Source organism: Streptomyces vilmorinianum (assembly GCF_005517195.1).
Taxonomy (GTDB): Bacteria; Actinomycetota; Actinomycetes; order Streptomycetales; family Streptomycetaceae; genus Streptomyces; species Streptomyces vilmorinianum.
The window spans coordinates 5084753-5542373 of sequence record NZ_CP040244.1 but is presented as its reverse complement, the minus strand read 5'-3'; the positions used below and the strand labels follow the sequence as shown (position 1 = coordinate 5542373).

General features: G+C 71.5%; 403 protein-coding genes and 3 pseudogenes (2 of these 406 cut by a window edge). 246 read left to right on the top strand and 160 right to left on the bottom strand.

Annotated features, from left to right (window positions below):
* The 4 genes in view from FDM97_RS25730 to FDM97_RS25715 are tightly spaced (at most 54 nt apart) and all read left to right on the top strand, a layout consistent with a single transcriptional unit that may run on beyond the window.
* On the top strand, positions 1-1053 hold the final stretch of the coding sequence (locus FDM97_RS25730) for a GNAT family N-acetyltransferase (protein WP_137992853.1). The gene continues 2238 nt to the left of window position 1, outside the view; the window shows 1053 of its 3291 coding nt (coding positions 2239-3291); its start codon lies beyond the left edge, outside the window; it ends in the stop codon at positions 1051-1053.
* A gap of 54 nt (positions 1054-1107) precedes the next feature.
* Positions 1108-1692: a DUF5998 family protein gene (locus FDM97_RS25725; RefSeq protein WP_137992852.1), complete on the top strand. Its 585-nt coding sequence runs from the start codon at positions 1108-1110 to the stop codon at positions 1690-1692.
* Positions 1692-2897, top strand: coding sequence for an alkaline phosphatase family protein (locus FDM97_RS25720; protein ID WP_137992851.1), 1206 nt, complete (start codon positions 1692-1694; stop codon positions 2895-2897). The genes FDM97_RS25725 and FDM97_RS25720 overlap by 1 nt, the downstream gene beginning before the upstream one ends.
* Positions 2898-2944: 47 nt before the next feature.
* The gene (locus FDM97_RS25715) at positions 2945-3592 is read left to right on the top strand and encodes a thymidine kinase (RefSeq protein WP_137992850.1); all 648 of its coding nucleotides are present in this window, start codon (positions 2945-2947) and stop codon (positions 3590-3592) included.
* Between the two features lie 9 nt (positions 3593-3601).
* Here the strand turns inward: FDM97_RS25715 and FDM97_RS25710 are convergent, their stop codons facing one another.
* Positions 3602-4804 carry an MFS transporter gene (locus FDM97_RS25710; RefSeq protein WP_137992849.1) on the bottom strand — a complete coding sequence of 401 codons (1203 nt, stop codon included), beginning with the start codon at positions 4802-4804 and terminating at the stop codon, positions 3602-3604.
* A 229-nt stretch (positions 4805-5033) separates the two neighbouring features.
* Between FDM97_RS25710 and FDM97_RS25705 the strand changes: the two genes are divergently transcribed.
* From FDM97_RS25705 to FDM97_RS25695, 3 genes are all read left to right on the top strand, one after another.
* Complete coding sequence (locus FDM97_RS25705) at positions 5034-7724, top strand: YfhO family protein (RefSeq protein ID WP_137992848.1); 2691 nt, start codon at positions 5034-5036, stop codon at positions 7722-7724.
* A 108-nt stretch (positions 7725-7832) separates the two neighbouring features.
* The gene (locus tag FDM97_RS25700) at positions 7833-8798 is read left to right on the top strand and encodes a glycosyltransferase family 2 protein (protein ID WP_137992847.1); all 966 of its coding nucleotides are present in this window, start codon (positions 7833-7835) and stop codon (positions 8796-8798) included.
* Positions 8799-8801: 3 nt separating this feature from the next.
* Positions 8802-10148 carry a polysialyltransferase family glycosyltransferase gene (locus tag FDM97_RS25695; RefSeq protein WP_137992846.1) on the top strand — a complete coding sequence of 449 codons (1347 nt, stop codon included), beginning with the start codon at positions 8802-8804 and terminating at the stop codon, positions 10146-10148.
* A gap of 23 nt (positions 10149-10171) precedes the next feature.
* Here the strand turns inward: FDM97_RS25695 and FDM97_RS25690 are convergent, their stop codons facing one another.
* Positions 10172-10960 (bottom strand): VOC family protein, encoded by a 789-nt coding sequence (locus FDM97_RS25690; protein ID WP_137992845.1) that lies wholly within the window; start codon positions 10958-10960, stop codon positions 10172-10174.
* A 330-nt stretch (positions 10961-11290) separates the two neighbouring features.
* Between FDM97_RS25690 and FDM97_RS25685 the strand changes: the two genes are divergently transcribed.
* Entirely contained in the window at positions 11291-12127 is an 837-nt protein-coding gene (locus FDM97_RS25685) for a sulfurtransferase (protein ID WP_137992844.1), read from the top strand.
* Positions 12128-12182: 55 nt separating this feature from the next.
* Here the strand turns inward: FDM97_RS25685 and sepH are convergent, their stop codons facing one another.
* Complete coding sequence (gene sepH / locus FDM97_RS25680) at positions 12183-13226, bottom strand: septation protein SepH (protein WP_137992843.1); 1044 nt, start codon at positions 13224-13226, stop codon at positions 12183-12185.
* 487 nt (positions 13227-13713) lie between these two features.
* Between sepH and FDM97_RS25675 the strand changes: the two genes are divergently transcribed.
* Positions 13714-14535 (top strand): hypothetical protein, encoded by an 822-nt coding sequence (locus FDM97_RS25675; protein WP_254705757.1) that lies wholly within the window; start codon positions 13714-13716, stop codon positions 14533-14535.
* 3 nt (positions 14536-14538) lie between these two features.
* Here FDM97_RS25675 and FDM97_RS25670 read toward each other — a convergent pair whose 3' ends face one another.
* Positions 14539-15882, bottom strand: a complete 1344-nt coding sequence (locus FDM97_RS25670; RefSeq protein ID WP_137995028.1) for a D-arabinono-1,4-lactone oxidase — start codon at positions 15880-15882, stop codon at positions 14539-14541.
* Positions 15818-17098, bottom strand: a complete 1281-nt coding sequence (locus FDM97_RS25665) for an MFS transporter (protein WP_137992841.1) — start codon at positions 17096-17098, stop codon at positions 15818-15820. Before FDM97_RS25665 ends, FDM97_RS25670 begins: the two co-directional genes overlap by 65 nt.
* Positions 17099-17230: 132 nt before the next feature.
* Between FDM97_RS25665 and FDM97_RS25660 the strand changes: the two genes are divergently transcribed.
* Together FDM97_RS25660 and FDM97_RS25655 are read left to right on the top strand one after the other, a co-directional pair.
* Positions 17231-18358, top strand: a complete 1128-nt coding sequence (locus tag FDM97_RS25660) for a ferrochelatase (protein WP_137992840.1) — start codon at positions 17231-17233, stop codon at positions 18356-18358.
* Between the two features lie 21 nt (positions 18359-18379).
* Positions 18380-19180: an inositol monophosphatase family protein gene (locus FDM97_RS25655; RefSeq protein ID WP_137995027.1), complete on the top strand. Its 801-nt coding sequence runs from the start codon at positions 18380-18382 to the stop codon at positions 19178-19180.
* A gap of 154 nt (positions 19181-19334) precedes the next feature.
* Here FDM97_RS25655 and FDM97_RS36030 read toward each other — a convergent pair whose 3' ends face one another.
* Positions 19335-19508, bottom strand: coding sequence for a hypothetical protein (locus FDM97_RS36030; RefSeq protein WP_175439235.1), 174 nt, complete (start codon positions 19506-19508; stop codon positions 19335-19337).
* A gap of 380 nt (positions 19509-19888) precedes the next feature.
* Here FDM97_RS36030 and FDM97_RS25650 point away from each other — a divergent pair, with 380 nt between their 5' ends.
* From FDM97_RS25650 to FDM97_RS25635, 4 genes are all read left to right on the top strand, one after another.
* Positions 19889-20542 carry a response regulator transcription factor gene (locus tag FDM97_RS25650; RefSeq protein WP_137992839.1) on the top strand — a complete coding sequence of 218 codons (654 nt, stop codon included), beginning with the start codon at positions 19889-19891 and terminating at the stop codon, positions 20540-20542.
* Positions 20543-20546: 4 nt separating this feature from the next.
* Positions 20547-21782, top strand: a complete 1236-nt coding sequence (locus tag FDM97_RS25645; RefSeq protein ID WP_137992838.1) for a sensor histidine kinase — start codon at positions 20547-20549, stop codon at positions 21780-21782.
* Positions 21783-22177: 395 nt separating this feature from the next.
* Positions 22178-22474 (top strand): DUF4193 domain-containing protein, encoded by a 297-nt coding sequence (locus FDM97_RS25640; RefSeq protein ID WP_003955561.1) that lies wholly within the window; start codon positions 22178-22180, stop codon positions 22472-22474.
* A gap of 12 nt (positions 22475-22486) precedes the next feature.
* Positions 22487-23473: a hypothetical protein gene (locus FDM97_RS25635; RefSeq protein ID WP_137992837.1), complete on the top strand. Its 987-nt coding sequence runs from the start codon at positions 22487-22489 to the stop codon at positions 23471-23473.
* Here FDM97_RS25635 and FDM97_RS25630 read toward each other — a convergent pair.
* Complete coding sequence (locus FDM97_RS25630; protein ID WP_137992836.1) at positions 23470-24003, bottom strand: DUF3093 domain-containing protein; 534 nt, start codon at positions 24001-24003, stop codon at positions 23470-23472. The genes FDM97_RS25635 and FDM97_RS25630 overlap by 4 nt on opposite strands.
* Before the next feature lie 58 nt (positions 24004-24061).
* On the opposite strand from FDM97_RS25630, the gene FDM97_RS25625 reads away from it, so the two are divergent.
* The 8 genes from FDM97_RS25625 to FDM97_RS25590 all read left to right on the top strand — a co-directional run bounded on the left by FDM97_RS25625 (position 24062) and on the right by FDM97_RS25590 (position 31426).
* A complete protein-coding gene (locus FDM97_RS25625) occupies positions 24062-24646 on the top strand; it encodes a PaaI family thioesterase (protein ID WP_137992835.1) in 585 nt (194 codons plus the stop codon).
* On the top strand, positions 24646-25158 hold the full coding sequence (dut, locus tag FDM97_RS25620) for a dUTP diphosphatase (RefSeq protein WP_137992834.1): 513 nt from the start codon (positions 24646-24648) through the stop codon (positions 25156-25158). The genes FDM97_RS25625 and dut overlap by 1 nt, the downstream gene beginning before the upstream one ends.
* 1 nt (position 25159) lies before the next feature.
* On the top strand, positions 25160-25921 hold the full coding sequence (locus FDM97_RS25615; protein ID WP_137992833.1) for a DUF3710 domain-containing protein: 762 nt from the start codon (positions 25160-25162) through the stop codon (positions 25919-25921).
* Positions 25922-26065: 144 nt separating this feature from the next.
* Positions 26066-26794, top strand: a complete 729-nt coding sequence (locus FDM97_RS25610) for an ABC transporter ATP-binding protein (RefSeq protein WP_137992832.1) — start codon at positions 26066-26068, stop codon at positions 26792-26794.
* 96 nt (positions 26795-26890) lie between these two features.
* The gene (locus tag FDM97_RS25605; protein ID WP_137992831.1) at positions 26891-29437 is read left to right on the top strand and encodes a sensor histidine kinase; all 2547 of its coding nucleotides are present in this window, start codon (positions 26891-26893) and stop codon (positions 29435-29437) included.
* 68 nt (positions 29438-29505) lie between these two features.
* On the top strand, positions 29506-30192 hold the full coding sequence (locus FDM97_RS25600) for a response regulator (RefSeq protein WP_137992830.1): 687 nt from the start codon (positions 29506-29508) through the stop codon (positions 30190-30192).
* 76 nt (positions 30193-30268) lie between these two features.
* Complete coding sequence (locus FDM97_RS25595) at positions 30269-30667, top strand: OB-fold nucleic acid binding domain-containing protein (protein ID WP_137992829.1); 399 nt, start codon at positions 30269-30271, stop codon at positions 30665-30667.
* Between the two features lie 3 nt (positions 30668-30670).
* Entirely contained in the window at positions 30671-31426 is a 756-nt protein-coding gene (locus tag FDM97_RS25590; protein ID WP_137992828.1) for a DUF3159 domain-containing protein, read from the top strand.
* Positions 31427-31541: 115 nt separating this feature from the next.
* Here the strand turns inward: FDM97_RS25590 and FDM97_RS25585 are convergent, their stop codons facing one another.
* Both FDM97_RS25585 and FDM97_RS25580 read right to left on the bottom strand, forming a co-directional pair.
* The gene (locus FDM97_RS25585; RefSeq protein WP_137992827.1) at positions 31542-32225 is read right to left on the bottom strand and encodes a potassium channel family protein; all 684 of its coding nucleotides are present in this window, start codon (positions 32223-32225) and stop codon (positions 31542-31544) included.
* Positions 32225-32893, bottom strand: coding sequence for a potassium channel family protein (locus tag FDM97_RS25580; RefSeq protein WP_137992826.1), 669 nt, complete (start codon positions 32891-32893; stop codon positions 32225-32227). The genes FDM97_RS25585 and FDM97_RS25580 overlap by 1 nt, the downstream gene beginning before the upstream one ends.
* Before the next feature lie 244 nt (positions 32894-33137).
* On the opposite strand from FDM97_RS25580, the gene FDM97_RS25575 reads away from it, so the two are divergent.
* The 3 genes and pseudogenes from FDM97_RS25575 to FDM97_RS25560 form a co-directional block, all read left to right on the top strand.
* Positions 33138-35189, top strand: coding sequence for an APC family permease (locus FDM97_RS25575; RefSeq protein WP_137992825.1), 2052 nt, complete (start codon positions 33138-33140; stop codon positions 35187-35189).
* Between the two features lie 60 nt (positions 35190-35249).
* Positions 35250-36569, top strand: coding sequence for a class I SAM-dependent RNA methyltransferase (locus FDM97_RS25570; protein ID WP_137992824.1), 1320 nt, complete (start codon positions 35250-35252; stop codon positions 36567-36569).
* A 1165-nt stretch (positions 36570-37734) separates the two neighbouring features.
* Positions 37735-37821, top strand: a pseudogene (locus tag FDM97_RS25560) (sigma factor-like helix-turn-helix DNA-binding protein); the annotation flags it as partial.
* A gap of 131 nt (positions 37822-37952) precedes the next feature.
* On the opposite strand, the gene FDM97_RS25555 reads toward FDM97_RS25560, so the two are convergent.
* Positions 37953-39296: a COG1470 family protein gene (locus FDM97_RS25555; protein ID WP_137992822.1), complete on the bottom strand. Its 1344-nt coding sequence runs from the start codon at positions 39294-39296 to the stop codon at positions 37953-37955.
* A 236-nt stretch (positions 39297-39532) separates the two neighbouring features.
* Between FDM97_RS25555 and FDM97_RS25550 the strand changes: the two genes are divergently transcribed.
* From FDM97_RS25550 to FDM97_RS25535, 4 genes are all read left to right on the top strand, one after another.
* The gene (locus FDM97_RS25550; protein ID WP_137992821.1) at positions 39533-40225 is read left to right on the top strand and encodes a helix-turn-helix transcriptional regulator; all 693 of its coding nucleotides are present in this window, start codon (positions 39533-39535) and stop codon (positions 40223-40225) included.
* Positions 40226-40395: 170 nt separating this feature from the next.
* A complete protein-coding gene (locus FDM97_RS25545) occupies positions 40396-43566 on the top strand; it encodes a DUF11 domain-containing protein (RefSeq protein ID WP_137992820.1) in 3171 nt (1056 codons plus the stop codon).
* Positions 43563-44270, top strand: a complete 708-nt coding sequence (locus tag FDM97_RS25540; protein ID WP_137992819.1) for a Pvc16 family protein — start codon at positions 43563-43565, stop codon at positions 44268-44270. Before FDM97_RS25545 ends, FDM97_RS25540 begins: the two co-directional genes overlap by 4 nt.
* Positions 44267-46366 (top strand): AAA family ATPase, encoded by a 2100-nt coding sequence (locus tag FDM97_RS25535; protein ID WP_432816246.1) that lies wholly within the window; start codon positions 44267-44269, stop codon positions 46364-46366. The genes FDM97_RS25540 and FDM97_RS25535 overlap by 4 nt, the downstream gene beginning before the upstream one ends.
* Before the next feature lie 16 nt (positions 46367-46382).
* Here FDM97_RS25535 and FDM97_RS37140 read toward each other — a convergent pair whose 3' ends face one another.
* The gene (locus FDM97_RS37140; RefSeq protein ID WP_432816245.1) at positions 46383-48413 is read right to left on the bottom strand and encodes an eCIS core domain-containing protein; all 2031 of its coding nucleotides are present in this window, start codon (positions 48411-48413) and stop codon (positions 46383-46385) included.
* A gap of 244 nt (positions 48414-48657) precedes the next feature.
* On the opposite strand from FDM97_RS37140, the gene FDM97_RS25525 reads away from it, so the two are divergent.
* The 14 genes from FDM97_RS25525 to FDM97_RS25455 all read left to right on the top strand — a co-directional run bounded on the left by FDM97_RS25525 (position 48658) and on the right by FDM97_RS25455 (position 67451).
* Complete coding sequence (locus FDM97_RS25525) at positions 48658-50211, top strand: phage tail sheath family protein (protein ID WP_137992817.1); 1554 nt, start codon at positions 48658-48660, stop codon at positions 50209-50211.
* A 41-nt stretch (positions 50212-50252) separates the two neighbouring features.
* A complete protein-coding gene (locus FDM97_RS25520) occupies positions 50253-50693 on the top strand; it encodes a phage tail protein (protein WP_041127466.1) in 441 nt (146 codons plus the stop codon).
* A complete protein-coding gene (locus tag FDM97_RS25515; RefSeq protein ID WP_137992816.1) occupies positions 50690-51181 on the top strand; it encodes a zinc-ribbon domain-containing protein in 492 nt (163 codons plus the stop codon). Before FDM97_RS25520 ends, FDM97_RS25515 begins: the two co-directional genes overlap by 4 nt.
* On the top strand, positions 51178-51336 hold the full coding sequence (locus tag FDM97_RS36025; protein ID WP_175439233.1) for a DUF6760 family protein: 159 nt from the start codon (positions 51178-51180) through the stop codon (positions 51334-51336). Before FDM97_RS25515 ends, FDM97_RS36025 begins: the two co-directional genes overlap by 4 nt.
* A 2431-nt stretch (positions 51337-53767) precedes the next feature.
* The gene (locus FDM97_RS25510; RefSeq protein ID WP_137992815.1) at positions 53768-54160 is read left to right on the top strand and encodes a hypothetical protein; all 393 of its coding nucleotides are present in this window, start codon (positions 53768-53770) and stop codon (positions 54158-54160) included.
* Between the two features lie 29 nt (positions 54161-54189).
* Positions 54190-54615 carry a phage tail protein gene (locus FDM97_RS25505; protein WP_137992814.1) on the top strand — a complete coding sequence of 142 codons (426 nt, stop codon included), beginning with the start codon at positions 54190-54192 and terminating at the stop codon, positions 54613-54615.
* Between the two features lie 56 nt (positions 54616-54671).
* On the top strand, positions 54672-55394 hold the full coding sequence (locus FDM97_RS25500) for a CIS tube protein (protein WP_137992813.1): 723 nt from the start codon (positions 54672-54674) through the stop codon (positions 55392-55394).
* Positions 55391-57214 (top strand): VgrG-related protein, encoded by a 1824-nt coding sequence (locus tag FDM97_RS25495; protein ID WP_137992812.1) that lies wholly within the window; start codon positions 55391-55393, stop codon positions 57212-57214. Before FDM97_RS25500 ends, FDM97_RS25495 begins: the two co-directional genes overlap by 4 nt.
* 23 nt (positions 57215-57237) lie before the next feature.
* On the top strand, positions 57238-57555 hold the full coding sequence (locus tag FDM97_RS25490; protein WP_137992811.1) for a PAAR domain-containing protein: 318 nt from the start codon (positions 57238-57240) through the stop codon (positions 57553-57555).
* The gene (locus FDM97_RS25485; RefSeq protein ID WP_041127460.1) at positions 57555-57977 is read left to right on the top strand and encodes a GPW/gp25 family protein; all 423 of its coding nucleotides are present in this window, start codon (positions 57555-57557) and stop codon (positions 57975-57977) included. Before FDM97_RS25490 ends, FDM97_RS25485 begins: the two co-directional genes overlap by 1 nt.
* The gene (locus FDM97_RS25480; protein ID WP_137992810.1) at positions 57977-59938 is read left to right on the top strand and encodes a putative baseplate assembly protein; all 1962 of its coding nucleotides are present in this window, start codon (positions 57977-57979) and stop codon (positions 59936-59938) included. The genes FDM97_RS25485 and FDM97_RS25480 overlap by 1 nt, the downstream gene beginning before the upstream one ends.
* The gene (locus FDM97_RS25475; protein WP_137992809.1) at positions 59935-60507 is read left to right on the top strand and encodes a phage tail protein; all 573 of its coding nucleotides are present in this window, start codon (positions 59935-59937) and stop codon (positions 60505-60507) included. Before FDM97_RS25480 ends, FDM97_RS25475 begins: the two co-directional genes overlap by 4 nt.
* 1194 nt (positions 60508-61701) lie before the next feature.
* The gene (locus tag FDM97_RS25460; protein WP_254705756.1) at positions 61702-62235 is read left to right on the top strand and encodes an NADase-type glycan-binding domain-containing protein; all 534 of its coding nucleotides are present in this window, start codon (positions 61702-61704) and stop codon (positions 62233-62235) included.
* A gap of 134 nt (positions 62236-62369) precedes the next feature.
* Positions 62370-67451 carry a hypothetical protein gene (locus FDM97_RS25455; RefSeq protein WP_254705755.1) on the top strand — a complete coding sequence of 1694 codons (5082 nt, stop codon included), beginning with the start codon at positions 62370-62372 and terminating at the stop codon, positions 67449-67451.
* Between the two features lie 767 nt (positions 67452-68218).
* On the opposite strand, the gene FDM97_RS25445 is transcribed toward FDM97_RS25455, so the two are convergent.
* The 3 genes from FDM97_RS25445 to trxA all read right to left on the bottom strand — a co-directional run bounded on the left by FDM97_RS25445 (position 68219) and on the right by trxA (position 69539).
* Positions 68219-68575, bottom strand: coding sequence for a carboxymuconolactone decarboxylase family protein (locus FDM97_RS25445; protein ID WP_137992808.1), 357 nt, complete (start codon positions 68573-68575; stop codon positions 68219-68221).
* A gap of 263 nt (positions 68576-68838) precedes the next feature.
* A complete protein-coding gene (locus tag FDM97_RS25440; RefSeq protein WP_137992807.1) occupies positions 68839-69096 on the bottom strand; it encodes a hypothetical protein in 258 nt (85 codons plus the stop codon).
* A 65-nt stretch (positions 69097-69161) separates the two neighbouring features.
* Complete coding sequence (gene trxA / locus FDM97_RS25435; protein WP_137992806.1) at positions 69162-69539, bottom strand: thioredoxin; 378 nt, start codon at positions 69537-69539, stop codon at positions 69162-69164.
* A gap of 191 nt (positions 69540-69730) precedes the next feature.
* On the opposite strand from trxA, the gene FDM97_RS25430 reads away from it, so the two are divergent.
* The 3 genes and pseudogenes from FDM97_RS25430 to FDM97_RS25420 all read left to right on the top strand — a co-directional run bounded on the left by FDM97_RS25430 (position 69731) and on the right by FDM97_RS25420 (position 71427).
* Positions 69731-70057 carry a rhodanese-like domain-containing protein gene (locus FDM97_RS25430; RefSeq protein WP_137992805.1) on the top strand — a complete coding sequence of 109 codons (327 nt, stop codon included), beginning with the start codon at positions 69731-69733 and terminating at the stop codon, positions 70055-70057.
* A gap of 100 nt (positions 70058-70157) precedes the next feature.
* Positions 70158-71033, top strand: a pseudogene (locus tag FDM97_RS25425) (MBL fold metallo-hydrolase); the annotation flags it as partial.
* 127 nt (positions 71034-71160) lie between these two features.
* Entirely contained in the window at positions 71161-71427 is a 267-nt protein-coding gene (locus FDM97_RS25420) for a metal-sensitive transcriptional regulator (protein WP_031004254.1), read from the top strand.
* 142 nt (positions 71428-71569) lie between these two features.
* On the opposite strand, the gene FDM97_RS25415 is transcribed toward FDM97_RS25420, so the two are convergent.
* Positions 71570-71950 carry a DNA-binding protein gene (locus tag FDM97_RS25415; protein ID WP_432816244.1) on the bottom strand — a complete coding sequence of 127 codons (381 nt, stop codon included), beginning with the start codon at positions 71948-71950 and terminating at the stop codon, positions 71570-71572.
* Positions 71951-72899: 949 nt separating this feature from the next.
* On the opposite strand from FDM97_RS25415, the gene FDM97_RS25405 reads away from it, so the two are divergent.
* Together FDM97_RS25405 and FDM97_RS36020 are read left to right on the top strand one after the other, a co-directional pair.
* Complete coding sequence (locus tag FDM97_RS25405) at positions 72900-74858, top strand: RICIN domain-containing protein (protein WP_254705754.1); 1959 nt, start codon at positions 72900-72902, stop codon at positions 74856-74858.
* Positions 74859-74998: 140 nt separating this feature from the next.
* Positions 74999-75637, top strand: a complete 639-nt coding sequence (locus FDM97_RS36020) for a hypothetical protein (RefSeq protein WP_175438985.1) — start codon at positions 74999-75001, stop codon at positions 75635-75637.
* 213 nt (positions 75638-75850) lie between these two features.
* Here FDM97_RS36020 and FDM97_RS37135 read toward each other — a convergent pair whose 3' ends face one another.
* Positions 75851-76225, bottom strand: a complete 375-nt coding sequence (locus FDM97_RS37135) for a DUF6086 family protein (protein ID WP_432816243.1) — start codon at positions 76223-76225, stop codon at positions 75851-75853.
* Between the two features lie 244 nt (positions 76226-76469).
* Between FDM97_RS37135 and FDM97_RS25395 the strand changes: the two genes are divergently transcribed.
* Entirely contained in the window at positions 76470-77735 is a 1266-nt protein-coding gene (locus tag FDM97_RS25395; protein ID WP_137992804.1) for an NAD(P)/FAD-dependent oxidoreductase, read from the top strand.
* Between the two features lie 45 nt (positions 77736-77780).
* Here the strand turns inward: FDM97_RS25395 and FDM97_RS25390 are convergent, their stop codons facing one another.
* Positions 77781-79025, bottom strand: a complete 1245-nt coding sequence (locus FDM97_RS25390; protein WP_137992803.1) for a helix-turn-helix domain-containing protein — start codon at positions 79023-79025, stop codon at positions 77781-77783.
* Positions 79026-79426: 401 nt separating this feature from the next.
* On the opposite strand from FDM97_RS25390, the gene FDM97_RS25385 reads away from it, so the two are divergent.
* The 19 genes from FDM97_RS25385 to FDM97_RS25295 all read left to right on the top strand — a co-directional run bounded on the left by FDM97_RS25385 (position 79427) and on the right by FDM97_RS25295 (position 102555).
* Positions 79427-79705 carry a hypothetical protein gene (locus tag FDM97_RS25385; RefSeq protein ID WP_137992802.1) on the top strand — a complete coding sequence of 93 codons (279 nt, stop codon included), beginning with the start codon at positions 79427-79429 and terminating at the stop codon, positions 79703-79705.
* Positions 79706-79885: 180 nt separating this feature from the next.
* Positions 79886-80560, top strand: a complete 675-nt coding sequence (locus FDM97_RS25380) for a response regulator transcription factor (RefSeq protein WP_137992801.1) — start codon at positions 79886-79888, stop codon at positions 80558-80560.
* Positions 80561-80593: 33 nt separating this feature from the next.
* The gene (locus FDM97_RS25375) at positions 80594-81409 is read left to right on the top strand and encodes a hypothetical protein (RefSeq protein ID WP_137992800.1); all 816 of its coding nucleotides are present in this window, start codon (positions 80594-80596) and stop codon (positions 81407-81409) included.
* 139 nt (positions 81410-81548) lie between these two features.
* Positions 81549-81767 carry an MbtH family protein gene (locus tag FDM97_RS25370; protein WP_137992799.1) on the top strand — a complete coding sequence of 73 codons (219 nt, stop codon included), beginning with the start codon at positions 81549-81551 and terminating at the stop codon, positions 81765-81767.
* A gap of 92 nt (positions 81768-81859) precedes the next feature.
* Positions 81860-83641: a non-ribosomal peptide synthetase gene (locus FDM97_RS25365; protein WP_254705753.1), complete on the top strand. Its 1782-nt coding sequence runs from the start codon at positions 81860-81862 to the stop codon at positions 83639-83641.
* Complete coding sequence (locus FDM97_RS25360) at positions 83638-84960, top strand: cytochrome P450 (RefSeq protein ID WP_349775392.1); 1323 nt, start codon at positions 83638-83640, stop codon at positions 84958-84960. Before FDM97_RS25365 ends, FDM97_RS25360 begins: the two co-directional genes overlap by 4 nt.
* Positions 84957-86312: a M20/M25/M40 family metallo-hydrolase gene (locus FDM97_RS25355; protein WP_137992798.1), complete on the top strand. Its 1356-nt coding sequence runs from the start codon at positions 84957-84959 to the stop codon at positions 86310-86312. Before FDM97_RS25360 ends, FDM97_RS25355 begins: the two co-directional genes overlap by 4 nt.
* Entirely contained in the window at positions 86305-87414 is a 1110-nt protein-coding gene (locus tag FDM97_RS25350) for a GNAT family N-acetyltransferase (RefSeq protein WP_137992797.1), read from the top strand. Before FDM97_RS25355 ends, FDM97_RS25350 begins: the two co-directional genes overlap by 8 nt.
* Positions 87414-88025 carry a hypothetical protein gene (locus FDM97_RS25345; protein ID WP_137992796.1) on the top strand — a complete coding sequence of 204 codons (612 nt, stop codon included), beginning with the start codon at positions 87414-87416 and terminating at the stop codon, positions 88023-88025. Before FDM97_RS25350 ends, FDM97_RS25345 begins: the two co-directional genes overlap by 1 nt.
* Positions 88022-89059 (top strand): BtrH N-terminal domain-containing protein, encoded by a 1038-nt coding sequence (locus FDM97_RS25340; protein ID WP_137992795.1) that lies wholly within the window; start codon positions 88022-88024, stop codon positions 89057-89059. Before FDM97_RS25345 ends, FDM97_RS25340 begins: the two co-directional genes overlap by 4 nt.
* A complete protein-coding gene (locus FDM97_RS25335; protein WP_254705752.1) occupies positions 89056-90495 on the top strand; it encodes a DegT/DnrJ/EryC1/StrS family aminotransferase in 1440 nt (479 codons plus the stop codon). The genes FDM97_RS25340 and FDM97_RS25335 overlap by 4 nt, the downstream gene beginning before the upstream one ends.
* The gene (locus FDM97_RS25330) at positions 90492-90854 is read left to right on the top strand and encodes an acyl carrier protein (RefSeq protein WP_137992794.1); all 363 of its coding nucleotides are present in this window, start codon (positions 90492-90494) and stop codon (positions 90852-90854) included. Before FDM97_RS25335 ends, FDM97_RS25330 begins: the two co-directional genes overlap by 4 nt.
* Positions 90851-91705: an AzlC family ABC transporter permease gene (locus tag FDM97_RS25325; RefSeq protein ID WP_137992793.1), complete on the top strand. Its 855-nt coding sequence runs from the start codon at positions 90851-90853 to the stop codon at positions 91703-91705. Before FDM97_RS25330 ends, FDM97_RS25325 begins: the two co-directional genes overlap by 4 nt.
* The gene (locus FDM97_RS25320; protein WP_137992792.1) at positions 91705-92022 is read left to right on the top strand and encodes an AzlD domain-containing protein; all 318 of its coding nucleotides are present in this window, start codon (positions 91705-91707) and stop codon (positions 92020-92022) included. Before FDM97_RS25325 ends, FDM97_RS25320 begins: the two co-directional genes overlap by 1 nt.
* A gap of 7 nt (positions 92023-92029) precedes the next feature.
* Positions 92030-93337, top strand: coding sequence for an ATP-grasp domain-containing protein (locus tag FDM97_RS25315; protein ID WP_137992791.1), 1308 nt, complete (start codon positions 92030-92032; stop codon positions 93335-93337).
* Between the two features lie 79 nt (positions 93338-93416).
* Entirely contained in the window at positions 93417-96782 is a 3366-nt protein-coding gene (locus tag FDM97_RS25310) for a non-ribosomal peptide synthetase (RefSeq protein WP_137992790.1), read from the top strand.
* Complete coding sequence (locus FDM97_RS25305) at positions 96782-100852, top strand: amino acid adenylation domain-containing protein (RefSeq protein ID WP_137992789.1); 4071 nt, start codon at positions 96782-96784, stop codon at positions 100850-100852. The genes FDM97_RS25310 and FDM97_RS25305 overlap by 1 nt, the downstream gene beginning before the upstream one ends.
* Positions 100849-102171, top strand: coding sequence for an MFS transporter (locus tag FDM97_RS25300; protein WP_137992788.1), 1323 nt, complete (start codon positions 100849-100851; stop codon positions 102169-102171). The genes FDM97_RS25305 and FDM97_RS25300 overlap by 4 nt, the downstream gene beginning before the upstream one ends.
* Positions 102172-102204: 33 nt before the next feature.
* A complete protein-coding gene (locus tag FDM97_RS25295) occupies positions 102205-102555 on the top strand; it encodes a VOC family protein (protein WP_137992787.1) in 351 nt (116 codons plus the stop codon).
* Positions 102556-102637: 82 nt separating this feature from the next.
* Here FDM97_RS25295 and FDM97_RS25290 read toward each other — a convergent pair whose 3' ends face one another.
* The 11 genes from FDM97_RS25290 to FDM97_RS25240 form a co-directional block, all read right to left on the bottom strand.
* Positions 102638-103252 (bottom strand): LysE family translocator, encoded by a 615-nt coding sequence (locus tag FDM97_RS25290; RefSeq protein WP_137992786.1) that lies wholly within the window; start codon positions 103250-103252, stop codon positions 102638-102640.
* Positions 103246-104040: a thioesterase II family protein gene (locus FDM97_RS25285; RefSeq protein WP_137992785.1), complete on the bottom strand. Its 795-nt coding sequence runs from the start codon at positions 104038-104040 to the stop codon at positions 103246-103248. Before FDM97_RS25285 ends, FDM97_RS25290 begins: the two co-directional genes overlap by 7 nt.
* 7 nt (positions 104041-104047) lie before the next feature.
* Positions 104048-104299 (bottom strand): acyl carrier protein, encoded by a 252-nt coding sequence (locus FDM97_RS25280; protein WP_137992784.1) that lies wholly within the window; start codon positions 104297-104299, stop codon positions 104048-104050.
* Positions 104300-104355: 56 nt separating this feature from the next.
* Positions 104356-108729: a non-ribosomal peptide synthetase gene (locus FDM97_RS25275; RefSeq protein WP_217510267.1), complete on the bottom strand. Its 4374-nt coding sequence runs from the start codon at positions 108727-108729 to the stop codon at positions 104356-104358.
* Positions 108730-108880: 151 nt separating this feature from the next.
* Positions 108881-109897, bottom strand: a complete 1017-nt coding sequence (locus FDM97_RS25270; RefSeq protein WP_137992782.1) for a transketolase family protein — start codon at positions 109895-109897, stop codon at positions 108881-108883.
* The gene (locus FDM97_RS25265) at positions 109894-110736 is read right to left on the bottom strand and encodes a transketolase (protein WP_137992781.1); all 843 of its coding nucleotides are present in this window, start codon (positions 110734-110736) and stop codon (positions 109894-109896) included. The genes FDM97_RS25270 and FDM97_RS25265 overlap by 4 nt, the downstream gene beginning before the upstream one ends.
* The gene (locus FDM97_RS25260) at positions 110733-111986 is read right to left on the bottom strand and encodes a M20/M25/M40 family metallo-hydrolase (RefSeq protein ID WP_137992780.1); all 1254 of its coding nucleotides are present in this window, start codon (positions 111984-111986) and stop codon (positions 110733-110735) included. The genes FDM97_RS25265 and FDM97_RS25260 overlap by 4 nt, the downstream gene beginning before the upstream one ends.
* Positions 111983-112855, bottom strand: a complete 873-nt coding sequence (locus FDM97_RS25255; protein WP_137992779.1) for a [LysW]-aminoadipate kinase — start codon at positions 112853-112855, stop codon at positions 111983-111985. Before FDM97_RS25255 ends, FDM97_RS25260 begins: the two co-directional genes overlap by 4 nt.
* Before the next feature lie 26 nt (positions 112856-112881).
* Entirely contained in the window at positions 112882-113919 is a 1038-nt protein-coding gene (argC, locus tag FDM97_RS25250) for an N-acetyl-gamma-glutamyl-phosphate reductase (protein ID WP_137992778.1), read from the bottom strand.
* Positions 113907-114794: a lysine biosynthesis protein LysX gene (gene lysX / locus FDM97_RS25245; RefSeq protein WP_137992777.1), complete on the bottom strand. Its 888-nt coding sequence runs from the start codon at positions 114792-114794 to the stop codon at positions 113907-113909. Before lysX ends, argC begins: the two co-directional genes overlap by 13 nt.
* Complete coding sequence (locus tag FDM97_RS25240) at positions 114791-114955, bottom strand: lysine biosynthesis protein LysW (RefSeq protein WP_137992776.1); 165 nt, start codon at positions 114953-114955, stop codon at positions 114791-114793. Before FDM97_RS25240 ends, lysX begins: the two co-directional genes overlap by 4 nt.
* 374 nt (positions 114956-115329) lie before the next feature.
* Between FDM97_RS25240 and FDM97_RS25235 the strand changes: the two genes are divergently transcribed.
* The 8 genes from FDM97_RS25235 to FDM97_RS25200 all read left to right on the top strand — a co-directional run bounded on the left by FDM97_RS25235 (position 115330) and on the right by FDM97_RS25200 (position 122774).
* Positions 115330-116067, top strand: a complete 738-nt coding sequence (locus FDM97_RS25235) for a sulfotransferase-like domain-containing protein (RefSeq protein WP_137992775.1) — start codon at positions 115330-115332, stop codon at positions 116065-116067.
* Positions 116068-116084: 17 nt separating this feature from the next.
* Complete coding sequence (cysC, locus tag FDM97_RS25230) at positions 116085-116684, top strand: adenylyl-sulfate kinase (protein WP_137992774.1); 600 nt, start codon at positions 116085-116087, stop codon at positions 116682-116684.
* Positions 116681-117616, top strand: a complete 936-nt coding sequence (gene cysD / locus FDM97_RS25225) for a sulfate adenylyltransferase subunit CysD (RefSeq protein WP_137992773.1) — start codon at positions 116681-116683, stop codon at positions 117614-117616. Before cysC (FDM97_RS25230) ends, cysD (FDM97_RS25225) begins: the two co-directional genes overlap by 4 nt.
* A complete protein-coding gene (locus FDM97_RS25220; protein ID WP_137992772.1) occupies positions 117616-118938 on the top strand; it encodes a sulfate adenylyltransferase subunit 1 in 1323 nt (440 codons plus the stop codon). Before cysD (FDM97_RS25225) ends, FDM97_RS25220 begins: the two co-directional genes overlap by 1 nt.
* An 8-nt stretch (positions 118939-118946) precedes the next feature.
* Positions 118947-119786 carry a thioesterase II family protein gene (locus tag FDM97_RS25215; protein ID WP_137992771.1) on the top strand — a complete coding sequence of 280 codons (840 nt, stop codon included), beginning with the start codon at positions 118947-118949 and terminating at the stop codon, positions 119784-119786.
* Positions 119764-120918 carry an acyl-CoA dehydrogenase family protein gene (locus FDM97_RS25210; RefSeq protein WP_175439232.1) on the top strand — a complete coding sequence of 385 codons (1155 nt, stop codon included), beginning with the start codon at positions 119764-119766 and terminating at the stop codon, positions 120916-120918. Before FDM97_RS25215 ends, FDM97_RS25210 begins: the two co-directional genes overlap by 23 nt.
* Positions 120919-121011: 93 nt before the next feature.
* Complete coding sequence (locus FDM97_RS25205; RefSeq protein ID WP_137992769.1) at positions 121012-122142, top strand: acyl-CoA dehydrogenase family protein; 1131 nt, start codon at positions 121012-121014, stop codon at positions 122140-122142.
* Positions 122139-122774, top strand: coding sequence for a 4'-phosphopantetheinyl transferase family protein (locus FDM97_RS25200; protein ID WP_137992768.1), 636 nt, complete (start codon positions 122139-122141; stop codon positions 122772-122774). Before FDM97_RS25205 ends, FDM97_RS25200 begins: the two co-directional genes overlap by 4 nt.
* 56 nt (positions 122775-122830) lie before the next feature.
* Here FDM97_RS25200 and FDM97_RS25195 read toward each other — a convergent pair whose 3' ends face one another.
* Positions 122831-123790: a LysR family transcriptional regulator gene (locus FDM97_RS25195; RefSeq protein WP_137992767.1), complete on the bottom strand. Its 960-nt coding sequence runs from the start codon at positions 123788-123790 to the stop codon at positions 122831-122833.
* A gap of 582 nt (positions 123791-124372) precedes the next feature.
* Here FDM97_RS25195 and FDM97_RS25190 point away from each other — a divergent pair.
* The 10 genes from FDM97_RS25190 (at position 124373) to FDM97_RS25145 (ending at position 135335) form a co-directional block, all read left to right on the top strand.
* On the top strand, positions 124373-125710 hold the full coding sequence (locus FDM97_RS25190) for an aminotransferase class V-fold PLP-dependent enzyme (protein WP_254705751.1): 1338 nt from the start codon (positions 124373-124375) through the stop codon (positions 125708-125710).
* 293 nt (positions 125711-126003) lie between these two features.
* On the top strand, positions 126004-127077 hold the full coding sequence (locus FDM97_RS25185; RefSeq protein WP_217510266.1) for an isocyanide synthase family protein: 1074 nt from the start codon (positions 126004-126006) through the stop codon (positions 127075-127077).
* A gap of 12 nt (positions 127078-127089) precedes the next feature.
* Positions 127090-127935: a TauD/TfdA dioxygenase family protein gene (locus tag FDM97_RS25180; protein ID WP_137992765.1), complete on the top strand. Its 846-nt coding sequence runs from the start codon at positions 127090-127092 to the stop codon at positions 127933-127935.
* 63 nt (positions 127936-127998) lie between these two features.
* Positions 127999-129135 (top strand): LLM class flavin-dependent oxidoreductase, encoded by a 1137-nt coding sequence (locus FDM97_RS25175; protein ID WP_137992764.1) that lies wholly within the window; start codon positions 127999-128001, stop codon positions 129133-129135.
* Entirely contained in the window at positions 129132-130415 is a 1284-nt protein-coding gene (locus tag FDM97_RS25170; protein WP_137992763.1) for a styrene monooxygenase/indole monooxygenase family protein, read from the top strand. Before FDM97_RS25175 ends, FDM97_RS25170 begins: the two co-directional genes overlap by 4 nt.
* Before the next feature lie 85 nt (positions 130416-130500).
* A complete protein-coding gene (locus FDM97_RS25165; protein WP_137992762.1) occupies positions 130501-131691 on the top strand; it encodes an MFS transporter in 1191 nt (396 codons plus the stop codon).
* A gap of 54 nt (positions 131692-131745) precedes the next feature.
* The gene (locus FDM97_RS25160; RefSeq protein ID WP_137992761.1) at positions 131746-132606 is read left to right on the top strand and encodes a sulfurtransferase; all 861 of its coding nucleotides are present in this window, start codon (positions 131746-131748) and stop codon (positions 132604-132606) included.
* A 122-nt stretch (positions 132607-132728) separates the two neighbouring features.
* A complete protein-coding gene (locus FDM97_RS25155) occupies positions 132729-133874 on the top strand; it encodes an acyl-CoA dehydrogenase family protein (protein ID WP_137992760.1) in 1146 nt (381 codons plus the stop codon).
* A 122-nt stretch (positions 133875-133996) separates the two neighbouring features.
* Positions 133997-134755: an NADPH-dependent F420 reductase gene (locus FDM97_RS25150; RefSeq protein WP_137992759.1), complete on the top strand. Its 759-nt coding sequence runs from the start codon at positions 133997-133999 to the stop codon at positions 134753-134755.
* A 121-nt stretch (positions 134756-134876) separates the two neighbouring features.
* Positions 134877-135335, top strand: a complete 459-nt coding sequence (locus tag FDM97_RS25145) for a flavin reductase family protein (protein ID WP_137992758.1) — start codon at positions 134877-134879, stop codon at positions 135333-135335.
* On the opposite strand, the gene FDM97_RS25140 is transcribed toward FDM97_RS25145, so the two are convergent.
* Positions 135330-138146 (bottom strand): heavy metal translocating P-type ATPase, encoded by a 2817-nt coding sequence (locus tag FDM97_RS25140; RefSeq protein ID WP_137992757.1) that lies wholly within the window; start codon positions 138144-138146, stop codon positions 135330-135332. The two genes, FDM97_RS25145 and FDM97_RS25140, sit on opposite strands and share 6 nt — an antisense overlap.
* A 192-nt stretch (positions 138147-138338) precedes the next feature.
* Here FDM97_RS25140 and htpX point away from each other — a divergent pair, with 192 nt between their 5' ends.
* Both htpX and pspAB read left to right on the top strand, forming a co-directional pair.
* Complete coding sequence (gene htpX / locus FDM97_RS25135; RefSeq protein ID WP_137992756.1) at positions 138339-139265, top strand: zinc metalloprotease HtpX; 927 nt, start codon at positions 138339-138341, stop codon at positions 139263-139265.
* A 67-nt stretch (positions 139266-139332) separates the two neighbouring features.
* Positions 139333-139911, top strand: a complete 579-nt coding sequence (gene pspAB, locus FDM97_RS25130; RefSeq protein ID WP_137992755.1) for a PspA-associated protein PspAB — start codon at positions 139333-139335, stop codon at positions 139909-139911.
* A gap of 10 nt (positions 139912-139921) precedes the next feature.
* On the opposite strand, the gene FDM97_RS25125 is transcribed toward pspAB, so the two are convergent.
* The 6 genes from FDM97_RS25125 to FDM97_RS25100 all read right to left on the bottom strand — a co-directional run bounded on the left by FDM97_RS25125 (position 139922) and on the right by FDM97_RS25100 (position 146088).
* Positions 139922-140212 carry a metal-sensitive transcriptional regulator gene (locus FDM97_RS25125; RefSeq protein ID WP_254705750.1) on the bottom strand — a complete coding sequence of 97 codons (291 nt, stop codon included), beginning with the start codon at positions 140210-140212 and terminating at the stop codon, positions 139922-139924.
* A gap of 27 nt (positions 140213-140239) precedes the next feature.
* Complete coding sequence (locus tag FDM97_RS25120) at positions 140240-141187, bottom strand: sulfite exporter TauE/SafE family protein (RefSeq protein ID WP_137992754.1); 948 nt, start codon at positions 141185-141187, stop codon at positions 140240-140242.
* Positions 141184-141768 carry a rhodanese-like domain-containing protein gene (locus FDM97_RS25115; protein WP_137992753.1) on the bottom strand — a complete coding sequence of 195 codons (585 nt, stop codon included), beginning with the start codon at positions 141766-141768 and terminating at the stop codon, positions 141184-141186. Before FDM97_RS25115 ends, FDM97_RS25120 begins: the two co-directional genes overlap by 4 nt.
* A gap of 122 nt (positions 141769-141890) precedes the next feature.
* Complete coding sequence (locus tag FDM97_RS25110) at positions 141891-143279, bottom strand: MBL fold metallo-hydrolase (RefSeq protein ID WP_137992752.1); 1389 nt, start codon at positions 143277-143279, stop codon at positions 141891-141893.
* Between the two features lie 246 nt (positions 143280-143525).
* Positions 143526-144929 (bottom strand): aspartate ammonia-lyase, encoded by a 1404-nt coding sequence (gene aspA, locus FDM97_RS25105; protein WP_137992751.1) that lies wholly within the window; start codon positions 144927-144929, stop codon positions 143526-143528.
* Positions 144930-145014: 85 nt separating this feature from the next.
* A complete protein-coding gene (locus FDM97_RS25100) occupies positions 145015-146088 on the bottom strand; it encodes an asparaginase (RefSeq protein WP_137992750.1) in 1074 nt (357 codons plus the stop codon).
* Positions 146089-146204: 116 nt separating this feature from the next.
* On the opposite strand from FDM97_RS25100, the gene FDM97_RS25095 reads away from it, so the two are divergent.
* The 5 genes from FDM97_RS25095 to FDM97_RS25075 all read left to right on the top strand — a co-directional run bounded on the left by FDM97_RS25095 (position 146205) and on the right by FDM97_RS25075 (position 149542).
* Positions 146205-146663, top strand: coding sequence for an Lrp/AsnC family transcriptional regulator (locus FDM97_RS25095; protein ID WP_137992749.1), 459 nt, complete (start codon positions 146205-146207; stop codon positions 146661-146663).
* A 109-nt stretch (positions 146664-146772) separates the two neighbouring features.
* Positions 146773-147198, top strand: a complete 426-nt coding sequence (locus tag FDM97_RS25090) for a cell division protein SepF (protein WP_137992748.1) — start codon at positions 146773-146775, stop codon at positions 147196-147198.
* 55 nt (positions 147199-147253) lie between these two features.
* Positions 147254-148549: an AAA family ATPase gene (locus FDM97_RS25085; protein WP_175439231.1), complete on the top strand. Its 1296-nt coding sequence runs from the start codon at positions 147254-147256 to the stop codon at positions 148547-148549.
* Entirely contained in the window at positions 148542-148922 is a 381-nt protein-coding gene (locus tag FDM97_RS25080) for a nucleotide pyrophosphohydrolase (protein ID WP_137992746.1), read from the top strand. Before FDM97_RS25085 ends, FDM97_RS25080 begins: the two co-directional genes overlap by 8 nt.
* A gap of 125 nt (positions 148923-149047) precedes the next feature.
* A complete protein-coding gene (locus FDM97_RS25075; protein ID WP_137992745.1) occupies positions 149048-149542 on the top strand; it encodes a DUF6099 family protein in 495 nt (164 codons plus the stop codon).
* A 41-nt stretch (positions 149543-149583) separates the two neighbouring features.
* Here the strand turns inward: FDM97_RS25075 and FDM97_RS25070 are convergent, their stop codons facing one another.
* A complete protein-coding gene (locus FDM97_RS25070) occupies positions 149584-149907 on the bottom strand; it encodes a hypothetical protein (protein ID WP_137992744.1) in 324 nt (107 codons plus the stop codon).
* Positions 149908-150156: 249 nt separating this feature from the next.
* Between FDM97_RS25070 and FDM97_RS25065 the strand changes: the two genes are divergently transcribed.
* The gene (locus tag FDM97_RS25065) at positions 150157-151080 is read left to right on the top strand and encodes an LLM class F420-dependent oxidoreductase (protein WP_137992743.1); all 924 of its coding nucleotides are present in this window, start codon (positions 150157-150159) and stop codon (positions 151078-151080) included.
* A 15-nt stretch (positions 151081-151095) separates the two neighbouring features.
* The gene (mmuM, locus tag FDM97_RS25060) at positions 151096-152004 is read left to right on the top strand and encodes a homocysteine S-methyltransferase (RefSeq protein WP_137992742.1); all 909 of its coding nucleotides are present in this window, start codon (positions 151096-151098) and stop codon (positions 152002-152004) included.
* Between the two features lie 400 nt (positions 152005-152404).
* Here the strand turns inward: mmuM and ku are convergent, their stop codons facing one another.
* The gene (ku, locus tag FDM97_RS25055) at positions 152405-153385 is read right to left on the bottom strand and encodes a non-homologous end joining protein Ku (RefSeq protein WP_137992741.1); all 981 of its coding nucleotides are present in this window, start codon (positions 153383-153385) and stop codon (positions 152405-152407) included.
* Between the two features lie 157 nt (positions 153386-153542).
* Between ku and FDM97_RS25050 the strand changes: the two genes are divergently transcribed.
* From FDM97_RS25050 to argF, 5 genes are all read left to right on the top strand, one after another.
* Positions 153543-155009 (top strand): 3' terminal RNA ribose 2'-O-methyltransferase Hen1, encoded by a 1467-nt coding sequence (locus FDM97_RS25050; RefSeq protein WP_137992740.1) that lies wholly within the window; start codon positions 153543-153545, stop codon positions 155007-155009.
* Positions 155006-157552, top strand: a complete 2547-nt coding sequence (locus FDM97_RS25045) for a polynucleotide kinase-phosphatase (RefSeq protein ID WP_137992739.1) — start codon at positions 155006-155008, stop codon at positions 157550-157552. Before FDM97_RS25050 ends, FDM97_RS25045 begins: the two co-directional genes overlap by 4 nt.
* A 354-nt stretch (positions 157553-157906) precedes the next feature.
* Complete coding sequence (locus FDM97_RS36015) at positions 157907-158242, top strand: hypothetical protein (protein WP_175439230.1); 336 nt, start codon at positions 157907-157909, stop codon at positions 158240-158242.
* Between the two features lie 49 nt (positions 158243-158291).
* Entirely contained in the window at positions 158292-159524 is a 1233-nt protein-coding gene (locus tag FDM97_RS25035; protein WP_137992738.1) for an arginine deiminase, read from the top strand.
* 166 nt (positions 159525-159690) lie between these two features.
* Positions 159691-160698 carry an ornithine carbamoyltransferase gene (argF, locus tag FDM97_RS25030; RefSeq protein ID WP_137992737.1) on the top strand — a complete coding sequence of 336 codons (1008 nt, stop codon included), beginning with the start codon at positions 159691-159693 and terminating at the stop codon, positions 160696-160698.
* 3 nt (positions 160699-160701) lie between these two features.
* Here the strand turns inward: argF and FDM97_RS25025 are convergent, their stop codons facing one another.
* Positions 160702-161148 (bottom strand): ATP-binding protein, encoded by a 447-nt coding sequence (locus FDM97_RS25025; protein WP_137992736.1) that lies wholly within the window; start codon positions 161146-161148, stop codon positions 160702-160704.
* A 236-nt stretch (positions 161149-161384) separates the two neighbouring features.
* On the opposite strand from FDM97_RS25025, the gene FDM97_RS25020 reads away from it, so the two are divergent.
* Positions 161385-162212 carry an enoyl-CoA hydratase family protein gene (locus FDM97_RS25020; RefSeq protein WP_137992735.1) on the top strand — a complete coding sequence of 276 codons (828 nt, stop codon included), beginning with the start codon at positions 161385-161387 and terminating at the stop codon, positions 162210-162212.
* Between the two features lie 2 nt (positions 162213-162214).
* Positions 162215-164716, top strand: a complete 2502-nt coding sequence (locus FDM97_RS25015) for a bifunctional salicylyl-CoA 5-hydroxylase/oxidoreductase (RefSeq protein WP_254705960.1) — start codon at positions 162215-162217, stop codon at positions 164714-164716.
* On the opposite strand, the gene FDM97_RS25010 is transcribed toward FDM97_RS25015, so the two are convergent.
* Positions 164694-165527: a PaaX family transcriptional regulator gene (locus FDM97_RS25010; RefSeq protein ID WP_137992734.1), complete on the bottom strand. Its 834-nt coding sequence runs from the start codon at positions 165525-165527 to the stop codon at positions 164694-164696. The genes FDM97_RS25015 and FDM97_RS25010 overlap by 23 nt on opposite strands.
* 9 nt (positions 165528-165536) lie before the next feature.
* A complete protein-coding gene (locus FDM97_RS25005; RefSeq protein ID WP_137992733.1) occupies positions 165537-167171 on the bottom strand; it encodes an AMP-binding protein in 1635 nt (544 codons plus the stop codon).
* Between the two features lie 109 nt (positions 167172-167280).
* Here FDM97_RS25005 and FDM97_RS25000 point away from each other — a divergent pair, with 109 nt between their 5' ends.
* The 7 genes from FDM97_RS25000 (at position 167281) to FDM97_RS24970 (ending at position 175631) form a co-directional block, all read left to right on the top strand.
* Positions 167281-168429 (top strand): acyl-CoA dehydrogenase family protein, encoded by a 1149-nt coding sequence (locus FDM97_RS25000; RefSeq protein WP_137992732.1) that lies wholly within the window; start codon positions 167281-167283, stop codon positions 168427-168429.
* A complete protein-coding gene (locus tag FDM97_RS24995; RefSeq protein ID WP_137992731.1) occupies positions 168426-168824 on the top strand; it encodes a RidA family protein in 399 nt (132 codons plus the stop codon). Before FDM97_RS25000 ends, FDM97_RS24995 begins: the two co-directional genes overlap by 4 nt.
* A 20-nt stretch (positions 168825-168844) precedes the next feature.
* On the top strand, positions 168845-169678 hold the full coding sequence (locus FDM97_RS24990) for an alpha/beta fold hydrolase (protein ID WP_137992730.1): 834 nt from the start codon (positions 168845-168847) through the stop codon (positions 169676-169678).
* A 90-nt stretch (positions 169679-169768) separates the two neighbouring features.
* On the top strand, positions 169769-171322 hold the full coding sequence (locus FDM97_RS24985) for an MFS transporter (protein ID WP_137992729.1): 1554 nt from the start codon (positions 169769-169771) through the stop codon (positions 171320-171322).
* A 163-nt stretch (positions 171323-171485) separates the two neighbouring features.
* Positions 171486-172061: a DM13 domain-containing protein gene (locus FDM97_RS24980; RefSeq protein ID WP_137992728.1), complete on the top strand. Its 576-nt coding sequence runs from the start codon at positions 171486-171488 to the stop codon at positions 172059-172061.
* A gap of 140 nt (positions 172062-172201) precedes the next feature.
* Positions 172202-175063 (top strand): DNRLRE domain-containing protein, encoded by a 2862-nt coding sequence (locus tag FDM97_RS24975; RefSeq protein WP_137992727.1) that lies wholly within the window; start codon positions 172202-172204, stop codon positions 175061-175063.
* 28 nt (positions 175064-175091) lie between these two features.
* Positions 175092-175631, top strand: a complete 540-nt coding sequence (locus tag FDM97_RS24970; protein ID WP_137992726.1) for a hypothetical protein — start codon at positions 175092-175094, stop codon at positions 175629-175631.
* Between the two features lie 92 nt (positions 175632-175723).
* On the opposite strand, the gene FDM97_RS36010 is transcribed toward FDM97_RS24970, so the two are convergent.
* The 4 genes from FDM97_RS36010 to FDM97_RS24955 all read right to left on the bottom strand — a co-directional run bounded on the left by FDM97_RS36010 (position 175724) and on the right by FDM97_RS24955 (position 178858).
* The gene (locus FDM97_RS36010) at positions 175724-175900 is read right to left on the bottom strand and encodes a hypothetical protein (protein WP_175439229.1); all 177 of its coding nucleotides are present in this window, start codon (positions 175898-175900) and stop codon (positions 175724-175726) included.
* 29 nt (positions 175901-175929) lie between these two features.
* A complete protein-coding gene (locus tag FDM97_RS24965) occupies positions 175930-176964 on the bottom strand; it encodes a 3-oxoacyl-ACP synthase III family protein (protein ID WP_217510264.1) in 1035 nt (344 codons plus the stop codon).
* 56 nt (positions 176965-177020) lie between these two features.
* The gene (locus FDM97_RS24960; RefSeq protein ID WP_137992725.1) at positions 177021-177689 is read right to left on the bottom strand and encodes an HAD family hydrolase; all 669 of its coding nucleotides are present in this window, start codon (positions 177687-177689) and stop codon (positions 177021-177023) included.
* A gap of 77 nt (positions 177690-177766) precedes the next feature.
* Positions 177767-178858, bottom strand: coding sequence for a ScbA/BarX family gamma-butyrolactone biosynthesis protein (locus FDM97_RS24955; RefSeq protein WP_175439228.1), 1092 nt, complete (start codon positions 178856-178858; stop codon positions 177767-177769).
* Between the two features lie 274 nt (positions 178859-179132).
* On the opposite strand from FDM97_RS24955, the gene FDM97_RS24950 reads away from it, so the two are divergent.
* The 8 genes from FDM97_RS24950 to FDM97_RS24915 all read left to right on the top strand — a co-directional run bounded on the left by FDM97_RS24950 (position 179133) and on the right by FDM97_RS24915 (position 187462).
* Positions 179133-179753, top strand: coding sequence for a hypothetical protein (locus FDM97_RS24950; protein WP_137992723.1), 621 nt, complete (start codon positions 179133-179135; stop codon positions 179751-179753).
* Between the two features lie 42 nt (positions 179754-179795).
* The gene (locus tag FDM97_RS24945; RefSeq protein WP_137992722.1) at positions 179796-181043 is read left to right on the top strand and encodes an MFS transporter; all 1248 of its coding nucleotides are present in this window, start codon (positions 179796-179798) and stop codon (positions 181041-181043) included.
* A 7-nt stretch (positions 181044-181050) separates the two neighbouring features.
* Positions 181051-181905: a hypothetical protein gene (locus FDM97_RS24940; protein WP_137992721.1), complete on the top strand. Its 855-nt coding sequence runs from the start codon at positions 181051-181053 to the stop codon at positions 181903-181905.
* A 48-nt stretch (positions 181906-181953) separates the two neighbouring features.
* Positions 181954-182931: a DMT family transporter gene (locus tag FDM97_RS24935; protein ID WP_137992720.1), complete on the top strand. Its 978-nt coding sequence runs from the start codon at positions 181954-181956 to the stop codon at positions 182929-182931.
* Positions 182932-182945: 14 nt separating this feature from the next.
* A complete protein-coding gene (locus tag FDM97_RS24930) occupies positions 182946-183572 on the top strand; it encodes a DoxX family membrane protein (RefSeq protein WP_137992719.1) in 627 nt (208 codons plus the stop codon).
* A 94-nt stretch (positions 183573-183666) separates the two neighbouring features.
* The gene (locus FDM97_RS24925; protein ID WP_137992718.1) at positions 183667-184212 is read left to right on the top strand and encodes a carboxymuconolactone decarboxylase family protein; all 546 of its coding nucleotides are present in this window, start codon (positions 183667-183669) and stop codon (positions 184210-184212) included.
* 178 nt (positions 184213-184390) lie between these two features.
* A complete protein-coding gene (locus FDM97_RS24920; protein ID WP_254705749.1) occupies positions 184391-185542 on the top strand; it encodes an IS701 family transposase in 1152 nt (383 codons plus the stop codon).
* Positions 185543-185947: 405 nt separating this feature from the next.
* Positions 185948-187462 carry a vanadium-dependent haloperoxidase gene (locus FDM97_RS24915; RefSeq protein ID WP_137992716.1) on the top strand — a complete coding sequence of 505 codons (1515 nt, stop codon included), beginning with the start codon at positions 185948-185950 and terminating at the stop codon, positions 187460-187462.
* A gap of 202 nt (positions 187463-187664) precedes the next feature.
* Here FDM97_RS24915 and FDM97_RS24910 read toward each other — a convergent pair whose 3' ends face one another.
* Both FDM97_RS24910 and FDM97_RS24905 read right to left on the bottom strand, forming a co-directional pair.
* Positions 187665-188129 carry a MarR family winged helix-turn-helix transcriptional regulator gene (locus tag FDM97_RS24910; RefSeq protein ID WP_137992715.1) on the bottom strand — a complete coding sequence of 155 codons (465 nt, stop codon included), beginning with the start codon at positions 188127-188129 and terminating at the stop codon, positions 187665-187667.
* 442 nt (positions 188130-188571) lie between these two features.
* On the bottom strand, positions 188572-189555 hold the full coding sequence (locus tag FDM97_RS24905; protein ID WP_137992714.1) for an aldo/keto reductase: 984 nt from the start codon (positions 189553-189555) through the stop codon (positions 188572-188574).
* 455 nt (positions 189556-190010) lie between these two features.
* Between FDM97_RS24905 and FDM97_RS24900 the strand changes: the two genes are divergently transcribed.
* Positions 190011-191216, top strand: coding sequence for a phenylacetate--CoA ligase family protein (locus FDM97_RS24900; protein WP_137992713.1), 1206 nt, complete (start codon positions 190011-190013; stop codon positions 191214-191216).
* 65 nt (positions 191217-191281) lie between these two features.
* Here FDM97_RS24900 and FDM97_RS24895 read toward each other — a convergent pair whose 3' ends face one another.
* Both FDM97_RS24895 and FDM97_RS24890 read right to left on the bottom strand, forming a co-directional pair.
* The gene (locus FDM97_RS24895) at positions 191282-192811 is read right to left on the bottom strand and encodes a helix-turn-helix domain-containing protein (RefSeq protein ID WP_137992712.1); all 1530 of its coding nucleotides are present in this window, start codon (positions 192809-192811) and stop codon (positions 191282-191284) included.
* 51 nt (positions 192812-192862) lie between these two features.
* Positions 192863-193219: a VOC family protein gene (locus FDM97_RS24890; RefSeq protein ID WP_137992711.1), complete on the bottom strand. Its 357-nt coding sequence runs from the start codon at positions 193217-193219 to the stop codon at positions 192863-192865.
* 250 nt (positions 193220-193469) lie between these two features.
* On the opposite strand from FDM97_RS24890, the gene acnA reads away from it, so the two are divergent.
* The 3 genes from acnA to FDM97_RS24875 all read left to right on the top strand — a co-directional run bounded on the left by acnA (position 193470) and on the right by FDM97_RS24875 (position 198475).
* Positions 193470-196184 (top strand): aconitate hydratase AcnA, encoded by a 2715-nt coding sequence (gene acnA, locus FDM97_RS24885; protein WP_137992710.1) that lies wholly within the window; start codon positions 193470-193472, stop codon positions 196182-196184.
* Between the two features lie 378 nt (positions 196185-196562).
* The gene (locus FDM97_RS24880; RefSeq protein ID WP_137992709.1) at positions 196563-197159 is read left to right on the top strand and encodes an SLATT domain-containing protein; all 597 of its coding nucleotides are present in this window, start codon (positions 196563-196565) and stop codon (positions 197157-197159) included.
* Complete coding sequence (locus FDM97_RS24875) at positions 197156-198475, top strand: nucleotide-binding domain-containing protein (protein WP_137992708.1); 1320 nt, start codon at positions 197156-197158, stop codon at positions 198473-198475. Before FDM97_RS24880 ends, FDM97_RS24875 begins: the two co-directional genes overlap by 4 nt.
* Positions 198476-198647: 172 nt before the next feature.
* Here the strand turns inward: FDM97_RS24875 and FDM97_RS24870 are convergent, their stop codons facing one another.
* Positions 198648-199502 (bottom strand): hypothetical protein, encoded by an 855-nt coding sequence (locus tag FDM97_RS24870; protein ID WP_254705748.1) that lies wholly within the window; start codon positions 199500-199502, stop codon positions 198648-198650.
* A gap of 125 nt (positions 199503-199627) precedes the next feature.
* On the opposite strand from FDM97_RS24870, the gene FDM97_RS24865 reads away from it, so the two are divergent.
* The 5 genes from FDM97_RS24865 (at position 199628) to FDM97_RS24845 (ending at position 204523) form a co-directional block, all read left to right on the top strand.
* Positions 199628-200197: a hypothetical protein gene (locus FDM97_RS24865; protein ID WP_217510263.1), complete on the top strand. Its 570-nt coding sequence runs from the start codon at positions 199628-199630 to the stop codon at positions 200195-200197.
* 107 nt (positions 200198-200304) lie between these two features.
* A complete protein-coding gene (locus tag FDM97_RS36005) occupies positions 200305-200592 on the top strand; it encodes a hypothetical protein (RefSeq protein ID WP_175438984.1) in 288 nt (95 codons plus the stop codon).
* A 401-nt stretch (positions 200593-200993) separates the two neighbouring features.
* Complete coding sequence (locus FDM97_RS24860; RefSeq protein WP_137992707.1) at positions 200994-201911, top strand: nucleotidyltransferase family protein; 918 nt, start codon at positions 200994-200996, stop codon at positions 201909-201911.
* Complete coding sequence (locus FDM97_RS24855) at positions 201908-202552, top strand: Cap15 family cyclic dinucleotide receptor domain-containing protein (protein WP_137992706.1); 645 nt, start codon at positions 201908-201910, stop codon at positions 202550-202552. Before FDM97_RS24860 ends, FDM97_RS24855 begins: the two co-directional genes overlap by 4 nt.
* Positions 202553-202867: 315 nt before the next feature.
* Positions 202868-204523, top strand: a complete 1656-nt coding sequence (locus FDM97_RS24845; protein WP_137992705.1) for a hypothetical protein — start codon at positions 202868-202870, stop codon at positions 204521-204523.
* 25 nt (positions 204524-204548) lie between these two features.
* Here the strand turns inward: FDM97_RS24845 and FDM97_RS24840 are convergent, their stop codons facing one another.
* Entirely contained in the window at positions 204549-206096 is a 1548-nt protein-coding gene (locus FDM97_RS24840; protein ID WP_137992704.1) for a restriction endonuclease subunit S domain-containing protein, read from the bottom strand.
* A 366-nt stretch (positions 206097-206462) separates the two neighbouring features.
* On the opposite strand from FDM97_RS24840, the gene FDM97_RS24835 reads away from it, so the two are divergent.
* Positions 206463-206951 (top strand): hypothetical protein, encoded by a 489-nt coding sequence (locus FDM97_RS24835; RefSeq protein ID WP_137992703.1) that lies wholly within the window; start codon positions 206463-206465, stop codon positions 206949-206951.
* Positions 206952-207855: 904 nt separating this feature from the next.
* Here the strand turns inward: FDM97_RS24835 and FDM97_RS24830 are convergent.
* Positions 207856-208278, bottom strand: coding sequence for a hypothetical protein (locus FDM97_RS24830; protein WP_137992702.1), 423 nt, complete (start codon positions 208276-208278; stop codon positions 207856-207858).
* Between the two features lie 604 nt (positions 208279-208882).
* On the opposite strand from FDM97_RS24830, the gene FDM97_RS24825 reads away from it, so the two are divergent.
* Positions 208883-209077 carry a hypothetical protein gene (locus FDM97_RS24825; protein ID WP_137992701.1) on the top strand — a complete coding sequence of 65 codons (195 nt, stop codon included), beginning with the start codon at positions 208883-208885 and terminating at the stop codon, positions 209075-209077.
* Between the two features lie 37 nt (positions 209078-209114).
* Here the strand turns inward: FDM97_RS24825 and FDM97_RS36615 are convergent, their stop codons facing one another.
* Positions 209115-209498, bottom strand: coding sequence for a hypothetical protein (locus FDM97_RS36615; RefSeq protein ID WP_254705747.1), 384 nt, complete (start codon positions 209496-209498; stop codon positions 209115-209117).
* A gap of 188 nt (positions 209499-209686) precedes the next feature.
* Here FDM97_RS36615 and FDM97_RS24815 point away from each other — a divergent pair, with 188 nt between their 5' ends.
* On the top strand, positions 209687-211066 hold the full coding sequence (locus FDM97_RS24815) for an MFS transporter (protein ID WP_432816242.1): 1380 nt from the start codon (positions 209687-209689) through the stop codon (positions 211064-211066).
* Between the two features lie 39 nt (positions 211067-211105).
* On the opposite strand, the gene FDM97_RS24810 is transcribed toward FDM97_RS24815, so the two are convergent.
* The 7 genes from FDM97_RS24810 to FDM97_RS35995 all read right to left on the bottom strand — a co-directional run bounded on the left by FDM97_RS24810 (position 211106) and on the right by FDM97_RS35995 (position 216444).
* Positions 211106-212083 carry a hypothetical protein gene (locus tag FDM97_RS24810; RefSeq protein WP_137992700.1) on the bottom strand — a complete coding sequence of 326 codons (978 nt, stop codon included), beginning with the start codon at positions 212081-212083 and terminating at the stop codon, positions 211106-211108.
* A 45-nt stretch (positions 212084-212128) separates the two neighbouring features.
* A complete protein-coding gene (locus FDM97_RS24805; RefSeq protein ID WP_137992699.1) occupies positions 212129-213493 on the bottom strand; it encodes a TfuA-like protein in 1365 nt (454 codons plus the stop codon).
* Entirely contained in the window at positions 213490-214665 is a 1176-nt protein-coding gene (locus FDM97_RS24800; protein WP_137992698.1) for a YcaO-like family protein, read from the bottom strand. The genes FDM97_RS24805 and FDM97_RS24800 overlap by 4 nt, the downstream gene beginning before the upstream one ends.
* Positions 214666-214759: 94 nt before the next feature.
* Positions 214760-214918 (bottom strand): hypothetical protein, encoded by a 159-nt coding sequence (locus FDM97_RS36000; protein WP_175439226.1) that lies wholly within the window; start codon positions 214916-214918, stop codon positions 214760-214762.
* A 27-nt stretch (positions 214919-214945) separates the two neighbouring features.
* Complete coding sequence (locus FDM97_RS24795; protein ID WP_137992697.1) at positions 214946-215566, bottom strand: hypothetical protein; 621 nt, start codon at positions 215564-215566, stop codon at positions 214946-214948.
* Entirely contained in the window at positions 215566-216201 is a 636-nt protein-coding gene (locus tag FDM97_RS24790; protein ID WP_137992696.1) for a hypothetical protein, read from the bottom strand. Before FDM97_RS24790 ends, FDM97_RS24795 begins: the two co-directional genes overlap by 1 nt.
* Positions 216202-216279: 78 nt before the next feature.
* Positions 216280-216444 carry a hypothetical protein gene (locus FDM97_RS35995; RefSeq protein ID WP_175439225.1) on the bottom strand — a complete coding sequence of 55 codons (165 nt, stop codon included), beginning with the start codon at positions 216442-216444 and terminating at the stop codon, positions 216280-216282.
* Positions 216445-216647: 203 nt separating this feature from the next.
* On the opposite strand from FDM97_RS35995, the gene FDM97_RS24785 reads away from it, so the two are divergent.
* From FDM97_RS24785 to FDM97_RS36610, 4 genes are all read left to right on the top strand, one after another.
* Positions 216648-217829, top strand: a complete 1182-nt coding sequence (locus FDM97_RS24785) for a helix-turn-helix domain-containing protein (RefSeq protein ID WP_137992695.1) — start codon at positions 216648-216650, stop codon at positions 217827-217829.
* Positions 217829-218203: a hypothetical protein gene (locus FDM97_RS24780; RefSeq protein ID WP_137992694.1), complete on the top strand. Its 375-nt coding sequence runs from the start codon at positions 217829-217831 to the stop codon at positions 218201-218203. Before FDM97_RS24785 ends, FDM97_RS24780 begins: the two co-directional genes overlap by 1 nt.
* A gap of 107 nt (positions 218204-218310) precedes the next feature.
* Positions 218311-219216, top strand: coding sequence for a hypothetical protein (locus FDM97_RS24775; RefSeq protein ID WP_137992693.1), 906 nt, complete (start codon positions 218311-218313; stop codon positions 219214-219216).
* A 1290-nt stretch (positions 219217-220506) separates the two neighbouring features.
* Positions 220507-221340 carry an endonuclease domain-containing protein gene (locus FDM97_RS36610; RefSeq protein WP_254705746.1) on the top strand — a complete coding sequence of 278 codons (834 nt, stop codon included), beginning with the start codon at positions 220507-220509 and terminating at the stop codon, positions 221338-221340.
* A 347-nt stretch (positions 221341-221687) separates the two neighbouring features.
* Here the strand turns inward: FDM97_RS36610 and FDM97_RS24765 are convergent, their stop codons facing one another.
* On the bottom strand, positions 221688-222179 hold the full coding sequence (locus tag FDM97_RS24765) for a DUF6233 domain-containing protein (RefSeq protein WP_175438983.1): 492 nt from the start codon (positions 222177-222179) through the stop codon (positions 221688-221690).
* A gap of 26 nt (positions 222180-222205) precedes the next feature.
* Between FDM97_RS24765 and FDM97_RS37130 the strand changes: the two genes are divergently transcribed.
* Positions 222206-222442 carry a transposase family protein gene (locus FDM97_RS37130; protein WP_217510262.1) on the top strand — a complete coding sequence of 79 codons (237 nt, stop codon included), beginning with the start codon at positions 222206-222208 and terminating at the stop codon, positions 222440-222442.
* Positions 222443-223342: 900 nt separating this feature from the next.
* Here the strand turns inward: FDM97_RS37130 and FDM97_RS24750 are convergent.
* Entirely contained in the window at positions 223343-224266 is a 924-nt protein-coding gene (locus tag FDM97_RS24750) for an FG-GAP repeat domain-containing protein (protein ID WP_137992690.1), read from the bottom strand.
* A gap of 153 nt (positions 224267-224419) precedes the next feature.
* Positions 224420-228238 (bottom strand): GH92 family glycosyl hydrolase, encoded by a 3819-nt coding sequence (locus FDM97_RS24745; RefSeq protein ID WP_175439224.1) that lies wholly within the window; start codon positions 228236-228238, stop codon positions 224420-224422.
* Between the two features lie 444 nt (positions 228239-228682).
* Between FDM97_RS24745 and ngcE the strand changes: the two genes are divergently transcribed.
* From ngcE to FDM97_RS24695, 10 genes are all read left to right on the top strand, one after another.
* On the top strand, positions 228683-230128 hold the full coding sequence (gene ngcE / locus FDM97_RS24740) for an N-acetylglucosamine/diacetylchitobiose ABC transporter substrate-binding protein (protein WP_137992689.1): 1446 nt from the start codon (positions 228683-228685) through the stop codon (positions 230126-230128).
* A gap of 42 nt (positions 230129-230170) precedes the next feature.
* The gene (locus FDM97_RS24735) at positions 230171-231094 is read left to right on the top strand and encodes a carbohydrate ABC transporter permease (RefSeq protein WP_137992688.1); all 924 of its coding nucleotides are present in this window, start codon (positions 230171-230173) and stop codon (positions 231092-231094) included.
* 11 nt (positions 231095-231105) lie between these two features.
* Positions 231106-232029, top strand: a complete 924-nt coding sequence (locus FDM97_RS24730; RefSeq protein ID WP_137992687.1) for a carbohydrate ABC transporter permease — start codon at positions 231106-231108, stop codon at positions 232027-232029.
* A gap of 252 nt (positions 232030-232281) precedes the next feature.
* Complete coding sequence (locus FDM97_RS24725; protein WP_137992686.1) at positions 232282-233469, top strand: ROK family transcriptional regulator; 1188 nt, start codon at positions 232282-232284, stop codon at positions 233467-233469.
* Between the two features lie 158 nt (positions 233470-233627).
* Entirely contained in the window at positions 233628-234728 is a 1101-nt protein-coding gene (locus FDM97_RS24720; protein ID WP_254705745.1) for a substrate-binding domain-containing protein, read from the top strand.
* 179 nt (positions 234729-234907) lie between these two features.
* Entirely contained in the window at positions 234908-235702 is a 795-nt protein-coding gene (locus tag FDM97_RS24715; protein WP_137995011.1) for an ATP-binding cassette domain-containing protein, read from the top strand.
* Complete coding sequence (locus FDM97_RS24710; RefSeq protein WP_137992685.1) at positions 235699-237042, top strand: sugar ABC transporter permease; 1344 nt, start codon at positions 235699-235701, stop codon at positions 237040-237042. The genes FDM97_RS24715 and FDM97_RS24710 overlap by 4 nt, the downstream gene beginning before the upstream one ends.
* Before the next feature lie 206 nt (positions 237043-237248).
* Positions 237249-239198 (top strand): 1-deoxy-D-xylulose-5-phosphate synthase, encoded by a 1950-nt coding sequence (gene dxs / locus FDM97_RS24705; protein WP_137992684.1) that lies wholly within the window; start codon positions 237249-237251, stop codon positions 239196-239198.
* Between the two features lie 163 nt (positions 239199-239361).
* Positions 239362-240876 (top strand): amino acid permease, encoded by a 1515-nt coding sequence (locus FDM97_RS24700; RefSeq protein ID WP_137992683.1) that lies wholly within the window; start codon positions 239362-239364, stop codon positions 240874-240876.
* A 105-nt stretch (positions 240877-240981) separates the two neighbouring features.
* Positions 240982-242067: a PLL family lectin gene (locus FDM97_RS24695; protein ID WP_137992682.1), complete on the top strand. Its 1086-nt coding sequence runs from the start codon at positions 240982-240984 to the stop codon at positions 242065-242067.
* 97 nt (positions 242068-242164) lie between these two features.
* Here the strand turns inward: FDM97_RS24695 and FDM97_RS24690 are convergent, their stop codons facing one another.
* Positions 242165-244303 carry a 3-hydroxyacyl-CoA dehydrogenase NAD-binding domain-containing protein gene (locus FDM97_RS24690; protein WP_137992681.1) on the bottom strand — a complete coding sequence of 713 codons (2139 nt, stop codon included), beginning with the start codon at positions 244301-244303 and terminating at the stop codon, positions 242165-242167.
* Positions 244300-245538, bottom strand: coding sequence for a thiolase family protein (locus FDM97_RS24685; RefSeq protein WP_137992680.1), 1239 nt, complete (start codon positions 245536-245538; stop codon positions 244300-244302). The genes FDM97_RS24690 and FDM97_RS24685 overlap by 4 nt, the downstream gene beginning before the upstream one ends.
* Positions 245539-245841: 303 nt before the next feature.
* Between FDM97_RS24685 and FDM97_RS24680 the strand changes: the two genes are divergently transcribed.
* Positions 245842-246972, top strand: coding sequence for an alpha/beta fold hydrolase (locus FDM97_RS24680; protein ID WP_137992679.1), 1131 nt, complete (start codon positions 245842-245844; stop codon positions 246970-246972).
* Between the two features lie 50 nt (positions 246973-247022).
* On the opposite strand, the gene FDM97_RS24675 is transcribed toward FDM97_RS24680, so the two are convergent.
* The 3 genes from FDM97_RS24675 to FDM97_RS24665 form a co-directional block, all read right to left on the bottom strand.
* Positions 247023-248303, bottom strand: a complete 1281-nt coding sequence (locus FDM97_RS24675) for a ribonuclease D (protein ID WP_137992678.1) — start codon at positions 248301-248303, stop codon at positions 247023-247025.
* A 99-nt stretch (positions 248304-248402) separates the two neighbouring features.
* Positions 248403-249068 (bottom strand): response regulator transcription factor, encoded by a 666-nt coding sequence (locus FDM97_RS24670; protein ID WP_015037008.1) that lies wholly within the window; start codon positions 249066-249068, stop codon positions 248403-248405.
* A gap of 234 nt (positions 249069-249302) precedes the next feature.
* Positions 249303-250007 carry a DUF3000 domain-containing protein gene (locus tag FDM97_RS24665; protein WP_137992677.1) on the bottom strand — a complete coding sequence of 235 codons (705 nt, stop codon included), beginning with the start codon at positions 250005-250007 and terminating at the stop codon, positions 249303-249305.
* Between the two features lie 91 nt (positions 250008-250098).
* Here FDM97_RS24665 and hemE point away from each other — a divergent pair, with 91 nt between their 5' ends.
* On the top strand, positions 250099-251175 hold the full coding sequence (gene hemE / locus FDM97_RS24660) for a uroporphyrinogen decarboxylase (RefSeq protein WP_137992676.1): 1077 nt from the start codon (positions 250099-250101) through the stop codon (positions 251173-251175).
* Positions 251176-251235: 60 nt separating this feature from the next.
* On the opposite strand, the gene FDM97_RS24655 is transcribed toward hemE, so the two are convergent.
* The 3 genes from FDM97_RS24655 to FDM97_RS24645 form a co-directional block, all read right to left on the bottom strand.
* Positions 251236-251664, bottom strand: coding sequence for a hypothetical protein (locus FDM97_RS24655; protein WP_137992675.1), 429 nt, complete (start codon positions 251662-251664; stop codon positions 251236-251238).
* A gap of 66 nt (positions 251665-251730) precedes the next feature.
* Entirely contained in the window at positions 251731-253104 is a 1374-nt protein-coding gene (locus tag FDM97_RS24650) for an FAD-dependent oxidoreductase (RefSeq protein WP_137992674.1), read from the bottom strand.
* A 27-nt stretch (positions 253105-253131) separates the two neighbouring features.
* Positions 253132-254079, bottom strand: coding sequence for a DUF4349 domain-containing protein (locus tag FDM97_RS24645; protein WP_137992673.1), 948 nt, complete (start codon positions 254077-254079; stop codon positions 253132-253134).
* A gap of 143 nt (positions 254080-254222) precedes the next feature.
* Here FDM97_RS24645 and hemG point away from each other — a divergent pair, with 143 nt between their 5' ends.
* The gene (gene hemG / locus FDM97_RS24640; RefSeq protein WP_137992672.1) at positions 254223-255764 is read left to right on the top strand and encodes a protoporphyrinogen oxidase; all 1542 of its coding nucleotides are present in this window, start codon (positions 254223-254225) and stop codon (positions 255762-255764) included.
* 17 nt (positions 255765-255781) lie between these two features.
* Positions 255782-256495, top strand: coding sequence for a hydrogen peroxide-dependent heme synthase (gene hemQ / locus FDM97_RS24635; RefSeq protein WP_137992671.1), 714 nt, complete (start codon positions 255782-255784; stop codon positions 256493-256495).
* Between the two features lie 6 nt (positions 256496-256501).
* On the opposite strand, the gene FDM97_RS24630 is transcribed toward hemQ, so the two are convergent.
* From FDM97_RS24630 to FDM97_RS24610, 5 genes are all read right to left on the bottom strand, one after another.
* A complete protein-coding gene (locus tag FDM97_RS24630; RefSeq protein WP_137992670.1) occupies positions 256502-258166 on the bottom strand; it encodes an alpha/beta hydrolase in 1665 nt (554 codons plus the stop codon).
* A 94-nt stretch (positions 258167-258260) separates the two neighbouring features.
* Entirely contained in the window at positions 258261-259346 is a 1086-nt protein-coding gene (locus FDM97_RS24625; RefSeq protein WP_137992669.1) for a TIGR04222 domain-containing membrane protein, read from the bottom strand.
* Between the two features lie 6 nt (positions 259347-259352).
* Positions 259353-261005: an MbnB/TglH/ChrH family RiPP precursor modification enzyme gene (locus tag FDM97_RS24620; protein ID WP_137992668.1), complete on the bottom strand. Its 1653-nt coding sequence runs from the start codon at positions 261003-261005 to the stop codon at positions 259353-259355.
* Positions 261006-261103: 98 nt separating this feature from the next.
* Positions 261104-261859 (bottom strand): DUF4142 domain-containing protein, encoded by a 756-nt coding sequence (locus FDM97_RS24615; RefSeq protein ID WP_137992667.1) that lies wholly within the window; start codon positions 261857-261859, stop codon positions 261104-261106.
* Positions 261860-262078: 219 nt separating this feature from the next.
* Entirely contained in the window at positions 262079-262474 is a 396-nt protein-coding gene (locus FDM97_RS24610) for a RidA family protein (protein WP_137992666.1), read from the bottom strand.
* A gap of 136 nt (positions 262475-262610) precedes the next feature.
* On the opposite strand from FDM97_RS24610, the gene FDM97_RS24605 reads away from it, so the two are divergent.
* On the top strand, positions 262611-263585 hold the full coding sequence (locus FDM97_RS24605; RefSeq protein WP_137992665.1) for a helix-turn-helix transcriptional regulator: 975 nt from the start codon (positions 262611-262613) through the stop codon (positions 263583-263585).
* On the opposite strand, the gene FDM97_RS24600 is transcribed toward FDM97_RS24605, so the two are convergent.
* The 3 genes from FDM97_RS24600 to FDM97_RS24590 all read right to left on the bottom strand — a co-directional run bounded on the left by FDM97_RS24600 (position 263567) and on the right by FDM97_RS24590 (position 266007).
* The gene (locus FDM97_RS24600; RefSeq protein WP_137992664.1) at positions 263567-264775 is read right to left on the bottom strand and encodes an RNA polymerase sigma factor; all 1209 of its coding nucleotides are present in this window, start codon (positions 264773-264775) and stop codon (positions 263567-263569) included. The two genes, FDM97_RS24605 and FDM97_RS24600, sit on opposite strands and share 19 nt — an antisense overlap.
* Position 264776: 1 nt before the next feature.
* Positions 264777-265190: a YciI family protein gene (locus FDM97_RS24595; RefSeq protein WP_137992663.1), complete on the bottom strand. Its 414-nt coding sequence runs from the start codon at positions 265188-265190 to the stop codon at positions 264777-264779.
* 109 nt (positions 265191-265299) lie between these two features.
* Positions 265300-266007 carry an aminoacyl-tRNA hydrolase gene (locus FDM97_RS24590; RefSeq protein WP_137992662.1) on the bottom strand — a complete coding sequence of 236 codons (708 nt, stop codon included), beginning with the start codon at positions 266005-266007 and terminating at the stop codon, positions 265300-265302.
* A gap of 70 nt (positions 266008-266077) precedes the next feature.
* On the opposite strand from FDM97_RS24590, the gene FDM97_RS24585 reads away from it, so the two are divergent.
* The 7 genes from FDM97_RS24585 (at position 266078) to FDM97_RS24560 (ending at position 271130) form a co-directional block, all read left to right on the top strand.
* Complete coding sequence (locus FDM97_RS24585) at positions 266078-266755, top strand: AIM24 family protein (protein WP_137992661.1); 678 nt, start codon at positions 266078-266080, stop codon at positions 266753-266755.
* Between the two features lie 8 nt (positions 266756-266763).
* The gene (locus FDM97_RS24580) at positions 266764-267657 is read left to right on the top strand and encodes an ABC transporter ATP-binding protein (RefSeq protein ID WP_137995010.1); all 894 of its coding nucleotides are present in this window, start codon (positions 266764-266766) and stop codon (positions 267655-267657) included.
* On the top strand, positions 267654-268304 hold the full coding sequence (locus tag FDM97_RS24575) for an ABC transporter (RefSeq protein WP_137992660.1): 651 nt from the start codon (positions 267654-267656) through the stop codon (positions 268302-268304). Before FDM97_RS24580 ends, FDM97_RS24575 begins: the two co-directional genes overlap by 4 nt.
* A gap of 14 nt (positions 268305-268318) precedes the next feature.
* Positions 268319-268477 carry a hypothetical protein gene (locus FDM97_RS35990; RefSeq protein WP_175439223.1) on the top strand — a complete coding sequence of 53 codons (159 nt, stop codon included), beginning with the start codon at positions 268319-268321 and terminating at the stop codon, positions 268475-268477.
* A 106-nt stretch (positions 268478-268583) separates the two neighbouring features.
* A complete protein-coding gene (locus FDM97_RS24570) occupies positions 268584-269294 on the top strand; it encodes a VanZ family protein (protein WP_137992659.1) in 711 nt (236 codons plus the stop codon).
* Positions 269295-269362: 68 nt separating this feature from the next.
* Entirely contained in the window at positions 269363-270058 is a 696-nt protein-coding gene (locus tag FDM97_RS24565) for a response regulator transcription factor (protein ID WP_137992658.1), read from the top strand.
* Positions 270051-271130, top strand: a complete 1080-nt coding sequence (locus tag FDM97_RS24560; RefSeq protein WP_137992657.1) for a sensor histidine kinase — start codon at positions 270051-270053, stop codon at positions 271128-271130. The genes FDM97_RS24565 and FDM97_RS24560 overlap by 8 nt, the downstream gene beginning before the upstream one ends.
* A 33-nt stretch (positions 271131-271163) precedes the next feature.
* On the opposite strand, the gene FDM97_RS24555 is transcribed toward FDM97_RS24560, so the two are convergent.
* The 6 genes from FDM97_RS24555 to zapE all read right to left on the bottom strand — a co-directional run bounded on the left by FDM97_RS24555 (position 271164) and on the right by zapE (position 277578).
* Complete coding sequence (locus FDM97_RS24555; RefSeq protein ID WP_137995009.1) at positions 271164-272036, bottom strand: polysaccharide deacetylase family protein; 873 nt, start codon at positions 272034-272036, stop codon at positions 271164-271166.
* A 115-nt stretch (positions 272037-272151) separates the two neighbouring features.
* The gene (locus FDM97_RS24550) at positions 272152-273066 is read right to left on the bottom strand and encodes a PPK2 family polyphosphate kinase (protein ID WP_432816241.1); all 915 of its coding nucleotides are present in this window, start codon (positions 273064-273066) and stop codon (positions 272152-272154) included.
* Positions 272978-274423 (bottom strand): nucleobase:cation symporter-2 family protein, encoded by a 1446-nt coding sequence (locus FDM97_RS24545; RefSeq protein ID WP_137992655.1) that lies wholly within the window; start codon positions 274421-274423, stop codon positions 272978-272980. Before FDM97_RS24545 ends, FDM97_RS24550 begins: the two co-directional genes overlap by 89 nt.
* A gap of 116 nt (positions 274424-274539) precedes the next feature.
* Positions 274540-275898 (bottom strand): alkaline phosphatase PhoX, encoded by a 1359-nt coding sequence (locus tag FDM97_RS24540; RefSeq protein ID WP_137992654.1) that lies wholly within the window; start codon positions 275896-275898, stop codon positions 274540-274542.
* A 138-nt stretch (positions 275899-276036) separates the two neighbouring features.
* Positions 276037-276462, bottom strand: coding sequence for an OsmC family protein (locus FDM97_RS24535; RefSeq protein ID WP_137992653.1), 426 nt, complete (start codon positions 276460-276462; stop codon positions 276037-276039).
* Positions 276463-276495: 33 nt separating this feature from the next.
* Positions 276496-277578, bottom strand: a complete 1083-nt coding sequence (zapE, locus tag FDM97_RS24530) for a cell division protein ZapE (RefSeq protein ID WP_137995008.1) — start codon at positions 277576-277578, stop codon at positions 276496-276498.
* A 78-nt stretch (positions 277579-277656) separates the two neighbouring features.
* Here zapE and FDM97_RS24525 point away from each other — a divergent pair, with 78 nt between their 5' ends.
* From FDM97_RS24525 to msrB, 4 genes are all read left to right on the top strand, one after another.
* Complete coding sequence (locus tag FDM97_RS24525; RefSeq protein ID WP_137992652.1) at positions 277657-278436, top strand: pyrimidine reductase family protein; 780 nt, start codon at positions 277657-277659, stop codon at positions 278434-278436.
* A gap of 104 nt (positions 278437-278540) precedes the next feature.
* Positions 278541-279011: an indole-3-glycerol phosphate synthase gene (locus FDM97_RS24520; protein WP_137992651.1), complete on the top strand. Its 471-nt coding sequence runs from the start codon at positions 278541-278543 to the stop codon at positions 279009-279011.
* A gap of 178 nt (positions 279012-279189) precedes the next feature.
* A complete protein-coding gene (gene murC / locus FDM97_RS24515; protein ID WP_137992650.1) occupies positions 279190-280581 on the top strand; it encodes a UDP-N-acetylmuramate--L-alanine ligase in 1392 nt (463 codons plus the stop codon).
* 15 nt (positions 280582-280596) lie between these two features.
* Positions 280597-281019: a peptide-methionine (R)-S-oxide reductase MsrB gene (msrB, locus tag FDM97_RS24510; RefSeq protein ID WP_137992649.1), complete on the top strand. Its 423-nt coding sequence runs from the start codon at positions 280597-280599 to the stop codon at positions 281017-281019.
* 120 nt (positions 281020-281139) lie between these two features.
* Here msrB and FDM97_RS24505 read toward each other — a convergent pair whose 3' ends face one another.
* Positions 281140-282396 (bottom strand): benzoate/H(+) symporter BenE family transporter, encoded by a 1257-nt coding sequence (locus FDM97_RS24505; protein WP_137992648.1) that lies wholly within the window; start codon positions 282394-282396, stop codon positions 281140-281142.
* A gap of 88 nt (positions 282397-282484) precedes the next feature.
* On the opposite strand from FDM97_RS24505, the gene FDM97_RS36910 reads away from it, so the two are divergent.
* The 5 genes from FDM97_RS36910 (at position 282485) to FDM97_RS24480 (ending at position 287983) form a co-directional block, all read left to right on the top strand.
* On the top strand, positions 282485-283870 hold the full coding sequence (locus FDM97_RS36910; protein WP_137992647.1) for a TerD family protein: 1386 nt from the start codon (positions 282485-282487) through the stop codon (positions 283868-283870).
* A 337-nt stretch (positions 283871-284207) separates the two neighbouring features.
* The gene (locus FDM97_RS24495; protein ID WP_254705744.1) at positions 284208-286544 is read left to right on the top strand and encodes a sensor histidine kinase; all 2337 of its coding nucleotides are present in this window, start codon (positions 284208-284210) and stop codon (positions 286542-286544) included.
* Complete coding sequence (locus FDM97_RS24490) at positions 286541-286945, top strand: roadblock/LC7 domain-containing protein (RefSeq protein WP_137992645.1); 405 nt, start codon at positions 286541-286543, stop codon at positions 286943-286945. Before FDM97_RS24495 ends, FDM97_RS24490 begins: the two co-directional genes overlap by 4 nt.
* On the top strand, positions 286945-287400 hold the full coding sequence (locus FDM97_RS24485; RefSeq protein WP_137992644.1) for a DUF742 domain-containing protein: 456 nt from the start codon (positions 286945-286947) through the stop codon (positions 287398-287400). Before FDM97_RS24490 ends, FDM97_RS24485 begins: the two co-directional genes overlap by 1 nt.
* A complete protein-coding gene (locus FDM97_RS24480; RefSeq protein WP_137992643.1) occupies positions 287387-287983 on the top strand; it encodes a GTP-binding protein in 597 nt (198 codons plus the stop codon). The genes FDM97_RS24485 and FDM97_RS24480 overlap by 14 nt, the downstream gene beginning before the upstream one ends.
* A gap of 73 nt (positions 287984-288056) precedes the next feature.
* On the opposite strand, the gene FDM97_RS24475 is transcribed toward FDM97_RS24480, so the two are convergent.
* A complete protein-coding gene (locus FDM97_RS24475) occupies positions 288057-288941 on the bottom strand; it encodes an NAD(P)-dependent oxidoreductase (protein WP_137992642.1) in 885 nt (294 codons plus the stop codon).
* A gap of 49 nt (positions 288942-288990) precedes the next feature.
* On the opposite strand from FDM97_RS24475, the gene FDM97_RS24470 reads away from it, so the two are divergent.
* Positions 288991-289398, top strand: coding sequence for a MerR family transcriptional regulator (locus FDM97_RS24470; RefSeq protein ID WP_137992641.1), 408 nt, complete (start codon positions 288991-288993; stop codon positions 289396-289398).
* Between the two features lie 43 nt (positions 289399-289441).
* Here the strand turns inward: FDM97_RS24470 and FDM97_RS24465 are convergent, their stop codons facing one another.
* Together FDM97_RS24465 and FDM97_RS24460 are read right to left on the bottom strand one after the other, a co-directional pair.
* Complete coding sequence (locus FDM97_RS24465; RefSeq protein WP_137992640.1) at positions 289442-290605, bottom strand: pentapeptide repeat-containing protein; 1164 nt, start codon at positions 290603-290605, stop codon at positions 289442-289444.
* A 185-nt stretch (positions 290606-290790) separates the two neighbouring features.
* Positions 290791-291183 carry a VOC family protein gene (locus FDM97_RS24460; protein WP_137992639.1) on the bottom strand — a complete coding sequence of 131 codons (393 nt, stop codon included), beginning with the start codon at positions 291181-291183 and terminating at the stop codon, positions 290791-290793.
* Positions 291184-291230: 47 nt separating this feature from the next.
* On the opposite strand from FDM97_RS24460, the gene FDM97_RS24455 reads away from it, so the two are divergent.
* Entirely contained in the window at positions 291231-291866 is a 636-nt protein-coding gene (locus FDM97_RS24455) for a nucleoside/nucleotide kinase family protein (RefSeq protein ID WP_432816240.1), read from the top strand.
* Between the two features lie 21 nt (positions 291867-291887).
* Positions 291888-292793: a poly-gamma-glutamate hydrolase family protein gene (locus FDM97_RS24450; RefSeq protein ID WP_137992637.1), complete on the top strand. Its 906-nt coding sequence runs from the start codon at positions 291888-291890 to the stop codon at positions 292791-292793.
* 23 nt (positions 292794-292816) lie between these two features.
* Here the strand turns inward: FDM97_RS24450 and FDM97_RS24445 are convergent, their stop codons facing one another.
* Complete coding sequence (locus FDM97_RS24445; protein WP_432816239.1) at positions 292817-293536, bottom strand: CTP synthase C-terminal region-related (seleno)protein; 720 nt, start codon at positions 293534-293536, stop codon at positions 292817-292819.
* 85 nt (positions 293537-293621) lie between these two features.
* On the opposite strand from FDM97_RS24445, the gene FDM97_RS24440 reads away from it, so the two are divergent.
* From FDM97_RS24440 to FDM97_RS24430, 3 genes are all read left to right on the top strand, one after another.
* A complete protein-coding gene (locus FDM97_RS24440) occupies positions 293622-294518 on the top strand; it encodes a LysR family transcriptional regulator (RefSeq protein ID WP_137995007.1) in 897 nt (298 codons plus the stop codon).
* Positions 294519-294579: 61 nt separating this feature from the next.
* On the top strand, positions 294580-295539 hold the full coding sequence (locus FDM97_RS24435; RefSeq protein ID WP_137992635.1) for a hypothetical protein: 960 nt from the start codon (positions 294580-294582) through the stop codon (positions 295537-295539).
* A gap of 60 nt (positions 295540-295599) precedes the next feature.
* A complete protein-coding gene (locus FDM97_RS24430; RefSeq protein WP_137992634.1) occupies positions 295600-296733 on the top strand; it encodes an aminopeptidase P family protein in 1134 nt (377 codons plus the stop codon).
* A gap of 48 nt (positions 296734-296781) precedes the next feature.
* Here the strand turns inward: FDM97_RS24430 and FDM97_RS24425 are convergent, their stop codons facing one another.
* The 3 genes from FDM97_RS24425 to FDM97_RS24415 form a co-directional block, all read right to left on the bottom strand.
* Entirely contained in the window at positions 296782-297597 is an 816-nt protein-coding gene (locus tag FDM97_RS24425; protein WP_137992633.1) for a bestrophin-like domain, read from the bottom strand.
* 751 nt (positions 297598-298348) lie between these two features.
* Positions 298349-300100, bottom strand: a complete 1752-nt coding sequence (gene treZ, locus FDM97_RS24420; RefSeq protein ID WP_137992632.1) for a malto-oligosyltrehalose trehalohydrolase — start codon at positions 300098-300100, stop codon at positions 298349-298351.
* Positions 300101-300152: 52 nt separating this feature from the next.
* The gene (locus tag FDM97_RS24415; protein WP_254705956.1) at positions 300153-301118 is read right to left on the bottom strand and encodes a GNAT family N-acetyltransferase; all 966 of its coding nucleotides are present in this window, start codon (positions 301116-301118) and stop codon (positions 300153-300155) included.
* 205 nt (positions 301119-301323) lie between these two features.
* Here FDM97_RS24415 and FDM97_RS24410 point away from each other — a divergent pair, with 205 nt between their 5' ends.
* Positions 301324-301872 (top strand): DUF1707 and FHA domain-containing protein, encoded by a 549-nt coding sequence (locus FDM97_RS24410; protein ID WP_175439222.1) that lies wholly within the window; start codon positions 301324-301326, stop codon positions 301870-301872.
* Between the two features lie 186 nt (positions 301873-302058).
* On the opposite strand, the gene FDM97_RS24405 is transcribed toward FDM97_RS24410, so the two are convergent.
* A complete protein-coding gene (locus tag FDM97_RS24405) occupies positions 302059-302757 on the bottom strand; it encodes a CPBP family intramembrane glutamic endopeptidase (protein WP_137992630.1) in 699 nt (232 codons plus the stop codon).
* A gap of 262 nt (positions 302758-303019) precedes the next feature.
* On the opposite strand from FDM97_RS24405, the gene FDM97_RS24400 reads away from it, so the two are divergent.
* Positions 303020-304072, top strand: coding sequence for a cytochrome P450 (locus FDM97_RS24400; RefSeq protein WP_137992629.1), 1053 nt, complete (start codon positions 303020-303022; stop codon positions 304070-304072).
* Here FDM97_RS24400 and treY read toward each other — a convergent pair.
* Positions 304029-306389, bottom strand: a complete 2361-nt coding sequence (gene treY, locus FDM97_RS24395) for a malto-oligosyltrehalose synthase (RefSeq protein WP_137992628.1) — start codon at positions 306387-306389, stop codon at positions 304029-304031. The two genes, FDM97_RS24400 and treY, sit on opposite strands and share 44 nt — an antisense overlap.
* A 90-nt stretch (positions 306390-306479) precedes the next feature.
* Between treY and FDM97_RS24390 the strand changes: the two genes are divergently transcribed.
* The gene (locus FDM97_RS24390; protein ID WP_137995005.1) at positions 306480-307691 is read left to right on the top strand and encodes an MFS transporter; all 1212 of its coding nucleotides are present in this window, start codon (positions 306480-306482) and stop codon (positions 307689-307691) included.
* Between the two features lie 86 nt (positions 307692-307777).
* On the opposite strand, the gene glgX is transcribed toward FDM97_RS24390, so the two are convergent.
* Positions 307778-309898, bottom strand: coding sequence for a glycogen debranching protein GlgX (gene glgX / locus FDM97_RS24385; RefSeq protein ID WP_137992627.1), 2121 nt, complete (start codon positions 309896-309898; stop codon positions 307778-307780).
* 138 nt (positions 309899-310036) lie between these two features.
* On the opposite strand from glgX, the gene FDM97_RS24380 reads away from it, so the two are divergent.
* From FDM97_RS24380 to FDM97_RS24365, 4 genes are all read left to right on the top strand, one after another.
* Positions 310037-310864, top strand: coding sequence for a Tat pathway signal sequence domain protein (locus tag FDM97_RS24380; RefSeq protein ID WP_137992626.1), 828 nt, complete (start codon positions 310037-310039; stop codon positions 310862-310864).
* 86 nt (positions 310865-310950) lie between these two features.
* Positions 310951-312258 (top strand): copper amine oxidase, encoded by a 1308-nt coding sequence (locus FDM97_RS24375; protein WP_137992625.1) that lies wholly within the window; start codon positions 310951-310953, stop codon positions 312256-312258.
* Between the two features lie 109 nt (positions 312259-312367).
* The gene (locus FDM97_RS24370) at positions 312368-313618 is read left to right on the top strand and encodes an SAV2148 family HEPN domain-containing protein (RefSeq protein WP_137992624.1); all 1251 of its coding nucleotides are present in this window, start codon (positions 312368-312370) and stop codon (positions 313616-313618) included.
* An 87-nt stretch (positions 313619-313705) separates the two neighbouring features.
* Positions 313706-314428 carry a 3'-5' exonuclease gene (locus FDM97_RS24365; RefSeq protein WP_137992623.1) on the top strand — a complete coding sequence of 241 codons (723 nt, stop codon included), beginning with the start codon at positions 313706-313708 and terminating at the stop codon, positions 314426-314428.
* A gap of 6 nt (positions 314429-314434) precedes the next feature.
* Here FDM97_RS24365 and FDM97_RS24360 read toward each other — a convergent pair whose 3' ends face one another.
* A complete protein-coding gene (locus tag FDM97_RS24360) occupies positions 314435-315268 on the bottom strand; it encodes an alpha/beta fold hydrolase (protein ID WP_137992622.1) in 834 nt (277 codons plus the stop codon).
* 46 nt (positions 315269-315314) lie between these two features.
* The gene (locus FDM97_RS24355) at positions 315315-316190 is read right to left on the bottom strand and encodes a phosphotransferase enzyme family protein (protein WP_137992621.1); all 876 of its coding nucleotides are present in this window, start codon (positions 316188-316190) and stop codon (positions 315315-315317) included.
* 98 nt (positions 316191-316288) lie between these two features.
* Here FDM97_RS24355 and FDM97_RS24350 point away from each other — a divergent pair, with 98 nt between their 5' ends.
* The 6 genes from FDM97_RS24350 to FDM97_RS24325 all read left to right on the top strand — a co-directional run bounded on the left by FDM97_RS24350 (position 316289) and on the right by FDM97_RS24325 (position 322717).
* Entirely contained in the window at positions 316289-317260 is a 972-nt protein-coding gene (locus tag FDM97_RS24350; protein WP_137992620.1) for a carbohydrate ABC transporter permease, read from the top strand.
* Complete coding sequence (locus FDM97_RS24345; RefSeq protein WP_137992619.1) at positions 317257-318099, top strand: carbohydrate ABC transporter permease; 843 nt, start codon at positions 317257-317259, stop codon at positions 318097-318099. The genes FDM97_RS24350 and FDM97_RS24345 overlap by 4 nt, the downstream gene beginning before the upstream one ends.
* Positions 318099-319394, top strand: a complete 1296-nt coding sequence (locus FDM97_RS24340; protein WP_137992618.1) for an ABC transporter substrate-binding protein — start codon at positions 318099-318101, stop codon at positions 319392-319394. Before FDM97_RS24345 ends, FDM97_RS24340 begins: the two co-directional genes overlap by 1 nt.
* Before the next feature lie 72 nt (positions 319395-319466).
* A complete protein-coding gene (gene mgt, locus FDM97_RS24335) occupies positions 319467-320663 on the top strand; it encodes a macrolide-inactivating glycosyltransferase (protein ID WP_137992617.1) in 1197 nt (398 codons plus the stop codon).
* 222 nt (positions 320664-320885) lie between these two features.
* Positions 320886-322088, top strand: a complete 1203-nt coding sequence (locus tag FDM97_RS24330; RefSeq protein WP_137992616.1) for a S8 family peptidase — start codon at positions 320886-320888, stop codon at positions 322086-322088.
* A gap of 74 nt (positions 322089-322162) precedes the next feature.
* Entirely contained in the window at positions 322163-322717 is a 555-nt protein-coding gene (locus FDM97_RS24325) for a DUF1697 domain-containing protein (protein ID WP_137992615.1), read from the top strand.
* Between the two features lie 2 nt (positions 322718-322719).
* Here the strand turns inward: FDM97_RS24325 and FDM97_RS24320 are convergent, their stop codons facing one another.
* The gene (locus FDM97_RS24320) at positions 322720-323598 is read right to left on the bottom strand and encodes an aldo/keto reductase (RefSeq protein ID WP_137992614.1); all 879 of its coding nucleotides are present in this window, start codon (positions 323596-323598) and stop codon (positions 322720-322722) included.
* A gap of 102 nt (positions 323599-323700) precedes the next feature.
* Here FDM97_RS24320 and FDM97_RS24315 point away from each other — a divergent pair, with 102 nt between their 5' ends.
* A complete protein-coding gene (locus tag FDM97_RS24315) occupies positions 323701-324324 on the top strand; it encodes a mycothiol-dependent nitroreductase Rv2466c family protein (RefSeq protein WP_137992613.1) in 624 nt (207 codons plus the stop codon).
* Positions 324325-324393: 69 nt separating this feature from the next.
* Entirely contained in the window at positions 324394-324972 is a 579-nt protein-coding gene (locus FDM97_RS24310) for a TIGR03086 family metal-binding protein (RefSeq protein ID WP_137992612.1), read from the top strand.
* Positions 324973-324990: 18 nt separating this feature from the next.
* Here FDM97_RS24310 and FDM97_RS24305 read toward each other — a convergent pair whose 3' ends face one another.
* The 19 genes from FDM97_RS24305 to FDM97_RS24225 all read right to left on the bottom strand — a co-directional run bounded on the left by FDM97_RS24305 (position 324991) and on the right by FDM97_RS24225 (position 340101).
* Positions 324991-325281 carry a DUF3303 family protein gene (locus tag FDM97_RS24305; protein WP_137992611.1) on the bottom strand — a complete coding sequence of 97 codons (291 nt, stop codon included), beginning with the start codon at positions 325279-325281 and terminating at the stop codon, positions 324991-324993.
* A gap of 146 nt (positions 325282-325427) precedes the next feature.
* The gene (locus FDM97_RS24300) at positions 325428-326183 is read right to left on the bottom strand and encodes a sirohydrochlorin chelatase (protein ID WP_137992610.1); all 756 of its coding nucleotides are present in this window, start codon (positions 326181-326183) and stop codon (positions 325428-325430) included.
* Position 326184: 1 nt separating this feature from the next.
* On the bottom strand, positions 326185-327069 hold the full coding sequence (locus FDM97_RS24295) for an ABC transporter permease (protein ID WP_137992609.1): 885 nt from the start codon (positions 327067-327069) through the stop codon (positions 326185-326187).
* Positions 327056-327850: an ABC transporter ATP-binding protein gene (locus tag FDM97_RS24290; protein ID WP_137992608.1), complete on the bottom strand. Its 795-nt coding sequence runs from the start codon at positions 327848-327850 to the stop codon at positions 327056-327058. Before FDM97_RS24290 ends, FDM97_RS24295 begins: the two co-directional genes overlap by 14 nt.
* Before the next feature lie 31 nt (positions 327851-327881).
* Positions 327882-328988 carry an ABC transporter substrate-binding protein gene (locus FDM97_RS24285; RefSeq protein WP_137992607.1) on the bottom strand — a complete coding sequence of 369 codons (1107 nt, stop codon included), beginning with the start codon at positions 328986-328988 and terminating at the stop codon, positions 327882-327884.
* Between the two features lie 199 nt (positions 328989-329187).
* Positions 329188-330543: a sulfate adenylyltransferase subunit 1 gene (locus tag FDM97_RS24280; RefSeq protein ID WP_137992606.1), complete on the bottom strand. Its 1356-nt coding sequence runs from the start codon at positions 330541-330543 to the stop codon at positions 329188-329190.
* A gap of 2 nt (positions 330544-330545) precedes the next feature.
* Positions 330546-331481, bottom strand: coding sequence for a sulfate adenylyltransferase subunit CysD (cysD, locus tag FDM97_RS24275; protein ID WP_137992605.1), 936 nt, complete (start codon positions 331479-331481; stop codon positions 330546-330548).
* Between the two features lie 142 nt (positions 331482-331623).
* Positions 331624-332205: an adenylyl-sulfate kinase gene (gene cysC, locus FDM97_RS24270; RefSeq protein ID WP_175439221.1), complete on the bottom strand. Its 582-nt coding sequence runs from the start codon at positions 332203-332205 to the stop codon at positions 331624-331626.
* On the bottom strand, positions 332187-332894 hold the full coding sequence (locus FDM97_RS24265; RefSeq protein ID WP_137992603.1) for a phosphoadenylyl-sulfate reductase: 708 nt from the start codon (positions 332892-332894) through the stop codon (positions 332187-332189). The genes cysC (FDM97_RS24270) and FDM97_RS24265 overlap by 19 nt, the downstream gene beginning before the upstream one ends.
* Positions 332891-333070 carry a hypothetical protein gene (locus FDM97_RS36595; protein WP_137992602.1) on the bottom strand — a complete coding sequence of 60 codons (180 nt, stop codon included), beginning with the start codon at positions 333068-333070 and terminating at the stop codon, positions 332891-332893. The genes FDM97_RS24265 and FDM97_RS36595 overlap by 4 nt, the downstream gene beginning before the upstream one ends.
* Positions 333067-334764, bottom strand: a complete 1698-nt coding sequence (locus tag FDM97_RS24255) for a nitrite/sulfite reductase (RefSeq protein WP_137992601.1) — start codon at positions 334762-334764, stop codon at positions 333067-333069. The genes FDM97_RS36595 and FDM97_RS24255 overlap by 4 nt, the downstream gene beginning before the upstream one ends.
* 126 nt (positions 334765-334890) lie before the next feature.
* The gene (locus tag FDM97_RS37020) at positions 334891-334974 is read right to left on the bottom strand and encodes a putative leader peptide (RefSeq protein ID WP_317453974.1); all 84 of its coding nucleotides are present in this window, start codon (positions 334972-334974) and stop codon (positions 334891-334893) included.
* A gap of 135 nt (positions 334975-335109) precedes the next feature.
* Positions 335110-335679: a GNAT family N-acetyltransferase gene (locus FDM97_RS24250; protein WP_137992600.1), complete on the bottom strand. Its 570-nt coding sequence runs from the start codon at positions 335677-335679 to the stop codon at positions 335110-335112.
* A 12-nt stretch (positions 335680-335691) separates the two neighbouring features.
* The gene (locus FDM97_RS36590; RefSeq protein WP_137992599.1) at positions 335692-335967 is read right to left on the bottom strand and encodes an MmyB family transcriptional regulator; all 276 of its coding nucleotides are present in this window, start codon (positions 335965-335967) and stop codon (positions 335692-335694) included.
* Complete coding sequence (locus FDM97_RS36905) at positions 335964-336092, bottom strand: hypothetical protein (protein WP_284440301.1); 129 nt, start codon at positions 336090-336092, stop codon at positions 335964-335966. Before FDM97_RS36905 ends, FDM97_RS36590 begins: the two co-directional genes overlap by 4 nt.
* Before the next feature lie 60 nt (positions 336093-336152).
* Positions 336153-337184 (bottom strand): LacI family DNA-binding transcriptional regulator, encoded by a 1032-nt coding sequence (locus FDM97_RS24240; protein ID WP_137992598.1) that lies wholly within the window; start codon positions 337182-337184, stop codon positions 336153-336155.
* 33 nt (positions 337185-337217) lie between these two features.
* The gene (locus FDM97_RS24235) at positions 337218-338027 is read right to left on the bottom strand and encodes an ATP-binding cassette domain-containing protein (RefSeq protein ID WP_137992597.1); all 810 of its coding nucleotides are present in this window, start codon (positions 338025-338027) and stop codon (positions 337218-337220) included.
* Entirely contained in the window at positions 338024-339037 is a 1014-nt protein-coding gene (locus tag FDM97_RS24230; protein ID WP_137992596.1) for an ABC transporter permease, read from the bottom strand. Before FDM97_RS24230 ends, FDM97_RS24235 begins: the two co-directional genes overlap by 4 nt.
* Before the next feature lie 47 nt (positions 339038-339084).
* Positions 339085-340101 carry a sugar ABC transporter substrate-binding protein gene (locus FDM97_RS24225; protein ID WP_137992595.1) on the bottom strand — a complete coding sequence of 339 codons (1017 nt, stop codon included), beginning with the start codon at positions 340099-340101 and terminating at the stop codon, positions 339085-339087.
* Positions 340102-340240: 139 nt separating this feature from the next.
* Between FDM97_RS24225 and FDM97_RS24220 the strand changes: the two genes are divergently transcribed.
* Together FDM97_RS24220 and FDM97_RS24215 are read left to right on the top strand one after the other, a co-directional pair.
* Entirely contained in the window at positions 340241-342286 is a 2046-nt protein-coding gene (locus FDM97_RS24220) for a glycoside hydrolase family 32 protein (protein ID WP_137992594.1), read from the top strand.
* Positions 342287-342335: 49 nt separating this feature from the next.
* Positions 342336-343292: a carbohydrate kinase family protein gene (locus tag FDM97_RS24215; RefSeq protein ID WP_137992593.1), complete on the top strand. Its 957-nt coding sequence runs from the start codon at positions 342336-342338 to the stop codon at positions 343290-343292.
* An 800-nt stretch (positions 343293-344092) separates the two neighbouring features.
* On the opposite strand, the gene FDM97_RS24210 is transcribed toward FDM97_RS24215, so the two are convergent.
* Positions 344093-345403 (bottom strand): helix-turn-helix domain-containing protein, encoded by a 1311-nt coding sequence (locus tag FDM97_RS24210; protein WP_137992592.1) that lies wholly within the window; start codon positions 345401-345403, stop codon positions 344093-344095.
* Positions 345404-345643: 240 nt separating this feature from the next.
* Complete coding sequence (locus FDM97_RS24205; protein WP_137992591.1) at positions 345644-347284, bottom strand: acyl-CoA dehydrogenase family protein; 1641 nt, start codon at positions 347282-347284, stop codon at positions 345644-345646.
* Positions 347285-347301: 17 nt separating this feature from the next.
* On the opposite strand from FDM97_RS24205, the gene FDM97_RS24200 reads away from it, so the two are divergent.
* A complete protein-coding gene (locus FDM97_RS24200; protein WP_137992590.1) occupies positions 347302-348417 on the top strand; it encodes a YihY/virulence factor BrkB family protein in 1116 nt (371 codons plus the stop codon).
* 275 nt (positions 348418-348692) lie between these two features.
* Here the strand turns inward: FDM97_RS24200 and FDM97_RS24190 are convergent, their stop codons facing one another.
* The 3 genes from FDM97_RS24190 to FDM97_RS24180 all read right to left on the bottom strand — a co-directional run bounded on the left by FDM97_RS24190 (position 348693) and on the right by FDM97_RS24180 (position 352768).
* Positions 348693-350636, bottom strand: coding sequence for a potassium channel family protein (locus FDM97_RS24190; RefSeq protein ID WP_137995004.1), 1944 nt, complete (start codon positions 350634-350636; stop codon positions 348693-348695).
* Positions 350637-350764: 128 nt separating this feature from the next.
* Positions 350765-352189, bottom strand: a complete 1425-nt coding sequence (locus tag FDM97_RS24185; protein WP_137992589.1) for a flotillin family protein — start codon at positions 352187-352189, stop codon at positions 350765-350767.
* A gap of 72 nt (positions 352190-352261) precedes the next feature.
* Positions 352262-352768: a hypothetical protein gene (locus FDM97_RS24180; protein ID WP_137992588.1), complete on the bottom strand. Its 507-nt coding sequence runs from the start codon at positions 352766-352768 to the stop codon at positions 352262-352264.
* A 241-nt stretch (positions 352769-353009) separates the two neighbouring features.
* On the opposite strand from FDM97_RS24180, the gene FDM97_RS24175 reads away from it, so the two are divergent.
* The 3 genes from FDM97_RS24175 to FDM97_RS24165 all read left to right on the top strand — a co-directional run bounded on the left by FDM97_RS24175 (position 353010) and on the right by FDM97_RS24165 (position 356235).
* Positions 353010-354383, top strand: coding sequence for a TrkH family potassium uptake protein (locus tag FDM97_RS24175; protein ID WP_137992587.1), 1374 nt, complete (start codon positions 353010-353012; stop codon positions 354381-354383).
* Positions 354376-355098 (top strand): potassium channel family protein, encoded by a 723-nt coding sequence (locus FDM97_RS24170; RefSeq protein WP_137992586.1) that lies wholly within the window; start codon positions 354376-354378, stop codon positions 355096-355098. Before FDM97_RS24175 ends, FDM97_RS24170 begins: the two co-directional genes overlap by 8 nt.
* 78 nt (positions 355099-355176) lie before the next feature.
* Entirely contained in the window at positions 355177-356235 is a 1059-nt protein-coding gene (locus tag FDM97_RS24165; RefSeq protein WP_137992585.1) for a PucR family transcriptional regulator, read from the top strand.
* A 276-nt stretch (positions 356236-356511) separates the two neighbouring features.
* On the opposite strand, the gene nhaA (FDM97_RS24160) is transcribed toward FDM97_RS24165, so the two are convergent.
* Positions 356512-357825: a Na+/H+ antiporter NhaA gene (gene nhaA, locus FDM97_RS24160; RefSeq protein WP_137992584.1), complete on the bottom strand. Its 1314-nt coding sequence runs from the start codon at positions 357823-357825 to the stop codon at positions 356512-356514.
* 259 nt (positions 357826-358084) lie between these two features.
* Here nhaA (FDM97_RS24160) and FDM97_RS36900 point away from each other — a divergent pair, with 259 nt between their 5' ends.
* The 10 genes from FDM97_RS36900 to nhaA (FDM97_RS24115) all read left to right on the top strand — a co-directional run bounded on the left by FDM97_RS36900 (position 358085) and on the right by nhaA (FDM97_RS24115) (position 373895).
* A complete protein-coding gene (locus tag FDM97_RS36900) occupies positions 358085-358207 on the top strand; it encodes a hypothetical protein (protein WP_284440300.1) in 123 nt (40 codons plus the stop codon).
* Positions 358204-358293 carry a K(+)-transporting ATPase subunit F gene (gene kdpF, locus FDM97_RS24155; RefSeq protein ID WP_137992583.1) on the top strand — a complete coding sequence of 30 codons (90 nt, stop codon included), beginning with the start codon at positions 358204-358206 and terminating at the stop codon, positions 358291-358293. Before FDM97_RS36900 ends, kdpF begins: the two co-directional genes overlap by 4 nt.
* Before the next feature lie 8 nt (positions 358294-358301).
* Positions 358302-359966: a potassium-transporting ATPase subunit KdpA gene (gene kdpA / locus FDM97_RS24150; RefSeq protein WP_137992582.1), complete on the top strand. Its 1665-nt coding sequence runs from the start codon at positions 358302-358304 to the stop codon at positions 359964-359966.
* Positions 359963-362119, top strand: coding sequence for a potassium-transporting ATPase subunit KdpB (kdpB, locus tag FDM97_RS24145; protein ID WP_137992581.1), 2157 nt, complete (start codon positions 359963-359965; stop codon positions 362117-362119). Before kdpA ends, kdpB begins: the two co-directional genes overlap by 4 nt.
* A 5-nt stretch (positions 362120-362124) precedes the next feature.
* Positions 362125-362736, top strand: coding sequence for a potassium-transporting ATPase subunit KdpC (gene kdpC, locus FDM97_RS24140; protein WP_137992580.1), 612 nt, complete (start codon positions 362125-362127; stop codon positions 362734-362736).
* Positions 362737-362965: 229 nt separating this feature from the next.
* Positions 362966-363400, top strand: a complete 435-nt coding sequence (locus FDM97_RS24135; RefSeq protein WP_137992579.1) for a hypothetical protein — start codon at positions 362966-362968, stop codon at positions 363398-363400.
* 44 nt (positions 363401-363444) lie between these two features.
* Positions 363445-365472, top strand: coding sequence for an SPFH domain-containing protein (locus FDM97_RS24130; RefSeq protein ID WP_137992578.1), 2028 nt, complete (start codon positions 363445-363447; stop codon positions 365470-365472).
* Between the two features lie 99 nt (positions 365473-365571).
* On the top strand, positions 365572-370398 hold the full coding sequence (locus FDM97_RS24125) for a DNA repair ATPase (RefSeq protein WP_137992577.1): 4827 nt from the start codon (positions 365572-365574) through the stop codon (positions 370396-370398).
* 359 nt (positions 370399-370757) lie between these two features.
* Entirely contained in the window at positions 370758-372284 is a 1527-nt protein-coding gene (locus FDM97_RS24120) for an alanine/glycine:cation symporter family protein (RefSeq protein ID WP_137992576.1), read from the top strand.
* 234 nt (positions 372285-372518) lie between these two features.
* Complete coding sequence (gene nhaA / locus FDM97_RS24115) at positions 372519-373895, top strand: Na+/H+ antiporter NhaA (RefSeq protein ID WP_137992575.1); 1377 nt, start codon at positions 372519-372521, stop codon at positions 373893-373895.
* Between the two features lie 78 nt (positions 373896-373973).
* On the opposite strand, the gene FDM97_RS24110 is transcribed toward nhaA (FDM97_RS24115), so the two are convergent.
* Complete coding sequence (locus FDM97_RS24110) at positions 373974-374579, bottom strand: TetR/AcrR family transcriptional regulator (protein ID WP_137992574.1); 606 nt, start codon at positions 374577-374579, stop codon at positions 373974-373976.
* Positions 374580-374685: 106 nt separating this feature from the next.
* Between FDM97_RS24110 and FDM97_RS24105 the strand changes: the two genes are divergently transcribed.
* The 6 genes from FDM97_RS24105 to FDM97_RS24075 all read left to right on the top strand — a co-directional run bounded on the left by FDM97_RS24105 (position 374686) and on the right by FDM97_RS24075 (position 378922).
* Positions 374686-375345: a peroxiredoxin-like family protein gene (locus FDM97_RS24105; RefSeq protein WP_137992573.1), complete on the top strand. Its 660-nt coding sequence runs from the start codon at positions 374686-374688 to the stop codon at positions 375343-375345.
* Positions 375346-375430: 85 nt separating this feature from the next.
* On the top strand, positions 375431-375772 hold the full coding sequence (locus FDM97_RS24100) for an ArsR/SmtB family transcription factor (RefSeq protein WP_137992572.1): 342 nt from the start codon (positions 375431-375433) through the stop codon (positions 375770-375772).
* Between the two features lie 68 nt (positions 375773-375840).
* Positions 375841-377502 carry a SulP family inorganic anion transporter gene (locus FDM97_RS24095; protein ID WP_137995003.1) on the top strand — a complete coding sequence of 554 codons (1662 nt, stop codon included), beginning with the start codon at positions 375841-375843 and terminating at the stop codon, positions 377500-377502.
* Positions 377499-377912, top strand: coding sequence for a pyridoxamine 5'-phosphate oxidase family protein (locus tag FDM97_RS24090; RefSeq protein WP_254705742.1), 414 nt, complete (start codon positions 377499-377501; stop codon positions 377910-377912). The genes FDM97_RS24095 and FDM97_RS24090 overlap by 4 nt, the downstream gene beginning before the upstream one ends.
* A 97-nt stretch (positions 377913-378009) precedes the next feature.
* Entirely contained in the window at positions 378010-378402 is a 393-nt protein-coding gene (locus FDM97_RS24080) for an STAS domain-containing protein (protein WP_137992571.1), read from the top strand.
* Between the two features lie 151 nt (positions 378403-378553).
* Positions 378554-378922, top strand: coding sequence for an ArsR/SmtB family transcription factor (locus FDM97_RS24075; RefSeq protein ID WP_137992570.1), 369 nt, complete (start codon positions 378554-378556; stop codon positions 378920-378922).
* On the opposite strand, the gene FDM97_RS24070 is transcribed toward FDM97_RS24075, so the two are convergent.
* The gene (locus tag FDM97_RS24070; protein ID WP_137995001.1) at positions 378916-379398 is read right to left on the bottom strand and encodes an SAM-dependent methyltransferase; all 483 of its coding nucleotides are present in this window, start codon (positions 379396-379398) and stop codon (positions 378916-378918) included. The two genes, FDM97_RS24075 and FDM97_RS24070, sit on opposite strands and share 7 nt — an antisense overlap.
* A 483-nt stretch (positions 379399-379881) precedes the next feature.
* Here FDM97_RS24070 and FDM97_RS24065 point away from each other — a divergent pair, with 483 nt between their 5' ends.
* Both FDM97_RS24065 and FDM97_RS24060 read left to right on the top strand, forming a co-directional pair.
* On the top strand, positions 379882-380286 hold the full coding sequence (locus tag FDM97_RS24065; protein ID WP_137992569.1) for a hypothetical protein: 405 nt from the start codon (positions 379882-379884) through the stop codon (positions 380284-380286).
* Positions 380287-380368: 82 nt separating this feature from the next.
* Positions 380369-381052 carry a DUF6766 family protein gene (locus FDM97_RS24060; protein WP_137992568.1) on the top strand — a complete coding sequence of 228 codons (684 nt, stop codon included), beginning with the start codon at positions 380369-380371 and terminating at the stop codon, positions 381050-381052.
* Between the two features lie 29 nt (positions 381053-381081).
* Here FDM97_RS24060 and FDM97_RS24055 read toward each other — a convergent pair whose 3' ends face one another.
* The gene (locus FDM97_RS24055) at positions 381082-381750 is read right to left on the bottom strand and encodes a UdgX family uracil-DNA binding protein (RefSeq protein WP_254705741.1); all 669 of its coding nucleotides are present in this window, start codon (positions 381748-381750) and stop codon (positions 381082-381084) included.
* Between the two features lie 200 nt (positions 381751-381950).
* Here FDM97_RS24055 and FDM97_RS24050 point away from each other — a divergent pair, with 200 nt between their 5' ends.
* Positions 381951-382106 carry a hydrophobic protein gene (locus tag FDM97_RS24050; RefSeq protein ID WP_137992567.1) on the top strand — a complete coding sequence of 52 codons (156 nt, stop codon included), beginning with the start codon at positions 381951-381953 and terminating at the stop codon, positions 382104-382106.
* Positions 382107-382169: 63 nt separating this feature from the next.
* Here FDM97_RS24050 and FDM97_RS24045 read toward each other — a convergent pair whose 3' ends face one another.
* Positions 382170-382838 (bottom strand): ArsR/SmtB family transcription factor, encoded by a 669-nt coding sequence (locus tag FDM97_RS24045; protein WP_137992566.1) that lies wholly within the window; start codon positions 382836-382838, stop codon positions 382170-382172.
* Between the two features lie 104 nt (positions 382839-382942).
* On the opposite strand from FDM97_RS24045, the gene FDM97_RS24040 reads away from it, so the two are divergent.
* Entirely contained in the window at positions 382943-384307 is a 1365-nt protein-coding gene (locus FDM97_RS24040) for an MBL fold metallo-hydrolase (RefSeq protein WP_137992565.1), read from the top strand.
* Positions 384304-385572 carry an MFS transporter gene (locus FDM97_RS24035; RefSeq protein ID WP_137992564.1) on the top strand — a complete coding sequence of 423 codons (1269 nt, stop codon included), beginning with the start codon at positions 384304-384306 and terminating at the stop codon, positions 385570-385572. Before FDM97_RS24040 ends, FDM97_RS24035 begins: the two co-directional genes overlap by 4 nt.
* A 24-nt stretch (positions 385573-385596) precedes the next feature.
* Here the strand turns inward: FDM97_RS24035 and FDM97_RS24030 are convergent, their stop codons facing one another.
* Entirely contained in the window at positions 385597-386553 is a 957-nt protein-coding gene (locus tag FDM97_RS24030) for a GlxA family transcriptional regulator (protein WP_254705740.1), read from the bottom strand.
* An 82-nt stretch (positions 386554-386635) separates the two neighbouring features.
* On the opposite strand from FDM97_RS24030, the gene FDM97_RS24025 reads away from it, so the two are divergent.
* From FDM97_RS24025 to FDM97_RS24005, 5 genes are all read left to right on the top strand, one after another.
* On the top strand, positions 386636-387229 hold the full coding sequence (locus FDM97_RS24025; RefSeq protein ID WP_137992563.1) for an MBL fold metallo-hydrolase: 594 nt from the start codon (positions 386636-386638) through the stop codon (positions 387227-387229).
* A 153-nt stretch (positions 387230-387382) separates the two neighbouring features.
* Positions 387383-388183 carry an SDR family oxidoreductase gene (locus FDM97_RS24020; protein WP_137992562.1) on the top strand — a complete coding sequence of 267 codons (801 nt, stop codon included), beginning with the start codon at positions 387383-387385 and terminating at the stop codon, positions 388181-388183.
* 267 nt (positions 388184-388450) lie between these two features.
* Positions 388451-389572, top strand: coding sequence for a ribosome small subunit-dependent GTPase A (gene rsgA, locus FDM97_RS24015; RefSeq protein ID WP_137992561.1), 1122 nt, complete (start codon positions 388451-388453; stop codon positions 389570-389572).
* A 91-nt stretch (positions 389573-389663) separates the two neighbouring features.
* Positions 389664-390998: a bifunctional transcriptional activator/DNA repair enzyme AdaA gene (locus FDM97_RS24010; RefSeq protein ID WP_137994998.1), complete on the top strand. Its 1335-nt coding sequence runs from the start codon at positions 389664-389666 to the stop codon at positions 390996-390998.
* A 5-nt stretch (positions 390999-391003) separates the two neighbouring features.
* Positions 391004-391444, top strand: coding sequence for a GNAT family N-acetyltransferase (locus tag FDM97_RS24005; RefSeq protein WP_137992560.1), 441 nt, complete (start codon positions 391004-391006; stop codon positions 391442-391444).
* On the opposite strand, the gene FDM97_RS24000 is transcribed toward FDM97_RS24005, so the two are convergent.
* The 3 genes from FDM97_RS24000 to FDM97_RS23990 all read right to left on the bottom strand — a co-directional run bounded on the left by FDM97_RS24000 (position 391413) and on the right by FDM97_RS23990 (position 393470).
* A complete protein-coding gene (locus FDM97_RS24000; RefSeq protein WP_137992559.1) occupies positions 391413-391820 on the bottom strand; it encodes a PPOX class F420-dependent oxidoreductase in 408 nt (135 codons plus the stop codon). The two genes, FDM97_RS24005 and FDM97_RS24000, sit on opposite strands and share 32 nt — an antisense overlap.
* Before the next feature lie 78 nt (positions 391821-391898).
* Positions 391899-392381, bottom strand: a complete 483-nt coding sequence (locus FDM97_RS23995; protein WP_137992558.1) for a DUF456 domain-containing protein — start codon at positions 392379-392381, stop codon at positions 391899-391901.
* 105 nt (positions 392382-392486) lie between these two features.
* Positions 392487-393470, bottom strand: coding sequence for a helix-turn-helix transcriptional regulator (locus FDM97_RS23990; RefSeq protein WP_137992557.1), 984 nt, complete (start codon positions 393468-393470; stop codon positions 392487-392489).
* A gap of 233 nt (positions 393471-393703) precedes the next feature.
* Between FDM97_RS23990 and FDM97_RS23985 the strand changes: the two genes are divergently transcribed.
* From FDM97_RS23985 to FDM97_RS23970, 4 genes are all read left to right on the top strand, one after another.
* A complete protein-coding gene (locus FDM97_RS23985; RefSeq protein WP_137992556.1) occupies positions 393704-397471 on the top strand; it encodes a S8 family peptidase in 3768 nt (1255 codons plus the stop codon).
* Between the two features lie 108 nt (positions 397472-397579).
* Entirely contained in the window at positions 397580-398986 is a 1407-nt protein-coding gene (locus FDM97_RS23980; protein WP_137992555.1) for a protein phosphatase 2C domain-containing protein, read from the top strand.
* Between the two features lie 27 nt (positions 398987-399013).
* A complete protein-coding gene (locus FDM97_RS23975; protein WP_137992554.1) occupies positions 399014-400756 on the top strand; it encodes a pyruvate dehydrogenase in 1743 nt (580 codons plus the stop codon).
* Positions 400757-400821: 65 nt separating this feature from the next.
* Positions 400822-401226, top strand: coding sequence for an ATP-binding protein (locus tag FDM97_RS23970; RefSeq protein ID WP_137992553.1), 405 nt, complete (start codon positions 400822-400824; stop codon positions 401224-401226).
* 31 nt (positions 401227-401257) lie between these two features.
* On the opposite strand, the gene FDM97_RS23965 is transcribed toward FDM97_RS23970, so the two are convergent.
* Positions 401258-402325: a DUF2637 domain-containing protein gene (locus FDM97_RS23965; protein ID WP_137992552.1), complete on the bottom strand. Its 1068-nt coding sequence runs from the start codon at positions 402323-402325 to the stop codon at positions 401258-401260.
* Between the two features lie 203 nt (positions 402326-402528).
* Positions 402529-403386, bottom strand: coding sequence for a (2Fe-2S)-binding protein (locus FDM97_RS23960; RefSeq protein ID WP_137992551.1), 858 nt, complete (start codon positions 403384-403386; stop codon positions 402529-402531).
* A gap of 148 nt (positions 403387-403534) precedes the next feature.
* Here FDM97_RS23960 and FDM97_RS23955 point away from each other — a divergent pair, with 148 nt between their 5' ends.
* On the top strand, positions 403535-404293 hold the full coding sequence (locus tag FDM97_RS23955; RefSeq protein WP_254705739.1) for a GntR family transcriptional regulator: 759 nt from the start codon (positions 403535-403537) through the stop codon (positions 404291-404293).
* Positions 404294-404348: 55 nt separating this feature from the next.
* The gene (locus FDM97_RS23950) at positions 404349-405971 is read left to right on the top strand and encodes a hypothetical protein (protein WP_137992549.1); all 1623 of its coding nucleotides are present in this window, start codon (positions 404349-404351) and stop codon (positions 405969-405971) included.
* A 30-nt stretch (positions 405972-406001) separates the two neighbouring features.
* On the opposite strand, the gene FDM97_RS23945 is transcribed toward FDM97_RS23950, so the two are convergent.
* On the bottom strand, positions 406002-406790 hold the full coding sequence (locus tag FDM97_RS23945; RefSeq protein ID WP_175439219.1) for a hypothetical protein: 789 nt from the start codon (positions 406788-406790) through the stop codon (positions 406002-406004).
* Between the two features lie 198 nt (positions 406791-406988).
* Positions 406989-408680, bottom strand: a complete 1692-nt coding sequence (locus FDM97_RS23940) for a PucR family transcriptional regulator (protein WP_137992547.1) — start codon at positions 408678-408680, stop codon at positions 406989-406991.
* 367 nt (positions 408681-409047) lie between these two features.
* Between FDM97_RS23940 and FDM97_RS23930 the strand changes: the two genes are divergently transcribed.
* From FDM97_RS23930 to FDM97_RS23905, 6 genes are all read left to right on the top strand, one after another.
* A complete protein-coding gene (locus FDM97_RS23930; RefSeq protein ID WP_137992545.1) occupies positions 409048-409938 on the top strand; it encodes an FAD binding domain-containing protein in 891 nt (296 codons plus the stop codon).
* A 2-nt stretch (positions 409939-409940) separates the two neighbouring features.
* Positions 409941-410549: a (2Fe-2S)-binding protein gene (locus FDM97_RS23925; protein WP_137992544.1), complete on the top strand. Its 609-nt coding sequence runs from the start codon at positions 409941-409943 to the stop codon at positions 410547-410549.
* A gap of 2 nt (positions 410550-410551) precedes the next feature.
* Positions 410552-412951 carry a xanthine dehydrogenase family protein molybdopterin-binding subunit gene (locus tag FDM97_RS23920; protein ID WP_137992543.1) on the top strand — a complete coding sequence of 800 codons (2400 nt, stop codon included), beginning with the start codon at positions 410552-410554 and terminating at the stop codon, positions 412949-412951.
* A 227-nt stretch (positions 412952-413178) separates the two neighbouring features.
* Positions 413179-414654: an NCS2 family permease gene (locus FDM97_RS23915; RefSeq protein ID WP_137992542.1), complete on the top strand. Its 1476-nt coding sequence runs from the start codon at positions 413179-413181 to the stop codon at positions 414652-414654.
* 42 nt (positions 414655-414696) lie between these two features.
* The gene (locus FDM97_RS23910) at positions 414697-415833 is read left to right on the top strand and encodes an XdhC family protein (protein WP_137992541.1); all 1137 of its coding nucleotides are present in this window, start codon (positions 414697-414699) and stop codon (positions 415831-415833) included.
* A 108-nt stretch (positions 415834-415941) separates the two neighbouring features.
* Positions 415942-417132, top strand: coding sequence for a glycoside hydrolase family 6 protein (locus tag FDM97_RS23905; RefSeq protein WP_137992540.1), 1191 nt, complete (start codon positions 415942-415944; stop codon positions 417130-417132).
* Positions 417133-417180: 48 nt separating this feature from the next.
* Here FDM97_RS23905 and FDM97_RS23900 read toward each other — a convergent pair whose 3' ends face one another.
* The 3 genes from FDM97_RS23900 to FDM97_RS23890 form a co-directional block, all read right to left on the bottom strand.
* Positions 417181-417426: a hypothetical protein gene (locus tag FDM97_RS23900; protein WP_254705738.1), complete on the bottom strand. Its 246-nt coding sequence runs from the start codon at positions 417424-417426 to the stop codon at positions 417181-417183.
* Positions 417423-418058, bottom strand: coding sequence for a TNT domain-containing protein (locus FDM97_RS23895; protein ID WP_137994996.1), 636 nt, complete (start codon positions 418056-418058; stop codon positions 417423-417425). The genes FDM97_RS23900 and FDM97_RS23895 overlap by 4 nt, the downstream gene beginning before the upstream one ends.
* A gap of 145 nt (positions 418059-418203) precedes the next feature.
* Positions 418204-418809 carry a TetR/AcrR family transcriptional regulator gene (locus FDM97_RS23890; protein ID WP_137992539.1) on the bottom strand — a complete coding sequence of 202 codons (606 nt, stop codon included), beginning with the start codon at positions 418807-418809 and terminating at the stop codon, positions 418204-418206.
* A gap of 124 nt (positions 418810-418933) precedes the next feature.
* Here FDM97_RS23890 and FDM97_RS23885 point away from each other — a divergent pair, with 124 nt between their 5' ends.
* The 5 genes from FDM97_RS23885 to FDM97_RS23865 all read left to right on the top strand — a co-directional run bounded on the left by FDM97_RS23885 (position 418934) and on the right by FDM97_RS23865 (position 422754).
* Positions 418934-420088, top strand: a complete 1155-nt coding sequence (locus FDM97_RS23885) for an acyl-CoA dehydrogenase family protein (protein WP_137992538.1) — start codon at positions 418934-418936, stop codon at positions 420086-420088.
* Positions 420089-420171: 83 nt separating this feature from the next.
* Positions 420172-420576 (top strand): hypothetical protein, encoded by a 405-nt coding sequence (locus FDM97_RS23880; RefSeq protein ID WP_137992537.1) that lies wholly within the window; start codon positions 420172-420174, stop codon positions 420574-420576.
* 84 nt (positions 420577-420660) lie between these two features.
* The gene (locus FDM97_RS23875; protein WP_137992536.1) at positions 420661-421422 is read left to right on the top strand and encodes an SDR family NAD(P)-dependent oxidoreductase; all 762 of its coding nucleotides are present in this window, start codon (positions 420661-420663) and stop codon (positions 421420-421422) included.
* Between the two features lie 87 nt (positions 421423-421509).
* Positions 421510-422229 (top strand): TetR/AcrR family transcriptional regulator, encoded by a 720-nt coding sequence (locus FDM97_RS23870; protein WP_137992535.1) that lies wholly within the window; start codon positions 421510-421512, stop codon positions 422227-422229.
* A gap of 120 nt (positions 422230-422349) precedes the next feature.
* Positions 422350-422754: a PhlB family protein gene (locus FDM97_RS23865; protein ID WP_137992534.1), complete on the top strand. Its 405-nt coding sequence runs from the start codon at positions 422350-422352 to the stop codon at positions 422752-422754.
* 81 nt (positions 422755-422835) lie between these two features.
* On the opposite strand, the gene FDM97_RS23860 is transcribed toward FDM97_RS23865, so the two are convergent.
* From FDM97_RS23860 to FDM97_RS23850, 3 genes are read right to left on the bottom strand one after another with little or no spacing between them, the layout of a single operon-like run.
* Positions 422836-423792 (bottom strand): electron transfer flavoprotein subunit alpha/FixB family protein, encoded by a 957-nt coding sequence (locus tag FDM97_RS23860; RefSeq protein WP_137992533.1) that lies wholly within the window; start codon positions 423790-423792, stop codon positions 422836-422838.
* Between the two features lie 33 nt (positions 423793-423825).
* Positions 423826-424611, bottom strand: a complete 786-nt coding sequence (locus FDM97_RS23855) for an electron transfer flavoprotein subunit beta/FixA family protein (RefSeq protein WP_137992532.1) — start codon at positions 424609-424611, stop codon at positions 423826-423828.
* A 28-nt stretch (positions 424612-424639) separates the two neighbouring features.
* Positions 424640-425791, bottom strand: a complete 1152-nt coding sequence (locus FDM97_RS23850) for an acyl-CoA dehydrogenase family protein (protein ID WP_137992531.1) — start codon at positions 425789-425791, stop codon at positions 424640-424642.
* An 88-nt stretch (positions 425792-425879) separates the two neighbouring features.
* Here FDM97_RS23850 and FDM97_RS23845 point away from each other — a divergent pair, with 88 nt between their 5' ends.
* A complete protein-coding gene (locus tag FDM97_RS23845; RefSeq protein ID WP_349775391.1) occupies positions 425880-426623 on the top strand; it encodes a hypothetical protein in 744 nt (247 codons plus the stop codon).
* A gap of 3 nt (positions 426624-426626) precedes the next feature.
* Here FDM97_RS23845 and FDM97_RS23840 read toward each other — a convergent pair whose 3' ends face one another.
* Positions 426627-427049, bottom strand: coding sequence for an arsenate reductase ArsC (locus tag FDM97_RS23840; RefSeq protein WP_137992530.1), 423 nt, complete (start codon positions 427047-427049; stop codon positions 426627-426629).
* Positions 427050-427146: 97 nt separating this feature from the next.
* On the opposite strand from FDM97_RS23840, the gene FDM97_RS23835 reads away from it, so the two are divergent.
* The 3 genes from FDM97_RS23835 (at position 427147) to FDM97_RS23825 (ending at position 429363) form a co-directional block, all read left to right on the top strand.
* Complete coding sequence (locus FDM97_RS23835; protein WP_137992529.1) at positions 427147-427461, top strand: ArsR/SmtB family transcription factor; 315 nt, start codon at positions 427147-427149, stop codon at positions 427459-427461.
* Between the two features lie 85 nt (positions 427462-427546).
* Positions 427547-428302 carry an aquaporin gene (locus tag FDM97_RS23830; protein ID WP_137992528.1) on the top strand — a complete coding sequence of 252 codons (756 nt, stop codon included), beginning with the start codon at positions 427547-427549 and terminating at the stop codon, positions 428300-428302.
* Positions 428299-429363 carry an ArsO family NAD(P)H-dependent flavin-containing monooxygenase gene (locus FDM97_RS23825; RefSeq protein WP_137992527.1) on the top strand — a complete coding sequence of 355 codons (1065 nt, stop codon included), beginning with the start codon at positions 428299-428301 and terminating at the stop codon, positions 429361-429363. The genes FDM97_RS23830 and FDM97_RS23825 overlap by 4 nt, the downstream gene beginning before the upstream one ends.
* A 9-nt stretch (positions 429364-429372) precedes the next feature.
* On the opposite strand, the gene FDM97_RS23820 is transcribed toward FDM97_RS23825, so the two are convergent.
* The 8 genes and pseudogenes from FDM97_RS23820 to FDM97_RS23785 all read right to left on the bottom strand — a co-directional run bounded on the left by FDM97_RS23820 (position 429373) and on the right by FDM97_RS23785 (position 437230).
* On the bottom strand, positions 429373-430302 hold the full coding sequence (locus FDM97_RS23820) for an LLM class flavin-dependent oxidoreductase (protein WP_137992526.1): 930 nt from the start codon (positions 430300-430302) through the stop codon (positions 429373-429375).
* A 42-nt stretch (positions 430303-430344) separates the two neighbouring features.
* Positions 430345-431442, bottom strand: coding sequence for an NAD(P)/FAD-dependent oxidoreductase (locus FDM97_RS23815; RefSeq protein ID WP_137992525.1), 1098 nt, complete (start codon positions 431440-431442; stop codon positions 430345-430347).
* Between the two features lie 90 nt (positions 431443-431532).
* Positions 431533-432015: a MarR family winged helix-turn-helix transcriptional regulator gene (locus tag FDM97_RS23810; RefSeq protein WP_175439218.1), complete on the bottom strand. Its 483-nt coding sequence runs from the start codon at positions 432013-432015 to the stop codon at positions 431533-431535.
* Positions 432016-432076: 61 nt separating this feature from the next.
* Positions 432077-433414, bottom strand: a complete 1338-nt coding sequence (locus tag FDM97_RS23805; protein WP_137992524.1) for a circularly permuted type 2 ATP-grasp protein — start codon at positions 433412-433414, stop codon at positions 432077-432079.
* A gap of 101 nt (positions 433415-433515) precedes the next feature.
* On the bottom strand, positions 433516-434415 hold the full coding sequence (locus FDM97_RS23800) for a hypothetical protein (RefSeq protein WP_137992523.1): 900 nt from the start codon (positions 434413-434415) through the stop codon (positions 433516-433518).
* A gap of 133 nt (positions 434416-434548) precedes the next feature.
* Positions 434549-434698, bottom strand: a pseudogene (locus FDM97_RS23795) (right-handed parallel beta-helix repeat-containing protein); the annotation flags it as partial.
* Positions 434699-434703: 5 nt separating this feature from the next.
* A complete protein-coding gene (locus FDM97_RS23790; protein WP_137992522.1) occupies positions 434704-435495 on the bottom strand; it encodes a helix-turn-helix transcriptional regulator in 792 nt (263 codons plus the stop codon).
* Between the two features lie 31 nt (positions 435496-435526).
* Entirely contained in the window at positions 435527-437230 is a 1704-nt protein-coding gene (locus FDM97_RS23785) for an amidohydrolase (RefSeq protein WP_137992521.1), read from the bottom strand.
* A gap of 328 nt (positions 437231-437558) precedes the next feature.
* Here FDM97_RS23785 and FDM97_RS23780 point away from each other — a divergent pair, with 328 nt between their 5' ends.
* From FDM97_RS23780 to FDM97_RS23770, 3 genes are read left to right on the top strand one after another with little or no spacing between them, the layout of a single operon-like run.
* Positions 437559-438008 carry a hypothetical protein gene (locus FDM97_RS23780; RefSeq protein WP_137992520.1) on the top strand — a complete coding sequence of 150 codons (450 nt, stop codon included), beginning with the start codon at positions 437559-437561 and terminating at the stop codon, positions 438006-438008.
* Positions 438008-440089, top strand: coding sequence for a hypothetical protein (locus FDM97_RS23775; RefSeq protein WP_137992519.1), 2082 nt, complete (start codon positions 438008-438010; stop codon positions 440087-440089). Before FDM97_RS23780 ends, FDM97_RS23775 begins: the two co-directional genes overlap by 1 nt.
* Before the next feature lie 11 nt (positions 440090-440100).
* Positions 440101-440637 (top strand): hypothetical protein, encoded by a 537-nt coding sequence (locus FDM97_RS23770; RefSeq protein WP_137992518.1) that lies wholly within the window; start codon positions 440101-440103, stop codon positions 440635-440637.
* A 48-nt stretch (positions 440638-440685) separates the two neighbouring features.
* Here FDM97_RS23770 and FDM97_RS23765 read toward each other — a convergent pair whose 3' ends face one another.
* Genes FDM97_RS23765 through FDM97_RS23750 form a run of 3 tightly spaced genes read right to left on the bottom strand, consistent with a single transcriptional unit; the run spans position 440686 to position 443997 of the window.
* Positions 440686-442032 (bottom strand): ABC transporter substrate-binding protein, encoded by a 1347-nt coding sequence (locus FDM97_RS23765; RefSeq protein WP_137992517.1) that lies wholly within the window; start codon positions 442030-442032, stop codon positions 440686-440688.
* 53 nt (positions 442033-442085) lie between these two features.
* The gene (locus tag FDM97_RS23760; protein ID WP_175439217.1) at positions 442086-443066 is read right to left on the bottom strand and encodes a carbohydrate ABC transporter permease; all 981 of its coding nucleotides are present in this window, start codon (positions 443064-443066) and stop codon (positions 442086-442088) included.
* Positions 443067-443070: 4 nt separating this feature from the next.
* Complete coding sequence (locus FDM97_RS23750) at positions 443071-443997, bottom strand: carbohydrate ABC transporter permease (protein WP_137992516.1); 927 nt, start codon at positions 443995-443997, stop codon at positions 443071-443073.
* 275 nt (positions 443998-444272) lie between these two features.
* Between FDM97_RS23750 and FDM97_RS23745 the strand changes: the two genes are divergently transcribed.
* The gene (locus tag FDM97_RS23745) at positions 444273-445274 is read left to right on the top strand and encodes a LacI family DNA-binding transcriptional regulator (RefSeq protein ID WP_137994992.1); all 1002 of its coding nucleotides are present in this window, start codon (positions 444273-444275) and stop codon (positions 445272-445274) included.
* A gap of 77 nt (positions 445275-445351) precedes the next feature.
* On the opposite strand, the gene FDM97_RS23740 is transcribed toward FDM97_RS23745, so the two are convergent.
* Entirely contained in the window at positions 445352-446347 is a 996-nt protein-coding gene (locus FDM97_RS23740) for a LacI family DNA-binding transcriptional regulator (protein WP_137994991.1), read from the bottom strand.
* A gap of 597 nt (positions 446348-446944) precedes the next feature.
* Between FDM97_RS23740 and FDM97_RS23735 the strand changes: the two genes are divergently transcribed.
* Positions 446945-449395, top strand: coding sequence for an RICIN domain-containing protein (locus FDM97_RS23735; protein ID WP_254705737.1), 2451 nt, complete (start codon positions 446945-446947; stop codon positions 449393-449395).
* 114 nt (positions 449396-449509) lie between these two features.
* On the opposite strand, the gene FDM97_RS23730 is transcribed toward FDM97_RS23735, so the two are convergent.
* The 3 genes from FDM97_RS23730 to FDM97_RS23720 all read right to left on the bottom strand — a co-directional run bounded on the left by FDM97_RS23730 (position 449510) and on the right by FDM97_RS23720 (position 456031).
* On the bottom strand, positions 449510-451261 hold the full coding sequence (locus tag FDM97_RS23730) for a glycoside hydrolase family 35 protein (protein WP_137992515.1): 1752 nt from the start codon (positions 451259-451261) through the stop codon (positions 449510-449512).
* Between the two features lie 160 nt (positions 451262-451421).
* Positions 451422-453554 (bottom strand): ATP-binding protein, encoded by a 2133-nt coding sequence (locus FDM97_RS23725; RefSeq protein ID WP_137992514.1) that lies wholly within the window; start codon positions 453552-453554, stop codon positions 451422-451424.
* The gene (locus tag FDM97_RS23720; protein WP_217510261.1) at positions 453551-456031 is read right to left on the bottom strand and encodes an FxsB family cyclophane-forming radical SAM/SPASM peptide maturase; all 2481 of its coding nucleotides are present in this window, start codon (positions 456029-456031) and stop codon (positions 453551-453553) included. The genes FDM97_RS23725 and FDM97_RS23720 overlap by 4 nt, the downstream gene beginning before the upstream one ends.
* A 379-nt stretch (positions 456032-456410) precedes the next feature.
* On the opposite strand from FDM97_RS23720, the gene FDM97_RS23715 reads away from it, so the two are divergent.
* Positions 456411-456959: a GNAT family N-acetyltransferase gene (locus tag FDM97_RS23715; RefSeq protein WP_254705736.1), complete on the top strand. Its 549-nt coding sequence runs from the start codon at positions 456411-456413 to the stop codon at positions 456957-456959.
* Positions 456960-456968: 9 nt separating this feature from the next.
* Here the strand turns inward: FDM97_RS23715 and FDM97_RS23710 are convergent, their stop codons facing one another.
* The gene (locus FDM97_RS23710; protein WP_137992512.1) at positions 456969-457289 is read right to left on the bottom strand and encodes a hypothetical protein; all 321 of its coding nucleotides are present in this window, start codon (positions 457287-457289) and stop codon (positions 456969-456971) included.
* A gap of 182 nt (positions 457290-457471) precedes the next feature.
* Positions 457472-457621, bottom strand: partial view of an acetoacetate--CoA ligase gene (locus tag FDM97_RS23705; protein ID WP_137992511.1) — the 3' portion only. The gene runs 1845 nt beyond the window's last position; only the last 150 of its 1995 coding nucleotides appear in the window; its start codon lies off the right edge, out of view; it ends in the stop codon at positions 457472-457474.

The window sequence follows — 457621 nt, the reverse complement described above, 5'->3', positions numbered from 1 at the left end:
CCGGAGGACCGGTCCCCGGCCCCGGCTCCGTCCACGACGGGCGGTTCTCCGGATGGCCCGTCACCGTCGACGGCCCCGGCGCGGTCCACCGCGGACGGGTACGGCACGTCACCAGCCCCGGCTCAGTCCACCATGGGCGGATCGGCGGACGGCCCGTCAGCGGTCCGGGGGGCGGGAGCCGGGGGGAGTATTCCCGCGTATCCCGCCGCCGAGCGGGCCGTGCGGGCGTTGGCCGAGGCCGTGCGGTACGGGGAGTGGCGGCGGCAGGCCGCCGAGCCGGGGCGGGTGCCGGAGTACGAGGACATCGACGAGAGCGGGGCCGCCGCGCAGATCGAGCGGATGCTCGGTGAGAACGCGGACGTCCGCGGCGTGAGCCTCGACGCCGACGCGGCGCGCGAGCTCCTCGGGCGGTACGGGATCGCCGTGCTGCCGACCCTGCCCGCCCCCACCCCCGACGCCGCCGTCCAGGCCGCCGCCCGCCTCGGCTACCCCGTCGCCCTCAAGACGACCGCGCCCCACCTGCGCCACCGCCCCGACCTCGGCGGCGTACGACTGGATCTGGCCACCGAGGAACAACTCCGCACCGCGTACGCCGAATTGACCGACACGCTCGGCAAGCCCGAGGAGCTCCAGCCGGTCGTCCAGGCGATGGTGCCGCGCGGGGTGGACACCGTCGTCCGCTCGGCCATCGACCCGGCCGTCGGCGCCGTGCTCTCCTTCGGGCTCGCCGGGGCCGCCTCCGAGCTGCTCGGCGACATGGCGCACCGGCTCGTCCCGGCCACCGACCGGGACGCCGCCGAGCTCGTACGGTCGATCCGCACGGCCCCCCTCCTCTTCGGCTGGCGTGGCTCCGCCCCCGTCGACACCCCGGCCCTCGAGGAACTGCTGCTGCGCGTCTCCCGGCTCGTCGACGACCACCCCGAGGTCGTCGCGATCACCCTGGAGCCGGTCGTCGTCGCCAACCACGGCCTCTCCGTGCTCGGCGCCACCGTCCGTCTCGCCCCGCCCCCGCCCCGCACGGACCTCGGCCCGCGCCGTCTGCCGAGCTACTGAAGCCCTGGCGGCAGGGGCCCGGAGCGCCCCTTCCGACGGATTAGGATGGAGTCCATGGCGAAGACCGGTACGACGACCCAGGGGCTGCGCGCGGCGATCGAGCGCAGCGGCTACTACCCGGCCCTCGTGGCCGAGGCGGTGGAGGCCGCCGTCGGTGGCGAGGCGATCGCGTCGTACCTGGTGCACCAGGAGACCACGTTCGATTCGAACGAGGTCCGCCGCCATGTCACGGTCCTCGTCCTGACGGCCAACCGCTTCATCGTCAGCCACACCGACGAGCAGGCCGCCGACAACAGCTCCCCGACGCCGTACGCCACGACCTCCACCGAGTCGGTCAAGCTCGACCGGATCTCCTCGGTCGTCGTCAGCCGCGTCGTCGCCAACCCGGAGTCGTACACCCCCGGCACCCTCCCCCGTGAGGTCGTCCTCACCATCGGCTGGGGCGCCGTCTCGCGGATCGACCTGGAGCCCGCCGCCTGCGGCGACCCCAACTGCGACGCCGACCACGGCTACACGGGCAACGCCACCGCCGACGACCTCAGCCTGCGCGTCAGCGACGCGGGCGACGGCCCCGACACCGTGCGCCAGACCCTCGCCTTCGCCCAGTCGCTCTCCGAAGCCACCGCGGCGACCCGCTGATGGTCCAGCCCACGGCCGTCACCTCCGGCTGGCCCGACGAACCCGTCCCGCTCGCCCTCGACACCGCTCCCGTACCCGAGTACGGCTCGGGCTCGCTGGCCGATCTCCTCCCGACGCTCGTCGCCGGGCAAGGGGCGCCCGGGTTCGAGGCCCGGATCGCCGAGCTCACCCCCGCCGACCGGAACTGCGTCTTCCTGATCGACGGGCTCGGCTGGGAGCAGATCAAGGCCCACCCGGACGAGGCCCCGTACCTCACCTCCCTCCTCGCCTCCTCGCGCGGCGGCACGGGGCGCCCGATCACCGCCGGATTCCCCGCCACCACCGCGACCTCGCTCGCCTCGGTCGGCACCGGACTGTTCCCCGGCGCGCACGGCCTGCCCGGCTACACCGTCCGCAATCCCGAGACCGGCGAGCTGATGAACCAGCTCCGCTGGAAGCCGTGGACCTCGCCCCGCGTCTGGCAGCCGTACCCCACGGTCTTCCAGCTCGCCCACGAGGCCGGGATCCACACCGCCCAGGTCTCCTCGCCGATCTTCCAGGACACCCCGCTCACCAAGATCGGACTGAGTGGCGGAACGTTTCACGGCCGGCTCGCCGGCGAGGAGCGCATCGACTTCGCCGCCGAGCAGCTCGCCGGCGGCGACCGCTCGCTGGTCTACACGTACTACAGCGAGCTCGACGGGGCCGGACACCGCTTCGGCATCGACTCCGACGCGTGGCGCGGTCAGCTGATGTTCGTCGACCGGCTCGTCCAGCGCCTCGCCGAGCAGCTGCCGCCCCGCTCGGCCCTGTACGTCACCGCCGACCACGGCATGGTCGACATCCCCTTCGACGAGCAGTCCCGGATCGACTTCGACGAGGACTGGGAGCTGCGCGCCGGTGTGGCCCTCCTCGGCGGTGAGGGGCGCGCCCGTCACGTCTACGCGGTGCCGGGCGCCGAGACCGACGTGCTGACGTGCTGGCGTGAGGTGCTCGGCGAGCAGTTCTGGGTGGCGAGCCGGGACGAGGCCATCGGGCTCGGCTGGTTCGGCGACAAGGTCGACGAGCGCGTGTACGGCAGGATCGGCGACGTCGTCGCCGCGGCCCATGACGACGTCGTCATCACCGCCTCCGTCAACGAACCCCACGAGTCGGCGATGGTCGGCATGCACGGATCGATGACGCCCGAGGAGCAGCTGGTCCCGCTCCTCGAAGTCCGCGCCTGACCCCGTCCCCTTCCTTCTCCCACGACCTGAAAGGTCATCGACCTCCCATGCCCGAGCTGGTGTTCTTCTCCGGAACGATGGACTGCGGAAAGAGCACCCTCGCTCTTCAGATCGAGCACAACCGGTCCGCCCGCGGGCTCCAGGGCATGATCTTCACGCGGGACGACCGTGCGGGGGAGGGCAAGCTCTCCTCCCGCCTCGGCCTGGTCACCGACGCCGTGGAGGCGGCCGAGGGCTTCGACTTCTACGCGTACCTCGTCGCCCATCTGTCGAAGGGTGGCCGCTGCGACTACGTCATCGCGGACGAGGCGCAGTTCCTGTCGCCCGAGCAGATCGATCAGCTCGCCCGGGTCGTGGACGACCTCGAACTCGACGTCTTCGCCTTCGGCATCACCACCGACTTCCGTTCCAAGCTGTTCCCCGGCTCGCAGCGGCTCGTGGAACTGGCCGACCGCGTCGAGGTACTTCAGGTCGAGGCCCTGTGCTGGTGCGGAGCCCGGGCGACGCACAACGCGCGTACGGTCGGCGGCGCGATGGTCGTCGAGGGCGCGCAGGTCGTGGTCGGCGACGTGAACGCGGGCGACGAGATCGGCTACGAGGTGCTGTGCCGCCGACACCACCGTCGCCGCATGACGGCGGCGACGGCGCGGGCGGCGGTCCTCTCCCCGGACGTCCTGCCGGTCACCTCGGCCTGACGGCGAGGGTCAGCGGAGCCCGGCCGTCACCGGCGTGGCGATCGGGTCGGCCTGGGGAGTGGCGGTCCGTGTGCGCTTGGCGAGGAACGCGGCCAGGAAGGCCAGCAGCAGCGCGGTGCCGGACAGGAGGGCGCCGACCCAGTTGGGTGCGGTGTAGCCGAGGCCCGCTGCGATGACGACGCCGCCGAGCCAGGCGGCCAGCGCGTTGCCGAGGTTGAAGGCGCCGATGTTCGCTGCCGAGGCGAGCGTGGGGGCGGCGGAGGCCTGGTCCAGGACCCACTTCTGCAGCGGGGGGACGGTGGCGAAGCCGAGCGCGCCGATCAGGGTGATGGTGACGGCGGCGAGGACCTTGTCGTGGGCGGTGGCCGTGAAGGCCAGCAGGGCCACGGCGAGGGCGCCCAAGGTGGTGAAGAGCAGGGGCATCAGGGCGCGGTCGGCGAACCGGCCGCCGAGGAGGTTGCCGAGGAACATGCCGATGCCGAAGAGGACGAGCAGCCAGGTCACGGCGCCTTCGGTGTAGCCGGCGACCTCCGTCATCATCGGCGTGATGTACGTGATGGCCGCGAACACACCGCCGTACCCGAGGACGGTCATCGCCATGGCGAGCCAGACCTGGACGTTCTTGAAGGCGGCGAACTCGGTGCGGACGTTCCGGCTCTCCGGCCTGCCCGTCTCGGGCACGAGCCCGGCCACGCCGAGGAAGCCGGCGACGCCGAGGGCGGCGACGAGGGCGAAGGTGACGCGCCAGCCGGCCGACTGGCCGATGGAGGTGCCCAGCGGGACGCCGACGATGTTGGCGACGGTCAGTCCCATGAACATCAGCGAGATCGCGGACGCCTTCCTCTCCGGGGCGACCAGATCGGCCGCGACGACCGAGCCGATGCCGAAGAACGCGCCGTGGGCGAGTGAGGCGACGATCCGGCCGGTCAGCATCACGCCGAACGAGGGGGCGACGGCGGACAGCAGGTTGCCGACGACGAAGAGGCCCATCAGGAAGAGGAGCATCTTCTTGCGGGACACCTTCGTGCCCAGCACGGTCAGGAGCGGGGCGCCGAGGACGACGCCGAGGGCGTAGCCGGTCACCAGCCAGCCGGCGGTGGGGATCGAGACACCGAAGTCACCGGCGACCTGGGGCAGCACACCCATGATCACGAACTCGGTGGTGCCGATCCCGAAGGCCCCGATGGCCAGGGCCAGGAGCGCGAGAGGCATGGCGAAGCACCTTCCAGAATGATTGCAGAGGGGTCTTACGTGCTTCGACAATAGTTGCAGACGCTGGATATCTGCAAACGGTGGATACCTCTGCGTGCAGGCGTATCGCGTCCGGCACCTCGTGTTCACCTCCGGTGCGCCCCCGGACCGCCTGCTGATCGGATACGAGTCGTCCGGCTCGGCGGTAATGGGCCTCGGCCCCTGATGTGACGCACCACCCGGAGGACGTGTGCCCCCTGCTGCCGAGACCAAGGACGAGGCCGCGGGCCGGATCGGGGACGGGACCGCGGACGGGACCGCGGACGGGACCCCGGACGGGACCGGGAACGGGACCGGGGGCCGCGCCCCCGCGCCGCGGCTCATCGACCGCGCCCGCCGCAGCCTCCGCCTCCGCGCGGCCGCCACGGCCGCCGCGCTGACCTGCCTCGTCCTCTGTCTCGCCGGAGCGCTCGCCGGCAGTTACCCGTTCGGGCCCACCACCCGCAACATCGTCGACCTCGGCCAGCAGTACCTGCCGTACCACGCCTACTGGCGGAAGCTGCTCCTCGGCCAGGCCGACGGCGACCTGTTCCTGAACTGGAGCTCGGGCTTCGGCTCGAACTTCCTCGGCGACTACGGCACGTATCTGAGCAGCCCGTTCGACCTGATGGTCGTCCTCTTCCCGGCGGACCGGATCGAACTCGCCCTCTACGTCATCACCGCCGCCAAGATCACCACCGCCGGTGCCGCGATGGCTGCGCTCCTCCTGACGCTGCGGCGCGGCCCCTGGCCCGTGGCCGCCGTCCTCGGCACGGCGTACGCGCTGTGCGGCTGGACCCTGAACTACGGCGCCACCGTGCCGATGTGGCTCGACGGACTGCTGGCCTTCCCCCTGCTGTGCCTGGTGGGGGAGTGGGCCCGCGCGGGGCGCCGCCCGGTCCTCGGGCCGCTGGTCGTGGCCCTGGTCTGGTTCGCCAACTTCTACACCGCGTACATGGCGACCCTCGGCGCGGCCGTCGTCCTGGCGGTCCGGCTCCTCACCGCCGACGACACCGGTCGCCGCCGCCTGGCCGGGCTGCTGCGCGCCGCCCGCGCCGTGCTCGTCGGCATCGGCCTCGCCGCACCGCTCGTCCTGGTGATCTTCCTGGCCACCCGGGTCGCGGACCCGACCCCCGAGGTGACGTTCACCGCCGTCGCCTGGACGGAGGTGTTCGCGCGGCTGCTGCCCGCCACGGGGAGCGTCGCCAGCCCCGCTCTCTTCATCGGCACCCCGGCGCTCGCGCTGGCGCTGACCCTGCCGTTCAACCGCGCCCTCGCCCCCCGGGTCCGTATCGCCTGGACGGCCGCGATCTGCCTGGTGGCGCTCTCGATGCAGTGGGGCCCCACCCACCTGCTCTGGCACGCGGGGGCCTCGCCGAACGGCATTCCGTACCGTCAGACCTTCGTGCTCTGCGGCCTGTTGCTGATCGCGGCCTGGCTGTCCACGGCCCAGGGGCTGCCCCGGACGTCCGCGCTGCTCGGCGCCGGGGCGCTCCTGGCGGCCATGACGTTCGTCGCCCGGGACAGCGTCGTCGTCGACCGATGGACCTACCCCGCTTTCGCCGTCGCGCTGATCCTCGCCGTGCTCGCCGCCGCTGCCGTTCTGCTCGCCCGGCGGTACACCGCCGGCGCCCGGGTCCTGCCCGCCGTTGCCGTCGCGCTCCTCGTCCTGGCCCAGGCCGGCGAGACCGCGATCACGGGGGGCAGGATCGAGGAGAAGCAGCTGAGCCAGGTCTCCTGGGCGCCGCGCGTCGGACCCTGGCACGAGGACATGGCCCGGGCCACCGCACGCGCGGACGCCTGGCCGCGCCACCGTACGGATCCCGGCGAGGTGCCCGGCGGCAACGACGTCCTGCTGGTCGGCGGGCAGGGCGCCGACTACTACTCCAGCCTGACCTCGAAGGTCTACTCCGAGACGCTCTCCGCCCTCGGCTTCGGCTTCTACGCGAAGGGCCGCCACCCGGTCAGCCTGGACAATCCCGTGACCGACGCGATCTTCTCGATCGGCACCCGGATGCGCTCCACACCCTCGGCTCCCGTACGCACGGACACACTGCCCGAGGCCGCGATCACCCTCACCGGCACCCCCGTGCCCCCGCTCGTCACCGTCCGCCCGGACGTCCGGCTTCCCGCGGCCGGAACCACGGGCCCTGGGGCCCGCACCACCTTCGGTGAATCCGCCTTCGCCAACCAGGAGTTGCTGCTCGGCGCGAAGGTGTACGAGGTGCCGGCCACACTCCGGCGCACGGACGGTCCCCAGGGCGCCACCACGCTGACCGCCTCCTGCCCCGCCCACGCCCAACTCTGGTTCTGGGCCCCCGAGTACCAGGGCACCGCCGCCCTGCAGGGACAGCCGCCCGTCTCCTTCGCCGGCAAACTGCCGTCCGTCCTCGGCCCGATGCAGACGCTCGGCACGGTCCCGGCCTCGGGCGCGGTGCGGATCGAACTGCGCGGCCCGCGCGCGTCCAAGGGGGCGGCCCCGCTGCCACGGCACCCCGTCGGCTGCCTCGTCCAGGAGCGGCTCGACACGGCCGTGCGCCACCTGACGGCCACCGGAGCCACCGCCGTCCACGCCTCCGGCCACACCCTGACCGCCGAACTCCCGCCCGGCAGCACCGGAACCGCCGTCATCGCCGTGCCGCGGATCTCCGGCTGGAGCTGTCGCGCCGGGGACGCGTCCCCAGCCCCCGCCCAGCGGTATCTGGGTCTCCTGGCCGTCCCGCTCGACGGCGCGGCGTCCTCGGTCAGCTGCACCTTCCGGCCCCCGGGGCTGCGCCTCGGCGGAGCGATCGGCGCCATCGCGCTGATCGCTCTGCTGGTCATCGGATTCCGGAGCCGGTTTCCGCGCGGGACGACAAGAGTTCACCCGGAGTGCACATCCGGCTCGACCGGCGGGAAATAGCGGTGGATACGCTGCCCGCCCGGCCGGCGTTCGTCGGCGTGACCGCCGTCAGCTCCGATCGCTTGACCGACTGATTTTCTGTTTGGTTTTTGAGTGTTGGGATTCCGTGTGCCGAAACTGTCCGTCATCGTGCCGTTCCACAATGTCGGGCTCTACGCCCCCGACACCATGCGCAGCCTCGCGAACAACGCGGATCCGGACTTCGAGTTCCTGCTGATCGACGACTGTTCCACGGACGAGACACCCCACGTTCTCGACCGCTGGCAGGACCGCGTTCCGAACGCCACCGTGATCCGCCACGAGACGAATCTGGGCGTGGCCCAGGCGCGCAACACCGGCCTGGACGCGGCGACCGGGGAGTACGTCACCTTCCTCGACGGCGACGACTGGTACGCCCCCGGCCACCTGCGCGCCATGGTCGACGGCATCGAGACGCTGGGCTGCGACTTCGCCCGCACCGACCATGTGCAGTCGACCGGACCGTCGCGCAGCATCCGGTACGCGCCCGCCCGGCAGCGCGACACGGTGATGAATCCACGCGACGGAATCGCACCCGCCAGCATGGTGACGATGGTCGATTATCCGTTCGTCCCGTTCGGTATCTACAGCGGCCGGCTCTTCGAGAACGGCGCCTCGCGATTCGAGACGAAACTGCGTACCGCCGAGGACCGGCTGTGGATCTGGCGTCTTCATCTGAAAGCCACGACCTATGCGGCTCTCAGTCTCCACGGGGTCTTCTACCGGCGCGGCGTGACCACCTCGCTCACGCAGATCACCGACAACCGCCAGCTGGATTTCATTCCGTCGTACGATCTGCTGCTCGAAGAGGTGTCCCAGGACGCCGAGGCGGACCGCTTTCTGCCGAAGGCGGTGCGCACCTACTGCGCCATGATCGCCTTTCACATGGGCAAGGCCGACCAGTACGAGCCGGCCGTGACCAAGCGACTCAAGCAGAACGTCACCGACGCCCTGCGGCGGATGCCGCAGCAGGTGCTCGACGAGACGCTGGCGACGATGGACACCAAGCGCAGCACGCTGCTCCGCGGCCTGCGTGCCACCGGAAAGGCGGCCTGACCCATGACTGCGAACCCGCGTACCCAGATCTTCCAGGTCTCCACGCTGTACGGCGCGGCCACCCTGGCGGCGGCCCTCGACGCCGGTCAGTTCGGCGCCCGTGAGAACGCCCGGCGGATCCTGCTCGTGTCGAACAACGCCGAGATCCCGGAGACCGCGCTGCGGCTCGACACGATGACCGGCTACGACCGGATCGCCGCCCGGTTCGACGAGACGATCGACTGGAACGAGGCCATCCACCCCCACCACCCCAGCTCCTGGGCGCCCCGCCCGGAGGAGGCCCCGCTGTGGCAGCGGGTGTTCCGGACGGCGTGGGAACTGGGCGCCGCCCCCGTCGAGTTGATCGTCGAATCCATTCAGGTCAACCCCGCCAAAGCGCTCGCCGCGGTCTTCGCCGAGAGCACCGTCCAGCTCTACGCCGACGGTCTCATGAGCTACGGGCCGACGCGTGACGAGCTGCCGCAGTCGATCGCCTGCCGCATCCGGCGCCTGCTCCACCTCGACCTGGTGCCCGGACTGCGTCCCCTGCTGCTCGCCGAGTACGGCGTCGAGCCCGAGCTCGTACCCGACGAGTCCTTCCGCGCGGTGCTCGCGGAGATCGCCGAGGCGGCCGAGGACGACCGGCAGGTCACCGAGGCGGTCGCGGCCGCGCCCACCGCCCTCCTCCTCGGCCAGTACCTCGCCGTGCTCGGCATCCTCACCGCCGAAGAGGAGGAGGAGCTGCACGTCCGCATGTTGCGCGGAGCCGCGACGGCCGGACACACCTCGGTGATCTTCAAACCGCATCCGACCGCGCCCGCCCGCTACTCGCTCGCCCTGCACGAGGCGGCCGAGGAGGCAGGCGTGCGGCTGACGGTCCTGGACGGTCCGCTGCTGGCCGAGACCTTCTACGAGCGCTGCCGGCCGCGGCTCGTCGTCGGCTGCTTCTCGACGGCGATGCTCACCGCGGCCGTCTACTACGACGTCCCCATCGCCCGGGTGGGCACCGGCACGGTCCTGGAGCGGCTCAGGCCGTACGAGAACAGCAACCGCGTGCCGCTGACCGTCGTGGACCACATCGTGCCCGACCTGGAGACGGGGGAGGGCCCCGTCGTGCCCGGCGCCGCGCCGGACACCCTGGCGCCGCTGGTCCGGGCCGTGGGCTACTGCATGCAGCCGAAACTCCACCCCCTGCTGCGCGAGGAGACCGCGCGGCTCCTCGACGCGCACCGGGGAGGCGAGCACCCGGCGCGGTCCCTCCAGCGGTACTTCCAGCGGGAGCGGCTGACCGAGCTCGGACTGCCCGGCGGCGACGCCCCTGGGCCCGCGGCCCGGCTGCGCCGGAGCCTGGCCAGGAGCGGCAGGAGCTGAAGCCCGGGGGTCTGCCCCCCGCGTCAGCCGCCCGCCGAGCGGACGATCGTGAAGACCGCTCCCTCCGGGTCCGCGACGAGCGCGAGCCGGCCCTCCGTGCGCCGGCCCGCCGTTCCCTCCCAGGGCGGCCGCAGCACCCGGCCGCCCAGCTCGGTGACCAGGCGGGCGGCCGCGTCCGTGTCGGCGACCTCGAAGTACGTCATCCAGTGCGGGCCCCGGTCGCGCGGGAGCTCCGTGCCCACGCCGTGCAGGGACGCCACCGGGCGACCGTCGACATGGAGGGTGAGGAAGTCGACGTCGGGGGAGACGACCGGCTCGGCCTCGTACCCGAACACGGTCCGGTAGAACTTGCCGACCGCCGAGGCCTCGTACGTCAGGAGCTCGTTCCAGACCGGTGTCCCTGGCGGGCCCGCGGCCGCGATGCCGTGGTGCAGCTCGGCCTGCCAGATCCCGAAGACGGCGCCGGTCGGGTCCGAGCAGATCGCCATCCGTCCGGCCTCGGCGGCGTCGATCGGGCCGACGGCGACCGTTCCGCCGCAGCAGCGGATGGTCTCCGCGGTCTCGTCGGCGTCGTTCGTGGCCAGGTAGGTGGTCCAGGCGACCGGCAGATGCCGGTCGGGCGGCAGCTGGCCGATGCCGGCCACTTCCTTGCCGTCGAGCAGTGCGCGGACGTACGGGCCGAGCTGCTGCGGGCCGGGGACGAACTCCCAGCCGAAGAGCGCGCCGTAGAACTCCTGCGTCGCGTCAATCCCATGCACCATCAAGCTCACCCAACAGGGTGTACCGGGTGTGCGCCGAGTCGCCTCGGTCATCGTCACTCTCTCCTCGGACCATCGTCGTGGCCGTACGGGGGGACAAGGCGTGCGCACGAGTGCGTACGGCGGTGGGAGCGGGGCTCTCGGGTTCCGCAGCGGATTCCTGCCCGCCGTCCACCTGCCGTACGCGCGCCTCGGTCGCGCGCCCCGTGCAGATGCTTGCACCACCGGGCGCGCGGTGCGCCACGGCCGCGCCGTTTTTTGGCGCGATCCCGCAGGAGGATGCCTGGTTGTCGATCCGGTTTCCCGGCCGCCGTCCGGTGTCGTCCGCTCCGCCGTCGCTACGGCGTGGTTCGTCGCCGCGCGTGCTGCGCGAGGATGGCACTCATGAAGCCCATCATCACCGCAAGCGAACTCGTGAGCGAGTCGGCCGGGGCGAGGCCCCCGGTACTGCTGGACGTCCGCTGGCAGCTCGGCGGCCCGCCCGGGCTGCCCGCGTACGAGGCCGGACACATCCCCGGCGCGGTCTATGTCGACCTGGACGCGGAACTGGCCGGTCCGCCCGGCAGCGGCGGGCGGCACCCGCTGCCGGACGTGGCGGCCTTCGGAGCGGCGATGCGCCGTGCGGGCGTCTCGGCGGACACCCCGGTCGTCGTCTACGACGGCGGCCTCGGCTGGGGCGCGGCCCGGGCCTGGTGGCTGCTGCGCTGGAGCGGGCACGCGGACGTACGCGTCCTGGACGGGGGCCTCGCGGCGTGGACGGCGGAGGGCCACGCGCTGTCCCAGGAGACCCCGCTGCCGCGGCCCGGCGACTTCGCGCCGAAGCCGGGCGCCCTCGGGCTGCTCGACGCGGACGAGGCGGCGGCGCTGGCCCGCTCCGGCCTGCTGCTCGACGCGCGGGCGGGGGAGCGCTACCGGGGCGAGGTGGAGCCGATCGACCCGGTCGCCGGCCACATCCCCGGCGCGGTCTCGGCCCCGACGACGGAGAACGTCGACGAGGAGGGCCGTTTCCTGCCCGCGGAGACGCTGGCGGCGCGCTTCTCCGCGCTGGGCGCCCGTGCGGACGGCGCGGTCGGCGTCTACTGCGGTTCCGGCGTCTCCGCCGCGCACCAGGTCCTCGCCCTGGAGATCGCGGGCTTCCCCGCGGCCCTCTACGCCGGTTCCTGGTCGGAGTGGTCCCACGACCCGTCCCGCCCGGTGGCGACGGGCCCGGACCCGGCGTAGCGCCGCGAAAAGGGGCCCGCGCCTTCCCGGCGCGGGCCCCTTTCCCGTACGGACGTCAGTCCTGCTTCTTCCTTCGCGTGCCGAAGACGATCTCGTCCCAGCTCGGGACCGCCGCTCGGCGGCCCGGGCGGACGCCGTCCGCCTCGGCCTGGCGGTCCGTGGTGCCCGTCAGACGGTCGCGGTGGCCCGAGACAGCCCGCGGCATGAGGACGTCGGCATAGGCCGAGCCCGCGCCGGCCGAGGCCGCGGGAGCCGGGGGCTCCTCCGCCTCGGTCTCCTCGGAGGGTTCGGCCGAGGAGGGCTCCGGGCTCAGGTCCGGAACGACCATGTCCCCGCGGAAGCTCGGCACCGCCTCCAGGAGGCTGGTGAGCGAGTCCCGCTCGTCCTCCGGCTCGGAGGACGGAGCGGGCCGATCCGGCTGCCGGTCCATCTGCCGGTCCAGGGCACGGTCCAGCGGCCTGTCCCGCGGCAGCCGGGCGATCCGGGGCACGAACGGGAAGCTGGGCTCCGGCGCGGCGGCGATCGTGTCGTCCGTCTCGCCGATCAGCGAGCGCGCCTCGTCGTCCACGGCCTGGACGAGCCGCCTGGGCGGGTCGTACGTCCAGCTCGCGGTGTGGACCTCGCCCGCCACCCGGTAGACGAGCAGCACCTCCCACGTGCCGTCGTCACGGCGCCAGGAGTCCCACTGCACGGTGTCCTTCTCGGCGCCGCGCAGCAGCAACCGCTCCTGCACCGCCTCGCCGAGCTGAGGTCCGGTGTTCTCCCCGGGCCGGCGTACGGGAGTCTTGCGCGCCCGCTCCGCCATGAACGCCCGCTCCGCGAGCACGGGGCCCTCGAAGCGCCGCACGCGGTCGACGGGGATCCCGGCGAGCTGGGCGACCTCTTCCGCCGACGCACCGGCACGTATACGCGCCTGGATGTCGCGGGGACGGAGGTGGCTCTCCACCTCGATCTCGATCTGACCGAGTCGGGCGCGGTCGTTGCGCACGGCGGCGCGCAGCCGCTCGTCGATCGGAAGCGTGTACTCCGTGCTGTCAGCAGCCTTCAGCACCAGTCGTGTGCCGTCGTTGGAGACGGCCACGACACGCAGTTCGGGCATGGGGACCTCCCGGGTGGTGCCTGCCGACGTCACGTGCGTCGCTGCTTCCGCTAGTCGAGTGTGGCCTGCCCGGGTGCAGCCTGCCACAACCTTGCCGAGTTGCCCGGCGTGTCGGGCATGGACCCTGGAACGCCGTTATGGCACGGTTACCTATTTGCCACGCAGAGTGACCGGTCGTCACGCTGTGCATCAGGCGCCCGTGCGGTGCCGCGGCGCCGCCGGTTCGAGTGCCGCTGCCGGCCCCCTCCCGAAGACCCCGGGCACCCTTGCGGGAGCCCGGACCCAGGGCTCGCCACAGTACTCCATTCGGGCCACCTGGGTGGACCGGCGCGCCGCCCAACTTCTCCGACGGTACGGGAGTTGAGTCTCCGCGATCCCTGTCATCACGTGTCGCTCTTCACAGAAACTCCAGAATCGGAACCATTCACTTCGCCCATTTGTCCCTTGTGGGTGGATGGTTGAACAGATGAACAGGCAAGGGGCGGGTATGGATCAGGGGAAGAAGGGCGAGAAGGGTGAGAAGAAGAAGCTCGACCTGAGCGTCGCGCAGGTGTCGGGCAGCGCGATCGCCGCCGTCGTCGCCGCCAAACTCGCCTCCACCCTCGGCGTGTACGGCACGATCCTGGGCGCCGGTGTGATCAGTGTCATCGCGACCTGCGGCGGCTCTGTCTTCCAGCACCTCTTCAAGCGCACGGGCGAACAGATCCGGGAGGTCGCCGTCCACGCCGAGCCGTCGAACGCGGCCCGGCGGACGGCCCGGCGGACCGCCAGGCACACCGCCCCCGACCGCACACAGGTGCTCACGACCGTCGGCGGGCCCGTACCACCGCCGTACGAGGAGGAGTTCGGCGAGGCCACCACGCACGGCACCCGCGTCCGCGGCTGGAAGCGCTCCACGGTCGGCGCCGCACTCGTCTTCCTGGTCGCCATGGGAGGCATCACCGCCTACGAACTGATCTCGGATCAGGACTTCAGCGGCACCAGGGGAACCACGACCTTCGGTTCGGTCGTCCGTGGCGGTGGGGGAGACGCCACGAGGCCGAGCGAGCCGGCGGGCGGCGACGAGCAGGCGGAGCGGCGGAAGGGCGACACCGGACGGTCCCCGGACGCCGGACAGGACACTCCCGTACCCGAACCGACGCCCTCGCGGTCGACCGGTGGTGACCCGACGCCCACGCCGACACCTCCGACGACACCGACATCGACGCCCTCCACCCGGACGCCCACCCCGACCGCGTCGGGGACTCCGTCCGGTGACACCGACACCGACACCGGTGCCGCCGTCCAGGAGACCCCGCCGGCCGAGTGACCGTCAGTCGCCCAGCACCCGCCGCAGATAGTCGTTGGCGAAGAGGCGGTCCGGGTCGAGACGGTCGCGCAGCGCCGTGAACTCGGCGAAGCGCGGATAGACCTCGGAGAAGTACGAGGCGTCCCGGGTGTGCACCTTGCCCCAGTGCGGCCGGCCGCCGTGCGCGGTCATGATGCGCTCCACCGCGGTGAAGTACCCGCGGTGGGGCGTCCCCTTGTAGAGGTGCACGGCGATGTACGCGGTCTCCCGCCCCGAGGCGGTGGAGAGCGCGATGTCGTCGGCCGGGGCCGTGCGCACCTCCACCGGGAAGCTCACCTTCAGCGGCGAGGCCTCGAGCATCGCCTTCAGTTCGCGCAGCGCCGCGACGGCCGCCTCGCGCGGAAGCGCGTACTCCATCTCCAGGAAGCGCACCCGGCGCGGGGAGGTGAAGACCTTGTACGGGATGTCGGTGTACGTACGGGCCGACAGCGCGCGACTGGAGATCTTGGCGATCGACGGGATGACCGGCGGGACCGCGCGGCCCAGCGAACAGGCGAGCTGGAAGACCCCGTTGGAGAGCAACTCGTCGTCGATCCAGCCGCTGACCCGTCCGGGCGGCGCGGCGGGGCCTGCACTGCGGTTGTTGCGCTTGGTGTTGCAGTTGTCGGTGTGCGGGAACCAGTAGAACTCGAAGTGCTCGTTCTCCGCGTGCAGCGCGTCGAACTCCGAGGTGACCCGGTCGAAGCTCATCGGCTCCTCGCGCGCGGTGAGCAGGAAGACCGGCTCCACGGCGAAGGTGATCGCCGTGACGACCCCGAGCGCGCCGAGCCCGATCCGGGCGGCCGCGAAGACCTCGGGATTCTCCTTCTCGGAGCAGGTCATCAGCCGGCCGTCGGCCGTGACCAGCTCCAGCTCCCGGATCTGGGCGGCGATCGAGGCCGAGTCGCGCCCCGTGCCGTGCGTCCCGGTGGAGGTGGCGCCGGCGACCGTCTGCTCCATGATGTCGCCCATGTTCGTGAGCGACAGGCCCTCGCGGGCCAGCGCCACGTTGAGGCGCTTGAGCGGAGTGCCGGACTCCACGGTCACGGTCATCGCCTCGCGGTCGATCCGACGGATCCCCGTCAGCAGGTGCGGGCGGATCAGCACCCCGTCCGTGGCGGCGATCGAGGTGAAGGAGTGGCCGGTGCCGACCGTCTTCACCCGCAGCCCGTCCACCGCCGCCTTCCTGACGACGTCGGCCAGCTCCTCGGCCGAGGCCGGGCTGACCTCCCGTACCGGACGGGAGGTGACGTTGCCCGCCCAGTTACGCCACGGGCTGTCCGCCGTCCTGGTGCTCCCCGCGCTCTCCGACCGCCGTGACCGCCCCATCGTCGTACCGCTCACGCTGCCCCTCCCGTGTCGGCGCCGGCCTGCGCAGCCGGCGATACCCCAGGAGACCCACCAGGACCGCGAGCGCACCCGACACGACGGGCACCACGTACCCCGCCTCCGCACCCGACGCGTCGACCACCCAGCCGGCGGCCGAGGAGCCGAGCGCCACACCGATCGCGAGCCCGGTTCCTGTCCAGGTCATGCCCTCGGTCAGCTTGGTGCGCGGTACGTGCGCTTCGACGAGGGCCATGGTGGTCACCATCGTCGGCGCGATGGACAGGCCCGCGACAAAGAGCGCCACGGCCAGCAACGGCAGGTTCCCGGCCAGTAGGAGGGGGATCATACTCACGGCCATCGCGCAGACACCCACCAGCCATGTACGGGCCGGCTCGCCCTTGACGTGCAGCAGCCCGAACACGGCGCCGGCCAGGCAGGAGCCCAGCGCGTAGACGGCGAGCACGAGGCTCGCGGCGGCCTTGTGGCCCTGCTCGTCGGCGAAGGCGACCGTCACCACGTCCACCGAGCCGAAGATCGCCCCGGTGGCGACGAAGGCGAGGGCCAGAACCTGCAGGCCAGGGGAGCGGAGCGCCGAGCCACCGGACGTGCCGTCGCTCGGGTGCGGCTCGGGTTCGGTGGCGCTCAGCGAGGTCAGCCAGAAGACGCCGATGGCGAGGAAGACGGCGGCGAAGAGCGGTCCCGCCTCGGGGAACCAGATCGTCGACAGACCGATCGAGATGATCGGGCCGAAGATGAAGCACACCTCGTCGACGATCGACTCCCACGCGTACGCGGTGTGCAGTCGGCGGGCCTCGCCGCGGTAGATCTGCGCCCAGCGCGCCCGGGTCATCGCGCCGAGGCTCGGCACACAGCCGATGACGGCGGTGAAGACGAACAGGGTCCAGTCCGGGGCCTTCTGCTGGACGCAGACCAGCAGCCCGGCGGCCGCGACCAGCGACGCGAGAGTGACCGGGCGCAGCACACGGCGCTGGCCGTAGCGGTCGACCAGCCGGGAGACCTGGGGGCCGAGCACGGCGGCCGACATCGCCATGGTCGCGGAGAGCGCCCCCGCGAGTCCGTACCGCCCCGTGACCTGGGAGATCATCGTGACGATGCCGATGCCCATCATGGACAGCGGCATCCGGCCGATGAAACCGGCGACCGAGAAGGATCTGGTGCCGGGCGCCGCGAAGATCGCGCGGTAGGGACTGGGCAAGAGGATCTCCGGGCGTTGGCTCAACACGTGTAATTAATAGCTAAAGCCTACGGTGTTGAACTGGATCGGTCAGCCACTTTTTCGGACGGGCCGCGCCGTGGGCTGTCACAGGCGGGTGGGAGGATCAATGCCATGTCCGATCAGCACGATCCCGCCCCGTACGACGCTCTTCTGCTGCTCTCCTTCGGCGGCCCCGAGGGCCCGGACGACGTGGTCCCCTTCCTGGAGAACGTGACCCGCGGCCGAGGCATCCCCAAGGAACGGCTGAAGGAAGTGGGGCAGCACTACTTCCGCTTCGGCGGCGTCAGCCCGATCAACGACCAGAACCGCGCGCTGCTCGCCGCGCTGCGCGAGGACTTCGCGGGGGCCGGGCTCGACCTGCCGGTCTACTGGGGAAACCGGAACTGGGCGCCGTATCTCACCGACACCCTGCGGGAGATGGTCACCGACGGCAGGCGCCACATCGCCGTGCTCACCACCAGTGCCTACGCCTCGTACTCCGGCTGCCGACAGTACCGCGAGAACCTCGCCGACGCGCTCTCGGAGCTGGAGGCGGAGGGACTGCCGCTGCCCCGGGTCGACAAGCTCCGGCACTACTTCAACCATCCCGGCTTCGTGGGCCCCATGGTCGAGGGGGTGCTCGCCTCGCTCGCCGAGCTCGACGAGTCCGTCCGGGCCGGCGCCCATCTCGCCTTCACCACCCACTCGATCCCCGACTCCGCGGCCGACTCGTCCGGTCCCGTCGGTGACCACGGCGAGGGCGGGGCCTATGTGAAGCAGCACCTGGACGTGGCCCGGGTGATCGTCGACGCGGTCCGCGAGGAGACCGGCGTCGCGTACCCCTGGCAGCTCGTCTACCAGTCCCGCAGCGGCGCCCCGCACATCCCGTGGCTGGAACCGGACATCTGTGACCACCTGGAGGGGCTGTACGGCGCCGGGGTCCCGGCCGTCGTCATGGTCCCGATCGGGTTCGTCTCTGACCACATGGAGGTCCTCTACGACCTCGACACCGAGGCCACCGCCAAGGCCGCCGAACTGGGGCTCCCGGTACGCCGCTCGGCGACCGTGGGTGCGGACCCCCGGTTCGCGGCGGCCGTGCGGGACCTCGTCCTGGAACGGGCCGCGAGCGAGCGGGGGCTCAGGACCGAGCGCTGCGCCCTCGGCGCCCTCGGGCCCTCCCACGACCTCTGCCCGATCGGCTGCTGCCCGGCACGGGCGGAACGGCCCGCGGCGGCCGGCGCCGACAGCCCGTACGCCTGAGGAGCGCTTGTGACCGAGCCCATGACCGACCCCCTGCTGACCGAACTGCTCGACCTCGCCCTGGAGGCCGGGCGCAGGGCCGGCGCGCTGCTGCGTGACGGCCGGCCGGACGACCTGACGGTGGCCAAGACCAAGTCCAGCCCCATCGACGTGGTCACCGAGATGGACATCGCCGCCGAGAAGCTGATCACCGGTTTCCTCTCCGAGCACCGGCCGCACGACGGCTTCCTCGGCGAGGAGGGCGCGGCCAGCCCCGGCACCAGCGGAATCCGCTGGGTGATCGACCCCCTCGACGGCACGGTGAACTACCTCTACGGCCTGCCGACCTGGGCCGTCTCCATCGCCGCCGAGCGGGACGGAGAGACCGTCGTCGGAGTGGTCGAGGCGCCGATGCGGCGCGAGACGTACCGGGCGGTGCTCGGCGGCGGTGCGTACGCGGGCGAGCGCCGCCTCGCCGTGCGGCCCGCGCCCCCGCTGGACCAGGCCCTGATCTCCACCGGCTTCGCCTATGTCCAGACCCGCCGCGCCCACCAGGCGGACATCGCCCAGCGCATGATCCCGCGGCTGCGTGACATCCGCCGCGGCGGATCGGCGGCCATCGACCTCTGCGACGTCGCCGCGGGCCGGCTCGACGGCTACTACGAGCGCGGGCTCAACCCCTGGGACCTCGCGGCCGGTGACCTGATCGCCCGCGAGGCGGGCGCCCTGACCGGTGGACGGCCCGGAGAGGCCCCGTCGGGCGAGCTGGCCGTCGCGGCCCCGCCCGGTGTCTTCGAGCCGCTCCAGGCGCTTCTGGAGGAGTTCGGCGCCTGGCACGACTAGCGGGTCCGGGCCGGCGGTCCGGGCCGGCGGTCCGGGCCGGCGGTCCGGGCCGGCGGTTCGGGGCAGCGGTTCGGGCCTGGGACCCGGCCGCCGGGTCCGCGCACGTGAGAGGGCCCCGGTGTCGTCGACACCGGGGCCCTCTCACGTCCTGGGGTCAGGCGCCGGCGGCGCTGACCTCCACGCCATGCTCGGCGGCCAGGCGGTGCAGGTCGTCGAGCTCGGCCTGCTCGACCTCCGCGAGGAAGTCGTCGCCCGTCTCGCGTGCCCGTGTGAGGTCGGTCTGCGCAGTCCTAATGCGCTGCAGCAGTCCTGCGGTGAAAGCGTCCATCGTGCGCCCCCTCGTCATGGGTCGGTGGCACGGGGGTGTGCCGAGGGTGGGTGGATCACACGCTGCGGCCTCTGGGGGACAGAGGGGCTCGTGGCGTGCCACAACAGGGCGTGATCGCGGGGTGTGCAGACGTCCTCCCCAGGAGATTCCTCACAGAAACCTCAACTGGCCCGTGATTCCGGTGAATTCTTCGCACGCCCCCCTCCGCCCCCACGCATGCGCCCACGCGCCCCCTGGCCCTCCCGGCGCCCCCGGACTCCTCTCGTACGCCGCCTTACAGCCGGTTTACGCGCGTCCGGGGCAGGATGGATACGCACAGTCAGTGCTCATGAACCGCCCGGTCCGCGTTGGGGCAGGGGCTCGCAGGAAGGATGAACGACGTGCGCGTACTCGTCGTCGAGGACGAGCAGCTGCTCGCCGATGCGGTGGCCACCGGACTGCGCCGGGAGGCCATGGCCGTCGACGTCGTGTACGACGGCGCCGCCGCCCTGGAGCGCATCGGGGTCAACGACTACGACGTCGTGGTCCTCGACCGCGACCTCCCCCTGGTCCACGGCGACGACGTCTGCCGCAAGATCGTCGAGCTGGGGATGCCCACCCGCGTCCTGATGCTCACCGCCTCCGGCGACGTCAGCGACCGCGTGGAGGGCCTGGAACTCGGTGCGGACGACTACCTCCCGAAGCCCTTCGCCTTCACCGAGCTCACCGCGCGCGTGCGCGCTCTCGGCCGGCGGACCACCGTGCCGCTGCCGCCCGTCCTGGAGCGCGCGGGGATCAAGCTCGACCCGAACCGCCGCGAGGTCTTCCGCGAGGGCGAGGAGGTCCAGCTCGCGCCGAAGGAATTCGCGGTCCTGGAGGTCCTGATGCGCAGCGAGGGCGCGGTCGTCTCGGCCGAGCAGCTCCTGGAGAAGGCCTGGGACGAGAACACCGACCCGTTCACGAACGTCGTACGGGTCACGGTGATGACCCTGCGCCGCAAGCTGGGCGAGCCGCCTGTCATCGTCACCGTTCCCGGCTCCGGCTACCGGATCTGACCCGGTGGCCGCGACTCCCGCGCCTCCTCAGGCGCCCCCGAAGCCGACCTGGGACCCCCGGGACCCGGTCCGACCGCTGCTGCGTCCCACGATCCGTATACGGCTCACGCTGCTGTACGGCGGGATGTTCCTGATCGCCGGCATCCTCCTGCTGTCGATCATCTACCTGTTCACCGCGCAGGTGCTCAACGTCAGCGTCTCCGAGCTGCCCTTCAAGGTGGTCACCGGCCAGGTCCAGCCGACCACCTCCTGGTGCCGGCTGCCCGAGTCCGGTACCGGCGAGCAGCTCAACGAGGCCGTCTCCGCCTGTCTCCAGCACCAGCGGGACCTGGCGCTCGACGACCTCCTGCGCCGCTCGCTCTTCGCCCTGCTCGGCCTGAGCATCATCGCCTTCGCCTTCGGCTACGCCATGGCCGGCCGGGTGCTCTCCCCGCTGGGGCGGATCACCAGGACCGCCCGCCAGGTGGCCGGATCCGACCTCGCGCGCCGCATCGAGCTGGACGGCCCGGACGACGAGCTCAAGGAGCTCGCGGACACCTTCGACGAGATGCTGGAGCGCCTGGAGCGTGCCTTCACGGCCCAGCAGCGGTTCGTCGCCAACGCCTCGCACGAGCTGCGCACGCCGCTGGCGATCAACCGCACGCTCCTGGAGGTCCACCTCTCCGACCCCGGGGCACCGGTGGAGCTCCAGCAGCTCGGCAAGACCCTGCTCGCCACCAACGAGCGCAGCGAGCAGCTGGTGGAGGGCCTGCTGCTGCTGGCCCGCAGCGACAACCAGATCGTCGAGCGCAAGCCCGTGGACCTCGCCGAGGTCGCCTCGCGCGCCATCGACCAGGTGCACGGGGAGGCCGAGGCCAAGGGCGTGGAGATCCGCGGCGAGCGAGGCCCGGCCGTCGTCCAGGGCAACGGCGTCCTGCTGGAGCGCATCGCCCTGAACCTGGTCCAGAACGCCGTGCGGTACAACGTGGCGGAAGGAGGCTGGGTGGAGGTCACCACCGAGACCCAGCACGGCCAAGCGCTCCTGGTGGTCTCGAACACGGGGCCCGTGGTCCCCGCGTACGAGATCGACAACCTTTTCGAGCCATTCCGGCGGCTGCGTCAGGAGCGGACCGGCAGCGACAAGGGGGTCGGCCTCGGCCTGTCGATCGCGCGATCCGTCGCGCGTGCCCACGGGGGCCGTATCATCGCGGAGCCCCGCGAAGGCGGTGGTCTCGTGATGCGTGTCACTCTCCCGATCTGACACACTTCGGGTACCAGCCGGTTCCGTTCGCTTTGCGCGGAATTTTCTGGTCCTGTTCCTGAGACGCTCATGTGTGATCGATCACAGGGACGCGCATCCGCCTCTCCACTCTCCGTGATCGAGAATTCCATAGGAAAACCCGGAAAAGTCCGGGTTTCCGGGGCCCTGGATGACGGGAAGTACACGGGGTGGCGCCCGTGAAGGACGGCAGGTGGACCGTGTACGGTCCCGTTCGCCACCCAAACCCGATCACTCGTGAGAGGGCGAATTGGGTGTCGATTGAGTAACAGACCTTGATGTGAGGCAAAATCTCCGCCTCGGGTCGGGCACAAGTCCGGCCTCTCACGCGTTACGTGCGCTGGAGACACCGCAACCACCCAGAGGGGGAGAGCGACATGGCAACGGATTACGACACCCCACGCAAGACCGATGACGACGTCGATTCGGACAGCCTTGAGGAACTGAAGGCCCGCCGGAACGACAAGTCGACCTCGACGGTCGACGTCGACGAGTTCGAGGCCGCGGAAGGCCTGGAGCTGCCCGGCGCGGACCTCTCGAACGAGGAGCTCGCCGTACGGGTCCTGCCCAAGCAGGCCGACGAGTTCACCTGCATGAGCTGCTTCCTCGTGCACCACCGCAGCCAGCTGGCTCGGGAGAAGAACGGTCAGCCGATCTGCCGCGACTGCGACTGAGATCGGTCGGCCGTGGCAGGCGACACACCGTCTCGGAAGCGGCGCTTCCGGCTTCCCGGGAGGCCGGAGGCGTATCAGGGCGGCTCAGGCCCGGCGGAGGGTGCCCACGAGGCCCCCCATGCCGAGCAGACCGCCCTCCTGCCCTCCCCCGGCGCACGTGACGACGGGCGAGGCCCCTCGGCCTCGCTCGAAGCAGTCGTGACACCGGACCCGGTGGAACGGGAGGCCCCGCGCGACGGGCGCCGTCTCGACGCCGTCAAGCGCGTCGCCAACCCGGCGCGCGTCCAGCTGGACCGTATGAAGCTCGACCGCGCGCGGATCGACGCCGTCAAACGCGGCGTGAAGCGTGGCGGCGAGGGCGCCAAGGCCGGCATCGGCTATCTCGCCGACCGGATCATCGAGATCGCCCCGCGCGTTCCCGTACGGGACCTCGCGACCCTTCGCAAGCACTTCCCCGGGCTCGGCCCCGAGCAGATCGCCGACAAACTCGTCGCGGGCGCCTCCAACGCCAGCTCGACCGTGGGCGCCGGCATCGGCGCCGCCGCCATGCTGCCCATGCCCCCCGCCATGCCCGCCGAACTCGCGGCGGAGATCACCGGAGTCGCCGCGATCGAGCTCAAGCTCATCGCCGAGCTGCACGAGGTGTACGGACTGCGGCCGCCCGGCGGGCTCACCCAGCGCTCGACGGCCTATCTGACCTCCTGGGCGGAGGAGCGGGGCATCGACCCCATGAAGCCGACCACCGTCAACGCGGCGCTCGGCGGACAGCTCAAGCGTGAGCTGCGCCAGCAGATCACCAAGCGCATGGTGCGCAACCTGCCGAACCTGATGCCGTTCATGGTCGGCGCCGCCGTCGGCGCGGTCATGAACCGCCGCGACACCAAGAAGCTCGCCGAGCACGTCCGCAAGGATCTGCGGGCGCGCCAGGTGCCCTGGGAGGCCCTGGAAGGGCTGCCCCCGCTGGAGCAGCCCGAGAACCCCAAGGAGATCGGCTTCTAGCCCGCCGTGCCCGCGCTCCGCGCGCTCTCGGCGTCCGCTGTGCTCTCGGCCTGCGCTGCGCTCTCCGCGCGCGCCGCCTCCAGGGCAGCGACCAGGCCCTCCGGGTCACGGGTGGAGAGATAGACGTACGGCGTCGGGTCCGCCGGGTCGGTGACCTCGACGCGGACCGCGCCCGGGACGTAGCTGCGCAGCACCATGAAGGCGCGCGGATCGGCCTTGAACGTGCGCCAGGCGCGCGCCTCCTCCGCGTCGAGCGCCTCGGGCGTCCCCAGCGCCGGGACCGGGATCCGCGCGTCGCCCGCGACCAGCGAACCGGCCACCACCCGGATCCGGGCGGAGCCGTACGAGGACACGGCGACCGCCGCCAGCGCCCCCGCCGCGATCAGCCCGCCCAGGATCGGGACCGTACCCAGCGGGAACATGATCAGACCGCCGGACAGGCCCAGCAGAGCCGCGATCACCCACCAGGAGCGGGGAGCGGTCAGACGTTCGTCGAAGCGCGGCACGGAGGACGATGCGGAAGGCTGCATACGTCCAAGCTTGGCACGGCGCGACCTGCGCCTGGCCTCGCGGGTAAGGTCTGCGGCTGTGACTGCAACATCTGCCGCCCTCACCCCGCCGGCCGACGCCATACCGCCGGTACGCCACCCCGACGCGCCCGCTCCCGGCGAGCTGCTCGGCGCGCACTACGAGTTCTGCTTCGGGTGCGGCGGCGGGCAGCCCCACGGTCTCCACCTGGAGGCCAGGGCCGGCGACGGCGTGAGCGTCACCGCCGAGTTCACCGTGACCCCCGACCACCAGGGCGCCCCCGGCCTCGCGCACGGCGGCGTCCTCGCCACCGCGCTCGACGAGACCCTCGGCTCCCTGAACTGGCTGCTGCGGGTCATCGCCGTCACCGGACGGCTGGAGACCGACTTCGCCCGGCCCGTCCCCGTCGGCACCGTCCTGCACCTGGAGGCCCAGGTCACCGCCGTGCACCGACGCAAGATCTACTCGACCGCCGTCGGCCGGATCGGCGGGCCCGACGGCCCCGTCGCCGTCCGCGCCGACGCCCTCTTCATCGAGGTCAAGGTCGACCACTTCATCGACAACGGCCGCCCGGAGGAGATCCAGGCCGCCATGTCCGACCCCGACCAGGTCCGGCGCGCCCGCGCCTTCGAGGTGAACCCCTGATGCGCAACCCTGTCGACGTACTGATCCGGCGCCTGGACCCGGACGTCCCGATCCCGGCCTACGGCCACCCCGGCGACGCCGGTGCCGATCTGGTGACCACCGAGGCGGCCGTCCTGGCCCCCGGAGAGCGGATCGTGCTGCCCACCGGGGTCTCCATCGCCCTGCCCGACGGCTACGCCGCGTTCGTGCACCCGCGCTCCGGCCTGGCCGCTCGCTGCGGAGTAGCCCTCGTGAATGCCCCGGGGACGGTGGATGCCGGGTACCGTGGAGAGATCAAGGTGATCGTGGTCAATCTCGACCCGCGCGAGAGTGTGCGGTTCGAACGGTTCGACCGGATTGCCCAACTGGTCGTCCAGCAGGTCGAGAAGGTGCGCTTCCACGAGGTCGCGGAGCTTCCCGGCTCGGCGCGGGCCGAGGGGGGCTTCGGGTCCACCGGCGGTCATGCCGCCGTGGACGGCACAACGGGTGGGAATCGATACGCTTCGGTCGTATCCGACCGGGAAGGACAGTGACGTGTTCGGACGTCGCAAGAAGAGCGGTGCCGCTGTGGACGCAGCGGGCGAGGCCGAGCAGGTCGTCGACGAGGTCGACACTGACGACACGGCCGACGCGCCGCGTCGGGTGAACCTTCCGCCGGCGCCCCGGCCCGACGGACCGTGGGACATCTCCGAGGTCTCCAAGCCCGAAGAGGGCCGGGTGGACCTGGGCGGCATCTTCGTGCCCGGAGTCGAGGGCATGGAGCTGCGGGTCGAGGTGGCGGGCGACGCGATCGTCGCGGCCACGGTGGTGCTGCGCGACAGCGCCGTGCAGCTGCAGGCCTTCGCCGCACCGAAGAAGGAAGGCATCTGGGGCGAGGTCCGCGAGGAGATCGCCTCCGGCATCACCCAGCAGGGCGGTGTCATCGACGAGGTCGAGGGCCCGCTGGGCTGGGAGCTGCGTGCCCAGGTCCCCGTACAGCTGCCCGACGGCAACCGCGGCGTGCAGCTGGTGCGGTTCGTGGGTGTCGACGGCCCCCGCTGGTTCCTGCGCGGAGTGATCTCCGGCCAGGGCGCGGTGCAGCCGGAGGCCGCCGGTCTGCTGGAGCAGATCGTCCGGGACACCGTGGTGGTCCGGGGCGAGGGCCCCATGGCCCCGCGCGACCCGATCGTCCTCAAGCTCCCGAACGACGCGCAGATGGTGCCCGAGGGTGTCCAGCAGGAGGAGCAGGAGGGCTCGCGCTTCTCCGGAGGCATGGGCCAGCTCCAGCGCGGACCGGAGATCACCGAGGTCCGCTGAGCCCCACGAGCGCAAGACCGGTGGGCCGTGCCCCGTACCTCTCGTACGGGACACGGCCCACCGGCGTTTCCCGGACGCTGGCCCGGCGGCCGCCCCCCGGCCCATACTGACGGGCGCACATGTGCGACGAGGGGGAGGCCAGGGATGAGTGAGAGCAGCGCGCGGTCCGGCACGGCGGTGGCCGAGGACCCGTCCGGCGGACCCATGGTCCGCGTCGAGAACCTCCGCCGCTCGTACGGTACGGGCACGGCGGCCGTCCACGCCCTGCGCGGCGTCTCCTTCGACATCCCGCGCGGCGAGCTCGTCGCGCTCAAGGGCCGCTCGGGCTCCGGCAAGACCACCCTGCTCAACCTCGTCGGCGGCCTGGACAGCCCGGACGACGGCCGGATCACCATCGGCGGGACGGACCTCGCCGAACTCGGCGAGAACGGTCTCCTGGAGCTGCGCCGGGACCGGATCGGGTTCATCTTCCAGTCCTTCGGGCTCATCCCCATCCTGACCGCGGCGGAGAACGTGGGCGTACCCCTGCGGCTGCGCAAGGCCGACCCGAAGGAGCGCGAGGAGCGGGTCGCCCTCCTCCTCGCCCTCGTCGGCCTCGCCGACCACGCGGCCCAGCGCCCTGGCGAGCTCTCCGGCGGCCAGCAGCAGCGCGTGGCCATCGCCCGCGCCCTGGCCAACAAGCCGGCCCTGCTGATCGCCGACGAGCCGACGGGCCAGCTCGACGCCGAGACCGGACTCGCGGTGATGGAACTCCTGCGCGCGGTGGTCCGCAGCGAGGGCGTGACGGCGCTGGTGGCCACGCACGACGCCCAGCTCCTCGGTCTCGCCGACCGGGTGCTCGAACTCGGCGACGGCGAGATCATCGAGCGCTGAGGGCGCGCCCCGGCCCCATCAGGATCACGTCAATACGGCTCCGGGGCCCTCCCTCTCATGCAGTATGTCCGTTTCGCTGGACGTAAGGTCTTGGGCATGGGACGCGGCAAGCTACGGATCTACCTCGGTGCGGCGCCGGGCGTCGGCAAGACGTACGCGATGCTCTCCGAGGGGCACCGGCGCGTGGAGCGCGGCACGGACGTCGTCGTCGCGTTCGTGGAGCACCACGACCGTCCGCGTACGGAGGTGATGCTGCACGGCCTGGAGCAGATGCCGCGGCGCACGCTGCAGTACCGGGGCGCCACCTTCACCGAGATGGACGTGGACACGGTCCTGGCCAGGAAGCCGGCCGTCGCCCTCGTGGACGAGCTCGCCCACACCAACGTGCCCGGCTCGCGCCACGGCAAGCGCTGGCAGGACGTCGAGGAACTGCTCGCCGCCGGCATCGACGTCATATCGACGGTCAACATCCAGCACCTCGAATCCCTGGGCGACGTCGTCGAGGCGATCACCGGCATCCGGCAGCAGGAGACCGTCCCCGACGAGGTCGTCCGCCGCGCCGACCAGATCGAGCTCGTCGACATGTCCCCGCAGGCCCTGCGCCGCCGCATGGCCCACGGGAACGTCTACAAGCCGGAGAAGGTCGACGCGGCGCTGTCGAACTACTTCCGGCCCGGAAACCTGACCGCGCTGCGTGAGCTGGCGCTGCTGTGGACCGCGGACCGGGTGGACGAGTACCTCCAGCAGTACCGCGGCGAGCACAACATCCGCTCCACCTGGCAGGCGCGCGAGCGGATCGTCGTCGGCCTCACGGGCGGCCCGGAGGGCCGGACCCTGATCCGGCGCGCGGCCCGGCTGGCCGAGAAGGGCGCGGGCGGTGAGGTCCTCGCCGTCTACATCGCCCGCAGCGACGGGCTGACCGCCGCCTCCCCGAAGGAACTCGCCGTCCAGCGGACCCTGGTCGAGGACCTCGGCGGCACGTTTCACCACGTCATAGGCGACGACATACCCTCCGCCCTTCTGGAGTTCGCCCGGGGCGTCAACGCGACCCAGATCGTCCTCGGCTCCAGCCGCCGCAAGCCCTGGCAGTACGTGTTCGGCCCCGGCGTCGGACAGACCGTCGCCCGCGAGTCCGGCCCCGACCTCGACGTCCACATCGTCACCCACGAGGAGGTCGCCAAGGGCCGCGGACTGCCCGTCGCCCGCGGCGCCCGTCTCGGACGCTCCCGGATGATCTGGGGCTGGCTCGTCGGCCTCGCGGGCCCGGCCCTGCTCACCCTGCTGCTCACCCATGTCGCCGCCGACCTCGGCCTGGCCAACGACATGCTGCTGTTCCTGGGGCTGACCGTGGCCTCGGCGCTGCTGGGCGGGCTCCTTCCGGCGCTCACGTCGGCGGCGTTCGGCTCGCTCCTGCTCAACTACTTCTTCACCCCGCCGCTGCACCTGTGGACCATCGCCGACCCCCGGAACATCGTCGCCATCGCCGTCTTCTTCGCCGTCGCCGTCTCCGTGGCCTCGGTGGTCGACCTCGCGGCCCGGCGCACCCAGCAGGCCGCCCGGCTGCGCGCCGAGTCCGAGGTCCTGTCCTATCTCGCCGGAGGCGTGCTGCGCGGGGAGTCCAGCCTGGAAGCCCTGCTCGAACGCGTCCGGGAGACCTTCTCGATGGAGTCGGTCGCCCTGCTGGAGCGCGCGAGCGACGTCGAGCCGTGGAGCTGCGCGGCGAGCGTCGGCCAGCGCCCGGTCGGCCGCCCCGAGGAGGCGGACGTGGACATGCCGGTCGGCGAGCACCTCGCCCTCACCCTCAACGGTCGCGTGCTGCCCGCCGAGGACCGCCGGGTGCTCGGCGCCTTCGCGGCCCAGGCCGCGGTCGTCCTGGACCGGCAGCGGCTCGTGGGGGAGGCCGAGGTGGCGCGCAAACTCGCCGAGGGCAACAAGATCCGTACGTCGCTGCTGGCGGCGGTCAGCCATGACCTGCGTACCCCGCTCGCCGGCATCAAGGCCTCGGTCACCTCCCTGCGCTCCGACGACGTCGAATGGTCCGAGCAGGACCAGGCCGAACTCCTCGCCGGCATCGAGGAGGGCGCCGACCGGCTCGACGCCCTCGTGGGCAACCTCCTCGACATGTCCCGGCTCCGGACCGGCACCGTCACCCCGGTGATCCGCGCCGTCGACCTGGACGAGGTCGTCCCCATGGCGCTGGGCGGGGTTCCCGACGGCAGCGCCGAGCTGGACATCCCCGAGAGCCTGCCGATGGTCGAGGTCGACAAGGGGCTCCTGGAGCGGGCCGTCGCCAACATCGTCGAGAACGCCGTGAAGTACAGCCCGGCCGGTGTGCCGGTGGCCGTCTCCGCCAGCGCCCTGGGCGACCGGGTCGAGCTGCGGGTCGTCGACCGCGGGCCCGGGGTGCCCGACGAGAGCAAGGACGGCATCTTCGAACCGTTCCAGCGCTTCGGGGACGCCCCGCGCGGCTCCGGCGTCGGGCTCGGGCTCGCGGTCGCCCGCGGCTTCGTCGACGCCATGGGCGGCAGCATCACCGCCGAGGACACCCCGGGCGGCGGCCTGACCATGACCCTGACCCTCAGGGCCGTCGCGGGGCCGCTCCCGGAGCCGGCCACCGGCCCGGCGGCCCGGGTCGCCCTGTGACCGCGCCGGACCCCCGGACGTACGGACGCCGGACCCCCGAAGCACAGACAGAGAGAAGGATGCCCTCGATGACCCGGGTTCTCGTCGTCGACGACGAGCCACAGATCGTCCGCGCGCTGGTGATCAACCTGAAGGCGCGCAAGTACGAGGTCGACGCGGCGCCCGACGGCGCCACCGCCCTCCGGCTCGCCGCCGAGCGCCATCCCGACGTGGTCGTCCTCGACCTCGGACTGCCCGACATCGACGGCGTCGACGTCATCAAGGGCCTGCGCGGCTGGACCCGGGTGCCGATCCTGGTGCTCTCGGCACGGCAGACCTCCGACGAGAAGGTCGAGGCGCTCGACGCGGGCGCCGACGACTACGTCACCAAGCCGTTCGGGATGGACGAGCTCCTGGCCCGGCTGCGCGCCGCGGTCCGCAGGGCCGAGCCGGTCGGCGGCGGCGAGGAGGGCGTGGTGATGGTCGAGACGGAGGGGTTCACGGTCGACCTGGCCGCCAAGAAGGTCAACCGGGACGGCCGCGACGTCCGCCTCACCCCCACCGAGTGGCACCTGCTCGAAGTCCTCGTGCGCAACAGCGGTCGGCTGGTCAGCCAGAAGCAGCTCCTGCAGGAGGTCTGGGGGCCGTCGTACGGCACCGAGACCAACTACCTGCGGGTCTACATGGCGCAGCTGCGACGCAAGCTGGAGGCCGATCCCTCGCATCCGCGGCACTTCGTCACCGAGCCGGGCATGGGCTACCGCTTCGAGCGCTGACAGGGCCTGGCGGGGCGCGGACAGCCCGTCCGCAGCGGGCGGTTCCCGTGTCGGCGGGGGCCGGTACGCTTTCTGTATGAGTGCTGCACCGCGTACAGAGAAGCCGGCCGGACGGTTCCGACGGCTGCTCGACCGGCTGTCCACCTCCCAGGAGGAGCTGGAGTCCGCCGAGCTCCAGGAGGACGCCGAGGCGACGGGCTGCACACGCATCTGTGACTGCTCCGACCGCCAGATAGTCAAGGTGACTGGTACCTTGCGCACGGTCACTCTGCGTCCTCGGGCGGGTGTGCCCGCCCTCGAGGCCGAGCTGTTCGACGGTACGGCCCCGCTGGACGTGGTGTGGCTGGGCCGGCGGTCCATCGTGGGCATCGAGCCGGGCCGCAAGCTGATCGCCTCCGGCCGGATCTCCATGAGCCACGGCCGGCGGGTCCTCTTCAACCCCAAATACGAGCTCCGACCGCTCGGACAGGAGTAGCCGGTGACGTCGTTCGACAAGCCGACGACGGATCAGGACGCCCAGGACAGCCAGGGCGCCCAGGAACCCCGGGCCTCGAAGGAGGTCACCGAGGCAGCGTTGTTCGAGGCCTTCGGCGGCCTGCGGGGCATGATCGAGACGGTCCTGCCCGGCCTTCTCTTCGTCACGATCTTCACCATCAACAAGGACCTGCACATCTCGGCGATCGCGGCGCTCGCGGTCTCCCTGGTCCTCGTCGCCGTACGGCTGATCCGCCGGGACACCGTCAAGCACGCGTTCAGCGGGGTCTTCGGCGTGGCGTTCGGTGTCGTCTTCGCGATGATGACCGGCAACGCCAAGGACTTCTATCTGCCGGGCATGCTGTACACGCTGGGCCTCGGCCTCGCGTACATCATCACCACGCTCGCCGGTGTGCCGCTGATCGGCCTGATCCTGGGCCCGGTCTTCAAGGAGAACCTCTCCTGGCGGACCCGCAACCCCGGCCGCAAGAAGGCGTACGCGAAGGCGAGCTGGGCGTGGGGCCTGATCCTGCTCGGCAAGTGCGCGATTCTCTTCCCGCTGTACTGGTGGGCCGACACGACCCAGTTCGGCTGGGTGCTGGTCGCGCTGAAGATCCCGCCCTTCCTGCTCGCCGTGTACCTGACGTGGGTCTTCCTCGCGAAGGCGCCGCCGCCGATCGACGTCTTCGCCGAGATGGAGGCCGAGGAGGCCGCCGAGAAGGCCCGCAAGGCGGCCGCGGCGCAGCAGCCCGAGGCGTAGCCACCGTCAGGCGCGTATGCGGGTACGTACGGGGAAGGGCCCGGGACCTCGACAGGTCCCGGGCCCTTCCCCGTACGCGTATCTCTTCGTACGCGTATCCCTTCGGCTCGTGTCCTCAGTTCGCCGACGACTCGTCGCCGCGGCGGACCGAGAGCAGGTCCTCCAGCTGCTCCTCGCGCGCCTGGGCGGCCACGAAGAGAAGCTCGTCGCCCGCCTCCAGGGTCTCCTCCGGGCCCGGCGTCAGCACCCGCGAGCCGCGGATGATCGTCACCAGGGAGGTGTCCTGCGGCCAGGCCACATCGCCCACCGACGTCCCCGCGATCGCCGACTCCGGCGGAAGCGTCAGCTCCACCAGGTTCGCGTCACCGTGGCTGAAGCGCAGCAGCCGGACCAGGTCGCCGACGCTCACCGCCTCCTCGACCAGGGCCGACATCAGACGCGGAGTCGACACGGCGACGTCCACGCCCCACGACTCGTTGAAGAGCCACTCGTTCTTCGGGTTGTTCACCCGCGCGACGACGCGCGGCACGCCGTACTCGGTCTTCGCGAGCAGCGAGACGACCAGGTTCACCTTGTCGTCACCGGTGGCCGCGATCACCACGTTGCAGCGCTGCAGCGCCGCCTCGTCCAGCGAGGTGATCTCGCAGGCGTCGGCCAGCAGCCACTCCGCCTGCGGCACCCGCTCCACCGAGATGGCGGTCGGCGCCTTGTCGACCAGCAGGACCTCGTGCCCGTTCTCCAGGAGCTCGCCCGCGATGGAACGGCCCACCGCACCCGCGCCCGCAATAGCGACACGCATCAGTGACCGCCCTCCTCAGGCCCCTCGGCGAAGGCCGCCTCGACCTTGTCGACCTCGTCCGTACGCATCATCACGTGCACGAGGTCGCCCTCCTGCAGCACCGTCTGCGAAGTGGGGAGAACCGCCTCACCCAGCCGGGTGAGGAACGCGACGCGCACACCCGTCTCGTCCTGCAGCCGGCTGACCTTGTGACCGATCCACGCGGGGGAGGCGTGCACCTCCGCGAGCTGCACCCCGCCGCTCGGATCGCTCCACAGCGGCTCCGCGCCGGACGGCAGCAGCCGGCGCAGCATCTGGTCGGCGGTCCAGCGGACCGTGGCGACCGTCGGAATGCCCAGCCGCTGGTAGACCTCGGCGCGCCGGGGGTCGTAGATCCGGGCCGCCACGTTCTCGATGCCGAACATCTCGCGCGCGACCCGCGCCGCGATGATGTTCGAGTTGTCGCCGCTGCTCACCGCGGCGAAGGCGCCGGCCTCTTCGATCCCCGCCTCGCGCAGCGTGTCCTGGTCGAATCCGACGCCCGTCACACGCCGGCCGCCGAAGCCGGAGCCGAGACGGCGGAAAGCCGTCGGATCCTGGTCCACGACGGCGACGGTGTGCCCCTGCTGCTCGAGGGTCTGCGCGAGAGCGGCTCCCACTCGCCCGCAGCCCATGATGACGATGTGCACGTCCCCTTACCCCGCACTCCTGATCGTCTTGCTGACCTGCGAATACACCCTGCTCACAACTTTCCTCACCCGACTGGCCCGGGCCGTGGCGGGCAGCGCCCTGCCGTGCTGCCCGGTCCGAGCTTATGCGGCAACGATCGCCAGGACCGCATCCGAGGTAGCCCGAGGTAGCACGCTGGGAGATTCCGTGCGGATAGGGGGTGGTGGTGAGCATGGCGCTTTTCGAACGCTTACGATCCTCTGCGTGTCCAAACTGACCGACCTGCCCAAACGGATCTTGATCGGACGGGCTCTGCGCAGCGACCGGCTCCAGGAGACCCTTCTCCCGAAGCGCATCGCTCTCCCCGTCTTCGCCTCCGACCCACTGTCCTCGGTGGCGTACGCACCCGGTGAGGTGCTGCTCGTCCTGTCGATCGCAGGTCTGTCGGCCTACCACTTCAGCCCGTGGATCGCGCTGGCCGTCGTCATCCTGATGTTCACGGTCGTCGCCTCGTACCGGCAGAACGTGCACGCCTACCCGAGCGGCGGCGGCGACTACGAGGTCGCCAACACCAACCTCGGCCCGAAGGCCGGACTCACCGTCGCCAGCGCCCTGCTCGTCGACTACGTCCTGACCGTCGCCGTCTCGATCTCCTCCGGAATCGAGAACCTCGGCTCGGCCGTCCCGTTCGTCGTCGAGAACAAGGTCCTCTGCGCGGTCGCCGTCATCCTGCTGCTGACAGTGATGAACCTGCGCGGGGTGAAGGAGTCGGGCAGCCTCTTCGCCATCCCGACGTACGTCTTCGTCACCGGCGTCTTCATCATGATCGCCTGGGGCGCGTACAAGGGCATCGTCCTCGACGAGACCATGAAGGCCCCCACCGCCGACCTCGAGATCAAGGCCGAGCACGAAGGCCTGGCCGGCTTCGCGCTGGTCTTCCTGCTGCTGCGCGCCTTCTCCTCCGGCTGCGCCGCCCTCACCGGCGTCGAGGCGATCTCCAACGGCGTCCCGGCCTTCCGCACGCCGAAGTCGAAGAACGCGGGCACCACGCTCGCCATGATGGGCGCCCTGGCCGTCACCATGTTCTGCGGCATCATCTTCCTGGCCATGGCCACCGACGTACGGATGGCCGAGAACCCCGCCCACGACCTGCTGTCGGGCGGACAGCCGGTCGGTGAGAGCTACGTCCAGGACCCGGTGATCTCCCAGGTCGCGGCCGCCGTCTTCGGCGACGGAACGTTCTTCTTCGTGCTCCTCGCCGCGGCCACGGCGCTCGTCCTCTTCCTGGCCGCCAACACGGCGTACAACGGCTTCCCGCTCCTCGGCTCGATCCTCGCCCAGGACCGGTACCTGCCGCGCCAGCTGCACACCCGCGGCGACCGGCTCACCTTCTCCAACGGCATCGTGCTCCTCGCGGGCGCCGCCGCCCTGCTGGTCTGGGTCTACGGGGCCGACTCGACGAAGCTGATCCAGCTGTACATCGTCGGCGTCTTCGTCTCCTTCACGCTCAGCCAGACCGGCATGGTCCGACACTGGAACCGGCACCTGAGGACGGAGACCGACCCGGCCAAGCGCCGCCACATGATCCGCTCCCGTGCGATCAACACCTTCGGCGCCTTCTTCACCGGGCTCGTCCTGGTCGTCGTCCTCGCCACCAAGTTCACGCACGGCGCCTGGGTCGCGCTGCTCGGCATGGTGATCTTCTACGGGACGATGACCGCGATCCGCCGGCACTACGACTCGGTGGCGGACGAGATCGCCGCGGCCGAGGAGCGTCCCGACGAATACGTCCGCCCCTCGCGGGTCCGGTCCGTCGTCCTCGTCTCCAAGCTGCACAAGCCGACGCTGCGCGCGCTCGCCTACGCCCAGCTCGTGCACGCGCACGAACTGGAGGCGCTGACCGTCAACGTCGACCCGGCCGAGACCAAGGCGCTCAAGGCGGAGTGGGACCGGCGCGGGATCAACGTGCCGCTCAAGATCCTGGACTCGCCCTACCGCGAGATCACCCGGCCGGTCATCGACTACGTGAAGAACATCCGCCGCGAGAGCCCGCGCGACGCCGTCTCCGTCTACATCCCCGAGTACGTCGTCGGCCACTGGTACGAGCATCTGCTGCACAACCAGAGCGCCCTGCGGCTCAAGGGGCGACTGCTCTTCACGCCGGGCGTGATGGTCACGTCCGTGCCGTACCAGCTGCGGTCCTCCGAGGCCGCCAAGCTGCGGGCCAGGAAGCGCCAGGAGTGGAACGCGCCGGGCGCGGTGCGCCGCGGTCCGGTCGAGAAGCGGCCGAAGGAACCGGTCGGCAAGGACACGTAGACTGGTGGGCTGCTGCCGCTGCGGCAGCCCGCCTCTCTCTTTCTCTGGAGTCACCCCGTCATGCAGAACGCACCTGTTTCTTCGTTGGTCGGGGAAGAGTACGAGGTCGAGGTCGGCCCCGTCGCGCACGGCGGGCACTGCATCGCCCGCACCGAGGAGGGCCGCGTCCTCTTCGTCCGCCACGCGCTGCCCGGCGAGCGGGTGGTCGCCCGGGTGACCGAGGGCGAGGAGACGTCCCGCTTCCTGCGGGCCGACGCCGTCTCCGTCCTCGAAGCCTCCAAGGACCGGGTCGAGGCCCCCTGCCCCTTCGCCGGCCCGGGCAGGTGCGGCGGCTGCGACTGGCAGCACGCCAAGCCGGGCGCCCAGCGCCGCCTCAAGGGCGAGGTCATCGCCGAACAGCTCCAGCGCCTGGCCGGGCTCACCCCCGAGGAGGCCGGCTGGGACGGCACCGTCATGCCGGCCGAGGGCGACAAGCTCCCGGCGGGCGAGGTCCCGCAGTGGCGCACGCGCGTCCAGTACGCGGTCGACGCCGACGGGCACGCCGGACTGCGCAAGCACCGCTCGCACGAGGTCGAGGTGATCGACCACTGCATGATCGCGGCCGAGGGCGTGTCCGAGCTCGGCATCGAGAAGCGGACCTGGGAGGGCATGGCCTCGATCGAGGCGATCGCCGCCTCCGGCTCCGGCGACCGCCAGGTGATCCTGACCCCGAAGCCCGGTGCCCGCCTGCCCCTGGTCGAACTGGACAAGCCGGTCTCGGTCCTCCGCGTCGACGAGAAGGACGGCGGCGTCCACCGCGTCCACGGCCGCCCGTTCGTCCGCGAGCGCGCCGACGACCGGACGTACCGCGTCGGCAACGGCGGCTTCTGGCAGGTCCACCCGAAGGCCGCCCAGACCCTCGTCCTCGCCGTGATGCAGGGCCTGATGCCCCGCAAGGGCGACACCGCCCTCGACCTCTACTGCGGCGTCGGCCTCTTCGCGGGCGCGATCGCCGACCGCGTCGGCGACCAGGGCGCGGTCCTCGGCATCGAGTCCGGCAAGCGCGCGGTCGAGGACGCCCGCCACAACCTCCAGGACTACGACCGCGTCCGCATCGAACAGGGCAAGGTCGAGTCCGTCCTCCCGCGCACCCGCATCACCGAGGTCGACCTCATCGTCCTCGACCCGCCCCGCGCGGGCGCCGGCAAGCAGACGGTCAAGCACCTCGCCTCCCTGGGCGCCCGCCGCATCGCCTACGTGGCCTGCGACCCGGCGGCCCTGGCCCGGGACCTCGCGTACTTCAAGGTCGGCGGCTACCGGGTACGGACGCTGCGCGCGTTCGACCTGTTCCCGATGACGCACCACGTGGAGTGCGTGGCGATCCTGGAGCCGGTGAAGTAGGGGCTCTGACCTGCTGCTTTGTGGGCGAGGTCGATTGATGACGAGTCGAGTCGATCTGTTTCCGGGAGTCAACCGCGTGGAGTGTGTCGCCGGTTCCTGCCACGTGTCTCACCTGTGGCTTTGCGAACGGGTGCAGGGTGGGAGCCCTCCGCCTCACCTCCGTGAGGGGCGGCTGGGGAACGTCTTGACGCTCGTTCGACGCTGATTCTGACGGGGCGTCATGACGTTTGCTCGGTCGGTTGTCGGCCAAGTCGAGTACCTCGTCGATGCCGAGGCCGAGCGAGGCATCGGGGTTGCCGAACGGGTCTCCTGCGCACTCACCCGCGGCGTCGCAGAAGGGCCGTGTGGCCCTGAGCGCCGAGGGCTCGTCGGTCCGGCTACGGGCGGCCCTGGCGGCCGGGTCGACCCCCGACCCAGGTTTCCTGGAGATGCTCATCGAGCGGTGCGCGGTCGAGCCAAGGCGTCGGAGACGTGACCAGGCCGCGTACGCGCGGGTCAGTCGTTGAGTGCGGGACTGGACGCAGAGCCACTGACAGCGACACCCCCTCCAGCGCGAGACCGAGCGCGTGCGTCACCCTGTCCATGTTCAGCTTCCCCGCCGTTGTCGGCGACTTCAGTGCCTCCTTCGTGGCCTCTCCTGCCGCGCGATCTGCTTCGGCAGGGGAGGTGGTGGAGATGTCGCGCTGGATGAGGGCACGGTGCGATTGTTCCCACCTGCACCTCACGTCGGCACTGCCTCTGGGGACTTCCTCCGCGGCCGTGGCGGCCTGCTTTCCCGACCCGGACGGCTCGCTGCATCAAGGTCGTCAACACCGGCAATGTCGCGAGTAACTGGTGGTCGATCGCTGAATTCACCATCTACAACGGACATGTGCCGTGTTGAACTCGCCGCTGTCGGGGCTGCTGACAAACCTGCCCTGGCGAAACTGCTGGAGCTGTATCTGCGCGACTTCTCCGAGTTTCTGCCGTTGGAGTTGTCGGCGGATGGCACGTTCGGTATCGCTGGTTGGACAGCTACTTCACGGCCCCGGACCGCGAGGCCTACTCGATCACCGTGGGGGGCCGGTTGGCAGGGTTCGCCCTGGCCCCGCTGTGACGTCGGTCAGGGGGCCGTGCCCTGCCGGGGCCCGCGACCCGTGGTGGTTCGGGCGCCCGGCTGGTGCTGATGCTGCGGCGCTTCAGCATCACCTCCTACCAGGAAATCGCCGACGTCTGCGAGGTGCCGGTCGGCACCGTGCGCAGCCGGCTCAACCAGGCCCGCGGGAAGCCGGCGCAGGTGCTGCTTTTGAGACCCGGGTTATCGATTTCCGGTCGAAAGGGATACCGAGCTTTACAGATGCAGTCACCAATGATTGACAATGAGCCGGAAGAAGAACGTCCGATTCACTCGGTGGTGCGGCTGAGCACTCCGCTCACATTGAGGACCTCGTGGCATTCCTGCGCCTGCTGGCCCGTGGCCGGTGTACCGGGCTTCGCACAGGTCACGTCGATGGTCACCGTGTCGTTCTCGGGGATCTTGAGGGGGGTGACCCAGTGGTAGTCCTGGTTGCGGAACGTCTCCAGCGCGATCGTGGTGATCTTGCGGTCGCCGAAGGTGATCGTCATCACCCCTTCGTCGCCCTGGAAGTTGGCGACGACGATGTCCGTGACCCCGAAGACGCTGTTCTCCGGCACCTTGTAGGTGCCGGTCTTGGTCTGCCCAGTGCCCGTCTTCAGGTCGATGGTCGCCGAGCTCTGCTGACCGGCGCCGGTCGCGGTGTCGCCCTCGGCCGACGAGCCCCCGCCCCCGCCCGATCCGGTCGCCGCCCCCGACTCCTGGCCGTCGCCGGGCTGGTTGTTCGTGCCGGTGCCGGGGGACTCTCCACCCGCGTGGTCGCCGGGCGGGGTGGGGCGCGGCTGTACCGCCTCGGTGGCCGCCTCCTTGGCGGCGCTGCGCACCGCGGGGCGGACCAGCGCGAACCAGGCGAGCAACAGCGCGAGCAGCGCGGCGAGCACTGCGAGCAGCCACTTCGGGAAGATCGGTATCTGGACGAACTCCGCGTCCAGCGGCGGCCGGACAGCGGGCTCGTCCCAGCGGGCCTGCGCCGTCTCCTCCTGCTCGCCGGTCTCGCGGGTGTCCACGGTGAACGGCCACACCACGGGGTTGCCGAACCACACCGGCTTGGCGGTGCGGACCCGCAGCCGGACCTCCGTCGACTCCCCGGGTTCCAGCTTCGGCTCCGCCGGGGCGAAGGTGAACCCCAGTTCCTCGCCGGCCTGGCCGGGGGCGAAGCGTACCTGCACCGAGGTGTTGCCCTGGTTGCGCACGGCCAGCAGATAGCGGCCGCGCAGCCAGCCACGCCGGCGGCGCGGGGCGAGCTCGGTCTTCAGCTCGTGGAACTCCCCGACGTGGACGGTGGTTTCGAGGACCTTGACCGACTCGGGGTGCTCGTTCGGCAGGACCCGTACGCCGAGGGGCATCTCGCCGGCCCGGATCTCCGGGGAGCGCGGCGGCGCCAGACGGAGCGTCACCGTCTCGGAGGTGCCGGGGTAGAGGGAGACGCGCTCGGGTTCCACGGTGGTCCAGGCGGCGCAGTCGCCGACGACCTTCAGGTCGTACGCCTCGACGATGTCGCTGTCGTTGCGCACGGTCAGGCTGGTGGTGGCGATGTCACCCGGCGTCACGGTCACGGCCGGGATATCGAGGCCGGGCGCACCGGGATTGGAAGAGGCTGCGGAAGGCGTCACGCCGTCACCGTAGGAAGGTGCCCGGGAGGCGGGGGAGGGACGGGAGGGCAATACGCGGGCAGTGACGCTGCCCGGCAAGCCACTGTCAACTCCCAAGTAACGGTGGGCTCTTACTGTGGTGAGCCGCCTTCGGTGCACCCCTGACCCGTGATCGCCTCGCGCTGTATCACTCAGCCCCCCCACTGACTCATGAAAACAGGTATCCCATGTTCCGCGCAGAGGAGAACGGTCCTGCCATGTCCGACTCCACGACACGTGATCCCGTCCAGATCGGCTCGATCCACCGCACGTCTCGCTCCGGTGGCCCGACCCGGCCAAGCGTGGCCGTCTACGCCGCCGACCCCGTGCTGCGGGTCGGTGTCGTCCAGCAACTGCGCCAGCGCCCCGAGGTCGAACTGGTGGACGACGTCGACGCGGAGCGGGCCCAGGTCTCGCTGGTGGTCGTGGACGGCATCGACGACGACGTGGCCGCCCTGCTGAACCGGCTGCGGTACAACAGCGCCACCCGCACCGGCCTGGTGATAGGCACCCTCGGGGCCGGCGGGCTGCAACGCGTCATCGAGTCCGGTGCGTCGGTGGTGCTGCGCCGCGCCGAGGCCGATCAGGACCAACTCGTGCGGCTGGTCCTGGCGGCGGCCAACGGTGAGGGGGTGCTGCCCGGCGATCTGCTCGGCGAGCTGCTCAGCCACGTCGGCAATCTCCAGCGCTCGGCGCTCGCCCCCGGGACCCTGTCCCTGTCCACGCTCACCACGCGCGAGGCGGACATGCTGCGCCTGGTGTCGGAGGGCCTGGACACCGCGGAGATCGCCCGCAAGACCTCGTACTCCGAGAGAACCGTCAAGAACGTCCTGCACGAGATCATCACACGGCTGCAACTGCGCAACCGGGCCCACGCGGTGGGCTACGCGCTGCGCAACGGGCTGATCTGACAGGCCCGTTCGACGGACCGTCCGACGGTGGAGGGGAAGGCGGCGGTGCCCGAAAGCACACCGCGTGCTTCCCCCGGGTGCGGCCCCCGAGCCCTGCCGTCCCACGCGCGGCCGGTAGACGGTGGCGGGGGCACATCCAGATGCCGCACCAGACTGCGAAGGGGACCGTGATGGAAACCGCTGGCCCCGGACGGCCGTACCGCCTGGGGAGACTCGGCACCTCGCTCCTGCTGCTGATCCCCCTGCTCGGGGTGACGGCGGCGGCCGGGCCGGGCAGCGCCGGGCCCGCGGCGGCTGCCGACGCCGCGGAAACCCGGGTCGCGTACGCGGGCACCGGCCACCGCAGCCTCGGTGAGGTCGCCTCCACCACCTCCAGCACCCCGCTGTTCGGTGACGGCCCGGTCCACTACGACACGCAGCCGTCCGCCCTCGGCGACCAGATGGTCTTCGCCAGCCGCCGCGACGAGAAGGACCCGCAGATCTATCTGCGGGCCGCCGACGGTTCGGTACGACGGCTCACCAGCGGCATGGACGCGGCGCACCCCCAACTGACCCCCGACGGCCAGTCGGTGGTGTTCGACGCGGCCGAGTCCGCAGGACTGGGCGGCGGGACCCAGCGGGACCTGTGGCTGGTGCGCACCGACGGCACCGGCCTGACCCGGCTGACCGACACGTCCGCGAACGAGGAGGACCCGACGGTCTCCCCCGACGGGCAGCGCATCGCGTACGCCGTCGACAGTGACCCGGTGGTCGGCCAACAGATCTACGTACGGGCGCTTGGCGGCGGCACAGCCACCCGGATCACCGGCCCCGCCAACGGCACGGCTTCGGAGCCGGCCTGGAACCCGGTCGACGACGACGTCAACCGCGACTGGATCGCGTACACCGCCACCACGACCGTCGACGGGAAGTCCGTGACCCGGCTGCGGATCACGAACGGGACCGCCGACGAGCCGCTGTTCGGGGGCGCGCAGGCAACCTGGCGGGCCCACGGGGCAGCGTGGCTGCCCGACGGGGACGGTGTGCTGTTACTGAGCCCCGAGATCACCTGTGAGTGCGAGGGCGACTGGGACCACGTGTTCCGTTCGACCGCCCACTCCGACCAGGTCCCCTCGCTGGCGCTCAACGAGGACCGGGACGTCCTCTCGCCCACCTGGCTCGGCTCCCTCGACGGCGGCGGGGTGGTGGTGGAGCGCACCTCGGCGGCCAACCCGCACGTGGTGACGCTCCAGGACGCCCGGATGGACGGCTCCGACCCACGCGATCTGGGGCTGACGATCCTCAACGAGGATCCCGCGGCAGACACCAACACCGACCCCGCCAAGGATCCGCTGTTCCAGCCCGCGGCCGGCCACGACCCGTGGACCGAGCGGCAGAACTACACGCCCGACGGCCGCCGGACCGTCCTCACCCGCTTCGAGGACGGCGCCGACGGCCGGATCGAGCGGATCTGGATGGCCGACGCCGACAGCTCCAACGCGGCGCCGCTGCCGCTCGCGGGACGCGGCGCGAACGACTGGGACACCGACCCGACGTTCTCCCCGGACGGCAAGCAGCTCGCCTTCACCCGGACTTCGCCTGGCGGCGTCGGCGATGCGGCCGGAGCCAGCCGCATCCTCATCGCGGACGTCGCCACCGGCGCGATCACCGGCGAGGTCGTGCCGCCGGCCGGACAGCTCCAGGGTCAGGACGCCCAGCCCACCTGGTCCTCCGACGGCACCACCCTGGCCTTCACCCGGAACATGGAGATCAACGGGCGCGGCGGCAACAAGCACGTGTGGACCGTGCCCGTGAACGACCTGAGCCAGCAGCGCGACCTGAGCGCCACCAACTGCCCGGGCGACTGCAAGGTCATCGACGACAGCCCGGCGTTCTCCCCGGACGGGCGCAGCGTCGCCTTCAACCGCAAGAACGGCGCAGGCCGGATCGACGAGGAGAACGGCATCCTCCTGACGTCCGTGTCCGGCGGCGACTGTCAGGTGCTGCTGCCCACCGCCGCCCGCGGCCAGTCCGGCGCCTGCGGCCGGGAGCTGCCGGACACCACGACCACCGGTCCGCACCAGCCGCGCGACGCTGCCTGGACCGCCGACGGCAAGAGCCTGGTATTCAGCTCCCGCGCCGAGGCTGCGGTCAACAGCCCCGAGAAGCTGAGCCTCCTGGACGTCGACTCCGGCGACATCACCCCGCTCACCACCGAACTCGCGGGCCGCCAGAAGGAACCCACCGTCCAGCAGTCCGTGGACCTCGCCGTCCATGCGCCCGGCACCACGCCGGAGGTCACCGTCGGCGACTCCACCACGGTCCGTGTCGACGTGGTCAACAACGGCCCCGCCGCCTCGCCCGGCACCCGGCTGACCGTCGCGCCGCCGGCCGGCGTGCAGGTCACCGGGATCAGCCGGCCCGGCGGCACCTGCGACGCCTCCTCGCTCCAGTGCGACCTGGGCGTGGTGGAACCCGGCACCACCGTGCCGGTGGACGTCACGCTCACCGGAGTCACCCCCGGCGACGTCCCGGTCGACTGGTCGGTCACCGGTACGGTCCTGGACCCGCAGCCCAGCGACAACGCGGGCCGGACCGTGGTCCCGGTGCGCGAGGCGACACCGCCCCCCTCGACCCCGACTCCCACGCCCACCCCGACCCCCACCCCGACCCCCACCACGCCGCCCACGGTGCCCCCGGAGCCCGAGGAGCCGAAGGCCGGGCCCGGGGTGCGGGTCACGGCCCAGCCGAACCCCGGCTATGTCGGCGGGCGTGTCGTGGTGACGTACACCGTCCGCAACGGCCGCAACGCGCTGGCCACCGGACTGCGGCTGAAGATCGGCCTGCCCTCGGGGCTGCCCCACAGCGGGCCGCCCGAGGACTGCGACCAGAACTGGGTGTGCGCGCTGCCCGACCTCACGCCGGGCGCGAGCACCGTCGTACGGGTCGTGCTCAGCCCGAAGAAGGCGATGACCGGCCAGGTCACCGGCGTGCTCACCACCACCGGCACGGACGCGAACAAGAACGACAACACGGCCAAGGAGCGGCTGCGCATCCTCCAGCCGCGCATCGTCGCTGTGCCGGACATCGGCAAGCCCGGCTTCGTCACCTCCGTGCGCGGCAAGGACTTCCCGCCGGGAGTGCCGGTGAAGTTCACGTGGAACCCGGGGATCACCGCGGCGGCGGCGCCCACGATCCCGAAGACCGACGGCACCTTCATCGGCCAGCTGCTCATCCTCGCCAAGGACCAGACCGGGCCGCGCACCATCACTGCCAGCGGACCCGGATTCTCCCCGGTGAAGACCGACTTCCTGGTCGTCAACGGCAGTGTGCAGCCGCCGGACGAGGTGACCCGCCGGTGATCCACGAGGTCGACGAGGGCCTGCGGCGGCTGCTCGCCGAGAGCGGTCTGGAGGCATCGGGCATCGAGGTGGTCTTCGACGCCCCCACCCGGGACTGGGCGGCCCGCCGCAGCGCCCCGACGGTCTGCGTCTTTCTGTACGACATCCGCGAGGACGCCGTACGACGCGGTACCGGTGCCGGAGAGGTGTACGACGAGGATGGACACCTCGTCGCCCGGCGCTCCCCGCCGCGCTGGTTCCAGCTGACCTATCTGGTCACGGCCTGGGCGAGTCGCTCGCAGGACGAGCACCGGCTGCTGTCCCAGGTGCTCGGCGCGCTGGTCGCGCACGACACGCTGCCCGCCGGGCTGCTCACCGGCTCGCTCGCCGAACTCGGCCTGACTGTGGGCCTGGAGACCGCCGGGACGGGCATGGACGCGCCGGCCGCCGCGGACGTCTGGTCGGCGCTCGGCGGAGAGATGAAGGCGTCGCTCGGGGTACGGGTGCGGGCACCGCTCGCCGGTGTGACCAGGGCCGCCGCGCCGCCCGTCACCGAAGGCCTCGTCGTGCGCTCCGCCGCCGCCCGCGAGGGTGAGGAGACGAGCCCGGGCCGCCGGCTGCGCTACACGGAGGCCACCGACCCCGGCCGCGACGGGTTCACCGGGCCTCGTGAACGGCCGCCGGCCCCGGCGCGCAGGCGGCGTAGGGGGGATCGGCAGGCGTGACGTACACCGTGGAACCCGCGGTCGGGGGCGGTGTCGGCGCGGGAGGGGACACCGGTGTGGATCCCCTGTGGGAGCGGCTCGGTGCCGTCGAGGCGCGGGTACGGGAGGCCGTGGCGGTACGACGGTCCGCGGACCCCGATCCCGACGATCCCTACCGGGGCCAGTACCTCACCCCGGAAGCGGCGGCACGGATCCTGGACGAGCCGGGTGGGCTGGACATGCCCGCCCAGGGATTCTGGCAGCCGCCGGCGGGGTCTGTGCTCGACGGACTCGTCCGGCGGTTCGGGCTGTCCTCGCTCGACCTGGATCTGCTGCTGGTCGCGATGGCACCCGACCTGGACGCGCGGTTCGAGCGGCTCTACGGCTACCTCAACGACGACCTGACACGCCGTCGGCCCACGGTCGGGCTCGCGCTGGAGCTGTGCGGACTCGGCGGCGCCTCGCCCGCCCGGTTCCGCCTCGCCCCCGGGGCGCCGCTGATCGCACACGGTCTGGTGGAGGTCACCGAACCGGAGCGGCCGCCGCTGTCCCGTGTCCTGGCCGTCCCCGACCGGGTCACCGCGCACCTCCTGGGCGGCACACGGCCCGACGCCCGGCTCACCGGTGTGCTCGGCGAGGCACGGGAGGACCCGACCGCCGAGGCCGCGGACGTCCACCGCGCGGCGGCCGCGGCCGGCACCGGCGTCGGTCTCGTCCATCTGCGCAGCCGGGGCGGCGACGCCGAGGGGCTGGCCACCGCCGCCCTGCACGCGGCCGGACTCGGCCCGCTCGTCCTGGACGCGGCGGCGCTCGCCCGGCGCTCGGCCGACGTGCCGGCACTCGCCCGGGTGATCGCCCTCGAAGCCCGGCTGACCGGCGCCGGTGTGGTCCTCGGCCCGCTCGCCGCGTTGCCCGGAGAACCCGCCGAACGAGCCCGAACGCTCTCGTCGTTGTGCGCCGAACTACGCGGCATCCCCCTGTTCACCCACGGCACGACCGGCTGGGATCCGGCATGGGCGGCCGACACCCCCGTCGTACTGAACGTCGAGGCACCCTCCCCGGCACGACAGGCCGCGCGCTGGCGCCACGCGCTGGACCGGGCCGCCGGTGACGCCGTGACCGGTGACGTCGAGGCGCTCGCCAGGGCCGTCGCCGCGCATCGCCTGGACTCCGGGCAGTTGCGCCGGGCTGCCGAAGCGGCGGTGCGGACAGCCACCATCGAGGGACGGCAGGTGGGTCCCGGCGATCTGCGTACCGCCGTACGGGCGCAGAACGGCGCCGGGCTGGACCGGCTCGCCCGGCGCGTTGCGCCGGGGGTCGGCTGGGACGATCTGGTGCTGCCGCCGACCACTCACCGCCGGCTGCGTGAACTCGCGCTGCGCGCCCGCCACCGCGAGCAGGTGCTCGGGCAGTGGGGGATGCGGCCCGGCGGCGGCCGGGGCCGCGGTGTCATCGCGCTGTTCGCCGGCGAATCGGGCACCGGCAAGACCATGTCCGCCGAGGTCGTCGCCGCGGACCTGGGCATGGACCTGTACGTGGTGGATCTGTCCACGGTCGTCGACAAGTACATCGGGGAGACCGAGAAGAACCTGGAGCGGATCTTCACCGAGGCGTCGGCGGTCAACGCGGTGCTGCTCTTCGACGAGGCCGACGCGATATTCGGCAAGCGCTCGGAGGTGAAGGACGCCCACGACCGGCACGCCAACATCGAGTCGGCGTACCTGCTGCAGCGCATGGAGTCGTTCGACGGGATCGCGGTGCTGACCACCAACCTGCGGGCCAACCTGGACGAGGCGTTCACCCGCCGCCTGGACGTGGTCGCGGACTTCCCGATGCCGGACGCCGGTCAGCGTCTCGCCCTGTGGGACCGGTGCCTGGGCGGCCGGCTGCCCCGGGGCGACGACCTGGACCTCGCCTTCTGCGCCGACCGCTTCGAACTGGCCGGCGGCTCGATCCGCGCGTGCGCGGTCACCGCTGCCTATCTCGCGGCCGAGTCCGGCAAGCCGCTCACCATGCGGCAGACGGTCACCGCGATCGCCCAGGAGTACCGCAAGCTCGGACGCCTGGTCCTGGAGAGCGAGTTCGGGCCGTACCTGGCGGAGGCCGCCGGCGTGTGAGGCGACCGGTCCGAGGTCAGGGCCTGGACCTCCTCGTGGCCTTGCTGAGATCCACGCTGTTGGGCAGCATCGCCTGCGGACGCAGGAGGTCCTTGAGGAGGAACTTCATCAGTTCCGCGCCGGACATGTTCTTCAGCCGGTTCGCCAACGCGGGATTGGCGTCCTCCATCCGCATGATCTCCAGCACCGCGCGGTCCACCAGGCCGGGAATGATGTCCCTGCCCCTCAGGGTGTTGGAGCGGATCCGCTCCTTGTACCCCTTCTCCTTCCGGTGGCCGGCGCCGTAGGTCATCGTGCTGAATTCGTCCGCCGCGACCTCGCTCTTGACGACGGGGAGCAGGTTGGCCCGCTCCGGGTCCGTCTCCTGCGCCTTGGCCTGCATGATGAGCTCCATCATGTCGAGGTCCGTCTTGTTCATCCCGCGGTCGAAATTCCGCACGGGGAGGGAGAACTGCTTGGGCATCTTGTCCATGCGGGTGGGCAGTTCACTCTTGAAGGCCGTGGGGTCGGTGGGGTCGGCCTTGATCACCGGATACTCACGCTGGGCGAAGTCGCTGAGCATGAGCCAGCCCTGGGACTCCAGGGGCGAGTCCGCGAGCGGGATCTCGAACCGGACCTTTCCGAACCGGGTCTCGCGGAACTCGCTGCCCGGCGCCTCCAGGAAGAAGAAGACGAAGCCCTCGTTCGCCAGGACGTGTGCGTCGTAGCCCTCGGAGTTGTTGGCCGCGTCGGGGTCGTCCTTCAGCAGCTCCGTCTTCGACTTGATCTGGTTCGCCTGCGACAGCAGGTCAGCCCGGGCCTCGTCCTTGGTGTAGTGGCACAGCACGCTCTGCCGCAGCGCGGCTGTCAGGTTTCGCTCGACGCCGCTCACCCAGTCCTTGCGCCCGCGCGTATTGATCTCGTTGGCCATACCGGCCCGGTTCATCTCGGAGAGTTCGCGGAAATAGCTCGGCCCGTTCATGGCGAACGCCACGGCGCTGTCGGCCCAGGTCTCCTCGTTCCAGAGCAGGCCGCGCGCGGTCATCGCCTCGAAGGGGGCGCGTGCTTCGGCGGAGAAGTCGCTGTCCCTGCCGATCTGTTCGGTCACCAGGTTGTTCTCGGCCTTGAGAGCCGTGCGGGCCTCGGTCAGGAAGTGCCGGGCGGCGGTCCCGGACTCCTTGGTGAGGGTCTCCTCGGCGCTGCCGACCGCCAACAGCAGTGTCATCAGCACCTGCGCACAGTGCATCGGGTCACGCTTGGGATCCGCGTCGTACGCCTTGATGCCCTCGCGGATCTCCGCCAGCTCGGGAGACTCCTGCGCGGGCGTGCTCCCCCAGGACTTGAGGAAGGACTTCAGGGGGTTGCCGTCGGACCCGACCGCCGGCAGCTTGTCCGAGAGCGCCTCATGGCCCTTGCGCTGGATCACCGCCGCCCCGGAGGACACCGGCCCGGAGTGCTCCGCGGTGCACGCTTCCGCCCGCTGTACGGGTGCGGGCCCCGCCATGATCCGGTGCGCGTTCGCCTCGGCCTCCCGTTCGAACCGGTCCGAAGGGTCGGACACGCGCAGGCCGTTGCCGTGGTCGGTGCCCGCGACCGGCCCCTGCCGCTGCTGGACGACGTGGGTGAGTTCATGCGCGAGGGTGTGCTTGTCGCGTCCGCCTTCGCCGATGACGACATGGCTGCCGGAGGTGTAGGCGCGCGCGCCGACGGAACGGGCCGAGCGGGCCGCCGAGGCGCCGGTGTGCAGCCGTACGTCGGAGAAGTCGGTGTCGAACCGGGACTCCATCTCCTGGCGCACCGGCCCGGCGAGGGGTTTGCCGGCCGAGCGCAGGACGTCGTGTACCTCGGTGCCGGGCTGCTCCGGGGCTTCCGTGGTGCGTGCCCGGCGGGCGATCATGCCGGTCACCGCGGCGTTGCCCGCGGTGCCCTGGGCGGCCTGGAGCGCGGCGGCCGTGAGCGGGGGCGGTACGGCGGCGCCGTTCCCGGATGTCTCCCGTCGGGCGCCGGCCTGGCCGCGGGCCGGTTCCTGGTCCTCGCTCCGGCCGGTGCGCGGCTTGGAAGTCTGCACCTGCTGCCTCCTCGTCGGCGCCCATGCTGCGGCTCTCCAGTTCATCGCGGGGGCGAGCGGGGCGTCCAGGTCCGAAGGGGCAGCGCGAGGGCAACGGTGGGCGACGTCGGGACGGTCAACCTGGGGCGTCCGTAAAGGCAGATGTATTGCCCTCGGGCAGGTCCGCAGGTCCCTGCCGCTCCGCCGGTACGCCGCGCAGACTCGGCCTGGACACAGGTGACCGTAAGGACGTTAAGGAGCGAGCATGCCGACGTACCTCACCCCGGGCGTATACGTGGAGGAGGTGCAGTCCGGTGCCCGACCGATCGAAGGAGTCGGCACGGCCGTCGCCGCGTTCGTCGGCTTCGCCGAGAAGGGCCCGTTCCACGCGCCGACGCTGGTCACCAGCTGGGACCAGTATTCCCAGGTGTTCGGCGGCTTCACCGAGGGTACGTATCTCGCCCACGCGCTCTACGGGTACTTCTCCAACGGCGGCGGCGCCGCGTACGTGGTGCGCATCGGTGGGGCGGCCGAGGCCGCCTCGGGCCCGTCGGTCAATGGCGGCCGGCAGCCGAAGGCGGCTCAGCCGGTCGAACTCGGCGGCTTCCTGATCGCCGCCAAGCCGGGCGTGACCAGGGTATCGGTGGAGGTCGCCGACGTGGACGGCGAGGACCCGCCGGAGGACCGCTTCAAGGTCCTGGTCCGGCGCGGCGACGAGGTGGTGGAGACGTACGACGCCTCCACCCGCAAGAACGTCAAGGGCTACCTGGTCACCCAGGCCCGCGCCTCCAAGCTGATCGAGGTCACCGAGCAGCGCGGCGCCACCCAGGCCAAGCCCGCCGCCCAGACCCTCGCGATCCCCGACGCCGCCGGCGCGCCCGCCTCCAACGGCTCCGGTGAGCTGGCACGCATCGACCCCGCCGAGTACGTCGGCGACGCGGCGGCCCGTACCGGGTTCGGCGGTCTGGAGACCATCGACGAGATCACCATGGTCGCGGTGCCCGATCTGATGGGCGCCTACCAGCGCGGCGACATCGATGCCGAGGGCGTGCGCACCGTGCAGCTCGCCGTCATCTCGCACTGCGAGCAGATGGGCGACCGCGTGGCCGTCCTCGACGCCCCGCCCGGGCTCAACGCCCAGCAGGTGCGCACCTGGCGTAACGACGAGGCGGGCTACGACTCCCGGTACGCCACCCTCTACTACCCGTGGGTGCGGGTCTTCGACCCGGCCCTCGGACGCAACACCACCGTCCCGCCGAGCGGTCACGTCGCCGGTGTGTGGGCGCGCAGCGACGCCGAGCGCGGTGTGCACAAGGCGCCGGCGAACGAGGTGATTCGCGGCGCGGTCGACCTCGAACTCCGACTGAGCAAGGGCGAGCAGGACCTGCTCAACCCGATCGGCGTGAACTGCATCCGGGCCTTCCCCGGCCGCGGCATCCGGATCTGGGGCGCCCGCACGCTCTCCTCCGACCCGGCCTGGCGCTACCTGAACGTACGCCGCCTGTTCAACTACCTGGAGGAGTCCATCCTCCTGGGCACCCAGTGGGTCGTGTTCGAGCCCAACGACGACCGGCTGTGGTCCAGCATCCGTCGCAACGTCACCGCGTTCCTCACCGAGGAATGGCGCCGGGGCGCGCTGTTCGGTCGTACCGCCGACGAGGCGTTCTACGTCAAGTGCGACCGCGACAACAACCCGCAGGAGTCCATCGACCAGGGCCGGGTCGTCTGCGAGATCGGCGTTTCGCCGGTCAAGCCCGCCGAGTTCGTGGTCTTCCGGCTGGCCCAGTTCTCCGACACCACCAGCCTCATCGACGAGTGATCCGCGAGTTCGGTTCTGTAAGGAAAGGTTGACAGACAGTCATGGCAACGGGCGATGCTCTTTCCACTCACGTCTTCGGCGTGCAGCTCGGCGGATACCTGGTGGAGTCCATCCAGGAGATCAGCGGGTTCACCGTCGAAGAGGATGTCGTCGAGGTCAAGCAGGTCACCGCGGAGGGCAAGCAGATCATCCGCAAGCAGCCGGGTGCCCGGCAGGCCGGTGAGATCACGATCACGCGGGGACTCGACCAGAGCAGCGAGTTCACCCAGTGGATCAAGGAGACCCTGAACAACGGCGCCGTCAACACCGCGCGGCAGAACCTCACCATCGAGATCAAGGACACCGAGGGCAACACCGTCCGCCGTATCCAGCTGATGCAGGGCTGGGCCTCCAAGTGGGAGGGCCCCTCCCTGAAGGCGGGCGAGTCGTCCCCGGCCACCGAGTCGGTCACGATCACGTTCGAGGAGATCGTCGTCGAATGAGACGCCGTACGGTGACGGCGGGCAGCCTGGAGGATCTCCTCCAGGTCACGGCGCCCGCCCAGGCGCCGGAGCAGACGGCGGCCCCCACCCCGCCGCGCCGTGAGGACGACAACAGCGGGCTGCGCACGGAGTTCGAGTTCGAGCTGCCGCGCGGGTACGTCGACGAGGCGGGCACCGTGCACCGGTACGGCTCGATGCGGCTGGCCACGGCCCGCGACGAACTGCGGCCCCAGATCGACCTGCGGGTCAAGGAGAACCCGGCGTATCTGAGCGTGGTGCTGCTGAGCCAGGTGATCACCCGGCTCGGCACGATCACGGATGTGCACGCCGGGATCGTCGAGCGGATGTACGCCACAGACGTGGCGTTCCTCCAGGACTTCTACCGCCGCGTCAACAGCGAGGGCCACACCCGCGCGGCGGTCACCTGTCCGCACTGCGAGGGCGGCTTCGAGGTCGACCTCTCGGGTGGGCGCCTGGGGGAATCGTGACGTACGCCCTTCCCCGGCTCCGGGAGGAGATCGCGTACATCGCCTACCACTTCCACTGGGAGCGCGAGGAGATCCTCGATCTCACGCATGGTGAACGCCAGCAGTGGGTGGCCGAGATCGCCCGTATCAACACCCGTATGAACGAAAGCGGTTGAGCAGATGTCATGGCGGGACAGGCTGCGCCGCCGCGTCGGAGCGGGCGGGTCGGGGGCCCGGGGCTCTGCCGTCCCTGGGGGCTCGGATGCGGGTGGCGACGGCGGTTCGGGTTCTTCGGATCCTTCGGGTGCATCGGGCGCATCAAGTCCTGTGGGTTCCTCCATGCCTGGCGACTGGGACGGCGGTTGGCGCCGCACCTCCCCACCCCAACTGACCGTCTCCCGTGCTCCGTTGGGCGTGAGTGACGGACTCACCTTCCGTGCGGCGCTCGCCGCCTGGCAGAACCCTTCCTTTGACAGCGGGCTCGGACATGCGCTGCTGCCGACGGCTCCGGCTGGGCTGGTGCGGGGTGTGACTCGCCCGGCCGGCCCGCGCGCTGTGAGCGTTGTTGGGGGGCCGCTGGTGCTTCGGGCGGTGCGGACGGAAGGGGGCGAGGGGTCGGAGGGCGGGGCGCAGGGGGACTCTCGCTCGAAGTCGACGCCGGCGTCGGTAAGACCAGCTCGTGGTGGCTCCTCCGGTGCCAACCGTAATGTGGGGAAGGGGAGTTCGGGCGGAACTTCGCAAAGTCGTGACATCACGTCGTCCGTGGGCTCCCCCGCTGTCCTCTCCTCCCCGACTCCCGCTGTCCAACGGGCCGTAGCCCCGTCGGCCGCCTCGCCGATTCCGCTCGTACGACGTGTCGCGGTGATCCCCGGGGCGGCCGGACCGTCCGTCCAGCGTGCCGCGAAGGAGGCGCCGGAGACGGGTGCGCAGCCCGCGCTGAGCGGAAACCGGTTGAAGGTGCCCCTCCCCGCCGTCCAGGCGCGGTTGGTGGGGCGCCACTTGACGGTCGCCCCCCGGGTGATGGGGCCTGTACGCCGTGTCCCTGCCCTGAGGTCTGCGGTGGTCGCCGAGACGGCCGCACCGAGCACGCCCGTACAACGTGCTGGAAACCGGCCGCCGTTGGGTGCGTCGCCGGTGGAGGACACCTCCGTCGTGCCCGCTGCGGGACCCGTGCCCGGTCCGGTGTTTCCCGTGGTTCAGCGGCAGGCCGAGGACGCCCGGAGTTCCTCCGACAGCCCTGCGCCGAGCACCGCCGTACAACGTGCGGGAAACCGGTCGCCGTTGGGTGCGTCGCCGGTGGAGGACACCTCCGTCGTGCCCGCTGCGGGACCCGTGCCCGGTCCGGTGTTTCCCGTGGTTCAGCGGCAGGCCGAGGACGCCCGGAGTTCCTCCGGCAGCCCTGCGCCGAGCGCCCCCGTGCAGCGCACTGGAAGCCGACCGCCGTTGGGTGCGCCGCTCGCTGAACTGCCCTCCACGGCCGCGCCGTTGGTGAAGGACGGCCCTGCCGCGCCCGTATCCGGTCCGGTGCTTCCCGTGGTTCAGCGGCAGGACAAGGACACCCAGGGTGCCCCCAGCGGCCCCGCCCCGGGCCCGTCTTCGGGTCCGCAGCGTTCCGGTGCGCGTGCGCGCAGCGGCCTGGGGGCGCCCCTGCCCGCGATGCCGGCCAGCGCCGGTCTGCCCGGCTCCGCCGCCTCCGGGGCCCGAGCCTCCAGTACGGCATCCGGGCCCGACATCCAGCGCACACCGGCATCGCCCGCGCCGGGCGGGGACCGTACGCCGCCCACGGAGCCCGCCTCGGATACGGCAGGCCACGCACCGTTGCTGGGGACGGTCGACGTCCAGCGCCACCTCGCGGACCACCCGGCGCCCCAGGGCGGCAGCCCCACGGACCACGGAACCGGCCCTGCGACGCCGTTGGTGACGCCGTCCCAGGGCGCGGCGTCTCAGTCTCCGGCGGGCACAGTCGTACGGCCCGAGGCGATGCACCCCGGTCCCGGCCCCGGCGACGGACGTCCCCAAAGCCCCAGCAGCCCAGCCCCGGTCGTCGTAGCCCGCCGCGCGGCCGAACCCATGGCAGGCGCTCGCCCCGCGAACGCATCCACCGGCGGCGCCCGCCCCGCAACCCCCTCCATCCCGGTAGCCCGCCGCACCCTCCCGCTGCTGCCCGCACGGCCCCTCATCCTCAACACCCTGGCGCCGGAAGGCCTGGCACCGTCCGCCGCGTCGCGCCCCGTCGGCGGCCCTCCCGTGGTGGCGGCGCGTTGGAGCGGGGCGCCGGACATCCCCGGCGGCGGCACCCCCGCGCCGTCCACCCGGTCGCCCGCGCACCCTGCGCACCCCGCGTCGGCACCGTCCGCGGGCGCCGCTGCGACCCCGCCGGTCCAACGGGCCGTAACCGCGCACGCGCCGCACCACCCGGGCGTACCGGCAACCGGCTCGGCCGTACGAGCGACGGGCGCCCCCGGTGTCGTCCAGCGAGTCGTCCCGCTCGTCAAGCCCGCGCCGCCTGGCGGGGGAGTGCCCGGTACGGCGGCGGTCCCCCCGGCGCGGCCCCTGCCGGTCACGCCCCCGTTGACGCCGCCCCTCGCGAATGGCCCGTCGACAGCCGTGGCACAGGCGGCGGCCATCCCCGTGGTCCGGCCGCGGGTCGTGACGCCGGGCGCCCGATCGGCGAGCGGCGGCGGCAACAGCCCTGCGGTGCCCGAGGTCCAGCGTGCGATCTCCGGCGCGGGGAAGGCCGTACCCGACGTACCCGGCGTATCCAAGGGCGTACCGGCGAAGGCGGTGCCCGCGGCGCGTGGCAAGCAGCAGTACTCCGGGACGGCCTCCGCCTCCGCGTCCGGCCGGCGCACGGAGCGGTCCGCCGGCGCGGCGCAGGACCCCGGTCTCGACCTGGACGACCTCGCGCGTCGCCTGCTCGACCCGATGGCCCGCCTGCTGCGCACGGAACTGCGGCGCGGCCGGGAGCGTACGGGTCGCCCCTACGACGGACGCCGCTGAGGTCACGGCACGGAACGGATGACGGACGGATGACGGACAACATCTTCGCGAGCAGCGTGTTCTTCCGGCTCGCGATCGGCGGCAATGATCTGGGCGCCTTCCACACCTGCTCCGGCATGGGTGCCGAGGTGGAGATCGAGACCTATGCCGAAGGTGGCAACAACGGATTCACCCATAACCTGCCCGGCCGGGTGACCTGGTCGAACATCACGCTCACCCGGCCGGTCACCGCCGACACCGCGAAGATCGCCCGCTGGCTCGACGAGACGCTGAAGCGGGTGGAGCCCAAGGACGGCGAGATCGTGGCGCTGCGGCCGGATCTGTCGCGGATCATCAGCTGGCAGGTGTTCGGGATCGTCCCGGTGCGCTGGCAGGGCCCGTCCTTCGACCCCAGCAGCTCGCAGGCGGCGGTGGAGACCCTGGAGATCGCCCACGAGGGACTGCGCCCTTCCTGACCAACCATCCCCCAAGTCCCATTCTCCGAATATCGTTGTGGAAAGGAATCCCGGCCATGTCCCCAGCGTCCCGCTCCAGTCGGGCCAGGGCCCAGCTGACGTTGAAGGAGCCCCCGGCCTCCGTCGGCGCCAAGCCAGGCGGGACGCTCGCGCGGCTGAACCTCCAGTTCAACCCGTCCACCTTGGAGTTGCGCAAGGCCACCGAGTGGCGGCGTTCTCCGTCGCGGATGGCGGAGGAGTCGGCGCTGCCCGAGTTCGTCGGCAGTGGCCCGCGCGAGCTGAGTCTTGAGGTGTTCCTGGACGCCACCGCCACCCACGACAACTCCGTGGAGCAGGCGGTGGAGAAGCTGATGAAGGCGTGTGTGCCGACGAAGGCGAGCCTGGGGCGCAAGAAGCCGGCGAGCCCGTGGGTGCGGTTCGAGTGGGGCAGTGCGCGGACGACGTCGTTCGACGGGGTGCTGTCCAGCCTGTCGGTGACGTACACGCTGTTCGACGTGGACGGCAAGCCGCTGCGGGCGACCTGCCGGCTGTCGATCGAAGAGGCGAGCGTCGGTCCGGCGGGGCAGAACCCGACGTCCGGCTCGCGCACCGGGCGCAGTACGCACATCGTCGTGGCGGGCGACAGCCTGGCGCTGCTGGCATGGCGGGAGTACGGCGACGCGACGGCCTGGCGGGTCATCGCGGAGGCCAATGACATCGACGACCCGATGGCGCTGGTGCCCGGCAGCGAACTGGTGCTGCCGGCGATGAGCGACGCGGGCGCTGAGGAGGAGCAGTGAGTGGCGGGGTACGGGACGGCCGGTCCTTCGCGGCGGACCCCATCGTGGAGACGCCCGGCGAGCTGCCGCCCGTCTGGGCCGCCCAGCTGGTGAGTTGCGTGGTCGACGAGAACGTGGGCCTGCCGGACGCAGCGGTTCTCACGTTCCGCGATCCCGATCACGAGTTCCTGAGGAACACCGGCATCACCATCGGCACCCCGCTCAGGGTCTCCGTGGTCACCGTGACCGGGCAGGCGCGCGAGCGGCTGTTCAACGGTGAGGTGACGGCCCTGGAGGTGGACCGGGACCGCACCGGCTCGTTCACGGTGGTGCGTGCCTTCTCCAAGGCGCACCGCCTCCAGCGCGGCCGGAAGGTGGTGGCGTACCGGAACATGACGGCGGCGGCCATCGTCCGCAAGGTGGCCGCCGGGGCGGGCCTGGCCTGCGGCACCGTGCAGGCCGCGCCGGTCACCTACAAGCAGCTGTCCCAGGCGAACGTCTCCGACTGGGACTTCCTTCAGTTCCTGGCCGCCGAGAGCGGCGCGCAGGTGCGTGTCGACGACAAGGGGCTGCTCCAGTTCACCAAGCCCCAGAAGGCGTCCGGGGCGCCCGCGCCGTCCACGTCGGCTGCTCAGAACCCGATGGTGCTGGAGTACGGGCGCAATCTGCTGGCGCTGCGGGCCTCCTTGTCGGCGGCGGACGGCGCGCAGCAGGTGGAGGTGCGCGGCTGGGACGTCACCACCAAGCGGCCCCTGGTGGCCCGGCAGCCGTCGGTCGACAGCGACACGGTGGTGCCGGGGCTGAGTCCGGCGCTCGCCGCCCGGTTCGGCAAGTCGTCGAAGCTGACCGTCACCGACACCCCGTACCGCACCCAGGCCGAGACGAAGGCGGTCGCAAACGCAGTGGCCAGCCAAGTCAGTGCGAGCTTCGGTGAGTTGGAGGTGATGGCCGAGGGCAACCCCATGCTGCGGGCGGGCAAGCCCATCGCGCTCGGCAACGTCGGGCAGGCCTTCTCCGGCAAGTACACGGCGACGGCGGTGCAGCATGTCCTCGAACCGCACGGCGGATACCGTACGACGGTGTGGGTGAGCGCCAGCCCGGACCGCTCCCTGACCGGCCTGGTCACCGGCGCCAACGCGCCCTCCCGGGGTCCGCGCATGCCGGGCCTGGCGATCGGCGTGGTGACGGACGTGCGCGAGCCGGCCGGCTCCGAGCGCGGCGCCGTGAAGCTCAAGTTTCCCTGGCTGGACGACACGTACGTCACCGACTGGGTGCGCACCGTGCAGTGGGGCGGCAAGGGCGGCGGCGGGGTGGTGAGCCCCGAGGTCAACGACGAGGTGCTGGTCGGCTTCGAACAGGGCCTGCTGGACAGCCCGTACGTCATCGGAGGGCTCTACAACGGCGTGGACAAGCCCTCGCCTCACGACGTCCCGCTGATCGACAAGACGACTGGAAGGGTCAACCGCCGTTCCATCGTGTCGCGTTCGGGGCATCGGGTGGAGCTGCTGGACGCGCGGGCACCGGGGCTCTCCGGGGTGCGGATGATGTCCGCCGACGAGCGCCTCGAAGTCTTCCTCGACAACCGGCGGGACCGGATCGAGATGACGGTGTACGCGGGCAAGGGCCGGCAGGTGCTCAGCTCCGTCATGCTCGACAAGAAGGGCATCACCCTGGACGCGGGACGGGGGAACGTGAACGTGTCGGGCGCCAACGTGGACATCAACGGCAGGGTCGGGGTGAAGATCGGCGGCCGCACGGTGGATGTCACCGGCGCCACGGGCGTCACCGTCGACGGCGGTCTGCTCGGCGTCCTCAAGGCCAAGCTCATCCGCATCAACTGATCACCCTTCGAGAGGAGTTCCCCATGCCCGCCGCAGCCCGTACCGGCGACCCCACCAACCACGGCGGGGTGATCGCCACTCCGCCGCCCGCCGCCGCCAGGGCGGTGGCGACCGTGCTGATCGGTGGCCGGCCCGCCGCCGTCGTCGGCAGCCTGCACACGTGTGCGATGCCGCCGCACTTGGCCCTGGGACCGGCCAACGTGATCACGCCCAACCCGGCCGGGCTCGCCTCGGGACAGGTCCTCATCGGCGGGCTGCCAGCCGCGCGGGCCCGCGACCAGACGGCGTGCGGCGCGATGATCGTCACCGGCGCCCCCGACGTTCTGATCGGAGGCGTGTGATGAGCGAGCGGTTCATCGGCCGTGGCTGGGCGTTCCCGCTGCGCGTCGGGCCGACCGGCGGGATCGCCCTGGTCGAACGGGAGCGGGAGATCGAGGAGGCGATCCGCCTGGTGCTCGGCACGGCGCCCGGCGAACGCCCCATGCGCCCCGAGTTCGGCTGCGGCATCCACGACTACGTCTTCGCCCCCGGCGACGGCGCCACCGCCGGCCGTATCGCGCAGCAGGTGCGCGAGGCACTGGAGCGGTGGGAGCCGCGGATTTCGGTCGACGACGTGGTCGTCGCCTTCGACGCGGTCGAGGACGGCACCCTCTACATCGACGTGCACTACACCCTGCGTTCCACCAACGACCGGCGCAACCTGGTCTTTCCCTTCTACACGATCCCCTCCGAGGAGGGGGCCGAGGAAGCAGGCGCGGACTGATGGCGCTGCCCTCCCCGAACCTGGACGACCGGCGGTTCCAGCAACTCGTCGACGAGGCGAAGCGATATGTGCAGCAGCGCGCCCCGGAGTGGACCGACCACAACGTCTCCGACCCGGGCGTCACTCTGATCGAGACGTTCGCCTACCTGGTGGACCAGTTGCTGTACCGGCTGAACAGAGTTCCTGACAAGAACTACACTGCGTTCCTTGACCTGTTGGGCATCCGTCTGTTCCCGCCGACCGCGGCCGGCGCCGACGTCGACTTCTGGCTCTCGGCACCGCAGCCCGACACCGTCGCGCTGCCGCCGGGCACCGAGGTGACCACCGCGGGCGCCGAGAGCGACGAGGCGGTGGTGTTCACGACCACGGACGAACTGCGCATCCTGCCCAGCGAGTTGACCCGTCTGGTGACCGCTCCCCGGACCGGTGAGCAGAGCGACCGGACCGGCATGCTCGCCGACGGCCTCGACATCCCCTGCTTCCAGACGACGCCGGAGCCCGGTGACGCGCTGCTGTTCGGATTGCCGACGGCGGTGCCGCGCTGCATCGTCGCCGTACGCCTGGACAGCCGTGTGGAGGGCATCGGTGTGGACCCGCGCCAGCCTCCGCTGGTGTGGGAGGCATGGGACGGCGGCGGCTGGCAGCGGTGCGAGACCGGCGACGACACCACCGGCGGCCTCAACCGGCCCGGCGAGATCACCGTGTACGTGCCGGCTGGGCACACGGCGTCGGTGATCGGCGGGACCCGGGCCGGCTGGCTGCGCTGCCGGGTCACCGAGGCGGAGCCGGGCCAGCCGTTCTACTCGGAGTCCCCGACGGTGCGCGAGGCGGCGGTGTTCACCGTCGGCGGCACCATGTCCGTCGAGCACGCCGAGACGGTGACCGACGTACCGCTCGGCACCTCGGAGGGGGTCGCCGGGCAGACCTTCCGGCTCGGCCGCCCGCCGATCCTGCTCGACGCCGAGCCCCCCATGGTGGAGGTGTCCTCCGACGAGGGGTGGCAGCGCTGGGAGGTGGTCGAGCACTTCGGCCGCTCCGGACCCGACGAACGGCACGTCCGCGTCGACGCCACGACCGGTGAGTTCGGTTTCCCCCCGGCGCTGCGCGAACCGGACGGCACGCTGCGCCAGTGCGGTGCAGTGCCGCCGAAGGGCGCCCAGATCCGGGTCGCCCGCTACCGCACCGGCGGCGGCCCCGCGGGAAACGTCGCCCGCGGTGCGATCTCCGTACTGCTCAGCTCCGTTCCGTACATCGCCCAGGTCACCAACCGGGAGGCGGCGCGCGGCGGGGTCGCCGGGGAGACCGTCGAGAACGCCCGGCGGCGCGCGCCTCAGGCGCTGCGGATGCAGGACCGCGCGGTGACCGCCGAGGACTACGAGAGCATCAGCCGCCAGGCCGCGCCCTCGGTGCGCCGGGTCCGCTGTCTGCCGGCCGCGGACGCGCCGGGTGCGGTACGGGTCCTGGTGGTGCCGGACGCGGTGGCCGACGAGGGCGACGACCGGCTGCGCTTCGAGCAGCTGATCCCGTCCGACCAGGTGCTCTCGGCGATCACCGCGAGCCTCGACGAACGGCGTCTGATCGGCACGCGTCTCGTGGTGGAGCCGCCGGTCTACCAGGGCATCACGGTGGTGGCCCGCCTCTCGGCGGCCCCCAGCGACACCGACAAGGTCCGCGAGGCGGCGCTGGACGCCCTGTTCCGCCACCTCAACCCGCTGGTCGGCGGCTCGGACGGCACCGGGTGGCCGTTCGGGCGACCGGTCCAGTACGGCGAGATCTTCGGTGTCCTGCAACGCGCCACCGGCAACGCGCTGGTCGAGGAGATCCGCCTGTTCCCGGCCGACCCCGTCACCGGCCGCCGCGGCGCCCCGACGGACCGCATCGACGTGGGTCCGGGCGCGCTGGTCTTCTCGTACCAGCACCAGGTGGTCGTGACGGGGGTCGGGGCGGAGGGGCGGGGATGAGCCGCGCCGCGATACCGGGGCTGCCGAGCAGGTACCCGATCGGGGAGCAACTGCCCGCACTGTACGCCGACGACGACTTCGCGCAGCGGTTCACCGCCGGGCTCGACACCGTTCTCGCGCCGGTGTTCTCGACGCTCGACAACCTGCCCGCCTACCTCGACCCCCGGGTGACGCCGGTCGACTTCCTTCAGTGGCTGGCTTCGTGGGCGGGTGCCCTGGACGATCCGCAGTGGCCTGTGGAACTGCGCCGGGAGGCGGTCGTCCGCGCGGTGGAGCTGCACCGGTGGCGGGGCACGAAGCGGGGGCTGGCCGAGGCCCTGCGTCTCGCGCTGGGCGTGCATGCCGAGGTGAGCGGCGACGGCGGGGCGGCGTGGTCGAACACCGCGGGCTCCGATGTACCGCCGGAACCCGCCGCCGAGCTCCTGATCCGCGTCCTTCCGGACCGCGAGTCGGGGACCGGACGGCTGGACGTGGACAGGGTGCACGAGATCGTCCGGGCCATGTGCCCGGTGCACGTCGCGTTTCGGGTGGAGGTCCTCCCCGGCCCGCCCACCGAGGAAGGGAACTGACGCATGCGAGCATGTCCCGCATGCGGGGCCTCCAACGACCCCGCAGACGACTTCTGCGGCAACTGCGGCACGTATTTGGGCTGGTCGGACTCGTCGGCGAGCACGCAGGCGCCCGCGACCCCGCCCACGGTCGCCTCGGCGGCGACGGGATCCACGGAGGCCCCGAACTCTCCGGCTGCTCCGGAACCGCAGCCGAACGCGGACCGTGCGGCGGTCCCGACGCCCACGGATCTTCCGACGGCGTCCCCGGCCAACACTCCGCCGAGGGATTCCGCGGCGCCGTCCGCGACGCCTGCGGCAGCCGCCTCGGGGGAGGGGGCCGCGTCGGCTGCACGCGGCCTCGGGTCGTCGTTGCGGTCCCGGCTGACGGGTCGTGAGCGTGGTGACGCGAGGGGGACGAGCACCACGGACGCCCCGGCTGCGGTTACCTCGGCGTCGGCTTCTGCGGCCCCGGACGCCCCGGCCCCGGACGCCCCGGCCCCGGACGCCCCGGGCACGGATGCCGCGGACTCACCCCCGGGCACCGGCACCGGCCCCGACGCGGCTCCCCCCACCGGCGAGGGCCCCAGCAGTGCCCCCGCTCGGCCGGAGCCCACGAACTCTCCGCCCCAGCCCGCATCGGACGCCGCCCGCACCGACTCCCCGACCGGCGGGTCCGCAGGCGAGACCCCCGCCGAGGAAGCTCCCCCCGCCCCGACCCCAGGGCTTTTCGAATCCGTACGACACACCGCCCCCGCATCCGGAACAGCCGCCCGGCCCCCGCAAGCCCCGCCCGTCCCCAGCACCCCACCCTCACCACCCACCGCTTGGCCCTCGCCGACCACCCCTCGGCCCCCGGCGGCCCCTGTCACCCTGTCTTCCCCGACCGCCCCCGAGCCCCCGTCCGCCTCCACTGCCTCGCCCTTGCCCACCACTCCCCGCCCCTCGACCAGCCCCACCCCCGACCCCGACCCGATCCTCCCCGTCCTCCCCGCAAAGGCCGTCGCCCCCCGTCCCGTCGTACGTCCCGCAGCCGTGCAGGACGAGGGCACCGGGCGGCCCTGTCCCGTGTGCGGGACGCTCAATCGGCCGGAGCGGAAGTTCTGCCGGCGGTGTGCTGCGGAGTTGAGGCCGGTGGAGAAGGCCGCGCCGTTGCCGTGGTGGCGGACGGTGTGGCCGTTCCGGCGTCGGGTGCGGGCGGGTTCGGGGCGGGGTGTGCGGCTCATCGTGATCCTCGCCGTCGTGGTCGTGCTGTGCACCGCCGGACTCTTCCTGCTCCCCGCCGGACGCGCCCCGTTCGAGGACACCCGGGACAAACTGAGCAAGGCCACGCCCGTGACCCCGGTGGACATCAAGGCGAGCGGCGCGCTCCCCGGGCACCCCGCGACGAATACCACGGACGGGCTGAACAACAAGTACTGGGGTGTCCCCGGACCGGGCGCCTCGGTGACGTACACCTTCCGTAAGCCGTTCCGCCTCGTCGACCTGATCATCACCAACGGCGCGTCCACGTCCCCGGAGGCGTACGCCCGCCAGGCCCGCGCCCTCCAGATCGACCTGGAGGTGACGACGGTGGACGGCACACGGCACGACAAGCAGCTCACCCTCAGCGACAAGCCGGGCCCGCAGACGATCCAGACCGGGATCAGCGACGCGAAGACGGTACGCCTGACACTGCGCTCACCCGTCGACCTGTCCAGGGGACGTCATCTGGCCCTGGCGGAGGTGGAGTTCTTCCAACGGAGCTGAACCCGGCGCCGTCCCGCTCCACGAATGACCCTGGGGAATACGGAAGTTGACGTATCCGTGGAGTGGAGACGGCGAATCCGCCGGGAGCTGGAGGAGAGGCCGTGCCCCGTCCTGCCAACGGTTACGTTGATCCCGTGTGGAAACGGCAGCAGTCAGGGGACGGCAGGACCGGTGCGTCCGAGCAGGCGACCCAGACGTCCCGCGCCGCCCCGCCACCTGCCCTCGCCTCCACCTCCGGCGTCGCGCACCCTCTGCTGTCCCTTCAGCGCACCGCCGGCAACGCGGCCACCTCACGGGCCGTGCGAAGGACCCGGAACCAGAGCGCCCGCCCCGCGCTGCCAGGCATCGAGGAGCGCACCGAGACGGGCTTCGTGCTGCCGTCGTACCTGATGCACCTCCAGGCGGGCGGCCTCTCCTCGACATACGGACTGACCGGCCACGAGTTCGTCCGGCACGCGGTGTCCGCGGTCGTCGGGCATGCCGACGGCACGGTCGCCGACATCTCGGACGAACTGGCCGGACAGCCGGAGAGCTTCTTCGGGCAGGGCCGCGCCTTCGCCGTCGAGGGCCGGACGGGCAGGGAGTGGTACGACGTCACCGTCACGATCTCCCGGGCCCCCGACGACAAGCCGCCCGTCTTCCAGCCGGGGGACCTGCTGGCCGCCGCCTCGCAGGGGACCGACGGTGTGTCGCAGGCCCTGCTCGAGGACCCCCAGGGCAAGGACACCAAGCTCGACGTCCACCACAACTCGTCAGCCACCGTGAGCAGTTCGGGCGGCGGATCCTCCAGCAAGGGCGCCGGCGGCCTCGCCTTCGGGCTCGCGCCCGTCGTCCCGGGCCTGTGGCTCGGCGGTGCCGCCACCGGCAACGCCCAGCCCTGGCAGTCCTCCCGCGAGTCCCGTCGGCAGACGAACGTGGCCGAACCGCGTGTGCTGCGCAGCGACAAGGGCTCGGTCGAGGTGCACCGCAGGGTCCGCTACGAGGTCCGTGTCCAGCGGCACGGCACCGGCGACGCGCAGACCTTCGGTGACTTCGGAACGCTCACCCAGCGCGTGCCGACCGAACACCTGGTCCCGGTCGGCACCGAGGCGCCCGCCCCGCCCACGCCGGTGTCCGCGGACACCGGCCGGCGCGTCTCCCTCGCCGACTCCCTGGTACCGGTCGCGGTCGCCGACGACGCGGCCCCGCACCAGACCGGCCGCGGGCTCTTCGACGCCGTCGCCTCCGTGCTGCACCCCTCGCTCACCGCCCCCGGCGCACCGGGGCGCGGGCGGCTGTACGACGTGACCTCCACGGCTACCGTCCTGGAGGACCTGCCCCGGCTGCTGCGCGACGGCGTGGTCGGCGAGGACCTGTACTCCAAGGACGGCAAGACGGCGGGCAGTTACCGGCTGCGCGCCGCGGTCACCGGTCTCTCCCCCGCCTGGGGCACCGGCAAGACCCAGCTGCGCACGCACCAGCACGGCCAGACGGCGGTCACCGAGAGCGCGGGCAAGGGGCGGGCCGTTCAGGCGGGTCTGGGCCCGGCGATCGGTGTCGGCGCGGGCTCCAACGCGGCCGTCGTACGGGCCACCGCCATGCCTGTCGCGGCGGCCCGTAAGGCGCGTTTCACCGTCGCCGAACAGAGCGTCGCCGGCCGCCAGGGCGCGGAGGTCCGGGGCGAGAAGGCGCTCTACTTCGGAACCGTGACGTTCACCGCGGAGGGCACGGGCCCGCGCTCGACCCAGGCGATCCTGCACCCGGAGACCCGGGTCGCCGTCCACACGATGAACGTGTGGATCAGCCTCCGCGCCGACGAGGCCCAGTCCTTCGGGCTGCCGCTGCCGCTGGGCATGACAGCCGAGGAGTTCATCAAGAAACCGACGCAGACCGATGAGAACGGCAACGAACAGAACGTCGAGCGCCATCTCCCTTACGACGGCAAGGGATCCAGCGTCGCACTCAACCAGGTCGACACCGGCCCGATGGTGCGGGCCGTCCAGCAGATGTTCGCCACCGACCCCCGACTGGCGGGCTACCTCCCCGCGTTCGGCACCACCGCGCCCGCCCTCGGCACCAGCGACGAGGAGGCCGAGACCCAGCGGCGCAACCACCGCGAGCTGATGACCGCACTCTCGGAGACCAACCTCCGGGTGAACAAGGCCCAGTTGCTGTCCACCGGCATCCGGGTACGGCTGCGCCGCAAGACCACCATGCACGCCCACGACGTGCAGATCCTCGTCCGGGGCACGCTGAGCGACACCGCCTACGAGGGCGACATCAGGGACTGGTCGGTGCGCAGCCACACGACCGTCGGCGCCAACGCGCAGAGCGGGCGCAGCAGTTCGCGCTCGATCGGCGGTCTGGTCCTCGGCCAGGCCCGGCTGGTCCCCGGCATCCTGACCGCCGGGGCCCGCTACGAGAAGCACAGCTCCGGCTCGCATCGCAACCAGGCCGGCACGACCGGTCGTACGGACGTCGTCGCCAACGGCTCCGACACCGCCAGCGCCTTCCGGGCGGCCCTGCACCTCGACGTGGAGGCCACCATGACCTCCCGGCCCCGCAAGCTCGCCCGCGGCCTCACCGTCGGCAGCCCGGGCCGGGACGTGCCGGACGCCGAGACGCTGACGTATATGAACCTGGGCAGCCAGGACGTACGGCTGCTCACGCCGACCGAGTTCACCCTGGACCAGGAGGGCAAGGACCGGGTCGACGCGGCGCTCGGGGACCGTGCGGAACCGGCGCCCACCACCGACGTGGCCGCCGAGGGCATCGGTGACCTGGCCACGCTCGCCCCCGAGCCGGCCGCCGGATCCCTGCTGCGGGACTGGCAGTTGGTGGAGACCGTCGACGGGCAGCCCGTCCGCGACCTCGCCTTCGCGCTGCTGTCCAAGGCCGCCGCTCGCAACAGTCGCCTGCGCGAGGACCCGGCGCTGGCGACCGAGGGACTCGCGCCACGGCTGGCGATCGAGGAACGGTTCGGCGAACGAGCCGTCCAGGCGGCGCTGCGGCAGGCCTCGTCCTCCGGCTGGGTCGTCAAGAACCTCCGCTACCCGCGTCGCCTCGCCGCCCTCAACGGTGCGGTCGGCACCCGGCTGGCCCTGGCCAACCCCAGGTTCGTGCACACCGGCGAGGGCCCGGGCACCGAGACCTTCGTGCTCGGCGGCCACCAGTCCTCCGGACAGTCGGGCCAAGGCGCCGGCAGCACCGTGCAGTTCGGCGTCACCGGCTCGGAGAGCGGCACCACGTGGCGTGCCGGGCAGGGCCTGTCGACGTTCCGCACCACGAGCGAGGGCGACTCCCAGTCGTACGCCCTGTCCGGCACGGTCGAGCGCAACGCCCACACTCCGAAGAAGGCCCCGCTGTATCTGGTCCAGTGTGACGTGCTGGTCACCATGGTGGCGGAGGTCGAGGTGACCGGCGGCGGCCCCTACGTGGCGAAGGGCGCCCAGACCCTGCCGGCCGCGGCGGGGGTGTGGCTGACGGAGGCGCAGCTTCCGCAGGAACTGCGGCGGGAGGCGGGGCTGGACGCCGCCGAACCGGACACGGCCGCAGGAGACGACAGCGACGCGGAGAGTTTCCATACGGCCGCCGAACAGGCCGTCCAGGACGAGAGTGACGACGAGAGTTTCCGGACGGCCCCTACGGGACCGGGGTTCCGCCGCGAACTCCCCCTCGGATTCGGCATGATCGAGGACCTCCCGAACTTCGTACCGCTGCTCGGGCAACTGCGTTCGCGTCTCGCCTTCAACCAGCAGCAGGACCTCGCCGACACGCTGCTGCCCCGGCGACAGCTCGACGACCGCAACGACAACGTGCAGCGCCTGCTCCGCGTCCTGGACCGGGACGGCTCCGCCGGACTGCTGTCCGGTGCCATGGACGGCGGGGTCACCGTCGAGCTGTTCGACGGCCGCAACGCCCCGTACTGGGCGGTGTTCAAGGTCGACCGGGTGGGGGACGGCGAGTACGAGGGCGACGCGACGGACCGGCGGGACATGGAGTACATCACCTCGGCCGTAGCCCAGCAGGCGACCTCCCACGACGAGGGCACGACCACCGGCGTCGAGGGCATCCTCGCGGGATCCGGTAAACCCGACGGTGGCTCGGGCCAGTTGAAGAGCACCGGCGGTGCGGCGGGTCTCGGCCTCTCGTCCGGCGCATCGCGACGCGGCGGTGCCGTGAGCCGAGGCCAGCTCGGCATGAAGACGGTCGCGGATGCCAGTTCGGCGGCGGTGGCGAAGATGCGTGTGCCGGTCCGGGCGAGCCTCGAACTGTACCGGGGCAACACCCAGGTGGCGCTCGCCCTGCTTGACAACCTGGCGCTGATCCATCGCGTCCTGCGCACCGACCTGGACGCGCTCTCCCGCGCCGAACTCCCGGAGCAGGACGTACCGTTGGTCGCCCGTGGCTCGCGCGCTCCCGACCCGGCGGCCCCGGCCGACCTGGGCGCCTGGCGCGCGGGCGGTGCCCGACTGCCGATGGAGGCCCAGGTCAACGGCTTCCAAGGGGTCACACAGGTACGGCAGCTGCTGACGTCCGTGGTCCGGCAGGCGGGCGGCGGCGCGCGGTTCCGCGACAAGGGCCAGGCCGCCGCCTACGCACTGAACGAGGCGGTCTCTACCGAGTGGATGATCGCCGCCCTGCCGCTTCTCACCTCCGCCGGCGTCGACCTGCCGCCAGTGCATGCCTCCGGTGCGGAGGGCCAGAACCTCCGGGCCTCCCTGCACGCGCGCCTGCGCAACGGCCGGGTCCTGGGCGTGGGCGACAAGATGGCCTTCGAGACGATCGGCCAGAGCCATCTGGAGGGTCTGCGCCCCACCCAGCGGGACGGCCAGAGCTCGGCCGACCACAGCAGGGCGGCCCGTGGCATGCCCGGCGCGGGGGTCCTCAACGCCGACCAGTTCCGCCTCAACCAGCTGATGGGCAACACGGGTGGCTCGGGCGGGACGACCGATGCCACGGCCAACGCGTCCGGCTCGATGCCGGTCCACAAGCCGAAGATGAAGTCGGTCCTGGTTCAGTTCACCCTTGACATCAGGGCGGTCGCCCAGGTCACCAACCGGGTCCGCACCGGCAACACCTCCACGGCGACCCGCGAGACGACCCTCTCCCGCCCGGTCGTGATCCGCATGCCGGAACCCATAGCGCTTCAGATGCTCACCACCCAGGGCAATCAACTCCTTGACGACGACAACCACTTGGGCCTCCGCCCGACGGTGGCACCGCCGCCCGCATAACGCCCCGTGCCTTCGCCCCCGCCCGCATAGTCGAACCCCACACGCTGCGAGGCGACGCCTCTTCCATCAGAAACCATGTTCTGCCCTACTGGGCCTGCTGGGAGATGCGGGCCATCACCCGCACCCCTCGACGACCGTGCAGGCGAACGGCGCCGCAGGGAAGACGGACGTGCCGAGCTGCGTCTGTCCGGCGCCACGCGGCACACGGCCGTGCCGACCCGGTTCCTCGGGGGCTGAGTACCAGGGAGTTCGAGCACGTGTCGCGGGCCCTGGCTCAGGAGATCCTCGGGTCGGGCGTCTCCGCCTTCGGGGATGGCAAGGACGGCGGGCGTGAGTCAACGTTCGAGAGGCGGGGGGACCTCCCCCCGCCTGGTGGACACGCTGATACTGGATCTTGATTGATCCGGAGGAAGCGAGAAGACCACCGATGGCGATGAAGGACTCCGCGGATGAGTTCAAGGCCGATGCCGTGGCTTTGTACGAGTCCACCCCGGGGCGACGTACAAAGGGCGCGGTCGCCGAGCCGCCGGGGTGCCAGATGGGGGACTGCCTCGCCCAGCGTCCGTCGATGCCGCCTGCCTGCCCTGCGTAATCCCGAGCGGTCGGCGCCCCAGCCCTCCTCGCGGACCGAGTCACGGCCGTCGAGACGGCCATCACCCGGGCGACCGATCCCCGACACCTCCTCGCCCGTCCCGCTGGACGGCACGCGGCGCCCGCCTGCGGCGTTGCGCTGTCGGGCTCAGGCCGGGCCGTACCACGGGGAGGGCTCAAGCGGCGGTGGTCTTCTGTTCCTGGAACTCGCGGAAGGCGGCGAAGGCGCGCGGGCCGTAGACCGTGCCCGGCCCGCCGTTCATCAAGATGGCGACCCCTATCGCCTCAGCTGCCTCCTGCTCGGTGGCGCCGTGCCGGACGGCGGCCTGGGCGTGATGGGCGATGCAGCCGTCGCACTCCTTGCTCACCGCGATGGCCAGCGCGATGAGTTCCTTGGTCTTGGCGTCCAGGGCTCCGGATGCCAGCGCGCTGTCGTGGAGCTGTTTGTAGCCCTCGTACACCTGCGGGATCGCGCGCCGCAGCTCACGGCCGGGTGCCCGCAGTTCGTCCCGTACCTGCGTGCCGTACGACATGATGCGTCTCCCTTCTCGCGGCCGCCCGCCACCTGAGCGGTGCGTGGGGAAAACGGAGCCAGGCGGTTGAGAGCGACAGTGGTGATGCGCGGCAGGCTCACCATCGTCGTGTGTGCTCTGATGGTTCCCGCACAGGGCCGACGGTCGGTCCGTGCCTCCATCATCGCGCCGCATCCCGCCGGGAGCCGGCTCGTCGCGGCCCCCACCAGGAAGAGCGCGGCACGCCGGCCAACTCCGTTCCCGTACTTGGTAGACATGGGGATTCACCACCGGCCGGGTCGGGGGTGGCACGTCGGGGCGTACCGTGCGGCGTCCAGGCGGCGCGCCGCCTCGTCCGCGACCGGGGCCATGGCGTCGACGCCGGTGAAAGTGACCATGGTGGAGGGGTCGACCGCCTGCACGATCACCTGGACGTCGATCTCGGTCAGGATGCCGAAGCCCTGGTCGGCGAGGGCGCGGCGGACGGCCTCCACCGTCTCGTCGAAGGTTCCGGCGGGATTGACGGTGCGGTCGTAGGGCATGGTCTTCACCTCCCGGGGCCGGTGTGCGAGTCCGTGCGCCACGGCGCGCCGCCATGTCCGGTGCGTCAACCGCGCCGCGCACGCTCAGCCGTGCGGCCGACCTGTCTGCGTACGTCGTCCATGTCGACCGACCGGATCCTGGTGATCAGTTCCTCCAGGGCTTGCGGAGGCAGTGCGCCGGGCTGTGCGTAGAGCACGGTCCGGTCGCGGACGGCCATCAGGGTGGGGATGGAGGAGATCTGGAAGGCGCCGGCGAGTTCCGGTTGCGCCTCGGTGTCGACCTTGCCGAAGACGATGTCCGGGTGGTGCGCGGCGGCCCTCTCGTAGACGGGGCCGAACATGCGGCACGGTCCGCACCACTCGGCCCAGAAGTCGATCAGCACGATCTCCGAGCCTGTGACGGTGTCCTCGAAGTTTTCCCTGGTCAGCTCAATGGTCGGCATGGGTTCCACTCTCCTCTCATATACCCTAGGGGGTATATGTCGGATTCAACCGAGACTCGGGTGGGTTTGTTCCGCGCTCTGGGGCTCGGTTTGCTGTCACATACCCGTGGGGGCATTTGACAGGGTCTGTCGGTCGACCCTACGGTCGAGAGCGTAATACCCAGGGGGGTATCTGGAGGTGAATCCCGCCCATGGCTCGTGAAGTTGACCTGGAGACCTTTGCCGTCGCCTGGAGTGCCGGTGCTGTCGTTATCGATGTGCGCGAGCCGGAGGAATACCGCGCGGGACATGTGCCTGGTGCGCGACTCGCTCCGCTGTCCGCGCCGGCCGCCGCTCTGCCTCATGTGCCCAGGGGGCGCCAGGTATACGTGATCTGTGCGAGCGGCAACCGTAGTCAGCGGGCCGCGGACCGGCTCGCCGTCGCCGGCCTGGATGCCCTTTCCGTAGCCGGCGGGACTCGGGGCTGGGTCGACAGTGGTCGCCCGGTGATGGCGGGGTCCGCTCCGGGGTCGGTCTGACTTTCCTCGCTCACGCACCCGCCCCTTCGGGGGCGGGCCACCTTTTGACCTCTCGGATACCCCCCAGGGTATATCCGGGTCATCTTTTAGGGAGGTTTCCGTGTTCTTCGCGCAGTACTACCTCGACTGCCTCTCGCAGGCGTCGTACATGATCGCCGACGAGGCCACGGGTCGGGCCGTGGTGGTCGACCCCCGCCGTGACGTCTCCGAGTACCTGGCCGACGCACAGGCCCGGGGCCTCACCGTCGTGGGCGTCGTCAACACCCACTTCCACGCCGACTTCGTCGCCGGGCACCTGGAGATGGCCGCCCGCACGGGTGCGTGGATCGGCTACGGCCGGCGGGCGGAGACGGAGTACCCGATCCGCAGGCTGGCCGAGGGGGAGCGCATCGTTCTCGGCGACGTCGCCCTGGAGATCATGGAGACGCCGGGACACACCCCCGAGTCGATCAGCGTCCTGGTGTACGAGCACGCCGACGACTCCGTCCCGTACGGAGTCCTGACCGGCGACGCCCTCTTCATCGGGGACGTGGGCCGCCCGGACCTGCTCGCCTCCGTCGGCGTGACCGCGGAGACGCTGGGCGCGATGCTGCACGACAGCGTCCAGAACAAGCTGATGAGCCTGCCGGACGAGGTGCGGGTCTTCCCCGCCCACGGCGCCGGGTCCGCGTGCGGCAAGAACCTCTCCACCGAGAAGCAGTCCACCATCGGCGAGCAGCGCGCCACCAACTACGCCTGCGCCCCCATGAGCCAGGACGACTTCGTGGCCCTGGTCACCGCCGGCCAGTCGGCGGCTCCGGGCTACTTCGCCTACGACGCCGACCTCAACCGGCGCGAGCGGCAGCTGTTCGACCCGGCCGCAGCGCCCCGGCCGCTGTCCATCGAGGAGTTCGCCGCCCGCCGCGGCCTGGGTGCCGTGGTGGTCGACGCCCGCGACCCGCAGGAGTTCGCCGCCGGTCACCTGGCCGGGGCGGTGAGGGGGCACACCGCCCGCGAACCGACATGAACCCGCCCCAGGTAGGCTCCCGGGAGCCGGCCGCACACTCCTGAGCGTCATACCCCAAGGGGTATCCTTGAGTCGACAGTCGATGAGGAGGAGCCCGGTGAAAGTAGAAGAAGAAGCCGCCACCGCGGTTCTGAACCGGCTGCGCCGCGCCCAGGGCCAGCTCGCCGGCGTCATTGCCATGATCGAAGCGGGCCGCGACTGCAAGGACGTCGTCACCCAGCTCGCCGCCGTCTCCCGCGCCCTCGACCGGGCCGGATTCAAGATCGTGGCCAGCGGCATGCGCCAGTGCCTCGCCGAGAGCGAGGAGGGCGCGCCCCCGATGAGCGAGCAGGAACTCGAGAAGCTGTTCCTCACACTCGCCTGACACGGCGACGACGGCGGGCGGACATCCGCCGACCGCCGTCGCTTCACACCGCGGGCGGACGCGTGCGCGCCCAGCTTCCGCAAGTCCGGCCAAGCGGAAGCAGGCGACGCCGAGGTGGCTGGGGGTCAGATCTTCTCGGCGGTCACGCGGCGGTGGTCGGCGGCGAGCGTGGTGATTCCTCGACGTCGGACGTCAGGATCGTGACGCGGCCTGGCTGGGCGAGGGCGGTGGCGCAGCGCGTGGCGTCGATGGCGTGCTTGTGGCCGTGGAGCCCGGACGTACGCAGCAGGGCGGCGGCGGACTGAGCGAGGGCCAGGGGGACGGGCTCGATCCGCATCAGGGAGAGCGTCCACTTCAGCGCGGCGTCGTTGATCCGGGGGTGGATCACCTCGAGAAGCACCGCTGCGGAGGTGATCACCGGAAGGTCGGTGTCGCGGGCGGCGGTGAGCCACTCGTGTACCTCACGGTCGCGCTGTACGGCCTTGGCGAGGCCCTCGCTGTCCAGGATGAGCGCGCCGCTCACGCCGCCGCCCCGGCGCCGGAGGCGGTGCCCCGGTGAGCTTGGCTCGTTTGGCGGCGACGGCTTCCGGGTCGGCGGGGCCGTGGGTCTTGTCGAAGTCGGCGATCAGCTCGTCCAGGTTGTCGCGCTTGATCTGCCGTTGCGCGGCCCTCTCCACGTGAGCGGAGACTCCCCGCTTGCCGACCCGCTCTCGCGGATCGCCTGGAGGGTGCCGGCGACTCCGAGTGGTGAGCGCGCTCGCGCTGGAGGGTACCGGTCTTCGGGGCTGCGCTGTCACAGCTTCGTGTTTCGATGTTTCCAGGGAGAGTTGGGATTCTCCGGGGCGGACTGCAGTTCGGCCCGTCCGTCGCCGCCGCATCCGCCCCGGGTGTCGAGGTCTCGTAGTCACTGCGGAGCTCACCTCGACCGAGTCGGGGACCCGGCGACAGGCTTCCCGCCCTCGGCTGTGATCGCTGAAGGTCCCCTCGTACCGGGGTAGTTGAGTGGATGCGTTCGGAGGCGGTCGGCCTGGCCCCTCCGCAGGAGCAGATGATTCCTCACGGCTGGTGACGAGGGGAATTCGAGAGGTAGTAATTAGATGAATCCTTTACTGAATTGCCGTCAATAGACCCGACCTGTATATCTCGATTCGGTAACGAGATTCTCGATAAGGCCTGGACCTTTCGGGTTGAGGTCTGCAACTGGCTTTATTTTTAGGAAAGTTGACTGTTCATCAGATCGGATACGGAAGTAACGGTCTGATATCTCAACGGCAATTCCCGTTTGCCCGAATTCTCCACCGTGGGCATCTGGCAGGCTTCCGCGCACCCACTCCTCCGACCAAGGATTTGAGGTGCGCATGACTAGACATCGCAGACCGCGCGAACATCGGCGCAAGCACAGGGGGTTGATACTCGCCACCGTCGCCGTGGCATCGGCGGCGGTGATCGCGGGAGGTGTCGCATACGCGGGCATGGGGGGTGACACCCGGGCTGGAACGCCCGCACAGGCACGCATACCCGCGCAGGCCGGAGCCGCGACGGACACCCTCGCGCCGGCCGCCGTCCCGGCCAGGGACGAGGAGCCGGAGCCCATCGTCGGCAAGCCCGTCAACGACACCCGGCGTGGCATGGTCTACGACGGACTCAAGGCGGCTGCCAAGGGCGACCGTTGCACAGGCGTCTACCGCACCGACGCCGGACTCTGCACCCATGGGCCCGACGCTCCGCCGAAGGGCGTGAACATCAAGGCGGACGTGGCTCCCGCCGTGATCACCAAGGCCCCCGCGGCCGACCCGGCGAAGCCCGCGTCCGGGGATGCGGCCGTCACGGAGGGCGCCGGGCGCCCTCAGGACGCGCCCGCCGCCGACGCCGAAGGTGCCAGGACCGCGGCCGCCGCGGCCCCGGAGCCGGCTGCCTCGTCCGCCGGCCAGGCCGTCGCCGCGGGCCCCGCGGGCCAGACCGTCCAGTGTGACGGCGACGGAAGCACCGGCAACCGCGTGCAGGTCGTGTACGTGCACGGCCCCGACCGTGACCGGTACGCCGAGTACGTCGCCTCGTTCCGCAAGTGGGCGGCCGACGCCGACCTCATCTACGCAACGAGCGCCAAGGAAACCGGCGGTGTACGGCACATCCGCTACGTGACGGCCGCCGACTGCACGCCGACCGTGCTCAACATCGAGCTCCCGGCATCCGCGCTCTCCGAATTCAGCGCGACCAACAGGGCGCTCGCCGGCAAGGGCCTCGACCGCCGCGATCGCAAGTACATGATCTTCGCGGACACCAAGGTCTACTGCGGCATCGGCACCTTCGCCGGTGACGAACGACCGGGCCAGAACAACCAGAGCAACTTCGGTCCCTCCTACGGGCGTACTGACGCCGGCTGCTGGGGCGGTCACACCGCGGCGCACGAACTGGGACACAACCTCGGCGCGGTCAACAACAGCGCACCCAACACCAGTCGCGGCGCGCACTGCACGGACGAGTACGACGTCATGTGCTACTCGGACACCCCGTACTACCCCCGGATGCGGTACGTGTGCTCCAACCAGGCGGCCGAGAACATCCTGGACTGCAATCACGACGACTACTTCCACACCAACCCCAAGTCCGGCAGCTATCTGGCCACACACTGGAACATGGCCGACAACCAGTTCCTGATGCGGTCCAAGGGCGGTGCCACCCCCGACCCGAACCCCAGCCCGACGCCCACCCCGACGCCGACGCCCACCAGGCAACCCACCGGCGGACCGGCAGTGACGATCAGTCAGATACAGTCCACTGCCGCTGTCGCGAGCTGGCCCAGGGTCGACGGCGCCGCCTGGTACCAGGTCCTGCTGAACGGTAGGCACCTGACCTGGGTTCAGACGCAGACACTGCGCATCTACAACCTCCGACCCGGCACCGAGTACCAAGTCGCCGTCTCGGTCCGCGACCGGTCCGGCCGTGACAGCGGGGCCGGAAGGACGACCTCCTTCCGTACGGCCGACGCGGGCGGTGGCACGACCACCCCCGGCACCCGCTACACCCTCGGTAACGCGGGCACCGGCATGGCTGCCGAGGTCTGGGGCGGACGCTCCGCCGACGGCACGGTGCTCGTCGGAGCGCGGGCCAACGGCTACGCCCAGCAACAGTGGCTGTTCGACGACGCCGGCAACGGACTCGTCCGCATCCGCTCCGCCGTCTCCGGCAAGTGCCTGCAGACGGGCGGCGCCCCCGCCGCGGGCATGTGGGTCGCCCAACAGCCGTGCGGCAACGCCCCCACGCAGCAGTGGAAGCTGTCCAGCCGCAACGGAGCGATCACCGTGACCGACCCGAGCGGCGGCTACGCCCTGACGGTGAGCGACCGCCCGTACTACGGGAGCTGGCTGCTGGACCTGCAGCGCACGAACGGCCGTGCGGCACAGGCATGGACGGTCCAGAAGGTCTCCTGACCTCGACCGTCGGACCGGGGCCGAGGCGGCCCCGGTCACCCGGTCCGGCGTCGGTGGACGGCCACTGCGGCCGTCCACCGACGCCTCGGCTCTCTGCAATGCGTTCACACCGCATCTCACGCACCAGGAGCACCGCAACGATGCGTACACACCCCGCTTTCCGTGCCGGCACGGGCCTCGGCCTCCTGCTCATGCTCTTCGCCCAGGCCCTGGCCGTGCCAACCACCGCCCAAGCCCACGGCGATACCGTCAAGGTGGTGGTGACCGGCCAGCGAGACGGTCACGTCACGACCGAGATCACCTGGGAGAACGATGGGGACCCCGTCGAGGAGAACGTCGCCGCCACGGTGAACGCGACCAGCCCCGACGGATCTCGTTCCATGGGACCGTGGCCGCTGGTCCGCGACCCCGGCACGCGCACCGGCTGGAGTACCGCCGAAGTCCTCGCCCCCGGCAACTGGAAGGTCACCGTCGACGTGGGTTTCCCCTCCCTCGGCCACGGGGAAGGGGAGATCTCGGTCCCCGTGGTCGACCCGCTGCCGCCCGGCCCCCGCACGACCCCCACCACGTCCTCTCCGGTCCCCTCCGCACCGGCACCGTCCTCCGCCTTCCCCTCGGCCGTCCCCGTGACGACCGCTCCGACCTCGCCCTCCGCGAGCCCGGCCGGCGACGGGGGTGACCATGCGGTCGGGTGGTCCGTGGCCGGCCTGGCCGGGATCGCGCTCGCCGGCGCCGCAGCCGGTGTGCTCGTGCGATGGGCCCGCGCCCGCAGACGCTGAGCGCGGGGCCCGGCGGGACCGGGTCACCCCGGCCGGGAGAACGCCCGCCGCTCTTCCTCGGTGTACAGCTGTCGCTAGGCGCCGCGAGGGAGCGGGGGGACGGACCTTCCGGGTGGCTTCCAGGGCGGCTCCGTGCCGTGCCCAGTCCACCTTGATCGCGGCGCGTTCAGCAAGAACGAGCACGGTGGCAGTGAAGCCTTCGGAGAGCGCGAGTCAGATGGCGTGGCTCGTTCTTCGGTGCGTCGCCAGGAGGGCGTTGACGAAGGTTTCGAAGGTATCGGGGCTGATCTGGCACTCGTCGTTCTCCATCGGACCGATGCCCGAAGGGAGTTCCAGCTCCGCTTCGAAGACCGCTACCTGGCGCTGGAACATGCGAGAAGCTCCATTGGACGGGTTCCACAGCGTCTCGTCGCCGATGTCGAAGTACTGGCTCATCACGGCACCTTTCAGCCGGCCATGACGGGCCAGCGTATCCAGCCGGATCGTTGCCGTCGTCAGCCGGCCGGCCGGGACACGGTCCTTTCGACCACCCATCGGTGGCGGCCGAGCGGAGCGCCGCCACCACCACGGCGGTGACTCGACGACCACCAGCGATGTTCTTGAGGAGGGTGGGGGAAGCCGCGGCGTGTGTCAGGTGCGGGTCCAGCGCTGGTTGCTGTCGCTCCAGCAGGAGTAGAGCTGGATCAGGGTGCCGGTGGCGGTGCCGGCGGCGGCCCGCCGGCGTCGTCCTGACACTGAGATGGCGCCCTTGACAATTGATCATGTTCCTGACATCAGTGGCACTGCTCCACTCCCGCGAACGGCACCGCCACACCGAAGGGACGATCAGTGCATGACCAGGCCTGAGAGCGCGGCATACGACTACGACGTCGTCATCAGCGGAGCCAGCCTCGCCGGCTGCGCCGCGGCGATCCTGCTCGCTCGACGCGGGGTCCGCGTCGCCCTGTTGGAACGCCGCTCGGACCCCGAGGCGTACAAGGTGCTCTGCACTCACTCCCTCACGGCCAACGCCTACCCGGTGCTGGACGAACTCGGCCTCGTCCCCGCTCTCGAGAAGGCGGGGGCCGTCCGTAACCTGGCCCGTTGGCACACCCGCTGGGGGTGGATCGAGCCGAGGGCCGCGCCGGCGGGCCCCGAACTGCCGTACGGGTACAACATTCGGCGCAGCACCCTCGACCCGTTGATCAGGTCCCATGCGGCGGAGACCCCCGGCGTCGAACTGCTCCTCGGTCATCAAGTGACCGGGCTGGTCCGGGAAGCCGGGCGAATCTCAGGGGTGCGCACGTCGACGCCGCAGGGCGAGCGCGAGATCCGGGCCCGTCTGGTGGTCGGCGCCGACGGCAAGGACTCGGCCGTGGCGAAGTTCGCCGGGGTGCCTGCTCGGCTGTACGAGAACGCGCGGTTCGGCTATCTCGCGCACTTCCGCGACCTTCCGCTGCACGGCGGGGTCGCCCACACCTGGTTCCTCGAGCCCGACATGGCGTACGCGTTTCCGAACGACGACGGGGTGACGGTCGTCGCGGTGCTCCCGGACAAGAAGCGGCTGCCCGCCTTCCGGGAGGACCTGGAGGGCAGCTTCCTCGCGTTCGTCCGCGCCCTGCCCGAGGCGCCGCCCATCGACTCCGCCGAGCGCATCACGAAGATCACCGGCACGGTCAACTACCCGCTCCACAGCCGCAAGCCGACCGCGCCGGGCCTCGCGCTCATCGGCGACGCCGCCCTGACCGGCGACCCTCTGTGGGGCGTGGGATGCGGGTGGGCTCTGCAGTCCGCGCACTGGTTGGCAGAGGCGGTCGCCTCGGCCGCAGCCGGTCGGGGCGACCTCGACAGGTCGCTCGTGGCGTACGCACGCAGACACCGGCGCCGGCTGGGCGGTCACCAGTACCTGGCCGCCGACTTCGCCAAGGCCCGTCCGTTCAATCCCATGGAGCGGCTGATGTTCTCGGCGGCAGCGCGCGATGAGTCGGTGGCGCGGCACATGCATCTGTTCGGATCCCGCCTGATCGGTCCGCTGCGATTCTTGAACCCCGTGGCGCTGGCCAAGGCTTCGGCCGTCAACCTCCAGCATCGCCGGGCCGCTGTGCCACCCGCACGGTGAGCTGCGCCGCCGCGTAGGTGACACACCCTCGGTCCGCGCCCGTGGTCACGCGTCCTTCGGCGGGGTGGTCGGGCGGGTGGTGGCGAGGAGTTCCGCGAGGACGCGCCAGATCTCGGCCGCGATGTCGATGTTGGAGCCGGCGTGCGTGTCGTGGCCGAGCTGCTGGAGGCCCGCGATGGCTTCGTCGAGATGGCCTTCGCGGGCGAGGAGGCGGTTGTGCAGGACCGCGAGGGTGACGCGGTCGCGGAAGGTCATCCGGCAGGCGGACTCGGTCGACGGGTCGGTGAGGCTGTCGTGCAGCCTGCGCGCCTCGGCGTCATGGCCCTCGTGGAAGGCGATCTGCGCCTGGAGGAGGGTCATCTCCTGGCTGTGCAGGGGAGTGCCGATGAGGGCGAGGACGGGCTCGATCTCGGCGAGGCGGTAGGCGGCCCGCGCGGTGTCGGGCGGGTTCTGCTGGAGGTGGAGGGAGGCCGCGGCGAGACGCAGCCGCATCCACAGCAGCAGGCTGTCGTGGCTGTCCATGCGCTCCAGGGCTTCCTCCAGGAGGGCCCGGGCAGCGGTGTGGTCGCCTTGGCGGAGGCGGACGGTGGAGGCGGTCCACAGGGCTTCGATCGGCAGGGTGCCGGTCTCCTCCTGGGTCAGGGCGCGCAGTTCGTCGGCATGTGACTGGGCGTCGGCCAGCCGGCCGGCCTCCGTCTCGACGGCCACGAGGGCGAGCAGGGCGGACGCCGTGTCGTGGACGGAGAGTTCGGCCTCGGAGGCGATGCGGTAGGCGTCGGCGGCGATGCCCGCGGCGCGGGTGATGTCGCCCATCGACCGCAGGCAGCGCGCGAGTTGGGTGTGGGCGCGGGCGCGCAGTTCGGGCAGGCCGAGAGCTTCGCCGAGCTCCACGAGCTCTTCCAGGTGGGCCAGTTCGGCGGGGCTGTCGCCGTTCTGGCGTTCGGCGCGGGCGAGCAGCCAGAGGCCCTGCCAGCGCAGCGCCCGGTCCTGGTCCTCCCCGGAGGCGAGGGCGCCGACGAGTGCGAACACGGCGGCATCGGACGCCGAGGACGCGGCGACGGTGAGGGCCTGGGCCAGTGAACCGGCCTTCGGCTCCTCGAAGTCCGTGGCTGTGATCCCGAGCCGACCGGCGAGATAGGCGACCACACGCTCGGTGGGTTGCCGGGCTCCGGACTCCAGCCGGGACAGGTAGCCGGTGGACATGCCGTCGCCCGCGAGTGCGGCCTGGGACAGGCCGCGCTCGGTTCGCATCTGCCTGAGCCGCCGGCCGAATGACGGCTGTTCCAGCATGTGATCAATCCTCAAGCCTGTGTGGGCCCAGCCGTGTGCCGGCCGCGCGCACGGCGAGGAAGCCGTGAAGGCGCGGCGATGACACCTTAGCGTGGGGCTGATTTGACAGCTCAGATTAGCCCAAGACAAAAGTGTTGCCAAAAGATTGCCAAACATGGAACGGTTTGAGACGAGCACCTGACGTGCCGATGCGGCGGATTTCAGGCCACTCGTGAGCGTTTGTCTGTGATGAGCTGGGCATAGACGGCGCCCCCTCGGTGGTGAATGTCTGAAGTTGCCTGTCAACCACATGGCAAAATATTGCCAACCGTGGATCGAGTCAGTAGCTTGATCCGCGTGGCGGCAGCCGGACGGGGAGTCCGTGGACCGCCGAACCAGCGACACTCTTTTGGGGAGAAGTAGTGAAGAAGTACCCGCGCATCGTCGGCATCGCCGCGACCGCTCTGATCGCGACGATCGCCGGGACCGGCGCCACCGTCGGCAGCGTCTCGCTGGCGCAGCCGCTCGGCGACATCAGCTGGCCCGTGACGCCGCCCGCCCCGGGAGGCGACGGTTCGTCGACCGTCGTCGTCGCGGGCGACATCAGCTGGCCGAGCCCGGCCGCCCCGGTGCAGGGGGCCGGCGACGCCTCCGTCAACGGCTCGTCCGACGACATCAGCTGGCCGGCGCCCGGCGCGTGACCGCCGGGACCTGACGGTCCCAGCCGGCCGGAGAAGAAAGGGGGACCGGCCGGCCCGGTGGGGCGGACGCGCGCGTCCGCCCCACGGCACCACCTGTTCGCCCCCGCAGCGCCGTCCCTGTGTGGCCCACAAGGCCACGGCCAGATCGCTGTTCTGGCGAACGCGAGGAGTGATCCTTCCGTGTCCATCAAAGTTCTCATCTGTGACCAACTGCCCCTGATGCGCGACGGGCTGCGCACGCTGCTGGACGCACTGCCCGACACCCATGTCGTGGCCACCACCGACAGCTGCATGCAGACCGTCGCCCTCTCCCGGCACCACCGCCCGGACGTCGTCCTCATCGGACTCGCCGAACTCGAACCCGGGCTCGACCTGATCCGCCGGCTCGGCGCACTCGACGGCCCGTACGGTCCGCCGCCCCATCCGGTCGTCTTCCACTCGGAGTACGACGACCTGATGGTGATGGACCTGCTGCGCGAGGGCGCCAAGGGGCTCATCAACCGGGACGCCACCAGCGACGAGGTGATCGCCGCCACCCGGGGCGTGGCCCGCGGCCGTACCGTCCTCGCCCCCGAGATCGTCGACCGGCTCGTCGGCTGGCTGCGCGAGCGCGGCGCCGCCCCGCGGTCCGCCTCCGCCCACCCCGAGGTGGACGCCCTCACCGCACGCGAGCGCGAGGTGCTCCAGCTCATCGGCCGCGGCCTGACGATCGACGACGTGGCCGGCGAGCTCTACATCGGGATCAGCACCGTCCGTACCCACCTGCACCGCATCCGCCACAAGCTCGACCTCAAGGACCGCGCCCAGCTGGTGGCCTTCGCCTACCAGGCCGGGCTGATGAGCCAGGCCGCCTGACAGGCCGGGCGAGAAGGGGAACCACGAACCACCATGGCCCAAGAAGCCCAGGAGATCCGTACGTTCACCATCGGGCGACGCTTCAACGGGCCGCCGGATTCCGCCAACGGCGGGTACGCCTGCGGACTGTTCGCCGCGCTCGGCGCCGGCACGCACGGCGACGACGCCGCCGTCACCCTGCTCGCGCCGCCGCCGCTCGACACCCCGTTGACCTTCCACCCCGGCGGGCGCCGCTCCCAGATCCGGGACGGCGACACACTGATCGCCACGGTCACCGCCGGCGGCGGGGCGATCGAGGTGCTGCCGCCCGTGTCCCTCGCCGAGGCCACCGCGGCCTCCGGCCGCTTCCACGGGGAGGACGGCCACCCCTTCCCCACCTGCTTCGTGTGCGGAGTCGACCGCGGCCCGTCCGACGGGCTGCGGATGCGGCCCGGCCTCCTGGCCGACCGTACGGACGCAGGCACCGACGCGGGCACCGACACCCACACCGCCGCAGGCACCACCGCCACCGTGGCCTGCGCCTGGACGCCGGACGACACGGTCACCGACCCCGACGGACGGGTGCGGGGGCCGGTCCTGTGGGCGGCGCTCGACTGCCCCGGCGGCTGGACCTCGGACCCCGCCCTGGAGCCGATGGTCCTCAGCCGGATGACCGCCCGCGTCACCGAACCGCCCGAGGCCGGCCACACGTACGTCGTCCTCGGCCGCCGGCTGCGCCGCAGCGGCCGCACCGCGGTCAACGCCACCGCCCTCTACACGACCGACGGACGGCTCGTCGCCCACGCGTCCGCCGTGTGGGCCGCCGTCAACGACACGGCTACACCCGGCGTCCGGCCCGTCCACGTCTGAGCTCGTCCCGCGACGCCGGGAATCCACCACGGCGTGGACGCACAACCACCGTGCCGCGCCATAGCTTTCAGGAACCTCACGCCGTGCCGACGAGACCGCGGGACGCACCGGCACCGGAACCAGGAGAAAGGGAATCGCGATGTCGACCGAGGAAGCGGATTCCACGGAGTACGCCGTCGTCGTCAACGACGAGGAGCAGTACTCCCTCTGGCCGGCCCGCAAGGCGCTCCCGCGCGGCTGGCGCGCTGCCGGGAAGCAGGGCCCCAAGGACGCGTGCCTGGCATACGTCGCCGAGGTCTGGACCGACATGCGTCCGCTGAGCCTGCGCGTGTCGAGCGCGGCCGGCGACACCCCCTGACGGCCACCGGCGCCGGCACCCTCCCACCGTTCGCGTGCCCGTCCGTACGCGGCGGCCCGTCCCTCGTCCATTCGCGGCAGAAGGATCCCGTCTTGACCACCCTTTCCATCGACGGCCGGTTCGAGGCCCAGGCGGCCCGCACCCCCGACGCCATCGCACTCGCCCGCGGCCCGGAGCGGCTCACCTACGCGGAGCTCAACGCGGCGGCCAACCGGCTCGCGCACCAGCTGCGCGCCCGCGGTGTCGGCCCGGGCGCCCACGTCGGACTGTGCCTGGAGCGCTCGCCCCGGCTGATCACCGCGCTGCTCGCCGTCCTCAAGGCCGGCGGCGCCTACGTCGCCCTCGACCCCAAGCAGCCCCAGGAGCGGCACCGGGCCATCCTCACGGACGCCGGGATCGAGGTGCTCCTCACCCAGCGGTCCTTCGCCGGCGTCTTCGACGGACTCGTCGACGGGCCCCTCGTCCTCGACGCCGACGACCCGGACCGCGACCGGCAGCCCGACACCGACCCGGCGCTGCCCGCCGACCCGGAGCGCCCCGCGTACATCGCCTACACCTCCGGCTCCACCGGCGTCCCCAAGGGCGTCGTCGTGCCGCACCGCGCCGTCCTGCGCCTGGTCACCGAGCCCAACTTCCTCACCATCGGGCCCGACGACGTCATGCTCCAGTTCGCGCCGATTGCCTTCGACGCGTCCACCCTGGAGATCTGGGCACCGCTCCTCAACGGCGCCCGGCTCGCCGTCCACCCCGCCTTCGACCCCACCCTCGACCAGCTCGCCGACACCGTCGAGGCCGAGGGTGTCACCGTCATGTGGCTGACCGCGGGACTGTTCCACCAGATGGTGGAGGGCCCGCTGCACCGGCTCACCGGCGTGCGCCGGCTGCTCGCGGGCGGCGACGTGCTCTCCGTACCCCATGTGAACAAGGCGCTGGCCGCCCTCCCGGGCTGCCGGATCGTCAACGGCTACGGCCCCACCGAGAACACCACCTTCACCTGCTGCCACGTGATGACGGAGGAGGTCGACACCGACACCGTCCCCATCGGCCGCCCGGTCACCGGCACCACCGTCCTCGTCCTCGACGAGCAGGGCAGGCCGGTCGCCGACGGCGAGACCGGTGAGCTGTACGCGGGCGGCGAGGGCGTGGCACTCGGCTACCTCGGCCGGCCCGACCTGACCGCCGAGCGTTTCGTGACCGACCCCACAGCCTCCGCCGGCTCACCCGATGCCCGGGCCGGCGGAACGTACTACCGCACCGGCGATCTGGTCCGCCGCCGGGCCGACGGCGTCCTCGAGTTCCTCGGCCGGGTCGACAACCAGGTCAAGATCCGCGGCTTCCGGGTCGAGCCCGGCGAGGTCGAGGCGGCGCTGCTCGCCCGCCCCGAGATCTCCGACGCCGCCGTGATCGCGCAGGAGCACGCGCGCATGGGCCGCCGCCTCGTCGCCTTCTACGTCAGCGACCAGGGCCTGTCCGTCCCGGAGCTGCGCGGTGGACTCGCCCGCACCCTGCCCCCGTACCTGGTGCCCGGCGCGTTCGTCCGCATGACCGCCCTGCCGCTCACCCCCAACGGCAAGGTCGACCGGGCCGCCCTGGCCCACGAGATCTTCCGCGACCGGCCGGACCTCGGCAGCGACTACCGGGCCCCCGGCAGCGAGATCGAGAGCGCCCTCGCCGAGATCTGGGGCGACCTGATGGAGATCGACGAGATCGGCGTCGACGACGACTTCTTCGAGCTCGGCGGCCACTCCCTCATGGCCACCCAGATCACCGCGCGCATATCCGCCCTGTGGGGCGTCGACATCACCGCGCGCGCCTTCTACGAGAACCCCACCGTGGGCGAACTCGCCCTGACCATCGAGGAGCTGAAGCGGTGAGGATCACCGTCCCCGACCACGCCGGGACCGACGACACGGCCCCCTCCTACTCCGGTCCCGAGATCGACCTGGACACCGTCGACCTCTTCGACCCCGCCCTGTACGCCACCGGCGACCCCCACCGGATCTGGCACACCCTGCGCCGGCAGGCGCCCGTGCACCGCCAGACCCTCCCCGACGGCCGCTCCTTCTGGTCGATCACCAAGTACCACGACGTCAACGACGTCCTGCGCGACCACACCCGGTTCACCTCCAGCCGCGGCACCCTGCTCAGCATCCTCGGCTCCCAGGACCCGGCCGGCGGCAAGATGATGGCCGCCAGCGACCCGCCGGTGCACACCGCGATGCGCGAACCGCTGATGAAGGTCATGTCGCACCGCGCCATGAAGGAGCGCCGGCCGCAGATCCGCCGCATCGTGCACCGTCGCATGCTCGCGCACCTCCTCGACGGCGGGACCTGGGACATCGCGGCCGCCGCCGCCGACTTCCCCATGGCGTTCACCGGCACCCTGATGGGGCTGCCCGAGCGGGACTGGCCGCGACTGACCAAGCTCACCTCCATGGCCATCGCGCCCTCCGACAGCGAGTTCCAGGAGGGCAGCGCTCACGGCACGCTCGTCGCCGCACACCACGAACTCTTCGACTACTTCTCGCGGTTCGTCCGCCGCCACCCCGGTGGCGACGACGACCTGGTCGGCTTCCTCATCGGCATGGAGGCCGGCGGCCGGCGCCTGCGCCACGACGAGATCGTCTTCAACTGCTACAGCCTGCTGCTCGGCGCCAACGTCACCACCCCGCACGCCGTCGCCGCCACCGTCCTCGCCCTCATCGAACACCCCGAGGAGTACGCGCGGCTGCTCGCCGACCCCTCCCTGGTGCCCGGCGCCGTGGACGAGGGACTGCGCTGGTCCTCGCCCGCCAACCACTTCATGCGCTACGCCGTGCGCGACCTCGAACTGGGCGGTGTCCGGATCAAGGAGGGCGACGCGCTCGTCACCTGGCTCGGCTCGGCCAACCGCGACGAGGACGTCTTCCCCGACCCGTACCGCTTCGACATCACCCGCCGCCCCAACCGGCACGTCGCCTTCGGCTTCGGCCCGCACTACTGCATCGGCGCCCCGCTGGCGAAGGTCGCGCTGAACATCCTCTTCGAGGAGATCGTGCGGGTCGTGGAGGAGTTCCGGGTCGCGGGCCCCGTCGCCCACCTGGAGTCCAACTTCGTCGCCGGCATCAAGCACCTGCCGCTGACCGCCCGGCTCCGTCCCGGCGCCGAGAACCTGCTGCGGGAAGCCCTCCAGGACGGACTCGTGGCCGTATGACCACCCTCGCGACCACCCCCGGGCTCCCGCGCGACCTCCCGGCCGACCCGGTCTCGCTCGCCCAGCGCCTGATCCGCTTCGAGACCGTCAACCCGCCCGGCGCCGAGGCCGCGTGCGTCCACTGGATCCGCGACCTGCTCGACGTCGCCGGCCTGGAGACCCGGCTGCTCGCCCTCGACCCCGAGCGGCCCAACCTGGTCGCCCGGCTCCGCGGCCGCGGCACCGAGCCCCCGCTGCTCCTGCACGCCCACGTCGACGTCGTCCCCGTCACCGGCCAGGACTGGAGCCGGCCGCCGTTCGCCGCCGACATCGTCGACGGCGAACTGTGGGGGCGCGGCGCGGTCGACATGAAGGGCCACCTGGCGATGATGCTGGCGGCCCTGCTCAGGCTCGCCGCCGACGGCACCCCGCCCGCCGGAGACGTCATCCTCGCCGTCGTCGCCGACGAGGAGGCGGGCAGCGCCACCGGTGCCCGCTTCCTCGTCGAACGCCACCCCGAACTCTTCGCCGGGGTCCGGTACGCGATCGGGGAGGACGGCGGCGCCGAACTGCGGCTCGGCGGAGCCACGAGGCTGCACCCGATCGTCGTCGCCGAGAAGCGCGCCCTGTGGGTACGGGCGACCCTGCACGGCACCCCCGGTCACGCCTCGCGCGTCGCCGGACCCGAGGGCGCCGCGGCCAAGCTCCACCGGCTGCTCGCCGCCATCGACGGCGGCGGCCTCGGCACCCTCATGACCCCCGTCGTCGACCGGATGCTCGCCGAACTGTCGGGTGCCCTGCCCGAACCGTACGCCGGCCGGCTCGCCGCCTTCCGCGCCGACCCGGACGACCCGGCGGCCCTCACGGGCCTCGACGACGCCGACGTCCGCTACCTGCGCTCCCTCGTCCAGCACACCGTCAACGCCACCGTCGTCCAGGGCGGCACCGCCACCAACGTGCTGCCCGCGCGGATCACCGTGGAACTCGACGGGCGGCTCCTGCCGGGCGAGCACTCCCGCGAGGACTTCCTTGCCACGCTGCGCGCCAGGGCCGGCTGCCCCATGGACCTCGACGTCCTCGTCGAGGGCGAGCGGATGCCGCGGCCACGGCTCGACGGCTTCTACGACCGGCTCGCGGCCGTCCTCAAGACCAAGGACCCGCAGGGCATCCCGTTCCCCATGGTGACCACCGCGTCCACCGACGCCCGCCTCTTCCCCCGCCTGGGCATCCAGACCTTCGGCTGGCTGCCGCTGCTGCACGGACCGGACCGCTCCTACCGCGGCCGGCTGCACTGCCCGGACGAGCGGATCAACGTGGGGTCGCTGGAGTTCGGCGCGGACTGCTTCCACGCCCTGCTGGCCGGCCATGGCTGAACACGGCGTCCGCGTACGGGCGCACACCGAAGACCTCCCCGCGCGGGACCGGACCGTGCGCCCGAGTCCGGGTCCGAGTCCCGGTCCGAGCCCGGGTCCGAGCCCGAGCCCGAGCCCGAGCCCGAGCCCGAGCCCGAGTCCGAGTCCGAGCACGGGGCACGGTGACCTTCGCGTCCGGGCCCTGTCCACGGCGGAGGCGCTCGCGCCCGGCCGCGCGGCGCGGATCGCCGCGCTCACCCGCGCCGCCTACACGGGCTCCGACCCGCTGCCCGGCCTGCCCGTCCCCGACGGGGCCCACGAGACCGAGGCCGCGTTCCGCGCCCAGGTGCGGGACCACGGCGCCGTCGTCTGGCTCGCCGAGACGGCCTCCGGCGAGACCGTCGGCACCCTGCGCGTCACGCGCCACGGCGACGGCGCGTGGGAGATCGGCCGCGTCGCGGTCGCCCCGGCCGCGCGCGGCACCCACGTGGCCCGCACCCTGCTCGCCGCCGTGGACGAGGCGGCCACGGCCCGGGACGTACCCGCACTGCGGCTCGACGCGGTCGTCGAACGCTGCCTGCCCACCCTCTACACGCGGCTCGGCTTCCGGCCCGTACGCCACTGGCAGAGCCAGGACAAGCCGCTGACCGAGGTCACCCTGGAACGCCGGCCGGCCGCGCGCCACGCCACCGCGGCCCTGCCGTACCTGGACCCCGCCGCCACGCCCGGACCGCGGATCCTGTGGCTGCTCACCGACGCCGCCCTGATCGCCACCACGGACCCGGCGGCCGGCGAACTCCGCCACCTGGCCGAGAGCCCCGGCGGTGTGCGGCTGGCCGGGGCCGACCTGTGGCCGGGAGCGGGCGAAGCGGAGCGGCTCGTGCTCATGGAGCGGCTCGCCGCCTCCGGGAACGGGCGGCGCGCCGGCACCGACACCGTCGTCTTCCCCGGCGGCCGGGCCGCCACGCCCGCCCACGTCATGCCGCGCACCGTCGAACCGCGCCTGTACGCCTGGTACCGGCTGCCTCCCGGCGCCGAACTCCCCTGGCCGAACAGCGCGTTCACCGAGCCCCCCGGGGCCCCGCCCACCGTCCTCCCAACTGCCGCAGTCAGGTGCACGTGATGGAACGACTTCCCCTGGCCGTACCCGTCGATCTGACGGCCCACGCCGACAACACCGGGATCACCCCCGCCGACGCCCTCGACGCCGGCGCCTTCAACCTGTGGGGAAACACCTTTCCCGCCGAGGAGCTGCCGCCCGGCGGACCCGTCGAGGTCGACGGCATCCCCTTCCTCTTCCCCCGGCACGCCCCCGGCGCCCCCGACAACATCCGCTGCGCCGGGCAGCTGATCGAGCTGCCGGCCGGGCGCTACGACTGGATCCAGGTCCTGGCCGCGGCCGAGCGGCGCACCGAGGACCAGGTCCTGCTGCACTACGGCGACGGCTCGGTCGACCCCGAGTGGCTGCGGGTCTCCGACTTCTGGCCCGAGACCGCCTCCCGCCTCGGCGGCACCGCCGCCTACACCTGCGGCCGGCTGCACTACCCGCGGCACGTCGAGCGGAAGTTCGGCCCGACCCTGTGGCGCCACCGCGTGCCCGTCCCGCGCGAGGCCGAGCTGACGGCGGTACGGCTGCCCGACAACCCCGCCGTCCACCTCTTCGCCCTCACCCTCGTCCCCGCACCACCCCGTGTCCCCGCCCGCTACGACACCCCCGCGGAGGTGGCGGCATGACCGTGCTCCTCGACCGCATACGGCCCTGGCGCCACGACCTCGGCGGCTGCCTGCACGGCTGCCTCGCCACCCTCCTCGAGCACCGCGGCGTCGAGGCACTGCCCGTCCTCGGAGCCGCCTGGACGTTCCGTCACTTCCCCGGCGGAGTGCGCCGCGAGGAGTACTACTACCCGTGCGCGAGCGGCGAGTCCCTGCTGTCCGCGCTCGCCCCGTACCACCCCGTCCGCTCCCGCTGGCACGAGCCCGCGGACGCCGGGGCCGGCTGGCGCGAGGTGCGCGAGCAGCTCGCCGCCGGCCACGCGGTCGCGGTCGCCGTGGACAACTTCCACCTGCCCTTCCGGCCCGCCTACCGGGACGTCCACTCCAACCACATGGTGGTCGTCCACGGGTACGACGAAGAGCGCGGCACCGTGCGGGTCCTGGACTCCGTACCCCCCGCCTTCCACGGCGACATCGCGCTCGCGGACCTCACCGCCTCCCGCGACTCGGGCAACGAACTCGTCCACGAGCGCGACATGTTCTTCACCGGCGTCCGCATCGGCAACCGCTGGCTCTCCGTCGAACTGGACTGCCCTCCCGAGGACTTCCCCGTCCTCGACCGGGCCGAGGCACACCGCGTCATCGGCCTCAACCTCGCCCACTTCGCCGCCCCGGCGAACGGCGACGCGTACACCGGCCTCGCCGGGCAGCAGGCCTTCCTGGAGGAGTGCGTCAAGCGACTCGGCGCGGGCGAGGACGTACGCGACGAACTGTTCGTGGCCGCCGGCGCCGCGCTCGCCTGCACCGCCGTCCACGCCGACTGGCTCGGCCACGCCGGCCGCACCCTCGGCCTGCCCGGCCTGGTCGAGCAGGCCAGGTCCGTCGACCGCGTCGCCCACCACTGGTCGGCCGTACGCATCATGGCCGGCCTCACCCGGGGCGCGGACGCGCCCCCCGGCCTCACCCCGGAGCGTCTGTCCCGGCGCGTCCACGCACTGATGAAGGACCACGAGAGCGCCCTGTACGGGCTGGAGCACGAAAGGGCAGCACTGTGACCACCTCCGCCACCGTCCCGGCGACACCCGGAACCACGGCCACAGCCGGCACCGGGAAGCTGGCCATGCTCGGCGGCCGCCGGGCCGTCCCGCGCGACCTGCGCATCGCCCCCTGGCCGCAGGTGACCGAGGAGGACCGGCAGGCCGTCCTCGACGCCCTGGACTCCGGCCGCTTCACCACCGCCTCGGCGGGCGAGCAGGAGATCCCCGGCCTGGAACAGGAGTGGGCCGCCTTCACCGGCACCCGGCACGCCGTCGCCGTCAGCAACGGCACCGCCGCCATCTCCCTCGCCCTCGGGGCGCTCGGCATCGAACCCGGCGACGAGGTCATCGTGCCCGCGCTCAGCTTCATCGCCACCGCCGCGGCGCCCCTGCACCTGATGGCCGTACCGGTCTTCGTCGACATCGACCCGCGTACGTACAACATGACGGCCGCCGCCGTCGAAGCCGCCATCACTCCGCGCACCCGGGCCATCGTCGTCGTCCACCTGCACGGCCTGCCCGTCGACATGGACGAGATCGGCGCCGTCGCCCGGCGCCACGGCATCCCCGTCGTCGAGGACGCGGCCCAGGCCCACGGTGCGGAGTACCGCGGCCGCAAGGTCGGCTCCATCGGCGCGATCAACACCTTCAGCCTCAACGTCAGCAAGAACCTCGCGACCTGCGGCGAGGGCGGCCTGATCACCACCGACGACGAGCGGCTCGCCACCCGCGCCCTCATGCTGCGCCAGTTCGGCGAGCTCATCCCCGGGCGCGGCGAACGCAGTTACGTCTCCCACCTGCTGGGCTGGAACAACAAGCCGAGCGCCCTGCAGGCCGCGTTCACCCGCAGCCAGCTCGCCCGCTTCCCCGCAGAGGCCGCACAGCGCGACACCAACGTACGGGCGCTGCTCGACCGGGTCGCCGCACTGCCCGGCTTCCTCGCACCCGGGGCACCGGAGGACCGCACGCACGCCTGGCACATCCTGCGCTTCCGCGTCGACCCGGCGGCCTTCGGGCTCGACGACCACCTCGCAGGACCGCTGCGGGCCACCGTCCAGCGGGCCCTGCGGGCCGAGGGCGTCCCCGCCGCCCCATACCAGCTGATGCCGCTGCCCGCGCAGAAGGTGTTCCGCGAGAAGCGGGGCCTCGGCGGCTACCCCTGGGCGCTGCCCGGCGTCCCCGAACGCCCCTTCCGCGAGGAGGACTTCCCGGTCACCCACCGGGTGATCGACGACTCCTTCGCCCTCCAGAAGGCCCATCTGCACCCCGGCGCGGGACCGCTGCTCCAGCGCTACGCCGACGCCTTCGAGAAGGTCTGGGAACACCGCGACACCCTCGCGGGCGTGGCCGCCTCCCTGCCGTACACCCACCCGTGGGAGCAGGCGGCAGGCATCGCGGCGACCGAGTGGGACACGGCCTTCGGCACCGGCACGACGGAAGGAACCGGCGCATGAGCGAGGAAACGCGCTCCACGCAGCTCCACGAGGACCTGACCGCCCTGTGGCGGGAGATCTTCGAGATCCCCGAGACGGACGAGGTCGACCCGGAGGAGAGCCTCTTCGAGGCAGGCGGCACCTCGCTGCAGGCCGTCCGCCTCATGACGCGCATCGACGAGACGTACGGAGTGAAGATCCCGCTGCCCGTCGTCTTCGCCGAGGGCAGCGTCGGCCGGCTCGCCGAACTCGTCGAAGAGGGACTGCTCGACCTCCTCGGCGATCTGACCGAGGAGGAGGCCCTGCGCCTGCTCCAGGAGGAGACCGGCGGGACGACCGGCACCGCCGACGCCGGAACAGGACCCGGCCGGACGGCGTGACCGACGACGACCTGCCGGCCGGAGGGCCGGCGACGGTGACACCACGGCGCGAGTTCCTCGACGGAGCCCGCGCCATGGTGCCGTTCATGATCTCGGCCTTCCCCATGGGCCTGATCGCCGGCGCGGCCGGCCTCGCCGCCGGCCTCGGCGTGCTCGGCACCCTCGGCATGGCCATGGCCGTCAACTCCGGCACGGCCATGCTCGCCGCCGTGCAACTGCTGCGCGCCGGCGCGGGCTGGCCCGTGGTGCTGCTGACCGTGCTCGTACTGAGCCTGCGCATGCTCATCTACGCCACGCTGCTGCGCCCGCACCTGGCCTCGCTCCCGCGCCGTTGGCGGATCGCGCTCGCCTTCGGGCTCGTCGACGCCGTCTTCTTCGCCGCCCTGGAGCGCTACCGGGCCGGACTCGGCGACCCCCGGGCCCGCGCCTGGTACTTCCTGGGCGCCTCCGGTGCCATGTATGCGAACTGGATCTGTTCCACGGCGCTCGGCCTGGCGCTGGGCCTCGCCGTCCCCGGCGACTCGCTCCAGGTCCTCCTGGAGTTCCCGATGACCGCCCTGTTCATCGCGATGCTCGCCCTCGCGCTGGTCGACTGGCGGCTGTGGACCGCCGCGGCCGCCGCGGCGGCGGTCGCCCTGCTCGCCCGGCCGCTGCCCTACAACCTCGGGCTGATCGCCGGCGTCCTGGCCGGAGCCGCTGCCGGGATGCTGAGCGAGCGCCTCGTTCCCCCGGCCGACCCGGTCCCTGCGTCCGGCCCGGACTCCGCGTCCGGCCCGGACTCCGCGTCCGGTCCGGACTCCGCGGGCGCGCCGAGCGACGAGGACGGCCGGCACGCGGAAGGAGCCGCCTGATGGGAACCGTCCTGCTGATCGCGGGCATGGCACTGTGCGCCTTCGCCGTCCGCTACCTGCCGCTCGCCGTACCACGCGAGCGCGAGCTCCCCGGCCCGCTGCGCTCGGCCGTCGGCTACGTCCCGGCCGCCGTCCTCGCGGCGATGGTCGCCCCCGCCGTCACCGGACCGTCCCACGGCGGCGCGGGCCTCACCACGGCGTCCCTCGCCGGCGGCCTGGTGACCCTCGTGGCCGGGCTCGCCACGAAACGCATGCTGCTCGCCGCCGCCCTCGGGGTCGCGGCGTTCTTCCTGGTGCTCCACACAGTGAGGGGTTGAGAGGTACATGAACCGACCGGCGACCGCGCTCCCGCGCCTGGCGATCGTCTACGACAACGGGGCGGTCAGCCCCGTCGAGATCGCCCACGCCGCGACCGGCCTGTGCGACATCGTCCTGGTCCTCGACCCGTCCGCACCGGCGGTCGCCGCCTCCCTGCCCGTACTGGAGGCCATCGGCACCCTCGTCCCGCACCCGCCCGGCACCGCGGCCGAGAAGACCGGTCGCCGCCTCGCCGAGCTGGGCGTCAGCGGCATCACCACGTTCACCGACGCCCTGCTCGGCGACACCGCCGAGCTGGCCCGGACGCTCGGCCTGCGCTTCCACACCCCCGAGGTCGCCCAGCGCCTCGCCGACAAGCTCCACCAGCGCGCGCGCCTCGCCGCCGCCGGCATGCCCGTCGTGCGATTCGCCGAACTGTCCTGCGCCGCCGGCATCGAGGAGGCCCTGGCGACCGTACGACTGCCCGCCGTCCTCAAGCCGCGTGAGGGCGCCGGCAGCCGCAGCACCTTTCCCGTCGCCACCGCCGAGGAGTTCCGCCGCGTGGCGGGCGAGCTGCTCGCCGCCGGAGAGGACCGGCTCATCGCCGAGGAACGCCTCGTCGGCGACCCCGACGTCGCCGGGGCCCGCTGGGGCGACTACGTGTCGGTCGAATCCGTCGTCGACGGTGACCGGATCACCCACATCGGCATCACGGGCAAGCTTCCGCTGGTCGAACCCTTCCGCGAGAGCGGAGTGTTCTTCCCCAGCACGCTCCCCGAGACCGCCGCGAACGCGGTCCTGGACGGCACCACCCAGGCGCTGCGTGCCCTGGAGGTGACCTCCGGGGTCACCCACACCGAGTTCAAGCTCACCCCCGAGGGGCCGCGTCTCATCGAGGTCAACGGCCGCCTCGGCGGCTTCGTCAACGACCTCGTCAGCCGCTCCACCGGCGTCGGCATGCTCCGTATCGCCCTGGAGAACGCCCTCGCCGCCGGCGCACCCGTGCCCGCCCGCATCGACGCGGCCGCCGCCGGAGCCGAGCCGCCACGGATCGCCTTCCAGCGCTTCGCGCCCCCGCCCGTCACGGCGGTGGCCGTCGACCGCGTCGAGGGCGCGAAGGAGGCCCGGCGCATCCCCGGAGTGGTCCGCGTGGAGGTCGTCCGCCGCCCCGGCGAACCGGTGGACTGGCGCCGGGGCACCCAGAGTTTCGCCGCCATCGTGTACGGCCGTACCGCCGGCCACCGGGAACTCGACGCCACGCTCGCCGCGGTCGACGACACCCTCCGCATCACGTACGCCGCACGTCCACACGCACCGGCCGGGCTCAGCAGCTGAGTGGACGCGGAGCCGCGCACCGCGCGCATAGCTTCACGGACAGGTCGAAGGGCTCGAAGGGCTCGAAGGGATTCCAGAGATGAGCATGACGAATCAGGGTGGCGGCGCGGCGGGCAAGGGCGGCCTCGCCGACATCAAGCGCGCCCTGCTCGAAGCCAAGCTGAGCCGGCAGCGGGCCGACGCGGCCGCACGCGACCGCATCGTGCCCGTGGACCGCACCGGCCCGGTCGAGGTCTCCGACCAGCAGCGGCACCTCTGGCTGCTGCACCAGCTGGCCCCGGAAGAGCCCGTCTACAACGTGCCGTTCGCGCTGCGGCTGCGCGGCGCGCTCGACGTGGCGGCGCTCGGCCGGGCCCTGTGCGGCCTGGTCGCCCGCCACGAAGCGCTCCGTACCCGCTTCCACGCCGAGCGCGGCGTGCCGTACCAGATCATCGACGAGGCGCCCGACACCTGGCCTCTGCCCGTCACCGACCTCGCCACCGTGCCCGCGCCCGTGCCCGCCCCCGACGGCGGCCCCACGACCGAGGAAGCGCGCATCCGGGCCTGGGTGGAGACGCAGGCCCGGGCCCCCTTCGACCTGGCGGCCGGACCGCTGCTGCGCACCGACCTCCTCAGGGTCGGCGACAACGACCACGTCCTGCTGCTCTGCCTGCACCACATCGTGACCGACGGCTGGTCCGTCGGAGTCCTCACCCGCGACCTGGCCGCCCTGTACGAGGGCGCCGACCTGCCGGACCTGGTCGCCCAGCCCGTGGACCACGCCGTCTGGCAGCGGCGCCGGCTCGCCGCGGGCGCCCAGGACGCCCAGATCGCCCACTGGAGGACCGCCCTCGACGGCGTCCCCACCCTGGACTTCCCGACCGACCGCCCACGCCCCGCCCACCCCGTCTGGGCGGGCGCGGAACTCGAACTGCCACTGCCGACCCACCTCGGCCCCGCCGTCCGCGACTGGGCGCGGGCCGAGCGCGTCTCGCTCCTCGCCGTCCTTCAGGCCGCTTTCCTGACGGTGCTGTCTCGTTATACGGGTCAGGATGATCTGGCGGTGGGGTCGGTGTTCTCGGGGCGGACCCGTTCCGAGGTGGAGCCGCTGGTCGGCTTCTTCGCGAACACGCTGGTGTTGCGTACCAGCACGGCCGGCGACCCGACCTTCGCCGAACTCGTCCACCGCTGCCAGCAGACCGTCCTCGGCGCACTCGAGCACCAGGACGTCCCCTTCGGCACGCTCGTCGAGGAACTCCGTCCCCAGCGGATTCCGGGGCGCAACCCGCTCTTCCAGATCAGCTTCACCCTGCTGACGGGCGCCATGGTCGGCGAGTTCGGCCTGGGCGAGGGCGTGACCGTCGAAGCCCTCCCCGTCGAGAACGGAACCTCCCGCTTCGACCTGGCCTTCCAGGTGAACGAGGCAGCCGACGGACAGCTCCGCGTCTGGCTCGAGTATTCGACGGAGTTGTTCGAGCGGGGTCGGATGGAGCGGTTGGTGGGGCATTTCGCTTCGGTGTTGGAGCGGGGTGTGGCTGATCCGGGTGTGCGGGTGGGTTCGGTGGAGTTGCTTGGCGCGGGGGAGCGGGAGCGGGTGCTGGAGGAGTGGAATCCGCTTCCGGTGGTGCGGGAGGAGGACGGTCTGCTGCTGCACGAGTTGGTGGAGCGGTGGGTGTTGTCCTCGCCTGAGGCGCCGGCGATGACGTTCGCGGGGAGCGCTCTGTCGTATGCGGGTCTGGATTCCGCCGCTGTCGGTCTTGCGCGGGTGTTGCGTGGGCTGCATGGGGTGGGGCCTGGCCGGGTTGTGGGCGTGTTCCTGGAGCGGGGTCTTGATCTTCCCGTGGCGATGCTGGGTGTCTTGAAGGCGGGTGGTGCGTGGCTGCCGTTGGATCCGCAGTATCCGCGGGAGCGTCTGGCGGCGGTGCTCGCGGACGCGGAGCCGGCGGTCGTGGTGACGACCCGGGACCTTGCCGGAACGGTGCCGGCGGGCGTGCCGGTGGTGTGCCTCGACGAGCCGCCGGCCGACGTGGAGGTGCCGGATCTTCCGGCCCCCGCCGTGTCTCCTGATGATCTGGCGTATGTGATTTATACGTCGGGGTCGACGGGTGTGCCGAAGGGTGTGATGGTGTCGCATCGGTCGGCGGTGAATTTTGTGTTGAATGTGCGGGGGTTGTTCGGGATCGGTCCTGGGGATCGGTTGTTGCAGTTTGCGAATCCGGCGTTCGATGTGTCGGTGTTTGATTTCTTTGGTGCTTTGGGTTCGGGTGCGGTGGTGGTGGGTGCGCCGCGTGAGGTGTTGCTGGATCCGGGGTTGTTGCAGGGTTTGATGGTGGGGGAGCGGGTGTCGGTGGCGGATGTGCCGCCGGCGGTGTTGCGTTTGTTGGATCCGGGTGTGTTGGTGGATCTGCGGGCGTTGTTCGTGGGGTTGGAGGCCTTTCCTGCGGAGTTGGTGAATCGTTGGGCTGTGGGTGGGCGTGAGTTCCACAATGGTTATGGTCCGACGGAGGTGACGGTTGCGTGTGTGGATTATGTGTGTCCGTCGGGTGGTTTGGTTTCGTCGCCGCCGATCGGTCGGGCGATGGGGAATCATCGGGTGTATGTGCTGGATGGTTCTTTGGAGCCGGTTCCGGTGGGTGTTGCGGGGGAGTTGTTTGTTGCGGGTGTGGGGTTGGCGCGGGGGTATGTGGGGCGTGCTGATCTGACGGCTGAGCGGTTTGTGCCGGATCCGTTCGGGGGTTCGGGTGGGCGGATGTATCGCACGGGTGATGTGGTGCGGTGGCGTGAGGATGGGAATCTGGAGTTTTTGGGGCGTGCGGATCGGCAGGTGAAGATTCGTGGTCTGCGGATCGAGCCGGGTGAGATCGAGCATGCGTTGGCGCGTTGGCCGGGTGTGGGTGAGGGCCGGGTGGTGGTGGACCGTCCGGGGACTCCTGGGGCGCGGTTGATCGCGTATGTGGTGGCCGAGCCGGGTGTGGTGGTCGATGGTGGTGCGGTGCGTGCGGGGTTGTTGGAGCGGCTTCCGTTGCACATGGTGCCGGCGCAGGTGGTGGTGATCGACGCGTTGCCGTTGACGGCGAACGGGAAGTTGGATCAGTCGCGGTTGCCGGCCGCGGTGGAGGGTTCGGGGGGTGTGTTCCGGGCGCCGTCGACGGCGGTGGAGAAGGAACTCGCGGTGATCTGGCAGGAGTTGCTGGATGTTCCGTTGGAGCGGATCGGGGCGGGGGACGGGTTCTTCGATCTGGGTGGCAACAGTCTGCAGGTCACCCGGTTGATCTCGCGGATCCGTGATGTGTTCCAGGTCGCTCTGGAACCGCGGACCCTGTTCGTCCATCCCGGCCTGCAAGACCTCGCCACCCGCATCGACGACCACCTCACCACGCAGTGGGCGGAAGAGGCGGAACTCGAAGCCGAGATCGCGGAACTGTCCGAGGAAGAGCTCGACCGCCTGCTGAGCGAGGAAGCCTGATGACCACCATCGAGGAGAAGCGCCGCGCCCTGCTGGCCCTGCGCATGCGCCAGAAGCGCGCCGAGCAGGCGGCCGCCGACCGTATCGTCCCCGTCCCCCGCTCCGGCGCCCTCGCCCCCTCCTACCAGCAGGAGGGACTCTGGCTGCTGCACCAGCTCGCGCCGCAGGACCCCGTCTACAACGTGCCGTTCGCGCTGCGGCTGCGCGGCGCGCTCGACGTGGCGGCGCTCGGCCGGGCCCTGCGCGGCCTGGTCGCCCGCCACGAAGCGCTCCGTACCCGCTTCGACGAGGTGGACGGAGAGCCCCGGCTCCGTGTCGACGACGCCCCCGACACCTGGCCGCTCCCCGTCACCGACCTGTCGGGCCTGCCCGACGCCGAGCGCGAGTCCCGCGCCGCCGCGCTCGTACGGGCCGAGGCCGTGCGGCCCTTCGACCTGGCGGCCGGACCGCTGCTGCGCACCGACCTCCTCCGACTCGGTGCCGAGGACCACGTCCTGCTGCTCAGCCTGCACCACATCGTGACCGACGGCTGGTCCACCGGCATCCTCTTCCAGGACCTGGCCGCCCTGTACGAGGGCGCCGACCTGCCCGAACTCACGCTGCGGGCCGCCGACTTCGCCGCCTGGCAGCGGGCACGCCTGACCGGTGCGGACCTGGACCGCCAGCTCGCCCACTGGCGAACCGCCCTGGCCGACCTGCCGGTCGTCGACTTTCCGGCCGACCGCCCGCGGCCCGCCGCGCCCACCTCGGCGGGAGCCACGCTCGACGCCCGGCTCCCCGAGGCACTGGGCGAGGGGCTGCGGGCCCTGGCCCAACAGGAACAGACCTCGCTCCTCGCCGTCCTTCAGGCCGCTTTCCTGACGGTGCTGTCTCGTTATACGGGTCAGGATGATCTGGCGGTGGGGTCGGTGTTCTCGGGGCGGACCCGTTCCGAGGTGGAGCCGCTGGTCGGCCTGTTCGCGAACACGCTGGTGCTGCGTACCAGCACGGCCGGCGACCCGACCTTCCGTGAACTCGTACGACGCTGCAAGGAAACCGTCCTGGGCGCCCTCGGCCACCAGGACGTCCCCTTCGGCATGGTCGTCGACGCCCTGCGCCCCGAACGGGTGCCGGGGCGCAACCCGCTCTTCCAGATCAGCCTCACCCTCCAGGCCGCCGGCACCAGCGGCCGCGACGCCCGCCTCGGCGCACTCACCGTCGAACCCTTCGCCGACACCCACGAGGCCGGATCCCGCTTCGACCTGGGCGTCACCGTCATCGAGAACCCCGAAGGACCCTTCGAGATCGTCGTCGAGTATTCGACGGAGTTGTTCGAGCGGGGTCGGATGGAGCGGTTGGTGGGGCATTTCGCTTCGGTGTTGGAGCGGGGTGTGGCTGATCCGGGTGTGCGGGTGGGTTCGGTGGAGCTGCTTGGCGCGGGGGAGCGGGAGCGGGTGCTGGAGGAGTGGAATCCGCTTCCGGTGGTGCGGGAGGAGGACGGTCTGCTGCTGCACGAGTTGGTGGAGCGGTGGGTGTCGTCCTCGCCTGAGGCGCCGGCGATGACGTTCGCGGGGAGCGCTCTGTCGTATGCGGGTCTGGACGCTTCGGCGGCTCGGCTCGCCCGGGTGTTGCGTGGGCTGCATGGCGTGGGGCCTGGCCGGGTTGTGGGCGTGTTCCTGGAGCGGGGTCTTGATCTTCCCGTGGCGATGCTGGGTGTGTTGAAGGCGGGTGGTGCGTGGCTGCCGTTGGATCCGCAGTATCCGCGGGAGCGTCTGGCGGCGGTGCTCGCGGACGCGGAGCCGGCGGTCGTGGTCACCACGCGCGCGCTCGCGCGCTCCCTTCCGGCCGGGATGCCCGTCGTGTGTGTGGACGAGGGGCTGCCGGAGGTGTCGGCACCGGCCGGTGTGGTGTGTGGTGCAAGGCCTGATGATCTGGCGTATGTGATTTATACGTCGGGGTCGACGGGTGTGCCGAAGGGTGTGATGGTGTCGCATCGGTCGGCGGTGAATTTTGTGTTGAATGTGCGGGGGTTGTTCGGGATCGGTCCTGGGGATCGGTTGTTGCAGTTTGCGAATCCGGCGTTCGATGTGTCGGTGTTTGATTTCTTTGGTGCTTTGGGTTCGGGTGCGGTGGTGGTGGGTGCGCCGCGTGAGGTGTTGCTGGATCCGGGGTTGTTGCAGGGTTTGATGGTGGGGGAGCGGGTGTCGGTGGCGGATGTGCCGCCGGCGGTGTTGCGTTTGTTGGATCCGGGTGTGTTGGTGGATCTGCGGGCGTTGTTCGTGGGGTTGGAGGCCTTTCCTGCGGAGTTGGTGAATCGTTGGGCTGTGGGTGGGCGTGAGTTCCACAATGGTTATGGTCCGACGGAGGTGACGGTTGCGTGTGTGGATTATGTGTGTCCGTCGGGTGGTTTGGTTTCGTCGCCGCCGATCGGTCGGGCGATGGGGAATCATCGGGTGTATGTGCTGGATGGTTCTTTGGAGCCGGTTCCGGTGGGTGTTGCGGGGGAGTTGTTTGTTGCGGGTGTGGGGTTGGCGCGGGGGTATGTGGGGCGTGCTGATCTGACGGCTGAGCGGTTTGTGCCGGATCCGTTCGGGGGTTCGGGTGGGCGGATGTATCGCACGGGTGATGTGGTGCGGTGGCGTGAGGATGGGAATCTGGAGTTTTTGGGGCGTGCGGATCGGCAGGTGAAGATTCGTGGTCTGCGGATCGAGCCGGGTGAGATCGAGCATGCGTTGGCGCGTTGGCCGGGTGTGGGTGAGGGCCGGGTGGTGGTGGACCGTCCGGGGACTCCTGGGGCGCGGTTGATCGCGTATGTGGTGGCCGAGCCGGGTGTGGTGGTCGATGGTGGTGCGGTGCGTGCGGGGTTGTTGGAGCGGCTTCCGTTGCACATGGTGCCGGCGCAGGTGGTGGTGATCGACGCGTTGCCGTTGACGGCGAACGGGAAGTTGGATCAGTCGCGGTTGCCGGCCGCGGTGGAGGGTTCGGGGGGTGTGTTCCGGGCGCCGTCGACGGCGGTGGAGAAGGAACTCGCGGTGATCTGGCAGGAGTTGCTGGATGTTCCGTTGGAGCGGATCGGGGCGGGGGACGGGTTCTTCGATCTGGGTGGCAACAGTCTGCAGGTCACCCGGTTGATCTCGCGGATCCGTGATGTGTTCCAGGTCGCTCTGGAACCGCGGACCCTGTTCGTCCATCCCGGCCTGCAAGACCTCGCCACCCGCATCGACGACCACCTCACCTCCCACGAGGCACGCTCCGCCGACGGCCGCTCGCCCCTCGTCCCGCTGCGCGCGACCGGCAGTCGGACGCCGCTGTTCCTCGTCCACGCGGTCGGTGGCTCCGTCGTCCCGTACGTCCCCCTGGCCCGCCTGCTCGACCCCGAGACCCCCGTCTACGGCCTGGAACACCCCGGGCTGTCCGACGGAGCCCCCGCCGACGCGGGCACGCTCGCCGACCTCGCCGCCCGCTACGTACGGGCCGTGCGCGAGGTGCGGCCGAACGGCCCCTACCACCTTGCCGGTTGGTCGCTCGGCGGAGCCGTGGCCCTGGAGATGGCGGCGCTGCTGCGTGCCGAGGGAGAGCAGGTGGACCTGGTCGCCCTGCTCGACACCGGGGTGCCGCCCCGCTCGGCGACCCCGCCCGGACAGGCCGAGCTGCTCGCCGCGTTCACACGCGACCTCGCCGGGCTCACCGGACTCCGGCCGCCCGCCCTCGACGGGCAGGAGCACGTCGACGAGCTGCTCCCGCTCCTGGAGCGGTCCGGCCTCGTACCCGCCGGGGTGCGGGACGAGGTCCGCACCCGCGCCGAGGTCTTCCTGGCCGCCTCGCGGGCGTACCACGTACACCGGCCGACGCCGTACGACGGACCGGTCACCCTGCTGACGGCGGAGGGCGCGCGGACCGCGGCCGACGCCGCCGACCACCTGGCCTGGTGGCGTTCCCACGCCACCGGCGGACTCGACCACGAGACCGTCCCCGGCACCCACCACACGCTGCTCCAGCACCCCCATCTGCCAGTGCTGGCACGCGCGCTGCGACACCGCCTCGACCTGGCGGACGGCGTGCGTCGAGAGAACAAGGAGAGTGACGCATGAGCGAGGCCGAGTCGACCGAACGGGCGCCCGGAGGGCTCTGGCGGGACCCGGACTTCCTGAAGTTCTGGTCCGCGGAGAGCCTGTCGATGTTCGGCGCCCAGATCTCGCTGCTGGCGATTCCCCTGGTGGCGGCCACCACGCTGGACGCCACCCCCTTCCAGATGGGCATCGTCAACGCCGCCCAGTTCGCGCCGTACATGCTGTTCACCCTGCTCGCCGGGGTGTGGATCGACCAGAGCCGCCGCCGGCCCATCATGATCGTCGCGAACTTCGGGCGGGTGCTCGTCCTCGGTCTCATCCCGGTGCTCACCGCCCTGGACCTGATGAGCATCGGGCTGCTCGGCGTCATCGTCTTCTTCGCCGCGACCCTGACCGTGGTGTTCGACCTGGCGTACCAGGCGTACATCCCGTCCCTCGTGGGCCGGTCGCACCTGATCGAGGCCAACGGCAAGCTGGAGGGCAGCCGTTCGCTCGCCCAGGCGAGCGGCCCGGGCCTCGGCGGCGTGCTCGTCGGACTGGCCTCGGCGCCCGTGGCGGTGCTCCTGAACGCGGCCACCTACCTCGTCTCCGCCGTGTCGCTGCTGTTCATCCGGCGCGCGGAGGAGCCGCCGCCGCGGACCGCCGTCGAGGGCTCCGTGGCGTCGCGGATCGGCGCGGGCCTCCGGCTGGTCTGGCGCAACCGTTACATGCGGGCGATCGCCGGTGAGGCCGCCACGTACAACCTCTTCAACCAGGCGCTGTGGGCCGTGCTCATCATCTACCTGACCCGTGAACTCGGCTTCAGCCCCGTCACCCTCGGCCTCGTCATGGCGATGACCGGCGTCGGCGCCTTCCTCGGCAGCCTGGTGGCAGGACGGCTCGGCAGGCGCTGGGGCATCGGACGGACCATCATGATCACGATGGTGATCGCCTGCGGCTCGCCGCTGCTCGTCCCGGCCGCAGGCGGCGGCAAGATCGCGACCGTGATCATCGTCGGCGGCGCGCTGATGCTCAACGGCATCGGCGTCGTGGTCAGCAACATCCAGGTGATGAGCCTGCGTCAGACCGCGGTCGCGTCCGAGATCCTCGGCCGCGCCAACGCCGGCTACCGCTTCCTCGTCACCGGCACCGCCGCCATCGGCGCCCTGCTCGGCGGCTGGCTCGGCGGCCTGATCGGACTGCGCGCCACCCTCTTCGTCGTCGGCGGCTGCACCCTCCTCGCCCTGCTCTTCATCGCCCGCTCGCCGCTGCCCCGGCTGCGCGACCTGTCGGAGGTCGTGCCCGACGACGGCCGCGCGCCCGCGGACGCGGCACAATCCCTCCAGAAGACGGCCAACTGAGCTTCTCCCGACCAGGCAAGGACGCACCACACCATGACCAGCACCCTGCAGAACGTCGTCATCGACGCCGCCGACGCTGCCGAGCTCGCCACCTTCTGGGCCTCCGTCACCGGCTGGCAGCCGGCCGACTGGAACAGCCCTGACGAGGCCGTCGTCCGCAACCCCGCCGGCGGCGTGAGTATCTACTTCATGCGCGTCCCCGAGGAGAAGGCGGGCAAGAACCGGGTGCACCTCGACATCGCCCCGTCCGACGGCGCCACGGCGAGCAGCGAGATCGCCCGGCTCGTGGACCTGGGCGCGAAGGTCCTCGCCGAGCACGAGAGCCACACCGTCCTGGCGGACATCGAGGGCAACGAGTTCTGCGTGACGGGCGAGCGGGACTGACGTCACCTCCGCGCCCCACACGACGGTGCCCGGCCGGGAGTTGGACTCCCGACCGGGCACCGTCGTCTCATGGGGGGTGCGCTCAGCCGCCCTGCAACGCCAGCCGGGCCGCGAAGCCGATCAGCAGCAGCCCGGTGACCTGCTCGATCCGGCCGCGCACCCGAGGCCGCCGCAGCAGGCCGCCCAGCCGGTCCACGGCCACCACATAGGTGCTGAACCAGGCCAGGTAGAGCGCCGCGAACACCGCGGAGAGCAGCAGCGCGCGCGGCAGGACCTGGCCCTGCGCCGGCAGGAACTGCGGCAGGAAGGTCACGAAGAACAGCGCGACCTTCGGATTGAGCGCGTTCGACAGGAAACCGTGCCGCAGGAACCGCGCGTCCGCCGCCCCGTCCTCCGGCACCGCCCCGGCGTCCGCCGCCAGAGTGCGGCGGGCACCGCGCAGGGTGGCGATGCCCATCCACACCAGGTACGTGACCCCTACCGCCTTCAGGACGGTGAAGGCCGTCGCGGAGGCGACCACGATCGCGGAGATGCCCAGGGCGGCGGCGGTGACGTGCACACTGAGGCCGAGCACCCCGCCGACCATGGTCAGCAGGCCGGCGGCGCGCCCGCCGGCCAGCGCGTTACGGGTGATCAACGCCTGGTCCGGGCCCGGGATCATGATCAGGACGAGTGACGCGGCGGCGAAGGTCAGCACGACGCCCCCTCCGTCGCGGCGCCGCCCGTCCCCGCCGGCACCCGGGCCGCCCTGACCTCCGCGGCCAGCGCCCGCAGCACCTCGGCCGGGCGCTCGCGCAGGTAGAAGTGTCCGCCCGGGAACCGCCGTACGGTCACCTCGCCCGTCGTCAGCTCCCGCCAGGCCTCCAGCTGCTCCGGCGTGACCCGGTCCTCGCGACCGCCGAAGACGGTCACCGGCAGCTCCAGCGGGGCCGACTCCCGCCACACGTAGGTCTCCAGGAGCCGGTAGTCCCCGCGCAGCGCCGGCACTGTCAGCGCCTGCAGCTCGGGCGAGTCGAGCACCTCCTGCGGGATGCCGCCGTGGCGCCGCGAGACGGCGTCGAGCAACTCGGCGTCCGGCAGGGTGTGCAACTCCGTGTGCGGACGCGGCATATGAGGTGCCGGGAAGCCCGAGACCACCAGCCGGGCCGGCAGCGCGGGGGCGCCGAGGTCACGCAGCCGGCGCGTCACCTCGTACGCGACGAGCGCCCCGAGGCTGTGCCCCAGGAACACGAAAGGCCCCGGCCCGAGCGGCACCTGGGCGACGAACGCCTCGACCAGGGTGTCGAGGCTCGCGGGCAGCTCCTCGGCGGCGCGCGAACCGCGCCCCGGGAGCTGTACGCAGTGCAGACCGGCACCCGGTATGGTCCGGGCCCAGCGCAGATACTCCGCGGCCGAGCCGCCCCCGTGAGCGAAACAGTAGAGCTGGGGGGCGGAAGGCCGCGGCGCCCCGCTGACGAGCCAGCGGGGCGACGCGGTGTACTGCATGATCGGTTCAGACCTCCGAGGTGCGGGGCCCGGCCAGATACCTGGCCAGCGCGTCCGCCGAGTAGTTGTCGAGCACTTCCCTGGGCCGCACGTGCAGCCCCAGCTCCTCCCGGAGCCTGGCGCAGATCACCAGCGTCGTCGCGGAGTCCACCCCCAGGTGGTCGAGCGGCGTCGCCGGGTCGATCTCGTGCGGTGCGACGTCCAGCGTCTCCGCGAGGAACTCCACGATCCAGGCGACGACCCGCTCCTGATCGGGCATGTCCCCACCCCGCTCCGCGGCCGGCGCCGGCTCCTGTCGTACGGTCGAGCCCACCGTCACTTCTCCTCTCCCAGCAGTTCGGACGGGCCGAGCAGCTGTCCGAGGTAGTTGTCGAGTGCCTCGATCGTCGTGTACTCCAGGACCGTGCCCACCGACACCGGCACACCGAACGCGGACTGGAGGTTGGCGACCAGACGGGCCGCCAGCAGCGAGTCGCCGCCCGCCTCGAGGAAGTCGTCCGCGAGATCGACCTGGTTCAGGCCCAGGACCTCCCGCCACATCTCGACCAGCTTGCGCTGCCGGTCGGTCCGCGGCGGGCGGGCCGGGCGGCCGCGCGCCGAGCCGCGGGCGCCCACCTTGGCCAGTGCCGCCCGGTCGACCTTGCCGGTCGCGCTCAGCGGCAGCTCCTCCAGGGCGAAGAGCTGGGCCGGCACCATGTGCTGAGGCAGCTGCTCCGCCGCGAACGCGCGCAGCGCCTCCGGGTGGAAGCGGCGCCGGCTCCGCGGCGCGCGGGCCACGATCACGTCGAAGCCCACCGAGCCCGGGCCGCCCGAGACGGTCAGCACCTCGGCGTCCGTGAACCCGGCCGCCGCCAGCTCCTCGTTCCACTGCTCCCGGCTCAGCAGGCAGTGCCCGTCGCGCAGTTCCGTGTCCTCGAAGCTGTCGAAGCCCTGCTGGAGCCCCATCACCAGGTCGAACCACGGATGGAACGTGGTCTGCTCGACCAGCAGCAGCGCGCCGCCCGGCGCCATCGTGGCGCGCAGCCCCTTCAGGGTGCGGCGGATGCGCCGCATGTCGTGCAGCACGCTCGCGGCGACGACGAGATCCGCCGCCTGGTCCTCGAAGCCCTGCGCCTCCGGCGGCAGATCCAGGTCGAACAGCTCGCACCGCAGGAACGGGTAGGCCTCGAAGGCGGTCTGCGCCCTGTCGGTGAAGTAGCGGGAGACGTCGGTGAAGACGTACTCCGTGCGCTCCGCCGGCAGCAGCGGCAGCAGATGCCGGGTCAGCGACCCGTATCCCGCGCCGACCTCCAGCACGTTCAGGGCCCGCTCCCCGGGCCACCGGCCGACCAGGCGCCGCACGGCCTCGGTCGCCGTCACGTACGTCGGGCCGAACAGCCGCTCGTAGATGCCGGGGGTACGGTCGGAGGCGTACAGCTCCGCGGAGTGCACCGACTGGGTCAGCACGCCCGCGACGTCCCCCGCCAGTGCCAGCATCCACGCGGTGACGTCCTCGGGGATCTCCAGGACCTCGGCCAGCACCCGCCGCGCCCGCTCCGCGAGCTCCGGCGGCAGCCCGGCGGGCAGCTCCCGGCCGACCTCCAGGCCCCCGCCGTCGGCCGGCCGCAGATAGCCGGCCTGCTCCAGGTTGCGTACGGCCCGCACCAGCCAGCGCTCGTAGCGCGGGGCGATGCCCAGACCGCGCAGCGCCTCCGGGGCGAACGCCGCCCCGGCCGTGTGCGGCAGCCCGAGGGAGCGGAAGGCGGCGGCCGTCGCGGTGACGGTGATCTCGTCGAGCACCGCCCAGGCACGGGCGAGCTCCTCCGGGGACGGGCCCGCCGCCGGCAGCGCGGCGGCGCCGCACACGGCCTCCCACGCGTCCCGGCTCAGCTCCGGATCGGCCTGCTCGGTCACGAAGAGGGAGTCGTCCTCCCGCTTCGGCACGACGTACCCCAGCAGCCGGGCGGCGCCTCCGCGGTCCTCGCCGGACTTCACCACCACCGACGCGTCGACAGCGGGGTGCCGGGTCAGCGTGGACTCGATCTCGCCGAGCTCCACCCGATGCCCGTTGATCTTCACCTGGCCGTCCCTGCGGCCCAGGAACTCGATCGTGCCGTCCGGCAGATAGCGGCCGAAGTCACCGGTGCGGTAGAGCCGTTCGCCGGTGCGGGGGTGGGTGACGAAGGCCGCGGCCGTGCGCTCCTCGTCCGCCCAGTAGCCGCGGGCCAGGCCCACACCGCCGATGTACAGCTCGCCGGCCGTCCACACCGGGCAGGGCTCGAACGCCGGGTCCAGGACGTGGAAGGACTGGTTGCGCATCGGCGTGCCGTACGGGATGCTCCGCGCGCCCGGCTCGACCTCGCCGACCGGGTGCTGGATCGACCAGATCGACGCCTCCGTGGCACCGCCCATGCTGATGATCCGCACGTCCGGCCAGAGCGCGCGGATCCGCTCCGGCAGGTCCACCGGAATCCAGTCGCCGCTCAGCATGACCAGGCGCAGGGTCTCCGGTATCTCGGCGGCGCCCGCCTCCAGGTGCTCCACGAGCATCTGCATCTGGGCGGGCACCGAGTTCCACACGGTGACGCCGTGCCGGCCCATCACCTCGGCCCAGTGGGCGGGTTCGGAACGCATGTCGGCGTCCGGGAGCACGAGCGTCGCCCCCGCGGCCAGGGTGCCGAACAGGTCGTAGACCGACAGGTCGAACCCCAGGTCGGCGAGGCCGAAGACCCGGTCGTCGGGCCCCACCCCGTACCGCTCGTTGACGTCGGTCACCGTGTTGAGCGCCGCGTGGTGCTCGATCATGACGCCCTTGGGGGTGCCGGTCGACCCGGAGGTGTAGAGGACGTACGCCAGATCGGCGGCCGCCGCCGGACCCGCCTCCGCCCGGTCCGCGGAGCCGGTCGCCGAGTCCGCCATGACCCGGGGCAGATCCGCCGGCCACTCCAGGGTCCCGTCGAGCACGGCGTCGGTGACCACGGCGGCGGCGCGCCCGTCGGCCAGGATGCGGGCACGGCGCCCCGCCGGCAGCGCGGGGCCGACCGGTAGATAGGCGCTGCCGGCCATCAGCACCCCGTACGCGGCGGCGACCTGGTCCGCGCCCTTGGGCAGCGTGATGCCCACGAGACGGTCCCGCTGGTCCTCGTCCGCGGTGTGCGCGCCGACCCGGGCGGCCACCTCGGCGGCGCGCCCGGCCAGCTCGCCGTACGTCATGGCGCCCGCGCTCGTCAGCACGGCGGCGCGGTCGGGGTGCTCGGCGGCACGCGCCAGGAACGGCTCGTGCAGCAGCCCCGCGGGCCGCGGCCCCTCGGTGCGGTTGGCGGCCTCACGGGCGGCGAGCTGCCCGGCCGGCAGGGTGACGGACAGCTCCTGCTCCCACAGGGCGTCGTCGACGGCGAGCCGCTCCACCAGCGAGGTGTAGACGGCGAACATGTCGTCGAGCATCCCCTCGGGGAACAGCTCCTCGACACAGTCCCAGGTCAGGTTGAGGGTGCCGGTGATGTCGACGACCTGGTGGTCGAACCAGATCTGCGGGGTCTGGCTGATCCGGTAGCTGATGTCACCGAAGTACCGCATGGCCTGCGACACGTCGGCGGCCGTACCCAGGCCGCTGGTGAACACCACCGGCATCGTCTCGAAGCCGTTCTGCAGGCCGAGCCGGCGCCGCTCGCGCAGTGTCTCCAGGGCGCTGACGTGGCGGTGGCGCAGATCGCGCTGCAGCTGGAGCTGGGCGGACTCCACCCGGTCGGCGAGCGGCCGGCCGCCCGCGGCGTCCATCTCCAGAAGACAGATGGAGGTGAAGTCGCCCACCACCCGCCGCAGATGGGGGTGGACGGTCTTGTGGCCCGAGCCGTTGTCGGTCAGGAGCAGCGGCAGCCGGTTGAACAGCGTCAGATTGAGGGTGAAGCGGCGCGTACCGCTCCAGGCCGCGAGCACCTCGGAGAACACGGTGGCCAGCACGGCCGTCGGCGTCAGACCGCGCTCCTCGCACCGCTCCTGCAGGCGCCGCCAGTCGGCCTCGGGCAGATGGAACTCACGGTGGCTGAACCGCGGCTTGTGCACGCTCACCGGCGGCTTCGCCAGCGGCAGGTCCGGCGGCGGGGCGAGCGTGGCGGCGCGGGAGGTCCAGTACTCGTACGCCTTCTTGTGGCGCGGCGCCTGCGTGCCCTCCTCCAGGGCCAGGGCGTACTCGCGGAAGGTGACGTCGACCGGCGGCAGCTGGAGCTGCTCGTCCTGGCACAGCGCGCTCCACTCGCTGAACAGGAGCGTGATGCTGGCCAGGTCGACCATGAGCAGGTCGAGGCTGATGTGCAGCCGGTCGTGGTCGGGCAGCCGCGTCAGGCGGATGTCGAACAGCGGCCAGTCGGCGGCCGTGTAGACGTGGTGCGACATCTCCTCGCGGATCTCGTCCAGGGTGTGCTCGCGCACCTCGGGGGAGACCTCGCGCAGATCCGTGCAGCGGATCTCGAAGGCCGGCACCGTGGCGAGGACGCGCTGCTGCCCGTCCTCGGCGACGACCGCGCGGAGCATGTCGTGGCGTTCGATCAGCCGGCGCCAGGCCCGGGTGAGGACCGTCGGGTCGAGACGGCGCCCCTCCAGCTCGAAGTAGGCGTGCGGGGCCACGTTGCCCAGGACGAAGTTGGGGCCGCGGCCGACCCAGTACGCGTACTGGATCTCGGTCAGTGGGAACTCGCGGTAGCGGGCGTCCACGTCTTCTTCGTTCGTGCAACAGGAAGGATCGGACACGGAGTTGTGCCTTTCCGGTAGCGGTGATGTCCGCCGTGGGCCGGTTGTGCCGGGCCACGGCATGGGAAATACGACGCTTGATGTGAGGGCCGGCGGGGCCGGCCGAGCGGGCGGGTCAGGCCGTACGGGCGCGGAGCGCGCCGCGGGCCCGCTCGGCGACGGCCGTGGCCGTGATGCCGTTGCGCTCCAGGAGGTGGCGCTGCCCGCCGGAGCCGGCGGCGAACCGGTCGGCGACCGCCACCCGGCGCACCGGGCAGCCCGCGCCCAGCTCGGCCACCACCTCGGCGACCGCCGAGCCGAGCCCGCCCGACGCCCAGTGCTCCTCGACGGTGACGATCGCGCGGGTGGTCCGCGCGGCGGCGTGCAACGCCTCGACGTCCAGCGGCTTGACGGTGTGCATGTTGAGGACCGCGGCCGAGATCCCCTCGGCGGCCAGCGTGTCGGCGGCCTCCAGGGCCGCGAGCACCGGGTAGGGGCCGGTCGCGACGATCGTCACGTCCTCACCCTCGCGCAGCGGCTGTGCCCGCCCGATCCGCAGCGGCGGCAGCCCCGGTCCGAGATCGGCGGTCGCCCCGCGGCCCAGGCGCAGGTACACGGGACCCGGCAGGTCCACGCACGCCCGCACCAGCTCCTCGGTGGCGGCCGCGTCGGCGGGCACCAGGACCGTCATGTTCGGCAGCATCCGCATCACGGCCAGGTCCTCCAGGGCGTGATGGGTCGACCCGAGATGACCGGCGGACAGACCGCTGTGGGTGGCGGCGATGCGCACCGGCAGGTTGTTCAGCGCGATGTCCAGCTTCACGGCCTCGACCGCGCGGGACGCGGCGAACGTCGCCATGGTGTTGACGAACGGGATACGGCCGGACCGTGCCAGGCCCGCGGCCGCGCCCATCAGATTCTGCTCGGCGATGCCCAGGTTGACGTAACGGTCAGCGGCCGCGCCCCAGTCGACGGGGGAGAACAGGCCGGTGTCGCTGTCGAGGCAGACGAGCCGTGGGTCTGCCGCGAGCAGGTCCACGAGCGTGTCCCGGTACACCTCGCGGCCGGGCCGTGGCTCCGGGGCGCAGGCGACGGCGTCCGCGGCCCGCTCGGGCGAGGGGACGGCTGTCCGGTCGGCTATGGTCACGGTCATGTCGTGGGCTCCTCACGCGTGGCCTGGGCGCGCAGGACCGCGAGCGCCCTCTTGTGCTGCCGCCCGGCCATCCGGGCGTAGTGGCTGCGGGCCTGGCCCTCCACCTGCGGCAGGCCCTTGCCCTTGACGGTGCGCGCCAGGACCACCGTGGGGCGGCCCGGCACCCGCGGCGCGTCGCCGAGCGCAGCGTACAGCTGACGGGTGTCGTGCCCGTCGACCTGCAGCACGTTCCAGCCGAACGCGCGCCACCGGTCCGCGAGCGGCTCCAGGCCGGCCGTGGCCTCCGTGGATCCGGTGATCTGCAGCCCGTTGCGGTCCACGATCGCCACCAGCCGGTCGAGGCGGTGCGTGGACGCGGCCATCGCCGCCTCCCACACCGAGCCCTCCTGGAGCTCGCCGTCCCCCAGGACGACGAAGCAGCGCCGGTCGCTGCCCGTCAGACGGAAGTCGAGGGCGAAACCGACCCCGAGCGAGAGGCCGTGGCCGAGCGAACCGGTCGGCATCTCGACACCGGGCACGGCGGGATTCGGGTGCGCGGTCAGCATGCTGTCCGGCATCCCGTACTCGGCCAGCAGCTCGCGCGGGAAGAAGCCCCGCTCGGCGAGGGCCGCGTACAGGCCGATCGCCCCGTGGCCCTTGCTGAGCACGAGCAGGTCGCGGTCCGGCGCGTCCGGCGCGTCGGGGGAGATGCGCAGCACCCGGTGGTAGAGGGTCACCAGGATCTCCACCAGGGACATGGAGCCGCCCAGATGCCCCCCTTCGGGGTTGGCGCACAGGTCCACGATCATCTCGCGGACCGTCTGGGCGTGCTGTCGCAGGGTCAGCTCTGTCACTGTCACGCGGATGCACCGTCCGTGGCGGAAGGGGAAGAAGCGGCGGATGGGGAAGAAATGGCGGAGGGGGAAGAGATGGCGGAAATCGAGGGGTGGATCGCGGTCGACGCCTCCGCTGCGGTGCCGATGAGGGACAGCCGGCGCGCCGACGGCTCGGTACGCGGCGCCAGCCGCTCTCCGAGGTCCACCAGCGCCCGGGTGAGCACGTCGACGCCGCGCAGGAAGTCGCTCAGCTGGACGTGCTCGTCGTCGGCGTGGTCGAGACGGCTGTCCCCCGGCCCGTACGTGGCCATCGGGACGTCCCACTTCTCGGCCAGCGTGTTCATGTCGGAGGTGCCGGTCTTCACCTTCAGCACCGGCTGCGCCTCCTGCGCCCGGATGGCCCCGGACAGCGCCCGTACCACCGGGTCGGCGCGGCCCACCCGGACGGCAGCCACCGAGTTGACGACCTGGAGCCGTCCCCGCTCGGTGTCCAGGCGCTCGGCGAGCCGCGCCACCAGACCCTCGGAGTCGTAGCCGATCGGGGTACGGACGCTGAACTCGGCCTCGGCCTCGGTGATGTCGCCCGATACGGACACCAGCGTCGGTCCTGGCGTGTCGAAGCGTCCGTGGCCCACGTCCGGGCCGAGCAGCTCAAGGAGCACCGGCCAGGCCTCGCAGACCAGCTCGGACGCCTTCGGCACCGGATTGCTCGGATGGGTGGACGGGCACCGCACCTGGTAGCGCAGGTCGAGCTTGCCCTTGTAGCCGAGGACGACCGTCTCCCAGCCGCTCGGCTCCCCGATGATCAGTGCGTCGGGGCGCTCGTGGGTCTCCCTGACGTGCATCGCGCCACGAGAGAGCGGAGTCTCCTCCTCCACCGCGCCGACCACCACGATCCTGCCGCGGAACGCGCTCGCGTCGGCCGCCGCGCAGATCATCGTCGCGAGCGGCGTCTTCGCGTCCACCGCGCCGCGCCCGTACAGCCGGTTGTCCTCGATGCGCACCGGGATGTCGCCCGGCACCGTGTCCATGTGACCGAGAAGCATCACCGTCGGCCCGCTGCCGCGGACGATCTCGCCGACCGCGTTGCCCGCCGCGTCCACACGAGCGGAGAAACCCATCTCCCTCATGCTGCGCACCAGGTGCGCGGCGAGCTTCTGCTCTCCGTACGAGGGCGAGGGGATCTGCAGCATGCTGCGCAGCAGCCCGACGGCGTACGCCTCGGAGCGCGCGCCGGCCGGGCCCCCGTCGGAGCCCGTGTGCTGGTCGCTCATCGGCCTGCCCCCGCCCCGGCCGCGCCACCGCTGACCGCGAGCACGGCGGGCGCGTCGTCCAGGACGACCCGCGTCGCCCGGCCCGCGAGCGCGGCGCGCACCGGCTCGGGGCACCGGCCGTCCGCGATCAGGACCCGGCCGACGCCGCCCTGCAGCGCCTCGCGGGCGGCGACGAGCTTGAGGCCCATCCCGCCGCCCGTGAACGGCGGCGGCCCCGCGGCGGGCACACGGCACACCGGGAGCACCGAACTCTCGTCGGACGGGTCGGCGAGCACCCCGGGCGCGCCCGTGAGCAGCACCAGGACGTCCGCGCCGAGACCGGCCGCGACGGCGGCCGCGGCCCGGTCCGCGTCGGTGTTCACCGGCCGGTTGTCCTCGGCCAGCGCCGGCGGCGACACCACCGGCACATGGCCGGCGGCGAGCAGCGAGGTCAGCAGCCCGGAGTTGACCTCGGTGATCCGGCCGCTGTGATCGTCGCGCACGATGATCCTGCGACCGTCCACGACGGCACGCTGCCCCGTCTTGCGGCGGGCCCGCAGCAGTCCGCCGTCGAGCCCGGTCAGCCCGACCGGCGACACTCCGGCGTCCGCGAGCGCCTTCAGGAGCCGGGGCTTGGCGAGGCCGGCCAGTGCCAGGTGCACGACCTCCAGGGTGGCGGCGTCGGTGTAGCGGGCCGAGACCCCGTCGGGCGCCGTCAGGCGGCGCCCGGGCACGCCCATCCGGCCGGCGAGGTCCTCGATGTCGGCCGAGCCTCCGTGGACCAGCACCACGGGACGGCGGTCACGGGTCAGGTGCGCGATGTCCTCGCACACCGCCCACGGGTCGACGGCGGCGTTGCCGCCGCACTTGACCACGATGGTCTCTTGCATTGTCGTCCCCTGCTTCGATCGGTCCGTCAGTTGGGGTGGAGGCCGAGGAACTCGAGACCGGTCTCCTCGGGGAAGCCGAAGCGCACGTTGAGGCACTGCACGGCGTTGCCGGCGCCGCCCTTGACGAGGTTGTCGAGCGCGCCGACCACCGAGGCCTCGCGGCCGTCGTCGTCCACCACGAAACCGGCGTCGCAGAAGTTGGAGCCGGAGAGGATCTTCGGCTCGGGCAGCCGGTAGGCCCCCCGCTTGTGGGCGACGACCCGCACGAACGGCTCGCCCGTGTACGCCTTGCGGTACGCCTGGCGCAGATCGGCCTCCCTGACGCCGTCCGCGAGCCGGACACGGGCCAGCACCTGGACCCCTCGTACCGCCTCCACACCGGTCGCCGTCATGCGCACCGGCAGACCGGTGGCCTGGGCGATCTCCGCCTGGTGACGGTGCCGGGTGGGCGCGAACAGCCGCATGGCGCCGCTGCGTTCGGCGTGCAGATTGGCGGGCCCCGCGGACACGCCCGAGCCGCTGGAGCCGGTACGGGCGTCCACCCGCACCGTGCCCGTGAGCAGCCCGGCCTCGGTCAGCGGACGCAGCGCGAGGATGCCGGCGGCGGCCATGCAGCCGGGCACCGAGATCCGGTCGGCGGTGCGCAGTTCGTCGCGGTGCCACTCGGGAAGGCCCGTGGTGAAGGAGCCGATCAGCTCCGGCGCCGCGTGCGGCACGCCGTAGTACTCGGCGTACGCCTCCGGATCGCGCAGCCGGAAGTCGCCCGACAGGTCGATCACGGTCCCGGCGAGCCGCAGGTACTCGGCCATCCGGCCCATCGTCTTCATGTGCGGCATGGCCAGGAACAGCACGTCGTACGCACCGGCCCGCTCGCGCAGCGTGTCGTGCGGGACGAAGGTCAGATCGGTGCGCCCGCGCAGATTGGGGTGCGGGCCATCCAGCCGGCGGCCGGCGAAGGAGTCCGAGGACGCCATCGCCAGCTCCACCTCCGGATGGCCGATCAGCAGCCGCAGCAGCTCGCCGCCGATGTAGCCGGAAGCACCGGCAACCGCTACTCGAAGCATTCTCGTGCCCTCACAGTCAGGTGATCGACAATGTGTTCCGCCACCGGCTCGTCCGGACCGACGGCCCGCTGGAAACCGGAGAACTCCACGCCGTGGTTGACCTCCAGGACGAGCAGTCCGCGATCGGCGTCCTCGACGAGATCGACCCCGGCGATGTCCGCGTGCACGCACTCCGCGGCCGTGACGGCGAGCTTCTCCAGCTCGGGCGTGAGTACGCACCGCTCCGTCACCGCGCCCCTGGCCACGTTCGTACGCCAGTGCTCACTGCGCCGGTACGTGGCGCCGATCGCCCGGCCGCCGACCACGATCACGCGGATGTCCCGGTCCGGCTTGGCGATCAGTTCCTGGAGGTAGACGATGTGCGACACCGGTGCCGGGAGCGCCGCGACGTACTCCAGGACCGTCTCGGCGGTCTCCCGGTCGGGCAGCCGGGACACCAGCCGCCCCCACGAGCCGGTCAGCGGCTTGACCACCGCCGGATAACCGAGTTCTTCCAGAGCGTCGAGCGCCGCCTCCGGCGTCAGCGCCAGAGCGGTGCGCGGCGTCGGCAGCCCCGCGTCGCGCAGCGCCACCGAGGTGCGGAACTTGTCCCCGCACACATCGATCGCACGGGCCGGATTGACGACGGTCGAGCCGGCCGCCTCCAGGAGCCGCGCCGCGTACAGGGCACGGGCCTGGCCGATCTCGCGGTTGAGCACGATCGGCCAGGGCGTGCCGGGCTTCTGAAGCATCCGCCACAACGCCCGGCTGTCGACGAACTCGTAGGCGATACCCCGGCGTTCGAAGACCTCCAGGATGCGCTTCTCGTCGGCCCGCAGCCGGGACGCGACGACGGCGATCGGCGCGGAGGCGGCCGGGCGCGTGGCGTGACTCACTCGCCCCAGTCCTCCTCGACATCGGGAGCGAGTGCGACCTGCAGCGGCGCGACCGTGAGTACCTCGAGCTCGCTGGAGCAGTCGCGGCACTCGATGATTTCGCCCGCCTTCGGCGGCTCGGCGAGGGCGGTCTGGCTCTCGCACTCAGGACAGGTGACCATGGTGGGTTGTTCCTTTCCGAGATCGTGCGGGCCCCGCTTGCCGGGGCCGGATCTCCAATGGATCGCAGGACAGTAGAGCGGTCCGACCCCCCTGCCTGCGTCCATCGCCGTGATGAGTGCGGACGCCGAGTGGCGTTGATGGCCCGTCCCCCGGACAGCACGGCACGTCGACGCGTCCGAGCCCCCCATGGACGCCACGTCGACACTGTGTCCCTCTTCGCCCGAGCGGGCCGTCCGCGCCTTTACAGCCCGGCTCGCGCCGTGCCTGACTGGCCCACCGAGCCGGCCCGGTCCGCCCGTGAGGATCCGCAGGACCCACGGCCGCCGTGAGCCCGCCGGCCGCCCAGCCCATGTGCCCGTGAGAGGGAAGACTTGTGAGCGACCTCGCATCCCGAGCGAATGTCCTGGCACTGTGGAGTGCCCCGCGCAGCCGATCGACCGCGTTCTTCCGCATGATGTGCGAGCGCGGTGACTTCGCCGTGCTGCACGAGCCCTTCTCCTACCTGGCCGAGTTCGGAAAGGTCGAGGTCGACGGCTCGTACGCGCAGTCCGAGACCGAACTCCTCGCGGAGATGCGGAAGATGGCGGCTCGCGCACCGCTGTTCTTCAAGGACACCACCGACGAGCGGTACGCCGGAGTCCTCGCCGACGAGCGCTTCCTCGCCGAGGACGCGGTGCACACCTTCATCATCCGGCACCCCGCCGAGACCATCGCCTCGTACCACGCGGTCAATCCGGGCGTACGGCTCCACCAGATCGGATTCGAGGCACAGTACGAGCTCTTCGAGCGGATCCGGCAGCTCACCGGCACCACCCCCGTCGTGATCGACGGCGACGACCTGGCCGCCGACCCGGCCCGCGTCGTCGAGGCCTACTCCGAGGCCGTCGGCATCCCGTACCGGGCCGACACGCTCTCCTGGCAGCCGGAGTCCCGGCCGGAATGGGCGCCCAGCGAGCGCTGGCACAACGACGTGAGCGTGAGCAGCGGCTTCTCCGCGGCGCCGCGCCGCACGGCCGGTGTCGACGTGCGCGAGCACCCCGTGCTCTCCGGCTACCTCGACCACCACCTGCCGTTCTACGAAGAGCTGCGCGCCCACCGGCTGGCCGTGTGAGAACGGAGCAAAGGAAGATGACGATCATTCAGCAGACCGCGGCGCCGCGCGAGCCCGCGGAACACGAGGCGATCTGCACCTGCCGGCCCGGCGCCACGGTGTGGCTCACCGGCCTGCCGAGCTCCGGCAAGACCACCATCGCCCACGCGGTGGCCGCATCCCTGCGCGCCGAGGGCCGCCGGGTCGAGGTGCTCGACGGCGACGAGATCCGCGGCACCCTCTCGGCGGGCCTCGGCTTCAGCCGCGAGGACCGGCACACCAACGTGCAGCGGATCGGCATGATGGCCGAGGTGCTCGCGCGCAACGGCGTCACCGTCCTGGTACCGGTGATCGCCCCGTACGCCGCCGGCCGCGAGGCCGTCCGCGCACGCCACCGGGCGTCCGGGACCCCGTACCTGGAGGTGCACGTGGCCACTCCGGTGGACGTGTGCTCCGTACGGGATGTGAAGGGGCTGTACGCCAAGCAGGCCGCGGGCGAGATCAGCGGCCTGACCGGGGTCGACGACCCGTACGAGGAGCCCGAGACGCCCGATCTGCGGATCGAGTCCCAGAACCAGTCCGTCGCGCAGTCCGCTGCCGCGCTCCACACCCTCATCGTCGCGAGGAGGCCGGAATGACCCTCGTCGTCCCCGAACACCGCAGGACCGAATCGCCTTACGCCCTGAGCCACCTGGACTCGCTGGAGTCGGAGGCCGTTCATATCTTCCGTGAGGTGGCGGGTGAGTTCGAGCGGCCGGTGATCCTGTTCTCCGGTGGCAAGGACTCCATCGTCATGCTGCATCTGGCGTTGAAGGCGTTCGCGCCGGCGCCGGTGCCGTTCACGCTGCTGCATGTCGACACCGGGCACAACTTCCCCGAGGTGATCGAGTACCGCGACCGTGTCGTCGCCCAGCACGGGCTGCGGCTGCATGTGGCTTCCGTGCAGGAGTACATCGACGCCGGGAAGCTGCGCGAGCGTCCGGACGGGACGCGTAACCCGTTGCAGACGGTGCCGCTGACCGAGGCGATCCAGCAGCACCGTTTCGACGCGGTGTTCGGCGGCGGCCGGCGTGACGAGGAGAAGGCCCGCGCCAAGGAGCGGGTGTTCTCGCTGCGTGACGAGTTCTCGCAGTGGGACCCGCGCCGCCAGCGCCCGGAGCTGTGGCAGCTCTACAACGGCCGCCACGCTCCCGGTGAGCACGTGCGTGTGTTCCCGCTGTCGAACTGGACCGAGCTGGATGTGTGGCAGTACATCCAGCGGGAGAAGATCGAGCTTCCGCAGATCTACTTCGCGCACGAGCGTGAGGTGTTCGCCCGGGGCGGGATGTGGCTGACGGCGGGCCAGTGGGGCGGGCCCAAGGACACCGAGACCGTGGAGAAGCGGCTGATCCGCTACCGCACCGTCGGTGACATGTCCTGCACCGGCGCGGTGGATTCCGACGCCACCACGCTGGACGCCGTGATCGCCGAGATCGCCGCTTCCCGACTCACCGAGCGGGGCGCGACCCGCGCCGACGACAAGCTGTCCGAGGCCGCGATGGAAGACCGCAAGCGCGAAGGGTACTTCTAATGAGCACGTCCACCGAGCAGCCGGTCTCCGAGCTGGCCGCCACCACCCTGCTGCGTTTCGCGACCGCCGGGTCCGTCGACGACGGCAAGTCCACGCTGGTGGGCCGGCTGCTGCACGACTCCAAGTCGGTCCTCGCCGACCAGCTGGAGGCCGTGGAGCACGCCTCGCGCTCCCGTGGCCAGGAGGCGCCGGACCTGGCGCTGCTCACCGACGGTCTGCGGGCCGAGCGTGAGCAGGGCATCACCATCGACGTGGCCTACCGCTACTTCGCCACCCCCCGGCGCCGGTTCATCCTGGCCGACACCCCCGGGCACGTGCAGTACACCCGCAACATGGTCACCGGCGCTTCGACCGCCGAGCTGGCCGTGGTCCTGGTCGACGCCCGCAACGGCGTGGTCGAGCAGACCCGCCGCCACGCCGCCGTCGCCGCCCTGCTGCGCGTCCCGCACGTCGTCCTCGCGGTCAACAAGATGGACCTCGTCGACTACGCGGAGCCCGTCTTCGCCGCGATCGCCGAGGAGTTCACGACGTACGCCTCCGAGCTCGGCGTCCCGGAGATCACCGCGATCCCGATCTCCGCGCTCACCGGCGACAACGTCGTGGAACCCTCCGCCAACATGGACTGGTACGGCGGCCCCACCGTCCTGGAACACCTGGAGACCGTCCCGGTGGAGCGGGACCCGGCCGGCGCCGCGGCCCGGTTCCCGGTGCAGTACGTGATCCGTCCGCAGACCGCCGAGCTCCCCGACTACCGGGGTTACGCAGGTCAGATCGCGGCCGGCGCGTTCCGCGTCGGCGAGCAGATCACCGTCCTGCCGTCCGGGCGCACCAGCACCATCGTGGGGATCGACGCGCTGGGCGAGTCCGTGGACATCGCCTGGGCACCGCAGTCCGTCACGCTCCGGCTCGCCGACGACATCGACATCTCCCGCGGCGACCTCATCGCCGTCACCGGTGCCACGCCGGCCACCAGCCGGAACATCGAGGCGACGGTCTGCCACGTCGCCGACCAGCCGCTGACGGTGGGCCAGCGGGTCCTGCTCAAGCACACCACCCGCACCGTGCCCGCCATCGTCGCGGCCATCCCGTCCCGCCTCGTCCTGGACGACCTCTCCCAGCGCCCGGACCCGGAGCGGCTGGTGGCCAACGACATCGGCCGGGTCGAGATCCGTACCGCCGAGCCGCTCGCGCTCGACGCCTACGCCGACTCCCGCCGCACGGGCTCCTTCCTCCTCATCGACCCCGCCGACGGCACCACACTCGCCGCCGGCATGGCCGGCGAGGCCTTCGCCACCGATCCGACGACTTCCCGCACGAGGTGACGTCCCCCATGCCCCCGTCCGCCCGCCCGCAGCGCTGGCTGCTGCGCAAGCCCAAGGGCGACGCGCCCGCCCGCCTCTTCTGCTTCCCGTACTCCGGTGTGGGGGCGTCGATGTACAACCGGTGGCCGACCCGCATCGGCCAGGCCGAGGTGTGCCTGATCCAGCTGCCCGGCCGCGAGAACCGGCTGCGCGACCCGCACTACGGCACGTACGAGCAGCTCGCCGGACCGCTGGCCGAGGCGCTCCTGCCGTACCTGGACCGGCCGTTCGCCTTCTTCGGCCACTGCGGCGGGGCCCTCCCCGGCTTCGCCACCGCCCTCCACCTGGCCGAGGCCGGTCTGCCCACCCCGGCCGCGCTCTTCGTCTCCTCGCAGGTGTCCCCGGACGACGGCCCCTTCGGCCGCTTCCTCGGGATGACGGACGCCGAACTGGCCGAGGAACTCGCCCAGCTGACCCGGGCCATGGGCGGCACACCGCACCCGGACCTGATCGACATGAGCCTGGGCGTACTGCGTGCCGACGTGGACGCCAACAAGGCGTACCACCTGGACACACCCGTCGTCCTGCCCTCCGACATCCACGCCATCGGCTGGTCGCAGGACCGCGAGATCCGGCCGGACCAGATGGGCGGCTGGGCGCGCTTCACCGCCCCGGGCCGCCATCACCCGGTGACTCTGCCCGGCGAGCACTACGCCTTCCTCCAGGCCCCCGAGGTGCTGACGAAGGTCATCGAGGACGGCATGCTGCGCGCCCTCGAGCAGGCGGAGCCCCTCACCGCCCCCGCCGCCCCCGCCGCCCCGGGCGCCACCGGGGGAGGTGCGGCCGGTGGAGCTCTCGCCCACTTCTGACCAGCTCGCCTACCGGGACCGGGTCCGCGCCCTGCTCGACGACGACGGCGTACGGGCCGCCACCGCGGCCGTACGCAGCCGGCCCGGCACCGAGGGCGGCCTCCTCGACGTCTACCGGAAGCTCGGGGAGCAGCGCCTGCTCGCCCCCAACTGGCCGTATGAGTACGGCGGTTCCGGCGCCGGCATCGCCGAGAAGGCCATCCTCACCGAGGAGCTCATCGCCCACGGCGTCCCCGACATCGCGCACACGCTCAGCGTGGACATCGTCGGCCTCGCCCTCCTGCTCTACGGCACGCGGACGCAGAAGAGCCGCCTGCTGCCGCCGATCGCGCGCGGCGAGAGCATCGCCGGGGTGCTCTTCAGCGAGCCGGGCGCGGGCTCCGACCTGAGCGCGCTGCGCACCCGCGCCGACCGCGACGGCGACGGCTGGCGCCTGCACGGCACGAAGATCTACAGCGCCAAGACCCACCTGGGCGACTTCGCGCTCTGCGCGGCCAGGACCACCGAGTCAGAGGTCCGCTTCCACGGCATCACCGTCTTCCTCGTCCCCCTGCGGACCCCCGGCGTGCGCGTCGAACCGCTGTGGAACATCGGCGACGAACGGTTCAACGAGGTCACGCTCGCCGGGATCCACGTGACCGAGGAGGACGTGCTCGGAGACGTCGACGACGGCTGGCGGATCATCGGCGAGGTGCTGGGTCTGGAGCGCACCGGTGTGGAGTTCCAGGCCAAGGCGCGCCGCTGGCTCGACATCGCCCTGGGCCGCGTGGACAGCGGGGCCGCCCCCCTCGACCAGGGGGACGGGGCGCGCCTGGTGGCCCTGGACGCCGAGGTACGGGCCGCCCGGCTGCTGGCCTGGCGCTGTGTGAACGACCTCCACGCCGACCGCACCGACGAGGTGCGCTCGGCGATGGCCAAGTACTGGGCAGGCGAGACGGCCCGTTCGGTCGCCCTCGCCCTCCCCGACGTCCTGGGCCTGGACGCCCTCCTCGCGGGCGACGACGAGGAGGCGCGGGACCTGGGGGCCCTGGAGGCGGCGTACCGGGAGGCGCCGGGCCTGACCCTCGCCTCGGGCACCTCCGAGGTGATGCTCACCCTGATCGCCTCCGCGGGTCTGGACCTGCTCACCTGACCGGCCCTCACCCCGCCCGGAGCACCCGCCCGCTCCGATCACCACCCACCCACCCACCGTCCGCCCGACAGACAGCCGGAGAACCGCCACGCCATGGACGTCACCATCGCCCCGCACCACGAGGAACTGCGGCACACCCTCACCGAGGTCCTGGACGACGAACTCGCCCCGCTCATCAGGCGCATGGCGGACCGGCCCCGGCACGGAACGGACACCTCGGACGCCGACGTCCGCGCCATGGTGTGGCGGGCGCTGACCGACCTGGGCGTGCTCCGGATGCCCGGGGGAGCGGGCGGGCACGAGGCCCTCGCCGTGGTCGCGGAACGGCTGGGGGAACTCCTCTACCAGGGGCCGCTCCTCGACACCGTCCTCGCCGCCGAGACCCTGCTGCGCTCCCGTACCTGCCCGGAACGCGACCGGCTCCTGAAGGAGATCGCGGACGGCACGTCCGTGGCCGCCGCCGTCCGGGACGGCGACCCGCACCCCGAGGACGGCGCCCTCACCGTGGGAGCGGCCGACGACACCGTCAGCGCGGTACGGCGGTTCGTGACCTGCGCCGCCGAGGCCGACTGGCTGCTCGTCACCGGACGCACCCCCGAGGGCGAGCACCGTACGGCCCTGCTCCCGCGCGACCACCCGACCGTCCGCCTGCGCCGGCAGGAGGAGCTGGGGCGAGGCGAGACGTACGCCGTCGAGCTCGCCGCCACCCCCGTCCTCGCCTGGCTGGACCTCGGCCCGGACCCGGTCGCCGTCTGGCAGCGACTGGCCGCCTCCGCCCGCACGCTCCAGGCCGCCTATCTCGTCGGCCTCGCCGCGGGCGCCCTGCGGCTCGCGGTGGAACACGCCCGGGAACGCCGTCAGTTCGGCGGCCCCATCGGCCGGCAGCAGTCCCTCGCCTTCACCCTCGCCCGCCACGCGACCCGTATCGACGCCGCCCGCCTCCTGACCCGCGTCGCCGCCCGCGAGGCGGACACCGGCGACGACCCGCGCCTGAGCGCCGCCCAGGCGTATGCGATGGCCGCCGAACTGGCCAAGGAGGCCAGCCGGGACAGCGTCCAGATCCACGGTGCCCGGGGCCTGACCCTGGACTGTGAGGCGCAGCTGTTCCTGCGCCGCTCCGCGGTCGAGTCCCTGGCGCTCGGCGCACCGAACCGGGTCCGGGCCGACGTACTGCCGCTGCTCCTTGCTTCGGCCGCCTCCCGGCGGGTACGGGGCGAGAGGTGATCGAGCGGATACTGCCGCGGGGCGTCGCCGTCCAGGAGGCGTACGGAGACCTCGCCGGAGCCCTGCTGTTCCCCGAGGAGGAGACGGCCGTCGCCCGCGCGGTGCCGAAGCGGCGGCGGGAGTACGCGACCACCCGGCACTGCGCACGCATCGCGCTGCGCCGGCTCGGGCACGCTCCGGCGCCGGTTCTCAGGGGCCCGAACCGTGAACCCCTCTGGCCGGAGGGCGTGGTCGGCGCCCTCACCCACTGCGACGGCTATCGGGCGGCGGCCGTCGCCTGGGCGGGAGCGCCGATCGCCTCACTCGGCATCGACGCGGAACCGCACCTGCCGCTGCCGGACGGGGTGCGGGAGACCGTCACACGCCCGGAAGAACTCCCGCACCTGGCCGAACTCGCCGCCCGCGAGCCCGAAGTGCACTGGGACCGGCTGCTGTTCAGCGCCAAGGAGTCCGTCTACAAGGCCTGGTTCCCGCTGGCCCGTTCCTGGCTCGACTTCGAGGACGCCACGCTCCGCTTCACTCCCTCCCGCCGGACCTTCGAGGCCTCCCTCCACCGGACCGGCCCGCTGACCGCTGTGCGAGGCCGCTGGCTCATAGAGGGCGGCCTCGTCGTCACCTCGGTCGTCGTGTGATGCCCGGCCGGGGGACAGGGATCTCACCCCCGAACGGCGAACGGCGAGCGGCCTGGTCAGCAGTAGGCCGACTCCAGCTCCAGCAGGGGCGTGAGGTTCTGCGCGTCGCCCGTCGGGAGGCCCGTGCGGTGGAGTTGTCTGCAGATGTCCTCCAAGGCCGTGATCTGGGGCTTGTCGCGGTGGACCGTGGGCCAGACCACTCCCAGGGTGCAGTCCGGCAGGTCGCGCACCGGGAGGTAGCGGATGTCGGGGCGGGGGTAGAGGCGGGCCGCCGCGGAGGGGACGAAGGCGATCGCGCCGCCGAAGGAGGCCATCGAGAGCAGCGACTCGAAGCGCGTGACGTGGTGGCTGGTGTAGTTGACGGGCGTGCCGTCCGGGCGTGGATCGGCCGCCCAGAAGTCCCGGCCCTCCTGGAACATCTGCGACGCCAGGCTCACCACCGGATAGCCGGCCAGGTCCGCCAGCGTCACCGAGGAGCGCGTCGCCAGCGGGTCCGAGCTCGCGACGCACACCACGCGCGGTTCCGTGGTCAGCGGCTGGCTGTGCATGCCCTCGGGTACCGGCAGGTAGGCGAACGCGGCGTCGATCGTGCCGTTCTCCAGGGCGGTCATCTGCTCGACGAAGTCGAGCACGTGGATCTCCGGGCCCATACAGGGGTACAGGGCGGAGAGCGCGCCGAGCACGCTGCGGGTCGCCTCCAGCGCGGCGACGTTCTCGCACACTCCCAGCCTCAGCCGGGTGTCGCCGAGCGCGGAGCGGGACGCCGCGTTGCGCAGGTGCTCCGTCGCGTTGACGACCTTCCGGACTAAGGGCAGTAACGCCTGCCCTGTCGGGGTCAGTTCGACGCTGCGGCTGGTGCGGGTGAAGAACTGCACGCCGAGTCGCTGCTCCAGGGACCGGATCTGCTGACTGAGCGCGGGCTGGCTGAGATAGAGCTTGCTGGCCGCACGCTTGAAGTGGAGTTCCTCGGCCAGCGTGAGCAGCAGTCTCAGTTGGTGAACAGTCGGATCCTCCATGGTCGGCTCCCCCTAGATTCATAATGTTTAATTTAACGCTGCCCGTATATGCGTAATGGATAAAGCGTTGACCGAGCCACGGCGCAAATGGCAGCATGGACCCCCACTGTAGCGGGGCACACTCTAGCGCGGGGCAGGGTGGTGGGTCACCCGATCGGTTCATTCCGCTTGGAATTCGGGGTCTGACCTGCCGGTTGTGGCGGAGCCGGGATAGTGGAGGCGGGGGAGTTTCCAGTGGGTTAAATCCGGGGGCGACCCCGTGGTCACGTCCGCATCGCCGCCGGTCCGCACCACGCGGTTCATCCGCCGGACACCGCCCACCGCGCGGGACGAGCGCCTGCGCCGCTGCTCGTTCGGCCGGTCGTACGTCGCGGGGCCGGCTTGGCGACACCGGAGGCCCGACCGTGTCCGCCGCCCGTCGTCGCACCCTCCAGCTGCTCACTTCTCACGCTTCTCACGTGCCGTGAAACCACTCTGTGCGTTCTTTGCGCACAAAGGGAACCGTCCGCTCAGTGCTGTGCAAAACGTGGAGCCACGCCAAAGCAAAGGCAATGGAGGGTCGGTATGTTGATGGAGCCAATAGTGACCACCGGCATCGAGCGCATTCCGGGAGTCGTGGGCGCGGATCTGTCCGTTCCGCTGGTCGACGGACGGCAGATATCCCACGCCAATCTCGATCACGCGGCGAGCGCGCCCTGCCTCACCGCCGTCCAGCACGCGGTGAACCGGTTGCTTCCCTGGTACAGCAGTGTGCACCGCGGCTCGGGCTTCACCTCCCACGTGTCCACGCGGGTCTACGAGCAGGCCAGGGCCTCGGTACGGAGCTTCGCGGGCGCCGGGCCCGAGGACGCCGTCCTGTTCACCCGCAACACCACCGACGCGCTCAACCTCCTGGCGCGCGCGTTGCCGCCGGACACCACGGTGTTCCGGTTCTCGACCGACCACCACGCCGCGCTGCTGCCGTGGCGCGAGGCCGAGGTCCGGCGGCTGGGGGTGCCCACCGGGCCGGACGACGCGCTGCGCGTGCTCGACGACGCACTGGCCGCCACACCGGCGACAGGGCCGCGGCTGGTGGTGATCACCAGCGTCTCCAACGTCACCGGCGAGGTGTGGCCGGTGGCCGAACTGGCCGAGGTGGCCCACCGGCACGGCGCCCGCGTGGTCCTCGACGCCGCGCAGCTGGTGCCCCACCGGCCCCTGGACGCGACCGCCTTGGGCGTGGACTGGGTCGCGCTGTCCGGGCACAAGCTGTACGCCCCGTTCGGCGCGGGCGCCCTGGTGGGCGCACCCGACTGGCTGGCCGCCGCCGAGCCCTACCTGGCCGGCGGGGGAGCGAGCGCGCGCGTGGCCGAGGACGCCGGCCTGGAGACCGTGACCTGGTCGGACCTGCCCCACCGGCACGAAGCGGGTTCACCGAACGTGGTGGGCGCCCACGCGATGGCCGTCGCCTGCGACACCCTGTCGGCGGCGGGATGGGACGCGATCACGGCCCACGAGGAGGCGCTCGCCGGCCGGCTGCGCCTGGGCCTGGCCGAGATACCCGGTGTGCGCCCGCTCGGGATGTGGGGCCCGGACCACCCCAGGATCGGCGTCGTGTCGTTCACCCTCGCGGACCGCGCCGGCGAACCGGCCGACCAGGAGCTGATCGCCACCGCGCTCGCCGCGGAGCACGGGATCGGCATCCGGTACGGCGCGTTCTGCGCGCACCAGGCCGTGCACCACATGGCGGGCGGCGACGACGGGGCCGGCCGCGCCCTGCGGGCCAGCGTCGGTCTGGGCACCACCGCCGAGCACGTCGAGCGGTTCCTCGCGGCGCTGGCCGAGCTGCTGCGCGACGGTCCGCGGTGGACGTACAAGCGCTCCGACGAGGGCTGGGTGCCGGTGCCCGACCCCCGGCGGGAACCGGACTTCTTGCGATGACACGAGGTTGCGAAAGCCTCAGCGGTGAAACAACGAGGGTGGGTTCACCTGCCGCCGGGAGCTCCATAATCATTCCCTTATCGGTCGGTGTTCGTATCTAATCGGTCAGCTATTGCGAGGCCACTCCGGGCTGTGGAAACCTAAGCAGCGTCTTGGGGGTGAGCCGAAGTCGATGCACTTTTCCGGGACGATCAGCCGAGATAATCGGTCGGGGATGTGGCGCCGACGGTCGAATCCGATTCGGATGCCTTTCCAGTGCCGGCCCCTGGGTGACGACAACGAGGTGCTCGACGGTGAGCTACAACGCCGGGCGCTTCCCTCGCCATGTCGTCAACCAATTCCTTGTCCGCATCTTTTCAAACGGGGGAGTCGAATTGAGTACACACCCGATAGAGGACATATCTCGCACGGAGTTGGCCGAGAAGATCGTCAAGCTGTTGTACTACTTCCGGCGGACCGAGAAGGAATCGGGCGAGGCGGTCGACGGTCAGGAGTGTCTCACCGCGCCCTGTACGGCCTGTCTTGAGGAACACCGCGCCAAGCTCGACCACTTCATCCGCCGGTCGGAGCCGATCCACCTGGTCCTGCCCGCGTTCCCGGCCAAGTCGCCCAACCTGACCAAGGTGTTGGGGCAGCTCCCGGACATGGGCGAGTACGTGGGGCTCAGCTCCCTCCAGTCGCTGTGCGACTACATCGGCCATTTCCACCCCGCGGGCGCGCGGATCACGATCTGCTCGGACGGCCACGTGTTCGGTGACGTGGTCGGCGTGACCGACGACGCGGTGACCGAGTACCGGGTGCGTCTGGCGGAGATGATCGAGACGGCCAACTGTTCGTCGCTGGACCTGTACGGGCTCGACGACGCGTTCGGCGGGGTCGACTACCCGAAACTGCGCCAGGTGCTCGAAGCCAACTACGCCCCGTCGGTGGAAGAGCTCAAGGAAGACGTGCGCACCGACAGCGCCACCCGATCCCTTTTCAACGGAATCCATCGCTTCATGTTCGAGGACGCTGTGGGCGTCAGGGGCGACAAAGCCTCGCGGACGGCGCTGCGGAACGAGTCCAAGGAACTGGCCTACCAGACCATCAGCCGGAGCAATGCCTGGAGCCGGGTGGTGGCCGAGCGGTTCCCGGAGGCCGTTCGACTGTCCATACACCCGCAATCACCGCATTCGCAGAAGATAGGCGTGCGGCTGTTGCGGACCCGGGACGCGTGGCTGACGCCGTGGCACGGAGTCGTGCTCGACGACGGCGCCAAGCTCTCGCTGGTCAAGAAATGGGACGCGGAGAAACTCGAAGCCTCCGTCGTCTGGCGCAACGGTCGCCCGAGCCACTTCGTCGCCCCTCAGTCGGCCATCAAATCGTAGGAAGGCACTGCCGTGTCGAATTCGGCGTCACAGTCCACCCAGCGGAGCTACCCCTGCGGCTCCACCGAGCACACCAAGCTGACGCACACCCCGCTCCGCCCGTTCGGCCGCATCGTGGAGGCGGCCGGCGGCGGCGCCCGGATCGACGACATCCCGGTCGAGACGCTCAAGCGCTGGACCGAGGAGTCGCGCGTCCTGGTGCTGCGCGGCTTCCAGCTGCTGCCCAAGCAGGACTTCGCCGACTACTGCCGGCAGTGGGGCGAGGTCCTGAAGTGGGAGCCCGGTGAGGTGGTCGACCTCGTCGTCGAGGAGAACCCGAAGAACTACCTGTTCGACAGCGGCGACGTGCCGTTCCACTGGGACGGCGCCTTCGTCGAGGCGGACCCGCGCTACTTCTTCTTCCAGTGCCTGGACGTGACTCCGGGCGTGGGCGGGGAGACCGTCTTCTCCGACACCTCCCGGGTCTACCGGGACGCGGACGACGAGCTGCGCGAGCGCTGGAGCCGTATCAGCATGACGTACTCGACCGACAAGGTCGTGCACTACGGCGGCGAGATCACCGAGCGGCTGGTCTCCCAGCACCCCGCCACCGGCGTGCCCGTGCTGCGGTTCGCCGAGCCGCTGTCGCCGGAGAAGTACAAGAACCCGGTGTACGTGAAGGTGCACGGGATCGACGAGTCCGAGGTGGAGGAGTTCCTCACCACGCTCGCCGAGCGCGTGCACCGCCCGGAGTACTGCTACGACCACGACTGGCAGGCCGGCGACATCCTGATCGCGGACAACTTCTCGCTCATCCACGGGCGCAACGCGTTCAGCGGTCCGACCAAGCGCCACCTCCAGCGGGTCGAGGTCATCTGAGGCCGGCGATCCCTTGGGCGCCGACGAGTTCATCGCGAAAGCACTGGCTGTGAGGAGCGGGGTATGAGGGTGGGACTGGCGTGGGACGCCGTCGGGCCGGTCGAGGGCGGGCGGGGTCTGCTCGACCTCGCGCGTTCCGCGGGGCTGGACACGTTCCTTGTGTTCGACCACTTGATCAACGTCTTTCCGCGTCAGGCATGGGACACCGACTTCAGCTACGTGGCGGCGGCGCTCCCGACCCCCGACCTGTCGCTCGAATTCGCCACCGTGCTCGGCAACTTCGCCTCGCACGCCGGTCCGGTACGGCTGGCGGTGGGGGTCACCGATCCGCACCGCCGGCACCCGGCGGTGCTGGCCCAGACCGCGCTGACGCTGGCTCAGTTCACCGAGCGCCCGCCGGTCATCGGCATCGGCGCGGGCGCGCAGGAGAACCTCCAGCCCTACGGCATCCGCCACGACCGCCAGGTGAGCCGCGTCGAGGAGGCGCTGCAGATCCTGCGGATGTTCTTCGACTCCAAGGGGCCGTACGACTTCAAGGGCGAGTTCTTCACCCTGGACCAGGCGGTCATGGACCTGCGCGCGCCCGACGGCGGCGTCCCGGAGATCTGGGTGGGCGGCAGCGGCCCCCGTATGACCGCGCTCGCCGGACGGTACGGCGACGGCTGGATACCGTCGGATCTGATGGCGCCGGCCGAGTACGCCCGCAGGTGGGCCGTCGTACGGGAAGCGGCCGTCGCCGCGGGCCGGGACCCCGACCGGATCGTCGCCGCGGGCGGAGTGCCGATCATCGTGGCCGAGACCGACGAGGCGGCCCGCGAGCTGTGCCAGGTCAAGGCGATCCGGTATCTGGCCCTGCACGCCGGCGCCGCCACGTGGCGCGAGTACGGCGTCGCCCATCCCTTCGGAGAGGACTACCAGGGGCTGTCGCACCTGCTGCCGCACCGCTTGACGCGGGAGCAGGTCGAGCAGGCGCTGGCCGTCGTGCCCGACGCGCTGGTCGCCGACCTGGCGATCACGGGCAGCCGGCAGACCGTACTCGACCGGATCGGCGAACTCGTCGACGCCGGCATGCGTCTGCCCGTACTGATCCCCGTCTCCGCCCTGGCCTCGCCCGAGGCCGCCGGGTACGCCGTGGAGAGCGTGGTCTGGCTGGCGGAGCAGCTGCGGTCGGACTCCTTCACCGAGCGGGTGACGGCATGACCGACACCGGCACCGGCACCGGCAACACCGAGACCGACATCGGCATCATCGGTTCCGGTATCTCCGGGCTGCAACTGGCCTTACGCCTCCAGCAGCTCGGCGTACCAGTGACGCTGTACTCCGCGCAGACCGCCGAAGAGCTCGGCTCGGCGCGGCCGCGGAACTTCCCCGCCCGGTTCGCCCCGACGCAAGCGCGCGAGGACTCGCTCGGCGTGCACGCCTGGCAGTTCGACGACGCCCGGGTGCACAGCTGGGCGATCACCATCCACGGCGAGGGCGCCGACCTGGAGTTCGCCGCGGCGCTCGCACCGCCGTCGAGCGTGGTGGACTTCCGCCTCTACCTGCCGCACCTGCTCACCGAGTTCGCCCGGCGCGGCGGGAACGTACGGATCGGCCCGGTCGTGGTGGACGAGGTCGCCCGTCGGCACGACCTGGTGGTGGTCGCCAACGGCGACCGGTCCATGCGGGAGCTGTTCCCCGTGGACCCCGAGCGGTCGCCCCACACGACACCCCAGCGGATCCTGTGCAGCGGCTTCTACCACGGCATCCGGGAGGACGTCCCGCACGAGCTGGACATCCACTTCCTGCCCGGGATCGGGGAGATCCTGCGGATACCGTTCCTGTCCCGCCTCGGTCCGGCCCACGTGCTGGCCTTCGAGGCGGTGCCGGGCGGCCCGCTGGAGGCGCCCGCCCACCTGGACGCCGCCGCCGATCCGGCCGGCTTCCACCGCGAGGTGCTGCGTCTGCTGGCCGCGTACGCGCCGAGTCTGCGCGAACGCGTCGACACCGCGCGGTTCGGCCTCGTCGCACCGGGCGAACTGGCGCAGGGCGGCGTCACGCCGACCGTCCGCCGGGGATGGGCGCGCCTCGCCGACGGCACGTGCGCCCTGGCCATCGGTGACGCCTGGATCACCAACGATCCGCTCACCGCCCAGGGCGCCAACCTCGGCTCGCACACGGCGTTCGCGCTGGCCGATCTCATCGCCTCCGCCACCGGTCCGCTCGACGACGCGTTCTGCCGCGACGCGTCGGCCCGGCTGTGGGACCACGCACGCCATGTCGTCGAGTGGAGCAACGCCTTCCTGGCGCCGCCCCCGCCGCACGTCATGGAGCTGTTCGGCCGGGCGGCCGGCGACAAGCAGATCGCGGACGCGTTCGTCGGCCGGTTCCACGACCCGGTGGCGATGTGGGCCGTGCTGTCCAGCCCGGAAGGGGTGGATTCCTTTGTCAGGAGCTGCACCGAAGGCGGTCGGCACGTCACGGACGTGGCGCATGGATGACCGCTTCTCGGGCCCTGCCCCGGACCCCTAGGTGCGCCCCGCAGCCGACTGACAGCGCACTACCGATTCAGATGCGAGAGTGAAAATGCCAATCCGTGTCCTGTCCCTCATGCTGTGTGTCTTCGGCATCACCACAGGCGAGTTCGTGATCGCCGGCATCCTGCCGGACGTCGCGAACGGCCTCGAGGTGTCCATTCCGGCAGCCGGTCTTCTCGTCACGGCGTACGCGATCGGAATGATCTTCGGCGGCCCGGTGGTGACGGCCCTCACCGCCCGCTACCCGCGGAAGCAGCTGATCCTGGTCCTGCTGGTGATCGCGATCCTGGGCAACGTGGCGTCCGCGCTCGCGCCCGTCTACAGCGTGGCGCTCGCGGCGCGCGTCATCACGGCTCTGGTGACGTCGACGTTCTTCGCCAACGCGATCGTCATCGCGACGTCGACCGTGCCGCCGGAGAAGGCGGCCTCCACCGTGTCGAAGCTGATCCTCGGCATGAACCTCGCGATGATCCTCGGCGCCCCGCTGGGCACCTTCGTCGGCAACAGCTTCGGCTGGCGCGCGACGTTCGTCGCCATCGCCATCACCTGCGCCGTCGGCCTGCTGATGGTCATGCGCTTCGTGCCCACCCTCCCCAACGACACCTCCACCTCGGCCTTCGGCGAACTGCGGGTGCTCAAGAACGCCCCCGTACAGCTGGCCATCCTGGTCACCGTCGTCGGCAACGCCGGCCTGCTCATCGTCTTCACCTACTTCGCACCGCTGCTGACCGACGTCTCCGGGTTCACCACCTCCGCGGTGCCGATCCTGCTGCTCGTCTACGGTGTCGGCGCGACCGTCGGCAACCTCGCGGGCGGCTGGCTCGCCGACCGCGCGCTCATGCCGTCGCTGGTCGGCCTGCTCGCCGCACTGGCCGTCGCCCTCCTGGGCATGTGGGCGGTCGGCGCCAGCCTCGTGGGCTCCGCGATCATGGTCTTCCTCCTCGGCGCGCTGGGCTTCTCCATCGTCCCCGGCACGCAGGCCAGGGTCCTGGGGACCGCCTCGCAGGCACCCACGCTGGCGCTCGCGGTGAACGCGTCCGCCTACCAGCTCGCGGCGGCGTTCGCGTCCTGGCTCGGCGGCCGGATCATCGACGGCGAGCTCGGCCTGCGCGGGATCTACCCCGTGGCCGCCGCCATCACCTTCCTCGGCATCCTGACCTGCCTGTTCGCCTGGTTCCGGGACCGCCGTACGACCGTCACCAAGGACCCGAACCCGAACCCCGAGGTCTCGGTGGCGTGATACGCCCCCGAAGCCGTCGCCCGGCGTGGTTCTCCCACCGAAAAGGAGCGCTCCATGGCTCGTGAATCCGTTCTGGTCACCGGAGAATGGGCGTCGGCCCGCATCGGTGAGCCGGGCACGGTCTTCGTCGAAACCGGAAACAGCGATGCCGACCACCGGAAGGGTCACGTTCCCGGTGCCGTCTGGATCGGGTGGGACGAGTTCCAGGACGACGTACGCCTCGGCGTCATCGACCGCGGCGCCTTCGAGAAGCTGCTCAGCGCGAAAGGCATCGGCAACGACGACACCGTCGTGCTCTACTCGCCGAACGCGAACATGCTCGCGGCGCTGACGCTGTGGTACTTCCGGCTCTACGGGCACCGGTCGGTGAAGCTGATCGACGGCGGCAGGGAGAAGTGGCAGCGCGACGGCCACCCGCTCACCTCCGAGGAGACGGTCCGCCCGGCCACCAGCTACCACGCCGAGGAACCCGACAGCTCGATCCGGGCCACCCGCGACGACGTGCTCGCCGCGATCGGCGCCAAGAACCTGATCGACGTACGCGCCCCGGACGAGTACGCGGGCCGCATCTTCGCACCGGGGTTCGCCGGCGAGGCGTTCGCGCCGGGCAACAGCCCGCACGACGTGGCGCAGCGCGCGGGCCACGTGCCCGGCGCGGTCAACCTGGAGTGGGACAAGGTCCTCGACGAGGACGGCGCCTTCAAGTCCGGCGAGGAACTGGCCCGGGTCTACGAGGGACTGGACCCGGCGAGCGGCTCCATCACCTACTGCTGGGTGGGCGCGCGCTCCGCGCACTCGTGGTTCGTCCTGAGCGAGTTGCTCGACTGGCCGGACGTGAAGAACTACGACGGGTCCTGGGGCGAGTACGGCTCGCTGATGGGCGTGCCCGTCGTACGTGGCGACAACCCGCTCTGACCCTCCCCACCACCTCCCGGCCACCACCCCGCCGCCCACCCCGCACACACCGGAGGAGGCCGGGCGCGGATCACCACCGCGCCCGACACCGTCATGAACGAGATAACTGGAAGAGGTTCGCGATGAGCTCCGACGTCCTCACCGCCATCGACGCCCTGGCGCCGCAGCTGACCGGCGCCGCCTCCAAGGCCGACGCCGAACGCCGACTGGCCGACGAGTCGGTGGCGGCGCTGCAGGAGGCGGGCGTGTTCCGCACCGCCACGCCCAAGCGGTACGGGGGCGGCGAGGCGACGCTCCGCACCCACCTGGAGCTGGCGTCCGCCGTGGCGGCGATCGACGGCGGCGCCGGCTGGCTGACCTCGCTGTGGAACGGCAACAGCTGGTGCGTGGCCCTCTTCCCCGAGCAGGCGCAGGACGACGTGTGGGGCGAGAATCCCGACGCCCTGATCAGCGGCACGCTCAAGCCCAGCGGCCCGGTCCGCCGCGTGCCGGGCGGCTACCGGCTCAGCGGCGGCTGGAGCTACGCCTCCGGGATATGGCACGCGTCGTGGGTGATCGCGTCCGTCGTCCTCGAGGACGGCCCGGCGGCCCTCCTGGTGCCGCGTGAGGACTACGAGATCGTGGACGAGTGGCACATGGCCGGCATGCGGTCCACCGGCAGCAACCGCTACGTGGTCGAGGACGCGTTCGTGCCCGACCACCGCGTGCTGCGGCTCGGTCCGCTGGTGGGGGGCGCGAACGTCACGCCCGACATTCCCTCCTCGTACCGCAACGCCATCGTGCCCTCGCTCGTCCTGATGGTCGCCGGCCCTCAGCTCGGCCTCGGCCGCGCCGCCCTGACGCACGTCGTCGAAGCCGCGGGGAACAAGGGCATCGCCTTCACCAACTTCGCCCGCCAGAGCGACTCCGTGGCCTTCCAGCTCCAGATCGCGGAGGCCGCCACCGCCCTGGACACCGCCGAACTGCACGCGTACCGCGCCGCCGACGCCCTCGACCGGCACGCCGCCGAGGCCGTCTACCCCGCCGAACTCCTCCGCGCCCGCTACCGCGCCGACGCCGCCGTGGCCGCCCGCCACGTGGGCCGCGCCCTGGACACCCTGATGACCGCCCACGGTTCGAGCGGACTCGCCGACGCGAGCCCGCTGCAGCGGATCTGGCGCGACGCCAGCGTGGCCGCCCGCCACGGCATGCTCATACCGCAGGTCAACCTGGAGGTCTACGGCGCCGCCCTGCTGGGCGCGGAGAACACCGTGAGCCCCTTCGTGTGACAGGGCTCGATCCGGAACGACCCTGGTCAGTGACCCCCGGTCAGGGGCCAGGCCTGGTCGGTCCGCGCAGGCGTCAGCCCGCGCGGCCGACCGCACCACCTACGGAGATGGAGAAAGACATCGTGACGAAGACTCTCGGGCTCATCGGCAGCGGCATGATCGGCGGCATGCTGGCCCGCCTCGCCGTGGCCGCCGGTCTGGACGTCGTGCTGAGCAACTCCCGCGGCCCCGAGACCCTCGCCGACCTCGTCGCCGAACTCGGCGCACAGGCCCGGGCGGCCACCCCCGCCGAGGCCGCCGAGGCCGGCGACCTCGTGGTGGCGACCATCCCCCTGCACGCCTACGACCGACTGCCCGCCGCCGCCCTGGCGGGCAAGACCGTCATCGACACGATGAACTACTACCCGGAGCGCGACGGCCGCATCGCCGGACTCGACACGCGCCAGGTGACCTCCAGCGCCCTCGTACAGCGGCACCTGGCCGACTCCCGCGTGGTCAAGGCGTGCAACAACATCTTCTTCATCAGCCTGCTCACCGCCGCCCGGCCCGCCGGCGCGCCCGACCGCAGCGCCCTGCCCATCGCCGGCGACGACCCCGCCGCCAAGGCCGACGTGGCCGGGCTGCTCGACACCCTCGGCTACGACACCGTGGACATCGGCACCCTCGCCGACAGCTGGCGCAGCGAGCCCGGCACCCCGGTCTACGTCCGGCCCTACTTCCCCGGGCCGCCGCCCTTCGGCGCGAGCGAGGACGTGCTGCACCGCTGGTTCCAGGAGACCCGGGGACCCGGCGTGGCGGCCGCCCGCGTGAAGGAACTGACCGACATCGCCATCCGGAACCACGCCGGGGAGAGGCTCCCCGGAAGGCTCACGTCCGACTGACCGTCCGGCGCGTCGGCGCCGGAACAGCCCTTGGCGCGACTGCGTGCGATCTTCTTCTCAGAATGGAGTGCCGGTGTCTGATTCCGACGGGCGGCCCACGCCGGCTTCGTTTCGGCAGACGATGTCCAGGTTCGCCTCCGGTGTCGTCGTGCTGTCCGTCGGCGAGCCCAACGTCCACGCGATGACCGCGAACGCGTTCGGATCGGTGTCGCTCGACCCTCCGCTCGTGCACTGCTGCGTCGCCCACACGGCGGTCATGCACGAGAAGATCACCAGATCACGGAGCTTCGGCGTCTCGATACTGGGCGCGAGCCAGGAGACGCTGGCCCGGTACTTCGCCGACAAGGCCCGGCCGCTGGGGATGGCCCAGTTCGACGGTGTCGCCTGGAACCCGGGCCCGTTGACGGGTGCGCCGCTGCTGCCGGGCGCGTTGGCGTGGATGGAATGCAAACTGGTCGAGTCGTACGTCGCCGGTGACCACTCGCTCTTCGTCGGCGAGGTGCTCTCCTCCGCCACCGGCGACGGAGACGAGGCCCTGCTGTTCTACGCGGGCCAGTTCCAGCGGATGGAAGCCTCATGAGGCCTGGTACCGGCCGGGGTCGGCGTCGAAGGCCGCCGCGCAGGCGGCCGAGCAGAAGCTGAGGGTGCCGGCGGCGGTCTCGCGCCGCTCCGGGGCGGTCGCCGGGTCCACGCGCATGCCGCAGACCGGGTCGACCGCCGTCGCGCCCTCGTCGTGACCGTCGTGCCCGCCGTGCCCGCCGTGCCCGCCGTGCTCGTCGTGCCCGCCGTGCTTGTCGTGCCCGCCGCGGTCCGCGGCGGACTCGACCCGGGGTTCGACCGGGGCGGGTGCGGCCGACGGCAGAGGTGTGGGGTGCCAGCGGCGCAGGCGGGAGGAGTTGGTGACCACCGACAGGGAGGACAGGGCCATCGCGGCGGCCGCGATGATCGGGCTGAGGCGGATGCCCCACAGCGGGTACAGGACGCCCGCGGCGAGCGGCACCCCGACGGCGTTGTAGATCAGGGCGAAGAACAGGTTCTGCCGGATGTTGCGCATGGTGGCTCTGGAGAGCCGGATCGCGGTGACGACACCGGTGAGGGAGCCGGAGATGAGCGTGATGTCGGCGGCTTCGATGGCGACGTCGGTGCCGGTCCCGATGGCGAGCCCGACATCGGCGGCAGCCAGCGCCGGCGCGTCGTTGATGCCGTCGCCGACCATGCCCACGGTGTGGCCTTCGGCCTGGAGGCGGCGGATCTCGTCGGCCTTGTGCTCGGGCAGCACCTCGGCCAGGACGCGTTCCACGCCGACCTGAGCGGCGATGGCGGCGGCGGTGCGGGCGTTGTCTCCCGTGATGACGACCGTCTCGATGCCGAGTCTCTGCAGGGCGGCGATGGCCTGGGCCGATTCGGGCTTGACGGTGTCCGCGACGGCGAGCACCCCGGCCGCCCGTCCGTCGACGGCGGCCAGTACCGGCGTCTTGCCCTGGGCGGACAGCTCGGCCGCGACCGAGGTCAGCGCGTCGGTGCCGACGCCCGCGTCGTCGAGCAGGCGCGCGGTGCCGACGAGGACGGCACGGCCGTCGACGGTGGCCCGGACGCCCTTGCCCGTGACCGAGTCGAAGGCGCCGGCCGTGGGCACGGTGAGGTTCCGGTCCCGGGCTCCGGTGACGATCGCTCCCGCCAGCGGGTGCTCGCTGTCGGCCTCGGCCGCCGCCACCAGCGCCACCACCTCGTCCTCGGCGAAGCCCTCAGCCGCCTGGACGTCGGTCAGGACGGGCTTGCCCTCGGTGACCGTGCCGGTCTTGTCCAGGACGATGGTGTCGAGTCCGTGGGCGGTCTCCAGCGCCTCGGCGGAGCGGATGAGGATGCCGGCCTGGGCGCCCTTGCCGGTGCCGACCATGATGGACAGCGGGGTGGCCAGGCCCAGCGCGCACGGGCAGGCGATGATCAGCACCGCGACCGCGGAGACCAGGGCCAGGGTGAGCGCGGGGGCGGGCCCGACGGTGTACCAGACCGCGAACGCGGCGATGGCGATGGCGATGACGGCCGGTACGAAGTAGGCGGAGACGGCGTCCGCGAGCCGTTGGATCGGTGCCTTCGACGCCTGGGCCTGCCGCACGAGGCGGATGATCTGGGCGAGCATCGTGTCCGCGCCGACCTTGCTCGCCCGCACCCGCAGGGAACCGGTGGTGTTGACCGTGGCGCCGATCACCGTGTCTCCGGCCTGCTTCGTCACCGGCATCGGCTCGCCGGTGACCATCGACTCGTCCACGGCGGAGGACCCGGACAGTACGTCGGAGTCCACGGGGATCTTCTCCCCGGGGCGGATCACGAGCTCGTCGCCCACGCCGACGTCCTCGATCGGCACTTCGGCCTCGGTCCCGTCGCGTATCACGCGGGCGGTACGGGCCTGCAGGCCCAGCAGGGCGCGGATCGCCTCGCCGGTGCCGGCCTTGGCGCGGGCCTCGAACAGCCGTCCGAGCAGGATGAGGGTGAGGATGACCCCGACGGCCTCGAAGTAGACCTCGCGCACGTCCTCGGGCAGCAGGGACGGCGCGAGGGTGACCAGCAGGCTGTAGCCGTACGCCGCCGACGTACCGAGCGTGATCAGGGAGTTCATGTCCGCGCCGCGGTGGCGCAGGGTCAGCCAGCCCGTCGCGTGGATCGGCCACCCGGTGTAGAACATGACCGGGGTGATCAGGGCCAGTTGGAGCCAGTGGTCGAGCAGCCAGTCCGGCACCCACTCGGCGCCGAAGAGCTCGTGGGCCATCACGGCGAACAGCACCGGCGCGGTGAGGACGGCGCCGAGACCCACCCGCCGGGTCAGGTCCCTGATCTCCGCCTGCCGCTCCTCCGCCTCGGCCGCCTCCGCCTCGCCCGCCGACACGCCGCCGAGCGGCGGAGCGACCGTACGGGACTCCGGCTCACCCCGGGCCCCGGGCGCGCTCACGACCGTGCCGCCGCCCTGGTCCCCGCCCTCGCCCTCGCCCTCGCCCTCGCCTCCGGCCTCGCCCGCCTCGCCCGCCTCGACGAGCAGGGTGCCGTGGATCATGTTCATTCCGCAGGCGAACCCGAAGGACCCAGGCCTGGGAGGATCGACGCGCACGGTGGTTCGCGCGTACGCCGGCAGACCCGCACTGACGCGCAGGTCGGGGAAGACGACCCGGTTGGTGCACTCCCCGCTCTCCTGCCGGTCGAAGACCAGCTCCACCGGGATCCCCTCGCGGACCCGGATGACATCGGGGCTGTACCCGCCGCGCACCGTCACGTCGACCCGCTGCACCCCGCCCTCCAGCCGCGCGGCGCGAGCCCGGCGCGGACCGAAGAAGAACCAGCCCAGAGCGGCGATCAACGCGACGGAGGACGCGACAACGACGACATCGACGGCGCCCATGGCAGACCGTCCCTCCTGCGACGTACTCCTGGAACCACGATGTCAGCCGTCGGGCGTGTTCCGCCACATCTGCGGCCTCCGGGGCGCCGCCAGGCTGCCGGGACCGGAGCGGGCGGACAATGGAAGCGGTGCAGACGCCGAGAGGAAGGCGGTCGCCATGATCATGCGGATTGTCGTCCCGGGGTGATGGCCGTGCGCAGTCGCTTCGAGCCCGACCGGCAGCTGACCGCCCGCATGGCGGTCACGATGTTCCTGCTCGGGCTGGTGTACGTGGCGTTCATCGCCGCGCTGATCGTGCTGCTCAAGTCCGTCGTCCTGGTGGTCGTCATCGCCGCGGCGCTGCTGGGGGCGCAGTTCTGGTACTCCGACCGGATCGCCCTGTACGCCATGCACGGCCGCCTCGTGACGCCCGAGGAGCAGCCCCGGTTGCACGGTGTCGTCGACCGGCTGTGCGCCGCCGCGGACATGCCCAAGCCCCGAGTGGCCGTCTCCGACATGGACCTGCCCAACGCGTTCGCCACCGGCCGCAACGCCGACAACGCCGTGGTCTGTGTGACCACCGGACTGCTGCGCCGCCTGGAGACCGAGGAGCTCGAGGGCGTCCTCGCCCACGAGCTCTCGCACGTGGCGCACCGTGACGTCGCGGTGATCACCATCGCCTCGTTCCTGGGCGTGATCGCCGGACTCGTCGTCCGCTTCGCGTTCTACTCCCAGGTGCTCGGCGGACGCGGCCAGCGCGACCAGAACACCGCGGTCGTATTCATGGCCGTGATGGCGGTCTCCGCGCTGGTCTACGCGGTCAGCTTCCTGCTCATCCGGGCCCTGTCCCGGTACCGCGAGCTGGCCGCCGACCGCGCCGCGGCCATGCTCACCGCGAAACCCTCCGCCCTGGCCTCCGCTCTGACCAAGGTCAGCGGCGACATCGCCCGGATCCCGACACGGGACCTGCGTACCGCCCAGGCGTTCAACGCGTTCTTCTTCACCCCGGCGCTCGGGCCTGGTACGACGGTGGCGCACCTGCTCTCCACCCACCCCAGCCTGGAGCGCCGCCTGGAGGCGCTCGAAGAGATCGCCGCCGAGCTGGGCGGGCCGGGCAGCCAGACCGGCGAGGAGCCGTGAGGAGCCGTGAGGAGCCGCGAGGCAGCGTGAGGCACTGTGAGGAACCGTGAGAAGGAGTTGATCTCCCGTGGGTTTCTGGGACGCCGTGCTCGGCCGCAGCAAGCCGGTCAAGCCTGACCTGGACCAGCTCTTCGGCCTTCCCTCGGCGGCGATCACCCTCCAGGCGGCCATCGGCTTCACCCCGACCGGCCTCGGCTCGGTGTGCTTCGCCGCCATCGAGGGCGGGGCCTTCGCCCAGGTCCGGCAGGAGGTACGCGAACTCCTCGACGCGGACGCCGAACGAGCCGGCTCGCCCGTGGAGTTCAGCACGGACGAGTACGGATACACGTGGCTGCTGTCCCGCCGGGATCCCTCCGAGCTGCCCGCCCTGGTCAACGACGTGCACGCGGTCAACACCACACTCCAGGACAGCGGCTTCGGCCCGCAGCTCCTGTGCTCCCTGGTCACCTTCCACGACGCCGAACTGCGCCGGCTCGCGCTCGTCTACCTCTACAAGCGGGGCACCTTCTACCCCTTCGCCCCGCTGCCCGGCCAGAAACGCGACAACGCGCTGGAGCTCCAGGTCAAGGCCACGGTGAGGGACGACCTGCGCATCGAGGAGGACCTCGGCCGCTGGTTCCCGCTCTGGGGCGCCCCCGGCCTGTGACGTCGCCGTGTCAGGCGAGTGTGAGGAACAGCTTCTCGAGTTCCTGCTCGCTCATCGGGGGCGCGCCCTCCTCGCTCTCGGCGAGGCACTGGCGCATGCCGCTGGCCACGATCTTGAATCCGGCCCGGTCGAGGGCGCGGGAGACGGCGGCGAGCTGGGTGACGACGTCCTTGCAGTCGCGGCCCGCTTCGATCATGGCGATGACGCCGGCGAGCTGGCCCTGGGCGCGGCGCAGCCGGTTCAGAACCGCGGTGGCGGCTTCTTCTTCTACTTTCACCGGGTTCCTCCTGCCGGTAGGCATCCGCTCTCAGGATACCCCCAAGGGTATCTAATCCCGGGTGGGTTCGGCGGGCTCGTGCGCACGTATCGGTGAAGGGGCGTCGGCGGGCCCGTCGCGGCGCGCTCGTACCGTACGCCATGTCAGCGCCGCGGTGGCGGCGAGGCCGGCGCCGGCCCAGGCGAAGGGGCTGGTCCAGACGGCGGCGCCCAGTTGCTGGGTGAGGACGAAGGCACCCATGACGACGACGAACCAGCCGAACGCCTTGCGCAGGGTGTCCTGGGGGATGCGCCCGGCGAAGCGGCTGCCGACGAGGCTGCCCACGACGGCCGCGGCGGTGACGGTCAGGGCGATGCCCCAGTCGATCTGCACCCCGGAGAGGTGGCCGGCCAGTCCGGAGAAGGACTTCATGGCGATGACCAGGAGGGAGGTGCCGACGGCGACGCTCATGGGGAGCCCGCCGAGCAGCGCGAGCGCGGGGACGACGAGGAACCCGCCGCCCGCGCCGACCAGGCCGGTGACCGCGCCGACGGCCAGGCCCTCGGCGACGATGTGCTTCACGGGCAGTTCGCGGTGCGCCGACGTGGCCGTCGTGCCTGTCGTGCCTGTCGTGCCTGTCGTGCCCGACGTGGGCGGGCGGGGCGTGCGCGGCTTGCGGAGCATGGCGGCGGCGGTGGCGAGCATCATCAGCGCGAACGCGACGAGCAGGACGGTGCCGGGGACGTACTCGGCGAGCCTGCCGCCGCCGTACGCGCCGGCCATGCTGACGGCGCCGAAGATCAGACCGGTGCGCCAGCGCACCCGTCCCGCGCGCGCGTACGGGACGAGCCCGACCGCGCTGGTGACGCCCACGACGAACAGGGAGGTCGCGATGGCTTCCTTGGTGTCCATCCCGGCGAGGTAGACCAGGATCGGCACGGTGAGGATGGAGCCCCCGCCGCCGAGGATGCCGAGGCTGACGCCGATGAGCAGGGAGCCCGCGAGGACGATCGTGATCACGAGTCGTCCCGCAGGGAGGCGATGACCGTACGGATGCCGGTGCGCGGGCCGCGGTTGTAGGGGAGCTTCGACAGCAGGACGCCCATGGCGCAGGTGTTGCTGAGCGCCGCGTACGTCAGACCGGCGCCCACCGCCGTACCGATCAGGTGGAGACCGGGGACGAGCAGCCCCGCAAGGCCGGTGATCAGGACGATCGAACCCGCCACGAGGCGGACCTGGCGTTCCATGTCCCAGCGGGCCTCGCCCCGGTTCACGGGGCCGCCGGCCGCCTCCCAGGCCGTCATCCCGCCGTCCAGGACGCGCAGGTTCGGCAGGCCGGCCTCGGCGAGCGCCTGCTCGGCCTGGGCGGCGCGGGCGCCGGAGCGGCAGACGAGGACGACGTCCTCGTCGAGGTGGCTCAGCAGCTCGGCGCGGTGCTCGCGCAGGGTGGCGAGAGGGACGTTGTAGGCGCCGGGGATGTGGACGGTGCGGAACTCGCCCGGGGTGCGGACGTCGAGCAGGCGCGGACCGCGGCCGTCCTCGATCAGCCGCTGCAGGGTGGTGGGGGCGAGGCCGCCGGTGCGGGAGGCGTCGGTGGTCATGGGGAACTCCGTGTGGTGCGAGACGTGAAAATACGGGGTGGGGTATACGGGAGGGCAGGCGTGGGCCCTCCCGGGGGGGCAGGTGTGTGTCTTGGCCGACCGCCCGTCCGGGCGGCCCGGTGTCAGACGGTGGCGGAGGTGTTCAGCAGCGACCAGGCGGCGTAACCGCCGAGGACGTCGGAGACGTCCGTGAAGCCGTGGTGACGCAGCAGGCTGGCGGCGATGGAGGAGCGGTGGCCGCCCGCGCAGTGCAGGACCAGGGGCCGGTCGGTGGGGATCTCGTCGAGGCGGCGCGGGAGTTCGCCCAGGGCGATGGCGAGGGCGCCCTCGATGACGCCGTTCGCGCTCCGCTCGCCGCAGGTGCGGACGTCGACGACGACCGGCGGCTCGTCGCTCGCCAGGGCGGTGCGCAGCTGGGCGGCGGTGAGGCGGCTCGCCCGGACGACCTCGTCGGTCATCGCGGCCAGGGCGTCGTCGGGGCCGCGCAGATAGCCCGCGACGCGGTCGAAGCCGATGCGGGCCAGACGCGTGACGATCTCCTCCTCGCGGTTCTGGGGCGCGACGACCAGCAGCTCCGCCTCGGGGGCGAGGACCGTGCCGGCCTGCTCGGCGAACCGCCCGTCGGCGGGCACGTTGACCGCCCCGGCCAGGTGACCGGCGGCGAACTCCTGCGGGTCGCGGGCGTCGACCACCACGGCACCCAGGCCGCGGCGGGCGGCGAACTCCTCGATGGACAGCGGCCGGGGCGCTGCGGCCGGGTCGAACAGCTCCCGCTCGCGCCGGTTGAGGTCGGCGTCGTAGGCGAAGTAGCCCGGAGCCGCCGACTGGCCGGCGGTGACCAGGGCCACGAAGTCGTCCTGGCTCATGGGGGCGCAGGCGTAGTTGGTGGCGCGCTGCTCGCCGATGGTGGACTGCTTCTCGGTGGAGAGGTTCTTGCCGCACGCGGACCCGGCGCCGTGGGCGGGGAAGACCCGCACCTCGTCCGGCAGGCTCATCAGCTTGTTCTGGACGCTGTCGTGCAGCATCGCGCCCAGCGTCTCCGCGGTCACGCCGACGGAGGCGAGCAGGTCCGGGCGGCCCACGTCCCCGATGAACAGGGCGTCGCCGGTCAGGACTCCGTACGGGACGGAGTCGTCGGCGTGCTCGTACACCAGGACGCTGATCGACTCGGGGGTGTGTCCCGGCGTCTCCATGATCTCCAGGGCGACGTCGCCGAGAACGATGCGCTCACCCTCGGCCAGCCTGCGGATCGGGTACTCCGTCTCCGCCCGCCGGCCGTAGCCGATCCACGCGCCCGTGCGGGCGGCCATCTCCAGGTGCCCGGCGACGAAGTCGGCGTGGAAGTGGGTGTTGACCACGCCCACCACGGTGAAGCCGTGCGCCTCGGCGTCCGCCAGGTACTCGGAGACGTCGCGGCGGGGGTCGACGACCACGGCCCGACCCGTGGCCTCGTCGGCGATCATGTACGACGCCTGGGAGAGGCAGTCGAGGTAGTACTGCGCGAAGAACACGGAGACCTCCGTAGAAGACGAGATTTCGATACCCCCCGGGGTATGTGAGAGAGTTCTCGATACCCCCTGGGGTATGACGTCATCGACGGTAAAGGCAGCGACTCGCGCCTGTCAAATACCCCCCTGGGTATCCCACGGAGCTGAGTGGGTCGCGAAACGGCCGACGCACCCGTCGGCCACGGGGCCGGTTGACCGGCCCGGGCCGGGGGTGCGTCGGCGCGGATCTGGGAGGGGCTGCGGGCGGGGCTAGCTGAGGTGGGTGCCCGTCAGGCGCTCCGGAGTGAGGAGTTCGGCGATGCGCTCCGCGGGCAGGAGGCCCTTCTCCAGGGTGAGTTCGGCGACTCCGCGGCCCGTCCGGAGGGCCTCCTTGGCGATGGCGGTCGCCGCGGTGTAGCCGATGTACGGGTTGAGGGCCGTGGCCAGGCCGATGGAGTTCTCCACCGCCGCCCGCAGCTCGTCGGTATTGGCCGTGATGCCCGCGACGCAGCGTTCCGCGAGGGTGAGGCAGGCCGCCCGCAGGGAGGTGATGCTCTTCGCCAGGGAGTGCAGGATGACCGGCTCGAACGCGTTGAGCTGGAGCTGGCCGCCCTCCGCCGCCATCGTGATCGTCATGTCGTTGCCGATCACCTCGAAGGCGACCTGGTTGACGACCTCCGGGATCACCGGGTTGACCTTGCCCGGCATGATGCTCGAACCGGCCTGTACGGCGGGGAGATTGATCTCGTTGAGGCCGGCGCGCGGGCCCGAGGAGAGCAGGCGCAGGTCGTTGCAGGTCTTGGAGAGCTTGACGGCGAGCCGCTTGAGGACACCGGAGAGCTGGACGAACGCGCCGCAGTCCTGCGTCGCCTCCACCAGGTTGACGGAGGTCACCAGCGGCATGCCGGTGATCTCGGCGAGGTGGCGGCGGACCGTCTCGGTGTAGTCGGCCGGGGCGTTGAGGCCCGTACCGATCGCGGTCGCGCCGAGGTTGATCTCGTGGATCAGCTCCACGGCCTCGGCGAGACGGTTTCGGTCCTCGTCCAGCATCACCGCGTACGTGGAGAACTCCTGGCCCAGCGTCATCGGCACCGCGTCCTGGAGCTGCGTGCGCCCCATCTTCAGGACGTCGCGGAACTCGACCGCCTTCGCCGCGAACGCGTCCTGGAGCACGGACGCCGCCTGGAGCAGTCCGCGTACCGCCGTGATCGCCGCGATCCGCACGGCGGTCGGGTAGACGTCGTTGGTGGACTGGCTGAGGTTGACGTCCTCGTTGGGGTGCAGGAACTGGTACTCGCCCTTGGCGTGGCCGAGGAGTTCGAGGGCGCGGTTGGCGACGACCTCGTTGGCGTTCATGTTCGTCGAGGTGCCGGCGCCGCCCTGGATGACGTCGACGACGAACTGGTCGTGCAGCTTGCCGGAGCGGATCTCCTGACAGGCGGCGACGATGGCGGCCGCCTTCTCCGGGGCGAGCAGGCCGAGTTCCTCGTTGGCCAGGGCGGCGGCCTCCTTGACGGCGGCCAGGGCGTCGATCAGCTGCGGGTAGACGGAGATCGGCGTTCCCGTGATCGGGAAGTTCTCCATGGCGCGCAGGGAGTGGATGCCCCAGTACGCGTCGGCGGGCACCTCCCGCTCTCCGAGGAGGTCGTGCTCACGGCGGGAGACAGTGTTCATGGAGGTCAGGGCCTTCGGGGTGGGGAGGGGAGGGCAGGGCGAAACGGGGTGGAGCGGGGGTGGAGCCGGGGAGGGTACGCGCGGGTCAGGAGCCGCCGGAGAAGCGGGAGCCGGCCGCCGTCAGGGCGGGCTCCGCGCGCGTGGGGCCGTTCAGCAGGCCGTGCAGCAGCGCCGGGCGGCGCTCCGGGGTGACGTCGGACAGGAGCGTCGCCAGGACGGCCATCCGGGCCTGGCCCGCACGCAGCGTCCCGGTCGGCACCGCACCCGCGGCCACCAGGTCGACGGCCCCGCCGCCGGTGTAGATCTCGGCGACCGGCCCGGCCGGCACCCTCGTGCTGAGCGCGACCAGGACGCCCTGGGCGACCGCTTCGCCGACGGCCTCGGCTATCTCGGGGGTCGCGTTGCCCGCGCCGGTGCCGACCAGCACGACGCCCTGGGCGCCGGCGGCCACGGACGTGTTCAGGAAGAGCGCGTCGCCGTCGCTGTGGTGCATGACCAGGTCGACCCGGGGCAGGGCGCCGATGATGCCGGGAGCTCCGGCGGCCGGCAGGGGGAGCGGGGTCGGGCGGTCCGGCCGGCGGCGGATGTCCACGGTGCCGAAGCCGACCTTCCCGAGGCTGTGCTCGGAAGGGTCGGCGAAGGCGTCGGCCGCCAGGGTCTGCGTCTTCACCGTGCCGCGCGCCGCGTGCACCAGGCCGTCGAAGACCACGAGCACACCCAGGTCACGTACCGAGGCGGCGACCTGCAGAGCGTCGTACACATTGCCCGGACCGTCGCCGTCGCCCGTGCCGAGCGGGCGCTGCGCGCCGGTGAAGACCACCGGGCGCGGGTCGCAGTGGTGGAGGTCCAGGAAGAACGCCGACTCCTCCAGGGTGTCCGTGCCGTGCGTGACCACGACGCCGTCCACGCCGGGGTCGGCGAGCGCCGCGTGGACCGCGCGCAGCAGCGTGACCTGGCGGGCGGAGGTCATACGGGAGCTGTTGACGTTGAAGAGGTCGACGACCTCGACCGTCACGCCCTCGGGGAGGGGCGAGGTGGCCAGGACGTCGTCGCCGGACGCGTCGGCCGCGTACCCGGTGCCCTGCCAGCGGCTGGCGATGGTGCCGCCGGTGCTGATGAGGGTGATCCGGCGCGGCCGGTCGTCGCGTGTCCACTGCATGTCTGTCTGTCCCGGAGGTCGAAGGTCGTCGCCCTCGCAACGATAGGACAGTACGACTGCAATTCGATTGCGAATTCAGCGCCACGATACGAGTCGCGTGCGTGGATAATTGCGCCATGGACAAGATTGATCGCAGCATCTTGCGCGAGCTTCAGGAGGACGGTCGGCTGACCAACCTGGAGCTCGCCCAGCGCATCGGCCTCAGCGCCTCGGCATGCCTGCGGCGCGTGCGGCAGCTGGAGGAGGACGGGGTGATCCAGGGCTACCGCGCCGTCATCGACCCCGGGGCCGTCGGGCGCGGCTTCGAGGTGCTGGTCTCGATCGAGGTCCGGCGCGACCGGGAGACGGTCGAGGCGTTCGAGGCGGCCCTTCAGGACATCCCCGACGTCATCGAGGCGTACCGCCTCTTCGGCAGCCCCGGCTGCCTCCTGCGGATCGCGGTCGCCGACCTCGCCGCGTACGAACGCCTCTGGATCGAGCGGCTGACCTCGCTGACCGGAGTCACCGAGGTCAACTCGCAGATCATCATGAAACGGGTCAAGGAGCCGCGCGGGCTGCCCGTGGACACGAGATGACGGATACGAGATGACAGCGGCCGCGCGCAGATGATCTTGTGTGCGGTGGTGGCCGAGTCGTGTCGTGTCGCTGTTGGGCCGATCGGGTGAGGAACGGGAGGATGGGTGCATGAGTAGGTACGAGAGGTACGACGTCACCGACGAGCAGTGGGAGGGCCTCGCCCAGGTCGTGCCCCTGCGCGGCCGTGACGAATGGCCGTCCAGGGTCGACCACCGCGCGATCCCCGACCCGTACGACGCCGCGGAGCAACGCCGCATGGTCGTCCTGCGCGTACAGGTCTTCGCCGACGCCCGCGAGGTCGCCGAATACCTCATCGCCCGGATCCCGGTGCTGCTGGACCTGACCGGCGCCGACACCGAAGTCGCCAAGCGCATCCTGGACTTCAGCAGTGGCGTCGTCTTCGGGCTCGGCAGCGCCATGCACCGCGTCGACCGCAACGTCTTCCTGCTGACCCCGGCCGGTACCGAAGTCGAGGGCGCGCCGGAGACGGAGCACGAGGAGGACGGGGCGGGGATCGCCGTCCCCCGATCGTAGGAAGGTCATCACGGCGGAACGGTTCGTCATACAACGAGCTGCGTACGGTCCGATCATGCACTCCACCAGCGGCTCCGCGCCCGACCGCACGTCTGACGCGCCCTCATCGGGCGGGGCTTCTCCGTCCGCTTCCGCCTTCGTGCGCAACCTCCTGGGCGGCATCCCGCGCCACCGCACTCGCCCCGCCGTCACCGAACTGCGCCTCTCCGCCTTCGCCTCCCACCGCGCCGCCGTCTTCCCTCTCGGGCCGGTGACGCTGTTCGCCGGCCCGAGCGGCAGCGGGAAGTCCGGCGCCCTGCGGGCCTACGAGGCGCTGGCACGGCTGGGCGCGGGCGACGACCTGGCCTCCGTGTTCCCCGACGCGGCCGACTGCGTTCCCGAGCGGGCCAGGCCCGACGCCCAGGGGAGACGCGGGTTCCGGATCGGCTGCACGGTCGACGGCCCGGCCGGCCCCGTGCACCTCGACGTCGCCGTCCAGGCCGAGCCCCGGCTCCGTATCGTCGGCGAACGCCTCACCTGCCGCGGCCGTACGCTGCTCACCACCGCGCTCCGCGACCCGGGCCGCGACGCCGTCCAGGCCGAGTGGCACACCGCCGGAGCCACGCCCGTCACGCGGGCGCCGTTCCCCGACGACATCCTGGGAACCGCCCTCCTGCCGCTGCGGGTCGCGGGCAAGACGAAGGGTCAGCTGGAGGTCCTGGCAGCGGCCGAGCAGGTGGTCGTCGCGCTGCGCTCGGTCTTCGCCTGCGATCCCCGGCCGGACAGGATGCGGGCGCCGGTGCCGGCCGGCGAGGGTCGGCTGCGGCGCGGGTGCGACAACCTCGCGGAGGTGCTGCACCGCACCCGCACCGACTGCCCGCGGCGCCACGCCCGGCTCGCCTCGGTGGCGGGCGCGGGCTGCGCCGGGCCGGTGACGGCGCTGGGCGTGGAGGAGCTGCCCGACGCGAGGGTACGGGCGGTCCTGGAGCGCACGGCGGCGGAGTCAGGTGGGGGCGGTGGTGGGGGCGCGTTACGCGGAGCCCGGCCGGGCGGCCGCGTCGCCACCCCGCTGGGACGGCTCGGCGACGGGGAACTGCGCTATCTCGCCCTCGCCCTCGTCCTGCTCACCGGTCCGGGCGTGCTCGCCATGGACCAGCTCGGAGAAGTGCCGGACGCCATGCGGACGCTGACCGTCCTCGCGGACGGATTCGACCGGGGGCTCGACCGGCGTCAGTTCCGCGAACTGCTCGGCCTCGCCACGACGATCTGCGCCGGCGGACACATCCGGCTCGTGGGAGCGGTCGGCGAGACGGCCGCGACGGGCGCGCGGCAGACACCCGGGGTGTCAGTGGTAGACCTGAGCCGTGAGTGAACTTGATGTAGCGGGATTGCAGCGCAGGCTGGCCGAGTTCGCGGCCTCACGGGAGTGGCAGCCGTACCACACCCCGAAGAACCTGGCCGCGGCGCTGAGCGTCGAGGCGGCCGAACTCCTCGAGATCTTCCAGTGGTTGACGCCGCAGGAGGCGGACCGGGTGATGGACGACCCGGACGCGGCGCACCGGGTCGCCGACGAGGTCGCGGACGTGCTGGCGTATCTGCTCCAGTTCTGCGGGGTGCTCGGCATCGATCCGCTCGCCGCGCTGTCGGCGAAGATCGACAGGAACGAACTCCGCTTCCCCGTCGGTCGTCCCCCTGGACGGGCCGCGGACACCCCCGAAGACGCTGATCGTCACTCTTCGGAGTGATCGGGATTTCCCCGTCGAGCTTCCTGTCCACAGATTTCCGAATTCCTCTGGAGTTTGGGCTCAGGCGCCTTCACTCTGGGTAATGACTCAGTGAGCAGTAAGTCGTACGAACGGGGGCGGCGTACATGGAAGCGGAGCGACTGATCGCGGCGGGCCGGCACGCGCTGGCGGAGAGCCGGACGGCGTTGGACATCGTGGCGGAGGCCTGGCAGGCCCAGGCCCTCGCCCAGGCGATAGGCAGTCATCTCGCGCTGTGCGGACCGCTGGAGCTGCGCAGCGAGGCGCGCGGGCTGAGCGAGATCGGCGGCGGACGCGGGGTGGTCGACCATTCCGCGCTGCGGACGGGCGGACCGAGGGCCGCCCGGCTGACCGAAGTCGGGGACGCGCGCGTGGCGTTGACCGCGCTCGGCGTGCTCCTCGGAGAAGTGGGGATCGCCCTCGTCGGCGTGGCCTGTGCGACCGACGAGGAGGGGCTGTACTGGCAGTGCATCGAGGCCATCGACGCCGCCGACGAATCGAGCGATCGCGTGCGCGGGATGCTGCGCCGGCTCGCGGTGCGGGAGCGGGACCGGCCGCCCGATGCCGCCCGGGAGAGGGCGGGTCCGGCGGGGCCGTCATGAACGGCGGCCGCGGGGACGGGTGGAGGACGGCCGGAACGCGATCAGAAGGAGCGGCCGCCGGAGAGCCCGCCCGAGCGGCCCTCGGTGCCGTCGCGACGGATGGGCCCGCCGGGACCCGTGGAGGAGCCGTCCGGCTCGGCCGGCAGCCGGTCCTCGGGGCGCTGCTCTTCCGCGCGGGTCTCGTGGCGGTCCGCCGAGGACTGAAGGTCGGCGTCGAGCTGCGACAGGTCGGCGGTCAGCGCCGCCATCAGCTCCTCCATCTGCTGCAGCAGGCCCTTGGGGGCGCCGGCGCCCTTCTGCTCGGGCACGGACTGCTGGACCGGCTGCTCGGGCATCGCCCGTTCGGGCGCGGCTTCCTGGGACATGGCGGCCTCCTCGGCCCAGGCCCTTCCCGCAGGGGAGGGGCCACACGTGAGAACGACGCACCGGCAGCGGCCGCCGGCACGCGGGCCGGGCGGTCCGGCTCCGCCCGAGCCAACGACGGGTGCCCGGGCACGGTCACTGGCCTGGCCGGACGCGGCCCGCCAGGGGGCCGGATATTCACCCGACCGGGCAGGCGCGGACCTGGCGCTGACGTAGAGGTTGACGACCGCACCACGGTGCAGGATGGAGGTATGGATCTTCGAATCTTCACCGAGCCCCAGCAAGGGGCCGGCTACGACACCCTGCTCACGGTCGCCAAGGCCACCGAGGACCTCGGCTTCGACGCCTTCTTCCGGTCCGACCACTACGTCAGCATGGGATCCGCCGACGGGCTGCCCGGGCCGACGGACGCGTGGATCACCCTGGCGGGCCTGGCCCGGGAGACCAGCCGGATCCGGCTCGGCACGCTGATGACCGCCGGCACCTTCCGCCTCCCCGGCGTCCTGGCCATCCAGGTCGCGCAGGTCGACCAGATGTCCGGCGGGCGGGTCGAACTGGGCCTCGGGGCAGGCTGGTTCGAGGAGGAGCACCGGGCGTACGGGATTCCGTTCCCGAAGGAGAAGTTCGGCCGGCTCGAGGAGCAGCTGGCGATCGTGACGGGCCTGTGGGGCACCGAGGTCGGCAAGACCTTCTCCTACGAGGGCGAGTTCTACCAGCTCGCCGACTCGCCCGCGCTGCCCAAGCCGGCCCAGTCCAAGATTCCGGTGCTCATCGGCGGGCACGGTGCGAGCCGTACGCCACGCCTCGCCGCGCGGTTCGCCGACGAGTTCAACATCCCCTTCGCCTCGCTGGAGGACAGCGAGCGGCAGTTCGGACGCGTCCGGGCCGCCGCCGAGGCCGCCGGCCGCCGGGCCGACGAGCTGGTGTACTCCAACGCCCTGGTGGTCTGTGTCGGCAAGGACGACGCCGAGGTGGCCCGCCGGGCGGCGGCCATCGGACGGGAGGTGGAGGAGCTGAAGGCGAACGGGCTGGCCGGCTCGCCCGCCGAGGTCGTGGACAAGATCGGCCGGTACGGGGCGATCGGGTCGTCCCGGATCTACCTCCAGGTCCTCGACCTGGACGACCTGGACCACCTGGAGCTGATCTCCGCCCAGGTCCAGTCCCAGCTGGTCTGAGGGAAGGGCACCTCGATGACACGCGCGCGTTCACTCGCCGAGGCACTCGACGAGGAGGTGCTCGTCCTCGACGGCGGGCTCTCCAACCAGCTGGAGGCCCAGGGCTGCGATCTGCGGGACGAGCTGTGGTCGGCCCGGCTGCTCGCCGACGGTCCCGAGCAGATCGAGGCGGCGCACACGGCGTATGTGCGAGCGGGGGCGCGGGTGCTGATCACCGCCGGCTATCAGGCGACCTTCGAGGGCTTCGCCCGCCGCGGCATCGGCCGGGAGGAGACGGCCCGGCTGCTCGCGCGGAGCGTGGAGCTGGCCCGGGCCGCGGGGGAGGGGGCTCGGGAGCAGGTGTGGGTCGCCGGATCGGTCGGGCCGTACGGAGCCATGCTCGCCGACGGCAGCGAGTACCGGGGCCGGTACGGACTCTCGGCGCGCGAGCTGGAGCGGTTCCACCGGCCCCGGATCGAGGCGCTCGCGGCGGCGGGGCCCGATGTGCTGGCCCTGGAGACGGTGCCGGACACCGACGAGGCCGAGGCGCTGCTGCGGGCCGTCGAGGGGTGCGGGGTGCCGGTCTGGCTGTCGTACACGATCGCGGGGGAGCGCACGCGCGCCGGGCAGCAGCTGACGGAGGCGTTCGCGCTCGCGGCGGGCAACGACCAGGTGATCGCGGTCGGGGTCAACTGCTGTGAGCCGGGCGACGCGGCCCGGGCCGTCGAGCTCGCCGCCGCGGCCACCGGCAAGCCGGTGGTCGTCTACCCCAACAGCGGGGAGGAGTGGGACGCCGTCGCCCGGGCCTGGCACGGGAGCGGGGCGTTCGATCCGGGGCGGATGCGGGGCTGGCCGGAGGCGGGAGCCCGGCTGCTCGGCGGCTGCTGCCGCGTCGGCCCGGACCGTATCGCCGAGCTGGCCGCGGCCCTGGCATCGGTGCCCTGAACCCACTCGGCCCCGTACCGGGTCGGGTACGGGGTCGAGGTGTGACGGACGGGGCCGGAGGATCAGCCCTCAGAGGTGGACGCCACAAGGCCGGCGCGTGGACCTACCGCGAGGCGGAGGCGGGGATTCCCAGGGAGGAGGCGGAGAGGAACATCTACCTGGAGCGCCCGTTCGTCAATCAGCCCACCGTGCGCGACGGCATCGGCGACGTGCCGTTCCACGCCCTGGCCATCGCCGTGGACGACAGAGACCCGCACGCGCTGCGGGAGCACCTGGCCTGGTACAAGGACCCCGACGTACAAGGACCCCGACCCGGACGGCGGCCCGGTGACCTATCGGGGCGTCTAGGGGCAGGCGGGGCGGGGCGGGGCGGGGCCGCCGGGGGCCGGCCGGGGCTGGGTCAGGTCAGGGCGTCGATCAGCTCGTCGCGGGTCATGGTGGAGCGGCCCGGGACGCCTTCGACCGCGGCCTTCTCGTAGAGCTCGGCCTTGGTGAGGTCCTGGAGGTCCTTCGCCTTGGGGGCGGTGCGGGCGCGCTTCTTCGGCTGGGCCCGGGGTTTCCTCCTGACACCCGGGGCGGTGGCCTTCTCCCCGGTGTCCTTCGGGCTGCGGGCCCGTTCGACACTGGCGCGCAGGGCCTCCATGAGGTCGACGACCTGGGTGGACTCGGCCGGCGGTGCGGCCTTCTCGACGGTCTCGCCGGCCTGCTTGGCCTTGACCAGCGCGGCGACCTTCTCCTGGAAGGTGTCGTGGTAGTCCCCGGGGTCCCAGTCGATCGCCAGCGCCTCGATGAGCTGCTCGGCCATCTTCCGTTCCTTGTCCGAGGTCTTCACCCGGCCGGGCAGTGTGTCGATCTCCTCCCTCGGGTCGCGGATCTCGTCGGCCCAGTGCAGGGTGTGGCAGGTCAGCAGGCCGTTCTCGGCCTTCACGGCGACCAGGTACTCGTGCTGGCGCATCACGAACGTGGCGATCCCGGCCCGGTTCGCGCGGGCCAGGGCCTCTTCCAGCAGCCGGTAGGTCTTGCCGTACTCCTTGCCGCGCGGGCCGAGGTAGTACGTCTTGTCGAAGAAGATCGGGTCGACGTCGTCGAGGTCGACGAACCCGGTGATCTCCAGCGCCTTCGAGCGGCCCGGCGCGATCTCCTCCAGCTCCTCCGGCTCCACGACCACGTACTCGTCACCGGTGTCGAACCCCTTGACGATGTCGTCGAGGTCGACCTCCTTGCCGGTGCGCTCGTTCACCCGGCGGTTGCGGACACGGTCCGAGGTACCGCGTTGCAGCTGATGGAAGCGGACCGCGTGACTCTCGGTGGCCGTGTAGAGCCCCACCGGCACACTGACCAGGCCGAACGACAGGACTCCCGACCACACGGGCCTCGCCATCACCCTCACCGCCCCATCGGCGTCGCGGCTCCGACGTACCGCGACTTCCCCTACGGGGCGGCCGCATTCGTCCCGAGGCGGCGCGCCTGGCCGGAGCGCCGCACGCGCTGAGGAAAATGCCTGGTCGGGGCGGGGATCGCGGACCATACTCGGACGTGTGTTCCTGACGATCAGTACGACCGGCTCCCCCGAGCGTCCCGCGACCGACCTGGGCTTTCTGCTGCACAAGCATCCCGACAACGCGCAGACGTTCTCGACCTCGCACGGCACGGCGCACGTCCTCTACCCCGAGGCGACCGCCGAGCGGTGCACGGCCGCGTTGCTCCTCGAGGTGGATCCCGTGGGGCTGGTGCGGCGCGGCAAGGGCAAGGGCCGGGGCGGCGCCCCCGACTCCGCGCTCGCGCAGTACGTGAACGACCGGCCCTACGCCGCGTCCTCGCTGCTCGCCGTCGCGCTCTCCACGGTCTTCAAGAGCGCCCTGCGCGGCACGTGCAAGGCGATGCCCGAGCGGGCCGCCGCACCGCTGCCGCTGCGCATCGAGGTCCCGGCGCTGCCCGCCCGGGGCGGCGCGGAACTGGTCCGCAAGCTGTTCGGCCCCCTGGGCTGGGACACGGTCGACGCGGAGCCGGTGGTGCTGGACACCGCGTTCCCCGAGTGGGGCGACTCGCGCTATGTGCGGCTCGTCCTCGAAGGGGAGCTGCGGCTCGCCGACGCGCTCAACCAGCTCTACGTCCTGCTGCCCGTCCTCGACGACGCCAAGCACTACTGGGTCGCGCCCGACGAGGTCGACAAGCTGCTGCGCGCCGGTGACGGCTGGCTCGCCGAGCACCCCGAGCAGAAGCTCATCACCAGCCGCTATCTCTCCCGCCGTTGGGGGCTGACCCGCGCGGCCATGGAGCGCCTGGAGCTGGTACGGCTCGCCGAGAGCGACGGCCTGGAGGTCGAGGACGTCGACAACGCCGTCGACGAGACGACCGACACCGAGGAGAAGCCGGTACCGCTCGCCGAGCAGCGCCGCGAGGCGATCCTCGCCGCACTGCGCGCCGCCGACGCCACCCGGGTCCTCGACCTCGGCTGCGGGCAGGGCCAGTTGGTGCAGGCGCTGCTCAAGGACGTGCGCTTCACCGACATCGTCGGCGTCGACGTGTCCGTACGCGCCCTGACCATCGCGGGGCGGCGGCTCAGGCTGGAGCGGCTCGGCGAGCGGCAGGCCGGCCGGGTGAAGCTGATCCAGGGCTCGCTCGCGTACACCGACAAGCGGCTCACCGGCTATGACGCGGCCGTGCTCAGCGAGGTCATCGAGCATCTCGACCTGCCGCGGCTGCCCGCGCTCGAGTACGCCGTGTTCGGCTCGGCCCGTCCCCGGACGGTCCTCGTGACCACGCCGAACGTCGAGTACAACGTGCGCTGGGAGTCGCTGCCCGCCGGGCATGTCCGGCACGGCGACCACCGCTTCGAATGGACCCGCGAGGAGTTCCGTACCTGGGCGGCGGGCGTCGGCGAACAGTACGGATACGGAGTCGAGTTCGTCCCCGTCGGCCCTGACGACCCCGAGGTCGGCCCGCCCACCCAGATGGCCGTCTTCACCCAGAACACCGCGACCCCGAAGGAGGAGCAGGCATGACCACCGAGACCCGCAAGCTGCCCGTCACCGACCTGTCCCTCGTGGTCCTGATCGGGGCGAGCGGCTCCGGAAAGTCCACCTTCGCGCGCCGCCACTTCAAGCCGACCGAGGTCATCTCCTCCGACTTCTGCCGGGGCCTGGTCGCCGACGACGAGAACGACCAGAGCGCGAGCCGGGACGCCTTCGACGTCCTGCACTACATCGCCGGCAAGCGACTGGAGGCCGGCCGGCTGACCGTCGTCGACGCCACCAACGTGCAGCAGGAGGCGCGGCGCCAGCTCGTGCGGCTGGCCCGGCAGTACGACGTGCTGCCCATCGCGATCGTCCTCGACCTGCCCGAGCAGGTGTGCCAGGCGCGCAACGCGGCCCGCCCCGACCGGGCGGACATGCCGCCGCATGTCGTCCAGCGGCACCGCAGCGAGCTGCGCCGCTCGCTGCGCGGCCTGGAGCGCGAGGGCTTCCGCAAGGTCCACGTCCTGCGCAGTGTCGAGGAGGTGGAGGCGGCCGAGGTCGTCCTGGAGAAGCGGTTCAACGACCTGCGCCATCTCACCGGCCCCTTCGACATCATCGGCGACATCCACGGCTGCCGCTCGGAGCTGGAGACCCTGCTCGCCAAGCTCGGCTACGTCGACGGGCACCACCCCGAGGGCCGTACGGCGGTCTTTGTCGGAGACCTCGTCGACCGCGGTCCCGACAGCCCGGGCGTGCTGCGCCGCGTCATGTCCATGGTGGCGGCCGGGGACGCCCTGTGCGTGCCCGGAAACCACGAGAACAAGCTCGGCCGCTGGCTCAAGGGCCGCAAGGTCCAGGAGACCCACGGTCTCGCCGAGACCATCGAGCAGCTGGGCCGGGAGCCGGAGGAGTTCCGCGCGGAGGTGAGCGCGTTCATCGACGGGCTCGTCAGCCACTACGTCCTCGACGAGGGCAAGCTGGTGGTCTGCCACGCCGGTCTGCCGGAGAAGTACCACGGCCGTACCTCCGGCCGGGTGCGCTCGCACGCGCTGTACGGGGACACCACGGGCGAGACCGACGAGTTCGGGCTGCCGGTGCGCTACCCGTGGGCGGAGGAGTACCGGGGCCGGGCGACCGTCGTCTACGGACACACGCCCGTGCCGAACACCTCCTGGATCAACAACACCATCTGCCTCGACACGGGTGCCGTGTTCGGCGGGAAGATGACCGCGCTGCGCTGGCCGGAGCGTGAACTCGTCGACGTACCGGCGGAGAAGGTCTGGTACGAGCCGGCCCGGCCGCTCGCGACCGAGGCGCCCGGCGGGCACCAGGGACGGCCCCTGGACCTCGCCGACGTGCACGGACGCCGGATCGTGGAGACCCGCCGGATGGGCAACGTCTCCGTACGGGAGGAGAACGCGGCCGCCGCTCTCGAAGTCATGAGCCGGTTCGCGGTCGACCCCCGGCTCCTCGCCTATCTGCCGCCGACGATGGCACCCACGGGCACCTCGAAGCTCGACGGCTACCTGGAGCACCCGGCCGAGGCCTTCGCGCAGTACAAGGCGGACGGCGTCGAGCGGGTGGTGTGCGAGGAGAAGCACATGGGCTCGCGGGCCGTCGCGCTCGTCTGCCGTGACGCGGAGGCGGCGCGCGAGCGGTTCGGGGTGGACCTCGCGGAGGGGGTGACCGGCGCGCTGCACACCCGTACCGGCCGGCCCTTCTTCGACGAGCGGGCGGTCACCGAAGAGGTCCTCGATCGGCTGCGCGCGGCGATCACCGCCGCCGGTCTGTGGGACGAGTTCGACACGGACTGGCTGCTGCTCGACGGCGAGCTGATGCCGTGGTCGCTCAAGTCGGCCGGGCTGCTGCGCTCGCAGTACGCGGCCGTCGGGGCGGCCTCCCGTGCGGTCTTCCCCGGTGCGCTCGGCGCGCTGGAGCAGGCGGCGGCGCGGGGTGTCGCCGGTCTGGACGGGCTGCTCGCCAAGCAGCGGGAACGGGCGGCGGACGCCGAGGCGTTCACCGAGGCGTACCGCCGCTACTGCTGGCCGACGCAGGGCCTCGAGGGCGTGCGCTTCGCACCCTTCCAGGTCCTCGCGGCGAAGGGCCGCTCGCTGGCGGCCGTGCCGCACGACGAGCAGCTCGGTTGGCTCGACCGGCTGGTCGAGCACGACCCGACGGGGCTGCTGCAGGTCACCCGCCGCCTGGTCGTCGACACGGGCGACGAGGCGTCGGTGCGGGCCGGTGTGGACTGGTGGCTGGAGATGACGGCGGCCGGCGGCGAGGGCATGGTCGTCAAGCCGCTGGCGGCGCTCGTGCGGGGCGCCGACGGCCGGCTCGTCCAGCCGGGCGTGAAGGTCCGCGGCCGGGAGTACCTGCGGATCATCTACGGTCCCGAGTACACCCGCCCGGGGAACCTGGAGCGCCTGCGGAGCCGCTTCCTCGGCCACAAGCGCTCGCTGGCGCTGCGCGAGTACGCGCTGGGCCTCGAGGCGCTGGACCGGCTCGCGGAGGGCGAGCCGCTGTGGCGCGTGCACGAGGCGGTCTTCGCGGTGCTCGCACTGGAGTCGGAGCCCGTGGACCCGCGTCTGTGACAGGCCGTCCCACAGGGGGCGCAGGGGAGCGGATCACAGCGCTCCCTTGCGCCCCCTGTGCTCGTTGGACGCGTGTCTTCGCGAGCCCCTGGCGTTCTTCACCCCACGGCGTGACGGAGCGTCAATAGTGTGACTACGCGCGCCACTTGAGGTGGAAACAAGCATACGAGTGGGCGTGCGGGGTGCGACGCGTCCCGTGGCTCCGAGGCTGCCGCAGCGGGGGCGGGGGCGAGAGCGCGGTGAGTCTTTTCGGCCAGGACCGCTCCTTCCTCCACGCCCTGCCGGACCGGGACCGCCGGGCGCTCCTCGCCGAGGGGACCCCGCGCGCGTACGAGCCCGGCGAGGTGATGATCCGTGAGCGGGACACCTCCGCGTACGTCCTCCTTGGGCATGGAGGCGGAGAAGCTGATGCGCGCCGCCATGTACGACGCCTTCGGCGAGGCGTACGCCGCCATCGGCGTCGAACTCGCGGCCCCACGAGCAGTGGCCGGGGCCCGAGCGCTCCGGTGCCGAGGGGGCTCGCGGGCGCTCCTCCGCGAGGTCTACGCCCAGCCCGCGCCGCCCGAGCCCGTGCCCCCGCACGCGTCCGACGGCGACCGCGACGACCGGGCCGTCGTCTTCGTGATCGTCGCGGTGATCGGGCTCCTGATCCTCTTCATCGTCGCCTCCCTCGTGACCAGGGGCGGCTGACCCGTCGGAGAACCACGCGCGAGCCGCCCGGCTCCGTCAGGATGGGCGCATGGGATTCCATGTCGATTCCGAGACCGGGCGGCTCCGCCGCGTCATCCTCCACCGGCCCGATCTGGAGCTGAAGCGGCTGACACCCTCCAACAAGGACGCTCTCCTCTTCGACGACGTGCTCTGGGTGCGCCGGGCGCGCCAGGAGCACGACGGGTTCGCCGACGTCCTGCGCGACCGGGGCGTCGAGGTCCATCTCTTCGGGGACCTGCTGCGGGAGTCGCTCGAACTGCCCGCCGCCCGCAAGCTCGTCCTCGACCGGGTCTTCGACGAGAAGGCGTACGGACCCCTCGCCGCCGACCACCTGCGCGCGGCCTTCGACTCCCTGGACGCCGCCGAGCTCGTCGAGGCGCTCGTCGGCGGGATGACGAAGCGTGAGTTCCTGGCCGCGCACCGGGAGCCGACCTCGGTCCGGTTCCACGCGATGGACCTGGACGACTTCCTCCTCCGGCCGCTGCCGAACCACATCTTCACCCGGGACACCTCCGCCTGGATCTACGACGGCGTGTCCATCAACGCGATGCGCTGGCCCGCCCGCCAGCGCGAGACGGTCCACTTCGAGGCGATCTACAAGCACCATCCGCTCTTCACCGGCCCCGAGGCGGGGCACTTCCACCACTGGTCCGAGGGCCAGTCCGACTACCCGTCGACGATCGAGGGCGGCGACGTCCTCGTCATCGGCAACGGCGCCGTGCTGATCGGGATGAGCGAGCGGACCACCCCGCAGGCGGTGGAGATGCTGGCCCGGGGGATGTTCGCGGCCGGCTCGGCGCGGTCGATCATCGCCCTCGACATGCCGAAGCGGCGCGCGTTCATGCATCTCGACACGGTGATGACGATGGTCGACCACGACACCTTCACCCAGTACGCGGGGCTCGGCATGCTCCGCTCGTACACGATCGAGCCGGGCGACGAGGGGCAGTCGCTGCGGGTCACCGACCATCCGCCGGAGCACATGCACAGCGCCATCGCCGCCGCGCTCGGCCTGCAGGACGTCCGTGTCCTGACGGCGACTCAGGACGTCCACTCGGCGGAGCGCGAGCAGTGGGACGACGGCTGCAACGTCCTCGCGGTCGAGCCGGGTGTGGTGGTGGCGTACGAGCGGAACGTCACCACCAACACGCATCTGCGCAAGCAGGGCATCGAGGTGATCGAGATCCCGGGCAGCGAGCTGGGGCGGGGGAGGGGCGGCCCGCGCTGTATGAGCTGCCCGGTGGAGCGGGACGCGGTCTAGCGGCACGGTCTGGCGGCACGGACCAGCGGCACGGTCCGGCGGTGCGCCGGGGAGGGGAGAGCCGCCCCGGCCTCTGCCGGAGTGGGGGGCGTCACTGTATAGCCATGCTGATCTACGTATAGACTTCCAGTAGTCGCCATCCCCGACCGTATCCCAGGAGCGCCCCATGGCCACTGACCTCATCGGCCGCCACTTCCTCAAGGAGCTGGACTTCACCGCCGAGGAGTTCCGCGGTCTGATCGCGCTGGCCGCCGAGCTGAAGGCGGCCAAGAAGGCGGGTACCGAGGTCCAGCGGCTGCGGGGCAGGAACATCGCCCTGATCTTCGAGAAGACCTCGACCCGGACCCGGTGCGCCTTCGAGGTCGCCGCCGCCGACCAGGGGGCCTCCACCACGTACCTGGACCCCTCCGGCTCGCAGATCGGCCACAAGGAGTCGGTCAAGGACACCGCCCGCGTGCTCGGCCGGATGTTCGACGGCATCGAGTACCGGGGCGACAGCCAGGCGAACGTCGAGGAGCTCGCCGCCCATGCCGGCGTCCCCGTCTTCAACGGTCTGACGGACGACTGGCACCCCACCCAGATGCTCGCCGACGTCCTGACCATGACCGAGCACACGGACAAGCCGCTCGACGCCCTCGCCTTCGCCTACCTCGGCGACGCCCGCTTCAACATGGGCAACTCCTACCTGGTCACCGGCGCCCTGCTCGGCATGGACGTCCGGATCGTGGCCCCCGAGGCGTACTGGCCGGCGGCGGAGATCGTCGCCTCGGCGCGCAAGCTGGCCGAGGTGAGCGGCGCGACGATCACCCTGACCGAGGATGTCGCCGAGGGCGTCCGGGGCGCGGACTTCGTGGCCACCGACGTCTGGGTCTCCATGGGTGAGCCCAAAGAGATCTGGGACGAGCGGATCGCCGACCTCGCCCCGTACTCCGTGACCATGGACGTCCTGCGCGCCACCGGCAACGCGGACGTGAAGTTCCTGCACTGCCTGCCCGCCTTCCACGACCTGGGCACGGCCGTCGGCCGCGACATCCACGCCCGGCACGGTCTGACCGAGCTGGAGGTCTCCGACGAGGTCTTCGAGTCGGAGCACTCCGTCGTCTTCGACGAGGCCGAGAACCGGATGCACACCATCAAGGCGATCATGGTCGCCACCCTCGCGGGCGGCGCGTGACGGTTACGACCGCGCCGCCGCGCGACGCTGCCGCGGCACCGCCGGCAGGGTGAACCAGACCGCCTTGCCGTGTGCGGTGGGGCGGTGGCCGCAGTCGCTGCTGAGCGCGCGGATGAGCAGCAGCCCGCGGCCGTGCTCCTGCCAGGGATCGGGCGCCTCGCCGGGCTCGGGGCAGATCAGGTCTCCGGGCCGGGCGGGGCGCCGGTCGTGCACCTCGACCTGACAGCCGCCCGGCAGCAGCTCGACGACCAGCTCGATGGGGTCCTCGCCCTCGGTGTGCTCGACCGCGTTGGCGACGAGCTCCGCCGTCAGCAGCTCCGCCGTGTCACTGTCCGCGGGCGCGTCGAGGTCCGTGAGCGCCGTACGGACCAGCGCGCGGGCGATCGGCACGGCCGCGGTGGTGTGCGGAAGCCGGATGTGCCACGTGGTGGGGTCGGTGGCTTCGACCATGGCTGGGTCCGTTCGCCGGGGGAGATGGGGAGGACGCGCCCCGAGACGTCCTACTTTCAACCTTACGAACCGCAAAAGCGAATCCCATAGGCACCCCCTCCTTCGCGGTCGGGTCCAGGGTCACCGGCCGGCCGGGACCTTCGACCGCACGGTCCGACGCGCGGCTTATCGCGCACTCGTGACGACAGTCACAGAGCGGTGATACGCTCGGGGAGGAGGAAGGGAGGGTGTCCCGTATGAGCCCCTTTACCGGCTCCGCACCCCGTACCGAACAGTGGCGGCATCTGCGCCTGACCGTCGACGACGGCGTCGCCACCGTGACCCTGGCCCGTCCCGAGAAACTCAACGCGCTCACCTTCGGCGCCTACGCCGACCTGCGCGACCTGCTCGCCGAACTCTCCCGGGAACGCGCCGTGCGCGCCCTCGTCCTCGGCGGCGAGGGGCGCGGCTTCTGCTCGGGCGGGGACGTGGACGAGATCATCGGCGCGACGCTCTCCATGGACACGGCACAGCTCCTCGACTTCAACCGGATGACCGGGCAGGTCGTCCGCGCGATCCGGGAGTGCCCCTTCCCCGTCGTCGCCGCCATCCACGGCGTCGCCGCCGGAGCCGGGGCGGTCCTCGCCCTCGCCGCCGACTTCCGGATCGCCGACCCCAGTGCCCGCTTCGCCTTCCTCTTCACCCGCGTCGGGCTCTCCGGCGGCGACATGGGCGCCGCCTATCTGCTGCCCCGGGTCGTCGGCCTCGGCCACGCGACCCGGCTGCTCATGCTCGGCGACCCGGTCCGCGCCCCCGAGGCCGAGCGCATCGGCCTGCTCAGCGAGGTCACCGAGGAGGGCGGCGCCGACGCCCGCGCCGCGGAGCTCGCCCGCCGCCTCGCCGACGGACCGGCCCTCGCCCACGCCCAGACCAAGGCCCTGCTCACCGCCGAGCTGGACATGCCGCTCGCGGCCTCCGTCGAACTGGACGCCGCCACCCAGGCGCTGCTGATGAACGGCGAGGACTACGCCGAGTTCCACGCCGCCTTCACCGAGAAGCGCCCGCCGAAATGGCGGGGGCGGTGACGATGACGCCCGCCCAGGACCCCCGCACCGCGCCGAGCGGCACCGGCGCGGTGCGGCCGGAGGCCCACGCGGTGGCGACCCTCCCGGACGGAACCCGCGCGCCCCGGCCCGAGACCCGCGCGCCCCGGCCCGAGAACCACGCGGTGGCGACCCTCCCGGACGGAACCCGCGCGCCCCGGCCCGAGACCCGCGCGCCCCGGCCCCGCACACCGGAGACCCGCGCGCCCCTCCGTGTCGCCGTCATCGGCGGCGGGCCCGGCGGGCTCTACGCCGCGGCCCTCCTCAAGCGGCTCGATCCCGCCCGCGAGGTCACCGTCTGGGAGCGCAACGCCCCCGAGGACACCTTCGGCTTCGGCGTCGTCCTCTCCGACGAGACCCTCGGCGGCATCGAACACGCCGACCCCGCCGTCTACCGCGCCCTCCAGGACACGTTCGTCCGCTGGGACGACATCCACATCGCCCACCGCGGGCACCTGCTCACCTCCACGGGCCACGGCTTCGCCGCCCTCGGCCGCCGCCGGCTCCTGGAGATCCTGCACGCCCGCTGCACCGAACTCGGCGTACGGCTCCGCTTCCGCACCGAGGCCCCGCCCGCCGCCGAGCTCGCCGCCACGCACGACCTGGTCGTCGCGGCCGACGGGGTCCACAGCCGGACCCGGGACGCCCACGCGGACGTCTTCCGGCCCACGCTCACCACCCACCGCTGCCGGTACATCTGGCTCGCCGCCGACGTCGCCTTCGACGCCTTCCGCTTCGAGATCGCCGAGACCGAGTACGGCGTGATGCAGCTCCACGGCTACCCCTTCTCGGCCGACTCCTCCACCGTCATCGTCGAGATGCGCGAGGAGGTCTGGCGGGCCGCCGGCTTCGACGAGCTCGACGAGGCGGAGTCCACCGCCCGCTGCGCCAAGCTCTTCGCCGAGGCGCTCGGCGGCAGAGCCCTGCGCTCCAACAACTCCTCCTGGACCGCCTTCCGTACCGTCGTCAACGCGCGCTGGTCCCACGGCAACACCGTCCTCCTCGGCGACGCCGCCCACACCGCGCACTTCTCCATCGGCTCCGGCACCAAACTCGCCGTCGAGGACGCCCTCGCGCTCGCCGCCTGCGTGGAGGAACAGCCCACCCTCGAAGAGGCGCTCGCCGCGTACGAGACGGAACGGCGGCCCGTCGTCGAGTCCACCCAGCGCGCCGCGGCCGCGAGCCTGCGCTGGTTCGAGGAGCTCGACGGCTATCTGGACCAGCCGCCCCGCCAGTTCGCCTTCAACCTCCTCACCCGCAGCCGCCGCGTCACCCACGACAACCTGCGGCTGCGCGATCCCGCGTTCACCGGCTCCGTCGAGCGGGACTTCGGCTGCCCGCCCGGCACCCCGCCGATGTTCACCCCCTTCCGGCTGCGCGGACTGACCCTGCGCAACCGGGTCGTGGTCTCACCCATGGACCTGTACGTCGCCGAGGACGGCGTCCCCGGCGACTTCCACCTCGTCCACCTCGGCGCCCGGGCCCTCGGCGGCGCCGGGCTCGTCATGACCGAGATGGTGTGCGTGAGCCCCCAGGGCCGTATCACCCCCGGCTGCACCGGCCTCTGGACCGACGAGCAGGCGGCGGCCTGGAGCCGGATCACCGCCTTCGTGCACGGACAGTCGCCCGGCACCGCGATCGGCGTCCAGCTCGGCCACTCCGGCCGCAAGGGCTCCACCCGCCGCATGTGGGAGGGTATCGACCAGCCGCTGCCCGCCGGCAACTGGCCCCTGACGGCCGCCTCCCCGCTCCCGTACCGCCCCGGCGTCAACCAGATCCCGCACGCCCTCGACCGGGACGGGATGACGGCCGTACGCGAGGACTTCGCGGCCGCCGCCCGGCGCGCCGCCCTCTCCGGCTTCGACCTGCTCGAACTCCACTGCGCGCACGGCTATCTGCTCTCCGGCTTCCTCTCCCCGCTCACCAACCACCGCACCGACGCGTACGGCGGCGCGCTCGCGAACCGGCTGCGCTTCCCGCTCGAAGTCTTCGACGCGGTACGGGAGGTGTGGCCCGAGGACCGGCCCATGACCGTCCGTATCTCCGCCACCGACTGGGCGGACGGCGGTACGACCGCCGAGGACGCCGTCGAGATCGCCCGCGCCTTCGCCGCCCACGGCGCCGACGCCCTCGACGTCTCCACCGGCCAGGTGGTCCCCGACGAACACCCCGAGTACGGCCGCTCCTACCAGACCCCGTACGCCGACCGGATCCGCAACGCACTCGCCGTCCCGGTGATCGCGGTCGGCGCGATCTCCTCCTGGGACGACGTCAACTCCCTGCTTCTCGCGGGCCGCGCCGACCTCTGCGCCCTCGCCCGCCCCCACCTCTACGACCCCCACTGGACCCTGCACGCGGCCGCCGACCAGAACTACCAGGGCCCGGCGGCCCCCTGGCCCGCCCCGTACCGCGCGGGCAGCCGCAGACCCCCGACGGGCCGCACGGACGCGCCGAAGCCGCGACTCAGCCTGACGCCTCGCCCGTGAGCCCGAGCACGAACTGCGCCCCCCGGTCCCGCAGCCGCTCGTGGAGCGCCGCGAAGACCTCCGCCGAGCGGGCGCCCGGCCAGTTCTGCGGCAGGAGTTCGGCCGGCAGGACCGGGTCCGCGTACGGGAGGCGGCGCCAGGAGTCCAGAGCGAACAGGTAGTCCCGGTAGGCGTCCTCCGCCGACCCCGGGGAGGCCGTCCAGGCCCGCAGGACCGGCTCGTGGGCCGCGAGGAACTCCTCGTGGAGCTTGGCGATCGACGGCAGGTCCCACCAGCGGGACACCGCCTCCGCCGTCGGCGCGTAGCCCAGGTGCTCGCCGCGGAACAGGTCCACGTACGGGGAGAGCTCCAGGCGCTCCAGGGTGTGCCGGGTCTCCTCGTACAGCCGTGCCGGGGCGATCCACACCCCGGGCGCCGCCGTGCCGAAGCCCAGACGGGCCAGCCGGGAGCGCAGCAGATGGCGCTTGTGGCGCTCGGACTCGGGGACGGTGAACACGGCGAGGACCCAGCCGTCGGACAGCGTGGGCTCCGTACGGGCGTAGATCCGGCGGTCGCCGTCCTCCAGGAGCTGGCGCGCGTCGTCCGACAGGGCGTACCCGGCCGCGCCCTCCGCCGTCCGCCTCGGCAGCAGCAGGCCCCGCCGTTTCAGCCGGGACACCGAGGAGCGCACCGACGGCGCGTCCACGCCGAGCACCGCCAGAAGGCGGATCAGCTCGGCCACGGGCAACGGTTCCTCGCCCGGCGCGAGGCCACGGCCGTACGCGCCGTACAGCGAGACGATCAGGGAACGGGGAGTGTGCTGCTCGGCCACGTGATCACTCTAGGGGGTGTCCTCCGGGCCCGCGCGCAGCCGGAAACGCTGCAGCTTGCCCGTCGCCGTCCGCGGCAGCGCGTCCAGGAAGACGATCTTCCGGGGACTCTTGTACGGCACCAGCCGGGACCGTACGAACGCCCGCAGCGCCGCCGCCGTGTCCGCGTCCCGCGGCACCCCGTCCCGTACGACCGTGTACGCCACCACGATCTGGCCGCGCAGCTCGTCCGGCTGCCCCACGACCGCCGCCTCGACCACGTCCGGGTGGGCCAGGAGCGCCTCCTCCACCTGGGGCCCCGCGATGTTGTAGCCGGCCGAGATGATCATGTCGTCGGCGCGGGCGACATAGCGGAAGTACCCCTCGCCGTCGCGCACGTACGTGTCGCCCGTGACGTTCCAGCCGTCCAGGACGTACTCGCTCTGCCGGGGGTCGGACAGATACCGGCAGCCGACCGGGCCGCGCACCGCGAGCAGGCCCTCCTCGCCGTCCGGGACCTCGGCGCCCTCCCGGTCCACCACGCGCGCGTGCCAGCCGGGCACCGCCCGCCCCGTGGTGCCGGGACGGATGTCGCCGTCCGCGGCGGAGATGAAGATGTGGAGCAGTTCGGTCGCGCCGATGCCGTTGATGAGCTTCAGACCGGTGGCCTTGTGCCAGGCGTCCCAGGTCGCGGCCGGCAGGTTCTCGCCCGCCGACACACAGCGCCGCAGGGAGCCGACCTCGGGTCCGCCGTGCCGCTCGATCTCCTCCAGCATCACCCGGTACGCGGTCGGCGCCGTGAACAGCACCGACACCCGGTGCTCCGCGATCGCCGCCAACAGCTGCTTGGGGCCCGCCTGTTCGAGCAGCAGCGCGCTGGCCCCGGCGCGCAGCGGGAAGAGCAGGAGTCCGCCGAGGCCGAAGGTGAAGCCGAGAGGCGGCGAGCCGGCGAAGACGTCGTCCGGCCGCGGGCGCAGCACGTGCGCCGAGAAGGTGTCGGCGACGGCCAGGACGTCGCGGTGGAAGTGCATGCACCCCTTGGGCCGCCCGGTGGTCCCCGAGGTGAAGGCGATCAGCGCCACGTCGTCCGCGGCCGTCTCCACCGCCTCGTAGGCGTCCGGCCGGCCCATGGCCAGGGAGAGCAGGTCGTCCGGGGAGTCCCCGCCGAAGCCCGTGATCCGCAGCCCCGGCACCCGGGCCTCGACCAGGTCGTCGACGCTCCGGATGTCGCACAGGGCGTGGCTGCAGCGGGCCATCTCGCACATCACGGCCAGCTCCTGGGCGCGCTGCTGGGCCAGGACGGTGACGGCGATCCCGCCCGCCTTCATCACCGCGAGCCAGCAGGCGGCCAGCCAGGGCGTCGTGGGGCCGCGCAGGAGCACCCGGTTGCCGGGCAGCACGCCGAGGTCCGAGGTCAGGACGTGGGCGATGCGGTTCACCCGCTCCCGCAGCTGTCCGTATGTCCAGACATGCCCGTCGCCGTCCCGGAACGCCGGACGCTCCCCGCCGAAGCGTTCCACCGTACGGTCGAGCAGCTCGGCCCCGCAGTTGAGCCGCTCGGGGTACGCGAGCCCCGGCAGGTCGAAGAGCAGGTGCGGCCACTGGCCGGCGGGTGGCAGCTGGTCACGCGCGAAGGTGTCGTGGTGGGCCGAGGGGGTCAGCTCCATGAGTTCGTCCCCTTGTCGTGGTGGGGTCGCCCTTCGAGCGTATCGTGATGGTGACGACAGTCAACGGTGCGCGATAGAAGTGATGTCGGCGAACGGGACAGGGGTCCGAATGTCCGTATTCTCACTCGATCCACAGCAGACCGCGCGGTGTGCGGAGCTCCGCGTCCTCGCGGCCGAGCGCCTGCGGCCCCTCGCCGAGAAGGGCGAACCCGGCCGGGTGAACCGCCCCCTCGTCGCCGCCCTCGGCGAGCTCGGCCTGCTCGCCGGGCTCTTCGACGCCGGCGCCCTCGACCTCTGCCTGCTGCGCGAATCCCTCGCCCACTCCTGTACGGAGGCCGAGACCGCGCTCGCCCTCCAGGGCCTCGGCGGCCACCCGGTCGCCGCCTTCGGCACGGCCGAGCAGCGCGCCCGCTGGCTCCCCGAGGTCGTCGCGGGGCGCGCGGTCGCCGCGTTCGCGCTCAGCGAGCCCGACGCGGGCTCCGACGCGGCCGCCCTCGCCCTGGAGGCCCGCCCCGACGGCGCCGGCGGCTGGCACCTCCACGGCGAGAAACGCTGGATCTCCAACGCCCCCGAGGCCGACTTCGCCACGGTCTTCGCCCGCACGACCCCGGGCGCCGGCGCCCGGGGCGTCACCGCCTTCCTCGTCCCGGCCGGCCGGCCCGGGCTCACCGGCAGCCCCCTCGACATGCTCGCCCCGCACGCCATCGGCTCCCTCGTCTTCGACGGGGTCCCCGTCGGACCCGAGGACGTCCTCGGCGAGACCGACCGGGGCTTCCGCGTCGCCATGACCACCCTCAACCGCTTCCGCCCCAGCGTCGGCGCCTTCGCCGTCGGCATGGCCCAGGCCGCCCTCGACGCCACCCTCGCCCACACCGCCACCCGCCCCGCCTTCGGCGGGGTCCTGCGCGACCTCCAGGCCGTCTCCCACCAGGTCGCCGAGATGGCCACCCGCACCGAGGCCGCCCGCCTGCTCGTCTACGCGGCGGCCGCCGCGTACGACGCGGGAGCCGACGACGTGCCCCGCCGCTCGGCGATGGCGAAACTGCTCGCCACCGAGACCGCGCAGTACGTCGTCGACGCCGCCGTCCAGCTCCACGGAGCACGGGCCCTGCAACGCGGCCATCTGCTGGAACACCTGTACAGGGAAGTACGTGCCCCGCGCATCTACGAAGGAGCCACGGAGGTCCAGCGCACCATCATCGCCAAGGAACTCTTCAAGGAGCTGTCCCCGGAGCCGTCCAAGGAGGCCGCCTCATGAGCCTGCACCGGCACAACCCCGCCGAACTCTCCCCGCCCACCGGCTTCTCGCACGCCGTCACCGCCACCGGCTCCCGCGTGCTCTTCCTCGCGGGACAGACCAGCCTCGACCGCGACGGCAAGGTGGTCGGGGAGACCCTGCCCGAGCAGTTCGAGACCGCCCTCGCCAACCTGCTCACCGCGCTCCGCCACGCCGGCGGCAGCCCCGCCGACCTCGCCCGCGTCACCGTCTACGCCACCGACATCGCCGACTACCGGCAGCACGCGCCCGAACTGGGCCGGATCTGGCGGCGGTTGGCCGGACGCGACTATCCGGCGATGGCCGTGATCGGTGTCGTACGCCTGTGGGACGATCAGGCCCAGGTGGAGCTGGACGGCTTCGCCGTGCTGGAGTAGCCCGGGAGCGAGGGGGAGCCGTGCCGGAGATCGAACTGACCGCGGGAACCGTCACGTACGAGGACACCGGCGGCGACGGCCCCGTGGTCGTCCTCCTCCACGGACTCGTCCACGACGCCACCGTCTGGCGCGCGATCGTCCCCGCGCTCGCCCCCGACCACCGGGTTCTCACGCCCACCCTCCCGTACGGCTCCCACCGCACCCCGATGAAGCCGGACGTGCCGCTCTCGCCCGACACCGTCGTCGAGCTGATCGCCGAATTCCTCGACCGGCTCGACCTCACCGGCGTCACCCTCGTCGAGAGCGACTGCGGCCGCGCCCAGACCGTCGCCGTCCGCCACCCCGAACGACTCGCCCGGCTCGTCCTGATCTCCTGCGAGGCCTTCGACAACTACCCTCCCGGCGCCCCCGGGAAGATGATCGAGCTGGCCTGCCGCATCCCCGGCGGGGTCGCGCTCATGGCCAGGATCCTCGGGCTGAAGCCGCTGCGCCGCCTGCCCGTCGGCATCGGGGCCCTCACCCGGCGGCCCGTGCCGGACGAGATCGTCGAGGGCTGGCTGCGTCCGCTGCGCACCGACCCCGCGATCCGCCACGACTTCCGCCGCTACAACCTCTCCGTACGCAAGGACGAACTCCTCCAAGCCGCCGAAGGACTACGGACGTTCGACCGCCCCGCGCTCGTCGTCTGGGCCGTCGACGACCTGATGATGCCGCGTGAGCACGGCCGCGGACTCGCCGAACTGCTGCCTCAGGGGCACCTCGTCGAGATCGAGGACAGCCGCACGCTCATCAGTGAGGACCAGCCCGAACGGCTCGCGGCCGAGCTCAGGGCCTTCATCGCGAAGACCGCTTGATCAATTGGTCACCCGCCGGACCCGGGCTTAGTGTCGAAAGGTGGACTGACCGGCCCACGGCTCCCTCACCACGCGAGGGCGCGATGCGCCATGAGTACACCGAAGCCGACGACACCCGCACAGACCGCAGCCCCGAAGCGTCGGGGCGACGGCAAGGGCATCGCCCTGTTCGTCATCGCCTCGTGCCAGTTGATGGTCGTCCTCGACATCACGATCGTGAACATCGCGCTGCCGCACATCCAGCGCTCGCTCGAATTCTCCACGACCAGCCTCTCGTGGGTCGTCAACGCCTACACGCTCACCTTCGGCGGACTGCTGCTCCTCGGCGGACGCGCCGGTGACATCCTGGGGCGGCGGCGGGTCTTCATCTTCGGCGTCCTGCTCTTCGGACTGGCCTCGCTGCTCTGCGGAGTCGCCCAGACCGACTGGCAACTGCTCGCCGCACGGGCCCTGCAGGGCGTCGGCGGAGCGATAGCCTCCCCGACCTCGCTCTCCCTGATCACCACGAACTTCGACGAAGGCCCGGAACGCAACCGGGCCTTCGGTGTCTTCGCGGCCGTCTCGGCGGGCGGCGGCGCCATCGGACTGGTCGCCGGCGGGCTGCTCGTCGAATGGCTCGACTGGCGCTGGATCTTCTTCGTCAACGTGCCCATCGCGCTGCTCATCGCGTTCTTCACCCCCCGCCACATCAAGGAGTCCGCACGGCACCCCGGCCACTTCGACTTCACCGGGGCGCTGACCGCCACCCTCGGCATGGTGGCGCTGGTGTACGGGTTCATCCGCGCCGCCCAGGAAGGCTGGCGCGACCCCTGGACGCTCGCCTCCTTCGGCGCCGCGGTCGTGCTCCTCACCCTGTTCATCCTGGTGGAGCGCCGCTCCCGGCAGCCGATCACCCCGTTGCACATGTTCGCGGACCGCAACCGTGCGGGCACGTACGGCATCATGCTCTGCCTCGCCGCGGCGATCTTCGGGATGTTCTTCTTCCTGACCCTGTTCGTGCAGAACGTCCTGGACTTCAGCCCGTTGCGGACCGGCCTCGCCTTCCTGCCGGTCAGCGCGATCATCGCGGTCGGCGCCGGGATCACCTCCCAGCTGCTGCCCAGGTTCGGGCCGAAACCCTTCATGGTGATCGGCTCGCTCCTGGCGGCGGCCGGTCTGTCCTGGCTGACCCTGACCGATGTGCACTCCACCTATCTGGGCAGCATCCTCGGGCCGATCCTGGTCTTCGGCCTCGGCATGGGCCTGATGTTCGTCTCGCTGACCCTGATGGCGCTGTCCAACGTCGAGCAGCAGGAGGCGGGCGCCGCGTCCGGCCTGCTCAACGCCACCCAGCAGGTGGGTGGTTCGCTCGGCCTGTCGATCCTGGTGACGGTCTTCGGCACGGCGAGCCGTACGGAGGCGGAGAAGCAGGTTCCCGCCTTCCTCTCCCAGGCCGGACCGCTGGAGAAGGCCGAGTTCGCCAAGACCGGCCAGCTGCCACCGCCCTGGAGCGACGAGGTCCTGACGGCCGGCGTCTCGTCCGGCTTCGTCACGGCGGCGGCGTTCTCCGTTCTGGCGTTCGTGATCGCCATCGTCGCCATCCAGGTCCGCCCCTCGGACATCGAACGGCTCAAGGGCGGGATGGGACCCCCCGGAGCCGGCTGACCCTCCGGAGCCGGCTGACCCTCCGGAGCCGGCTGACCTCCTGAGTCGGCTGACCCTCCACCCGGTGACGTAAGACTTTCGTCACCAGGCAAGACTTCCCCACGGCAGGGTGCGTCGCGTTGGATGGCTGAGATACTCCGACGTCGACCGAAGGGGGTGCGCCGTGGGGCGCGTCGCAGGAAAGAAGCTCTGGGCCGGGGTGGCCGTCGCCGCCGTCGTGGTGGCGTTCGGACTCGTCTGGTTCAAGCCGTGGACGCTCTTCGTGGACGAGACCGTCAACGAGGCCCTGCCGACGGCGACCGCCCCGGGCACCGGCTCGCCGACCCCCTCCGCCCCGGACGCGGCCCCGGGCGCCACCGCCTCCACGACCCCGCCTCCCGCCGGGCCCCAGACCCTGGCCGAGGGCCGGTTCATCACGCACGAGCACGCGACCACCGGCTCCGTGAAGGTCGTACGGCTGGCCGACGGCAGCCACACCCTCCGGCTGGAAGGACTCGACACGAGCAACGGCCCCGACCTGAAGGTCTGGCTGAGCGACGCGCCCGTCAAGGAGGGCACGGCCGGCTGGGGCGTCTTCGACGACGGGAAGTACGTCGACCTCGGCAAGCTCAAGGGGAACAAGGGCGACCAGAACTACCCGCTGCCCGCGGGCGTCGACTGGTCCGCGTACACGAGCGTCAGCATCTGGTGCGACCGTTTCAACGTGTCCTTCGGCGCCGCGGAACTCGTGCGCGCCTGAACGAGGGGGGAGCGGAGCGGAGTTCCGCGTTCCGTAGTCACGATGATCACGCCCCGACGGCGAGATCCGGCGTGGACATCACAAGTGGATCATTGGAAGCATGCGCGCGTCTGTTCCCTCTTGCTCAGAAGGAGTACGGCGTGCACAGATCCACCGGCCGGTCCCGCGGACCGGCCCGGCGTGGCGGGGCCCACGGCCTCGCCCTTCCCCTCGCACTGATCCTCCTGGCCGAAACCGGCGCCGCGTTAGGCCTGGCCCCTCTCGCGACCGCCGCGGAACCGGTGGTCACCGCCCGGACAGCCCCCGCCGCCCCCGCGTCCACCGCCTCGCGCGACGAGACGAACGCCCGGCTCACCGCCCAGGCACAGGGCCGGCGGATCGAGGTCGTCAGCGCCCGCACCGAGCGCACCACCCTGTGGGCGAACCCCGACGGCACCATGTCCGTGGAGTCCTTCGCCGGACCGGTGCGCTACCGCGAGAACGGCCGCTGGGTCGCGGTCGACGTCAACCTCGTCAAGGACGCCGACGGCTCCGTACGGGCCAAGGCGCACCCGCGGGGCCTGCGCCTCGCCGGGCGCACCGGATCCACCGGCGGCGACCTCGTCACCCTCGGGAGCGGGGACCAGGAGATAGCCCTCGGCTGGCAGGGCGCGCTGCCCGAGCCCACGCTGCGGGGCCCGAAGGCCACGTACGAGAACGTCCTCCCCGGCACCGACCTCGTCGTCGAGGCCACCCGTACCGGCTTCGAGCAGTACCTCGTGGTCGACGACCGGCAGGCCGCCGAACGCGCGGCGAGCTTCAGCCTTCCCGTACGGACCAAGGGGCTCAAGGCCGAGCAGAAGGCCGACGAGACACTGGTCCTCACCGACACCCGCACCGGCAAGGAGGCCGGGCGCGCCCCGACCCCCTTCATGTGGGACGCCTCCGCGGGCCCCGACGGGGCGGCCGGCGCGCACAAGGCCCGGGTGGACCTCGATGTGGCCCAGCGGGCAGGGGGCTTCGACCTCACCATCAACGCCGACCGGGGCTTCCTCGCGGACAAGAACACGAAGTACCCGGTCACGATCGACCCCGCCGTCTACTTCGGCACCAACTTCGACACCTTCGTCCGCAACGGCGACACGGCCGACTTCTCCGGCGGCGTCGACCTGCGTGTGGGCCGCGAGTGGCAGAAGGGCGAGGCGCGCTCCTTCGTCAACTTCCCGCGCCACTCCTCGGTCACCGGCCAGGACATCCTCAACGCCGAACTCAACCTCTACGCCACCTGGTCGGACTCCTGCGAGGCGCGGCCCTGGGAGATCTGGGACACCGGCACCGCCTCCACCGCCACCACCTGGGGCAGCCAGCCGGCCTGGCGCTCCAAGGTGACCTCGTCGAGCCAGACGTACGGACACACGGACTGCGGCGTCCGCTGGATCTCCGAGAACATCACCCCGCTGGTGAAGCAGTGGTCCCAGACCAACCGCACGGTCGACACGATCGGCCTGCGCGCCACCGACGAGGCCGACTACAAGGCGTTCAAGATCTTCGCCTCCGCCGACACACCGCAGGCGCCGTCGATCCTCGTCACGTACGAGACCCCGGCCGACCCGGTGAAGGACCACGTCGTCTACTGGAACGACGTCCTGCAGGAGACCTTCCGGCAGGTCGGCGGAGCCCCCGGCCCGCTCGCCCGCGCCGGGGCGATGATGCACGGCGCCATCTACGACGCCGCCAACTCGGCGCGCTGCGCGGAGGGGCCCGCCAAGTGCCTCGGTGACGCCTACCTGGTGAAGGCCACCGCCACCAACGGCGCCCTGCCGGACGTGAACAGCGCGATCGACCACGCCGCCTTCGACGTCCTGCGCTCCGTCTTCCCGGACCACGACTTCGACGCCGAGATCGCCGACGCCCGCGCCACGATCCCCGCCGCGGTCACCGCCGGGCAGCGCGCGGCGGGCACGGAGATCGGGCAGAAGGCCGCCGTCGCGATGATCGCCGCCCGGCAGAACGACGGCTCGGCGCCCATCGCGCCGTACACCGGCAGTACCCAGCCGGGCTACTGGCGTCCGACGGGCACGGGCGACGGAGCCACCCCGCAGTGGGGCACCGTCAAGCCGTTCGGCATGGCGTCCAGCACGCAGTTCCGCACGTCCGGCCCCGCCGGGCACACGCAGATGAGCACGCTGCTGCCGAGCCAGACCTACGCCGACCAGGTCAACGAGGTGAAGAGCCTGGGCAGGGCGGAGTCCACCACACGGACCGCCGACCAGACGAAGGCGGCCCTGTTCTGGGCCAACGACCTCGACGGCACCTACAAGCCGCCGGGCCAGCTCTTCGACCACACGCAGATCCTGTCGCGCCAGCACGGCATCACCGTGGCCGGCAACGCCAAGCTGTTCGCGCTGACCGCCTTCGCCATGGCGGACGCGGCCATCGTCGCCTGGGACATGAAGTACCAGACCGCCGTCGACCTGTGGCGGCCGGAGAGCGCCATCCGCCTCGACGGCGACGGCAACGCGAACACCACCGCCGACGGCAACTGGCAGCCGCTCTCCCAGGACCGCAACGGCGCGCACTTCAGCCCCGCGTTCCCGGCGTACGTCTCGGGCCACGCGACCTTCGCGGGCGCCTGGGCCAAGGCCACGCAGGACTGGTTCGGCACCGACCAGATCAGCTGGACGGCGACCACGGAGGACCCCAACGCCCTCGGCGTCACCCGGAGTTTCTCCACGATCTCGGCCGCGGCGAACGAGAACGCCGTCGGACGGGTCTGGCTCGGCGTGCACTACCGGTTCGACGGCACCGACGGTGTGAGCGCCGGCACCAACGCCGCCGCCCACGTCTCGGCGAACCGGCTGGGGCCGAACACGGCCGCCACCTGGACGACGTACGAGGTCCTGCACAACCTCGCCGGCTGCCAGGAGGTCGGCAAGCGGCTGGTCGCGGAGCACCGCTGGAACGCGTACCAGTGCACGCAGGTCAACGCCCCCGAACCCGACCACACGCTCTCTGTGAAGTAGGCGGCCGATGAGGAGAAGAGACACAGTCATGCGTGTGCGGAAGACGTCTCGAAAGGGTACGGGGCGCGCGGCGATCGCCCTCGTCGCGGCCTGCGCGATCGGCGCTGTCACGACCCCGCTGGCCATCGCCGTCGCCTCCCAGGAAACGGCCGCGGAGGCGGCCGCCGACGGCGGACCGGACGACCTGCTCCTGCCGACGCCCGAGGCACCGCGCATCTCCGACAGCGCGTACGCGGGCTTCCAGAGGTGCGGGGCGGCCTCGGGTGACCCCGTCGTCACCAGTGGCTCCCCGACGCTGGCCGCCACGCTGGAATCGGTCGCCCCGCCCGGGACCGTGGAGCCTGCCCAGCCCGGCCCGCGCCGCAAGGTGGTGTTCGAGGTCGACACGGCCGCGGGCGAGCAGGTCGTGCACAAGCAGCTCACCAGCGACACCAGCCACGACGCAGCCTTCCAGCTGCCCGAGGGCACCCTGGGCGACGGCGCCTACCGCTGGCGCACGCGGGTGAAGGACGGCGGCACGGTCTCCCAGTGGACCGCCTGGTGCTCCTTCACGGTCGAGCGCCGCTGAGCAGGCGCTGAACCGCCGCTGACCAGCGGCGGAAGCCACCTGTGCCCCGGAGCGCCGAGCGCGCTCCGGGGCACAGCCGTTCGCCCTGGCGGTCACGCCGCGGGGTCGGGTGACCCCTGCATGTCGTCCTGGGGCAGCTGGATGCCCCAGCGCGCGTGGTCCCGCAGCAGCGCGGCCCGGGCGACCGAGGCGAAGGCGCTCTCGCCCGCGCGTACGGCCCAGGCCGCGACGGGCTCGGGCGCGAAGGCCGGATGGGTGTCGTCTTCCACTGTTCCTCCTCCGTCTGGCGTGGGTCGGGTCAGCCGGCGAGCGGCAGTGCGGTCCGGGCCGGCCGCGCGTACGGCGTCGCTCCCCAGCGCAGCAGGGCCGAGCCCACGTTCATGCCGCCGCCGAACCCGGTCAGGAGCACGACGTCGTTCTCCGCGAGCAGTCCCTGACGGTGGACCAGGTCGAGCGTGATCGGGACCGATCCGGATCCGGTGTTCCCGTACCGCTTGAGCGCGAGGTGCAGCGCCGCGTTGTCGAGCCCGAGCTCGGGCCAGACCTCGCTCAGCATGACGCCGTTGGCCTGGTGGGGGATGAAGTGCTGGACCTCGTCGGCGGGGACCCCGGCCGTGTCGAGGAGCTGGTGCAGCGCGGCCGGCAGGTTCTCGTGGACGAATCCGCGGACCCCGCGCCCGTCCATGCGGAAGTAGTGCTGCCCCGCCCGGACGCTCTCGGCGGACGGCGGGATGCGGCTGCCCCCGGCGGGAACGCTGATCAGGCGGTGCTGGTCGCCCCGGGTGATCAGACCCGTCTCCAGCACGCCCTTCCCCTCCTCCGCGGGGCCGAGCACGACCGCTCCGGCTCCGTCGCCGAAGAGGATGCACGTCTTGCGGTCGGAGTAGTCGAGGATCCGGGAGTAGATGTCCACGCCGACGACCAGGCCGTAGCGGTTCCCGGGCTGTCCGGCGAGGAGGCGCTCCGCGACGGTGAGGGCGTAGACGAAGCCGCTGCAGACCGCGTTCACGTCGAAGGCCGCGGCGTTCGTCGCGCCGATCAGGTTCTGGACGATGCTGGCGGTGGCCGGCTGCGGATGGTCCGGGGTGGAGGTGGCGAGCACGATGTACGAGAGGTCCTCGGGCCGCAGGCCCGCCTGCGCGAGGGCGCCGCGCGCCGCGTGCGCCGCGAGGTCGGACGTCGCCTCGTGGTCGGCCGCTCTGCGGCGCTCGTGTATGCCGGTCTTGCGGATGATCCAGTCAGCGGTGACGCCGGCGTCACCGGCGAGCTCCTCGTTGGTGACCACGGTGGTCGGTACGTAGGAGCCGGTGCTGACGATGCCGATGGGGCTCACGATTACTCCTCGATACGTGCCGCCCGCCCGAGGGGCGGGCGGCAGCGGTGACGGACTTACTGGACGCCGACGAGCGCGAGACGGCGCCAGCCGTGGCGGGCGGCGTGGTCGACCAGGACCGAGTCCTCGCCGACGGCGACCGGGTGGCCGACGGCGCGCAGCATCTCCAGATCGCTGACGTGGTCGCCGTACGCCGAGGACGCCGCCAGGTCGATGCCCGCGAGGGCACCCGAGGCCTGGACGACACGCCCCTTGGCCGCCCCGATCATGGGCGTGAGGACGTCGCCCGTGAACTGCCCCCGGCGGATCAGCGGACGGGTGCCGAAGGCGCGGTCGGCGCCCAGCCAGTCGCGGACGGGGTCGAGACAGGCGAAGAAGGAGCCCGAGACGAGCAGGGTGAGGTCGCCCGCCTCCTTGTGGCGGTGCAGTTCGGCCACCACGTCGGGGTGGAAGAGGCCGTCCTCGAGTTCGCGCTCGAACCACCCGCGCCCCGCCGCCCTGACGTGCCGGACCTCCTCGCCCTCGTAGAAGCGGTAGTAGGCGCGGTTGATCGACGCGCGCGGTATGCCGAGCGCGGCGGCGGACCGGAGTTCGCCGTGCAGTCGCGCGTACGTGCTGTCGGGCTCGCCCCGCAGCTTCAGATAGAACTCCAGGAACCGGAACATGCTCTTGACCCTGATGAGGGTCTCGTCCACGTCGAAGAAGGCGGCGGTGCGCTGCGTCATGGGGGGCTCTCTCTCCTGTCGGATTCAGGCCGTGCTCGGGGTCGGGCCGGGGTCGGGGCGACCGGGCCCGGAGGTGCTCAGCGGCCCTGGAGCCGGCCGAGGGAGAGGCTGAACTTGCTGATCGGCTCGCCGCCCTGCAGCGCCGTGAGGTTGACGACGATCTGCTCGGCGAGTTCGCGCGAGGTCAGGGCGTCCGCCTGCAGCGCGCCGCCCTGCGTGTAGTAGACCTCGGGGTCCTCGCCCCGCCGGCTCTCGACGAAGGCGCTCAGCGTCGTCTTCTCGTCCAGCTCGCCGAACTTGGTGAAGACGACGCTGAGGTCGGTGAGCAGGGTCCGCGCCGCCGATATGCCGCACATGTCGAGCGCGGTGAAGAGCGCCAGCTGGCGGGCGGCCTCGGCCAGGACCATGCCGGGGATGTGGTCCTGCGGGTGGTCGAACATGCTGGGGTGGCCGCCGGGGACGTGCAGGGCGGCCGTGGCCATGGCCTCGGAGCTGTCGGCGTCGAGCAGCACGACGTTCTCCGGGGAGGTGCGGCCGACGAGCGCCGGGTCGACGAGCGTTCCGGTGACCTGGCCGATGGGGGAGGCCGAGGAGGGCAGGGAGCGGCCGTTCCGGTTGCTGGTACGCAGCCGGGTGTAGCTCTCGGGGCTCTTGAAGCGCAGGCCGACGGAGGCCTGACCGATCATCACGCCGGCCACGGACATCCGGACCTCGTAGTCGAGGCCGACCGTGCGGCCCTCACGGAGCTTGATGTTGCCCGTCCGGATGTCCATGTGCAGGGCGAACGGGGAGTCGCCGACCGTGGTCAGCTCAGGGTGGGCGAGGTGGATCCGCAGGTGGGTCAGGATGAACTTGTGGCTGCGCGGGACGCCGAAGAAGGCGTGGGCGCCGGCGAGCGCCGCCTGACGGGCCGTCTCCAGCAGGAGGATCGGGTCGTAGCTGTGCGGGCGCAGCATGTGGTCGCCGTAGTACGCGTGCGAGCGCGGGAGCTGCGCGGCGGCCAGGTAGCTGCCGGAGCTCGCGCCCTCCCGGAGGTCGGTGACGAAGACCTCGCCAAGGCTGTCGCGGTGGACCAGCTGACGGTCGATGGTGCGCTCGAAGGAGAGCTCCTTCGGCTGCTGGCTCACGGCGTTGTCGGTACGTGTCTGGTCGATCGAAACAGTCGTCATGGACGGCCACTCCCGTTGAGTTCTGCGCTCGATGAGGGTTGCGACGGCGTGCGGGCCGGCGGCGTGCTCCTTGGGGCAGCGAGGCACGTCAGCCCTGTATAGGTCAGATCTCTTATATCTGTCAAAGGTCATATGGTCCAGGCGAGTTGGGTTTCCATCGTGTGTCGTTCGATTTGGAGATCCCTGCTTGTTGACAGGTCTCTCATGTTGCTATGGTCTCTGCCAAGCATCAGATCTCTTATAGTTCTGCCATGTCGAACCGAAGGAGCAGGCCATGCCCGCCAACACGCTTGTGGTGACCGAAGTCCTCGTCGAGGAGACCTCCGTGGAGACGGCCGTCGAGGCATGGCGCAAGCACAACGCCGCCCACCCGGCCGAGGGCCGCTCGCTCTACCGCGGCCTGGAGGACAACTCGCTCCTCGAACTGCACCCCGTCGACGGACTCGACGCCGTCCCCGCCCTGCGGGACCAGTGGCAGTCGCTGTGGACGGAGCTGACCCCGCTGCTCGCCGGCGACTTCAGCCGCCAGGTCCTGGAGTTCGTCGAGGCGCCGAAGTCCACCGACGACCTGGTCCCCGACACCGCCTACCTGCAGATGCGGCACGTCGAGGTCAAGCCGCCGGTCTTCGAGGCGTACCGCGAGTGGCGCGACCAGACGATCTTCGAGGTCGTCCGCGGCGCCGACGAGGTCGAGGTGTTCCTCGCCTACCACTCGGTCCTGAGCACGGAGCCGGGCGTCATGTTCGTCTCGGGCTTCAACGTCGAACCCGCCGCCTACACGGCCGTGTTCACCGACGAGCGCTACCAGGAGATCGTCCGCCAGGCCGGCGACCGCTACATCACCGGCGGCGAGCGCGGCCTGTACACGAAGATCTACGTCCGCGTCGACGCCTGAACCAGAGCCGTACCCCCCCGACAACTCCGAAGGAGACAAGGCATGCCGGCGCTGAACCGGTCCGCACCTCCCGCGTCGGTACGGGCGCCGGTCATCGGGGCCGTGTCCACCTGCCTGGTCGTGGCGACGGTCTACATGACGCCGCCGATCTTCCTGGAGATCGCGCAGACCCTGCGCGTCGACCCGGTGGACGCCCGCCTCGCGTTCTTCTACGTGAGCCTGACGTACTCGCTCTCGTTCTTCGTCTTCGGCCCCCTGTCCGACCGGTTCCAGGCGAAGACGCTGGCGACGTGGGGCACGGTCGCACTCGTCGTCCTGCTGGCGGCGGCCTCCCGCGCACAGAGCTTCGGCCTGTTCATCGCGGAGCTCGCCGCCGCCGGCGTGGCGGCCGCCGCCATCCCGGCGGCGACCCTCGCACTCATGCCGCGCATCGCCCCGCCCGGCAGGGCCGGCACGTACTTCGGCGTGGTGATCGCCGCATCGGTCGCGGGGATCACCGTGGGACGCTCCGCCACCGGCATCGTCGCCGGCTGGCTCGGCTGGCGCTCGGCCGTCCTGCTCCTCGCCCTGCTCAACGCCGTCTGTCTGCTCGCCCTCGCGGCGCTTCCCCGCACCGAGACGGCCGACCGGACCACCTCGGCGCTCGACGCCTACCGGCAGGCGCTGCGCATGTTCACCCGAGGGCGCGTCGTACGCCTCCTCGGGATCGGCGCCCTGCTGTTCTTCGGCTACCTCGGCGCCGTCACCTTCCTCACCTTCCGGCTGGCCGACCCGCCCTTCGGGCTCGGCGCCTCCGCGATCGGACTGGTCAGCGCCATCGGCCTGGGAGCACTGTTCGGCGCCCCGCTGTCCGGCGCGATGATCCCGCGGCTCGGCGCCCGGCGCGTCGTCCTGGCGGCCCTGCCCACGGCCCTCGCCGGAATCCTCGTGCTCGCCGTCGCACCGAGCACACCGCTCGTCGCGGTGGGGCTGCTCCTGGTCTTCCTCGGCGTGTTCTCCTGCCAGCCTGCGGTGCTCGTCCTGCTCTCGGAGGCCGTGCCCGCGCACAACCGGGGCAGCGCCTCGTCCAGCTACATGCTCACCTGCCTGTGCTCCGGAAGCCTCTCCACGATGGCGCTCGGACCGGTCTGGAGGAGCCACGCCTGGCCCGGGGTGATCACCGTGGCCTGCGCGGCGATCCTCGCCGCGATCCTGCTCGCACTCCACGCCACGCGCCCGCGGCGCCCCCAGGAGGGCGACGCCGACCGGGCGGCCGCGGGCACCGACTCCGTACCGACCAGCAAGAAGTGAGGTCCCGATGGGCCACGTCCGCGACTACGAGCTCAGCCTCACCACCCAGGGGCCGACCTACCCGCCGAGCGAGGTGATGGACGAGCACGGCGACTTCATCGTCATCGGCCGGGTCAACAGAGCCGGCCCCGACGGGCGCACCACCTCGGAGTGGGGGGCCGCCGTCGTCGCGGCGGACAGCTCCCTGCCGCCGTTCGGGGAGAACCACCCGTACACCATTGTCAAGGAACTCCCCCTCGATCCAGCGGAGTTGACCGAGACCGATCGCAACCGCGTGCTGCACACCCTGCCGCTGCCGCTGCCCTGCGCCAACTACCCCATGGTCTTCGCGCCCGAGCAGTGCCCCGAGGCCGACAGCGTGCGGCGGCCCAGCTACCCCTTCCACCAGGTCCCCGTACCCGATCTCAGGCCGGAGGACGGGCCCAAGCTCACCTCGCCGGTCACCCTCGGCCAGTGGGTGCGGGCGAAGGGCCGGCTGGAGGTGAGCCTCACCGAGGACGAGCGCGGAGCCCGCTTCTTCTTCGAGTTCGCCGGACTCGTCCCCGACAGCGTCTACACGATCATGTCGCTGCGCGAGCACGACCTGGACCCCGCCGGGCCCACCCGGCCCGGGCCGCTCGGCGTGCCGAACGTCTTCGTCACCGACGAGGACGGCAACGCCACCTACCGCGCCGTGCTCCCCAACCCCTTCCCCGCGCCCGGCACACCGGGCGCCAACCGGATCGTCAACATCGTCGTGCTCTTCATGAGCTACCAGCAGAACTACGGCGGCGCGATCGGCTGGTTCGGGCTCGGCGGGGACATCCACGCCCACCTGAAGCTGCGGCAGCCCAGCTTCCAGGAATTCATCACCCTCCCCTGACCCCTCCGACCCCCTGACCCCTGACCCTCGCAGCAGGAAGGAATTGACGTGGCCAGGTCCAAGACAGCCGGCGGCGTCGCTGGCGGCGTCATCAACGCGGTCGCCGGCGGAGGCATGTTCGCCGTCGCGAAATCGGGGTTCGACCATCTGGACCCCTTCCACCTCGTCTCCGCCCGCTTCGTCGTCGCCGCTCTCGTCTTCGTCGCGCTGCTCGCGCTGAAGGAGGGTCTCGGCGCGCTGAGCTTCGACGGACGACTGCTCAGGCTCTGGTGGCTGGGCACCATCGGCTTCGCGGGCTTCAACCTCTTCGTGTACGTCGGCCTGCAGACCATCCCCTCGCAGAGTTCGGCCCTCGTGATCGCCACGATGCCCGCGCTCACCGTCCTCGCCGTCTGGGCGCGCAGCAGGCAACGGCCGCACGCCGCGACCCTCGCCTTCGTCGCGCTCGCGCTCTTCGGCGTCGCGCTCGTCCTCGGCAACGGGAACCCGGTCAGCGTGGTGACCGGCGGCGTCGGCTTCGGCGGACTCCTGACCCTGGTCGGGGCGGCCGGCTGGGTCATCTACAGCACGGGCGCCGCGGCCCACTTCCCCGACTGGTCCCCGCTGCGCTACACGAGCATCACCTGCCTCCTCGGCACGGTCAGCATCGTGGTGATCACCGGCTTCTCCTCGGCGATGGGGTGGATCCCGCAGGCCGCGGCCAGCGACTACACCGCCTCCTGGTGGCAGATCCTCTACATGGCCATCCCGGCCAGCGTCATCGCCATGCTCGGGTGGTTCACCGCCCTGCGCACCCTCGGCCCGGCCAACGGGGCCCTGTTCATCAATCTCGTACCCGTCACCGCCTTCGTCGTACAGGCCTTCCTGGGCCATGTGCCGACCGGCCCGGAGATCGCGGGCATCTGCCTGGTCATCGGCGCGCTGGTCGCCTCCAACTTCCACAGCCGTCATCGGGCCGCCAAGGACGCCGGCGCCGCGCAGCAGTCCACCACCACGGACGACCTCCCCGTACCCACAGGTAAATAGGAGGACAGATCCCCATGACACGAACCGCCCGACTCACCGGCCGGATACGCGGCGCCTGGTCGTCGTTCGCCGGCGGCTACCGCAAGCGCAGCTCGGCCGTCCTCAGGATCAGCGTCGGCATCCTCTTCCTCTGGTTCGGCGTACTGAAGTTCACGCCCGCCATGAGCCCGGCCGAGGACATCGCGATCCGCGCGATGGGCGTCATGACCTTCGGCGCCGTCCCGGCCGAGGTGTCGCGTCCGCTCCTGGCCACCATGGAGGTCGCGATCGGCCTCGGCCTGGTCACCGGCATCCTGCTGCGACTCGCGCTCACCGTCTTCTTCGTGCACATGCTCGGGGTGTTCTCCACCCTCGTGATCCTGGCCGACGAGGTGTGGTCCAGCGCTCCGTTCGTACCCACGATGGACGGCCAGTACATCCTCAAGAACATCGTTCTGATCGCCGCGTGCCTCGCCGTCGCCACGGCCCAGGCCGCCCCCGCCCCCGCCCCCGGGCCGGCCCCGGCTCCCGCCGACACCGGTGTCGAGCCGCAGCCGGAGGCCGCCGCCGAGCCCCAGCCGGAAGCCGGGTCCCAGCCGGAGCCCGAGTCCCAGCCGGAGCCCGCCGCCCGGCCCGTCGCGGCCGGCTCGTCCCTCGGCTGAGGGCCTTTCCCCCAGTACCTCCTCGCGGCGGGCCGCAGGCGCCACCGCGGGTGAGTCCGTATATCCGATGCACAGTTCCGAAAGGGAAACACCCATGAGCAGGGTTCAGATGATCCAGCCGTCCGAGGCACAGGGCGAGTTCAAGGACGCCCTCGACACGGTGCAGAAGGGGATGGGCGCCGTGCCCAACCTGGCCAAGGCCCTGGCCAACTCCCCTGCCGTGCTGAAGGCCTACCTGGCTCTCTCGGGCGCCGTGGGCGCGGGCATCCCGGCCCCGGTCCGTGAGCGCATCGCGCTGACGACCGCCGAGCACAACGGCTGCGACTACTGCCTGTCGGCCCACACCTACATCGCCGCCAACGCCGCCAAGCTGCCCGAGGCGGAGATCGCCGCGGCCCGCGAGGCGAAGTCGGAGGACGCCGGCCACCAGGCGGTGCTCGCCTTCACCAAGTCCGTGCTGACCAACCGCGGTCACGTCTCCGACCAGGAGATGGAGGCTCTGCGGGGCGCCGGCTACGGCGACAAGGAGATCGTCGACATCGTCGTCTCCATCTCGCTCAACATTCTGACGAACTACTTCAACCACGTCGCGGAGCTCGACATCGACTTCCCCGTCGTGCACGCGGAGCCGCAGGGCTGAGCGGAGCGGTCCGAGGGCCCGCGTCCCCTTCGGGGGCGCGGGCCCTCGGCCGTTCCCCAGGTCATCGTGATGCAGATAATCATAAGAAGTCTTACATGTGTCTGACCCTTGATATACGGTGACCGCGAATGTCGGGCGGACCGTGTGAGGGGGAAGTGTCGGGATGCACGCCAGACGCTTGAGAGATGCCGTGACCCGGGTCGTACGGGACGAGACCGTCGCCGAGGTCTCACGCAGGATGCTCGCGTCGCTGCCGCGCCGCGACCAGCGCCTGAAGGGGGAGAAGTACGTCGAGGGACTCCTGCGGGTCCCGGGGCGCAAGACCATGCGCGCCATCGCCGCGGCGGCCGGCGGGGGCGCCGCCGAGCAGAGTGTGCACCACTTCATCAGCAAGTCCTCGTGGGACTGGTCACGGGTGCGCCGGGACCTGGGGCAGTACGTGGACGAGGCGATCGAGCCCCAGGCCTGGGTGGTCCATCCGCTCGCCATACCCAAGTGGGGCCGGCACAGCGTCGGTGTGCAGGAGTCGTACGTCGCCGCGCTCGGCCGGGTCGCCAACAGCCAGCAGGCGTACGGGGTGTGGCTCGCCAGCGAGACCGTCAGCGCCCCCGTCAACTGGCATCTGCTGCTGCCCGAGGGCTGGCTGACGGACGACGAGCGCCGCCGGCGGGCCGAGATCCCCGAGGACGTGTCCGCTCTCGACGCGGACCGGGCCCTCCTCGACGTCGTCGGCGAGATGGCGGGGGACTGGCCGGTGCGGCGCAGACCCGTCGTCCTGGACGGCCGCCAGGCCGAGGATCTCGTCTCCCTCGTGGACGCCCTGCGGCGGGCCGGCATCCCGTTCGTCATGCGCGTCGGACCGACGGCCCCTCTCGCCCCGTGCTCCGGCGGCGAGGGCGGGGGAGCGGATGCCGCGAGCGTCGCCGAGCGGGCCCGCCCCGGGGCGCTGCCCGTGCGCTGGATGGACCCGGAGGGGTGGGGCGCCGCGCGGGTGCCGCTGGCGACCCGCGTCCCCGTCGTCCTCGCCGCCCCCGGCCGTCGCGCCGCGCCCACCCCGCTCGCCCTCGTCGCCGCCTGGAACGGGACGGCGGCGGGGGCAGTGGGGGCGGGGGCGGGGGCGGACGAGCTGTGGCTCTCGAACCTGTTCGCCGCGTCGGCGGCCGACCTGCTGCGCCTGGGACGTCTCGTACGGCGCGTGGAGACGGACGCGACGGCGATCGGCGGTCGCGTCGGCCTCCGGGACTTCGAGGGGCGGTGCTACGGCGGCTGGCACCGGCACGTCACCTTGTGCTCGATCGCCCACGCCGTCGTCGCGGCGGCGGACGCGTAGGGGGCAGGACGCGGGGGCGGGAGAAGGGGCGGTACGAGAAGGGGCGGCACCGGAGGGTGCCGCCCCTTCCGCATGTCCGTGCTCCGGTCGCCCGCGGGGCGATGTGACAAAGACCAAGCCGTTCCCGACGGCTTGTCCCGACCGGACATCGTGATTCGTATACCCATCAGATGCTTGATTGTTTGGTGAAGATAACGGGACAAGGCGCCTCATGAGCGCATATACATGCCGGGAACCTGGCTGCGGACCGTCCCAAGTGCCGGGATTTCAGGGGGAATTGGTGACGGAGAGTGAACGACGGCTCCGGCCCGGCCCGCCTATGTTGCTCGTACCGAACACGTCAGCGACCAGTCGCCGAAGCCTCCGGGCGCGGCCAGTCGTCGCGAATTCCTCCTGGGAGACATCATGAGTCCTGCCATGAAGTCGATGCGCCGCGGACGGGGCGCCGGCATCTCCACCGCCGTCGCGGCCGCGCTGATCGGCACGGTGGCTCTCACTGTGAGCCCCGCCTCCGCGCAGCCCACGGCGACGGACGCCGGCGCGCCGGCGACCGAGGCCTCCGAGGCGGCGCAGGGTGGCGACAACCTCGTCATCCAGTGGAACAAGATGGCCTACGACGCCTCCGTGAAGACGGCCGCGAAGACCAACGGGCTGAAGCGACCGCCGCTCGGAAGCCGCGTCTACGCCACGGTCCACTCCTGCATATACGACGCCTGGGCCGCCTACGACTACAAGGCGGTGGGTACCCAGCTGGGCGACGACCTGCGTCAGCCGTACTACAAGCGCACCCTGGCCAACCGCAAGACCGCCATCAACTACGCGGCCTACGACGCGCTGGTCTACCTCTTCCCCGACTTCAAGGCCGATTTCGACGCCAAACTGCAGCAGCTGGGCCTCGACCCGGCCAACACCACGCGGAACACCACGACGCCGGCGGGCGTCGCGCACACCGCCTGTGACGCGGTCATCGCGGTGCGCCGGGCCGACGGCTCCAACCAGGACAACAACTACGCCGACACCACCGGCTACCAGGCGGTCAACCCGCCCCAGGACTTCAACGCGTTCGACAAGTCCACCATCGTGGACCCGAACCGCTGGACTCCGCTCACCACCAACGGTGTCACGCCCTCCTTCGCGACGCCGCAGTGGGGTGACATCACGCCGTTCGCGATCAAGGACCCCGCTTCCTTCCTCCCGCCCGCCCCGCCGGTCTACGGCAGCGCTGCCTCGCAGGCGGACATCAAGACCCTGATGGACGTCAACGCCAAGCTGACGGACCGTGAGAAGGTCATCGCCGAGTACTGGCTGGAGCGCTCCGAGACCCCCACCGGTCACCAGAACCAGTGGGCGCAGTTCATCTCGCACCGCGACGGCAACACCCTCAGCGAGGACGTGAAGATGTTCTTCGCGCTCAACCTCGCGATGGGTGACTCCGGCATCGTCGCCTGGAAGACCAAGGTCCACTACGACTACTCCCGGCCGATCACGATGATCCGGTACGACCAGTCCGGCAAGACCGTGCAGGGCTACGGCGGCCCCGGCAAGGGCACCCAGACGATCGACGGCTCGGCCTGGAAGCCGTACGTCACCACCCCGGCCTTCGGCTCGTACGTCTCCGGCCACGCCGTCTGGGGCGCGGCCGCCGCGGAGGCGCTGAAGCTGTGGACCGGCAGCGACAAGTTCGGTGACTCGTTCACCTTCAAGGCCGGCACGTCCACCTTCGAGCCCGGCCAGACCCCGGCCGCGGACGTGACGCTCAAGTGGAACACGCTGAGCGAGGCCGCCGCCGAGGACGGCATGTCGCGGATCTACGGCGGCGTGCACTGGACCTTCGACAACCTCGAGGGCCAGAAGGTCGGCCGGACGGTCGCCAAGGCCACGCACGCCCAGGCGCTGCGGTACATCAACGGCACCGCCTGATCCGAAACGTGCGGCCCGCCGTCTCCTGCGGCGGGCCGCATCGTCGGGCCCGACCTCCGCGCCGAGTCATCCCCCGCCCAGGCGCGCGGTACCGGTCCGAGCGAAAAAGGTGAAGACCTTGCCCTTCCGGGCAAGGTCTTCGCTGTTTTCGTACCGGTGCGGCGGTGTTCGGGCCCCCTGCCGGGGCCGGAGCGCGGCGTGCTCAGCGGGAAGAGGACTTGCGGGCCGAGGTGTCCGCGGCGCCGGCCAGGGCCGTGGAACACCGCTCCAGGCTGGAGACCAGCGCCTTGGCCTCGGCGGAGGTGAACTCCTCGGTCAGCAGCAGCTCCACCGCCGTCACGGCCTCGTCCGCCTTCGTCAGAAGGTTCTGCCCGGTGCGGGTGAGGCGGGCCTCGAGGATGTGACTGTGGACGGGATGCGGCTTGCGTTCGACCAGCCCTCGCCCCTCGAGCGTCGCCAGGACGGACGACATCGTCTGGGGGGTGACCATGCACCGGCGCGCCAGGACGGCCCCGGAGAGGCCGGGTTCCTGGGAAAGCGTCAGCAGCACGCTGTATTGAGGGACGTTCAGCTTGAAGGGCCGCAAGCAGCTGTGCTTGGCGGCGCTGAGTTCCTGCTCCACCCGCTTAAGGTGGTGGCCGAGTCGCTGGTCAATGGGGAGCCGCATGGGCATACCTTAATGTCAGGTGTCTTATCTGTATACGAGCTCGACCAATTGTGGCCTGATCGGAATCACGTCTCTCACTCCGGCTCGTATGACGCTTTGTGACCGGGAAGTACGTCAGCGTACTGATCGGAGGGCCGCCTCGGCCGCCGTCGCCGCCGGGCCGCCCGCCTCTCGCCTCCCTCTCGAACCCGCAGGTCGCACCGGTGGCCGGGGGTGCGCGGAGCACGGCGCGCCCCGACCGGCGCGCGCCGTGCCAGGAGCGTGTCCGCGCGGGCGGCGAGAGAGGGCCCGGCCGTCCGGAAATGTTTCCCGAGAGTGACGGGATGCCGACAGATCGCGGCGTGGGCGTACGGCGTGAAATTGACCTTCGAGGAAACTCGAAGAGTGAAGTCCAGGGCGGCCCTTCAAGGGCCGCCCTGGAATGCCGTACCGATTTCCGGAGTCAGCCGTTCGAGAGGCGGAGGGCCGCCTCGCCGTACCGCGGTCCGGATGTCACGCCGTCCCGGAAAAGGTCCGACAGTTCGTGAACATCGTCTTTTTCGAGCTGAATCGAGGCGGCGGCGGAATTCTCCTCGAGGTAGGAGACGCGTTTCGTTCCCGGGATCGGGACGACGTCGTCGCCCTGGTGCAGGAGCCAGGCGAGGGCGAGCTGCACGGGGGTGCATCCCCGTCGCGACGCGATCGTCTCGAGCCGCCGCACCAGCTCCAGGTTCTTCGCCAGGTTCTCGCCCTGGTAGCGCGGGTCGTTGTGGCGGTAGTCGTCCGCCGGGAGGTTCTCGAGCGAGGTGATCGCCCCGGACAGGAACCCCCGCCCGGCCGGTGACCAGGGCACGAGACCGATGCCGAGCTCCCGCGCCACCGGCAGGACCTCGTGCTCGATGCCCCGCTCCCACAGCGACCACTCGCTCTGCAGGGCGGTGACCGGGTGGACGGCGTGGGCGCGGCGCAGCGTCTCCGCGCTCACCTCCGAAAGACCGATGTGGCGGACCTTGCCGGCCCGGACGAGTTCGGCCATGGCGCCCACGGTCTCCTCGACCGGCACGTCACGGTCGCGGCGGTGCAGGTAGTAGAGGTCGATGCGGTCCGTGTTCAGCCGCCGCAGCGAGGCCTCGCACGCCCGGGCGACGTACTCGGGCCGCCCGTCGATGGTGCCCGGGGTTCCGTGACCGCCGGTCGCGAACCCGAACTTCGTGGCCAGGACGGCCTCGTCCCTCCGGCCGGCGAGCGCCCGCCCCACCAGTTCCTCGTTGTGCCCCTGCCCGTAGACGTCGGCCGTGTCCAGGAAGGTCGTGCCGATGTCCAGGGCGCGGTGGATGGTCGCGATCGAGGCGTCCTCGTCCGCCGCACCGTACACATGGGACATCCCCATGCAGCCCAGACCGACCGCGGACACCTCGAGTCCGCCGCCGAGCATGCGTGTGCGCATCCCGCCTCCTTCAAGTGTTCGAACTCTTACGTAGGTACGATGTCTTATACTAGGCCCATGATGGGGGTGGGGGGTATTCGTCGCGTACGGCATTGGGGAGGTGGTTTTTGTCGTTCCGTGCGCAGGGCGGGGCGAGCGTTCGGAATTGAACTTTCCGTTTCGCCCGCCGGGGTGTCGATGCCGACTGGTGCGCTCCTGGTCATGCATACGAAACAATGGCCGCCGAGTCGTATGAAACCTGAATCCGGGTGTGGCTGTTTCTCGTTGACAAGCGAGCTTGTGAACGATTTGAATGAGGTCGTGCCCGGGGGGGCTTGCGGGCAAGGGAATCGACAGCTCGAAGTGGCCTCCGTCACATCCACTTGGTTCATATCGAGAGGTCCGCCACTATGCCGAAGGCCGTGGGGTCATCCCCCTCGATCGGTAGACGTCCGTCCCCACGCGAGCTCGAGGACATGCTGCACACAGCGGCGACCACTCCCTCGTTGCGCGGCAAGTACGCCCAGCTTCTCGGCCTTTCGAGGCCCGTGGACCTGTCCGAGGTGCCCGTCCTCACGCAGGAGGAGTACCACGAGACCGTCCGCCAGCTCCTGGAGAACCCGAAGCACCGCCAGGGCGCGATCCTCTCCGCCGGCGGCGGAACCCTCACGCACCCCGAACTGAGCATGCTCCCCGACGACATGTTCGCGCCACAGCTGCTCGCCCGCTGGAAGCCTCTCGACAGCGGCGACGTCGTGGCCAACCTCTTCCCCGCCGGCCGGCTGCAGTCCGCCTTCCACTTCTTCAACGTCTACGCCGCCCTGTGCGGGGCCACCACGGTGCCCATCGGCCACCTGAACGACGACGAACTGGGCCAGTGGCTCGACTTCCTGGAGAACCGCGGCGTCACCGCCCTCGCGGCTCCCTCGGCCGTCATCGCGCGGGTCGTCCGCATGGCCGTCGCGTCCGGGCGTTTACTGCCCTGGCTGCGCAAGATCCTGCTCAGCAGCAGCGGCGACGTCACCGGCACGGCCGAACTCGTCGGTCTCCACCTGCCCAAGGCGAAGATCTGGGCCCTCTACTGCTCCCCGGCCTCCGGCCCCATCGGCCACAACACCCCCGACTGCCCGGCGGACACCTTCCATGTGCTGCCGCACCAGTACGTCGAGATCGAGGACGAGCGGCTGATCGTCACGAACACGCACACCGAGTCGACGTTCCCGCTCCTGCGCTTCCAGACGGGCGGCCTCGGCGAACTCGTCGAGTGCACCTGCGGACGCCCGGAGCCGACCGTGCGCCTGCGCGGCCAGTCGGGCGCGGCCCTGACCTTCCGCAGCCGTACGTTCGCCGCCGAGGAACTCGTCGCGCTGGCCTGCGCGGAGGCGGAGGTCGCCGAGGCCCAGGCGATGCTGGTCAACCAGGGCACGGCCGAAGAGCAGCTCTGCCTGACCGTACGACTGCACCACGACGTCCCGGCCGACCAGTACACCTGCGGCTGGATCCGCAGCCAGATCCTCGGCAACCACCTCACCCTGCGCGGCGCGGTGGACGAAGCCCCCGACTCCTTCGAGGTCATCGCCGTCGAGCGCCTCTCGGGCGCCTCCATGGTCGGCGGCGCCCCGACCCTGGTCATCGCCGAACAGGCCCCCGACGCGCTCTTCGAGTACGAAGAAGCGAGCTGACCCCACTGCCGCCGCCCCCACCCCTGCCACCGGGGGTGGGGGCGGACGCGCGGCCGTCGGCCGTCTCAGATGTCCCGGAAGATCTCGATCTGCGCGCCCACCGAGTTCAGGCGCTCCGCCAGGTCCTCGTAACCCCGGTTGATGACATACACGTTCCGCAGGACCGACGTGCCCTCGGCCGCCATCATCGCGAGGAGGACGACCACGGCCGGGCGCAGGGCCGGCGGGCACATCATCTCGGCCGCGCGCCAGCGGGTCGGGCCCTCGACGAGGACGCGGTGGGGGTCGAGGAGCTGGAGGCGGCCGCCGAGGCGGTTGAGGTCCGTGAGGTAGATCGCCCGGTTGTCGTAGACCCAGTCGTGGATCAGGGTCTTGCCCTGGGCCGTCGCCGCGATGGCCGCGAAGAACGGCACGTTGTCGATGTTGAGGCCGGGGAACGGCATCGGGTGGATCTTGTCGATCGGCGCCTCCAGCTTGGAGGGACGGACCGTCAGGTCCACCAGCCGGGTGCGGCCGTTGTCCGCCGCGTACTCCGGCGAGCGGTCGTGGTCGAGGCCCATCTCCTCCAGGACCGCGAGCTCGATCTCCATGAACTCGATCGGGACGCGACGGATCGTCAGCTCCGACTCGGTGACGACGGCCGCCGCGAGCAGGCTCATCGCCTCGACCGGGTCCTCGGACGGGGAGTAGTCCACGTCCACGTCGATCTGCGGGACGCCGTGCACGGTCAGCGTGGTGGTGCCGATGCCCTCGACCCGTACGCCCAGCGCCTCCAGGAAGAAGCACAGGTCCTGGACCATGTAGTTGGAGGAGGCGTTGCGGATGACGGTGACGCCGTCGTGGCGGGCCGCGGCGAGCAGCGCGTTCTCGGTCACGGTGTCGCCGCGCTCGGTCAGCACGATCGGGCGGTCGGGGGCCACGGAGGACTCGACCTGGGCGTGGTAGAGGCCCTCGGTCGCGGTGATGTCCAGGCCGAAGCGGCGCAGCGCGATCATGTGCGGCTCGATCGTGCGCGTACCGAGGTCGCAGCCGCCGGCGTACGGCAGCTTGAAGCGGTCGAGCCGGTGCAGCAGCGGGCCGAGGAACATGATGATCGAGCGGGTGCGGACGGCCGCCTCGGTGTCGATGGACTCCATGTCCAGTTCGGCCGGGGGCACGATCTCCAGGTCGACGCCGTCGTTGATCCAACGGGTGCGCACCCCGATGGAGCCCAGCACCTCGAGCAGACGGAAGACCTCCTCGATCCGCGCGACGCGGCGCAGGACCGTGCGGCCCTTGTTGAGGAGCGAGGCGCAGAGCAGCGCGACACAGGCGTTCTTGCTGGTCTTGACGTCGATGGCCCCGGAGAGCCGGCGGCGGCCGACGACCCGCAGATGCATGGGGCCGGCGTAACCCAGGGACACGATCTCGCTGTCGAGTGCTTCGCCGATGCGTGCGATCATCTCAAGGCTGATGTTCTGGTTGCCGCGTTCGATCCGGTTGACGGCGCTCTGACTGGTGGCCAGGGCCTCGGCGAGCTGCGTCTGCGTCCAGCCGCGGTGCTGGCGGGCGTCACGGATGAGCTTGCCGATACGTACGAGGTAGTCGTCTGCCATGGCGTCACGTTATCTCAGATATGAGATGACGCCCGTGAGGGGGGTGGGCCGTCAGGGTGGCGGGCGGTGCGCGGTCGGGTGGCGCGGTTCGTAGAGCGGCAGTTCGGCCCCGCTCGGCATGCGGACGGCGGCGAGCAGGCCCCAGCCCTGATCGCTGATGGGCCGTGAGATCTCGGCCCCGCGGTCCTCCAGGGTGGTCAGCGTGCCGGTGATGTCGTCGCACATCAGATAGAGCTCGTGCTTGGGCTCGCCCGCGGTGGGGTGGACGGCCACCTCGGCCGGCGGCAGCGTGAAGATGAGCCAGCCGTCTCCCGCGTCGACGTGCGCGAACTCCAGCACGTCCTTGAGGAACGCCCGGTCGGCGTCCGCGTCCGGGGTGTAGAGAATCACATGCGCGCCGCTGAACATGGTTCGATCCTCGGTCGGCGGTGCGGCCGCGGCAATCGTTCCGCGGCCGTACGGGTGCGAGAGGCATGCCGGGCATGACCGAACGGCAGGCATGCACTAGAGTTATCTCGACATCGAGATAACTGCTTACGGCGCACCGCTGCGGCTCACCCGGTAAGGATTACCTAACTAAGCCTTACCTTAGCGGATTGGCGAGGAGTCGTGGCGGCAGCATGACGGTAATACGCGCACATTGATGAAGGAGACTGTCGTGTCGGCGAACAGCTTCGACGCCCGCAGCACGCTGCGCGTGGGCGACGAGTCGTACGAGATCTTCAAGCTGGACAAGGTCGAGGGCTCCGCGCGCCTTCCCTACAGCCTGAAGGTGCTTCTGGAGAACCTCCTCCGCACCGAGGACGGCGCGAACATCACCGCCGACCACATCCGTGCCCTGGGTGACTGGGACTCGCAGGCTCAGCCGAGCCAGGAGATCCAGTTCACGCCGGCCCGCGTGATCATGCAGGACTTCACCGGTGTGCCCTGTGTCGTCGACCTCGCCACCATGCGCGAGGCCGTCAAGGAGCTCGGCGGCGACCCGGCGAAGATCAACCCGCTGGCCCCGGCCGAGCTGGTCATCGACCACTCCGTCATCGCCGACAAGTTCGGCACGAAGGACGCCTTCGGCCAGAACGTCGAGCTGGAGTACGGCCGCAACAAGGAGCGCTACCAGTTCCTGCGCTGGGGCCAGACCGCCTTCGACGAGTTCAAGGTCGTCCCGCCCGGCACCGGCATCGTCCACCAGGTGAACATCGAGCACCTGGCCCGTACCGTCATGGTCCGCAACGGCCAGGCGTACCCCGACACCCTCGTCGGCACCGACTCCCACACCACCATGGTCAACGGCCTCGGTGTGCTCGGCTGGGGCGTCGGCGGCATCGAGGCCGAGGCCGCCATGCTCGGCCAGCCGGTCTCCATGCTCATCCCGCGCGTCGTCGGCTTCAAGCTGACCGGCGAGCTCCCGGCCGGCACCACCGCCACCGACCTCGTCCTCACGATCACCGAGATGCTGCGCAAGCACGGCGTCGTCGGCAAGTTCGTCGAGTTCTACGGTGAGGGCGTCGCCGCCACCTCGCTGGCCAACCGCGCCACCATCGGCAACATGTCGCCCGAGTTCGGCTCCACCGCCGCGATCTTCCCGATCGACGGCGAGACCCTGAACTACCTCAAGCTCACCGGCCGCTCCGAGCAGCAGGTCGCGCTCGTCGAGGCGTACGCCAAGGAGCAGGGCCTCTGGCTGGACCCGTCCGCCGAGCCCGACTTCTCCGAGAAGCTGGAGCTCGACCTCTCCACGGTCGTCCCCTCCATCGCCGGCCCGAAGCGCCCGCAGGACCGCATCATCCTGGCCAACGCGGCCGAGCAGTTCGCCCAGGACGTCCGCAACTACGTCGAGGACGACGACGAGGCGGGCAAGGAGTCCTTCCCGGCCTCCGACGCCCCGGCCGAGCACAACGGCGTCCCGACCCGCCCGACGCTGGTCACGGCCCCCGACGGCTCGACCTACGAGATCGACCACGGCGCCGTCACCGTCGCCGCGATCACCTCCTGCACCAACACCTCGAACCCGTACGTCATGGTCGCCGCCGCGCTCGTCGCGAAGAAGGCCGTGGAGAAGGGTCTGACCCGCAAGCCGTGGGTCAAGACCACCCTCGCCCCGGGCTCGAAGGTCGTCACCGACTACTTCGACAAGGCGGGCCTGACCCCGTACCTCGACAAGGTCGGCTTCAACCTCGTCGGCTACGGCTGCACCACCTGCATCGGCAACTCCGGCCCGCTGCCGGAGGAGGTCTCCAAGGCCGTCAACGAGCACGACCTCGCGGTCACCTCGGTCCTCTCCGGCAACCGGAACTTCGAGGGCCGTATCAACCCCGACGTCAAGATGAACTACCTGGCCTCCCCGCCGCTGGTCGTCGCGTACGCCATCGCGGGCTCCATGAAGGTGGACATCACCAAGGACGCGCTCGGCACCGACACCGAGGGCAAGCCGGTCTACCTCGCCGACATCTGGCCCTCCGAGGCCGAGGTCAACGACGTCGTCGCCAACGCCATCGGCGAGGACATGTTCAACAAGTCCTACAGCGACGTCTTCGCGGGCGACGCCCAGTGGCAGGCGCTGCCGATCCCGACCGGCAACACCTTCGAGTGGGACACCGAGTCCACCTACGTCCGCAAGCCCCCGTACTTCGAGGGCATGACGATGGAGACCACCCCGGTCACCGACATCGTCGGCGCGCGCGTCCTGGCCAAGCTGGGCGACTCGGTCACCACCGACCACATCTCCCCGGCCGGTGCGATCAAGGCCGACACCCCGGCCGGCACGTACCTCACCGAGCACGGTGTGGAGCGTCGTGACTTCAACTCCTACGGCTCGCGCCGAGGCAACCACGAGGTCATGATCCGCGGCACGTTCGCCAACATCCGCCTGCGCAACCAGATCGCGCCGGGCACCGAGGGCGGCTACACCCGCGACTTCACCCAGGCCGACGCGCCGGTGTCGTTCATCTACGACGCCTCGCGCAACTACATCGAGCAGGGCATCCCGCTGGTCGTCCTGGCCGGCAAGGAGTACGGCTCCGGCTCGTCCCGCGACTGGGCCGCCAAGGGCACCGCGCTCCTGGGCGTCAAGGCCGTCATCGCCGAGTCGTACGAGCGCATCCACCGCTCGAACCTCATCGGCATGGGCGTCCTGCCGCTCCAGTTCCCGGAGGGCGCCTCGGCGCAGTCCCTCGGCCTGACCGGCGAGGAGACCTTCTCCTTCACCGGCGTGACCGAGCTGAACGAGGGCACCACGCCGCGCACGGTCAAGGTCACCACCGACACCGGTGTCGAGTTCGACGCGGTCGTCCGCATCGACACCCCCGGTGAGGCGGACTACTACCGCAACGGCGGCATCATGCAGTACGTGCTTCGCCAACTTGTCGGTTCTTGACCTGACGTGAACGAGCGCCCTGCCCCTGCATCTCGCGCGCGGGGGCAGGGCGCTCGCGCTCGACGGGGCGGAAGGTGCGCGGCGATCATGAACGCACGCGATCTGTTCCCGGGGTGGAGCTGAGCATCCTACGACGACGAAGAACCCCGCACCTGGTACCAGGTGCGGGGTTCTTCTGTCCTTGCGGGCGTGTGGCGAACGAGCGCCACTGGGCGATGTGCTGCAGCTGCGTGTCGTCGCCGTCGCTCAGCCGTGCGGGGAGGACCGGCTCGAGCGAGGCCTGAACGGGAGGTAGCTCGAGTCGGTCGGAGTGTCAGTGGCAGCCGCCATACTCAGAAGACGTGCACCTCCAGGAGTCCTCGACCGAGTAGGAACGAATTGACACACGAGAGCGAAGCGGTGCCCGACCGCGACCCGTACCTTCTGGCGCAGATGCGAGAGGCGTTCGGGCGCGTGGTCTACAGCCACAAGACCCATGAGAAGCAGGCGGACATCTGCTTCACCAAGCACCGGTGGCAGCAGGGCGTCCTCATTGCCCTCACCGCGATCGGTTCGGGCACCTTCCTTGCCGCGGTGGTCGGCCTGCTCGGCAACGCAGTGCTGACGAGCCTCGCGACCTCTTCTATCGCGCTCCTGGTCAGCTGGATGAGCCTTGGGACGAAGACCTTCAAGTTCGAGGAGGAGTCCGAGGCCCACCGCGCTATCGCCTCTCGGCTGTGGGACGTCCGGGAGTCGTACATCTCCCTCATCGCCGACCTGATGTCCGGCACCGTCTCCAACGCAGAGGGCCGAGAGCGACGGGACGAGCTGCAGCAGGCCGCGCGCGTCGCCTACGCCGAAGCGCCCAGGACGAGCAACAGGGCGTTCGCGCGTGCCCAGGGCGGACTGCAGAACAACGAGGAGATGACGTTCACCTCGCACGAGATCGACCTCTTCCTCCCGGAGGCGCTCCGGCTCGGCGAAGGCGAGGCATGACGATGAAGACCTCAGAGATCTTCGAAACGCTGCTCCAGAACCTCAAGGTCGGAGAGACGGCCACGACGGTCGCCTCGCGCCGGGACGAGATCACGAAGGCGCTCAACAAGGACTTCCGCGACAAGGACGGTTGCATCGAGTACAAGCTGATGGTCGGATCGTTCGGCCGGCATACCGCGATCAAGGGTGTGTCCGATCTCGACATGATCTTCATCCTCCCGCCCGGGATCCGGGCGAGCTACGACGGGGACACCGGCCCGCGGAGGATTCTCGAGAGGGTTCGCGACGACCTCAAGGCGCGGTACAAGAACACGGAGATCCGCGTCGACCAGTGCGTGGTCCGAGTGCGGTTCACGTCTAACGCCTTTAAGTTCGAGGTCCAGCCGGCATTTGAGAACGCCGATGGCAGCTTCGACTACCCGGACACGAAGGTTGGGGGCTGGAGGGTTACCAAGCCGCGCGAGGAGATCGCCGCGACCAAGGAGTGCAACGACCGCACCGCGACGAACATGCGCCACCTCGCCCGGATGGCACGGGCATGGAAGAACGCGAACGGCGTAAGTATGGGCGGCCTGCTCATCGATACCCTCGTCTACAACTTCTTCGACCAGACCGACGACTACGACGCAGCGGGCACAGGCTCGTTCGACCTCATGGCCCGCGACTTCTTCGAATTCCTGAAAGATCAGCCAGAGCAGGAGTACTACCTGGCGCTGGGCAGCCGGCAGCGGGTCCACGTCAAGGCGAAGTTCCAGCCGAAGGCGAAGAAGGCGTACAACCGATGCCTTGAGGCGATCGCGGACGAAGGCAAGGCGTCTGCCAACAAGAAGTGGCGCGAGGTCTTCGGCACGTCGGTGCCGCTGGCGAAGAGCGCGAGCGAGTCGTCCCGGTCGTTCAGGGACACCGAGGAGTTCATTGAGGACGAGTTCCCGGTCGACGTCTCCGAGACCGTGTCCATCGATTGCGAGGTCACGCAGGCCGGATGGCGTCCGACCTGGCTCCGCACGATGCGTCGCGGCGGGATCCTGCTCAAGGCCGACAAGAGCTTGAGGTTCGTGGTCACTCACTGCTCGGTCGAGGAGCCCTACACGCTGAAGTGGAAGGTGCTCAATCGTGGCCCGGAAGCCGAGCGGAGGGACAATATCCGCGGCCAGATCGTCGACTCGAGCACGCGGGGAGTCCGCACCGAGCACTCGCGCTTCAAGGGCGAGCACGTCGTCGAGTGCTACGTCGTCAAGGATGGGGTCGTCGTCGCTCGGGACCGGATCGATGTGCCGGTCAGCAACACGAGCGTCAAGACGGCGAACGTCTCCTAGGGAACCGATCCTCGGAGCGCGACGAGGCCCCGACGAATATGCCGAGGTCTCGTCGCATCAGACGCATCCGCCCGTAGGGTCGAAGCATGAGCGGTTCTCTCGCTGCTATGTCCGAGTCCCTGCTCAACGCGGAGATGGCTGCGGGCAAGCGGTATGCAGCCGGGCTGCGGTCTTACGCCGCATTGCCCGTCTCGATGCGGAGAGATTCCCCACCGGCCAGGCGCATTTCCACATCTGCAGGCTGGAGCGACGCCGTCGGCGCGGCGAGGCGGAGAGCGGCGTCGGCGAGGACCGTGACGACCCGGGTAGCCAACTCCTGGGGTTCGAGTCCGTTGTCAGTTCCACGGGGGATAGACAGCCACACCCGGCAGTCGTTGCCCGCCAGGACCTGCACCGGACCATCCGGGACGCAGAGGATGCCGCCGCTGGCGAGTGCCTGGACAGCCGTGGCGTGCAGTTCGGCGGTGTCCTTCTTGTCGACCTCACGCGCGGCCATGTAGATCGCGTGGGCCAGTTCACCGGCGGCCTGGTCGACTGCGCCGACGTCGATACGGAAGGGCCCCAGGGAAACGGTGTCGGTGGTCGGGTCATAGCCGAAACCCCAGAAGGCGCGCGCGACGTCACGTGGCGCCTCACCGGCCTTGATTCGCTCCTTCTGCGGACCGCGCCCCTTCCCTCGGGACCAATCCTCGAAGTGAGTCAGACCGTCACGCATGTGCTTGATGCCGGGCAGCGCAGTCTCGAACCGCTCCCGCGCCTGCTCCAAGGCCTGCACGGCCGCCGGGTCGACACCGAGTTCATCCAGGGCGAGCTGCTGCAGTTTCTCCGCCGTCAGCAGCTGGCACAGGGCGACACACAGCTGTCGCGCGTCGATCTGCCGGGAGTCGACCCAGCCGAGCATTCCGCCGTCGGCGCGCATCCGCCGGACCGCGAGCATGGCGGCGCTCTTCCACCACTGCGCCTCCGATACAGCGATCGCATACGGGTGGTCCGCCGGTGACCAGTTATCGGCCGCGGTGTCGCTCATAGCGAGCATCATCACCGTTCAGCAGGCCAGTGCGCTGGGTATTTTCCGCAGCCGTCGACGGCAGCAGGCGGGCGGTCGCCGAGGCCGGAACGCGCTGTCGGTGGCGTGCCTCACAATGGCGGTGCATGAACGATCCACGACTGGAGACAGCGATGGCAGGTAGCGGCTTCAAGATCAACAGGCAGGGCATCCGGAAGATGATGAACGAGATCCAGCGGGAGATGGACAAGCACCCGGTCAAGGCTCGGGTGGAGTCCGACACCTCGGGTCTGTCCCTCGGCTCCGGCAGCATCCTGGGCGGCGGCAACATCTTCAACGGTCCCGTGATCCACGGCGACCTCAACAATGCTCAGCTGGCGTGGGGCAACACCTCGGTCAACCAGACCCAGCACACCGAGGGCCAGCAGATCGCCCCCGGGTTCGAGGCCATTGCCCAAGCAGTCGTCGACGCTCTGCGGCAGCTGCCCACCATGGGCGTCTCCGAGGAAGACATCGAAGACGCCGCAGCTGCTGGCGAGGAAGTCCTCAACGAGGTGGTGCAGACGGATCCGGATCGCGGAAGGATCCGCCGTGCCGTGGCTGCGCTGAAGGGCTACTTCGCCCCCATCGCGACCGGAGCCATCGCCGCCGGCGCCGGGGCAGGCTCGGAGGACGCCGCCCGCGCGGTCATCGAAAACCTCAGCACCGCCCTCTAAGACCCGTTGCCGAGAAGCTGCCCGACCACGTCACAAAGGAGCTCGCCAAGGCCACGGGGATGGACCCAGGGCTGTCAGTAGCGGCTGTCAGGCTGAACCGATAGACCGTGATGACGAGCAGCTGCTGCGCCGCCAGGTCTACGGCACCGGACCGCGACCCTCCGATCCCGCGGCCGGACCGGGCCTACGCCGAACTGATCGGCGGCCCGCTCGACGGCCTGCTGCTCGACATCACCGGCCGCAGTGCGGCGGCGATCCGGTCCGCCGTGGCCCCGCCGGAGATCGGCACCTCGGGCATCGCGGCCCGTACGGCGTCGGTGTCCAGTGCTTTGACGGCTGCCCGCGAAGTCCCAGCCTGCGTCGTGCCGGTGGCGGACCGGGGGATGCCGACCTAGTCGAGGCCATGACCGGCACGGTGCACTGCGCCGGGCCCGTTGCCGACGCCGCCCACCCCCTTGGGAGCAGGGGAGCCGCATGGCATGCCGACCGGGCGCGCCGATCTCGCCGACCGCTGCGCCAGGCCATCACCGCCTGCGCCACCGCCACCGGCTGATCGCCCGTTGCCCACCGACTGCCCGCTCGTTGGACCCGCCGAGCGCCCCGGCCAGGGCGCTCGGCTGCGCCTGCTCCACACGCCCGGCACGTACACCCCCACGGCCCGGGCGCCGCACGGTGAAACCCTCGGGCGGCCGGGCCCGGGGCACACCCGGGCCGCCCCCTTCCTGCGTCACGAGGGGCTCCGTTGTCAGTCCCTGGAGGTAGGGTGCCCGCCACCGTCTTGAGCGAGGAGTACCCGTTGGCAGAGCGCCTGAGCACCGCGGAGCGGCAGCAACTGATCAGTAAGTGGATCTCGCCGTCCACCGAGGCCGAGGCGGACCGCCAGGCGAGGGCAGAGCGGATGGTGAAGGACGCCATAGCTGCGCATGGTGCCTTCGACGACGTGCGCAGCAACCTCACGATCGTGGCCAAGGGCTCCTACCCGAACAACACCAACGTGCGCTCTGACAGCGACGTCGACATCAAGGTGCAGCTCAACAGCCTGTACTACTACGACTTCGCCCCCGGCGTTGTGGCCTTCCCGAACCGCTCCTCCAGCTCCTACACCGGCCGGTGGACCCCCACACTCCTGCGCCAGGAGGTCGGCAGGGCGCTCGTGAAGGCTTTCGGCTCCGGCGTGGACGATAGCCACAACGTCGCCTTCTACGTCCCCCCAGTGCCGGGGAGCCGGCCCAACGTCGACGTGGTCCCGTGCTTCGAGTACCGGCTCTTCACCAACGGCGCTGGCACCAGCTTCCACACCGGCAGCGTGGTGTACTGCCGGGACAGCGGGCGGATCGTCAACTGGCCCGAGCTGCAACTGGCCCACGGCCGTACGAAGAACACCAACACCGGCAAGCGCTACAAGTTCGTGGTGCGGGTACTCAAGTCGGTGGAGAATGAGCTGTGCTGGCAGAAGCGCATCGAGGCGGTCCCCTCGTACTTCTCCGAGTGCCTGATTTACAACGTGCCCGATCACGTCCTCAAGAACGGCTCGTTCGACGACGCGGTCCGCCTGTCCCTGGGCGAGGTCTATGCCCAGCTCGGAAGCCGGTCGGAGGCGATGATGGAACCGAACGAGATCAAGAAGCTGTTCGGCCCGCAGCAGAAGTGGACGGTGGAGACCGCCCGCGAGCTCGTCGAGCAGGCCTGGGTCTACCTCGGGTACGGCCGGTGAGCCCCGCGACCACCGTCCGAACGACGGCCTCCCTCCTCACGACCGCCTACACCATCGCTCTGCCGCTGCTGGGCATCACACCCACCCAGAACGCGAAGTACCTGTTCGCCTATCTGCCCTCGCTGATCGGCTACGGCGTCCTGGTCTTCGACAAGTGGGCATGGCGCTGGTGGGGCATCCACCGCATCACTGGCCACCCGTGGATCGGCGGCACCTGGCGCTCGGTCCTCGCCCCCGCCGCCGAGAGCCACATCCCCGCCGGCGGCAACCGCGGCCCCATCACCACCTACCTCACCATCGAGCAGACCTACTGGACGCTTCACGCGACGTTGCGCACGGCGGAGAGCATGTCGCGCTCGAACAACGCGACGATCGTGAAGACGGACGGCTCGGGGATCGCAGAGGTCCGGTTTCTGTACGAGAACACCCCGCGCACCGAGCACCAGGCCCGCAGCCCCCGGCACACCGGCTCGTGCCAGCTGTCCGTCGCCGGGCGCGCGCCGCGCAGCCTCGCGGGCAGCTACTTCACCAGCCGCTTCACCGCCGGGGACATAGACTTGACCCTGGTCGACCGCTCCACTGAGTACGCCACGTTCGCCGATGCCCAAGCGGCCGACCAGCGGGCGTCGGCAGCACCCTGACACTTCGCACAGCACCACCACGGCCCCGAAGCGGGGCCAACGTCAACCGAGAGCTCTGTGCCAGCCCGCTGGGCGGTCTCCTGCTGGACGTCACCGGCTGGGACGACGAGCAGCTCGCCGACAGGGCAGCGCTGCTCACCGAGCTCGGCCGGTGCGGCCCGGCGGCCGTGCCCATTACGAGCCGCACCCGGCTGACCCGCGCCGCTGGGACGGGCAGGGCGACCTTCCTTGACGCATGGCGGGCCCTCCGGGCAGTACGCTCAGCCGACCGCAAATGCCGTGGAGGCTGTCGGCGGCCGGTCCTACACTCGTCAGATGGCGCTCACGTACAGCAGCGGTAGCAGCAACGGCCTACCTGAGGAGGCTCGGCCGGAGTCGTATCTGGCCGGGATCAATGCCACGCCCACGCAGTGGGTCACCGTCCTGCACCACACGCTCGACGGCCGTGACTTCGGGATCGGCAGCTACCTGACGAGCTTCGTCGGCCGCGAGCACGCCCTCTCCGAAGTCTCCTGGACCCACGGAGGGGTAGGGAGCGCCGGCATCTGGCGGCAGGGCGACGACTCCGGCTTCTACGACGGCCTGACCGATGACTCCGATCGTGCGGAGTTCTTTGTCCAGCGCCGCCATCATCAGCCGCCTGGGATCGAGCCCACCACGGAGTTCACCCCGTCGTTCCTGTGGTACTTCGAAGCCATCCCGCGCCCCGATGGCAGCTGGTATTACCTCGACGGCGCCGGACGCGACCAGGAGCTCGTCCGCATCCAGCACACCCCCACCGACTTCATCATCGAGATCGCCGCCCTGCCGCTGCGCCGCTACCTCGCAGTCCGAGAGCGCTTCCTGGTCGTGCAATGCGACAAGGTGACCCGGCTTGCGTCGGTGCCGGAGCCGCGAATCGACGCGACCCTGCACACCGAGGTGTGCCGGTTCGGCTTCCACAGCGGAGACCTCCGCTCCGCCAACCGTCCGGGCTTCGTCCGCTTGCTGGGCAAACACCTCGTCCTGCCGATCAACGCCGAGCCGGCCGACCTCGGCTACCCGTATGCGACCGTTGAGTCGTACCCCGAGTTCGTGATCGACACCGACCCGGCGACCGGCCAGCCTGTCACCTCCACCTGCGACCCGGAGCAACTGAGCAACCGTTTCCGCGATCGCGGCACCCCGCACTACCTCACCACCGTCTACTTCCGTCGCGAGGTTCTGCGCCGCTACACCTCCGAGCCCTCCCGCTACACGGTGGGCCCCCACAGGCTGACATGCCTCAGCCAGTGGGGCCTGTCCATCGGCCGCAACGGCGAGAACCTGATCGAGGCATATCTCGGCGACCTCGGCCGCGACCTGCCCAGCGCCGAACGCTCCCACTGGCTCAGCTTCAACGTCCCACCCAGCGGCGGCGTCGACGAGGCCCGCTTCCGCCGCAACATCCTGGGCCAGTGGGTCGACGGCCTCCCAGACCCGCTGGCCCGGCTCACCCACGCCCGGGAGCGCTTCAGCTCCGCCCTCTCCGCCCTCGTCGGCGAACCGGTCTACCGGCCTTGGGACGCCGCCGACCAGATCGCCTTCTCCGGCCTGCACCTGCCCACCAGTAGCGAGCAGAGTGAGGCCGACACCCAGATCCTCACACTCGCCAAGGGCGTCATCGAGTACCTCAATACCAAGGCACTGCGGAAGCTCCCCGGCGCAGACCCCAAGGCCCCCACCATCAACTGCATCGACGGCTGGGTGAAGCACACCGACGGCGACACCGACACCCTAGTCGGGCCGCTACGCACCCTCCAGGGCCTGCGGTCCAACGGCGCCGCCCACGCTCGCACCAAGGATTGGGCAACCATCCTCACCCGGGCCGGTCTCGACATACTCAAGCCGGACGAGCAGTTCCTCGGGCTGGTGAGCAGTACTGCCGACGCCCTCGAAGCTCTGTCCGATCACGCCGAGGCGCAGGCGCAGCAAGCTGCCCCTGGCCAGTAGATCAGGGCGCGTTCGATGTCCGGAGCTACCGGAGCCCGACTGCCCGAAGTGCCTGCTCGTCCGCTCGGTACTCGTAGAAGTGGCCGTGGTCGAGGCTGGTCTGGAGCAAGACTCCCTGCTCCTTGTCGGGACGGAACAGCGACAGGGTGGCGCAGCCCTCGCACTTCTCGCAGGTGAGGAACGGGCTCAGCGGGTGGAGCCCTTGGTCACGGTCAGCTAGGTACAGGCTGGTGGCGATCCGGCCTGGTCCGGTGTGACGCAAGTTCTCGGTGGGGACGACCGAGTGGTCTCCCATCAGCCGCCGAAGGGTGATGGTGTCCGACCGCTCGTGGCGATCCCACGCCACGTTGGTCACATCGAGCAGTTGCAGGTCGGCGAGGAACCGTGCTCGACCGAGGAGGAAGCGCAGGCTGTCGTGTGCCTCGTTCAACTTGGAGGCGGAGACAGCGGGGAGGTCTTCACGCCCGTGGGCGCTCCCGTTGCGCTTGATGCCGAGGCTTTGGCACGCTGCCTTGGCCTCGTTGTCCGCAAGGAGAGCTGCGAGCTCGTGGAGGGGATGCTCGGGGGGAAGGTCGGATATTCCCTCTGCCTCCCCGATCTGCTGCAGGATGCGCTGCCAGTCCCCGAAGCCGGGGCCGCCGAGCCCGGTTGCGATCTTCTTCTTGAACGCCCTGATGGCATTGCAGGTGATGCCAGCTTCGTGCGCCAAAGCGGTTGTGAGAAGCGCGCTGTATCCGAGCAGGGTTTCCGCGGCCTTGAGTACGGCCGCGTACTCCTTCGCCTGGGCATCGTCCTGGCCGTCTGCGCTCTTCTGTACCTCGACGTTCCGCCAGCGCAGAGCGACCGGATAGGGGTATCGCGTGCGGACGATGAAGCCCGGATCGTCCAGTTGGGCAGCGGCGACCGACCGGAGCCGGGTGAGCTGGCCGGTAGCGATGATGAGGCGCCTGGCTTCCTCCGGGCTCGTGTTCCTGTCGAAGACCGACTCCGCGAGCGCGCCAGCCTCGGCCGCCATTTCGCCCAGCCGCTGGCCGGCGGCAGCGAGATCGGCCAAGGCCGCGGAGAGCGCCTGGTCCTCGTTCGGCAGCTCCAGTGCCTTGAGCTGGGAGAGCTTGAGGTGCTGTTGAAACGGTGATCCGGCCGCGAGATCCCCGACCGTATCGGAGCGCAGGAACGCGAGGATCAGACGGGCGTGCTCTGCCGCCAAGGGTTTCGCCGGGCGGAGAACAAAGAGGCTGCGCACGGCAACGGCCGGTAGATCGGCTTCCTGCACCAGAGCAGCCTTCGGTCGACCAGAAATCACCGAGGACAGCAAGATGTCGCCCGCACGGAGATGAAGCCGTTCCGGCGCATCGCTGCGCCAGTCATCGGCTTCCGGATCCGGTTTCGCAATCACACCGTCTCGGCCGATGTTCTTCAGCCAGATGAGGCGGACAGCGCCCGAGTCGGCGGGCCCGCAGACGCCGTCCGCGGCCCGGCGGTCAAAAGGCCATCCGCTCAGAACCGTATTGAACACCGATTCGAACGGTAGGCGGTCCGACGGCGATTCTTCGTGTTGCTCAGTGCTGGACAAGGTCCCCCCGGGGATCGTGATGCCGAGATCCTATGATGTTGGATGGGGCGTCAGTCGTGTTGGCCCGGTGTCTGGTTGGTGGATGCTCGGCACACGGTCGAGAAGACCGCCCAGCCGGATTCGATGCCGCCCACTACAGGACTCGTGCAACGTCGTCGAACGCGCGGAGGGTTCGCTGGGTCCCAAGGCATCGCTCTCCTCAGCTCTCGCCATCTCGAAGACTGGGATACCTGGGGCGTGCCCCTGTCTCAGGTTCTCGAGGGGCGTACTGAGCCAAGACCCCGGCGGTTACAGTTCGTGAGTGTCGCCCGGGGTGTGTAGTGCGATCTCTCCGAGCAGCAGACGCCAGAGCCGAAGTCCGATGACGTGTACCAGGAGGTCCTCGACTCCATCGAGGCGCGCCTGCGGCGTCGGCTCGCGGATTCGGAGAGTCCGGCATACCGGTCGCTGGCCGAGCGGATCGAGAGGCTCCGCACCAAGGCGATCGAGAACGTCGAGGACTCGCTGGCGTTCCTCGAGGAAGCGCTGAAGATCGCTCAAGATGTGGTCGCCGCGGACCGGGCGGCGGAACAGGGCGACCAGAGTGCGCTCGACAGGCTGGCCGATCCCAAGTGCGGGGCGCTCACCCAGATCATCGAGGAGAACACGCCACCGGGACTGCACAAGATCGTCCCCGACATAGTTTCGCGGATCGACTCGATCGTCGTCGAGGTCGCCTATGCCGGCTGGAGCGCGAGCGACGCGGGCGACAAACGTGTCCGTCGCGAGCTGCGTTCCGTTCTGAAGGAGTACAGCTTGCCGATCAAGGGTGAGCTGTTTGACCGGACGTACGAGTACGTGCGGGAGAGTTATTAGAGGCGCGAGGATCTTTCGAGGGCTCGGCTTGGCGGCCTTACGGGGACGCGCTCGTGGCAGTGATCGGCGAGACACGTTGTGCCGGTCACTGCGGGGTTCCTGGCGTATGGAGACCGGGCACGTGGACGAACCGGGACGGCGTGGCGAGCTGTCGCTGTCGTCTGTAGCTCGGAGGAGCTGATCGGCTTGGTCCTCCATCCCTGCGCGACGCAGGGCGATAGAGGCGGTAACGGTGGATCCGATGCGGACCGCTTCCATCGGGATCGGGCGGACGGCGACCGCAGCTCGGATTCCGCACGTGCAGTCCTTCGAGGCTGCATCGCTCGGCCTGAGCGCACCGTGGGCGGGGCACTTACGCCTCAAAACTGGGGCATGCCATGGACGCTAGCGGAGAAGCGATAGCTACCAGCCTTGCGCTTGACATGTTTACCCGACCGGGTTTGAACCCGTACACCCGTACACCTGCACAGCTACCGGCTCGCCGCCGAGGCCGGCGGGAACGAACTCGCCGTCACCGCCTTGCGCGTATCTCACGGTCCCGAGCTACCGGAGCGGACCCGCCGCCGGCAGGCGAACGGATCCGACATCACCCGATCAGGTTCAGTAGCGGGAGCATCCGCATCCTCAACCTCGCCGACGAGCTCGTCCTCGCCCACGACCAGCGCCTGGGCCCGGTTGAGGCGCATCTCCACGAGACGACGACACACGCGGCCCCAGCTCCCTCGCTGTGAGTTCGGAGCGCATCCGCGGATCCGTCTCTGCACAGCACGGCATCGGCCCCGCGGGTTCCCGTTCAAGGTCCTTCACTTCACTTCGTCTGAACCCACGGGACTCCCGGCCCCGGTGTCCTAGCTCGAACACGCGCCGCAAAGTAGCCGGGGTGATCACGTGCTCGCCGCCGCGTCTACTGGGCGTTCTTGGCCGCTTCGACCACCAGGACGTGCATGGCGTCGGCCGTGGCGGTGTCGATGCCCGCCTTCTCCATGAGGCCCCGGGTGATCTCCTGGACCTCGGCGAACAGGCCGAGGAAGGTCTCCTCGTCGGTGGTTAGCTCGGCGATCAGCCGGGTCGTGGGGGCGGGGGCTGCGAGGTCGGGGGCCCGGTCGAAGCAGAAGGTGTGCGCGAGGTCGTTGCGCCGATCCCGTGCGGCGTTGAGCCGGTCGGTGAGTCCGGGGACCTTGTCCAGGTGCGGCGCGAGCCTCTCGATCATCTTCTTCATGGTCTCGTCCGCCGCCTTCTCCCACAAGTCACCGGCCAGCTGCTGGCCGTTCTCCTGGGCCGCCGCGTGGCGGTGCTGGACGACGGCATTCACGAGGGGGCGTTCCATCGTCGCCGCCGCGAACACGGTCTTCCCGTACTGGTAGTACGCCTGGTTGGTCAGGTCTATCGAGCTGGTTCGAAGTCCATGCCCCAGTATCGCGGGGGTCGTTGAAGCCGTGCGAGGGAGATAGGCGCCGGCCTCCTATCCCTGACCCGGGCGGGGCGCAGCGGCGACTGCTGGCCGCCAGTTCGGGCCCGGTCGTTTGCCCGCAACGCCGCGGTGTACCGGGTGCCGGTGGCCCGGCTCTGCTCACGGATCTCCCGCGTACGCTTCCGCGACTTCCGGGGCTGGCTCGTAGGCATGTCTGACTCCATACAGCGGCGCACCCCACGCGGACGCCGCTCTGAAGGCAGGCAGGTTCGGGTGCACGATGCGTCGAAGGACGGCTTGGCCTACCAACGAGGACTCCTGCGTGGCGGAAGGCCCCTTCAGCGGTCGGCGGTCGTGACCGCCTGCCCCGGCAGCATACCGGCCTGGCGGCAGCGGCATCAAAGGTCAGCCGGTGGCCCTTGGACCGATGCGCCTCAACGAGCCCCTTTGCGGCACGCGTTGCCGCGTAGGGGCCGTACGCTCGACCGTTGGGCGGACCGACACCCACCGAGGGGGATACATGGCCACGAAACCACTGAGTTTTGACGAGCAGGAAGAGCTCGTCGTGATCCTGTGCACCAGTATCGACACGATGCCCGAGGACGAGTTCGAGGCGAACTACCAGAAGCTCGACCGGGACCATCAGTTCGAAGTCGACGAGTCCATTCGCAGGTTCGCCGACAACGCCGTCGGCGACGAAAACTGGGATCAGTAGTACCGGTGGGCGCGCGGGTGTGGCCCGCGCGTGTCACCTACCCGTCTGCGGCATCAGTGCCGGGGGCGGCTTCGTGCCCCCATTTCTGAGCGGCGGCGAGGTCGGGCGTGGTGCTCGCCATCTCGTACGCGGCGAGCGGGTTGTCGGCATCGACGCGAGGAACGGCGCGGGAAGGCTGGTTGGGCGGTCCGGGTCGGCGGTGCTTGGCCATGTGCTTGAGCTTCGCCCGGTTCCGTACGTCGTTGACCGCGGTGGTCTCGTACGGGCGGACCGCGTGCAGCAGCGTGTTGAGCCGGGACGCGACGAGGGTGGAGTCGACGCGTGCGGCGTCGTCGAGTGCCTGCTGGGCGGCCGGGACCCCGCGTTCTGCCTCGCCCTCGTCGAAGAGCGCGGGTATCGACCCCGCCGCGGCTGACGCCATGCACACCTCGCTGATCGAAGAGGCCAGCAAAGCCCAGTAGCCCAGCCGGGCCGTCCATCTGGCAGAGCTGCTCAGATCCATCGCGCCCTCAGCGGTCCGTATCTCGGCCCTACGCCTCGTTCGGTTGCGGGAGTGTGGAGTCTGGGGCGGGCGATCTTGAAGTTGTCCTAGGGTGTGTCGAGTTCCCGGTGGTGTCTCGCTGCCGGGACTTCGTGTTTCCTGGGCGGAGTTTGATCTTGCGGTACGTGCGCGGTGCGGGGCGTCAGGGAGAGCCGGATGCCGTTCCTCGGATTGGCTGGAGAGCCCGCGTCCGGGCGGCGGCGGTCCCGCTGACCGTCCCGGCTTACCGCCTGCACTTCACGGCGAGGCTGCTGTCGTGGACCGGGTCCGCGGTGGCCCCGATCGGGTTGGCCTTCGCCGTTCTGCACATCGAGCGCGGAGCAGGCGGCCTCGGTCTGGTGCTAGCGACCGGGATGGTTCCGCAGATCCTGCTTCTGCTCGTGGGCGGGGTCGTCGCCGACCGTTTTTCCCGGGCCCGCGTGATGGTGTGGAGCAACATCGTCTGTTTCGCCGCCGAGGGCCTCGCCGCGCTATTGCTGTACGCGGACGTGGCCCGCGTGTGGCACCTGGCCGCCATGTCCGCCGTGTGCGGTGCGGCGTCCGCGTTCTTCACCCCGGCCGCCGGCGGTGTCGTCGTCGAGGTAGTGCCCAAGGAGATGCGGCACGCCGCGAACGCCTTGCTCAAGATCGGGCAGAACACGGTGAAGGTCGGCGGCCCGGCGCTCGGCGGTGTGCTCGTCGCGGTCGCGGGGCCCGAGTGGGTGATCGGCTGGGACGCGCTGACCTTCGCGGCGGGGGCCGTTCTGTGCGCGAGGATCAAGCTGGCGCCGAGCAGGGTGAAGGTGCGCGCGGGGTTCGTGACCGAGCTGCGAGAGGGCTGGCACGACTTCTGGGCCCGCACCTGGCTGTGGATCATGGTCGTGCAGGGCTCGGTCATCGTTCCGATGTGGCTGGTCGGGTACCAGCTCCTCGGCCCGGTATACGGCGAGCGGTTCCTCGGCGGCTCCGGGCCGTGGGGTCTGGTCATGGCCGGATTTACCGGTGGCCTGATCGCCGGCGCCGCGCTCGCGCTGATGTGGAAGCCCCGGTGGGTCGGCCTGGTGGTGTGTCTCGGCACCGGCTCCATGGCTCTTCCCTTGGCCGCGATGGCGCTCGACCTGCCCGTCCTGGTGCTGATCGGGGCGACGGCGGCTGCGGGGACCGGCCTGGCGGTCAGCATGACCACGTGGGCCGGTCTCGTGCAGGAGCGCATCCCGAAGGACCGGCTGAGCCGGACCACGTCCTACTCGACGCTGGGGCAGCTCTTGCCCGTCCCCCTCGGCTATCTCGCGGCCGGCCCTGCTGCCGAGCTGCTCGGCGTACGGGCCGTCCTCGTGGCGGCCGCCGTCGTGATCGCCGGGGCCGCGGTCTTGCCGCTCCTGTTCCGTCAGATCAGGGAGCTGTCCCTGGCTGTCGAGGACGAGTCTGCCGCCTCCGATCTGACCTCGGCGGCGCGGGCCCCGAGGTAGGGGTGCCGGTAAGAACCGAGCCACCAGACGCAAACCGCGTCACGCCACCGAATCGATCCGCTGGGCGCAAACGCCAAGAATTACCTGCAAGTCAGCGAGTGCCTGATCGCGCGCTTCCTGATGGCCGGGGAGTCCCTTCCACACCGTCTCCATCGCTTCGCCAAGTGCTGCGGTGGCCTTCTCCGGGACGAAACGCGCACCAAAGCCATAGCCCGTGTCAGCTCGGGTGCGTAGGTCCCGCTCTACCGTGTCCCAGGCGTCCTGGATCGCCGACTGGTTCTCGCCCCCTCCGGTAGGCTTCTCAAGAGTTCGGATGAGGGCCTGGATATTCTTGTGGGCCTGCGTGCACAGCTTCCGGTAGCGGGTCCACATCTTGTGCGTGGCCACCACTGTGGCGATCCCGATCGTGACCGTCAGGGCTGGCAACACCTTGACGTTGTCGGGCGAGAGCATAGACAGCGCCGTGTACAGCAGCACCGCCGCAGCACTGGCTGCGTTGAAGTTAGCCAGGGTCCGACTGGCCATAGCTCGAAGGACGCGACCTTCGAGCCGTTCGAGCAGGTTGTCTTTCGGCTGGATCCAGCGTGTGAAGAGGGGGAAAAGGAAGGAGAACGCCAGCATCTGTAGAGCGTCCTTTTCGTGGTTGAGCAGTTGGTCCGGGGCAGCCACAATCCTGTCGGAGAGGAAGAGCGGATATAGGGTGTATCTGAAAGCGATCAGCCCCCAGGCCGTGAGCTTCAACGCCCACCAGCGGCGTTCCCATTCAGGTGTCTGGAACGTGGTGATGGTCCAATGGCGGATTCGCTTGGGGGCCTGCCATCCATCGGTGAACCCCTTCCACGAAGCCACCCCACGCTTCATCAGGACAAGACCGCTGATGAAGAGGACCAGACCCGGCCACCGGTAAGGCGTGTCGTACAGCGCGTTGCCCCAGCTGGTTATGGCAACCCCAGCAGGTGAGAGAACACGCCTCCAGTGGGCACGAGCAGGGCCAGTAACCTGAGACCAGATCGACATGCCCCCATCGTCTTGCCAACACGCTGCGCGCCAGCGCTATTTGATTCAAATCAGAGGTTCGATGTCGATCGTGGCTGGTGACGCGGTCCTTACTCGTGCCCCGAGGTAGAACGCGCGGTCGACCTCGACGGCTCCGGCGAAGTCGCGGAACGCTCGGTCTCGGGCGGCGGCGTCCCGGCTCGCCGGTGCCGCGTGGTGATCCAGGCCCCAGCTGACAAGGAGATGCCGGGCGACGCGCTCGGGGTCCAGGTGCGCGGTGGTGTGCCGGGGGTTGTCGGCCGCGACCGCCGTGTTGATTTGGCACGCGACGGCCACGTGTTCAGCGGTCTGCACGGGTGCCTCGAGCAGCTCACCGGCCTCGGCGCGGCTGGCCGGCCACGCGTCCCATGCTCCGTCGAGGCGGGCCGAGCGCACCATGATCCGCAGCAGCGCTTCGTGCTGGGGCAGGGACTGGACCTCGCCGGGCGTGAGCCAGAAGGCTTTCTGTTCGGGTGCCAAGGCGGCGAGGGCCACGCCGTCGGCGAAGGCCGCCTTGATCGCTGCGGCCTCCATCTGCGCGCCGGGCGCGGTGGCGGCAAGTCCCGTGATCCGGCTCAGGACCCGCGCTCGCCATCGGGCCGGGAATCCGGGGTCGTAGATCTGCTGATGCTGGAGGAGCGAGAGGAACGGCAGCTCGATGCCGGTCGCGGTGGGGCGGAAGGTAGCCGTCCAGTACCGGACGAAGCTGGTCCTCCACAGTTCGTCGCGCCATGCCTCAGAGCCCGACGGGACCGGAAGGCCTGCCGCTACCAGGGCCAGCGCCTCCTCGGCGTCCTCGCGTTTGGCGTCGTACGAGTGGGTGCTTCGCCACTCGTTCAACGCGGTGAAGGGCTTGTCCAGGTCCGCTTCGCGCGCGACGCGGCCGAGGGCCTGCCATGTTCGGCGGGTGTAGGGGAGAGCGCGTGCCAGGTCCAGGAGGGACAGGGCGTCGTAGCTGCTGAGCTTCTCGTCTATGACGGCACGGTTGAGGGCCGTGCGGATGTTCACGAGGGCTTCGGAGAGCTGCTCGCCTTCGGGGGTGTGCAGGACGGCGACCTCGTCATCGGCGTCCAGGCGGCCGGCGTGGAAGTCCTCGAAGATCCTGCCCACGCCGACCATCCCGTACGGGGCGAGTTCGGCGGCCCGGAGGGCTCCCATGCTGGCGGCGCCGACGACGGTGACGCCGTCGGCCAGGAGGGCGAGGATCTCCTTGTGCCGGACGGGGGCGCTCTGGTGCCAGACGCCGTCGATGATCAGCGCGACGTCGCCGGGGCCGAGCGCGAGACGGAGCAGATCGCCGTGCTTGACCGGCGGGTGCAGGGCCGCATGGGGTGCGAGTCTGCGGATGCGGTTGGCGCCGATGGTGGGGCCGGCGAAGACGTGGACGGTCATGCGGATGCCTCCGGGCGCGGGCGGGGGATGGTGTGGCGGGAGCTGTAGCGCAGGTGCGGTGCGCAGACCTTGACCACGGCGAACTCCTCGCGCTCGTACCGCCCCGTGGTCAGGTCCACGACGACCGGAGCGGCGCCGACCCTCGCGGTGATCACGGACGCCAGGTAGGCGGCCTCGGCCTGGTGCGTGGGGAACGTCGCGCTGTACCTGCGGGTGATGTGCTCCCACGGGGTGCAGCGGGCGGTGGCCGGGGCGGGGCCTTGGTGTGTGCCGGGGCGGTAGACGACGGGGTGTGTGTCGTCGCGGCTTCCGGTGATCAGGGTCAGCCGTGTTTGGGCCGCTTCGGTGATCGCCCTGGACAGGGCGACGCTCGGGTCCAGGTGGGCGCCGGAGCCGCTGACGAGGACGGTGGGCTGATCTTCGCGCCAGAGGAAGCAGGCCATCACGGGGACGCCGAAGCGGGTGGGCAGGTGCCACAGCTCGAACCAGGCCGCGGCGGAGAGGAGCCGGCCGAGGAGCGCGGAGCAATGCGAGTCGTCGATGCTCCACGGGTCGAGAAGCTGTGCGTCCTCGGCGCGCGGGGTGTCGTTGAGGTCGCTGATGGCGTCGCGCTCGATGACCTCATACAAGGCGTGAACCGTCGCCTCGGACCGGGTGTTGCCGGAAGCGAGGCCGTTGGTCGAGGCGCTGGGCAGGTGCATCCGCCAGTCGATGTGTGTCTCCCTGCCGATCTTCACCGCCGCGACGGGGACGGGCACCGGGCTGTTGTTCACGGCGGAGCGGCCGGTGATCCAGTCCAGCCGGGTGCGGTGGGTGAGCAGGCTCCCGGGGTGCTGCTCCAGCGCGGTGACCGGGTACGGCAGGCCCATCTCAAAGGCCGGGGTGTGTCGCACCGAGACGGGCGGGAGGGAACGCTCGCCGTGCCATGCCTCGATCGCCTCCATGGCGCCGGAGACGCGGGCGGCGTCGAGGGTGACGCCCTTGCCCTGGGCGACGGACAGGGTGCGGGCGAGCGGGCGGACGGCCATGGTCACGGGGATGCCGATGTCGTCCAGGCCCGTGACGTCGGCGACCCGGGTGATCCCGAAGCTGTCGAGAAGCGGCTGGATCGCCTTCCAGGTGTCGGACGGAGGACGGGTGCGGTGTGTGCCGTCGAAGTATGTCTTGTGCATGGTTCGCCTCCTGCGTAACGACGGCGCCCGGCCGCCGGGCTGTCCCAGGAAGGGGAGCCTCCGGCGACCGGGCGCGCTCAGGGCCGGCTGAGGGTCAGACGGCGGGGTGCTCGTAGGTGTGGGTGTCGGGGAAGGCGGAGTCCGGCACGGCCGGGTCGCCGCCGGTGTTCTGCGGAAGGTTGCCCTCGGCGTGCAGCTCGGCCACGAACTCGGCCGGGTCCACTGCCTTGGCGATGGCTTCGATCTTGGACATCGGTGCTCCTTGTCGAATGGGCTGCTGCTACACCGTGAGGTCGGTGAAGCAGATGGTGATCAGTACCTCGCGCGACTGGGAGTCGAGCGGGGTACGCCAGTGGGGGATTCGGCTTCCGTCGAATCCGGTGAGGACGCGGTGGTGGATGGGGAACTCCTCGCCACCGCCGGGGTATGGGGTGTCCGTGAGGCGCTCGGCGACCTGCTCGGTGGTCAGCCAGCGCAGGTTGGGAAGCCAGCCCATCGCGCCGAGTCCGGGGGTGAGGCCGCACGAGAACGTGATCTCGCATTTCCCGTCGTCGCGGTGGACGTGCATGTAGTCGCCGGGCGCGTAGAACTTGAACCCGAAGCGGATCGGCGTCATCTTCGCCCGGCCGGTCGCCTCGCCGGCGACCTCGGCGAGTTCCTTGGACATGGCCAGGGAGCTGAGCGCCGGGCCGCCGGGGTGGACGCGGCAGCGCTGAGGGGAGGTGATCGAGCCGTCCCGCATCGGCAGCAGGCCGGGCCGCTGGTTGTGGCGGACCACGGAGTGCGGCTCGCACTGCTCGGACTCCTGCGCGATCTCCTCCCACAAAGAGGAAGCGATGGCGTCCGGCGGGACGTCCGCGCGGCCCTCGGCGAGCCACGTCTGACGCAGCGCGGTCCCCATCACAGGTCCATGAAGGACATCGTGGCGAGCATCCCCCGCGCGGGCTGACGCGGCCGCCAGTGCGGTACCGCGTACCCGGCGAAGGCGCATACGCTCCCGTCGCCGTAGGGGTGTTCCAGGGTCGTGAAGCCCTCGCCGTAGGGGAATATCCCGCGCTCGGTGACGACCTCGCCGAGGTGGTCGGGGTGGGCGTTGTGCAGGTGCGGGGCCCAGCCCATCGGGGGCAGGTCCTCGGTGAGGGCGATGGCCACGGTCACGGTGGACTTCACCGAGTCGGTGTGGATGCCCTGGAAGTCGCCCTCCTCGTACAGGACGACGGCCCCGCCGCGTGGGATGAGACGCGGGATGCCGGTGGCCTTACGCAGCGCGGCCAACAGGCTCTTGTCGTAGGCCAGGCCCTCCAGGACGGGGCCGGGCGGGATGAAGGCGCAGTGCACGGGGGTGGCGAAGGAGCCGTCCCGGTGCGCGGCGGTGTGGTCGTGGACGTGCGCCGTGGCGAGCCCGACGCGCTCGTTCGCCTCGGACACGATGGCCTCGAAGCGACCGCGCTCCAGGACGTCCGGCACCACGACGGTGCCCTTCTCGTCCCACGCGGCTCGGGCGGGAAGCTGTGCGATGGAGTGACCGGTGTCCATGAAGGGCTCCTTGTGCGAGAGGTCATGGAGGGTGCGGAAACGCTCAGCCGTGCGATACCTCGGGGAAGCCGGCGACCGTCACTGACTGGAATCGGTCTCCGGCTGCTCGCCTTCGGCGGCGGCCAGGAACCTCTCCCATCCGGCCTCGGCGCGGGCCACCAGGTCGCGGCTCGGGACGCCGTACGGCTGGGGCTCGCCCTCGGTGCCGGAGTCCGGCGAGCGGTGAGGGAGGGGCGCGGTCATCGGCTTCTCCTCGGTCGGGGTGGGCAGCAGCGGGCCGCGTTGGCGAACGGACGGGACGCGGTACGGCCCGCTGCTTCGGGGGAGCCGCCCGGAGGGTCCTTCAACCTCCGGGGGTGTGTGAACAGTGAACGCGGCCAGGTCCGTTCGGACTATGTCTGACGGAGGGTCTGCAAAGTCTGTGCGTGGATCGGCACACTCTGTGCATGGGCGATTCGCTGGGGGATGTGCTGCGGCAGGCTCGGAACGCCAAGCGCTTGTCGCAAGGTGAGGTCGGCAGAGCCGTCGGATACTCCGGCTCGTGGCTGTCGCGGGTCGAAACCGGGAAGATCCAGCCGGACGAGGACACGCTGCTCGCGTTATGTGGTGTCCTGGGGCTGACTGCTGCTGACCTCGGACTTGAAGGGGATGCCGTGCACCGCCGAAAAGTGCTCACGCTCGGGCTGGGGGTCGGAATCGCTGCCGCGCTGCCCGCAACGGCTGCCGCGGCCGACCCCAAGGAGTTGGTGGAGCGGTCGTTGTTCCACTTGCCCGAGGCGCGGCCGGCGTCGCGTGAAGCGCTCTTCTCCGCGCTCGTCGAGGCTCGGACGGTGTTCCAGGAGGCCCAGTACAGCAAGCTGGGCCGGACACTGCCGTCCCTGATCTCCGGCTCCCTCGCCTCGCAAGCCCACGACATCGCGGCCCGCGCGTACGTCCTGCTGGCACAGCTCGCGATCAAGAACTATCAGGGCATGGCCTGGGTGGCGGCCGAGCGCGCGCGGGCTCAGGCAGAGCTGACCGGCAACCCGGTCGTGATGGGCGAGGCCGCACACTCCATGGGCGTCTCCCTGCGCCGGAGCGGTGACTACCAGGCCGCGATCGACCATCTCCAGGAAGCGGCCGGACGGTTGGGCCAGCATCCGGATGAACTCGCCATGCGGGGCACACTGATGCTGACGGCGTCGTACAGCGCCGCGCAGGCCGGTTGGCGGGGCCAGGCGATGGAGCTGATCGGCGAGGCCGAGGAGACGGCGAAGCGGCGCGAGACGGCTGCACAGCGGCTCTACATCCCTGGGGAGTTCGGGGAGGCTCAGACGCGAGGCTTCCGTATCTCCGTCCACCATGCCCTCGGCGAGGACGACCAGGCGCTGATGTATGCGGAGAAACTCGACCCACGCCGGCTGCCGACGGCCGAACGACGGGGACGCATGTGCATGGACGTCGCCCGGGTCTGGCAGGCTCTCGACGAGCCGGAGAAGACGTTCCACGCGCTCCGCGCCCTGGCGTCGTACGCGCCGGAGGAGGCGACCCGGCCGAAGGTCCGGGGTATCGCGGCGGAGCTACTGATGATGCACCCAGAGATGCCGGGGCTGCGCCGGTTCTCCCAGAAGATCGGAGCGACTGTCTGATGACGAAGGGCGACAGCGTGAGCGAGGACGGCCGGATTTTCCGCGAGGCGTGGATCGCCGGGGTGAAGAAGCACTTCCCCGGTGAGCCGAAGCCGGGCTACATCACGCCGTGGGACCAGACGCCGGAGTGGGAACGGCAGTCCGCGGCGGCCGTCTACGGTCAGGTGCGCGGCTTCGTCCAGGCGAGTGGCGGGCAGACGGCCAAGCTCAGCCGGGAGCAGAAGGGCCGGTTCGTCGCGCTGTGCTGGATCGCGCAGATCCACAAGCACATCGAGAACCCGAAGCCGGGTTACGTGGCTGACTGGGACGTCCTCCCCGAGTGGCAGCGGGAGACGGACGCCGACATCTTCGAGCACATCGAGCACATCCTCTGAACCCTGTAAGGTCCGCGACCACGTTAGCAATTCCGCGTGATCACGAGCACTGTCCGAGCAAATCCGCGGTTCGGTGAGCAGTAGCAGGTGTGAGGGAAGCCTTGACGGTGTTCACTGAGGTGGTCGATATCGTCGTGAGGGGGCCCATGGGTGCTGAACCCGTTGAGCCGGAAGAGGTAGTTGCGAAGGCCGGCACTGCCGTTGGTGCAGCGCAGGCCATGGTGCCGAGTCCCAGTGTCGCGGTCACTGCAGAGGTAGCCAAGGCAGTCGCAGAAGCTCCTGAAGAACCTGGGAACCTCACCAGGCTCGTACTCACTCCCCTGGGTAACCGGCCTTACAAAGCCACTGAGGTCGTACCTGCCTGGTGGCGGCTGAGGAGCACCCACGACAGCGTCTCCGGCCTCTTCGACACGCTTCATCTTGTCCGACGGACCCGTGCGCAGCAGAACAACACAACGACTCGCGGGCGCCTGCATTCCGACGCCCAAGATCTTCTGCGCGCGGCCATCGTGTTCACTTCAGCCGGTCTGGATGCCACGGTCCAGGCGCTGATTCACCACGCGGTGCCTGTGCTGATCGCCCAACCAGGTACCCCCAGGCGCATGTACGAGATCTTCATCGACCAGCAGACCAGAGCGTCGAACGTCGAGGAGGAGTTCCTGGCGGCGCTCAAGAAGCAGGACCCGGGCGCTGCGCTGCTCGACCTCTACGTCCTGAGCAAGACGAAGGCAAGCTTCCAAGGCAGCAGTGACCTCCGTGACCGCGCTGGCTCTTCACTGGGCATTACCAACCAGCAGATCCCGAAGGCTCGGTTCACCGCCCTTGATGGCTTCTTCACTGCCAGGAACGATGTGGCGCACCGACTCGACATGGAGAACGTCAGTCAGAGCACTACCAAGCCGCTCAAGAAGATCCGCGCTCAACAAGATGTACTTCAGATGTGTGACCAGGCCCTTCTCCTAGTCCGCGAACTGATCAGAGAGACGGCCGTGAACCTAACTACCTGCCGCTGAACGCCTGCTCGATTCGACGTCCTGGACACGCGAACCGAGATCCAGAACGGTGCTGTTCCCGCACCACGGCGGCTTATTGCTCATGATCAGGCAACGGGCGCCATCGCCGGAGTGCTAACGGAGCCGACGCCGCAGGTCAGGGACTTCCGAGTGCTCACGAATCCGCGGACCCTACAAACCCCGAAGATACCGAAGGCCCCCGCCGGAATCGGCGTGGGCCTGATGATCGATCAGAGGTTCGCGCCCATGAGGAGCGGCCTATTTCTCCAAGTCGACGGTGGGGGGCAGGCGACCACCGCCGGGCATGAGCAGGGTCGACTCCTCGCCAGGCATCACCACCAGGGTGGGCGCTCCGCAGGGTGGGACTTGCCGACGATCAGGGAGGCGGTTGCGGGCCCGCATTTCAGCGACTCCACAAGCCGCAGCAGATCGTCCCAGTGATGCGCAGTGGGCGGCCACCGGGTCGAGGTGGACCTTCTTCGTCAGCAGCGACACCACCATCGGGAACCGCTCCTCGCAGTCGGTGCCTTCGCGCCCATCCGGTACGGAGTCCTTGCTCGTCTGTGTGTTCGCGGTTCACGGAGCCTCCGCCAACCTGAAGCCGCAGGTCAAGGGGCTGGTGTGATGGTTGCTCGGAGTGCTCATGCTGGTCGTGGGTGGAAGTCCGTGGAGAAGATCATCCGCCAGGACTGGGCTCCCGCCGCTGGCCAGGCGGCTCTCCCGGCACGAGAACCAGGCACTGGCTGTCGGTGTGCTGGTGCCGGTCGTTAGTCTTTCGGTATGGCCGAGCATGTTGCGCCGGGCCGGGCAGATCATCTGGTCACTCTGGCCGCCGCCGACAGTGTGTGGGTCAGCCTGACGGCCGGTAGCGCGCTACCGACGACTTCCGCAGTATTCACCTGCTTTCCTTCTGATGTCCGGCCCGGTCGGTACGTCTTGCTCGGTGCCTGTGTGGTGGAGCCGGTGATGACGGGCGACGGCCCGTGGAGAGTTCCGGAGGCTGAGGTGCGCCGGGCGGCGGCGGCATGGAACGCGGTGGAGGTGGACGCCCTGGATCTGGTCCGCATCGGTCCGTTCCGTGGTGCGCCAGAGCAGGAGCGCCCGGGTGAAACGCTGCGCGGTTGGCGCCGGCGCATCAGCTGGGAACTGCAAGAGGCAGATCATCCCGGACGGCAGGCCGGCCATGAGCCCGGACCGGGGTCTCCTCTGGCGGGGGTTGACTGGCGGCGGCTGCTGGTGGTGCAGCGGTCCCGTGACAGGGTCGAGCGGTCGTGGTGGCTTCCGCGTGCCGTGGTCAGGCTGCTGGACACGGCCGAGCACACCGAAGCCGAGTGGCTGCACACCACGCGGGCCGGCAAGGCGGAGACAGCTGTCACCGAACAGCACCGCCGGGATCCCCGAGCCACCGACGGCCAGTCCCGGGCGGGCGTGAACGGTCCAGCCATCCAGCAGCGCCCGTACAGGGGGGAGCTGCGGGGGCAGTTGTACTCGGTGTTGAGCCGCAAGCCGGGTATGTCCCGCCAGGTGGCCGGGTGGGTGTGTGCTGTCTGCGGTACGGCGCCGGCTGCTGTGCTGGATCACTGCCACGAACACGGCTACGTCCGCGCCCCGGTCTGCCCGTCCTGCAACACACTGGAGCGCCCCGACCACCTGTACGACAACGACATCCGGGTCGCCAGCCGCTACCACCGTCTCTTCGACACCGACGCGGCCGGCTGGCTGCGCCACTGGCACCGCTGTCCGGGCTGCCGCACCCGCATCACCCTGCCTCTGCCTCACCTCGCCGCATGGACCGCCCACACAGCCACCCGCACCCTGCGCCCCACCCACCCTGACTCCCGCGGACGGAAGCCCTGCGGAGTGCTGCGCGTGTCGTGGACGGGCAGCCAGAACACGCCCCGCTCCTGCCTGCTCACCGTCTCCGTCGACTTCTGCCCCTCCGGTGAGCACCGCGTCCTGGCACGGGTGCCCTACCAGGAGGCCGTCGAGCGGTTCGGCACCTGGCTGACCGAGACCGCCCCTGCTGCGGCGGCCGAAGCCGGTCCCGACCGCCTGGACGGCCTCCCTGCCGAACCCCGGCCCGTCATCGCCGACACCAGCGGCGAAGGCCTGGCGCTCTTCTGACCGAACTGACCGAACACCAGCAAACCAGCTTCACAGGCCGCGGACCTCGCCCGGCGGCCTGTGCGCCGAGCTCGGAAGGAACCGGCGGCTGTCGGGTGGAGCCGTTGATGCGGGTGCACAGTGGTAGTGCTCCGGCCGGTGCGTTCGGCGATCCGGCCGACCCGCTCGCCGTTCGCGTAGGCGTCCAGGACGGCCTCGGCCAGTCTTCGGCGGGCAACGCCTCCTGCGCCGACCGGTGGGCCTGGTGTGCTGCTTCTAACGCGTCCTCGCCCATACGCCGCATTTCGCCTGTCCAGCCGCTCCGGGCACCGGCATCACTGCCGAGCCGGGACAGCGCCTCTACCGGTTCAGGGCGCAGAGCGGTCCGGTTGGGTGGGCTGGGGATCGGTCGCGGTCGGCAGGGAGGTGGCGGCGTGGCATTCGCGGCAGGTGACCGCGCGGGGTTGGCGGAGGATGTCGAGGGCCTGATCGAGGGTGATGGGTGCGGCGTGGGGCTGGCAGCCGATGACGTGGATCAGGCGTGCTTTGGGGTGGCCGGGGCGGTGAGGGAGGTCTTGTACCGTCCAGGCCTGCCGCCCGCCGGTGGGAGTGGCAAGGGTGGGGATGCGGCTGTAGTCGCCGCCTTCGAGGGGGCGGACATGACGGGCGTCGAGCCAGACACTCTGTTCCGCGGGCTCGGTACGGCCGCTGCTGCCAACTGCCCAGCAGGTGATGCCCACCCGGTACTGCCATCCGACCGCCGCGCGCCGTCGCTCATACAGGCGGGCCAGCAATTCCTGCCCGTCGGGCATCATGACGGTCACCCGGGCCGCGTTCTGCGGCATTTCGATTCCCTCCACCCTGCCCAGCATCCTAACCAGACGCCTTGGCAAGTTCATCGGATCGGGGACCATTCCTCTACTCCGGCGTCAAACACCGACGCCACGGCCTGCACTCCCTCGCCCTGGCCGACGAGAGGGGCCGCCTGATCTGGATATCCGCCGCCCGGCCCGGCCGAACCCACGACAGCACCGCTGCCCGCCACGACCACATCCTGACCCACCTGCGCGCCGCCGGCCTCGGGGCACTGGCCGACCTGACGAACCTCGAAGTCAACCGCTGACGGATGACCTTCTCCGAGGACTTGGTCCACGACCAGTACGAGCACCCCGAGAACCAGTCACACCAGCCCTTTGAACTGTGACTTCAAGTTGGCGGAGGCTCACAGCGGAGAGTCCCATTGATTAGTGCACAGGTGGTAACTGCAGCGTTTGCCTGGTCACAAGGGGATCGCATGCGAGGTGTCATCATTCACTTGAGCTAACCCCCGGGTGCGGGCAAGATCATGCTCGCCGTCGCCCTCAGGGGGCCGCGAAGCTTTTCGGCTTCCGCCTGGGCCGCGGCCGACGGAGGCCGGCGGACCTTGGTGCGGCAGGGCGCCTTGTCGGAGAAACGAGGAGAGGGCGGCTCGCTCGAGGGCAATGACGTGCCCGAAGTCCCGGATGGCCTGTCCGGCTCCGTCCGGTGCCCGACGGTGACAGGCGATGACCGCTCGGCTGGCGGTGACCATGTGCAGGTGGCTCGGTGGGGAAGACCGCGAGGTAGTGGTTGTCGTGGGCGGTCGCGGTGGTGACGGGGACGATCCGCCGCTTCCGCATGGTCTCGCTCGCCCCTCGGGAATACGGGGCAACCGCCAACGGAGCACGTTGACTCGCCGTGCCGCGCGTATCGAGGTGCTGCGTTAGCGGTAGGAAAACTCGGCCGGATGCGCTCTCCACGCCCGGAATCCATGGTCATTGTGGCGATCTGATGCGAGGATCATTGCCAGAACGTCATCGTCCTCGAAATCCTGCAGAACTAGCGCGTAGCGGGAGCACGTCGCAGTACGTGCTCCGGAACCTCATTCGTGGATAAGCACAGTCGCGGCTGACGCGTCGGGTGACACACGAAGCGGGCCCCGCTCCTCGGAAGAGGAGCGGGGCCCGTTCGTTCGTCACACGGCGAAGGCCGGATCAGAACCGGATCAGAACATGAGGCGGTAGGTGTTCCAGCCGCCGGTGCCGATCTGAACGCGCGGCTTGTACGGGGCCGCGGCGACCGCCGTGCCCTTGTACAGCCAGAGCGCGCCACCCTTGTCACGGGCGATCAGGTCGGTGATGCCGTCCAGGTCGATGTCGCCGACCGAGACGATCTTGTTGTAGATGCCCCAGCCGGCGCCGATCTTGGTGCGGGGCTGGAAGGGGGCGCTGTAGCTGCCCGTGCCCTTGTAGAGCCACAGCACGCCCGAGGTGTCGCGCGCGACGATGTCGGCCTTGCCGTCGTTGTTCAGGTCGCCGTTGCCGGCGATCTGGTCGTAGATGCCCCAGCCGGCGCCCACCTTGATGCGGCTGGTGACCTTGCCGTTGCCGTAGCCCAGGTAGAGCCACAGCACACCGGCGTTGTCCCGCGCGAGCAGGTCGTCGGCCGCGGCGCCGGCCAGGTTGCCCGTCGAGTGCACCTTGTCGTAGATGCCCCAGCCGCCACCGATGAGGATCGGGTCGGCGCCGTACGGGGTGTAGTACAGCGAGCCGTTGGTGACGTCCCAGATGCCGTCCGCGCTGCCGTCGGCGTCGTGGTCGACCTGGGTGATCTGCTTGGTGTACTCCCACCCGGAACCGACGTACTGGCGGCTGTCGAGGCCACCCGTGCCGTTCGGGGCGTAGCCGTACATGAAACCGCTGCCGTCGACGCCGTAGAGCGCGTTGACGGGAGCGTCGGCCGACGAGGCCTCGGCGCTGAAGGCGCCGGCGGCCGGAGCGGACTGCTGGACCTCGGCGGAGCCGGCGGCGGACCGCGGTCCGTCAGCGGCGACCGCGCTCGTGGTCGTGGCCACGAGGGCCGCGGTTATCGCCGCGACCGTGACACGGGACAGGATGCCCGTGGTGTTCAGGCCAGAAAATTTGGCCACGTAAGACTCCAGATCTTCGGTGGAAATGGGACCGCCACGCCCTCTCGAGGGCGCGGCGGACCACTCATGCTCCTGGATCTTCGCACAGTATCTTCACGAGCCAATTGGTTTGTGACAGAACTGTTTCGGTGAGAAGCCCAGTTTTGTCCCACGTCAGCGAAGCAGCTCCACCTCCGCCAACTGCGCCTCCTCGCCGAGGATCAGACGGTAGGTCGTGTACGCGCCCGGTGCCGCGACCGTGAACACCCGGGTCTGGTGGTCCCAGGCGAACGTCTCCCCGGTCCTCTTGTCCACATCCGTCCATATATGGCCGTCCGTCGAGCCCTGCAGCACCCACCCGGTCGGCGCCGTGTCCGCGGCCGCCGAGGTCAGGGTGTACTGCACCGCCCGCGTGCCCGCCGCGACCGGCAGGTCCACCGAGGTCGACGTCGCCGCCGTGGCCGAGGTGTTGTCGACCAGCGGGCCCGTCCCCGTCGTCGCGTCCGTGCGCGGGGACGGCGCCTTGCCGTCCGGTGTGATGGAGACCGGTCCGGCCTTCGCGCCCGTGCCCCACGCCGAGGGGCGCGGGCCCATCTCGAACTTCAGCGTGCCGCCCCGGGCCAGCAGGTCGTGCGGGAGCGCGGTCGAGTTCCAGGGGACCCCGTTGACCCTCACCCCCTGGACGTACCGGTTGCGCGCGCTGTTGCGCGGGGCCTTGACCACGAGCGTGCGGCCGCTGTCCAGGTGGAGCGTCGCCTTGGTGAAGAGCGGCGAGCCGATCGCGTACTCCCCACCGCCCATCACCAGCGGATAGAAGCCGAGCGCCGAGAAGAGATACCAGGCGGACTGCTCGCCGTTGTCCTCGTCGCCGTGGTAGCCCTGCCCGATCTCGCTGCCCGTGTAGAGCCGGGAGAGGACCTCGCGGACCTTCTCCTGCGTCTTCCACGGCTGCCCGGCCGCGTTGTACATGTACGGGACGTGGTGGGCGACCTGGTTGGAGTGGCCGTACATGCCCATCCGGACGTCACGGGCCTCGGTCATCTCATGGATGACGCTGCCGTACGAGCCGACGAACTCCGGGCTCGCCGTCTCCGGCGTGGAGAAGTACGCGTCCAGCTTCTCGCCCAGCTTCGCCCGGCCCCCGTACAGCCGGGCGAGTCCGCGCGAGTCCTGCGGCGCCGTGAAGGCATAGCCCCAGCCGTTCGTCTCGGTGTAGTCGTGCCCCCAGATCCTCGGGTCGTACTGCTCCGAGGGCACCCGCCAGGCGCCCTTGAGGTCACGTCCCTGGAAGAAGCCGGCCTTGGCGTCGAAGAGGGAGACGTAGCTCTGCGCGCGCGAGAGGAAGTAGGCGGCCTCCTCCTGGTACCGCTGCTTGCCGGTCTTCTTGTGCAGCGCCTGCGCCATCCTCGCGATGCCGTAGTCGTTCAGGTAGCCCTCCAGGGACCAGGACAGGCCCTCGTGGGTCTCCGTCGACGCGTAGCCGAGGAACGGGGAGGTCTCCATGCCCTTGCGGCCCACACCACGGCTCGGCGGGACGACCGTCGCGTTCTTCAGCGCGGCCTCGTATGCCGCCTCGGCGTCGAAGTCCACGCCCTTGACGTACGCGTCGGCGAACGCCACGTCCGAGGAGGTGCCGGTCATCAGGTCGGCGTAGCCGGGCGAGGACCAGCGGGATATCCAGCCGCCGTCCTTGTACTGCTGCACGAAGCCGTCGACCAGCTCGCCCGCCTTCTTCGGGGTCAGGAAGGAGTAGGCGGGCCACGTGGTGCGATAGGTGTCCCAGAAGCCGTTGTTGACGTACACCTTCCCGTCCACGATCTTCGCGCCGGTGTGGGTCGGGGTGTCCGGGCCGGTCATGGGGGAGAAGGGGCTGGCGTACCGGTACGTCGCACCGACCTTCTCGAAACCGGAGTTCGGGTACAGGTACAGCCGGTACAGGCTGGAGTAGAGGGTCACCAGCTGGTCGTGGGTCGCGCCCTCGACCTCGACCCTGCCCAGGATCTCGTCCCAGGCGTCCTGCGCCCCCGCCTTGACCTGCTCGAAGCCGGTGCCGGCCGGGATCTCGTCCGCGAGGTTCGCCTTCGCCTGGTCGACGGAGATCAGCGAGGTCGCGATCCGCAGGGTCACGGTACGGTCGGCGCCCGCGTCGAGGCGGACGTGGCCCTTGACGCCCTGGGCGGCGGAGGAGGTGACCGGTGCGTCGAAGACTCCGTACACGAACATCCGGGTGGCGCCCGTCGACAGCCCGCTCCTGACGTCGGAGTACCCGGTGAAGGAGCCGCTCGCCGGGTCGAGGGTCAGCCCGCCCTCGCTCGTCACGTTGTCGAGGACGACGCTCGCGTCCTCGCCCGGATAGGTGAAGCGCATCAGCGCCGCGTGGTCGGTCGGGGTGATCTCCGCCCTCAGGCCGTTCTCGAAGGTGACGCCGTAGTAGTGGGGCCGGGCCGTCTCCTTCTCGTGCCGGAAGGCCAGCGCCCGCTTGACCCGGTCGGTCTCCGGGACGCCGGCGGCCGCGGACGGCATCACCTGGAAGGTCTGCCGGTCACCCATCCAGGGACTCGGCTCGTGGCTCGCCGCGAAGGCCTGCACGGTGGGCAGATTGTCCGCGTTGTTGCCGCGCGCGTACTCGTACAGCCAGCTCTTGGAGGCGGAGTTGGTGACCGGCGTCCAGAAGTTGAAGCCGTGCGGCACGGCGGTCGCGGGGAAGGTGTTGCCGCGCGAGAAGGAGCCGCTGGAGTTCGTGCCGCGCGTCGTGGAGGCGTAGTCGGAGAGCCGGTCCAGCCGCCGCTCCGGGGCCTTCGGCCGCAGCGTGATGTCGTCGACCCAGCCCTGGAACTTCGCCGGACCCTTGGGGGAGTCGTACGCCACCAGGATCCGGTCGACGGTCTTGCCGGCCGCGACCGCGCCGATCCGGGAGCTCACCTGGTTCCACTGGTTGACGTAGAGCCGCTTGGCCGCGCCCTGGCCCTGCGGGCTCAGCAGCCCGCCATGGGAGTCGGTGGCCCGCAGATCACTCAGATAGGTGCCGTCGGTGAAGGCGAGATCCACCGACACGTTCGTGGCCGGATAGCTGAGGTCCGTCTCGGGGAGCGAGGGGAAGATCCGGTACGACAGCTCGGTGTTCCGCACGACGGCCGTGTCCACGTCGAAGATCTTGTTGTACGAGTACGCCCGGCCGGCCGGCTTGTGCGTACCGGCGTAGCGCAGCGCCCGCTTGCCGGTGAAGCCGGCGTTCGCCTTGGCGGTGGGGGAGCCTCCGGGGCCGCGGTCGACATGGCTGCGCATCTCCTCGGGGACGGGGGCGGAGGTGTCCCCGTTCGAGAACTGAACATCGGCCAGCTGGGTGATATCCGCGCCGCTGTTCTTCGTGATCTCCAGCCGGTAGTGGGCGTACGCCGTGCCGTTCGCGATGTCGTACGTCCGCGTCTCGAAGCGCTTGGCGAAGCTCTGGCCCTCCCGGGTGTCGAGGACCTTCCACTCCTTGCCGTCCGCGGAGCCCTGCAGGCTCCAGTCGCGCGGGTCGCGCTCGGCCGCGTCGTTCGCCGAAGTCAGCGCGTACGTGGCCACCTTGACCGGCTCGTCGAGGTCGAACTCGATCCAGGCGGTCGGCGCGAAGACCAGCCATTTGGTGCCGGGCTGGAGGTCGACCAGGTTCTCCTTGGTCTCTCCCGCGCTCGCGTGCTCGCCGCTGGCCCGCAGCTCCACCACCTTGTCGGTGACGTTGCCCGGGATCCCACTGGCGAAGCCGCCGTCGACCCCCGATGTCCGCTTGGCGCCGTCCGCGCCCACTTCCACCGTGTTGCGCCAGGTCGGCTGGATTTCACCGTCCTCGAAGGAGGTGGTGAACTCCCGTGCGGATGTGTCCGTTTGGCCGGGAAGTGCCTGTGCCACCGAGGGCACAGAGCCCAGTACCAATGCCGTCGAAGCCACCACGGCGGCGGCTGTGAGGCGGGGGTTCCGGGACCGTGATCGGGTGCGAATTCTGGGCTCCATGCCGTGTCGCCGCTCCTGCCACTGTGTTCTAGACAACGTTGTCAAGTGAATGGCGCAGGCTCCAGTAGGGGCCAAGTGTCAGGCGGTGTCAAGGGTGTTGACGGCAAGTCGAGGGAGGAAACGGCACAGATGCACCGTCATAATCCGTGAGGTCTCAACTCGGGAAAGACTGCCGCGCAAACCTGCTTTCGATCTTGCTCAGGGGAAGGGAAGTGGACTATACCTGTCGGCGTCCAGACCGTCGTACCACTCGCACGGCGGCACGACGCCGGCACGACTGCACCGATGCATCAAGCACCGATGCATCAAGCACCAATGCACCAAGCACCAATGCACGACCCAAGCTGCATTCGAATGCGGTGGCGGGGCCCTTCGCCTGTGGCGAGCAGATAAACGGGCGACCGGTACACCGCCTGAGTCCTGAATGAAGGCGAGGACTTGAGCATGGGATCCACCTCCGCGCACAACGACGAAGGCCTCGGCCGCCGCGATCTGATGAAGCGCTCCGCCGCTCTCGGTCTGATCTCGGTGCCGACGATGAGCTTCCTTTCCGCCTGTGCCACCGGTGGCGGTGGCGGCGAGAAGGGACCGAAGGCCGCCGGTGGCGAGAAGACCGCGAAGAACCCGCTCGGCGTGAAGCAGGGCGCCCCGCTGGAGGCGTTCATCTTCAAGGGCGGTCTGGGCGACCAGTACGCCAAGGACGCGGAGGCCGACTTCAAGGCGACCTACGGCGCCGAGGTCAAGCACACGGGCACGCAGCAGGTCGGCCCCAAGCTGACGCCGCGCTTCGCGGGCGGCAACCCGCCGGACGTCATCGACAACTCCGGCGCCGACCACCTGGACATGAACAAGCTCTCCACCCAGGGCCAGCTGCAGGACCTCGGCGTGCTGCTCGACGCCGCCTCCATGGACGACCCGGCGAAGAAGGTCCGGGACACGATCCACCCGAGCACCATCGAGAAGGGCATGCACGGCGACAAGTTCGACGTGCTGTACTACGCCTTCACGATCTACGGCACCTGGTACTCGCAGAAGCTCCTCGAGTCCAAGGGCTGGGCGTACCCCAAGACCCTCGACGAGATGGTCACCCTCTGCGGCGAGATCAAGAAGGCCGGCATCGCGCCCTGGACGTACGCGGGCAAGTATCCGTACTACGTCCACTTCAACCTCTTCGCGCAGATCGCCAAGATCGGCGGCATGGAGGGGTGGATCGCGATCGACAACCTCGAGCCCAACGCATGGACCAAGAGCGACGCGGTCAAGCAGGTCGTCGAGCACTACGAGGAGCTGGCCGCCAAGAAGTACTTCCTCGAAGGCAGCCAGGGCCTGACCCACATCCAGTCCCAGACCGCCTGGAACAAGGGCAAGGCCGTCTTCATCCCGAACGGCTCCTGGGTCGAGAACGAGGCCGCCCCGACCACGCCGTCCGACTTCGGCATGGCCGTCGGCGCCCTCTTCGACGGCAGCGGAGACAAGATGCCCCACGGCACCCTGCGCGCCGAGCCGAGCGAGCCGTACCTCGTCTCGGCCAAGGGCAAGAACCCGATCGGCGGTATGGAGATGCTGCGCATCATGCTCTCCAAGAAGCACGCGCAGAACTTCGCCACCAAGGTGAAGTCGCTGACCTGCGTCATGGACGCCACCGAGGGAATGCAGCTCTCGCCCGGTCTCGCCTCCGCCAGCAAGGTCTTCAAGGAGGCCGGCACCAACCTGATCAGCCTTCAGCTGCAGGAGTGGTACCCGGCGCTGACCGACGAGAAGATCGGTGGTCTGACGGGCCAGCTGCTCACCGGCGAACTGAAGGCGGCCGACTGGATCAAGAAGACCCAGGAGGAATGCGACAAGGTGGCCAAGGACAGCTCCGTCGCCAAGTTCAAGCGCACCGCCTGACCTGGTAAGTCCAGCAAAAGAGGGGAAGGGCCGGGGAGCACCATGCAACACGGCAAATACCGATTCATCGTGGGCTTCCTGGCCCTGCCTCTGATCATTTATGCGATCTTCGTGATCTCGCCGTTCGTCCAGGCGTTCCAGATCTCGATGACCGACTGGTCCGGGCTCGTGGGGACCGCCCAGTTCGTCGGCCTGGACAACTTCGAGAAACTCTGGGACAGCGACGACTTCTGGAACGCGCTGCGCCACAACATCTACATGCTGGCGCTGGTCCCGGTGGTCACCCTCGGCCTCGGACTCTTCTTCGCCTTCATGCTCAATGTCGGCGGCCGGCGCAGGAAGAACGAAGTCGTCACCGGTGTGGCCGGTTCGAAGCTGTACAAGTTCGTCTTCTTCTTCCCGCAGGTCATCTCGATCACGATCATCGCGGTCATCTGGTTCAACATCTACAACCCGGACCCGCAGGACGGCATGCTCAACTCGCTGCTCGGCGCGGTGGGCCTGGACAGCCTGCAGAACTCCTGGCTGGGCGAGAAGAGCCTCGCGCTGTGGTGCATCAGCGCGGTCATGGTCTGGGGCCACGTCGGCTTCTATGTGGTGCTCTTCTCCGCGGCGATGGCCTCCATCCCGCGGGACATCTACGAGGCGGCGCTGCTCGACGGCGCCAACCGCTTCCACACCTTCTTCAAGATCACCCTGCCGCTGCTCTGGGACACGGTCCAGACCGGCTGGGTGTACATGGGCATCATCGCCCTCGACGCCTTCGCCCTGGTCCAGATCATGTCGGTGAACATGGGCGGTCCGGACGGGGCCACGGACGTCATGCCGCTGAGGCTCTACCTGACGGCCTTCCGAGACAGCCAGTTCGGCTACGCCTCCGCCATGGGCATCGCGATGCTCATTGTCACGATGACCTTCGCAGTGCTCACGATGCGCTTCGCGCGACGTGAGCGGATCGAGTACTAGGGGTACGGCGGATGACGACCGAAGAGATCGAGACGGTGGCGAAGCTGGACACGCCCGCCACCGTCCCCGCGAAGCTCGGGCCGACCAACGGCCGCTCCTCCGAGGGCAGCGTCCTCAACGTCTTCTCCCACGGCATCCTGATCGTCTGGGCGCTGATGGTCGGCGTGCCGCTGCTGTGGGTGCTGTGGAGCGCCTTCAAGGACAGCAACGGCATCCTCACCGACCCGTGGGGCCTGCCGACCGTCCTGCACTGGGAGAACTGGTCCAACGCGTGGAACGACGCGAACATGGGCCAGTACTTCATCAACACCGTCATCGTCGTGGGCGGGTCGGTGATCGGCACGATGGTGCTCGGCTCCATGGCCGCGTACGTCCTGGCCCGCTTCACCTTCCCGGGGAACAGGTTCATCTACTACCTGTTCGTGGCGGGCATGTCCTTCCCGGTGTTCATGCTGGTCATCCCGCTCTTCTTCGTCCTGCGGGACTTCCCGGGCAGCTCCCTGCTCGCGACGTACCACGGCCTGATCCTGGTCTACATCGCCTACTCGCTGCCGTTCACCGTCTTCTTCATGACGGCGTTCTTCCGCACCCTGCCGACGACGGTGGCGGAGGCGGCGATGATCGACGGCGCGTCGCACACCCGGACGTTCTTCCAGGTGATGCTGCCGATGGCCAAGCCCGGCCTGATCAGCATCGGCATCTTCAACTTCCTCGGCCAGTGGAACCAGTACCTGCTGCCGATGGTCCTCAACCAGCAGGAGGACAAGTACGTCCTCACCCAGGGCCTCGCGATGATCGCGCTGCAGCAGGGGTACGAGAACGACTGGGGCGCCCTCATGGCGGGCATGATGATCGCCATGCTCCCGGTGCTCGTCGTGTACACGATCTTCCAGCGGCAGGTGCAGTCCGGCCTCACGGCCGGCGCGCTCAAGTAGGACGCACCGGACACACCGGTACGAGCCGAGAGGCCCCGGCGGGACATCCCGCCGGGGCCTTCGCCGTGCCGGAGTGGGCGTTCCCCCGTCCGGGCTCATTCGAGCCCGGACGCGCTCAGCTCTTGACGGGGGACAGGCCTAAAGGCTCAGCTTAGAGTTCACAAGTTGGAGAACAAGCTGGGGTCTCACAGGCGCGGCCCCGGCCGGGGGCGGTGGTCGCACCGTCCATCGCAGGCGGGAGTGGATGAGTCGATGGAGACTCCGGGGTCGCAGACCTCTCTGCACAGGGCCAATCTGGAACGGGTCGTCCGTGCGGTACGCATGGCCGGCTCGCTCACCCAGGCGGAGATCGCCCGAGCGACCGGCCTGTCCGCCGCCACGGTCTCCAACATCGTGCGGGAGTTGAAGGACGGCGGAACCGTCGAGGTCACCCCCACCTCCGCGGGCGGCCGCCGGGCACGCAGCGTCTCGCTCTCCGGCGACGCCGGCATCGTCATCGGCGTCGACTTCGGGCACACCCACCTCCGCGTCGCCGTCGGCAATCTCGCCCACCAGGTCCTCGCCGAGGAGTCCGAGCCGCTCGACGTCGACGCCTCCGCCGCGGAGGGCTTCGACCGGGCGGAACAGCTGGTCACGCGGCTGATCGAGGCCACCGGGATCGACCGGGACAAGGTCATCGGCGTCGGCCTCGGCGTCCCGGGACCGATCGACGTCTCCTCCGGCAGGCTGGGCTCCACCTCGATCCTGCCGGGCTGGAGCGGCATCAACCCGGCCGACGAGCTCTCCGGGCGGCTCGGCGTGCCCGTGTACGTCGACAACGACGCCAACCTGGGCGCGCTGGGCGAGCTCGTCTGGGGCAGCGGCCGCGGGGTGAAGGACCTGGCCTACATCAAGGTCGCCAGCGGTGTGGGCGCCGGCCTCGTCATCGACGGGCGCGTCTACCGCGGCCCCGGAGGCACCGCGGGCGAGATCGGGCACATCACGATCGACGAGTCCGGCCCGGTCTGCCGCTGCGGCAACCGCGGCTGCCTGGAGACCTTCACCGCCGCCCGTTACGTCCTGCCGCTGCTCCAGCCCGGCCACGGCGCCGATCTGACGATGGAGCGGGTCGTCCAGCTGGCCCGCGAGGGCGACCCCGGCTGCCGCCGGGTGATCGCCGACGTCGGCCGCCACATCGGCAGCGGCGTCGCCAACCTCTGCAACCTGCTCAACCCCAGCCGCGTGGTCCTCGGCGGCGACCTCGCCGAGGCCGGTGAGCTGGTGCTTTCCCCGATCCGCGACTCCGTCTCGCGGTACGCGATCCCCAGCGCCGCCCGCCAGTTGTCGCTGGTTCCCGGGGCGCTCGGCCCCCGCGCCGAGGTGCTCGGCGCGCTGGCTCTCGTCCTGAACGAAATGGGCGATTCGACCCTGTTGGAGAGCGCCCTGCCCGCCTCCGTGTAGGCGGGGGAGCCGACTCCGGGGCTTGCCTTCACTTAGATAACGAACGGCACCGTTGTCATCTCGTTAAGAATTTACTTCTTGACGTTGGTGGTGCGGCCGAGTTGACTTCGTGCCACCTCGGCCGCAAAGTCGCGGCCTCGTCAGGGAGGCAACCCCACATGAACGCAGTGACGCGTCGCATCGTCATAGGCACGGCCGCGGTTTCGATGGCCCTCTCCGTAGCCGCCTGTGGCAAGGCGGGCGACGGCGACTCGGGTAGCGGGAAGGGCGGCGACGGCAAGACCATCGGTCTGCTGCTGCCGGAGAACAAGACCACGCGTTACGAGACCTTCGACCGCCCGATCATCGAGGCGAAGATCAAGGCTCTCTGCTCGGACTGCGAGGTCAAGTACAACAACGCCGCGCAGGACACCGAGACGCAGAAGAAGCAGTTCGACGCGCTGGTCACCCAGGGCGTGAAGGTCATCATCCTGGACTCGGTCGACTACAAGGCCACCAAGTCCTGGGTCCAGCAGGCCGAGACGAAGGGCGTCAAGGTCGTCGCGTACGACCGCCTGGCCGAGGGCCCGATCTCCGCCTACGTCAGCTACGACAACGAGAAGATCGGCCGCCTGCAGGGCGAGGGCCTCGTGAAGGCGCTCGGCGACAAGGCCAAGGACGCCAACGTTGTCATGATCAACGGCTCGCCGACCGACCCGAACGCCCCGCTGTTCAAGAAGGGCGCCCACAGCGTCCTCGACAGCGGCGTGAAGAAGGTCGTGTACGAGCAGGACATCCCGGACTGGTCCCCGGACGAGGCCAACAAGAAGATGGGTGCCGCCATCGACTCCCTGGGCAAGGACGGCTTCCAGGGCGTCTACTCGGCCAACGACGGCATGGCCGGCGGCATCATCACCGCCCTGTCCAAGCAGGGCATCAAGGTCCCGGTCGGCGGCCAGGACGCCGAGCTCGCCGGTCTGCAGCGGATCCTGAAGGGCGATCAGGCCTTCACGATCTACAAGCAGATCAAGCCGGAGGCCGAGACCACCGCCGAGATCGCGGTCCGCCTGCTCAAGGGCGAGAAGATCGACGACCTGGTTCCCACCAAGGTCACCAGCCTGACCGGTGAGTTCAAGGACATCCCGGCGAAGCTGTACGACGCGCAGGTCGTCACCAAGGGCGACATCGCGGGCACCATCATCAAGGACGGCGTCTACCAGGCCGCCGACATCTGCACCGCCGAGTACAAGGCGGCCTGCGAGGCGGCGGGCATCAAGTAACCCCCGCTGCCGGTACGGCTCTTCGGACTCCACCGACCCGATCCGAAGGCCCCCGGTCCGGTCCGGCGCACCCCGCCCCGTTCAACGCCCCGCAAGCGGGGGCGGGGCGCCGGACTCCTCTCACAGCCCCCTCTGTGCTCTCTCGCACCACCATCCCCGCCGGTCAGGCGGCGAAGGAGATGATTCACGTGTCCGCTACGCCCGTGCTGGCGTTGCGCGGAGTCTCCAAGCGGTTCGGCGCCGTCCAGGTGCTCACCGACGTAGAACTGGAGATCCACGCCGGTGAGGTCGTCGCCCTGGTCGGCGACAACGGAGCCGGCAAGTCGACCCTCGTCAAGACGATCTCGGGTGTTCACCCGATCGACGAGGGCGTCATCGAATGGGACGGCGACCCCGTCCAGATCACCAAGCCCCACGACGCCCAGAACCTCGGAGTCGCCACCGTCTACCAGGACTTGGCGCTCTGCGACAACCTCGACGTCGTCGCCAACCTCTTCCTCGGCAGCGAGCTGCGCTCCGCGTCCGTCCTCGACGAGATCGCGATGGAGAAGCGCGCCAAGGAGCTCCTGGACACCCTGTCCATTCGCATCCCGTCGGTCCGTATCCCGGTCGCGGCGCTCTCCGGCGGTCAGCGCCAGGTCGTGGCCATCGCCCGCGCCCTGATCGGCGACCCCAAGATCGTCATCCTGGACGAGCCCACCGCCGCCCTCGGCGTCGAGCAGACCGCACAGGTGCTCGACCTGGTGGAGCGGCTGCGCGAGCGCGGCCACGGCGTCATCCTCATCAGCCACAACATGGCCGACGTCCGCGCCGTCGCGGACAAGGTCGCGGTGCTGCGCCTGGGCCGCAACAACGGTGTCTTCGACGTCAAGGACACCACCCACGAGACGATCATCGCCGCCATCACCGGTGCCACGGACAACGCCGTGACCCGTCGGCAGGCGCGCCAGGCCACGAAGGAGGACGCGAAGTGAGCGACCTCGCCAAGACCTCCGAGACCGCGACCGACGCCGCGACCGACACCGCGACCCCCGAGACGCGGACCGAGACCGAGGCGGCCCCCGTCGAGGAGTCCGCCGCCCCCATCCCCGCCGTCGACCCGCGCCTGCTGGTCCGCGAGGAGGGCATCAAGGGCTACTGGACCGAGTTCAGCCGCAAGATCCGCGGTGGCGAGCTCGGCTCCCTGCCCGTCGTCCTCGGCCTGATCGTCATCGCGATCGTCTTCCAGGTCCAGAACAGCAACTTCCTCTCCGCGAGCTCCGTCGCCAACATCGCGGTGTACGCCTCCGGCCTCGGCATCATGGCCGTCGGCATCGTCTTCGTCCTGATCCTGGGCGAGATCGACCTGTCGATGGGCTCCGTGGCCGGCGTCGGCGCGGCGGTCTGGGCCGGGCTCCAGGTCAGCAACGGCACGAACGAGTGGCTCGCCATCGTGCTCGCCGTGCTGACCGGCACGCTCATCGGCGCGGTGCACGGCTTCTTCTTCGCGAAGATCGGCGTGCCGGCCTTCGTGGTCACCCTCGCGGGCTTCCTCGGCTGGATGGGTTTCCAGGAGTGGCTGATGGGCGGCGAGGGCTCGATCAACACGCCCTCGGGCAGTGTGGTGGAGAACCTCACCAACTACTTCTTCGCCGACAAGGCCGCCGCGTACGGCCTCGCCCTGGTCGCCGTCCTCGTCTACCTCGGCTCGCTGCTGCGGGACACCAGCCGCCGCAAGGCCGCGCTCCTGCCGGCCCGGCCGGTCAGCGAGATCGTGCTGCGCACGGCCGTCGTCGCGGTCCTCGTCTTCGCCGTCGCGTACGTCATGAACGAGCCCGAGGGCGCCCGCGGCCTGCCGCTCGCCCTGGTCCTCTTCCTGGCCGTCCTCGTGATCGCCGACTTCGTCGCCCGCCGCACCCTCTTCGGCCGCAAGGTCTTCGCGGTCGGCGGCAGCGCCGAGGCGGCCCGCCGCGCGGGCATCAACGTCGACGCGGTCCGTATCGCCGTCTTCGCCGTCTCCGGCACCCTCGCCGCCTTCGGCGGGCTCTTCATCGCGAGCCTCTCCGGCGGCGCCACGAAGAGCCTGGGCGGCGGCAACACGCTGATGCTGGTCATCGCGGCCGCCGTCATCGGTGGCACCAGCCTCTTCGGCGGCCGGGGCAAGGTCTGGTCCGCGCTCCTGGGCATGATCGTGATCCAGTCGATCCAGCAGGGTCTGAACATGATCGGTATGTCCAACTCGATCCAGAACATGATCACCGGCGCGGTGCTCCTCGCCGCCGTCGTGATCGACTCGGTCTCCCGCCGTACGCAGAAGACCGCGGGTCGCGCGTGACCGCGTAAGAAACCCCACAGTGCCCGGCGCCGGAGAACCGGCGCCGGGCACTGCTGCGTCTGGCCCTGTGTGACGCCCGTAGGCTCAGCGGTGTGTCGGCCATCGGTGTGACGCAGACCCCGCCGCCCGATGACCAAGGTCGGGGGCGGAACATTAGACTCGACAAAATCGGCAAGCTCGACCAGCTCAAACGCAAGGAGGCACGGGTGGCCCTGCTGACCCGTATTCGGGGACCGCGCGATCTGGACCGGCTCTCCCCGGAACAGCTGGACCAGCTGGCCGAAGAGATCCGGACGTTTCTCGTCGACGCCGTCTCCAAGACCGGCGGTCACCTCGGCCCCAACCTCGGTGTGGTCGAGCTGACCATCGCCCTGCACCGGGTCTTCGACTCCCCGAAGGACAAGGTCCTCTTCGACACCGGGCACCAGAGCTACGTCCACAAGCTGCTCACCGGCCGCCAGGACTTCTCGAAGCTCAAGATGAAGGGCGGCCTGTCCGGCTACCCCTCACAGGCCGAGTCCGAGCACGACGTCATCGAGAACTCGCACGCCTCCACCGTCCTCGGCTGGGCCGACGGGCTCGCCAAGGCCAACGAGGTACTCAAGAAGGACGACCACGTCGTGGCCGTCATCGGTGACGGCGCCCTCACCGGCGGCATGGCCTGGGAGGCGCTGAACAACATCGCCGCCGCCAAGGACCGCCCGCTCGTCATCGTCGTCAACGACAACGAGCGCTCCTACGCCCCGACGATCGGCGGCCTCGCCAACCACCTGGCCACCCTCCGTACCACCGACGGCTACGAGCGCTTCCTCGCCCGCGGCAAGGACATCCTGGAGCGCACCCCCGTCGTCGGGAAGCCGCTCTACGAGACCCTGCACGGCGCCAAGAAGGGCCTGAAGGACTTCATCGCCCCGCAGGGCATGTTCGAGGACCTCGGCCTGAAGTACGTCGGCCCCATCGACGGCCACGACATCGAGGCCCTGGAGTCCGCCCTGACGCGCGCCAAGCGCTTCGGCGGCCCCGTGATCGTCCACTGCCTCACCGAGAAGGGCCGCGGCTACCAGCCCGCCCTCCAGGACGAGGCCGACCGCTTCCACGCCGTCGGCAAGATCCACCCCGACACCGGCCTGCCGATCTCCTCCTCCGGCGCCGACTGGACCGGCGTCTTCGCCCAGGAGATGGTCGAGCTCGGCAAGGAGCGCGAGGACATCGTCGCGATCACCGCCGCGATGCTCCAGCCCGTCGGCCTCGACAAGTTCGCCAAGGCCTTCCCGGAGCGGGTGTACGACGTCGGCATCGCCGAGCAGCACGGCGCCGTCTCCGCGGCCGGCCTCGCCACCGGCGGCCTCCACCCCGTCTTCGCCGTGTACGCGACCTTCCTCAACCGCGCCTTCGACCAGGTCCTCATGGACGTGGCCCTGCACAAGTGCGGCGTCACGTTCGTCCTGGACCGGGCCGGCATCACCGGCACCGACGGCGCCTCCCACAACGGCATGTGGGACATGTCGATCCTCCAGGTCGTCCCCGGCCTCAGGCTCGCCGCCCCGCGCGACGCCGACCAGGTCCGCGCCCAGCTGCGCGAGGCCGTCGAGGTCACCGACGCCCCGACCGTCGTCCGCTTCTCCAAGGGCGCCGTCGGCCCCGCCGTACCGGCCCTGCGCCGCATCGGCGGCATGGACGTGCTGCGCGAGCCGGGCTCCGACCGGCCCGACGTCCTCCTGGTCTCCGTCGGCGCGCTCGCGCCGATGTGCCTGGAGATCGCCGACCTCCTCGACAAGCAGGGCATCTCCACCACCGTCGTCGACCCCCGCTGGGTCAAGCCGGTCGACGAGGCGCTCGCCCCGCTCGCCGACGAGCACCGGGTCGTCGTCACCGTCGAGGACAACAGCCGCGTCGGCGGCGTCGGCTCGGCCGTCGCCCAGGCCCTGCGGGACGCCGGCGTCGACGTCCCGCTGCGTGACTTCGGCATCCCGCCGCGCTTCCTCGACCACGCCTCACGGGCCGAGGTCATGGCGGAGATCGGCCTGACCGCCCCGGACATCGCCCGCCAGGTCACCGGCCTGGTCTCGCGCCTCGACGGCCTCCCCCGAGCTCTTCGAGCGGGGGGGACCGCCATCGAGGCCGGCAGCCAGGACGTGGAGCCCGCGCGCGACTGACCGCCGCACACAGCGACGGCCACCGAGCGTCACCATTGGGCCGGTCGGACCACCCCACGGGGTGACCGACCGGCCCTTTCGTGTGAAACCCGACGCCTCGACAGGCGCCACTCCTTCGGGGTCTCGATCATGGGTCTGTGACCGACGGCACGGAGGTACGACGGTGAGCACGGACCAGCAGCCCAAGACGCGCTCCGGGGTGTTCCGGACCAAATCGGTCGAGCAGTCGATCCGCGACACGGAAGAACCCGAGCACGCCCTCAAGAAGTCCCTCTCCGCCTGGGACCTCACCGTCTTCGGCGTCGGCGTCATCATCGGCACCGGCATCTTCGTCCTCACCGGCAAGGTGGCCAAGGAGAACGCGGGGCCCGCCACCGCGCTCGCCTTCGTCGCCGCCGGCATCGTGTGCGCGCTCGCGGCCCTCTGCTACGCCGAGTTCGCCTCCACGGTCCCGGTCGCCGGATCGGCGTACACCTTCGCGTACGCCTCCATCGGCGAACTGCCCGCCTGGATCATCGGCTGGGACCTCGTCCTCGAGTTCGCGCTCGGCACGGCCGTCGTCGCGGTCGGCTGGTCCGGTTACGTCCGCTCCCTGATGGACAACGTGGACTGGCATCTGCCCGCCGCGCTGGAAGGGCCGGACGCGGCGGGCGGCACCTTCGACATCCTGGCGTTCCTCCTTGTCCTGGTGCTGACCGCGGTCCTGGTCATCGGCATGAAGCTCTCCGCCCGGATCACCGCGGTCGTCGTGGCCATCAAGGTGACGGTGGTCATGATCGTGATCATCGCGGGGCTCTTCTTCATCGTGGGCGACAACTACAAGCCCTTCATCCCCGACGCGGTGACGCCGACCGACGGCGCCTCGGCCTGGGACGCCCCGCTGGTCGAGACGATCTTCGGCTACGAGGCGACCAACTTCGGCGTGATGGGCATCTTCACCGCCGCCTCCATCGTCTTCTTCGCCTTCATCGGCTTCGACGTGGTGGCCACCGCCGCCGAGGAGACCAAGCTCCCGCAGCGCGACATGCCCCGCGGCATCCTCGGCTCGCTGTTCATCTGCACCGTGCTCTACGTCGCCGTCGCCCTCGTCGTCACCGGCATGCAGCACTACACCGAACTCTCGGTGAGCGCCCCGCTCGCGGACGCCTTCAAGGCCACCGGACACCCCTTCTACGGGGGCGTGATCAGCTTCGGAGCCGCCGTCGGCCTCACCACCGTCTGTCTCATCCTGCTGCTCGGCCAGACCCGGGTGTTCTTCGCGATGAGCCGTGACGGGCTCCTGCCGCGGTTCTTCTCCATCACGCACCCGCGCTTCAAGACGCCGTACCGGCCGACCCTCCTGCTCGGTGGCCTCATCGCCGTCATCGCGGGCTTCACCAGCATCAACGAGCTCGCGACGCTGGTGAACATCGGCACGCTCTTCGCCTTCGTCATGGTCGCCGCCGGAGTCATGGTGATGCGGCGCACCCGCCCCGACCTGCACCGGGCGTTCCGCACCCCGTGGGTGCCCGTGCTGCCGATCGCCTCCATCGCCGCGTCGCTCTGGCTGATGCTCAACCTGCCGGGGGAGACCTGGTTCCGCTTCGCGGTGTGGATGGCCATCGGCATCGTCGTGTACTTCCTGTACGGACGCTCCCACAGCCGCCTCGGCAAGCTGGGCCAGGACGCCCTGTACTAGCGCGGGTTCTGGGGGGTGCGGGTCACCCACTAAAGTCGACGAACAGCAGTCCGAAAGGACATGCACACCCCCCAAGCTGACCTGTCGACCGGAGCACTGGACCCCATGGCATATCGATCCCAGGACCCGACCACTCGATCCAAGGGGCCGTTCGTCGTCCCGACGCTGCGGGGCAGCTGGCTGACCCGTGGCGTGGAGGGCCGCTTCAGCGCGTACCTGCCGTGGGGCGGCGAGGTGGTGCGCTGGACGGAGGGCCCCGACGGCCGCTGGAGCGACGCCGTCTCGCTCGGCGGCGGCGGACTGCTGCCCATCCTGGCGGTGGGCCAGGGAGCCGACCGGTACGTCCACCTGGTGGGGCTGCGCCCGGTGCCCGGGGAAGAGGGCCACGTCGAGCTGGTGCACAGCACCCAGTTCCAGACCGGCCGCCCGGCCGTGGAGTGGCGCTCCATCCAGCACTCGAACGGCAAGAGCTTCACCTGGACCGGCAACCCGGCCGTCGCGGTGGACGCCCAGGGACGCGCGTACGTCTTCACCCGTAACGGTGGCGGCGGACTCAGCGTGCGCGCCCAGAAGGACGGCGGCGGCTGGCACCCGTGGTGGGACCTGTGGGGCAACCGCTCCGACCCCTCGCCGGTCGCGGCGACCAACGGCGCGGGTCTCGTCGAGCTGTACACGGCGAAGGAGGAAGGGCTGCTGCGGTACGAGCAGCAGGAGCCCGGTGCCAAGCCGGTCCGGCACGACGTGGTGCCCGCCTCGGTGACCTTCGGCAGCCTGGCCGCGGTGACCGGGCCCTCGGGACACGTCTCGCTCTACTACGTCGACAAGGAAGGGCGGATCTGCGTCTGGACGCCGGGACGCTCGCCGGAGCCGAGGCCCTTCCTCGACGCGGTGGGGGAGGGCCCGCTCTCCGCGACCCGCTGCCGGATCGACGGCGTCGACTGCACCGTACTGGCCCAGCAGTCCGCCGACGGGCGCCTCGCCCTGGCCGCCTTCCCGGTGGAACAGGAGTCGGCCGGCGCCAAGTGGACCGAGACGGGCGAGCCGCAGGTGCCCCTGCTCACCACCCTCACCCAGGCGCTGGACGGCGGTCTGGTCGCCATGACGGTCGGGGACGGCCCGAGGCTGCTCACCACGCGCCAGAAGCCGGCCGCCGAGGGACTCCAGCTGGGCACCTGGCGCTCCGTGATCTGAGCGTTCCGCGATCCGAGTACCCGTCAGGACGGAACAGGACGGCCCCGGCACCAGGAATCGGTGCCGGGGCCGTCCGCCGTTGTGCGAACCCCGAGGGTTACGCCGGGACGCTCGCCACGCCCTGCGCGAGGAACGGCTTGCCGTTCACCCGCTGGGAGACGCCCTCACGGTCCAGGTACGGCGTGATGCCGCCCAGGTGGAAGGGCCAGCCCGCGCCCGTGATCAGGCAGAGGTCGATGTCCTGCGCCTCGGCGACGACACCCTCCTCCAGCATCAGGCCGATCTCCTGCGCCACCGCGTCCAGGACGCGGTCGCGGACCTGCTCCTCCGTCAGGACGACATCGCCCTGCTTCAGGAGGGCGGCGACCTCGGGGTCCAGCTCCGGCTTGAAGTTGTTTTCGGCGGAGTAGACGTAGAAGCCGCGCTTGCCCGCCTTCACGACGGCCGCGAGGTTCGGGGAGACCTTGAAGCGGTCCGGGAAGGAGCGGTTCAGGGTCTCGGAGACGTGCAGACCGATCGCCGGGCCGACGAGCTCCAGGAGGACCAGCGGGGACATCGGCAGACCGAGCGGCTCGACGGCCTTCTCGGCCGTCTCGACCGAGGTGCCCTCGTCGATGACGTTCTGGATCTCGCCCATGAAGCGGGTCAGGATGCGGTTCACGACGAACGCCGGGGCGTCCTTGGTGAGGACCGCGGTCTTCTTCAGCTTCTTGGCGACACCGAAGGCGGTGGCCAGGGAGGCGTCGTCCGTCTTCTCGCCGCGGACGATCTCCAGGAGCGGGAGGATCGCGACCGGGTTGAAGAAGTGGAAGCCGACCACGCGCTCGGGGTGCTTCAGCTTCGAGGCCATCTCCGAGACGGAGAGCGAGGAGGTGTTGGTGGCGAGGATCGCGTGCGCCGGGGCGACCGCCTCGACCTCCGCGAACACCTGCTGCTTGACGCCCATCTCCTCGAACACGGCCTCGATGATGAAGTCCGCGTCCGCGAAGCCCTCGGCCTTGTCCAGGACACCGGAGACCAGGCCCTTGAGACGGTTGGCCTTGTCCTGGTTGATCCGGCCCTTGCCGAGCAGCTTCTCGATCTCGCCGTGGACGTAGCCCACGCCCTTGTCGACGCGCTCCTGGTCGATGTCGGTCAGGACGACCGGCACCTCCAGGCGGCGCAGGAAGAGCAGGGCCAGCTGGGAGGCCATCAGACCGGCGCCGACGACACCGACCTTGGTGACCGGGCGGGCCAGCGACTTGTCCGGGGCACCGGCGGGGCGCTTGGCGCGCTTCTGCACCAGGTTGAAGGCGTAGATGCCGGAGCGCAGCTCGCCGCCCATGATGAGGTCGGCCAGGGCCGTGTCCTCGGCGTCGAAGCCCTTCTGCAGGTCGCCGTCCTTGGCCGCCTCGATGATGTCCAGGGCGCGGTACGCGGCCGGGGCCGCGCCGTGCACCTTGGAGTCGGCGATGAACCGGCCCTTGGCGACGGCCTGGTCCCAGGCCTCACCGCGGTCGATCTCGGGGCGCTCGACGGTGACGTCGCCCTTGAGGACCTGCGCGGTCCAGATCAGCGACTGCTCCAGGAAGTCCGCGCCCTCGAAGATCGCGTCGGCGATGCCGAGCTCGAAGACCTGCTTGCCCTTGAGCTGACGGTTCTGGTTCAGCGAGTTCTCGATGATGACCGAGACGGCCTTGTCGGCACCGATCAGGTTCGGCAGGATCGCGCAGCCGCCCCAGCCGGGGACCAGACCGAGGAAGACCTCGGGCAGCGAGAAGGCCGGCAGGGCCTTCGACACGGTGCGGTAGGTGCAGTGCAGACCGACCTCGACACCGCCGCCCATCGCCGCGCCGTTGTAGTACGCGAAGGTGGGGACGGCCAGCGCGGAGAGGCGCTTGAAGACGTCGTGGCCGCCCTTGCCGATGGCGAGCGCGTCCTCGTGACGCTTCAGCAGCTCGACGCCCTTGAGGTCGGCGCCGACGGCGAAGATGAACGGCTTGCCGGTGAGGCCGACGCCGACGATCTCACCGTTCGCGGCCTCGGCCTCGACCTGGTCGATGGCGGTGTTGAGGTTCGCCAGCGACTGCGGGCCGAACGTGGTCGGCTTGGTGTGGTCGAAGCCGTTGTCCAGCGTGATCAGCGCGAACCGGCCCGCGCCCGCGGGCAGTTCGAAGTGCCGTACGTGGGCGCTGGTGACGACCTCGTCGGGGAAGAGCTCGGCGGCGCCCTTCAAAAGCTCGGCGGTGGTGCTCACTTGCTGCCTCCGGCGTCCTTGTGGTTCGGGTTCTCCCAGATCACGGTGGCGCCCATGCCGAAGCCGACGCACATCGTGGTGAGGCCGTAACGGACCTCCGGCTGCTCCTCGAACTGGCGGGCCAGCTGCGTCATCAGACGCACGCCGGAGGAGGCCAGCGGGTGACCGTAGGCGATCGCGCCGCCGTACTGGTTGACGCGGGCGTCGTCGTCGGCGATGCCGTAGTGCTCCAGGAACGCGAGGACCTGGACCGCGAACGCCTCGTTGATCTCGAAGAGGTTGATGTCCTCGATCGACAGACCGGCCTTGGCCAGCGCCTTCTCGGTCGCCGGGATCGGGCCGTAGCCCATGACCTCGGGCTCGACGCCGGCGAAGGCGTACGAGACGAGGCGCATCTTGACCGGGAGGTTGTTCTCGCGGGCGAAGTCCTCGGAGGCGATGATCGAGGCGGTGGCACCGTCGTTGAGACCGGCCGCGTTGCCCGCGGTGACGTTGCCGTGGACGCGGAACGGCGTCTTCAGGTTCGCCAGCGACTCCAGGGTGGTGCCCGGACGCATCGGCTCGTCGGCGGTGACCAGGCCCCAGCCGGTCTCGCCGGCCGAGCCGCTGTCGGACGCTGCGGTGCGGCGCACCGAGATCGGCACCAGGTCCTGCTGGATCTTGCCGTCGGCGTACGCCTTGGCGGCCTTCTCCTGCGAGCGCACGGCGTACTCGTCGGCGCGCTGCTTGGTGATGCTCGGGTAGCGGTCGTGCAGGTTCTCGGCGGTCATGCCCATGAAGAGGGCGGACTCGTCGACGAGCTTCTCCGAGACGAACCGCGGGTTCGGGTCGACGCCCTCGCCCATGGGGTGGCGGCCCATGTGCTCGACACCACCGGCGATGACGGCGTCGTACGCGCCGAACGCGATCGAACCGGCGGTCGCGGTCACGGCGGTGAGCGCACCGGCGCACATGCGGTCGATGGAGTAGCCCGGAACGGACTGCGGCAGCCCGGCGAGGATGCCGGCGGTGCGGCCGAGGGTCAGACCCTGGTCACCGATCTGCGTGGTCGCGGCGATGGCGACCTCGTCGATCTTCGCGGGGTCGAGTCCGGGGTTGCGGCGCAGCAGCTCCCGGATGGCCTTCACGACGAGATCGTCGGCGCGGGTCTCGTGGTAGATGCCCTTCGGGCCCGCCTTGCCGAACGGGGTGCGGACGCCGTCGACGAAGACGACGTCCCTGACGGTACGAGGCACGATGGCTCTCCTCCAGGGTGCGGGATGGCACTGCTGCCGCACGCGACTAAGCGCGCGCTTGCTAGGACCATGCTACTTGCGGGTAACCATGCTGCCCAGTCCCGGGGGCCAGAGCGGTGAAGGTCACATCGCGCGTCGCCGACCGGGCGCTGTGTGCGCCCCCTCATGCGCCCGTCCGATGGAGGGTTTCCCCGACCCGATGGGCGCAGGCCGCCGGCCGTGCCGTGGCGCCGGGTACACATCAGGCCGAGGCTGGCGTCGCCGGAGCGCGAGGTCCCGGCCCGAACGCGCGGAAGGAATGCCATGGCAGCGATCATCACGAAGGACCACGAAGTCCCCCACAAGTCCACCGTCCCCGCGAACCAGGACGACATCGTCAAGCTCTTCGTACGGGAGCGGGACGGCACGCCCCTGGGACACCTCCCGGAGCGCAAGGCCGTTCTCATGCTGCACGGCCGGAGCGTCCCGGCGCTCGCGGCCTTCGATCTCCAGTACGGCTCCTACAGCTGGGGGGAGCACCTGGCCAAGGCCGGCTACGACGTCTTCATGATGGACCTCCAGGGCTCCGGACGGTCGCCGCGTCCCATGATGGACGACCCACGCAATGCCAACCCCGCCAACCAGAGCCTTCTGAAGCCAAGGCCACCGGGATTCACCCCGGGCCCGCCGAACTACGCGTTCCAGCTGAACAACTCGTACAGCGACCGGGACGAGCTGCACACCGTCGTGGAGTACATCCGCAAGGAGCGACAGGTGGACAAGGTCGCGTTCGTCGGCTACTCCGCCGGCGCGATCACCATGGGGCCGTACGCGGTGAACAACCCCACCAAGGTGGAGAGCCTGTTCCTGCTGGCGCCGGTCTTCCCGCCCAACGGCACGTCGAACCCGCCGAGCACGCTGCCCCAGCCCGGCTTCCCGATGTTCCTGGGCACCAGATGGGGCCTCGAGTCGGCATGGAACAACGAACTGGGCTGTGCGGACCAGCGCGAACTCGGCATCGTCGAAAAGGCCTGGGCCGCGATGATGGCGAATGAGCCCGTAGGCGCGACATGGGGACCGCCGGAGGGCCTCAACCGAATCCGGAACTTCGTCCGGTGGGGCTGGAACAAGACGACGGCGGCGCAGGGCGGTGTCCTCGGCGGAAGCGTGCCCGTGCTGATCGTGTACGGGGATCACGACGCCACGGTGAACACGTCACCGCCCAGCTCCAACCCGGAACTCAACTTCTCGGTCCCCGCGCTCTACGACGCCATCACGGGCGCCCACAAGCTCATGGTCAAACTGGAGTGCGCGGGGCACTCGGTGCTGTGGGAGAGGCAGCACAAGAACGTGCACAACCTGTCGAAGTACTGGCTCAAGCAGCTCAAGGTCGACGGCAAGACCCAGGGCGTCTTCGACATGAACACCAACGGCGACCTCAGCCCGTCCCCGTAGAACGGTCAAGCCCCCGGCCGTGCACGGCCGGGGGCTTCGCAGTCGCCAGGTCAGCCGGCGCTCGTCAGCGCCGTCACCAGCAGCGGGGTCACCAGTTCGACCTGCCACGGCCGGGCGCCGTAGCCCTGGAGGGCGGCCGACACCGCGTCCGGGGTCGCCGCCGGCGGCTCCCAGCAGACGCGGCGGACCGTGTCCGGGGTGATCAGGTTCTCCTGGGGGAGGTTCAGCTCCTCCGCGAGGGCCGAGACCGCCGTGCGGGCCGCCGACAGGCGGGCGGCCGCCGCCGGGTCCTTGTCCGCCCAGGCGCGCGGGGGCGGGGGGCCCGCGACCGGCTGGCCGGGCTGGGGGAGCTCGGCGTCCGGGAGGGCCTTCGCCCGGTCCACGGCCGCCTGCCACTGCTCCAGCTGGCGCCGGCCCATGCGGTGGCCGAAGCCCGGCAGCGCGGTCAGCGCCGCGACGTTCGCCGGCACGGCCAGCGCCGCCTCCACGATCGCCGTGTCGCTCAGCACCTTGCCGGGGGAGACGTCCCGCCGCTGGGCGATCCGGTCGCGGGCCGTCCACAGCTCCCGTACGACCGCCATCTGGCGACGGCGCCGCACCTTGTGCATGCCGGAGGTCCGCCGCCAGGGGTCCTTGCGCGGCGGCGCGGGCGGGGCCGAGGCGATCGCGTCGAACTCCTGCAGGGCCCACTCCAGCTTGCCCTGCCGGTCGAGCTCCTTCTCCAGCGCGTCACGCAGGTCGACGAGCAGCTCGACGTCCAGCGCGGCGTACCGCAGCCAGGGCTCGGGCAGCGGGCGGGTGGACCAGTCCACCGCGGAGTGCCCCTTCTCCAGGGCGTAGCCGAGGACGGACTCGACCATCGCCCCGAGCCCGACCCGCGGGAAGCCCGCGAGCCGGCCGGCCAGCTCGGTGTCGAACAGCCGGGTCGGCACCATGCCTATGTCCCGCAGGCACGGCAGGTCCTGGGTCGCCGCGTGCAGGATCCACTCGGCTCCCGCGAGCGCCTCGCCGAGTCCGGACAGGTCGGGGCAGCCCACCGGGTCGATGAGCGCGGAGCCCGCGCCCTCGCGGCGGAGCTGGATGAGATAGGCGCGCTGGCCGTAGCGGTAGCCGGAGGCGCGCTCGGCGTCCACGGCGACGGGGCCGCCGCCGGCGGCGAAGGCGGCGATCACTTCGGCGAGCGCCTCGTCCGTCTCGACGACGGGCGGAATGCCCTCGCGGGGCTCCAGCAAGGGGATCGGCAGCCCGTTCGCAGGGACGTCGTCGTCCGGGGGAGCGCCCCCGGTGGTTCGCAGTGCCGTGTCTGCTGCGGTCTCTTGGGCGTCGGTCACGTGTCAAGGGTATCTGTGAACGGCAAGCGCCTGTCGACGGAACGTTCCGTCGACAGGCGCCGATCTTTCGTCAACCGTGGAAGCCGCCAGGTCGTGGGCTCAGTGGATGATTCCGGTGCGCAGTGCCACCGCGACCATGCCGGCCCGGTCCCCGGTGCCCAGCTTGCGGGCGATCCGGGCGAGGTGGCTCTTCACGGTCAGGGCGGACAGGCCCATGGAGACGCCGATGGCCTTGTTCGACTGGCCCTCGGCGACCAGCCGGAGCACCTCGACCTCACGGCCGGAGAGCTCGCGGTAGCCGCCCGGGTGGCTCGGAGCACCCGGGGGGCGGCGGTGGCCGAGGCGGGCGGCCGCGGCGCCGATGGGGGCGGCGCCGGGGCGGGTGGGATGCCCGATGTTCGTACGCGTACCGGTGACGACATAGCCCTTGACGCCACCGGCGAGCGCGTTGCGCACCGCGCCGATGTCGTCGGCCGCGGAGAGGGCGAGGCCGTTGGGCCAGCCCGCCGCGCGGGTCTCGGACAGCAGCGTGAGGCCGCTGCCGTCGGGGAGGTGGACGTCGGCCACGCAGATGTCGCGAGGGTTGCCGACGCGGGGACGGGCCTCCGCGATGGACGACGCCTCGATGACGTCACGTACTCCAAGGGCCCACAGGTGGCGGGTGACGGTGGAGCGGACGCGCGGGTCGGCCACGACGACCATGGCCGTCGGCTTGTTCGGGCGGTAGGCGACCAGGCTTGCGGGCTGCTCGAGGAGAACGGACACACGGCCTCCTGGGGAGATGCGGGACGGAGCCGGCTCGGGGAAGAAGCCGGGGGCGACCCGGTGCGGTGAAGGGGTCATTGACCTCTTCGGCAGCTCGGGCGCCCGCCTTTAGGGAAAGATCACGATTTAGTGAGTAACAATTGGTGCAATTCGGACGCGCGATCGATCATCCTACGAGTGAGCCTCCGTCCGGGCGACCTCGAAGACCCCCCGACAGCCTTCCGGCCAGCGGGATCACGCCTGCTGAGGACCCCTGCGCTGGGGCAACGAGACGACCCCTCCGCCCGATGTGGTGCCCGCCCCCGGCTCCGGTGACGACGGCGGCAGCCCGGCGACCTGGCACAGCAGATCGCACCAGGCCGCCAGATGCGCCCCGGTGTCCGGCACGCCCCCCGGACCCTCCGTCGGCGTCCAGGACGCCCGGATCTCGATCTGCGTCGCGGGGCGGCGGTCGGCGAGCCCCCCGAAGTAGTGGGAGCCCGCCTGGGTCACGGTGCCGCTCGCCTCCCCGTACGGCAGACCGCGCGCCTGCAGCGCGCCGGTCAGCCAGGACCAGCAGACCTCCGGCAGCAGCGGGTCCGCCGCCATCTCGGGCTCCAGCTCCGCCCGTACCAGCGTCACCAGCCGGAACGTGCCCTTCCAGGCGTCGTGCCCGGCCGGGTCGTGCAGCAGGACGAGCCGCCCGTCGGCCAGATCCTCCTCGCCTTCGACGACGGCCGCCTCCAGCGCGTACGCGTACGGCGCGAGCCGCTGCGGCGGCCGGGTCGGGTCGATCTCGATCTCCGGCCGCAGCCGGGCCGAACGCAGTGCCTCGACCGCCCGCCGGAAAGCGGGCGGCACCGGATTCGTCTCCGTACCGTTCGAGGTGGTGCCCGCCGTGTCGCCCGCTCCTTCGTCGCCGTCGGAATGATCGGAAAAATGTCCCTGAGCCGCAGCCATGCGGGGAAGAGTAGGCGGAACGGGGGCCTCGCGCAGGGAGGGACACCCGGCCCGGGCGAGCGGCTTCCGTGCACATGCGAAGATTCTGGGCGTGAGTGCCAATGACAGCCCCGTGGGCCAGCAGACGAAGCACCAGCCGCAGACGTACGACTCCGCATTCCTCAAGGCGTGCCGGCGCGAGCCCGTGCCGCACACGCCGGTCTGGTTCATGCGGCAGGCGGGGCGCTCGCTGCCCGAGTACCTGAAGGTCCGCGAGGGCATCCCGATGCTCGAATCGTGCATGCGGCCCGAGCTGGTCACCGAGATCACGCTGCAGCCCGTACGCCGCCACAAGGTGGACGCGGCGATCTACTTCAGCGACATCGTGGTCCCGCTCAAGGCCATCGGCATCGACCTCGACATCAAGCCCGGCGTCGGCCCCGTCGTCGCCGACCCGATCCGCACCCGCGCCGACCTCGACCGGCTGCGCGACCTGACCCCCGAGGACGTCCACTACGTCACCGAGGCCATCGGGATGCTCACCGGCGAGCTGGGCTCCACCCCGCTCATCGGATTCGCCGGCGCGCCTTTCACCCTCGCGAGCTACCTCGTCGAGGGCGGCCCGTCCCGCAACCACGAGCACACCAAGGCGCTCATGTACGGCGACCCGCAGCTCTGGGCCGACCTGCTCGACCGCCTCGCCGAGATCACCGCCGCCTTCCTCAAGGTCCAGATCGAGGCCGGCGCGTCCGCCGTGCAGCTCTTCGACTCCTGGGTGGGCGCCCTCGCCCCCGCCGACTACCGCCGTGCGGTGATGCCCGCCTCCACGAAGGTCTTCGACGCGGTCGCCTCCTACGGCGTCCCGCGCATCCACTTCGGTGTCGGTACGGGCGAGCTGCTCGGCCTCATGGGCGAGGCGGGCGCGGACGTGGTCGGCGTCGACTGGCGCGTCCCGCTGGACGAGGCCGCCCGGCGCGTCGGCCCCGGCAAGGCGCTCCAGGGCAACCTCGACCCGGCCGTGCTGTTCTCCACGCGCGAGGCCGTGGAGGCCAAGACGGACGAGGTCCTGGCCGCCGCGAAGGACCTCGAAGGGCATGTCTTCAACCTGGGCCACGGCGTGCTGCCGACGACCGACCCGGAGGCGCTGACGCGTCTGGTGGAGTACGTCCACACGCGGACGGCCGTCTGACCCGTGGCCTCACGCCGCTGTGCGCCGCCGGTTCCGGCGGCGCACAGCGGACGGCGGGTGTCAGTACTCGCAGCCGGCGGCCGGGTTGCCGGTACCGACCCGGCAGAAGTCGAGCCCGGCTCCGCCGTTCACGATGTTGCCGTTCGTGCCGACGCGGAGATAGTCGTTCTCGGTGTCTCCGAGGACCGAGCCGGTCCCCGCGACGGTGCCGACCGTGACGTAGTCGCGGCCGGCGCCACCTGTGACGGTGCCGGCGACCGTGCCGGTGACCTGGATGAAGTCGTCACCCCCCAGGCCGTTGACCGTGTCGCCGGCGGGGACCGTCGCACAGGTGATGTAGTCGGATCCCGCCGTTCCGTTGATGGTCCCGCCGGTGACGGTGACGCCGTTGACCCGGCACGTGGTCACGGCGTGGGCGGGGGTGCTCAGGGCGAGCGGGGCGATGACGAGTGAGGCGGCGCAGAGCGCTCGCGCGGCGTGTCTGATCATGCGATCAGTGACGCATGGTGAAGAATGGCTCGCAAACCGTCACCAGGCGTCACTGGTCCGGTCGAGTCAACCTGCCCTCCGGACGGCGGCCACCGCCTTGCGCGCCGCGATCAGCACCGGATCCCAGACCGGCGAGAACGGCGGCGCGTACCCCAGATCCAGGGCCGTCATCTGCTCCACCGTCATCCCGGCCGTCAGCGCCACCGCGGCGATGTCCACCCTCTTGGCCGCGCCCTCACGGCCCACGATCTGCACCCCGAGCAGCCGGCCCGTGCGGCGCTCGGCCAGCATCTTCACCGTCATCGGGGCCGCCCCCGGGTAGTAGCCCGCCCTGCTGGTCGACTCGACCGTCACCGTCACGTACCGCAGACCCACCTCGCGGGCCTCCTTCTCGCGCAGACCCGTCCGCGCGATCTCCAGGTCGCACACCTTCGACACCGCCGTGCCGACCACCCCCGGGAACGTGGCGTAGCCGCCGCCCACGTTCGAGCCGATGACCTGCCCGTGCTTGTTGGCGTGCGTGCCCAGCGCGATGTGCCGCTCACGCCCCGAGACCAGGTCGAGGACCTCGACGCAGTCGCCGCCCGCCCAGATGTTCTCGTGGCCCCGCACCCGCATCGCGAGATCGGTGAGCAGCCCTCCGTACACCCCCAGCGGCAGCCCGGCCGCCTCCGCGAGGCGCGTCTCCGGGACCACGCCCATCCCCAGGACCACCACGTCCGCCGGGTACTCGGCGTCCTCCGTCACCACCGCGCGGACCCGGCCGTTCGCACCCGTGAGGATCTTGGTGACGGCCGAGGAGCCGACCGTCGTGATGCCGAGGTCGTCCATCACCTCGTGGACCAGCCGTCCCATGTCCGGGTCGAGCGTCGCCATCGGCTGCTTGCCCCGGTTGAGCACGGTCACCTCGTACCCCCGGTTCAGCAGCGCCTCGGCCATCTCCACGCCGATGTACCCGGCGCCCACAACCACCGCGCGCCGGCCCTCCGTCCGCGTGAGCGAGTCGAGCAGCGCCTGCCCGTCGTCCAGGGTCTGCACCCCGTGCACGCCCGGCGCGTCGATCCCCGGCAGCGCCGGCCGCAGCGGACGGGCACCGGTCGCGACCACCAGCTTGTCGAAGCCCGTCCACGCCTCCGCGCCCGACTCCAGGTCCCGGGTACGGACCCGCTGCCCCGGCACGTCCAGCTCGGTCACCTCGGTCCGCATCCGCAGATCGATGTCCCGCGCCCGGTGCTCCTCCGGGGTGCGCGCGATCAGCTCGTCGCGCTCGGCGACGTCGCCACCGACCCAGTACGGAATGCCGCAGGCCGAGAAGGAGCTGAAGTGACCGCGCTCGAAGGCGACGATCTCCAGCTCCCCGGGCCCCTTGAGCCTGCGCGCCTGCGACGCGGCGGACATGCCCGCCGCGTCGCCCCCGATGACCACCAGTCGTTCGCTCATACGAACACGCTACGTCGCGCGGGTCGTTCAGTCCCCGCTCTGTGCGGAAGAGGCCGGGGAAGGGGCAGTTCCTTCGGTGCCCGACGGTCCGGAGCGGCGGCGCAGCTTCGGCCGGACCACCAGCCGCCACACCAGGTACAGGATCAGGGCCACCGCCAGCCACGGCGCGAGCGCCGCCAGCACGATCACGACCCAGGCCGCCGCCGCCGTCAGCGCGTTCCAGCCCCCGGCGAGGGCGTCGAGGACGCCCGGACGGTCGTCGTCCTCCGGCGCCTTCGCGCCCTCCTCCTCGGTCAGTTCGAGGGTGATCGTCGCCAGCGTCGTACGGTCCTTCAGCGAGGCCTGCTGAGCCAGCAGCGACTCCAGATCCGCCTGACGCCGACTCAGCTCGCCCTCCAGGGTGACCACATCGCTCAGCTTCGTCGCCTTGTCCATCAGCGCGCGCACCCGGGCGACGCTCGCCCGCTGGGTGGCGATCCGGCTCTCCACGTCCACCACCTGCTCGGTGACGTCCTTGGCGTCCGCCTTGCGGGACAGTAGCTTCCCCGTCCCCGCCAGCTCCTTGAGCACCGACTCGTACCGCTCCTGCGGCACCCGCAGCACGACCCGCGAGGTCACGCGCGCGTCGTCGATCCTCTCGGTCGACTCGTTGGAGACATGACCGCCCGCGCCCTCCGTGACCCGGCGGGCCGTGGCCAGCGCCTTGGACGCGTCCTCGACCTCCACGAACAGCTCGGCGGTACGGATGATGTGCTGCCGCGGAACCTCGGCGGGCTTCTTCGGGTCCGCCGCGCCGTCCGTGCCCGACTCGTCGCGCCGGTCGGCGGCGCCCTCGGCCCCCTCGGCGCCCTCGGCGGGCCGGGCCGCGCTCAGTCCCTGCTTGCTGTCGGTCCCTCTGTCGGTCCCGCTGTCGGACGCGCCGGCGCCGCAGCCGGTCAGGGCCAGCGAGGCCGTCAGCAGCGCCACGGCCGCCATTCTCGCTCCACGCACAGTGATCCCCCCCAGGGGTGGTGATGAGTGTTGCCGGTTCGACGTACGAGGAGGGGGTGCGGGTTGCCGTCGGGCGATAGCGAAGCGGTCACGTTCCGGCCTCGGAACGGGTTTGAGAGAGTGGAGCCATGAACGCGCACGTTGTTGTCGTCGGAGGCGGCATCGCCGGACTCGCCGCCGCGCACCGGCTGGTGTCGGCGGGCCTCTCGGTGACCCTGCTCGAAGCGGGCGACCGGCCCGGCGGCAAGCTCCTCGCCGGAGAGATCGCCGGCGCCCCCGTCGACCTCGGCGCCGAGTCGCTGCTCGCCCGCCGCCCCGAGGCGGTCGCGCTCGCCCGCGCCGTCGGGCTCGGGGACCGCCTGCGCCCGCCCGCCACCACCACCGCGTCCGTCTGGACCCGCGGGGCACTGCGCCCGATGCCCAAGGGCCATGTGATGGGCGTCCCCGGCGACGCCGCCGCGCTCACGGACCTCCTCTCCGAGGAGGGAGTACGCCGCGTCGCCCACGATCACGACCTGCCGCCCGCCGAGATCGGCGAGGACATCGCGATCGGCGCGTACGTCGCCGACCGGATGGGCCACGAGGTCGTCGACCGGCTGGTCGAGCCGCTGCTCGGCGGCGTGTACGCGGGCGACGCGTACCGGATCTCGATGCGGGCCGCCGTCCCCGCGCTCTTCGCCGCCGCCCGCGTCCACCCGACGCTCACCGAGGCCGTCCGCGCCGTCCAGCAGGCGGGCGCCGCGACCCCCTCGGACGCGGCGGGCGCGGCCACCGGCCTCGGCGGCTCCGCCTTCATGGGCATCGAGGGCGGCATCGGCACCCTGCCCGACGCCGTCGCCGCCGCGATCCGCGCGGCGGGCGGCGAGATCCTGACCCGTACCCCGGTGACCGAGCTCCGCCGCGTGCCGGCGGACGGCCCGGAGAGCCCCGCGGGGGCCTTCGCAGCGGAGCCCGGCGGCCGGCGCGGCCCCGAGCCCGCTGCCCCACGCGGCGCCACCGCCGGCACGCGGTGGCGCGTCGTCGCCGGCGACCGGGTCTTCCTCGCCGACGGCGTGGTCGTCGCGAGCCCCGCCTGGTCCGCCGCCGAGCTGCTCTCCGGCGAGGCGCCCCGCGCCGCCGCCGAGCTCGGAGACGTCGAGTACGCCTCGATGGCCCTGGTCACCCTCGCCTTCCGGCGCTCCGACGTGCAGGCCCTGCCCGGCTCCGGGTTCCTCGTGCCGCCCGTCGACGGACACACCATCAAGGCGTCCACCTTCTCCAGCCAGAAGTGGCAGTGGGTCTCCGACGCGGCCCCCGACCTCTTCGTGCTCCGTACCTCCGTCGGCCGCTACGGCGAGGAGGAGCAGGTCCTGCGCGACGACGCCGACCTCGTCGAGGCCTCGCTGAAGGACCTCGGCGCGGCGGCCGGCCTGACGGCCCGCCCCGTCGCCACCACCGTCACCCGCTGGACCGGCGGTCTGCCCCAGTACCCCGTCGGCCACCTCGCCCGGGTCGCCCGCGTCCGCGAGGCCGTCGCCGGGCTGCCCGGACTGCGCCTCGCGGGGGCCGTGTACGAAGGTGTCGGCATCCCCGCCTGCATCGCCTCAGGCCACCGCGCCGCCGACGAGATCCTGGACGAGATCATCGCCACGTCGGAAACCACCCACCCTGGTGCAGGGCACTGTCCGTGACGGGCGAGAATAGGCGTATGAGTGCGCCCGAAAAGATCCCGAACGCCGGTAAGAAGGCGAAGGACCTCAACGAGGTCATCCGCTACACCCTGTGGTCTGTGTTCAAGCTGCGCGACAACCTGCCCGAGGACCGTGCCGGCTACGCCGACGAGGTCCAGGAGCTGTTCGACCAGCTCGCCGCCAAGGACATCACCGTCCGTGGCACGTACGACCTCTCCGGTCTGCGCGCCGACGCCGATGTCATGATCTGGTGGCACGCCGAGACGAGCGACGAGCTCCAGGAGGCGTACAACCTCTTCCGCCGCACCAAGCTGGGCCGCGCCCTCGAGCCGGTCTGGTCGAACATGGCGCTGCACCGCCCCGCCGAGTTCAACAAGTCGCACATCCCGGCCTTCCTGGCCGACGAGACCCCCCGCGACTACGTGAGCGTCTACCCCTTCGTGCGCTCCTACGACTGGTACCTGCTGCCGGACGAGGACCGCCGCCGGATGCTCGCGGACCACGGCAAGATGGCCCGCGGCTTCCCCGACGTCCGCGCCAACACGGTCGCCTCGTTCTCGCTCGGCGACTACGAGTGGCTCCTCGCCTTCGAGGCCGACGAGCTGCACCGCATCGTCGACCTGATGCGCCACCTGCGCGGCTCCGAGGCGCGGATGCACGTCCGCGAGGAGGTCCCGTTCTACACCGGCCGCCGCCGCTCCGTGGCGGAACTGGTGGCGGGCCTGGCCTGAGCGGCCCTACCGACTCGGTGACGGCCCGGCTCCCAGCCGGGCCGTCATCCCTTGACCCGGAAGATCAGACGGCGGACGGGGTTCCGACCGCCGCTCCAGCGACACCGGGTCCGGCTCCGGGTGCGGCGCGCACGACGCGCGCCGCACCGGCGTCCCTCCGGGGACGGCCCCCGTCAGCAGGTACGTCTCCAGATGCCCGTTGACGCAGGCGTTCGCCCCGCCCCCGATGCCGTGCGTACCGGCGTCCCGTTCGGTCACGAGTGCCGAACCCCACAGCCTGCGCTGCAGCTCCAGCGCCCCGTCGTACGGCGTGGCCGCGTCCCGCTCGGCGGCCAGGATCAGCACCGGCGGCAGCACGCCGGGACCGGTCCGCACGTCCAGCGGCTTCTGCCGCGGGGCCTGCCAGTAGGCGCAGGGCAGATTCATCCAGACGTTGTCCCAGGTCTCGAACGGAGCGACCTTCGCGAGCCGGGTGTTGTCCCGGTCCCAGACGGCGAAGTCCTCCGGCCAGGGAGCGTCGTTGCACTCCACCGCCGTGTACACGGCGACCCCGTTGCCCGCGTCCGATGAGAGGTTCTCGGGGTTCTCCCGCCCCGCCGCCTGCTCGATCAGCGGCTTCGGATCACCCTTCAGATACCGCGAGAGGGCGCCGGCCCGCAGCGCCCAGAAACCGTCGTGGTACCCGGTCTGGATCATCGCCGCGTGCAGCTGCCCCTGGCCGACCCGCCCGCCCGCGGGCCGCGCCGCGAGTTCGGCGCGGACCTTCTCGTAACTCTCCTGGACCTCCTGCGCCGTGGCGCCGAGGCCGTACACCTTGTCGTGCTTGGCGACCCAGGTACGGAAGTCGGCCCAGCGCCGCTCGAAGGCCCGGGACTGGTCGAGGTTGTTGGCGTACCAGATCTCCTTCGGCCTCGGATCGACCGGTGCGTCGAAGACCATCCGCCGCACCCGGTGCGGGAAGAGCGTCGCGTACAGCGCGCCGAAGTACGTCCCGTACGAGGCGCCCATGTACGTCAGCCGCGGCTCGCCGAGCGCCGCGCGCAGCACCTCCAGATCACGGGCGTTGTTGAGCGAGTGGTAGTGGCGCAGCGCCTTGCCCGTGCGGGTCGCGCAGCCCTGGGCGTACGTCTTCGCACGGGCGATCCGCTCCCGCTTGAAGACCTCGGAGGGATGGGTGGGCGCAGGCGTCGGGCCCTTGGCGCGGTCGGCCGGGTCCTGGCAGGACACCGGGGCGGAGCGGCCCACGCCGCGCGGGGCGTAGCCGACCAGGTCGTACGCGGCGGAGATCCGCTTCCAGGCCGGAAGCCCGGCGACGAGCGGGAAGTACGTCGAAGAGGCGCCGGGGCCACCGGGGTTGTACACCAGCGCGCCCTGCCGCCCGGAGGCCGGACCCGAGGCCTTGCCCCGGCTGACGGTCAGCCCGATCCGGGGGCCGTCCGGGTCCGCGTAGTCGAGCGGGACCCGGACGGTGCCGCACTGTACGGACGGCGGCAGCTTCTCCTCGGCCGGGCAGGCTCCGAAGCGGATGCCCTCGGCGGCGGCGCGCCGGGCGGCGAGCAGCGTGCCGCGGGTCTCGGCGGTCGGGGTGTCGAGGGCCCGTGCGGGGGTGACGGCCGCCGGTGCCGAGAGCACCAGCGCACCGACGGCACCGAAGAGCGCGAAAGATCTCACAGAGGGATCGTTGGAGGGCGGATCGCCGAAGTAAAGGATCGACGGGCGGTGTCGGGCCAATGCCCCCGATGCGCCCCCTGGACGCGCCCCCTCGTCAGCCGCTCGAACTGGAGCAGCTCGAACCGCTGCTGCTGGAGCACGAGCTTCCGCTGGAGCTGGAACAGGAGCTGCCGGAGCTGCCGCTCGAGCTCGAACAACTGGATCCGCCGCCTCCACCGGAGCAGGCGCTCGCCGAGCAGCCGCCCCCGCCCCCGCACGAGGACCCGCCGCCGCAGGAGGATCCGCCGCCGCCTCCGCCGCTCGCGCCGCCGCACGCACCCCCGTTGCCCGGGCTGCCGCCGCACCACGCGAGCACCATGAGGGCCGCCGTGTCCGACGAGCCGTGCTGCGAGGAGCGGCTGCGCGACGCGCGCGGGAACGGCTGCTGCCCGGGGCGCGAGCCGTACCTCCGGGCCGCCGCGATCAGCTGCTCCCGCAGCTCCGGGTCCGGCACGGCGCGCAGCCCGCGCAGCGCGACCTGGTGGCCGGCGTCCTGCAGATAGACGTGATCCCGGTGGTACGCGGCCGCCGCCCGCTGCCCCGCGCGGGTGATGCGCCCGGCGTTGAACGCGCCGCAGATGAGCGCGACGAACACGCCCAGCACGAGGACGGGCATCACCGTGATGACGAACGGCACCGCGCCGAAGGGACCGTCGACGCCGAGGGTGATCACCATGGAGAGGACCAGCACCGCGAAGGAGCCGAGCCCCTGGGCGAGGCACCACCGCCTGACCGCGAGGCGCCGCTCCGGTGCCACCATCAGCCCGCGCGCCGCGAGACCGTCGCCGATCTCCTGCACGGCGGGGCTCCGCATCACCGCGAGGCGCAGCTCGTGCAGGGCGCCGCTCGGGGCGGCGGCGAGCTGCTCCAGGACGGCACGGCCGACATGGTCCCGGGCCCGCAGGTCGGGGCGGAGCACGACGACGAGGCCGGGGCCGCCGACCCCGATCAGTCCCTCGGCGTGCAGGGTCGCCAGGGCCGTGTCCACGACCCGGGGCGGGCCGCCGGCCAGGAAGGCGGCCTCGGCGAGGTCGTGCGCGGAGGCGCCGCCCCGGTCCGACCGGATGGAGCGGGCCCGGGCGATCAGCAGCCCCGAGCTGACGAGAACCGCGACCCAGATGAGTACGGCGAAACCGGTCATGTCTCTCTACCTCCGTACGAGCGCGGCGCGGGCCGCGTGGATCAGGCGGGTCGCCCGGCCGGGCGGGCGGGTGCCGGCGCGCTCCTGCCACCAGCGGGTGAGCAGGCGCCGGGCGTCCGGGTCCTCGGGGCGGCCGGTGACGAGCAGGTGCTCGACGAAGCCGAGGGCGTCGCGCCGGTAGCCGCCGGTCATGGGGCGGGACCTGGCGTACGCGCGGAACGCGGGCCGGTAGCCGTCGCCGAGGATCTCGGGCAGCTCAGGGGCGACCTTGGCGACGACGTCGGCCCGCTTGGCCGTGAGCGCGCGACTCTGCACGCCGAGCCGCCGCGTGTCGAACCCCTCGGGCGCGGGCGTCCCGGCGACGAGCGCGGACAACAACGCGACCTGCGCGACCCCGACTCGCTCCCGGGCCCGCTCCCCGCCCCGGGGAGCGCGGCCCCCCTGCGCCTCGGGCCCAGGTGCCTCGGGCCCAGGTGTCTCGGGCACCTCCGCCGCGCGGGGCCTTCCCCCGCCCCGCCCCTCCCCGAAACCGGGGGCACGCCCCCGGGCCCCCTGCGCCTCGGGGGCGCACGTGGCCGCCGGGCCGGGGGCAGGCACCGGGCCCCCGCGCGGGCCCGGTGGCGCGGAGTCGAGCGACTCGCCCGCCGCCCGCTGAGGCCGCGGCATCGGGCCGCCCGAGACACGGGCGCCCGCGCCGATGAGCAGCGGGCGATCGGCGGACCGCGTCGCAGCGTCGTCCGCCGCGTCCGCCGTGGTCGTGCCCGCGGAGACCGCAGGGCGCGCCGGGGCGCCCACGGCGGCCCCCGCCGGCGCCGCCCCCGCCCCCGCCCCCGTCACCGTCGTCCGGATCGTCGACAGTTCAGCCGCCAGCTCCTGCGCCGGCGGGAAGTCGTCGTCCCGCTCCAGAAGGACGCCCGGCGGGGAGACCCGGGACGCCAGGTCCGACAGGATCGCGAGGACCGGGGCGGGGACCGGGTGGGCGTGGGTGTCGTGCCAGACGCCGTCGCGTTCGACGCCGCCCGCGACATGGACGTACGCGATGGCCTCGACCGGGAGTTCGGCGAGGGCCTTCGACGGGTCCTCGCCGCGGTTGACGTGGTTCGTGTGGAGGTTGGCGACGTCGATGAGGAGCCGTACCCCCGTACGCTCCACCAGCTCCGCCAGGAACTGGCCCTCCGTCAGCTCCTCGCCCGGCCAGGAGATCAGCGCCGCGATGTTCTCCAGGGCCAGCGGCACCGGCAGCGCGTCCTGCGCGATCCGGACGTTCTCACACAGGACCTCCAGCGCGTCCCACGTGCGCGGCACGGGCAGCAGGTGGCCCGCCTCCAGGAGCGGGGACGCGGTCAGCGGCCCCCCGGCCCGTACGAACGCGATGTGCTCCGTCACCAGCGGCGCGCCCAGCGCCGTCGCCTTCGCCGCCAGCTCGGCGAGCCGCCCCGCGTCCGGCCGGTCCGCGCCGCCGAGCCCCAGCGACACCCCGTGCGGGACCACCGTCACGCCCCGCGCGCGCAGCCGCGTCAGCGAGTCGGGGAGGTGGCCCGCGCAGAGGTTCTCCGCGACGACCTCCACCCAGTCGACCCCGGGCAGCGCCTCCACCGCCTCCGCGATCTCCGGCCGCCAGCCGATGCCGATGCCGAGTTCCGTGTTCCGTGCCGTCATCTCGTCCCCCTCCTTCAGTCCCTCACCTGATGGCCCGGCCGGATACGTTCGAATCCAGTCGGGGGGACGTTCAGAGGTTGATTTGAGGTTCCGGCGCGCTACGGCTGGGAATGCGGCGTCACGATCCCCGCCTCCGGCGCCGGCCGCGACGTGAACGACTGGTCCGTCCCCGACGGCCGCGCCGGCGAGGGCACCGCGGGCGACGGCACCACCGGCGGCCCGGTCGGCGGCGCCGTCTTCCGCCCCGCCGCCTCGTTCGCCAGCGCGTCGTAGTCGACCATCCCGGTCGCCTCCAGCATGGTGATGTGGTCGAGCACCGTCTGGTTCGCGTCGCTCGCCAGCTGCCGGATCAGCGCGTTGCGTGTGGTGTGCCGGACCTCCGCGATCAGCGCGAACACCTTCCCGTGCGCGTTGCGCAGAATGTTCGCGAACTTGCGCTCGTACTCCTCCCCGCTCGCCGCCGTCAGCTCCCGCAGCCACCCCTGCTGCTGCTCGGTCGGCTGGTTCGGCAGCTCCACGCCCAGCTTCGCCGCCACGTCCCTGGCCCGCCGGTCCAGGTCCGTGTGGCCGACGACGAGGTGGTCGCCGCACTCCACGATCGCCCGGCTCGGGGCGCGCTGGATCGCCTGCTGCCCGGCAGGGAGCTCCCAGAGGCCGGCCAGCCGGACCTTGACCAGCAGATCCCGGTCCGTGGCCGAGAGCGGACCCCACTGGGTGGCCACGCTCGACGCGTTGAGGTTCGCCTGCCCCGTTCCTGAGCGGTCGGCGTAGGACCAGACGGGGAAGGCGAGCGCGCCGACCGTCGCGACCAGCGCCGCGATGATGAGTGCCGTCCCGTTGACGCGTAGCGACAAGATGTCTCCCGTACGTTCGGTGTACCGCAGACTGAACCGCCAACCAGGCGGTCGTTCAACCTACTTGGCGGTATCGGGAGATACGTACGGCGGGGTGGCCGTGTTCAGTCGCCGAGCGATCCGAGGACGGGGAATTCGGACACGACCGTCATGGAGGGGACGTGCGCCTGCTGCTCGTGCCGGTTCGACCGGCACGAGCGGCAGGGCGGCGAGGGCGCATCACGCCACGGCGGTTCCCTCGAGCTCGACCATCTGGCCGGGGATCGCCAGTCGCGTCACCCCGAGCATCGTGGAGGTCGGCGCCACCCCGGCGGCACCCAACCGCGCCGCCAGCACGCCGTAGTGCTGGAAGAGCTGATCGACGTCGGTCGTGTAGACGTTGAGCCGGACGAGGTTCGCGAGAGACATTCCGGCCTCGCCGAGCACGGCCTCCAGGTTGTCGATGCTCAGCGTCAACTGCGCCGCGATGTCACCGTCATGCCGGGGCTTGCCGTCGCCGCTCATCGCGGTCTGCCCCGAGATGTACAGGGTCCGTGTGTGCCCGGAGACGACCTCACCCTGGTTGAATCCCAACTCCTGCGACCACGTCACCGGGTTGACCGCTGTTCGTTCCACTGCTGCATCAGCTCCATTCGATTCACCGGGAGTGCGTACGTCCATCGGCTCGACAGCCGCCGGCTCCGACGTCGCGTCGACGAGCCTCCCCATAAATCACGACACCCTCAGTCATGTATTCCTTTAGAGTTCTCGTATGCGTGCCGACCGGCTGGTCTCACTGGTGCTCCTCCTGCGCCGGCGCGGCCGGCTGACAGCGGACACGCTCGCCCGCGAGCTTGAGGTGTCCACCCGCACCGTGCTGCGCGACATCGAGGCGCTGTCCGCGGCCGGCGTCCCGGTCTACGCCGAACGCGGTCGGCACGGCGGGTTCGCGTTGTTGCCCGGTTTCCGGACCGAGCTCACGGGACTGAACCACGACGAGGCCCTTGCCCTGCTGGCCGCCGGATCGGGGCGCGGCGAGCAGGTGTTCGGGCTCGGCTCGGCGCTCGCCTCGGCCATGCGGAAGGTGGTCGACGCACTGCCCGAAAGCCACCTGGCCACCGCGAGCGACGCGGCCCAGCGATTTCTCGTCGACCCGGAGACCGATCTGCTCTCACGCCCGCTGGTCACCGAGCGGGTACCCGACACCACCATGATCGAGGTCCGGCGCGCGGTGCTCGCCGGACACAAGCTGCGCATCCACTACGCGGCCGTGGACCAGACCCCGAAGTGGCGCACGGTGGACCCGATCGGCCTGGTCACCGTACGCGACCAGGGCTACTTGCTGGCCACGAGATCGGGCGAGGACCGCACCTACCGGCTGTCCCGGGTCTTGGCCGCCGAAGAACTCCCCGAAGCGGCACAACGACCGCACCGAGTCGATCTGGACCGGATCTGGCGTGAACGCTCCGAGCAGTTCCTCTCCGGCGGCGACCACATCACCGTGCTGGTACGGGTGAACCCGGCGCGGCGGCAGGACCTGCTGGACACCGGGCTGGCCGTCCGCGCAGAAGAACCCGACGCAGACGGCCGGCTGCGGCTGGAGGTGACCTTCCAGGACCGGAGACACGCCGAATGGGCGCTGTGGCAGCTCGGCACGGACGCGGAAGCCCTGGCCCCGCAGTCGTTGCGCACCTCCCTGCGCGACCGCGCCGCCGCGATGGCCACCCGCTACGGAGACTCGTCCTGAACCGGACTCGACGACCTCTCCTCGCCTTGCGCGTTGAGCCGGGCGGCCTGGCGCGTCAGGTGGTCGCGCTCGGCGAGGTTGGGTGCCTTCTGGGCCGCCTCCGCGTACAGCCGCGCCGCCGTCGCCAGGTCGCCGTCGCGCTCGTGGAGGTACGCCGCCACCGCGGTGTGGCGGGGCAGTGAGTCGTCGAGCGCCGCGAGCGCCGCGAGGCCGGCGCGCGGTCCGTCGGCCTCGCCGACGGCCACCGCGCGGTTGAGCCGGACGACCGGGCTGTCGGTCAGGCGCGCGAGCTCGTCGTACCACTCGACGATCTGCACCCAGTCGGTCTCCTCGGCGGTGGGCGCGTCGGCGTGGAGTGCCGCGATGGCGGCCTGGGCCTGGAACTCGCCCAGCCGGTCGCGGGCGAGGGCCGCCTGCAGGATCTCGACGCCCTCGGCGATCGACTCGGTGTCCCACCGGCCGCGGTCCTGCTCGGCGAGCGGCACCAGGCTGCCGTCGGGCGCGGTTCGGGCGGCGCGCCGGGCGTGGTGGAGCAGCATGAGGGCGAGCAGCCCCGCCACCTCGGGGTGGTCGATCGCGGCCGCGAGCTGCCGGGTGAGCCGGATGGCCTCGGCGGCGAGGTCGACGTCGCCGGAGTAGCCCTCGTTGAAGACCAGGTAGAGGACGCGCAGCACGGTGGCGACGTCGCCGGGCTGGTCGAACCGCACGCCGGAGACGGTGCGCTTGGCACGGCTGATGCGCTGCGCCATGGTCGCCTCGGGCACCAGATAGGCCTCGGCGATCTGGCGGGTGGTCAGCCCGCCGACGGCGCGCAGCGTGAGGGCGACCGCGGACGACGGCGTCAGCGACGGGTGGGCGCACAGGAAGTAGAGCTGGAGCGTGTCGTCCACCGCGGGCGCCGGCCCGGGCGCCGGCTCCTCCTCGACGCGGTCCTCACGCCGGCGGCGGGCGGCGTCCGCCCGCGTCGCGTCGAGGAACCGGCGCCAGGCCACGGTGACCAGCCAGCCCTTCGGATCCCGCATGGGGTCTCCCCTGCTCGAAGAGCTTGGGGAAGGGTCGGCCGGCCAGACGCGGAGCGCCTCGACCAGAGCGTCCTGCACGGCGTCCTCGGCCGCCGCGAAGTCGGCTCCGCGGCGGACGAGGATGGCGAGCACGCTCGGCGTGAGGCTCCTGAGCAGGGCCTCGTCCACTTCAGTGGCACTCCGTGATGGTGGGCGCCGCGGCCAGGAACGGGCGCAGCTCGAGCCACTCGTGGATCGGCTTCCCGCCTGCCCCAGGGGCGGCCGACAGCTCCCCGGCCAGCTCGACGGCGCGCTCGTAGCTGTCGACGTCGATCACCATCCAGCCGGCGATGAGGTCCTTCGTCTCGGCGAACGGCCCGTCGGTGACCGGCGGGCGCCCCTCGCCGTCGTACCGGACCCACGTCCCCTCGGGGGCGAGCGCCTGACCGTCGACGAACTCACCGGTCTTCTCGAGCCGGGCCGCGAAGTCGTTCATGTACCGCACGTGCGCCGAGATCTCCTCCGGCGTCCACCGGTCCATGGGCACGTCGTTGACCGCGGCCGGGGCGCCGCGGTAGTGCTTCAGCAGCAGGTACTTGGCCATCGTGGTTCTCCTCGGTGCTCGTGCGACCCATTGTGGTCGCGTTCACCCCGGGGACGGAGCCGGACGCGAGTTCTCGACATCGCGGTCCGGTTTTTTTGTGGGACAGCCCTCAGACCTGCCGCAGGCGCAGGTGAGAGCCGAAATGCTCGCTCCCCTCGACCGCGAAAGTCGGCCCGGGGGCGATCTCGGTGAACCCCGCGTCCCGCACCACCGGCAGCCCGCTCGTGGCCAGCTCGGCCCAGCGCTCCGGCTCCGCGGTGCGCACGGCCAGCGGGAAGCCCGCCTCCCGCCACGCCTTGCGGTCCGCCTCCGACATCGCCCACCACAGCAGCTGCGCCCCGTGGCCCGCCTGGGCCATCGTCTTGCCCGCGGACATGTCGAGCTCCGGGTTGAGCCAGAGCAGCGCGGCCCCGGGCGGTACGTCGCCGGGCTCGGCCGGGTCCTCCAGGTCGGTGCCCGACACCTGCAGCTTGGCCAGCTCCTTGGGCCAGCCGTCCAGCGGGACCGGCGGGAACACCCGTACCTCCGCGGCCGTACCGGTCACCGTGATCCCCGGCAGCGCCTCCGCCCGCCGCCACTCCGCGCCGCGCGCCCGGCGCACGACCTTGCGGATCCGGGCGTCCTGCCAGTCCGTCATGGCCTGCGCCCACTCCCCGTCGCCGGTCGAGCGTTCGTCGGCGAGGATCTCCAGGACGGCGTGGGCCGCCGTCTCCAGGGCGTCGGTACGGGCCGGGGGTTCGGCCCGCTCGATCCGTACGACGAGGGGCAGGACGAACTGCGGCTTCTGGTCACGTGCGTCGGTCTCGTTGCTGCTCACCCGCCAAGTCTGCCACTGCGCGTATCAGGGCTTCTTGTAGGAATCAGAGCTTCCGGGACAGGATGCCCGCATGAAGAGCGATCTTTTTGCCAGCGAACACCTTGCCGAGACCGCGACGTTCCCCGGCATGAGCCTGCAGAACTCCAAGGCCGTCAAGTACGCCGTCAACGGCGAGATGCACGCACGCCAGGGCTCGATGATCGCCTTCCGCGGCGACCTGCAGTTCGAGCGCAAGGGCCAGGGCATCGGCGGCATGCTCAAGCGCGCCGTCACCGGCGAGGGCCTGGCGCTGATGGCCGTCCGGGGCCAGGGCGAGGCGTGGTTCGCGCACGAGGCGCAGAACTGCTTCATCGTCGAGATCGAGCAGGGCGACGCGCTCACCGTGAACGGCCGCAACGTGCTCTGCTTCGACTCCACCCTCTCGTACGAGATCAAGACGGTGAAGGGCGCCGGCATGACCGGCGGCGGCCTCTTCAACAGCGTCTTCACCGGGTACGGAAAGATCGCCCTGATCTGCGAGGGCAGCCCGATCGTCATCCCCGTCACCCCGCAGGCGCCGGTGTGCGTCGACACCGACGCGGTCGTCGGGTGGAGCGAGCAGCTGCAGACCTCGCTGCACCGCTCGCAGTCCATCGGCTCGATGATCCGGGGCGGCTCGGGAGAGGCCGTCCAGCTGCGGCTGGAGGGCCAGGGCTTCGTCATCGTCCGCCCGAGCGAGCTCACCCCGCAGAAGGCGTCGTCGAACTGAACCCGAAGCTGAACCTGGAACGGGTGGGCCGCCGTTACGGCCTGCGCGGACCGTGGGTGCTGCGCGAGGTGGGCCTCGCCCTGCCCGCCGGCGCCCTCGTCCGGATCACCGGCACGAATGGCACGGGCAAGTCGACGCTGCTCCGCCTGATCGCGGGCATCGACGCGCCCACGGAGGGCCGGATCACGGGCCGGCCTCAGCGCACGGCGTACGTCCCCGAACGCTTCGCGGCCGCGCTGCCCTTCACCGCGACCGGCTATCTGGTCCACCTCGGCCGCGTCCAGGGGCTCGGGCGGGCGGACGCGGCGCGCAGGGCGGGGGAGTGGCTGGACCGCTTCGGCGCGGGCTCCTTCGCCGACACCCCGCTCGACGAACTCTCCAAGGGCAGCAGCCAGAAGGTCGCCGTCGCCCAGGCCCTGCTCGCGGGCCCCGCCCTGCTGGTCCTGGACGAGGCGTGGACCGGCCTGGACACGGCCGCCCGGCAGGAACTCGACGGCGCGGTCCGCGAACGGGTCGCGGCCGGCGGGACGGTCGTCTTCGTCGACCACGACCCGCGCCGGCTGGCCGGGGAGGCCGACGTGGTGTGCACGGTGGAGGCGGGGCGGGTACGGACCGAGCCCGCCGGATCTGCCGGACCTGCCGGACCTGCCGGACCTGCCGGACCCGCCGGACCCGCCGGCACGGCGCGGCCACGGACAGGGGGAGGGGTACGGGTGCGGATCGTGGTCTCCGGCGGGCGCGCGCTCCCCGGCGGGCTGCCGGGCTCGCCCTCGTACGAGCCGGGATCCGACGGTACGACCGTCTGCGGCGTCGACGCGGCCCACTCCGACGAACTGCTCCGGGCGCTGCTCGACGCCTCCTGGCACATTCACCGGCTGAGCACCGAAGGCGTCCGGGTATGACAGCTCTTCTGCGCTACCAGACCGATCTGTTCCTGCGTTCGCAGCGCTGGCTCGCGCCGCTGCTGCTGTACGCGGTCTTCCTCGGCGTGGGCGTGCGCGCCGGGGAGCCCGTGCTCGGCGCCCTCGGGTACGCGGCAGCCGCGCTGCTCCCCGTCACCGCCTGGGTCGTACGGATCTGCCTCAACCAGGAACCGGCCGCCGCGCGGCACGTGGTGGCGGCCACGGCCGGCCGGCAGCGGGCCCACCTCGCGGCGTCCCTCGCCGCCGTCGGGTGCATGGTGCTGCTCGGCACGGTCGCCGTGCTCGGCGTGACGGCGGTGAGCGACCTGCGCGGGGTCGACCCGTTCGCCGCCGGTACCGCCGGGCTGCTCGCCGCCGGGGTCTGCGTCCTGACCGGCGCGGCCCTGGGCGCCCTGTGCACCCGGCCCGTCCTGCACGCCCCCGGCTGGTCGCTGGCGGCCCTGGTCCTGGGCTCGCTGCTGGCGCTGGTGACGAGCGGTTCGCCGGCGAAGCACGCCGTGACGGGTCTGGTCACCGGCTCCCTCACCGCGACCGTCCACGTGCCCTGGCTCGCGTTCCTCGGCGCCCTGGTGATCGCGGGCGCCGCGGTGGCGCTAGCGTGCAAGGCGACGGCCTGGCGCGAGTGAGTACGCTCGAAGGCATGGACGAGGAGACGTCGTACACGGATGTCGGTGGACCGCCGTACGCCGAGTGCGTGCTGTGCCGGAAGCCGACCGAGTACCCCGAGTCGACCAAGGGGATCACCCTCTGCCCGGAGTGCGAGTGGCAGGAGGCCCAGCGCACCGCCTGCTCCGGCTGACGGACGTCCCTCCCCGTGACGGGTCGATGCCGGGGATTTCGTGTATCGCGGGCGTATCGAAAATCGCATACGCCCCCGCAACGGCCCTCCGTCTCCAATGGGGGGCATGAACCACAACGCATCCCTGTCGGCACCGCCCCGCCGCACGCGCAGGATCGTGCTCCTCGGTCCGGCGATCCTCGGCGCGGCGAGCGCCGTGTTCGTCGTGCGGCGGCCGCTCATGATGTCCGCTCCGATGTGCATGGCCGGGCGGTGGCACGGCTGCTTCGACACGTTCAACGGCGTGGTGCTCATCACGTTGGTCGCGCTGCCGCTGGCGGCGCTGGTGGTGTGGGCCCTGGCGCGTCGTCGGCGTGCCGCCGGTGTCGCGTCGGCGTGGCGGATGTCGCTGGCCGAGGTGGGCATGGTCCATGGGACGGTGCCGTTCCTGTGGATGACCATGATGCCGGGCGCCGGGGCCGGCATCGTCCCCGCCCGGGTGAGCCTGGTGCCGCTGCGGGACCTGGTCACCATGGGGCCGGGCGGGATCATCGGCAACCTGCTGATCTTCGCGGCGCTGGGGTTCTTCGCCCCGATGCGGTTCGTGGCCCTGGCGTCCGTGCCGCGGATCCTGGCGCTCGGGGCGGGCGGCTCGGTCCTGGTCGAAACCGCACAGTACGTCCTGCGCCTCGACCGGGTGTCCTCCGTGGACGACGTACTGGTCAACGCCGCCGGCGCCGTCCTGGCCGCGCTCGCGTCGCGCCGCTGGTGGCGCACCACGGCGGAAGCGCGATCGGACCGGCCTCACCCCGCGCCGGCGGCGGCACCGGCGGGCTGAGTCGCGTGTCCGGTGGGCAGACGTCTTCGCATACGCCGGCGATATGTCGTGCTGCTTAGGCTTCAGGCATGCGTGTACTGATCGTGGAGGACGAGCCCTACCTGGCCGAAGCCGTCCGTGACGGTCTGCGGCTCGAGGCGATCGCCGCCGACATCGCAGGCGACGGCGACTCCGCCCTGGAACTGCTCGGCGTCAACTCCTACGACCTCGCGGTCCTCGACCGCGACATCCCGGGCCCCTCCGGCGACGAGGTCGCCCGGCGCATCGTCGCCTCCGGCAGCGGCATCCCGATCCTCATGCTCACCGCCGCCGACCGGATCGACGACAAGGCGTCCGGGTTCGAGCTCGGTGCCGACGACTACCTCACCAAGCCGTTCGAGCTGCGGGAGCTCGTCCTGCGGCTGAGGGCGCTCGACCGCAGGCGCGCGTACGCCCGGCCCCCGGTCCGCGAGATCGCGGGCCTGCGGCTCGACCCCTTCCGCCGGGAGGTCTTCCGCGACGGACGCTACGTCGCGCTCACCCGTAAACAGTTCGCCGTGCTCGACGTCCTCGTCGCCGCCGAAGGCGGGGTCGTCAGCGCCGAAGAGCTGCTGGAACGGGCCTGGGACGAGAATGCCCACCCCTTCACCAACGCCGTCCGCATCACCGTATCCGCACTGCGCAAGCGGCTCGGCGAACCATGGGTCATCGCCACGGTGCCGGGTGTCGGCTACCGCATCGACACCGGCCCCGACGCCACCCGCCCCGGCCGTACGCATGCGTAGACGTCCAGGGCTCAGCGCCCGACTGAGACTCACCCTCAGCTACGCCGGGTTCCTCGCCGTCGCCGGCGCTCTCCTGCTGGCCGTGGTGTGGGGATTCCTGCTGCGCTACGTACCCGACAACTCCCAGGGCCTTCTCGGGATCGCGCCCAACCGCTACCTCCTCGTGCGCACCTTCGCCCCCGCGGCGGCCGTGGCGATGGTCTTCCTGCTCGTGTTCGGCCTCGTCGGGGGGTGGATCCTCGCCGGCCGGATGCTGGCACCGCTCACACGGATCACGGCCGCGGCACGGAGGGCCGGGACCGGATCGCTGGCCCACCGGATCCGCATGGAAGGCCGCCAGGACGAATTCCGTGAACTCTCCGACGCGTTCGACTCGATGCTCGAACAACTCGAGTCCCACGTCGCCGAGCAGCAGCGGTTCGCCGCGAACGCCTCCCACGAACTGCGCACCCCGCTGGCCATCTCGCGGACGCTCCTCGACGTCGCCCGCAAGGACCCCACGCGGGACCGGGGCGAACTCATCCGACGCCTGCAGGCTGTCAATACGCGCGCGATCGACCTCACCGAGGCCCTCCTGCTGCTCAGCCGCAGCGACCGCGGGAACGTCACCCGCGAGAGCGTCGACCTCTCCCTCGTCGCCGAAGAGGCCGCCGAAGCCCTGCTCCCCCTGGCCGAACAGCGCGGGATCACGCTCGACGTCACCGGCGGAGCGACACGGACCAGCGGCTCCGCGGAGCTCCTGCTGCGGCTGATGACGAACCTCGTCCAGAACGCCGTCGTCCACAACCTCCCCGCCGGCGGCACCGTGACGGTCCACACCGAGGCGCGGGGCGACGCGAGCGTGGTGCGGGTCGAGAACACGGGGCATCCGCTCCCACCGGAACTGGTACCGACCCTCACCGAACCCTTCCAGCGCGGAACGGAACGCGTACGCGCCGACGAGCACGCCGGCGTCGGCCTCGGCCTCGCCATCGTGCACAGCATCGTCCGCGCCCACGACGGGACCCTCGACCTCGCCCCCCTCCCCGCCGGCGGTCTCCTCGTCACGGTCCGGCTTCCCGGCACGCCGTAGGCAGGCATCGTCCCCGAGCGGGGCCGAGCACGCTCAGGCGGTGCTCTTCAGCGCCATCAGCTCGGAGACCTTCACGAAGCGGTAGCCCCTGGCCCGCAGCTCCGGCACGATCGTGCGGACCGCCTGCTCCGTGACGGGGGCGGCGCTGCGGGTGCAGTGCATCACCACGAGAGAGCCGGGCTTCACGCCGTCGAGCACCTGCCGGGCGACCGCGTGTCCGTCCTTGGCGAAGGCGTCGCCGCTGACCACGTCCCACTGCACCGCCGTGACCTTCGCGGGCGCGAGCGCGCGCAGCGCCGCGTCGTCGTAGCAGCCGCCGGGGAAGCGGAAGTACGGCACGACATTGCGCGCCCCCGCGTCACGGAAGGCGTCGAAGGCGCGCTGGACGTCGGCGGCCATGGCCGTCCGCTCCACCGCCGGCAGGCCGTAGCAGGGCGAGGCGAAGGCGTGGTGGCTGTAGGAGTGGTTGGCGATCTCGAAGCGGGGGTCGTTGCCGATGGACCGGGCCTGGTCCGGGTACTCCTCGGCCCAGCGGCCCGTCATGAAGACGGTGGAGTCGACCTTGAGGCGCCGCAGCGTCTGGATCAGCTGGGGGTTGTCGAAGCGCTCTCCGCCCGCGGCCCGCGCCCCCTGGTCGGCCGTCATGTCGGCGTCGAAGGTCAGCGCCACGACCTTCTCCCCGCCCTTGGGCGCCCGCTCGAACACGGGCGTGAGGCCCCCGGGCCCGGGCGCCAGGGTGGGCGGCGCCTTGCGCACGGTCGCCGGCCCGGGCGCGGCACCGGCGCTCGCGGACGCGCTCGGCGCCGCCTCGCTCGCACTCGCCGCCGGGCGCACGGGGGCCGCCGTGTCGGCCGTGCCCCCGCCACAGCCGACGAGAACTGCGCTCAGCAGCGCGAGCGCCGACATCTTTCGTACAGAAATGGTCACGAACGCAAGTTAACTGATCGATGTTCCGGAGGTGCGCTGCCGGGCCGCGTGACCGAGCCGGGTCCCTGCCCGGCTACAGCCGCGCCGGCGAGGGTCACCACTCCAACAGCAGCCTGCGGCACTCCTCCACGTCGAAGTCGCCCTTCGGGTACTGCGGATCCAACGCCTCCAAATGCTCCAGGAGCAGCGTGCTGACCGCCCAGTTGCGGTACCACTTGCGGTCGGCCGGGATCAGGTACCACGGCGACGCGTCCGTCGAGCAGCGCTCGAGCGCCAGCTCGTACGCCTGCTGGTACGCCGGCCACAGCGCCCGCTCCTCGATGTCGGCCGGACTGAACTTCCAGTGCTTCTCCGGGTTGTCCAGGCGCGCCAGGAGCCGGTTGCGCTGCTCCTCGTACGAGAGGTGGAGGAAGACCTTGACGACGGTGACGCCGTCGTCGGCGAGGGACTTCTCCCAGCGGTTGATCCGGCCGTAGCGGGCGCCGAGGTCGCGGCGGGGGACCAGTCCGCGGACGCGGGCGATGAGGACGTCCTCGTAGTGGGAGCGGTCGAAGATGCCGATCTCGCCCGGCATCGGCAGGGCCCGGGTGATCCGCCACAGGAAGGAGTGGCGACGCTCCTCGGCGGTGGGGGTCTTGAAGGCGCGGATCCGGCAGCCGGAGGGGTTGAGGAAGCCGATCACATGCTTGACCGTGCCGCCCTTGCCGCTCGTGTCCATGCCCTGCAGGACGAGCAGCAGCCGGCGGCGGTCGCCGGCCGTGCTCGCCGCGTACAGGCGTTCCTGGAGGCCGGCGAGGCGCGGGGCCAGCGCGGTCATGGCCTCGATCCCGGCCGCCTTGTCGGCGGGGCCGCCCGGGGCGATCGACGAGGTGTCGTACGAGGAGAGGTCGACGGCTCTGCCGACGGGGAGGCGCAGCAGGTCACGCAGGACCAGGGGCCGCCGCACCGGAGCTGCCCGCGGCTTCGCCTCGTCCTTCCCGGCGTTCCTCTTCCCGTTCTTCCGCGCCACCCTGCGCCCCTTCCCGTCCGTCCCTCGCCTCCCCCCGATCCTGCGACGGAATCGACGGGCCCGCGAACCCTGTGTGGTGGAAGAGCAGGTTCAGCAGGAACGCCGCCAGGGCCGCGCTCGTGATCCCGCTGCCCAGGATGATCCGCGACCAGGCGGGGAAGCCGTCGTAGATCCCGTCCGCCACCTCCGGCAGCAGGCCCACCCCGAGCGCGACCGCCGCGATCGTGAGGTTGTGGCCCCGGTCCAGGTCCACCCGGCGCAGGGTGTTGACGCCGACCATCGTCACCGTCGCGAACAGGACCAGGCCCGCCGCGCCCACCACCGGACCCGGCAGCGCGGCGACCAGCGCGCCCAGGCGCGGGACCAGGCCGAGGGCCACGAGGAGACCGCCCGCGACGGCGGTGACGTACCGGCTGGCGACCTTCGTGATGCCGATCAGGCCCACGTTCTGGGTGAAGACCGTGTCCATGAAGGAGTTCATCGCGCCGCCGAGGACCCCGGAGACACCGTCCGCCGCCAGGCCGCGCGCCAGGTCCTTGTCCGTGACCGGCCGGCCCGTCGCCTCGCCGACCGCGAGCATCGAGGCCGTCGACTCGGTGAAGATCACCAGCATCACCACGCACATCGCGATGACGGCGGTCGGCGGGAACTCCGGCGCCCCGAAGTGGAACGGCGCCGCCAGCCCCAGCCAGTCCGTGCCGGAGACCCGGGAGAAGTCCGTGAGCCCCATCGGTACGGCGGCCAGCGTGCCGAGCACCAGCGCGAGCAGGATCCCGATCTGGCCGAGGAAGCCGCGCGTGAAGCGAGCGAACAGCACGATGAAGACCAGCACGCCCGCCGCCAGGGCGAGTCGCCCGCCGGAGGCGTGGTCCGGAGCCTTCGGGTCGTTGCCCGTGATCAGCCCGGCCGCGACCCCGATCAGCGAGAGCCCGACGACCGTGATGACCGTGCCGCTCACCAGCGGCGGGAAGAAGCGCACGAGCCGCGCGAACGGCACCGCGACAAGGAGCCCGAAGAACCCGGCGGCGAGCATGGAGCCGTACACGGCCCGCATGCCGTACTCCTGCTCGATGAGGATCATCGGGGTGACGCCCGCGAAGGTGGCGCCGGTGACGATCGGCAGCCGGATGCCGAGGATCCTCCCGATGCCGAGGCTCTGGATCAGCGTCACCAGACCGGCGACCAGCAGGTCGGCGTTGATGAGCAGGGCGATCGCCGAGGGTTCCAGACCGGCCGCACCACCGAAGACCAGCGGGACGGTGATGCAGCCGGTGTACATGATGAGGACGTGCTGCGCGCCGAGGGCCGCGAGGCGTCCGAGAGGCGGGCGTTGATCGACGGGGTGGGTGGTGGTCATGCGTGCGGGTCCTCCGAGTACGGGTGCGGGGGACCTGCATTGACGCAGGAGATCGTTTTCGGCGGGTTGCCGGTCCGTTACGCGCCTACGTCAGCACCACGAGCCGGCACCACGAGTCAGCACCACGGGCCCGTCACCGCGAACGTCGTACCGGGCGTATAGCAGTTGACGTACATCGTCCGCCCGTCCGGGGAGAACGTGACACCCGCGAACTCACCCCACTCCGGGGCCTCCGGGGTCCCGATGTTCTGCGCCCCGCGTGCCACCGCGTACACCTCGCCCTTCCGGCTCACGCCGTAGACGTGCTGCGCGCCGTCGCCGTCCTCGCTGACCATCAGGCCGCCGCTCGGGGCGAGACAGATGTTGTCCGGCGACTCGCCCGGCAGCTGGATGTCCGTGCTCGGTCCGAAGACGACGACGAGCGTGAGACGGCGCCGGTACGGCTCGTACTTCCACACCTGGCCGAAGTGGGTCGCGCCCGAGCCGTCGCCGGTGCGGGCGAAGGACGAGACGAAGTAGACCGACCCGCCACCCCAGTAGCAGCCCTCCAGCTTCTGCGCGTGCGTGATGCCCTTCGGCCCGAAGTCCTGCAGCCTGATGGGCGTCTCGGCCGCCAGCGGATCGGGTACGGGTACCCACTCGACGCCGTCGAAGCGCGCGCCGGTCTCCTGGATCACGGACAGGTCGGGCACGCCCGGCACCCGCATGGCCTCCAAGGCCCCGCCCGCGCGCAGCGAACCGTGGCCGCCGAGCGGCTTCTCGGGCAGGAAGCGGTAGAAGAGGCCGAAGGGCTTCTGGAAGGCGTCCTCCGTCTCGTACACGATCCCGCTGCGCGGGTCGACGGCGATCGCCTCGTGCTGGAAGCGGCCCATGGCGGTGAGCGGTACGGCTCCGGTGCGGTGCGGGTCGGCGCCGTCGACCTCGAAGATGAAGCCGTGGTCCTTGGTGTAGCCGTTGGTGCCGGCCTTGTCCTCGGTCTCCTCGCAGGTGAGCCAGGTGCCCCAAGGCGTGGGCCCGCCCGCGCAGTTGACGGCCGTGCCGGCGATGGCGACGCGCTCGCCGAGGACGTTGCCGCGGCCGTCGAGTTCGAGCGCCGTACAGCCGCCCTTCGCGGCGGGGTCGTACGTCAGCCCCTCGACGGTCGGGACGCCGATCTTGCCGGTGACCCGGTTCTCGTGGTTGCGGACCAGGTGCACGCGGCCGCGGCGACCGGCGAAGGCGCCCATGCCGTCGTGGTTGCTGGGGACGAGACCCTCGCCGGAGCGGAGGGGGTCGCCCTGGCGGGAGAGGACCTTGTAGCGGAAGCCCTCGGGAAGGTCGAGGAGACCGGCGGGGTCCGGGATCAGCGGGCCGTAACCGGCTCGTTCCCTCGCCGCGGCGCTGCCCGCGAAGAGCTCGCCGAGCGCGCCCGAGAAGGCGATGCCGGCGACGGACGCGCCGGTGCGGGACAGGATCTGACGTCGTGTTGCGGACATGAGGCAACAGCTCCCCTGTTGGCGGACAGGCAAGAAGATGACGTGCGACGTGTGACCCGCATGTGTGTATCACGCACTGTGGTGACACGTGAACCATGCGGGTCGACACGGCCTCATGGGACGCGAGGGATCAGGCGATCAGACGAGTTCGGCGGTGAGCGTGATCGTCGTTCCCGCCAAAGCCTGGCTCACGGGGCAGTTCTTCTTGGCGTCCTCGGCCAGGGACTGGAACTCGTCCGCGTCCAGGCCCGGGACCTCGCCGCGCACGGTGAGGTGGCTGCCCGTGATGCCCTGGCCCGGCACGAAGGTGACGTCGGCCTTGGTCTCCAGGCGGGTCGGCGCGTTGCCGGCCTTGGCCAGGATGTTGGAGAACGCCATGTTGAAGCAGGAGGAGTGCGCGGCGGCGATCAGCTCTTCCGGGCTGGTCTTGCCGTTCGGCTCCTCGGTGCGGGCCGGCCAGGAGACGTCGTACGAGCCGAGGCCGGAGGAGTCGAGGGTGACGACGCCGGAGCCCTTGAGGAGGTCGCCCTCCCAGACGGCGTGAGCGGAGCGCGTTGCGGCCATGGTGAATCCCTTTCGATCGGGTATGGCCCCAACCTACTGCGCCACCAACCCCTTTGCGTCGCGAGCGAGCGCGGTGAGCCGCGAGATCGCCCGGAAGTACTTCTTGCGGTACCCGCCCTTCAGCATCTCTTCACTGAACAGCCGGTCGAAGGGGAGGCCGGAGGCGAGCACCGGGACCTCGCGGTCGTACAGCCGGTCGGCGAGGACGACGAGCCGCAGCGCCGTGGACTGGTCGGGGACCGCCTGGACGTCGGTCAGGCAGACCGCGCTCAGCGAGTCCGTGAGCGCGCCGTACCGGCTGGGGTGGACCTTGGCCAGGTGGTCGAGCAGGTGCGGGAAGTCGTCGAGCGAGGCGCCCGGGGTCGCGTACGCCGCCTTCGTCACCTGTTCGTCGGAGTACGGGGCGGGCGCCTCGGGCAGCCCGCGGTGGCGGTAGTCCTCGCCGTCGATCCGCAGCGGGCGGAAGTGGGCCGAGAGGCCCTGGATCTCGCGCAGGAAGTCGGCGGCGGCGAAACGGCCCTCGCCCAGCTTGCCCGGCAGCGTGTTGGAGGTGGCGGCCAGCGCGACACCCGACTCGACGAGCCTGCTGAGCAGGGAGGAGACGAGGACGGTGTCGCCCGGGTCGTCCAGCTCGAATTCGTCGATGCAGAGCAGCCGGTGCCCGCTGAGGGTCTGCACGGTCTGCTGGAAGCCGAGCGCGCCGACGAGGTTGGTCAGCTCCACGAACGTGCCGAAGGCCTTCAGCCCCGGCTCGGCGGGCGTCGCGTGCCAGAGGGAGGCCAGCAGGTGGGTCTTGCCGACGCCGTAGCCGCCGTCGAGGTAGATCCCGCGGGGACCGGCCGGGGCGGCCGGCTTCTTCGCGAACCAGCGGCTGAGGGCCGGGCGCTTGCCGGCGCCGGTGGCGTGGGCGCCGCCGAGCCCCTCGGCGAACGAGCTCAGGGCCTTGACCGCGTCGGTCTGGCTCGGCTGGTTCGGGTCGGGGATGTACGTGTCGAAGCGCACCGAGTCGAACCGCGGCGGCGGCACCATCTCCGCGACGAGGCGGTCGGCGGGGACACGGGGCTCCCGGGCGCAGAGGGAGACCGGAACCGCTTCGGTGGAAGCCGCTTCGGTTATGGCGCGCGGGGCGCGGGAGGCATGGGAGGCACGGGTCGACACAGTTCCCCACTGTAAGCGCCGTGTCAGACTGCGAGGATGCGACGCCTGTTCCCTGTGACGGACATGACAGCCGACGACGCCGGTGCCGGGGACCGGGAGTGGTCCCTCGACGAGCTGGCCGACGCCTACGCGTACCCGGAGCTGCCCCCGGGCGGCGTGTGGCTGCGCGCCAACATGGTCTCCTCGCTCGACGGCGCCGGACAGCACGAGGGCCGCTCCCAGCCCCTCTCCTCGGACACCGACATGCGGATCTTCGGCACGCTGCGCGGCCTGGCCGACGTGATCGTGGTGGGGGCGCAGACCGTACGCCAGGAGGAGTACCGGCCGGCCCGCGCGCGGGAGGCCTTCGCGGCGCGCCGGGCGGCCGCCGGTCAGGGACCGGCCCCGGTGATCGCCGTGGTCAGCGCCTCCCTGGACCTCGACTTCTCGCTGCCGCTGTTCACCGAGCCGCTGGTGCCGACGCTGGTCCTGACCGGCGCCGCGGCGCCCGCCGAGAGCGTGCACGCGGCCGGGAAGGCGGGCGCGGAGGTGGTGATCGCGGGCGACGGCCCCGGAGTGGAGCCGGCCCGGGCGGTGGCGGCGCTCGCGGAGCGCGGCCTGCGGCGCCAGCTGACCGAGGGAGGCCCCCGGCTGCTCGGTCAGTTCGTGGCGGCCGAGGTGCTCGACGAGCTGTGCCTGACGGTCTCGCCGACGATGACGGCGGGCACCGCGCAGCGGATCGCGGGGGGCCCTCCGGTGGCCGTCCCGCAGCGCTTCGCCATGGCGTCCGTGCTGGAAGAGGCCGGGTTCCTCTACACCCGCTACCGTCGGATCTGAAGTCACCGGAATTTGTCGTTCCGGTTAGCTTCCGCTGGGCACACTTACCCTGCAGACCCCGTGGGCGCACGGGGAAGGATGGTTTCCGCAGAAGGGCTCCTGAGGTGTTCACAAGCGTTTTGATGATCGAGAAGCCCCTGACGTCCGTCGACGTGGAATTCGTCACGACCCTGCACGGTGACGAGCCCGTGTCCTTCATCGTGCTGATGCAGCCGCGCGGTGACCAGGCAGATGTGCTGCTGCGCGCCATCGACGACGTCGCCCTGGGCGAACTGAAGGAAGCGGCCCACGAGGGCGAGGAGCCCGAGGGCAAGGCCGCCCGCCTCCCCGCCGAGGCGGCTCTGGAGCACTCGCTCCAGGCCTTGCGGGACGTCGGCTGCGAGGCGGTCGGCCAGGTCGTCGAGGACCATCCCCTCAACAAGATGAAGGCCGTCGTCGACGAGTCGGACGCCGACGAGGTGATCGTCCTGACGGCCCCGCACTACGTGGAGGAGTTCTTCCACCGGGACTGGGCCTCGCGGGCACGTCACAAGGTCGGCGTACCGGTCCTGAAACTCTTCGCGCACAGCGAGTGACCGAGCAGCGCGGGCACCGCGCCCTGGCCCCGGGCGGGCGCGGGGCGCGGCGCAGGGTGCGGCGCGGGGCTCGGAGCGGCGCCCGGGGCGCGGCGCCCGGGGCGCGGCGCCCGGGGGTGTCGGAAGGAGCCACTAGGCTGGGCACCTCCTGTACGTCGCACCCCGGGGAGAGATCCACATGGCACCCGCCATCCCTGCCGCCATGGAACGGCCGCACTTCATCGGCATCGGCGGTGCCGGAATGTCGGGCATCGCCAAGATCCTGGCCCAACGCGGGGCGAAGGTGGCCGGCAGCGACGCGAAGGAGTCCGCGACCGCCGAGGCGCTGCGGGCGCTCGGCGTCACGGTGCACATCGGGCACGCCGCCGCCCACCTCGCCGACGACGCCTCCGCCGTGGTCGTCTCCAGCGCCATCCGCGCCGACAACCCGGAGCTGGCCCGCGCCGCCGAGCTGGGCATCCCGGTGGTCCACCGCTCCGACGCGCTCGCCTCCCTCATGGACGGCCTGCGCGCGATCGCGGTCGCCGGTACGCACGGCAAGACCACGACCACCTCCATGCTGGCCGTCGCGCTCACCGAGCTCGGCCTGGACCCCTCGTACGCCATCGGCGGCGACCTCGCGGGCCCCGGCACCAACGCCCGGCACGGCGAGGGGGCGGTCTTCGTCGCCGAGGCCGACGAGAGCGACCGCAGCTTCCAGAAGTACGACCCCGAGGTCGCGATCGTCCTCAACGTCGAGCTGGACCACCACGCGAACTACGCGTCGATGGACGAGATCTACGAGTCCTTCGAGGCCTTCACCGCCAAGATCCGCCCCGGCGGCACCCTGGTCGTCGGTGAGCACGCGGGCGCCCGCGAGCTGGCCGCCCGGGTCGCCGGCCGCGCGGACCTGAACGTGATCACGGTCGGCGAGTCCGAGGACTCCGACGCCCGGATCCTCTCCATCACCCCGAACGGCATGACGAGCCAGGTCGTCGTCCTCCTCGACGGCGTCCGGCACACCTTCACCGTCTCGGTCCCCGGCCGCCACTACGCGCACAACGCGGCGGCCGCCCTCGCCGCCGGCGCTCGCGTGGGCATCGACCCGGCGGAGCTGGCCCAGGCCCTCACCGCGTACACCGGTGTCGGCCGTCGCCTCCAGCTCAAGGGCGAGGCGGCGGGCGTCCAGGTCATCGACTCGTACGCCCACCACCCCACCGAGATGACCGCCGACCTGGAGGCCATGCGCGGCGCCGCCGGGGCCTCGCGCCTGCTGGTCGTCTTCCAGCCGCACCTCTTTTCCCGCACCCAGGAACTGGGCAAGGAGATGGGCGACGCCCTGGCCCTCGCCGACCAGTCCGTGGTCCTCGACATCTACCCGGCCCGCGAGGACCCGATCCCCGGCATCACCAGCGACCTGATCATCACGGCGGCCCGCGCGGCCGGCGCCGACGTGACGGCCGTGCACGACAAGGCGGCCGTCCCGGACGTCGTCGCGGGAATGGCCAGGCCCGGCGATCTCGTTCTGACGATGGGCGCGGGTGACGTCACGGACCTCGGCCCGAGGATCCTGGCCCGCCTTTCCGACTGATCAGGGAGAGAGCTCATGTCGTACGAGGTCGAGAAGCCGGACGAGCAGTGGCGTACGGAGCTGACCCCGGCGGAGTACCAGGTGCTGCGCCAGGCGGGCACGGAACCGGCCTTCCGGGGTGAGTACACCGACACCACGACCAAGGGCGTCTACTCCTGCCGGGCGTGCGGCGCGGAGCTCTTCACGTCGACGGAGAAGTTCGAGTCGCACTGCGGCTGGCCGTCCTTCTACGACCCGAAGGACAGCGCGGCCGTCGAGCTGATCGAGGACCGCTCGCACGGCATGGTCCGCACCGAGGTCCGCTGCGCCCGCTGCGGCTCGCACCTGGGCCATGTCTTCGAGGGCGAGGGCTACCCGACCCCGACGGACCAGCGGTACTGCATCAACTCGATCTCGCTGAGGCTGACTCCGGACGGGGATACGGGTGCGGATGCGTGACGCGTGACGCGTGACGCACGTTGCTCGACGCGTTCGTGACCGGCCTCGACGGGGCCGGTCACACGTACGGAAGGCGCAGCACCTGGCGCGGGCGGCCGAGCCGGTCCGTTCGGTGTGACGTCAGGGCCTCTTCGCCGGGGTCGTGATCTGCCGGGGGAGTGCGGCCGCGTCCCTCGGGGGCTTGCGCCGGGTCAGGTCACCCACGGCGAGGGTCAGAACGCCTGCCAGGAGCCCCCAGAAGGTCGAGCCGATCCCGAAGAGCGTGAACCCCGACGCGGTGGCGAGCAGAGTGACCACGGCCGGCTCGCGGAGGCGCTCGTCCAGGAGGGCCGAGGTGAGGGAGCTCCCGATGGTGCCGAGCAGGCCGATGCCGGCGATCCCGAGGACCAGGGCCGGAGGCATCGCGGTGAGCAGCCAGCCGACCGTTCCGCCGAAGAGGCCGACCAGAAGGTAGAAGATCCCCGCCCAGACGCCCGCGACGTAGCGCCTGCGGGGGTCGGGGTGGGCGGGCTCGCCGCTGCAGATGGCGGCGGTGATCGCGGCCAGGTTCAGGCCGAAGCAGCCGAAGGGGGCGAGGACGGTGTTGACCGTGCCCGTCCAGGTGAGCAGGGGCGAGATCGGGGTGGAGTAACCGGCGTTGCGCAGCACGGCCACACCCGGCAGATTCTGCGACGCCATCGTCACGGCGAAGAGCGGCAGACCGACACCGACGAGGACCTGCCAGTCGAACTCCGGGCGTACGAAGGACGGTTCGGCGAGCGTGAGCTCGAAGCCGTCGAGCTTCCAGGAGCCTTGCCACGCGGTCGCCGCGACGCCCACGGCGAGCGCGGCGACGACGGCGTACCGGGGGAACCACCGCCGGCCCGCGAGATAGGCCAGGAACATGGGGACGGCGATGGCGCCGTTCCTCTCCATCTGCGTGAACAGCTCGGTGCCGAACTGCAGGAGCACCCCGGCGAGCAGCGCGGAGGCGAGCGGCACCGGAATCCGGTTCATGATCCGCTCGAACCAGCCCGTGACCCCGCTGATCACGATGAGTACGGCGGACAGCAGGAACGCCCCGACCGCCTGCGCCATCGTCACCCCCTGCAGCCCGGTGGCGAGCAGGGCGGCACCCGGCGTCGACCAGGCCGTGACGATCGGCGCGCGGTAGCGCAGGGACAGGGCGATGCAGGTGATGCCCATGCCGATGCCCAGCGCGAACACCCAGGAGGTGAGCTGCGCGGAGGTGGCCCCGGCGGCCTTGGCGGCCGTGAACACGACGGCCACGGAGCTGGTGACACCGATGAGGACGGCGAGGAATCCGGCGGAGACTGCGGTGGTCGGCGCGGCGGAACGGACGTGTCGTATGGACCGGAGGTGTCGTATGAAGGTCATGGCTACGGCATCGTGGCACACCGCAAGCCTTGTCCCCCGGGCCGGGAAGGCCGCAAGATCCATGCGTGATCGATTTCGGGGAGGGGAAATGATCAAGGGGGCCAATGCCTTCGTTCCGACCGTGCCGCTGCGGATCGCCGTGCGGAACGGGCTGGACGTCGCGGCGCTGCTGCTGACGGAGAAGGGCAGGGTCCGGGGGGACGGCGACATCGTGTTCCACGGTGCGACGGTCCATCCCTCGGGCGCGGTGCGGCTGATGGGGGAGGAGAACGGCACGGTGTGGCTGGAGGCCGGCCTCACCGCGATCGAGGAGGAGATCGTCCGCGTCCTGGTGGTCGGGTCGACGGAGCGCGGCGCGATGCGGGACGTGGACGGGCTGTCGGTGGAGGCGTTCGCGCCGGACGGTACGTCGGTCGCGCGGTACGAGGTGACCGACGGCGGCGGCGAGACGGCGATGGTGCTCGCGGAGCTGTACCGGCGGGCGGGGGGCTGGAAGTTCCGCGCGGTGGGCCAGGGCTACGTGAACGGCCTCGCCGGCCTGGTGGCGGACCACGGCGTGGACGTGGCGGACGTGGCGGACGTGGCGGACGAGGCGCCGACGCCGGTCCAGGCCGCCTCGGCTCCGGTCACGCCGTCTCCGGCTCCGGTGCCGTTCCAGGTCCCGGCTCCGGCCACCCCGGCTCCGGTGCCGTTCCAGGTCCCGCCCATGGCCGCTCCGGCTCCGGCCACCCCACCCCCGGTCGCCCCGGCCTCCGTCTCCGAGCCGCCTTCGCATCCCGTGCCGGCGCATGCGGGAGCGCCGGACTGGACCTTCGGTGCCGTCTTCGAGCCGTACACGCAGACCGGCCGCGACAACGACGTGATCACCGTGGACGGGCTCCCGCCGGGGCCGGTCGTGGTCGAACTCGCCATCCGGGGCGACGGGTACACCGGTCTGTGGCCCCTCACCCGGTTCAACAAGGAGGGGGACACCCTCGTCAACAGCACCGAGGAGGACTTCCAGGGCCGAGTGCTCGCCCAGGTCCCAGGGAACGGGCGGCTGCGCCTGCAGCTGAAGGCGGAGGGCCCCTGGCAGCTCCGGGTGCTGCCGCTGGCGGCGGCCCGGCGCCTGACGGAGGAACAGCTGGAGTGCCGCGGCCCCGACGTCCTGCTGCACACCGGGGGAACGGCCGACCTCGCCCTCCACTACCGCGGCGACGAGAACCTCATCGTCAACCTCTACGAACTGGCGGGCCACGACGACCCCACGGCCCTGCCCACGGACGACAACGTGGTCAACGAGATCGGCAAGCGACGGGAGACCGTACCGCTCCCCGAGGGGCCGCTCATCGTGCACCTGGAGATGGCGGACGGTCCGTGGCGGGCGCAGTTGAAGCATCTGGAGCCGCGCAGCGGGCCGTCGAACGGCGACGGCCTCGCGAAGGTGACCGACATCCGCCAGGCCCAGGGCCGATCGTGGTGGGGCAGGCGCTGAACGTCCGACGGCCCGGCCGAGAGCTGACGAGCCGACACCCGTACGCGAACAGATACCGGTTGGGTTCCGATACGGCAAACGGCGCGCAACACCCTCGGCCCCATTACCACGCACCGAGGGTGGAATCAATCCCTCCGATTACTCGGTGTGGCTGGTTATGATCCCTCCGCATATCCCGCCGACGTCGCTTCAGGTGTTTCCCCCGCAGTCCGCACCCCAGGATCGCGCACCTGTCCGGCCGGCGGCTGTCCCCATGCCTCCCTGCTCCCGAGGGCTGATGTCTTCCATAGAACCTCACGGCGCACCCGCGCGGTCGACGGCCCGTCGACGGCGTACCGTGCGCCTGCGTACGCTGCTCATCTGGCTGGCGGTCGTCCCCATCCTGGCCATGGGCGCCCAGGTCGTCGTGATCGTCGGTCAGCTCCTTGACCGGTCGCAGCACCTGCGCGCCGACGTGGCGGCCGGCGAGCGGTACGGCGCACCCCTGTACACGCTCATGACCGAGTTGCAGGCCGAGCGGAGGATGACCGCCGCCCGGTGGGCCGGCGCGTCCGTGTCCGAGACCGACCTGCGGGACCGGCGCGCCGCCACGGACCGGGCCGCGGCCGCGCTCCGCGCGGTCGTGCCCGCCGGTCCCGAGGGGGCCGAGCACGCGGGCGGTCGTATCCAGGAGGTGACGAGCGACCTCGGCGACCTGGCCGCGTACCGCGAGCGCGCCGACGCCCACAGCGGCGGCGCCCATGGTGCGATCGCCTACTACAACGGCGTGATCGACCGGATCGTCCTCGTCTACCAGGACGCGTTCAGCCACGGCGAGGACGGTGAGCTGGCCCAGGAGAGCCGGCCGATGGTCGCCATGTTCTCCGCATCCGAGATGGTGGCCCGCGAGGACACGATCCTCGCCCTCGCCGGGCCTTCCAGGCAGCTCAGCCCCACCGCGTTCGCCGACTTCGCCAACGCCGTCGGGGCCCACCGGTACCTGTACGCCATGTGGATCGTGCCGTATCTGCCGGCCGAGGAGCGAGCGTTCTACGCGCAGTTGACGGGCTCGGACGCCTGGCGTACCAAGACCGCGATCGAGGACGCCGTCGTCTCCGAGCACAAGGACCTCGACTCCGGGGGTGTGAGGCTGCCCCGCGAGGTCGGTGGCTGGCGGGCCGCGCACCAGGAGTTCGCCGCCGGCCTCGCCGCGCTCAACGCCGATCGGTCGCGGGCCGTGGTCGCCCGCGCCGACGCCAAGGCGGCCGAGCTCGAAGCCGAGGTCACCTGGCTGATCGTGGGAAGCGGCAGTGCGCTGCTGCTCGTCGTGCTCGTCGTCACCTTCACCACCCGCTCGGTGCTGCGCCGCCTGCGCGGCCTGCACGAGCGCACGGTGACCGTCGCCGACACGACACTGCCGGACGTCGTCGACCGACTGCAGCGTGGGCAGAGCGTGGCGGCCGACGCGCTACCGACGGTCGGCGGAGACCGGGACGAAGTGGGGCGTATCAGCGACGCGTTCGCACGTGTCGTCGCCGTATCCGTGGACGGACACCAGCAGCTCGCGGCGGAGCGCCAGGGCTTCGGCATGTTCGCCGCCGGCATCGCCTCGCGCACCGGAAACCTCGTCAGCCGCCAGCTGAGCCTCACCGAGGACCTCCAGGACGCCTTCGGCCACAACGAAGCGCTCCTCGCCCAGCTGATGAAGTCCGACCAGTTGACGGTGGGCATGCGGCGACAGATCGAGAACCTGCTCATCCTCGCGGACGGCGAGATCCCCGACCCGCACACCGAGCCCATGCGCGTCGCCGACCTGCTGCGCGAGGCGGCGGCGGAGGTCGAGGAGTTCCGGCGGATCGAGCGGCAGGCGCTGGACGAGATCAGCGTGGAGCCGCGCGTGATCAGCCAGATCAGTCACCTCCTGGCCGAACTGCTCGACAACGCCACGCGCTTCTCCCCGCCGAGGTCGAAGGTCGTCATCCGCGCCGAGGCCGTGGCGGACGGGCTGTCCGTCGAGATCGAGGACCGCGGGCCGCGCGTCTCCGCCGAGCGCTACGAGGAGATGAACGCCCGCCTGCACTCGGCTCCGCCGTACTCCGTCCTGGCGGAGAACGCCCACCGGCTCGGACTCTTCGTGGTCGGCCACCTCGCCGACCAGCTGGGGGCCACGGTCACGCTGCGCCGCTCGGTCTTCGGAGGCACGTCGGCGGTGGTGATCCTGCCGAAGGACCTACTGGTACGGACGGACTCGCGGACGGAGTCGGGGGCGGACTCGCGGACGGAGCCCGTGCGGGAGCCGTCGGGTGCGCCCGTACCACCCTCCTTCCCCGTACCGTCGTCCGTCCCCGCGCCGCGTCCGCCGGAGGAGCGCAAGCCGGAACTGGTCCTGCACACAGGCTCCGGTCTGCCGAGCCGCCGAGTGGCGAACCGGGCACCCGAGCGGCCCGTCGGCGCCGCCACCCGGGCCGGCAGCTCGGACGGCACCCGGGACGGCGTCTCGGACGGCACCTCGCGCCCGGCCCTCCCCGAGCGCGTCCCGCAGACCCACATCGCCGAGCAACTCCGCGCGCCCCGCGCACCCGAGGAGACCGTCGTACAGGACAAGGCGACCCCGGAAGAGGTCGCCGATGCCTGGGCGGACTACGAACACGGGACCCAGACAGTCGAAGAAGAGCTCCGACGGGATCAGCCATGACGACGACACCCAACGACATGATCTACAGCGTCCTGGACAACAACCTGAGCAGGATCGCCGGCATCCAGGGCGCCGTGCTCCTGTCCAACGACGGCATCAAGCTCAGCGCCTACCTGCTGGAACGGGACCGTGCCGAGCGCATCGCCGCCGCCTCCTCCGGAGTCGCGGCCACCATGAAGGCGATCTCCCGGGAGGTCGGCGGCGGCCGGGTCATCCGCCAACTGGTCGAGATGGACGAGAGCTACCTCTGCATCGTCGGCTGCGGCGAGGGCAGCACGCTCATCGTGGTGACCTCCCGCAAGGCGCGCCTCGGCGAGCTGGGCGGGGAGGCCGTACGGACCGCGCAGGCCCTCGGCGAGTGGCTGGGCACGCCCGAGCGCGCCCAGACGCCGAGCTCGTAATGGCGGACGAGCCGCACGAGTCGCACGAGCCGCGGGAGCCGCACGAGTTCCGGGAGTCGCACGAGTCCCGGGAGTCGCACGAGCCGCACGAGTCCCGGGAGCCGCGGCGCGGCAGCCGGCGCCGTACGCGGCTGTACGCCCTGACCGATGGGCGTACAGCCGCGGCGGCCACCGTCCTCACCATGGACACCACCATCACGGCGGCGATGCCCGCGGACGCCCACAGTGGTCTGCCCACCGAGTGGCAGGCCGTCCTCGCCCTGTGCGCGCCGCCGAACGGGAGGGCGGTCGCCGAGATCGCCGCCCGGATGCGGATCCGCCTCACCCCGATGACGCTTCTGCTCGGCGAACTCGCGGACCGCGGGCTGATCCACCACCGGCCGCCCCTGGAGGCGGCCGCGACCACCAACGTCCACCTGCTCATGAGAATCAGGGACAACCTTGCCCGGATATGACACCTCTGCCGACGACGTCACGGCCCCCGTCAAGATCCTCATCGCCGGAGGATTCGGCGTCGGCAAGACGACCCTGGTCGAGACGGTCTCGGAGATCGAGCCGCTGCGTACGGAGGAACGGCTGACGGCCGCGGGGGTCGGCGTCGACGACCTCGACGGCATCGAGTCCAAGTCGGTCACCACGGTGGCGATGGACTTCGGCCGGATCACGCTCACCGACGCCGGAGTCGTCCTGTACCTGTTCGGCACACCGGGCCAGGAGCGCTTCTGGTTCATGTGGGACGACCTGCTGAACGGGGCGCTCGGGGCGATCGTGCTGGTCGACACGCGCCGCCTGGACCGCAGCTTCCCGGCCGTCGACTTCTTCGAGAGCCGTGGGCTTCCGTTCGTGGTCGGCGCGAACTGCTTCCACGGCGAACAGCACTACACCGCCGAGGAGATCGGAGCGGCCCTGCACCTGCGCGACCCGAACACCCCCATCCTCATGCTCGACGCCCGCTCCCGCGACGACGTCCGGGGCGCCCTGCTCTCGCTCCTCGACATGCTGATCGCCCGGGCGGACGGGACCGCGGCGACCGTCTGAACAGCGCGTGGCGCGTGGCGCGTGGCGCGAGGCGCGAGCCCGGGGGCGGGGGCGGGGTCGGGGTCGGGGGCGGTCAGTCGGCGCGGGGTTTGCCGAACTCCTCGATCAGCACCGGATACTGCTCCCCACCGTGTCCGGCGGCGATCGAGCGGTCGGCCATCGCCTTCATCAGCTTCGGCAGTTCGGCGTTGACGCTCGCAGCCTCGCTCTCCGCGATCAGGTGTGCCATGGCCCGCGCGTCGGTCTCCAGGGCCGACACCTCGGCCGGGAAGGCGCCGCTGTCGATCTGCTCGGCGTACCCCGGCAGCCACTCGGCCACCCCGGCCGCGATCTGCCGCGCGAACGGCGCGTACGTCGCGGCGTCGACACCGGCCGTCCTGAGCAGGGCGGTGCCTTGGAGCCAGGCGTTCAGGACGCTCCACATCATGGCCAGGCCTGCCACGTCGTACAGGGACGCCAGCCCATGGTCCGCGCCGAGGTGGGTGACGGTGCCGAGCGCGTCGAGTGTCGACCTGTGTGCCTCGAAGTCCGACTGCGGCCCGCTGTGCAGGATCACCGCCTCGGAGGTCCCGATCGCCGGCGGGATGGCCATGATGGCGCCGTCCAGGTAACGGGCGCCGCGCTGTTCGGCCCATCGGGCGGCGTCCCTGGCCTGGGCCGAGTCGCCCGAGGTCAGGTTGATCAGCGTCGTGCCGCCCAGCTCGACATCGCTCGCGCCGAGCAGCTCGTACATGGCCTGGTAGCCGGTGACACAGACGATCGTCAGGGCCCCTGCCCTGAGCGCGTCGCCGACCGTCGGCGCCGGCCGTGCGCCCTCGGCCACCAACTGGTCGGCCTTGGAGGCCGTACGGTTCCACACGGTTGTGGGATGCCCGGCTTTCAGGAACGCGCCGGCGAGTGCCTGGCCCATCCGTCCGAGTCCGATGACTGTCACGGGAGTGGTGGTTTCGTTGGTCATGGCAGCATCGTCGATGTTCATACCGGTGTGAAGGTCAAGCGAGGTTGCGATGCGGATCGGGGAACTGAGTCGCCGGACGGGCGTCAACGCCCATCAGTTGCGCTACTACGAGGCCCAGGGCCTGCTGGAGGCGGACCGCGGCGCGAACGGATATCGCGAGTACGACGAGAGCGCCGTGCTGCGCGTGAAGCAGATCCGGCACCTGCTCGGTGCCGGCTTATCCTCCCAGGACATCGCGTACCTGCTGCCCTGCGCGGTCGGGGAGGCCCCGGAGCTGCCCGGCTGTTCCGAGCTGCTGACCGCGATGCGGTCGCGGCTGCGGCGACTGGACGAGCAGATGAAGAGGCTCGCTCAATCCCGTAACGCTCTCGTCGACTACATCGACGCGGCCGAGCGCATGGGCGACGCGAGCTACCCACCCTTCGACGATGCCGCCGCGGAGCCCGTCCCCGCCTGAGCGGCCGGGGAGGCGTGGCAGCCGTCCGGACCGGGCCTCTTGGTCACGGCGCGGAACGCAGTGGCGGGGCCTGCCACGTCACCGTCGGCTGGAGCAGGGGGGAGGGCTCGGGGCCGGGGTCGTCGGCGTCGACGACCCCGGCGGCCGCGGGGTCGAAGTCGGCGGGCCAGCGGGTGTGCTCGCTGGCCAGGGCGCCGGTCAGGCGGGCGCCGACAAGGTCGGCGGTGCTCAGGTCGGTGCCGCGCACGTCGGCCATGCGGAGGTCGGCGCGGCGGAACACCGCGCCCTGGGCGTCGGCCTTGCGCAGGTTCGCCTCGCGCAGGTCGGTCTCGGTGAAGTCGGCGTCACGCACGTCGGTTTCGACCATCTTCGCGCCCCGCAGGTCGGCCAGCACGCACCGGGCACGGCGGAGAATCGCGGTCGTGAGGTCGGCGTGCCGGAGGTTGACCGAGACCAGGGACGCCTGGGTCAGATTGGCGCGGTACAGGCCCGCCGCCTCCAGGCACGCGCGGTCGAAGTTGACCTCGGGAAACCACAGCCCGTCGCAGTCGGCCCGGCGCAGGTCGGTGATGCTGAGATTGACCCAGGACTGCTCCCGGTTCTGGCACAGCACGCCGAGCGCGGTCAGCGCCACCTGGGCGTCGGCGGCGCGGGTCTCCAGCGGTGCGATGTCGTTGATGGGGACGTCCGCCGCCGGCGATTCCGGCTGCCCGGCGGGTGCGGCGGGTGTGGCGGGCGGCCAGGGCAGGTGAGTACGCAGGTACGCGGCCTGGATCGAGATGATGGCCTCCCGGTCGCGGGCGGAATGCTCCGCGATCCGCCACAGCGCGTGCAACCCGCCGATGCGCACATCCAGCTTGTCGCTGCCGAGCTGGTCGACCGCCCGGCTGAACCGGTCGGTGACGTAGCCCTCCTGAGTGGCGCGCAAGCCGTCCTGACTCACCCGCAGTTGCCGCCACGTGGCGTACGCGCCGAAGAGCACGACCAGACCGCCGACCACCTGCAGAAGCGTCGTACGGACATCGTTCACCGCCTTCAGCCGATCCTGCGCGGCGACGCTCGCCCCGGCGAGATCGTGGTCGACCACCACACTCGGCAGTACGACGAACACCGTGCCCAGAACGACCAGCCCCGCCGCCCCGGCCAGCAGAGCCGCGGCACCACGACGCCATCCCCGCCGGCCGTGTGCCGGTTCCCCCGTTTCCATGGGCATGGGAGCCTAGGCGCCACCCAGAAAACGATCAAGACGATCAGCGGACGCCCTCTTCGTGCGAAAGAGGTGGGGAGAGGAAGAGTCGGCGGCCCGCGGCGTGTACGCGCCGGTGTACTCCCCCTCAGGAGATCTCGCCGATTCCGGTGTCCGGCACTCCGTGACATGCCGGACGGCCCCGTTCAGGACGCCGGCTGCAGCAGGTCCCAGGTGTTGCCGTACAGGTCCTCGAAGACCGCCACCGTGCCGTACGGCTCGTGGCGTGGTTCCTCCAGGAAGTGGACGCCGGCCGTGGTCATGCGGGTGTGGTCGCGGGTGAAGTCGTCGGTGTGGAGGAAGAAGCCGACCCGGCCGCCCGTCTGGGTGCCCACGCGGGACTCCTGGGACGGGCCCTTCGCGCGGGCCAGGAGGAGGGCCGTGCCGGCGGGGTCGCCCGGGGGGCGGACGACGACCCAGCGGGAGCCGTCGCCGCGGTCCGTGTCCTCGACGAGGTCGAAGCCGAGGGCGTCGGTGTAGAAGGCGAGGGCCTCGTCGTAGTCACGGACGACGAGGGTGACGAGCGCGATGGAGGACATGTCGTCACGTTATACGTATGACCTCATGGTCGCAAAACGGTGCGAGAATGCCTCGCATGGACGCCCAACTGCTCGCCGAGCTCACCGCACGCGCCCGGCTGCTCGCCGTGCCCGGGCGGCGGCGGATCCTCGGGCTCTCCGGTGCGCCCGGAGCCGGGAAGTCCACGCTCGCCGCCCGCCTCGTCGCCCGGCTCGACGGGCTCGCCGCCCTCGTGCCGATGGACGGCTTCCACCTGGCCCGGAGCGAGCTGGTGCGGCTCGGCCGCGCGGAGCGCAAGGGGGCACCCGACACCTTCGACGCCGCCGGGTACACCGCGCTGCTCGCCCGCCTCCGCGCCCCCGAGCCCGGCACCACCGTCTACGCCCCCGCCTTCGACCGCGTCCTGGAGGAGCCCGTCGCCGGGGCGATAGCCGTCGGTCCGGACGTCCCGCTCGTCGTCACCGAGGGCAACTACCTGCTCCACGACGAGGGCCCGTGGGCCACGGTCCTCCCGCTCCTCGACGAGGTGTGGTTCCTGGAACTGGACGACCGCCGCCGGGTGCCGCGGCTCGTCGAGCGCCATGTCCGCTTCGGCAAGGAGCGGGCCCACGCCGAGCGCTGGGTACGGGACTCCGACGAGACCAACGCCCGCCTGGTGGCCCGCGGCCGGGACCGTGCCCACCTCGTCGTACGGATGAGCTGACCCTGTTGAGATGATCTCCGCATGAATCTCACCAGCAGACGCACTCTCCTGACCTCCGTGGCCGCCGCGGCCGCCACCCTCCCCCTGCTGAACGACCTCGCAGGGAACGGCAGCACCGCCGCCGCGGCCACCACCGCGGACAACTTCCCCTCGAACGCGGCGCTGTACAGCAGCACCGACTACCAGGAGGGCGTCCACTGGATGCGGCGCTTCCGCACCCACCCCCGGACCGAACTCTTCGACAACGTGAGCGCCACCAGCAACCCGGTCCGCAGCACGGCGATCATCGCGCCGCACGGCGGCGGCATCGAGGCGGGCACCAGCGAGCTCTGCCTCACCCTCGCCGGCTACTCGCGCGTCGGCGCCGGAACCGACCCGGTGGCGGACACCGCCGTGCCGCAGCGCGACTACTGGATGTTCGAGGGCCTGGCGTCCTCCAGCTCGCTCCACGTCACCTCGACCCACTGCGACGACCCGGCCGCCCTGGCCGTCTGCGGCGCCAACATGTACGCCGTCTCCCTGCACGGCTTCGCGCCGGACGCGGGCACCCCGGCCAAGCAGATCCTCATCGGCGGCCGGGACACGCGGCTGATGCGCAACCTCGGGGCGGCCTTCGCCAAGTACGGGCTCACCACCGGCAACAGCAACGCCGCGCTGGACGTGACGGTGACCATCGCGGGCGTCAACAGCCCGCTGAACGGCGACGACCCGGCGAACATCGTCAACCGCACCCGCACCGGTGCCGGCGCGCAGCTGGAGATATCCACCGAACTGCGCAAGGCGATGTTCGGTGACTTCACCAGCGCCTCCGGCCGGCGGACGAGCGCCGGCGTCGGATCCGCCAACGAGGCCCACTTCTGGAACGCCTTCGTCAACGCCGTACGCGAAGCCGTCGACCGCCACGAGCGCGGCCTCGACTCGCTGTAGCAGCGATCGCCTGAGCCGTACCGTTACCGGAGGCTCTTCTCCGTCGCCGCCCGGGCCAGCGCCCGCACGATCGGGTGCGGGCGCGAGCCGTCGCCCGCCAGCTCCGGCTGGAAGAGCGTGGCCATGAAGAAGGGGTGCCCGGGCAGCTCCGCGATCCGGACCCGGCCGTCCTCGTCCTCGCCCGTGAACCGCAGGCCGTGCGCCCGCAGTGTGTCGAGATGACGGCCGTCCGGGCCGTAGTTGCAGTGGTACCGCTCCGTCGTCCGCTCGGCGCCGAGCACCGACTCGGCGAGCGAACCCGGAGTCACCCGCACCGCGCCCTCGTGTCCGACCAGCGAGCAGGCGAGCGGCGCGATCAGCAGGTCGTCGCCGTCCGCCTCCGGGTCGTTCTCGGCGTGCGCGGCGCCGCTCAGACCGCAGACGTCGCGGGCGAACTCGAGGAGCGCGTGCTGGAAGCCCGCGCAGGTGCCCAGGAAGGGGATGCCGTCCTCGCGGGCCGTGCGGATCGCCGCCAGCGCGCCCGCCTCGCTCGCGTACGGGCTCCCCGGCAGCAGCCACACCGCGTCGAACCCCTTCACCGCGCCCGGCGCCTCCGCGTCCCCGCTCGGGATCCAGTAGGCGTCGAGGACGAGGCCGTCCCGCTCGGCCAGCGCGTCGAGCAGGGCGGGGACGCGGACATGGGACTTCACGTGCGGGGAGCGGTCGCCGACCAGGGCGATACAAGGAGTGCGGTTCGGGTTCATGCCGACCATGCTCGTCGCGGAGCCTGGTTCACGTCCAACGATGATTCCTGCACTCCCGATCGTGAACGCTTATGCTCAACTCGCCATGGACCCGCACCACCTCCGCACCTTCGTCACCGTCGCCCGGCTCACCTCCTTCTCCGAGGCCGCCCGGGAGCTGGGCTACACCCAGTCCGCCGTCTCCCAGCACATCGCCGCCCTGGAGAGCGACCTCGGCCAGTCGCTCCTCGGCCGCCGGCCCGTCGTCCCCACCCCCGCCGGCGAGCGCCTCCTCGAACACGCCGGGTCCCTCCTCCTCCGGCTCGACGCCGCCCGCGCCGACCTCGCCCGGTTCGCCGCCGCGCCCCCCGAGCGGCTGACCCTCGCCGCCTCCCCGCTCGCCCTGCACCCCCGTACCCTCGCCGCCCTTCCCGCCGTCGGCGTCACTCTGCGGACCCTGCCCCGGGACGACGTGCCCGCCGCCGTCGCGACCGGAGCCGCGGACCTCGGCCTGATCGACGGACTCGCCGCCCCCAGCGACCCGTTGCCGCTCCCCGACATCGCCCCGCTCACCGCCGTACGCGTCGCCGAGGAGCCGCTCGCCGTGGTCCTGCCCGACGGCCACCCGCTCGCCGGACGGCCCGGCCTGCGCCTCGCCGACCTCGTCGACGCGCGCTGGCTCGACGCCCCCGACGCCGGTTTCCCGCTCGACCGGCTGCGCGCCGCGCACGGCGGCCCCACCGGCCACGGCTTCCGTACCGCCCTGCGCCACGAAGGCACCGACACCCGCATCGTCGGCGCCCTGGCCGCCGCCGGGCACGGACTGACGCTGCTTCCGGTCTCCCTCGCCGCCGGGATCGCGGGCGCCGTCGCTGTACCGCTGAGCGCGCCCCGCCTGGTCCACCGCGTCGAACTCCTCCACACGGGCACGGAACCGGGCGGCCCGGCGGCCGAGTTGGCCCGGCGACTGCGACTGCGACTGCGACTGCGACTGCCTGCCTGATCCACAGGACACCCCCTACGCTGTTCCTCAGGCCGAGCGAGACGAGGGAAGGCGGGCGGACGTGGGGTTGTTCCGGCGAGGACCCAGGCGGGACGGCGACGACGTGCCCCGGGACCCCGAGTTCGCGTACTTCTCCGAGCGCGAGGCCGCCCTGTTCCGCAGCCGGGTCCGCGAGACCTTCGCCGAGCTCGGCCTCGAAGTGACCGTCTACGCCGACCTGGTGACCGACGACAACGGCCGCCGCTTCGGGCTCGGCAACCTCGCCGCCGTCTGCCACAACGACCGCCGCGGACCGCGTGTCTGGCCCGCGCTCATCCGCCGCCACGTCGGCCTGGTCGTACGCACCATGGACGGCCCGTCCGCCCTCGACACCCTCCCGGCCGAGCAGATCCGCGCCCAGCTCTACCCCCGGGTGGTCAGCGGCGACGGCATCGACCCCGCGACCTTCGGCTACGCCCGGACCGTCGCGCCCGGACTGTACGAGATCCTCGCCCTCGACCTGCCGGAGAGCGTCATGATGCTCACCGACGAGGCCATCGAGCCGCTCGGCGACGTCCAGAAGCTGCGCGACCGGGCGCTCGTCAACCTGCGCGGGCTGCCCCTGGAAGGCCACGAGACGGTACGGGACGCCGACGGCATGTGCTTCGAGGTGATCCTCGGCGACTCGTTCTACACCGCGAGCCGCGTCCTCGACCTGGACGCGGTCGTACGGCGCGTCACCGGCCGGCCGCTCGGCGAGGACGGGGCCCTGGTGGCGATGCCGTTCCGCCACCAGCTCGCCTTCCACCCCATCCGCGACACCACGATCGTGCCCGCGCTCGGCGCGATGGCCTCCTTCGCCGCCTCCGGCTACGAGGACACGCCGGGCGCCATCAGCCCGTACGTCTTCTGGTGGCGCGGCGGCACGCTCACCCAGCTCAGCGACCGCGACGAGGACGGCGGAGACCTGCGGATCGTCGTCGGCGACGACTTCCACGCTCTGCTCGAACGGCTCATCACCCAGGGGCCGGACCCGCGCTGAGAGGTCGCGGCGCGCGCCCCCGGCGGGCAGGATGCTGGGGTACGCCGAGGAGGAGGCCCCATGCCGAGCACGCCCGCACCCGCTCCGTTCACCGCCGAGGACTACCGGGCCCGGATGGCCCGCGCCGTCGCGTCCGCGGCCGACGCGGGACTCGCCGGCGTTCTCGTCGCCCCCGGCCCCGACCTGGTCTATCTGACGGGGTACCAGCCGACCGCGATCACCGAACGTCTCACCGTCCTCGTCCTCGCCGTGGACCGGGACCCGGTCCTCGTCGTGCCGACGCTGGAGGCGCCGGACGCAGAGAAGGCCCCGGGCGCCGCCGCGCTCACCCTGCGCGACTGGACCGACGGCAAGGACCCGTACGCCGTCACCGCGCCGCTGCTCGACGTCGCCGGCCGCTTCGGCGTCAGCGACAACGCCTGGGCGATGCACCTGCTCGGCCTGCAGAAGGAGTTGCCCGCCACCTCGTACGTGTCGCTGACCGAGGCGCTGCCCATGCTCCGGGCCGTCAAGGACGCGCACGAACTGGAGCGGATCGCCGCCGCCGGCGCCGCCGCCGACCAGGCGTACGAGGAGATCCTCACGGTCCGGTTCGCGGGCCGCAGGGAGACCGAGGTGGCGGCCGACCTCGCCGCGCTGCTCATGCGCTTCGGCCACTCCCAGGTCGACTTCACCGTCGTCGGCTCCGGGCCGAACGGCGCCAACCCGCACCACGAGGCGGGGGAGCGGGTCATCGAGCGCGGGGACATGGTGGTCCTCGACTTCGGCGGCCTCAAGCACGGGTACGGCTCCGACACCACCCGTACCGTCCACGTCGGCGAGCCGAACGCCGAGGAGCGGCGCGTCCACGACATCGTCCGCGAGGCCCAGCAGGCCGGCTTCGAGGCCGTCCGGCCCGGCGTGGCCTGCCAGGACGTGGACCGGGCGGCCCGCAAGGTCATCACGGACGCCGGTTACGGCGAGTACTTCATCCACCGCACCGGCCACGGCATCGGGGTCACGACGCACGAACCCCCGTACATGATCGAGGGCGAGGAGCGGCCGGTCGTGCCCGGCATGTGCTTCTCCATCGAGCCGGGCATCTATCTGCCGCGACGCTTCGGGGTCCGGATCGAGGACATCGTGACGGTGAACGAGGACGGCTCGGGCCGTCGCTTCAACAACACGCCGCGGGAGATGGCGATCGTGGAGTGAAGCGAGGGTGGGGTGAAGCGAGGGTGGGGTGAAGCGAGGGGCGGGTGATCAGGTGACGCGCGTACCGCCCTCGTCGCAGGGGAGCGCGGAGGCGGGGTGGTCGGTGGAGAAGTCCTCGGAGATGTCGTTCGCCGTCTCCAGCATGGCGTCGCCCGTGATGCGGATCTGTCCGGTGAAGGGCCGGTCGATGTCCTCGATCAGCAGCAGGGAGCCGGTGAACAGGACGGCGAGGGTGCACAGGAGGAGCAGGTGCGCAGGCCCGCGTCTGCGGGGCAGGCCGAAGGCGAAGGCGCCGACCGTGGCGGCGAGCGACACGACCATGAACCAGTAGACGACGGTGGGGATGGCGGGGGTCGCCTCGCCGAGCCGGGTGTGCCGGGCCTGGGAGCGCTCGTCGTCGGCCTGGACCAGCGCGTCGAACGTGGCGTCGCCCTGGTGGGCGAGGTCCTTGAAGGACCTGCGGAACTCGGTGGACCACACGGAGGCACGGGGCGAGGCCTGGGCGCCGCCGTCCGCCATGGTGGGCCACTCGTGGGTCTCGATGGCGCGTGCGTAGCAGACGGCGGCGGCCTGCAGCCGCTCCCGCTGCGGCTCGGGCGCGTAGTCGGCCACCTCGTAGAGCTGGTCGACCCGCCGCGCCTCCAGCTGCACGGCCTGACCGGCCGCGCCGAACGACTCGGCGGCGACGACGATGACGAAGGCGACCAGGAGGACGGCGAGGGTCTCCAGCGGGCTGATGAGATCGCTGACGGACGCCTCGGCGTCCTCCTCCTCGTCCGCCGTGCGGCGACTGCGGACGTGGTTGGCGATCAGGCCGACGGCGAGGGCGACGGCCATCGCGGCGACAGTGATGAGCGTGGTCATGCGCGAGTCCCCGAACGGAGGTCGACGTACCGGACTCCCCCCGCCCGTCCCAGCCCACCACGCGCCGAGCGCGCCGCGCCGAAGACAGGCCGATGCTGGTCCAACTGGCCCACGAGGCCCACCGACCCGCCGCCCAGCCGCCGCCGGGCCCGGGGCAACCCCGGCTGCCGGTGCCCCGGCGCCGCTCGGGCGGTCAACCGCGACGCCGGGCCAACCGGGCCGTCGGGCGAACCAGTGCCGCCGGACTGTCGGCGTACCGAGGCCTCCAGAGACCGCCGCGCCCCGGCCGCCGGGCGAACCCGGGCCCGCCAGGCCGCCGGGCCAACCCGCCGTTGGAACGCCAGGCCGTCGGGCGCACCGGAGTCACCGGCACGCCGGGGCTGCCGGAGCCCGGGGCCCCGGCCCGGCCGGACCGCCGACCGCACGGAGGCCCCCGGAGACCGCCGCGCCCCGGCCGCCGGGCGAACCCGGGCCCGCCAGGCCGCCGGGCCAATCCGCCGTTGGAACGCCAGGCCGTCGGGCGCACCGGAGTCACCGGCACGCCGGGGCTGCCGGAGCCCGGGGCCCCGGCCCGGCCGGACCGCCGACCGCACGGAGGCCCCCGGAGACCGCCGCGCCCCGGCCGCCGGGCCAACCCGGGCCGCCCGCTCGCCCGTGCCGTCGGGTCAACCCGCCCGCCGGCCCGCCGGGCCGGCGGAGTCACCGGCCACGGGGTCTCCTCGGAGCCCGGGCAACCCGCGCCGCGTCCCCGTCAGGCGTCCGTCAGGATCACCGCGGACTCCGCCGGGAGGCGTAGGAGGCCGTCCGTGCCCGGGGCGTCGGCCGGGTCCCAGGCCGCGAGGACGCGGTCGCGGCCGTTCGTGCCCAGGGGGATCTCCGCCGGCTCCTTGCCCAGGTTGACCGCGATCCGCAGCACCCCGCGGCGGAACGCCAGCCAGCGGGCCTCCTCGTCGAAGGCGACCCGGACCGCGGCCAGGTCCGGGTCCGTGAGGTCCGGGAGCGTGCGGCGCAGGGCGATCAGCTCGCGGTGCCAGGCCAGGAGCCGGTTGTGCGGGGCGCGCTCGCGCTCCGAGCGGTCCAGGACGGAGCGGTCCCGGGTGGCCGCCTCCTGCGGGTCGGGGATGTCCTCCTCCGCCCAGCCGTGCGCCGCGAACTCCCGCCGCCTGCCCTGCCGTACCGCCTCCGCGAGCTCGGGGTCCGTGTGGTCGGTGAAGTACATCCAGGGGGTCGACGCCCCCCACTCCTCGCCCATGAACAGCATCGGCACCGAGGGCCCGGTCAGGACCAGCGTCGCCGCGCAGGCGAGCAGACCGGGGGAGAGGGTCGCGGAGAGCCGGTCGCCCAGCGCTCGGTTGCCGATCTGGTCGTGCGTCTGGGCGTAGCCCAGGAAGCGGTGCGCGGGCGTGCGGACCCGGTCCACGGGGCGGCCGTGGTGGCGGCCACGGAAGCTCGAGTACGTACCGTCGTGGAAGAAGACGTGCGTCAGCGTCTTGGCGAGCGCCGCCAGCGGCGCGCGCGCGAAGTCGGCGTAGTAGCCCTGCGACTCGCCGGTCAGCGCCGTGTGCAGGGCGTGGTGGAAGTCGTCGTTCCACTGCGCGTGGACGCCGAGGCCGCCGGCCACGCGCGGCGTCGTCGTGCGCGGATCGGCGAGGTCCGACTCGGCGATCAGGAAGTGCTGGCGGCCCTGCTCCCGCGCCAGCTCGTCCACCGCCTCCGAGAGCTCCTCCAGGAACGTCAGCGCCCGGGTGTCGGCGAGAGCGTGCACCGCGTCCAGGCGGAGCCCGTCGATCCGGTAGTCCCGCAGCCAGGCGAGCGCGCTGCCGATCAGATACGCGCGGACCTCGTCCGAGCCGGGCGCGTCCAGGTTCACCGCCGCGCCCCACGGCGTGTGATGGGTGTCGGTGAAGTACGGGCCGAAGGACGGCAGATGGTTCCCGGACGGGCCCAGGTGGTTGTGGACCACGTCCAGGATCACGCCCATCCCGAGCCCGTGCGCCGTGTCGACGAACCGCTTGAGCGCCGTGGGCCCGCCGTACGGCTCGTGGACCGCCCACGGCGCGACGCCGTCGTACCCCCAGCCGCGCGTCCCGGGGAAAGGACACAGCGGCATCAGCTCCACATGGGTGACGCCGAGTCCCGCCAGCTCCCCGAGCCGCTCAGCCGCCGCGTCCAGGGTCCCGTCGGGGGTGAAGGTCCCGATGTGCAGCTCGTACAGGACCCCGGCGCGCAGCCGCAGCCGAGGGGCTTCGTTGAACCAGACGTACGCGTCGTGGTCGACGACCGCGCTCAGGCCGTCGGGTCCGTCCGGCTGGCGGCGGGACCGGGGGTCGGGCAGCACGGGGCCGCCGTCCAGGGAGAAGCCGTACCGGTCGCCGTTCCCGGCCGTCGCGAGGCCCGTCCACCAGCCGGCCCGCTCGGCGTCCCGCTCCAGGGGGTGTCCGGCACCGTTGAGTTCCAGCGTCACCCGGTCACGGGCCTGCGGGGCCCACACCTCGAACAGCACCGGCCGATCCCCTCGTCGATGGACCACACGATTACGGCGTCCATCCTGGCAGTCAGGACCCGGCCGCGCCCGGCGCATCCCAGACGAAGTTGATCGCCCGCTCGAAGGTCACGTAGCCCGCGCGGGCGAAGGCGTTCGCCATCGGGACATTGCCGAGGTCGGTCGCCGCACGGATGCGCGGCACATTCTGACCGGCCAGGATGCGGGTTCCCTCCACCAGGATGTCGTCGATGTAGCCCTTGCCGCGGTGGGTGGGGAGCACACCGATGTAGGCGATCGTGTGGTGGTAGTTGTTCCGCGCCGGGATGACGAAGCCCACCGGCTCCCCGGTCTCCGGGAGCTCGGCGACCTGCCACCACTCGCGGGGCGAGGCGTAGTGCGGGAACTCCTCGTCGTAGTGCTTCTCCGCCGCCTCGCGCGCGGAGAGGCCGGAGGCCAGGTCGGCCTGGCTGTGCGCGTCGAGCGTGCCCTCCATGACCGGGGTCATCAGCGCGACCAGGTCCTCGCGGTCCCGTACCGGGCGGAACGCCAGCCGGCCCTTCGGCTCGGGTACGGGAGTGCCGGGCCGCCACTCCAGGCGCAGCCGCTCGACCAGCGGGCGGGCCCCGGAGCGCTCCAGGACGCCGAAGAGGGTCTCCAGCTGCTCGCGCGTCTCGGGCACCTCGCGCCAGTCCGCCGGCAGGAACCGGCCGAACTCCGGGCGTGCTGCGCGCTCCGCGCCCGCCGGTACGACCGCGGCGGTCGCCGTCTCGAGCAGGCGCAGGCCGATCTCGGCGCGCTCGGGCTCGGGCAGCGTGGGGTCGAGGTCGAAGAAGTCGAGGGCGAGCGGGTCGCCGCCCTCCTTGTTGGTCCACCAGGCGATCCTGGCCAGGACGCGGTCGCCGCGCAGGGCGACCCACATCCACGCGGGCAGTCGGCGGCCCGTGGCGAGGTCGTCCTCGAGTTCGTGGTCGAGGACGTACCTGAGGCGGCAGAACAGGGCCAGCTCCTCCGGTCCGGAGAGCGGGCGCAGTATCAGACCGTCGGAACCGTCGGAACCGTCGGAACCGTCGGAACCGTCGGAACCGTCGGAACCGTCGTGCATGGTCGAGGACGTGGTCACGTCATATCCCCCAGGAAGTCGAGTCCGCAGACCGTAACAGCGATCTTGTTCGGTGGGCATGCGGGTTTGCCCGTGGGCCCCGTTCTGGACACTTCAGGTCCCTCGGCCCGACAATCACGATGTGACGACGCCTTTCGAGATCCCCACGCACTCCCCTCGGCTCTCCGACGCCGAGCGGGACCGTGCGCTGGTGCTGCTCCGTGAGGGTGCCGCGCAGGGGAGGCTCTCGCACGACACCTTCCTCTTCCGGATGGAGCGGGCGCTCGCCGCGCGCCGGCCGGACGAACTCGCGCTCCTCACCGCCGATCTGCAGACCGAGTCCACCTGGACGCAGCGCGTGGTGGGCGCGGTCGAGAAGATGTCCGCGTTCACGGCCAAGGTCGGCCGCGCCTGGCAGGCCGAACGGCTGCCGAAGCTGCTGCTGCCCGAACCGGGCCCGCACCCGCTGCGGATCGGCCGCGACCCGGCGAACGGACTGCGGCTCAGCCACGAGACGGTCTCCCGCCTGCACGCCGAACTCTCCCTCCAGGGTGGGCTCTGGGTCCTGCGCGACCTCGGCTCGACCAACGGCACGACCGTCAACGGCCGCCGGGTCACGGGCGCGGTGGCGGTCCGGGCGGGGGACATGGTCGGCTTCGGGCAGATGTCCTTCCGCCTCTCGGTCCGCTGAACTGCCTTGACATGTAGGGCAATTCCCCTACGCGTAGGGCCCCTTCCAGTGCACCGGAGTCCACCAGTGACCGCCGACGGCCTCCGACGCGAGGCTTCGAGCAGGTCCTGATCGATGGGCGCGCTGCCCGCCGTCGATGCTGCAGCCGCGGCGTCCGGTGCCGTGGGCTCGGAGCCTGGGAGGGGGCTATGGGGAACCCCACCAGCGTCCAGCCGCCCAGGCCAGCACGTACCCCGTGCTGTTCAGCGCGCCATGCAGTGCCATGGGCGGAATCAGGCTCCCCGATCGGCGGCGGAGTTCGCAGAGCAGGACACCGGCAAGGGCCGTGACGGCGACCGCCGTCACCACCGACAGGGTCACGCCGGCGGGGCCGGTGCCGAAGACCGCCGCGGCCGCCGCGTTGGCGCGAGTCAACCCGCGTGAGGGCAGGACGTGCCAGAGGCCGAAGAGGAAGGAGGAGAGGGCCGTCGCCCAGAGGTGGCCCCATCGTCGTTCCAGCATGGCCCACAGCACGCCACGGAAGGCGATCTCCTCCAGCAGCACCGTGCCGAGCGGCACGCGGACCAGGGCGTGGTACACCAGCTCGCCGACGGTCAGACCCGCCGCACGCCGGTCCTGGAAGACATCCCGGGTGAACGGCACGGCGAGCCCCGCCAGGTACACCGTGACGACGGCCGCGGCCAGGATCAGCCCCCATCGCAGTCCGCGGCGGACAGTGTCCCTCCCGAGACCCAGATCGTCCGCCGTCAGTCCGGAGAGCCGCGCGATCAGCACGAGCAGGGCCGCCGTGGTGACGCAGACCGGCACGTAGAGGCCGGGGGCCAACCGGTTGTTGACCGCGTTGACGGCGGCGAGCACCAAGACGACCAGGAACAGCATCCACATGGTCCCCCAGGATCGCCGACAGGTCCCGGCGAAGGCCCGCAACGCGCCCCGCCCCGGGCTGTGAGAAAGGCTTCCGCTTTCCGAACGCGATCCGATCGTTCGGTTCGGATCGGGCAGGAACCCTGAGCCGCCAAAGCGAGACGTCGTCGGCGTCACCCGTTCGGCGGTATGCGGCCTGCGGGCGGCGGCACTCGGTGATGGGGTGGGGAGACGCGCGCCAGGACCTCCGGCCGCGAACCACGGCGGACCGACAGGGGGCTCGATGCGCGAGGAAACGAACCCGGGCACGGGACAGGACCGGTGGACGGACCTTCCGCGCATGGCCCCCGACGCGGGCCGGAGCTCACGTGCCGCGGGGCAGGTCAGGAGCTCCGGGCCGTTCGCCGCCGAGCGGTCTGCCGGCCGGACCGTCGCGCCCAGCCCCCTGGACCCCGGCGCCACCGGGAACCCGTACCGCGTCCACCGTGTCCTGCGCGAGGAGTTCCCGCTCACCTACGACCCGCTGCTGCGCGCCTGGGTCCTCAGCCGGTACGCCGACGTCGCCACCGCCCTCACCGACGCCCGGTTCACCCACGGCCACCGGCCCGGCGACCCGCCCTGCGCCGAGACCCACCAGGACATCGACGAGGCCGAACTGAGGGCCGTCGCCGCGCGCACCGCGTACGTCCTCGCCCGCCGGATCGCCGACCGGCCCCAGGCCGATCTGGTCGCGGACTTCTGCCACTGGCTGCCCGCCGGCACCGTCGCCGCCGCCGTCGGCGTGCCCTACCGGGACATGATGCGCCTGGTACGCGGCCGCGCCGCCTCCGCGCTCGCCGGCCAGTGCACCGGCCAGATCGCGGTACGGGAGAAGGCCCTCGCCTCCTTCCTCGCCAACGTCCTCGCCGACCGGGAGCGGGCGGTGGCGCTCCACGACGCCCCGGCCGGACAGATCGCCCGCGCCTGGACCGAGTCGCTGCGCCGCGACCCGCCTGTGCAGATCGCCGTCCGGCGCACCGGCGCCGAGGTGCGGGTCAGCGGCGGCACGATCCCGGCGGGGGAGCCCGTCGCCCTGCTGATCGGAGCCGCGGGCCGCGACCCCGAACGGTTCCGCGCACCCGACCGCTACGACCCGCACCGCGACGACCCCGGCCAGCTCACCTACGGCAGCGGCACCTGCCCCGCCGTCCTCCTCGCCCGCTTCGAGGCCGAGTACGCCCTGCGGGCGCTCCTCGACGCCATGCCCCGGCTCCGCCTCGCCGACGGCTTCCGGCCCCGGCGGACCGGGCTGATCACCCGAGCCCCGCGGAGTCTTCTCGTACGGCCAGGCGGCTGAGCAGCGCCACCGGCCGCTCGGCGAAGAGCTCGGCCAGCTTGACCGCGCCGCCCGTGAACTCCCGTACGCCGTCGAGGAGATCGAACCAGCGGCCCTCCGGCAGCGACAGCTCCGTGTCCTGCCAGCCGCCGGCCTCCGCGAGCCGCAGCGGCAGCCGGGTGACGGCCGTGACCACCTCTCCCGCCCGGGCGAAGGCCAGACAGTGCGGCGCCGCGGGCCCCGACGCGGTCAGCGCCGCGTAGCTCCCCGGCGCGCCGAACACCTCGGGGTGCCGCCGCCGCAGCGCGAGCGCCGCCCGCACGACCGCCGTCTTGTCGTCGTCCGCCCCGATCGTGAACGGCTTCCGGTTGTCCGGGTCGACCAGCGCCCGGTACTCCCGCTCGGTCCCCTGGTAGAGCTCCGGCACCCCGGGCATCGTCAGCTGGACGAGGGTCGCGCCCAGCATCTGCGCCTGGATGTGCGGCTCCAGGGCGAAGGCCGCCTCCGACGCCGCCCGGAGCGGAATCCGGCCGGGCCCGGCCGCCACGAAATCGGTCACGGCCCGTTCGTACACCACATCGGGCTCGGTCCAGCTGGTGTGCAGCCCCGCCTCCCGTACGGACTTCAGCACCGCGGGACCGAGCCGCTGCGGGTCCGGCGTGCCGAAGCCGAACGCGGTCTGCCACGCCGTCCACGCCAGATGCGGATCGGGCGCCTGCACCCCGGCCACCTCACGCAGCAACTCCGCCCAGACCGACGGGCATTGGGAGAGCACCGCGATCCCGGCCCGGACGTCCGCGCTGCGCTTGGTGTCGTGCGTGGACAGCACCGTCCCGGTCGCCGGCCAGTCCCGGGTGAGCCGCAGGCAGTACGCGTGGAACTCCTCGGGCGAGACCGCGGGCCGCCCCGGGTCGCCGCCCACCTCGTTCGCCGACAGGAGCGGGGTGTAGCGGTAGAAGGCGGTGTCCTCCACCGACTTGGCGCGCAGCGCGGAGGAGGTCTGGGCGAACCTCGCCCGGAACGCCCGGTGTTCCGGTCCGTCGCCGAGCCGCCCGAGCGCCAGGTCCCGTACGGTGTCGACCGCCGTGGCCTCCTCCGGCACCGCGAAGGCCGCCTTGGCTCCGCGGGCCGCGTCCGGGGTCAGGACCGTCTCGCCGCCGGCGCGGTAGGTGCGGTAGACGGGGACACGGACGAGTAGTTCGCGGATCGCGGTCAGCAGCGCCCAGGGCGCGTGGTCGCGCAGCCCCGGGTCGGCGGCGCAGATCCGTCCGGCGAGCCGGGTCAGCGCGGCCGTCTCCGCCGCCAGCTCGTGCGTCACGACCTTGTACGCGGCGCGGCGTGCGGTCGCCTCCCAGTAGCCGCCCCTGTCCCCGGCCCGCCCCGCGAACTCCCGGTACACATCGAGGAGTTCGTCGGCGCCGACGGCGTCCACGAAGACCCCGTCCACATGGCGCAGGGCGTCGTAGCCGGTCGTTCCCGCGACCGGCCAGGTCGGCGGCAGCGGTTCCGTACCCGTGAGGATCTTCTCCACGACCGTCCAGCAGCGACCGCCGGTCGCCTCGTGCAGTTGCTCCAGATAGCCCTCGGGATCGGCGAGTCCGTCGGGGTGGTCGATCCGCAGCCCCTCGATCACCCCGTCCCGTACCAGCTCCACGATCGTGCGGTGCGTCGCCTCGAAGACCTCGGGGTCCTCGACCCGTACTCCGATCAGCTCCGAAATCGTGAAGAACCGGCGGTAGTTGAGCTCGGTGCGGGCCAGCCGCCACCAGCCGAGGCGGTACCACTGGGCATCGAGCAGCTCGGCCAGGGGCAGCCCCTCCGTGCCCGCGCGCAGCGGGAAGTCCTGCCCGTCCAGGTGCAGCGCGCCGTCCGCCACCCGCATCCGTTCCCGCACCTCCGGCAGCCTGCCCGGCAGCACGGGCAGCAGGATCCGGCCGTCCTCCGCCTCCCAGTCGATGTCGAACCAGCGGGCGTACGGCGAGTCGGGGCCCTCGCGGAGCACCTCGCGCAGGGCGTGGTTGTGCCGGGGGGACGCCGCCATGTGGTTGGGCACCAGGTCCACGACCAGGCCCAGCCCGTGGGCCCGGGCGGTCGCCGCGAGCGCCCGCAGCCCCTCCTCGCCGCCCAGCTCGGCCCGGATCGCGCGGTGGTCGGTCACGTCGTAGCCGTGGGTGGAGCCGGGCACGGCCTCCAGGACCGGCGACAGGTGGAGGTGGGACACTCCGAGGCCGGCGAGGTGGGGGACGGCTCGCTCGGCTGCGGCGAAGGGGAACTCCGGCTGGAGTTGGAGCCGGTAGGTGGCGGTGGGGACCGTCGGGGCGGTGAGCGAGGACGTCATGCGAACGTACGTACCCGGCAGGACGGCTTCTGTGTCATCGCCTCATGCGTCCGTTCGTGTGCATCGCGTTACGTTCGCGTGATGCTCCGGATGTATCGCGACACCTTGTCCCTGCTCGGACCGGTACTGCCGGTCGTCTCCTTTCTGGGGCGGTTGCCCACCGCCATGTGCCAGCTCGGCTCCCTGCTCCTGGTCGCCGAGACGAGCGGGTCCCTGACGACGGCGGGGCTCGCGGGCGGGGCGCTCGCGGCGGGACAGACGGTCGCTGGGCCGGTCATCGGGCGGCTCGCGGACCGGCGGGGACAGCGCGGGGTGGTCCTCGCCGCGTCCCTCGCCAACGCGGTGGCCGTCGCCGGGCTCGTCCTCGCGGCACTCGCGCACGCGGCGACCGGCTGGCTGGTCGTCCTCGGCGCGCTCGCCGGGGCGACCGTCCCGCAGGTCGGGCCGCTGGCCCGGACCCGTTCGGTCGCGCTGGCCCGGCGCTCGGGGGCGGACGACCGGACGGTCACCACGGTCCTCTCGTTCGAAGGCACCCTCGACGAGGTCTCGTTCGTCCTCGGCCCGGCGCTCGTCGGCCTCGCCGCCGCACTCGCCCACCCGGCCGCCGCTCTCCTCCTGGCCGCCGCGCTCCTTGCCTGCTGCGGTACGGCCTTCGCGCTGCACCCGTCGGCCGGCGCGGCCCGGCCCACCGCCACCCGTTCGGTCGCCGCCGAACGGGGGCGGCTGCCGCGATCCGCGTACGCCCTTCGGGTCACGATGGTGCTCCAGGGCGCCATGTTCGGCGCCTCGCAGGCCGGGATCACCGCGCTCACCGAGAAGCTCGGGGCGCCGGCGCAGGCCGGGCTCGTCTACGCGGCGATGGGGGTGATGAGCGCCGCGGCCGGGCTCTCGATGGCCGCCGTGCCGGCGCGGATCGGGCCGGCCGTGCGCTGGCGGGCCGCGACGGGCGCGCTCGTCGTGCTCTCCGTGCCGTTGGTTCTCGTCGACTCGCTCGTCGGCCTGTACGTCGCCGTGGTCGTCCTCGGCGCGGCGTACGCGCCCCACCTGATCACGGTCTTCGGCCTGACCGAGCGGACCGTGCCGGCCTCGCGGCTCGCGGAGTCGATGGCCTTTCTGACCAGCGGAGTCGTGGGCGGTCAGGCCCTCGCGCTCGCGCTCTCGGGCCGCCTCGCGGACACGCACGGCGCGCCGGCGGCCTTCACGGTGGCGGTGGTCGCGGCGGTCCTCTGCGCGGCCCTGTCCTGGACGACCCGCCCCCACATCCCGACGCCCACCGCCCCTGAGCTGACGACCAGCCCCTGAACGCCGGCGCCTCCGCCCGGACTGTGGCCGATCGCCCCGGCGGAACGGGCGACCACAACCCGGGGAGGGCGGGGGCGCCCCCCCCGCTACGCCGGGCGTCTCAGGACCGTGAGGCTCAGGGGGGCCAGGGGTACGCGTTCGCCCGCCGCTACCTTCGGGCCCTCCTGTGGGGGGATGCCCTCCGGGTGGGAGGTGTCCACGACGACGCGCCAGCTCTCGCCGTGGTTGATCGGGACCTCGAACTCCAGCTCCTGCGACGACGCGTTGAACATCAGCAGGAAGGAGTCGTCCGCGATCCGTTCCCCCTGCGTCCCCGGCTCCGAGATCGCGTTGCCGTTCAGGAAGACCGACAGCGCCTGCGCGTGCGCCGCCTGCCAGTCCCGCGCGGTCATCTCCTCGCCCTGCGGGGTGAACCAGGCGATGTCCGTGAGCTCGTCGTGCGTGCCCTCCACCGGCCGCCCGTGGAAGAAGCGGCGGCGCCGGAAGACCGGATGGTCCCGCCGCAGCCGCACCATCGCCCGGGTGAACTCGAGCAGCGTGCCCTCCTCCGACGCGCCCGGCTCCGGCCAGCGCACCCACGAGACCTCGTTGTCCTGGCAGTACGCGTTGTTGTTGCCGCCCTGTGTCCGCCCGAACTCGTCGCCGTGGCTGAGCATCGGCACACCCTGCGAGAGCATCAGCGTGGCGAGGAAGTTCCGCATCTGCCGGGCCCTCAGCTCCCGGATGCCGATGTCGTCCGTATCGCCCTCGGCCCCGCAGTTCCACGAGCGGTTGTAGCTCTCGCCGTCCCGGTTGCCCTCCCCGTTCGCCTCGTTGTGCTTGCCGTTGTACGAGACGAGATCGCGCAGCGTGAACCCGTCGTGGCAGGTCACGAAGTTGACCGAGGCGAGCGGCCGGCGGCCGTCGTCCTGGTAGAGGTCGGACGAGCCGGTGAGGCGGGAGGCGAACTCGGCGAGCGTCCTGGGCTCACCCCGCCACAAGTCCCGTACGCAGTCCCGGTACTTGCCGTTCCACTCGGTCCACAGCGGCGGGAAGTTCCCGACCTGGTAGCCGCCCTCGCCCACGTCCCACGGCTCGGCGATCAGCTTCACCTGGCTCACCACCGGGTCCTGCTGCACCAGGTCGAAGAAGGACGACAGCCGGTCCACCTCGTGGAACTGCCGGGCGAGCGTCGCCGCCAGGTCGAAGCGGAAGCCGTCGACATGCATCTCCGTGACCCAGTACCGCAGACTGTCCATGATCAGCTGGAGGACGTGCGGGGACCGCATGAGCAGCGAGTTCCCGGTGCCGGTGGTGTCCGTGTAGTACCGGCGGTCGTTCGAGAGCCGGTAGTAGGAGGGGTTGTCCAGGCCCCGGAAGGAGAGCGTCGGGCCCAGGTGGTTGCCCTCGGCGGTGTGGTTGTAGACCACGTCGAGGATGACCTCGATGCCCGCCTGGTGCAGGGCCCGTACCGCCGACTTGAACTCCAGGACCTGCTGGCCCCGGTCGCCCCACGAGGCGTACGCGTTGTGCGGGGCGAAGAAGCCGATCGTGTTGTAGCCCCAGTAGTTCGCGAGACCCGCGTCCACCAGCCGGTGGTCGTTGACGAACTGGTGCACCGGCATCAATTCCAACGCCGTGACGCCCAGTTCCTTCAGGTGCCCGATCACCGACGGATGCGCGAGACCCGCGTACGTCCCGCGCAGCTCCTCCGGCAGCTCCGGATGGAGCATCGTCAGACCCTTCACATGGGCCTCGTAGATCACCGTCCGGTGGTAGTCGGTACGCGGACGCCGGTCGTCGCCCCAGTCGAAGTACGGATTGACCACGACCGAGCTCATCGTGTGCGGCGCCGAGTCGAGGTCGTTGCGCGAGTCCGGCCGCCCGAAGTGGTAGCCGTACACCGCCTCGCCCCAGTCGATCGAGCCCGAGACCGCACGCGCGTACGGGTCGAGCAGCAGCTTCGCCGCGTTGCAGCGCTGCCCGCGCTCCGGCGCGTACGGACCGTGGACCCGGAACCCGTACCGCTGGCCCGGCATCACTCCCGGCAGATAGGCGTGCCGGACGAAGGCGTCCGTCTCGCGCAGCTCCACCGCCGTCTCCGAGCCGTCGTCGTGGAGCAGACACAGCTCGATTCTGTGCGCGGCCTCCGAGAAGACCGCGAAATTGGTTCCTGCGCCGTCGTAGGTGGCGCCCAGGGGATACGCCTGTCCCGGCCAGACCTGCATAGATAAGACTCTTCCATTCTGATCCGGGTGTTGGGGTGCACTCCGGCCAGATCCTGCCCGAAAGTGGGGCAACCTCCTAGGACTTCGGCCCGTCCTACCGGGTGACCGCAGCTCAATAGGGGGAACAGAGGGGGAAGTGTGTACGAAATAGTGCGCCGCCACCTGGGGAAGGTGGTGGCGGGCGCGGCCATCGCGGTGACGGGGACCGCCGTGATGGTCGGGATCACCCTGCCGGGTACCGCAGGGGCGGAGGACACCTCCCGGGGCCGTACCGGCGCGTCCGTGCCGTCCGCACCGTCGCAGTCGGCGGACGCCCCGGGGTCCGCTACCGCGCCGGAGCCCGCCACGCTGGCCGTCGCGCCGCCCGAGGGGACGAAGGGAGTGGGCACCGACCCGCTCACCGACGACGAACTGAAGCGGGCCGAGGCCCTGGCGCTGACCCCGCCGGCCGCCTCCGCCCAGCGCGACGTCGAGGGGGGCCGCGGCCCCCAGCATCTGGCCACCGAACTGGCCGATCCGCTGCCGGAGGAGGCCGACGAGCCCGGCGCGCCGCGCCGCGCCGAGGTGCGCTTCTACGACTACGAATCCGACGCTCTGATCACCCGGACCGTCAATCTGGAGACCGGCAAGGTCGAGAAAGCCGCCGTGCAGCGCGGAGTGCAGCCGTCGGCGCACCCCGAGGAGCTGCGCGAGGCCCTGGAGCTCATCCTGGCGAGCCCGCTCGGCAAGGGCGTCAAGGAGGACTACAAGGACGCCACCGGCAAGGAGCTGACCTCGACCGGCCAGCTCTGGTTCAACGGCGACGTCTACCGCACCTACCGCGAGGCGAACGTCCCCGCACCGCTCGCGAAGTGCGGCGAGCACCGGTGCGTCCGCCTGGTCACCAAGGTCGTCAACGGCTCCTGGATCGACACGCGGAACCTGATCGTCGACCTCAGCGCCAGGACCGTCACGCGCGTCGGCTGACCACCCGACGCCTTCTTCTCGTTCCGCATCTCCGCATCTCCGTATCTTCGCGTCTCCGCGCTTCCGTACGAGGGAGTTCGTTCGTCATGCCCAAGCCGTTCCTCTCGCGCGCCCGCAGGCAGGGCGCCCTGCTCGGCGCCGCCGCCCTGCTGGCCGGCGCCACGACCGCCGCGGGCCCGGTGACCGCCGCCACCGCGGCGCCCACGCCCCCCGCACCGCCCCGGCCCGACTGCTCCGCCGCGTACCGCATCGAGCAGAAGCTCGACGGCGGCACCACCTGGCGCATGTGCTGGCGCTACAGCACCGACGCCGGGCTCGTCCTGGACAAGGTCACCTACCAGCCCAAGGGCGCGAGCACCCCGATCCGCGTTCTGACCAGCGCCAAGCTCGCCCAGATCCATGTGCCGTACGACGACGGAAACGCCGAGTACGACGACCTCACCGGCGCCGGGTTCGGCTGGGGCCTGCAGAACCTCAAGCCCGCCGAGTGCCCCGGCGGCACCATCACCTCCGTGAAGGTGCCGGACATGGGCAAGGTCAACGGCCTGTGCACCACGACGCGCGCCCGTGGCCACGCGTACCGGATGGCCGCCGACGAGGGCGGCAAGGTCTGGCAGGCGCAGGGCAAGGACCTGCTCGTCTACACCGTCAACAAGGTGGGCTGGTACGAGTACATCAGCGAGTGGCGGTTCTCCTCCGACGGCACCATCTCCGCCAACGTCGGCGCCACGGGCTCCCTGTCGCCCGTCGACTACAACGCCACCGACGGCCGCGGCTGGCCCATCGGCCCCGGCGCCCGCTCGTACGCCACGAGCCATGCCCACAACGTCTTCTGGCGGCTCGACTTCGGCCTCGACGGCAGCGTCAAGGACCGTATCGAGCAGTTCGACTCCAAGGTCACCGCGCCGGCCGGGGAGGGCGGTCCGACCGTGAAGACCACCCGCACCCCCGTCACCAAGGAACTCGCCGGGGACGCCAAGACCATGCGCTGGTGGCGGGTGGTCAGCGCGACCGGCAAGAACAAGGACGGTCACGCCCGCTCGTACGAGATCGTGCCCGGACCCTCCAGCACGCACGCGGGCCGCGGCTTCACCCGACACGACATCTACTTCACGCAGTCCCGCCCCTGCGAGCAGTTCGCCAGCAACAACATCCTCGACTGCGGGCCCGGCAAACCCGACAGCGTCGACAAGTGGGTCAACGGCGAGACGCTGACCGACCCCGCCGTCTGGGTCAACATCGGGTTCCACCACATCGCCCGCGACGAGGACCAGCAGCCGATGCCGGTGCACTGGCAGGGCTTCCAGCTCGCACCCAGGGACGTTACCGCTATGAATCCGCTCACTCCGCCCGATCTCGCCGGCCAGAACGGGGCTCCGCGACAGGGCAGTTGAGGAAGCAGCCTGTCGATCCTGCTGCACCGCCCACCGCTCCCGGAGTACCCTTCCTTGATCGTTGACAGACGGTCGGATCGGGCGTTCAGGAGCAGAAGGCGGTGCGCGGGTGAGCTCGGGAGGTCTGGAGCTGCCCCCAGGGGACGCGGGTCAGGAGGGGGGCTCCCCCGAACCCGTGGACGTCCCGCCCGGAGCGGTCTCCGTCGCCAGGCCGATGGAGATCGGGGCGGAGCTCGACTGGGGCGCCGAAGCCTGGAGCGAGGTGCGCACGCGCGCCCAGCGGGCCGGGCGGGCCTACATCTGGCTGAACCTCGTCGAGCAGCGGCTGCGGGCCGTGGTCGCCGCCGTGCTGCGGCCGGTGTACGAGCCGGTGCACGGCGACGACTGGGTGGTGGCCGCGGCCGGGCCGGCCGGGCAGGAGTGGGTCCAGCGGGCCGTCGCCGTCCGCGAGGTCTCGCGGCGCAAGGGCTACCTCCTCGACCCGGCCGACGACAACGTCCTCAGCTTCCTCACGCTCCCGCAGCTGCGGGAGCTGATGGTGCAGCACTGGCCGTGCTTCGAGCCGTACTTCGACGACCGGCGCGAGGTCGAACTCGCCCTGGACGAGCTGGAGGTGACCCGCAACGTCGTCTCCCGCAACCGCGCCCTCTCGCTGACCGTCCTGGCCCAGTCCGAGCGGGCCTCCGCCCGGCTCCTGGAGATCCTCGGGAGCGGGGCGGGGGTGCCGTCCGCCGACCGGCTGCCGGTCGACGCGGTCGAGGACCTCGTCGGCGACCGGTACGCGGACGTGGTCTCCGTCCACCCCGACCGGGTCCGGCTGCAGCGGCAGCTGCCGGCCGAGGACCTCTTCGGCGGGGCCCGGCGCCTCGACGCCACCGGCATAGGCCTGAACCTGCTCGTGCAGAACTTCTCCGGACGGCGCCTGGTCCGGCTGGCCGAGTCCGGCTGCCGGATACGGCTGCTGTTCCTGAACCCGGCGAGCAGCGCGGTCAAGCGGCGCGAGCGGGAACTCGGCCTGAAGAAGGGCGAGCTGAGCCGCTCGGTGGAGATGAACATCCTCCACATGCGGCGGGTGCGCTCCCGGCTGCGCGACCCGGATGCCTTCCAGATCCATGTCTTCGACGAGACCCCGCGCTTCACCGCGTACCTGGTGGACGGGGACGGCCCGGACGGTGTCGCCGTCGTCCAGTCCTATCTGCGCCGGGCGCGCGGCATGGAGGCGCCGGTCCTGGTGCTGCGCGGGGGCGGGCGGAACGTGGTGCGGGCCGGCCCGCAGGGGCAGGACGCCGATCACGGACTTTTCGTGACATATCGGGAGGAGTTCGAGTCGGTCTGGCTCGACTCTCGTCCTGTTTCATGAGCTTTGTCCGCACCGGGCACGGTGCATTGTCAGTGGCTCGTGCGAGGGTGTGTGACACCACGGGGGAGATCACGTAAGGAGGACCCGATGGCTTGGCACGGGGAAGAGCTGGTCGGATTCGACCTGGAGACGACCGGCACCGAACCGCTGGAGGCGCGGATCGTGACGGCCTCGGTCGTCGGCGTCCACGGCGGGCGGGTGGTGCGGCAGCGGGACTGGCTCGCCGATCCCGGGATCCGTATCCCGGCGCAGGCGTCCGCGATCCACGGCATCAGCAGCGAGCGCGCGGCCGCCGAGGGGCGGCCGGTCGTCGAGGTCGCCGACGAGATCGCCGAGACCCTGACGGGATACTGGACCCAGGGCGTCCCGGTCGTGGCGTACAACGCCTCGTTCGACCTCACCCTGCTCTCGGCCGAGCTGCGCCGCCACGGACTTCCCTCACTGAGCTCACGCCTTGGCGGCGCCCCGATAGGCCCGGTCATCGATCCGTACACCATCGACCGGGCCGTCGACCGCTACCGCCGCGGGAAGCGGACGCTGGAGGCGGTCTGCGCGGAGTACGGCGTCGTCCTGGAAGCGGCCCACCAGGCGGCGGCCGACGCGCTGGCCGCGGTGCGGGTGGCGGTCGCGATAGCCGAACGGCACGCGTCGGTGGCGGCGCTGACCCCAGCGGAGCTGCATGAGCGTCAGATCGGCTGGTACCGCGTCTGGGCCGAGGACTTCCAGGACTTCCTGCGCCGCAAGGGCAGCCCGGAGGCGGTCGTCGACCCGTCGTGGCCGCTGCGGGAGTTCGCGCCGGTGGCCGGCTGACGGGCCTCAGCCCGCCGGGTTCTCCGCGAAGAAGTCCAGGAGCAGCTCACTGACCAGCTCCGGGGCGTCCAGCGGGAACCAGTGGCCCGCGTTCTCGACGCGCTCGTAGCGCCAGGTGCCGTCCACGTGCTTGCCGGTGCCCGTCATGGACTGCTCGGTGAGGAAGCGGTCGCCGGCGCTCCACATGCCCATGACCGGGCCGCGCAGCGGGGCCGGCGGCCGCGGGGCGGCCAACTGGGCCTCGGCGGGCAGGCCCGCGCGGTAGATGTTCAGGGCGGCGGTGAGTGCGCCCGGCGCACGCAGAGGCGAGAGCACCGCCTCCGCGTCGGGGTGATCCCCGAGCATCTCGCGCAGGGCCGCGAAGTCGTCCCGCGCGAGCCACTCCTCGGCGAGCCCCCGCAGCTGGAACAGGAGCAGGTGCCACAGGCGCTGCCTCTGCTCCCAGCCCGAGCCGAGGATCGACGCGATGTTCCCCACCGAGAGGAGCGTCAGACTCACCACCCGGTCCGGCGCGACCTGCGTGATCCCCTGGACCACGCCCGAGCCCCAGTCGTGGCCGACCAGATGGGCGCGCTCGATCTCGAGCCGGTCCAGCAGCTCCAGCAGGTCGCCGACGTGCTTGGCCGGGTGGTACGCCTCCGGGCCGCCCTCCGGCCGGTCCGAGGAGCCGAAGCCGCGCAGGGTGGGAGCGACGCACCTGTACCCGGCCGCGGTCAGGGCCCGCACCTGGTGGCGCCAGAGGTCGCGGCTGTCCGGGAAGCCGTGCACCAGCAGGACGGCCGGGCCGCTCTCGCCGCTCACCTCGACGTCGAGCGTCACCTCGGAAAGTTCCACGCGCATCCCAACACCCCGTTTCTGTCAGGGACTCCGAGCCCCGGACATGATGTCAGAACGGGTACCAGCGCACCTCGGGGTCGCCGTGCCGCAGCGAGGTCACCCGCCGCTCGAACTCGGCCAGGGCCTGGGGGTTCGTCGGCGCGTGCTGGGCCACCCAGGCGCAGCTCGCGGTCTCCCGGGCCCCGCGCAGCACCGCGCACCCCTCCCACTCCCGTACGTCCCAGCCGTACGCCTCGGTGAAGGCGTCGTACGCGGCCGGATCGAGCCCGTACCGGTCACGGGAGAGGGCGAGCACCACCAGGTCGTGCTCGCGCAGATCGGAGGAGAAGGTCTCCAGGTCGACCAGGACCGGCCCGTCCGGGCCGACATGGACATTGCGGGGGAGCGCGTCGCCGTGGATCGGGCCGGGCGGCAGATGCGGGGTGAGCGCGGCCGCCGCCGGGGCGAAGGAGTCACGCCGCTCGCGCAGGAACGCCGCGTCGGCCGGGTCGATGGCGTCCCCCGCGAGCCGCAGCCACCGCTCGACGCCGCCGAGCAGTTCACGGCGCGGGAGCGTGAAGGACGCGGGCTCCGGCAGGGCGTGGATCCGCAGCAGCAGCGGGGCAAGGTCCCGCGGCTCGGCCGGCCGCACGGCCTCCGGGAGCCGGTGCCAGAGGGTGACCGGGTGGCCCTCCACCAGACGTGGCTTCGGCTCCGCCGCCCGTACCGCCGGGACGCCCGTCTCCGCCAGCCAGTCCGCGAGCGCGAGCTCCCGCTCGGCCCGGGGGAGCAGCTCCGCGTCCCGGCCGATCTTCACCACCAGATCGCCCACGGCGAAGACCGCGTTCTCGCCGAGCGCGAGGAGCGGTGCCTCCGGTGCGCGCCCCGGCAGCTCCACCGGCAGCCCCACGGCGGCCAGGATCTCCCGTGCCCGCGCCTCGTCCATCCGTCTCTCCCCGGTACGTGTGCGAATCAGCCAAAGTCTCGCATCCACGCAGGTCGCCTTGACGAACCGACGGCCCGTCAGGACCATGACGGAGCCCGATGCGATGCGGCAAACGGCGCAATGAGGTCGATTCTGTGAGTGTGGCGACCGCGACGAAGCGGTCCGGCGGAACAGCGGCCGCCGGCAAGAGACCCGGTCCCGGACGGGACCACAGCGCGTGGTTCCTGGTGCTGCCCGCGCTCATCCCCATCCTGATCCTCAGCGTCGGCCCGCTGCTCTACGGCATCGCGCTCGCCTTCACCGACGCCCAGTCCGGCCGCACCCAGCCCACCCAGTGGGTCGGCACGCTCAACTTCCAGGACCTGCTGCACGACACGCTCTTCTGGGACTCGTTCCGGATCGGCCTGCTCTGGGCCGTCGGCGTCACCGTCCCGCAGTTCCTCCTCGCCCTCGGCCTCGCGCTCCTGCTCGACCAGAACCTCCGCTTCCGCTGGCTGGCCCGGGCGCTCGCGATCATCCCCTGGGCCATGCCCGAGGTCGTCGTCGGCATCATGTGGCGGCTCGTCTACAACCCCGACGCGGGCATCCTCAACGAGACGATCCGCGACCTGGGCCTGGGCGACGGGCGCGACTGGCTCACCGGACTCGCCACCGCCCTGCCGGCCGTGATCCTCGTCGGGATCTGGGCGGGCATGCCGCAGACCACGGTCGCCCTGCTCGCCGGACTGCAGAACACCCCGCACGAACTCCACGAGGCCGCCGCCCTCGACGGCGCGGGCGCCTGGCGCCGCTTCCGTACCGTCACCTGGCCCGCCCTCAAGCCGGTGGCCCTCGCCATCACCGCGCTCAACTTCATCTGGAACTTCAACTCCTTCGCCCTGGTCTACGTCCTGACCAACGGCGGACCCGGCGGCCGCACCCGGCTGCCCATGCTCTTCGCCTACGAAGAGGCCTTCCGTTACGGGCAGTTCGGCTACGCCGCCGCCATGGGCTGTGTCATGGTCGCCGTCGTCTCCGTGCTCCTCGCCCTCTATCTCGTCGGACGGCTGAAGGGGGACCAGGACCGGTGAGCACGCTCCGTACCAGCAGAGCCGCGCGGTTCGGCCAGTACCTCGCACTCCTCGCCTATCTGGTCTTCCTCGCCTTCCCGTTCCTGTGGCTGATCTCCACCGCCTTCAAGCCGGCGCCCGAGCTGGGCTCGCTCCACCCGACCTGGATCCCGAAGGACCCCACCCTCGCCAACTTCCGGCAGGCGTTCGACGAGCAGCCGCTGCTCCAGGCCGCCGGGAACAGCCTGGTCGCCGCCCTCGCGGCGGCCCTGATCGCGGTCGTCATCGCCACGCCCATGGCCTATGTGATGGCCCGCCACCGCGGCCGGCTCGCCACGGCCGCCACCGGCTGGGTCGTGGTCAGCCAGGCGTTCCCCTTCGTCCTGGTGATCATCCCGCTCTTCCTCGTCCTGAAGAACCTGCACCTGATCAACAGCCTTCTCGGCCTCGTCATGGTGTACGTCGTCTGGTCGCTGCCGTTCGCGCTGTGGATGCTGACCGGGTACGTACGGGCGGTCCCGGCCGAGCTGGAGGAGGCCGCGGCCGTCGACGGCGCCGGGAGGCTCCGTACGCTCGTCTCGGTCACCGCCCCGCTGCTCGCCCCCGGCATCGTCGCCACCGCGCTCTTCGCCTTCATCACCGCATGGAACGAGTTCTTCTTCGCGCTCGTCCTGCTCAAGACCCCGGAGAAGCAGACCTTGCCGGTCGTCCTCACCCACTTTCTCGGCGCCGAGGGGGTCGCCGACCTCGGACCGCTCGCCGCGGCCGCCTTCCTCGCCACGATCCCCTCGCTCGTCATCTTCGCGATCATCCAGAAACGCATCACGGGCGGGATGCTGACAGGGGCGGTGAAGTCCTGATGCGCGTACGGGTGTTCACGTCGGCCGCGGCCGCGCTGGCGCTGCTCCTCACCGGGTGCTCCGCCGGGGACGACCCCGAGGGCGGCCCAATCCGGCTCCGCTTCCAGTCCCTGGCGTGGCAGAAGGAGTCCGTCGACGCCAACAAGGCACTGGTGAAGGAGTGGAACGCCGCCCACCCCGGCATCCAGGTCGACTACGTCCAGGGCAGCTGGGACTCCGTACACGACCAGCTCCTCACCTCCTTCGAGGGCGGCGAGGCGCCCGACATCATCCACGACGCCTCCGACGACCTGGCCGACTTCGCCTACGGCGGCTATCTCGCCGATCTGACCGACCTCCTGCCCTCCCGTCTGAAGTCCGACATCCCGGCGCGCAGTTGGGAGACCACGACCTTCGGCGACGGGATCCACGGCGTGCCGTTCCTCCAGGAACCACGCGTGATCATGGCCGACAAGCGGATTCTGGAGTCCTCCGGCGTCCGCGTCCCCACCCCTGAACATCCCTGGAGCTGGGAGGAGTTCCGGCGGATCACCAAGGATCTGACCGCCTCCATGGGCGAGGGGAGGTACGCGATCGCCTGGCCGCTCAAGGAACCGGTCTCCGTCAGCCTCAACCTGGGGCTCTCGGCGGGCGGGCAGCTCTTCCACCGGGGCGCCGACGGCAAGGTGACCATCCGCTTCACCGAGGAGGACGGCGTCGTCCCCGGCACCCTCCGCGACCAGGTCAACACCGACCTCAGCGCCTCGCGCTCCACCCTGGGCACGGGCGGCTCGGACGCCCTGCCGGGCTTCTTCGGCGGGAGGTACGCGATGGTCCCGCTCGGCTTCTCGTACCGGCAGCAGATCGCCCAGCAGGCGCCGGAGGGCTTCGAGTGGACGGTCCTTCCCGCGCCGGCGGGCAAGGACGGGCTCGCCCAGGGCGTCAGCCCGCAGACGCTCTCCATCGCCGAGGACAGCCCGCACAAGAAGGAGGCGGCCCAGTTCCTCGACTTCTTCCTCCAGCCGGAGAACATGGTCCGTCTCGCGCGGGGCGACTGGATGCTGCCGACCGGCACGGCGGCCCTCGCGGACCCGTCGCTGCACACCGCGAAGGACGGCTGGGCGACGGGAGCCGCGGTGGCGCGGCACCTGCGCTCCGCGCCCGCGCAGTCGGTGCGCGGCTACCCGGAGTGGAAGGACAAGGTGGCGACTCCGGCGTACCAGGAGTTCTACAGCGGGGCGATCGACATGGCGGAGCTGCGCAAGCGCCTGGTGGAGAACGGCAATCTGGTGCTTGCCCGCTACCAGCGGCGCTGAGCCGAGCGGGGACGAAGGCCTTCGGCATCGAAATGACTGTACGAGACGTCTCGTCTCGCCTACTGTCGAGTCATGACCACTGCCCCGCGCCCTGCCCACATCGCCATGTTCTCCATCGCCGCCCACGGCCATGTGAACCCGAGCCTCGAAGTGATCCGCGAGCTCGTCGCCCGCGGGCACCGCGTCAGTTACGCCATCCCCGCCTCCTTCGCCGACAAGGTCGCCGCGACCGGCGCCACCCCCGTCGTCTACGAGTCCACCCTCCCCACCGACGACGACCCGGACGCCTGGGGCACCGAGCTGATCGACAACATCGAACCGTTCCTCCGTGACGCCATGCACGTCCTCCCGCAGCTCGCCGAGGCGTTCGACGCCGACCGGCCCGACCTCGTCCTGCACGACATCACCGCCTACCCCGCTCCGGTCCTCGCACACCGGTGGGGTGTCCCCGCCGTGGGACTCTGGCCGAATCTCGTCCCGTGGGAGGGGTACGAGGAGGAGGTCGCCGAGCCCATGTTCGCCGAGCTCAAGGCGTCCGAGCGGGGCAAGGCGTACTACGCTCGCTTCGAGAACTGGCTCACCGAACACGGCGTCGACACCCACCCCGACCGGCTCATCGCACGCCCCCGCCGGGCGATCGTGCTCATCCCCAAGGCGCTCCAGCCGCACGCCGACCGGGTCGACGAGTCCGTCTTCACGTTCGTGGGAGCCTGTCAGGGCGACCGGGCGGACCAGGGGGACTGGCAGCGGCCGGCGGGCGCGGAGAAGGTCCTCCTGGTCTCCCTGGGCTCGGCCTTCACCAAGCAGCCCGCCTTCTACAGGTCGTGCGCCGCTGCCTTCGGGGACCTGCCGGGCTGGCACGTCGTGCTCCAGATCGGCGCGTTCGTCGACCCGTCGGAGCTGGGTGAGATCCCGGCCAACGTCGAAGTTCACTCCTGGGTACCCCAGTTGGCGATCCTGAGGCAGGCCGACGCCTTCGTCACCCATGCCGGGGCGGGCGGCAGCCAGGAGGGGCTGGCCACCGCCACGCCGATGGTCGCGGTCCCGCAGGCCGTCGACCAGTTCGGCAACGCGGACATGCTCCAGGCCCTGGGAGTGGCCCGGCGCCTGCCGATGGAGGAGGCGACCGCCGAGAGCCTGCGCGAAGCCGTGCTCGCCCTCGTCGACGACCCCGAAGTGGCCCTCCGCGCCAAGGAGATCCAGCAGCGGATGGCGCACGAGGGCGGGGCGCGCCGGGCGGCGGACCTCATCGAGGCCGAACTGCCGTAGAACGTCGCACCTAAGGCCCCCGGGAGACCCGAGGGCCTTACGCGTGCGCCGAGTTGGGCCGAGATGACCGGTTTATTATTACGAAACCTTGTTGAGTAAATCACAGGTACATGAAGGTCTTGATTTGCACTCGTCAATGAGCAAGGGTTTCGAGGCAGCTACCGGAGAGTTTCCTTCCAGTGGCTCAACCCCCCACAAATCCTGACGAGGAGACCCCTCTTCATGGCAATACACAAGCGTGTCCGCCGGACGAAGCTCATCGCCGTCTCGACCGCGATCGCGGCCGCGGCCGGAGTCACCGTCCTCACCAGCCCGTTCGCCGGCGCGGCCCCCACGCCCGCCCTCGGAACGGTCTACGGACTCGGCGCGGAAGGCGCCGTCGCAGGCAGCTACGTCGTCCTGCTGGACGGGAAGGCCGACAAGGGCGAGCTGGCGAAGGAGTACGGCGGCACCCTGCGCCGCAGCTACGACTCCGCCGTCAACGGCTTCTCGGTCAACGACCTTTCGGAGACCGAGGCCAAGCGCCTCGCCGCTGACCCGGCCGTCGCCAAGGTCGTCCAGAACAAGAAGTTCACCATCAACGCGACCCAGACCGACCCGCCGTCCTGGGGGCTGGACCGGGTCGACCAGACCGAGACCGCCGGGGACAAGAAGTACACCTACCCCGACAGCGCGGGCGAGGGCGTCACGGCGTACGTCATCGACACCGGAGTCCGCGTCAGCCACGAGGACTTCGGCGGCCGCGCCGTCGACGGCTTCGACGCCGTCGACAACGACGAGACGGCCCAGGACGGCAACGGCCACGGCACCCACGTCGCCGGCACCATCGCGGGCACCGCCCACGGTGTGGCCAAGAAGGCCAAGATCGTCGCCGTCCGCGTCCTCGACGACAACGGCTCCGGCACCACCGAGCAGGTCATCGCCGGCATCGACTGGGTCACCAAGAACCACCAGGGCCCGTCCGTCGCCAACATGAGCCTCGGCGGAGGCGCCGACCCCGCCCTCGACGAGGCCGTCAAGAAGGCCATCGCCTCCGGCGTGACCTTCGGCGTCGCCGCCGGCAACGAGTCCTCCGACGCGGGCGAGGGCTCCCCCTCCCGCGTCCAGGAGGCGATCACCGTCGCCTCCTCGACCGAGGACGACCAGCAGTCGAGCTTCTCCAACTTCGGCTCCGTGGTGGACCTCTACGCCCCGGGCTCGGAGATCACCTCGGCCTGGAACGACAGCGACACCGGCACCAAGACCATCTCCGGTACGTCCATGGCGACCCCGCACGTCGTCGGCGCCGCCGCCGTCTACCTCGGGGCACACCAGGACGCCACCCCGGACCAGGTCGCCGAGGCCCTGGTCGCCGGAGCGACCTCCGACAAGATCTCCAACCCCTCCGAGGGCACCGCCAACAAGCTGCTCAAGATCGTCGAGTAGCGGCGCCGCCCCGCTGACCGGCGGCCGCCGTGCCCTCCCCCACGGGGCACGGCGGCCGCCCTATCGTGTGCACCATGACGACGACGTACGCCGCCCTGCTGCGCGGAATCAACGTGGGCGGACACCGCAGAGTGCCGATGGCGGAACTCCGTTCCCTCCTGGAGGAGCTCGGCCACCGCAACGTCCGGACCTATCTGCAGAGCGGCAACGTCGTCTTCACCACGGACGCCGACGAACCGGCCGACGAGGAGCTCGCCGCCGCCCTCGAAGACGCCGTCGAGAAGCACTTCGGCTTCCGCGTCGACTGCCTCGTCCGCGGCGCGGAGTACCTCGCCGCCGTCGCCGACGCCTGCCCGTTCCCGGCCGCGGAACTGGAGGCCAAGCAGGTCCACGTCACGTACTTCTCCGAGCAGGCCGGCCGGGAGAGGTTCGCTTTGATCGACCAAGCAGCCTTCCTGCCCGAGGAGTTCCGCCTCGGCGACCGCTGCCTCTACCTCTACGCCCCCGAGGGCCTCGGCCGCTCCAAGCTCGCCGAGGCGCTCTCCCGCCCCGCCCTCGTCAAGGGGATCGTGGCCACCTCACGCAACTGGAACACCGTGGTCAAGCTGGTGGAGATGACCCGCGACTAGGGTCAGCCGCCGGAAAGCCCGTCGTCACCCCCGCCCATCGGTCCGTCCAGGAGAGCGAGCTCCGCCGGGGCGAGGCGGAGGGACGCCGCGTCCAGGTTCTCCTCCAGATGGGCGAGTGAGCCGGTGCCCGGGGTGGGCAGCAGGACGGGGGAGTGGTGCAGCAGCCAGGCCAGCGCGACCTGGCCCCGGCTCGCCCCGAGCCGCCCCGCCACCGCGTCCAGCACGGCCGCGGCCTCACCGGTCAGGGCGCCGTCGGCCAGCGGGAACCACGGCAGGAACGCCAGGCCGTGCGTCTCGCAGGCCTTCAGCACCGCCGCCGACTCCCGGTCGAGGAGGTTGAAGCGGTTCTGCACCGAGACGACCGAGGACGACAGCGTCAGCGCCTGCGCGAGCTCCTCCGCCGTCACCGAGTCCAGGCCGACGTGCCGGATCCTGCCCTCCGCGCGCAGGTCTTCGAGCGCGCCGAGCTGCTCCGCCATCGGCACCCGCGGGTCGAGCCGGTGCAGCTGGTAGAGGTCGATCCGATCCGTCCGCAGCCGCCGCAGGCTCGCCTCGCACATCGCGCGCAGCCGCTCCGGCCGCCCCTCGATGTGCCAGGCGCTGTCGCTCGTCCGTACGACCCCGCCCTTGGTGGCGATCACCAGACCGTCCCGGTACGGGTGCAGCGCCTCCGCGACCAGCTCCTCGGCCAGGCCGGGGCCGTAGTTGTCGGCGGTGTCGACGAGCGTGACCCCCCGCTCCACGGCCCTTCGCAGCACGGCGACGGCGTCCGCCCGCTCGCCGCGCGGCCCCCAGTAGCCGGGCCCGGTCAGCTGGGCGGTGCCGTAACCGAGCCGCCGTACGGGAAGGTCGCCGCCGAGCATGTACGTCTCCGAGATCATGGCCGCACGCTACGACACCCGCCGTGGCCCCCGGAATTGGCCCAGCCGACGGAGTCGTGAATGGACCGGTGGACGCGGCCACTGGCTGGATACGCTCCTGACATGGCCCTTGAGACCCAGCCCAAGCCCGTCGTCGACTTCTACTTCGACCCCGCCTGCCCCTTCGCCTGGATCACCTCCCGCTGGATGCTGGAGGTCGAGCAGCAGCGCGACATCGAGCTGCGCTTCCGGGTGATGAGCCTGTACTTCCACAACATCGGCAACGAACTGCCCGACTGGTACCGGGAACTCGTCGACAAGTCGATGGGCCCGGTGCGGGTGGCCGTCGCGGCGGCGGAGAAGCACGGCGAATCGGTCCTGCGCGACCTCTACACCGCCTACGGCACCCGCATCCACCAGGACAAGAACAAGGACTTCGACGTGGTCGTCGCCGAGTCCCTCGCCGAGCTCGGCCTCCCGGCCGAACTCGCCGACGCGGCGCACGACGAGACGTACGACGAGGCCGTGCGCCGCAGCCACGACGCCGGCAAGGACCCGGAGGCGGACGGCTACGTCGGGACGCCGACCATCCACGTCGACGGCACGGTCTGGTTCGGGCCGGTCCTGCGGGCCATCCCGCGCGGCCCGAAGGCGGCCGAACTCTTCGACAGCTTCCGGGTCCTGGCCGGCCACTCCGACCTGTTCGAGCTCAAGCGGACCCGGACGGGCGGGCTCGACTTCGGCTGAGCCCGGTCACGGGGCCGCTGTCGCGATTCTTCAAGACCGGTGCGGGCGGCGCTTCGTAGCGTCGGCGGCATGAACGACATCCACACCCACCTCACCGTCTGCGCCGCCGAGGCCGTCCGCGTCGCCCGGGCGGTCACCGCCGAGCAGCTCGCCGCGCCGTCCGTCTGTACCGACTGGACGGTGCGCGAGCTCACCCACCACCTCGTCCTCTACACCTCCCACGGCCTGGAGCACCGCGCCCTGCGCACGCAGCTCCCCGAGGCCACCGTCGAGCGCGACTTCACGGCCGACGCCGACTGGGCGGAGCAGTACGCGGCCCAGCTCGACCGCGCGCTCGCGGCCTGGGAGAAGCCGGACGCCTGGGAGGGCGACGTGGACCTCGGCTTCGCCACCATGCCGGCCACGGCCGTCGCCTCGATGCTCCTCGCGGAACTCGCCCTGCACGGCTGGGACCTGGCCCGCTCCACCGGCCAGGACTTCACCCTCCCGGACCCGACCGCGCGGTTCCTGCTCACGGTCGTCGAGGAGTCCGCGGAGATGTTCCGCCGGTACGACGGCTTCGCGGAGCCGGCCGAGGTACGGGAGGACGCCCCCGCCTTCGAGCGCGCCCTCGCGACGAGCGGCCGCGACCCGCGCAGCCGGCGGTGAGCGGCCGAGGTCGCTCTCCTACCGGAGAGCGGCAAGGCCCTTCCGCAGGTCATCGGCGTTCATGACCGGACAGATCTCGATCTTCGCGCCGAGTTGCTGGAAGAGCGGCTCCGCGATGCCGGGCATCTGTGAGGCGTCCTGCATGTCGAACACCAGGATGCACGACCGCGAGCCTTCGTTCGGCGTGAAGTAGGCCGCCTCGGGCTTGAGCCGTTCGATCATCGACTCCATGAGCTTCGGCAGCGTGCCGTTCTTGATGCCCTCGTTCCCGGCCTCGGTGTCCACGGTGGCCCTCAGCATGACCCGCATCGCGATCACTCCGTTCCGCGCACCACGGCCGGCGCGATCCGACGCGCTCGCTGAGACCTGGTGACGTCCCGCTCAGGCTCACCTCGCGACGTCGACGCGGCAACATCTCGTCCGCCAAACAGCCCTGCCTCGATGCCTGACAGCGCCTAGCCGGCGGCCCGCGCCGCGAGGTTCTCCGCCCGCCGCGCGCGGCACTCCTCGTACCGCTCGATCAGCAGCCGGGCCAGCTCCGGCGACGGGCCGAGGACGTCCGCGAGCACATCGGCCCCGCCGTCCGCGGCTCCCGCCGCGATGCGGTCCGGCAGCCGGCCCGGAGCGATGACGTACGGGGCCACCGCCACCCGGCGCACCCCGTCGGCGCGCAGGGCCCGGACCGCGTCCGCGGTCCTCGGAAGAGATGCGGAGGCGAACGCAGGCCGCACGGAGCACCAACCGGTGCGCCGCAGCTCCCGCGCCGTTTCTGCGATCGCTGCGATCGCCTCCGGGTCGGTGGAGCCCGCCGAGGCCAGGACGACCCCGGTCGCGCTCTTGTCGCCGGGCGTGAGCCCGGCCTCGTACAGCCGCTGCTCCACCGCCGACACGAGCAGCGGCGAGGGGCCGAGGACCTCCGCCTGGCGGATGCGCAGGCCCGGTGGGGCCTGGCGCAGGACCGCGGGGATGTCGGCCTTCGCGTGGAAGGCACGGGTCAGCAGCAGGGGCAGGGCCACGACGTCCCGTACCCCGTCGGCCGCGAGCCGGTCGAGCACCCCCGGCACCGCCGGGAGGTTGAAGTCCAGGAACGCCGTCTCCACGCGCAGCCCGGGCCGCAGCGACCGGGCGCGGCGCACCAGCGCGTGCACGGTCGCGGCGTGCCGCGGGTCGCGGCTGCCGTGGGCGATGACGAGGAGGACTGGGGCGCTCATGTCAGCTCTTCACCAGCAGGCCGCGGCCGCGCAGCACCGCGCGCTCCAGCGGGCTGAAGATCAGCAGATCGATGGCGACACCGACGAGCAGGATCAGGATGATGGCGAGGAAGATCCCCGGCATGTCGAAGTTGTTGCGGCCGTTCTCCAGCAACTGGCCCAGGCCCAGGCCCAGATCGGGCGAGGACGCGATGATCTCGGCCGCCATCAGCGAGCGCCAGGAGAACGCCCAGCCCTGCTTCAGGCCCGCGAGATAGCCCGGCAGCGCCGCCGGCATCACGATGTGCCAGGCGCCCCTGAGCCCGGTCGCGCCGAGCGTGCGCCCGGCCCGCAGGAAGAGCGGCGGGACCTGGTCGACACCGGCCACCAGACCGTTGGCGATCGACGGCACGGCGCCCAGCAGGATCACCGCGTACATCATCGAGTCGTTGAGACCGATCCACAGCACGGCCGGGGCCACCCAGGCCACCGACGGCAGCGACTGCAGACCCGCCAGGACCGGGCCGATGGCCGCGCGGACGAACTTCACCCGGGCGACGATCAGACCCAGCGGCGTACCGATCGCGAGGGCGAGCAGGAAGCCGAGCAGGGCGCGCGAGACGCTCGTCCAGAGGACGCCGAGGAGCGTGCCCTCCAGCCACATCGTGGTCAGGCTGTCCCACACCGCGGACGGCGCCGGAAGCTTGGACTCGTCGGTGACCTCCGCGACGACGAGCACCTGCCAGACCGCGAGCACCAGCAGGACGGCGAGGACCGGCGGCAGGACCTTCTTGACCAGGACCTCGCGCACCGGCGTCCGGCGCACCTGCACCGCGTCCAGCGCGTCGAGGCCCGCTTCCAGGCCGGCCAGGTCGTCGGCCTTGGTGGTCGTTTCAGTGCTGGCCATGACGGCGGATCTCCCCACGCAGTTCTTCGGTGATCTCGACGGACAGCTCCGCCACGGCGGCGTCCTCGATACGGCGCGGCTGCGGGATGCCGATGGTCCACTCCCGGGCGATCCGCCCCGGCCGGGACGACAGCAGCACCACACGCTCGGCAAGGCGTACGGCCTCGCGCACGTTGTGGGTCACGAACAGCACCGACAGGTTCGTCTCCCGCCAGATCCGGGTCAGCTCGTCGTGCAGCACGTCACGGGTGATCGCGTCGAGGGCCGCGAACGGCTCGTCCATCAGCAGCAGATCGCTGTCCTGGGCGAGCGCCCGGGCCAGGGCCACCCGCTGGCGCATGCCACCGGACAGCTCGTGCACCCGCTTGCCGTACGAGCCGCCGAGCCGGACCAGGTCGAGCAGGCGCTCCGCCTCCGGGCGCCGCTCGGCCCGCGGCACCCCGCGCAGCCGCAGCGCCAGCTCGATGTTCTTGCCCGCGGTGAGCCACGGGAACAGCGCGTGCTCCTGGAACATCAGGGCCGGCCGGCCGCCGGGGGTCTCGATGGACCCCGCGGACGGCCGGTCGAGCCCGGCGACCAGGTTGAGCAGGGTGGACTTTCCGCAGCCGGAGGCACCCAGGAGGGTGACGAACTCGCCCGGGGCGACATCGAGCGAGATGTCGTCGAGCACGAGCTGCCCGCCGGCGGGGCCGCCGAAGGACTTCGAGACATGCTCGATCCGGGCGGCGTGGGTCACCGCCACACGGTCCTCGGCCTTGGCGAGCGTCGCGGTCGTGGCCATGGTCGTCACCTCCTGGGTATGAGCGGCGGACTTACTTGACGCCGAGACCGGCGTCGGAGACCTCGGGCTTGCCGGCGGCCTTCAGGACCTTGTTGAGCGGCTTCAGGTCGTAGATGCCGTTCAGGTCGGGCTGTTCGAGCAGATCCGCCTTCACCGCGTGGCCCGCCTGGGTCCGGAGCGTGGCGGCCAGCGGGTCGTCGGTGAACTGGATCGACGGCCAGGCGCTGTCGATGACCTCGGCGCTCAGCGGCTTGCCGGTGAGTTCCTTCAGTCGGGAGTTGGCGGACGCCTTCGCCTTGTCGGGGTTGGCGTTGATCCACTCGTTGGTCTTCAGCGAACCGCGCAGCACCGCCTCGACCACGTCCGGGTGCTCGGCGAGGAACCTCTGCGACACGACGATGTTCGTGATCACGAACTTCTTCTCGGGCCACAGCTCCGACTCGTCGAGCAGGACCTTCGCCCCCTCGGCGACCAGCTTGGACGCGGTCGGCTCCGGCACCCAGGCACCGTCGATCGAGCCGGACCTGTAGGCGTCAGGGGCCACCTTGTTGTCCGTACGGACCACGGAGACGTCGCCCTTGCCGCTCTGGGCGTCGACCTTCCAGCCCTTCTCCGAGATCCAGTCGAGGAAGGCCACGTCCTGCGTGTTGCCGAGCTGCGGAGTGCCGATCCTCTTGCCCCTGACGTCGTCCAGGGTCTTGATCTTGTCCGGGTTCACTACCAGCTTCACACCCCCGGAGGCCGAGCCCCCGATGATGCGCAGGTTCTTGCCCTTGGACTTGGTGTAGCCGTTGATCGCGGGGGAGGGGCCGATGAAACCGATGTCGATCGAGTCGGCGTTCAGCGCCTCGATCGCGGAGGGACCGGCGTTGAAGGTGGCGACCTTCAGCTCCGTGCCGCCCAACTCCTTCTGGATGATGCCCTCTTCGTCGCCCACCAGAGCGGTGGCGTGCGTCAGGTTCGGGAAGTACCCGAGCCGGACGGCGTCGGCCGAGAGCTTCGCGCCCACCGCCGCCACCTTCTTCTCGTCGCTCTTGGCCTGGGAGCCGTAGCCGCAGGAGGCCAGAGCGCCGATCAGCAGCGGCAGAGCCGCGACGGCGGCCAGAGAGCGGCGCGAGATGGTGCGGGAGGCAGGCACGGAGGTGTTCCCCTCAGGGTTTTCGAAGGCTTCTTCGTCGGTGTCGTTCATGGGACCGGTGGAGCTGCGGCGCGCCGGGTACGCGGCGCATCGGGGTCAGCACGCACATCGCGCGACCCCTCCCCGGCCCGCGCCGAGGGCGCCGGAACCGACCCGGCCGCCCTCCTTGGCGAAGGTTCCGTAGATGTCCCGGGTCATCTCAGAAGTCCCAGCCCTCGTCGTCCGCGCCGTCGTCCGCGCCGTCGGCCGTGTCCACGGCCTGGGCGGTGGCGAAGGCCTCGCCGGCCATGCCGGCGGCGAGTGTGGTGCCGTCGGCGGGGTCGATGAGGAGGAAGGAGCCCGTGCGGCGGGAGTCGGCGTAGGCGTCGAGCGCGAGCGGCTCGGCGGTACGGACCTTGACCCTGCCGATGTCGTTGGCGACGAGCTGTCCCGGCTCGGGGTGCTGGGAGAGGTCGTCCAGGGTCAGCCGGGACGGGATCTCCTTGACGATCGCCTTGACCGTGCGGGTGGTGTGCTTGAGCAGGACCCGCTGGCCCACCGTCAGCGGCTGGTCGGCGACGTGGCAGACCGTCGCCTCGACGTCCTGGCTGGTGGTCGGGGCGTCACCGCTCGGGGCGATGAGGTCGCCGCGGGAGATGTCGATGTCGTCGGCGAGCCGGAGCGTGACGGACTGCGGTGCCCAGGCGATGTCCACGGACTCGCCGAGCGCGTCGATCCCGGTGATCGTCGACGTACGGCCCGAGGGCAGGACGGTGATCTGCTCGCCGACGCGGAACGCGCCGGCCGCGATCTGACCTGCGTAGCCCCGGTAGTCGGGGTGTTCGGCGGTCTGCGGGCGGATCACGTACTGCACGGGGAAACGCGCGTGGCAGGCCGTCAGGTCATGGCTGACCGGGACGGTCTCCAGGTGTTCCAGGACGGTGGGGCCGCCGTACCAGTCCATGTTGGCGGAGGGTTCCACGACGTTGTCGCCGGTGAGCGCGGAGATCGGGATCGCGGTGATCTCCGGGACGCCGAGCTCGGAGGCGTACGTCGTGAACTCCTCGGCGATCGCGGCGAAGACGGGCTCCGCGTAGTCGACGAGGTCCATCTTGTTGACCGCGAGGACGACGTGCGGGACGCGCAGCAGGGCGGCGACGGCGGCGTGGCGGCGGGTCTGCTCGACCACGCCGTTGCGGGCGTCGACCAGGACCACGGCCAGCTCGGCGGTCGAAGCGCCGGTGACCATGTTGCGGGTGTACTGCACATGCCCGGGGGTGTCGGCCAGGATGAACCGGCGCCGCGGGGTGGCGAAGTAGCGGTAGGCGACGTCGATGGTGATGCCCTGCTCACGCTCGGCCCGCAGGCCGTCGGTGAGCAGCGCCAGGTCCGGCGCCTCCTGGCCACGGGAGCGCGAGGCGTGCTCCACGGCCTCCAGCTGGTCGGCGAGGACCGACTTGGAGTCGTGCAGCAGCCGGCCCACCAGCGTGGACTTGCCGTCGTCGACGGACCCGGCGGTCGCGAAACGCAGCAGCGTCGTCGCCGTCACCGCGACCTGTTCCGTGGTGATGGTCATGGCTAGAAGTACCCTTCGCGCTTGCGGTCTTCCATCGCGGCCTCGGACAGCTTGTCGTCGGCGCGGGTCGCGCCCCGCTCGGTGAGTCGGGAAGCGGCGATCTCGGCGATCACGGCGTCCAGCGTGGTGGCGTCGGAATCCACCGCGCCGGTGCAGGACATGTCACCGACGGTGCGGTAGCGGATCAGCCGCTTCTCCACGGTCTCGGTGTCCTTGGGCCCGCCCCACTGGCCCGCCGTCAGCCACATCCCGCCCCGGGCGAACACCTCACGCTCGTGCGCGAAGTAGATCTGCGGAAGCTCGATCTTCTCCCGCTGGATGTACTGCCACACATCCAGCTCGGTCCAGTTCGACAGCGGGAACACACGCACGTGCTCACCGGGAGCGTGGCGGCCGTTGTAGAGCTGCCACAGCTCCGGGCGCTGGCGGCGCGGGTCCCACTGCGAGAACTCGTCACGCAGCGAGAACACCCGCTCCTTGGCGCGGGCCTTCTCCTCGTCACGCCGGCCGCCGCCGAACACCGCGTCGAAACGGTGCTGCTGGATCGCCTCGGTCAGCGGCACCGTCTGCAACGGGTTACGCGTCCCGTCGGGACGCTCGCGCAGCTTCCCGGCGTCGATGTACTCCTGCACGGAAGCCACATGCAGCCGCAGCCCGTGCTGTTCCACCGTCCGGTCGCGGTACTCGATCACCTCGGGGAAGTTGTGCCCGGTGTCGACATGCAGCAGCGTGAACGGCACCGGCGCCGGCGCGAACGCCTTCAGCGCCAGGTGCAGCATGACGATGGAGTCCTTGCCACCGGAGAACAGGATCACCGGCCGCTCGAACTCACCCGCCACCTCACGGAAGATATGAACGGCCTCCGACTCCAGCGAGTCCAGGTGCGACAGCGCGAACGGGCTGTCGGTCTCCTCATGAACATGGGCAACGGTGGTCACTCTGCACCCCTCTCGTGAGCTTCTCCGCCCGCGCGGCGCAGAGGCGCGTCATTCGTGTTCGTCTGCGGCCCGGCGGCCGCGCGGATCATGGGGGCGACGCGCAGCGTCTCGGGCAGGGTGGTGGTGGGAGACGGGAGGGAGCTCACAGCAAGCCCCTCTCGGTGAGCAGCGCGTGAAGCTGCGCCGCGGACTGCTGCACGGTCTGGTTCTGGGACTCGATCCGCAGATCGGGGTTGCGCGGCTCGTCGTACGGGTCGTCGACCCCGGTCAGGCCACTGATCTCGCCCGCGGCCTGCTTGGCGTACAGCCCCTTCACATCCCGTACGGAGCACACGTCCACCGGAGTGGCGACATGCACCTCGACATAGGGGGTTCCCTCGGTCTGGTGGCGCTTGCGGACGGCCTCGCGGCTGTCCTCGTACGGAGCGATCACGGGGACGAGCACCTTCACGCCGTTCGAGGCGAGCAGCTCGGAGACGAATCCGATGCGCTGCACGTTGGTGTGCCGGTCCTCGCGGCTGAAGCCGAGGCCCGCGGAGAGGAACTCGCGGATCTCGTCGCCGTCGAGCACCTCGACCCGGTGGCCCTCGCCGCGCAGCCGGCCGGCGAGCTCGTAGGCGATGGTGGTCTTGCCGGCGCTCGGCAGACCGGTCAGCCAGATGGTGGCACCCGTCACGTGTGTCTCCTGAACTTCCTGAGTGTCCGTCATCCGTGCAGCCCGCATTCCGTCTTGGTCCGGCCGGCCCAGCGGCCGGCCCTGGCGTCCTCGCCCTCCGCGACGCGGCGGGTGCAGGGTGCGCAGCCGACGGAGGCGTACCCGTCCATGAGGAGCGGGTTGGTGAGCACGCCGTGCTGGGCGACGTACGCGTCGACGTCGTCCTGCGTCCAGCGGGCGATCGGGGAGATCTTGACCTTCTGCCGCTTCTCGTCCCAGCCGACGACCGGGGTGTTCGCCCGGGTCGGGGACTCGTCGCGGCGCAGGCCCGTCGCCCAGGCGCGGTACGCGGTCAGGCCCTCCTCCAGCGGCTTGACCTTGCGCAGCGCGCAGCACAGGTCGGGGTCGCGGTCGTGCAGCCTCGGGCCGTACTCGGCGTCCTGCTCGGCCACCGTCTGACGCGGGGTCAGGGTGATGACGTCGACGTCCATCACGGCCTCGACGGCGTCCCGGGTGCCGATGGTCTCGGGGAAGTGGTAGCCGGTGTCGAGGAAGACGACGTCCACGCCGGGCATGGCGCGTGAGGCGAGGTGGGAGACCACCGCGTCCTCCATGGAGGACGTGACGCAGAACTGCTTGCCGAAGGTCTCCGCGGCCCACTGGAGGATCTCCAGGGCCGAAGCGTCCTCCAGGTCGCGTCCGGCCTGCTCGGCGAGTGCCTTCAGGTCGGTGGCCTCGGTGGCCTGAGTCGACGTCATATCTCTTCCCTTCCAGCGGAGTTGCTCGAAGTGCCCGGGGCGAGGAGCCCCAGGAACTTCAACTGGAAGGCTCGACTGCATGCCCGGCATTCCCAGGCGCCGTGACCCTGCTCGTGCGGACGCAGGTCCTCGTCGCCGCAGTACGGGCAGTGGAACGGGGCCGCGCGCTCGCTCACGACAGTGCCTCTTCCGAGGCCCGCGCCGCCCAGGTGGCGAAGCGCTCGCCGTCCTCGCGCTCCTCCTGGAAGCGCTTGAGGACCCGCTCGACGTAGTCCGGCAGCTCGGCCGAGGTGACCTTCAGGCCACGGACCTTGCGGCCGAAGCCGGCCTCCAGACCGAGGGCGCCGCCCAGGTGGACCTGGTAGCCCTCGACCCGGTTGCCCGCGTCGTCCAGGACCAGCTGGCCCTTGAGACCGATGTCCGCGACCTGGATACGGGCGCAGGCGTTGGGGCAGCCGTTGATGTTGATGGTGATCGGCTCGTCGAACTCGGGGATGCGGCGCTCGAGCTCGTCGATGAGCGAGGCGCCGCGCGCCTTGGTCTCGACGATGGCCAGCTTGCAGAACTCGATACCGGTGCAGGCCATCGTGCCGCGCCGGAACGGCGAGGGGTTGACCCGCAGGTCCAGGGCCTCCAGGGCGGAGACGATCGACTCGACCTGCGCCTCCTCGATGTCCAGGACGATCATCTTCTGCTCGGCGGTCGTACGGACCCGGCCCGAGCCGTGCGCCTCGGCGATCTCCGCGATCTTGGTGAGCGTGGCGCCGTCGACCCGGCCGACGCGCGGCGCGAACCCGACGTAGAAGCGGCCGTCCTTCTGCTTGTGGACGCCGACGTGGTCCCGCCACTGCCCGGCCGGCTGCTCGGGGGCGGGTCCGTCGGTCAGCTTGCGCTTCAGGTACTCGTCCTCGAGGACCTGGCGGAACTTCTCCGGGCCCCAGTCGGCGACGAGGAACTTCAGGCGGGCGCGGGTGCGCAGCCGCCGGTAGCCGTAGTCGCGGAAGATCGAGATGACGCCCTCGTAGACGTCCGGGACCTCGTCGAGGGAGACCCAGGTGCCCAGGCGCACGCCCAGCTTGGGGTTGGTGGACAGCCCGCCGCCGACCCAGACGTCGAAACCGGGGCCGTGCTCCGGGTGCTCGACACCGACGAAGGCGATGTCGTTGATCTCGTGCGCCACGTCGAGCAGCGGCGAGCCGGAGACGGCGGACTTGAACTTACGGGGCAGGTTGGAGAAGTCCTTGTTGCCCACGATCCGGCGGTAGATCTCGTCGATGGCGGGGGTGCCGTCGATGATCTCGTCCTCGGCGATCCCGGCGACCGGCGAGCCGAGGATGACACGCGGGGTGTCACCGCAGGCCTCGGTGGTCGACAGGCCGACGGCCTCGAGCCGGTTCCAGATCTCGGGGACGTCCTCGATACGGATCCAGTGGTACTGGACGTTCTGCCGGTCCGTGAGGTCGGCGGTGCCGCGCGCGAACTCCTGCGAGATCTCGCCGATGACGCGCAGCTGCTCGGTCGTCAGACGGCCGCCGTCGATGCGGACCCGGAGCATGAAGAACTCGGCGTCCAGCTCCTCCGGCTCCAGGACACCCGTCTTGGTGCCGTCGAGGCCTTCCTTGCGCTGGGTGTAGAGACCCCACCAGCGCATGCGCCCCCGCAGGTCGTTGGGGTCGATGGAGTCGAACCCACGCTTGGAGTAGATCGTCTCAATACGTGTCCGCACATTGAGACCGTCGTCGTCCTTCTTGAACTGCTCATTGCCGTTCAGGGGGGTGAAGTGCCCCACGGCCCACTGGCCCTCGCCACGGTGACGGCTCACCTTGCGGCGGGGCGTGGCGGGTGCGGGGTTTTCCGGGGTGGCGGCCATGGCGTTTTGTCCTTCGGGACTGCGGGAGGGCGGCTCTGACCTGCACACGTGTACTCGGGTCAGGGGATGGCGCGACGGTGCGCAGCAGGGTCTGTCAGAAAGGAGATCGCGGCGGTGCTGGTTCTCTCAGCGCGCCGGACACATGGCGCTGGACATGCGGCCGAGGTCGACGTGCCGCCGACTCACCAAGGCAATTCCAGTTCCAGACATGACGGAAGCGTGTCACGGGACTTTGGACCCAGTCCAGCTTCGTCCAAAATGTGGACAACACCGTCTCGCTGGGCGAGACAGTGTGTCATGGGTCACTTCGAGAACGCCTCGAAGGGGAGGGATTCGGGGCGGGGCTCAGGCGTGGGCGCCGGGCCACGGGCCGGGGGTCTCGGACTCCTCGATCTCCTCCACCTTGGTGTCGAAGAGGGTGAAGCCCCGACGCAGATAGTTGTCCATCGCGTGCGGCCCGTCCAGCGAGCAGGTGTGCAGCCACACCCGCCGGGTCGCCTCCCGCTCGGGCCAGCGCTCGGCCAGGTCCCAGGCGCGCTGCACTCCGTACGAGAGGAGGTGCCCGCCGATCCGGCGGCCCCGGAACGCCGGGATCAGCCCGAAGTAGACGATCTCCACGGCGCCGTCGTCCTGCGGGTCCAGCTCCACGTACCCGGCCGGCGTCCCCTTCTCGTACGCCACCCAGATCTCGGCCCCGGGCTTCTCGACGATCTCCTGCCACTGCTTGTACGTCAGCGACAGCCGGTCGTTCCAGCGGATGTCGCCACCGACCGCCGTATAGAGGAAGCGGCTGTACTCGGGCGAGGGCACCTCGGCGCGCGCGATCGTGACGTCGTCGCCCGGGGGCGGGGTGGCGGGGCGGAGGTCGGACGGCGAGGTCTGTTCGAGGGACCAGGTGGTGAGAGTGATGCGCATGACGTCATCGCATCACGCCTCCGCGAAGGATGCCGACGCGGCCCCCAGCTCGGCGAGCAGCTCCGTGAGCCGGTTGTCCGGATTCTGGACACTCTCCTCGGTCGGGCGGTCGCGGATGTGCCAGGCCCACTCGTCGATGTTCACGATCCGGGGCGCCGGGCCCCGGGGGCGCAGCAGCAGCCGGGCCACGTTCACCGGCGGGGCGAGCAGCGCGGGCGCGACGGTGGCGGTCAGGGCGAGGAACGCGTCGTTGCGGTCGACGAGCTCGGCGTACCGGTCGACGATCACCGCGGGATACGGGTCAGCGCCGTACGGACCGGGGCGAGCCGCGGGTCGTCGAGCCGGGACTGCCCGTACGCGGGCGCGTAGCCGGCGGCGAGCAACAGGGGCGCAGGGGGCGGAGGCGCTCGCAAAGGGCGTCGGCTCGTGTGCCCACCCGTCCCGCCCTGCGGGACGAGTGCCCACACGGGGGGCTAGGCCGTGGGCCTGTTCCGTGGTGGCAGTTCGCCCGAGCCGCGCTCGATCAGGCGCACCGGGACCGTGTGTGTCGTCGCGCGCGAGCGGTCGCCGCCGAGGCGGGCCAGGATCTGCTCGGCCGCCGCGTGGCCGATCGCCGCCGGGTCCTGGGCCACGACCGTAAGGCCCGGTTCCAGGACGGCCGCCAGCGGCAGGTCGTCGAAGCCGACCAGGGCCACATCGCGGCGGCCCGCCTCGGCCAGCGCGGGCACGACCCCGAGCGAGGCGAAGTTGTTCGCGGCGAAGACGGCCGTCGGCGGATCCGCGAGAGCGAGCAGGCGCCGCACGGCGACCCCCGCGGCGTACGGATCGTGGGCCGTGACCACCAGCGCCGGGTCGTGGACGATCCCCGCCGCCTCCAGCGCCGCCTTGTAGCCCCGCTGCCGCGTCTTGCGCGTGTAGAGGGTGGCCGGACGGTCGCCGATGAAGGCGATCCGGCGGTGCCCGTGCGCGATCAGATGCGCCACACCCGTCCGCGCCCCCTCCTCGTTCGCGCTCACCACCGCGTCCGCCGCGAGCCCGCTGCCCGGCCGGTCCACGAAGACCACGGGCAGCCCGCTCTCCCGCTCCCGGCGCAGGAAGCGATGGTCGCTGCCGGCCGCCGGCACGACCAGCAGGCCGCTGATCCGCCGTGCCAGGAACGTGGTGATGAGCGCGTGCTCCATCGGCTCGCGCTCGCTCGACGACCCCATGAGGAGCGTGAGCCCCCGGTCCCGTACGACGTCCTCGACGCCGCCCGCGACCGTGCCGAAGAAGGGGTTGCCCATGTCCGGCACGACCAGGCCCACCGTCGAGTCCCGCGCCCCCACCCGCATGTTGCGGGCCATGAGATTGGGGCGGAAGCCCAGCTCCTCGACGACCGCGAGCACCTTCGCCCGCGTCGCCTCGGAGACCGGCCCGTCCTCGTTGAGCACCCGGGACACGGTCTTCGGGGTCACACCGACCCGCGCTGCCACATCGGCCAGGGTCGGCCGCCGGGTGCTCCCCATGGTCACCGCATCTCCGTCGTCGTCGCCGTCGTCTCAGCCTCGTTCGCTCACGACCGTACCGCCGTCCGCCTCCTCCAGGGTCAGGGCCCCGGTCATGATCGCCACCACGTCCGCCATCGAATGGTCCCCGGGCCGGATCTGCGCCACCCGGCGGCCGAGCCGCTGGACGTGGATCCGGTCCGCGATCTCGAAGACGTGCGGCATGTTGTGGCTGATCAGGACGACCGGCAGGCCCCGGTCGCGGACCCGCCGGATCATGTCGAGGACCTGGCCCGACTCCTTCACCCCGAGCGCGGCCGTCGGCTCGTCCATCACCACCACGTGCCGGGCCCACGCGACCGCGCGCGCCACCGCCACGCCCTGCCGCTGGCCGCCCGAGAGCGTCTCCACGGCCTGGGTCAGCGAACGGAGCCCGATCTTCAGATCGGCCATGTGCGCGGCGGACTCCTCGCGCATCCTCTTGTTGTCGAGCATCCGCAGCACCGAGCCGAGCGGCCCGCGGCGCCGGATCTCACGGCCCAGGAACATGTTGCTCGCGATGTCGAGCGAGGCCGCGACCGCCAGATCCTGGTAGACGGTCTCGATGCCGCGTCGGCGCGCGTCCACCGGATCACGGAAGCGGACGGGCTCCCCGTCGAGCTCGATGGTGCCCTCGTCGGGCTGGAGCGCCCCGGTGAGCGCCTTGATCAGGCTGGACTTGCCGGCGCCGTTGTCCCCGATGACCGCGAGCACCTCACCGGGCATCAGATCGAAGTCGGCGCCGTCGAGCGCGGTGACGTGGCCGTAGCGCTTGACGAGCCCGCGGGCCTTGAGGACGGGGGTCGCTCCGGGGTCGGTGGTCATCGGCGGACCTTCCTGCGGGAGAACTGGTCGACGGTCACGGCGAGGATCACGAGACCGCCGGTGATCAGCGTCTGGTAGATCGAGCCGACGCCCATCAGCTGGAGGCCGTTGCGGAACACGCCGACGATCAGCGCCCCGACGAGCGTGCCGAGGACCGCGCCGCGCCCGCCGAACAGACTCGTCCCGCCGAGCACCACCGCCGTGATCGCGTCGAGGTTGTCGGTCTGGCCCGCCTTGGGGTCGCCGACGCCGGTACGGGAGACCAGCAGCAGCGCCGCGATGCCGTAGATCACCCCGGCCAGGGTGTAGATGCCGAGCTGGAGGCGGGTGGTGCGGATGCCGGTGAGCCGGGCGACCTCAGGGTTGTTGCCGAGCGCGTAGGTGTGCTTGCCCCAGGCCGTCTGGCCCAGGAGGTACGCGAAGCAGAGGAAGAGCGCGATGGTGAGCACCGAGCCGTACGTGATGTCGGTGCGGCCCAGCGGGAACGTACCGCCCAACGCCGTGAGGGCGCCGGGGAGTTCGGTGACGGTCTGCTCCTCCGAGTAGATGTGGGTGAGCGCGAAGGCGACGTTGAGCATGCCGAGCGTCACGATGAACGGCGGCAGCTTCACGAAGGTGACGAGCGCGCCGTTGGCGAGGCCGAAGAGGGCGCAGACGCCGATGCCGGCGGTGATCGCGACGAGCGGCGGGAGCGTGCCCTCGGCCGCGAGCTTGGCCATGACGATCGTGCCGAAGGCCATCACGGCGCCGCAGGACAGGTCGATGCCGGCCGTGAGGATGATCAGGGTCTGGCCGAGGGCGAGGGTGCCGACGACCATCACCTGCTGGACGACGAGCGAGAGGTTGCCGCCGGAGAGGAACTGCTCGCTCTGGAAGGAGAAGAAGGCGCAGGCGACGAGCAGCGCGACGAGCGGGCCGGCGGTGGGATGGGTGAACAGGCCGCGCAGGCGGGGCGGTGCGGGAGCGCTCGCGCGCGCGGCGCCGGTGGGCGGTGCGGTGGTCGTGGTCAACAGTGCTCCTGGGAAACGAGAAAGGGGGCAGGGGGCGTACGGCGGGGTCAGCCCCAGCAGTTCTCCAGGCCGTACGCCGTGTCCTTGGCCGCGACGGAGGGCGCCGGGGTGTCGGTGATGAGGGTGACGCCCGTGTCGACGTAACCCGTCGCCTTCGTGCCGTCCTTGGCGTACGCGACGACGGCCTCGACGCCCTTGGCGGCCATGGCCAGCGGGTACTGCTGCGAAGTGGCCGCGATCTTCCCGGACTTGACGGCGTTCGTGCCGGTGCAGCCGCCGTCGACCGAGACGATCAGGACGTCCTTCTCGCGGCCCTTCGCCTTGAGCGCGGTGTACGCGCCCAGCGCGGCGGGCTCGTTGATCGTGTAGACCACGTTGATGTCCGGGGCCTTCTGCAGGCAGTTCTCCATGGCGGTCTGGCCCTTGGCCTGGTCGCCTCCGGTGTCCTGGGAGCAGACGATGGCAGGGTCGCCGTCCTTGATGCCGTAGCCCTGGAGGAAGCCGTCGTGCCGCAGCTGTCCGACGGCGACGCCGGGCGCGAGGTCGAGCGTGGCGATCTTCGCGGGCTTCCCGGCCATGGCGGCCTTGGCGTACCGGCCGATGAGTTCGCCGGCCTTGAGGTTGTCGGTGGCGAAGAGCGCGTCGGCGGCGGCCTGCGGATCGGTCGGGCTGTCGAGCGCGACGACGAGCACGCCCTTCACCCGGGCCTGCGTGATCGCCGGGACGATCGCCTTGGAGTCGTTGGGGGTGATCAGGATGCCCTTGACCCCGGCCGCGACCATGTTCTCGATCGCGGTCACCTGGCCCTCGTTGTCGCCGTCGAACTTCCCGGCCGCGGTGGAGAGTTCGACCCCGGACTTCTTCGCCGCAGCCTCCGCGCCCTCCTTCATCTTCACGAAGAACGGGTTGGTGTCCGTCTTGGTGATCAGCCCGACCTTCACCGTGCCCGAGTTGCCGCCGGACCCGGCGGAGCCCTTGGCTCCCTCGCCGCAGGCGGTGAGCAGCAGGCCCGCCGAGGTGGTGGCGGCGGTCAGGGCGAGTGCGGTGCGGAAAGTGTGCTTCATGGCGCGGCTCCTCGAAGGACGCAGGGGTGTCATCGTTGACCTATGTCAACGTTGACATCGACTGGCCAGGATGATGGACTCCGCGGCGAGCAACGTCAATGCCCCTTACTCGTAACGAGTTGGCAACGGAGGCTTCCGGATGAGCCGCTGGAAAGCACCGAGAACGATCAGCGTCGCGGCCCTGCTCGTCGCCGCGTCCGTCCCCATCAGCGCGAACGTCACCGCGGACGTCGCACACGCCGCCCCGCCCGGGACCCGGGCCGGCGGCCCGGTCAACCCCGGTTTCGACACCGGGGATCTCACAGGCTGGACGGTCACCGAGGGCACCGCCTTCGGCCCCGCAGCCGTCACCACCACCGACACCTACTGGGGAGGCCCCTTCCACCACCGCGGCAGCCACCACCTCTGGGGCTTCGCCGCCGCCGGTGACGACGCCACCGGCACCCTCACGTCGTCGACCTTCGCCGCCCCTTCGCGGATCAGCTTCCTCGTCGGCGGCGGCTGGGACCCCGAACGCCTCTACGTCGCCCTGGTCAGGGACAGCGACGGCCGTACGCTCCTCAAGCAGACCGGACCCGAGGACGAGGCGTACGTCCGGATCCTCTGGGACACCTCCGCCTGGCTGGGACAGGCGGTCCACCTGGAGGTCGTCGACCGCAAGACGGGCGGCTGGGGCCACCTCAACCTCGACGACGTACGCACCGGTGACGCCGCCGTCCGCGACGACAACGGCCTCACCTTCCGCACCCTCGGCCAGGCCAACCAGCCCACCGCCACCAGGGACTTCACCGCCGACCCGCTACGGCCGCAGTTCCACTACACGCCCTACCAGGGCTGGATCAACGACCCCAACGGCGTCGTCCAGTGGCGCGGCCGCCACCACCTCTTCAGCCAGTACCACCCCGACTCCCCCCTGTGGGGCCCCATGCACTGGGCGCACGCCGAGGGCCCTGACGCCGTCCACTGGCGCGAGCTGCCCGTCGCCCTCGCCCCGCCGCCCCGCGCGACCCCCACCGACATCAGCGGCATCTTCAGCGGCAGCGCCGTCGACGACGGCGGCACCCTGACCGTCGCGTACACGAAGTTCACCGACACGGCCGCGCACCCCGGCGCCACCCCCGAGACCGTCGCCGTCGCGACCAGCACGGACGGGGTCGCCTTCACCCCCGGCACCGAGGTCATCACCCAGGCCCCGCCCGGCTCCTCCGCCGGATTCCGCGACCCCAAGGTCTTCCGCGACCCTCTCGACGGCCGCTGGAAGATGGTCGTCGGCTCGGGCGACGGCGGACGCGGCAAGGTGCAGCTGTACGCCTCCGACGACCTGCGCAGCTGGACGTACAGCGGCGTCCTGACCGAGGGCGACGGCACGACCGGCGCCATGTGGGAGTGCCCCGACCTCTTCCCGCTCGACGGGAAATGGGTCCTGCTGTACTCCACCAACGAGGGCGGCCGGTCGCTCCAGCGCTACGCCGTCGGCGCCTACGACGGCGGCCGCTTCACCGCCGAGCGGCACGGCGTCCTCGACGGCGGCGGGGACGTCTACGCGGCCCAGAGCTACCGGGACGACGCCGGGCGCCGGCTGATGACGGCCTGGATGAGCGACTGGAACGTCAAGGAGCCGACCAGGGTGGGCGGTTGGGCCGGGGCCCAGTCCCTCCACCGCGAGCTCTTCCTCAGTCCCGACGGGCGCCTCGGCCAACGCCCGGTCGCGGCCGCGGACTCGCTGGCGCAGGGGCGACCCGTCACGGTCACCGGCAAGACGGTGAAGGGCGGTTGGCGTCTGGGTCGCGGGGACGCCGCTCGCGTCAAGGCCGTCCTCGACCTCGGCGGGACCACCGCCGACACCGTCACCCTCCGCCTCAAGGCCTCCGCCGCGGAGGCGACCGTCCTGCGCTACGAGAAGTCCACCGGAACGCTCGCGCTCGACACGACCGGCGCCGGGTACGGCACGCGGGCGACGTACACCACGCATGTCCGGCCGGGCGCGGACGGCACGCTGGCTCTCGACGTGTTCGTCGACCGCTCGTCGGTGGAGGTGTTCACCTCGGACGGCGCGGCGCTCACCGCCCGGGTCTACCCGCGCTACCGCGAGTCCGACGCCGTCGAGTTCACCGCCGAGGGCGGTCGACTGCTCCTGAGGAGCGCGTCCTTGACCCCGCTGGGCTCAGCGGTCCTCCCCGACTGACCCGCTCCATCTTCACCGGCCGAAAGGCCCTCACCGAAAGGTCCTCCGCATGACCGCGACCCGCCGCCCCGTGGCCGTACTCGGCGAATGCGTCGCCGACGCCTTCGCCGCCCCCGGCACCTCCGGGGGCCCGGGCCTCCGGCTCGACGTGCTGCCCGGCGGCGGGCCCGCCAACACCGCCGTGGCGCTCGCCCGCCTCGGCACCCCCACCCACTTCCTGGGCCGGCTCTCCGGCGACCTCTTCGGCGGTCTCTTCCGCCGCCGGCTCACCGAGTCCGGCGTCCGCATCGACCTGTGCCCCGACGCCGCCGAGCCCAGCACGCTCGCGATCGCCGGCCTGGGCCCCGACGGCGCCGCCGAGTACTCCTTCCACGCCGAGGCCACCGCCGACTGGCAGTGGACGCGCCGGGAACTCGCGCCCGTACGCGGCCTGGACCCCGCCTGCCTGCACACGGGTTCCTTGGCCCTGGTACGCGAGCCGGGCGCCGCCGCCGTCGAGGAACTGCTGGCCGAACTGCGCCCCACCACCACGATCTCCCTCGACCCCAACGTGCGCCCGCTGCTCGTGGCCCCGGAGCGATACCGGTCACGTCTGCCGCGCTGGTGCGCCCTGGCCGACATCCTCCGGCTCAGCGAGGACGACCTCGCCCACCTCCACCCCGGCACCGCTCCCGAGGCCGCCTGCGACACCTGGCACCGGGCGGGCGTCCCGCTCGTGGTCGTCACCCTCGGCGGAGCCGGCGCCCTCGTCTCGTACGACGGCATCCGCCGCCGCCTGCCCGCCCCGCCCGTCGAGGTCGTCGACACCGTCGGCGCGGGCGACGCCTTCACCGCCGGCCTCCTCCACCGCCTCCACGCGGCCGGGGCCCTCGGCGGCCGCCTCACCACCCTCGACCCGCGCACCCTGGAGGAGGCCGTCACCTTCGGCACCCACGTCGCTGCGGCCACCTGCGCGGTCCGCGGCGCCAACCCGCCCCACGCGAAGGACCTGACGACACCGGTCTGACACGACGACGCGGGCCGCGCTGCCGGTCCGACGCCGTACGCGCGTCGACGCCATACGTCGGGCCCACCGCGGCCCATGCCATGCGCCGGGCTCGCCGATCGGGCGAGGTATACCCGCCTCCACGCGCGTCCGCGACGCGTGCCCGCCTCCACGCGCGTCCGCGACGCGTGCCCGCCTCCACGCGCGTCCGCGACGCGTGCCCGCCTCCACGCGCGTCCGCGACGCGTGCCCGCCTCCACGCGCGTCTGCGACGCGTGCCCGCCTCCACGCGCGTCTGCGACGCGTGCCCGCCTCCACGCGCGTCTGCGACGCGTGCCCGCCTCCACGCGCGTCTGCGACGCGTGCCCGCCTCCACGCGCGTCTGCGACGCGTGCCCGCCTCCACGCGCGTCTGCGACGCGTGCCCGCCTCCACGCGCGTCTGCGACGCGTGCCCGCCTCCACGCGCGTCTGCGACGCGTGCCCGCCTCCACGCGCGTCTGCGACGCGTGCGCCCGCCGCCATGCGCGTCGACGCGTGCGCCCGCCGTCACGCTCGTCGACGACGTGCGCCTCGCGTCGTGCGCCGGCCGCGCTGCCGGTCCGACGCCGCGTACCTGCCGCCACGCCCGCGCCCCGCGCGCGAGCTCGCGGCGCGAAGCTGCCGCGCGGCAGGGGGTTCGGGGGCGCAGCCCCCGGTCTCGTCAGAGTTTCGGGAAGGGGTGGGGTGGGGGGAATCCGTCCGCCCCGGCGGAATCCGCACGCGCCGCGGCGGCCCCGGTCGTGCCGACGGGCGAGCCCCGGGGGCGCAGCCCCCCCGTCTCTCAAGGCCCCCGACGCCCCAGACGTGCGGACCGTACCGCCGGGGCCGTCGAGTGGGGCAGGAGGTCGGCCGGGTGGGTCGGGGGTGTGATCTCGACCTCGACCTCCTCGCTGAAGCGGTACGGGCGGTGGGCGAGCACGCTCGCCAGGTTCCGGCGGATCCGTGACATCTCCGCCCGTACCGTCACCGTCCTCGTCCGGTCGCCGAACACGTCCTCGGCCAGCTCCGCCGCCGTCCGCCCGTCCCGGTGCAGGGCCAGGACGTAGAGCAGTTCGGCGTGGCGCGGGCTCAGCTCCTGCGTCCAGCTGCCCGCGGCCCCCGACACCGCCACCGACCAGCGGCGCGGCCGGCTCAGATCCAGCACCACCCGGCTCGCCGCACCCGCACCCGCCTCCGTGGTCTCCGCCCGGGTCCCCTCCTCGACCCGCAGCAACCAGCCGCCCGGCAGCGGCTCCACCGCGCACATCCCCAGCGACGGCAGCCACACACGCCCGGCGCGGAAGGACTTGGGCAGCGCGATCCGGTCCACCGGGGCCATCCCGGTCACCGCCGCCGTCCAGCCGTGCGTGTCCACCGCGACCGCGCGGCCGCCCACCCGGCACAGGATCGGCGCCGCGACCGAGCGCAGCCGCTCGATCGACCGCAGATGGCGATCCCGCATCTCCGCCTCGGCGAGCTGGGCCACCGAACCGACCAGGGCGAGCGTCGCCGGATGGAAACTGGAGGCCGGACCGCTCACGTCCACGATCCCCAACAGCCGCTGGTCACGCGGATCGTGCACCGGGGCCGCGGCGCACGTCCAGTTGTGCAGCGTGTGGACGTAGTGCTCCGCCGAGTGGACCTGCACCGCCCGCCGCATCGCGAGCGCCGTCCCCACCGCGTTCGTCCCGGTGGTGTGCTCGGTCCAGGCCGCGCCCTCCTCCAGGCAGATGCCGTTGGCCTGCCGCATCACCGCGAGATTGCCCTCGCGCCACAGCACCCGGCCGTGTTCGTCGGTGACCACCATGATCTGCATGGACGCGTCCGCGATCCCGGCGAGCCCGCTGCTCAGGGTGCGCATCACCTCGCCCAGCACCGTCGTGCGCCGCCGTTCCTCCAGCTCGTCGCGCTGGAGCAGCTCGCTCCGCGTGCCCTGGTCCGGGTCCAGACCGAGCCGGAACATCCGCCGCCAGGAGGCGTCGATGACCGGGCGGGGCGCGATCGGCGGCGTGCGGCCGGCCAGCGTCTCCTCCCGTACCCGGTGCAGCAGCCGCGTCGCCTGGGCGGCGTCCATGGCGGCGAGCCGGTTCATGTCCAGCTGAGTGTTCTTCATCGGTCTCTCCCAGCCACCCGCGGTGCTGTATCGGTTCTGCACTGTCCTGGATCGATGCTGCCCGAGTCCTGCTCCCCATCGTGCCGCCCGCGGCTCCCCCGCAGAGCGCGATTCCTGTAATCCTGCAACCCTTTGCAACTCTGGCAAGTCACCCGCCCGGTGCATGAGGGTGGGTCACCAGCGGAGGGTGGTGCCGTGTCGGCGCAGCACCACCCTCGGCTTTTCGCGTGGACGCGGAGTTCAGAGCTCCACCCGCGCCCGCTCCACCACCGCCCCCAGATCCAGGGTGGCCGGCAGCGTCCCGAACACCGACCCCCAGTCGCCGCCCAGCCGCGAGGCACAGAACGCGTCCGCCACCTCCGCCGGCGCCCACCGCACCAGCAGCGACCCCTGCAGCACCAGCGCCATCCGCTCCACGAGCCGGCGCGCCCGCCCCTCGATCCCGCTCAGATCGGCCAGTTCGGTCAGCATCCCCTTGATCGCGCCGTCGAGCCGGTGATCCGCACCGCGCGCCCTGCCGACCTCCGTCAGGAACGCGTTGAGCGCCATCGGCTCCCGCTGCAGGACCCGCAGCACATCCAGCGCCTGGACGTTGCCCGAGCCCTCCCAGATCGAGTTGAGCGGCGACTCCCGCAGCAGCCTGGGCATCCCCGACTCCTCCACGTAGCCGTTGCCGCCCAGGCACTCCAGGGCCTCCGCCACCACCGGCGTGCACCGCTTCGTCACCCAGAACTTCGCCACCGGCACCGCGATCCGCGCGAACGCCCGCTCCGCCTCCGTATCGCTGTCGTACGCCGCCGCGAGCCGCATCCCGAGCACCGTCGCCGCCTCCGACTCCAGCGCCAGATCGGCCAGCACATTGCGCATGAGCGGCTTCTCGATCAGCACCCCGCCGAACGCGCGGCGGTACGCGGCGTGGTGCACGGCCTGCGCCACCGCCTGGCGCATCAGCGCCGCCGAGCCCAGCACGCAGTCGAGCCGGGTCGCCGCCACCATCTCGATGATCGTGCGGACCCCACGCCCCTCGTCCCCGACCCGGCGCGCCCAGGTCGTCCCGTCGAACTCGACCTCGGCGGAGGCGTTCGAGCGGTTGCCGAGCTTGTCCTTGAGCCGCTGGATCGCGAAGGCGTTGCGCGTACCGTCCTCCAGCACCCGCGGCACCAGGAAGCAGGTGAGCCCTTCCGGAGCCTGCGCCAGCACGAGGAAGCCGTCGGACATGGGCGCCGAGCAGAACCACTTGTGCCCGGTCAGGACGTACTCGCCCGCGCCGCCGGACAGCTCCCGCGCCTCGGTCGTGTTCGCCCGTACGTCGCTGCCGCCCTGCTTCTCCGTCATCCCCATCCCGACGAGCACCCCGGCCTTCTCGGTGGGCGGCCGCAGCCCCTGCTCGTACACGTACGAGGTCAGCAGCGGCTCCCAGACGGCGGCGAGCGCGGGGTCCGTACGCAGCGCGGGCACCGCGGCGTGCGTCATCGACAGCGGGCAGCCGTGGCCCGCCTCGACCTGCGTCGTGACGAAGAACCCGGCCGCCCGCCGCACATGACCACCCGGACGGCCCCAGGCGTGGGTCAGCCCGGCGCCCACGGCCCGGCCGAGGAGCCGGTGCCAGGCCGGATGGAACTCGACCTCGTCGATCCGGTTCCCGTACCGGTCGTGCGTCCGCAGCCGCGGCGGGAACGCGTCGGCCAGCGCTCCCCACCGCTGCGCCTGCTCCGAACCGGCGGACCGGCCCCAGTCCGCCAGTTCCTCGCGTGCGTCCGCGAAGACCTCCGGCGCCAGATGACGCTCGACGGCCTCCGCCAGAGCCCGGTCGGACGTGAAGACGTCATATCCCACCAGGGGCGGAGCCTGGTTGGTCACTGTGTGGGTGCTGGCTGCCATGCCGATACGGTAAGGAGGTGCAGGCAGCAAACGAAACACCCGAGCGGCGGCCCGGGAGCAGACTCCACCGGGCGCGAGTCCTCTACCGCAACGTCTCCAAGCGGAAGATGGTCTGGCTGCTCCTGAAGGACACCGTCAATTCGTGCATCGAGTACCGCATCCTCGGCCTCGCCGCCGAGGCGGCGTTCTTCACCCTGCTGTCCCTGCCCCCGCTGCTCCTCGGCATGATCGCCCTCCTCGGCTACGCCGACGACTGGACCAACACCGACACCGTCGCCAGCATCGAGGAGAACATCCTCAACGCCGCCCGGACGGTCCTCTCCGACCGGGGCGTCCGCGAGATCGCCAAACCCCTCCTGGACGACGTCACCCAGGGCAAGCGCCCCGAACTGATCTCCCTCGGCTTCGCCATCGCCCTGTGGTCCGGGTCGCGCGCCGTGAACGTCTTCATCGACACCATCACGGTGATGTACGGCCTCGACGGGCACCGCGGCATCGTCAAGACCCGGCTCCTCGCCTTCCTGCTCTACCTCGTGGCGCTGGTCATCGGCGCGGTCGTCCTGCCGCTCGCGGTGGTCGGCCCGGACCGGGTGGTGGAGCTGATCCCCTGGGGCACGGAAGTCGTCGCCGTCCTCTACTGGCCGGTCGTCATCCTGCTCTCCGTCGCCTTCCTCACCACGCTCTACCACGTGTCCGTCCCCGTGCGCTCCCCGTGGATCGAGGACATCCCCGGCGCCCTGATGGCCCTCGGGATGTGGGTGCTCGGCAGCTTCGTGCTGCGGATCTACCTGACCAGCCAGGTCGAGGGCCCCACCATCTACGGCTCGCTGGCCGCGCCGATCGCCGTACTGCTCTGGATCGGCATCTCGGCCTTCGCCGTGCTCGTCGGCGCGGCGGTGAACGCGGCGATCGACCGCGTCTGGCCCTCGGTCGCCACCGCCGCCGCCCGCGAGGCCACCGAGCGCGCCCGCGCCGCCCAGGCCGCCGACCTCGTCGCCCGGCTGCGCGCCGAGGAGGAGGACGTGGACGAGGACGACCCGGACATGCCGTCGGAGTTCCCCGAACGCTGGTCGCGGTTCCTGCCGCCGGACGACGTGAAGTCGCGGCTGCACTCGGGCTGGGAGAAGGACTGATCCCTCGGAGGCTCGGAGACCCCGGGACCCCGGAGACCCCGGGACCCCTACGCCCTCGGAAGGGTGTACGAGGAACGCCCCCCGCCTGGACGACCCTGTCCGCCTACGCCTCGGCCTGGGCGAAGAGGGAGACCCCGCAGCCGTCCGGATCCAGCACGACGGCGTAGCGCCGCCCCCGAGACCACCAGGCCGATGACATCGAGTCGGGGTGCGTTCATGCCGGCACGGTAGGCGGGCCCGGTCCCGTACGTCTTGTACGAATCGGACGCGGGCGGTCAGGGGCCGGTCGGGGCGAGGAGTTCGGCGAGGCCGCGGCGGGTGGCGGCGATGACGATGCGGTCCTCGGGGCGCAGGACGTAGCCCGGGTGGAGCTCCCACAGGAGCCGGGGCTGATCGCCGCTGGGAGTGTTGGCCAGGTCGGGGCGGCGTGACTGGGGCGTGGCCGTGTCGAGGGCGAGGACGCGCCAGGCGCCGGGGCGGAAGGCCTCGGCGATGGTGCGGCCCTCGAACTGGGGGTGTCCGGCGACCAGGAGGGCCGCGAAGAGGAGGACCTTGCGCTCGACCGGGATGGCCCCGAGGATCTGACGGCCCATCATGGCGCCCGCGAAAGCCGGGGCCGCGAGGTGGGTGACGCTGCGGCTGCGGGTGAGGGCGTCGGGGTGGGCCGCGCGCAGGGTGCGGTACACGGCGGTGGCGAAGTCGTCGTCGTACAGCCGCAGGGCGACCCGCAGATCCGGCCTGAGCGAGCGTCCGGAGAGCACCGCCTCCAGGTTGGTGGTGTCGGAGCTGGTGACGGCGAGCAGGGCGTGGGCGCGGTGGATCTTGGCGGACTCCAGGACGCCCTCCTCGGTGACGTCGCCGAGGACCACGGGGACGCCGAGACTTCGGGCCAGCGGGATGCCCCGGGCGTCCGGGTCCTCCTCGACGCACACCACCGGGATGTCGAGCTCCCGCAGCCGGGCCAGGACACGGGCGCCGATCTTGCCGAGCCCGAGCAGCACGATGTGGCCGGAGAGCCCCCGGGGCGGCCGGCGCAGGGCGCCGTGCCCGCGGAAGGTGCCCAGCGCCTCCAGCGCGCCCGCGACGAGCAGCGGCAGCAGGGCGAGGCCGACGAGGCCGGCGAGGAGCTGCAGGATCTGGCGGGAGAGGGGTTCGCCGACGGCCGGGTCGCCGATGGAGAACAGGTCGAGCAGGGTGAGGTACGTGGCGTGCAGGGCGTCGTCGTCGGTGGTGACCGTGGCCGCCACGGACAGGGCGAGCACGGAGGCCACGATGCCCACGAGCGACCAGCGCAGCCGGGCGGAGAAAAGCTGGCCAAGCGACGCGCCGCGGCCGGCGAGGCGCCCGGGCGGGAGCGTGGGGCCCGCGTGCCGGACGGTCTCCAGGACGACGCTTCCGCGTCCCGTCGAAGCCCGCACCGTGCGGTCGTCCGGGAGGAGTTGGGGGCCCTGCACGCCGCTGGAGTCCGAGCCCTCGGCGCCGGCCGGGTCGGTGGTGGTGGACGACAGCAGGGCCAGGGTGCACAGCCCGGGGTCCGGCACCTCGCCCCGCCCGGGCGGGGTGCGTTCGGCGGCCCGCAGCAGCAGGCCGTCGGCCTGGACCACCTTGCTGGTGCCGGCCACGGCGGTGGCGGCGAGCGCCGGGGCGGCGGTGTCGGCGTCCGAGAGGACGGTCGCGGACGCCTCCAGGAGCGCGCGGTCCATGCCGGGAGCGGCGACCAGCGCCGCCTCGTCGAGGAGGTCCTCCAGGTGCTGCCCCAGCTTGCGGTTGTACATACGGACCACGAGCCGCAGACCGGGGCTCAGACGACGGGCCGCCAGCGCGGCGCGGAGGTTGGTCTCGTCGTCCTCGTACAGCAGTGCCAGGGCGGTGGCACGATCCACCCCGGCACGCCGCAGTGCCTCCTCCGTGGGCGCCGCCGCCCGGACTTCCGTGACGGGCAGGGGAGTTCCGCCGCTGGTGTCGTCCGGGCCGGGGCCCGGGCCGGGACCGGCGGTGGGCCCTGCGCCGGTGCCGCCGCCGGGCGTCGCGCCCTGCCCGCGCGCCACCGCGCCGAGCCGGCCGATCAGCCCGGCGGCGCGGATCGGCGCGGCCGGCGCGCCGCTGGGATGGGTCTCGGCGTGGTCGCCGGAGACCACGAGGACGACCCGCTGGCGGTAGACGTCCCGCAGCTCGGCGGCCAGCCGGTGGGCGAGCCCGTCGTCCCCGCAGACCACCATGTGCCCGCCCGGATTCCCCTGCCCGGCCTGGTGCGGCAGCGTCGCGACCACGGCTTTCCCCCTTGCCCGTCGTCCGCGCAGCGGAGCATCGTGCGTGATCCACAAGTGTCAGCGACGGGACTGTACCTCTAGTCGGTGACCTCGATGGCCCCGTTGTCCGACGGCACCGCCGGCGTGGGCACGGTCTTCTTCCGCGTGATGCCCTGGAGAAGCTGGGCCAGGTCGACTCCCGTGGTGGAGCTGAGGAGTTCCATGCCCTGGGCGACGTTGTCGGCGACGGTACGCGACAGCTGGCTCGCCCCGTCCGTGGAGATGACGGTCATCTTGTCGACGGCCGACAGCGGTTCGGACGCCTTCGCCACGACCTGCGGCAGGACCTCGACGAGCATCTGCAGGACGGCGGCGTCGCCGTACTGGGAGAACGCGTCGGCCTTCTTCACCATGGCCTCGGCCTCGGCGGAGCCCCTGGCGGCGATGGCGGCGGCCTGGGCCTCGCCCTCGATGCGTACGGCGTCGGCGAGCGCGGCGCGCTGCGCCTTCTCGCCTTCACCGGTCAGACGGGCACGCTCGGCGTCCGCCTCGGCCTCCTTGACCAGCGCGACCTTGCGGGCCTCGGCCTCCTGCTCGGCCTGGTAGCGGGCGGCGTCGGCGGGCTTGCGGACCTGGGTGTCGAGCTGACGGTCGGTCAGCGCGGCCTGCCGCTCGGCGACCTTCTCCTGCTCGGCGAGGATGTCCTGCTGGCGGGCGGCCTCGGCGAGCGGACCGGCGGCGTTCGCCTGGGCGGCGGCCTCGTCGGTCTGGGCCTTGATCTCGGCCTGCTTCAGGTAGAGGGTCCGCTGGGCGATCGCGATCTCCTCCTCCGCCTTGAGCCGGGCCTGCTCGGCGGCGCGCCGGGCGACGGCCTCGGCGATGTCCGCCTCCTGCTTGGCGCGGGCGGCCTCGGGCCGGCCCAGGTCCTCCAGGTAGGAGCCCTCGGTGGTGATGTCCTGGATCTGGAAGGCGTCCAGGACCAGGCCCTGGCCCGAGAGGCTGGCCTCGGCCTCCTCGGCGACCTGCCCGGCGAACGCGGCCCGGTCGCGGATGATGTCCTCGACCGACATACGACCCACGATGGAGCGCAGCGCGCCGGACAGCACCTCCTGCGTGAAGCCGACGATCCCGTTCTGCTGCATCAGGAACCGCTGCGCGGCGGCCCGGATCGAGTCCTCGTTGCCCCCGACCTTGACGATCGCGACGCCCTCCAGGTTCACCTTCACGCCGCGCAGCGTGACCGCGCCGCGGACCGCGACCGGGATGTGCCGGCTGGACAGGTCGAGGGTGAACTTCTGCTGCACGAAGGGGACGACGAAGACGCCGCCGCCGACCACGACCTTCTGGCCGCTGTTGTCGGTGAACACCCGCCCGGTGGCGGGATCGGTGGCCTGCTTGCCGCGCCGGCCGGTGATGATGAACGCCTCGCTCGGCCCGGCGACCTTGTAGCGGGTGATGACGACGAGGGCGAGCAGAACGACGAGTACGCCGATGCCCACCACAGCGGTGAGTACAGGGCCCATGGGATTCCTCTTGGAGCGTGAAGAGTGACGAGCGGAAGGGACGGGACAGCGGGAAGGACGAAAGGGGCGCGGTCAGCGCTCGACGGGACGTACGGCGACCGATGTCGGCGAGAGCACCGACTCGACCCAGACCTCGGCGCCGCGCGCCACGGGGGAGGCCGACCTCGCCGCGTACTTGACCGGCTGCCCGGCCAGATACAGCAGCACCTCGCCGTAGCCGTCGGCCGGAATCGCGGTGACCACCGAGCCCGAACTGCCCGTCAGATCCTCGCCCCGCGGTGCGGGCGCGTCGCCGTCGCGCATCAGGGCGCGGCTGAACCTCCAGGTCAGCCACCCCGCGACGAGCCCCGCCGCCACGCCCGCACCGGCGGCGATCCCCGCCCCCGCGCCGGAGACCCCCAGCGTGATCGCGCCCGTGAAACCGAGCGCGGACACGAACCCGGCGATCACCGGCAACGACAGAAACCCGTCGAGTCCCCCGCCGACACCGTCGAAGACCCCCTCCAGGATGCCGTCGAAGACCAGGGACAGGAGCAGCAGCACGAGGCCTGCGATGCCGAGACCGAGAAACCACGTCATGTCCCGCTCCCTTGTGCCGTGCTGTTTCCGCCGTTCCCACGATCTTTCCACGCGATCGCACGAAAGTTCACTGCCGGGTTCCGGCAGTCTTTACGCCCTCCTGATGTCGCCCGGGGCGCGACCGGCGGACAAACGGGCGTCCGGGCAGGCTCCCGGCCACCCGCACGGGTAGTGTTACCCCGATTTTTGACGTCCCGCTGACGTCAGAGAGCCGTCAAAGAGACAGGGAAAGGCCGGGACAGTGGTATCCATCGCGCGTCAACGTGCGCGCTCGTTCTTCTCGGCCCACCCCGCCCGGACCGTCGTCCTGGGGTTCGCGACGGTCGTCGCGGTCGGAACGGTCCTGCTGACGCTGCCGCTCGCCGCCGAGGACGGCCGCGCGACCAACCTGCTGACCGCCCTCTTCACCTCCACCTCCGCCGTCTGCGTGACCGGTCTCGCGGTCGTCGACACCGGCACGTACTGGAGCGGCTTCGGCGAGGGCGTGATCCTCGGACTGATCCAGGTCGGCGGCTTCGGCATCATGACCATGGCGTCCCTGCTGGCGCTGCTCGTCTCCGGCCGGCTGCGGCTGCGCATGCAGCTGACGGCCCAGGCGGAGACGAGGAGCCTCGACTTCGGTGACGTACGACGCGTGCTGATCGGCGTCGCGGGCACGACCCTCGCCGTGGAGCTGGCGGTCGGAGCGATGCTGGCCCTGCGCTTCCGGTTCGGCTACGACTACGGCATCGGCCAGGCCGCCTACCTCGGGTACTTCCACGCCGTGTCCGCGTTCAACAACGCGGGCTTCGGCCTGCACGCCGACAGCCTGACCCGCTACTCCCAGGACGCCTGGGTCACCCTGCCCGTCGCCGCCGCGGTGATCCTCGGCGGCATCGGCTTCCCCGTGCTCCTGGAGATGCTGCGCCACCGCAACCGCGTGCGCACCACGGGCCGGAAGAACTGGACCCTGCACACCAAGCTCACCGTCATCACCACCGTCGCCCTGCTGGCCGTGGGTACCGTCCTGACGGGTGTACTGGAGTGGTCGAACCCCGGCACGCTCGGCCCGCACAGCGTGCCCGGCAAGATCCTGGACAGCTTCTTCCACTCGACGATGACCCGCACCGCCGGCTTCAACGCGATCGACGTCGGAGCGATGCACGCGTCCACCCTGCTGATGACCTGCATGCTGATGTTCATCGGAGGCGGCAGCGCGGGCACGGCCGGCGGCATCAAGGTCACGACCTTCGCCGTCCTCGCGGCCGCGATCCTGGCCGAGGTGCGCGGCGAACCGACCTCGGCCGTCCTCGGCCGCCGCCTCGCCCCGCATGCCCTGCGGCAGGCACTCACGGTCGCCCTCCTCGGCGTCGGACTGGTGATGAGCGCCACGCTCGCCCTGCTGTCGCTGACCGACGCGCCCCTGGAAGCCGTGCTGTTCGAGGCGGTCTCCGCGTTCGCGACCGTGGGGCTCTCCACCGGCATCACCGCCGACCTGCCGTCGATCGGGCAGCTCATCGTGATCGCCCTGATGTTCATCGGCCGTATCGGCCCGATCACCCTGGTTTCCGCGCTCGCGCTGCGCGAGCGCACGCGACGGTACGAACTGCCCGAGGAGCGACCCGTCATTGGCTAACTACCTGCACCACCTCCGCCAGCGCCGCCGCCAGCGGCTCACCCAGCACCACATCCGGTCGACCGGCGACCAGCGCGTCGTCGTCATCGGCCTCGGCCGCTTCGGATTCTCCCTGGCCAACGAGCTGATGCGGCGCGGCTGGGACGTGCTGGGCATCGACACCGACTCCCGCCTCGTCCAGAAGTACAGCGACTCGCTCACGCACAGCGCCGTCGCGGACTGCACCGACCCTCAGGTCCTGAACCAGCTGGGCGTGGCCGACTTCCCCAGTGCCGTCGTCGGCATCGGCACCGACATCGAGGCGAGCATCCTCATCAGCTCCAACCTCCTCGAGGCCGGAGTCCCCAACATCTGGGCCAAGGCGATCAGCCGCCAGCACGGCCAGATCCTCGAACGGCTCGGCGTCCACCACGTCGTCCTGCCCGAGCACGAGATGGGCGAGCGGGTGGCCCACCTCGTCACCGGCCGGATGCTCGACTTCATCCAGTTCGACGACGACTACGCCCTCGTCAAGACCGTCACGCCGGTGACCGCCACCGGCAGGCCGCTCGGCGAGTCCCAGGTCCGCAGCCGGTACGGAGTGACCGTCGTCGGCATCAAGCGCCCGGGTGAGGACTTCACCTACGCGACCGCGGAGACCGTCGTCGAGAAGGGCGACATCATCATCGTCACGGGCAAGACCGGTGCGGTGGAGGAGTTCACGGACCTGCCCTGAGGGGTGTCCGAGGCGCGTGGCACCCTGGTCCCCGCGTATGGAAAGCGTCAAGAAGACGCCAGAATCGGGGGAAACACCATGTCCGAGCAGGCAACGGACGCGTACATGGCGGGATATGCCGAGATCCTGCTGAGCGCCTGCGCCACGGGCCGCCGGCTCACCCGCGCCGAGCTGGAGTCCCGCCGGGCGCACGGGGAACGGGCGGCCGACGCGGGTCTCGGCCTGCGGCGGCTGATCCGGGAGCACCTGGCCGCGGCCCAGGACGTCCTGCCCCAGCTCGGCCCCGGCGGGGCCCGGGTGTTGCTCGGGGTCGTCGAGCAGGTCGTGGACACGTTCGCCGAGGGATACGAGCGGGCCCAGCACCAGGCCGTACGGCAGGAGGAGGCCGCCCGCCGGGAGTTCATCGACGACCTGCTGTACGGGCGCAGTGACCTGGGCCGGCTCGCGGAGCGGGCCGAACGGTTCGGGCTCCGCCTCTCGCACGCCCACGCCGTCGCGGTGGCCGAGGGCTCTGAGCCGTACGGGGACGGCTACCGGGTGGCCCGTGGGATCGAGGAGTCGATGCTGGCCCGGTTCGGCAACCGGCGAATCCTGCTCACCACGAAGGACGGCCGGCTGATCTGCGTCGCCCCCGGTGACGAGCCGGACGTCCTGGCGTTCTTCGCCAAGCAGGCGTACGCGGCCACCGACGGCGGCCGTGTGGCCGTCGGGCGCTCCCACCAGGGCGCGGGCGGAGTCGTCCACTCCTACGAGGAGGCCCTCAACGCCCTCGACCTGGCCACCCGCATGGGTCTCGAGGGGCCGGTGCTGCACGCCGCGGACCTGCTGGTCTACCCGGTCCTGACCCGGGACCGCGAGGCCATGGCCGACCTGGTGGAGAGCGTCCTCGGCCCCCTGCGCCAGGCCCGCGGCGGCGCCGAGCCGCTCATCGACACCCTCGCCGCGTACTTCGACAGCGGCTGCGTGGCCACGGAGGCCGCCCGCCGGCTCTCGTTGAGCGTGCGCGCCCTGACGTACCGTCTGGAGCGGATCCACACCCTCACCGCGGCCGACCCCGCCGACACCCGTCACCGCTACACCCTGCAGACCGCGGTGATCGGCGCCCGGCTCATGGGCTGGCCTGGCGCGGGTCGGTGAGTTCGCTCGGGCCAGGGCGACGTGGCAGCCGCAGGTGACCGGCGGCCAAGGCGGCCCAGCCGCTCGGCCGCACCGAGGCACGTCGGGGGCGCGCGACAGTCATGTGCGGCGGGTCGCCGCGAGCATGTGTGCGCTGGTGTTCCGGGTGGATGGTCAGCGCCCTGATCGGCAGAACCCGGGCCGCGGCAGCGGGCCCCGGCCTGTGTCAGCCGAGCAGGACGGTGACCGCAGCCGCTGCGGCGCCCGTTCGGCTCACGGTGAGCCCCGTGTCACGTGTCACCCGCGGCGTTGCCGCGTCCCGGGGGGGCGGGTCTGCTGGTAGACGTCCGGGACGCCGTCGGCGTCCTCGTCCCGGGTCTCCTCCTCCCACAGACGGCGGTAGATCCCGTTGCGACGCGTGACCAGCAGTGCGGCCACGGCCGCGGCGGTCAGCGAACCGAGCAGAACGGCGGCCTTGATGTGCTCGGCATCAGCCGGGTCGGGGAAGGCCAGCTCGCCGACCAGCAGGGCCACGGTGAAGCCGATCCCGGCCAGCACCGCCACGGCGAACACATCCGCCCACGCCAGTTCCGGGTTCAGATGCGCCCGGGTGAAGCGGGCCGCCAGGTAGGTGCCCGCGAAGATCCCCACCGTCTTCCCCAGGACGAGGCCCAGCACCACGCCCAGCGGCTCCGGGCGGGTGAACACCTCACCCAGCGCCGCACCCGAGATGCTCACCCCGGCGGCGAACAGCGCGAACAGCGGAACAGCCACACCAGCCGAGACCGGCCGCAGCAGATGCTCGGTCCGCTCCCCGGGCGACACCTTCTCGCGCGGGTCGCGCGTGGTACGCAGGAGCAGGCCCATCGCCACGCCGGCCACCGTGGCGTGCACACCGCCGTTGTACATCAGCGCCCAGATCGCCACCCCGAGCGGCACGTACCACCACCAGCCGCGCACCCGGTACCGCTGGAGCAGGTAGAAGACGACCAGCCCGGCCAGCGCGCCGCCGAGCGCGAGCAGGTCGAGGTCCGCGGTGAAGAAGACGGCGATCACCAGGATCGCACCCAGGTCGTCGACGACGGCCAGGGTCAGCAGGAAGGCCCGCAAGGCGGAAGGCAGGTGAGTGGAGAGGACCGCGAGAACGGCGAGCGCGAAAGCGATGTCGGTGGCCATCGGCACCGCCCAGCCTTGCGCGCTTCCCCCGCCGAGCGCCGTGGTGACCAGGTAGAAAGCGGCGGGGACGATCATGCCGCAGACTGCGGCCACCACCGGCAGCGCCGCGGCGGCCGGGGTGCGCAGCGCACCGACGACCAGCTCACGCTTCAGCTCGATCCCGGCGACCAGGAAGAAGACGGTGAGCAGACCGTCGGCGGTCCAGTGCTCCACCGACAGGTCCAGCCCGAGCGCGGGGATGCCGAAGTGAAAGTCGCGTATCCGCTCGTACGTCTCACTGAACGGGGTGTTCGCCCACACCAGGGCCACGACGGCCGCCACCAGCAGCACCAGCCCGCCGACCGTCTCCGTGCGCAGTGCCCGGGCCACCTCCACGCGCTCCGGCCAGGGCAGCAGGCCGAGGAAGACGGAACGCTCACGCGGGGCAGCAGCCATCAGGAAGACCTCCGGGGCATCGGCACATGGGCACACGGGCCCCTTCGACGCCGACCAGACTTCCCGGCACACCCCGCGTCTCTTAACGCGTTCTCTACACCCTATCCGGCGCAGCCTCGGCAGGCCCAGACCGCCCCGGACGGCGCCGCCGTCCCTGCTGGTGTCAGGAAGGCGTTAAGGGCGTCAGAGCGCCCGTATGGGGGCCGTCAAGACGTCTGAGCAGCGCGTTCGAACGGGATTAGCGTCGTCGTCGGCCAGCTTGGCCGATTCCCTTCCCGTCCTTCCTCAGGAGCTCACGATGGCCGACGTGGCCTTCGTCGTCATCACGATCGCGGTCTTCGCGTTGGTGGCCTTCATCGCCAAGGGGGTGGCGAAACTGTGAGTGCCGAGAACATCATCGGGCTGCTCGTGGCCGCCGCTCTGCTCGGTTACCTCGTCCTCGCTCTCGTCAAGCCGGAGAGGTTCTGAGCACGGTGATGAGCCCCGTTCTTGCCGATGTCCTCCAGGTGACGGCGCTTATCGCGGCGCTGGCGCTGGTGCATCGCCCCCTCGGCGACCACATGGCCGCCGTGTACTCCTCGAACAAGCACCTGCGGGTGGAGAGGTGGATCTACCGCGCCGTGGGCGCCAACCCCGACGTGGAGATGCGCTGGCCGGCGTATCTGCGCGCGGTGCTGGCCTTCTCGGCCGTGAGCGTGCTGCTGCTGTACGTGCTCCAGCGGGTCCAGGACACGCTGCCGCTGTCGCTCGGCTTCAAGGCGATCACGCCGGACCAGGCGTTCAACACGGCCGTGTCCTTCACGTCCAACACCAACTGGCAGTCGTACTCGGGTGAGACGGCGATGAGCCATGTCACCCAGACGTCCGGCCTGGCCGTGCAGAACTTCGTCTCGGCCGCCGTCGGCATCGCCGTCGCGGTCGCGCTGGTGCGGGGTTTCGCGCGCTCGCGCACCGGTGAGCTGGGCAACTTCTGGGCGGATCTGGTGCGCGGTGTCGTACGCATCCTCGTCCCGCTCTCCGTGGTCGCGGCGATTCTGCTGGTCGCGGCCGGCGCGATCCAGAACTTCGCCGGTATCCACGAGATCACGACGGTCACCGGGCAGACGCAGAGCATCTCGCCCGGCGCGGTCGCCTCGCAGGAGGCCATCAAGAACCTCGGCACCAACGGCGGCGGTTACTTCAACGCCAACTCCGCGCACCCCTTCGAGAACCCCAACGGCTTCTCCAACCTGCTGACGATCTTCCTGCTGCTCGTGATCCCGTTCTCGCTGCCGCGGACCTTCGGCCGCATGGTCGGCAGCGTCCGACAGGGGTACGCGATCGTCGCCGCGATGGCCACCATCTGGTTCGTCGGCGTGGTCCTGGTGACCTGGATCGAGTACGCCCACCCGGGCACCGCCGCGCAGCTCGCGGGCGGCGCGATGGAGGGCAAGGAGCAGCGCTTCGGCGAGGGCGCCTCCTCCCTGTTCGCGGTCTCCACGACCATGACCTCGACCGGCTCGGTCAACTCCTTCCACGACTCGTACAGCGGTCTGTCGGGTGGTGTGCTGCTGCTCGGCATGATGCTGGGCGAGATCGCGCCCGGCGGTGTCGGCTCCGGCCTCTACGGCATGCTGATCATGGCGATCATCGCGGTCTTCATCGCCGGTCTGATGGTCGGCCGCACCCCCGAGTACCTGGGCAAGAAGATCGGCACCCGGGAGATCAAGCTCGCCGCCTGCTTCATCCTCGTCACCCCGGCGCTCGTCCTGATCGGCACGGCGGTCGCGATGGCCACCGGTCACGGCGAGTCCTCGATGACCAATACCGGGGCCCACGGCTTCTCCGAGGTGCTCTACGCCTACACCTCGGCCTCGAACAACAACGGTTCGGCGTTCGCCGGCTTCGGCGCGAACACGGCGTATCACAACACCGCGCTGGGGCTGTGCATGGCACTGGGCCGGTTCCTGCCGATGGTGTTCGTGCTGGCCCTCGCCGGATCGCTCGCCGAGCAGAAGCCCGTTCCCGAGACCGCGGGCACGCTGCGGACCGAGAAGCCGCTGTTCACGGGGCTTCTGGTTGGCGCGATCGTGATCATCACCGGTCTGACGTTCTTCCCGGCCCTCGCGCTGGGCCCGCTCGCCGAAGGGCTCGCGGCATGACCACCGACGTACAGAAGCAAGAGGCCGCCGTGTCCGCCCAGACGTCCACCGTCTCTTCGACACCCGCCCCGCACAGCGATCTGCCCACCGGGCACAAGCCCGAGGGCGGCCGCGTCGGCGCGGGGCTGTTCGACCCCCAGCAGCTGCTGAAGTCCTTTCCGGACGCGCTGCGCAAGCTCGACCCGCGGGTGATGGTCAAGTCGCCCGTGATGTTCGTGGTCCTGGTGGGCTCGGTGGTCACCACCGTGCTGGCCGTCAAGAACCCGACGGACTGGTTCGGCTGGGCGATCACGGTCTGGCTGTGGCTGACGACGATCTTCGCCAACCTGGCGGAGGCGGTGGCCGAGGGCCGGGGCAAGGCGCAGGCGGACACGCTCCGCAAGGCCAAGACCGACACCGTCGCCCGCCGTCTGGCCAAGGACGGCACGGGCGAGGAGCAGGTCCCCGGCACCGAGCTGCGCATCGGCGACCTGGTCGTCTGCGAGGCCGGCGACATCATCCCCGGCGACGGTGACGTCGTCGAGGGAGTCGCGAGCGTCGACGAGTCCGCGATCACCGGCGAGTCGGCCCCGGTCATCCGCGAGTCCGGCGGCGACCGCTCGGCCGTGACCGGCGGGACGAAGGTGCTGTCCGACCGGATCGTCATCAAGATCACGACGAAGCCCGGCGAGACCTTCATCGACCGCATGATCAACCTGGTCGAAGGGGCGGCCCGGCAGAAGACCCCGAACGAGATCGCGCTCAACATCCTGCTGGCCTCGTTGACGATCGTCTTCCTGCTCGCGGTCGTGACCCTGAAGCCGTTCGCGATCTACGCCGGGGCCGACGGTCAGACCTCGATGATCGTCCTGACGGCCCTGCTGGTCTGCCTGATCCCGACGACGATCGGCGCGCTGCTCTCCGCGATCGGCATCGCCGGCATGGACCGGCTCGTCCAGCGCAACGTCCTCGCGATGTCGGGACGTGCGGTCGAGGCCGCGGGCGACGTGTCCACGCTGCTGCTCGACAAGACCGGCACCATCACCCTGGGCAACCGGCAGGCGGCCGAGTTCGTCCCGGTGCGCGGTACGACGGAGGCCGAGGTCGCCGACGCGGCCCAGCTGTCCTCGCTCGCCGACGAGACGCCCGAGGGCCGCTCCATCGTGGTGCTCGCCAAGGAGAGGTACGGGCTGCGCGAACGTCACCAGGGCGAGCTGGTGCACGCCGAGTGGATCGAGTTCACCGCCCAGACCCGTATGTCGGGCGTGGACGTCGACGGCCGCAAGGTCCGCAAGGGCGCGACCGGTTCGGTCGTGGCCTGGGTGAAGGAGCGGGGCGGCAGCGTCTCCGAGGACGCGCAGGCGCTCACGGACCGGATCTCCGAGGCCGGCGGCACCCCGCTGCTGGTGGCCGTGGAAGACGGCGAGGGCGCGCGTGTCCTGGGCGTCATCCACCTGAAGGACGTCGTCAAGGACGGCATGCGCGAACGGTTCGACGAGCTGCGCCGCATGGGCATCAAGACGATCATGATCACGGGCGACAACCCGCTGACGGCGAAGGCCATCGCCGAGGAGGCCGGTGTCGACGACTTCCTCGCCGAGGCCACCCCCGAGGACAAGATGGCCCTCATCAAGCGCGAGCAGGCCGGCGGCAAGCTCGTGGCGATGACGGGTGACGGTACGAACGACGCCCCGGCGCTCGCGCAGGCGGATGTCGGCGTGGCGATGAACACGGGTACGTCGGCCGCGAAGGAGGCCGGCAACATGGTCGACCTCGACTCCAACCCGACCAAGCTCATCGAGATCGTCGAGATCGGCAAGCAGCTCCTCATCACCCGAGGCGCCCTGACCACGTTCTCCATCGCCAACGACGTGGCGAAGTACTTCGCGATCATCCCCGCGATGTTCGCGGTGGCCTACCCGTCGCTCGACAAGCTCAACATCATGGGGTTGGCCTCGCCCGAGTCCGCGATTCTCTCCGCGGTCATCTTCAACGCGCTCATCATCGTGGCCCTGGTGCCGCTCGCCCTGAAGGGCGTGCGCTACCGGCCGATGAGCGCGGACAAGATGCTCCGCCGCAACCTCGGCCTCTACGGACTGGGCGGCCTGGTCGCGCCGTTCATCGGCATCAAGATCATCGACATGCTCATCGCTCTCATCCCCGGGATCGGCTGAACGCCATGAACAACTCCGTAGCAAACACGGGACGCCTGGTCTGGGCCGCGCTGCGCATGCTGCTCGTGCTCACGGTCGTGACCGGGATCGTCTATCCGCTCGCCGTCACCGGCATCGCCCAGGGCCTGTTCAACGACAAGGCCAACGGCTCGATCGTGAAGGCGGACGGCAAGGAGATCGGCTCCGAACTCATCGGCCAGACCTGGAACATCAAGGGCACCGACAAGCCGGACCCGAAGTGGTTCCAGCCCCGCCCGTCGAACAGCGGTTACGACCCGCTGGCCACGGGATCGAGCCAGCTCGGCGCCTCCGACGCCAAGCTGACCAAGACCGTCGCGGACACCAAGAAGGCGGTGGCGGCCTTCAACGGCGTACCGGAGTCCGAGGTCCCCAAGGACGCGGTCACCGGCTCCGCCTCCGCGATCGACCCGCACATCTCCCCGGAGTACGCGCGGATCCAGGTCGAGCGGGTCGCCGAGGCCAACGGACTGACCGAGCGGCAGGTCGCCGAGCTGGTCGAGCAGCACACCGAGGGCCGCACGGCGGGCTTCCTCGGCGAGCCCCATGTCGACGTCCTCGAGCTCAACCTCGCACTGAAGGCGCTGGCCGGTCGCTGACCAGGCCCTGAAGCGCCCGCCACAGGAAGCCGGCGGCGTACGCGGTCTCGCGTACGCCGCCGGCCTCGCGCGCGTCCAGCGGCGCTCGTTCGGCATCATGGCGCCGTAAAGATTGCCGGATTCCGGCAATGCGCCGGGGTGTCCCTCGCTGCCACGATGGGGTTACCGGAGGGCAGGCGTAGTGCTTGCTTCCGGGTTCCGGAAGTGCGCCACGTGGGGGAGGGGACAGATGCAGAGCGAGTTCCTGTCCGCCGCCGCAGCCTTCCCCACCGTCGTGTTCACCGCCGCGCTGGTCGTCGTGGCCGGGTTCTGGCTGCTGGTGCTGTGCGGGATCGCGGACCACGACGGCTTCGACGCCGATCTGGACGCCGACGTCCTGCGCCTCGGGAGAGTGCCCGCCTCGGTGTCCCTCTCCGTCGGCATCGCCCTGGCGTGGTTGCTCAGTCTGGCCGGCTCCGTCGCCCTGGCGCGTACCGAACCGCCCGGCCTGTTCCTCCTCAAGGGCGCCCTGTTCGTGCTCGCGCCGACGGCCGCCTGGTGGATCACGACCCGGGCCCTTCGCCCGCCGGCGAAGCCTTCCCCCGACGAACCCGGGGTCGCGTCCCTCGACACGCCACTCGAAGCGACCTTCGACGCGGCGCTCGACCCGGACCGAGCCGCCTGAGCGCTCGCGCCTCCTCCACCCTTCTCACCACACGGGGTCTTCTCATGGATGCCATCACCCTGGGCATCGGCGTGCTCGTCGCCGTTGTCCTGCTCGTCACCGTCACCCTCCTGTTCGTGATCAGCCGGCTGTTCCGCAAGGTGGAGCAGGGCAAGGCGCTGATCGTGTCGAAGATGCGGAAGGTCGACGTCACCTTCACCGGACAAGTGGTCCTGCCGGTCCTGCACAAGGCCGAGGTCATGGACATCTCGGTGAAGACGATCGAGATCAGCCGCACGGGCCGGGACGGACTGATCTGCCGGGACAACATCCGCGCCGACATCCGGATCTCGTTCTTCGTACGGGTCAACAAGACCGTCGAGGACGTCATCAGGGTCGCCCAGGCGATCGGAACCGCCCGCGCGAGCGACCAGTCGACGCTGCAGGAGCTGTTCAACGCCAAGTTCTCCGAGGCGCTCAAGACGGTCGGCAAGCAGATGGACTTCATCGACCTCTACACCAAGCGCGAGGAGCTGCGGTTCAAGATCATCGAGATCATCGGCATCGACCTCAACGGCTACAGCCTGGAGGACGCCGCGATCGACTACCTGGAGCAGACCCCGCTCAGCCAGCTCGACCCGTCCAACGTCCTGGACGCCCAGGGCATCCGGAAGATCACCGAGCTGACCGCCATCGAGCACGTGCGCACCAACGAGTTCCAGCGCACGGAGGAGAAGGAGATCACCCGCCAGAACGTCGACGCCCGCGAGGCGATCCTGGAGCTGGAGCGCCGGCAGACGGACGCCGAGATCAAGCAGCGGCGTGAGATCGAGACCGTACGGGCCCGGGAGGAGGCCGAGACCGCCCGGGTGGTGGAGGAGGAGCGGCTGCGCGCGCAGAGCGCCTTCCTCAGGACCGAGGAGCAGCTCGGCGTCCAGCGCGAGAACCAGGCCCGTGAGGTGGCGGTCGCGCAGAAGAACCGCGAGCGGGTCATCGCCATCGAGAACGAGCGGATCGAGAAGGACCGGCTCCTGGAGGTCATCTCCCGGGACCGGGAGACCGAACTCACCCGGATCGCCGCCGAGAAGGAGCTCGAGGCCGAGCGCCGTGAGATCGCCGAGGTGATCCGCGAGCGGGTGGCCGTGGACCGTACGGTCGCCGAGCAGGAGGAGTCGATCAAGCGGCTGCGGGCGGTCGAGGAGGCCGAGCGCGAGCGGCAGGCCCTCGTCATCGCCGCCGAGGGCCAGGCGCAGGAGCGGCTGGTCAAGGACATCAAGGCCGCCGAGGCCGCCGAGCAGGCCGCCGTCCACCGCGCGGCCGAGGAGCTCACGCTCGCCGAGGCCCGCCACAAGGCCGCGGACATGGACGCCCGCGCCAAGATCCGGCTCGCCGAGGGTGTCCAGGCGGAGGCCGCGGCCGAGGGACTCGCCGCCGTCCAGGTGCGCGAGAAGGAGGCCGGCGCGATCGAGAAGGCCGGCCGGGCGGAGGCCGAGGCGACGGAGGCCCGGCTGCGGGCCGAGGCGATCGGCACGCGGGAGAAGGCGCTGGCCGAGGCGACCGCGATCGGCGAGAAGCTGAAGGCCGAGGCCGCCGGTCTGACCGAGAAGGCCGCGGCGATGGCCGCCCTCGACGAGGCGTCCCGCACCCACGAGGAGTACCGGCTGCGCCTGGAGGCCGAGAAGGACATCCGTCTCGCCGGACTCGAGGTGCAGCGGCAGGTCGCCGAGGCGCAGGCCACGGTCCTGGCCACCGGTCTGGAGCACGCGGACATCAACATCGTCGGCGGCGAGTCCGTCTTCCTCGACCGCCTCGTGCAGTCGATCGCGCTCGGCAAGTCCGTGGACGGCTTCATGGACTCCTCGCAGACCGCGCAGGCCCTCGCCGGCCCCTGGCTGAACGGGTCCGGTTCCTTCACCGAGGACCTGACCAAGGTGCTCGGCTCGCTCTCGACCGCCGATGTGCAGAACCTCAGCGTGTCCGCGCTGCTCGCCAAGCTCATGAAGTCTGGCGTACTCGACGCGGGATCGGCGGAGATCGCGGAGATCGCGGAGATCGCGCGGACCAGCGGGCTGAACGGCGCCGCCAAGAGCTGACCGCCCCGGGGGGAGCGGTCAAGGGTCCGGTGCCGGCACACGGGGGTTGTGGGCACCGGACCCGTCTTTTTCATCACGGTACGAGGGAGCGGAACGAAGATGAGTGCCGGTATCGACCAGGACACGTACGCGGTACTGCGCGACCGCCTCACCGCGCAGGCGACCGAGCTCGCCCGGCGCGCCGAGGCCCTGAACCAGGCCCGGACCGCCGAGTTCGGCACCGGCGAGTTCCGCCTCACCGGCACCGACCGCGTCCGCAGCGAGCAGGCCCGCGTACCGAGGGACATCGTCGCCGTCGGCGACCTGCTGCTCGTCGGCTCCTCCACGTCCTTCGCCGGACGGGACGAGCCCCCGGTCGCCGAGGTGTTCGCGCTGTACGACCGCGACCTGGCCCCACTGCCCGAGGACGCGGTGCCCGGGCTCCTGGACGACCCCGCGTTCGTACGGGAGTTCACCGCCCTGCACCGGTACTTCCGCGACGCTCGCCTGCTCCGGCTGCGCCGCACGGACGGCCGGCTCCTCGCCGTCTTCCGTACCGGGGAGCGGAGCGAGGACGTCCGCGTGCTGCGCTGGTCGGTCGACCCGTCCGGCCGGACACGGTTCCTCGACGCCCAGGGGGAGCGCGACCACGTCTTCCCGCCCTCCCACGACATCGACTGGGTGGAGACCACCCGCGACGACCACATCCCCGGCCGGCACCCGCACATCTCGCTGGACGGCCGCCTCTTCGTCTCCACCGTCGGCGGGTCGCTCACCGTGAAGACGGAGAACGACACCGAGACCGGCGACGGCATCCACTCCGAGCCCGTCGCCGAACCCCTGCAGTCCCTGGCCGACGCCGACGTCTCGTACGCGAGCGTGGGCCCTCTCGTCCTGGTCCGCGTCCGCCCGTACAAGGAGGAGGCGTGGCGGTATCTCGTCTTCAACGCGCTGACGGGGACCGTGGTCAGGCTCGACGGCATCGGACAGGCGTGCCTCCGGCTGCCCGACGAGCAGGGGATCGTCTTCCCCGGCGGCTACTGCCTCGCCGCGGGGACGGTGAAAGCCTTCGGCACGGACACGGCCACGGACACGGCCGGGCTCGAGTTCGAGCGCGGGATGCGCTCGCCCACCGGTGAGGACCTCCTCTTCGTCTTCCGCGCCCCCACGGAGGGCCGCTGCCTCCTCCTCGCCTACAACGTGATCCGCAAGGAGGTCGCCAGCCCCCTCTCCTGCCGCGGATACGCGCTCCTCGACGACGGGACGATGGTCGTGCTGCGCGCCGAGGAGGAGGAGCCGGGCCGGGTGCACCCGGTGCAGATCTGGCAGACCCCGTTCGTCGCCGACACCCACGTGGAGCCCCTGGGCAGCGGTCCGCTGGCCCGCATCGGCAACGCCGATCTGGTCCGGGGCGTCTCCGACTGCCTCGCGATCGCCCGCCAGGCCACCGAGTCCACCCCCACCGGCGAGGTGTACCAGGCGCTGGTCGCCGCCTGCGTACGGGCGGCCGACGTCCACCACTGGCTGGGCGACCCGGAGACCGGCGACCTGCGCACCCCGCTGACCGCGGTGCGCGAGACCGCCGCGCAGGTCCTCGACGAGTTCGAGACCGTGACGACCCTCACCCGGCAGGCGGCCGAGGCGCTGGAGGAGGCGTCCCGGCAGCTCGCCCGGCTGGTCCGGCGGGTGCGGGGCGAGGCCCCCGCCACGGCCGAGGAGTGGATCTCCCGGATCACCGAACTGCGCCGGGCCAAGGGCCACGCGGCCACGCTGAAGGAGATGCGGTACGCCGACACCGACGGCATCGACGCCCTCTCCCGGGACGTCGAGGCGGAGATCGTCTCCGTCGGCCGGCGGGCCGTCGCGTTCCTCCGCCGGGAGGACGCCTTCACCGTTCACCACGACGAGGCCGAGCGGCTCGCCGCCGAGGCCGGGCAGGCCGCCACCGTCGCCGAGGCCGGCGCCCTCGGCGAGCGCGTCGACGCGCAGGCCGAAGGACTCCGGGCGCTCAGCGAGACCATCGCGGGCCTCGACATCGGCGACGCGACCGTACGCACCGCCATCCTGGAGCGGATCGCCGAGGTCCTCGGTGCGGTCAACCGCGCCCGGGCCGTCCTCGTCGCCCGCCGCACCGAACTGCTCGACCGGGAGGGGCGCGCCGAGTACGCGGCCGAGCTCGCCCTGCTCGGCCAGGCGGTCACCGGTGCGCTGGCGGCGGCCACGACACCGGAGGACTGCGACGACCAACTCGGCAGGCTGCTGCTCCAGCTGGACGCCCTCGAGTCCCGGTTCGCCGAGCACGACGGCTTCCTCGCCGGCCTCGCCGAGAAGCGGACCGAGATCCACGACGCGTTCACCGCGCGCCGGCAGTCGCTCCAGGACGCCCGCGCCCGGCGCGGCGAACGCCTCGCCGAGTCGGCGGGCCGGGTCCTCGGGACGATCGCCCGGCGGGCCGCGACCCTCGCGGGACCCGACGACGTACAGACGTACTTCGCCTCCGACCCCATGGTCACCAAGGTCCGCCGCACCGTGGCCGAGCTGCGCGACCTGGGCGACCAGGTCAGGGCGGAGGAGCTGGAGGGCCGGCTGGCCGCCGTCCGCCAGGAGGCGGGGCGGGCGCTGCGGGACCGTACCGACCTGTTCTCGACGGACGGCGCCACGCTCCGCCTCGGCCGCCACCGGTTCGCCGTCCACCGGCAGGCCCCCGAGCTGTCCCTCGTACCGTACGAGGACACCCTCGCGTTCGCGCTGACGGGCACCGACTACCGCGCGCCGGTCACCGACCCGGAGTTCGCGGCGACCCGGCGGTACTGGAACCGGACGCTGCCCTCCGAGTCGCCGGAGGTCTACCGCGCCGAGTACCTGGCCGCCCGGCTCCTCGCCGAGCACGGCGTCGACGGCCTCGCGGGCGCCGACCACCCCGCCCTCGTACGGAAGGCGGCCGAGGCCGCCCCGGACGAGGGATACGAGCGCGGGGTCCACGACCACGACGCGGCGCGGATCCTGGGCGCGGTGCTGCGGCTGAGCCAGGAGGCGGGGCTGCTGCGGTACCCGGGAGCGGCCCGGGCGGCCGCCCAGATCTTCTGGGCGCACGAGACCACCCCGGAGGCCCGTGCGCAGTGGACCCGGCGCGCGGTCTCCCTCACCCGGGCCCGTGACGTCTTCGGTGCCGCGTCCGCCGTCGAGGGGCTGCGCGAGGAGCTGGCCGGGGAGATCGGCGACCGGACGGCCGCCGCGTACCTCGTCGAGGAACTGGCGGCGGGCCCGGACGGTTTCGCGCTCTCGGACGCGGCCCGCACCCTCCTGGACAAGTTCCGCCGGGCCGTCGGAAGCCCCGCGTACGACGAGGACCTCGCCGTACTGACGGAGACGGGCGCACGCCGCCAGCTCGTCGAGGCCTGGCTCACGTCCTACGCGTCGTCGTCGGGGGAGTCGCCCGAGGACGGCGTGCTCGCCGAGGCCGTCGCCGTCGAGCTGTGCCCGGCGCTGGAGCGGTACGAGGCCGACGCCGCGACCACGGCGCAGGTCACGGGGCTCCTCGGCACGCACCCCCGGGTGCGTGCGGGCGCCCTCGGGCTGCGCCTGGACGAGTTCCTGGCAAGGACCGAGGAGTTCGCCGGCGAGGACGTGCCCGGATTCCGTCACTACCAGCGGCTTCGCACGGAACTCGTCGCGGCCGAGCGGGCCCGGCTGCGGGTGGACGACCACCGGCCCCGCGTCATGTCGTCCTTCGTGCGCAACCGGCTCGTCGACGAGGTCTACCTGCCGCTGATCGGCGACAACCTCGCCAAGCAGCTCGGCGCCGTCGGCGACGCCAAGCGGACCGACTCCCACGGCCTGCTGCTGCTCCTCTCTCCGCCGGGGTACGGCAAGACGACGCTGGTCGAGTACGTCGCCGAGCGCCTCGGGCTCCTCCTGGTCAAGGTCGACGGGCCGGCCCTCGGCCAGGACACCACCTCGCTCGACCCCGCCGAGGCCAGGGGCGCCGCCGCCCGCCGGGAGCTGGAGAAGATCGCCTTCGCCCTGGAGGCGGGCAACAACGTCCTGCTGTACCTGGACGACATCCAGCACTGCTCGCCGGAGTTCCTGCAGAGGTTCATCCCGCTCTGCGACGCCACCCGCACGCTGAACGGGCACGACCTGCGGGGCAAGCGCTTCGCCGTCTGCATGGCCGGAAACCCCTACACCGAGACCGGGCAGCGCTTCCGTCTCCCCGACATGCTGGCCAACCGCGCCGACGTGTGGAACCTCGGCGACGTGCTCACCGGCAAGGAGGACGCCTTCGCCCTCAGCTTCGTCGAGAACGCCCTGACCTCCCACCCGGCCCTCGCCCCGCTGGCCGGCCGCGACCGGGCCGACCTGGAACTCCTCGTCCGTCTCGCCGAAGGCGACCCGACGGCGCGCCGCGAACGGCTGACCCACTCCTACGCGCCCGCCGAGTTCGACCGGATCCTCGCCGTCCTGCGGCATCTGCTGACCGCCCGCGCCACGGTCCTCGCGGTCAACGCGGCGTACATCGCCTCCGCCGCGCAGTCCGACGCGGCCAGGACCGAACCGCCCTTCCGGCTCCAGGGCTCGTACCGCAACATGAACAAGATCGTGGCCCGTATCTCGCCGGCCATGAACGACGCCGAACTCACCGCCGCGATCGACGACCACTACGCGGCCGAGGCCCAGACGCTCACCGACGAGGCCGAGGCCAATCTCCTGAAGCTCGCCGAGCTCCGCGGCACCCTCACCGGGCCGCAGGCCGCCCGCTGGGCGGAGGTCACCGCCGCCTACCGGCGGGCCGGGGCGCTCGGCGGCGCCGAGGACGATCCGCTGGGCCGCGCGATCGCCGCGCTCGGTCTGCTGGCCGAGCGCATCACGGCCGTCGAGGCGGCGATCACGCGTGCCGCGGACCCCCGCCATCTGCTCGCGCGACCGGGTGGAAGGACAGGTCTCTAACGCGGCATACTCCTGACCAGCAGATATGCGTGTCCTGTGAACGGATGTATGTGTCCGGATAACGGTCGGGTCACGCTTGCTGGGCTTTCTGTAGATCACTTTACGTCATGTGATCTGTGTCACGCGCACGGCTGGGTGAGTCGTGGTAGGAATGCGCAACTTCGCAGGTGGCACGACCCAGTGTCATCCCGCGAAGTGGCCGGCACGCACCGGTCAGCACGACCAGGGTGATCACTGTCCGAGTCCGCGGACGGTGCCGCCCCGGGTCGCCGATCGGACAACGGCGTTCGCTCACAGACCGCACTCCTCACCGGCGTAGCCTCCCGCGCGCCGGTCCTGCGCCACCTGAGGACCCCAACGTGTCACTCGATTCCATCACCCAGTCCGTAGACAAGGCCGTCAGCGGGTTCTTCGAACCCATTGCCACCTGGCTCGGCGAGATCGTCTTCTACTCCGTGCCCGTCGCGGGTACGCAGCTGCCCCTCATCGTCGCCTGGCTCGTCGTCGCCGGCCTGGTCTTCACCGGCTGGTTCGGCTTCGTCCAGGTACGCAAGTTCCGGCTCGCCATCGACGTCGTGCGCGGCAAATACGACGAGAAGGGCTCCGCCGGCGAGGTCAACCACTTCCAGGCGCTGACCGCCGCCGTCTCCGGCACGGTCGGCCTCGGCAACATCGCCGGTGTGGCCGTCGCGGTCTCGATCGGTGGCCCGGGTGCCACGTTCTGGATGATCCTCTGCGGTCTGCTCGGCATGGCCACGAAGTTCGTCGAGGTCACCCTCGGTGTGAAGTACCGCGAGGTCCACGCCGACGGCACCGTGTCCGGTGGCCCGATGCACTACCTGCGCAAGGGCATGACCGAGCGCTTCGGCAAGAACGGCAAGGTCGTCGGCACGGTACTCGCCGGCCTCGCCGCCTTCATGGTCCTGTTCTTCGGCCTCTTCGGAGGCAACCTCTTCCAGGCGAACCAGAGCTACACCCTGCTGGCGTCCCTCCCGGTCTTCGGCGGCGGCTCCTCCACCTTCGCCCTGTTCTTCGGCATCCTGGTCGCCGCCCTCGTCGGCCTGGTCCTGCTGGGCGGACTCCGCTCGGTGGCCTCGGTCACCAGCCGTCTGGTCCCGGCCATGGCGATCATCTACATCGTCGCCTGCCTGGTCGTCATCGTGGCCAACGCCTCCGCGGTGCCGTCCGCCATCTCCATGATCATCACCGAGGCCTTCAGCCCGAAGGGTGTCGCCGGCGGCATCATCGGTGCGCTGATCGTCGGCTTCAAGCGCGCCGCCTTCTCCAACGAGGCCGGCCTCGGCTCCGCGCCGATCGCCCACTCCGCGGTCAAGACCAAGCACCCCGCGAGCGAGGGCCTGGTCGCCCTGCTGGAGCCGTTCATCGACACGGTCGTCATCTGCACCATGACCGCGCTGACCATCGTCATCGCGAGCCCGCAGAGCTGGCTGGACGCCCGCGCCGGTGAGAGCATCGGCGGTGTCACCATCACCGCGGACGCCTTCGCCACCGTGATGCCGTGGTTCCCGTACGTGCTGACCCTCGCGGTCCTGCTGTTCGCCTTCTCCACGATGATCACCTGGGGCTACTACTGCCTCAAGGCCTGGTCGCACCTGTTCGGCCGCAGCAAGGCCAGCGAGATCACCTTCAAGGTCCTGTACTCCGCCTTCGTGGTCCTCGGCTCGCTGATGTCCCTGGGCACCCTGATCGACCTCGCCGACTCGGTCCTCTTCCTGCTCGCCGTGATCAACATCATCGGCCTCTACCTGCTGGCCCCGATCGTCAAGAAGGAGCTCGACTCCTTCCTGGCGTTCGTCCGCCGGCGTGACGCCGGTCTGCCGGACGAGGCCGACTCCGACGAGGAGCCGGTGAAGGCCTCCGTCTGACCGCCCCGGCGGCCCGGTTTCCGAAAGGGCCCGCCCCCACCGCGCACCTTGGTGGGGGCGGGCCCTCTCGCCCGTTTCAGCGTTTCAGCAGGTGAAAGACGCCCTGGTGAGACTCCCGGTCACCCGATAGGGTGCCAAGAACGCGTCAAGACGGCGTTGGTGTGCCGGGAAGTCTGGTCGGCGTCCGAGGGGCCCGTGTGCCCGCTCGACGACACGCCCCGGAGGATCCTCCCCATGACCCAGTCACGCCCCGTGACACAGGCACGCCCGCGCAAGGTGGTCCTCGGACTGCTGCCCTGGCCCGAACGCCAGGCCGTCGCCGAGGCCCTGCGCACGGAGACCGTCGGCGGACTCGTGCTGCTCGGCGCCGCCGTCGTCGCGCTCCTCTGGGCGAACAGCCCCTGGAGCGAGACGTACGAGTGGATACGCAACGCGCACTTCGGCATACCGGCACTCGGACTCGACCTCTCGGTCGGCCACTGGACAGCGGACGGCCTGCTCGCCCTGTTCTTCCTCGTCGCCGGCATCGAGCTCAAGCGTGAACTCGTCGTGGGCGAGCTGCGCACCCCCGCCACCGCGGCGCTGCCCGTCATCGCGGCCTTCTGCGGCATGGCCGTACCGGCCGCGCTCTACGCGCTCGTCGCCGCCGGGACCGGCGGAAGCCTCGACGGCTGGGCCGTACCCATGGCCACGGACATCGCCTTCGCCCTCGCGGTCCTGGCCGTCATCAGCACCCATCTGCCCGCGGCCCTGCGGGCGTTCCTGCTGACCCTCGCCGTCGTGGACGACCTCGGTGCGATCCTCGTCATCGCCGTCTTCTTCACCTCGGACCTCGACTTCTGGGCGCTCGCGGCATCGTTCGCCGGCCTGGGCCTCTTCTACGCGCTGCAGCGGCTGCGGGTGCGCGGCTGGTGGTGGTACGTGCCGCTCGGCGTCGCGATCTGGGCCCTGATGTACAACTCCGGTGTCCACGCCACCGTCGCCGGAGTCGCCATGGGCCTGATCCTGCGCACCACCCGCGACAAGGGCGAGGAAGCCTCCCCGGGAGCGCGCGTCGCGCACCTCGTCCACCCCGTCTCGGCGGGCGTCGCCGTCCCCCTGTTCGCCCTCTTCGCCGCCGGCGTCGGCATCTCGGGCTCCGCCCTCCTGGACGTCGTCACCGAGCCCGAGTCCCTCGGCGTCGTCACCGGGCTCCTCGTCGGAAAGATCCTGGGCGTCTTCCTCGGCACCTACCTCGCCGCCCGCTTCACCCGGGCGCGGCTCAACCCCGAACTCGCCTGGGCGGACGTCTTCGGACTCTCCGTCCTCGCCGGCATCGGCTTCACCGTCGCCCTCCTCATCGGCGAACTCGCCTTCCCCGACCCGGCCGCGGCCGAACACATCAAGGCCGCCGTCCTCATCGGTTCGCTGACCGCCGCCGTCCTCGCGGCCTTCCTCCTGCGCCGCCGCAACCGCGTGTACCGGCGCCTGTACGAGGAGGAGAACCGGGACGACAACGCCGACGGCATCCCCGACATCTACCAGTCGGGCTCGGACGCGCCGGGCTCGGACGTGTCGGGCTCCGACCGGTCGGGCTCGGACCGGTCCGAGCAGGAGCGGCAGCCGGCGTAGGACGGACCGACGGACCGACAGACCGACGGTCTGTCGGTCTGTCGGTCTGTCGGTGGCCGGTGTCCGCCCTCGCGAGGGTCAGGCGCCGGCCGGGCCGCGGCCGGCGATCGTGGCCAGGGCCGCGTCGACGGTCCGGCGCAGCCGCTCCTGGTCCGCGCCGGCGCGGGAGCGCAGGTTCACCCCGTGCGCGAGGAGGGCGAGGACGTCGGCGGCCGACTCGGGGTCCGCGGCCTCACCGAGCTGGCCCTTGGCCCGCGCCACGGCGAGGGCGTCGCGCAGCGCGTCGCGCAGGCGGTGGTGCTGCCGGTCCAGTACGGCGCGGACCTCCGCCTCGTCGTTCTCCGCGCCCGCGTGGGCGTTGGAGATCATGCATCCCCACCGGGCGTACTCGCCGGTGCAGCGCATGTCGATGAGGTTCGTGAAGAACTCCTCCACGGCCGGCAGCCCGCGGTCGTCCTGCGCGAGGCGGCCGAGCACCGGCCGGGAGCGCTCGTCGACGTAGCGCTCCAGGGCCGCCAGATACAGCTGCTGCTTGCCGCCGAAGGTGGCGTACAGGCTGGAGCGGTTGAGTCCGGTCGCGTTGACGATGTCCTGGACGCCGGTCGTGGCCACGCCCTGCTTCCAGAAGAGCCGCACCACGGTGTCCAGCGCCGCGTCGGGATCGAAGTGCTTGATGTCCGGCATGGCTCGCCCCTCATCCTGTAACGACAGTTCCAAGATACCTCTGGCCGGGAGACGGGTGCGCCGCTATCTTGGAACGGTCGTTTCAAGATATCTGGGAGGAAGCCCCATGAGCCTCAACGCGGAACTGCGCGCCTTCTACGAGAGCCGCCAGGAGCACATCCCGGCGCACATCCGGGAGATCATCGACCGGGCGGGCCAGGAGCTCGCCGACTCCGGACAGGCCGAGCGCGCCGTGAACGTGGGCGACACCGCCCCCGACTTCAGCCTCCCGGCGGCCGAAGGGGACCCGGTCGCCCTGAAGACGCTGCTGGCCGCCGGGCCCGTGGTGCTCACCTTCTACCGGGGCTCCTGGTGCCCGTACTGCAACCTCGCCCTCCGCGCGCTCCAGCAGCACCACGGAGACATCGCCGCCCGCGGCGCCCGGCTCGTCGCGGTCTCCCCGCAGATCCCGGACGAGTCGCTGTCGCTGGCCGAGAAGCACGACCTGGCCTTCGGCGTCCTGAGCGACGTCGGCTCGGACGTCGCCAAGCAGTACGGACTCGCCTTCGACCTGCCCGACGACCTGGCCGGCGTGTACGAGGGCTTCGGCATCGACCTCCAGCGCGCCAACGCGGGCCACGCCCGCACCCTTCCGCTCCCCGCGACCTTCGTCATCGGCCGGGACGGCATCGTGCGGTGGGCCTTCGTGAACACCGACTACACGACCCGGGCCGAGCCCACCGACATCCTGCGCGCGCTCGACGAGCTCGGGGGCGCGTCCCACTGACCGGTCAACGAATTGCATAATTCTGCAATTCGTTACATCCTGGGGTTGTCGTGTTCGCAGGCAACCGCGAGGAGAGGCCGCGCCCGTGCCCGTTCCGCTGTACCAGGCCAAGGCCGAGTTCTTCCGGATGCTCGGACACCCCGTCCGCATCCGGGTCCTGGAGCTGCTGCAGAACGGGCCCATGCCCGTACGCGATCTGCTCGCGGAGATCGAGGTCGAGCCGTCGGCCCTCTCGCAGCAGCTCGCGGTGCTCCGGCGGTCCGGGATCGTGAGGTCCAGCCGCGAGGGGGCGACGGTGGTGTACACCCTGGCCGGCGGTGACGTGACGGATCTGATGCAGGCGGCGCGGCGGATCCTCACGGAGATGCTGGCCGGGCGGAACGAGCTCCTGGCCGAGCTGCGCGAGACCGAGGGCGCGGCCTCGTGAGGACGCCCCTGCGGCCGGTGTGGAGCCGGGTCCGCGCGCTGCTGCCGGTACGGGCGGATCTCGCCGCGATGGCCCGCAACCCGCGGCGGGATCTGCTGGCCGGGCTGACCGTCGCCATCGTGGCCCTGCCCCTCGCGCTCGGCTTCGGGGTGTCCTCCGGGCTCGGGGCCCAGGCCGGCCTGGCCACCGCCGTCGTCGCCGGCGCGCTCGCCGCGCTGTTCGGCGGCTCGAACCTCCAGGTCTCCGGTCCGACCGGGGCGATGACCGTGGTGCTCGTGCCGATCGTGGCGCAGTACGGGCCCGGTGGCGTGCTGACGGTCGGTCTCCTTGCCGGACTGCTGCTCATCGCGCTCGCACTCGCGCGGGCCGGGACGTACATGCGCTACATCCCCGCACCCGTCGTGGAGGGCTTCACCTTCGGCATCGCCTGCGTGATCTTCCTGCAGCAGGTCCCGAACGCGCTCGGCGTGGCCAAGCCCGAGGGGGAGCGCGTCCTCGTCGTGACCTGGCGCGCGGTCGAGGAGTTCGTACGCACCCCGAACTGGACGGCGCTCGCCCTCGCCGCCGGCGTCGCGCTGGTCATGCTGCTCGGGGCCCGGTGGAGGCCGACGATCCCGTTCTCGATCGTCGCGGTGATCGCCGCGACCGTCGTGGCTCAGGCGTTCCACCTCGACGCCGCCGCGCCGATCGGGGACCTGCCGTCCGGCCTCCCCGCGCCGTCCCTCGGCTTCCTCGACCTCTCCGCGCTCGGCTCGCTGCTCGCGCCCGCCGTGGCCGTCGCCGCCCTGGCGGCGCTGGAGTCGCTGCTGTCGGCCACGGTCGCCGACGGCATGACCGTCGGCCAGCAGCACGACCCGGACCGGGAGTTGTTCGGCCAGGGCGTGGCGAACCTGGCCGCCCCGCTGTTCGGCGGCGTCCCCGCGACCGCGGCCATCGCCCGTACCGCCGTCAACGTCCGTACCGGCGCCTCCTCCCGGCTGGCCGCCCTCACCCACGCCGCGATCCTCGCCGTCATCGTCTTCGCCGCCGCGCCGCTCGTGTCGAAGATCCCGCTCGCCGCCCTCGCCGGCGTGCTGCTCGCCACCGCGATCCGCATGGTCGAGGTGGGCGCGCTGCGGGCGATGGCCAAGGCCACGCGCGCCGACGGAGTCGTCCTCGTCCTGACCGCCGTCGCCACCCTCGCCCTCGATCTCGTCTACGCGGTGATCATCGGCCTCGTCGTCGCGGGCGCCCTCGCCCTGCGGGCCGTGGCCAAGCAGGCACGGATGGACCAGGTGGACTTCCGGCCCGACCTGCCGGGCGAGCACAGCGACGAGGAACACGCCCTGCTCGCCGAGCACATCGTCGCCTACCGGATCGACGGCCCGCTGTTCTTCGCCGCGGCCCACCGCTTCCTCCTCGAACTCACCGAGGTCGCCGACGTCCGCGTCGTCATCCTGCGGATGTCCCGGATCACCACGATGGACGCCACGGGCGCCCTCGTCCTCAAGGACGCGGTGGAGAAGCTCGACCGCCGCGGCATCGCCGTCATGACCTCCGGCATACGGCCCGGTCAGCGGCAGGTGCTCGAATCCGTCGGCGCGCTGGACCTGCTGCGCCTGGAGGGCCGCGAGTACGCCACGACCCCCGAGGCCATCGCGGGAGCCCGCGCCCACCTCCAGGGCACCGGCGTCCTCCCCGCCCTCCCCGCCCCGAACAAGACCCACACCGCCCAGGAAGCCGCACGATGACCCACCCCACCCGCCGCCGCATGGTCGACGTCACGGGCACGGAAGCGCTCTGGCTGCTCGAAGGCGCCACGCACGGCCGCCTGCTCTGCCCCCGCCGCGAACAGCCCGTCCTGCGCCCCGCCGTGCACGTGCTGGAGTACGGCCGGCTGATCGTACGGGCCCCGATACAGGCCGATCTCGTGACCGGGCGGGGTCCGCTGAGCTACGAGGCGGACGAGATCCGGCTGCCCGCCGGCACCGGCTGGAGCGTGACCGTCACCGGGCCGGCCGAACTCGTGGACAACCCCGCCGAGGCGGCGCACTACCTGCGGACCCTGCCCGGCTGGGCGTACGGGCCGCACGACACGCTGCTGCGCATCACGCCGCAGACGGTGAGCGGCTACCGCCTGGGCACGGGGGTGTCCGCGTGACGGCCGGGCCGGCGGACACCGACACGGACACGAGCACGCACACGAGCACGAGCACGCACACGAGCACGAGCACGCACACGAGCACGAGAGAACCGCGATGACGATCGAGTGGCGCTACACCATCCAGCAGGACCTGGGCGTTCTGTCCCTGGCCGGATTCCTGGGAGCCGAGGCCGTGGGGCGTTTCACCGGCGCGGTCGGGTGGGCCCTGGCGCGCGGCGCCGGGCCGGTCATCCTCGATCTCACGAGCCTGCGCGGCTGGTCGGCCGGCGGCCAGCTCGCCGTCGCCGACGCGGCCCGCCGTCTCGCCGCCGAGGGCCGCAGCCTCGAACTCGCCGCGATCCCCGCCGACGGCTCCCTCGTCCCCACGGGCGACCACCCCTTGATCCCCGTCCACTGCGACCTGCCCGCGGCGCTCGCCGCCCACCACAGCCACGGCGAACAGCGGCGGCAGCGCGAGTGGTGCAGCGACGAGTGGCCCGGCAGGTGAACTCCCCGTCCCCACCCCGCGTCACCACCCGACAGTGAGGGCGCGAGGATATCCCCATGGAACAGAGGTCCAGGTGGATGCGAAGCACGGTGTCGGCGCGACGGTGGTCGTGCGCCCCTACGGCGGGCCGCGCGCGCGGAGGGGTGGCTCTGTGAGCGCGCCGCTGTACCAGCTGAAGGCGGAGTTCTTCAAAACCCTGGGGCATCCGGTACGCATCCGGGTCCTGGAACTGCTGAGCGAGCGGGAGCACGCCGTCGCCGAGATGCTGCCCGTCGTGGCCGTCGAGCCGGCCCATCTCTCCCAGCAACTCGCCGTGCTGCGCCGGGCCAACCTCGTCGTCACCCGCCGCGAGGGCTCGACGGTCCACTACGCCCTGACCGATCCGCGGGTCGCGGAGCTGCTGAAGGTGGCCCGGGCGATCCTGTCCGGGGTACTGGCCGGCCAGGCGGAGCTCCTGGCCGACCTGCGGGCGGCCTCACCCGAGGCCGGGCCGCCCGCGCCGCCCGAGCCGCGTCAGTAGTACCGGCGCATGATCTCGGTGGCCCAGGCCGGCTGGGTCACCTCGCCGATCGGGCCGAACTCGGCCATGTACGGCTTGATGTCGAGGACCGGGGTGCCGTCCACCGCGTCGAGACCGGTCACATGGACGTCGAGCCCTTCGGTCCCGACCAGCCGGCAACGCGAGACGCCGATCCGGTTGGGACGGTTCTTGCCGCGCTGGGCGAAGATGCCGGCCCGCGGCCAGTCGGTGTTGCCGCGCGGGTGGCGGGCGCCGGTCTCGATCTTCTCGGGCGGCACCCGGTCGAAGTGGTAGACCACCTCAAGGTGCGAGAAGGCGTCGAGGCCGGCCAGCGCGTCTTCAGTGAACCGCGCCCCGTCCAGACGGATCACCGCGGACACCTCCCCCCAGGCGTCGTCGTAGACCTCGCCACGACCGCCGACCACCCGCCCCACCGGACGCGCGACGACATCGGCCGCGGCGTTCCCCCGGATCAGCAGCTCGCCCGGATCGCCGCGGCGGACCGCGAGGGACACCTCGCCCAACTCCTCGCGCACCGCCCGCAGCAGCAGCTCGACGGTCTCCGACGACCAGGACTCCTCGCAGGTGAGGAAGCCCACGGGGGAGTACGGCCCCGAGCCCTGCCACTCGGGGCGGTGCACCGCGTCGGGATCGATCTGCTGCCACGTCACCCAGCAGTCCTCCGCGGGGATCCCGAGGACACCGGTGACGGCGGCCGCGAGGCGTCCCAGGGCGGACCGGCCCGGACTCGGCTCGGGTGACAGCAGGGCGATGACGGGCATGTGACGGCCTTTCCGGAGAGTGGAGAGCGCGGTCGTACGAGTGGATCAGCCTACGAGCGCCGCGGCGGGGACGGCGCTCGGGCCGTACCGGCGCTCCAGTGGGCTCTACGGGCCAATCCGCCGCGTGTCGGACCGGGCCCGCGCCCGGTCGGTGCGCCGCCCCTGCATGCTCCGCTCATGCGTCTGATCACCGCCGCTCCGCTCTCGGCCGCGCTGCTCGTGGGGCTCGTGGGATGCGCCGGAGTCGAAGGCCGGGCCCGATCCGCCGAGGCGGCGGCCCTGGCCTTCGTGGCGGAGCTGCACGCCCCGGACCCGAGCCGGGCCTGTGACGCCCTGGCGCCGAGCACCCGCGAGGAGCTGGAGGAACAGGAGCCGTGCGCCACCGCGCTGGCCGAGCTGCGGATCGAACCGCCGAGCCCCACCGTTCCGGTGCGGACGGATGTCTTCGGCTCCCAGGCCCGTGTCGTGCTCGGCGCGGGACACCTCTACCTGGCGTCCTTCCCGGACGGCTGGAAGATCACCGCGGCCGGCTGCACACCTCGGCCCGGGCGGCCGGACCGCTGTGCCGTGAAGGGGGACTGACCGTGCGTGCGCTCTTCGTCCTCTGCCTGGTCGTGCTCTGCGGCGGCCTCGCCCACGCCTTCACCGTAGGGCTGCTGCAGCGGTGAGGGCGGGCACGCGGTTCCTGCGCGAGAACGGGCTGACCCTGGCCTTCGGCACCGGATTCCTGCTCGTCCTGGCCGGCCAGGCGGTCGCCGGCTGCGCGGAGCTCAACACCTTGCTCGAGGCGCGGGGCCTGCCACGGATCAAGGTCGGCGACTACGTCCTGACCTCGGACTTCATGGTGGACGTGACCGAGAACTGGCAGTCGGAGTTCCTGCAGTTCTTCCTCTACATCTTCGGGACCGTCTGGCTCGTGCAGCGCGGTTCGCCCGAGTCGAAGCCGCTCGACAGGATCGGCGTGGAGTCGGACGAGGAACAGAAGGTCGGCGCGTACGCCACCCCGGACTCTCCGCGCTCCGCCTCGGCGGGCGGCTTGCGGCAGGCGCTGTACTCGCGCTCCCTGGGCGTCGTCATGTGCCTGGTCTTCGTCCTGTCGTGGCTCGCGCAGTCGGTCACGGGACGCGTGACGTACAACGAGGAGCAGCTGCGCGACCTCCAGCCGCCGGTCTCCTGGGGGACGTACGTCACCTCCGCGGAGTTCTGGAACCGTACGCTCCAGAACTGGCAGTCCGAGCTCCTGGCCGTCGCCTCGATGGTGATCCTCTCGGTCTATCTGCGCCAGCGCGGATCCCCGGAGTCCAAGCCCGTCGGGTCCGCACACCTGACCACGGGCGTGGAGGGCTGACCCCGCGTTGTGCCCTTCAGAGCGGCCCTTCAGAGCGCGCGTGCCGCGGTCCTCAGATCGGCCACGAGGCCCGCGTACGCCGCCTCCCGGTCGTCCGCCCGCAGAACGGCCGACGGATGCACGGTGGCGACGCACCGGATGTCCTCGGAATCGGGCAGCGGCCGCACCATCCCCCGGTCCGTACCGACGCGGAAGGAAGGGCCGAGCAGGGACCGGCCCGCCGTGGCGCCGAGGACCACGACCATCTCGGGGGCGACGAGCCGCAGCTCCGCCTCCAGCCACGGTCGGCACGCCAGGGTCTCCCGCAGGCTCGGCGCCTTGTGGATCCGGCGCTTGCCGGGCCCTTTGCGGGTGAACTTGAAGTGCTTGACCGCGTTGGTGAGGTACACGCCCTCCTCGTCGACGCCCGCCTCGCGCAGGGCCTTGGACAGCAGACGGCCCGCCGGGCCCACGAAGGGCTCCCCCTGGCGGTCCTCCTGGTCGCCGGGCTGCTCGCCGACGAGGAGCAAGCGGGCATGGGGGTCACCGCGGCCGAACACCGTCTCGGTGGCGTCCCGGTGCAGGGGGCACCCGCGGCACTCGGCGGCGGCCTTGCGGTGCGCGGGGAGCCCACCGCGCGGCGGCAGGTAGGGACCGGCGTCGTAACCGTCCTCCTCCGCCGCGGCCTTCGGCGCCGCGTCGCGTGTCACCGTGCCCACCGGCCTTCCCGGCGGCAGTGCCGGTCGTCGGGTCGCGTCCACCGGTCGTGGACGTGTCGCTCCGCGACTACCCGGGCCCGGGGGGCCACAATCGCGACGGCCGGACACGACCCGCACATGAGACGAGCCGATCGGGGCACACGCCCGTCTGCCGGGGCCCGCCCGAAGGCCGGGCGACCCCCTGCCGCGGAGGTGCCGCCATGGTCCCGCTTCTTCTCGTACTGGTGTTGATCCTCGTGCTCTTCGGAGCCGGGTTCGCGGCCGACGTCCTCTGGTTCATCGCCATCGCCGTCCTGGTGCTGTGGCTGCTGGGCTTCCTCATGCGCAGTGGCGGGGGACGCTGGTACCGCTGGTGAGCGCGCGGACTCGTCGTCCTGCCCCGGTCCGTCCGTCCGTGGAGGGCCGGGGCCCGTCTGCGATCAGGCGGCGGCCTCCGTGTCCACCGGCAGCTCGGCCAGGCGCCACTCCAGCATGCCGTCGGTCAGGCGTACGGCCCTGCGCCCGCGCGCGTGGAGGAGGCGGACGGCGTCGTGGGCGAGGACGCAGTAGGCGCCACGGCAGTAGGCGACGACCTCCGTGTCCTCGGGGAGTTCGGCCACGCGGTCGGCGAGCTCCTCGACCGGGATGGACAGGGCGCCGGGGATGTGGCCGGCCGCGTACTCCTCGGCGGGGCGGACGTCGAGGACGACGACCTCGCCGGAGCGGGCGCGGGCGATCAGGTCGTCGCGGTCGATCGCCTCGGAGTCCTCGGCGCCCAGGTAGGCGCTGCGGGCGGGTTCGACGGCGTCCTGGTGGTTGCGGGCGACCTGGCGGAGCAGGGCGTAGAGGGCGGCCACATCGTTCCCGGCGAGCCGGTAGTGGATGCGTACGCCGTCGCGGCGGGTGGCGACGAGGCCGGCCTGCTTGAGGGTCTGCAGGTGGGCCGAGGCCGTGGTCAGGTTCAGCCCGGCGGCCCTGGCGAGCGCGTCCACCGGCCGCTCTCCCTGGGCGAGCAGATCGAGCAGCTCCAGACGCTTTCCGCTGCTCAGCGCCTTGCCGGTGCGGGCGAAAGCCTCGTACAGCGCGGCTTTGCGTGCCGGGTCTCCCATGCCGAATACCTCTTCTCCATAAATCCATGGAATATTGTATCTAGGAGGTGGGGGTTGAAGCGACCCCGCCCCGTGCCGGCCAGTGCCGCCCAGTGGAGGACGCCATGGACTTCGCCGACGATCATCTGACACCGCTCGTCGACAAGGGGCTCGGCAACAGTGCCTACCTCGTCGACCTCGGCGACGGCCGCGCCCTGGCCGTCGACGCGAGCCGGGACCTGCGCGCCCTGCGCGCGGTCGCCGACAAACGCGGGCTGACGGTCGCGTACGCGATCGACACCCACCTGCACGCCGACTTCCTCTCCGGCGCCGTCCAGCTCGCCCACGACGACGGGGCCACCGTCCTCGCCTCCGCCGCCGGCAGACGGGCCTTCCCCCACCGCGCGCTGGCCGACGGCGACGAGGTCGACCTCGGCGGGCTGACCCTGCGGGCGCTCGCCACCCCCGGCCACACGGACGAGCACCTCGCCTTCCTGCTCCTGGACGGCGCCCGTGAACTCGGGGTGTTCACCGGCGGCTCCCTGATCGTGGGCGCCGCCGCCCGCACCGACCTGCTGGGCGCCGACCGCGCCGAGGAGCTGGCCCGCGCCCAGTACCGCTCGCTCGGGCGACTGGCCGAGCTGCCCGACGCGACAGCCGTCTGGCCCACGCACGGCGCCGGCTCCTTCTGCTCCGCCCCGCCGCGCTCGGAGCGCACCAGCACCATCGGCGCCGAGCGCCGGACCAACCCGCTGCTCGCCGCACCCGACGAGGACACCTTCGTACGGGAGTTGCTGGGCAGCCTCGGCACCTACCCCGCCTACTTCGACCGCCTGGCGGAGCGCAACCGCCGCGGCCCCGCCGTCCTCCCCGCCGCCCCCGGGCTCGCGCTCGCCACGCTCACCCCGGACGAGGTGCGGGCCCTCGCCGGCCAGGGCGCTCACCTCGTCGACGTACGCCCCATCGCGGACTTCGCCGCGGGACACGTCCCCGGCGCGCTCTCGATCGCCCTGCGCGCCCAGTTCGCCACCTGGCTGGGGTGGCTGCTGCCCGACGACGCCCCGCTCGTCTTCCTCACCGCCCCGGGGCAGGATCTGGACGAACTCGCCTGGCAGGCACTGAAGATCGGATACGAACGGCTGGCCGGCCACCTCCCCATGCCCGCCTGGACCGCCGCGGGAGGGGAAGTGCGGACGCTCGACCTCCTCACCGCCGACCGCATCGGCGACCGCCCCGTCCTCGACATCCGGCAGCGCTCGGAGCACGTCGCCGGGCACATCCCCGGCGCGACCGGCATCGAACTGGGCCGGCTGCCCGCCCGTACCGACGACGCCCCGGCCGGCGCGGTCGTGGCCTGCGCGCACGGCGAGCGCGCGATGACCGCGGCCAGCCTCCTGCGGCGCGCCGGACACGACGGCCTCGCGGTCCTCGCCGGCGGGCCCGGCGACTGGGCGCGGGCCACCGGACGTCCGCTGGAGGAAGGAGCGTGAGCGCCGGCACCACCACCCACCACGACGGCATCCGGTTCGGACTGCGCGCCAACCTCGCGCAGTTCGCCCTGCTCGTCGCCGTCAACGCGCTGGTCGGCGGCATGCTCGGCCAGGAGCGCGTCGTCCTGCCGCTCCTCGCCGACCAGGTCTTCCACCTGGCCGCCTCCGCGTTCTCCCTCACGTACATCCTGGCCTTCGGAGCCACCAAGGCCGCCACCAACTTCTTCGCCGGCACGCTCTCCGACCGCTACGGCCGCAAGCCCGTCCTCATCGCCGGCTGGCTCCTCGCGCTCCCCGTGCCCCTCATGCTCGCCTGGGGGCCCACCTGGGCCTGGATCGTCGCCGCCAACATCCTCCTCGGCGCCTCCCAGGGCCTGACCTGGTCCACCACGGTCATCATGAAGATCGACCTGGCCGGGCCGCGGCGGCGCGGACTCGCGATGGGCTTCAACGAGGCCGCCGGATACGTCGCGGTCGCCGCCACCTCCCTGGCCACCGGCGCCCTCGCCACCCACTACGGACTCCGGCCCGAACCCTTCCTCCTCGGCGCCGCCTACGCCGCCCTCGGCCTCGGCCTCTCGACCCTCGTCGTCCGCGAGACCCGCGCACACGCGCGTGCCGAGGCCGCCCGCCACCCCGTGGGGTCCGCCGCCGACACCGCGCTGACCACCGCCGCCATCACCCGCCGCACCAGCTTCACCGACAAGGCCATGTCCGCCGCCAGCCAGGCCGGGATGGTCAACAACCTCAACGACGCCCTCGCCTGGGGCATCTTCCCCCTGCTCTTCGCCGCCCACGGTCTGTCCATCGCCCGGATCGGCGTCCTCGCCGCCCTCTACCCCGCCGTCTGGGGCGCGGGCCAACTCCTGACCGGCTGGTGGTCCGACCGGATCGGCCGCAAACACCTCATCACCGCCGGCATGCTCCTCCAGGCCGCCGCCATCGCGCTGGTCGCCCTGTCCACCACCTTCGGCCCCTGGGCGCTCGCCCAACTCCTCCTCGGCATCGGCACCGCGCTCGTCTACCCCACCCTCCTCGCCGTCATCGGCGACGTCGCCCACCCCGCCTGGCGGGCGCGCGCCGTCGGTGTCTACCGCCTGTGGCGCGACGGCGGCTTCGCGGTGGGCGCCCTCCTCGCCGGAGCCCTCGCCGGCGCCTACGGCCTGACGACCGCGATCTGGGCCGTCGCCGCCCTCACCGCCGCATCCGGCCTCCTCGTCGCGGTGCGGATGTACGAGACCCATCCGGCCTCCGCCCGCTCGTGACCGTACGCAGCCGCTTCGACCCGTCTACGAGGTCCGCGTGAACGTACGGCGATACGTGCGGGGCGGTACGCCCCGGCGGCGGACGAACTGCTCGCGCAGGACGGCCGCGGAGCCGTAGCCGACCAGCCGGGCGATCTCCTCGACGGGCAGGTCCGTGGTCTCCAGGAGCTCCTCCGCCCGGCCGAGCCGCAGGCCGAGCACCCAGGCGTGCGGCGTCGTACCCGTCGCGGCGGTGAACCGGCGGGCGAAGGAGCGTCGGCTCATCAGCGCGCGCCGGGCCAACTCCGCGACGGGCAGCGGCTCGTGGAGATGGGCGCGGGCCCAGGCGAGGACGTCCGCGAGCCGCTCGTCCTCGCCGTCCTCGGGGACGGGCGCGGCCAGGTACTGGGCCTGCCCGCCGTCCCGGTGCGGCGGCAGGACGAGGTCGCGGGCCGCGGCGTTCGCGGCGGCCGCCCCGTACTCCCGTCGCAGCAGATGCAGGCAGAGGTCGAACCCGGCGGCGGCGCCCGCGCCCGTGAGGATCCGGCCCTCGTCGACGTACAGGGCGTCCGCCTCGACGGTGACGGACGGGTGGCGGCGGGAGAGCAGGTCGGCGAACCGCCAGTGGGTGGTGGCCCGCAGGCCGTCGAGCAGCCCGGCGGCGGCGAGCGCGAACACGCCGACGCAGTGCGCCCCGATCAGCGCTCCGCGCGCGTGCGCGGCACGGAACGCGTCGAGCACGGCGGGCGGCGGCGGGGTGCGGAAGTCGGCCCAGGGCAGGGCGAGTACGAGATCGGCGGCCGCGATCCGGTCGAGCCCGTGCTCGACGGCGAGCGGGACCCCGACGTCGGTGGTGACCTGCCCGGGCCGGTCGGTGCAGAGAGCGAAGTCGAACCGGGGCAGTCCGGCGGCGCGGGTGTCGAAGACCTCGGCGACGAGACCGACGGCGAGCATGCCGACGCGGGGCGGGGCGTAGGCGGCGACGCTCAGGAACGGCGGCATGCGGGGGAGTGTGGCACAAAACCCGCGATCGGTGGCAGGAGGGCCACTCGTCGGCGGCCTTCCGTCCGGCGAGGCTGGGGACATGACAGACCAGCCACGCGGCAAGACCGCCACGTACACCGTCCTGACCACCGGTTACACCCTGTCCACGGGCCCGGGAGTCGCCGCCACCGTCTCGTACGTCTCCGACGGCGACCGGCATGTGATCGTCGACCCGGGCATGGTGGCGAGCCGCGACCGCATCCTCGGTCCGCTCGCCGAACTCGGCCTGGGCCCGGACGACATCACCGACGTGGTGCTGAGCCACCACCACCCCGACAACACCATGAACGTGGGCCTGTTCGGCCGGGCGCGCGTCCATGACCACAAGGCGGAGTACCGCCACGACCAGTGGACCGACCGGGACGCCGAGGGCCATGAACTCACACCGTCCCTGCGCCTGATCCGGACCCCGGGCCACAGCCCGGAGGACATCACGCTCCTCGCCGGCACCGCCGACGGCGTGGTCGCCTTCGTCGGCGACCTCTGGTGGCGCCCGGACGGCCCGACCGACGACCCGGTCGCCCCGGACCGGGACGTCCACCGCGCCTCCCGCCTCCGGGTCCTGGCCGCGTCGGACGTGATCGTCCCGGGCCATGGGGGCCCGTTCGCGGCGGGCGACGACACGCCGCTGTAGGGGCGGCCGCGAGGGCTCCCCACCCGCCTCGCCCGAACGGGTGACGGCGGCCGGGGCAGGGAGGAGCGGGGAAGCCGGTGGGCATGCCGGTGCGCCGACGAGGTGAGACAGTCGGAGCAGCTGACCGGCTTGAACGATCCGGAGGTGCCGCCGATGGAAACCGTCCTGGTCACGGGCGGGACCGGGCATCTGGGACGGGATGTGGTCGCCCGGCTGAAGCCGACCCACCGCGTCCGCGTGCTCGCCCGTTCCCCAGGCTCCGATCCCGATGTGGAGTGGATCCGCGGGGATCTCGCCACCGGCGAGGGGATCGCGGCAGCGGTGTCCGGGGCGCAGATCGTCGTTCACGCGGCCACGCTGTCGCCCGCCGCCAAGCGTGGCTACCTCCTGCCGACCGACTTCTGGCGCAGCCCGCCGGAGGTCGACGTCGACGGCACCCGCCGGCTGCTCGAAGCGGCCGACCGGGCCGGCGTGGGCCACTTCGCCTATGTGTCCATCGTCGGCGTCGACCGGGCCCGCGTCCCGTACATGCAGGTCAAACACACCGCCGAGGAACTGGTACGCACCGGCAAGGTGCCCTGGTCGATCCTGCGGGCCACCCAGTTCCACTGGCTGACCGACCGGATGCTGGGCAAGGCGGCCCGGCTCCCCGTGGTGCTGCTGCCCACCGAACTGCGGACCCAGCCGGCGGACTCGGGCGACTTCGCGGACCACCTGGTCCAGCGCGTCGCCGACGGCCCCGGCGGACAGTGCACGGACTTCGGCGGGCCCGAGGTACTCACACTCGGCGAACTCCTCGCGCAGTGGCAGCGGATCCGCGGCAGGCGACGACGCGTGCTGAGGGTCCCCGTGCCCTCCGCGGTCGAGCGGGCGGCCCGCGACCTGACCTGCCCTCACGGCAACCGGGGCACGGTCACCTGGGCCGACTGGCTGCGCACCCACCCGCCGGAGTGAGCCGCCGGCGCCGGCCCGAAAAAAGAGTTGGCGCCCCGCCGGAACCCGCGGCTAGGGTTCCCGTTGTTCCCGGCGGCCGAGGCCGCTGTGGTCAGTCGAGCGTGCTGTGTGACTCAGGAGGTGTGACCGATGGCTGTCATGACGACGGGCCCTGCCCTCACCCAGAAGTTCATCAACTCCACCTCCGTGGTCTCCGGCTGACCTTCCCTTTCCTTCTGCGCGTCCGTGGCGGCGCGTGCCGGGGCCACCCTTGTGAAGGGTCACCCCTTGTCTTTCTCTTCTCCTCGGACTTCGGCTTCGCACGCTCTCGCTCCCTACGGCTGGGACGAGAACTGGGAAGCGGAGTTCGCCCCCTACGCGGCGCAGGGGCTGCTGCCCGGCCGTGTCCTGCGTGTCGACCGGGGTCAGTGCGATCTCGCCACACCCCGTGGCATCGTCCGCGCCGACACCGAGTTCGTCGTTCCCCGCGACCCGCTGAAGGTGGTCTGCACGGGAGACTGGGCCGCCGTCGACCCCGACGGCGATCCCCGGTACGTACGGACACTGCTGCCGCGCCGTACCGCTTTCGCGCGGTCCACGTCGTCCAAGCGGTCCGAGGGCCAGATCCTCGCCGCCAACGTCGACCACGCGATCATCACCGTCTCGCTCGCCGTCGAGCTGGACCTCGGCCGCGTCGAGCGCTTCCTCGCCCTGGCCTGGGAGTCGGGCGCCCAGCCGCTCGTCGTGCTCAGCAAGGCCGACCTCGTTCCCGACCCCGTCGGGCTCTCCTACCTGGTCCAGGACGTGGAGACCGTCGCGCCGGGCGTGCAGGTGCTGCCCGTCAGCTCCGCCACCGGCGAGGGACTCGATGTCCTCGCCGCCGTCGTGGCGGGTGGGACGAGCGTACTGCTCGGGGCCTCAGGGGCCGGGAAGTCCACGCTCGCCAACACCCTCCTCGGCGAGGACGTGATGACCGTCCAGGCCGCCCGTGACGTGGACGGCAAGGGCCGCCACACCACGACCACCCGCAACCTGCTCCTGCTCCCCGGGGGTGGCGTCCTCATCGACACCCCCGGACTGCGCGGCGTCGGGCTCTGGGACGCCGAGACCGGCGTCGGCCAGGTCTTCTCGGAGATCGAGAGCCTCGCCGCGGACTGCCGCTTCCACGACTGCGCCCACGAGGCGGAGCCCGGCTGCGCGGTGACGGCCGCGGTCGAGGACGGTTCCCTGCCGGTGCGGCGGCTGGAGAGCTACCGCAAGCTCCTGCGCGAGAACCAGCGCATCGTCGCCAAGACGGACGCCCGCCTGCGCGCCGAGATCCTCAAGGACTGGAAGCGCAAGGGAGCGGAGGGGCGTGCCGCGCTGGAGGCCAAGCGCGGCGGCGGCGGCGCGCGGCACTCGGGCTGGTAGGCCGTCGGTCCCGCTGCGGGGACCCCGGGGCAGCGCGGTGTCCGAAAACCGCCAGCCGAGCACCCGGGGCTCCCGCACACTGGATCTCGTGATGGACGAGGACACCAGGTACCAGGCGGTGAGCAGCCGGGACGCCCGGTTCGACGGAGAGTTCTTCTTCGCCGTCGAGACGACCGGGATCTACTGCCGGCCCAGCTGCCCCGCCGTCACACCCAAGCGCAAGAACGTCACCTTCTTTCCGACCGCGGCCGCCGCCCAGGCCCACGGCTTCCGCGCCTGCCGGCGCTGCCGGCCCGACGCCGTGCCCGGCTCCGCCGAGTGGAACGTCCGCGCCGACGTCGTCGGGCGCGCCATGCGGCTGATCGGGGACGGCGTCGTCGACCGCGAGGGCGTCCCGGGGCTCGCCGGGCGGCTCGGCTACAGCGCCCGCCAGGTGCAGCGGCAGCTCACCGCCGAGCTCGGAGCGGGACCCGTCGCACTCGCCCGCGCCCAGCGGGCGCACACCGCACGGCTGCTCCTGCAGACCACCGGGCTCCCCGTCACGGAGATCGCCTTCGCGTCCGGCTTCGCCAGCGTGCGCCAGTTCAACGACACGATCCGCCGCATCTACGCCCGTACCCCCTCCGAGCTGCGCACCGAGTCCGGCACCGGCGCGGGCCCCCGCACCGCGCGGGCCGCCGGGGTGCCGCTACGGCTCGCCCACCGCGGCCCGTACGCCGCCCGCGAGGTCTTCGACCTCCTCGCCGCCGAGGCCCTGCCCCACGTCGAGGAGGTGCTCGGCACCCCCGGCGCCCGCACCTACCGCCGTACGCTCCGCCTCCCGTACGGCACCGGCATCGTCTCCGTCGACGAGCGCGCCCCCGGTCCCTGGCTGGAAGCCCGCATCCACCTGACCGACCTGCGCGACCTGACCACCGCCGTCCAGCGCCTGCGCCGTCTCCTCGACCTGGACGCCGACCCGTACGCGGTCGCCGAACGCCTCGGCGCCGACCCGGGCCTCGCCGAGCGGATCGCGGCCCGCCCCGGCGTACGGTCGCCCGGCGCGGCCGACCCGGAGGAGTTCGCGGTACGGACCGTGGCCGGGCCGGAGGAGGCGGCCCGGCTCGTCCTGAGCCACGGCACCCCCCTGGACAGCGCCTGCGGCACCCTCACCCACCTCTTCCCCGAGCCCGCCGCCCTGACCGGCCACCCGGTGGCCGGCCCGCTCGCCGCCGCGCTCGCCACCGGGGCCGTACGCCTCGATCCGGGCGCCGACCGCGACGAGGCGGAGCGGGCCCTGCGCGCCGTCCCCGGCGTCGGCGCCGCCCACGCCGCCGTCATCCGGATGCGCGCCCTCGGCGACCCCGACGTCGCCCCCGAGGGCGCTCCGGACACCGAGGCCTGGCGGCCCTGGAGGTCGTACGCCCTGCGCTACCTGGCAGGATGACCGCCATGATCACCACCGAACGGCTGGGACCCGAGGACCGCGAGGCCTGGGAGCGGCTCTTCCGCGCGTACATCGACTTCTACGGCCGCACCGAGGGCCCGGAGACGTACGAACGCGCCTGGCGTGCCTTCCAGGACGGCACCCGGCTGCACGCCCGGGCCGCCCGGCTCGACGGCCGGATCGTGGGCATCACCCACTTCTTCGTCCACCCCAGCACCTCGGGGCCGGACGTCTGCTACCTCCAGGACCTGTTCACCGAGCCCGAGTCGCGCGGCAAGGGCGTGGCCCGCGCCCTGATCGCGTCCGTCACGGACTGGGCGAAGGACCAGGGCTGCGACCGGGTCTACTGGGTCACCCAGGAGTCCAACACCACGGCCCGCCGGCTCTACGACCAGGTGGCCAGGAACACCGGATTCATCCGGTACCAGATCGACCTTCCGAGGTAAGGGCGGGCAGGCCCCAGCTGTGGATCCTGCGGGGGTGGATCCGGATGACCTCCTCGCTGAAGTGCGGGCCGAGCTCGTGCGGCCCGACCAGGAGCTCGGCCTCGCCCCGGATCTCCACCCCGCGCACCCGCCAGGGCCGTACGCTCGCGAGATCGTCGACCACCAGCGCCACCTTCGGGTTGGCCCGGAGGTTGCGCCACTTCTTCGAACGGCCCATGGCCATGCCGCCCACCAGGACCGTGCCGTCCTCCTGCGGGAAGAAACCGACCGGGTTGGCCTGCGGCTGGCCCTTGGGATCGACCGTGGCCATCCGGCCCAGCCGCTGGGTACGGAGGTAGGCGAGCTCCGCCTCGCTGAATCCCTCGAAATCCCTCATGGGACCAGCCTCCCGCGCCGGCCGGGCCCCGCGCATCGGCGATCCGACCGACCCGCCGTGGGGCCCGGGTCCTTGGACTCATCCCCAGATCACCGCCCCCACCCACGCCCCGGCGATCAGCAGGCACGCAAACAGCTCCACGAGGATGCTCGTCCCGGCCGCCCGCATCACCGTGCGGGTGGAGGCCCTGGCCTGCCCGTGGCCGCCGAGACGGAGCCGTTCGGAGAGGTAGATCCCGCCGATGAAACCGGGGATCGCGCCGAGCACGGGGATCAGGAAGAAGCCGAGGAACGCGCCGACCCCGGCGTACGTCACCATCCGCCGGGTGATGCCGACCCCGCGGATCCGGCGCTGCGGCAGCTGCCATACGACCACCTGGGTGAGCAGGAGCAGGGCGGTCGAGGAGACGAGCAGGATCCAGGCGAGCCCGGTCTGCACGTGCAGCGACCACCAGAGCATGGCCGCCCACACCAGCCACGGCCCCGGCACGCCGGGAGCCAGTACCCCGAACAGGCCGAGCAGCATCACCATCGCGACGAGCAACAGCTGCCACACACCCATCTGCCCAGCGTGCAGGACCGATGATCTTCCCGCAGGTCGCAGGGTGCGTACGGGGGGCCGAGGACGAGGGGTCCCAGGGCGCGCGGCCGCCCGTGCCGGCGGCCGTCAGCCCCGCGCCACCCACCCCTTCTCGTACGCGTGCCAGCCCAGCTGGAGCCGGGTCGTCACGCCCGTCAGCTCCATCAGGCCCTTCACCCGGCGCTGGACCGTACGCAGGCCCAGGTCGAGCTGCTTGGCCACGCTCGCGTCCGTCATCCCGGCGAGGAGCAGGGAGAGGATCTCCAGGTCCGTCGCGTCCGGGCCCGGCTCCTCCGCCTGCTCGACCTGAGCGCCCGCGCCCAGGCGCAGCGGCAGCGCGTCGCGCCAGACCGACTCGAACAGGCCCATGAGGGACTCCAGGAGCCCGCTCGCGTGCACCACCAGCGCGGCCGGCTCCACCCCCCGTCCCGTCAGCGGGACCATCGCGAGCGAGCGGTCCGCGACCACCAGCTTGGTGGGGACCCGGTCCACCACCCGGATCTCCTCGTTCCGGCCGAGCGCCGCCGACAGCTCGATGATCCCCGACGGCTGCGTCAGGACCTCCCGCTCGATGACCACCCGGTAGCGCACCCCCCGCTCGGCCGCCAGCTCCTCCGCGTCGTTCTCCAGGCCGGACACGGCGACCGGCTTGCCCGTCACCAGGGCGCAGACCTCGTCCTGCGCGCCGAGCTGGAGCTGGAGGAAGCGGTGCGTGACCGCGCTCGCGCCGGTCGCCACCTCCACCAGGTCGTGCACGGACGGCTCCGCCGCCTCCGCCCGGTACTCCTCCGCGAGCAGCGCCGCCGCCAGCTCCGCCTGCTCCAGCTCGTGCCGCTGCTGGGTCAGCAGCGCGCCCAGCGCGACCCCCGGCGGCGCCGCGACCCACCGCCCGGTCCTGGCCGAGGACTGGGCGGCCAGGCCCTGCGACTCCAGGCGCCGCAGCGTCCGCTCGGTGTCCGTCTCCGGCAGGGCGAGCCGGTGCGCCAGGTCGGGCACCTCCGCCGCGCCCATCGCGACCAGTGCGCGGTACGCGGACTCCTGCCGCTCGTCGAGACCTATCGCTCCCAGCATTGCTGCCCCACCCCTCACCGGACGTCCCGGGACGTCCCGGGGCATTCCCCCGACGTTCACCGGACGCAGTCGTTCCGTTGGTGCCTGGCGGGAATCGGCCACGGCGCATTCCCGCCGCGCCCATCATCCCTGCACCACCCGCACCTCTGCCAATGTGGCGCCACCGCAGCACCAACAGCCTCCGGACCTGGGTCTTTTGCCTGCTCTTGGGCCGGAATCAGATGGGGAGAGCGATGCGCCCGATTTCGCGTACGGCTCTGGGGGCGGCGACCGCCGCCGTCCTGGCCGTCACCGCGGTCGCGCCGTCCACGGCCGCCGCGCCGCAGGACGACCCGACCGGCAATCGACCGCTGGTCGGCAGCGAGGCCTGGGCCCGCTCCGCCGGGGAACGGACCGCCACCGTCACCCTGGTCACGGGCGACCGCGTCCTGGTGACCCGCGACGAGGCCGGGAACCCGGCAGCCGCCGCGCTGCCCCGCGAGGACGGGACCGTGCCCTTCGTCCAGACCCGCCGCTCCGGGCAGGACCTGTACGTCTACCCCGAGGACGCCACCGCCGCCCTCGCCGCGGACCGTGTCGACGAGGAGCTCTTCAACGTCACCGGGCTGATCCGCCAGGGCTACGACGACGCCGGCACCACGACGCTGCCCCTCATCGCCGTCTACGGCTCCGACCTCGCCCGCTCCGTCCCGGCCACCCCGCGCGGAGCCCGGCGCGGCCAGGTCCTCAAGGCCGTCGACGGCGTCGCCCTCAAGGCCGACAAGAAGCAGGCCGCCACCTTCTGGGCGGACGTGAACACCCCCGCCGCCCGGTCCGCCTCCGGCATGAAGAAGCTCTGGCTGGACCGCAAGGTCGAGGCCACCCTGGAGCGCTCCACCCAGCAGGTCCACGCCCCCGAGGCCTGGGCCGCGGGATTCGACGGCACGGGCACCAAGGTCGCCGTCCTCGACACCGGCGCCGACACCGAACACCCCGACCTCAAGGGCCGGATCGTCGCCTCCGAGAACTTCACCGACTCCGACACCGCCGGCGACCACCAGGGCCACGGCACCCACACCATCTCCACCGTCGGCGGCTCCGGCGCAGCGAGCGGCGGCAGGAAGAAGGGCGTCGCCCCGGGCGCGCGGCTCCTCAACGGCAAGGTCCTGGGCGACTCCGGCTCCGGCGCCACGTCGTGGATCATCGCCGGCATGGAGTGGGCCGTCGCCCAGGGCGCCGACGTCGTCTCGATGAGCCTCGGCAACCCCTCCGAGACCGACTGCACCGACCCGATGGGCATCGCCGCCGAGCGACTCGCCCAGAACAAGGGCACGTTGTTCGTGATCGCCGCCGGCAACTCGGGCCCCGCCCACAACACGGTCTCCTCGCCCGGCTGCGCGCCGAGCGTCCTCACCGTCGGGGCCACCGACCGCGACGACTCCACCGCGTACTTCTCCAGCCGCGGCCCGGCCGCCGACGCCACGCACACGCTCAAGCCGGAGATCGCCGCCCCCGGCGTCGGCATCTCCGCCGCCGCGGCAGGCGGCCGCGGCATCTACGCCTACCAGTCCATGTCCGGTACGTCGATGGCCGCCCCGCACGTCGCGGGCGCCGCGGCCGTCCTCAAGCAGCGCCACCCGGACTGGACCGCCAAGGAGATCAAGGCCGCGCTCGTCTCCTCCGCCGTGAGCTCCGTCCCCGGCGGCGTGCGCGAGGTCGGCGGCGGCCGGCTCGACGTCAAGGCGGCCCTGGACCAGACGGTCCTCGGCGCCGGCGCCGTCCAGGGCGGCACGTTCGACTGGCCGCAGGACAGCGGCGACCGCACCACGGTCTCCGTCCCGTACACCAACACCTCCGACCGGCCTGTCACCCTCTCGCTCGCGGTCGAGAAGGTCACCGGCAACGACGGCTCGGCCGTCGACGCCCGCGTCGCCCGTCTCGGGCAGCGCACGGTCACCGTCCTGGCCGGTGCCACCGCCGACGTACCGCTGCACCTCGACCCGGCAGCCCACCTGGAACGCGCCCAGTACGGCGACGTCACCGGCCGGATCGTCGCCACCGGCCCCGGCGGCGTCCACGTCTCGACCCCGTTCTCCCTCTACGTCCAGCCGGAGACGGTCACGCTCCGCGTGAAGCTGATCGACCGCCAGGGCAAGTCCGCTGACGGATCGTCATCGCTCGACGTCATCGGCACCGACACCGCCACGGGCTCCCGCCGCTTCAACGAGGGCGCCGCCGACCAGGTCTACGAGCTGCGCCCCGGCAGCTACTTCCTCTCCTCCTACGTCACCACGCCCGACGCGGGCGAGGGCGCCACGCTGTACGACTCCCTCGGCTATCTCGCCCGCCCGCAGCTGGAGTTGACGAAGGACACGACCGTCGTCCTCGACGCCCGCGAGGCCGCCCGGCTCTCGGTGAAGACGGACAAGCCGTCCGAGATCCGCGGCGCCACCCTCGCGTTCTCCCGCTCATGGGACGACACCTGGCTGCACGCCGGCACGGCGGGCGGCTCCCGCACGGTACGCGGCTACTACGCCTCGGTCGAAGGCGGCGCGGACGAGGGCGAGTTCGAGTTCGGCAGCTACTGGCGTGCCGCCGCCCCGCTCATCTCGGAGCTGAGGACGGCCGACGGCCTGACCCTCCACCCGGTCACGGCCTCCATCGCCTCCGACAACCTCGACGGCACCGGCTCCGCCCGGCTCGTCGACGCGGGCACCGGAACCCCGGAGGAACTGACGGCCGCGGGCGTCCAGGGCCGCGTCGCCCTGGTCCGCTTCCCGGACACCAGCACCGCCGCGAGCACGCAGGCCCGCGACGCCAAGGCGGCGGGCGCGGTCGCCGTCCTCGGCTACCGCACCTCTCCCGGCCGCTGGTACCCGACGTCCGGCTTCGTCGGCGCCGGCTTCCCCGTCCTCGCCGTCGACTCCGCCGAGGCCGCGGCCCTGCTCACCAGGCTCTCCTCCGGCGAGGTCACCCTCTCGTGGAAGGCCACCGCGAAGAGCCCGTACCTGTACAGCCTGGCCTTCCCCGAGTCGGGAACGATCCGCGACGACACGGTCTACCAGGTCCGCGACAGCCGGCTCGGCCGCACCGAATCGGCGTACGCCTCGATGGGCGTCACCACCGACTTCATCGACAACCCGGTGGCCCACCGGCCCGACGGCACCGCGGTCTTCTTCGGCGCGATCGAGACGGTCGCGGCGCCCGGCACCCGGACCGAGTTCTACACGGCCGGGGACACGCGGTGGCAGCAGGTGCTCTCCTCCAGCTTCCCCTTCGGTGAGTTCATGATCGGGGCCAAACGGTCCTTCCAGCCCGGCGAGAAGCACATCGAGCGCTGGTACGACGGCGTCGTCGCCCCCACCGCCCCGCGCGACGCGGCCGGCGAGCCGGTCCTCGTCGCCGAGCGGCAGGGCGACCTCATCGGCTTCGCCGACGCTCTGTGGGGCGACGGCACGCACCACGCGGAGGCGGGTTCCTTCGGGGACATCGGCAACCTCAGCCTGAGCAAGGACGGCGAGCTGCTCGGCGATTCCGCTTGGCCGTTCGGTGTCTTCGAAGTCCCGTCCGAGCAGGGCACGTACACGCTCGAACAGAACGTCATGAAGATCGGGAGCAAGGTGTGGGCCCGCTCCACGTCGGTCAACTCGGTCTGGAAATTCACCTCCCAGAGCGATGAGAGCGTCTACTCTCAAGGCATCCCGATTCTCTTCCCCCGGTACAACCTGCCGGAGGACGGACGGAAGACCCTCGCCGCGACCGACGGCCAGCAGATCGGCCTCACCGCGACGGGTCACGCGGGCTACACGCCCGCCGCGCTCACCTCGGCAGAGCTCTCGTACTCGTACGACGGGGGCGCCACCTGGACCGAGGCGCAGGTCTCCCAGCAGGGCGGCGCATGGACCGCGACCGTGAACCACGCGGGCGCCGCCGGCAAGCCGGTCACCCTGAGGACCGAACTGACGGACGCCAACGGCAACTCCGTCACCCAGACCGTGGTCCGCGCTTACGACGTGCGCTGATCACGCCGGTCCGCCGGGCGTCCTTCCCGTGGGGGGTGGGGCCGCCCGGCGGACCTCTTTTTCCTCATGTCCCGTTTTCGGGCGGCCCGTGCGGTGGACAATAAGGGCATGACTCAGCAGGGGGACAACTGGTGGGACAAGCTCTACGACGAGTCGGACCCGGACACGGCGCCGACCGCGACGGGCGACACACTGGACGACCGCTTCGACTCGGCGTCCCGGGCGACGGGCGGCGGGGGAGCGCCCGGCTCTTCGACGGCCCCGCCGCGACCGGAGAGGCAGCCGCTGCCGCCGCGGGCCCCCTGGGAGCCCCCCGACGCGACCGACCCCGGCCCCGGCCCCCGCTCGTTCCCGGCGCCGCCACCCCGCCCACCCGCACCCGCACCCGCACCCCCGCCACCCCGCCCACCCGCACCGGCTCCTGACGCTCCGGCGGCCCGACCGCCCGCCGTCCCGCCCGAGCCCGAGGCGAGCCCCGCGCCCGTGCCCGTGCCCCGCCCCCGTACGGCACACATCGGCAGCCGGCCGCCCACCTACGAGGCCGAGCCCACCGCCCTGCCCGCCGCCCGGCCCGGCGAGCTCGCCGACCTGGTCGCCGACACCGTCCTCGACGGCGCCCGCTACGGCTCGTACACCCTGCGCGCCGCCTCCCTGCGCGGCGACTCCGCCCGCTACCGCGGCGAACCCCGCAGGGACGCCCTGCTCACCGCCCGCTTCGGCCACGACACGGCCGCGCTCGTCCTCGTCGCCGTGGCGAGCGGCGCCCGCGCCGCCGACGGCGCCCATCTCGCCGCCGCGGACGCCTGCCGCTGGATCGGCGAGGCCGTCGGACGCAGCCACGCCCGGCTCTCCGAGGACATCAGGGCCGGCCGCCGCGGCGACCTCAAGTCCGGCCTCCACCGGCTCACCGACCGCACCTACGGCAGGCTTCGCGCCCGCGCCGCCGAACTGGGCGTGGAGCCCCAGGAGTACACCGCGAGCCTGCGCTGTCTGCTGCTCTCCGGCGACCCCGGCTGCCGCACCCGGGTCTTCTTCGGCATCGGCCGCGGCGGGCTCTTCCGGCTCCGCGACGGCGCGTGGCAGGACATAGAGCCGCTGATCCCCGAACCGGCCGCGCTCAGCGGCGCGCCCGTCGTCGGCTTCGGCTCGCCGCCCTCGGAGACCGCCGACGGCGACCGGCTCACCATGAGACTCGGGGTCGCCACGCCCCCCGGCCCGTCCGTCGAGGACCCTCCCCCGGCCTCCGGCCGGGGGGACGCCACTCTCGCCTCGCTCGCGCCTCCCGCCGAACCGTTCCGCTTCCGCGCCTCCGTCGCCCGGCCAGGGGACACCCTGCTCCTCGCGTCGAACGGTCTCGCCGAGCCCATGCGCGGGGAGCCGGCCCTCGCCAAGGAGCTCGCCGAGCGCTGGGCCGCTCCCGAGCCGCCCGGACTCGCCGCCTTCCTCGCCGACACCCAGCTACGGGTGAAGGGGTACGCCGACGACCGTACAGGGGTGGCCGTCTGGGAGGCGTAACCGTGCGGCCCATGTGTTGATGGACCCATGGCCAAGAAGAACGTCGCAGAACAGTTCGTCGACATCCTGGTCCGCACGGGCGTCCAACGCCTGTACGGAGTCGTCGGCGACAGCCTGAACCCCGTCGTCGACGCGATCCGCCGCACGCCCGGCATCGACTGGATCCAGGTCCGGCACGAGGAGGCCGCCGCCTTCGCCGCCGGGGCCGAGGCGCAGATCACCGGCCGGCTCGCCGCCTGCGCCGGCTCCTGCGGCCCGGGCAATCTGCACCTCATCAACGGCCTGTACGACGCCCACCGCTCGATGGCCCCGGTCCTCGCGCTGGCCTCGCACATCCCCGCCGCCGAGATCGGCCTCGGCTTCTTCCAGGAGACCCATCCCGACCGGCTCTTCAGCGAGTGCAGCCACTACAGCGAGCTGGTCTCCAGTCCCCGGCAGATGCCCCGGCTGCTCCAGACGGCCATTCAGCACGCCGTGGGGCAGGGCGGGGTCAGCGTCGTCTCGCTGCCCGGCGACATCGCCTCCGAGCCCGCCCCGGAGAAGACGGCGCAGTCCGCCCTCGTCCCGTCCCGGCCCTCCGTCCGTCCGGGTGACGGCGAGATCGAGGCGCTCGTGCGGATGATCGACGAGGCCGATCGGGTGACGCTGTTCTGCGGCAGCGGCACGGCCGGCGCGCACGCGGAGGTCATGCAGTTCGCCGAGCGGGTGAAGTCGCCCGTCGGCCACGCGCTGCGCGGCAAGGAGTGGATCCAGTACGACAACCCGTTCGACGTGGGCATGAGCGGACTGCTCGGCTACGGCGCCGCGTACGAGGCCACGCACGAGTGCGACCTGCTGATCCTGCTCGGCACCGACTTCCCGTACCGCGCCTTCCTGCCCGACGACGTCAAGATCGTCCAGGTGGACGTCCGGCCCGAGCGCCTCGGCCGGCGCTCCAGGCTCGACCTCGCCGTCTGGGGCGACGTCCGCGAGACTCTGCGCTGCATCATCCCGCGGGTGCGGGCCAAGACGGACCGCCGCTTCCTCGACAAGATGCTGAAGAAGCACGCCGACGCTCTCGAAGGGGTCGTCAAGGCGTACACCCGCAAGGTCGAGAAGCACCGTCCGATCCACCCCGAGTACGTCGCCTCGGTCCTGGACGAACTGGCCGACGACGACGCGGTGTTCACCGTCGACACCGGCATGTGCAACGTCTGGGCGGCGCGCTACATCTCGCCCAACGGCCGCCGCCGCATCATCGGCTCCTTCTCGCACGGCTCGATGGCCAACGCCCTGCCGCAGGCCATCGGCGCGCAGTTCACGGACCGCGGCCGCCAGGTGATCTCGATGTCCGGCGACGGCGGATTCGCCATGCTGATGGGCGACTTCCTCACCCTCGTCCAGTACGACCTCCCGGTGAAGATCGTCCTGTTCGACAACTCCTCCCTGGGCATGGTCGAGCTGGAGATGCTGGTGGCCGGTCTTCCCTCGTACGGAACGACGAACCGCAACCCCGACTTCGCGGCGATCGCCCGCGCGGCCGGCGCCTACGGCGTCCGGGTGGAGAAGCCCAGGCAGCTCGCGGGCGCCCTGAAGGACGCCTTCAAGCACAAGGGCCCGGCGCTCGTCGACGTCGTCACGGACCCCAACGCCCTCTCCATTCCTCCGAAGATCAGCGCCGAGATGGTGTCCGGTTTCGCCCTCTCCGCCGGCAAGATCGTCCTCGACGGCGGCGTCGGCCGCATGCTCCAGATGGCCCGTTCCAACCTCCGGAACGTGCCTCGTCCCTGAGTGCGTATGAATGGGGGCGTTCGGGCGGGGCATGCATCCCCGTGAGCCTGTTCGAGGAGGGGGATATGGCCGGGGAGGCGAGACAACCGACTCACCTGCTGAAGAAGGTGGGGGGTACGGATCTCACCGCGGTGCCGGAGGTACGACACGCGTTACGCGAGATGCTGCGGAAATGGGGTGACCCGGGAGCCTCCGACGTGGCGGAGCTCCTCACGAGCGAGCTGGTGACCAATGCCCTGATCCATACGGACCATGGTGCGGTGGTCACCGCGACCATGGTCCCCGAGAACCTCCGCGTCGAGGTGCGGGACTTCGTCTCCGGCCTGTCCGCCCGGCACGTACCGCCCGCCGACGACGGTACGCACGGCCGGGGCCTCGTCCTGGTCGAGGCGCTGGCCGACTCCTGGGGGGTCGAGGACCACGGGGTGGGCAAGGTGGTCTGGTTCGAACTGAACGGCGGGGCCGCCTGAGAGGCGGCCCCGCCGACGTCGTTCCCTGGCCTCAGCCGAACTGCTGCTCCAGATCCTTGAGCTTGCGCTCCAGGGAGTCGAGCCGGGGCAGCGTCTGGGTGTCGTCCTCGGCGGTGAGATCCACCGTCCGTGGCTCAGTACCCCTCACGGCCTGGAGGGAGGGCCGGTGTCGAAGCGGCAGCTGTCCGGGGTCGGGTATGGCGGGCTCCGCGACGGCGGTCCCCACGGACGCCGTCGCGGAGCCGGTGCCGGAGCCCAGGGACGGCACCTCGACCTGCCGGCCACCGCCGCCACGACCGAGACCGAAGGCGGCCCGGTGCTGCCGGTTGATCGCCCTGAGTCTCGCCCGGTCGAGCTTCTCCTGGTCACGCCTGCGCAGCCGGTTCTGCTGCTTCTCGCGCCGGTCCTCGCGTACTTCGTCCACGGCGTCGTCCAGGGTCCGCACGCCCTCGAGGAGCATCAGGGACCAGGCGGCGAAGGTCTCCCTGGGAGCCCGCAGCCACCGGACGATCCGGATCTGCGGCAGCGGGCGGGGCACCAGGCCCTGCTCGCGCAGCGCCGCCCGGCGGGTCTGCTTGAGGGCCCGGTCGAAGAGGACCGCCGCCGAGAGGGACATGCCCGCGAAGAACTGCGGGGCGCCCGCGTGGCCCAGGCCCCGGGGCGCGTGCACCCAGTTGAACCAGGCCGCCGCGCCCGCGAACGTCCACACGAGGAGGCGCGAGCCGAGAGCGGCGTCGCCGTGGCTCGCCTCGCGGACGGCGAGCACCGAGCAGAACATCGCGGCGCCGTCGAGGCCGAAGGGGACGAGGTACTCCCAGCCCCCGGTGAGATTGAGGTTCTGCCGGCCGAAGCCGACGAGCCCGTGGAAGGAGAGTGCGGCGGCGACGGCCGCACAGCAGAAGAGCAGGACGTAGGAGGCGATTCCGTAGATGGCTTCCTTGCGTCTGCGGCGTTCCTCGCTGCGCTCCCAGGAGTCCTCGGCCGCGGCCTGGTCACCGGCGCGCTTGCCGCGCGCGAGCACCGCCACCGCCGTCAGGACTCCGGCCACCATGACGCCACCCGGAAGCAGCCAGTCCAGCGATATGTCGGTCAGTCTCATGCGGTGTCCCTTGCATCGCAGTAGGGCGTTTCGGCGGCCCATACTGGCCGACCCCGCAGGCCCCTCAAGGGGTTTCGCGGCAAGAGCACGCCATTGGGGTCGCACGGCATACGAATAGGTGCGATCTGGTCGAACGGCCGCACGATGAAAGGGAGTTGCGTTCGATTTACGTCACCTGTGCGGGTGGCGTAACCGTCCGACGGTCAGGCGGTCGCGGCGAGCCTGCGGACGCGTTCCGCGTCGCAGGTGCGCGGACACGTCATGCAGGTGTCCTCGGGGCGCAGCGTGTAGAAGAAGCAGCACGTCGCCCGGTCCCGGGTGGAACGGGCCGTTCCGTCGGCCGCCTCGGAGCCGGCCAGCGCGCGGAAGCCCGCGGCGCCGGCGTACGGCTTGACGGTGCCGGGCATCAGCAGCTCCAGCTCGGCCATCGCCCGCTCCTCCTCGCCGAGCAGCGCCGCGATGTACCAGAGCCCCTCGACGATCTCATCCGTCGCCATGCCCCACAGCGCCCGCTTGCCGCGCCGCATCCGCGGTCCGAAGCCGGCGAGCACGTCCTCGAAGTGCTCGGCGAGGGAGTCCCTGACCGCGGCGCGCAGCGCCTCCTCGTCCGGGACGACCCGGGCACCGGGCAGGGCGGCGGCGGGGTCGCCCGGCAGGCAGGCGAACTCCTCGACGCGGACGGTCATCCGGCCCAGGGCGCGCTGGAAGGCCACGTTCCGGGCGGGCAGGCGCGGAACCCGGCGGTGCAGGAACCAGGGGACCGTGACCAGGAGGCAGGCGGGCCAGGCGTACCGGTGCAGCCCGAAGCTGGCGACGACGTCGGGGCGGGCCTGCTGCCCGTAGTCGCGCAGCACCTGGGCGTTGTCCCAGGCGAGGAAGGCGTCGAGGGCGGCGCCCCCGGCCGCGAGCTCGTCCGCCCTGACCCAGCCCGCGCCGCGCGGCGCCCGCTCGCCGCTGCCCAGCTCCTCTATCCGCAGCCCGGAGAACACCTCGCCGAGGCGGGCGTACGAGGCCGCGACGGGCGAGGTGAAGGGCGCGGGGAGCAGCGTGGGGACGGCCATGCGGGACCACCGAATCACGATCGTTAGCAGGTTAGCCTTACCTTACCCGATGTGACCGATGTTTGAACTGCCCCACTGTCCGCTTATGGTGCACGGGGGGCCTCGGTATCGCGAGCCGGGCCCGGCACGACCCCGCAGGAGGACCCGGGTGGAGCAGGGCAGAGCGCGCGAGCGGGCGACCCAGGAGCCGAACCCGCTGCCTGGCGGTGCCGTACGGGTCCCCGAGCAGGCGCGCGGCGAGCACACCCACAGCGAGCCGCCCGCGCCCGGGCCCGCCCCCCGCCCGGTCCAGCGGCACTCCGTACGGGGCCAGATCCTGCAGGCCCTGCGCACCGCACTCGTCGGCGGCGAACTGGTACCCGGCGAGGTCTACTCCGCCCCCGTCCTCGCCGAGCGCTTCGGCGTCTCGGCGACCCCGGTGCGCGAGGCGATGCAGCAGCTGGCGATCGAGGGCGCCGTCGAGGTCGTGCCGAACCGCGGCTTCCGGGTCACCGAACGCACCCCGCGCGAGCTCGCCGAGCTCGCCGAGGTCCGCGCGCTCATCGAGATCCCGGTCATGCTCCGCCTGGCGCGGACCGTCCCTGCCGCCCGCTGGGCCGAGCTCCGCCCGCTCGCCGAGGCCACCGGCGCCGCCGCCGCCCGCGGGGACCGCGCCCACTACGCCGAGGCCGACCGCGCCTTCCACCGCGCCGTCCTCGCCCTCGCCGGCAACGAACAGCTCCTGGCCGTCGCCGACGACCTGCACCGCCGCTCCCAGTGGCCGCTGGTGAGCGGCCCGGCGATCCGGCACGGCGACCTCGTCGCGGACGCGGCCGAGCACACCGCCCTCCTCGACGCGCTCATCGCCCAGGACCTGACCGTCGTGCAGTCACTCGTACGAGAGCACTTCACCGGATCGGCGGGCTGACGACTAAGGTCGTTGCCGTCAGCCCGCTCGCTCAGCGCCGTCCGTGAGGTGTCCCATGCCGTCCGTTCACGGGGAGCGCCCCGCCGCCGGTACGGAGGCCGAGGCGGCGGCCCTGCTCGGCTGGCTCACCGACCCGGACGCGCCCCGCCTGTGCCTGGTCACGGGCGCCCCCCGACGCGGCAAGTCCGCGCTGCTCTCCTGGCTCGCCGCACACGGCACCCGCTCCGGTCACCGCTCCGGCCACCGGTCCGGGACGCGGCGCAGGCGCCCGGCGCGGGCCCTGGTCCCACTGGCGGGGCAGAGCGCGCTCGGCACGGCCTGGACGATCGCCGACCGGCTCGGCGTGGTGGCCAGGACGCCGGCCGAACTCGTCCAGGTGCTCGCCACCACCGAGGTGCGTCGCGCGACGCTCCTCCTGCCTGATCTGCACGCCGCCGCGGAGCCCGAGGAGATCGCCGAACTGCTCGGGGAGATCGCCGCGTTGGGACGGATCCGGCTCGCCGTCGAGACCTGTACGGGAACGCCGTCGTACGTCCTCCTCGCCGCCCACCGCGCCACGGTCGTCGACCTCGACGGCGACCTCGACGGCGGCACCGACGAGGCCGCCGCGGCGGACGAGCGCCGGGAGCCGTACGAGGCACGGCACACGGTGGACCTGGCCGACCCCGCCGTCGTGTGCGCGGCCGACCCGCTGCGCGTCACCACCGCCTACGCGACCGGCCCCGGCGACGACCATGGCGGCCTGCGACCGGCCTGGCTGCGCGCGGGACAGTCCCTCTGCCGCGACCAGGACACGGCGGACCGCGCCCTCGTCCTGCTCGCCGCCCTCGGGGACGGCGCGGACCCCCGGCTGCGCCCGGCCCTGCGGGAACTCGCCGCCGGCGCGCCCTGGCGGGTGCGGTGGACCCGGGTCAAGGGCGATCTGACCCCGCCCTGGCCGGGCCCCGTCACCGCCCTCGGAACGGCGGGCGACCACCTGCTCGTCGCCGGCCCGACCGACGCCGTACGGATCCTCGACGCGGCCGACGCGACCCCCGCGGGCGAGCCGTTCACGAGCCCCACGGGCCGGGTCAAGACGCTCGCGCCCGCCCCGGACGGCACCGTCCTCCTCCTGGACGAACGCGGCCGGCTGCACACCGTACGCGGACCCGGGCCCCGCCCGCCCTACCTGGAACGGCTCACCACGGCCGTCGCGGCGACCCTCGCCCGGCACCCGGGCACCGCGCTCGCGGCGATCGGCGGCTCGGTGGTCGTGGGCGACCGGCTGGGATCCGTGCACGCCTTCGGTCTGACGGGCGTCCACCAGGCCGCGCTGCACAGCGGCCGCGTCACGGCGGTGACCGCCGTCGAGACGCCCACGCCCTTCCTCTGCAGCGGGGGCCTGGACGGTACGGTCCGCCGCTGGATCCCCGGCCAGGACCCGCTTCCCGAACCGATCGCCGAACGGCCCGCCCCGGTCGTGGCGTTGCACGCCGCGGAGACGACCGGGGGCGCCTCACTCGCGATCGCCTGGGCCGACGGTCTGGTCGAACTCCACCACCTCGACACCGGGGAACGCCTGTCCTTCCGGCCGGGCCCACCCGTCCGCGCGGTGGCGCTCACCCCTGACGGGGGCGTGGTCGTGGGCATGGACGAGTCGCTGATCCGCCTGGACGAGGCGCCCCCCAAGGAAGACTGACGCCCCGTCACTCAAACTTCCGATGCTCCGTCAGATCGCGGTGTGGGGCGTCAGTTGGGCAGCCAGCCAGGTCGGCACCCCGCCGAGAAGGCGGAACAGCCGCCGCGCCTCCGCCCGCAGCCGCCCCGCCTCCGGTTCCGTCTCGGTGTCCGCGAGGGCGGTGAGGGCCGGGGCCGTACCGACCAGATAGCCGAGCTCCTCGCGGATCCTCAGCGACTCGGCGAAGCCGCGCCGCGCCTCCGCCAACTCGCCCTCGCGCAGGGCGAGTCCGGCGAGATGACGCCAGGTGGAGGAGAGGAGCAGGGTGTCGCCCTGGGCCGTCGCGCCCGCGTGGGCCCGGCGGTAGGCGGCGCGCGCCGCGTCGGGGGAGTCGCCGAGGTTCTGGGCGATCAGCCCCCGCCGGAAGTCGAGCAGCGGGCGCCCCTGGGCCGAGGGGCCGATCAGCGCGGCCGCGCGGCCGAGCGCCGCGGTGGCCTCGTCGGCCCGGTCCCTGACGCCGAGCAGCGTCGACGCGTAGGCGAGATAGCCGCGTTCGCACGCCGCCGCCCCACGCTCCTCGTCGCTCTGCGCGACCGCCTCCGCCGCCCGCAGCGCCTCCTCCGCCTCGGCCCAGCCCTGCTCGGTGTACAGACAGCGCTCGATCAGCAGGGCGGCTCTTTCGAGGGCCGCCGCCGGTTCGGAGGCGCGAGGTGCGAGCAGAGCGGCCGCGTCGGTCCAGCAGCCGCGCGAGCGGAGCCGCCATATGGCGGTCTCCATGGGGGTCTTCCTGCCGTAGGCAAGGGACGGATCGTCGCCACCCGTCGTTTCGGAACCAGACATGGCGGTGTCCGCCACATTGCCCTCCCCGAGCGCGCCATCGAGCTGTTGAGTTGAGCTGTTGAGCCCGCATCTCAGCACGAACGGGTGTGGCTGGCCAAGGGGTCAGGTGAATTATTTCACAAGTGCATTGCGTCTACGCCGGTGCAGACGCGGCCCCGGCCGCGGATTCGGCGGCCGGGTTACGTCGAACGGGTGAACTCACGACATGCGCAGGGCCAGGAAGAAGTCCAGCTTGTCCTCCAGACGCGACAGGTCCCTGCCCGTCAGTTGCTCGATCCGGCCCACCCGGTAGCGCAGGGTGTTCACATGCAGGTGCAGTCGGGTCGCGCAGCGGGTCCAGGAGCCGTCGCAGTCCAGGAAGGCCTCCAGCGTGGGGATGAGCTCGGCGCGGTGGCGGCGGTCGTAGTCCCGCAGCGGGTCGAGGAGCCGGGCGGTGAAGGCGCGGCGGACGTCGTCCGGGACGAACGGGAGGAGCAGGACGTGGGAGGCGAGCTCGTGGTGGCCGGCGGCGCAGACGCGGCCGGGGCGGGCGGCGGCGACGCGACGGGCGTGGCGGGCCTCCTCCAGGGCGCCGCGCAGGCCTTCCGCGGAGTGGACGGCCGCGCTGACGCCGAGGGTCAGGCGCCCGTCACCGTCGAGACCGGCCGACAGGGGCTCCCGTACGGTCGCGAGCAGCACGTCGGCGTGCAGGCCGATGCCGCCGGTGCCCTCGTCCTCGCTGTCCGGCAGCGGCCCCGCGGGCAGCGGGACCAGGGCGATGGCCTCGTCGCCGTGATGGGCGACGGCGATGCGGTCGGCGGAGTCGGCGCCCACGGTCGCGGGGTCCACCAGGACCTCCTCGAGCAGCGCCTGGGCGACGGGGCCGGTCTCCACCGTGCCCGCGCCGCCCTCCGGATCCCACTCGACCCGGGCGACGACGACCTGCCAGTGCGGCGCGGTCCCGAGACCGGGCAGCAGGACCGGGGCGGCCACCCGCAGGCGGGCGGCGATCTCGGCCGGGGCGGCGCCTGTCTGGACCAGTTCCAGGACTTCCTGGGCGAGCCGGCGCCGTACCGTGCGCGCCGCGTCCCGCCGGTCCCGCTCCACGGCGATCAGCTGGGTGACGCCCTGGAGCAGGTCGAGCCGGGCGGCGGGCCAGTCGCCCGCGTCCGCCTCGACGGCGAGCAGCCAGTCGGACAGGACGGTCTCCCGTACGTCCCGGGCGGCGGGCGGGGCGCCGCGCCCGGTGTTGCGGATCGGGAAGAGGGAGTACGTGCTTCCGGCGGCGCTCACCCGGTGGGGGCCGCGCCGTCCGGTCCGGGTGGCGGCGAGGTGCTCGCCGGCCAGGGTCGCGGCGAGACCGGCGTCCAGCGGCTCCCCTGCGCCCGCGATCTGGCGGCCGGTGGGGGAGAGGACCCAGGCCCGGAGGTCCAGGTCGGAGCCCAGGAGGTCGAGGACGACCTCGGGGCCACCTCCGGCGGGGCCGGAGGTCATCAGCCTTCTGTGGCGATCGACGACCGCCGCCAGGTCGCCCGCCCGCTCGCCGGAGACCTGTCGAACAACGTGCTCGGTGATCGTCGCGAACGCAACGGACTCGTTGACGGCGAACAGCGGCAGCCGATGGCGCAAACACGCCTGCACGAGATCGTCCGGGATGTCTCCGAGTTCCGCCTCGCCGGCGGCCAGGGCCGCCACCCCGGCGGAGGCCAGGATCCGGACGAACGGCTCCGCGTCCTCGGGCTCCCGCAGCCAGGCGAGTCCGGTGAGGACCAGCTCGCCACCGGAGAGATACCGGCTGGGATCCTTGAGGTCCGTCGTCATCACGCCGCGGACGGTGCGGTCCAGCTCGTCCTCACCACCGAGCAGGCGCAGCCCCAGCGCGTCGGTTTCCAGCAGTGCGCGCAGCCGCATCTCGTCGCCGCCGTTCCTTCTCGTCCGTCACTCGTCTGTCACTCTCGGCGGCGCTCGCCCGCGCCGCCTCCCCAGACCCCGGCAGCTTCGGAAACTGTCGCGATGTCGTCGGTGGCGTGGTGCCACCGTTTCCAGGGGAAAACGGCGAGGTTACTGAGGCCCGCCTTTCGTTCGAATCTACAAGACGAACATGGTCACCAGCCAACTCCTTCATGTTTTCGGTGACTGCACCCCGGCGGGCGGGGCTTGTGTACTAGGCCACACATCGCGTTAACAGCACGTGAACACACTCGAAGTCGAGGGCCGACCGTCCCCCCGGGCCCGACGAACGACCCCCGATCACTAGAAGCACTAGAAGAGAGCCACCATGGACTTCCTTCGCCCCGCCAGCTGGGAGGAGGCGCTCGCCGCCAAGGCCGAGCACCCCACGGCCGTGCCCATCGCCGGTGGTACCGACATCATGGTCGAGATCAACTTCGACCACCGGCGTCCCGAGTACCTCCTGGACCTCAACCGGATCGAGCTGCTGCGCGAGTGGGAGGTCGGCGAGGAGAACGTCCGCCTCGGCGCCTCCGTCCCGTACACGCAGATCATGGAGAACCTGCGCGAGGAACTGCCGGGTCTGGCGCTCGCCTCCCACACGGTCGCCTCCCCGCAGATCCGCAACCGCGGCGGTGTCGGCGGCAACCTGGGCACCGCGTCCCCGGCCGGTGACGCCCACCCCGCGCTGCTCGCGGCGGGCGCCGAGGTCGAGGTGGAGTCGGTGCGCGGCACCCGGTTCATCCCGATCGACGAGTTCTACAAGGGCGTGAAGCGCAACGCGCTGGAGCCCGACGAGCTCATCAAGACCGTCCACATCCAGAAGGCGGACGGGCCCCAGCAGTACTCCAAGGTCGGTACGCGCAACGCGATGGTCATCGCCGTCTGCGCCTTCGGCCTCGCGCTCCACCCGGAGACCCGGACCGTGCGGACCGGCATCGGCTCGGCCGCGCCGACCCCGGTGCGGGCGACGGCCGCCGAGGAGTTCCTGAACGCGGCCCTCGAAGAGGGCGGCTTCTGGGACAACGGCAAGATCATCACTCCCTCGATCGCCAAGCAGTTCGCGGAGCTCGTCTCCGGCGCCTGCAACCCGATCGACGACGTCCGAGGCACCGCCAAGTACCGGCGGCACGCGGTCGGCATCATGGCCCGCCGCCAGCTCGGCTGGACCTGGGAGCAGTACCGCGGCAGCGGCCGCACGCTTGAGGGAGCTGCATAACCATGCGCGTGAATTTCACGGTCAACGGTCGTCCGCAGGAAGCCGACGACGTCTGGGAGGGCGAGTCCCTTCTCTACGTTCTGCGTGAGCGCCTGGGTCTGCCCGGCTCCAAGAACGCCTGCGAGCAGGGCGAGTGCGGTTCCTGCACCGTCCGTCTCGACGGGGTGCCGGTCTGCTCGTGTCTGGTCGCCGCCGGCCAGGTCGAGGGCCGCGAGGTCGTCACCGTCGAGGGCCTGGCGGAGTACGCCAAGCAGCGTGAGGAAGCCCATCGGGAAGGAGGTGCCTGCGCCTCCGGCGCCTGCGGCACCTCGCTCGACGAGGCCAAGAGGTGGGAGGCCAAGCCCGGTCAGGACTCGCAGACCGGCGAGGGCGTCGAACTGTCCCCGATCCAGCAGGCGTTCATCGACGCCGGCGCCGTGCAGTGCGGTTTCTGCACCCCCGGTCTGCTGGTCGCGGCCGACGAGATGCTGGAGAGCAACCCGTCCCCGACGGACGCGGACATCCGCGAGGCGCTCTCCGGCAACCTCTGTCGCTGCACCGGTTACGAGAAGATCCTCGACGCGGTCCGCCTCGCGGCCGCTCGCCAGGAGCGTCAGGGAGAGGCGGTCTGACGATGGCTCAGAACACACGCACCGTACCGGCGGGCACGCCCACCGAGGTCACCCAGAACCACACCAAGGGCGGCGTCGGCGAGTCCACCCTCCGTCCGGACGGCACCCTGAAGGTCACCGGCGAGTTCGCCTACTCCTCGGACATGTGGCACGAGGACATGCTGTGGGGCCAGATCCTGCGGTCCACGGTCGCGCACGCCGAGATCGTGTCCATCGACACCTCCGAGGCGCTCGCGATGGACGGCGTCTACGCCGTCCTGACGCACGAGGACCTGCCGGCCGCGAAGAACTACGGCATGGAGTTCCAGGACACCCCGGTTCTCGCCTACGGCAAGGTCCGTCACCACGGTGAGCCGGTCGCCCTCGTGGCCGCCGACCACCCGGAGACCGCGCGCCGCGCCGCCGCGAAGATCAAGGTCGACTACCGGGAGCTGCCCCTCATCACCGATGAGGCCTCGGCGCTCGCCCCGGACGCGATCCTGGTCCACGAGAACCGCGACGACCACCACTCCGGTCACGTCCCGCACCCGAACATCGTGCACCGCCAGCCGATCATCCGCGGCAACGCCGCCGAGGCCGCCAAGCGCGCCGACGTCATCGTCAAGGGCGAGTACACCTTCGGCATGCAGGACCAGGCCTTCCTCGGCCCCGAGTCCGGCCTCGCGGTGCCGGCCGAGGACGGCGGCGTCGACCTGTACGTGGCCACCCAGTGGCTGCACTCGGACCTCAAGCAGATCGCGCCTTGCCTCGGCCTGCCCGAGGAGAAGGTGCGCATGACGATGGCCGGCGTCGGCGGCGCGTTCGGCGGTCGCGAGGACATCTCGATGCAGATCCTCGCCTCCGTGCTGGCGCTGCGCACGGGCAAGCCGGTGAAGATGGTCTACAACCGCTACGAGTCCTTCTTCGGGCACGTCCACCGCCACCCGGCGAAGCTCTACTACGAGCACGGCGCCACCAAGGACGGCAAGCTCACGCACCTGAAGTGCAAGATCGTGCTCGACGGCGGCGCCTACGCGTCGTCCACGGCCTCGGTCGTCGGCAACGCCGCGTCCCTCTCGGTCGGCCCGTACGTCGTCGAGGACGTCGAGATCGAGGCGATCGGCCTCTACAGCAACAACCCGCCCTGCGGCGCCATGCGCGGCTTCGGCGCGGTCCAGGCCTGCTTCGCGTACGAGGCCCAGATGGACAAGGTCGCGGCCAAGCTGGGCATGGACCCGGTGGAGTTCCGCCAGATCAACGCCATGGAGCAGGGCACGATCATGCCGACCGGCCAGCTCGTGGACTCGCCGGCCCCGGTCGCCGAGCTCCTTCGCCGGGTCAAGGCCCGCCCGATGCCGCCGGAGCAGCAGTGGCTCGCGGCCGGCGAGGCGGCGGACGTCCGCGCGCTGCCGGGCGGTCTGTCCAACACCACGCACGGCGAGGGCGTCGTCCGCGGTGTCGGCTACGCCGTCGGCATCAAGAACGTCGGCTTCTCCGAGGGCTTCGACGACTACTCGACCGCCAAGATCCGCATGGAGGTCATCAACGGCGAGCCCGTCGCCACGGTCCACACCGCCGCGGCGGAGGTCGGCCAGGGTGGTGTCACCATCCACGCGCAGATCGCCCGCACCGAGCTCGGCGTCCAGCAGGTCACCATCCACCCCGCCGACACCCAGGTGGGCTCGGCCGGTTCGACCTCCGCGGGCCGCCAGACGTACATGACCGGCGGCGCCATCAAGAACTCCTGCGAACTCGTCCGCGAGAAGGTCCTGGAGATCGGCCGGCGCAAGTTCGGCTCGTACCACCCGGCCTGGGCCAACGCCGAACTCCTCCTGGAGGGCGGCAAGGTCGTCACCGACGGCGGAGAGGTCCTCGCGACCCTCGTGGACGTCCTCGGGGACGAGGTCGTGCAGATCGAGGAGGAGTGGCGCCACCGCCCCACCGAGGCCTTCGACCTGGTCACCGGCCAGGGCAACGGCCACGTGCAGTACGCCTTCGCGGCGCACCGCGCGGTGGTGGAGGTCGACACCGAGCTCGGCCTCGTGAAGGTGATCGAGCTGGCCTGCGCCCAGGACGTCGGCAAGGCGGTCAACCCGCTCTCCGTCATCGGCCAGATCCAGGGTGGCACCACCCAGGGCCTGGGCGTCGCGGTGATGGAGGAGATCATCGTCGACCCGAAGACCGCGAAGGTGCGCAACCCCTCCTTCACGGACTACCTGATCCCGACCATCCTCGACACGCCGACCATCCCGGTCGACTATCTGGAGCTTGCCGACCCCAACGCGCCGTACGGCGTGCGGGGCATCGGCGAGGCCCCGACCCTGTCGTCGACCCCGGCCGTCCTCGCGGCGATCCGGAACGCGACGGGGCTGGAGCTCAACAAGACGCCGGTCCGCCCCGAAGCGCTCACCGGCACCTTGTAGGACTCTCCGGGCGGTACGTGCCTCCCAGGAACGTCACACTTCCCCCGCCCGTACCGCCCGGAGCAACCCCCAGCAGTACCCGGCACCACCAGCAGTACCGATTCACCCAGTTCGTCTCGGGCCGTCCCCCGGGTCGTGCAGCCCACGCAGCATCCCAAATCCCGCAGCTTGTCTGACCTTCGGAAAGTCTTATGCGGGTGCCCCTTTGAACCTTGGGAGTAGGCCCCATGACCCAGTCGTCAGTGGAGCCCAAGACCGCCTCGGAGGACGCGGGCTCCGGCTCCAACGTCCCCGCCGGCCGCTCTTGGCTCGACCGGTACTTTCACATCTCGGAGAGAGGATCCACCGTCGCGACGGAGATCCGCGGCGGCGTCACCACCTTCATGGCGATGGCGTACATTCTCCTGCTCAACCCTCTGATCCTCGGCGGCAAGGATGTGGACGGAAACGTCCTCAGCCAGCCCGCCCTCATCACGGCGACCGCTCTGGCCGCCGCCGTGACCACCCTGCTGATGGGCTTCTGGGGCAAGGTCCCCCTCGCCCTCGCAGCGGGGCTCAGCGTCTCCGGTGTGCTCTCCTCGCAGGTCGTCTCCGTCATGACCTGGCCGCAGGCCATGGCCATGTGTGTGGCCTATGGTGTGGTGATCTGCCTCCTGGTGGTCACCGGCCTGCGCGAGATGATCATGAACGCGATCCCGCTGGCGATCAAGCACGCGATCACGATCGGCATCGGCCTCTTCATCGCCATCATCGGCTTCGTCAAGGCCGGCTTCGTCCACGAGAACCCCGCTCCCGGCGGAGGCCCGGTCACCCTGGGCCCGCTCGGTGAGCTGCAGGGCTGGCCTGTCCTGATCTTCGCGGTGACCCTGCTGCTGATCTTCGCGCTGCAGGCCCGCAACATCCCCGGCGCCATCCTCATCGGCATCGTCGCCGGCACGGTCATCGCCATGATCGTCAACGCCGTCGCGGACATCCCCGCCAAGGGCGCGGGCGCCTGGTTCTCCGGAGCCCCCGAGCTCCAGGGCAGCGCTGTCTCCACCCCGGACTTCTCGCTCATCGGCGAAGTGTCCTTCAGCGGCTGGGGCGACGTCGGCTACATCACGATCACCATGATCGTCTTCACCCTGGTGCTCGCAGGCTTCTTCGACGCCATGGCCACCATCATCGGTGTCGGCTCCGAGGCCAACCTCGCGGACGACAAGGGCCGCATGCCGGGCCTGTCCAAGGCCCTGTTCATCGACGGCGCCGGCGGTGTCATCGGTGGTGGCGTCGGCGGCTCCGGCCAGACCGTCTTCGTCGAGTCGGCGACCGGCGTCGGCGAGGGTGCCCGTACGGGTCTGTCCTCCGTCGTCACCGGCGCGTTCTTCGCGGCCTGCCTCTTCTTCACCCCGCTCACCGCGATCGTGCCCGCCGAGGTCGCCTCCGCGGCCCTGGTCGTCATCGGCGCGATGATGATGCAGAACGCCAAGCACGTCGACTGGAGCGACCGCTCCGTGGCGATCCCGGTGTTCCTCACCGTGGTCCTGATGCCGTTCACGTACACCATCACCACGGGTGTCGCGGCCGGTGTCATCTCCTACGCCGTCATCAAGGTGGCGCAGGGCAAGGCACGCGAAGTGGGCGCCTTCATGTGGGGCCTGTGCGCGATCTTCGTCGTGTACTTCGCGATCCACCCGATCGAGAGCTGGCTCGGCGTTGGCTGACGCCTTACCGCCGCCCTTCACACACATATCGAGGAGTTCGAGATGCTGGACATCGCCGAAGAGCTGCACCGGTGGGTCGAGCAGGGACGCACCTTCGCCGTCGCCACCGTGGTGGCGGTCGGCGGGAGCGCGCCCCGGCAGCCTGGCGCCGCGCTCGCCGTCGACAGCGACGGCACGGCGATCGGCTCGGTCTCCGGCGGGTGTGTGGAGGGCGCGGTGTACGAGCTGTGCCAACAGGCCATCGAAGACGGCAAGACCGTCGTCGAGCGCTTCGGATACAGCGACGAGGACGCCTTCGCGGTGGGTCTGACCTGCGGCGGAGTCATCGACATCCTCGTCACGCCGGTACGCGGCGGGGTCTACCCCGCAGCCCTGGCGGCGGCGGCCGTCAGGGAGCCGGCGGCCCTGGCGCGGATCACCGAAGGACCCGAGGACCTGAGAGGGCGGGCGCTGCTCGTCCGCCCCGACGGTTCGTACGAGGGCGGCCTCGGCGGCCACCCCGAGCTGGACCGCACCGCCGCGGCCGAGGCCCGCGCGATGCTGGACGCGGGCCGCACCGGCACCGTGGAGATCGGCGAGGACGGCAGCCGCTGCGGACAGCCGCTCACCCTCCTGGTCGAGTCCTCCGTCCCCGCCCCCCGCATGATCGTCTTCGGCGCGATCGACTTCGCCTCGGCCCTCGTCCGGGTCGGCAAGTTCCTCGGCTACCACGTCACCGTGTGCGACGCCCGGCCGGTCTTCGCGACCGCCGCCCGCTTCCCGGAGGCCGACGAGATCGTCGTCGAATGGCCGCACCGCTACCTCGAGTCGACCGACGTCGACGGCCGCACGGTCCTGTGCGTGCTCACCCACGACGCCAAGTTCGACGTCCCGCTCCTCGAAACCGCACTGAAGCTGCCCGTCGCCTACGTCGGCGCGATGGGCTCCCGGCGCACCCACGAGGACCGCAACAAGCGCCTGCGCGAGGTCGGCGTCACCGAACTCGAACTCGCCCGCCTGCGCTCCCCGATCGGCCTCGACCTCGGCGCTCGCACCCCGGAGGAGACGGCCCTGTCCATCGCGGCCGAGATCGTCGCCAACCGCCGGGGCGGCTCCGGCGTGTCCCTGACGGGCGCTCACACCCCGATCCACCACGACGGCCCCCGCGCACCGGACGGACGGATAGGTTCCGTCGCCTGACGCACACGCGGACCAGCCTTTCGTGTCATTGACGTGTACGAGGCGGTCGGGCGACGCTCGCGGGAGCGCTCCCGTCGCGTGCCGGAGCGTGCCGAGAGGACGTCTCCCATGCACCACCGCTCCACCGCCGTGCCGTCCGCACGGGTCCTGGCCCTCGCCTCGCTCGCCCTCGCCCTGCTCGCCGCCGCGCTCCTGCCGGTGACGGCCGGGGGCGCACCGCCCGACCCCGTCCGCTTCCACACCCCCGCCGCCAACCCGGCCGCGCTCGCCCAGTACCACGAACTCCGCGCGCGAGGAGACGAGCGCACCGCCGCCGGACTGCTCGCCCTGGTCCGCACCCCGCACGCCGTCTGGCTCGGGGACGGGACACCCGCCGCCGTCGAACGTGCCGCGCGCCACGTGGTGGAGACCGCCACGCGGGAGGGGACCGTGCCCGTCCTCGTGCTCTACAACGTGCCGGGCCGTGACTGCTCGCAGTACTCCGCCGGCGGCGCGGCCACCGAAACCGGCTACGACACCTGGATCCGAGCCGTCGCCCGGGGCATCGGCGGCCACCGCGCGCTCGTCGTCCTGGAACCGGACGGCATCGCCCTGCTGCCCTCGGACTGCGGCCAGGACGACAGCCGGGGGACGCGAACAGCCGCCCGCTACGCGGCGGTCGGTCGCGCCGTCGACACCCTCGAACCGCTCGCCGGCACCACGGTCTACATCGACGCGGGACACCCCGGCTGGCACGCCGTCGGCACCCTCGTGCCCCGGCTGCTCAAGGCCGGCGTCGGCCGCGCGACCGGGTTCGCGGTCAACGTCTCCCACTACCACTCCGACGAGGACACCGCCTGGTACGGCACCCTCGTCTCCGGCTGTCTCGCCCACGCCTCCAAGGCGGGCGACCCCGCCGACTGCCCCGGCCCGAGCCGGAGCCGCGCCGAGGCCCGCGCCTGGCTGGCCACCCACGCCGGAGCCCCGGCGGCCGGCCGCGCTCACTTCGTCACCGACACCGGCCGCGCGGGCCGGGGGCCCTGGACCCCGAAGCCCGGCGCCCACCCCGACCCGCAGGAGTGGTGCAACCCGCCCGGCCGCGGACTCGGACCCCGGCCGACGGCCGCGACCGGCGATCCGCTCCACGACGCCCGGCTGTGGATCAAGACGCCAGGGGAGTCCGACGGCCGCTGTCTGCGCGGTACGGCCGGTCCGAAGGACCCCGAGCGCGGGACGGTCGACCCGAAGGCGGGCGACTGGTTCCCGGGGCAGGCCCTCGAACTCGTACGCCTCGCCGACCCGCCGATCCTGCCGGACTAGGGCCTGTCTCTTGGGCCTTGCCGAGCTCGCGCCGCCTGGGGAACGGCCCTAGCGGCCGATCAGCGTACGGAGGTGGGCGCACGCCGCCGCCTCCGTGGCGTGCGTGGCGACCGGCTCGTACGCGCCCCGCTCGTACACGCCCACCTCCCAGCGGCCGCCCTCAAGCGACCGCAGATAGACGAAGTCCGGCGGGGTGGGCGCCGGTTCGTGGGCGCCCTCGATCCAGTAGTGCTCGGCGGGTACTCCGGCCTCCTGGAGTGCCCGCGCGAGGTTCTGCCGGTCCGTCACGGTCACGCGGTGACGCGCTCCAGATAGCCGTGGTCCAGCAGCCACTTCACGTTCAGCCGCTGCCCGTCCCCCGGGTTCAGGAACGCCGGGTCCAGCTTGATCTGGCGGCCGCCGCCCGGCTGCTCGAACCAGGGCGCGATCCCGCCCTCCCAGACGGTGAACGACTTGGTCACCTCGTACAGGTGGTAGTCGCACGGGAAGGCCGCGTCACGGGTGTTCAGGTTCTGCGGGGGCAGCGCGCGCTTGGCGTACAGGTCGCCGGCCGGGGCGAGGTAGGAGCCGTACTCCGAGCCGAAGCGGTCCAGGCGCTCGCCCTCCTCCAGGGTGTCCGGTGCCTTGTCGATCTCGCCGTTGACCTCGGCGAAGCCGTCGTTCGGCGGGTACTTCCAGCCGCCGGTGTCGGCCGGGCCCTCCCAGTACTTCTTGAGGAAGTCCGCCGAGGAGAGCTTCCCGGTGCGGTGGTAGTGGCGCAGCAGCGGACCCACCGGCTCCTGCTTCTTCTTCGGCAGGTACTTCGGGCCGAGGCGCTTGTCGCCCTCGAACTCGCCGGAGCACGGCGCCGGCGGCACGGCCTTGATCTGTTCCGCGGGCGCGGCCTGCGCGGCGGGGGCGGTGGCCAGCGCGGCGGTGACGCCCATCGCGGCGAGTACGGCACGGATCCTCAGGTCGGTACGGCTGCGCTCCACGCGAAGAACTCCCTGTGTCGTGGCGAATCGATGCGCCGCACACAGTAGTGGATCAGCTGCGAAGGGTGACGGACGGGTGGCCGGTATCGGCCATGCCTCAGTTCCTGCGCAGGCCGTTCAGGAGCAGCTCCGCGAGCTGCCCGTACGCCTCCGCGTCCGCGAGCCCGGTCGCCGCCGCGACCTGCCGCTGCTGGATGCGGACCATGACGGAGGCGATGACATCGGCCGCGAAGGTCACATGGACCTCCCGGAAGGCGCCCGCGCGCACGCCCTCCTCGATCAGCTGCTGCACCCGGCCCGCGGCCGCGCGCGTATTGCGCTCGTAGACCTCGGCTGCCGGTTCGAAGGCGGCCACGTCGTCGAAGAACTGCGGGGAGACCGGCGCCAGTTCCGCCGCGACCGCCCGCAGATACGCGGCCAGCCGCTCCGCGGGCTCGGGCTCCGCCGCGAGGACCGCCTCGACCCGGGTGGTGGCGCGCCGGAAGAAGTGGACGACGGCCGCGCGGACGAGCTGTTCCTTGCTGTCCGCCAGGCCGTAGAGCGTGCGCTTGGAGCAGCGCAGCCGGGCCGCGAGATCGTCCAGCGTCAGCTGGGCGAAGCCCTCGGCGACCAGGAGGGCCACCAGCTCCTCGAACAGGGCGGACCGGCGGGCGGCGCCGCGGCCCGTCAGCTTCGGAGCGCCGGCGGCTGAGGTCTCGATCACCCGAACAGTATGCCGGTCGACCCGTTCGGGGGGTTTCGGTGGCGCCCTTCTGCGTTACTCTAAACGGTACTGCCGTACCGCCTGCAGTACCGTTTGATCGGTGCTGAGTGTCACTGGAGTCGCCATGGATGTCGACCGCCTGCTTCCCACCCCCGAGGCAGCGGACCTCATCGCCCTCACCCGGGAGATCGCCGACAAGGAACTCTCTCCCCGCGTGGACGAGCACGAGGCCGCCGAGACGTACCCGGAAGGTCTGTTCACCACCCTCGGCGAGGCCGGGCTGCTCGGCCTCGCCTACCCCGAGGAGTACGGCGGCGGAGGCCAGCCGTACGAGGTGTATCTGCAGGTCCTGGAGGAGCTGGCGGCCCGCTGGGCGGCCGTGGCCGTCGCCACCAGCGTCCACACGCTCGCCTGCCACCCCCTGAACTCCTTCGGAACCCCCGAGCAGAAGGAACGCTGGCTCCCCGCGATGCTCGCCGGCGAGACCATCGGCGGCTACAGCCTCTCCGAGCCCCAGGCCGGCTCCGACGCCGCCGCGCTGAACTGCAAGGCCGAGCGCACCGAAGACGGCGCTGGTGGTACGGCGTATCGGGTCACCGGAAACAAGGCGTGGATCACCCACGGCGGCAAGGCCGGCTTCTACGCCCTCTTCGCCCGCACCGCCGCCGGCAGCCACGGCGTCTCCTGCTTCCTCGCCCCCGGCGCGACCGAGGGCCTCACCTTCGGCAAGCCCGAGCGCAAGATGGGCCTCCAGGCCGTCCCGACCACCTCCGCCCACTGGGACGGCGCCCTCCTGGAGGCCGACCGGCTCATCGGCGACGAGGGCCAGGGGCTCCAGATCGCGTTCAGCGCACTGGACTGCGGCCGCCTGGGCATCGCCGCCTGCGCCACGGGCCTGGCCCAGGCCGCCCTCGACGCCGCCGTCGAATACGCCAACGAGCGCACCACCTTCGGCCGGAGGATCGTCGACCACCAGGGTCTCGGCTTCCTCCTGGCCGACATGGCCGCCGCCGTCGACTCCGCGCGCGCCACCTACCTCGACGCGGCCCGCCGCCGCGACCTGGGCCGCCCCTTCAGCCGCCAGGCCAGCGCCGCGAAGCTGATCGCGACCGACGCCGCCATGAAGGTGACCACCGACGCCGTCCAGGTCCTCGGCGGGTACGGATACACCCGCGACTTCCCGGTCGAGCGCTATATGCGCGAGGCCAAGATCATGCAGATCTTCGAGGGCACCAACCAGATCCAGCGGCTCGTCATCAGCCGCGGGCTCGCCCGCTGAACCTCCCGGGTTGCCGGGCCGTGCCGGCGGGCGTAGTCCGGAAGGGGGGACCCGATCCGTCGTCTCAGGAGAGGAGCCCCATCATGCTCGGAGACCTGATCGGTGAGGAAACGGGAGAGGTCACGGGAATCCGGGTGCTGTCCACGGACGGTGGCCACGCGGTCCTTGAGGTGTCGATCCGCGCGAGCGGAACTCTTCTGGGCGTCGAGGGCACCACCATGGGCACGTACGAGTCGGTCATGCGTGCCGACGGCACCCTCTTCGGAGAAGGCCAGGGGGTCACCATGACCCGCGACGGCGAGTCCGTCACCTGGCACGGCTCCGGAATCGGGCATGTCACCGAGTCCGGCGGGGCCAGCTGGCGCGGCTCGATCTTCTGGGAGAGCGCCGCCGCGCGCTTCACCCGGCTCAACGGCACCGTCGGCGTGTTCGAGTTCGAGCAGGACGAAGGCGGGAAGTTCACGGACAAGGCCTACGAGTGGAAGTAGCGCCCAGGCCGGCCCTCGCCATCCATCCATCACCACACACCTACGGCGGCCCGTGACGGGCCGCCGGTTCGTACGAGGAGTTCCATGGACATCGCAGGTTCCGCCGCGCTCGTCACCGGTGCCGCTTCGGGGCTCGGTGCGGCCACCGCCGCAGCGCTCGCCGCGCAGGGCGCCACCGTGTACGGGCTCGACCTCGACAAGGCGGTCGCCGGGGCCGAGGCGCCCGCGGACGGGGTCACGCTGCTCCCGGCCGACGTCACCGACGAGGAGCAGGTGCGGGCGGCGCTCGGGCGGATCGCGGAGGACGGGGCCGAGCTGCGGCTCGCGGTCAACTGCGCTGGGATCGCGCCCTCCGCGCGGGTGCTCGGGCGCAAGGGACCGCACGACCTGGCACTCTTCAGGGCGGTCGTGGACGTCAACCTGGTCGGCACCTTCAACGTGATGCGGCTCGCCGCCGAGGCCATCGCCCGGCAGGAGCCGGACGAGAACGGGCAGCGTGGCCTGGTCGTCAACACGGCCTCGATCGCCGCCTTCGAGGGCCAGGTCGGACAGATCGCCTACGCCGCCTCCAAGGCCGGCGTCGCCGGGATGACCGTCACCGCCGCGCGGGACCTCGCCCAGTTCGGCATCCGGGTCGTCACCATCGCGCCCGGCATCGTCGACACCCCGATGATGGCCGGATTCAGCGAGGAGGTCCGGGCCGGGCTCGGCGCGAGCGTCACCTTCCCGCAGCGCCTGGCCCGCCCGGACGAGTACGCCCGGCTCGTCACCATGGTCGCCGAGCACGACTACCTCAACGGCGAGACGATCCGGATGGACGGCGCCCTGCGGATGGCCGCCCGCTGACCGCCGTAGGCCCCTGAGGGCACTTGGTGCCGGTCAAGCCCGGCACCAAGTGCCGCTTTCCCGTACCCCGGATGTTAGGTTCGGGCCATGGGAACAGCCTCGACGAACTCCGCGAAGCCCGCGATGCGGGACTCCCTCATCGCCGCGGCCTTCCAGCTCTTCCTGGAGCGCGGGTACGAACAGACGACGGTCGACGACATCGTCACGCTGGCCGGGGTCGGCCGGCGGTCCTTCTTCCGGTACTTCCCCTCCAAGGAGGACGTGGTCTTCCCCGACCACGAGCAGTGCCTGGCCGACATGACCGAGTTCCTCGCCGCGAGCGGGGACACCGACGACCCGCTGGTCAGGGTGTGCGGCGCCGCCCGCCTCGTCATGCGGATGTACGCCGAGAACCCCACCTTCTCCGTCCAGCGCTACCGCCTCACCCGCGAGGTGACGGGCCTGCGGACGTACGAACTGTCGGTCGTCTGGCGGTACGAGAAGACGCTCGGCGACTATCTGCGCACCCGCTTCGCCGACCGCCGCGACGGCACGCTGCGGGCCAACGTGGTCGCCGCCGCCGTGGTCGCCGCCCACAACCACGCCCTGCGCCACTGGCTGCGCTCCGGCGGCGAGGGCGACCCGCTGGCCGAGGTGGACCAGGCCCTGGAATTCGTCCAGAACACCTGGCAGGAGGGGCGCGAGGGGCCCGGTGCCGGCGGTGTCCAGGAGGACGCGGCCGAGGACGTCGTCGTGGTGATCACCAAGCGGTCCACGCCGATGTGGCGCGTGGTGCGCGAGGTGGAATCGAGCCTCGGCGAGAGCTGAGGGACCCTCGGGGATCTCAGTATCATCAATTCAGGGAACTGAGGTCTTTATTCTGTGGCACTCAGTGCCATATGTTGACTCCATGCACGGTCGAGCCGCCGAGTGCAAGGAGAAGGCATCGTGTTCCACACGGGATCGGGATCCACGGGACTGAGGATCGGGAGCGCCGCCGTCCGGACCGAGGAATCGGTCGCCGACGCCGAGCTCTACTACCAGCTCTGCCGCTGGTGCCACACCACGACTTTCCAGCGCCTGCTCTGTCCGACCTGCGGGTCGACCGACCTCGCGCCCGAACGCAGCGAGGGCGAGGGCGTGATCTCCGTACGCCGCGGGGTCGCCGCGGCCGACGCCGACCTCTGGCCGGTGTACATGGCCGAGGGCTTCGTCGTCCGGTGCCGGGTCGACGGCCCGCTCCACGCGGTGCGCCCCGGCGTACGGGTCAGGCTCGCCTCCCGCTCCACCGCCTCCGGCCGGCAGCCGGTCGTCCGGCTCTGCGAAGAGGTCCCCCTCGACGGCTGGATCTGACCGGGAGCCCGGAACGAGAAGAACCGGCCCGGTGGCACAGAGTGCCACCGGGCCGGTTCTTTTTCGGCGGGAGCCGGGCGGTCAGCGCGCGCCGATCTCGTCCGTCAGCTGCGGCAGGACCTCGAAGAGGTCACCGACCACGCCGTAGTCGACGAGGTCGAAGATCGGGGCCTCGGCGTCCTTGTTGACGGCCACGATCGTCTTCGAGGTCTGCATGCCCGCGCGGTGCTGGATCGCGCCGGAGATGCCCGCCGCGATGTACAGCTGCGGCGAGACCTGCTTGCCGGTCTGGCCGACCTGGTTGGAGTGCGGGTACCAGCCCGCGTCGACCGCGGCGCGCGAGGCGCCGACCGCCGCGCCGAGCGAGTCGGCGAGCTTCTCGACGACCTCGAAGCCCTCGGCCGCGCCGACACCGCGGCCGCCGGAGACCACGATCGCGGACTCGGTCAGCTCGGGGCGGCCGGTGGAGACCCGCGGGGTGCGCGAGACGACCTTGGCGGCGTTGCCCGTGAAGGCGACGGTGACATTCTCGACCGTACCGGCGGCCGGGGCGGCCTCCGGGGCGGCGGAGTTGGGCTTGACGGTGATGACCGGGACGCCCTGCGAGACCCGCGACTTCACCTGGTACGAGGCGGCGAAGACGGACTGGGTCGCGACGGGGCCCTCCTCGCCGGCCTCCAGCTCCACGGCGTCGGTGATGAGACCGGAGCCGAGGCGCAGCGCGACGCGCGCGGCGACCTCCTTGCCCTCGCCGGAGGAGGGCACCAGGACGGCGGCGACGCCCTTGTCCTTGGCGATCTGGGTGAGCGCGTCGACCTTCGGCACGACGAGCCGCTCGGCGAACTCGGCGCCGTCCGCGACGTACACGGTGGCCGCGCCGTACTCCCCGGCGGTGGCGGCGATCGACGCCGCGGCCTCACCGGCGCCGAGCACGACGGCCGTCGGCTCGCCGATCCGGCGGGCCAGGGTGAGCAGTTCGAGCGCCGGCTTGCGGACCGCACCGTCGGCGTGGTCCACGAGAACCAGGATCTCAGCCATGATTCCTTGCTCCTGAACGGTAGTGACGGTGGGTCAGATGAACTTCTGCGACGACAGGAACGTGGCGAGCTGCTTGCCGCCGTCGCCCTCGTCCGTGACGATCGTGCCCGCGGTACGGGCCGGGCGCGCGGCGGCCGACTCGACCAGCGTCCAGGACCCGGCCAGACCGACCTCGTCGGCGTCGATGCCGAGGTCGTCCAGGTCCAGCTCCTCGACCGGCTTCTTCTTGGCGGCCATGATCCCCTTGAAGGAGGGGTAACGGGCCTCGCCCGACTGGTCGGTGACCGAGACGACGGCCGGCAGCGGGGCCTCGAGCAGCTCGGTGGCGGCGTCGCCGTCCCGGCGGCCCTTCACCAGGCCGTCCTCCACCGAGATCTCGGAGAGCAGGGTGACCTGCGGCAGGCTCAGCCGCTCGGCGAGCAGCGCGGGCAGCACACCCATCGTGCCGTCGGTCGACGCCATGCCGCAGACGACCAGGTCGAAGCCGGTCTTCTCCAGCGCCTTGGCGAGGATCGCGGAGGTGCCGATGACGTCGGTGCCGTGGATGTCCTCGTCGTTGACGTGGACGGCCTTGTCGGCGCCCATGGACAGCGCCTTGCGCAGGGCGTCCTTGGCGTCGTCGGGGCCGACGGTGACGACGGTGACCTCGGCCTCGTCCGCCTCCTCGGCGATCTGCAGCGCCTGCTCGACGGCGTACTCGTCCAGCTCCGAGAGCAGGCCGTCGACCTCGTCGCGGTCGACGGTCAGGTCGTCGGCGAAACCGCGGTCGCCGGTCGCGTCGGGTACGTACTTCACACAGACAGCGATCCTCAGGGTCACGGCCTGGCTCCTTTCAAGTGACAGACGATTACGGGAGGTTGCGGGCCATGACGATGCGCTGGACCTGGTTGGTGCCTTCGTAGATCTGGGTGATCTTGGCGTCGCGCATCATGCGCTCGACGGGGTAGTCGCGGGTGTAGCCGTAGCCGCCCAGGAGCTGGACGGCGTCGGTGGTGACCTCCATGGCGACGTCGGAGGCGAAGCACTTGGCCGCGGCGCCGAAGAAGGTCAGGTCGCCGTCCACGCGCTCGGACTTGGCGGCGGCGGCGTAGGTGAGCTGGCGGGCGGCCTCGAGCTTCATGGCCATGTCGGCCAGCATGAACTGCACGCCCTGGAAGTCGGCGATCGGCTTGCCGAACTGCTTGCGCTCCTTGACGTAGCCCTTGGCGTAGTCCAGGGCGCCCTGGGCGATGCCGAGGGCCTGCGCGGCGATGGTGATACGGGTGTGGTCCAGGGTCTTCATCGCGGTGGCGAATCCGGTGCCCTCCGCGCCGATCATCCGGTCGGCCGGGATGCGCACGTTGTCGAGGTAGACCTCACGCGTCGGGGAGCCCTTGATGCCGAGCTTCTTCTCCGGCGCGCCGAAGGACACGCCCTCGTCGCCCTTCTCCACCACGAACGCGCTGATGCCCTTGGAGCGCTTGTCGGGGTCGGTGACGGCCATCACCGTGTAGAACTCCGACACACCGGCGTTGGTGATCCACCGCTTCACACCGTTGAGCACCCAGAAGTCGCCGTCGCGCACCGCGCGGGTCTTCATCCCGGCCGCGTCCGAACCGGCGTCCGGCTCCGACAGGCAGTACGAGAACATCGCCTCGCCCTTGGCCAGCGGGCCCAGGTACTTCTTCTTCAGCTCCTCCGAGCCGGACAGGATCACCGGCAGCGAGCCCAGCTTGTTCACGGCCGGGATCAGCGAGGACGAACCGCACGCGCGGGCGACCTCCTCGATCACGATCACCGTCGCCAGCGCGTCCGCGCCCGCACCGCCGTAGGACTCCGGCACGTGGACCGCGTGCAGATCGGCCGCGACCAGCGCGTCCAGCGCCTCCTGCGGGAAACGGGCCTCCTCGTCGACCGCCGCGGCGAACGGCGTGATCTTCGCCTCCGCCAGCGCACGGACCGTCTCCCGGAGCATCTCGTGCTCCTCGGACGGGCGATACAGGTCGAAGTCCTTGCCCATGATGGTGAGCTCCCCTAAGGCTTGTGGCACTGAGTACCCTCAGCAAAACACACTCAGTGCCACGGACGCCAGTGGCTAGGGTGACGCCATGCTCCAGATCCACGAGGTGGAGGCGGACGGGCCCGACGCCGCCGTCTGCGTCGTCCGCTGTGTCGGCGGCCTGGTCAGGACGGGCGACGGGTTCGAGGGCGGGGAGCTGGTCCTGGACCGGATCGAGCTGTACGGGCGCGAGGTGGGGGAGATCACTCCGCCCCTGGCGGCGAGGGTGCGCCTCTCCGGCGCGGCCGTCCGCGTGCTGCGGCCCCGGATCGTGATCGCCTCCGCCGGACCGCGGCGGTACGGGTACGTCGGCCCGCCGGAGATCCGTGCGGCGGTCACGGAGGGCAGCTCGGGCCGGGTGATGCGTACCCCTGAGGACTTCGCGGCGTGGGTCGCCGCCCGGACGGCCGGGGACCTCGACGAGCCGTTCACCTATGTCGTGGACGAGGACGGCTTCCTGCGGCTCGCGCCCCGCCGCAGCGAGCATGTCGCCTGCGCCGGGCGGGGCTGGGTGCGCGCGGCGGGGGAGATGGCCTTCGTCGAGGGGCCCGGCGGCTGGGAGGCCGCCGAGATCAGCAACCAGTCGACCGGCTACTGCCCGGACCCCGACTCCTGGGCCTCCGTCGCCGCCGCGCTCGCCCGCGCGGGTCTCGCCCACCCGGGACGGTTCACCCACGAGATCGTGTTCCGGCGCTGCGCGGGGTGCGCGGAGCTGAACCTCGTACGCGAGGGGGAGTACGTCTGCGCGCTCTGCGGGGCCGGGCTTCCTCGGGAGTGGAACCCCACGCCCTGAGGCTCAGGCCTGCCGCTGCTTCGCGTCGATCTCGGCGACGAGGCTCTCGATGAGGCCCTTGATCTCGTCGCGGATCGGGCGGACGGCCTCGACGCCCTGACCGGCCGGGTCCTCCAGGGCCCAGTCCAGGTACTTCTTGCCGGGGAAGATGGGGCAGGCGTCGCCGCAGCCCATGGTGATCACGTAGTCGGACGCCTGGACGGCCTCCGTCGTCAGCACCTTCGGCTTCTGGTCGGAGATGTCGATGCCCAGCTCGGCCATGGCGGCGACGGCGGAGGGGTTGACCTGGTCGCCGGGCAGGGAGCCCGCGGAGCGGACCTCGACGCGGTCACCGGCGAGGTGGCGCAGGAACCCGGCCGCCATCTGGGAACGGCCCGCGTTGTGGACACAGACGAACAGCACGGAGGCGGCAGGAGCGGAGGACATCGTTTCTTCCTTGGTGGGCGGGGACGGGGACTACGGGCCGGCCGACATGGTCAGCCCGGACTGGTGTCAGCCCCAGCTGATGTGACAGTATCAGCACATGATGACGTCAGTCGACACTGATCTGCTCCGGGTTCTGGCCGATCCGCTCAGGCTCCGGATCGTGACCCTCCTCGCCCGGGAGACCCTCTGCACCACCCACCTCGTGGAGGAGACGGGCGCCAAGCAGACCAACCTCTCCAACCACCTCAAGGTGCTGCGCGAGGCCGGCGTCGTGGAGACGGAGCCGTGCGGCAGATTCACTTACTACCGCCTGCGCCCGGACGTCATCGATGCCCTCGCCGGTCAGTTCGCCGACCTCGCGAAGACCGCGCGCGCCACCGCCGAAGCGAACCTCAAGCGGTCCTGCCCCTAGAGGGTGTCCGGCGGATCTTGGCCGGACACGCCCTGACCCTCCCGAGCCCGTCCGCTCTGCCTCACCTGCCCGAGGAGAACCTGTCTTGACCGCCATCGAGCACGCCGGCACGCCCATATCCGCCGACGCGCCGCAGCCCGCACCCGGCGCCACCCCACCCCGGACGCCGCTGGTCGCCCGCGCCGCCGCCGAGCTGATCGGGACCGCCGCCCTGGTCGCGGTCGTCGTCGGCTCCGGCATCCAGGCCACCCAGCTGACCGACGACGTGGCGCTGCAGCTGCTCGCCAACTCCACCGCCACCGTCTTCGGCCTCGGCGTCCTCATCGCCCTCCTGGGCCCGGTCTCCGGCGCCCACTTCAACCCGGCGGTCACCCTCGCCGAGTGGTGGACCGCCCGTCGCGGCGGCGCCGGTGTCGACACCCGCGAGGCCGCCGTGTACGTGCCGTCGCAGATCGCCGGAGCCATCGCGGGCGCGATCCTGGCGGACGCGATGTTCGGCGAACCGCTCGTGACGTGGTCCACCCACGACCGCTCCGCCGGGAACCTCCTCCTGGGCGAGGTCGTCGCCACCGCCGGACTGATCCTGCTGATCTTCGGCCTGGCCCGCACCGACCGGCTGCGCTTCGCACCCGTCGCGGTCGCCTCGTACATCGGCGCCGCCTACTGGTTCACCTCATCGACCTCCTTCGCCAACCCGGCCGTGACGATCGGCCGGGCCTTCACCGACACCTTCGCGGGGATCGCCCCCGGCTCCGTCCCGGCCTTCATCGGCATGCAGCTGGTCGGTGCCGTGGTGGGCCTGGCCCTGGTCGGGGTCGTCTTCATGCGACCCAAGGCATGACGGACCACAGCGACGTCGTGGTGATCGGCGGCGGCCAGTCCGGGCTCGCCGCCGCCTACCACCTGCGCCGCCTGGGCGTGGACTGCGTCGTCCTCGACGAGCAGGCCACGCCCGGCGGCGCCTGGCAGCACACCTGGGACTCCCTGCGCCTGTTCTCCCCGGCGGCCTTCTCCTCCCTGCCGGGCCGGCTCATGCCGCCGCAGCCGGGCGAGACCTACCCCGACGCCGCCCACGTCGTCTCGTACCTGGCCGACTACGAGAAGCGCTACGCGTTCGCCGTCCGGCGCGGGGTCCGCGTCGAGGGCGTCCACCGCGACGGCCCGCACCTGCGGGTCGAGACCGACTCCGGCGCCTGGCGGGCCCGCGCGGTGATCAGCGCCACCGGCTCCTGGACCCGGCCGTTCCTGCCCGCCGTGCCGGGCCGCCCCGACTACGCGGGCCGTCAGCTCCACACGGTCCGGTACCGCGGCCCCGCCGAGTTCGCCGGGCAACACGTGGTCGTGGTGGGCGGCGGCAACTCCGGTGCCCAGATCGCCGCCGACCTCGCGTACGACACCGAGCTCACCTGGGTGACACAGCGCCCGCCCCGCTACCTCGCCGACGACATCGACGGCCGCGCCCTCTTCGACGCGGCCACCGCCCGCCGCCGCGCCCTCGACGAGGGACGTACGGACACGGGCGGGGTCGCCTCGCTCGGCGACATCGTGGCCGTACCGCCCGTACGCGAGGCCCGTGACGCCGGACTGCTCACGGCGCGGCCGATGTTCACCCGCCTGACCCGTCGCGGTGCGGAGTGGGCGGACGGCACGACCGCCGAAGCGGACGCGGTCATCTGGTGCACGGGCTTCCGCCCCGCCCTCTCGCACCTGGCCCCGCTCGGCCTGCGCGGCCCGCGCGGCCACATCCCCACCACCGGCACCCGGGCCGTCGGCGAACCGCGCCTCCACCTCCTCGGGTACGGGGACTGGACGGGCCCCGCCTCCGCGACCCTCATCGGCGTCGGCCGCCCCGCCCGCGAGGCCGCCCGCGCGATCGCGGCGGACCTGCAGGCCGGAGCCTGAGGGCTCCGGTCAGCTCCCAGCGGCCGGTCGGGTCTCCTTGGCGACCGCCTCGCGCACGGCCGGGACGATCTCCCCGGCCCACCGGCCGAGGGAGGCGGAGTCCTGCGTGCCGCCACCGGGGGAGAAGAGGATGAAGCCCGAGGCCCCGTGGTCCAGTACGGCTCCGGTCAGTTCCTCGGCCCACTGGTCGACGGAGCCGCCGATCCAGCGGCCGTCGCCGTCGCGTGTGGCGGTCAGCGGACGGTCGGTGATGCGGCCGGGGAAGTTGAACACCGTGCGGATCTCGCGCGGATCACGGCCCGCGGCCGCCGCGGCCTCGTCGACGACCGGACGCGATGTGCGGTAGCGCTCGCTGAGCCAGTCCGCCGCGTGTCCGGGCAGCCACCCGTCGGCCACCCGGCCGGTGGCGGCCAGGGACTTCGGGCCGACCGACCCGGTCCAGACGGGGGGCGCGGCCACCGGAGCCGGCTCGATCTCGTTCACCTGGTAGTGGCGGCCCCGGAAGGTGACCGGAGGACCGCCCCCCGACAACTTCCTGACCAGGACGATCGCCTCCTCGAAGGCGTCGACGGCATCGCCGGGTGAGAGCCGCTCCACTCCCATGGCGGAGATCCGGTCCCACAGCCCGCCCGCCCCCATGCCGAGCACGACGCGGCCGCCGGAGAGCGCGGACAGGGACGTCACCGTCCGCGCCAGCAGGGGAGCGGGCCGGGTCGGCAGGTTGGTGACGTTGGCGAGGCCGGAGATGTGCCGCGTACGTCCGAGGACGAATCCGATGGACGCGTACGCGTCGAGCCGGCCACCGATGTAGGGGTGGTCCGACAGCGAGAAGAGGTCGAGCCCGTCACGGTCGGCCTGCTGGGCCAGGCGCAGCAGCTCCGGACCGTCGTCGATACCGCTGTGCGCGCCGAAGCCGAAGACGACTTCCTGTACGGACATGGTCCTGCCTTTCGTTCGCTGGTTGGCTGGTTCGCGGGTGGTTCAGCCGGCGGTGGGGCCGAACTGTTCGGTGAAGCGGGCGGTGAACAGATCGGCGCCCTTGTACGCCGAGACCGTGCCGGCCGGGACGACGGACGGGCCGTCGGGCGTGGGCAGTTGGCCGACGCCGCCCTGCGGTCCGAGCGGGAGAAGGATCACCGGATGGGGCAGGGGCCGGTAGGTGGCCGTGGGCGGCTCGCCGCGCAGTTGGGCGGTGATGTTCCGTGCCACGACCTCGGCGTGCTGCATCGCGTACCCGGCCATCTTGGCCTCGGCGACGTCGGTGATGTCGCCGATCGCGTAGACGTGCTCGTAGCCCTCGACGGCGAGGGTCTCGGTCACGGGGACCTGTCCCTCCGGTGTGCGCGTGGTGAGCCGGCCGTCGGCGAGGTAGTCGCTGTTGACGCGCACCCCGTGGGCGCGGAACCAGATGTCGGCGGTGATCTCCTCACCGCCGGTGGTGGTGACGGTGAAGGTCTCGGCCCGGCCCGGCTCGGTCGTCGGCGGCGCCGTCAGGCCGGTGCCCAGCCGCAGCCGGATGTCCTGCTCGTCGAGCTGCCGGTGCAGGTCCTCGCGCAGCTCCGGCTCGAAGCCGGACAGCAGCTCCTCGGCGGGGTCGACGACGGTCACCTGCTTGTGCGGCCAGACAGCCTTGATCTCCCCGGCCAGTTCCAGGCCGACCGGACCGGCGCCGACGATCAACACCCTTTCGGAGCCCAGCAGTTCCTTGTGGGTGCGGTGCAGTTCGTCCAGGGCCTCACTCATGGAGTCGGCGTCGGACTTGGCGGGGTAGGCGTAGCTGGAGCCGGAGGCCAGGACGAGGTAGTCCGCCTCGACACGCTCACCGGACGCCAGGGTGACACCGCCGGGGTCGACCGAGACCGCGCGCTCGCGCACCAGCGTGCCTCGGGTGAGCAGGGTCTCGAAGGGGAAGAACATGTTGCCCGCCCAGTCGGGCCGGGTCAGTGCCCGCAGCGAACCGGCCGCGTTGACGAACGCGTCCCGGGGATCGATGAGCACGATGTCGGCTTCGGGGCCCAGGGCCTTGGCCAGCGCCGACCCCCCATAACCGCCGCCGATGATCGCGACTGTACGACGCATGATGCACACTCCCACAGACGAAAGAGTTGAAGTTCGTTACACGAACCATATTGGTTCGTGTAACGAACTTCAACTCTTTCGATTCTCGGGTCAGTGTTTACGGATGGTGGGAGCTCCCTCTTCCGGCTCCAGGAAGACCGCCGGAACCTCGTTGTCCCGCACGACGCGGCCGAGCAGATCGGCGAGCGTGGCGAAGTCCGCCGCGTCGAGCCCCGCCGGCAGCCGCTCGACCCGCCGGCAGGTCTCGGCGTAGAACTCCTCGGCGACTTCGGCGCCCCGCGGGGTGAGCGCGACCCGTACCGCGCGCATGTCCCGCGGGTCCGCCTCGCGCCGGACCAGTCCGTTGCGCTCGGTACGGTCCACCAGGCCGGTGAGGCTGGACTTGGCGAGACCCAGCATGGCCCCCAGTTCACTCATGCCGTACGGCTGCGCCATCAGGACGCACAGCAGTTGCCCCTGCTGCGGAGTGAGGCCGTGTTCCCGGCTCGACTCGGCGTACACGGCATTCACCAGGAATGTGGACCGCACCAGCGCGGTCGCCATCCCGATCCGGCCGTCATCATGCTTACCCATGGGGGCAGGCTACACCTGGACGGCCCTGTAATTCGCTCAGCGAACTACCCGGGATGTGCGTTCAGGGATGGGAGAACACGCCGACCATGCGCGTGTCCGGGTTGCTGCTCATCCCGACGATCGCGGCGCCGTCGGCCCGGTTGGCCCGGGCGTGCGCGCCGGCGTACCCCCGGTCGGTGAGGAAGACGCCCAGGGCCGCGACCCAGTCGTCGACGGCGCCGGTGGCCGGGTCGTACACCGGCTCGGGGCGGGGCGTGACGCGTTCCTGGGCCAGATAGCCGTGTTCGGCGGCGAAGGCCAGCGCCCGGTGCCACTCGGCGTCGGTGCTCTCCCAGCCGACGAACGTGTCCAGGCCGCCGTACCCGGCCCCGGGTTTGAGGATGAGCCGCTCCCTGCGCTCGCGGCACAGGTCGAGGAGCTCGGCAGGCCCGGAGGCGCGCAGCGTACGGCTCCATGGCAGCACCCGGTCCACCAGGGCCCGCTCGTCGGCGTCGAAGGCGGTGCTCCAGCGCGGGTCGGAGAGCAGGGCCAGCGCGCTCTTGTGGGAGTAGAGACCGCTCTCCAGTGAGGTGAACAGCACGGTCCTGCCCGCCTCGTGGGCCCGGAAGAACGGTTCCGCCACCTCCGGTCCTTCCGGATCGTCGAGCAGCTGAACGGCCGCGAAGTTCCGCAGGACGACGTCGAGCGGGGTGCCGTCCAGGGTCAGCTTGCCGTCCGGCCGGGCGCGCACCTCGCCGACCTCGCCGATCCGCAGATCGAGACCCTGCGCGGCCATCGCCTCCTGGAACGCGCGCATCAGCCGCCCGTACGGAGCGACGCCCCCGCGCCCCTCGATGAGCCCGACCACCGGCTCCGCGCCGCCCGCCACGACGGGCCGGGCCCGCTCGCGCAGCACGGCCGCGATCTCCGCGGCGATGTCCACGTGGCCGAGCCGGTGCTCCTCGGCGAAGGCGGCGAACTCCGGTACGCGCAGCAGCCCTTGGTTGAACACGGCCATGTCCAGGCCTCCCACCTCGCTGCCGAGGTTGAACTCCAGGAGCTTGTACGAGGTGCCGTCGTGATACGCGTCGGCACGGCCCAGCCTGTCGGGACGGCCGGAACCGGCCCGGCTGAGCAGCGCCGCGTGGTGCGGTTCGAGCCCGATCTCCTTCGCGTACCGCTCCATGTCACCGTCGAAGAGCCGGTGCGGCAGGGACACGAGGAGGTCGAAGAGGCTCTCCACGTCCTGGGCGAAGGCGGCCATCTCCGGGGCGTGGACGAACCAGGGGCGGGGGAGCAGATGCCGTCGCCAGGCCTCCGTGAAGGCCGGGGGCAGTTCGGCGCGCGCGACGGCGTCGCGCAGTCCGCCGCCACCCTCGCGCCGGCACTCGTCCACGTATATCCGACTCAGCTGCGTCATGTGTATCGGCTCGATTCACTGAGGAGTTCGGGTACGTGGGCCAGTCGACCACGCCGGCGCGGCCGGTCGTGGCGAAACGCGGCGCCCGCGCCCGTCTCCGCTCAGCGCACTCCCTCGGGACGCTCGATCCGGCCGCTGTACGGGCCCTGGTTGTCCTCCCGTACCTCCTGCTCGTACGCGATGTCCTGCCCACCCGCGTACGGGACGAGGAAGCCGAACGTGAACCGGTGGCTCGTGACGCGGTACGTCTTCGCGTCCAGGACCAGCACCTCCTCGAGATGCGAGAGGGTCAGCCGCGCGTCGCTCACCGGGATGCCGGCGGCGCGGAGCTGGTCGGCCGTCGGGTCGAACTCGCGCTTCGCCTTCTTGACCCAGGGCAGGTCCCGTACGGCGGTCAGCTTCCGCTTGCCGTCGCTCCTCACGGCGAGCTCGATCGTGCCGTCGGCCTCGACCTCGGTCACCGTCACGGCGTCGTCGCCGGCCCGCGCGTACGCCCGGAACTCCTCGACGGCCGCGACCGCGTCCTCGACCTTGTTCCGCATCGCGGGCTCGGAGGCGGGCGCGGCCTTCCACGCCGCGCCGCCCTCCCTGAGGTACGCCGTACCGCCGACGACGTAGATCTCCTCCTTCTTCGTCCTCCCCTTGCTGCTGGTACTGCTCCCCTCCCCGTGCAGGACCTCCGGCTCCATGCCCCGCCGGACCGTGGCCCGGTAGGTGGCGGCGCTCCTGTGCCCCTGGTGCGTCAGCCCCTCCTGCCCCCGCACGGAGAAGGACCAGGCCGCCTCCTGCGCCATCGCCTTCTCGGCGAGGCGGAGGTGGTCCTCGGCGGACTCCGGCCCGGGCGGGGGCGCGGCCTCGGACGCAGTCGCGGTCGCAGTCGCGGACGTCCGCACGGCCTCGGGGCTCTCGCCCTCGTCGGCCGCCGCGCCGCAGGCGGTCAGCGCGAGCGCGAGCGGAAGCGGGAGAGCGAGTGCGGCGGCGCACCTGGGGCGAGTTCGCATGGAGCAGTCCTTACGTCACGGCGGGGGCGCGGACTGTACAGCAGCGACCGGCCCGCGATCACGCCGACGCCCATTGCTCGCGAACGGCACAGAACGCGCCCCTCTTCGGCCGGTCAGGCGGTCCGCCGCCTTGTCACGGAGCGACCGCGCTGCCGCCGAAGGTCACGACAAGGCGGCCGTCCGCGGCGAAGGACCAGGCCAGGGCGCCGGCGTACGAGGAGCAGCGGGAGCCGTTCGTACCCGACCAGAACGGGTTCGAGCCGTCGACGTCGCCGATGGTCCTGTGCGTCACGGGGCCGGTTCGAGCCCCCAGGCCGCCGCGCGGGCCGCCGCCGCCGCGCGGTTGGGGAGGTCGAGCTTGGTCAGGATGTGCTCGACGTGCGTGGCGACGGTACGGGGCGCGATGTGCAGGCGGCCCGCGATCTCCCGGTTGGTGCGCCCGCCGGTCAGTTCGGCCAGTACCTGCAGCTCGCGTGGGGAGAGCCCGCCCGGGGCTCTGTCCGGGGCTCCGCCCGGAGTCCCGGGCGGACCGGTGACGGCGCGGGCGCACGGGTCGGTGACCATGGCGAGGGCTTCCGTGAGCAGCGCGAGGACCGCGCGGACGGGGCCGCCCGCGTCCTGCGGCCGGCACGTGCTGACGTTGAGCATCCCGACGTACCGGCCGTCCGGCGCGAACAGACACTGCGCGACGCCGCCCTCGACGCCCAGGGGCCGGAGCACCTCCTGGAACCCCGGTGAGCTCGCGAGGAGTCGGTGCGGCACGTCGCCGAGCCAGAGGCCGCCCTGCGAGGGTTCGCGGAGCACGGAGAACATCGGGTCGTGATGGAGCCCCGTCTCGATGTACGCCGTCGCGTCGTACGGGTAGCTGCCCGCCAAGGTGGCGTGGCGCCGCAGCAGCGGATCCCACCGGGCCAGAGAGGCGTGGTCGTACGCCATCACACCGGACAGCGCCGCCAGCACCGAGTCGGCCGCCCCGGCCTCCCCGGCCGCCCCGGCCTCACCGTGCACCGCGCTCCGGGCCGCCTCGCGTACCCGGAGCGCCGCGTCCAGAATGTCCGTGGCGGTCCGTTCCTCCTGCATCCTCCAAGGATGATCACGAGCCCGAGGGCGGTCAAACGGCGAGGTCGTCGTGGACGATCCGGCCGCCGAGCACGGTCAGGACGACGGGCATGTCCGGCACGTCGTGGGCGTCGGCCGTGAGGAGATCCCCCGCGAGCGCGCAGAGGTCGGCGACCTTGCCCACCTCCAGGGAGCCCTTCCAGTCCTCGGCGAAGTCCTGCCGGGCCGCGTTGATCGTGTACGTACGGATCGCCTCGGCCAGCCCGATGCGCTGCTCCGGGCCGCTGACCCTGCCGCCGGCCTTCGACTCGCGCAGCAGCATCGTGGCGACACCCTGCCGCCAGTCGGGGAACGTGACGGGCGCGTCGGAACCGCTCGCCACCGACACCCCGGCGTCGATCGCGTCGCGGTAGGGCCACGCGTACGCGGCGCGCTCGGCCCCGACGAACTCCTCCTCCATGTCCGCGACGGTCCACTTGATCGTCGGGTTCATGTTGACCCCGAACCCCTGCTCGGCCAGCGACTTCATGCTCCGCGCGCTCAGGAAGTCGCCGTGGATGACGTAGTGCCGGGAGTCGGAGCGGGGGTGCTCGGCCGTTGCGACGGCGAACGCGTCCACGACGGTGTCGATACCGCGGTCACCGGTGACATGGACACCGATCTGGAACCCGGCCTTGTGCGCGTGCCGGATCATCGCGCCGATCTCCGCGATCCGCTCCTCGTCCGTGTCGCCGCCGGCGCAGAGGGCCCCGCAGCCGCCGCCGATGTACGGCTGGTGCATCCAGGCCGTCTTGTTGGGCACGATGCCGTCGGCGAAGATCTTGACCCCGAGGACCCTGAGCAGCCGCGGATCGGCGTCGTCGGGGAGCCGGAGGCCGTCCAGGGCTTCGGCGAACTCCGCTGCCGTGCTCGCCATTCCGGTCGGGAGCAGCAGGACGCCGACCCGCGCCGTCAGTTCGCCGTCGGCGAGGAGCCGCCGGTAGACGTCGAGCGTGCTCGTCGCGAGGGCGCCGCGCATCAGTTCGTCGCCGCCCGGACCGAGCCCGGGCTCCGTGTAGCTGGTGATGCCGAGCCTGGCCAGGGCGGCCAGGGTGGACCTGATCGCGTCGGCGCGTACCGCGGGGGAGAGGGCGGGCAGGGCCCGTTGGACGAGGGCCTGGGCACCTTCGTGGAGCAGCCCGATGGGCTGCCCGGTCTCGTCGGTGAGGATCGCGGAGCCGGGAGGCGCCTCGGTGCGCGCGTCGACGCCGGCGAGCTCCAGGGCCTTGGAGTTGACCCAGGTGGTGTGCCCGGAGAAGGAATGCAGCAGGACCGGGTGGTGCGGGCTGACATGGTCCAGGTCGTGGCGGGTGGGCAGCCGGGACGGATCGGCCACGCACTCGTCGAGGTAGCCGGTGTCCCAGCCGTTGCCGATGATCCACTCACCGGCCGGGAGCCGCCCGGCCGCGTCGCGGACCGCCTCCGCCACGTCCGCAAGCGACGTCACGTGGGGGTGGGTCAGGTCCAGCGCGAGCGGCGGCTGCGTCAGGCCGAAGGCGCACGCGTGCAGATGCGAGTCGTTGATGCCGGGAAGCAGCGTCCCTCCCTTCAGGTCGACGACCCGGGTCACGGGGCCGATCAGGGGCGCGACGTCGTCGCCGTCGCCGACGGCGCTGATGATCCCGTCCGTCACCGCCAGGGCCGACACGACCCTGAAGTCGGGGTCGACCGTGAGTACCTGTCCGTCGAGAAACACCAGGTCCGCGTACGTGGTCAAGGCAGAGTCCTTTCGAGCGGCGGCCGGCGGGCGTGGCCCGCGGGCCGGTCTGCGAAGGACTATGCGTGCGAGGCCGCGACACGCACATCGGTCATCCGACCGATGGGGACTCACCGACGCTCCCCGCAAGCCGCTCGACCGGGGTTCCGCCGGTGCTGTCACGACCTGGGGTACTTCGTGACCGGAATCCTGACCGGGTGCGGGACGGCCGCCGTCGGGGCGGGAGACTCCCGTCAAGTCCGGTTGCTAAAGTCAATATTTCGAGTGGTAGATCGAACCGGCTTATCCAAAACGGCGGAGCAACAGGACGCACGGGGGAAGGGGTCTGATGGCCTGGGACGAGTGGGAGCAGCTCAAGACGGAGGCCGCCGAGAAAAGCTCCACGGCGATGCAGCTGAACCGGGTTCCGGACGAGGGCGGCGCGCCGCCACCCCCCGGGGGTGATCTGAAGGTCAGTCAGCAGGACCTCGCGGCCGTCGGTGACGCGGCCTTCCGTCTTTTCGACAATCTGGGGAAGTACGGCCGTGACGCCTGGTCCGTCAGCCAGACGGCGGCGAAGGACCTGAGCACCCAGGGCTTCGCGCTGGGCGGCGCGCTCGACCACGTACAGGAGCGCTGGGAGAAGCAGCTCAAGACCTTGCTGGACGCCTGCGCGCACATTTCCAACCACATGGACTTCACCCAGGGCGCACACGCGGGTGACGAGTACTACATCTACGGCGTCGTGAGCAGCATCGCGACGCTGGACGAGGGCTTCACGGAGAGGACGCAGCGCTGATGGATCTCGAAACGCTGCGACAGGGCAATTTCGCCCAGCTCGGGCAGGCCATCACCGCCTGGAAGGGGGTGGTGGACAAACTCAAGGGGCTGGAAACGGACGCTCGGGACGACATGAAGGCGAAAGCGGACAAGGCCAACTGGGCCGGCATGAACGCCACGATCTCCCGTGAATTCATCACCAAGACGGCGCACGAATTCTCCGACGCCCACACCCAGGCGACGACCATCCACGACATCCTCAAGGACACCCGCGACGAGCTGGTGAGTTACAAGGAGCAGCTGGACCAGGCCCTGGAGCGCGGCCGCAAGAAGAACCTCACGGTGACCCCGATCGCCGGTGGCGGCTTCACCGTCACGATGCTCATCCACCCGGACCGCGCCGCCAAGGGCCACGAGGTCCCGGACCACTCCCCTCAGGACGCGGAGCACCTGCGGGACGACGTGCAGCGCATCCTGAACCGGGCGACGGAGAGCGACACGACGGCCGCGACCGTCCTGCGCGCCATCGTCGACCAGGCCGAGACCGGCTTCTCGGGGGCCAAGTACGGCGACCGCGACTCCGCGATCGACGCCGTGCGCAAGGCCGAGGAAGCGGCCAAGCTGATCAAGGAGAAGGGCGACGAGATGTCGCCCGAGGAGTTCCAGAAGCTGAACGGGCTCCTCGCCTCCTACAAGAACGACCCGCTGTTCCAGGAGAAGTTCGCCACGCAGGTGGGCCCGAAGGGAATGCTGGACTTCTGGGCGGACCTGTCGAGCCCGGACAGCACCAAGGACCTGACCCGGACGCAGCTCAACCAGCTCGGCGAGTTCCAGAAGAACCTCGGCTTCGTCCTGGGCGGCGCCACCCAGTCGGACAGCCCTGCCATGCGGCAGTGGGAGAACGACATGGTCAAGCTCGGCCCCGAGCGGTTCCGCACCCGCACCGGGGAGGCCTACGGCTTCCAGATCATGAGCAACCTCATGCGCACGGGCGACTACGACGACCAGTTCCTCAACAAGTACGGCAACTCCCTCGTGGAGACCGAGAAGAAGATGAGGATCCCGGACCGGTTCTACCTGATGGAACCGACGCTGAAGATGAACTTCATCGGCGATGCGGAGTTCGGCCGTGACCCGATGGCGGGCTTCATGACGGCGCTCTCCAACAGCCCGGACGCGGCGACGGACTTCTTCAACACGAAGGAGCCGCAGGACAACGCCCAGTGGGTGCTCAAGGACCGCCCGTCGTTCGACGACTCCCCGCTGAAGGACGGGCCGAACGAGACCCTGGACGCGACCGGCAAGGCCATGTTCGCGGCGGTGTCGGGCGCGACCGGCCCGGACGCCCCGAGGTCGGAGTTCCTGGAGCACACGCCCGAGCATGTGGAGGCCATGAAGCGGTCCCTGCAGTTCCTGTCCGAGACGGGCAACGACTTCCCGCCGGAGCTGCGGAACGACATGGCGTGGGCCATGGGTAACCATGGCGACGTCGTGCACAAGGCGATGAGCGATCCGTTGGGCACGCATGGACTCGACTCCGGGCAGCTGATGGAGGTCAGCAAGCAGATCTCCCGGAACAAGGAGGCCTACGTCGAGCTGACGAACCAGATGCACCTGGCGATCATCGGCGACATCAATACGGAGACGAAGCATCCCGAGAACAGTCTGGACCGGGCGGGTCGCACCGTCGGCTTCCTGGAGGAGGCGCGGTACCAGGCGACCAACGACGAGAAGAACGGCGATCTCACCGACGCCTCGTGGAAGAAGAACTGGGCTTACCACATCATCGGCGGCGCGATCACCCCGTGGCACCCGGCCGGCGACGCGGCACAGCGAGTCGTGGACCTGGTGGCGTCGTCCTGGCTCCAGGACAAGCAGAACGAGATCAACGACACGGCCACGGCCAACCACAAGGAGACGTACGCCGCCCGTAACGGCGAGCTCCGTGGCCTGGCGGACGTCTGGTACGAGCGGAACAAGGCGTGGGCCGACGACCCGGCGCGCGACGGGTACTCCGGGGACTTCGGCGTCTACTCGAAGATCGGCGCCTCCGCCAATGACGGCAACGACAAGGCCGAAGGCATCGCAGGGGACAACTGATGAGTACGAGAATGAGCCGCGCCATCGCGTCGCTCGTGGGCTGCGGCCTCGTGCTGTCGCTCACGGCGTGCGGCGGCGGGCGCGAGTACGCCGTTCCGCAGGAGGCCTGCGGGGTCGCGCTCAACGAGAAGACACTCGATCCGTTCCTTGTCGACGGCAAGGAATTCAAGGTCGTCGGCGATCCGCTGACCGAGTCGAACGGGAAGAACTCCTGGAGTTGCTCGATCTCGGTCGATGACGGGCTGGTGGTCGACTTCCGGGTTGACAGCGTCGACAAGATCTACGATCCGATGGACGAATCGGAGAGCTTCCGTTTCACCCATCGGGCGAAGATGGAGGACCTGCCGTTCAGCGGCCTGGGCGCGCTGGGCGACCGTACCGCCATGGTCAGTACGAACTGCGCCGGTCCCAAGGCGGACTACCTCGTCACGGAGATCCGCCTCAGCACGAAAGCCGGCGGCGACGACACCGAACGCCGCAAGCACATCGAGGCCTTCACCGTGGACTTCGTGCCCAAGGTGAAGAAGGTACTCGGCTGCACGGCCTGACACCCGCGCCCGCGGCCGGCTCCTGCGGGAGCCGGCCGCGGGCGTGCGCTACTTGCCGACCGTGAAGCCCTGGTCCTTGCCGTACTTGACGCTCGCCTCCTGCCAGGCCGTCAGGCCGTCGGTCAGCGTCGTGGGGGAGACGTACGCCTTGCCCACGGTGTCGTTGAAGACCGAGTTCGCGTACACCTGGTAGGGCAGGTAGGACCAGTCGGAGCCGACGTTGGCGGCGGACTCGGCGAAGATCTGGTTGGCCTTCTGGCCGCCGAAGTACGGGAACGGGGTGTCGAGGAAGGCCTTCGACTTCAGGTCGGCGCGGGTGGCCGGGAAGGCGCCCTCGGCGACGCGGCTGCTCGCGCCGGCGCCGGTGGTCGCGAACTCGGCGAAGGCGTAGGCCAGTTCCTTGTTCTTCGCGGCCTTCGGGACGGCGAGCGAACTGCCGCCGTTCTCCGCGCTCGCCTTGGCGCCCTTCGTCCACTGCGGCAGCGGGGCCACCCGCCAGTCCCCGGACGCTGGGGTGACACCGGACGTGAAGTTGGCCGGCATCCAGGCGCCGATGGAGAGGGTGGCGATGGAGCCGTCGGCCAGGCCCTTGTACCAGGCGTCGCTCCAGGAGCTGATCGGCGCGACCAGCTTCTCGTCGAGGAGCTTCTGCCAGGTGGCGGTGTACTTCTTGGTGCCCTCGTCACCGAAGTCGATCGTGACGTCGGTGCCGGCCGTCTTGTACGGGCGGCCGCCCGCCTGCCAGATGAGGCTGGTGGTGGCGCCCGCGTCGCCCGTGTCGTTGGTGATGAAGACCTTGGGGTCGGCCTTGTGGAGGGCGCGGGCGGCGTCCACGTACTCGTCCCAGGTGGTCGGGACCGCGATGCCGTGCTTGTCGAAGACCTTCTTGTTGTAGAAGAACGCCATGGGGCCGGAGTCCATGGGCAGGGCGTGGATCGCCTTGTCGTCGGCGACCGCGTTCCAGGGGCCGGGGGTGAAGGTCGTGCCGTACTTCCCGGCGCCGTAGCCGGCGAGGTCCTCGACGGACTTGGCGATGGTGAACTGGCCGAGGGCGTAGTACTCGACCTGTGCCACGTCGGGCGCGCCGGAGCCGGCCGCCATGGCGTTCTGCAGGGCGGTGTACTGCTTGTCGCCCGTACCGGCGTTGACCAGCTCGACGTCGACCTTGGGGTACTTCTTCTCGAAGTCCTCCGCCACCTTCTTGAGCGTGGGTTCCCAGGCCCACACGGTCACCTTTCCGCCCTTCTCCAGCGCGGCCTTGACGTCCTGCGGGCTGCCGCCGCTGCCGCTGCCGCCGCCGTCCGAGGCGTCGGAGCCGCAGGCCGTGGCGGTCAGGGCGAGGGTGGAGGCCATGGCGAGGGCGCCGAGAAGCCTGCGGGTGGTGTGCGTTCTCATGGGATGTGCTCCTGGTCGGTGGTGCGGGTGGGAGGGGAGGGACACAAGAGGGGTCATTCCTTGACGCTGCCCGCGGCCAGTCCTGACTGCCAGTACCGCTGGAGCAGCAGGAAGACCACCACGATCGGGACGATCGTCAGCAGGGAACCGGTGATGATGAGGTCGAAGACCGCCTCGCCGCCTGCCGTCTGGGCCTGGGCGTTCCAGGCGTTGAGGCCAAGCGTCAGCGGGTACCAGTCGGGGTCCTTGATCATGATCAGCGGCAGGAAGTAGTTGTTCCAGGTCGCGACCATCGAGAACAGCAGCACGGTGACGGTCCCCGGCATCAGCAGCGGCAGGGCGATCCGGAAGAAGGTGCGCAGTTCCCCGGAGCCGTCGATGCGCGCGGCCTCCAGGAGCTCCGTGGGGACGGCCTCGGCGGCGAAGACCCACATCAGGTAGAGCCCGAAGGGAGAGATCAGGGAGGGGACGATGACGGCCCACGGGGTGTTGGTCAGCCCCATGGTGCTGAACATCAGGAAGGTGGGGACGGCCAGCGCGGTGCCGGGTACGGCCACGGCCCCGATGACGACCGCGAAGACGGCCTTGCGGCCCGGGAACTCGTACTTCGCGAGGGCGTAGCCGCCGAGGACGGCGAGGACCGTGGCCCCGCCCGCGCCGGCGACGACGTACAGCAGGGTGTTGAGCAGCCAGCGGACGAAGACGCCGTCGTCGTACGTGAGGGTGCGGGTGATGTTGTCCCAGAGGTGGACGTCCTCGGCGAACCAGAGCCCGAAGGAGTCGAGGAGGCCGTTCTGGTCCTTGGTGGCGTTGACGACCAGCCAGGCGAGCGGAAGCAGGGTGTAGACGAGGACCAGGCCGGTGACGAGGGTCAGCGGGATGCTGGGGCGCGGGTTGAGCGGGGTGTGGGGTATCGACTTCCGGCGCGTCGACCGCTTCGACCGCTTGGACGCGGTCGGGGCGGCTCCGCTCGCGGACGGCTCGGCGGCGGGGGCAGAGGCCGCGGAGGCGGCGGTGGTGGTAGGGGAGGTCATCGGCTCAGCCCTTCCGCATGCCGCGCAGCTGGACCGCGTAGGCGATGATCGCGGTGATCACGCCCATCACGATCGCCACGGTCGCCGCGTAGTTGTGCTGCTGCCCCGAGAAGGACAGCGAGTAGGTGTAGAGGTTGGGGGTGAAGTCGCTGGTGATCGCGTTGGGGGCGAGCTTCTGCAGGATGCTCGGCTCGTTGAACAGCTGGAAGCTGCCGATGATCGAGAAGATCGTGGCGATGACCAGCGCGCTGCGGATGGCCGGAAGCTTCACCGAGGTCACGACGCGCCACTCGCCCGCGCCGTCGATCGCCGCCGCCTCGTACAGCGATCGGGGCACGACCTTCAGCGCGGAGTAGAAGATCAGCATGTTGTAGCCGACGAACTCCCAGGTCACGATGTTTCCGATGGAGGCGAGGACCAGCGACGGCGAGAGGGGGTCGGGCAGGGTGACCCCGAAGGTGTCGTTGATGTTGCCGACGAGGCCGAAGCGCGTGCCGTACATGAAGCCCCAGATCAGGCTGGCGACGACGGCGGGGACCGCGTACGGCAGGAAGATCGAGACGCGGAAGAAGGTCCTGCCGTAGAGCCGGCCGCTGTCGACCGCGAGGGCGACGAGGAGCGCGATGCCGAGCATGATCGGCACCTGGACCAGGAGGAAGAGGCCGACCCTGATCAGCCCGTCCCAGAAGCGGGGGTCGGCGAGCGCCTCGCCGTAGTTGTCGAGTCCGACGAAGGAGGTGCCGCCGATGAGCCGGTCCTTGAAGAGGCTCAGGTAGAGGGCGTATCCGATCGGGGCGAGGAAGACGAGGCCGAAGACCGCGACGAACGGGCCGGCGAAGCCCCAGCCCACGAGGGCCTCCTTGCGGAGGCGGATACGGACTCGTGGGCGGGGCGGTGGTGCTGCCGTAGCGCGCGTCGACAGGAGCGTCATGGCTGGGTCCTTGCGTCGGTGACCGAACGGTCCGGAGACGGGGAGCGAGATAGGCGTGCCTGGGGGCCGGAAACCGGCCTGCGAGGTCTGGCCGACGAGAAATGTTTACGTAATCATCGGTAGCGTGATGGTGACACCCCCGCTGGGGGGCGTCAAGCGCGAAGCAGCGGTGAATGAGAGGGATTCGGGTGGCGGACAAGAACACGACCGGCCGGTCGACGGCGGCCGGAACCGACGGCCGGCGAGGCGCCAGAGGCAGGCCGCGCCGTGTCTCCATGGCGGACGTCGCGCAGCTCGCGGGAGTCTCCTCGCAGACCGTCTCCCGGGTCTCGAACGGGGACGCGGCCGTCGTCGAGAGCACCCGCCGGAAGGTCCTCGACGCGATGAAGGAGCTGGGCTACCGGCCGAACAGCGCGGCCCGCGCCCTCAAGCGCGGCGAGTTCCGCGCCATCGGCGTGATCACCATGGGGCTGTCCAGCACCGGCAACGTACGCACCCTGGAGGCCATCGCCGGATCGGCCTCCCGCGCCGGCTACGCCGTCACCCTGATCCCGCTCGACGCCCCGACGCAGGACAACGTCCGGGGCGCCTTCACCAGGCTCGACGAGCTGGCCGTCGACGCCGTCGTCCTGATCATGGAGGTGCACCTGCTCGACACCGCCGCGCTGACCCTGCCCCCGCACGTCAAGGTGGTCGTGGTCGACTCCGACGCGACGGGACGCTTCCCGGTCGTGGACACGGACCAGCGGCAGGGGGCCCGTACGGCCGTGCAGCACCTGCTCGACCTCGGTCACGGCACGGTGTGGCACGTGGCGGGGCCCGAGGAGTCCTTCGCCGCGGGCCGTCGCGCCGACGCCTGGGAGGCGGTACTGCGCGAGGAGGGGCGGAAGGTGCCCCCGGTGCTGCGCGGGGACTGGACCCCCGAGTCCGGTTACGAGGCCGGCCTGCGGCTCGCCGCCGAGGCCGCCGCCTGCACGGCGGTCTTCGTGGCCAACGACCAGATGGCGCTCGGGGTGTTGCGCGCCTTCCACGAACGGGGCGTGCGCGTCCCGGAGGACGTGAGCGTCGTCGGCTTCGACGACATCGCGGAGGCCTCGTCGTTCATCCCGCCACTGACGACGATCCGTCAGGACTTCGCCCAGGTCGGCGAGTTGTGCGTGGACGCTGCTTTGAGGGAGCTGCGCGGCGAGACGGTGACGGGGGTACGGCTCGTGCCGACCACGCTGGTCGAGCGGGCCAGTACGGGGGCGCCGGGACGGGGCGCGGGAGCGCGCTGAGGGTCGGGTGGGCTCAGACCCGAGTGGTTCCGGTGGGCTCGGGTGGGCTGGGGGGCCTGGGGTGGGCTCGGGTGGGCTCAGGCCGTGCTGCCCGGCCGTGGCGGGGCCGTACTGGAACGGACCACGAGGACCGGTTCCACCGCCCTGCTCCGCGGGCCGCTCGTACGGCCTTCGATCTGGTCGAGCAGCAGCGCGACGCAGTGCCTGCCGACCACCTCGAAGTCCTGGTGGACGGTGGTCAGGGGCGGATGCAGATACGCGGCCTCGGCGATGTCGTCGAACCCGGCCACGCTGATGTCCCCGGGGACGTCCCGGCCGGACTCGTGCAGGGCGCGCATGAGGCCCAGCGCCATCTGGTCGTTGGCGGCGAACACGGCGGTGACCTCCGGCCGGCGGGCCAGACCGAGACCGGCCCGGTACCCCGACTCCGCCGACCAGTCCCCGTACAGCACCGGGGGTACGGGAGCGCCCGCGCCGGTCAGCGTACGGTGCCAGGACTCGGCGCGCCGTCGCGCGGCGAAGGAGTCGTGCGGGCCCGCGAGATGCCAGACCGTGCGGTGCCCGAGCCCGAGGAGATGGGCCACCACGCTGTGCGCGCCGTGGGCCTGGTCGAAGTCGACGTGGGGGTAGCGGTGGCCGGTGTCCCCGTCGGCCACGACGACCGGCATCGACGGCGGCAGATGGAGCGAGGGGGTGTCGAGGATCTGCGACTCGACGAGCACGATGCCGTCGACGGACTGCAGCATCAGATGCTGGAAGGCCTGGCGGACGGCGGCCTCGGTCGGGGCGCGTACGCCCATGAAGTTCACCGAGAAGTCGGCCTCGCGGGCGGCGTCGGCGATCGCGCCGAGCGTACGGGCGTTGCCGTGCGCGCCCATCCCGAAGCTGACCACGCCCAGCGCGCCGAACCTGCCGGTGACCAGGGCGCGGGCCGCCGTGTTGGGGCGGTAGCCGAGGACCTGCATGGCGGCGAGCACCTTCTCGCGCGTGGCCGCGTCGACGTTCTCCCGGTTGTTCGCCACCCGGGACACCGTCTGGGAGGACACGCCGGCCATCGTGGCGACGTCCGCCATGGACGGCCACTGGCGGGCCGGCCGCGAGCGGGGCGACCTGGTTCTCTTCTCCGTCGCCATGCACACGACCTTCCGTCGAAAGACTGGCGGCGGACGGCACGCGGGCCGGCCACCGTACTGCTGCATGTTGACGCAAACATGGGGGGCGGTCAAACCGTCGGGCGGATGTCGTCAGACTCCTTGACAGCCCCTTTCGGCCCTCTCAGACTCTCCCCGAGCCGCTCGTGTTAACGCGAACATGGAAGGGTGACACCGCGAGGCATCGTGGCGGTCACCTCCGTCGGCGGTGCCGGGACCGACGCCCGGTGCTCCGCCCTTTCCGTACACCGCACGCTTCCCGGGGGCGTGCGTTCCGGCCTGCCGCATCCGCATCCGCAGGCTGCCCGCACCCGTACCCGCATCCGCATCCGCAGGCTGCCCGCACCCGCATAGCACCGCAACTGACCGTGGTCCGGGCACTCGTCCAGTGTGCCTCCAACGGCGGCCCGCCGACGAGACGTTGCGGCGCCGTACGGCCCTCTGACCGGCGCGACCACCCGAGCCGCACTCGACCCGCACTCGACCCGCACTCGACCCGCACTCACCAGGGAGTTGTACGTGTTGTCCCCACGCGTTCGAAAGGCAGCCGGGCCCCCTCGGCGTACCCGGCTGCGCGCCCTCGTCACCGCCTCCGCGCTCCTCCTGCCCGCCCTCGCCGCGTCCCCGGCCGGTTTGGTTCACGCGGCCGAGACGGCGGCCGAGACGGCGGCCGAGGCGACGGCCGAGGCGCGGACAGTTCGCCCCGATCCCGGCTACCAGCAGCCGGCCTTCGAAGGCTGGGGCACCGCCCTCGCCTGGTTCGCCAACGTCACCGGCGGCTGGCCCGACGCCCAGCGCAACCGGCTCGCCGACGACCTCTACGGCGCGAACGGCCTCGGCTTCACCATCGCCCGCTACAACATCGGCGGCGGCGACAGCCCCGAGACCGCCCCCTACATGCGGCCCGGCGGCGCCGTCCCCGGTTACTGGAACCGGCCGGGCCCGGAGAGCCCCGACTGGTGGGACCCGGACAATCCCGCCCACTGGAACCCGCAGGCCGACGCGAACCAGCGCTGGTGGCTGAGCGCCGCCCAGGCACGCGGCGCCGACACCTTCGAGGCGTTCTCCAACTCCGCCCCGTACTTCATGACGAACAGCGGCCTCGTCTCCGGAGCCGTCGACCCCCGGCAGGACAACCTGCGCTCCGACCAGTACGACCGGTTCGCCGCCTACCTCGCCGGCTCGCTCCGCCGCGCGGAACAGGGCTCCGGTGTCACCTTCGACTCGCTCTCCCCGGTCAACGAGCCCAACACCGACTACTGGCGGGCCGGCGGGCGACAGGAGGGCTCGCACTGGGACCCGGCCTCCCAGGCCCGGATGATCGGCACCCTGCGCGCCGCGCTCGACGCCCGGGGCATCGCCACGCCGATCGCCGCCATGGACGAGACCAACCCCGGACTGGCCCGGACGAACTGGGAGCAGTACGCACCCGCCGTCCGTGACGCCGTCGGGCGGATCAACGCCCACACGTACGGGACGAACGGACGCACCGGCGTCCGCGACATCGCCAAGGGCGAGGCGACCCCGCTGTGGATGTCGGAGGTGGACCTCGGCGGCAGCGTCCCGCAGAGCTTCACGGACATGAGCCCCGCGCTCGACCTCGCCCGCCGGATCAACGACGACATCCGGGAGCTGGAGCCCCGGGCGTGGGTGCTGTGGCAGGCCGTCGAGGACTACGAGAACATGACCCCGGAGCGCGAGAACTCCAACTGGGGCCTCATCCAGACCGACTTCACCCCGGCCGACGCGGCCACCGAACCGCTGCGCAAGAACAAGAAGTACTGGGCCATGGCCCAGTACAGCCGCTTCGTCCGGCCCGGCGCCCGTGTCGTCGCCACCGACGACCCCGACACGCTGGCGGCCGTACGTCCCGGTGGCCGGGGACTCGTCCTCGTCCACACCAACCGGAGCGGTACGGCCCGCGAGCTCACCCTCGACCTCGGCGGCTTCCGGAGCGCCGGCGGCGCGGTCGAGCAGTACACCACCGACGCCACCCGCAACCTGCGGCGCGGAACGGACCTCATGGTCTCGTCCACGTCCCTGAAAGCCACCGTCGGCGCCGGTTCCGTCACGACGTTCGTCCTCCCGGGCGTCACGGGAGTGGACCCCGCGGCCACCGGGGCACCCACCGGAGCGGCGCGGCAACTCCTCAACGACCACAGCGCAATGGCCCTCGCCGTCGCCACGGTCGACGGCAGGGACGCCGTCGTGCAGCGCACCTCGAACCCGGCCGACACCGCCCAGCAATGGGCCTTCACCAAGCTGTCCCCGGCCGACTGGAGCAGCACCGCCACCTACCGCGTGACGAACGCCAGGACGGGCAAGGCGCTCGCCGTCACGGCCGGGGCGCTCGGCTTCGCGACCCCGGGAACGGGCGCCGACCAGCAGTGGATGCGCTCGACGACCGGTGACGGCCACGCCACCCTGGTCAACAGCGCCTCCGGCCTCCTCCTGGACGTCTTCGGCGCCGCGACGAACGACGGAGCCCCCGTCGGCGTCTACCGGCCGACCACGGGGGCCAACCAGTCCTGGACCTTCCGTACGACCGCGGCGGACACCTGGCAGGCGCCGGTCTTCCGGCACAGCTCCAAGTGCCTGGACGTGGTGGGCGGTTCGACGTCCGACGGCGCCTCGGTCGTGCAGTACGCGTGCAACGGCGGGACGAACCAGCAGTGGTCCCTCCGTCCGGCCGCGACCGGCTACGTGAGCGTCGTGGCCCGGCACAGCGGCAAGTGCCTTGATGTGAGCGGGGCTTCGAGCGCGGACGGTGCGCAGGTCTTCCAGTACGGCTGCAACGGCGGCCGGAACCAGGAGTGGGCGGTGCGGGCCGCCGACACGGGGCACGTCACCCTCGTGGCCCGGCACAGCGACAAGTGCCTTGATGTGAGCGCGGGTTCGACCGCCGACGGCGTCGCCGTCCGCCAGTACACCTGCAACGGCGGGACGAACCAGCAGCTGCGCTTCGGCTGACGGCTGACGGCTGACGGCTGACGGCTGAACGGAGGACGGCTCCGCGCGAACGGGCCGGGCACCGACTCGCGGTCGGCGCCCGGCCTCTGGCATGCCCTGCCGTCCCCTACTCCTCTACTCCTCGATGGGGCCGAGGTCGGCGGCCTGGCGGAAGTCGACGGTACGGGCGCGGTGGGCGGCGTGGAGTTCCAGGACGACGATCTCGTTCGTCCCGGGGCGCAGGGCGGGCGCGGGGACGTACAGCGACCGCTGTGGGCCACGGGACCAGTAGCGGCCGAGCGGGAAGCCGTTGACCCAGGCGTTGCCCTTGGTCCAGCCGTCGAGGTGCAGGAACGTGTCGGCCGTCTCGGTCAGCTCGAAGGTGCCGCGGTGGAAGGCCGGACCGACGGGTGTCGTGGTGGTGGCCGCGAAGGGGACGTCGGCCGTCGTGGTGAGCGGGAGCGGACGGTTGGTCCAGCCCGTGAGCGCGGCGCCGTCGAGGAGGACCTCGCCGAGCAGCCCCTTGCGGTCGTGGATGCCCTGGCCGTAGTTCACCCGTCCCTGGTTCTCGACGAGGATCGTGAGTGCGGTGCCGGCCCGGGGGACCGTGAAGGCCACGGCGTGCTCATGGCCCTCGCGCTCCAGGACGCCGACCGGCTGTCCGTCGACGAAGACCTGCGCCCGGTCGCGGACCTGCTCGACCTCGAGCAGGGCGGGTCCGTGCCCGGGCAAGGTGGTCTCGTAGAGGACGAAGCCGAAGTCCTGCTCCAGCTCCTCCATGGTGAGGGGGTGACGGGACTCGACGGCGGGAGCGAGCGCGGCGGCGTTCGGAAGCAGCTGCGCGGTCTCGGTCAACGCGACGGCGGGCAGGGCAAGTTTGCGGCCAGGGGCGGGGACGGGTCCGCCCGGGACGGGCGCGTACTTGGCGATGATCTCGCGGAAGGCGGTGTACTTCTCCGTCGGGTCACCGGCCTCGTCGAGCGGGGCGTCGTAGTCGTAGGACGTGACGGTGGGCCGGTAGGTGTGCTTGTCGTTGGCGCCGTTGGTGAAACCGAAGTTGGTGCCGCCGTGGAACATGTAGAAGTTGACCGAGGCGCCCGCGGCGAGGAGTTCGTCCAGCTCCCGTGCGGCCTGGTCCGCCTCGCGGACCACGTGCCGCGCGCCCCAGCGGTCGAACCAGCCGATCCAGAACTCCGTCGTCATCAGCGGCCCGTCCGGGCGCTGGGCGCGCAGGGCGGCCAGGTGGTGGGCCGAGCGGCTGCCGAAGTTCGCGGTGGCGAGGACACCGGGCAGCGCGCCCCGCTCCAGGTCGACCGGCTGGTCGCAGGTGAAGAGGGGCACGTCGACCCCGCAGCGGCGCAGCGAGTCCGCGAGGTGTTCCAGGTACGCGGTGTCGTCGCCGTACGCCCCGTACTCGTTCTCCACCTGCACGGCCAGCACCGGTCCGCCCTGCGAGGCGAGGTACGGCCTCAGCGGGGTGAGCAGGCGGCCGAAGTAGTCGTCGACGGCGGCGAGGAAGCGGGGGTCACGGGAGCGCAGCCGCATGCCGGGCTCGGCGAGCAGCCAGGACGGAAGCCCGCCACCCTCCCACTCGGCACAGATGTACGGCCCGGGGCGCAGCAGGACGTACAGCCCCTCGGCGGCGGCGAGTTCGAGAAAGCGGGGCAGGTCGAGCCCGCCGTCCAGGTGGAAGCGGTCGGGCCGCGGCTGGTGGAGGTTCCACGGCACGTAGGTCTCGACGGTGTTGAGACCCATGAGCCGCGCTTTACGCAGACGGTCCGCCCACTGCTCGGGGTGGACCCGGAAGTAGTGCAGCCCGCCGGACAGGATCCGGAAGGCTTGGCCGTCGAGCAGGAAACCGGCCTTGTCTGTCTGAAGAACGGGCATGGGCTTGCTGCTCCTGTACTCGAAAGTGCGGTGCGGGGTGCGAGGCATCGCTCCTCCCGAGTATGTTTACGTAAACATACTCGACGTGGCAAGCCCTCACCGAAGCGTTTCGATGGGCGCGCCGGGCCGGTCACGCGGCTCCGGAGGTACGGCCCCGGTGTCAGGGGCGGTCCGCGGGCGGCGGCGAGTCCCCGGGCGGCGGCGAGTCCCCGGGCTCTTCCCCGCCGCCGTCCCCGAGGCGGCGCCGGACCTCCTCCGCCATCGGGTTCCCCAGGGACTCGAGGATCGCGAGCGCCTCGGTCAGTGCCTCCCGGGCGACGGCCTCCCGGCCGACGGTGTCGAGTTGCTCGCCCAGCCGGACCAGCGAGCGCGCCAGGCCCAGCAGGTCCCCGACCCGTCGTCGTACCTCGACGGCCCGCTCGTACCGGTCGATCGCCTCGCTGGTCCGGCCGAGGGTTCGGCACACGTCCCCCAGGCCGTGCAGTGACGTGGCTTCCGTCGGCAGATCCGCCGTGGCGCGCGCACCGGCCAGGGCCTGCTCGTAGTCCTCGAACGCCTCAGCCGGTCGGCCGAGGGTCAGGTTCAGCGCTCCGATCTCGGTCAGCGTGATCGACTCGCCTCGCCGGTCACCGTTGCTCCGGTGGATCGGCAAGGCCTCCCGCTGGCGTTCCAGCGCTTCCTCGTGCCGTCCCATGAGGCGGAGCGTCCAGGCGACGTTGTAGATGCTCGTCGCCTGCCACTGGGAGTCGCCGATCTCCTGACTGATCCTCAGCGCCTCGGTGAAGTGGCGCATGGCGTCCTCGTGGCAGCCCATGTCCGATTCCGCCCCGGCAAGACAGATCAGGCTCCAGGTCTCGGCCCACTGGTCGCCCAGGCGGCGCGCGGCCACGACCGCGGCGTTCGACAGGTCGCGCCGGTGCGTGTTGTGCCCGCGCAGACGCAGGAAGTACACCAGCGCCACCGGGATCTTCCACGCCACGTCGTCCAGACCGAGCTCCACGGCCTGGCCCACGGCGGGGACGAGGCTGGGCAGTTCGGTGTCGCACCACTCGAGTGCGGCCGCGGGCCCCTGGAACGCCACGTGCTCCCGGTCCGCGTGGTGTTCGAGCGGCACGTGCCGCCGCTCGGGGACGAGCACCCGGTCGGCGGCGTCCGCCATCCGGAGATACTGGGACAGCTCGCGGTGCAGAGCCTCGGCCCGCGCCTCGGGGGTCTCCTCCTCCTCGACCCGCTCCCGGGCGTAGTCCCGCAGCAGGTCGTGGTACCCGTACCGTCTCGTTCCCGTCACCTCCAGCATGTTCACCGCTGCCAGCTCGCGCAGCACACGCAGGGCAGCGTTCTCGGGCAGAGCCGTCAGCGCGGCGGCCGTCGACACGGAGAAATCCGGCCCGGCGTGCAGCGCGAGCAGCCGGAACGCTCTGGCGGTGGCGGGCGACAGGTGCTGGTACGACCACGAGAACACGGTGCGAACCTCGTTTCCCTCGTCCAGTGTGGACAGTGCCTCCAGCCGGCGGCCGTCACCGGCCAGCTCCTCGAGAAGTTCGCTCAGACTCGTTCCGGAGCCCGCCTGCTGGGCGGCGATCCGGACGGTGAGCGGGAGACGGCCGCAGCGACGCACCAGCCGGGTCGCGCCCTCCACGTCGTGGTGACCCGACAGAAGGCGGAACAGCTCCACCGCCTCAGGCGTGTCGAGCGGCCTGATCGGCACGGGCGTGGCGCCGTCCATGGCCGTCAGGCCGCCGAGCCGGCTTCTGCTCGTGACGATCGTGAAGCAGCCGGGTGCGGACGGGAGCAGCGGCCGTACCTGGTCGGGACTGCTCGCGTTGTCCGCCACCAGCAGCACGCGTTTCCCGTCGAGCAGGGAGCGGAAGAGCGCGGACATGGCGTTCAGATCGCCGGGTATCCGGTCGGCCGGCGTACCCAGGGCGGACAGGAACCCGTGAAGGACCTCTTCGGGCGGGAGGGGAGCGAGCCGGTCGTAGCCCCTCAGGTTGACGTAGAGCTGGCCGTCCGGGTAGCGGTCCCTGGCGTTGTGTCCCCAGAGGACGGCAAGGGCGCTCTTGCCCACCCCCGCCGGCCCGGAGATCACGGCGACCGCGTTCGTCGTCGCGGCGAGCTCGCCCAGCGCGGCCTGGGCGTCCGCCCGGTCCGTGAAGAAGGTCGCGGCCCGGGGCAGTTGCCTCGGCACCGGCAGAATGTCTCCACGCCCGTTCACGCCGCCGTAGATGATCCCTGCCTGGACCACATTGGCGGCGCGGCCACCGAAGGCGTTGTTCCCGGTGTCTGCGTTCATGCGGGCGTTCCGGCCCTTCGTGACGCGGACGCGCGGCGAGGTACGGCCGTCGTGGGCGTCGAGGTCGGCGTCGAGGTCGGCGTCGAGGTCGAGGTCGGCGTCGGCGTCGGCGTCGGTGTCGGGTCAGCGGCGAGGCGGTCGATCGTGGTGCGCAGGCCGGCCGTGAACCGCGCTCCGGCCGGGGCCCATGCGGCCCCGGTGGCGAGCGCGTCCACGGTGACGTCGGCCCACGCCAGATGGCGGCGGAACGCCGAGACGGCCCGACGGACCTGGGCGGGGGCGCCCGGAGCCCCGCGGCGCGGGAGCCTCGTGGAACGCGCACGCCACAGCTCCGCCAGGGCCACCTGTCCGTAGAGGCCGTGGAGCGCCTGGCTGACCGGTACGGGGGCGGTTCGCCAGGGCACCGAGAGGGAGACGGACTGCGCGGTGTCGAAGAACGCGTACGCGTCCATCAACGCGTCGAGCGTGCCGCGCCGGAATTCCAGGACCAGAGCGGCGGCGGCATCGGCGGCTCTCGTGGGCAGCGCCAAGGCCGCGACACCGAAGGCCTGCCCCTGGACGATGGATTCCCCCTCCGACGGCGTCACCGCCAGGGGGACCACGGCCCGTAACCCGGCGCGCAGCGGGGCCGCGTACTGCGGGACCAGCAGGGACAGTTCGCGTCCCGCACGGCTGAGGGCGACCTGCCAGGCGGTCCACTGCCGCGGGGACAGACGGTCGAGGGCGACCTGGTCGTGGCGGGCGACGCGGTACGGGTCGAGGTCCTCGACGGTCACGGGCAGCCAGGACGTGGTCAGCCGTCTGACGCCGATCCAGCCGCGGGGCGGCCGGCCGGTCCGTCGCTCGACAGTCAACTCCGCGGTGGGCCCTGCGTGTTCGACCCGCACCGCGCCCAGGCCCGGCAGATGGACCAGTCCGGCCCTCACGGGCAGGGACAGGCGCGTCGTGACACCGGCTCGCATGGCGACGGCTGCCGCGATGCCGGCGATGTGCGCTCGGTCGCGCTCCCCGTCCCCGTCCCCGGCGCCGTCGGGGCGGAGGCAGCGCGTCACCCATGTCCGGACGAACGGGTGACGGAGGACCTCCGCCGTCTCGACGGGATGGCTGCGATCCAGTTCGAGCAGGAGCTCCCCGCCGTGCGCGGCCGCCGCCGCCAGGTCCGACGAGCCGTCGCCCGGATCCAGCCCGACCAACCCCGCGATGAGGGCCCGGGTCAGCGAGAGCCGCATGTCCTCAAGGGCCTTCGTTCCTTCGACCGTTCCCGCACCGGCGGCGAACGCGTCGAAGGCTCCGTCCGGCAACTGATGTCCGTCCGGCAACTGATGGACGACGGGCCCTGGGGGATCGCCTCCGCGCGGAGCCGCGATCGCCCGCATCCGCGCGGCCGGGATCTCCGACGCCAGAACCTTGAGATCGGCGCAGTACACCGACGGATTGTCGAAGCCGTTGCCCGGCCGGTAGCGGTGGGCATAGAGACCGCCCCCGCAGATACCGACCACCGGGCAGGCGAGACACGTGGCACAGAGGTCCGCGTAGCCCTGGTTCCGCGCGGCGACGCCGGGATGGGTCAGGAGTCGGTCCACGCTGTGCGTGAAGACGGACATGCCCGTCGCGGGTGCGCCGTCGTACGCCGTCTTCAAGGAGTCCGCCTGCTCCCACGATCCGTCGGTGTCCACCACGGCGAGGGCGACGGGCCGGAGCCCCACGGCCTCGCTGCCGCTCGCTCCACCCCAGGAGGCCGACGCGAGCGCCTCGAACATCCGGATCGGTACGGGCCGGCCGTCGGCGATCCAGCGTGCGTGGATACGGCTCAGCCAGGCGGCATAAGGTGCCCGCGCCTCTCCGTGCCGGGGCGGCGGATTCGCCCATGTGGCGTGGGGCAGCAGAAAGTCGAGGCGAGGCGGCGCCTCTTCCAGTAACGCCTCGTACACCGCGATCGGGTCGTTCGCGACGTCCACGGTGCAGAGGATCCCGCCGTAGAGGTGACGGAACTCCGGGCGCCTCAGCAGGGCGAGTCCGCGCAGCGCCGCGGCATGGCTGCTGCGGCCGTTCGCGTATCGACGGTGCCGGTCGTTGGAGGCCTTGTCGCCGTCGAGGGAGACACCCACCTGCACACCCGACGCGTCGAAGAGCCCGCAGAACCGCTCGCTCAGGGTCACGCCGTTGGTCTGGACGTGGAGACTGAGCCGGACCACGTCGTCCAGAACCGCCCGGAGCGTTCGGATCAGCTCGCGCATGCGCGAGATTCCGAGAAGGAGCGGTTCGCCTCCGTGGAGAGTGATGCGCACCATGGGTATCCCATGCTTTTCCGCGTGCTCCGCGATGCGCTTCGCCACCTGTTCCGCGACGGCCGGACTCATGGTCCGCGGCTTTGCCCGCCAGCTCTGGTCCGCGTGTTCGTAGACGTAACAGTGATCACAGGCGAGGTCGCAGGAGCCGTGGACCTTCAGGACGAACTGGTCGATGAAGGGAAGCACTCGCCCCCGCCGATTTCGGAGTTGAAGGCCGCCATCCGGGCGGGAAGGCCCGTTGCGAGGGCGCCGGCGAGGGCGCGGGCGCGAAGTTCCGTGACCAGGCCCGTGGAATCCGTGGCAAGGCTTGCCAGTGAGACGTTCCTGAGATCAGGAAGGGGACGCCCGAGAGGTTCGATATCGCTCATGGTCACCTTTTCCACCGTGGGAGGGAGATGATGGCCGATCGAGAGTGCTGAGTTCCCGGACAGGAGGATCGCGCGCGATGCGCGATGTGAGAGGACGTCACCGAATCGCCCCCGGTCATCTCAGACTAGCAGCGCAAGCCCCTTCCGTCCCGGCGTCCGCGGTTCCTCGTCCGGAGGTATGCCCTACACTCCGGCACGTGGGTATCGAACTTGATCGCACGTCACAAGTCGTACTCCGTCCGGTCGTTGCCGCCGACGAGCCGAGGTTCCTCGAACTGGTCCGCATCAGTGCGGAGTTCCACCATCCTTGGGTCACGATGCCCCGTACGCCCAGCGGGTTCTCGGCCTACCTCGCGCGATCCGATCAGGCTACCGCCGCCTGCATGGTGCTGAGCCTCAAGGACCGGGGCGACCTCGTGGGAATGATCAACATAAACGGAATCGTGCGCGGCCCTTATCAGCGGGGCGTGCTGGGCTATGCCGCGTTCCTTCCCTACGCCGGCCAGGGATACATGTCGGCGGGAGTGGCACTGGCCGTGCACCATGCCTTCGAAGGGCTGGGCCTGAACCGACTGGAAGCCGACATTCAGCCGGGCAACACGGCATCCCTGAAACTCGTCCAACGGCTCGGCTTCCGGAGGGAGGGTCTTTCCCCCGGATTCATCAAGATCGCTGGAGAGTGGTGCGACCACGAGCGCTGGGCGATCACCGCGGACATGGACCTCCCTGTCGTGCACGGGGAGTGACGAACGGCGTCACTCCATTGTCAGGCCGCCGTGGATGTCACGAACCTGCACCACGTTCTTGGCGTGACCGTGAAAGGAGTTGGCGACGCCGTCAGCCGCCGCCTGATTCCAGAGCGACTGGCACTCCTGCCGGAAGGACGGATCGCGCGTGAACTCCTCGTCCAGGGCGGTCGCGAGCCGTGTCTCCGACTCGTCCACGTCCGTGCGGCCCGCGAAACGCTCCCTGATCCGCCGAAACAGCGCGGGAAGGCCGGCCCCAGCGGATTCACCCGCCCCGGTGGCAACACCGGCCGCGAGGGCCCCGGCAATGGCAAGGGACAGGGGATCCATACGCGTCCTCCACTCGGCGGGCGTGCCGTGTGTCCATCATGGGGGCCCGGGGGAGCGCACACCATAGGGCCTCACCTGGGGCCTCGCCTAGGGCATCACGTAGGGCCTCACCCAGGGCCGCGGTCGGCCTGGACAGCGACTCCGGTACGCGAGCCGCGGACCGAGCCGCCGGCGGCGAGAGCTCACGTCCCCGCGTCCTCGGCCCTGCGTGCCGCGAAGGCGGCGAACCAGCGCAGCATCTCGAAGTGGGTGACGGCACCCTCGCTGCTGACGTCGGCGACGCGTGCCCCCTGCAGGAGGCGCTTGACGGGCACCTCGAGCTTCTTGCCGGT

Excerpts from the sequence above, each read along its gene's own strand:
- FDM97_RS25725 (WP_137992852.1), top strand. The coding sequence starts at position 1,108 with ATGGCGAAGACCGGTACGACGACCCAGGGGCTGCGCGCGGCGATCGAG.
- FDM97_RS25720 (WP_137992851.1), top strand. The coding sequence starts at position 1,692 with ATGGTCCAGCCCACGGCCGTCACCTCCGGCTGGCCCGACGAACCCGTC.
- FDM97_RS25715 (WP_137992850.1), top strand. The coding sequence starts at position 2,945 with ATGCCCGAGCTGGTGTTCTTCTCCGGAACGATGGACTGCGGAAAGAGC.
- FDM97_RS25710 (WP_137992849.1), bottom strand. The coding sequence starts at position 4,804 with ATGCCTCTCGCGCTCCTGGCCCTGGCCATCGGGGCCTTCGGGATCGGC.
- FDM97_RS25695 (WP_137992846.1), top strand. The coding sequence starts at position 8,802 with ATGACTGCGAACCCGCGTACCCAGATCTTCCAGGTCTCCACGCTGTAC.
- FDM97_RS25690 (WP_137992845.1), bottom strand. The coding sequence starts at position 10,960 with ATGACCGAGGCGACTCGGCGCACACCCGGTACACCCTGTTGGGTGAGC.
- FDM97_RS25685 (WP_137992844.1), top strand. The coding sequence starts at position 11,291 with ATGAAGCCCATCATCACCGCAAGCGAACTCGTGAGCGAGTCGGCCGGG.
- sepH (WP_137992843.1), bottom strand. The coding sequence starts at position 13,226 with ATGCCCGAACTGCGTGTCGTGGCCGTCTCCAACGACGGCACACGACTG.
- FDM97_RS25675 (WP_254705757.1), top strand. The coding sequence starts at position 13,714 with ATGGATCAGGGGAAGAAGGGCGAGAAGGGTGAGAAGAAGAAGCTCGAC.
- FDM97_RS25670 (WP_137995028.1), bottom strand. The coding sequence starts at position 15,882 with ATGGGGCGGTCACGGCGGTCGGAGAGCGCGGGGAGCACCAGGACGGCG.
- FDM97_RS25660 (WP_137992840.1), top strand. The coding sequence starts at position 17,231 with ATGTCCGATCAGCACGATCCCGCCCCGTACGACGCTCTTCTGCTGCTC.
- FDM97_RS25655 (WP_137995027.1), top strand. The coding sequence starts at position 18,380 with ATGACCGACCCCCTGCTGACCGAACTGCTCGACCTCGCCCTGGAGGCC.
- FDM97_RS36030 (WP_175439235.1), bottom strand. The coding sequence starts at position 19,508 with ATGGACGCTTTCACCGCAGGACTGCTGCAGCGCATTAGGACTGCGCAG.
- FDM97_RS25640 (WP_003955561.1), top strand. The coding sequence starts at position 22,178 with ATGGCAACGGATTACGACACCCCACGCAAGACCGATGACGACGTCGAT.
- FDM97_RS25630 (WP_137992836.1), bottom strand. The coding sequence starts at position 24,003 with ATGCAGCCTTCCGCATCGTCCTCCGTGCCGCGCTTCGACGAACGTCTG.
- dut (WP_137992834.1), top strand. The coding sequence starts at position 24,646 with ATGCGCAACCCTGTCGACGTACTGATCCGGCGCCTGGACCCGGACGTC.
- FDM97_RS25610 (WP_137992832.1), top strand. The coding sequence starts at position 26,066 with ATGAGTGAGAGCAGCGCGCGGTCCGGCACGGCGGTGGCCGAGGACCCG.
- FDM97_RS25605 (WP_137992831.1), top strand. The coding sequence starts at position 26,891 with ATGGGACGCGGCAAGCTACGGATCTACCTCGGTGCGGCGCCGGGCGTC.
- FDM97_RS25600 (WP_137992830.1), top strand. The coding sequence starts at position 29,506 with ATGACCCGGGTTCTCGTCGTCGACGACGAGCCACAGATCGTCCGCGCG.
- FDM97_RS25595 (WP_137992829.1), top strand. The coding sequence starts at position 30,269 with ATGAGTGCTGCACCGCGTACAGAGAAGCCGGCCGGACGGTTCCGACGG.
- FDM97_RS25585 (WP_137992827.1), bottom strand. The coding sequence starts at position 32,225 with ATGCGTGTCGCTATTGCGGGCGCGGGTGCGGTGGGCCGTTCCATCGCG.
- FDM97_RS25570 (WP_137992824.1), top strand. The coding sequence starts at position 35,250 with ATGCAGAACGCACCTGTTTCTTCGTTGGTCGGGGAAGAGTACGAGGTC.
- FDM97_RS25550 (WP_137992821.1), top strand. The coding sequence starts at position 39,533 with ATGTCCGACTCCACGACACGTGATCCCGTCCAGATCGGCTCGATCCAC.
- FDM97_RS25545 (WP_137992820.1), top strand. The coding sequence starts at position 40,396 with ATGGAAACCGCTGGCCCCGGACGGCCGTACCGCCTGGGGAGACTCGGC.
- FDM97_RS25525 (WP_137992817.1), top strand. The coding sequence starts at position 48,658 with ATGCCGACGTACCTCACCCCGGGCGTATACGTGGAGGAGGTGCAGTCC.
- FDM97_RS25520 (WP_041127466.1), top strand. The coding sequence starts at position 50,253 with ATGGCAACGGGCGATGCTCTTTCCACTCACGTCTTCGGCGTGCAGCTC.
- FDM97_RS25515 (WP_137992816.1), top strand. The coding sequence starts at position 50,690 with ATGAGACGCCGTACGGTGACGGCGGGCAGCCTGGAGGATCTCCTCCAG.
- FDM97_RS25505 (WP_137992814.1), top strand. The coding sequence starts at position 54,190 with ATGACGGACAACATCTTCGCGAGCAGCGTGTTCTTCCGGCTCGCGATC.
- FDM97_RS25500 (WP_137992813.1), top strand. The coding sequence starts at position 54,672 with ATGTCCCCAGCGTCCCGCTCCAGTCGGGCCAGGGCCCAGCTGACGTTG.
- FDM97_RS25490 (WP_137992811.1), top strand. The coding sequence starts at position 57,238 with ATGCCCGCCGCAGCCCGTACCGGCGACCCCACCAACCACGGCGGGGTG.
- FDM97_RS25485 (WP_041127460.1), top strand. The coding sequence starts at position 57,555 with ATGAGCGAGCGGTTCATCGGCCGTGGCTGGGCGTTCCCGCTGCGCGTC.
- FDM97_RS25480 (WP_137992810.1), top strand. The coding sequence starts at position 57,977 with ATGGCGCTGCCCTCCCCGAACCTGGACGACCGGCGGTTCCAGCAACTC.
- FDM97_RS25475 (WP_137992809.1), top strand. The coding sequence starts at position 59,935 with ATGAGCCGCGCCGCGATACCGGGGCTGCCGAGCAGGTACCCGATCGGG.
- FDM97_RS25445 (WP_137992808.1), bottom strand. The coding sequence starts at position 68,575 with ATGTCGTACGGCACGCAGGTACGGGACGAACTGCGGGCACCCGGCCGT.
- FDM97_RS25440 (WP_137992807.1), bottom strand. The coding sequence starts at position 69,096 with ATGCCCTACGACCGCACCGTCAATCCCGCCGGAACCTTCGACGAGACG.
- trxA (WP_137992806.1), bottom strand. The coding sequence starts at position 69,539 with ATGCCGACCATTGAGCTGACCAGGGAAAACTTCGAGGACACCGTCACA.
- FDM97_RS25430 (WP_137992805.1), top strand. The coding sequence starts at position 69,731 with ATGGCTCGTGAAGTTGACCTGGAGACCTTTGCCGTCGCCTGGAGTGCC.
- FDM97_RS25405 (WP_254705754.1), top strand. The coding sequence starts at position 72,900 with ATGGGGGGTGACACCCGGGCTGGAACGCCCGCACAGGCACGCATACCC.
- FDM97_RS36020 (WP_175438985.1), top strand. The coding sequence starts at position 74,999 with ATGCGTACACACCCCGCTTTCCGTGCCGGCACGGGCCTCGGCCTCCTG.
- FDM97_RS25395 (WP_137992804.1), top strand. The coding sequence starts at position 76,470 with ATGACCAGGCCTGAGAGCGCGGCATACGACTACGACGTCGTCATCAGC.
- FDM97_RS25390 (WP_137992803.1), bottom strand. The coding sequence starts at position 79,025 with ATGCTGGAACAGCCGTCATTCGGCCGGCGGCTCAGGCAGATGCGAACC.
- FDM97_RS25375 (WP_137992800.1), top strand. The coding sequence starts at position 80,594 with ATGGCCCAAGAAGCCCAGGAGATCCGTACGTTCACCATCGGGCGACGC.
- FDM97_RS25370 (WP_137992799.1), top strand. The coding sequence starts at position 81,549 with ATGTCGACCGAGGAAGCGGATTCCACGGAGTACGCCGTCGTCGTCAAC.
- FDM97_RS25355 (WP_137992798.1), top strand. The coding sequence starts at position 84,957 with ATGACCACCCTCGCGACCACCCCCGGGCTCCCGCGCGACCTCCCGGCC.
- FDM97_RS25350 (WP_137992797.1), top strand. The coding sequence starts at position 86,305 with ATGGCTGAACACGGCGTCCGCGTACGGGCGCACACCGAAGACCTCCCC.
- FDM97_RS25345 (WP_137992796.1), top strand. The coding sequence starts at position 87,414 with ATGGAACGACTTCCCCTGGCCGTACCCGTCGATCTGACGGCCCACGCC.
- FDM97_RS25340 (WP_137992795.1), top strand. The coding sequence starts at position 88,022 with ATGACCGTGCTCCTCGACCGCATACGGCCCTGGCGCCACGACCTCGGC.
- FDM97_RS25330 (WP_137992794.1), top strand. The coding sequence starts at position 90,492 with ATGAGCGAGGAAACGCGCTCCACGCAGCTCCACGAGGACCTGACCGCC.
- FDM97_RS25320 (WP_137992792.1), top strand. The coding sequence starts at position 91,705 with ATGGGAACCGTCCTGCTGATCGCGGGCATGGCACTGTGCGCCTTCGCC.
- FDM97_RS25315 (WP_137992791.1), top strand. The coding sequence starts at position 92,030 with ATGAACCGACCGGCGACCGCGCTCCCGCGCCTGGCGATCGTCTACGAC.
- FDM97_RS25310 (WP_137992790.1), top strand. The coding sequence starts at position 93,417 with ATGAGCATGACGAATCAGGGTGGCGGCGCGGCGGGCAAGGGCGGCCTC.
- FDM97_RS25305 (WP_137992789.1), top strand. The coding sequence starts at position 96,782 with ATGACCACCATCGAGGAGAAGCGCCGCGCCCTGCTGGCCCTGCGCATG.
- FDM97_RS25300 (WP_137992788.1), top strand. The coding sequence starts at position 100,849 with ATGAGCGAGGCCGAGTCGACCGAACGGGCGCCCGGAGGGCTCTGGCGG.
- FDM97_RS25295 (WP_137992787.1), top strand. The coding sequence starts at position 102,205 with ATGACCAGCACCCTGCAGAACGTCGTCATCGACGCCGCCGACGCTGCC.
- FDM97_RS25285 (WP_137992785.1), bottom strand. The coding sequence starts at position 104,040 with ATGCAGTACACCGCGTCGCCCCGCTGGCTCGTCAGCGGGGCGCCGCGG.
- FDM97_RS25280 (WP_137992784.1), bottom strand. The coding sequence starts at position 104,299 with ATGCCCGATCAGGAGCGGGTCGTCGCCTGGATCGTGGAGTTCCTCGCG.
- FDM97_RS25270 (WP_137992782.1), bottom strand. The coding sequence starts at position 109,897 with ATGACCGTGACCATAGCCGACCGGACAGCCGTCCCCTCGCCCGAGCGG.
- FDM97_RS25260 (WP_137992780.1), bottom strand. The coding sequence starts at position 111,986 with ATGAGCGACCAGCACACGGGCTCCGACGGGGGCCCGGCCGGCGCGCGC.
- FDM97_RS25255 (WP_137992779.1), bottom strand. The coding sequence starts at position 112,855 with ATGCAAGAGACCATCGTGGTCAAGTGCGGCGGCAACGCCGCCGTCGAC.
- argC (WP_137992778.1), bottom strand. The coding sequence starts at position 113,919 with ATGCTTCGAGTAGCGGTTGCCGGTGCTTCCGGCTACATCGGCGGCGAG.
- FDM97_RS25240 (WP_137992776.1), bottom strand. The coding sequence starts at position 114,955 with ATGGTCACCTGTCCTGAGTGCGAGAGCCAGACCGCCCTCGCCGAGCCG.
- cysC (WP_137992774.1), top strand. The coding sequence starts at position 116,085 with ATGACGATCATTCAGCAGACCGCGGCGCCGCGCGAGCCCGCGGAACAC.
- cysD (WP_137992773.1), top strand. The coding sequence starts at position 116,681 with ATGACCCTCGTCGTCCCCGAACACCGCAGGACCGAATCGCCTTACGCC.
- FDM97_RS25220 (WP_137992772.1), top strand. The coding sequence starts at position 117,616 with ATGAGCACGTCCACCGAGCAGCCGGTCTCCGAGCTGGCCGCCACCACC.
- FDM97_RS25215 (WP_137992771.1), top strand. The coding sequence starts at position 118,947 with ATGCCCCCGTCCGCCCGCCCGCAGCGCTGGCTGCTGCGCAAGCCCAAG.
- FDM97_RS25205 (WP_137992769.1), top strand. The coding sequence starts at position 121,012 with ATGGACGTCACCATCGCCCCGCACCACGAGGAACTGCGGCACACCCTC.
- FDM97_RS25195 (WP_137992767.1), bottom strand. The coding sequence starts at position 123,790 with ATGGAGGATCCGACTGTTCACCAACTGAGACTGCTGCTCACGCTGGCC.
- FDM97_RS25175 (WP_137992764.1), top strand. The coding sequence starts at position 127,999 with ATGAGGGTGGGACTGGCGTGGGACGCCGTCGGGCCGGTCGAGGGCGGG.
- FDM97_RS25170 (WP_137992763.1), top strand. The coding sequence starts at position 129,132 with ATGACCGACACCGGCACCGGCACCGGCAACACCGAGACCGACATCGGC.
- FDM97_RS25165 (WP_137992762.1), top strand. The coding sequence starts at position 130,501 with ATGCCAATCCGTGTCCTGTCCCTCATGCTGTGTGTCTTCGGCATCACC.
- FDM97_RS25160 (WP_137992761.1), top strand. The coding sequence starts at position 131,746 with ATGGCTCGTGAATCCGTTCTGGTCACCGGAGAATGGGCGTCGGCCCGC.
- FDM97_RS25155 (WP_137992760.1), top strand. The coding sequence starts at position 132,729 with ATGAGCTCCGACGTCCTCACCGCCATCGACGCCCTGGCGCCGCAGCTG.
- FDM97_RS25145 (WP_137992758.1), top strand. The coding sequence starts at position 134,877 with ATGTCCAGGTTCGCCTCCGGTGTCGTCGTGCTGTCCGTCGGCGAGCCC.
- FDM97_RS25140 (WP_137992757.1), bottom strand. The coding sequence starts at position 138,146 with ATGGGCGCCGTCGATGTCGTCGTTGTCGCGTCCTCCGTCGCGTTGATC.
- FDM97_RS25125 (WP_254705750.1), bottom strand. The coding sequence starts at position 140,212 with ATGCCTACCGGCAGGAGGAACCCGGTGAAAGTAGAAGAAGAAGCCGCC.
- FDM97_RS25115 (WP_137992753.1), bottom strand. The coding sequence starts at position 141,768 with ATGACCACCGACGCCTCCCGCACCGGCGGCCTCGCCCCCACCACCCTG.
- aspA (WP_137992751.1), bottom strand. The coding sequence starts at position 144,929 with ATGAACACTGTCTCCCGCCGTGAGCACGACCTCCTCGGAGAGCGGGAG.
- FDM97_RS25100 (WP_137992750.1), bottom strand. The coding sequence starts at position 146,088 with ATGCAGTGGACACGCGACGACCGGCCGCGCCGGATCACCCTCATCAGC.
- FDM97_RS25095 (WP_137992749.1), top strand. The coding sequence starts at position 146,205 with ATGGACAAGATTGATCGCAGCATCTTGCGCGAGCTTCAGGAGGACGGT.
- FDM97_RS25090 (WP_137992748.1), top strand. The coding sequence starts at position 146,773 with ATGAGTAGGTACGAGAGGTACGACGTCACCGACGAGCAGTGGGAGGGC.
- FDM97_RS25085 (WP_175439231.1), top strand. The coding sequence starts at position 147,254 with ATGCACTCCACCAGCGGCTCCGCGCCCGACCGCACGTCTGACGCGCCC.
- FDM97_RS25075 (WP_137992745.1), top strand. The coding sequence starts at position 149,048 with ATGGAAGCGGAGCGACTGATCGCGGCGGGCCGGCACGCGCTGGCGGAG.
- FDM97_RS25070 (WP_137992744.1), bottom strand. The coding sequence starts at position 149,907 with ATGTCCCAGGAAGCCGCGCCCGAACGGGCGATGCCCGAGCAGCCGGTC.
- FDM97_RS25065 (WP_137992743.1), top strand. The coding sequence starts at position 150,157 with ATGGATCTTCGAATCTTCACCGAGCCCCAGCAAGGGGCCGGCTACGAC.
- mmuM (WP_137992742.1), top strand. The coding sequence starts at position 151,096 with ATGACACGCGCGCGTTCACTCGCCGAGGCACTCGACGAGGAGGTGCTC.
- ku (WP_137992741.1), bottom strand. The coding sequence starts at position 153,385 with ATGGCGAGGCCCGTGTGGTCGGGAGTCCTGTCGTTCGGCCTGGTCAGT.
- FDM97_RS25045 (WP_137992739.1), top strand. The coding sequence starts at position 155,006 with ATGACCACCGAGACCCGCAAGCTGCCCGTCACCGACCTGTCCCTCGTG.
- FDM97_RS25035 (WP_137992738.1), top strand. The coding sequence starts at position 158,292 with ATGGGATTCCATGTCGATTCCGAGACCGGGCGGCTCCGCCGCGTCATC.
- argF (WP_137992737.1), top strand. The coding sequence starts at position 159,691 with ATGGCCACTGACCTCATCGGCCGCCACTTCCTCAAGGAGCTGGACTTC.
- FDM97_RS25025 (WP_137992736.1), bottom strand. The coding sequence starts at position 161,148 with ATGGTCGAAGCCACCGACCCCACCACGTGGCACATCCGGCTTCCGCAC.
- FDM97_RS25020 (WP_137992735.1), top strand. The coding sequence starts at position 161,385 with ATGAGCCCCTTTACCGGCTCCGCACCCCGTACCGAACAGTGGCGGCAT.
- FDM97_RS25015 (WP_254705960.1), top strand. The coding sequence starts at position 162,215 with ATGACGCCCGCCCAGGACCCCCGCACCGCGCCGAGCGGCACCGGCGCG.
- FDM97_RS25005 (WP_137992733.1), bottom strand. The coding sequence starts at position 167,171 with ATGGAGCTGACCCCCTCGGCCCACCACGACACCTTCGCGCGTGACCAG.
- FDM97_RS25000 (WP_137992732.1), top strand. The coding sequence starts at position 167,281 with ATGTCCGTATTCTCACTCGATCCACAGCAGACCGCGCGGTGTGCGGAG.
- FDM97_RS24995 (WP_137992731.1), top strand. The coding sequence starts at position 168,426 with ATGAGCCTGCACCGGCACAACCCCGCCGAACTCTCCCCGCCCACCGGC.
- FDM97_RS24985 (WP_137992729.1), top strand. The coding sequence starts at position 169,769 with ATGAGTACACCGAAGCCGACGACACCCGCACAGACCGCAGCCCCGAAG.
- FDM97_RS24970 (WP_137992726.1), top strand. The coding sequence starts at position 175,092 with ATGCGTGTGCGGAAGACGTCTCGAAAGGGTACGGGGCGCGCGGCGATC.
- FDM97_RS24960 (WP_137992725.1), bottom strand. The coding sequence starts at position 177,689 with ATGACGCAGCGCACCGCCGCCTTCTTCGACGTGGACGAGACCCTCATC.
- FDM97_RS24955 (WP_175439228.1), bottom strand. The coding sequence starts at position 178,858 with ATGACGACTGTTTCGATCGACCAGACACGTACCGACAACGCCGTGAGC.
- FDM97_RS24950 (WP_137992723.1), top strand. The coding sequence starts at position 179,133 with ATGCCCGCCAACACGCTTGTGGTGACCGAAGTCCTCGTCGAGGAGACC.
- FDM97_RS24945 (WP_137992722.1), top strand. The coding sequence starts at position 179,796 with ATGCCGGCGCTGAACCGGTCCGCACCTCCCGCGTCGGTACGGGCGCCG.
- FDM97_RS24940 (WP_137992721.1), top strand. The coding sequence starts at position 181,051 with ATGGGCCACGTCCGCGACTACGAGCTCAGCCTCACCACCCAGGGGCCG.
- FDM97_RS24930 (WP_137992719.1), top strand. The coding sequence starts at position 182,946 with ATGACACGAACCGCCCGACTCACCGGCCGGATACGCGGCGCCTGGTCG.
- FDM97_RS24925 (WP_137992718.1), top strand. The coding sequence starts at position 183,667 with ATGAGCAGGGTTCAGATGATCCAGCCGTCCGAGGCACAGGGCGAGTTC.
- FDM97_RS24915 (WP_137992716.1), top strand. The coding sequence starts at position 185,948 with ATGAGTCCTGCCATGAAGTCGATGCGCCGCGGACGGGGCGCCGGCATC.
- FDM97_RS24910 (WP_137992715.1), bottom strand. The coding sequence starts at position 188,129 with ATGCGGCTCCCCATTGACCAGCGACTCGGCCACCACCTTAAGCGGGTG.
- FDM97_RS24905 (WP_137992714.1), bottom strand. The coding sequence starts at position 189,555 with ATGCGCACACGCATGCTCGGCGGCGGACTCGAGGTGTCCGCGGTCGGT.
- FDM97_RS24900 (WP_137992713.1), top strand. The coding sequence starts at position 190,011 with ATGCTGCACACAGCGGCGACCACTCCCTCGTTGCGCGGCAAGTACGCC.
- FDM97_RS24895 (WP_137992712.1), bottom strand. The coding sequence starts at position 192,811 with ATGGCAGACGACTACCTCGTACGTATCGGCAAGCTCATCCGTGACGCC.
- FDM97_RS24890 (WP_137992711.1), bottom strand. The coding sequence starts at position 193,219 with ATGTTCAGCGGCGCGCATGTGATTCTCTACACCCCGGACGCGGACGCC.
- FDM97_RS24875 (WP_137992708.1), top strand. The coding sequence starts at position 197,156 with ATGACGATGAAGACCTCAGAGATCTTCGAAACGCTGCTCCAGAACCTC.
- FDM97_RS24870 (WP_254705748.1), bottom strand. The coding sequence starts at position 199,502 with ATGAGCGACACCGCGGCCGATAACTGGTCACCGGCGGACCACCCGTAT.
- FDM97_RS24865 (WP_217510263.1), top strand. The coding sequence starts at position 199,628 with ATGAACGATCCACGACTGGAGACAGCGATGGCAGGTAGCGGCTTCAAG.
- FDM97_RS24845 (WP_137992705.1), top strand. The coding sequence starts at position 202,868 with ATGGCGCTCACGTACAGCAGCGGTAGCAGCAACGGCCTACCTGAGGAG.
- FDM97_RS24830 (WP_137992702.1), bottom strand. The coding sequence starts at position 208,278 with ATGGAACGCCCCCTCGTGAATGCCGTCGTCCAGCACCGCCACGCGGCG.
- FDM97_RS24825 (WP_137992701.1), top strand. The coding sequence starts at position 208,883 with ATGGCCACGAAACCACTGAGTTTTGACGAGCAGGAAGAGCTCGTCGTG.
- FDM97_RS36615 (WP_254705747.1), bottom strand. The coding sequence starts at position 209,498 with ATGGCGTCAGCCGCGGCGGGGTCGATACCCGCGCTCTTCGACGAGGGC.
- FDM97_RS24810 (WP_137992700.1), bottom strand. The coding sequence starts at position 212,083 with ATGTCGATCTGGTCTCAGGTTACTGGCCCTGCTCGTGCCCACTGGAGG.
- FDM97_RS24805 (WP_137992699.1), bottom strand. The coding sequence starts at position 213,493 with ATGACCGTCCACGTCTTCGCCGGCCCCACCATCGGCGCCAACCGCATC.
- FDM97_RS24800 (WP_137992698.1), bottom strand. The coding sequence starts at position 214,665 with ATGCACAAGACATACTTCGACGGCACACACCGCACCCGTCCTCCGTCC.
- FDM97_RS36000 (WP_175439226.1), bottom strand. The coding sequence starts at position 214,918 with ATGTCCAAGATCGAAGCCATCGCCAAGGCAGTGGACCCGGCCGAGTTC.
- FDM97_RS24795 (WP_137992697.1), bottom strand. The coding sequence starts at position 215,566 with ATGGGGACCGCGCTGCGTCAGACGTGGCTCGCCGAGGGCCGCGCGGAC.
- FDM97_RS24790 (WP_137992696.1), bottom strand. The coding sequence starts at position 216,201 with ATGGACACCGGTCACTCCATCGCACAGCTTCCCGCCCGAGCCGCGTGG.
- FDM97_RS35995 (WP_175439225.1), bottom strand. The coding sequence starts at position 216,444 with ATGACCGCGCCCCTCCCTCACCGCTCGCCGGACTCCGGCACCGAGGGC.
- FDM97_RS24785 (WP_137992695.1), top strand. The coding sequence starts at position 216,648 with ATGGGCGATTCGCTGGGGGATGTGCTGCGGCAGGCTCGGAACGCCAAG.
- FDM97_RS24780 (WP_137992694.1), top strand. The coding sequence starts at position 217,829 with ATGACGAAGGGCGACAGCGTGAGCGAGGACGGCCGGATTTTCCGCGAG.
- FDM97_RS24745 (WP_175439224.1), bottom strand. The coding sequence starts at position 228,238 with ATGGAGCCCAGAATTCGCACCCGATCACGGTCCCGGAACCCCCGCCTC.
- ngcE (WP_137992689.1), top strand. The coding sequence starts at position 228,683 with ATGGGATCCACCTCCGCGCACAACGACGAAGGCCTCGGCCGCCGCGAT.
- FDM97_RS24735 (WP_137992688.1), top strand. The coding sequence starts at position 230,171 with ATGCAACACGGCAAATACCGATTCATCGTGGGCTTCCTGGCCCTGCCT.
- FDM97_RS24730 (WP_137992687.1), top strand. The coding sequence starts at position 231,106 with ATGACGACCGAAGAGATCGAGACGGTGGCGAAGCTGGACACGCCCGCC.
- FDM97_RS24725 (WP_137992686.1), top strand. The coding sequence starts at position 232,282 with ATGGAGACTCCGGGGTCGCAGACCTCTCTGCACAGGGCCAATCTGGAA.
- FDM97_RS24720 (WP_254705745.1), top strand. The coding sequence starts at position 233,628 with ATGAACGCAGTGACGCGTCGCATCGTCATAGGCACGGCCGCGGTTTCG.
- FDM97_RS24715 (WP_137995011.1), top strand. The coding sequence starts at position 234,908 with ATGATTCACGTGTCCGCTACGCCCGTGCTGGCGTTGCGCGGAGTCTCC.
- FDM97_RS24695 (WP_137992682.1), top strand. The coding sequence starts at position 240,982 with ATGGCATATCGATCCCAGGACCCGACCACTCGATCCAAGGGGCCGTTC.
- FDM97_RS24680 (WP_137992679.1), top strand. The coding sequence starts at position 245,842 with ATGGCAGCGATCATCACGAAGGACCACGAAGTCCCCCACAAGTCCACC.
- FDM97_RS24665 (WP_137992677.1), bottom strand. The coding sequence starts at position 250,007 with ATGGCTGCGGCTCAGGGACATTTTTCCGATCATTCCGACGGCGACGAA.
- FDM97_RS24655 (WP_137992675.1), bottom strand. The coding sequence starts at position 251,664 with ATGATCAGACACGCCGCGCGAGCGCTCTGCGCCGCCTCACTCGTCATC.
- FDM97_RS24650 (WP_137992674.1), bottom strand. The coding sequence starts at position 253,104 with ATGAGCGAACGACTGGTGGTCATCGGGGGCGACGCGGCGGGCATGTCC.
- FDM97_RS24645 (WP_137992673.1), bottom strand. The coding sequence starts at position 254,079 with ATGGCGGCCGTGGCGCTGCTGACGGCCTCGCTGGCCCTGACCGGCTGC.
- hemG (WP_137992672.1), top strand. The coding sequence starts at position 254,223 with ATGAACGCGCACGTTGTTGTCGTCGGAGGCGGCATCGCCGGACTCGCC.
- hemQ (WP_137992671.1), top strand. The coding sequence starts at position 255,782 with ATGAGTGCGCCCGAAAAGATCCCGAACGCCGGTAAGAAGGCGAAGGAC.
- FDM97_RS24625 (WP_137992669.1), bottom strand. The coding sequence starts at position 259,346 with ATGACCGGTTTCGCCGTACTCATCTGGGTCGCGGTTCTCGTCAGCTCG.
- FDM97_RS24620 (WP_137992668.1), bottom strand. The coding sequence starts at position 261,005 with ATGACGGCACGGAACACGGAACTCGGCATCGGCATCGGCTGGCGGCCG.
- FDM97_RS24605 (WP_137992665.1), top strand. The coding sequence starts at position 262,611 with ATGCGTGCCGACCGGCTGGTCTCACTGGTGCTCCTCCTGCGCCGGCGC.
- FDM97_RS24595 (WP_137992663.1), bottom strand. The coding sequence starts at position 265,190 with ATGGCCAAGTACCTGCTGCTGAAGCACTACCGCGGCGCCCCGGCCGCG.
- FDM97_RS24585 (WP_137992661.1), top strand. The coding sequence starts at position 266,078 with ATGAAGAGCGATCTTTTTGCCAGCGAACACCTTGCCGAGACCGCGACG.
- FDM97_RS24575 (WP_137992660.1), top strand. The coding sequence starts at position 267,654 with ATGACAGCTCTTCTGCGCTACCAGACCGATCTGTTCCTGCGTTCGCAG.
- FDM97_RS35990 (WP_175439223.1), top strand. The coding sequence starts at position 268,319 with ATGGACGAGGAGACGTCGTACACGGATGTCGGTGGACCGCCGTACGCC.
- FDM97_RS24570 (WP_137992659.1), top strand. The coding sequence starts at position 268,584 with ATGAACCACAACGCATCCCTGTCGGCACCGCCCCGCCGCACGCGCAGG.
- FDM97_RS24565 (WP_137992658.1), top strand. The coding sequence starts at position 269,363 with ATGCGTGTACTGATCGTGGAGGACGAGCCCTACCTGGCCGAAGCCGTC.
- FDM97_RS24560 (WP_137992657.1), top strand. The coding sequence starts at position 270,051 with ATGCGTAGACGTCCAGGGCTCAGCGCCCGACTGAGACTCACCCTCAGC.
- FDM97_RS24555 (WP_137995009.1), bottom strand. The coding sequence starts at position 272,036 with ATGTCGGCGCTCGCGCTGCTGAGCGCAGTTCTCGTCGGCTGTGGCGGG.
- FDM97_RS24545 (WP_137992655.1), bottom strand. The coding sequence starts at position 274,423 with ATGACCACCACCCACCCCGTCGATCAACGCCCGCCTCTCGGACGCCTC.
- FDM97_RS24540 (WP_137992654.1), bottom strand. The coding sequence starts at position 275,898 with ATGTCCGCAACACGACGTCAGATCCTGTCCCGCACCGGCGCGTCCGTC.
- FDM97_RS24535 (WP_137992653.1), bottom strand. The coding sequence starts at position 276,462 with ATGGCCGCAACGCGCTCCGCTCACGCCGTCTGGGAGGGCGACCTCCTC.
- FDM97_RS24525 (WP_137992652.1), top strand. The coding sequence starts at position 277,657 with ATGCGACGCCTGTTCCCTGTGACGGACATGACAGCCGACGACGCCGGT.
- murC (WP_137992650.1), top strand. The coding sequence starts at position 279,190 with ATGGCACCCGCCATCCCTGCCGCCATGGAACGGCCGCACTTCATCGGC.
- msrB (WP_137992649.1), top strand. The coding sequence starts at position 280,597 with ATGTCGTACGAGGTCGAGAAGCCGGACGAGCAGTGGCGTACGGAGCTG.
- FDM97_RS24505 (WP_137992648.1), bottom strand. The coding sequence starts at position 282,396 with ATGACCTTCATACGACACCTCCGGTCCATACGACACGTCCGTTCCGCC.
- FDM97_RS36910 (WP_137992647.1), top strand. The coding sequence starts at position 282,485 with ATGATCAAGGGGGCCAATGCCTTCGTTCCGACCGTGCCGCTGCGGATC.
- FDM97_RS24490 (WP_137992645.1), top strand. The coding sequence starts at position 286,541 with ATGACGACGACACCCAACGACATGATCTACAGCGTCCTGGACAACAAC.
- FDM97_RS24485 (WP_137992644.1), top strand. The coding sequence starts at position 286,945 with ATGGCGGACGAGCCGCACGAGTCGCACGAGCCGCGGGAGCCGCACGAG.
- FDM97_RS24475 (WP_137992642.1), bottom strand. The coding sequence starts at position 288,941 with ATGACCAACGAAACCACCACTCCCGTGACAGTCATCGGACTCGGACGG.
- FDM97_RS24470 (WP_137992641.1), top strand. The coding sequence starts at position 288,991 with ATGCGGATCGGGGAACTGAGTCGCCGGACGGGCGTCAACGCCCATCAG.
- FDM97_RS24465 (WP_137992640.1), bottom strand. The coding sequence starts at position 290,605 with ATGGAAACGGGGGAACCGGCACACGGCCGGCGGGGATGGCGTCGTGGT.
- FDM97_RS24460 (WP_137992639.1), bottom strand. The coding sequence starts at position 291,183 with ATGTCCTCCATCGCGCTCGTCACCCTCGTCGTCCGTGACTACGACGAG.
- FDM97_RS24455 (WP_432816240.1), top strand. The coding sequence starts at position 291,231 with ATGCCTCGCATGGACGCCCAACTGCTCGCCGAGCTCACCGCACGCGCC.
- FDM97_RS24450 (WP_137992637.1), top strand. The coding sequence starts at position 291,888 with ATGAATCTCACCAGCAGACGCACTCTCCTGACCTCCGTGGCCGCCGCG.
- FDM97_RS24445 (WP_432816239.1), bottom strand. The coding sequence starts at position 293,536 with ATGAACCCGAACCGCACTCCTTGTATCGCCCTGGTCGGCGACCGCTCC.
- FDM97_RS24440 (WP_137995007.1), top strand. The coding sequence starts at position 293,622 with ATGGACCCGCACCACCTCCGCACCTTCGTCACCGTCGCCCGGCTCACC.
- FDM97_RS24430 (WP_137992634.1), top strand. The coding sequence starts at position 295,600 with ATGCCGAGCACGCCCGCACCCGCTCCGTTCACCGCCGAGGACTACCGG.
- FDM97_RS24425 (WP_137992633.1), bottom strand. The coding sequence starts at position 297,597 with ATGACCACGCTCATCACTGTCGCCGCGATGGCCGTCGCCCTCGCCGTC.
- FDM97_RS24405 (WP_137992630.1), bottom strand. The coding sequence starts at position 302,757 with ATGTGGATGCTGTTCCTGGTCGTCTTGGTGCTCGCCGCCGTCAACGCG.
- FDM97_RS24400 (WP_137992629.1), top strand. The coding sequence starts at position 303,020 with ATGCGCGAGGAAACGAACCCGGGCACGGGACAGGACCGGTGGACGGAC.
- treY (WP_137992628.1), bottom strand. The coding sequence starts at position 306,389 with ATGACGTCCTCGCTCACCGCCCCGACGGTCCCCACCGCCACCTACCGG.
- FDM97_RS24390 (WP_137995005.1), top strand. The coding sequence starts at position 306,480 with ATGTATCGCGACACCTTGTCCCTGCTCGGACCGGTACTGCCGGTCGTC.
- glgX (WP_137992627.1), bottom strand. The coding sequence starts at position 309,898 with ATGCAGGTCTGGCCGGGACAGGCGTATCCCCTGGGCGCCACCTACGAC.
- FDM97_RS24375 (WP_137992625.1), top strand. The coding sequence starts at position 310,951 with ATGCCCAAGCCGTTCCTCTCGCGCGCCCGCAGGCAGGGCGCCCTGCTC.
- FDM97_RS24365 (WP_137992623.1), top strand. The coding sequence starts at position 313,706 with ATGGCTTGGCACGGGGAAGAGCTGGTCGGATTCGACCTGGAGACGACC.
- FDM97_RS24360 (WP_137992622.1), bottom strand. The coding sequence starts at position 315,268 with ATGCGCGTGGAACTTTCCGAGGTGACGCTCGACGTCGAGGTGAGCGGC.
- FDM97_RS24355 (WP_137992621.1), bottom strand. The coding sequence starts at position 316,190 with ATGGACGAGGCGCGGGCACGGGAGATCCTGGCCGCCGTGGGGCTGCCG.
- FDM97_RS24350 (WP_137992620.1), top strand. The coding sequence starts at position 316,289 with ATGCGATGCGGCAAACGGCGCAATGAGGTCGATTCTGTGAGTGTGGCG.
- FDM97_RS24340 (WP_137992618.1), top strand. The coding sequence starts at position 318,099 with ATGCGCGTACGGGTGTTCACGTCGGCCGCGGCCGCGCTGGCGCTGCTC.
- mgt (WP_137992617.1), top strand. The coding sequence starts at position 319,467 with ATGACCACTGCCCCGCGCCCTGCCCACATCGCCATGTTCTCCATCGCC.
- FDM97_RS24330 (WP_137992616.1), top strand. The coding sequence starts at position 320,886 with ATGGCAATACACAAGCGTGTCCGCCGGACGAAGCTCATCGCCGTCTCG.
- FDM97_RS24325 (WP_137992615.1), top strand. The coding sequence starts at position 322,163 with ATGACGACGACGTACGCCGCCCTGCTGCGCGGAATCAACGTGGGCGGA.
- FDM97_RS24320 (WP_137992614.1), bottom strand. The coding sequence starts at position 323,598 with ATGATCTCGGAGACGTACATGCTCGGCGGCGACCTTCCCGTACGGCGG.
- FDM97_RS24315 (WP_137992613.1), top strand. The coding sequence starts at position 323,701 with ATGGCCCTTGAGACCCAGCCCAAGCCCGTCGTCGACTTCTACTTCGAC.
- FDM97_RS24310 (WP_137992612.1), top strand. The coding sequence starts at position 324,394 with ATGAACGACATCCACACCCACCTCACCGTCTGCGCCGCCGAGGCCGTC.
- FDM97_RS24305 (WP_137992611.1), bottom strand. The coding sequence starts at position 325,281 with ATGCGGGTCATGCTGAGGGCCACCGTGGACACCGAGGCCGGGAACGAG.
- FDM97_RS24300 (WP_137992610.1), bottom strand. The coding sequence starts at position 326,183 with ATGAGCGCCCCAGTCCTCCTCGTCATCGCCCACGGCAGCCGCGACCCG.
- FDM97_RS24295 (WP_137992609.1), bottom strand. The coding sequence starts at position 327,069 with ATGGCCAGCACTGAAACGACCACCAAGGCCGACGACCTGGCCGGCCTG.
- FDM97_RS24290 (WP_137992608.1), bottom strand. The coding sequence starts at position 327,850 with ATGGCCACGACCGCGACGCTCGCCAAGGCCGAGGACCGTGTGGCGGTG.
- FDM97_RS24280 (WP_137992606.1), bottom strand. The coding sequence starts at position 330,543 with ATGACCATCACCACGGAACAGGTCGCGGTGACGGCGACGACGCTGCTG.
- cysC (WP_175439221.1), bottom strand. The coding sequence starts at position 332,205 with ATGCGGGCTGCACGGATGACGGACACTCAGGAAGTTCAGGAGACACAC.
- FDM97_RS24265 (WP_137992603.1), bottom strand. The coding sequence starts at position 332,894 with ATGACGTCGACTCAGGCCACCGAGGCCACCGACCTGAAGGCACTCGCC.
- FDM97_RS24255 (WP_137992601.1), bottom strand. The coding sequence starts at position 334,764 with ATGGCCGCCACCCCGGAAAACCCCGCACCCGCCACGCCCCGCCGCAAG.
- FDM97_RS37020 (WP_317453974.1), bottom strand. The coding sequence starts at position 334,974 with ATGTCTGGAACTGGAATTGCCTTGGTGAGTCGGCGGCACGTCGACCTC.
- FDM97_RS24250 (WP_137992600.1), bottom strand. The coding sequence starts at position 335,679 with ATGCGCATCACTCTCACCACCTGGTCCCTCGAACAGACCTCGCCGTCC.
- FDM97_RS24240 (WP_137992598.1), bottom strand. The coding sequence starts at position 337,184 with ATGGGGAGCACCCGGCGGCCGACCCTGGCCGATGTGGCAGCGCGGGTC.
- FDM97_RS24235 (WP_137992597.1), bottom strand. The coding sequence starts at position 338,027 with ATGACCACCGACCCCGGAGCGACCCCCGTCCTCAAGGCCCGCGGGCTC.
- FDM97_RS24225 (WP_137992595.1), bottom strand. The coding sequence starts at position 340,101 with ATGAAGCACACTTTCCGCACCGCACTCGCCCTGACCGCCGCCACCACC.
- FDM97_RS24220 (WP_137992594.1), top strand. The coding sequence starts at position 340,241 with ATGAGCCGCTGGAAAGCACCGAGAACGATCAGCGTCGCGGCCCTGCTC.
- FDM97_RS24215 (WP_137992593.1), top strand. The coding sequence starts at position 342,336 with ATGACCGCGACCCGCCGCCCCGTGGCCGTACTCGGCGAATGCGTCGCC.
- FDM97_RS24210 (WP_137992592.1), bottom strand. The coding sequence starts at position 345,403 with ATGAAGAACACTCAGCTGGACATGAACCGGCTCGCCGCCATGGACGCC.
- FDM97_RS24205 (WP_137992591.1), bottom strand. The coding sequence starts at position 347,284 with ATGGCAGCCAGCACCCACACAGTGACCAACCAGGCTCCGCCCCTGGTG.
- FDM97_RS24190 (WP_137995004.1), bottom strand. The coding sequence starts at position 350,636 with ATGGTGGTCTGCGGGGACGACGGGCTCGCCCACCGGCTGGCCGCCGAG.
- FDM97_RS24185 (WP_137992589.1), bottom strand. The coding sequence starts at position 352,189 with ATGGGCCCTGTACTCACCGCTGTGGTGGGCATCGGCGTACTCGTCGTT.
- FDM97_RS24180 (WP_137992588.1), bottom strand. The coding sequence starts at position 352,768 with ATGACGTGGTTTCTCGGTCTCGGCATCGCAGGCCTCGTGCTGCTGCTC.
- FDM97_RS24165 (WP_137992585.1), top strand. The coding sequence starts at position 355,177 with ATGTCCGAGCAGGCAACGGACGCGTACATGGCGGGATATGCCGAGATC.
- nhaA (WP_137992584.1), bottom strand. The coding sequence starts at position 357,825 with ATGGCTGCTGCCCCGCGTGAGCGTTCCGTCTTCCTCGGCCTGCTGCCC.
- kdpA (WP_137992582.1), top strand. The coding sequence starts at position 358,302 with ATGAGCCCCGTTCTTGCCGATGTCCTCCAGGTGACGGCGCTTATCGCG.
- kdpB (WP_137992581.1), top strand. The coding sequence starts at position 359,963 with ATGACCACCGACGTACAGAAGCAAGAGGCCGCCGTGTCCGCCCAGACG.
- kdpC (WP_137992580.1), top strand. The coding sequence starts at position 362,125 with ATGAACAACTCCGTAGCAAACACGGGACGCCTGGTCTGGGCCGCGCTG.
- FDM97_RS24135 (WP_137992579.1), top strand. The coding sequence starts at position 362,966 with ATGCAGAGCGAGTTCCTGTCCGCCGCCGCAGCCTTCCCCACCGTCGTG.
- FDM97_RS24130 (WP_137992578.1), top strand. The coding sequence starts at position 363,445 with ATGGATGCCATCACCCTGGGCATCGGCGTGCTCGTCGCCGTTGTCCTG.
- FDM97_RS24125 (WP_137992577.1), top strand. The coding sequence starts at position 365,572 with ATGAGTGCCGGTATCGACCAGGACACGTACGCGGTACTGCGCGACCGC.
- nhaA (WP_137992575.1), top strand. The coding sequence starts at position 372,519 with ATGACCCAGTCACGCCCCGTGACACAGGCACGCCCGCGCAAGGTGGTC.
- FDM97_RS24110 (WP_137992574.1), bottom strand. The coding sequence starts at position 374,579 with ATGCCGGACATCAAGCACTTCGATCCCGACGCGGCGCTGGACACCGTG.
- FDM97_RS24105 (WP_137992573.1), top strand. The coding sequence starts at position 374,686 with ATGAGCCTCAACGCGGAACTGCGCGCCTTCTACGAGAGCCGCCAGGAG.
- FDM97_RS24095 (WP_137995003.1), top strand. The coding sequence starts at position 375,841 with ATGGCCCGCAACCCGCGGCGGGATCTGCTGGCCGGGCTGACCGTCGCC.
- FDM97_RS24090 (WP_254705742.1), top strand. The coding sequence starts at position 377,499 with ATGACCCACCCCACCCGCCGCCGCATGGTCGACGTCACGGGCACGGAA.
- FDM97_RS24080 (WP_137992571.1), top strand. The coding sequence starts at position 378,010 with ATGACGATCGAGTGGCGCTACACCATCCAGCAGGACCTGGGCGTTCTG.
- FDM97_RS24065 (WP_137992569.1), top strand. The coding sequence starts at position 379,882 with ATGCGTCTGATCACCGCCGCTCCGCTCTCGGCCGCGCTGCTCGTGGGG.
- FDM97_RS24050 (WP_137992567.1), top strand. The coding sequence starts at position 381,951 with ATGGTCCCGCTTCTTCTCGTACTGGTGTTGATCCTCGTGCTCTTCGGA.
- FDM97_RS24045 (WP_137992566.1), bottom strand. The coding sequence starts at position 382,838 with ATGGGAGACCCGGCACGCAAAGCCGCGCTGTACGAGGCTTTCGCCCGC.
- FDM97_RS24040 (WP_137992565.1), top strand. The coding sequence starts at position 382,943 with ATGGACTTCGCCGACGATCATCTGACACCGCTCGTCGACAAGGGGCTC.
- FDM97_RS24030 (WP_254705740.1), bottom strand. The coding sequence starts at position 386,553 with ATGCCGCCGTTCCTGAGCGTCGCCGCCTACGCCCCGCCCCGCGTCGGC.
- FDM97_RS24025 (WP_137992563.1), top strand. The coding sequence starts at position 386,636 with ATGACAGACCAGCCACGCGGCAAGACCGCCACGTACACCGTCCTGACC.
- FDM97_RS24020 (WP_137992562.1), top strand. The coding sequence starts at position 387,383 with ATGGAAACCGTCCTGGTCACGGGCGGGACCGGGCATCTGGGACGGGAT.
- FDM97_RS24010 (WP_137994998.1), top strand. The coding sequence starts at position 389,664 with ATGGACGAGGACACCAGGTACCAGGCGGTGAGCAGCCGGGACGCCCGG.
- FDM97_RS24005 (WP_137992560.1), top strand. The coding sequence starts at position 391,004 with ATGATCACCACCGAACGGCTGGGACCCGAGGACCGCGAGGCCTGGGAG.
- FDM97_RS24000 (WP_137992559.1), bottom strand. The coding sequence starts at position 391,820 with ATGAGGGATTTCGAGGGATTCAGCGAGGCGGAGCTCGCCTACCTCCGT.
- FDM97_RS23995 (WP_137992558.1), bottom strand. The coding sequence starts at position 392,381 with ATGGGTGTGTGGCAGCTGTTGCTCGTCGCGATGGTGATGCTGCTCGGC.
- FDM97_RS23990 (WP_137992557.1), bottom strand. The coding sequence starts at position 393,470 with ATGCTGGGAGCGATAGGTCTCGACGAGCGGCAGGAGTCCGCGTACCGC.
- FDM97_RS23985 (WP_137992556.1), top strand. The coding sequence starts at position 393,704 with ATGCGCCCGATTTCGCGTACGGCTCTGGGGGCGGCGACCGCCGCCGTC.
- FDM97_RS23980 (WP_137992555.1), top strand. The coding sequence starts at position 397,580 with ATGACTCAGCAGGGGGACAACTGGTGGGACAAGCTCTACGACGAGTCG.
- FDM97_RS23975 (WP_137992554.1), top strand. The coding sequence starts at position 399,014 with ATGGCCAAGAAGAACGTCGCAGAACAGTTCGTCGACATCCTGGTCCGC.
- FDM97_RS23970 (WP_137992553.1), top strand. The coding sequence starts at position 400,822 with ATGGCCGGGGAGGCGAGACAACCGACTCACCTGCTGAAGAAGGTGGGG.
- FDM97_RS23965 (WP_137992552.1), bottom strand. The coding sequence starts at position 402,325 with ATGAGACTGACCGACATATCGCTGGACTGGCTGCTTCCGGGTGGCGTC.
- FDM97_RS23960 (WP_137992551.1), bottom strand. The coding sequence starts at position 403,386 with ATGGCCGTCCCCACGCTGCTCCCCGCGCCCTTCACCTCGCCCGTCGCG.
- FDM97_RS23950 (WP_137992549.1), top strand. The coding sequence starts at position 404,349 with ATGCCGTCCGTTCACGGGGAGCGCCCCGCCGCCGGTACGGAGGCCGAG.
- FDM97_RS23945 (WP_175439219.1), bottom strand. The coding sequence starts at position 406,790 with ATGTCTGGTTCCGAAACGACGGGTGGCGACGATCCGTCCCTTGCCTAC.
- FDM97_RS23940 (WP_137992547.1), bottom strand. The coding sequence starts at position 408,680 with ATGCGGCTGCGCGCACTGCTGGAAACCGACGCGCTGGGGCTGCGCCTG.
- FDM97_RS23930 (WP_137992545.1), top strand. The coding sequence starts at position 409,048 with ATGGACTTCCTTCGCCCCGCCAGCTGGGAGGAGGCGCTCGCCGCCAAG.
- FDM97_RS23925 (WP_137992544.1), top strand. The coding sequence starts at position 409,941 with ATGCGCGTGAATTTCACGGTCAACGGTCGTCCGCAGGAAGCCGACGAC.
- FDM97_RS23920 (WP_137992543.1), top strand. The coding sequence starts at position 410,552 with ATGGCTCAGAACACACGCACCGTACCGGCGGGCACGCCCACCGAGGTC.
- FDM97_RS23915 (WP_137992542.1), top strand. The coding sequence starts at position 413,179 with ATGACCCAGTCGTCAGTGGAGCCCAAGACCGCCTCGGAGGACGCGGGC.
- FDM97_RS23910 (WP_137992541.1), top strand. The coding sequence starts at position 414,697 with ATGCTGGACATCGCCGAAGAGCTGCACCGGTGGGTCGAGCAGGGACGC.
- FDM97_RS23905 (WP_137992540.1), top strand. The coding sequence starts at position 415,942 with ATGCACCACCGCTCCACCGCCGTGCCGTCCGCACGGGTCCTGGCCCTC.
- FDM97_RS23895 (WP_137994996.1), bottom strand. The coding sequence starts at position 418,058 with ATGGGCGTCACCGCCGCGCTGGCCACCGCCCCCGCCGCGCAGGCCGCG.
- FDM97_RS23885 (WP_137992538.1), top strand. The coding sequence starts at position 418,934 with ATGGATGTCGACCGCCTGCTTCCCACCCCCGAGGCAGCGGACCTCATC.
- FDM97_RS23880 (WP_137992537.1), top strand. The coding sequence starts at position 420,172 with ATGCTCGGAGACCTGATCGGTGAGGAAACGGGAGAGGTCACGGGAATC.
- FDM97_RS23875 (WP_137992536.1), top strand. The coding sequence starts at position 420,661 with ATGGACATCGCAGGTTCCGCCGCGCTCGTCACCGGTGCCGCTTCGGGG.
- FDM97_RS23870 (WP_137992535.1), top strand. The coding sequence starts at position 421,510 with ATGGGAACAGCCTCGACGAACTCCGCGAAGCCCGCGATGCGGGACTCC.
- FDM97_RS23860 (WP_137992533.1), bottom strand. The coding sequence starts at position 423,792 with ATGGCTGAGATCCTGGTTCTCGTGGACCACGCCGACGGTGCGGTCCGC.
- FDM97_RS23850 (WP_137992531.1), bottom strand. The coding sequence starts at position 425,791 with ATGGGCAAGGACTTCGACCTGTATCGCCCGTCCGAGGAGCACGAGATG.
- FDM97_RS23845 (WP_349775391.1), top strand. The coding sequence starts at position 425,880 with ATGCTCCAGATCCACGAGGTGGAGGCGGACGGGCCCGACGCCGCCGTC.
- FDM97_RS23840 (WP_137992530.1), bottom strand. The coding sequence starts at position 427,049 with ATGTCCTCCGCTCCTGCCGCCTCCGTGCTGTTCGTCTGTGTCCACAAC.
- FDM97_RS23835 (WP_137992529.1), top strand. The coding sequence starts at position 427,147 with ATGATGACGTCAGTCGACACTGATCTGCTCCGGGTTCTGGCCGATCCG.
- FDM97_RS23825 (WP_137992527.1), top strand. The coding sequence starts at position 428,299 with ATGACGGACCACAGCGACGTCGTGGTGATCGGCGGCGGCCAGTCCGGG.
- FDM97_RS23820 (WP_137992526.1), bottom strand. The coding sequence starts at position 430,302 with ATGTCCGTACAGGAAGTCGTCTTCGGCTTCGGCGCGCACAGCGGTATC.
- FDM97_RS23815 (WP_137992525.1), bottom strand. The coding sequence starts at position 431,442 with ATGCGTCGTACAGTCGCGATCATCGGCGGCGGTTATGGGGGGTCGGCG.
- FDM97_RS23810 (WP_175439218.1), bottom strand. The coding sequence starts at position 432,015 with ATGGGTAAGCATGATGACGGCCGGATCGGGATGGCGACCGCGCTGGTG.
- FDM97_RS23805 (WP_137992524.1), bottom strand. The coding sequence starts at position 433,414 with ATGACGCAGCTGAGTCGGATATACGTGGACGAGTGCCGGCGCGAGGGT.
- FDM97_RS23800 (WP_137992523.1), bottom strand. The coding sequence starts at position 434,415 with ATGCGAACTCGCCCCAGGTGCGCCGCCGCACTCGCTCTCCCGCTTCCG.
- FDM97_RS23790 (WP_137992522.1), bottom strand. The coding sequence starts at position 435,495 with ATGCAGGAGGAACGGACCGCCACGGACATTCTGGACGCGGCGCTCCGG.
- FDM97_RS23780 (WP_137992520.1), top strand. The coding sequence starts at position 437,559 with ATGGCCTGGGACGAGTGGGAGCAGCTCAAGACGGAGGCCGCCGAGAAA.
- FDM97_RS23775 (WP_137992519.1), top strand. The coding sequence starts at position 438,008 with ATGGATCTCGAAACGCTGCGACAGGGCAATTTCGCCCAGCTCGGGCAG.
- FDM97_RS23770 (WP_137992518.1), top strand. The coding sequence starts at position 440,101 with ATGAGCCGCGCCATCGCGTCGCTCGTGGGCTGCGGCCTCGTGCTGTCG.
- FDM97_RS23765 (WP_137992517.1), bottom strand. The coding sequence starts at position 442,032 with ATGAGAACGCACACCACCCGCAGGCTTCTCGGCGCCCTCGCCATGGCC.
- FDM97_RS23760 (WP_175439217.1), bottom strand. The coding sequence starts at position 443,066 with ATGACCTCCCCTACCACCACCGCCGCCTCCGCGGCCTCTGCCCCCGCC.
- FDM97_RS23750 (WP_137992516.1), bottom strand. The coding sequence starts at position 443,997 with ATGACGCTCCTGTCGACGCGCGCTACGGCAGCACCACCGCCCCGCCCA.
- FDM97_RS23745 (WP_137994992.1), top strand. The coding sequence starts at position 444,273 with ATGGCGGACGTCGCGCAGCTCGCGGGAGTCTCCTCGCAGACCGTCTCC.
- FDM97_RS23740 (WP_137994991.1), bottom strand. The coding sequence starts at position 446,347 with ATGGCGGACGTCGCCACGATGGCCGGCGTGTCCTCCCAGACGGTGTCC.
- FDM97_RS23730 (WP_137992515.1), bottom strand. The coding sequence starts at position 451,261 with ATGCCCGTTCTTCAGACAGACAAGGCCGGTTTCCTGCTCGACGGCCAA.
- FDM97_RS23725 (WP_137992514.1), bottom strand. The coding sequence starts at position 453,554 with ATGAACGCAGACACCGGGAACAACGCCTTCGGTGGCCGCGCCGCCAAT.
- FDM97_RS23710 (WP_137992512.1), bottom strand. The coding sequence starts at position 457,289 with ATGGATCCCCTGTCCCTTGCCATTGCCGGGGCCCTCGCGGCCGGTGTT.